A 461,373-nucleotide genomic window follows, 5' to 3' on the forward strand; every position below is an offset into this window, starting at 1 on the left:
GCCCAGAAAAAGATCGTCAGAGCACTGCCGATAATGATCATGAAAAGGACCAGTGGGTAACGGACCGCCGCTTCGATCGCCATCCATTTGCTGATCAGGAGACCGAACGGCAAGGCAAGCATCGAGATCATCCCGATGATCGCGATAGTCGTCGTCACCGGCATCTTGAACATGATCCCGCTCATATCCTCGATATCGCGGCTGCCGATCGTCTGCTCGATCGTACCGACGCAAAGGAAGAGCAAGGCTTTGGAGATCGCGTGGTAGCACAGGATCATGATCGCGGCGGCAAAAGCGAGCGGCGTATTGATCCCGGCGCAGGCGACGATCAAGCCGAGGTTGGCGATCGTCGAATAGGCCAGGACTTTTTTCCCGTTGCTCTGGCCGATCGCCAAAGCGGACGCCCCCATAAAGGTCAAGGCGCCGATGATCGCGATAATGTTCGCCAGCGGCGTGCCGATCATCGCCGGCGCGATCCTCAATATAATGTACGAACCGGCCTTGACCATGGTGCTGGAATGAAGAAGGGCGGAAACCGGGGTCGGCGCGACCATCGCCCCCAGCAGCCAGCTCTGGAACGGCAGTTGGGCTGATTTAGTAAAAGAAGCCAGACAGATCAGGGCCAGCGGGATCAACAATCCAGCGCTCATAATGCCGGAAAGACTTTCTCCCCCACCCTGGTACAAAGCGAGGACCGGAGCTAAGGCTAGCGCGGTCCCGCCGAAGATATTAATGTTGATCGCCCGGGTCGCGCTCTGTTTAGCTTCTTCAGTCCCATCGGTCCCGATGAGCATGAAAGAGCAAAGGGTGGTCGCTTCCCAGAAGATCGCCAGCCAGCGGAAATCGTTGGCCAGGACCAGGCCGTTCATAAAGCCCAGAAAAGCGATCAGAAAAAAGAAGAACTGCCCGAGCGGCGCGGCACTCTTCGGGGAATGTTCGGCATGCTTGGCCATGTAACCGATAGCGTAGATCAGGATCAGCGAACCAATGACCGAAATGATCAAAACCAGGATGATTGACAATGGGTCGATCACAAAGGTCGCGGCCTGCTCTTCGCCATGGCGGGGATAGAATTTTTCGACCAGGGCCAGGACCAACTGAACCCCGGCCAAACCAGCAACCAGCCAGTTGCGCCGATTAACCCCTATATATATGAAAAGGGAAATTAAGGCGAGTTCGATCAGGAAAGCCGGACCGGCGTAAGAAGCCGACAAAGAGAAGTTAAACGAACCCTGGAAAGGGAGAAGCAAGCCGAAAACAGCGGTCACCACCGCCGCGGCAATAATCAAGAAGTTGCGCAAGAGCGGGCCCTTGGCAAAATAGGCGGCCAGACCAAAAGCGATCGGCCCCAAAATTAGGAACGATAAAATCAGACCTTGCACTAACAATTACCTTTCTTAATTAAAAATTATGACTGCCTAATTATTAAGCAGCCATTCCCCATCGCAGGCACACAAGGGGCAATTGTAATGCCAAGACGGCCAATTGTCAACGCCGGGAAAGGCCGTCTTGTGTTTTGTCCGCTAATTTGTTAAAATAAATTGGCTTTTCTTGGGGCTTAATTTTAATTTTCGAAAGGAGAAAAAAATGTCTGAATCAAATGTTGTGCTTCCGGCCCTGCGAATGGTTGAAATGAATCTGCTCTGGTTCGTCTTCGGTTCCGCTATCATCGCTATCTTGTACGGGATCTATCTCGCTTGGAAGGTGCTCGACGCCCCGGCCGGCTCCAAAGAAATGGTGGAGGTCGCCAAAGCGATTCAGGACGGCTCCAGCGCCTATCTTTCCCGCCAATTCAAGGTCATGGGGATTTTTATCGCCTTGATCGGCATCGCCCTGTACTTCATTTACCTGCCGGTTTACGCCGGTAATCCAACCCTCCCGCTGGGGATCGCGATCGCCTTCTTGCTCGGTTCGATCGCCTCGGCCGGCGCCGGTTATGTCGGCATGAGCTTGGCGGTCCGGGCCAATGTTCGCGTAGCCAACGCCGCGTTGACCAGCTTTAAAAAAGCACTGGAAGTCGCCTTCCAGGCCGGGACGGTTTCCGGCATGTTCACCGTCGGCTTCGGCCTGCTCGGCGCAACGGCAATTTTCTTGATCTTCCGCGAGAACGCGATGAAAGTTCTCGTCGGCTTCGGTTTCGGTGGATGTTTGGTCGCCCTATTCATGAGAATCGGCGGCGGCATCTACACCAAAGCGGCTGACGTCGGCGCCGACCTCGTCGGTAAAGTCGAACAGAACATCCCGGAAGATGACGCCCGCAACGCGGCGGTCATTGCCGATAACGTCGGCGACAACGTCGGCGACTGCGCCGGTATGGCGGCGGACGTGTTCGAAAGCTATGAAGTCACCCTCGTCGCGGCGATCATCCTTGGCGCCGCCACTCTGGCCGACAAGCAATTCCAGCTTTACTACGGCGCCGCGGCCTCGCTAATGGCCCTCAAGCTGATCGTTTATCCGCTCCTCGTCCGCGCGATCGGAGTTTTCGCTTCGATCATCGGGACCTGGGCGGTCCGCGGTGAAGATACTGAAGAGATCGGCGACCCGATGAAACCGATCAACTTCGGCTTCTATGTCGCGGCCATCTCCTCGATCATCGGCTTTGTGACCGTCAATTACTTCTATCTAAAAGACCCTAAGACCGGCCTCCCCGACTGGCGCTTCTCGCTGGCCACCCTGGTCGGTATCATCCTGGCGATCACCATCGAAGCGATGACCAACTACTTCACGCATACGGAACACCGGCCGGTCAAAGAGACCGCGCATTCGGCCAAGACCGGTTCCGCGACCACGATCCTGACCGGTTTCGGCCTCGGGCTTGAATCGTCCTTCTGGGCGATCATCGCCATCGCCGCCACGATCTTCGCCTCCATGGCGATCTTCGGCGGCAACGTCGCTCTTTCCGCTTACGGCGTCGCGCTGGCCGGCCTGGGGCTACTCACCACCACCGGCTTCATTCTGGCGATGGACACCTACGGCCCGATCGCCGATAACGCCAACGGTATTTTTGAAATGTCCGGCACCTATCGCGGACAGGGGAGCCGCGCCGAAAAGATCGTTTCCAAGCTTGACGCGGTCGGCAACACGACCAAAGCGCTGACCAAGGGTTTTGCCATCGCGACCGCGGTTATCGCCGCGATCGCCCTTTTCCGCTCCTTCGTGGAAGAAGGCGGCTTGATCGCGACCGGCATTCAGATCAATTCACCCGATGTTTTCATCGGCCTGCTGATCGGCGGTTCGATCCCGGTCCTCTTCTCTTCATTCCTGATCAGAGCGGTCAGTAAAGCGGCGATCACCGTCGTGGAAGAAGTTCGCCGGCAGTTCCGCGAGATCCCCGGCATTATGCAAAGAAAGAACAAACCGGAATACGATAAATGCGTTGACATCGTCACCATCGCCGCGCAGAGAGAACTGATCGGCCCGGCAATCCTAGCGGTTGTCTCCCCGATCATCGTCGCGTTTGCTTTCGGCACCGCAGCTTTGGGGGGCTTCCTGGTCGGAGCGATCATAGTCGGACAGATCATGGCCGTGCTCCTCTCCAACTCCGGCGCGATCTGGGACAATGCTAAAAAAGTGATCGAAATGGGCTTGCATGGCGGCAAAGGAAGCGAAGCTCACAAAGCCTCGGTCATCGGCGATACCGTCGGCGATCCGTTCAAAGATACTGCCGGTCCGGCGCTCAATCCGCTGATCAAGGTCATGAACCTGGTCGCGATCCTGATCCTGCCGCTCACCGTGCAGAACCTGGGCTTCGAGATCAAGACGATCATCGTTACCGTCGGCCTGCTGCTGATCCTGTTCGCGATGTGGATGAACAAAAGCGGCAGTACGCTCAAAGAAGAATAATCCTGGGCCCAATTAAAAGGTTATTAGGGGCGCGGGAGTAGCTCAGTTGGTAGAGCGCCACCCTTCCAAGGTGGATGTCGCGAGTTCGAATCTCGTCTCCCGCTAACCTTGGGGGCCCGTAGCTCAGTTGGATAGAGCAACGGATTTCTAATCCGTAGGTCGGAGGTTCGATCCCTCTCGGGCCCGTTTCCTATCCACAAGGGCGAGTGGTGGAACTGGCAGACACGCATGGCTTAGGACCATGTGCCGTAAGGCTTGGAGGTTCAAATCCTCTCTCGCCCATTTGAATTATCGAGGCAGACACCCGGTTCTGCGCCGAAGGCGCATCCGCCTTTGGCGGAAACTCCTGTCCTCGGCATATCCGTCTAGGTTTTAAGCGCCATTAGCTCAATTGGTAGAGCAGCTGACTCTTAATCAGTTGGTTGAAGGTTCAAGTCCTTCATGGCGCATTTTCCCTTTACAGCGAACCATCGCTGATGTTGGGCGGCTTGGAGGCGACGAATGTTGCCGACAAGCCGCCCTATTATTATGATCGGCCGAAAAATCCCCTTCCGCCGCAGGGTCGCGCAGCGGGCCGGAGGCGGCATCGACGCTATCGGAATACAATAGTTTGACTTCTATCGTCTCTTTCGAATAAATGACCTTTTCGATGTGCCTTTTTATGACCAGGCGTTTCTCAGTTTTTCCCTTCAGTTTTGCCGCGTCAATGACGGCTTTTAGTATCTCCTGGACTCTTTCGGTCTTTATCGGTGAGTAACCCCCACCTGGTTCGCACCCACTCAAGCCACCATTGCTATCGTTATTGAGCACGTAGGTCAAACTATCAAGGTATTGTCTGTTATTCCTGATCCTATCAAGGTTATCGATGATAAACTTGTCCAGCCGGTCGGCGCTCACCTGTCGGATGTCGCAGAATGACCGATCTCGCTTATCGATAACTGAACAGCGGTAGTAGAAATATCTGGTCCGCTTGTTATTGGCATATTTGACCTTGTTGGTGAACACCGCGCACATAGCCGAGCCGCACTCTTTACAGCGGATCAAGCCGGGAAATAGCGAAAAGTTAAAGGTTGTCATCTTCTTGGGCCGAATATGGTCTTTCCTGATGTTCTGGACCTCATCGAAAATCATTTTGGAGATGATCGGCGTGTGAAGGCCCTGATATATTGTCCCCTTATGCTCGACCATCCCGGCATGGACAACGCCTTTCAGGATCGAATCTAAGCCGGTTTTAGAATGAGGCAGGCCGGAGCGGGTAAACTGTTTATTAGCTTTAAGCTTGTCGTAAATCCGCTGTGTTGAATGGGTCTCCAAAAAGTCCTCAAAGATAGTTTTGACTATTTCGGCCTCTTTGGGAACGATGACCAGCTTGTTGCCATCCCTCTCGTAGCCAAATGGTGCTCTGCCAGGCCCCCACAACCCCTTTCTGGCCTTCTCGAGTATCTTGTCCCTGATCCGCTCGCTGATAAGCTCCCGCTCGAATTGGGCGAAGGTCAGCATTATATTCCGTAGCAGTCGACCGGATGGCGTTGAGGTATCAAAGCGCTCGGTTATCGAAAGGAAGCTAACGTTGTGCCTCTCAAATATTTCTATAAGCTGATAGAAGTCTTTGGGCGATCTGGTCAGCCGATCGATCTTGTACGAGATAACTATATCGAGCTTGCCTTGCTGTATATCGTGGAGCATTTCCTTCAACGCCGGGCGGTCCGTATTTGCGCCCGTGTAGCCCTGGTCCGAATAGACCTTGTAAATATCCATCTTTTCCTGACTGCTAACAAACGACCTGATCTTTGACTCCTGGGTCGCACAGGAATTAAACTCAACATCGGCTTGGCTATCGGTAGAGACCCTGGTATAGATTGCTGCTTTCATGGTCAATTTCCTCCTTTATTTGAGATCAAATACTTAAGCTCTTTTATCAAAACTTGCTGGGCGTTCATGCTATTAAGTTTTTGGATGTAAGCCAAGAACTTATTGCACTCGACCTTTTGGGCCATACTACAGATAACCCCGGCTTGCCTCTTGTCGCAATAACAGCAAGGGTGAATTGGATAAAACGGCATACTAAAACACCTCCCTGCCTGCCGGTATGGCAGGCTTGTTTAAAACGAAGCAATGACTGGCGAGATCAGCGGGCAATGAGGCCCCACCGCCGCAGAGAAACACATAAACCGGAATGCCGCGCCTGACTGCCTGACGCACCGTGAACAGCGTGCCCCGGGACGAACCATGCAGGAAAGCAACCAGGCACGAGCAGGCAGAGATAAGCCGCTGATTGCGCCCCAGAAGCGCGGAGACCGCCTGCTGCCGCGCCGCGCCGGGAGAAGCCGAACCCCAAACCACCTGACCACCAGCGGCCAGAAAACGCCCAACCGAGGGACGGACCGAGACCGGAAACCCGCCAGCCGAAGACCAAGCCGAGAAGACCACCCCCGAAGCAGATGCCCCCTGCTCAACCAGGGCGGAAAGGGCGAACTGATCAGCCCCAACTGCGCCACCGGAGGCCACCAGGAAGCCACGAGCCCGGAACGCGGAGACCAAAGAGGCAACGAACGGGGAAAAAGAAGCGGGAAGCGAGCGGGAACCAACGAAACCAGCAATGCGAGACATATGAGCCACCTCCTGAAACAAGATGAAATGGACCTAGCATTTTTTTCTTCCTGTCACCCGGAGCACATATGCGAGTTAGATGCCGAGCATATGTGCGGAGGGCGCGGAGGAGGCAAAATATTACTCGATACCTCGAATATGATATTTTGCCGACGTAGCAGAGGGGCGCGAGCTACCTTAGAAGGCTTAGCGGCTCAAATGATGTATATCAGCGAACGACCCCTTGACAGGAAAGAAGAAAAAAATGCTATCATGAGAAAGCTGGAGAAAGAAAAAAAGGCATAAAAAGGCACAGCGAAAAGTGGCATTTAATTCGAAAGAGGCATAGAAGGCAATATTGTATTCCGATAGCGTCGATGCCGCCTCCGGCCCGCTGCGCGACCCTGCGGCGGAAGGGGATTTTTCGGCCGATCATAATAATAGGGCGGCTTGTCGGCAACATTCGTCGCCTCCAAGCCGCCCAACATCAGCGATGGTTCGCTGTAAAGGGAAAATGCCTCGACCCTCTGGCTCTCAAACCATTCAGTGCCGCGCTAGCCAGCTGATTATACCCAGCCCATTCATGGATGCCTTTGTCTTCTTCCCTCCCATAGCGGGCGCGTACATTCAGCCCCATTCAGATAGATGCGCGCCCGCTATCGCCAGAATATACTATAAAAACAATAAAATAGTTGTATAATAACTGTTAATTGTTATGCTTAGGAGGTCAACCATGAAATACGACAGATTGCCCATCTCACAAATAGAACTGGACAAAACAAACCCACGAATCGCACACTGGCTCAAGATGTACACCGATGTATCGCAAGAACAATTATATTTAGCCCTGGGCGTTGCAGAGCCCGGGAGTGCAGAGGCTGGCCCAAGTTTTTTCAGCTTAAAAGAAGCTATTAAAACAAATAATGGCGTTATTCATCCTATATTAGTGAATAAAAAAAGTAATGGGAAATATATGGTGATTGAAGGCAATACAAGATTAGCAATTTACATGGATTTTCAAAAAAATAAAGTGGATGGCGACTGGACAACAATACCTTGCATTATTCATGAAAATTTAAGTGAGGCCCAAGTTGATGCAATAAGGCTACAAGCGCATTTAGTTGGTGTTCGTCAATGGCAACCATACGCAAAAGCAAGATACCTTAAACATTTAAGGGATAGCGAGCATCTTACTTGGAATCAAGTTGTTGACTATTGTGGGGGAAAATCAAAGGAAAACCAAGAGTTGATCGCGGCATACGAAGACATGGAGCAATATTACAGAAAAGTACTTGAAGACGATAGTTCATTTGACGAAACAAGATTTAGCGCTTTCGTTGAGCTACAGAAGCCAAGAATAAAGGAAGCAATTATTAATTCTGGAAACAACCTTAATGATTTTTCTATATGGGTCCGTGACAGGAAAATATCGAGGTTGGAAAACGTCAGGAGGCTCCCCGCAATATTGTCAGATAAACGAGCAAAAGAACTATTTATGACTAGAGGGGACAAAGCGGCCCTAGCGCTTATCGATTCGGCAATAATTCAAACCGACCAAAGCAGCCTGTCCTTGATACAGGTTGCCAAACTGCTTTCTGAGAAACTTAGGAAAATTAACTTCGAGGAAATCACAAGGTACAAAGAAGACGCATCCTCCCCTGAATTGGAAGCATTGCTAGAAACGAAAGATGAGCTGATCTCCTTTTCCAATTTAATCAAGGGGAGTGAGCAATAATTTGCCCGAATCGACTACGCATAAAACGCTGGTTGGCGCAATCGTAAAATGGGTACACAAATACTACAATGAAGAAATGATCTTATACGTCGATTCCGAAAACGCAATGTTCACCGACGAGCTCCCTCCCTCAATAAACACTTGCAAGCCGGATGTATTTGCTCAAGGAAGAAAAAGTAAAAATATTGTTATTGGCGAAGCGAAAACAACCCAAATAGACCTGGAGTCCGATCATTCAGAAATTCAATTTACCGCCTATTTAGAATACTGCAAAAAGAACAGCGATTGCAAATTGGTAGTTGCAACCCCGCTTAATATAATTAATTGCGCAAAATCAATAATCGATGTGTTGAAGAAAAAGCTGCATTGTGAACAAGTCCACACAGAAATGATTAACCCATTATATTATTAATTTATGCAAATAATAAACCTTGACAAGGAGCCCAATATTAATCCAAAGTTCAAGGCTTTCCCATACCAAGATCAGGCCGTTAAGACCGTTTGCGACCTAGAATATGCTGCAATATTTCACGAACAAGGCCTTGGAAAATCAAAAATTGCAATTGATGTAATGCTCTATTGGCTAGAACATAAATACGTAGACACTGTATTATTTGTAGTCAAAAAGGGATTAATAAGCAATTGGCAAAAAGAGTTTTCTGCGCACAGCCATATTCGACCAAGATTAATCACTCAAAACAAAAGATCAAATTATTTCGCTTTTAATAGCCCTTCTCGCCTTATGATTACTCACTACGAAGCGATAAAAACAGAAAAAGAAAGATTTAAGTTGTTTCTCAAAACAAGGACCGTGGCCGTTATCCTGGACGAGTCAACAAAGATAAAAAATCACAAATCTGGAGTATCGAAAGCGCTATTCGAACTAGCCCCATTATTTCATAAAAGAATAATAATGACAGGACTGCCTGTGGCAAATCGACCATATGATATTTGGTCGCAAATATATTTTCTAGATCGTGGGATGAGTTTGGGAGATGCCTTTGATGAATTTAAGGCAAATACTGACCTTGATAAGGGGTTAAAAGACTCTAAGAAGAGACAAGGGGCGTTCGAAGACTACTTATCCGATATTTTTAATAAAATATCAGGGTTTACCGTAAGAGAAACGAAAAGCAGTGGCGTCATTAAATTACCAGATAAAATATTTGAAAACATTATTACTTCTTGGGAGCCAAAACAATATGATTTGTATAGGGATATACGCGACAGCATGAAGGCTATTGTGGTGAAGGAAGGCATCCCCCAAGAAGAAGACGCCGAGATGATCTTGAAAAGGTTATTACGATTGATTCAAATCGCATCCAACCCAAAACTAGTAGACGAAAAATACTCAGAAGAGCCTGGTAAATGCCCATATTTATACGAGCTTGTTTTAAATATATGTCGGAAAAATGAAAAATGCATTGTATGGACAACTTTTACTGAAAATGCTGACCAGTTATTTGTTTATCTCAAGGAATTTAACCCAAGAAAAGTGCACGGGAAAATGCCTATTGTCGATCGAAATTGCTCTATTGATGAATTTATTAAAGAGAAAGACGTGAAGGTGTTGATAGCCACCCCCGGAGCGGCTAAGGAGGGCTTAACATTAACGGTCGCGAATCATGCGATCTTTTATGATAGGTCCTTCAGCTTAGATGATTATTCTCAGGCCCAAGATAGAATCCATAGAATATCGCAAACAAAAAAGTGCTACGTGTACAATCTGATCATGGAAGACTCTGTGGATTTATGGATAGATGCATTATTGCGGGCAAAAGAACTATCGGCAAAACTAACCCATGGAGATATATCGAAAGAATATTTTAGCAGCCAAATATCATATTCATTTATTGATATCTTCAAGGAAGCTCTGAACATTAAATAACAGGGGGGCTGGTCATGAAAAAAGATGTTTTTACAAAAGACTATATAACAATCAGTGGAAAAGAGATAGAAGTTGAATCTGGGTTCATCAATCATGAAAAGCTTAAATATTACGCGGATAATCCTAGGATATATTCGATTATATATGCGGGAGAAAAATCGCTTAGCCAAAACGAAATAGAAGAAAGGCTATCCGACAAAGAACATGTTCGTTTATTGATTCAATCGATAAAGGCAAATGGAGGGTTGACCGACCCCATTATTGTCAGAGGTGGGGACTTTGTTGTGTTAGAAGGAAATAGCCGATTAGCTGCTTATAGAACTTTATCAAAAAAGGACCCTATCCAGTGGGGAAAGATAAAATGCAAGATTCTCCCTCATGATATAAGTAACGATCTGGTGTTCACCCTTTTAGGCGAATATCATATAATTGGGAGAAAGGATTGGCAGCCATATGAACAGGCTGGCTATCTATATAGAAGGCATAAGCTTCAAAAGGTCTCCTTAGAGAAGATACAGCACGAATTAGGCTTAAAGAAAAGCGAAATGGAACATCTCGTTGAAGTATATGAGTTTATGTTTACCCACAACGACACAGACATAAATCATTGGAGTTATTATGAGGAATATCTTAAATCAAGAGACATTAGCAGGGCAAGAGAAACACATAGTGATTTCGATCATTCAATTGTTTGTAAGATCAAAGTCGGCGAAATCACTAAAGCCATAGATATCAGAGATAAATTAGTCCCCATTTCAAAATCAACCCCCAAAATAATAAAAGGATTCATTTCTGGCAAAATCAAATTTGAGGATGCTTACGAGAGAGCATATGCCGGGGGTGCTGGGAATGCGGTGTTTGAAAAATTGCATAGATTCCGAGAGTGGCTAGCTAATTCAAGTATCGAAGAGGATATTATTGATAATGGGGATCAGCTAGTTAAAAAGTGCATATTTGAGCTCGGAAAGATTAGTAAGCGCTCGGACGATATTCTGAATAAAATTAATAAGACATGACAAAGAAAAAAATATTGTTAGTTGAGCCAAATTTCCCAATACCCGCCAAGAGTAAAAATCATAGGGACTTTTTACCAATCGGGCTACTTAAGCTCGCGAGCTATCATAGGGATAAGGGAGATGTCATTAAGTTAGTTAGGGGTAATCAATATTTTGATGATTTTTATCCGAATCAGATAAAAATTACATCTTTATTTACGTATTGGTCAAAATATGTATGGGAAAGCGTCAAATATTATAAAGAGACCTATCCAAAGGCAAAAGTTATTGTTGGCGGCATCTATGCGTCCTTAATGCCGGAACACTGCAAGCAATCGGGATGCGATGAAGTATTTATTGGGGTAAATGAAAAGGTTGAGAAATTTCGCCCAGCTTATGAACTAGTTAACGTCGATTATCAAATTATTCATACTTCACGGGGCTGTCTGAGACGATGTGCGTTTTGTGGAACTTGGAGGATAGAGCCCCGCTTCACTCATAAAAAGAGTATTAAAGACGAGATATGTAGTAATCGAATTATATTCTATGATAACAATTTATTGGGAAACCCCTTTATTAAAGATATTTTAAAAGAACTAATGAATGCGAAGCATAATGGAAGAGTGGTGTATTCTGAGAGCCAGTGCGGAATTGATGGGAGATTGCTTACCCCAGAAATAGCAAAGATGCTTAAACAGGCCAGGTTTATTAACCCTAGAATTGCATGGGACCATGGTTATAATCAATGGAAGCTAATTAAGAAGCAGATCAAAATGCTTGTTGCTGCTGGATATCCGGCAAAAGATATCTATGTGTTTATGCTTTACAATCACGAGCATGATTATCGTGAGATGCTAACAAAGATAAGACGATGTAAGAGTTGGGGAGTGCAAATATCTGATTGTAGATATCGCCCATTAGACCAAATCTCTGAAAGTTATTACCCCCGGAGGGAACAGACCAGCGAAGAATATTATATACATCCTAAATGGACAGACAAACAAATAAAAATGTTTCGAAGAAGCGTTAGAAGGCAGAATATTGAAGTACGACATGGTTTCTCCCATTACAGCGAAGAACTTGAACGCTTGGGAAAGAATAGTTCAAAAATCACAGCTTAAAAGCGCCCCTTGTATGGGCATATATCAAGAAGCGGTTTTTTCGACGTATGGGGGAGAAAAAACCGCTTCTTTGACAAGCTCACATCCTGTGTAGGTCTTTTTTCTTGCATCCATGAATGGTGTTGGGTATAATCAGAGTGATTGCCCGGCACTGAATGGTTTGAGAGCCAGAGGGTCGAGGCAATTCTCTCTCTTCTATTGCCGATGGCCTTTAGCCTTCGCCCCACCCCTCTCCCTCCCCAGCGGGCACGAACATTCAAGCCCCATTCAGATAGATGCGCGCCCGCTGCTCATAAACACAATTATTTTGCCCTCAATTAAAGAAAAACGCCAAATATTTAAGGCAAATATCTTACTTATTCCCAAAAATGGCGTATAATTAAATAGCTGACATAAATTATTATGACAATCTCTAATCTACAATTTCATAGTAAGACATTGAGACACTCCTCTAACCCCAACGATTACGCCCTATACCGAGCAGCACTTGAATGGGACTTAATGGAGCCCATTGTAATCGAAAATCGTGAAGATATAAGGTCAGAAACTAAATGGCATGACCGGCTCGAACCCTATCACCATCAAGTCACCAATTTAATGACATTTTGTCGCCGACTCCCAGTAACATTGCTTGCTGACGATGTTGGGTTAGGAAAAACCATAAGTGCCGGCCTGGTAATGAGCGAATTAATATCTCGCGGGAGAATATCTAAAATACTAATCGTTTGCCCAAAGCTACTAATGCCTCAATGGCGAGAAGAACTCGACCTAAAATTCGGAATCCCTTCAATTGAAGCTGTCGGAAGCAAACTTGTTAAAGCTAAACCCCCAGACGACGCTGGGGCAGTTATAACAACTTACCATTCAGCGCGTTTACATTTTGACGCACTTGCCAAAGTTGGATATGAAATGCTTATCCTTGATGAAGCACATAAACTTCGTAATCTATATGGAGTAGATCCTACTCCTCAAGTCGCGTTGCGTTTTCGAAAAGCATTAGCAGATAGACTGTTTAAATATGTTCTTATGCTTACTGCCACCCCTATTCACAATAGGCTTTGGGACCTTTATTCATTAATTGATTTATTAACCGTCGCTCGTGGGCACGAGAATCCGTTTGGAAGCGAAGGCATTTTTGCCAGGAAATATATTGCTGATGGTCGCACTCAAGCAAGACAGTTAAAGGTTGAAAGGAAAGACGAATTCCGCTCTATTGTTTATAGTTACATGTCTAGAGTAAGGCGCGCAGATGCAAAGCTATATTTTCCGGAAAGGGTCGTTGAGCTTCATAAAGTTGATCCGACCAAAGAAGAACTTGAATTAATAGATATTATTGCTAAACCAATACAAAAGCTTAACCGACTTGCTCAAATCTCTATTCTTCAGGCATTAATAAGCAGTCCCCATGCTTTAGCGGCCCAATTAAATACAATGGCTCGTAAGGGGACAGTATCAGAGTTACTAGCCAAAGCCGTACAAGCAGTTGTTGATCGGATGCCGATAACTGCTAAATTAAACGGCCTAAATGTCTTAGTTGAAAAACTTAGAAAAGAACAGCCCGAGCATTGGCGAATGATTGTATTTACTTGTCGCAGAGAGACACAAATAACAATCCAAGATTTCCTTGAATCTCGGGGAATATCATGCGGTCTAATAAACGGGGAATCAGGCCCACGAAATCAAACTACCATTGCTAAATTAAAAACGATTCCTCCAGAAATACATGTAATTATTTCCACCGAAGCCGGCTCTGAAGGCGTTAATTTACAAGCAGCTAATGTGTTAATCAATTATGATTTACCCTGGAATCCGATGATCGTTGAGCAACGAATAGGACGAATTCAGAGGCTAGCCTCGAAGCATGCAAGCGTATGCATTTTTAATATTATATTACAAGGCACTTTTGAGGAATATATTGTTGGAAGACTCATGGAAAAGCTGCAGCTGGCCGCACATGCCATTGGAGATGTAGAAGCCTTATTAGAAGCCTCCAATTTAGATGATAATGAAGAGGATGTCTCTACCAGTTTTGAGGAAAAAATCCGGCGCCTTGTTATAGCCTCTTTGGCCGGAAAAGACGTTGAGCTTGAAGCACGTTCAGCTGCTAATAGTATTGCTGAAGCGAAAAAAGAATTAGAGCGAGAAGAAAACAATATAAATTCATTGTTAGGCGGAATGGACGACGAATTTTCTGGGCCTAGATGCCCGAGGTTGCCTCGTCAAACGCAATCAATGGATGCCCGCAATTTTGTATTGTCCGCCTTGGCTTCTCAAGGGATGCGATTGTCTCCTATTTCAAATGGATTATATTCGGCCGAATCTGGGAGAGAAAAAGAAGTAATTCGTTTTGATCACAACGAAGTAATAGGAGTAAGAAGTACTTTATATGCGCCGGGATCATCCTCCTTTGAACGTTTAGTAAGCGGAATCACGTATGATGGGTGGCATCGAGTCGAAGATATTGACACTAATCCGTTGAAAATAGCGGAAGAACTATGCGTTAACTGGGCGAATAGTTTTGGTAGCACATATAAAACAGTAACTACCAAGGAAATAGTTCGTTGTTTTAACGGCACCGCACTAATGAGGGTTAGGGCAACTGTGGCTCATGATGGATATGAACGGCTCGTTGAAGTTGATTGTACCCCAAGTGAGCATTTTAGTGGCGCGTCTAAAAAATGGCTAGACCCAATAAATGAGATAATTGAAAATCCTACTTCTGTTGGTTTAATTACGGACAAATTAAATGAAAAGGCGATCTCTGATCCTAGCATCTCGGAATTTTGCCGATTCTACACCGAAAGAAGGACACAAGAAATGAATGCGGCAGGAGATGATGCTCGCAAAAGGAAGAAACTTGAGGATGATTTTACACCAAGACTGGAGTTATCGTTGGTGGGGCTTAATGGAAAGATGCATCGTAGATTAGTAATAGATGTGACTTATCAATTAGACCCGGGATTTGAGTATACAAGCATGCTGGCACTAACTCCGTCAACAGCCGAGATTAATAAGGGCCCCGATATGGACAAGTGTATGAAGACGGGCCGAGTTGTCCCCCGCGACTGCCTGGACAAGTGCGTTATTAGCAATACTCGGGTGATGAAACACTTACTTACTCCATCAGAACTGAGTGGCAGATTGGCCCTTCCTGAACATATTGTTATTTGTTCTTTAAGTAATAAACGAGTCTTAATCGATGAAGTTGAGAAATCAGCAATCACCGATCAATATGTTACTAAATCCTTGCTTAAAACGTCATCCATGAGCGGCAAAAGAGCGGAACCACAATTCTTCTCTAGATGTGAGTTTAGCAACTCTGAAGTTCTTGAGAATGAGATAGCAATTAGCCAAATATCTGGCAAACGCTATCGCATTGATGAGCAATTACACTCCGCAGTCTCAGGCAAAACCGGACATCGCGAAGAATTCATTTATTGTTCGGAAACGGGTAAGCCCCTATTATCAGATGAAGCGGAAAGATGTGAAGTGACAGGAAAGACCGTTATGCCTGGGTTGCTTGAGAGATGCGAAATAACAGGGAAGAAAGTATTAGCTTCGGAACTTGATAAAAGTGCAGTTACGGGCAAAAAGGCGCTAAAAAAATACTTTGTTCTAAGTAGCCTATCAGAAGCACATCTTCTTGAACAGGAAGCTATAAAATCTGTTGCGGGCAAATTTTGCTCCCCGTTAGAAGCTAAATCATGCTTCTGGAGTGGCCGTCAATGTCACCCCGATGATTTGCGTGTGTGTGAATTAACTGGCATACCAATATATTTTGAATTTGCATCAAATGGGGGGGCTGTTCAGCTCGAACCCTTAGTGAATCTTCTCAATGGGGTTAATAAAAAGGCAGATAAAGCTGATCTCTGGCAAACTATTGCAATAGAAGCCTCTAAGTTAGTTGGCGGGGGAAACTGTAAGGTCGAGGCGGCAGAGTTATCCCCAGATAAGCATTGTTTAGCCATTTCATTAGAAATCCGGACATGGCTAGGTTTTAAATTGAGACAAGCAGGATTATTATATTCTCTGGCAGACAACTCTGTGTCAGGCCGAGTAGTAATTGGCAAACGTGATAATAAAGGCTGGAGGTTTATAAGTTAAACATGAATGAGAATTATATTACGAAGACTAGATATCGAGAAGGGTTATTATGTCCAATATTACTGTGGCATAAGATTCACGAGCCAACAAAAGTTCCACAACCTGACCCTTTCGCAAGAATTAAAATTGAAGGCGGGATTCAAGTCGGTATATTGGCAAGAAAATTATTTCCTGATGGCCTTCTTATCGAAAAAGAGACGTCGGCAATACTAACCCATGAAAAATCGCTAAAAGCACTACAATTGCGAAAGCCATTATTTGAGGCAGGGTTTATCTATAATCATGCATATGCATTAGCAGACATATTAATCCCAGCAGAAGACAACTCATGGGATTTACTCGAAGTAAAAGCAGAAAATTCGATTGATGAGAAAGATTATTGCTGTTTGAGTGAGAGCTTTAACCTTGATTGTGCTGACGTTGCATTTCAGAAATATACATATACTAAAGCCGGCATAAATATTAGAAATTCTAATATCCTACATCTTAATAAGAAATACATTTATGATGGCAAAAAACTATTATTAGAAAAGCTCTTTATTACCCCTGAAAAAGTGAATGACCCTAAAATCAAATTGATTGTACATGATGAGATTGATCGCCACCTCCCCCTTGTCGAAGCCAATATAAATAAACTTGAGGAAATATTACAAAACAATGCTCGCCCTAAAACCATATTTAACAGAAATTGCAAGAAATGCGTATTGTACGACGAATGCTCCAATATCTTACCACCCGATCATGTTCTAATGCTAAGAAGGGATATGAAAGGCATTCGCTTCCAAATGCTGGAAAAGGGAATCACAAAATTATCAGACATCCCAATAACTTCCGAGATAAAAGACCAAAAGATTGAACAAATTAATGCACATAAGACTGGAACAACATTAATTAAAACCAAGAATATTAGGGAATTTATAGACAAAATTGAATACCCCGCATATTTTCTAGATTTTGAAACAATTGACCCTGCCATCCCTATCTTTGAGAAAACACATTCATATCAAAAGATCCCATTCCAATATTCATTGCATATAATAAAGAAGCACGGGGAAAAAGCAGAACATCATAGCTATTTAGCCAAAGGGGATGTTGATCCCAGGCCCGAATTATTGTCCCAGCTTAAAGCACTATTGGGCGATAGGGGCTCAATAATAACCTATAACGCTAAATTTGAAAGAGGTAGATTAAAAGAGGCGTCTGAAGACTTTCCAGAATATAGTGATTGGTTTAATAATAATATTAATGGGCGCATAATTGATTTAGAAGAACCTTTCGATAAGTTCTTTTACTATGATCCCAAACAAAAAGGCAGTACATCTATTAAAGCTATTTTACCCGTATTAACTGATTGCAGCTATGAGGGGTTGGAAATATGCGAAGGGGGTACTGCCGCCGCTGAATATATTAGGGTTACTTTTAATAGTGTCGATGAAAAAGACAAAGAAAATGTTCGGAATCATCTGGAAATATATTGCAAGCAAGACACACAAGCTATGATAGATATACTGGAAAGATTAGAACAAATAGCCGCTGACAATACAAAATAAACATCCAATATATAAGTAACTATATGCTGTCGTAATCTTTTCGGAGGAATTCAAATATAACATTAGTCGGCAAATTAATAAGCAGTTTTTTCGACGCATGGGGGAGAAAAAAATGATTATTTGACAAATTATTGCCTATTCAGGTCTTTTTTTCATCCATGGTGTTGGGTATAATCATTGAGATAGCCCCCGGCGCTGAATGGTCTGATGATCATCGGGTCGAGGCATTTTTCTCTTCTATCGCCTTCTGCCTTCGCCTTTAGCTTTTGGGAGTAGAAAAGGCTAAGACTTAGAGGCAAAAGGCTATCAGGCTTGAAGGCTTATTCCCCCCCTATCATCTCAGCAGCTTCAGATATTCAGCAGCGGCAGTATTTTATTGAGTACTCACAAGATACAAAGAGATCAAAAAACTTAGGGTCGTTAGAATAAATAAAGCCAGCATTCCATATTGAATTAACGGATTTAGCGAGCCCTGCGGATATATTATTTGAAATATGCAGCGAGTCAGCCATAAGATGCTGGTGGCGGAAAGCATAACAATTATTGAGAAACGATTGGCCTGATTGCCATTGATAAAGATTATATTTACGACGCCGAACAAGACTAAACATAAAGAAAAAAAGACATTTATCGCCCGAACGGCGACAATTAGTTCGGTCGCGCGAGGATCAAAGTATGAATACCAATTCCACAGCCTCGGCACAAAAAAATGCCACAGCCCTAAACAGATCGTTATAAGGCTGCCGGCTGTTGTTAAGATCCTACTAAGATACATTTATTTCTTGAGCGGCACTATTCCGGCCAGTTCGCCGATAACATTGACCAACTCCCCATTTGCCGGGACGACAATCTTAGCGTTAGTCGCCAATGATTTTTCAACCGCTTCAAGCTTTCGTAAAACCTGGGCATTGCCAACAAAGTACTTGTTGGCCGCGTCGTTGACCAACTGGATCGCCTGCGCGTCCCCTTCGGCCTCTAAGATCTTCGCTTGACGCATCCCTTCAGCCTTTTTGATCTCCGCGCGGCGCTGGCCGTCAGCCATCGTCTCGGTCGCGGTCGCAAAATCGATCGCGGCAATTTTTTCGTTCTCCGCTTTAACAACTTTATTCATCGTCTCCTGAACATCTTTAGGCGGATCGATCTCTTTCAGCTCGGTCCTGACAATTTCCAGGCCCCACGTCTGGGTCTCTTTTTTTAAGGTCTTTTGCAATTCCTCATTGATCCGGCCGCGTTCACTGTTGGCGGCCTTCAAACTAAGGGTCCCGATTATATTACGGAGCGTCGTTCGGGCCAAATTAACGATCTGGTAGCTATAATTATTGACGCTATATTGGGAGGACTTGACGCTGGCTTCATCTTCTTTTACTTTAAAATAAACCTGCGCGTCGACTCTGGCATTGAGGTTATCATTGGTAATTATTTCCTGGGGTTCGGCATTGATCATAACTTCGGTAATATTGATCTGATACATTTGGTCAATGACCGGAATAACCCAATGAAAACCGGGATTAGCAAATTTCCGATACTTGCCAAACCGCTCGATCAGCCCACGATGGGTTGGACGAACAATTTTAACTCCGGAAAAAAACAACATTACCAGGAACAGACCAATCGACAAAACATATATTAATGACATCTGGCTCCTCCATTAAGAAAGAATAGGCTTCTCTCTGATAATAATGTATTTAAGAAAAACAAACAAGTTCTCCTGGTAACAATTCATGGCATTAAGCGGCTCTATATGATAATATTAAATTTGCTGATCGATGGTGGCGTGAATTTTAAGGAGATGCAACAATGGCTAACAAAGAACAAGGCGGAAATAAGAACGTTAAGAAAGTCGCGAAGTTGTCCCTCAAAGAAAAACGGGCTTTAAAGAAAGAAAAGCGCGCCCTTAAGGGTTAAGCCCCTTTTTTGACCGGGATGATCGGGCAGTATTGCTTAAGGAAAGCGACCGTATATTTGTAGATCAGGTCGGCTCCTTTTTTGTCCAGCGGCAGATGCCCTTCCCCTTTTAAGACTTTCATCGCTTTATGATCGTTTTTGATATCAGCGTAGATCTCCTCAACATTGGCTTCGCTGATCCAGGGATCGTTTTCACCGTAAAGGAGCAAGCACGGCTGTTCGATCCCGGCAATGTCCCCTAAAACTTTCTCCCGGCTATTCACCCCAATGATATCGTCGAGAAAGACCTTGGTTAGGACCGCCCAACTCCCGTTTCTCTTGATCACGAAAAGCTTGCCGGTCAACCGCCAGAAGAAAAAGACCACTTTTTTGATCTGCCGCTTGGAACGTTTGGCAAAGATCCGCAGGTGTTGGCCCAAACGGGCGAATTTTTGCGTCAATTCGTTGAAATGGTTGAAGCCAAGCTCGACCACATCATAGACCGGACAGATGCCGATGACCGCTTTGATCCGGGGATCGTGGTTCCGGGCGGCGTAAAGGAAAGAAGAAAAACTTCCGAAGCTGTGCCCGGCAATAAAAAGCTGTTCCTGATCGACCCCGGAAAACTGATGGACAAAATCGACCACCAAACTGATGTCGGCGACCAGCTCGGAGATCGTATACTCGCTGAAATCATGCCGCGCGACGTCGCCGACCGAATAATCGACCGTCCAGGCCAGGAAACCATCCGCGGCAAAACGACGGGCAATGTTGATCAGGTCGTATGAATTACCGGCACAACCGGGAAAGATGATGATCGTCGGCGCTTTAGGGGCCGGTTCTTTCGGTTGGTGAAGATCGAGCTGAATGACCCGTCCCTTTTTCTTTTCGATCGTAAAACGGCGGATGTTTGAAGGACGCGGCAGGACAAAATGCTGGCTGGAGAGCCAAAGCGGCGCGAAATCGAGCGAAACTGTTTCTTCGTTTATTACCGGTAAGTCGGCCATCTTAAGCATCTCCCTTCCTATATATTTATCGATATTTAAGCCAAATATCTTGCATTCCCACCCCTCGCTTAATCTGCTAAGATACTCTTATGGAAAGCCTGTGGCATAACCTGACCCCGGAACTGATCTTTCAAATGGTTGAGAAAACCATTGGAGAAGAATTAACCAATATTTGCATCAAACGGAACAGTTATATCAACCGGGTTTATGAGTTGGAAAAAGCCGATGGCTCCAGGCTAATCGTTAAATTCTATCGTCCAGGCCGTTGGGATCGGGAAACGATCCTGGCGGAACATAATTTTTTGGCTAAATTACAGGAAAACGATCTATCAGTAATCACGCCGATCGCGATCAACAACCAAACCCTCTTCACCCATGAACAATTCAATTTTACCCTCTTCCCGAAAAAGTGGGGGCGCGCGATGGACGAATTCGATCAAGATGGGTGGCAAACGATCGGCCGACTGATCGCCAAGATCCATCAAACCGGAGAAAAATTAACATCGGCCAAACGCCTGACCTGGCGGCCCAGCGTTGTCACCAGCCAGCATCTCCAGACAATAATTGAAACCGGGTTTATCCTTCCCGATTTCGCTCCTTCACTCAAAGGAGCGGTCGAACAATTGATCGCCAAAAGCGAGCCATTATTTGACCGGGAAGAGACCTTGCTCTTGCATGGCGATTGTCACAAAGGAAATTTTATTTCCCGGCCGGGCGAAGGGATCTACATCATCGACTTTGACGATTGCTGTTTGGGACCGGCGACCCAGGACCTCTGGCTCCTTCTCCCTGACAAGCCCGAGAAGGCCCCTAACGAAGCGGCCTGGCTGATTAAGGGGTACAAGACCTTCCGGAACTTTAATGAGTCGAGCTGGCATCTGGCCCCGGCCTTAAGAGGAATGAGGATCGTCCACTACGCCGCCTGGCTGGCGGTCCAATCAAAAGAGAATGACTTCAGCCGTAACTTCCCCGAAACCGGCACCCCCCGCTATTGGAATAGCCTGGTTAGGGAATTGCAAAGTATCGTCGCGGACGAGCTTTAGAGGAAACGTTCGAACCGCTCTTTTTTCGCCTTGCAGACCGGGCAAACTTCCGGGGGCTGTTCGCGGGCGCAGAGATAACCGCAGACTTTACAGCGCCAGACCGGGAAGGCCAGCTTTTCCGGCAGGATCGCCGACTTCCCTTTTAGTTCTTCTCTAAGATCAGCTGTCGGCCGGCGTTCCGGAATCGAGGTTAACTTCTTTTTCCCCGCCAAAACTTCTTCGGACACATACAAAGCACAATAACAGGCACCGTAATCGATCAGATCGGGATCGCGGTAATCACAGGGGCAGATGATATCGAGATCAGCCTCTTTCTTCCCGCTCGCCAACCGGCAGGGACAGGCCTGGTAACCATAGCGCGCTTCGTTGACCAATAACCCTTTCACTAAATCTTTGGCAAACTCTTGATCAGGATTGAGGTGATAGCCTCCGGCCTCCGCCTCGGCCTTTAATTTATCAAAAAGCTGGTCAGTTGCTGAACTCATGATTTATTTTCCCCTCATCATAACCGACAATGCACTTTTTATTGTTAATGACCATGGTCGGAAAAGAACAGGGTGGGTTCCATTTTTTGATCTCCGCCTGCGCTTCTTCGGTTTCGTTGACGTCCAGCATATCGACGTCGGTATAATCATAAGCGACACCGAGATCGTTAAGCAGTTTCTTAGTTTTCTTGCACCAAACGCAGGTACTTAAGGTATACAGTTTGATCGAACCTTTATCTTTGCCGTCAACGTGGGTCATGGTAACCATAAAATAATCCTCCTTGGTTTCCGCCCCTTACAATCCACTCTTACCGCCTTCAATTATATCACGCCAAAGAGTCCCAACTTTTATGGCTTAAATAATAAAGGGAGCAGTTCTTTATCAAAATCGGCGGCGGTAACGAAAAGCTCACTGGCTCCGGAAACGTTCTTGGCCCGAAGATAAGCGGGATAGACATGGCGCTTAACCCGGCGAAAATCGGCGTATTCGATCGTTTTAACGACTCCGGAAATCGATATTTGTTTTTCTTTGACGACCATCTTTAAAGCTTGATCGACCCAAAGCTGGAGTTTGAAATAGGGAGCTTGTTTGGGCGCTTTCAGCATCAAGACCCGGCATTTATAAACAGCCGAAGCCTCCCTTGTCCCCTTGGGAAAATTTATGACTACCGTTTCCCGGGTGACGGTTTCGACCGCATAATCCGCGAAGTTCCGGTCAATCATCAGGTCGGCATAACTGAAGGCCGAGCCCAAAAACGAACTGCCCAGGATATGACCGGTCAGTTTGACCGGCCGGCCGGCATCGACCGAAAACAACCACAAGCTCTCCCCGATCCGTAAATATTTTGTCCCTTGCTCGGCCAAGCTCTCCAGGGTGATCAGGGCCCGGTCGGCGCCGTTATTATAAATGACCAGATCGACTGTTCGCTTCTCGCCGCCGCTTTGATAGCGCAGTCTGGCGGTCAGTTGGGAGAGCCCCTTTTCCGCCGGAGCCAGCGCGGCGGCCAGCGTCGCGATTTGCAGCAGGATCAAACCGATAATAATTTTTCTCATCGCAGCCCTCTCCAGGCCGGGACCAGCATCCCCAGGCAGGAAAAACCAAGACTGCCGCCTAAGCCCAGGAACAGGTCCGACCATTTTATCCCCGGCTCGATCTCCAAAGGGACAAAATCAAGGCCGGCCCAACCGAGCGGAACCGTCCAACCAACCTGATTAACGATCAGCGCCAACGCCCCGCCGATCAGGCCGGCCAATAAGCCGATAAGCGCCGCTTCGTAAAAGAACAAGCGCGCGAGCTCCCCCTTTTTTACCCCCAGTCTTTTCAGCGTCTTGATCTCGCGGTCCCGTTCGGCGACACTGGAAGAAAAGAAATGATAAAGCAGAGTGCAACCCAGAAAGAGGAGGAGTCCGCTGAAAGCCAGGCCAATCAACCGCCCCTTCTCCAGCCAGATCATCGCGGCGTCCTTTTCCCGGGGGATGACGGTAAACCGCCCGGGCGCGACCCGTTCCAGTTCATCTCCCAGGTACTCCGCCGCTTCACCGGCAAAAGCGGGATCGCGCAGATAAATGACAACTTCCGAAACTTTGTCGTTAAGGGCGAAAACTTTTTGCGCCGCCGCCAACGGAAAAAAGAAGGTCCCGTCATCGATCGAAGCGGCGCCGGAACTAAAGATCCCAACGACCTCCAGATCAAACAGGGTCACCGCTCCCAGAGCATTTTGCGCGACGATCGTCAGCTTATCGCCCAGACCGACCTCCAGTTTTTGCGCCAACCCTTTGCCGATGACCAGCTCTTTGGCGCTCACACCAACCTGACGGCCGGCCAGCGTCCGCCAAACCGGGCGTTCTCTCGTCGCGTCGATAGCGATCCCCTGCGCCGGCAAGCTCCGCCCCTGATTCTGCAGCAGCAGTTTGATCTTGATCCGTTCGGTTTGGAGCGTCACCTCCTGATATTGAGCGGCCAATCGCTCGATCTCCTGATACTTGGCAAAGCTTTTGGCCAGCGGGAACAAGCGATCGTTATACTGCCGATCGACGACCCGCAAATGCCCGCTCCGGTAATAAGCGATATTCCCCGCCGTGCCGTCCGCGACTTGCCTGACCAGCGACCAGGAAAGGACGGCCAAGGCGACCGCCACGGCAAAGCCAAGGACGGTCAACAACCCCCAGGCGGTATTTAAAATATTTTTTACAGCCAGCCGAAACATTTCACTATTCCTCCGATCAATAAACCGAGCAGGATCCCGGCCAGGATCGTTAAGCCGATCTCCCAGGCGATCAGCCGGACAAAATCCCGCCGCTTCAAGCCCAACTGCCGCCAATAAGCGAATTCTTCCGCCCGCAAGATCCTGGCGAGATGAATATAATTTACCGCCCCGACCAGCACGACCAAAAGCCAGATGACCGCCAGGGCGGTCAGAATGGCGCGGCGGCCGGCGGAGAGCCAATTGAATTGGCCGTTCATTTTCTGCCAGGGGATCGCTTGGACCGAGGGCAAACTAACGGACAAAGCCTCTCTGGGATTTTTCAAGCGGATCGAGATCTCGGTCACGCCGCGGTTAAGACCCAGGCCGGATTGGGCAACCGACAAGGGAACAAAGACCGCCGAAGCATCAAGCTCCCGATCGCCGGTCTTTAGCAACCCTTTGACCCAAAAGCTGAACTGATGAAAAACCCCGTTCCGTCCCTGCGCCAGAAAAGAAAGTTCGTCACCGATCGAAAGCCCAAGCGCCGCCGCCAACTCCCCTCCGAGCAGGACCGCTTCTTCGCTCCCGGCCAGATAGCGCCCAACCGCGACTTTCTCCCGCAGTTTAAAGACCAGATCGTCCCGTTCGGAATCGATCGCGTAGACCAGGATCGGCAGATCGCCGGAAGCGCTCGACAACATCGCCTGGAAACGGACCCGCGGCGCCGCTCCGATCAATCTTTTTTGGACCTCATGGACCACCGCTTCCGGCGACAAGATCAGATTCGACAGGGAAAAGCCGGCGGGATCGTAATCTTGAGGGTAGATCTTAACGTGGCCGAACCGAAAGTCGATCTCGCTTTGGATAAGACGCCGCTCCAGGTCGCGCAGGAAGAAATTGACCAGCAGCGCGGCGGCCACGACTACCGCGATCGAGAGGATCGGGAAGAGACGCGGACGCCGAACAAGATTCCTGAAAGCGAAACTAAGCATTCTGCTCCGCTTTGAGATCGTAAATCGGGACCTCTTCGTTCCTGGCCAGAGTCAACCCCGCGGGCCGGGGCTCTCCCTCGATCACCCCGCCGTAGATCTTAACCGTTCGGGTCAGGTAACGCGAAAACGCCGGGTCGTCGCTCGCGACTAAAAAGGTCGTTTTCTTTTTTTGATTGATCTCTGCCATTGTCCTGATCAGCTCCAGACCGGAAGCGAGAGCCAGCCGGGCGGTCGGTTCATCGGCCAGAATTATGGAGGGACTTTTGATCAAAGCGGCCGCCAAAGCGGTCTTCGCTCTTTCCAGCGGAGTGAGCGCGCCAATCCTTTTGCCCGCGACCTTCTCGAGATCAAGTTCGGCCAGGAGTTGTTTGACCCGCTCGCGCCGCTCGCCCCCCTTCCCTTGTTTCAGCAACTGCAGAGGCAATTCCACGTTCTCTTGAACCGTAAAGACCGGGATCATTTCGGTTTCGGCGGTCAGGAAACCAATTTCCCGGCGCCGGACCTCGGCCAAAAGTTCGGCGCGGAGCCGCGAAACATTTTGGCTCTCCAAATAAATTTTGCCTTCGTCAGGTTTTTCCAAACAACCGATCAATTTTAATAAAGTGGTTTTACCGGCGCCGGACGGCCCATAAAGCAGGACCATCTCACCGGCCTCGATCGCTAAATTAACGTTCTTGACGGCGGGAATCCCGGCATAACTCTTGGTCACATTATCCAATAATACCAGCATTATTTTCCTCCCTGGCAGGCCACTTAATGCTACTACTATTATCCATGTTGTCAACCATTTGCCGAGCCTGTAAAATCAAACCATGAAAAAATTAGCGGCCGTTTTATTGGTTGTCTTTTTCGGAACGCTCGGCCCAACCGGCGCCGCGCCGCTCTCCGCTGAAGGGATATCAGTTTACTTCTCCCCTAACGGCGGGACCAGGGATAAGATCATCTCCCGGATCAATCTCGCCCGGAAAAGCATCAAGATCGCGATCTACAGCCTGACCTCGGGGGAAATAACCTGGGCGCTGGAGAACGCGAAAAAGCGCGGGGTTGAGATCAAAGTCGTGGCCGACTATTCCCAATCCAAAGGCAAACACTCCGAGATCCCCTATTTGATCAACAAGGGATTTAAAGTTAAGGTCATCAAAGGGAAAGGCCGCGGGATCATGCACAACAAATTTGCCGTTTTCGACGATCAAGAGGTCGCGACCGGCTCCTATAACTGGACCGAGAACGCCGAACAAAATAATTACGAGAACGCGCTTTTCCTAAAAGGAACGCAGATCGTCTCGGCTTTCAGTCGGGAATTCGATCTGCTTTACGATCGGCCTTAATCTTTTCGCGAAGCGTGCTATAATGATCCAAGAATTTTTCAAGGAGGGCTCAAAATGAACAAAAATACTCTTTGGCTCGTCGCCATCGCCGTCGCATTAATCTGCTGGGTTTACGGCAATACTTTAACGAGCGCCAATCTAGCGCTCGTCTTCATGCTGATCGTGCCGGGCCTGGTCATCCTGTCGGCCATGTTATACTCTTCCACCCTTAAGTAAGCCGCGCAGCGTCCCGTTCTCCCAATCGCAGCGGAGCCGCGGGCGTTTACTGGTTAATTCCCGGCCAAGAATGTACCCGGTTAAGAGGGGCAACGCCACGCTCGGTTCAACCCAAGCCATGGCGACGTTCGCGTCCTTCTTGATCTTCCCCCAGGAACGCCCCTCTTTTAAAGTGGAACTGGAAAGTCCGCCGTCGGCGGTCACCGCGGTCGTGATCTGCAGGGCGTAATCATGTCCCCGCTCCAACCCGTAGATGTAACCCATGACGATCGAATCGTTAATGTAATTCTTCGGCACCCCGCCCGCGACGTAAAAAGCGGCGGTCGCCGAAGATTTCACGACGATCTGGACCAGTTCGTGGTTGTCCTGGATCGAATCGATGGCGATCCCCGGTCGGCCTTCTTTCAGACAGCGGACCCGGTGCTCGGTCAGGCCGATCCCGATCGAGGAATCATTGAGGGCCGGACAAAAAACCGGGACGCCGTGTTTGCGGCATTGATAGAGGATCGAATCTTCATCGTCAAGCGTGTCGGCCAGCGCTTCCAGATAGGCTCGACTGGAATAATTTCCCGGCTGGAGTTTGTCGGCGACCAGGCCGCAGTAATGATCGGTCCGCCAGACCGCTTCTTCATCAATATAGGTATCGTAGATCCGATCGATCCGCAGGTCGCGTAACTCGTTGTCTTCGGAATCGGGGCTCCCCTGAAAATGGCCGTGGCCGAGGGCAGCGTAGACATCCTGGTAAATGATCGCTCCGGTCGAGACCACCACATCGACCGCGCCGGCAACGATCAGGTCCCGGATCACCTGGCGTAAACCGGCGGCGATCAGGGGACCGGCCAGGCCGAGCAGGACCGTCGGGCGGCGTTTGTCGCTATAGATCCGTTTTAAGACCTTGGCGCACTCCCCGATATTCCGAGCCTGGATCGACATCTCCCCCATCGCTTCGACCAGCTCGGCAACCGTGGTGGTTTTGGTCAGCTTAAGCTGTTTAACCCTTTTGTTTAAGAGCTGTTTTTTTAAAGAGCGGCCGCCGGTCTTTAGATCGACGTGGTCGAAAGAACCATAGACCGCCCGCTGTATCCCTTTTTTCTTCATATTAGACCTCCAATATCACGATACTCCCGCCCTCTTTGCCTGTCAAGGCGGATGTGGTATCATTAAATAGACGAAAAGCGTGGTGGGCGTAGCTCAATTTGGTTAGAGCATCAGATTGTGGATCTGAGGGTTGCCGGTTCAATTCCGGTCGTCCACCCCATTCTTTTATTTTCTTTCAATTTAGTAATTACCGTTAACTTTAATTCCATTTTCCATAATTATCCCTAATGGTTTTGTCCTTAGCAATTATTTTTGGAATTAACCCGGCTTTCGCAAGCACTGCCCCTCTCTTTCCATAAGAGATACTAGTCATATTAATATGATCATTTAACACCTTCATGACACTAATAAAACTTGAAATTATTTCAGAACAATCCTTGTCGGTCATTTGTTCAATGTTTCTATTGTTTATACTTATCCTCTTTATCTTTGAATGAATATATTTATTTCTTAAACAATTCAATTTTTTAATTTTTTCAAGAGCATCTTTGGGAATAATGCTCGTGTCTTTAAGGTGACGAACCTTTGTATTAAAACTCATTCTATCAAGAATGCCGTTCTGAAATGGTAAAATCAAAGGGGACGGATAAAGGTACAACGTTGTTAATAGCGCATCAATTCGCTCTTCAATGGCATTATGTACAATTAAAACAAAAGCGGAAGATAATATTCTCTCTTTATTAATATTCATTGATATGGCGATTTTTTCAATCATGCCAACTATTCCTTCGGCAGTCATATAAGAGTTGTTTTTATTTGTCATTTTGTTTTGATTATACTTCATATTTGGCCTTGAAACACAAAAAAACTTCAATATAATGGTTTAATGGCCGGTTCAATCCTGCCTGCCGGCAGGCAGGTCCGGTCGTCCACCCCATTCTTTATTTCCGCCGCCTTATCACAACTGCCAGCCCGCCAAAGAACAAGGCCAACGTCCCCAAGCTGACTATCCCACCCAAAAACAAGCTCCCTGGTCGATAAAGGTAAACGATTTGGTGTTGGCCCGCAGGAACCAGACAACCCCGAAAAAGCCCCGCCTTAATGATCGGAACCTTTTGGCCGTCCACCAAACACTCCCAGCCGGGATAATAGCGGTCGGCCAAAACAACTTGACCGCCGCGGCGGCTTTCGACCGTTATTTCAACCCGGTCGCTTTCATACTTGACGATCTTAGCCTGTCCCCTGCCGTCAGCAAAGCGAGCTTTGGGGAGCGCCCCGGGATTCTCATAAAGATAAAGATGGGCGCCAAAAATATAACGATGATTTATGAGCTTCAAACCTTTTAAGTTTAACGCCTGGCTACTGGCCAGGTAGCGAACGCTCGCCTGACTTAACAGATCAAGACGCTGCTTAAGGTTTGCGCCTGAAAAATCACCCCAATAATCGATGAGCTCGTTCGGTTTAATCGATTCGTAGCCGCTGAAATTCTCGACCCGGTAAAGGAGATGCCAGTTCGGGGCAAAGTTCTCTTTGGCGTTCAGCAAAGCCTTAACATAGTCATCGCCGGCGATCGTTTTATTCTCCCGCTCCAGTTCCGGCGTGAAAAAGACCCGCCATTGCGCCCCCCCCTGCTTCACCAACCGGTAGCTTTGCGGCTCATCGGTGTACGCCCGCTGGGGGACCCCCAAGGCGGTCGAAACCCCGTTCACCATCAGATCGGCAATGACGATCGCCGTCACGGCGGCAATCAACCAGGAGCGGGAGATCGAGCGCCGGGCAAAAAGCCAAACGATCAGAAGTAAAACGCCGAAATAAATCGTTATTATAAACAGCGTTTGCACGTCGAACTCGATAATCTGGGCCAGAAGGTCAAAGAAATATTCCGGGATATTGCGGGGATAGCGGGACGCGAGCAAGTCAAAGATATTCTGTAGATTAAGATAAGCCAGCCCAGCGACGATCAACAAGCCGCCGACTAAGGCTTGCAGCCGCTGTTGAAAACGTTTTAGCCAAACCTCGTCTTGAAGCTGGACCGTGAACCGGGTAAAACCGAGCGCCGCCAAAACGACAAAAGCAAAGTTCGCCATAAATAAATATTTAACCGGATAACGGATCAGGGCGACCCCCGGGACCAGTTTATAAGCGAGGGGGAAAATAAAGCTGTATTGGCCAAACGCCATAAACAATGAAAAGATCGCCACCACCCAGAAAAATAAGGGCCTCTTCCCTTTCAGGGCGAACAACAGGAAAAAGAGCGGCAAGATCCCGAAATAAGGGGAGATGAGCCACGATTGGTTGACCGGCCCAAGCAAAGTATCGGCATAACCGCAAAACTGTCCCGGGTTGCCGAAGAAATACGGCAAGATCAGCGAGATCGTTTCCCTGGGCGGGAAAGAGGAAGAGCTGATCAGTTCATAGCCGGTCGCCACCCGGTCGGAAAACTTCGTCAGCTCCAGAAAAGGGAAAAGCTGGACCGCGCAAAGTCCGGCGGTCAAGAGCCCCGCCCCGGCCAGTAGGAGGATTGATCGCCATTTTCTCCCGCCAAAAACTAATCCGTAGATAAGAAACAGCCAATAAGAAAAGTAAATGATCGTCGGCTCTCCGCCAAGCAGCATCAAAGAAGAAACAAGAACGAAAGCTAGGTATTCACCCTCACCCCGCCTCGTTCCTCGGCGCCCCTCTCCCACAGGGAGAGGGGTCGGGGGTGAGGGCTTGATAACTCGATCCCACAGGAGCAACGCCAGCGGCAGCCAGATCGCCGCCGAAAGCGAGGTGTTCATGTTGGAGACCGAAAGTAAATAGCCGGAAAACATGTAAACCACGCCGCCAAAATAGGCGCCGCCGCGCGGCAATTGAAAGTGCCGCAGTAAAAGGTACATGAACCAACCGGCCAGAAAATAATGGCTGATAATGTAATAGTTAAAAGCGAGGCCAAACGGGAGCAGATAATAGATCAGGGTCATTGGATAGAAAAAACAGATCTGCAGGGTCGCCAGGAGCGGCCAGCCGCAATAGCTGTAGGGATTCCAAAGGGGCAAGTGTCCGGACATAACCTGCTCGACCATTAAATGGCGCAAGGGATAAAAGTAACGGGAAAGGTCCTTGAAAGCAAAGACCGTTTCGCCGGTCAGGAACCGGGCAAAAAATAATAGGGTCAGGAAAAGAAAAGAGAGGACGATGAGTCCGTCCCGTCGGTCACGGAAGAAGGACATAGCGGACCTTGTCGTTTTTCGAGCTCTTTTTGACATCGACTTTGATCCGGTAGACTTTCCAGATGTTTTCCGCCGTCACCACGTCGGCCGGAGCGCCGTCGGCCACGATCTCCCCCCGGCTCATCAGGATCAGGCGGGTGCAAAAGCGGGAGGCCAGATTTAAATCGTGAAAAGTCGCCAGAAGCGAGCAGTGCGACCTAAGCCGCCGCATTAATTTGCAGATCTTGACCTGGTAGCGGATATCCAGGTGGGAGGTCGGCTCATCGAGCAAGAGAAGCTTCGGCTCCTGGGCCAGCGCCCGGGCGATCATCACCCGCTGGAACTCGCCGCCGGAAAGCTCATCGATCATCCGGCCTTTAAGGTTTTCGATCCGCAATTGTTCGATCGCCCAATTGACCGCTTCATAATCTTCGGCCGATTCGAAGGCAAACCGCTCCAGGTACGGCAATCGCCCCATCATGACCATATCCTCAACGGTGAACCCCTCGACCGGCTCCATGATCTGCGGCACAAAGGCAACTTTCCGGGCCAGCTCCCGGCGGTCAAGGTGCTCGACCAACTGGCTGCCGATCGCCAAACTCCCGGCAAACGGCTTGAGGACCCCAGAGATCGTCCGGAGCATGGTCGTTTTACCGCAGCCGTTCGGCCCGACGATACCAACGAATTCCCCGTCTTTGACCTCGAAGGTCAATTCCCGGCTGACCGGTTTTTTCCGGTCGTAACCGCAAGTTAGTTTTTCAACCTGCAGAGCGGTCATCGCTCACCCCGGCGCCGGCGGCGCAACAAGTAAAGAAAGAAAGGAGAACCAACCAAAGCCATGACCACGCCGATCGGAACTTCCTGCGGCGCGATCACGGTCCGGGCAAGCGCGTCGGCCACAACCATGAGAAGCATCCCGGTCAGGATCGAGAGCGGGATCAAAAAACGGTGGTTCGAACCGACCAGCAGACGGATAAAATGCGGCACGATCAATCCGACAAAACCGATCAGGCCGGAGACGGAAACGGCCGCCGCCGTCATTAAAGAGGCGGCCGCGATCAGGATAAATTTTACCCGCTCAACGTCGACCCCCAGGGTCAGGGCCATCTCTTCTCCCAGGAGAAAAGCGTTCAGCTCTTTGGAAAAGAAGTAAGCGATCCCACCGCCGATCAAGGCGTACGGGATCACGGTATAAACCTGGGTCCAGCTGGCCGAAGAAAGGCTCCCCAGGAGCCAGAAGTAGATCGAGGCGAGATTCCCGGTCAATATAATGATAAGGGCGAGGATCGCGGCACAAAAAGACGACAAAGCGACGCCGGCCAAGACCAATGTTTCCGGCGCGGTCCGGCCGCTGACTTTGGACAATTGGTAGACCAGCACGACTGCCGCCAGAGAAAAAAGAAAGGCGAGCGCCGGGACCGAGCTCATACCGAACATAACGACGCCGACCCCGAAAGCAATGGCAATAGCGGCGCCGATCGCCCCACCGGCCGAAACGCCTAAAATGTAAGGATCGGCCAGCGGATTACGCAAAACTCCCTGGAGAACGACACCGGAAACGGAGAGAAGCATCCCGACCAAAGCGGCCAAAATAACGCGAGGGAAACGGATCTGCCAGAAAATCTCGCTGTTAAAAAGCTGGGCGGGATCGATCACGGCCGAGCCTAAATAAAAAGAGACCCCGATCGCCGCCGCCAGTAACAAAAATACGACGACAGTCGCGGCCGCCGCTTGGTCCTTGTTCAACACTCTTTTCATAATCTTATTGCCCTCACCCGCCTCACCGCCTAAAGGCGGATTCGGCACCCTCTCCCAAAGGGAGAAGGTAAAATACTAGCACACTACCACTTGGGGGGGTAGAGATAATCAGCGACTATTTTGGCCGCGGTGGCGATCCGGGGACCCGGCCGCGAAACCAAAGCGGCATCCATAAACAACAAGCGGTGTTTACGGACCGCCGACAGCCTCTGCCAACGACTGTCGCTCTCCACTTGCTCTTTCTTGACCAAACCTTCGGGAATAATGATCACCGCCGGATCGATTTGGACTAGCTTCTCAAAACTGAACTGGGGATATGCCGACTTGCTGTGAGCGGCGATATTCTCCGCCCCGGCCCAAACCAGGTAGTCATTGATAAAATTATTGCCGCCGACAACGATCAGCGGATCGTAACCGACGATCATGATAACTTTTTTCTTCGGCCGGCCAGAACTATTCTGTTTTATCGCCAAGATCTCCCGGCGCATTTTAGCAAGGAGCGCGGCCGCTTCCCGGGTCTGTCCGGTCACTTTGCCGATCTCGTCGATCCCGGCCAGGACCTCCGGCGCGGTCCGTAAATTCAGCGAAAAAACGGGCAGGCCGTAATCGACCAGCTTCTTGATCTCCCCTTTCTGGGCGTCTTCCTGCATGAAGACGATATCGGGCTTGAGCGAAGCAACCTTCTCCAGACTGATCGTGTAGCCGCCAATCTTTTCTTTGAGCTTGGCCGGGGCCGGATAATCGCAGTTATTGGTCACGCCGATCACTTTGGCCTCTAACTTGAGGGCAAAAATAATTTCCGTCAGAGCGGGGGTGCAAGAAACGATCCGATTGGGATATTGGAGAGAATTAACCGGCAGGCAAAGAACAAGGCAAAGAGTGAGGCAGAGGCCAAGGTTTTTCACTGAATCCCCATACCAGCCAGAGTTTCCCTGGAGGCTAAAACCCGCCGCCCTTTCCCTTCTCCCTCCGGCGCGCTGACGATCCCGGCCGCCTGGAGTTCGTCCATCAGCCTGGCGGCCCGGTTATAACCGATCCGGAACTTCCGCTGGATGTAAGAGGTCGAAGCGACCTGGGTCTCGACGATCAATTTAGCAACTTCGCCGAACATCGCGTCCCGACCGTTGCCCCCTCCCGCCTCTCCGTCTTTCTTCTCGCCTTCAAGCGGTGTTATTTCTGTGATCTCTTTGAGATAGTCGGGATCGGCCTGCTTCTTGATGAATTCTAAGACCCGTTCGGTTTCCTTATCGGTCAGGAAACAACCCTGCACGCGCGTCGGTTTCATCGCGCCGATCGGATTGTAGAGCATGTCGCCGCGGCCAAGGAGCTTTTCCGCCCCCGCCGAGTCGAGAATAACACGGGAATCGATCTGGGTCGCGACGGCAAAAGCGACGCGCGACGGAATGTTGGCTTTGATCAAACCGGTAATAACGTCGACCGAGGGACGCTGGGTCGCCACGACCAGGTGAATCCCGGTGGCGCGGGCCATCTGGGCGATCCGGCAGATCGAGGCTTCGACTTCGTTGGCGGCAACCATCATCAAGTCGGCTAACTCGTCAATAATCACCACAATAAGCGGCAGACGCTGGTCTTTATCAACCTTGTTGTTGTAGGCTTGCAGGTTTCTGGCCCCGAGATCGTGGAACAACTTGTAGCGCCGTTCCATCTCCCAAAGGACCCAGGTCTTTAAAGTGGCGGAAGCTTTGCGGACATCGGTCACGACCGGCGCCAGCAGGTGGGCGATACCGTCATAGATTGAGAGCTCTACCATTTTCGGGTCGATCATCAGCATTTTGACCTCATCAGGCCGGGCACGCAAAAGAATGCTCATGATCAGTGAATTGACGAAGACGCTCTTCCCCGAGCCGGTCGTTCCGGCGATCAGCAAGTGGGGCATCTTTCCCAGGTCGCCGTAGACCGGCGCGCCGGCGAGGTCTTTGCCGATAGTAATGTAAAGCTTGGAGGAGTTTTTCCGGAATTCCGGCTGCTTGGCGATCTCCTTCATCCGGACCGTCGTCGTCATGGCGTTCGGGACTTCGATCCCGACCACCGATTTTCCCGGGACCGGCGCTTCAATCCGAACGCCGGACGCGGCCAGGTTCAAAGCGATGTCGTCGGCCAGATTGGCGATCCGGCTAACCTTAACCCCCGGCTCTGGTTGCAATTCGTAGCGGGTAACAGACGGTCCCTGGAAGATCGAAACGACGTGCGCCCCAACCCCGAAACTGCGCAGAGCATCTTCCAGCAACCCTTTGCGCATTTCGGTCGTTTCGCGCATCTTATCGGCTTGTTTCTTTTCTTTGGCATTCTGCTCGTCCAAAAGATCGAGCGGCGGCAGTTGATAATTGGAGTATTCCTTCCGCCCCTCTTCGGTTTCTTCCTCATTTTTGGCGTCGGCTTCGTTATCGTACTTGGGCATCGGAAATTCGAGGACCGGCTTCCGTTTCGGCTCTTCCTCCGGCTCCGTCTCTGATTCCGGCAGCGGCAATTGGGTCACCACCGGAACCGGAGCATTTTCTTTGACCGGCGCTGGAGCCGCCTTTTTAACCGCCGTCGGCTTGGCTTTATCTGGAACGCTTTCAAAATGGAAAATACCAAGCACAAAAGAGATCAGGCTTTGAAAGGTCAGATTAAGCATCAAGAGAAGGGCGATAAAACCAAAAGTCGCGAGCAAAATATACGCTCCGGCCAGGCCGACCGTTTTTTCCAGCACGAAACGAACGAAGAAACCGGCCGCCCCCCCCGCCCCCTGAACGATCGGGTAGGTCGTCGCGGCAAAATAAGCCGGGTCGATAAATTGAGCGGTCGAGATAAAGACCAGGAACATAACCAAAAGGCCGGTCAGGCGGACCGCCAGCTCCTTGATCTCGTGACGCAGGAGCATGATCACCCCGTAAAGCGCCACAAAGAACGGCAAAACGTAAATCCCCACCCCCATGACCGAACGGAGCGCTTTCTTAATAACGTAAAGGCCGACCAGTCCGGTCGCGGAAGATTGGTTGGAGATAAAGATTATCAGGGCGAGGGCGATCAGCAGTATGCCGATAATATCCTGCTTGAATTTGGAAGAAATCTGGGTTTCTCCGGCTTTTTTTCGCGCCTCGCGGCGAAGCGGCGCGGCCGATTGACCATTATTATTGCTCTTTTTTGGCGGCATTCCAAGTTGAGTATAACATAGACGCTAGACAGGGTCAAAAAAACAGGGCTCCCCTTTCGGAGAGCCCTGTAATTAAACTTCGTTCAACCCGTACGGTTGGAAACTTAGTTTTTTATGGTCTGGAGCCGGAGAATTTCGGCATTCGAGAGCGGCCGTGAATTAACAACGGTCGCCGATTTAATCGTCGAACTCCCCGTCCCGCCGGAAACAATGAGTTTGATCAGCAGTTCGCTGTCCATGGTCCCGTCGCCATTGGTGTCAACCATGATGTGCAGCCACCAGGTCCCGGCTTCAAAGGTATATTCAAAGGTGAACTTATACCCGCCGCTGACCGCCGATGAAATCCCCAAAGCGGTCAAATTGTAGCTGGTATCAAAATCAATCCATTTTCCGCCAGTGTTAGAAAGCGCAACCGTCCGGCCTTCGCCCAAGCCATCGGCTAATCGCCGTACGTCCAGGTATGGATCGCGGCTGGATGAGTAATCCGGGCTAACCGCGTAAATGACCGCTTTGCCGGCCAAAGTGGCAACAACCGCTTCGCCGGAAGTCGTGCATTTGTTGTCGGACGAAGTATCGGCCGCGACATTTTGATGTCCGGTAATGTCGGTGATCACGACAAAAACCTTTTGAGCGCCCGCCCGCCAAGTGAAATTATTATAAGCGTACATAACGGCATCCAGCGGATTCTCCGGCGCATCGCCGCCGCCATCGGCGACAACAGTTTCCAACGTTCCTTTAAGAAGGGTCGCCGTCGTCAGGTCGAGGATCGGGCGAACATAGGTAGCATCGGAAAAACTTTCCGAAGAAATATAGCCGGCCGGGGTCGGGTGCAAGGCGCTGTCGCCGTAAGTCACCAGGCCGAACTTAGCGTCAACTCCGGCCGCTTCCAGGGAGGCGGAGAAGGCGACGATGCTGTCTTTCGCTCCATTGATCGAACCGCTCATGCTCCCCGTATTGTCCAGGATAAAAACCAAATCGATCGGCTTGGTCGTATCGGTCGGGATCCCGAAATCAACACTGCTCCAGTCGGTGGTCGAGGTCCCATCCTTACCGACATAGACTACGAACTTTCCTTTATCGAGGACCAGCACTTCGCCAGTCCCGTCTTTGAACAAGGTTCCGAGTGAAATTTCGGCGGTGCTTCCGGAATAGCTGGCCGCGCCGCTCATGGTCACCAGTGACGAACCAAGAGTCCCCGGATCTTTAGTGGAAGTAAACGAATCGGTCTTGCCGCAACCGACAACCGCAACCCCGATAAGGGCCACGCATAACAGAACATATAAACTTTTTTTGAACATATCTAATCCTCTCTTAAAATTATATTTGGGCCGTTTACTATTAGTCCGCTCTCACCTCCCGCGCTTTATAATTGGATGACGTAAGTCAGGTCGGCCCGGGCGCCAAGCGCCGTATTGTAACCGATCCCCAGTTTCATTGGACCAAGAGCGGTCCCGGCAATTATTCCGGCGCCGGTCTTGGCTCCTTCGATCGTCCCGGTCAATCCCGGAATATCTTTAACTTTCTTCGAATAGTTGGCATAGGTTACTTCCAGTCCGACGTACGCCTGACCAAGCGGATAAAACCCCATGATCCCGGCGTCGATCACGCCGTAGCCGCTGCCGATCGCGTAACCGCCTTCCGCTCCCAGGTAGATCGGTCCCATCGGTATCGCGTAAGAAGCGGCAATCAGCCCGGCCCCGCCGGCCAAACCGGCTTTGAGACCAAGTAGCCTCGGGTTCGCCGGGGAAACGGCCGGCGCCTGATTAACGGCTGTCGTCTGCAACATCTGGGTCGCGGGCGAGGCGGCCTTAGGCGTGATCGTTTTAGTCGTTGTCGTGGTCTTGGTCGTGGTTTTCGTCGTTTTTTTAACCACCGTGGCGGCAAAGGAAGGAGCGGCTAGAATTAGGGCCAAGGAACAGACTAAAGAAAGAACTTTTTTCACAAGACACCTCCATAAATAACTGCCTAATTATCCACTATAATAAAATAATGTCAAGCAATCGAAAAAAAAGGCCGCTCCCGTAAGAAGAACGACCTTTTAAAATTAAAACTTAATTTATCTGCCGGGCATCGCCTTACTTTTCGGCATCATTCCTTTGGCCCCATCCTTATCCAGGCAGGGAGCGGTCCCTTTCATCATCATGTCGCCCCCCTTCATCATGCCGCTACCCATCATGCCGTTGCCGCGGACTTTCGAACCATAGTAACCGCCGACAATCAGGATCAGCAGGGTTAGGACTACGATTACCACCGCGATCGCCTGGCCGACCAATTTTAACCAACCGCTTTCCTTGACCGCCAGCACCCAAGTAATAAAAGCGACCGCGAAAAGCGCCGCGGTCATAAGCAGGGACCAGGTAACCATAAATGAAGACATTCCCATAAAAACCCCCCTTACGAAAGACTGCCGGAATTTTAGGCTCTTTTGCAATCCAAGTCAAACCCTTTTCTTGACAGTCAGGTTGGGGAGCCGCTATACTGAACCCCGAGTCGATCGAGGAAGCAACAAGGGGGAATAAAAATGGACGTCAAGACCGCCATTAACGAACGGCGCGCCTACCGCTCCCTGATCCCGGTCAAAATCACTCCGGAATTAATTACCGAACTGGCGACCTGCGCCGGTCTTTCCGCTTCCTGCTTCAACAAACAACCCTGGCGCTTCGTTTTCGTCTATGAAGCGGAACAACTGGCGAAGCTAAAGACGGCGATGTCAACCGGGAATGAATGGACCTATGATGATTCGATGATCGTCGCCGTCTGCTGTAAAAAAGAAGACGACTGCGTGATGAAAGACGGGCGTGAATATTTTATGTTCGACACCGGAATGGCGACCGCCCTTCTGATTCTCCGCGCGACCGAGCTGGGCCTTGTCGCCCACCCGATCTCCGGTTACAACCAAAAAAATGCTAAGGAAATCTTAGTTGTCCCGGAAGAGATGACCCTCTTGACCCTGGTCAATATCGGCAAACATACAACGACAATCAGCCCGCGCCTCTCCGGCGACCAGATCGAGGCTGAAAAGGCCAGGCCGCCGCGGCTCCCGCTCGAACAATTCGCTTTCCATAATAAGTATGGCGCCGCTTCTGCCTAGGCTTTCAGAAAGCGTTTAACCTCCGCTTCGAAGACCGGCTCCGGCCGCATGCCGATCAGCCGATCAATTTCCTTGCCGTCCTTAAAAACAATGATGCAGGGAATGCCGGTCACGCCGAGTTCACCGGCTTTTTCGACATGATCGGTCGTATTGATCTTCAGGAACTTGGCCGCCGGATATTTAGCCGCGACTTTTTCGTAGGCCGGCGCCATGGCCCGGCAGGGACCGCACCAGGGAGCCCAAAAATCGACGAACGCCACCCCTTTTCCCTCTTCAACTTCGGTCACGAATTCCCGGTCTGAAATCTCTCTAACCATGATATATCCCTCCTATTTTATTTGTAAAACTTTTCTGATAAAAGGATCAACGACCCGGTAACAAACCTTAACGCCGCGGCGCTCCCCCTCAATAACGCCGGCCGCTTTTAAAACGTTCAAATGCTGGGAAACGGTCGATTGCGGCAGAGCAAGCCCGGCAACCATTTTATTGACGTTGCATTCGTTCTCGGCCAACCCTTTGACGATCGCCAGCCGGGCGGGATGCCCCACCGCTTTCAGTAATTCCGCTTGTTTTTCAATCTCCCTATTAATCATATTATTAGTATAATACAATATATATGTTCATTTGTCAAGCTCTTTCTGGTAGAATATCTACTATGGTAATGATCAGGCACGCCCGGGCGGCCGACCTCCCCCAAATTAAAAGCATCCTTAAATCTGTTGACGAGGATATCGCCGCCCAAAGCTGGGACAATTTCCGGGTCGCGGAAAAGTCCGGGATCGTCGTCGGGATCGTGAAGATCGACGAATATAAAGACTATTGCTTCCTAAGTTCGCTGGCCTTACAACCGTCGGAACAAAACCAGGGAATTGCCAGCTTCCTCATGGCCCAATCACTGGCGCAAACCAAGAAAGATGTTTACATCTATACGATCATCCCGGAATTTTTTCGGCGTTTTGGGTTCGCCCCAACGGCGCCGCCCCCTTTTCTTCCCAAAAAGGACAAAATGGAGTGCGCGCGCTGTCACCCCGCGCTTTGCGTCTGCATGGTAAAACGACATGCGGCCTGAATACCCTAACTTTAAAAACCTGGAACCGGCGGATCTCCCTCTTTTGACTGAACACCTCACCCGCTATCAGCCGACAATCTGCGAACTGGCGGTTAGTAATCTCTATCTTTGGCAGGACTTTGACCGCGGCGCCTACACGTTTATCAACGGCAATCTCTGTTTCCTGATCCATCTGATAAACGACTCCCCTTATTTTCTTGAACCGGTCGGCGACCAAAAAATAGAGGAAACCATCGCGGTCTGTCTGCGGCACACCGGCCGGCTTTCGCGGGTTTCCGAAAAAAGCCTGCTCACGCTCCCCTTAAAACTATTGCGCGCCCATTGCCTGCGGGGGCAAAGCGACTATGTTTATCTCACCAAAGAATTGGCCGAATTCAAAGGGCGGCGCTTTGACGGCAAGCGCAACCATATCAAGAAATTCAAGAAGCATTTCCCCGACTATCAATATCTGCCCGTCACCCCCGCTTTTAAAGAACAAGCGTTAGCCCTCTTTGAGGAGTGGTTCGAGGCGCGTAAAGCGACCCAGTTCTTTCAAAAGCTCGCTTATACCGCCCAAAAAACCGCCTTAACCAAAGCGTTCGATCTCTTCGAAACTTTGCGGCTGTCCGGCGGGGCAATAGTTGCCGAAGGAAAACTTAAAGCCTTTGTGATCGGCAGTCGGCTGAATAAAAACACCGTTACGGCCCATTTCCAATACAGCGACACCACCGCCCAAGGGGTGACCCAGACTTTGTGGCAAGAAGCCTGCTCCAAAACATTTGCCGATTATCCCCGCATCAACCTGGAACAGGACCTGGGGATCCCCGGCCTGCGCAAAGCAAAAATGTCGTATTACCCGGAAAAGATCGAACAGAAATACGAGATCAGGCCTGGAATCAAGCGGCTTTAAGCCGCAACAACCGGACGTAGTGGCGCCGCTCCTCTTCAATGATCTTATCCAAAACCGGCCGCTCCGCTTGCGGGACCAGGCTTTTCAGCTCCAGGTAATAGAGGATCGAATCGATCTCCGCTTTCAGGGCGATCGCGATCCCTTCCGCCGGGTCTTTGAGCTCCTTGGCCGAAAACATCGCGACCAGTCCCGGCGTAAAAATATGCTCGTCGGCAAAACCTTTCAGATACTCGTAATATTCTCCGGGAAAGCTTTCGGACAGCGGCGAATGGCCGAGCTTGGAAAGGAGGGCCAGAAAAATTCCTCGATGTTTAACTTCCTGTTCCGCTAAATATTTAAAGACCTCTTTAAACTTCGGATCGCCCGACTGCTCCGCCAGTTTCCGGTATAACGCTTCCCCGTTTTCTTCGATCCTGACCGCCCCTTGCAGGACTTCGTCGGCGTGGAAAAAAGTTGCCATCAATTTCACTTCCCTCCCGAATTAATAATTTTTTCTTTTTCTTTGGTCAAAATCTGGTAATGGTTTCTTTCTTGCACGATTATCCTTTCCACTCCCGCTCTTTCTTCCACCGGGATTAAACCTAAAAGTTTTTCGTAGAACTCCGCCGTCTCTTTCTCGGCCAGCAACGCGAAATCAAAAACTTCGATTTTCGAGCCGATTTTTTTACCGACCAAAGCCAAGACATTGTCCGGCAGAAACACATGTTCACCCGCAAAACCCTTTAAATAATCAAGCTTATCCCGGTCGAGGCTCATTTGAGATTGCGGCCCCTTTATCAATGTAGACAAAAGCCCCTCAAAGTAACTTCTGTGATAAGTCTCCTGGTCCGCTAACAATTTAAAAAGTTGCTTGATCTCCTCAACTTCGAACTGTTTGGTCAGATAGCGATAAACCATCTCCCCATTTTCTTCGATTTTAATGGCCATTTTAACGATATCCTCAACCGCGATATTATAATTCATAATTTAAACCATCCTTTTTAAAATTGTGTTTACCAGCTCGGCCCTATTAACTCCTCCTTTAACGGGAATTTCAAAGGTCGGCCTGGTCGTCTGATAGAGCTTGCCGAGGGCTATTTTCGCCTCGTCATCATAATTCCACTCCCGGATCTTCCGGAAAGCCTCGTCATAATTAGCGTGATTGTGGCCGACCAGCTCGTAGATCCGCTGATTATAATTATCGTATTGATTAAAAAAAGTAACACAAACCTGCAGGACATCGATCAGCGCGAAGCCGGGATGAAGCACGGCCTCTTTGATCAAGGCTTTGAGCTGATCGATCTTGGCGGAATAACCCCGGGCCAGGTAGGTCGCCCCGGCGGAAAGCAAAAGTTCGAGCGGATTGAACGGATGCTCGCCGGTCCCGCCCGGCGTTGACCGCCCCTTGAAACCATAAGGCGAAGTCGGGGTGTACTGGCCGGTCGTCAGCGCGTAGACCCGGTTGTCGTGGACCACGACGGTCAGATCGATATTCCGCTTGGCGGCAAAGAGGAGATGCTCCAACCCCTCACCGTAAGAATCGCCGTCGCCGACAAAGACGATCACCTTTAATTTGGAATTGGCCAGCTTGATCCCTTCTGCCCCGGCGATCGCCCGGCCGTGCAGGGCGTAAAAACTGTTGAGGTTCAAATAGTCGGCCAGCTTCCCATGCTGGCCGATCCCCGCCGCCAAGACGACCGTCTCCAGGGGAACGCCTCCGGCTTTAAGTTCGTCCAGTACCCCTTTCATCGCGTTTAAGATCGCGAAATTGCCGCACCCCGGACACCAATAATTAGGCGAATTAGTCAGATAGTTCATTTTATCGTCCTCGCCAATCGCTCTTCCAGTAATTCCACGGTCAGCGGTCGGCCGTCGTAATTTAAGACCAGCGCGTCGATCTTATAACCGGCCGCCTTCAGCAATTGCGCCAACTGGCCGGTCGCGTTATCTTCAACGACAATTATTTCTTCAACTCCCGACAAGGCCCGCCGGAGCAGCGTTAGGGGGAGCGGGTTCAGGACCAGCGGCTGAACGATCCGAACATCGAACTTCTCGGTCGCTTCAAGGCACAAATGTTTGTTCGAACCCCAGCAAACAACCGCCGTTTTGGCGCTTTTCTTACCGTAAACCGCGACCGCGTCAAGTGTTTCGATCTCTTTGAGCAAGGCCAGCTCTTTCCGCAAGCGTTTGTCCTGCATCGTTTTAGTTGTCGCGGCCTCTTCAGTCGTCGTCCCGTCTTCTTCGTGTTCGTAACTGTTGATCTTAACGACCGCTCCGGCCCGGCCCGGGAAAGCCAGCGGCGAGACGCCGCTCTCCGTTTTCGCGTAGCGGCGATAATCGCCCTGCCCGTCCCACAAAAGCGTTTTTTCTTCCGGGAAAGCTTTAACGGACGCGGGATCGAAACTATAAGCTCCTTCAGCCACGTTCTTGTCGGTCAAAATGATCGCCGGCAACTGGAACTGCCAGGCCAAGCGGAGCGCGACCCCGCTCCAGTAATAAGCTTCCTCCGCGTCCCCCGGCGCGACGATCAGCCGGGTAAATTCCCCCTGTCCCGCCGAGAGAGCAAAGTTCAGTTCGGTCTGGCAAGAATAGGTCGGCAAGCCCGTGCTTGGGCCCGGCCGCTGGCCCAAGACCACGACGATCGGCAATTCCGCCATCCCGGCAAAGCTCAAGCTTTCGGTCATCAGGCAAAACCCGCCGCCGGAAGTTCCAACCGCCGCTTTTTTTCCGGCGTAAGCAAAGCCAAGGGCCATCATGATCACGGCGATCTCGCTCTCCGGGTGGACGACCTGCAAACTAAACGTTTCCGCCTGTTGGGCAAGGAAATGAAGAATAGTCGACGATGGGGTCATCGGATAAGCAACATAAGCGTCCAACCCGGCCGCCATTAGGCCGAGGCCCAGCGCTTCGTTGCCGGTGACAAACGGCAAGAGATCGGGGTTTTGTTGGTCGACTTTCAAGTGGACCGTGGCGGCGTCATATCCCTGCCGGGCCAGGTTTAAATTGATCTCAATTTCTTTCTTCAGGTTGGCGCGGAGGACATTCTCCAGTTTTTCCCACGGCAGACCCAGGACCTTCGCCAGAGCGCCAAGCATGGCGGTGTTGCGGACGATCGCCGGGGCTCCCGCCGCTTTGACCAGCGAAGTTAAGGGCAGCCCCAAGCCGTCAGTTTTAACCACTTCGGAATCAAAGACCACCACCGTCTTGCTGTGGCGTTTCTCTTTATGTTTATCAATGCAGTCTTGGTTCAAGGCAAGCAAAATATCAACGGTCTGGCGATGGCTGCCGATCTTGTTTTTTGCTCCCCGAATGATGGAGAAGGTATGTCCGCCGCGGATCAGAGAGGGATAATCGCGATAGACGTAAAGCCGGAAACCAAGCTGGTTCAAAAGCTTGGCGATCAGGACCGCGGCCTGGTCGATCCCGTCTCCCGCCCGGCCCCCGATGAAAATAGAAAGTCCGTCCATATCGGAAGTATAAAGCGGTCATGGGATAAGGGTCAAGGGCTCTCTCGAAATTCCGCTAGGCTTTCTTATGTTTCCAGCGTCCGGTCAGGAACCACCCGAGGTTCAAAGCGGCCAACGCGATCTGGGCAATCAGCCCGGCATACCAGACCCCGTCGACGCCGATCCCCAGCTGTTCCGAAAGAATTATCGCCAACGGGATCTGAATGATCCAGAGCGACAAGAAAGTGTTGATCATCGTCACCATCGTATCCCCCGCCCCCGAGATCGAACGGTCAAGGATCAAGCCCAGCGCGATAAAGGGGCAACCGATCCCGGTTATCTGCATGATCACCGCCCCGATCCGGACCACTTCCGGATTAGGATCGAAAAAAGCGATCAACGGGCCGGCAAAAACAAAAAAGATCAAACCCATTACGGCCATAAACGACCCATAGATGGCCGAAGCGATCCAAGCGGTCCGGACCGCCCGTTCCGGTTTTTTCGCTCCCAGGTTATGGCCGACCATCGTCGCCGCCGCCATCCCCATGGCAAAACCCGGCATTAAAAGCAGCATGCTAAGCCTGATACTAACCCCATAAGCCGCGACCGCCATCGTCCCAAAACCGGCCACGACCCACATCAAGACAACTCCCATCAAGCCACGCAGGGTCATCTGGATCGAAGCGGGAAAGCCGATCATTAAGATTCGACTAATGACCGAACCGTCAATTTTATAATCATGGAGCTTCAATTGGATGTGCGACCGCCCCCGGATCATGACCTCAAAGGCGACCAAACAACCGATGCCGCGCGAAATGATCGTCGCCAGAGCCGCGCCCGGGACTCCCATTTCCGGAAAGAAACCAACTCCGAAGATCAGGAGCGGATCAAGGATCGTGTTCAGGAGGATCGAGAAAGCCAGGATCAGCATTGGGGTCATCGTGTCCCCCGCCCCCTGCAGGACCGCCATGATCAGGAACATAAAGAAGATCACAAAGGACCCGGCAAAGGTAATGTGCATGTAGCTTGTCCCGAGCGGCATCACTTCCGGCGTCGCCCCCAGGAGTTGCAATAGCGGCGCGGATATAACATAGCCAAGGACCGCTAATATAATTGAACCGACCAAAGCAATGATCAGCGATTGCTGGACGACTCGTTCGGCCCGGCCATGCTCCTTGGCGCCGATCGCCCGGGCGACCATGGCGGTCGTCCCGACGCCGATCCCCATCATCATAAACATCACGACCATGATGATCGAGCCGCTCATCGCCACTGCCGCCAAAGCGGTGGAACCGAGCCGGCCAACCCAGAACATATTGACCAGCTCAAACATTGTCTGTAAAAAGTTGCTGACGATCATCGGGGTCGCCAGGAAAAAGATGTTCTTGGCGATGCTCCCATCGGTTAAGTCGCGCCGTTCTTTAAATTTATGGTAAAGCCGTTTGATCATTTAATTAATTCCCGGAGGCCTGCGACAATATCGTCGCGGCCTCCAATTTAACCGCGCAATTAATTGCGCGGTTAAATAAAACTTGGAAGCCGTCCCGATCCGATCGGGACAAGTTTACGTTTCTCATTGACAACCTTTTTCATCAGTCCCGCAGGTTTCCGTCTTTATCATTTAATTGCCGTTCCTATTATAACTTCGTAACTCGCAGTAAACGGCCGTTTTTTTAAGCCGGTGATCTTCCCCGGTTTCTCGCTATTGATCGGACTGTTCGCCCCGATCGACCGCAAATGACCGACCAGCTCCTTAACTCCGGGAAAAGTCTGTCTGACGAGGTCGGTCTTCACCTCCACCTGGGAAAAAGACTTTAGGCTCTCTGCTAACTTCACCGGAGCCGGAAAATCATTAATGCGGAAGCCACAGGCTTTGAGTTCGGCCAAGGTCCCGGGCCCGAAAGTGGCAAAAACAAATCGCCCGCCGGGAAGGAGTAATTTTAGCACATTATTAAAAACTTTCTCCACTTTCATCCATTGCAGGGAAGCGTTTGCGACGATTAGGTCATATTGGCCATCATTATATTGCTCACCGTCGGCAACCAGATATTTGATGTTCGCCCGCTGGTTCCGCTCTCTGGCCTCGGCGATCATCCCCGGCGCGATATCAACCCCCACGACCCTGGCGAGAGGGAATTTTTCCGCCAGCCGTCTGGTCAGGTAGCCCGTCCCGCACCCCAGGTCCAGGATCCTGGTCGGACAAACCCCGGTTAAAGCGTAAAGCCGGTCCGCCATTTCCTTTTGTAAAATAGCCTCGGAATCGTAAGCCGCGGCCCCGCGGGAAAAATTCCGTTTGATCAGTTCTTTACCCATGGGCAAAATCCGCGATCAAACCGGCCAGTTCGGTTTTCGCTTCAAGCTGGGGAACATGCCCCACCCCTTTGAGCCAGGCCAAACGGCTCTCCGGAATATTCTTGGCGGTAAATTCCGCCGCCGCCGGCAAACAAATCTCATCTTGATCGCCGTGAACGACCAGGGTCGGCAGACGAAGTTCGCTGATCTCTTCGCGCAGATCGACCGCCGCCAAGGCTGCTAATTCGTGCGCAGCGGAATCGGGCGGCAGGTCAAGCGGCGCGACCGGTTTTTTCTCTTTAAAGACCAGTTCGTAAAACGCCCCCAAACCTTCCCGCTTGATCTTCTTCGTTAAGCGGGCTAGCAAAGCGGGCGATAGTCCCGCAGGATAATCTGCGGCGGCCAGGAATTTCGGGGTCGTGGAGATGAGGACCAGGCGGGCGACTTTGTCCGGTGCCAACAGCGCTGCCTTGACCGCCAGCATCCCCCCCATCGACCAACCGACCAGGCAACTCTGCGGCGGCAGCATTTCCGCCACCCGGCGGGCTTCGACCGCCAGATCTTCAAAACAAAGTTCCGGCGCCGACCCGGCCGGCAGCTCTTGCCAGATCCCCGGACCAACGGCAAAGCCGTGCAAGTAAACGATTTCCATCTCTCTATGTTATAATTTCCACAATGAATTATCAAGGAAGGGCCGCCGCGTTCTTGCTCGCTTGCCTCCTCCTTTTTACCCAACCGGCGGCGGCAGAAAAACCTTTTACTTACAATGTCCTCCCTTACGCTTTCTATGATTCCTCGCTCGGCACGATGGGCGGCCTGTTCGGCGCCAGCCGGAACCTCTTTCAGCGCGACGAACTGATCAACGTCTATTTCAACCTGGTCAACAGCGGAGCCAAGGAAGTCAATCTGGCCAGCGCCTGGCCGAGCAAAGAACTCCGCTACGACCATGAAAAGACCCCTTTCGCCGTCGACACCGAGCTTTCGGTCGGGACCGCCGTCGACGACCGTTTCTATGGCCTTGGAATGGGAACGTCCGACAAGCAATACTCAAATTACAATAATAATTACACTAACCTCCGGCTTTATCTGATCAAGCCGGTGACCAAACAACTCCGGATCGGTTTGATGCTTCACTCCTCTAACAACCAGCTTTTTATGATCAACAACCAGCTCAATCCGATCACGACCGAGATCGAAGACCAGCTGCGCAATTATCAGGTCGTGAGTTTTTTCCTGAAGGGGGAAGAGTTCGATAGCCCTCTCAATCCGGCGAACAGCTGGGGAATGATGAACTCGATCGACTTTGGCTCCGCCAACTTCGTCCGCTGGAAAACCGAGCTGACCCGGACGGTCTCCCTCCTGGCCGATCATGTTCTGGCGAGCCGCTTGGCCGTCGTTCAAATAAGCGGCGAGAAGATCCCCCTGTACGAATACGCGACCCTGGGCGGGCGAAACAACCTGCGGGGCTATCCCTGGTACCGCTTCCGCGGCAAGGGATCAACGCTGGCTAACCTGGAATATCGCTTTCCCCTGATCTGGGGATTGGGAGGAGTCCTCTTGCTCGATAGCGGACGCGTCTATAATGAAGCGGGGAATTTCGATCTGGGCTGGGCGACCAATTACGGGCTTGGCCTCCGGCTCTATCTGCCGACCATGACCTTGCGGGCCGACTACAGCGTTTCTAACGAAGGTGGCTTCGTCACCTTCTATTACAATCACGCCTTTTAGCTCTCCCTTATCCGGCAAGGATTTGGTATAATTTCAGAGTGAAACATCAAGCCTTAGCCGAAGCGGTCCTAAGCGATCATAAAATCAGCCAAGCGGAAGCGCTCGAACTGATCGCGACCCCGGACGAGCGGACATTTGAACTGCTCGCCGCCGCCAACCGGCTCCGCCACCACTTCAAGGGGAACAAGGTCCGGCTCTGCGCCATCGTCAACGCCAAGTCAGGGCGCTGCAGCGAGAACTGTTCCTTCTGCGCCCAATCGGGACATTACAAGACCGACGCCGAGGTCTACCCGCTCCTGCCGGCCGAGGAGATCACCGCGACCGCCCGGAAAGCCGAAAAAGAACAACAGGCGACTTGTTTCTCGATCGTCACTTCAGGCCGGGGGGTCAACACCGAGAAGGATCTCGCCGAGATCTCCGGCGCCCTTCAGCAGATCAGCGGCTCGACTAAAATGAACCGCTGCGCCTCTCTCGGCATCCTCGACCGCCCAACGATCAAAAAGCTAAAAGAAGCCGGTTTAAAAAAGCTCCATCATAACCTTGAAGCGGCGGAAAGTTTTTTCGCCAATGTCTGCACCACCCACACCTACGCCGAGCGGGTCGAAACGATCAAGAACGCGAAAGCGGAAGGAGTGGCGGTCTGCGCCGGCGGAATTTTCAATCTTGGGGAAAGCCTGGAACAGCGGATCGAACTCGCCCTCACCCTGCGGGAGTTAGCGGTCGATTCCGTCCCAATCAATATTCTTAACCCGGTTGCCGGAACGCCGGCCGCGGCTAAGCCCCAGCCGATCACCCCACTGGAGGTCTTGCGGCTGATCGCGACTTATCGTTTTATTCTCCCGGCCCAGGATATCGGCCTCTTTGGCGGACGGGAAAAAGCCCTCGGGCAATTGCAACCGCTGATGTTTATCGCCGGAGCAAATGTTACTTTGGTTGGTAATTATTTAACGACGTCAGGCCAATCGGCCGAACAAGACCTCGCCATGATCAAAGCGCTGGGATTAGAGGTCGAAGAGACCACGTGTTAGAGTTCATCAATCAGGAACTCGAGACGCAGAAACAAGCCGGTCTTTATCGTTCCCTCAATGCTGTGACCAAAAATAACGGCCGACTTATCGAAATCGACGGCAAACAACTGGTCAATTTCTGTTCCAATAATTATCTTGGCCTTGCTAATCACCCTAAGATTGTTGAACAAGCGGCCACCACGCTCAAAGAATTCGGCGTCGGCGCGACCGGCTCGGCCCTGATCTGCGGCTGGACCAAATATCATGAGGCGCTGGTCAAAAAGCTGGCCGCTTACAAAAAACGAGCAGCAGCCATCCTCTTCCCGACCGGTTACCAGGCCAATCTGGGGGCGATCACCGCCCTGGTCGGAGAAGAAGACACCGTCATTATCGACCGGCTGAACCATGCCAGCATTATTGACGCCTGCCATCTCTCTAAAGCCAAACTTCAAGTCTATAAACACCGCGACTTAGCCTCATTGGAAGCGGTCTTAAAACGGTCAGCTAAGTTCAAGAAACGGCTGATCGTCACCGACACTGTTTTCAGCATGGATGGCGATCTGGCCCCGCTGGCCGAGATCGTTAAACTCGCCAAGCGGTATGACGCCATCACCCTGGCCGACTACGCCCACGCCACCGGGGTGGTCGAACTACCCGGCGAGCCGGAGATCGTCATGGGAACACTGTCCAAAGCGCTCGGCAGCCTGGGTGGTTTTATCGCCGGCAGCGAGGAATTGATCGACTTCTTACGGAACAAAGCCCGCAGTTTTATCTACACGACCGCTCTCCCCCCCAGCGCCTGCGCCGCCGCCATCGCCGCGCTGGAAGTTATGGAACAGGAACCGGAAAGACGAGAGCGTTTGTGGTCAAATATCAATTATTTTCATTCCTCCGCCTTTTCTCCAATCATTCCGATCATTATCGGCGACAACGAAAAAACCGTCCGGGTCTCGCGACAGTTATACGACCGGGGCTTTTTCGTTTCCGCCATCCGTCCGCCAACCGTTCCCGACGGCGAAGCCCGCTTGCGGATCACGATCACCAGCGAACATACCAAGGAGGACCTCGAATGCCTGGCATCTTCATTACGGGAACTGATACCGGCGTAGGCAAGACCTACGTCACTCAATATCTGGCCGAGGAATTCCGCCGCCAGGGAAGCGACGTCGGAATAATGAAGCCGATCTCCTGCGGCCCGGACAATGACGCTCTCCAGCTCAAAAAGAAGCTCAAGCTAAACGATCCTATCGAGCTGATCAACCCAATCCAGCTAAAATATCCTCTCGCGCCCCTCTCCGCCTCCCGCCTCGAAAAGAAAAAGATCGACCTTAAAAAGATCTTTGCCGCTTTTAAGAAGCTGGAGAAAAAACACGACCTGATCCTTATCGAAGGGGTCGGCGGCGTGGCAGTCCCGATCACCAGCAACTACTGCGTGATCGACCTGATCAAAGAACTGAACACGCCGACCATCGTCGTCGCCCGGGCGGGCCTGGGAACGATCAACCACACCCTGCTGACGGTCAGCGCGCTGAAAGACCAGGAGATCGAGATCATGGGGATAATCCTGAACGGCTTCCGGGGCAAAGACCGGGCGGAAAAGAGCAACGACGAAGTGATCGAGGAGCTAAGCGGGGTTCCGGTGATTGGCCGACTTAAATATAATACGAATACTCGAATATAATACGAATACACGAATATAATACGAATGCACGAATATCTTTATTAGTGAATTAGTTTCCCATTAGTGTATTCGTATCATTTTCGTATCGAGAACTCGCAGCCGCAGTATCTCTGCCGGTAAACGCCATGCTTTTTCGACAGCTCCAGCCCTTTTTTGTGAGCCTGGCTGGCATCGAGAGGAAAGGTCCGGTAAGTTAATTTATATTCCCTGGCCAACTCCTCGCCGAAAGCGTTGATCGCCGAAACGTCTTTGAAACGGCTGACGCTTAAGGTGGTGGCAAATTCCTGAAAGTTATTTTCGGCGGCATATTCGGCGGTATTCAATAACCGGAACTTAAAACAGAGCTGGCAGCGCGCGCTATTTTCCCCGTAACTCTCCAAGGAAGCCTCAAGGCGTTCTTTTAGATAAGCCAGCCAGCTGTTATGGTCGTACCCTCCTTCGAGGAACTCAACCCCGTACTGAACGGCGATCCGCCGGGCCTCCTCCAATCTCTTCAGGTACTCGGCTTCGGGCGAGATGTTCGGTCCGTAAAAATAGAGAGCAAATTGATCGAGCGGACGCTGCTCCGTGCCGATCAAATGATCGATGATCGGCAAAGCGCAAGGAGCGCAGCAGACGTTAAGTAATAGTTTCCCCATGACAACTATTTTAACATTTAAGAAAACATTTCCGCGACAATTTTCTCAACTATTTGCCAGGTAAAGACATGAGAAAGGGTCCGGGCTTCATTTATTGCCTCAAGAGAAAAGGGCCCGTTTTCCTGATGTTCAATTATCGCCCCAAAGGCAAAAGCGGTTGAACGCTCAAGTCCTAGCGGGGTTACCAGCAGCGCGCCTCGATCAAAGGAAAAGTTTTCCGGAACAATGGCTAATAGACGATTGGAATAGATCGCCTTAGTAAAGAACCCTTCCTCAGAAAACTGCTCCACCATTATTGTCTGGTTGCAGATCGCCTCACGACCCGACGAACCGACCAACCGCTGTTCTAAGCTCTTCCTTTCCACTCCGGCAATATCCGGCAAATGAAGGCTAACCCGCCTTCGTCCTAAGGCTTCGCCCAGCAAACTATTCGGCTGATCGCTCGGCAAACACCCCTGAAGCCGGCCGACCGCCGATTGGACCTCGATTGTTTGCCCGATGTGGGAAAAAGCTAAAAACATCGTTGCGTTCTCGTTCCGTAAACCGGCATAGATCCCGGCCGAGCTGGCAAAAACCTCGTCCATCGAACGCAAGGGGATCAGAGCTTGCTGAACAGCTTCATACTTTTTTCTGACCTTGAGGTCAGCCGTGCCAAGTTTGGCCGAATAAGCTTTTTGAATAGTGGTCAGCGAGTTTATTTTTAAGGCGTATAACATCTCACTACCTGTTCGTCAGATTTCGGGACGGATTTCACTTATTCATTTTTCCAAGCAGTTCTGAGGAAAAAACAAGTAATTGTCGGCAAGCAGACCGAACCTGGCCAAGTAGTTCCTTCTCGCTGGTCTTCTTTACGCGAGCCACGGCTTCAATGGCTTCTGGGGTCAGAATGATTGAATCGACGGCATCATACAAAGAGAAGCCAATAATATGCCTGATGCCTAAAACATAATTAAAAGCCGCTAATACAGTTTTCCGCTGATGGCTATTAATAAGCCCTTGATCATACAATTCTTGCATTATTACCCAGGGTGAGTCGGCTTTGATCTGGTATTTCACTTTAACCGCGCTTAAGGCTTGACCGAACGGCCGCAGAGCGTCGGCTTTTAAATTAATAAAGCTCTTTTTTTCGGTCGCAAGGTCATCGGTAAAAACCTGCCAGCATAGATCAACCATTTGCTCCGGCTGAGTTCCAAATAAATTTTGGCGCAGCTCCCCTAATTGGCATTCATAATAAGCCAGCCGCTTGCCGCCTCGTATCTCCAACAACTGCAGATCAAGCAACAAGGAAAGAGCTGGTAATTTCCCCGCTAATTGCATTGGGGCAAATCGATCATGCCCATCCCCACCGGTTTCAAACAAGCCGCTCAAACCAGACAAAGGTTGGTTTTCAAAACAATTGGAAACCGCCCAATCCATTTCAATCCCGGAATTGTTCAAAGTTTCCGCCATTTTCATTTCAACGTTAATGGCCGCTTCCCGGTCCTCTTCCCTCGCCGGAAAAACACCGGCATCAATATCGGAAAGAAAGGGATGGGTCCGATGGGCAACACTCCCGGCTAAACCAAGCGCGAAATTTCCGGCTACCCCATCGGCAGCCAGGCGGAAGGCGTTGACCAGCAAAGATTGCCGTAAATCAGCTAATTGATCGGAAGTCAGGACCGGATTTTCACTGGCCTTATAAAGATCGACTATACGAATAATATGCCGCTGATGAAAATCTCTCAAAGCAAGTTCGGGATCATTGGCTCTTAACGATGTTTCCGCTTCGATCGCAAGCTGGGGCAGGCTTCGGGTTGAGTGGTTATGCCTGGTCTTGTTTTGCCAAAACCGACTGCTAGCTGTCCCTTGAATGCTTTCTGTTAGCTTAACTCCAATCATAATCGGGGTTCGATCTCCCCAATATATATCGTTACTTTTTAACCGCTATTTCAGCTCAATTCAGGAGCGCCACCGCCAGGTTCAGAACCGAGGCAAAGCTAACCCACAAGATATACGGGAGGAGGAGCCAGGCGGCCGTTTTGGAGAGCTTGGCAAATCGGATGATCGTCTCCAGGATCAATAACCAAAGGATAACAATAACAACAAAAGCCCCCCACGGGGAATGATAATTGAAAAAGACGATCGACCAGGCAACGTTAAAGCCAAGCTGGACGGCAAAATAAAGCAAGGCGAGTTTGCCCTCTTTTCTCTCCCACCCTTTTTCCCAGATCAGGTAAGCGGCAATCCCCATCAGAATAAAAAGCAGGGTCCATACGGGGCCAAATATCCAGTTCGGCGGATTAAAGAACGGTTTATTAAGGGCGGCGTACCAGGTCGGGATCGACGGCATCGTAAAGATCGAGCCGATAACCCCGGCCCCGAGACAAACCGCGATCGCGATCAAAAGCCCAATAATTTTTTTAAGCATTTTTTGTCGCCTCCTTAATCGTTTTAACCCACTCCCCGATCTTTTTTAACGCCCCCTCTTTTTCCCGCAAAGGATAATTGAAATCGATCTGGCCAACAATTTCGTTCCCGGACAGAGTTTTTCTTAAATTATCAAAAGTCTTGGCCGGGTCGCTTTCATGGCAACAAAAGAGGGCGATCTTCTTCCCCTTTAACGGCTGAAGCTTAAGGAATGAGTTGATCGCCGGTGCGTAAGTAAAGGCCCAGACTGGCGAGCCAATAACGATCAGGTCATAGCCGCTAGCTTCTTTAGATAAGGGAAAAAGCTCCGGCTTTTCTCCCATTACGACCTGTTTGCCACCCCAAAAAAAGCGCATGGGGGAAGTCACGCTAACATCTTTTTTGGGCTTGAGCTCCAGGAGATCGGCGCCCAGTTCTTTGGCGACCGTTTCGGCAACAAACCGGGTATTCCCTTCAAGCGAATAGTAAACAACTAGCTTTTTCATTGTTTTTTTTCCTCCCAAGTTTATACAAAACCCAAGATAATGATAACATAATGATATAATTGATTCATGCCAATCAACAAAGCGAAGAACCACTATTTAGGTAAAGGGACCCCTCGCCTCAACTGCGCCCAGTCGGTCATCAAAGCGTTCCAGGAACACTTTGGCCATGATGACAAGGCCGTGGCCGAGTTCCTCGCCTGCGGCAGCGGCAACGCCCCCGGCGGGGTTTGCGGCGCTTACTATGCCGCCCGGCATCTGTTGGAGAAGAAAAGCCCAGATAAAATATCGGAGTTTGACTCTTGGTTCAAAGAAAAAGCCGGTTCACTAAGCTGCAAAGAGATCCGCCAGGGGCGCAAGCTCTCTTGCCTCGGTTGCGTGGAAAAAGCGGCGGAATTCGTCAAATCAAGTCTTCGTTAATTTTTATTCTTCGTTAAGCCAAGCGGGCGGCGCATTGTCTCCGTTTTCCGATTCATCTGGACCGGCTTTCCTGATCTGCCTGGGACGGGCAGAAACCGTCTTTTTCGCCTTCCCTCTCAAAGCCATTTCCAGCCGGACTTGCAGTTCGGCGATCTCCCGCTCGTGTTTGGCGTTCAAGAAGTTGATCTCTTCCGCTTGTTTCAGATTAAGCGCCTTAACTTCTTCTTCATGTTTGGTCATCATCACGGAAAGATCCGGTTTGCCGGTCACTTCTTCTTCGATCCTGGGAATTGGCTCCCACATCCGGCCGTTATACTTCCAGCTTTGGCCGGTCTCGGTATTGACCATCATAAAGGAACTGCCGCCCCAAAAACCGGCTCTTTCCATGAAGATCTTATAGCGATTGGGGTTAGCGTTGGCAACGGAAGCGATAATTAGCAGTAACAAAAACAGCAAAACCGTTTTCTTCATGATCGATCCCCTCCCTAGCTACTTGCCGTCTTTTTTCATCGCCGCGATTATGTCATCGATCCCAAAACCATATTTTTGTTTTGGCGACGGTGGCGGCGGCGACGAGACCTTTTTCTCGGCTAGCGGGGCTCTGGGCCTCTCCGGTTGTTCCGGTCTCCGATGTTGGGACTGCTGACGTCCGGGGTAAGAAGGACGCCCCTGCGAACGGCGTTGTTCGTTTCTCCCTCGTTGCGGGAAATGGCGGCCTTGGGGCGCCGAACTTCCCCGCTCAAAGCCTTCGGTCATGATCTCGGGGTGACGGCCGACAGGAATGCTCAATTTCATCATTCTTTCGATGCTGCGAAATTCTTTTTCCTGGTCCGGGGTCGCCAGCGAGATCGCCTTCCCTTCGCTCCCGGCCCGGGCGGTCCGCCCGATCCGGTGGACATAATTCTCGCTGTCATCGGGCAGGTCGAAATTAACGACCAGCTCGATCCCTTTAACGTCAATACCGCGGGCGGCGATATCGGTCGCCACAAGCACCCGGTATTTCCCTCGTTTGAACCCTTCCAGCGCTTCGCGCCGCTGGGCGAGTGATCGGTCGGAATGGATATCGGCCGCATTAATATGCCTTGCTTGCAGGTCGCGGGCCACCCGGAAAGCCCCTCGTTTGGTCCGGCAAAAAACCAGGACCGTCCCCCGGTATTGTTCCAGGAGCTTGCAGAGCAGGGACAATTTAGCTTCTTTTCTGACGATAAAAACTTCCTGGGAAACCTTTTCGGCCGCGGTCCCCGGAGGGGCAACCTCGATCCGAATCGGCAGTTTCATGTATTTGGAAGCGACCCGGACGATCTCGACCGGCATGGTCGCGGAAAAAAGCATCGTTTGTTTCTCGCGCGGCACGGTTTTTAAGACCTGTTCGATCTGCGGAGCGAAACCCATGTCGAGCATCCGGTCAGCTTCGTCGAGGACCACAATCCTGGCATCGCCTAAGTAAACATTCCCTTGGCCAAGATGATCGATCAAGCGCCCCGGGGTCGCGATAATGATACGAGCTTGGCGGCGGAGCGCCTGGATCTGCTGTCCCATTGAAGCGCCGCCGATCAGGACGGCCGGGCGAACATTGTAAGCCTGGCAAAATAAGCGGAGGCTTTCTTCGACCTGAAGAGCTAATTCACGGGTCGGGACCAGGATCAGCCCTTTTCCCTGTTCGGTAGCCAAACGCTGGATCATCGGGATGCCGAAAGCGAGAGTTTTACCGGTCCCGGTCTGGGCGATCCCAACCAGGTCTTTCCCTTCAACCGCGACCGGGATAGCTTTGTGCTGGATCGGGGTCGGGGTCGTAAAGCGAAGTTTTTCCAAGACACCTAATGTTTTTGGGGCAAGGCCAAGGCCGTAAAAAGTCTGGTTTTCGTTGTTCATATCATTATTGTAGTCCTTTTTCGCTTAATAATCAAATATATGGGCTATTTTCGGTTCAACATCTTTAAAACTTCAAACCACATCAGGCTGGCGGCTCCCCCCAAGAAAGAAATAACAAGATCATTTAAATGAAGGACCTCAAAATGAAACAACTCTCTAAGAAAAGGAAGATAAAGAACAAGAAAAAGCGCGACTAGAGTTCCCGCGATAACCCACCAAAGGGCCGAATTTTTCTTTCTAATTACGTAAATAATATTTTGGGTCCAGGAGAGATTGGTCAGGATCAACATCAGGTTGGCAAAAACCATGGTAGTAAAGGTCAAACTGCGCGCTTCGTTCTCGCTCTTCCCCAGATAAAGCGCCAGCAAGAAGACGATCATCACGACCGCCAGAACGCTCAATCCCTGAAGGAGGCTGATCACCAGGGCGTTCCGGTCAAAAAGCCGGTCGCTCAACTTGCGCGGCGGCCGCTGCATGATTTTGTCCTCTTCCGGCTCCGCCTCAAAAACGGTCGAACAGGCCGGATCAATGATCAGTTCCATAAAAGCAATATGGGCCGGCAAGAGGACGATCGGCAATTGAAATAAGATCGGAAAAAGAGACATCCCGGCAATTGGAACGTGAACGGCAAAAATATAAGCGACCGCTTTTTTCAGGTTATCATAGATCCGCCGCCCCATTCTGACAGCTGAAACGATCGAAGAAAAATCGTCGTTCAGTAAAACGATATCGGCCGATTCCCGAGCCACATCGGTCCCCCGCTCCCCCATCGCCACCCCGATATGGGCCGATTTCAAGGCCGGGGCGTCGTTGACCCCGTCGCCGGTCATCGCCACGACCTCGTTATTGGATTTAAGCGCGTTAACAATATTGAATTTCTGTTCCGGCGCAACCCGGGCAAAAATATTGACCGTCTTGATCCGCGCCTGAAGTTCAAGACGGTCCATGGTCATTAATTCCGGCCCGGTAATGACCTGATCGGGATTGGCGAGGCCGATCTGTTTGGCAATATATTTGGCGGTCCCCGGATAATCGCCGGTAATAATGATCACCCGCAATCCGGCCGCGTAGCATTCTTTGACCGCCGGCGGCACGGTCTCTCTGACCGGATCGGCAAAACCGATCAGGCCGATATACTTAAAATCAAAATCATGCTGACCGTCGGGCAAGGAAGTTTGATGAAACGAGGCTTTAGCGACCGCCAGTAAACGGAGCCCTTTATCGGCCAGACCGGTAACGGTTTTGGCCAGCTCTTCTTTTTGCGCGTCGGAAAAATGACAAAGGTCGGCGATCGCTTCCGGCGCCCCTTTCGTCGCGATCACGTAGCTTTGCTTATCAGGCGACTCCCAGACATGCGATAAGGCCAGGAGCTGTTTTGAGAGGGGGTATTCCCGGATCAATTTCCAGGTGTGGTGGAGATGCTCGGTCCCGGTCAGCCAGCCAACTCCTCGGGCTTTGATCTCTTTCTCGATCGGATCGAAAGGATCTTTCTGGCTCGCCAGGACCGAAAATTCCAGCAGGTCGTGAAAGCGCTCGTCCAGCCGATTGAGCCCTTTAGTTTCGCAGTTTTCCCCCTCGGTAAAAAGCGAGCTCAAGGTCATCTTATTGTGGGTCAGGGTCCCGGTCTTATCGACGCACAGGACAGTCGCCGCCCCCAGCGTTTCAATGGCCGGCATTTGGCGGGTCAAGACCTGCCGTTTGGAAAGGCGCCACGCCCCCAGGGTTAAAAAGATCAGTAAAACGACGGAAAATTCTTCCGGCAGCATCGCCATGCTCAAGGTCAGGCCGGCCAGGAAACCGTTGATCCAGCTCCCCCGGGTCAAGCCGTAAACGACCACGACCACCGCGCAAAGGACCAGACCGGCCAGCGCGAAAGTTTTAATGATCCCGGCAGTCTCTTTTTGGAGGAGGGTCGATTCTTCCCGGATCGACTCCAACGCTTTGCCGATCTTGCCGATCTCGGTCTTGGCGCCGGTCGCGAAGACTTTGCCCAAACCATGCCCCTGAACGATCATCGTCCCGGAATAGACGAAGGGCAGGCCCTCGCCCCCCGGTTGTTTCGAACGGCTCACGCCGTCCCATTCGCTTTTGGCGACTGAGAGCGACTCTCCGGTCAGCAGAGATTCATCAAGCATTAAATTAGAGTTAAAAATAACGTAGGCATCGGCCGGAACCCGGTCCCCTTCGCGCAGAACAATAATATCGTCGATCACGACGGCGCGACCCGGGATCCTTTTTTGGCTCCCGTCGCGGATCACCAGCGCCCGGGGGGAGGAAAGATGGCGGAGCGCTTCCAAAGCCCGCTCGGTTTTCCGTTCCTGGTAAAAGGTTATGCCAATAACGACAAAAACAAAGGTCAAAAGCATCAAAGCGTCTTTTAATTCGCCGAGAATAATGTAAATTAAACCACTACCGAGAAGGAGCATGAGCATCGGCTCGCGGACCACGTTCCAAAGAATTTGCAAAAAGTTGCGCTGTTTTTGCGAAGGAAGTTCGTTATACCCGTATTTTTTCAGCTTTTCCTCGGCCTCTTTTTCCAAAAGGCCTTGAATATTCTGCAGTTCAACTTCTTTCATGAACGTATGATAACAAATTATCTCTTTCCACTCAATCAATATCGCCTGCAATTTTGCCGATAATTAGAGGAAAACAATTCATGAGGAGTTCGGTGACTAACATTGGCAGAACGAGGTCTTCGTTTTCCCGCAACCGGTTGACCAAAACGGTCAGCCTGCTCGCTCTGCCCGCGCTGGTAAGCGGCCTGGCAGGCGACTCTCCTACGCCAAAGGCGCTTGCTCCAGCCCCATCAGTTATCGTCAACAGGGCCAAACCTTGCCCGCCGATCTCCTGGGCCCCATCAACTCCGGCGCTCCCCACCACCCGACAGGAACTGCTCGCTTATGAAAGAACGCTCATTCGTCCAAAATTAAACGGTCTACCAACCGCTCTCCCTGATCTCGTCAATTTCCTGCGCCTGGCCGAAAGTAAGGGACAATTAACCTGGTTGTCTCATGATCAGCAGGCGGCGGATTTAATCCAGCGGGAAGTCGAGGCCGTGAACGCCGGAGAAGATCTCCATCTCCTTTTCGGGATTTTTCATCTGATAAACGGCCAGGTCGGTTTTATTAATAAACTCCTTGATCGCCTGGTCGGGGTCACTCATCTCGTTCAGGAATACAAGGGACTGGGTGACGGCGGCTTTGATCTTCAAAGCCATTTCGATCACTACCTGGTCACCGGCGACCCGCGCTATCAATTACAAATGACCGATACCGGCGTCAAAGGGGATGAGATCGACCAACAAGAACTTGCCGACATGAACTCCGCCTTGGAACTTGGCAAGAGCCAGTGCCTGAATGTCGTTTTTGCCGACCTTTCCTTACAGGAGCAACAAACAATTGAAGAAGAGCTGATCTTTAGGTCGCGTGAGATCTTCGCCGTCAAAAGGGTCGAACAACGGCTTTCGCCAGGGGGTGGCAATATCGCCGTTTGGGTTTATGGGGCCAGTCATGCGGAAAAAGAAGGGCTCCCGACCGATCTTCAAGCGGCATTCCCCGGTTCAAAGGCAATTTCCATTATCATGAACGGGGGAACTTATATCCCAACCCTTCTTTTTGATCAAGCGCTGAATGAATTGGGTTGGCTGGAAAAGCCTTTTATCCTAAAACTGGTTGCTTATCGGGAAGGAAATTACATAATCCATTTGCCGATAAAAGGCCAGTCAACAAAAGAAAAGATCGAAGGGGTCGGACTGCCGCTACTTGATCGAAAAAGACAACTTATTCAACAATAATATCGCAAATCAATCCCGCTCTAGACAGATCCACCCCCTGCCCGTCTTGACAAGGATGGACTTTGGGCTGGTCGCTTAATTGGGCCGGACCGCGTTGATAGACCGCCGGCCCCGCGCCGACAAGCGGCTCCGGCTGGCCTGACGGTTTGGCCGTCGCGTTAGGCACCCTTGGCTTTGGTGATTCCGCAACCCGCGCCTTGGTTGGGGACTTGGCAGGAGAGGGGTCGACACACACCATATCGGGACCTTCATGATAAGGGTCTTCTTCCTGTTGTTTTTTATCAAGCATACACATCCCATAATCAAACTCAGCTTGTTCTTGTTCCAAAGCGCTGTATATTTTTTGTTCGCTCGCAGGCTGTATTGTAACGGCATTTTTGGGGGCCTTAGGAACAGGCTTGGCAATTGGAGCGGTATGAGCGGACCGAATAGTTTCTGTCATTTTTCCTCCCCGAATGGCAACTCTTCGCGATCCTTATACTATACTATCGGGTTAAATTGGGGGGGACTTGCATTGAGACTACATCGTCGGCAGGTTGGAACATCCCATCAGGAACTCGTCGACGGCGCGGGCCGCTTTCCGCCCTTCGGAAATCGCCCAAACGATGAGCGACTGTCCCCGGCGCATGTCGCCGGCGGCAAAGATCTTTTTGACCGAAGTTTGGTAATTTACGTCAGTTTTAACGTTCCCCCGCTGATCCAGCTCGATCTTCAGGGCGTCGAGCAAACCGGTTTTTTCCGGCGAAAGAAAGCCGAGCGCCAGAAAAACCAGATCGGCTTCGATCTCAAAATCGGTTCCCACAATTTCTTTCAGGTCGGAACCGACCTGAACACATTTTAACTTAGTAACCTGGCCGTTTTTCCCTTCGAACCTTTTAGTCGAGATCGACCATTGCCGCTCCGCCCCTTCTTCGTGGCTGGAAGTGGTCTTGAGCAAGACCGGGTATTTCGGCCAGGGCTGATGCGGCGGACGGTCTAACCCAGGCTTAGAAAGTAATTCGATCTGAACAACACAGGTTGCCCCCTGGCGGTTGGCGGTCCCAACGCAGTCGGAGCCGGTATCGCCGCCGCCGATCACAACGACCCTCTTTCCTTTGGCATCGATCAATTTGTCGGCCGGGATTTTGGCTCCGGCGACGCGGCGGTTCGATTGGGTCAAATACTCCATGGCAAAGTGGATCCCGCCCAGTTCGCGTCCTTCGATCTTCAGGTCGCGCGGCTGGCGGGAACCGCCGGCCAGGACGACCGCGTCATACTCTTTCAGTTTTTCGACCGACAGGTCAACGCCGACGTTAACGCCGATCTTGAAAGTAATCCCTTCCTGTTCCCAAATACCAAGCCGGCGATCGAGGAGCTTCTTTTCCAGTTTGAAATCAGGAATACCAAAACGCATGATCCCACCGACCTGTTCGTCCCGCTCAAATACGGTCACGGTATGCCCGGCTTGATTGAGTTGGGCGGCGCAGGCCAGCCCGGACGGGCCGGAACCGACCACCGCGACCTTTTTACCAGTCCGGCTGCAGGGAGGATTAGGTTTAATATCGCCCTCACGGAAAGCGTGTTCAATGATCCCGAGTTCGTTTTCCCTGACCGTGACCGGATCGTCATTGATCCCCAGAACGCAAGCGTATTCGCACAAGGCCGGACAGACCCGGCCGGTGATCTCGGGGAGATTATTGGTCGCGTTCAGCATCGTCGCCGCCTTTGCCCAATGGCCGCGGGCCATCAAGTCGTTCCACTCGGGGATGAGGTTACCCAAAGGACAACCCCAGTGGCAGAAAGGAGTTCCGCAATCCATACAGCGGACCGCTTGATCCTCGGCTTGGGCATCGCCGCGAAGATTAAAAACGAGGTCGTAATCTTGCACCCGTTCGCAAACCGGCCGGTAAGCGGTCTTATCCCGCTTTACTTTCAAGAAGCCTTTTGGATCTTTAGCCATCGGCAACCTCCGTCAAGTCAAGCTTCTCTTCCAGCTTTTTCTCTTCCAATATCCGCTTGTATTCCAGCGGCATCACTTTCACAAACTTCTTGATCTCGAAATTTTCAAGGACCGCGGCCCCTTTTTTGCTTTTGGTATACCTAACATGATTAGACAACAAGGTTTTGATCATTTTCAGGTCATCCTGATCGGGCGTTTGCAGTTCGATCATTTCAAAATTACATTTATCTTTGAAATCACCGGCCTCATCATAGACATAAGCGATCCCGCCCGACATCCCGGCCCCAAAATTACGACCGGTCCGGCCTAAAATAACGACCCGGCCGCCTGTCATGTATTCGCAACCATGGTCCCCCACCCCTTCAACCACCCCATAGAGCCCGGAATTGCGGATACAGAAACGCTCGCCCGCCATTCCGCGAATATAAGCCTCGCCGGAGATCGCGCCGTAAAAAGTCGTATTGCCGATTAAACTGTTTTGATCGGCTTTATAGGTCGCTTTAGAGTCCGGATAGATAATGATCTTGCCGCCCGAGATCCCTTTTCCAACGTAATCGTTGGCCAAGCCTTCCAGTTCAAAGGTTATCCCCTTGGCCAGCCAGGCGCCAAAGCTCTGTCCGGCAACCCCGTTAAACTTAACCTTGATCGTCTCTTCTTTCAACCCTTCTTCCCCGTAACGTTTGCAAAGCTCACCGGAGAGCATCGCGCCGGTCGTCCGGTTGACGTTACGGATCTCCTGCTCGATCAGAACTTCCTGCCGTTTTTCCAGCGCCGGCTTGGCTAACTTGATCAACTCGCGATCAAGGACCTTATCGACGCCATGGTCCTGAGCAATAACTGAGCGGGTTTTCACGTTTGCGGGAACTTCCGGACGATAGAGGATCTTGGAATAATCGATCTTGCTTGCTTTCCAAGGAACGATGCTCTGATTGACTTCCAGAAGATCGGTTCGCCCGATCATTTCATCGACCGTTCTAACCCCAAGCTGGGCCATGATCTCCCGCAACTCTCTGGCAATAAAATTAAAGTAAGTGACAACATATTCCGGCTTGCCGCGGAAACGCTTTTCCAATAATTCATCCTGGGTCGCGACCCCCAGAGAACAGTTGTTCAGGTGGCAATGACGAAGCATTACGCACCCCATAACAATCAGGGGGGAAGTACAAAAGCCGTACTCTTCGGCCCCCAGAAGGGCGGCGATCGCCACATCCCGGCCGGTCCGCATCTGGCCGTCGGTCTGCAACCGGACCCGGCTCCGCAGGTCGTTGAGCACCAGGGTCTGGTGGGTTTCGGAAAGCCCAAGCTCCCAGGGCAAGCCGGCGTGTTTAATGGAGCTGATCGGCGAAGCACCGGTTCCGCCGTCACCGCCGGAGATCAGGATCATGTCGGCGTGTCCTTTGGCGACGCCAGCCGCGACGGTCCCAACCCCGACCTCGGAAACTAGCTTAACGCTGATCCGGGCGGCCGGATTGGTATTTTTAAGATCGAAGATCAGTTGGGCCAGGTCTTCGATCGAGTAAATATCGTGATGCGGCGGCGGCGAGATCAAAGTCACGCCGGGAGTGGTGTAGCGGGTCTTGGCGATGATCGCGCTGACCTTATGGCCGGGGAGTTGTCCCCCTTCGCCAGGCTTCGCTCCCTGGGAGATCTTGATCTGGATCTCGTCGGCATTGACCAAATAATTGGTAGTCACGCCAAAACGGCCGGAAGCGACCTGTTTGATGGCACTCCGTTTGGAATCGCCGTTCGGCAAGGGAGTAAATCTGGCCGGGTCTTCTCCCCCTTCGCCGGTGTTGGAGCGGCCGCCGAGCCGGTTCATGGCGATCGCCAGCGATTCGTGGGCCCCCCGGCTGATCGAACCAAAGCTCATCGCCCCGGTCGCCAGGCGTTTGAAGATCTGTTCGATCGGTTCAATTTGTTCGATAGGGATAGGGTTTGTTTTTTTGAATTTTAAAAGACCGCGCAAGGTCGTCGGCTGCTTCGTTTGGTCATTGATCAGCGCGGCAAATTCTTTAAAGCGGTCGTAATCTTCTTTGCGAACCGATTCCTGAAGAGCCGCGATGCTGTCGGGGTTCCAAAGATGGAACTCACCGTCTTTTTTCCATTGATAAAGGCCGCCGGAAATCAAGTGAGGGAGATTTACCCCACTCTTTGGATAACCCTGGCGGTGCCGCAAACTGGCCTCTTTGGCGATCTCGTCAAAGCCGACCCCGCCGATCCGCGACGGCGTCCCGGCAAAGCATTTCTCGATCACTTCCGGACCAACCCCCAGAGCTTCGAAGATCTGGGCCCCGCGGTAACTTTGCAGGGTCGAGATCCCCATCTTGGAAAGGATTTTGAGAATGCCAAGGTCAACCGCGTGACGGTAATTCTTGACCGCTTTGGCGTGGTCAAGGACCAATTCTTTTTCCGCAATCAGCAGGTCAAGAGCCTCGTAAGCCAGGTACGGGTTGATGCTGTCGGCCCCATAACCAAAAAGAAGGGCGAAATGATGAACTTCCCGCGGCTCGGCGCTCTCGACAATGATCCCGAGCTGCGAACGAAGGGTCTGACGGACCAAATGGTGGTGGACCGCGCCGGTCGCCAAAAGAGCCGGGATAGCGGCTTTATCTTCATCCACGCCGCGGTCGCTTAAGATGATAAATGAATATCCTTCGTCGATCGCTTTGACCGCTTCCGCGCAAATGGCATCAAGTCTCTGGCGAAAAGCCAGGTCTCCCGATTTAAAGAGGATCGAGATCGTCTTGGTTTTGAACCCCTTCTCTTTGATCGCCCGGATCTTCTCCAGATCGTCATTGGCCAGGATCGGTTCCTTAATATAAAGCCGATGGGCATGTTCCGGGGTCTCGGCCAACAGGTTTTTTTGCGGTCCGACGAAACTATCGAGGCTCATAACCAGTTCTTCACGGATGAAGTCGACCGCCGGGTTGGTCACCTGGGCAAACAACTGCTTAAAATAAGTGTAGAGCATTTGCGGATTATTGGAAAGAACCGCGTGCGGCGCGTCGTTCCCCATCGAGCCGATCGGCTCCTTGCCCGTTTCCGCCATCGGTTTAATAATGACCTTCAAATCTTCGCGGGAATAGCCAAACGCTTTCAGGTTGGTCAGCAGGTCGGGCGTTTTTTCGCCTTTACCGCCAGCCGGCAATTGGGTTAGGTCGACCAAATTATCGGCAACCCATTTGGAATAAGGCTGTTGAGCGGCAATGTTTCTCTTAACTTCTTCGTCATGCAGGATCTTCCCCTCTTCAGTATCGATGTAGAAGATCTTTCCTGGCTCAAGACGGCCGGAAACCTCGATCTTGGCGGGAGGGATGTCAAGGACGCCAACCTCGGAGGCCAGGGCGACGATCCCGTCGGTAGTCAAGATGTAGCGGGCCGGGCGTAAGCCGTTCCGGTCAAGGGCAGCGGCGATCCTGGTCCCATCGGTCACCGCCATCGCCGCCGGTCCGTCCCACGGTTCCATGAAGGCGGCGTGATACCGATAGAACTCCTTGAGCTCCGGCGCCATCTGGCGATGTTGTTCCCAGGCGCCGGGGATCATCATCATCATGACATGGGGAAGCGAGCGGCCGGAAAGGAGGAGCAATTCAAAAACATTGTCAAAAATCGCGGAGTCGCTCCCTCCCTGGACGATCACCGGCAGGATTTTTTTCAGATCGTCGCCAAGCAGGGGGCTGGCCAGCAGGCTTTCTTTGGCCGCCATCCAGTTAATGTTGCCGCGCAGGGTATTGATCTCCCCGTTATGGGCCAGAAAGCGGAACGGCTGGGCCAGGTCCCAAGTTGGGAAGGTATTGGTACTGTACCGGGAATGGACCAGGGCAATGGCGCTCTCGATCCGCTTGTCGCGCAGATCGGGAAAGAATTGATCAACCTGCTCCGGCATCAATAAACCTTTGTAAACAAAGGTCCGGCCGGAAAGGCTCGGGATATAAAAGAAAGAACGCTGCTTTAAGTTCGAGGCTCGGACCGCGTTTTCGATCCTTTTTCTAATGACAAAAAGTTTTAGTTCAAAAGCCGGCTGATCGCCCTGGCCCTTTTTAACGAAAACCTGTTCGATAACCGGTTCGGTCTCCTTGGCGGTATGGCCGATGTCGGTGTTGTCGACCGGGACTTCGCGCCAGCCAAGCAGTTCCAGCCCTTCTTCAGCAATGATCGCAGCAAACTTCTCTTTGCAAAAAGCCCGTTCTTTAGCTTCAGTAGGCAAAAAAACCAGGCCGGTTCCGTAATCACCAGCCGGCGGAAGCCTAAAAGAAGCAATGGCGGAAAAAAAAGCGTGAGGCAGCTGGATCAGGATCCCCGCCCCATCTCCAGTTTTAGGATCGGCGCCGGTCGCCCCGCGATGGGAGAGCCGCCGCAAGATCTCTAATCCCTGCAGGACGATCTTATTGGATTTTTTTCCCTTAATATCGCAGAGAAAACCAACCCCGCAACTGTCATGTTCATAGGCCGGATCGTATAAGCCCTGTTTTTTCGGAAATGCGTTCAACTTTTTCTTCCTTCTTACCCACCAACAAAAATTGATTTTTTATTATATCATAGATGAAAAGGCCCAGACAACGTAAAATCACAGCGGGGAGGCGCCGCGGCTATGTGTTTATTCCCAAACGCTTTATTTTGGCCCGAAGTGTGTTCCGATTGATACCCAATATATTTGCAGCCTTAAGCTGGTTGCCTCCGGTCATGTCCAATACGCGGCTGATCAGCGGGCGTTCCAGCTTATCGAGCAGCATCCGGTACACCTTTCCATGATTATCAGTCAAATCGCTTATCTGCTCAATGTCATTTTCAATCGTCATTTGATTAATTTCGACTCGGCAACTACGAACCTCTCAATTTATAAGATCGTCAGCAGTTCCTGATACTTAGCCATCGGCCAATAAACATCAGCCACCAGCGTTTCCGCTTCATCGACACTGGCGCGCAGCTCGGCCAAGGCACTGGCTCCGTTCTTTGCGTAAAGTTTGGCTTTCTTTTCCAGGTTCTCTTCCTTTTCACAAAGTACGATCGCTTTTTCAAGGCCGGCGATTGCCGCTTTGATATCGCCATACAAGCCGGAGACAACCTTCAGGTCAGCCGCTATCGCGCCGGATTTGGAAGTCGCTTTGACCGCTTCACCCAGTGATTTGATCTGTTCCAGGACTGCCGGCAGGACCAGCGTCTTGGCAATGTTCAGCGCCGCTTTCAGCTCAACATCTTTAATCTTGATGTAGGTATCAAGCTTGATCTCCACCTTCGAGTGCAGTTCCCGCTTCGACAGAACGCCATATTTTTCGAAGAGCTCAACGCACTCCTTATCCAGCATCAAATCAAGTGCGTCCGGCGTATCCTTGGCGTTTGGCAACCCGCGTTTGGCGGCTTCCTTATGCCAGGCTTCCGAGTAGTTATTCCCTTCGAAGCGAACCCGCTTAGTCTCCTTCAGGACGTCCTTCATGACCAGGATCGCGTTCCCCTTAACGTTCCCGCCCTTCTTGGCCGAAAGCCGGCGAGATATCTCGTCGTAACCGTAAGAGACGAGCAAGTTGAGCAGGGTCCCCGCTTCGGAGCAGTTCTGCGAAGAACCGACCGCACGGAACTCGAATTTGTTCCCGGTAAAGGCAACCGGGGAGGTCCGGTTCCGGTCCGAGGTATCTTTGGCGACTTTCGGCAAGTTCTTCACGCCAAGGTTGATGTTATCCAAACTCTTTTCGTTAACGCTGGTCCCAATCCCTTCGATTTCGTCCATAATACGGGCCAAGTATTCCCCGAGATAAACAGACATGATCGCCGGCGGGGCTTCGTTCGCCCCTAAGCGGTGATCATTGCCGGCATCCGCCACTACAGCCCGGAGTAACCCGCCAAACTTATTGACACCAAGTAGGATCGCCCCCAGCGTCAGCAAGAAATTGATGTTTTTGATCGGCGAATCAGACGGTTCCAGGTAGTTGCTCCCGCTGTCATCGCCCAGCGACCAGTTAAAATGTTTACCGGATCCGTTGACGCCGGCAAACGGTTTTTCGTGCAGCAGCGCGACCAAGCCGTGCTTCTCCGCTACTTTCCGAATGATCTCCATCAACTGCAGGTTGTGGTCGACCGCCATATTCACTTCTTCGTACAGCGGGGCGACTTCAAACTGATTCGGTGAAACCTCGTTATGTCTGGTCTTCGAGGGAATTCCACGGCGATAAAGTTCCATGTCGAAGTCTTCCATGAACATCATGACCTTGTCTTTGATCGCGCCGAAATAATGGTCTTCCAGCTGCTGACCCTTGGCCGGAGGGGCGCCAAACAAGGTCCGCCCGGCAACGCACAGATCGGGCCGGGTATCGTAGAGTTCTTTAGAGACCAGGAAATATTCCTGTTCCGGACCGCCATACACCTTCATTTTCTTAACGCCGTCGTTTCCCAGCAGTTTCTGCAGCTTGATCGCGGAGTCGGTCAGCGCTTTCATGGAGCGGAGGAGTGGGGTCTTCAGGTCGAGGACCTCACCGGTCCAAGAGAGATAAACGGTCGGAATAACCAAAGTCTTGGTATCGCCGGCTTCGAGTAGGAAGGCCGGGCTGGTCGGATCCCAAGCGGTATAACCGCGCGCTTCAAAGGTCGAGCGAATGCCGCCAGAAGGAAAACTCGAAGCATCCGGCTCGGACTGGATCAACTGCTTGGCGCTAAAGCGTTCGATCATTTCCCCATCGCTGCCGTAGCTAAGGAAAGCATCGTGCTTTTCGGCGGTGCCGCCGCGCTGCGGCTGGAACCAGTGAGTAAAGTGGGTCGCGCCATTTTCCATCGCCCACTCCTTCATCGCATGGGCGACATCACTGGCAATCGTCTCATCCAGAGGCTCCCCTCTTTCAACCGTAGCCAGTAATTTGGCGTAAATCTCCTTGCTAAGCCGGTCTTTCATCACTTTTTTGTTAAAAGTTAACTCGCCGAAAATCTGACTTGCCGTTTTTACCATTATTATCTACTCCTTTATTTAATGTCCGGTATTCCAAACATCATTGTATATTATGTGAATTTTTATAGCAACTTTTTCGCCAAAACAAAATTTGCCTATAAAACAGGCATTTTTATTTTTGAGGGGCAATTATTTTCGACATTTTTGTATTTAACCACTCTGTTTTCTACAATATTGTATCAGATTGCCGAGTGACCCCGCTCCCGGGTTCTAATTCTCACCACTTCTTCAACCGGTGAAACAAAGATCTTGCCATCGCCAACTTTACCGGTTGAACAGATCGCCAAGATAACTTCTATTACCGTATCGACATCCTTGGCATTAACCACTAATTCAACCTTAACCTTGGGAAGAAATTCAACCCGGTATTCGCCAACTCGCCACTCCAGGGTGACCCCTCGCTGGATCCCCCGCCCTTTGACTTCAGTAATCGTCATTCCGGAAAAACCCTTAGCGTCAAAAGCCTCCCGCAGTTCGTCCAGCTTCTCCGGTTTGATGATCGCTTCAATTTTTTTCATTAGTACACCGACTCCCCATGCTGGGCGATATCCAACCCGACACTCTCCTCGTTGTCCTTGGCCCGGAGCGAAAACATCGTGTCAACGATCTTGGCCAACAGATAGGAAACGACAAATGAAAAACCGGCCACGACCACAACAGTAAATAATTGGACAAAAAACAAGTTCGGCCCGCCAAACAACAAGCCGTTCGCCCCGGCCGGGTTAAGAGCTTTTTGGGCGAAGATCCCAACTGCTAGGATCCCCCAGATTCCCCCGACCCCATGACAGGCAAAGACATCGAGCGACTCGTCAAAGCCGATCTTCATTCGGAATATTATCACATAATACGAAAGAGCCGCCGCGATAACGCCGATCAGCAAGGCGGAAAGAGGACTAATGTAACCGGAAGCGGGAGTAACCGCCGCTAAACCAGCGATCGCGCCGGTTGAAAAACCAAGGACGCTTGGCCGCTTATGGCTCCAATTGATGATCATCCAGGTCAAGGCGGCCGCCGCGCCGGAAGCGGTTGTCGCGACTAAAGCTTGGGCCGCGACCGCGCCGGCCGAAAGGGCCGAGCCGCCGTTAAAGCCAAACCAACCAAACCAAAGAAGAAACGCTCCGAGGACCGTCAGTGGAATGTTTGACGGCTCCATATTATCTTTACCATACCCTTTTCTTTTCCCGATCACCAGCGCGACCGCCAGAGCGGAAACTCCAGCGGTAATGTGGACAACCGCGCCACCGGCAAAATCAAGCGCGCCAAGCACTCTCAACCAACCGCCGATCCCCCAGATCCAATGGGCGACCGGCGCGTAAATAAAGGTTGCCCAAAGAAGGGTAAAGACCAGGAAACCGGAGAAATTGATCCGTTCGACAAAGGCCCCGGTGATTAACGCCGGAGTAATGACCGCAAAAGCCATTTGGAAAGCCATAAACGCGAGATGAGGGACCCCAGGAGCATAGCCGGCATGAGGCGCCCCGCCGACTTTCATTAAACCTAGCCAATCCAAGCCACCGATCACTCCGCCATGATCGGGACCAAAAGCTAATGTGTAGCCAAAAAGGATCCATTGAACGGTTATCAGGGCAAGGATAACGACAGATAGCATGATCGTTGAGAGAAGGTTCTTTTTCCTAACCATCCCGCCGTAGAAAAAGCCGAGCGCCGGAGTCATCAGGATGACTAGGGCCGTTGAGATCAAAACCCAAGCGGTATCGCCACTGTTAATGTTCATGGCAGGTTTAGAGCAATCTTACTGCCAAACCAGCCTTTAAAGTGTTTTTTCTTTTATAAAAGGGATAAATCGGGAGGCCGGACCTTTCGAGCTCCGGCCTCCCGCTACATTTTTGTAGATTTAAAGAACGGCTTCCCCTTTTTCTCCGGTCCGGATCCTAATTACTTCTTCGACCGGCGAAATAAAGATCTTCCCGTCCCCGATACTGCCGGTTTTACAGACCTTGGTAATGATCGAGACCACTTCAGCCGCTTTTTTATCATCAACAACTGTCTCCAGTTTGACCTTGGGAAGGAATTCGACCCGGTATTCACCGACCCGCCATTCCAGGGTGATTCCCCGCTGGATCCCCCGCCCTTTGACCTCGGTGATCGTCATCCCGGAAAACCCCTTGGCATCGAGAGCCTCCCGCAATTCCTCAAGCTTTTCTGGTTTAATAATCGCTTCAACTTTTTTCATGGCCCCCTCCTTACGCGGTCTCCGCGTGCTGTGAAATATCGAGCCCGACCAACTCTTCGTTACTGGCAACCCGGAGTCCCATGACCGCGTCGATCAGCTTCGCCAGGACGATCGTCACGACAAAGGCAAAGAGACCGGAAGCGGCTACCGCCAGGAACTGGGTCCAGACCAAACCGGGATTGCCGAGGAGCAGGCCGTCCGCGCCGGCCGGGTTGATCGCTTTGCTGGCAAAAATACCGGTCGCGATCGCTCCCCAGGCCCCGCCCATTCCATGACAGGCAAAAGCATCAAGCGACTCATCGATCCGCAGTTTCATGCGCAGCACTATCATATAATAAGAAATGACCGCGGCAATCCCGCCGATGGCGATCGCCGAGAGCGGATCAACAAACCCGGAAGCCGGGGTAATTGCCACCAGTCCGACAACGGCACCGGTCGCCACCCCTAAAACGCTGGGACGGCGATGGAACCAACTTAGCAGCATCCACACTACCGCCGCCGCCGCTGCCGCCGTATTGGTCACCACAAAAGCCGAAACCGCCAGACCGTTGGCCGCTAAGGCGGACCCGCCGTTAAAGCCAAACCAACCGAACCAGAGGAGGACGGCGCCGAGAACCACGATCGGGATATTGCTCGGCTCCATGTTATCTTTGCCGTAGCCGATCCGTTTCCCAAGCACCAGCGCGATCGCCAGCGCGGAAAAACCAGCCGTCACGTGAACAACCGTCCCGCCGGCAAAATCCAACGCCCCCAGCATCCTTAGCCAACCGCCGACCCCCCAGACCCAATGAGCGACCGGATCGTAAACGATCGTCGCCCAAAGGAGGGAAAAGACCAGAAAAGAGGAGAACTTGATCCTTTCCACGAACGCACCGACAATTAAGGACGGGGTCACAATGGCGAAAGCCGCCTGGAAGATCATGAAAGCAAGGGCCGGGATCGTCGCGGCATAATCAATGTTCGGCAGCTGCCCTACGCCGATCAGCCCCAGCCAGTTCAAGCCGCCGATCAAGCCGCCGTTGGTTGGGCCGAAAGCCAAAGTATAACCGATAAGAACCCATTGCAAACTGATGACCATCAGGATGGCAAAACACATCATGATAGTCGATAAGATATTCTTTTTCCTGACCATTCCGCCGTAAAAGAACCCAACCGCCGGGGTCATTAAAATAACTAAAGCGGCCGAGATCAAGACCCAGGCCGTGTCGCCGGCATTAATGACCGGAACAGCCGCCGCCACGCTCGCCGCTTCTTCGGCAAAAACAGGGATTACTCCAACCAGAAACAGAAACATTAAACCTAGCCATCGTTTCATTTGACTCTCCTCCTTCTTTGCGCGGCGCCCAGCTTAACCCACTCCTTGGTGCGAGTCAAGCCGGGTCAGCCTCACATTATTAGAAATTGATATCCAGCTGGGTCGTGATCGTCGGCTTAGCATCATTATTATATTTACCGTAAGCAAAAAGCACCGCTGTATTGGCCGAGAACATATAAGAAAAACCGGCAAAGAGCGCGCCCAGGGCCGATTTTGTTCCCGCGTAGTCAACGCTCAACCAGAGCTTATCGGTCAACATCTTATCCCAGGTCAGGATCAATCCGGCATTATCCTTATTGCCGCTCGGATCAAGCAACAATTTTTCATTGCCCATAAAATAACCGGCCGAGAGCCGACCGATCGGGAAAGTTTTCGCGACCACCCCGTAAAGGACGTTCTGATCGGTCACGTTCGTCTGAAGGCCGAATCCGAATCCGCCGACCGCGATCGCCGGCAGAGCGTCTTTCTCCTGTAACCCATATTTTAGGTTTAAGACCAAGGAGCTGGCCGGCACGGCCTGCGGTAAAAAGGCATCGACCCCGATCTCCAGGCCGGGCAAAAGCCCATAGGTCAGCCCAAGATCGGTCGGGAAAGAATATCCGCCGGAAGTCCTATCTTCGACCGTAAAATAATCATCGATCCCAAAATGCCAGGTCCCCACCCCCTGGATATCGGTCGACGGGTTCCAGATCTGGGTCGTGGGAGTAGCGGCAGCGATCCCGGCCACAAACAGCAAAGCAACGGCAGCAATCAAAATCTTCTTTTTCATGATGTTTCCTCCTTGCCGTTAGTGAAGCAACTTTATTGCCTGAAGGAAAAGAGGCAACCGCGAGGAGTAATCTACGTTTTTGTATATTGGTATACTTTTTTGTAGTTTTATCTAACCGCGCACTTAAGTGCGCGGTTCTTTAAGCGAGATCCTATATTTATCGAGCTTGTATCCAAGCATCCGCTCGGTCAAGCCAAGCGCCTTGGCGGCGGAGCGCTGGGTTTTAAAGCGCCGGAGAGCCTCCTCGATCTTCTGCTTTTCCAGCGAGGCGACAATCTCCGGCAGCGACGCACCCTGCGGACCGAGATCGTATTCTTTGCTCGCCGCCAGATTGGCCGGCAGTTCCTTCGGTGTGATGATCTCTTTCTGGGCAATAACCACCGCCCGCTCCACAATGTTTTCCAGCTCCCGGACGTTCCCCGGAAATTGATAGGCCATGAGCAGGTCCAGCGCCGCCCGATTGATCCCTTTGATCTTTTTCTTGTTCAACCTGGCAAACTTATCAATGAAGAAATCAACCAGTAGCGGGACATCTTCTTTTCTCTCCCGAAGCGGCGGCAAGATAATGGGAAAAACATTGATCCGATAAAAGAGATCCTCCCGGAATTTACCTTCTTTGACCATCGCCTCAAGGTTCCGATGGGTAGCGCAAATCACCCGAATATCGATTTTAACCGTCTGCGCGCCCCCTAATCTCTCAAATTCCCGCTCCTGCAGGACCCGTAGAAGCTTAACTTGGGTAGCAATGGTCAGGTCCCCGATCTCGTCCAAAAAGATCGTCCCGCCGTTCGCCAATTCAAACCGGCCGCTCCGCCGCTCCATCGCTCCGGTAAAAGCCCCCCGTTCGTAGCCAAAAAGCTCCGACTCCAGGAGGTTCTCCGGCAAAGAAGCACAGGCGACTTTAATGAAAGGTTTCTCATGGCGGGGGCTGGCGTAATGGATCGCCGAAGCGACCAATTCTTTACCGGTCCCCGATTCACCGCCGAGCAGAACGGTCGCCGAACTATCGGCCACCTGGACCGCCCCTTCCAGAACCGCCTCCATAACCGTAGAACTGTAGACGATATTGCCGAACTTATACTTCCCTTTAAGTTCCCTTTTCAGCTTGATGTTCTCGGACAAAATCACTTCTTTGTCCTTTTCCGCCAGTTCGCGCAATTTGACCGCTTGACCGACCATCGCGGCGATAATCGTCAGGACGCGGATATCTTCTTCGTAGGAAACGTTCCCCTTGAAAAGCCGATCGACCGAGAGCGCGCCGATCACTTTATTGCCGACTTTAATGGGGACGCAAAGAAAGGCGAACTTTCTTTCCTTGAGGTTCCGTCGGGCTTGGGTGCGGTTCAAAAAGAGGGGTTCGGCTTCAATGTCCGGAATAACCATCGGCTGGCCGGTCGCCACGACCCGGCCGGTGATCCCCTCGCCGAGCTTGTAGCGGCCGCGTTCTTTCTCTTCCCGGGTCAAGCCGGAAGCGACCTCAATGCGCAATTCGCTGGTCGTCGGATCGACCAGCGTAATGGTGCCGCGCTGCATCTCAAGCGAATCGGCCAAGACCTTGAGGATCGAATCGAGGGTCTTTTCCAGGTCAAGAGAAGCAGCCAGGGCGGTGCTGACCTCAATCAAGGCTCCGACAAAAGTTTCTTGCATCACAAAACAACTCCTACAATATTGTAGATTATACTACATCTTTGTATAAGCTGTCAAATCCGGTCATATTTAGGCGCGCGCCCCTGGGCCGCCAGCAGAGCGTCGACCTCTTTTTCCAGTTCGATCATCCGGAGTTCGCGCCCGACCGCCAGCCCGTGGAATTCCTCCAGCTCTTGCATTTTCTCCTTGAGTTTTTGTTCGGCCTGAAAGCGCACCGTAATGTCCTGCGAAACCACAAAAATCCCGTCGGTCATCGGTTGAATGCTTAGCTCGTAATAACCCCGGCGCCCGTCCGGATAAACAAACTCGTTCTCCATTCGGTGCGGGACCCGCTCTTCCATGCAGCGCTTGAGCTGCTCGAACATTTCGGTCTTTTCAATGCCGGGATAGACCTCCATCATCGTCTTGCCTATCAGCTCCTCTTTAGCGCGCTTTTCCTGTTCGGCAACGACATTATTGACGTATAAATAACGCCAATCAAAACCGATGATCTGAAAGCCTTCCATCATCGAATCAAGCGTGTTGCGGTAACGTTCTTCGGCCTTAAGCAATTTTTCTTCGGCTTTTTTAGACTCGGTAACATCGACCAGGGAAACAAAAAAACCGACTATCTTGCCTTCGGCATCTTTTCTTAGCAACCCGTTGACGATAACCGGCGGCATTTCGCCGCTTTTTTTTCTGATCTTGATTTCACGGTTCTTGACCTGGCCGTTGCTCAAAACTTCGTTCATTATTCCATTCGCCTCCGCCTCGCTCCCGATAAAATCGACAAAGCGGCGGCCGATTATTTCGTCTTTCGGGTAGCCGAGAAAATCGGAGGTTTCACGTCCGGCGTCGGTAATGACCCCGACCGGGCTGACATGAACGATCGGAATCGGCAGGAACCGCCAGATATCCTCCAAATAATCGCTGATCTGCAGCAACTCTTTTTCGGAGACGTTCATTTGTTTTTCGCTGTCGCTCATTAATTCCACCAAGCCTTAAATTCGTAATAATCCGCCCCGTTGTCCGGCGATTTGATCAATTCGCAATGGACCGCGCTACCGACGGAAAATTCCAGCACCCGCCGAAAATAGCCCTGAATATATTCTATCCCGCTTTTGGGCAGGACCAACCCCTTAACTTTGACGAGCGCGAATTTTTCCTCGCCGTGATAGGCGGTCTCCAATTCGCCGACCGTGTAATGTTTTTTCCAAATCGCCGGCGCCGATTCGATCATTGTCTTGGCAGAGGAAAAAAACTTGACCAGCCATTTCATTAAAAAGGAAAATTTCGGCGCGGTATAACCCATCTCCTGCAGTTCTTCTTTGGTCATATTAAAATTCTCGTCAATAACCAGCAGGGAAAGGATCCGCAAACCAAGCGGCAGCCAGACCAAAGGCTTGATCTTATCGTACTCAACCGGATAGCCAAGCTCGCTCAACCTCCGACCGACCCGCAACAGCCCCTCTTCCCCCCATTTTTTCTTAACGTACTCGGCGTCGGTCTGAAACGCCACTCCCCGGACCTCTCCCGGGTATTTTTTCATAATTTCGTCGGCGGCCTGTTGCGTTAGCGGCATATTACACTTCCTTGTACTTGTTCGTGATCGGGACCCGCCAATCCTTGCCAAAGGCCCGCGCCGTGATCCGGGGGCCGGGCGGGGCCTGGCGGCGCTTATATTCCGCCCGATCGATCAGGCCGGCAACTTTAACGACTGTTTCACGGTCAAAGCCGAGCCCGACTATCTGCTCGACGCTCTTATTCTCTTCAACGTAGGCTTTAATGATCGGATCAAGCGTTTCGTAAGGGGGCAAGGTGTCCTGGTCCCGCTGGTTCGGTTTCAGTTCGGCCGTCGGCGGCCGGTTAATAACCGATTCCGGAATAACTTCCCGTTCGGCGTTGCGCCAGTCGACCAGACGGTAGACCAGGGTTTTGGGAACATCCTTGATCACGGCGAAACCGCCGGCCATGTCCCCGTAAAGAGTGCAATAGCCGGTCGACATCTCCGACTTATTACCGGTCGTTAAGACCAGCCAGCCGAATTTGTTGGAAAGAGCCATTAAATAGTTGCCGCGGATCCTGGCTTGCAGATTTTCTTCCGCGATATTTTCGGCCCGGTCTTTGAACTGCGGGCGAAGCTGATCGAGGTAGCGCTTAAAGAGCTCCTTGATCGGCAAGCTCTCCATTCTCACGCCCAGCCGTTCGGCAACCGCTTTCGCGTCGACAAAACTCCGATGGGCGGTGTAATCGGACGGCATAAAGACGGCGTGGACCCGATCCGGGCCCAGGGCGTCGGCCGCGATCGCCAGGGTCAGGGCAGAATCGATCCCGCCGGAAAGACCAATGACAACGTCCGAAAAGCGGTTCTTCTCAACATAATCTTTGACCCCCAGAACCAGGGCTCCGTAAATTTCCTCGTCATCATCCAGCCAGCCGGCGGCCGGACCGGATTCTTTCAGATCGACCAATAACAGCTCTTCCCGATACTGACCGGCGGCAGCGATCAATTTGCCGCGCGGCGAAGCGACCATGCTCCCGCCGTCAAAAACCAGTTCATCCTGCCCGCCGACCGAGTTAACGTAAACCACGTGGGCGCCGGTCTTTTTTGCCCGGGCTTTGACCAGTTTTTCCCGTTCCTTAACTTTACCAAGGTGATATGGTGAGGCGTTAATATTCAGGATCAGTTTCGCTCCGCCCCTGGCTTCGGCCAAGTACGGCCCCTTTTCCACCCAGAGGTCCTCACAGATCCCCAAGCCGATCTTTATTCCTTTATAGGCAATGACCTCCGATTTGGTCCCAGCCTGGAAATAGCGTTTTTCGTCAAAGACTCCGTAGTTGGGGAGATTGTTCTTGTGGTAGATCGTCTTGATCCGGCCATCGACAATAAAAGCCGCGGCATTATAAAGCGCAGCCCCTTTTCGATCGACAAAACCGAGGAAAACAGCCACTCCTTTTGAAGCGGCGGCGACTTCTTTTAAAGCGGCCAGGTTCGCCGTGATGAATTGAGGTTTTAACAGCAGGTCTTCCGGCGGATAACCGGTCAGGACAAGTTCCGGGAAAACGACCAGGTCGGCGGACACGGCTTTGGCCGCGGCAATTTGTGCGGCGATCTTCGAAACATTTCCCGTAAGATCACCGACGATCGGATTGATCTGGGCCAAGGCAAGCTTCATGTCTTGGAATTATACCTGATTCGGACGGTCCAAGCCAGCCGGCTGTTTTTTTAGGTAAGCGTCGATCCGGCGGGCGGCCAGTTTACCGTCCCCCATCGCCGAGATAACGGTCGCCGACCCACGGACAATATCCCCGCCCGCGAAAACTCCGGGCAAAGAGGTCGACTGGGAGTCATCAATGGCGACCCCGCCTTTTTCGTTAACCTTCAATGCGGCGGTCCGGTGCATGACCAAAGGGTTCGGTGAATTGCCGATCGCGACGACCACCGACTCGATCGGCAAACGGAACTCGGAGCCGGGAATTTCGACCGGCCGGCGACGCCCCCGACTGTCCGGTTCGCCCAACTCCATTTTCCGGCACTCCATTTCATTGACCCAACCGTTATTATCGGCATAATAAGCGGTCGGCGCGGTTAAAAGATGGAACTTAACCCCCTCTTCTTCACAGCGCTCGATCTCCTCGCGCCGGGCCGGCATTTCCCGGCGGGAACGGCGGTAAACGATCCACACTTCTTCCGCCCCCAATCGCAAAGAGACCCGGGCGGCATCCATGGCAACGTTGCCGGCGCCGATGACGGCGACTCGCTTTCCGATTTTGACCGGGGTTTGGTATTCCGGAAATTTATACGCCTTCATCATGTTGACCCGGAAAAGAAATTCGTTGGCCGAAAAAACGCCCGGCAAATTCTCGCCCGGTATCCCCATAAAATTCGGAAAACCGGCGCCGGAAGAGAGAAAAATCGCCTGGAATTCAGGGCGCAACCCGTTCAAATCGTCGATCAGCCGGTCGGCAATGATCTCGACGCCAAGCGATTTAACGTATTCAATTTCCAGATCAACGATTTTTTTCGGCAAACGGAAGGCCGGGATCCCGTACTGCAGCACGCCGCCGATAACGTGCAGCGATTCGAACAAGACAACCTGATAACCAAGCTTGGCCAGGTCCCCGGCGCAGGTCAGGCCGGCCGGGCCGGAACCGACTACGGCAACTCTTTTCCCCCTCGCCCTCTGGGAGAGGGGGATAGAGGGTGAGGGTTGTTTTTCAGCCCCATCAGCCGCAAACCTCTCCAAACTTCCGATGGCGATCGGCGCCTTTTTGGCGTTTAGAATACACTTGAGCTCGCACTGCTCTTCCTGGGGACAAACCCGGCCGCAGACCGCCGGTAGAGAATTGCTCTCCTTGATCTTAGCCAACGCTTGATCGCGCTTCCCTTCGGCAATCAGCTTAATAAAAGAAGGGATATCGATCCCAACCGGACAGCCTTTAACGCATCGGGGATCTTTGCACTGCAAGCAGCGCTTAGCTTCGGCCAACGCCTCATCGACCGAATAGCCAAGCGGCACTTCCTCGAAGTCTTGGATCCGCTCGGCAACCGGACGTTCGTTCATTTTTTTGTTCATTTGCTCCCCAATAATCGGCAGATATGGTCATCGGCCCGCTTTTCCAGGTCTTTGTAAGTCCCCAACCGGCTGGTCAGATCGGCAAAATCGACCAAGTGACCGTCAAAATCGGGCCCCTCCACACAGGTCAGCTTATTGAGCCCGCCAATTTTTACCCGACAGACGCCGCACATTCCGGTCGCGTCGAGCATCAGACTGTTCAGCGAAACAATCGTTTTGATCCCCGGGGTCAGGTCGCAACAGGCTTTCATCATCGGGACAGGACCGACAGCGATCACTCTCTGGGTCGGCTTATCCTTGATCGCTTCGCTTAATAATTCGGTCACAAACCCCCGCCGTCCGCTCGATCCATCGTCGGTAATTAACCGAAGCTCCGTACTCTGGGCCCTAAGCTCACTTTCATAAAACAATAACTCTTTATTTCTCGCCCCAATGATCGTCACGACCTCGTTCCCGGCCGCCTTCAGCGCTTTCACCCCCGGGTAGATTTCGGCGATCCCCACCCCTCCGCCAACCACTACCACCCGGCCAAACTTCTCAATTTCAGACGGGACGCCAAGCGGCCCCAGAAGATGAGAAACTTTTTCTCCAACCGGCAGAGATGAAAGCAAGCGGGTAGTGGCGCCGGCCAACTGAAAAATAACCGTGATCGTCCCCAGCGCCGGATCGGCAGCCGCGATCGTCAGCGGGATTCGCTCCCCTTTTTCAGTCGGAATGATCACCACGAACTGGCCCGGTTGCGCGGCCAGGGCAATTTGCGGGGCTAAGATGGTTGTTTTAACCACCAGAGGGGAAAGCGGTTCACGCGAAAGAATGGTCCTCATGAAATCATTATAACAGTCGCTATCCGGGATGGGAATAGCTATTCGATTCAAGCAGGACGATCAAGCTTTCGGCTTTTTGGAGAAGCTTGTCCGCCGCCGCCCGATCGAGCGAAGACGGGGTGAAGCGGATCAGGTCGCATTCGTTAAAAAACTTTTCGATCTCTTTTTGTTCTGCCGCCGCAATCCCCTTGCCCGCTAATAATTCCTTAATCTCATCGGTTGTCGCGCCGGTGATCGGGAAAGTATATTTGTCGCCAAGATAATGGAAGACCGCTTCAAACAACTCGCCGACGTATTCTTTAAGTTTGCTCCCCTGTAGCAACTCTCTCGCCCGCTTTAAGCGGTCGCGGGCAACCCGAAAATGATTGACCGACAAATTATCTCGCCACCGCCGCCAGGCAAAATATAAAACCACAAGCAGGACAATCAGGCCAAACGAGACCAGAAATACGGGACTAATAATTACACCGTAAAACCAACGGAGCGGGCTCCGCCAATCAAAACTGATTTTCACCGAACCGTCAGGCAAGCTCCGGCTGGCAGCGTCAAGCCCCTTCGGCAGAGGAAGATTGGAAGGTAAAACCTTGATCGCGATCGGCTGGGATTTGATTTGGCGATAAGCCCCGCTCTCCGGCTCAAAATAGCTGAAGGTCAAAGCTGGAATCGTTAACTTTCCTTCCTTGAGCGGCAGGATGGCAAGCTCAAAGGTCTTGGACCCGGCAACCGAGGCCGCTCCGGCCGTGACTTTCTCTTTTGAGGTGCTGGAGAGCCGCTTGAAAGCTTCGCTCTCCGCCAGGACCGGCTCCGAAACCGATTGAATATTCCCCTCGCCAAATACCTTGGCGATCACGGTAAAGGGCTTCCCTCTTTCAACCTCCCGAACGCTCGGGGCGACCGACAGTTGATAACGCCCGACCGAACCGCCGAAATCAGCCGGCTTACCCGCTTCCGGCAGCGGCCGGACATTGATGGAAATAAGGTCGGTCTTCAGTAAAGTCGGCGCCCCCTGGTAAACTCTCGCCCGCAAAGAGGCTTCTTTGATCAAATGAGGCCCCGCCGAGATCGGAAAAAGGGCCATTCGGTAATCCTGGGCGAGATAATTAATCCCGTCGATCACTTCCTGGCGTTGATTATTGGCATTCGGCAGGGAGACCGACCAGAAACCGGTCGTTGACGGCGGCATATAGATCGGCTGTTCCAGCAGGTTGACCCGGCGATAGAAAGTGAAAGTTAATACGACCAACTGGTTGACGTAAGGGTTAGCCCGGGAAACGCTCATTTTCACTTTGATCGGGTCTTTGATCGCGACTGGCCGAGGAATGAGCGGGCGGTTAAAGATCTCGTCGATCATTTTGTCCCAGGGATCAACCGGCGCGGCCTGTCTGGTCGGAGCCGCTTTACCAGTTCCGGTCGCGGCGGTCACCTTTAAGGCGATCGGGTCCGAACGATAGCTCTGGCCGTTATAGTCCAAAACCGCCGTGCCAATCGAGGCCGAACCGACCTTGTCCGGCCTTAATATATATGTCATGGAGCTGGAAACGCTCGCCTGGCCGTTCATGATCGAAACATTAGAGGTCTGAAAACGGGAAACAGCGGTTAAATTCACGAATTGCGGCGGAGCCGGGAGCGGCAGGTTCTGTCCGCCGCCGGAGACAGTCAACGTATAATTAACTGTCTCGTCCAAAGCAACGGTCATTTTATCAACCGTCGCTTTTAGAGAAAGCTCACCGGCGATAACCGGGCTGACCAGCAAAATAACGCTTAAAATCAGTAAACTAATTTTACCAGTCCGGCCCATTCCCCGCTCCTTTTCCTTTGGCCTTTTTCCCTTTATGTTTTTCGTTATTCCCCAACCCCTGCATGATCCGTTCCGCGTCCTGTTTGTTCAACCCATTTTTCTTCTGCGGCTTGTTTCGCTGTTGTTTTTGTTGCTGTTTTTGCTGCTGCTTTTGCTTCTGTTTGTTCTGCTTGGGCCGCTGGTTCTTTGGCATTTTTAAAAGCTTTTTCGCCAAAGCCAGATTATAGAGCGTATCCTGGTCTTTATTCTTAAACTTCAACGCCTGTTCGTAGGAGTTAACCGCTCCTTCGTAGTTTTCCTGACGGAACTGGGCATTCCCTTTATTATATAACGCTTTATGGACCAACCCCTTATCGGCCGCTTCGCCGCTAACCGCCTCAAAGAGCTTTTCACTTTCGGCAAATTTTCCCTGACGATAGAGGGCGTTGCCAAGATTATACTTAGCCAGCGGATCTTTTTTCTTGGCCAAAATAGACTCATAAACATTCTGCGCCCGATCGAAAAGCCCGCGGTTATAGAACCCATTCCCTTTATTCAGACGGCTTTCAAAGGGGATGGAATAAGAAGCACTAAGCGATAAGCAAAAAGCGATAAGCAAAAAAATAAATATCTTCCTCATATGGATCAGCCTTTCCTCTCGGTCATTACGAACTCCGCCGCCAGGCAAATAAAAGCTAAAAGCAGAAAGATCTGAAAACGGTCGTAATATTGATACCCCAGCTTTTGGGCGATCTTGCTCTTGGGAAGAGCGGCAATCGCCGCCATCAGTTCCGGTAAAGCCGAGCTCCGCCCGCCGACAAAAAAAGCTTTGCCTCCGGTTTTCTCCGCTATCTCATTTAGCAAGTTAACATCAAGTTTAGAAACAACCAGTTCCCCCTTCTTGTCCCGCTTCACGCCGACCACCCGGCCGTTATCGTCGATCTCGGGGACTGTCTCCCCGACTTCCGTCCCAATGCCGACCGGGAAAAATTTGACTCCCGCCCCCGCCGCTTCATCGGCCGCGCCGCGGGCGCCGCCGGAGAGATCTTCCCCGTCGGTGATCAGGATGACCGCTTTACTGGTCGGCGCTTTGTCAAAAGCCTGGACCGCCGAGCGGATCGCTCCGCCCAGGTCGGTCCCCGGCACCGGAATTAAAGACGGGCTTAATGAATCAAGGAACAGAGCAACAGCACTGATATCACCGGTCAGCGGACACTCCACAAAACTGCTCCCGGCAAAAGCGACCAGGCCAAGCCGGTTCCCGGCCAGCTGCAAAGTCAGGAGGCGCAGCGCCTGCTTGGCATTTTCCAGCCGGTTAGGTTTGAGATCGGCCGCCAGCATGCTTTTACTGACGTCAACGGCAAAGATCAGGTCGATCCCCGGCGCGGTAAAATGTTGTTCCCTCTCCCCCCATTGCGGCCGAGCCAACGCAATGATCAAAAAAGCGATCCCGGCGTAAAACAAAATTCGTTTTTGCCCCTCTTTCCGCCGGTCAAAATGGCGGGTCATTAACGGCTCAAGTTCACGGCCGAAAAGCCGGTAATTTTTTTGCCGGCCGGCCAGCCACTCATAAAAAGCGGCAGCGCCAAGAAGCGGTAAAAGCCATAAGTAGATCGCGGCGGCAAAGATCATGGCAGTCTCACCCAGTATTTGACCAAGCCAAATTCCAGTAGCAACAGTAAAAGAGCCGGTAAGGCGAAGAGCGGGAACTTCTCGTCAAAGACAAACTGTTTTTTGGCGTCGAACTTGCTCTTTTCCAATTGGTCGATCTGCTGAAAGATCGAGCGAAGCTTCCCGCCATCGGTCGCCAAGTAGTAGCCGCCGTTAGTCGTCGCGGCCAAACGCTTTAACCCTTCCACGTTCATCTTGGTCAGGAAGGGGGTCCCGTCTGGATTATAGGCGTAGGTTTTATTGCCGAACTGGTCGACCATCGGGATCGGGGCCCCTTTCGGGTCGCCAATGCCGATAGCGTAAATCTTGATATCGTAAGTCGCCGCTAATTTCGCGGCGGTGTCGGGATCGACCGCCCCGGCATTATTATCGCCATCGGTCAGGAGAAGAATGATCTTACTCTTCGCCTGTGAATCTTTCAGTCGTTTCACCCCATTCGCCAAGGCCATCCCAATCGCGGTCCCGTCTTCAGCCATCCCGACCCTGACATCATCCAGGAACGAGAGGACGGTCCGATGGTCGGTGGTCAGCGGCGCCTGAAGATAACTTTCAGCCCCGAAAACGATCAGGCCGATCCGGTCGTTAGGTCGCGAGCGGATAAAATCAGCCAAGAGGTTCTTGGCGACCGCGATCCGATTAGGCACAAAGTCTTCGGCGGTCATCGAACTGCTGACATCCATAGCGACCATAATGTCGATCCCGTAGCGGTTGGCGTTGTCAAAGATAAAGCTCGCCTGCGGCCGGGCAAGAGCCAGCACTAGTAAAATCAGCGCGCTTAACCGGAGAACAAGCGGCAGGCGCTGTTTCCAAACGGCCTGTCGACCGGGATCGGCCAAACGCCAAGCTAAGTCGGGATGCGGCAAAGCGGCTGGCTTCCCACTCCTCTTCAGGCTATATATGTAAGGAAGCAGCAATAATAGTAACAGCCAAAATATATTAGCCAATCGCACGATAAAACTCCTTTATAAAGCGGAGCGCTTTCTCTTTTGATTCCCGCATTGTCGCCAGGCTCGGCTTTTCCCTGGCAAATTTGACCAGGTCGGCATCTTGCAGGAAACGGTCAAGCAGTTTGATCTTCTCGTAATCCCGTTCGACCCGCTCCATTTCCCCGATCAATTCATATGAGGTCTTCTCCAGGGCGTCGATCTTGTAATTAGCGGCCAGAAAATGGCGGACGATCCCGGTCAGCTCAAAATAATAATCGCGGAAAAAACTTTTCTGAAAATAAGTGACCGGATCAAGGGCCAATAAAGCCTCTTCGGCCAGTTGATTAAACGGCTTTGAGGGAACCTTGTCTTCAGCCTTCGCCTCTGCCTTCGTCTTGATTTTTAAATAGTATCTGTAAGCAAGGTAACCAAGGCCAAGGCAAATGATAAAGCAAAGGCCAAGGAAAAAGATCGTCCCCCAGTCAATGATCCCAACAATCCCTTTAATATCCCGGATATCGGTCGTCATCGGCGGGCTTTCCTTTGCTGGCGCTTAAAGAACTGGTTAAGCGGCTTAATATAGTTCCCGTCGGTCGAAAGCTCCAGGCAATCAACTTTCAGGGAACGGAAGAATTTCAGTTTTTTTTGGTATTCGGCTTGGGCCGCCGCCCGGTAAGCCTGGCGAACTGCCGGGTCACCCCCGTCGATCGCGCGCAGTTCTCCGCTTTCCGGGTCCTCAACCATGAGCAACCCATCGTGAGCAGGGAAATCAAGCTCAAAACGATCTTTAATGAAAACCGGGATCAGGTCGTGGCGGCGGGCAAGAGCGGTCACCGGCCGTTCGTAATCGTCCCCCAGAAAATCTGAAATAAGAAAGACGATCGCCCCTTTACGCTGGACCCGGCTGAAATAACGGAGCGCCTGGGTCAGGTCGGTCCGGGTATTCTGACGTTTAAAGAATAAGATATCCCGGATGATCCGCATGACATGCTTTTTCCCTTTTTTGGGGGGGATATATTTTTCGATCTGATCGCTGAAGAGGAGGACCCCGACCAGATCGTTGTTCTTGATCGCCGAAAAAGCGAGAATGGCGGCCAGCTCCGCCGCGATCTCGTTCTTGCTTTTATTCAGGGAACCAAAATCCTGGGAAGCGGAAACGTCGACCAAGAGGATGATCGTCCGCTGGCGCTCTTCAATGAATTTCTTGACGAATGGACGGCCGAGACGAGCGGTTACGTTCCAGTCGATCGAGCGGATATCGTCCCCCGGCTGGTATTCGCGGACCTCGTGGAATTCCAGTCCCTCCCCCTTAAAAACGCTCCGGTACTCGCCGGCAAAAAGCTGTTCGACCGGTTTGCGCGACTGGATCTCGATCCGACGGATTTTACGGAACATCGACAGCATCTAAAACCTTTTGAATAATCGTCTCCGACGTTTGCTCTTCCGCCTCCGCTTCGTAGGTCAGGATGATCCGGTGGCGCATGACGTCCAGGGCGACGTTCTTGATATCGTCGGGGATGACATAGCCGCGGCGGCGGATAAACGCCTGCCCTTTGGCAGCGTGAGCGAGGTTGATCGAAGCGCGCGGGGAAGCGCCAAATTGGATCAGGCCAGCCAGCTCGCCGACGCCGTAATCCTGCGGCGTCCTGGTCGCGGAGACTAGATTAACGATGTACTGCTTTAGCTTGTCATCAATGTAGATCTGGTTAATAACCTGGCGGGTCTCCATGATCTCCTGGATACTGACAACCTTACTGATCTTCGGTTCCTGGCCAATAAGGGCGGAATCAATGATCTTCAACTCTTCTTCTTTCCGGGGATAAGTGATCTTCAACTTAAACATAAAGCGGTCGATCGCTGCTTCGGGGAGAGGATAGGTCCCCTCTTGCTCGATCGGATTTTGCGTCGCCATGACCAGGAACGGCTCCGGCAATTGATGAGTGGTATCGGAGATGGTAACCCGGTGCTCCTGCATCGCTTCCAGCAGGGCGCTCTGAACCTTGGAAGGAGCCCGGTTAATCTCGTCGGCCAGAATGATATTGGCAAAGATCGGCCCTTTGCGCGAGGTAAATTCCCCGCTCTTCGGGTTAAGGATCATCGTCCCGATCAGGTCGGATGGCAGAAGGTCGGGGGTGAACTGAATCCGGGCGAATTTGGCGTCAACCGCCGCCGCCAGCGCCTTGATGATCAAGGTCTTGGCCAACCCCGGCACCCCCTCGACCATTACGTGGCCGTTACAAAGCATGGCAACGATCAACCGGTCGATAATCCCTTTTTGGCCGATGATCGTCCCAGCTAGCGCCTGGCCGATCTTTTCCACGAACTCGCTTTTGGCTTTAACTTTTTCGTCGATGACCCTAATCTCTTCGTTCATATAACTTCTCCTTTCAACTTTTTAAATATGATCCAATAATAGAAGGATAACACTTTGCGCCGCAGTGAGGAAATATTACACAAAAATAGATTAAAAATCAATTAGAGTAGGGTTAGAAAATTGTTAAAAAGAGAGCCCTTTATTGATCAGGTAAAGCCGATAGCGGTCGGTATTATCATAAGTGAGCGTCGGCTCGATCAAATCCCGATTAACAAGAACTGCGGAGCTCCGCTGAAACAACTTCAAACGCCAGGTGTTATCTTTCAAGTTGTATTTCAAGTCGTAAGGGAGGATCCCTTTCTCTCGCAAGTTAAAATTCAGGTTGGGATCGGTTAAATCAAGGCCAAAGCGGTCGGACGCGTATCGTTCTACTTTATTAACCGTCGGATTAGGACAAGCCTCCGTTTCTTTAGTAATTTTTAGACAAGAAGGGTCGTAATCTTCAGCCGGCGGAACCAGATCAAGACTAAAGCCAGTTTATAAGCAAAAATACAGATAATTAAAGCTAAAACTTCTCTTTTCATAAAAACCTATTCACCTGTCGGAAACCAGCGGCAATATCGCCGCGGATTCCTCCAAAGCATTGCATTTCAAGGAACCGCGAATTTTATTCGCAGGCTCCTTAAGCGTGATATAATTATTAAATGATACTGACCATTGACGTCGGCAATACTAACATTGTCTATGGCCTTTTTGAAGGTCCGAAATTGGTCGCCACCTGGCGAACCCCGACCGCGCCATATATATATCGTAAAATTAAGGGAAATATTGCACAGGTAATCATCGCCAGCGTGGTCCCGGCGGTTAACCGGAAATTGGCCAAAGATATCAAGCAACATTACGGGCTCGTTCCTCGCTTTGTTTCGGCTGCCGATATCCCCCTGATCAAGGTCAAGCTTAGCGACAAAAAAGCGATCGGCGCCGATCGGGTCGTCAACGCTCTGGCCGCATACACTCTCTATAACCGCCCCGCCTTGATCATCGATTTCGGAACCGCCACTACTTTTGATTATGTTTCGGCTAAAGGTGAATACCTAGGCGGGGCAATTGCTCCCGGCATCACCCTTGCCCGCGACACCCTGCATCAGCGGACCGCCAAGCTTCCATCCGTGCCGATCGTCGCGCCTAAACGAGTCGTCGGCCGCAGCACCGTTGAAGCTCTGCAAAGCGGACTGGTCTTTGGCTACGTCGCCATGGTCGAAGGAATGGTAAAACGTATAAAATCCGAATTGAGCAATTCGAATGCCCGAATGACTAATGCTCGAATGACTGTAATCGCGACAGGCGGGTTAGCGAAGCTAATTTGTAAGTACACCCCCGTTGTTGATATAATAGATTTGGACCTGACCCTCAAGGGGTTAAGGATCATAGCAGAAAAAAAGTTATCAACCTGCGGCTGAACGCCGCGGTTATCAAAACTTTAACCGCGACGTTTAGTCGCGAGTTAGTAGTTAGCAAGGGGTAAAAATGTCAGAAGAATTAAGCGATTTGTTAAAAGTTAGGCGGGAAAAGCTGCAGAACATCAGGGACAAAGGGGTTAATCCTTATCCATATAAGTTCACGGCGACCGCCCACTCCAATCAAGTTCTGGAAAACTTTGCTCAACTGACTGAAGGCCAAGAAAGCACCGAGACCGTCGCTATTGCCGGCCGGATCATGACCAAGCGCGGCCATGGCAAGGCCTCTTTCGCCACCATCCAGGACGAGTTCGGCCGGATCCAGATCTACGCCAAACTCGATGTCATTGGGGAAAATCAATATGAGCTCTGGCAGAACCTCGACATAGGGGATTACATCGGCGTGACCGGTCATGTTTTCCGGACCAAGACCAACGAGATCACCGTCCGGGTGGAAAAGCTAGAAATTTTAAGCAAATCGCTCCTCCCCCTGCCGGAAAAATGGCACGGACTGCAGGATAAAGAGATCCGTTACCGGGAACGCTACCTTGACCTGATGGTCAACCCGGAAGTTAAAGCTGTTTTCGTCAAAAGGAGCAAGATCGTCTCCTTTATCCGCCGTTTCCTGGAGGAAAAAGGGTTCCTGGAAGTTGAAACCCCGGTCCTGCACGTCCTGCAAGGTGGCGCCGCCGCCCGGCCGTTCGAGACTTTTCACGATGCCTTGAGCATGCCTTTGTTTATGAGGATCGCCCCCGAGCTCTATTTGAAGCGGCTTTTGGTCGGCGGTTTTGAAAAAGTATTTGAAATGGGCCGGGTCTTCCGGAACGAAGGGATGTCCTTCAAGCATAACCCGGAATACACGATGATCGAGATTTATCAGGCCTACGTCGACTATCACGACATCATGCAACTCACAGAAGAACTGGTCGTTAACGCCGCCAAAGAGGTACTGGGAACGGTGGAAATCGAATTCCGCGGCGAAAAGATCAACCTCACCCCACCTTGGAAAAAAATTACCCTGGAAGAAGCGCTCAAAGAGAACGGGATCGACATCATCGGCAAAAACGATGACCAGATCCGCGCCTTAGGAAAAGAAAAAGGAATCGAAGGGGCGACGGAACTTGGCATCGGCAAGATTATTAACGAACTCTACGACAAGTTCGTTGAGCCTAACCTACGGCAACCGACCTTTATCATCGACCACCCGCTCGAAACTTCTCCTTTGGCCAAGAAACATCGGTCAAAAGAAGGGAAAGTTGAACGTTTTGAACTGATCATGGCTGGAATGGAGTTGGCCAACGCCTTCTCCGAGCTTAATGACCCGATCGACCAAATGCAGCGCTTCCAAAAACAGGCCGACCTTAAAGCGGCCGGCGACGAAGAAGCCGAGTCGATGGACGAAGATTTCCTCCGGGCGCTCGAATATGGGATGCCCCCGGCTGGTGGCCTAGGGATCGGGATCGACCGCCTGGTAATGCTCCTGACCAATTCCCCGTCCATCAGGGACGTGATCTTCTTTCCCCACATGCGGCCGCTCACCAAGTCGCAACCGAAACCGGAAGAAATGGAAGCCCTGAAAGATAAGAATGAAAGTAAGTAAAGCCTTGAACCGGATCGACCGGCCAACTCTCTCTTTTGAATTTTTCCCGCCCAAAACACCGGAAGGGGAAGCCCATCTCTTAGCCGCGCTTGAAAAACTGGGTCAGTTCCACCCTGATTTCGTCTCCGTAACCTACGGCGCGATGGGAACGACCCGGGAAAAGACTTTTTACTGGGCGGAATTGATCAAAAAGAAGTTCAAAATCGAACCGGTCGCCCATTTAACTTGTGTCGGCGCCGAGCGCCATGATATTGCCGCCCAGCTCAAACAGCTTGCCAAATTAGGAATTGAAAATATCCTCGCCCTGCGGGGCGATCCGCCGGCTGGGGAAACAAAATTTGTTCCCCCCAAGAACGGTTTCCGCTACGCTTCGGAACTGGTCGAGTTCATTAAAGAAGAGCAACCGAAGTTTTGCGTCGGGGTCGCCGGCTACCCGGAAAAGCACACCGAAGCGGCCGCCATGAAAAAAGATATCGCCAACTTAAAGAAAAAGATCGACGCCGGGGCCGAGTACGTCATCACCCAATTATTCTTTAACAACCAGGCCTATTTTGATTTCGTCGATCAATGCCGGACCGCGGGAATTAAAATACCGATCATCCCTGGCCAGATGATGATCACCAGCACCAAGCAGATCAAAACGCTGACCGAAAAATGCGGCGCGACTATTCCGAAAGAATTATTGGAGAAGATCGAAAAGAACGCGGAGAACCCAGAAGCTATCAAGCGGATCAGCACCGAATGGACCCTGGAGCAGACCAGAGAATTAATTATCGGCGGGGTCAACTACTTCCACTTCTTCGTCATGAACCAGGCCGAACCAATCTCGACCGTCCTCAACGAACTGGGATTTTAAACTTTACCTATCGGATATTTTTCCCAAAATAATGTGAAATTTTTTGAATAATTATCGGATATATTTTCAACAATATGTCTTTATCAAGAATTCGAATTGGGAGAGATGAATCGTTCTTAAAGCGACTGGTAACCGCTTATAATCGAGGCGGCGCGGAAAAACAAGACGCCTTAAACACGATCAACCACTTCAGCACGGCCGGCAGACATACCGTGCTGGCGAAATTAATCGATCTAAGCAGTAGTTATCATTTCGCGGCCCCGCTGTGCGGTTATCTCTCCCAATCAATTTCGACAAAAGCCTCCGTTTCCATCGCCGTTCCCAATGATATCGCGACTCAACTGGAAAAGATAAGAGACGATGTCGCTACCGCCGTTTTACAATTTGACCGCTTAAGGCATAAATATGAAGAAATCGGCAACCGACTGGACGCGACCGAAAAACAAGAGCCCATCTGGCGGACCGCGTTTGCCGCTCTGGCCGGTGACATTGATAGTCTGACCAGTAATCTATTGCAAGCGGTAAGAACGGAAAAACTCCTGGAAGAACCGCCGATCAGCCTTCGCGGAGCAAAGGCCCCCTTTGAAGACGAAGCGATTGCGGCCAGCGCTCTAGAGGCCGATGATCTGTTGCTCTTTACCGATTACGCCGTCCAACTAACCGGTTTATCCGATAAGCTTAGAGTAATCGTCCAAAATTGGAACAGCGTCAAACCGAAGATTGGCGCCGTTGGGCACGCCATTAGGGCCACAAAACAAAGGCATCGCCGGTTTGAACAATCTGAATTAATGCAGTGGGCTGAAGTCCCGATGATTAAGAATGAAATTGAAATAATAAAAATGCTTGAAAGATATATCGACAGCCAGGAAAGAACGTTGAAAGAACAGCTCGATCGGTTATCCGCCGGTCTTGGTAATTTAGCCGGTGCGGCCCGGTCTTTAGCGGGTTTCATCAAAGCGCCGGCTTTAGTCTCGCCCCAGCAGGTTGTTTTTATCGGCCGGTCGGAACCGGTCAGCCCACCGGCATCAAAAACCACGCCGATCCCGTTCTCCGTGCCGGTATTACTAGGGAATGATGGGACCATGCCGATCGATTTTCAAGAAAACCTGATACGGAAAGATCGTTTTTTAGTCATTAAAAGGCTTGGCAGCGGAAACATGGCGGTCGCATTTCTGGTATTCGATCGATCTTCAAGGACGGAAATAGTGCTCAAATTCCCCTTAATGGAACAAGCTTGCAACCCGATGATCTTGGAACGTTTTAGCCGGGGGGAAGCAAAAGCCCACCGAGCGGCCGGCCTTCCGGGGATCGTGCAATATTACGGCTATGATACGGTGGATCGCCATGAATATTTAAGAACCATTGATTGGACGGAAGCGGCGCCGTTAGGCTTGCCAGCATTCGTCCCTTTTATAGCGATGGAATATGTTGACGGCCCGACTTTGCAGGAAATCATCAATCAGAGAAGGCTTTCCACTCGCGAAACCCTGGTGGTTGCACTGGACCTGGCTAAAATTTTACAAAGATTACATCAGAATCGGATAATTCATCGGGATTTGAAGCCCGATAACATCTTCGTTACAAAAAAGGGGGTCAAAATATCCGATTTTGGCATCGCCAAACTCTTAACAAGCCCGCCTTTCAACCGTCCTTCATTAACCCCTCCTAATTTGATATTGGGGACGCCTGAATATATGTCGCCGGAAGCCTTGACCAGTGTCGTGGGAATAGATTGGAAAAGCGATCAGTATGCCTTTGGCGCAATCGTTTATGAAATGTTAAGCGGACACCCTCCCTTCGGCGGCTGCGGAGCAACCCCGGTGGAACTATGGGTTTATGCTAATCACATCAACAATGACGAGGTGCCCGATCTCCGTAAAACGACTACCATTCCCGACAAATTATGGGACTTAATTAAACGCACCCTGGCAAAAAAACCCGACGAAAGATATCGGACCTGGCCTGAACTGATAGTCGAACTTGAAGAGATGAAAATTAACGAACCGGGATTTTAACAACCACCACTTCCCGCTTATTCAATTCACTTTGTTTAATAACCCGCCCGTACGGATCGATCAAACCGGAAACGCCGGTATTCCCCAATTGGACAAAATAGCGCCGGTTCTCGACCGCCCGGAGGATCCCGGCCTGCCAGTGGAGGTAAGGAGTAACCGAATCGCCGAACCAGGCGTCGTTGGTCACGGTTAGGATAAAGGCGGTCTTTTTATTGACCCGCCGTTTGATAAGATCTGGGATAGTCGACTCAAAGCAGATCGCCCCCGCCGCTTCATACCTTCCGATGATCAATGGACTAACCGCCCCATCGGAACTAAACTCGGAATCAAAGTAGCCGGTCCCTTTTAGAATAGGATAGATCAGCGGCCGAAAAGGCAGAAATTCGCCGAACGGGACCAGTTGTTCTTTTCCATAGCGGGAAACGATCGCTCCCAGCGAGGAAAGGGTCACGATCGAATTGTAGGCCCGGCCTTTCTCGCCGTAATAGGCGGTCCCAAGCGCCAGCCACGACCCGGTCTCGGCCGAGAGTTTTTGCAGCCTAGGGAAATAACGGTAATGCTGGGCCAGGTAAGCAAAGACCGCCGTTTCCGGCCAGACGATCAAATCAACTTTTTCCCCGGCTTGCCGGCTCATGGCTTCATGTAATTCATAGTTTTGGCTAACCATTAGGGGGTTCATCCGGTCAAATTGGTCAACGTTTGATTGAATCAAGGCGACCGTCAAGGCTTTAGGCGGATCATTGACCACCGGATGTTGGAGCAGGACAAAATTCCCCCAAATCAGCGCCGCCGCCACGATCAACAACGCCGCCAGCGGGAAAAGCCGACGGCTCGATTGGGCGATCAGTTGAGCGATAGCGGAATTAACCAGCACGACCAAAAAACTGACCCCAAAGACCTGAAAAAATGAGGCGATCTGCAGGATGGCCGGAACGGACGCTTGAGAATAGCCAACGACCCCAACCGAAACCCCAAGCGGCCCCAAAACTCGCAGCCATTCCGCGCCGATCCAAAGCAAGGGAATCGCCGCAAAACGATAACGCTGATCGAGCCGCAGGAATACCCCGGTAAAGAGCAGGAGAAAAAGCGACTGAAAGAAAGCCAATAAAACCCAACCGGTGATGATCCAGTAACCGCCAAAACGAAAGAGCGGCGTAATGCCATAAAATGCGCCGAGAAAATAAACCAACCCAAAAACCAGGGTCAATCGATAAGCTTCACGCCTATCACCAGCCCGTCCCAAAACAACAAAAAACGGGACCAGCGCCACCCAAGCCAGCCACCAAAGATCGGTTTTCGGAAAAGCCAGGGTGAGCAGAACGCCGGACAATACAGCCAGTAAGTAATTCATAGCTCCTTTATTGGATCTTAACGACAACCTTATTGAGATCGAGGCTGGACGGGACCGACGAATCGGGATCGTCGTTGATCGTCAACTCGGTCCCGGCAATTTTAGAAACGTAATTGCTCATCATCAAATGATCGGCCGGCAATTTTTCCGCGCCGGTCACCCAGGGAACGGTTAGGATGTCAAAATAAATGATATCCGGAACGTTCGCCCCGAACAATTGTTCCAAACGAATGGTAAAATTAAAAAAACTGCCGCTGGGAGCGGTCGTCGACAGGACCTCCCTGGTCGACGAAGCGCCGAAAACAAACGGCCCCTGCCCCAGGAAATAACCGGCCGGCTCGGTAATAACATAACCGGTCCAAGTTGAGTAGTAGTTGTTAAAGTAAGCCTCCATCGAGCCGTACATCGGGATCGTCCCCGGCTCCAACAATTCATCACGGGTCCCGCCCGGCTGGGGAAGCGGGAGCTGAACCTTATAAGCCGAGGTCCCGCTAACGACCAGGAAATAGCGGTTGGCGGTCGCTTCGACCGTCCCGCGCATCGTCACCTGGACCACCATCTCCGCTCCGCTCGGGGCGATCTGGGTAACTGTTCTGGCACAGCCGGAGACAAGCAGTAAGCTGTAAGCAGTAAGCAAGAAAGCAATTATGAATAATTGATAAAACTGGAAACCGCGACGATATTGTCGCCGGTTTCCAGCCATTAGTCTGTTGTTTTTCTCATTTCTCATTAAAATTTCCTCTGATCTTCACCCTTGAACTTGTTCATCTCTTTTTCAAACCCTTCGAAATAGAAGCCGCGGCCGGAACCGAAACCGAACGGCTCGTCCGGCAGGGCCTTAACGCTGAAAATAAAACTGTACTCCTTGCGATAGTCGGAATAGTTAAACTTCATCTCCCAACAGTGAAGCTCTTTAACGATCGCCACGTCCTGCAGGCGGATCTCCTTCTTAGCGGTATCATACACCTGGCTAAAGTTAAGATGAAGCTGGTTCGGCTCCTTCTCCAGAAAATAAATGTCGTAATAAACGCTCCCCTGCCGGATCTCCCCAACGTTCAGATCCTGGGTCGCCGCCAGGCTGCAGCCGAAATAGCTGTAAGGGGAAAGGGTCAGCCGCGAGATCAGATCGCGGTACTTATGGTTTTCCAGGTCCCAGCCGCCATCAACCGTTAAACGCCAGGCTTTGTCGGGAGCGATCAGCAGGCTCGACATCAGGTCGAACCAAGTCGCGGTCTGCCAGTTGCGGCCGCTCTCGAACCACCAGCTGAACTTATCCTCTTTATAAAAAGTTATCCGTTTCTTGATGTCGTGATAGCTGGCGCCGAGCTTGTCAAAAAAGAAAGGGGAATTACCGTCGGTCACCCCTTTCCGGTAACTGATGCTGTTCCTAAACCAGCCCCCCAGATCGGTACTCGTCCCGGCGCTTTCCCGGTAGGCGTACATCTGGTCGCCTGGAGCGTAAGCATACTGGTCGGCCCCGACACCAAGGCTCAAGGTCGTCCCCGGACCAAACGGCACGCTTTTACCGGCGTCCAGGGTCAAACGATAGCGTTGGGTCGCGTAATCACGGTTTTTGTTAAGTTGCGGCACCCATTTGACTTCGCGGTAGTAGCCGTAGCCGAACGTGGAACTTATATCGGCCCAACCCAATCCCAAGCTCTGGGGGTAGAGCTCCAGCTCCGGCTGTTTCGTCAGGGATTCATAACGGGAAACGTTCGGATAAAGGTCCTGGCGCAGATCAAGGAACCGGCTCTCGCTGTATTTCCAGGCGTACCCCTGTTCCCGTCCGGTGATCGTCATTTCCGGTTCGACCCGCTCCTCTCCCGAATCACCCTCTTTGGCTAAACTGTAGTAGTAATTAGTCGTGGTGGTCAGGATAACGGTATCGGACCAAAGCGGCCGACTGAAAAAGAGACGCTGGGAATTGCGGACCCAGCCCGGTGAATTTTTTGCCTGATTGTAATTGATCGAATAAGCGAGCGAAGTCGCGCCGACCGTCCGGTCGAAGGAAAAATTCAGTTGCTGGATCCCCGCGTTCCGGTCATCGAGTGTCGTCAAGGCTAGGCTCCCGTTCCCCTGATCGGTTGTGTTCAGGTTCAGATTATAGGCGGTAAAATCGCTCCGGCCGCTGGGAACCTGATAGATCGAGGAATAACGATGCTCCATACCCATGGTCGTCTTTTCGTTCAGGTTTTTCTTGCTGGTGATCTTCGTCACCCAATCCGATTTAGCCGTATCCCGTTCATCGACATGATAGACGTAAAGGGTCCCAAGCCCCAGCGCCGCCAAGCCGTAGGCGACCTGGGTCCCGTAGCCCCACCCCTTCTTCTCCATCTGATCGATGTAGAGAAGCCCGGCGGGATAATCCCAGGTCGTTTTAACATAATTGCCTTCAACCGCGTTGTTGCCGAAAACCCAATTCCGTTTTTTCTGACCTTTCAGATCGTAAACGTAATAAGGGAGCCAGAGGACCGGAATTTCGCCGATCCACATCACGACGTTCCGCCCTTCCATCTTGTCCTCGGGATAATATTCGATCCGGTCGGCGGTCAAATAATAATGCTCCAGGTTTTTATCGCAGGTCGAGATCTCCCCCGGCCCGCCAAACATGTTTTTGTTCTTCTGGTCAAGTTTGTCAGCGGACAAAAAGATCTCCCCCTTAATTGAAGAAGGGACAAAAGATGAGCTAAAGCCCCGAAAGGAGGTCGATTCATCGCTCGCATCGTAAGTCAGGTGGGCGGCAGTCGCGCGGTAATCTTTCGTGTAAAGCCGGACATGCCCTTCGGCGGTGGCGATATTGGTCGCGGAGTCCATCAGCAACTCGTCGGCAAAGATCGTCACCTCTTTAAGGCGGACTTCGACCGAACCGGTCGCCTTAACTTGGTCGGTATCATCGTAATATTTTAAAAGATCGGCCTTGATGTTGACGGGGATCTTCTCCTCATCGGCCATGACCGGCAAAGCCAAGAGGCAAAGGCAGAGGCAAAGGCGGAGACAGAGGTTATTCATAACCTAAGGAATTTTATAGAGCAAACGCTGGCGGACGAGATCGGCCAAGGGATCAAAAGAGCCGACCATGCGGTAAAGATCGATCGCCTTCTGCGCCTCTTTCTTCAGGTAGCAGGCATCGCCAAGATTGATAAAAATCGCCGGGGTTTCCGGATCGAGCGCGTAGCTCCGCTCCAGAGCGATCACGGCAAATTCAAGCCGGCCAAGGAGATAATTAACGACGCCAAGATTATTATGGAAGACCGGCGAGGCCGGATCGATATGGACCGCGTCGTTGATCCGCAAGCGGGCTTCTTCCTGTTTCCCCTGCTTCATCAAAGCAACCCCCAAATTGTTGGCCGCGGCGGCAAACCGCCGGTCAAGCTGGACCGCCAGCAGGAACTCTTCTTCGGCCGCCTGGTACATCCCTTTCATAAAATACTCGACGCCGCTCTGGTTATGCTCGTGCCCAAAAGAAATGCTGACCTCTTCGTTCGCCCGGCCGGGGGCTTTTTGTTCCCGTCCCCAGACCGCGGTAATTTCGTTCTTCCCGTAATCGGTAATGACCGCCCGGAGGGGTTGGTTGCGCATGCTTTGCAAGCTGATCCCCTGGAGCCGGCGGACCCGTTTTTGCAGGTCGGCAAAATCAAGGTCCTCCTGCATGATCTCTTCGAAGATCTCCATCGCCTTGCGGGGTTCCCCGGCGCATTCGTAGGTCGTCCCGAGATGGAAGCGGATAATCTTAGCCTGCTCCTGATTGGCCGACTGGAGCGCCCGCTGGAAATTGTCGGCCGCCAGGTCAAAACGTCCCAAACTCCGGTAGATCCCCCCCAGCATCAGGAAAGCGAGCGGCGCGCGGAGCTGATCTTTTTGCGCTAACTGCAATTGGCGGATAGCATCGTTGCGCTCCCCTTTTTCCAAATAAGCCTTGGCCAGGTCGAGATGTTGGGATAATTTCCAAGAATCTTCCTGGAGCCGCTCCTTTAAGCCGACAATCTCTTGTTCAAGCTGTTTTTCTTTTGCCGCCCGGTATTTGTCGTGGACATCGAGGTTATACGGGTCCAGGGTCAAAGCGGTCCGAAAAGTTTCGACCGATTTCCGCTGCAAATTGAGATTGGCGTAAGCTTCCCCAAGTAAAAGGTAAGCCGGAATGAATTTCTTATCGCTGTTAATGACCCCTTCGGCCGAAAGGGCCGCCCGCTGAAAATCCCCCTTGGCCAGGCAAGCTTTTCCCAGCACGACATGGGCGGGCAAAAGCTGCGGCTGGGCGCGGAGGATCTCCCGACAGCGGCGGACCACCATCTCCGCCTGCGACGGGTCCATCTCGACCATTTTGCCGAGTTCAACCAGCGCTTCTTCGGTCCGGTTCTGGCTCAAGAGAATATCGAGCAGGTAGGTCCGGGCCAGGATCTGCTCCGGACAACTTTCGATTATGCCGTGATAACCGGAAATGACCTGGCCAACCATCTCGGGGTGGGCCTTGCCAAGCTCATTATATTGCTCGACCGCTTCGCTCAAGTCCCCCTTGCTCCGCAAGGCTTCCGCCAGGGCCATAACGGCCGACGGCAGGCTGGGGTAGCTTTTTAAGACCGTCCGCAAGCGGGCGATGATCTCATCTTGTTTGGCCGGTTCCAGGCGGAGGATCTCTTTAAGTTTTTCGACCGCCGCTTCCGGCTTGATCGTCCGCATGTAAACATCGGAAAGGATCTCCCTGATCTCGATGCTCGCTTCAACTTTTTGCAACAGCCCTTCCAGCCGCTGGACCACTTCTCTGACGACTTCCGGGTCGTCCGAAAACATCAACTGGTAATAACGGGCCGCCTGTTTGTAATTCTCGATCCGGGCGTGAAGTTCACCCAGGATCCGCAGGGTCTGCTTATCGGTCGGGCGGTGGGTCAGGATCTCCTCGTAAAATTTGATCGCTTCGCCCAGCCGCCCTTTTTCCAGGTAAGCCCCGGCCAGGATCTCGGTCAGAATGACGTCGCGGACCCCTTCTTTGATCGAACGTTCCAAGAGGTCGATCGCGTCATCGATCCGCTCCAGGCGGATATAGAGGCGCCCCAGGGCGTTATAAGCCTCGATGTTGCGCGGGTCGGTGATCAGGACCTCTTCCAATTCCAGCAAAGCGGCATCCAGGTGTCCGGTCGAGAGCAGAAATCCGGCCAGCGCCATCCGCGGCCCGACCAACTGCCGGTCGCCGTCAATGCGGCGTTCATAGTCAAGCAGAATGTAGGGAAAAACGTGGGGTGACAGGAGCGATGCCTGGGCGTAGAAAGATTGCGACTTTTTATACGCCCCTTCATCCAATTCCTTTTTGCCTAACGCTTTTAATTCAATTGGATCAAGCAATGTTTCCATTTAGCGATACCTTCCCTGGAAGTATAGCATCACAAAGCCGATTATCATAAAACAAGTTTGGGGAGCAAAAGCGGCAATCTCCGGCGGCAAGACCCCGCCCCTGCCAAGCGAGCGGAAGACCGAAGCGAAAACGTAAAAAGTGAACATGAAAACAATGGTCACGACGATCCCCCAGGTTTGGCCCGAACGCGGCGACGACAGGGAGAACGGGATCCCGACCAGAGCAAAAATAAAACAGGTCAAGGGAATGGAATATTTGAGGTAAAGTTCGGTCGTCAGGGCCCGGGTGTTGGAGCCGCTTTTGGCCAGGGAATCGATCATCCCCTGGAGTTCTTTCCGGTCCATATCGGCAAAGGTTTTCTGCTCGCTGAAGGCGTCGAAGTTATCGACGACCGCGATCTTCATTTTCTCAAAGGTCGCCTGGTAGTTTAAACTCCCCTTTTCGTCGTATTTATGGATCACCCCTTGATGCAGTTCCCAAATCTTCCCGGTATAGTTGGCGCTGTCGGCCAGGATGGTCCGGGGATAGGTCCCAGGCTGGACCTCGTAGACCATAACCTTGCTCATCGTCTTATTCTTCAGGTTGACCCGGCCGGCGTAGTAAAACCGGTTTTGCGCGTCCTTGAAGAAGACATTATCTTTCACTTCCGGGAGAGGCTGCTGCTGGATGACCTGGCGGATGATCTGGCTGGAAACATAATTAGCGTGGGGGACGATCTTTTCGTTGGTAAAAAAGGCGAGCAGGCTGACCAAAAGTCCCATCAGGAGCATCGGCCGGGCGATACGAAAAAGGCTGACTCCCGAGGTCCGGAAGGCAGCCATTTCGTTGTCTTTACAAAATCTTCCCACCGCCATGGTGGTCCCGAACAAGGTCGAGACCGGGAAGGTCAGGACCAAAATCGACGGCAGTTTGTAGACCAGCAATTTCAGGACCGCCAGGAGCGGCACTCCTTTGTTGATGATCAGATCGGCCATCGTGAAGAGGAGATCGACCGTCATCACCAGAATGAAACCGACGACCCCGATAAAAAAGGGGCCGAGCATCTCACGGATGACGTAGCGGTCGAGTATCTTCATCTAGTCAGAATCTCGGCGTCGTTTAACTTCCCGCCGTTTGGCCTCCTCTTCCTCTCTCCTCCGCCGTTGCGAAGGCTTTTCGTAAAACTCCCGCTTCTTCATCTCGTCCAAGGTCCCTTCATGGCGCAATTTCATTTTGAATTTGCGCAGGGCCTTTTCGAGTTCTTCTCCCTTGCGGATCTCAATTTTTGGCATTCTCTTTTCCTCCTCTCTGTATTGGCTTATCATATTCGTATTCCAAACAGCACATCAAGCGGCCGCAAACCCCCGAGGTCTTGGTCGGCGAGATCGCGAGCCCCTGGTCCTTGGCCATGCGCACCGTCACGTGCTTCGGTTTATCGAGCCAGACCGAACAGCAAAGCGAGCGGCCGCAGGGTCCCATCCCCCCCAGCAACCGGGCGTCGTCGCGCGGCGAAACCTGCCGCAGATCGACTTTGGCCGACAGGGTCACCGACAGGTCGCGCGAGAGTTCGCGCAGGACCGGCGGCTTGTCGTTATTCCCTTTGTTCCGGTAATAGATGATCAACCGGCTGTCATCAAAAAGATATTCCAGGTTGATGATCTTGATCGGCAATTCATATTCTTTGATCTTCTGAACGGTCGCCTGCAGGGCCTCTCCTTCTTTGACCTGGATCTGCTTTTCCTTCTCCAGGTCTTCCGGAGTCGCGTAGCGCAGGACCTTTTTCAGGCGGACATCGCGAGACAATGCCCTGGAAGTCCCGGCGGTGAACGAAATAATCTCGCCGAATTCCACGCCGCGATCGGTCTGGACGATGACCGGCGAGCCGATCTTGATCGACTCCTCGCGATAACCGGTGATCGGACAGATCCGGTTGAACTTCCTAAGCCTGATCCCTAATTTTCGATCGTTCATCTTATCACTCCTGTCCGCCGGAGGCGGACATTTTCAAGCAGGCGGCGTCAAGCGCGAGCTTGGCGCTGACGTAGCGCTTAATATTCTTGGTCGCGTCGAGCATGATCCGGCTTAAACCGACGTCCCGGAGCTCCTCATGCGCGAAAAACGCCAGGTCATAAAGCAACTCTTCCAGTCTTTCCTTTTCCTTTTCGAGCCGGGCGGAAAAATCGAGCAGTTCCAAAACGTTCTTTTTCCGCGCCGCTTTCAAATCCAGCCGATACGGAGCAAAATCAGGGTTCGACCCTGCTTTCGGACCTTCACCAAAAATGATCCGCTGACAACGAGAGAGGATCGTGTTCGGCAACCGGTCGTCCCGCTCCACCAGCAGAATAAAGACCACTCCCGGCGGCGGCTCCTCTAACGTTTTCAGGAAAGAGGCCGAAGCTTCCGGCGTCAGTTTGTCCGCCTCTTCGATGATCGCGAACAGTTTAGGGCTGGCGGTCGGCCCGTAGCGGACTACCTGCTGAATTTCCCTGATCTGTTCGATCTTGATCGTCGTTTTTTCGGGCTTTAAAACGACTAAATCGACTTTTCGGGTCCCCAAACTTTCAGCAAATTCCCGCGCCGCTGCGGCCTTCTCCGGCCCGGGCGGCCCCATAAAGATATAAGCGGAAGCGACCCGCTCATTTCGAGCGATTCCTGCAAGTACGGGATGCACGTTGTAAATTATAGCATAATAAAAGGGGCAAAAAAAGGCTGTTACAACTGGCAAGGTTAAGGTGAATTTAGCCTGAAATTCTACTTCCGCCCGACCGATAACTTTCTGGAGGGAAACAAAAATGCGAAATATTTTAGTCCTGGGTGCCGGCATGGTTTCAAGGCCTTTGGTCCAAGATTTATTAATGAGGCAAAGACGTAGCGTAACCGTCGCTGATATGGATCCGTCCAGAGCGCTGGCCGTCGTTCAGGGCCATCCGAACGGAACTGTGGCGCGGCTCGACGCGAGCAATAAAGAACTGGTCGGAAAACTGATGCAAGGGATGGATATTACGGTCAGCATGCTTCCTCCCAGAATGCACGGCTTAATCGCCGACCTTGCCATCGCCAACGGCTCACACCTCGTTACCGCCTCTTACGCCGGCAACACCAAAGACTTTGATCTCCAGGCTCGAGATAAAGGACTTATAATTTTAAACGAAATGGGCCTTGATCCGGGGATCGACCATTTTTCCGCGATGCGGATTATTCAAGAAGTTAAGGCTGATGGCGGGAAGGTCACCGGCTTCTCCTCCTATTGCGGAGGTTTGCCGGCGCCGGAAGCCAATAACGCTTTGGGCTACAAGTTTTCCTGGTCACCCAGAGGGGTTTTTGACGCCATGCGCAACAGCGCCACTTTTATGCGCGACGGTCAAATCATAACCCTGCCGAACGAGCGGCTTTTCTCGAACCCCAGTCGACATCCAATCGCAGGCGTCGGCCTTCTTGAGGGCTACCCCAACCGCGATTCGTTGGGCTATATCGGGGCCTACGGACTTGACAGCATCCAAAATATGCTGCGGGGAACCCTGCGGGTCGCGGACTGGTGCGCCTTCTGGGACAAAGTCGCCAAAACCGGCATTCTCCAAGAAACGGCCATGGACCTTAGCGGCCGGAGCTACGCCGATCTTACCCGAAAACTGATCGGAGCGGATTCGTCGGCAAACATTGAAGCGGCTTTCGCCGGTTTCTTGGGGGTCGAAGAGAGTTCGAAAATGCTCGACCAGGCCCGGGAACTCGGCCTTTTTGAAAAAACGGCGATCCCGAGCGGCGTTAAAACGCCGGTCGACGCCCTTTCGCTGATCGCGCAGGAGCGGATGCAATACCAACCGGGAGAAAGGGACATGTCGGTTCTGCAGCATACTTTTCTGGCCGACTACGGGAACCGGCGAAAAAAAATAACTTCGACGCTCCTTGATTTCGGCGTCCCGGGCGGTGATTCTTCAATGTCACGGCTGGTCGGCCTGACGGCGGCGGTCGGCGTTCAGCTCGTTGCCGAGAACAAAGTGCTGAACCGGGGTTCGCTGATCCCTACGACGGCCGATATTTACGAGCCAGCGCTGGCAATCCTGGAAACCCTGGGAATTCAAATGAAGGAAACGGCCGAAGAAATATAGGCATGTCATTTTTAGCGGGCGCGGCGCGTAAATCAGGAAACATCCTTGTTGCCGGACGCACCTTAACGCCGCCCGAATATCGCCTTATCGCTCCCTACTTGGGAGTTTCTCTCGACCGCAGAGTAAAGCTCGCGACCCGGGAAGGTTCAGTTGCCTCGTTTCAAGACCGGTTGCAAAAACGCCGGACTTCGCCCCTGGCCTACTTCATTCTAAACACCCCCTGCAATCAAGCCTGCGATTTTTGCTTCTTCGATCCAGGCGACCAACCGACGTCGAATATCGACTGGGAAAAAGCCAAAACTAAAATTTCCCGGGCTAAAGAAAACGGTTTCCAAGTGAAAATTTATCCCAAGGAGCTCAATTTCAACCACCGGATCTTCGAACATTCTTTGGCGCTAATGACTCTCGCCGAAGAAACGTTCGCCATCACCAACGGGGTCAGGAATTTCCGGCCCGATCAGCTTAACGCCATCGCCGGTTCGGGTCTGCGGCAGATGGTGATCAGTTTTCTGCCGCTGGGGAGATATTCCATTCATGGCCGGGACAGATATAACGCCGTAAAAAATACCATTCGCGGCCTGGCAGAATTCAGCCGCCAGGGAAAGGTCCGGCCTTTTACGGTCGGCTTATTCTGTCAAATCGATCCGCGGGAACCGGCGGTCGTTCTGGAAGCGGCAAAAGAGGCGGCTGATTTTGGGGTCGACACTCTGAATTTTCGGCTGACTTTGCCGCTGGGAAACGCTTCGGAAAACGGTGGCGCGACAAGGGAAGATTTCGACCGCTTGCTCCTGGCCTTCATCGACGCCAGAATTAAATGGCCGCGCGAGAAGATCAAACTGCTTTTGTCTTCGGCAACTTTCGGTCCGAATTATTACTCAAGAGGCATGTTCCGCTACCAGCTGGGAATGGACCGGGACCCGTATTTCGCCTCCAAGTACCCTTGCCCCATGATCGACCGTCCCGAATCGTTCTCCCTTCTGCTGCCGCAGGAACGCCGGGTTTTCTGTCCAACCCTGGTTGGCAAAGACCTCGCCGAGATTAAGGCACCGCCTGATTCTTGCCGGCCCTGCGATGTTCTGGAGATTTGCCGGGGCGGCTGCGTCGCCCGCCGCTCATCATCCTCCAGTTTTTGCGTGACCGATATTTTAAGCCGCTGGGAAGCATCATTAAAATAACGCGCGCCAGAACTAGACGTTAACGTCGTTTTCATCCTTTAGTTCGCCGCCATTTTTAACCAGCGAATCAAGCATCACCCGGTTATCCGCGTATCGGGGGGTAAATTCTCCCCGCCAAACGATAACAGCGCGGCGAATCTCGGGCGGCAGTGAGTCGGCGGCCAAGGAAAATGGCAGACCGTAATTCGTTCGAGCGATGTTCGGCACAAACGGCAACAGCATCCGGCTAAACTGCGCCGCCGCGACCGCGGGCAATTCGCAAGGCATGGTCTCTACCGCGTTAACCAAGATCCCCTCCGCTTCCGAGATCCCCATGACGATGCCGCCGGTTTTTGGATTGTAGACGTAAAACGGATCTTCCGGCTTGGTCCCCTTAAGGGTGCATTCCATCGGTCCATTTTTGGTGTCGTTATTGTAAACGTCGCAGCCGACGTCACCGACCGCGATCAAGCGATTTTGAGAATTGCTCAAAACTGACGCGAGCATCTCTCTCGTAATCAAAGGCGGTTGGCCCGGCAGCCACTTCGCGTCGTTCATAAAAATCGTCAGCAGATGAAGATATTTCCCCATTGTTGATTCGTACGCTTCCGGGTCTTTCTCTAAATCCAGATCTGATCCGGGCGTGCCGTCTTTTCTTTGATATCTTCCGTTAAAACCAGCCCGGTCAAACTCCACGCTGTAAACTTCATTCTTAGAAAGTGATGCTAGAATACCCGGATTTAGCAGATCGCCCGGTGATACTCTTTTCGCGCCCAGCGCATTAAATATTTCCAGCGCCCCTTGATTACAGCGGCCAGTACCGCCGGTAAAGCCGACAATCATTGGCGCTATGTTGGACGGTAGCCCGTTCCGTTCAATCGAATCGCCAATTTGTTTCATCTGCGCTTTTATCTGGTCAATCGCGTCTTCTCCTTTGTAATCAAACGCCCGCTTGACCGAAGAGAACGGGTTGTCGATCCCCATTACTTCCCGCAGTCTTCTGCCTAAAAGATGCAAGGTGTCGGTCATGCCGACGATCCCGGCAAATCGACCGAACGCGACCAACCGTTCGCCTTTATCATTTTCAATATATTCATAATCTATATAGGTCGCTCGCGCGTTTAAAATATGCTGCAGCATGAACATATTTTCCGGCTGGCCTTTGGTAACGTGGCCGAATAACACGTAAACCCCGTCCTGCTTAAAAACATCCGCCGGAATTTGTTTCACTCCGAACAAAAGCTGTTCTTCTGGGTGCAACTCGGTAACAATGCGCGCCCCCGCGTCTCGATACAATTGCGCGGGATAAATTCTCAAAGGGGACCGCTGAATTTCAACACTTAACTGATGATTTTGGATCAATTCAGCGACTGCCGGCGGCGTCAAGGCGGTCCTTCTTTCATAAGAGTGCATGACCTCGCGCGGAACCTGAATTACTCTCGCCCTTGGACCTGTTACTATCCCAGCCATATTATTACCTCCATTTGATCATTTTTCTTTGTGCTTCATCGTCGGGAACAAAACAACGTCCCTGATCGAAGGTGAATCGGTCAGGACCATGGCCAATCGATCGATCCCAATCCCTAAGCCCCCGGTCGGCGGCATGCCGATCTCGATCGCTTGGATAAAATCTTCGTCAAAAGGCTGGGCTTCTTCGTCGCCACCGGCCAGTTTCGCGGCTTGCTCTTCAAACCGGGCCCGCTGATCGAGCGGATCATTGAGCTCTGAAAAAGCGTTGGCCAGCTCCATGCCGGCAACATAGGCCTCAAACCGGTCAACGTAGTTCGGATCGTCGGGAGACCGTTTCGCCAGCGGAGTCGTTTCAACCGGGTAGCGGTAAACAAACGTAGGTTGGGTTAGTTGTTTTTCGACAAGTACTTCAAAAAGGGTATTAATGATCCAGCCTCTCCCCAGGGAATCTTCCAGAGGAATCCCTTTCTGCAAGGCGATTTCCCGCAGTTTCTCGGTGCTGATCCCCATGGTCTCTACCCCGCCGATTTGCGCCACCGCCTCTTCCATGGTCAGGCGCTTCCAGGGCGGGGTAAAATCGATCGGCGTCCCCTGATAATCAACCCGGGTTCGCCCATGAATCCCGCTGGTGATGGAAGAAACGCATTGTTCCGTCAGCCGCATCATGTCCTCATAGTCGGCGTAAGCCCAGTAGACTTCCATGGAAGTAAATTCCGGATTGTGCCTTCGATCGATCCCCTCGTTCCTAAAGACCCGGCCGATTTCAAACACCCGCTCGTAGCCGCCGGCGATCAATCTTTTAAGATGGAGTTCGGTGGCGATCCGCAGATATAATTCCATGTCCAGGGCGTTGTGATGAGTAACAAAAGGACGGGCGGCCGCCCCACCGTGCAGTTCTTGCAGGATCGGGGTTTCAACTTCCATAAAACCATTGTTGTGCAGATATTCCCGCATCAGCCAGACGACCTGACTGCGCTGCCGAAACCGCTCCCTGACCGCCGGGCTCGAGGCCAGATCTAAATATCTTTGCCGCTGGCGGACTTCATCATCCTGCAAGCCGCGCCATTTCTCCGGCAGAGGCCGCAAGGCCTTCGCCAGCACGGTAAAACTTTCGGCCCCTAAAGTAACTTCTCCGGTTTTGGTCCTGAAGGTGTCCCCGCTGATCCCTAAATAATCGCCGACCTCAATGAATTTAGCGAATTTTTCGAATTCAGCCGGGCCGAGCTTGTCGACCGACAGCATAATTTGGAGCTTGCCGGATTCATCTTCGAGGTGGATGAAGGCAAGCCGCTTAAAGTTTCTTATCGCCATGATCCGACCGGCGACAACCACCTCTTTTGGCCAAGCCGCCTCATTTTCCAGGCCGGCGCAAGCCTTGCTTATTTCAGCGGCAAGATGGGTGCGGACAAATTTGGTTTGACGGAAAGGATCGACGCCGCCGGCGCGCAAACCCTCTAACTTCTGGGCCCTGTTTATCATCAAACGATTCCAGGTCGACGGATACTTTGTTACAATCGTCATAATTTTTACTTACGCTCCAATCTTCGCTTTTATTATCGACTGGCGATATCGTCAACTAAATCCCGGATAATGCTATGCGCCTCGCTTAAGGCTCTTACGTCTTCCGTTGATAAGCCTTTCGGCCGGTCCGGCATTTTTCCGCCCGAACACAAACTGTCATCCAAGAGCCCTTTAAATTCGCCGAGGTGCCTGATCAGGCCGCTGTTAAGTACCCCTTGAAGATTCAGGCCAAGGTCAACAACTGATTTCTTGGCATCGAGAACAACCGCATTGCTTACTCGAACAGGAAATATCTTTGACTGAAACCGGTCCAATAAGCCGGCAAAAAAAGAAGCGTACGAAGCGCGGATCCTTTTCGCCGCCGCCAGAACTTCCAAGGCGTGAGCGGCACGCTCTGCTTGAGGAAACTGTTCAATCAGAACTCCGTTTAATTTTATTAATTTAGCGGCATTCGAGGCGAGGCCAAGTTTCGCTCTTTCGAGAGCTTGGGGTTTTGACGCGACATAAGACACCGTTCTTTGAGGGACAAAGTTGATTTTCATTGATTACTCCTTATACGCAACGCCTGATTACTGACAAATCATTGTCGGGGGGGTTTTCAATAAATTTCAGTTAATTTCAAATCAACAAAAAAAGCGGGCTATTTCCGTTTAACGGTGTAGACGTCGGTCACTTTTTTGATCGAGGCGACGACCCGGCCGAGGTGCTCGGTGTTCCGGACGTCAACGGTCAGGAGCAGGACGGCAAAGGTCCCTCTTTTAGTCGAGATCTTGGCAGTGGCGACATTGGTCCCGGTTTCGGAGATCTGCTCCAGGATATCTTTCAAGACCCCGACCCGGTCAAACGCCTCCACTTCGATTTGGACCGGGAAAAACTGGTCAACGTTCTTTTCCCAAACAACTTTAACCACCTTATCGGGAATGATCTCGTGACGGACGACGTTCTTGCAGTTGCTCCGGTGGATGGCGATCCCCCGGCCGTGGGTGACAAAACCGATGATTTCCTCTCCCGGAATCGGGTAACAGCACTTCGACATCCTAACCAGGATATTTTCCAGACCGGCGACGACAATCGGGCTCTTCCCTTTGCCGCGGCGGGGCTTGCGGGTAACTGGTGGTGGGACCTCTTTTTTAGGCGGCTCGGGTGGAGGCGGCATTTCTTTTTCTTCGGCCAGCCGCAGACGCTTGAACCAATTCTTGATCTTGACCCGGGCACCGGCGGTCTTCACAAAGCCGAGCCAGTCGCGGCTCGGGTTGTCTTTTTTTCCGGTGATTATTTCGACGATATCCCCTTGCTGGAGCGGATGATCGAGCGGCAGGATCGAACCGTTGACCTTGGCCCCGACACAGCGGTGGCCGACCTCGGTGTGGATCCGGTAGGCAAAATCGACCGGCGTGGCGTTGATCGGCATATTAAAGACATCGCCTTTCGGGGTAAAAACAAAGACCTCTTCCATCACCAGGTCGATCTTCAGGCTTTCCATAAAATCCTTGGCGTCTTTGAGCTCGCTCTGCCACTCCAGCATCTGGCGGAGCCAGGCCATCTTCTGGTCGAGCAGTTTATCGGTCGACGAACCTTCTTTGTAACGCCAGTGGGCGGCGACACCGTATTCGGCGATCCGGTGCATCTCCCGGGTCCGGATCTGGACCTCGACCGGGCGGCCGGACGCGCCAATGACCGTCGTGTGGAGCGACTGGTAGCCGTTCGATTTCGGCATGGCGATATAATCCCGGAAGCGGCCGGGAATCGGTTTCCAGGCGTCGTGGACCAGCCCCAGGACGACATAGCAGTCCTTAAGTTTGTCGACGATCACCCGGACGGCGAACAGGTCGTAGATCTCTTCGAAATCGAGCCGCTGTTCGACCATTTTCCGGTGGATGCTGAAAAAATGCTTGGCCCGCCCTTTTATTTCCGGCTGAATGCCGACCGAGTTGACCAGCTCCTTTAATTGGACGATAAATTCATTGATGTATTGTTCCCGCTCGCCATACCGCAAAGAAACCTTCTCCCTGACCATTTGGTAAGGCTCCGGTTCAAGATAGCGAAAAGCCAGATCTTCAAGCTGCCATTTGATCTGCCACATCCCCATCCGATGGGCGAGCGGCGCGAAGATCTCCCTCGTCTCGAGCGCCGTTTCCTGCTGTTTTTCGGGGGAGAGGAACTGGAGGGTCTTCATATTGTGGAGGCGGTCAGCCAGTTTGATAACGATAACCCGGTAATCTTCCCCCATCGCCACGAACATTTTCCGGAAATTCTCCGCCTGACGCTCTTCCCGGGAAACAAAAGAAAACTGGCTAAGCTTGGTCACCCCTTCGACCAATTTGGCGATCTCCGGACCGAACTGCTCGGCCAACTCCTCGGAAGTAACGCTGGCGTCCTCGACAACGTCGTGCAAAAAAGCGGCGGCGATCACTTCCACTTCCTGTTCGAGATCGGCCAGGATATTAGCGACGGCGAGCGGATGGATAATGTACGATTCACCGGAGAGCCGTTTGTGCGGGGTGTGGACTTTTTCGGCAAAGGCGAAGGCTTTCTTCAGCAATTCGATGTTGGCGCTGGGATTGTAGCTAAGGACCTTTTGAATCAGCTCATTCATCGTTTATGGTAACGGCTCCGGTCCATCACCCCGATACCCGGGGGAATGGCGCTCCGCCGTTGAGTCGGCTTGTCCCGATTGGGATTATTACTGATGCTGACCGCCGGCGCCGGGCGACTGCCGGACGACCTGATCGCGATAAGGATCTTACAGGAACTTTCCAGCGCCGAGGTAAACTTATACGCTTCTTCCAGTGTTTTGCCGATGGCAAAACTCCCCTGCCCCTTGACGACCGCCACGACGTTGGTCCCCTGCAGGAACGACGGGAGAAGCCGGACAGTTTCGTCGGAACCGACCGCCTGGTGGGAACGGACGATGGCCGCCGAATGGAACAAGCGGAGCCCTTCGCCGTCTTGCGGCACGACTTTATTATCGGTGATCGAGATCGCGGTCGCGCTGACCGGATAAGCGTGAATGATCGCCAGCGCTTTGGTCTCGCGGTAGATCGCCCGATGAGCCGGCAACTCAATTGAAGCTTCGCCAAGCTCGCCGGCCAGGTCGACTTCCACGATATCGCCGTCCTGCAATTCACCAAGCATCACGTCCCGCTTGGTAATATAGATCTTCTCTCCATGGCGCACGCTCATGCTGCCGACGTGCGAACTGACCAACCCTTCCCGAAACATTAAACTACCGATCTTTTTCAACTCATCTAACATTTTATTGCTCCTTTTATTCCCAGTGTGATTCGGCCAACTCGCTGAAACAAGCGCACTTCCTGATCTCCTCGAACCGGGCGCGGACCTCTTTTGGTTTGAGGCTTTTCATCCGGTCGAGACTAAAATCTTCGACGTTGAACGAGGCCATGACCGACCCGATGACGACCGCGCGGCGGATGTTCTCCGGACCGCAATCGTCGCTTTTAGCGAGATAACCGATCAAAGCGCCGCCGAAAGTATCCCCCGCTCCGGTCGGATCGCGCAGTTGTTCTTGCGGATAAGAGGGCGCGGCAAAATGTCCGTCTTTGCTGAAGAAGAGCGCGCCATGCTCGCCTTTTTTGACGATCACGCCTTTACAGCCGAGTTCGATCAGGCGCCGGGCAGCCAGCGGAATGTTCGGGGTTTCCATAAACTGGCGGATCTCGCCGTCGTTCATGACCATCAGGTCGACTTGCTTGATCAGCTTGTGCAAAACGTCCCGTTTCGAATCGATCCAGAAGTTCATTGTGTCGGCGACGATCATTTTCGGTTTTTTCAGCTGGGCGATGACCTTGAGTTGCAGCTCGGGGTCAAGATTGGCCAGAAAAACATAAGGGGTGTCCCGCAGTCCGGCCGGAATAACCGGGTCGAACTGCGTCAGAATATTAAGCTGGGTGTCGACGGTGTGGGCCTGGTTCATGTCATATTCATAGTAACCATGCCAGCGAAAAGTCGGCCCGTCGATCTTGTGCAAAGCGTTGCAGTTAATGTCCCGCGACGTTAAGAAGGCCAGGTGTTCTTTGGGAAAGTCGTTGCCGACCGGACCGATCAAGGTCGTCGGCGCGAAGAAGCTCGACGCCACCGCGGCGTAAACGGCCGAGCCGCCCAGAATATCTTTTTTATCTCCGAACGGAGTCTTAATAGAATCAAGCGCTATCGTCCCGACGATCAAAACTGACATACTGCCCTCCATAAAATGCGGTTAATAAACGAGCGTTAAATCGCCCAGCGTTTGCTAAGGACTTTTGACTTTTGGGTCGCAGCCGAAACCGCGGCAACAAAAGCTTCCTGAACTTTTCGGGCCTTTAGGACCGCCAACCCTTCCATTGTCGTCCCGCCGGGAGAAGTGACCATTTCCCGTAAAACTCGCGGTTCGATCCGGCTTTCCTTGGCGGTCTGGGCAGCGCCAAAGACAGTTTGCAGCGCCAGTTTTTTAGCCAGCGGACCGGGCAGGCCGACTTTCTTTCCCCCGTCGATCAGCGCTTCCAGCACGGCGTAAATATAGGCTGGTCCGGAACCGGAAAGCCCGGTGACCGCGTCCAACAATTTTTCCGGCACAACGACCGTTTCCCCGACCAGTTTAAAGATCGATTCGGCCAGTTTAAATTGTTTCGGCGCCACTCCCCGCCCCTTCGCTAAAGCCGACATGCCGGCCCCGACCAGGCAAGGGTTGTTCGGCATTACTCTAACGATCGGATAACCGGGAAGCTTTTTTTGCAAATAAGCCAACGGGATCCCGGCCGCGATCGAGATGATCAATTTATTCCGTTTGCCGGCCCCATTCCCCCCGATCTCGTCCAGGACGCCGGCCAGCTGCTGCGGCTTGACCGCGAGAATTACGACTTCAGCGGCGTTTGCCGCCTGCTGATTATTCGAAGCAATCTTAGCGGCATATTTACCGTTCAACGATTTTAGACGGGACCGGTCAATATCGGCGATAATTATCCGGTGGGAAGTGAGGCGGGCGATCAGGGCCTCGGCCATTTTCCCGGAACCGATAAACGCTATTTTCATCGGGAAAAGAAAGTGTCTCTTTTGCTTTCCCCAACCTCTTCGCCGATGTTCCCGCGGTCTTCGCTGGAATTGATCCGGATGGCACTGGGAGTAAAAAGAAAGATCGAGTCGCCGATCTTCATCATATGGCCGTCGATCGCGTAAGCGGTCCCGCAAACGAAATCGATCAGGCGGGTCCCTTCCGACGGATCGAGATGCTTCAGGCTGACAATGACCGGGCTGCCGGAACGAAGATTAGTCGCGATATTCAACGAATCTTCGTAAATTTTCGGCTCAAAAAAGCCGATCTCGTAATCGCCGTCGGTCCGCGGGGCTTCTTTTTTGACCCGGATAAAGTGGTCCAGCTTGACCTGCTGGGTGTTCTCGCTGATCTCTTCGAAATCTTCACCTTCAAGTCCGATGAACCGCTTGGCCCGCATCAAAATATTATCTGTCATCTTTTATCCTCCCTTAAAAATTGCCCGGCCAATCCTCACCAGATTGGCCCCTTCTTCAATCGCGATCTCATAGTCGCTCGACATCCCCATGGAAAGATAACGCATCTCAACCGACGGCAAGCCAAGTTCCTTGACCTGATCGGCCAGTTCCCTTAGTTTCCTGAAACTGGACCGGACCAGGGCCTGATCGTCGGTTAACGGCCCCATGGTCATCAGGCCCTGAACCGACAATCGAAATTTGGCGGCAAAACGGATAAGCGCGATCGCTTTCGAATATTCAACGCCAAATTTCGATGGCTCACCGGAAGTATTAACTTCGATCAGAACGGGGACGGGGGCGCCGGCCCACCGGTTGGTTTGCGGCGACCGCGCGTCGATTTCTTCGACCAGACGCTCGCTATCAACCGACTGAATTATATCAAACATGTCAAGAGATTGTCTAACTTTGTTCCGTTGTAAATGGCCGATCAAATGCCACTGCAATTGAGGGTATTTGGCCGCCAGGGCCTGATAATGGAGGGTCGCTTCCTGGATCCGGTTCTCGCCGACCGCGGTCAAGCCGCAAGCCAGGGCTTCCTCTATCAGTTCAGGGGAGATATTCTTAACGACCGCCAGCAAGGTCACGTCGGTCGCGGAACGTCCGCTTTTTTCCGCCGCCGCCGCGATCCGTTCCCGGACTAAAGTGATATTTTCCTTGATCGACACGCTAAAATAGATTATAGCATAATAGCTATTTTTTCTGGTATGATATATGGTCAAGGAGATTTTTATGAGAAAAATCAGCTGGTTGTTTGTCTTTCTGTTTACCATAGCAATAATAAATTACCCTAACCCGTTCAATCCTAAAGCCGGACAAACCACGACCTTTGAATGCACTTCCGATACCGCTTTTAACGGCACCTTATATATATATGATATGGCGGCCCAGCTCTTACTGAAGCGCGATTTAGCCGTGAACGCGGGTACGACCAGCTTCGGCTGGAACGGCTACAGCGACCAGAACGAACTGGTCGGCAGCGGCGTCTATCTCTATTTCTTAAGCGATAAGACCCGCGGACGAGTAGGAAAAGGGAAATCGTGGGTCATCAATCGATGAAAAAAGGCCTCTTATTTATATTTGTCGCTTACGGCTTACAGCTTACAGCTTTTTTATCCCCTGTTCTCGCCCTTTCTTCCTTTGATCCGCTGGCGGTCGGTTCCGGCGCCCAAGCGCTCGGCATGGGGAACGCTTTTGTCGCCAGGAGCGACACCGCCGACTCCATGTTCAATAACCCGGCCTCATTGAGCGAAACAACCGGCTTCCGGTTTTCCAGCATGTCCGGCTCTTTAATGGAAGAGGTCAACTTTCTTCTGGTCGGCGGCGCCCTCCCCGTTGGAAATCAAACCTCGGTCGGCGCCGGCTATTGCGGCGCCTTCGTTTCGAACATCGAATTACGCAACCCGATCGGTCGCTTGACCAAAACCGCCCAATACGGGAAAAGCGCCGCCTTCGTTTCGATCGGCAAACGGATCGACGAATCGGTTTCTTTCGGAGCCGCTCTCAAATATTACATGATCGATGCGACCGAAAACCGGGATTCCAACGGCAGCGGACTCAATCTTGACCTGGGGATCACTCAAAAAAGCCTGGAATGGTTGAGTTTCGGGATCGTCGCCCAAAATGTCCTCGCTTTCAGCCCGATCAACCACCAAAACGGCGAAAAGGAACGCCTAACTCCGTTGATCCGGGGCGGCGCCAGAATCCATCTCCTGGGAAGCAGTTATTCCGCCGCCTATGTTTCCAGTAGCGACCTGATCGCGACCATTGATTCCAACTTCAGCTTTGAGCCGTCCATCCCCCAGGCCGCTCATTTGGGCCTGGAATTCTCCCCGAATCAAATCATCAGCCTCCGGCTTGGGCTTGACCGGTCGACCTTCACCTCCGGACTTAGCCTGAATTGGGCCGGGTTGGGCTTCAATTACGCTTTTCACCCGAATGTTAACGATTCTTCGACCCAGGCGCACTACTTTTCGATCAGTTATGACGAATTAGGCTGGCCGCACAACCCCCCGCCTGATACTTTCATCGCCAAAAACGATCAAAATTGACAATTTCCCTCCCGATCTCTTGCTATTTATAACGTGCTATGCTAAAATTAATCCCTTGTTGACTGTAAAAAATATCTAGAAGGAGGATCCTAATGGCTGTCGTTACTATGAAAGAATTGCTCGAAGCTGGCGTGCATTTTGGCCACCAGAGCAAACGTTGGAACCCCAAAATGCAAAAATTCATCTACTCCGCGAGAAATGGCATTCATGTTATTGATCTCCATAAATCGATCCCTTTGATCGAGAAGACCTTTAGCTTTATCAAAGGGCTGGTCGCCACCGGCACAATCCTCTTTATCGGCACCAAAAAGCAAGCTCAAGAAGTGATCGAGGAAGAAGCCAAACGCTGCGGGATGTTTTTCGTCAACCAGCGCTGGATGGGCGGGACCCTCACCAACTTCAAGACCCTCAAAAAGAACATCGCCCGGCTGAACGAGATCGAAAAAATGAAGGAAGACGGGACCTTCGAGAAGCTCCCGAAAAAAGAAGTTATTCTCTTGGAACGCGAACACCGGAAACTGATCCGGGGCCTCGGCGGGATCCGCCAAATGACCAGCCTGCCGGCCGCGGTTTTCGTGGTCGACACCGTCAAAGAACAGACCGCGATCAAAGAGGCCAAACGGCTGAACATCCCGGTCATCGCCGTCGTCGACACCAACAGCGACCCGGATGACGTCGATTATCCGGTCCCGGGCAATGACGACGCGATCCGCTCGATCAAGCTCCTCACCAAACTGATCGCCGACGCGGTCATGGCCGGTCGCGAAACGACCACCACGACCGAAGGGCTCGAAGGTGAAGCGGCAACTGACTCGATCGCCGTGCCGCTGGAAGTGGAAGAAGAAGCGATGCTCTCCCAGGAAGTGCAACTGGAAGATAAAGTGCTCGCCAACATCATTCTGCCGAAAGAAGAAGAGGAAGAAAAGCGAATCGGTTTTTAGAAAGGAAATCCAATGGCAATTACAGTTGAAATGATCACTAAATTAAGAGAAAAAACCGGGTGCGGCATGATGGATTGTAAAGCCGCGCTAACCGAAACAGCCGGCGACTTTGATAAAGCGATCGAACTCCTCCGGAAAAAAGGGATGGCCGCCGCGACCAAACGGGCCGGCCGGACCGCTTGCCAGGGACTGGTTGACTCCTACATCCACATCGGCGGGAAGATCGGGGTCTTGATCGAGGTTAACTGCGAAACCGACTTCGTCGCTCAAGGGATCGACTTTCAGGCTTTCGTGAAAGACCTTTGCATGCAGATCGCCGCTTCCAGCCCGCAATACATCAACAAGGAAGACGTCCCGGCTGAAGTTATCGCCCGGGAAAAAGAGATCCTGACCGCCCAGACCAAGGAAGAAGGGAAACCGGAAGCCGCACTCCCCAAGATCGTGGAAGGCCGTCTGCAAAAGTTCTACGGCGAGATCTGCTTGATGGAACAACCGTTCGTCAAGGACCCGAAGGTTGCCGTTAAAGATCTACTGGCTAATTTGTTGGCTAAGATCGGCGAAAACATCGTCGTGCGGCGGTTCGTCCGCTATCAGCTCGGGGAAAACTCTTAAAACCTGGGGCTCGCGGCCAACAATTTAAGGGTGTACTCTTCGCGCGGGGTCGTCAAGACCGTTTTTTTATCACCCAACTCGATCAATCGCCCCCCTTTCATCACGGCGATCCGGTCGCTTAGGTAACCAATGACCGACAGGTCGTGCGCGATGAAAAGATAAGTCAGCCCGAGACGAGTTTTTAATTCTTTCAGTAGTTTTAGGATCTCGACTTGAATAAAGACATCCAGCGCCGAAACCGGCTCGTCCAAAATAAGGAACTTCGCTTCCCCGGCCAAAGCCCGCGCGATCCCGACCCGTTGGCGCTCTCCACCCGACAATTCATGAGGGAATCGTTTGGCATATCCGGCCGGAAGCTTCACCATTTCTAAAAGAGCCGCAACCCGGCCATTGATCGCTGACCTGTTGAGTAAGCGATGGATGACTATCGGTTCGGCAATCGCCTCTCCCACCCTGATCCGGGGATTAAGCGAGTTCTGGGGGTCCTGAAAAACGATCTGGCACTCCCGCCGGATATTATCGATCCCCTGGCAATCGATTTGGCCGCTATCCGGTTCGATCAATTTCAGGATCAGCCTGGCCAGGGTCGATTTCCCCGAACCCGATTCGCCAACCAACCCCAACGTCTCGCCCTGCTTGATCGTTAGGGAAAGGTCGTTGACCGCGATAAGATCGCCAAATTTTTTAGTTATGCTTCTGATCTCTATCATCTCAACTCCCGCAAACAATCGACAAGCTTCTTGGTATAGGCATCTCGCGGGTGGTCAAAAATTGTCCGCGTTTCCCCGGCTTCAACGATCTTCCCTTTATGCATCACCACCACCCGATCGCAGAGTTCTTTAATGATCCCAAAGTTATGCGTAATATAAATTATCGACAAATTAAATTGGGCTTTGATCTCCCGGAGCAAAGCCAGGATCTCCGCTTGGATCGTCACGTCCAGGGCGGTCGTCGGCTCGTCGGCAATCAGGATCTCCGGCCGGCAGGCGAGCGCCATGGCAATAACGACCCGTTGCCGCATTCCGCCGGAAAATTGATGGGGATAATCATCGATCCGGGCGGGGTCGATCTTGACGGCTCGAAGCGCTTCAACCGCTTTTCCCCTCGCCTCTCTCCGGGTCGCTCTCTGGTGCAGGATAATCGACTCCATGATCTGTTCACCGATTGTCAGGACCGGATTTAGGGCGGCGAACGGGTCCTGAAAAACCATGGCGATCTTCGCCCCTCTTAACCGGCGCAATTCATCTTCCGGTAAAAGGAGGAGATCACGGCCGTTAAGCAAAATCTCTCCGCCGACAATCTTCCCCGGTTGGTCAACCAAACGCAACAAAGCATAGCCCAAAGTCGATTTCCCCGACCCAGACTCACCCAGTACCCCCAGGATTTCCCCTTCTTTCAGGTCAAAGCTAACTCCGGCAACCGCCTTCACGGTCCCTTCGTCAACGTAGTAATTAACCGACAAATTTTTAACTTCCAGCATTCCGTTCCTTAGGGCTCAACGTCTCCCTGATCCCTTCGCCAATAAAATAGAGGGAAAGGACCGTAATCATGATCAACAACCCGGGAATCACCGCCATCCAGGGGGCATCGCGCATGTACGCTTGAGAATCCATCAACATGTTCCCCCAGGAAGAGATGGGCGGCTGAACCCCCATCCCTAAAAATGAGAGGGCCGATTCGGTGAGGATCGCTCCGGCCATCCCCAGGGTCGCGGCGACAATGATCGGCCCCTGGGCGTTGGGAAGCATGTGGCGGAAGATTATCCTCAAATCGCTGCAACCGATCGCCCGGGCCGCTTCCACATATTGGAGTTGGCGGATCCGGAGGAATTCCCCCCGGACTAAGCGGGCAACACCCATCCAGGAGGTCAGGCCGATCACGACCATAACGTTGTAGATATTCGGGGTCAGCATCGACTGTATCGCCAGGATCAGAAAGATCGACGGGAAAGCGAACATCACATCGACCGTCCGCATGATCAAGCCATCGACCCAGCCGCCATAGTAACCGGCGACCGCGCCGGCCAATGTTCCAAGGAGTAGAGAGATCACGACCGCAACTATCCCGACAGTTAAAGAGATCTGAGCCCCATAAAGGGAACGGCTCAAAAGATCCCGCCCCAGGTCATCGGTCCCAAAGAGGTGTTGCGATGACGGGGCAGTCGCCCCAACCGAAGAGATCTCGTCCGGCGAATACGGAGCGATCACCGGCGCTAAAATCGCTAGGCTGAAAAACAGCCCCATTACTATCAAGCCAAACCTGGCCGCTTTATTTTTTCCCATATCTAATCCTTGGATCGACGATCGCGTAGGCGATGTCGGCCAGGAGATTGCCAACGATAATCAAGATTGCGGAGACCATAACGATCCCCATGATCGTCGGATAGTTCCGCTGGAAGATCGCCTGGACCCCCAGCCGCCCCATCCCCGGCCAGGCAAAGATCGTTTCGATCACGAAGGCGCCACCGAAAAGGTCGGGAAGCGATAAGCCAAGGATTGTAATCGTCGGCAAGAGGGCATTGCGCAAAGCATGTTTGAAGATCACCAGCCGCTCCGGTAACCCTTTGGCCCGGGCGACCCGAATGTACTCTTGATTAAGGACTTCGAGCATCGCTCCCCGCTGGTAGCGAGTTAGCCCGGCCAAACTCCCAATCGTCATCGTAATTAACGGCAAAGCCAGGTTTCCTACCGCCGGCAACCAATGCAATTGGACTGAAAAAACCAGCATCAGCATCAAACCGAGCCAAAAAGTCGGGATCGCCATCCCGGCAAAGGAGAAAAAGGTAAAAAGATTATCGAACCAGGAGTTTTTACGGACCGCCGAGATAACTCCGACCGGAATTGTGATCAGCAGGGTTAAAATAAAAGAGGGAATCATCAATAACAAGGTCATGGGGAGCCGCTCCCCGATCTCGGCAATGACCGGGAGGCCGGTCGTGTAGCTCCGGCCAAAATCAAGCAGGAGAGCGTTCTTTAGCCAGACCAGGTATTGGATAAAAAGCGGCTGATCGAGCCCCCAATTCGCCCTGACCCTGGCTAATTCAACCGGGTCAATGTTGGGGTCGATAAAAAGAGCGGTCGGGTCGCCGGGCGCGAGGTGCATGACCAGAAAAGAGAGGAAAGAGATCCCTAGTAAAAGAGGAATCAATTGTAAGAGCCGGTTAATAATGAATTTGCGCATCTACCGACAATTGTAAACTAACCGTCTGGCCGGCGCAAACCGCATTTCACTCCTGATTCCCGTTTAAAACTGCCATCATTTTTTGGGAATTATGCCAGTTGGCCATAAAAGAACCGACTTGGGCGGTATTCTTCAAATAACTTTCCGCGAAGGCTTTCAAGAATAGATCAAAGGAATAGGCGTCCCATTCCCTTCCTAATAATCCCCGGTCCAACCCCCACAAAAAATTGCCGGTCGGCGGGTAAATTCCCCCAAAAATCCTGTAGATATCTAAAAACGCTGAAAACAGACTTTGTTCTTCGGCTGATTTTTTCCCTTCCCCCCAATCTTCATATAATTGAGCGAGTTCTGCCCCTCTTTTAACTGTTCCCAAGTCAAGCAGGTTACCGTTAATTTCAACGTTGCCAACGTGGCAATAAGATAATATTCCTTTAAAATAATTTCCCATACTCCGATAACCGACATTGAAACAGCCATTGGCGTGTAATTTCGCCAGCTGTCCACCCAGCCGACCGGCCGTCTGTTGCAAAAATGTTTCCAGGGATAGTTTCTGCCACCGGCTAAAATGGCAAAGATCAGCCAACGGCCGGTCCAACCGCAACCAGGGGAAAAAGGCTTCCCCTTCCCTGACCAGCTGGCCAAAGCCAAGGTGTCTCCCCCAAGCGTCCTCCCCCTCACCCAGTGGAGTAAACTGACTATCAATCGCGCCAATTTCCCGCAAACATTCCGCTTCCCTTTCACCTTTGACCGCTTCCAAAAAACCGTACGGTTCCTGCGACTGATCGTGAACACCCGCACTCTTAAGATATGAGGAAGGAAGGGTTTCCCCTTTGAACTCGCTAACGGCGCCATTATCCCAAATTATTACCATCGCCCTGTCGCTCTGGCTGGGAAAGGCTATCGTGTGGAGATGCTCTTGTGCCAGCTTCTCGGGGGCAAGCGCTTCCCAATACAACGGATCGGTGAGTGCCAGCCGCTTTTCCGGCTGGAAATAGATCTCCCGTGGCAAACAGGATCGGCCAAAAGGAGCGGCCAAGAATTCGGGAAACGGTTTCCCCTGATGCGCTTCGGCAACGCGTCCCGCCATCGCCTGGCGGGCAGCCTGGTCGTTAAATTCGATTTTTTTATATAGCTCAACCGCTCTTTCCCCAGAAAGGCGGCAACTCCTGGCAATCATAAATAATTTTCGGCTAATAAACGGGGGGATTTCAGCTGAATTGAAGGAAGAAAAAACCTTCTTACTTTTTGAGATAAACTTTTTCGAGATGGACAAACAACCCGGCCGGCCCCGGCTTGGACAGTCCGCCGACCCGCTCGCGGACCCCGACTATTGCCTTCGGGTACCAGAGAAAGATATACGGCTGGTCGGCGGCAATCTCCTGCCAGATCTGGGCATAGATCTTCTTGCGGCCGCTCCGGTCGATCGTGGTTCGTCCGGCTTTTAAGAATTCGTCAACTTTTTTATTATTATACTTATTGAAGTTAAACCCGGCCGGGTATTGGCTCGAATGCCAGATCGAATAGGCGTCCGGATCGAGCCCCAGCGACCAGCCCATTAAGACCGCTTCAAAATCTTTCGGTCCTTTCGGCGCGTTGATGATCTTGAGGAGTGCCGACCATTCCAGTAAACGAACTTTAACGTTGACCCCAACCTTCTTATATTGCTGTTGTAAGATAACTGCCGCTTTTTCCCGCTCTTTATTTCCCTGGTTGGCCAGGATCGTAAATTCGAGGTTCTTAACCCCGGCCTCTTTCAGCAACTGCTTCGCTTTTTCCGGATTGAATTCGTATTTTGGCACATTGCTATTATAAGCCCAGGAGATCGGAGCCGAAGGAGCGTACGCTGGGGTCGCGAGCCCTTTATGGATCAGATCGACCAGTTGTTTTTTGTCGGTCGCGTAAGCCAGCGCCTGGCGGACCCGGCGATCGGTAAACTTAGGATTAGCTAAATTGAAGCCAAGATAGGTATATTGCAAGACCGGGTAGTCGTAGACATTGATCCCCGGTTTAGCTTTGATCCGCTGGTAATCCTTAGGCGGGATCCCCGCCTCGTCGATCTCATCGGCTTCCAGGGCGACCAGCTGTGAATTCTCGTCCGGGATCATTTTAAAGTTGATCCCGGCCAATTTAGGAGCGCCACGGAAATAATCTTGATTACGGACCACCGTCACGTGATCGCCGGAAACCCACTCCTTGAACTTAAAAGGCCCGGTCCCGACCGGATACCGGTTAAAGTCAGCCGTATTAAGGTCTTTTCCAGCCAGCAGGTGTTTAGGAATGATCCCCATCCCCATTCTGACCAAAAAAGGAGCAAAGGGAACGGGCAAAACGGCCTGAAAAGTGTATTTATCAAGCGCCTGGAACCTGATCGGCCGGCCGTCGATCATAAAATCGCTCCGGCGGACCGAATTCACCTTTGGGTTAAGGATCGCGTTGTAGGTAAAGACAACGTCATCGGCCGTAAATGGGGCCCCGTCATGCCACTTTACGTCGGGCCGCAGTTTAAAGGTCCAAACCTTACCATCTTTTGAAGTCTGCCAGGAGGCGGCCAGGTCGGGCTCAACTTCGAGCTTCTCATTAAAAGTCACCAGGCCGTTGAACATCGTATCTTCAACCGCCGCCGAGACGTTGTCGGTCGAGAGGATCGGATTAAGGATCGAGACTTCGCCATTCAGGCTGGAACGGAGAAAAGCATTCGGATCGTAATCAATAGCCGTGGCCAACCCAGCCAGCAGCAAACTACAAATTAGTAAGCTCAAGTAATTTCGCAAGGCCATTCCTTTTATATCCAATTATTGAGTACGTCCCGGTCGTCTCGTCGTAACCGTAAATAATTTTCCCGGCCCGGTCGCCATCCTGGTATTCTTTCCCGGTAAAGGGATTTTTCGGGACCGCGGCAATATAATCACCGCTCATCAGGTAATTCTCGCAAAGCGACCTGACCCCGATATCTTTTCCCAACGGATAAACATTATTTTCCAAATGATAAGCTTCGACCGCCAACTGAACGGTATGCATGACCCCCTTGACCGCCGCTTCTTTCCCTTTGTCGCGCGCGCCCAAAAGATTTGGGACCAGAAAGACCGACAACAAGCCGATGATCCCGATCACGATCAATATTTCGACGAGAGTAAACCCATTTCTATTTTTCATTCTCTTCACCTCCCAGTATTATAGATTGGCCTCTCTGAAACTGCAATCAACTTAGGGCGGCAACCAGCTTCAGCAAAGGCAGAAAAAGGGCCAAGACGATAAAGGCAACCAACCCGCCAACGGTCGCGGTAATCGCCGGCTCCAGTAATTTTGAGAGCTGTTCGAGCCTCGCCCCTCGCTCCTTTGCCTTGAAAGCAGCGACATCCAGAAAGGCAGCGCCTAACCGGCCGGTATTCTCCCCGATCGCGACCAGCGAGACCGAATCGGTTGGGAAGTAGCGGCTTTCAGCCAGAGCCTCGCTGATCTTCCGGCCATTCTCAACTTCAGTCCGGAGACGATTCAAATCAGCTTGAAACAGCGGATCGGTCACTGTTCGCGAACCGATCGCCATGGCAGTGCTTAGCGAGATCCCCCCTTCAAGCAGCATCCCGAAGGTTAAACAGTTAAAAAGCGCCAGCTCCTGGCGATAATAATCGCCAAGCAACGGCAACCTGGTGAGCCCACTCATAAAAGCATTCCGCCTTTTTAAGGCGACCACACCAAGCAAGATCACTCCGCCAACAATCAACAACCAATAATTAACCAGAAAAGAGCTAATCGCCATGACCGCCACAGTTAACGGAGGCAAGCCGCTTCCCACTTCCTCTAATAACTGGCTCATTGAAGGAACAACATAAACCAAAAGAAAGACCAGCAGTCCCAAGCTGACAACAGCCACAAAAGCAGGATAAACCAGGGCGCCGATCAGCTTTTCTGATAACTCGGCCCGCTGGTCGTAGTAGTTGCCTAAATAATTCAAGACTTTTTCGACCGCGCCACCCCGATCCGCCGCTTGTAAAGTCGCGCAGGCCAGATCAGGAAGGACTTGTTTTGCCCCCTCTCCTAAAGAAGCTCCTTCTTCGATCCGCTCGATCATTCTACCGATTGCTAATCTTTCCTTTTTAAAGAAAGGAGTTTGGCCAATGACCCGCAGAGCGTCAGCCAGCGGCAGGCCGGAGGTTAAAAGAGTTGAAAGTTGCTGGCAAAACCGGGCGGTTTGACGGTTGTTTAATTGGACACACGAATGGGAGCTCATTTGTAACCCTTTAGTATTCGACGGTAGATTAGGTTCCTTCGGCCGAAAGTGGCAAGGATCCCAAGCTCTTTATCCATTAGTTTCAAATACCTCTTAATTTGTTGATAATCGTCCCTGGATATCCTAGGGGTTGCCTTAATTTCAACAACAATTAAGTCATTAACCAGAAAGTCGAGCCTGAAGGCTCCAATTCCCTCAATTTTTGTTTCAACTTGAGACAAATATTTTATCCCCTGTTTCATAAATTCATTTTCTATCCCTCTTTGATAATGTTTTTCCATAAAGCCCGGACCAAGCTGATTATGGACCGAGAAAAGAACCCCCATTATCTTGTAGCTTAGTTCAGGATAAAGAAGAATGGCCATAAATGAGAGGTAGCAACTTTATTACCACGAACACTCGAATGGGATACGAATACACTAATGGGACACGAATGCACTAATTAAGTCAATTGTCTCCATTAGTGTATTCGTTTTCTTATTCGTGTATTCGTATCTACTTCTGTAGCCTGGGGAAAAGAACCTCACCTTTAGCGACTTTATCGCCGCCAAGGTTTAATTGGCTCTTGATCTTACCGGAGGTAGCCGGCATAAAAGGTGACAAAAGTTCGGCAGTTGTTTTTAAGACATTAAACAGGGTCGCCATAACCTGGGCTAATTTTTCAATTTCCCCTCTTTTTGCTAAACCCCAAGGGGCTTGTTTCTCAATATAGACGTTCGCTTGGCTGATCAACTGCCAGATCGCTGCCAACGCATCAGAAAAAGCGAGTTCGTTCATCGCCTGGTCAACCAAGGCTGGGGTCTTTTCCGTCAATTTGGCCAATTCCTGGGTCAAGTCATCCCCACTCCCTGCCATGGTCGGAACTTTTCCCTCAAAATACTTTTCGATCATCGTTAAAGTTCGGCTTAGTAAATTCCCTAGATCGTTGGCCAGGTCGGCATTATAGCGATTGACCAGTGAATCGTAGGAAAAGTCGCCGTCGGCGCCAAAGGCGACTTCCCTCAGGATGAAATAACGGACAACATCGACTCCATATTTCTCCGCCAGGGCGATCGGGTCAACCACATTCCCCTTGGACTTGGACATCTTGGCCCCTTCCACGGTCCACCAGCCATGCCCAAAGACTTTTTTAGGGAGTGGTAAGCCTAAGGCCATCAGGATACAGGGCCAGGTTACGGCGTGGAAACGGACAATCTCTTTCCCCATGATATGGACATCAGCCGGCCACCATTTATTGAACTTCTGATCGTCCTGTAGGTAGCCAATGGCGGAAATATAATTGATCAAGGCATCAAACCAGACGTAAACGACGTGTTTTGGGTCATCCGCTACGACCACTCCCCAAGGGAAAGCGGTCCGGGTAACGGAGAGGTCATGTAACCCTTGTTTGATAAACTGAATTACTTCATTCCGCCTGGAATCAGGTTTTATAAAGTCCGGTTGAGCCTCAATATGCCGGAGGAGCGGTTCTTGAAACTTGGAAAGCTTGAAAAAATAGCTTTCCTCCTTCAGCATTTCGGTTTGGCGGCCGCAATCGGGGCAGAGCTTCCGCCCTTCCATATCCTCTTTAAGTTCGGCCTCGGGCCAGTAGGTCTCGCAAGTCACACAATACCAACCGGAATATTCCCCTTTATAGATATCGCCTTGCTTAAGCAAGCGGCTGAAGATCGCCTGGACGGTCTTTTCATGGCGCTCGTCAGTCGTCCTGATAAAATCATCGTTGCTGATATTGAGGGTCTCCCAGGCCTTTTTCCAGCGGGGAACAATACTATCCACAAACTCTTTCGCCCCTACCCCCTTAGTATCGGCCACTTTCCAGACCTTTTGCCCGTGCTCGTCGGTTCCGGTCAGGAAGTAGGTTTCAACCCCCCGGCTCCTTTTATATCTGGCCAGGACATCGGCGGCAATGGTCGTGTAGGAATGCCCGATATGCGGGATATCGTTGACATAGTAGATCGGGGTAGTCAGGTAGAATTTTTCCGTCATGAATTAATTATAGCAAAGAATTAATGGGATTGCTCATCTTGATCCCTCTGAAATTTCGCTTTGCCGCTTATGACACCCACAAGTGGCAAAAGCTTGCCGATGATGTTCAGGCCTTAAACCAAGCCGTCCATCTCATGGCTAAGACCCCCGGTGCCCCCTCGCCCGGGCCAGCTATGCGCGACCACAAGGGAAGCTATTTCGGCGAATGGGAAGGGGCAAAAAACTTTTAATAGGCTGAAATTTCTCCGGTTTTTTACCGAAATATTCTTGAGGATTTTTGGCAATCCCAATCTTAATTAACGAGGCATGTTTTATGCAAATTAGATCAGCAGTCGTTCCAACAAGATTTAGAGGTGTCCTTAGGAACGCAACGAACGCCCTCTTAGTTATTGGCGGCTTGTCGGCTGCCGTCCGAGGCGATCAACCCGTCAAAATGTTAAATGTCCCCACCTTAGCCGCGCTGGGCATCTCCCTGCCTAACGCCGTTAAAGAAGTCCGACAACTAGCGCAGGAAATAAAAGCCGCCTTTCCGGCGCAAAACCTTCGCCTTTTTCGGCCATTTCTTGGCAATCTCAAAGACACTTCTGCTCTTGAAGCTAAAGGGATTGACGCCGCTCAGTATAAAGCTTTAAGCGAGAAAAAAACCAGAATCATTAACATGACTATCGCGTTACAAACTGAAGCTAATTTATCTGGATTGTCGGATGATTTGGGACGGGAAGTCAAAATTCTCCGTTCAGCCAAAACCCTCCTGGATATTATCAAGTGGGCTTCGCCTGATGAAGCGCGGGAAGTAACTGTCACGCCGCCCGGCAACCCTCCTTACCAGGTCAAGATCATGCCGGAAAACACCACTCTGGCCATGTACGCCCGGCTTGACGCCTCGCCCAAGGTCCAGCCGACAGAAGAATCGACCGCCAAAGCCGAAGCCGAAATGCAAAGGGGAACCCTGGCCACAGACGCGGTTAAAACCTATTGCCGAATAAACCTCGGCAACCAGTGCACGGTTAGAGTCCCAACCCCAGGCGGGCAAAGACCTTTCAATTTTTATCTCGAGGCCTATGGCCTCGACCGGTCAATCCCGATCTCTGGCATCACGGCCGTCAAGGATTTAACTCACGGGTTTATCGGGGTGGTGGCCAACCCGGAAAAAATTTATATCGGCGATTATTCCGGCAAAGCGACCGGCCCCAACACGATCTCTCTGGCCGCGACTTACACCGATCGTTATATCGATCTTCAAGCTCATTTACCGATTTACCAATTTATCAAAACACTCGCGGCTACTTATACCGAAGCCGCTCATACGCTTCACTCCTCCCTCTCGGAAATAGGCATGGATATTGACGTCAACACGTTAAAAAGCTATCTGGAGATCAATACTTTCGCCGAACTTTTCTGGATGGGGACCGAAGACCCTTGGCAGGATACCGGCGCCGCTTCTTGGTACAACACCAAAGAAGCTCCCGCTTTTAGAGAAACGTATCGGCGCTACACTCAAGAACTGGGTTATGCCTTTGGCGTCAAGATCGATGACAAAGAGAATAAAATTTATGATATTTCCTGGCGTCTGGCCTCCACCAAAGTTTCCGTCACTAAGCAAGGGCTCGGCCCCAACGCCATCTTGATCGGTGATTTCTTGAAGGCCGGTGAATACGATAACGGCCGGCTGTGGCGGCAATATTTTCCGAATCTGGGAAGGACCGAAGACAGCGCCGCTCGGATCGCTCTTGACCCCCAATTATCGGTCAAAGCGGTCGCCCTGGTTTTTGACGCTAAAGCGAGAGAGTTAAAAGACACCGTCTTTTCTAATCCCGCGATCAGAATGCCGGACGACGCTTACCCGACCTTCCGCGACCCGGCAAAAGCGCGGGAATACTTCATTCTCTCCTGGATCAGGTTTATAAAAGCGTTTCCGGAGGCGGTCGTTAATTTCCCCGACTTTTTTCCTTATGGGTTGAATTCATGGAATATCGATTTTTTACTCCCCTATTTCAAACTGCATCAGGCCGTTATGGGGGAACCGGATAGTTTTCCTGAATTCACGACCCGTTTTCATCCCAGCAAGGGGGAACCAATCGCCGATTATTTTAATCCGATGACCGATCCACGCAATAACGACGCTTTGATGATAACAGTCGTCCCCAGAGATTAGTTTCCCTCGATCGGGAACAAGATCCGGAAACTGCTGACCTTGTCCAGCGCGGAATTGGCCCATTTGGGAAGTTCTTTGTTGCGGTCCAGGGAGAGCGACGGCATCGCCCGCCAATTATCTTCCCCTTTCAATTTGACTTCGACCAGAAAACGATTCAAGAGCCGCTGCTCCCAATTATCATCGTCATCAAGATCATCGGCCCGGAAATCCGGTTGAATAAAATAACGGAAGAAGGGGGCAACCCCTTCGAGCGACCCCTCGCCGACCAAGGGGGGACCGATCACCATCCATTGGGTTAGCTCGCGGACATACTTCAGGTCGGAGCCATGCTCGGCGGGGACAATCTGGAAGCCGCCGATCTTCCCGAGCGGCGAAGTGGAGATGTCAATCACTCCGGCATGGTTCGCCCTGATCCGGCCGGTCGAAGCGTAAAGGGTCCCTTCAAAACGGCCGACCCCCTGGACCGGTCGGAGAACTGTCCCGATCACTTTTTCCCGGTTGCCAAAATAGCGGATCGTGATCGCTCCGCCGAAAGTGTTTTCGAAGACGATCTCCTTGGGATAATCGAGCGGTCGTTTGACGACGATTGTATAAACGTCGCCCAGCGAAGGCTGATAATCAGCCGTGATCGGATAAAGATAGCTGGTCTGACGCGAAAAGAAAACTTTATTACCGACAAAAGGGGCAAACCCGCCGCCGAAGATCTTCTGGCCGGCCGGAATGTCGGTGTAGATCGAGGAATCGGGGCTTAAATAAGAGCGGTATTCGCGCGGCGGCCGCAACTGGTCTTTAGGGAGAACACTGAAGATCACCCCTTTATTATTAACCTGGTCATAACCGACTTTCACGTGAATGGCATTGACCGCCGTCGCGGCGATCTCCCCGTTCTTGACCCACCGGGAAGCGGCATAGCCATCTTTGTTGACTTTAAGCGTAGGGTAAAGGACCCGGCCGACCTGATACCACCTTTTCCCCGCTTCATTGCTGACTTCAATGGAACCATTGGGAACGTTGGCGATCCTGATCCGATAGAGATATTGGAGCTTTGGATTGTTCTCCGCTTTGACCGACTGGGGTAAAGACAAACTCTCCGGCGTCGCCGCCAGTAGCGGCTGGGCCAGGAGAAGTAGTCCGATCAGCCAATTCTTCATTGCCTGGTTATATATTCGATCAGGGTCCTGACCGGAACCCCGGTCGCGCCGTCCGGCAGATAGCCGGATTCTTTGTCGAGGTGGGCTGTCCCGGCGATATCAAGATGCGCCCAGGGGGTCTCTCCGACAAACTTGGCCAGAAAAGCGGCCCCGGACGAAGGCGAAGCTTTGCCGGTCTCGGAAGTGTTTTTCAAGTCGGCAACTTGGCTTTTTAAAGCGTCTTTATATTCATCGTAGAGCGGCAGCTGCCACATCTTTTGGCCGCAGCGGTTGCCGACCCGGATGATCTTGTCGATCAGCTCCTGGTCGTTGCCGATCACCCCGGTCGCGGCATCGCCCAGAGCGACAATACAGCCGCCGGTCAGGGTCGCGACATCGATCATTTTAGTCGCGCCGCGCTGTTTGGCGTAAGTAATCGCGTCAGCCAGGATCATTCGCCCTTCGGCGTCGGTGTTTAAAACTTCTATGGTATAACCGGAAAGGGAACCGACAACATCGCCGGGTTTGGTCGCGTGGCCGGACGGCATATTTTCCGTCAGCGACATGATCCCCAGCACATTACATTTCGGTTTAAGATCGGAAAGGAGGCTCATGGTCCCAAGCACCGCCGCCGCCCCGGCCATATCGGTCTTCATCTCGCTCATCTTCTTGGAGGGCTTAAGAGAGATCCCGCCGGAGTCGAAAGTAATCCCCTTGCCGATGATCGCCAGTTTCTCTTTGGAGCCGGGGTTTCCGGTGTATTCAATCGCGACCAGCTTCGGCGGTTCTTCCGACCCTTTAGCGACCGCCCAGAGCGCTTCCATCCCGGCTTTTTTCGGGTCGATCACCGTAACTTTCAATTTATTGATCTTAGCGATATGTTCCGCCAACTTGGCAAAAGCGGTCGGGGTCATCTTATTGGAAGGAGTATTGACCAGGTCGCGGGCGTGATTTTCCGCCTCGGCAATGATCCGTCCGAGCTCGGCCCCTTTTTTGATCGCCGGTATCTTGCTCCGGTCATTATCGGTCAGGATTAACGACTCAATTTTGTGGTCCGGGATCTCTTTTTCTTTAGCGTACCCGGCAAATTTATAAACGCCAAGGACCGAACCTTCAACTGTCGCCTTGGCCGCTTCCTCCGGTTCCAACCCGCCGATACCGGCGCCATGGATGATCGTCGCGACGGTCCGGGCTTTTATCGCCCGGGCTTTTTTGATCGCCGCGGCCGCCGCGGTCCTAACCGCGTCCAGATCGAATTTTTCCTTCTTACCCAGACCAACGATCGCGACTTTAGAAGCACAGACCCCTTCCGGACAGTGAAGCATCGTCACTTCCCCCAACCGGCCGCTGATCTCGCCGTCCCTGGAAAGCCTGGAGATCATCCCCTTCAGCGCCTTATCGACGGCCCCGGTCCCGCCGCCGGGCGACTTCACCCCTTCAAACTCGTTGACGACCAGCAGGTCGCATTTGATCTCCAGTAACGACTCATATTCAACCCTGATCTTCATTGGCTTAGAACTTGACCTTCGGGGCGACCTTCGCTTCAGCGGCCGAGGCAAAAAAGATCTTTTCAGCGTCAAAACCGAAGAGCCTGACGACAAAAACGGTCGGAATCGAACGGGCGGTCACGTTGTAGCCTTGAACCGCGTCGTTGTAGCGCATTCTGGCCACGGAGATCCGATTTTCGGTCCCGGCCAGCTCATCCTGCAGGGCGCGGAAGTTTTCGGAAGCCCTAAGTTGAGGGTAATTCTCGACCACGACCATCAAACGGCCCAAAACTCCCTCCACCTGATTAGCGGCCTTGATCCGTTCGGTGCTGGTTTTGGCCCCGGCCCAGGCTGATCGGGCGGCGGCAACATTTTCAAAGAGCTCTTTTTCGTGGGTAGCGTACCCTTTAACGGTTTCGACGATGTTCGGGATCAGGTCATAGCGCCGCTGCAGCTGATTTTCAACCTGGGCCCAGCTTTGTTTGACTTCCTGGTCCCTGCCGACCAAACCATTATAAACACCAACCGACCACATCCCTAAAAGAACGATAACAACCAAGATCCCAATAAGCCACTTATTCATGATAAAACCCTCCTTAATTAGCTTAAAGCTTTAAGCTGTAAGCTTACAGCCGTATTTTCCCCTACCAGCTTCTTCCCGACCCGCCGCCGCCACTGCCACCACCGCCAAATCCACCTCCACCACCGCCGCTGAACCCGCCGCCACCCCAGGAAGATCCGCCGCCAAAACCACCGCCGAATCCCCCGCCACCGGAAAACGGACCCGCAAAGAATGATAACACAAAACCGATAATTGCTCCAACGATCGCGCCGATCAAGCCGGCAATCGAAAAACCGAAAAAGGCACCGAACGCCAGCCCCAATAACCCGGGGATTTTTCCCGAGAATATTACCGACAAAAAGATCAAGCCGATTATCCCAACGATCAGCCAGAAATCGGAAAAGAAACCAGCCTCGCCTCCATTAGCTGTCGGTTTTTCGGCCTTGTAATCGCCGCCCAACTCAACTTTTTTCTCCGTCGCGATCCGCTCGGCCAGCGCAGCCGCGCCATTGTAGATCCCGCCGCTGTAATCGCCTTCTTTGAAACGGGGAACAACATACTCGTCCAAGATCCGACCGGCCCGGGCATCGGTTATGACCCCTTCCAGGCCATAGCCGACCTCGATCTCGACCCGATGGTCGGCGACGGCAACCAAAAACAATAGCCCGTTGTCCTGCCCCTTTTTCCCGACCCCCCATTTCTCGAAGAGTTTGACGGCATACTCTTTGGGATCAAGCGGAGCGACCGTTTTAACGGTTACGATCGCCAGTTCGGCGGAGGTCTTTTTTTCCAGGTCGGAAGAGAGATGCCGCAGTTTTTCCGCCGTCCCCTGGTCAAGCACCCCGGCAAAATCATTGACGAACCCGACGGCCGCCGGAAATTTAACCTCTTCGCTCCACCCCGCCGCCGAAAGCGACAACCCCAAAACAACTATCAACCAAAGTTTTTTCAACATCTAATCCCCCTTCTACAATTTTAGGAAATTAAGCAGGAAAGCAAGCGCGGCGACGGCGACCATCCCGGGAAGGCCAAAGAACAAATAACCAAAGAACCCGCCGATAACGATGCTATAACCCATCAGGAAGTCACCGTTGAAAGCGAGCGGCGCCAGCAAGGCAAACAGCAATAAGACACTAAGCGGGAACAGCCAGCTAAATATTTTATAGCCTGGGGGCTCTTTCTTCGGCCCGCTCATGATCAACTGGGTGACCGCCGTCGTTCCCAGAACGCAGGCTTTAGAAAAATCGCCGTCGACGAGCGCCCCCAGGATCAAATACTTAAGGTTCTCCCGCGCCTGCTCGTTGAGGACATGGCTGACTCCCTGGCCGGCAACGACCCGGGCATCCTGCTCCGCCCAGGTAATAATGATCAGGACCCCGTCGTCCAGTTTTTTCGCGGTTTGGCCGACATCCCAGTGCCGATAAAGCTCTTCGGCATAACTGATAATCTCCAACGTCGAGATCGAATAAAAGATCGCGACCTTCAGATTGACCGAAGTGAACTTTTTCAGCAGGGCGGCTTGCCGTTCGATCTCCGCTTCGACGGAAGGAGAAAGCACGTCGACATAATCAGAAACAACGCCTAATTGTTTGGGATAATATTTCTCGGGCTGGGCGAAAGCGGCGGAAAAAAACAAAAACAGCAAACCGACGATTAATAATGGTCGGTTCATAACCCCGGAAAAAAGATCGCCAGCTCCCGCTGGGCCGAAGCCAAACTATCCGAGCCATGGACCAGGTTCTTGATAACGCCGTCTTCATTGATAACGTCTTTCTCGCGCAGATCGCCCCGGATCGTCCCCCGCTCGGCCGCCAAAGGATCGGTCGCGCCCATTAACGCTCTCGTCTTGACGATCGCCCGCTCCCCTTCGACCAAACAAAGTCTGACCGGACCGGAAGTGATGAACTTAACGAGGCCGTCGTAAAAGGTTTTCCCCAGGTGAGGCAAATAAAGCTCGGCCGCCTGTTGTTCGCTGATGGTCGCCCGGCGATCGACAGCGACTTTAAGCCCGGCCTGGACCAAACGTTTAAATATTTCGTCAACTAAACCGCGGGCTACCCCGTCAGGCTTTATCATGAAGAAGGTTTTTTCGGGCACTTTTGATCGCCTCCCTGACCCTTTTTAGCGCCGTTCCGCCCGGGAGATCGCGGCTGGCAATACTGCTTTCAGCGGACAAAACCCGGGTCGAATCGTATTCAAAATATTCCGAGAATTCTTTCAATTGTTTGAGGGACATGTATTCCAACTGCATATTTGATTCTTCGCAGTAAGCGACGATCTTGCCGACTATCTCGTGGGCCTCGCGAAAAGGAACCCCTTTGCGGACCAGGTAATACGCCAGGTCGGTCGCCGTCAGGAACCCTTTCTTGACCGCCGCCGCCATGATCACTTCATTAACCTTCATCGTGGCCAGCATTTCCGGGTAGATCGACATGACCCCTTTGACGGTGTCGAGGGTATCGAACAAGGCCTCCTTATCTTCCTGGAGATCGCGGTTATAAGCCAGCGGCAGCCCCTTCATCATGGTCAGTAAGCCGATCAGATGGCCGAAAACCCGACCGCTCTTTCCCCGGGAAAGTTCCGCCAGATCGGGGTTCTTTTTCTGCGGCATGATCGAAGAACCGGTGGTATAACGGTCGGAAAGTTCGATGAAATTGAACTCGAAGGAGGACCAAAGGATCAGCTCTTCGGACAACCGGGAAAGGTGCATCATCAGCATTGAGCAGGCGTGAACGAAATCGACGGCAAAATCGCGGTCGGAAACGGCGTCCAAGCTGTTTTTGGATATCTTAGCAAACCCTAATTCCTTGGCCAGAAGCTCGCGATTGATCCCAAAACTGTTGCCCGCCAGCGCGCCGGAACCGAGAGGCATGACGTCGGATTCTTTCTGGCAATTCAAGAAGCGTTCTTTGTCGCGCTGCAGCATTTCGAAATAAGCCATTAAGTGGTGCGAAAAAAGGACCGGCTGCGCCCGCTGTAAATGGGTATAACCGGGCATAATAACTTTTTCGTTATTATAGGCTTGGTCAAGCAGGACCGCTTGGAGCTTTTTAATGAGCAAGACGATCTCGGTCGTTTCGTATTTTACGAACAATCGGGTATCGGTCGCGACCTGATCGTTGCGGCTCCGGCCGGAATGGAGTTTTTTACCGACATCGCCGACCTTATCGATCAGCGCGCTCTCGATGTTCATGTGAACATCTTCCAGTTCCGGTTTAAGTTTCAGCGAACCGCGCTCGATCTCTTTGAGGATCTCTTCCAGCGCTTTGATGATCTTTTTGCATTCCGGGAGGGTCAGGACCTTAGCCTTAAGCAAGGCTTCGGCGTAGGCAATGTTTTGAACGATATCCTGTTTGTAAAGCCGGGAATCAAAGTGGATAGAGCTGGAAAAATCTTCAGCCGTTTTGGCTAAAGTGTCCCGAAAACGACCGGACCAGGGTTTTTTCTTCATTTGCCGCTCCCCTCCAATTGTTTGATCTGCTCCTTCAATTCTATCATCTTTAACTCTCTTTGCACACCAAGGTTTTGGATCTCTTCGATCTCCTTTTTTTTCTTGATGAGGGCCGCTTTGTCCGCTTCCAGCCGGTCAAGAAGCCTGCTTCGTTCTTCGGCCCGGGCGACCATTTTTTCCAGCGCCTGCAGCGATTCAAGATCGTCGGCGAACAGCTTTTCCGCCGGAGAACAAGCCTTCTCGATCTCTTCTTTTTTAAAGACCGTGGCCAGGCAGGCCAGGGTCCGGCGCAGGGCCTGTTCTTTTTGCAAGCGGACGCCCAGTTCCTGCTGCAGCCGCTGTTCATTCTCGATCTCTTGTTCAATATCGGTCAGGTCATGAGCGATAAAAACGAGGCCGCCTCCATGCCGCAGGAAGTTGGCCGAAATATCGACCCAGCGCTCGCCGATCTTTAAACGATAGTCCTGGAGTCCCCCTTTTGCGATCACCTGCTCAATGATCTTTTCAATCACCGCCTCGGAAAAAATAAATTTCTCCGTGCCGGCGTAGAGGATCTTCCCCCTCATGTCGCAAACATAAACCGCTCCCCCCAACGACTCAATTATTTCCGCCGCGGCGACTTTTGGGGTGATCCGAAAAAGCCCGAATTTGACGATCGAATAAGCGACCATAAAAACCGGGAAGAGCAGAACGATCGGGCCGACTGAAGTCGTGTCGATCAAAACGACATAAGGCAGGAAGAGATTGAAGAATCCGACTTCGACAATCCCGATCACGAACGCCAGCACCAGGTAACCGATCCTTAGCCGGTCGCTTTCCTGCGCGCGGAAATATTTCCAGACCAAAAAGCCAACGCTAAGCAGCGGGCCCAGAACCCAATAAGCGAGATAGAGCTGGTAAAGAGGGCCCGTGACGACCGTCCCCAGGTAAATATAAGGATACGGATCTGAAAGATACCCTTTGAGGACATAATCCGTAACCAGGGAGAGACCGCCAAAAATCAAACCGGGAAGAACGATCAGCCATTTCCACAACGGGAACAGATCTTCATTCTTTGGGAAAACAATCAGCGTATAACTGAACGCGGCAATCGAAAACGCCCCGAAAAAATGCGATATTCGGCTGTAAAGCAACTGATGGGCCGGGTCCGGATCGAACATCCTGATAGTCAGGGAAAAGACCCATAAGGCCAAAGCCCCGAAAGTTAAGGCAAAATTCCGATTGGAAAGATTAGACCGGTTGTTCAGATAGACATAAACGGCCAAAACGGAAAGCGCGGTCCCCGCAAAGAGCTTTCCGATCAGGTCAAGATAAAAGATCAGGCTCATTTGGTCAACTCCCGGTATTTTTTTTCCAGCTCTTTGAGGGCCTCTTCCCGGCCCGACATCAGACGGATGGTCTTTTCCAGCTCCTCCACTTGACCAGCCAGTTCGTCCCTTGACCGATGGACACTCTCCATCAGTTCGGCATATTCTTTAACCAGGGCATAGACCGGGCGCAGGATCTCGCCAAGGCTTCCCTCCGTCAGCCGCCGCCAAAGCGCTTCGACCTCGTCCGGACGGTTGGTTTCGGCGAATTCAAAAATCGCCCGCACAACCGCTTTTTCTTTGTTCAGGGAAAGGTTTTTTTCGGCGGTCATTTTGTGGACCGCTTTTCTAAGCTTAACAACCGAGGTCAGGTCGCGGGCCAGGTACAAAGCGCCCTTCCCTCCCGAGATCGGGAAAATTGCCAGGCTCACCACGAGGTAGGCCCCGCGTTTTCGCTTTAAATTATAAATCCCTCCTTTTTCTTGAGAGAAAAAATCGGCAACGGGCTTTCCAACCAGTTCGTCCGGCCGAAACCCGGTCAGGTTCGTTACCGCCGGATTAGCATAGGTTATGATTCTTTCGTTATCGGCAATGATCAGCGGATCGCTCAAGGTCGTTGAAGCCGCTTCGGCAATTGCCTCTTTGGTCAGATTGGCAACCGGAGCGTAACGAAGCATGCCGTAAGCGGCGACGGAAGCGATGGTCGAGACGCAAATAATCCCGATGGGGACAAAATTGTAGCCTAAAATCAACAACACCTGATCAAAGATCACAATCAATAAAGAAGACAAGATCCCGGCCACGATAAAAATCAAGGCCTGGCGGCGATTATAAAATTCTTTAGCCCGCCTTAAAGCCCGGGCTAAATAAAACAGGCCCAACGCCGTTACGGCTTGAGCGTAAATCATGAACAGAAAAAAAGTCGGTCCCGGGATCAGCCCATAACCGTAAAAACGCTTTTCGAACCCGGCAACGGCATAACCGGGTAAAATAAACGACACAACCACCAGAGCGGCCAGCGCGTAAAGAAGCGGCCAAATATTAATCTTTTTTCCGGCAAAGAAAGCGGTAAAATACAAGAAAGAGAATACAATCCCAAACCAAAAAACAACCGCCAAAGCCAGCCAAATCGCGGCCGTCTCCGGCGTGGCGGCAAGGCGAATAAAGGCTTCGGCCAGCGCGGTTAGAAAAATGGTAATGGTTAAAAGAAAATAATTACGGCTTGTTCCCGAATGAAATCGCGAATGGATAAAAACCCCGAACATTAAGCTCAAACCGCCGAACCCGATCAGCGACAGACCGTAAAAGAAAACGAAGGGGGTCATTTTTTGATCAGCGCGGCCACCTTGATCGGCAGCCCGAACAGATTGATAAATCCCTCCGCGTCTTTTTGATTGTAGAAATCTTCTTTTTCGAAGGTCGCCAGGTCCGGCCGGTAGAGCGAACGCTCCGACTTGCGGCCAACAACGAGGCAATTCCCTTTATATAGTTTAAGCCTGATCCGTCCGGTCACGTTCCGCTGGGTCGCGTTCACAAAAGCATCCAGCGCCTCTTTAAGAGGAGTGAACCATTGGCCGTTATAGACCAGTTCGGCATAGCGCTGGGCGGCCTGCAGTTTATAATGCAAGACATCGCGGTCAAGGGTCAGCCCTTCGAGCGCCTGGTGGGCGGCGTAAAGTATCGTCCCCCCCGGAGTTTCGTAAACGCCGCGCGACTTGATCCCAACCAACCGGTTTTCAACGATGTCGACCCGGCCGACGCCGTTGCGCCCGCCGATTTTGTTCAGCTCTTCGATCAGAGGGACCGGCGCCAGTTTGCGGCCATTGACCGCGGTCGGCTCCCCTTTTACAAAATCGACCTCCACATATTCCGGTTTATTCGGCGCTTTCTGGGGTGAGACGGAAAGGAGGAACATCTCCTCTTTCGGTTCAAACCAGGGATCTTCCAACACCCCCCCCTCATAACTGATATGCCAGAGGTTTCGGTCCGAAGAATACGGTTTTTTCTTGCTGACCGGGATCGGAATGTGATGCTTTTTGGCGTACTCGATCTCTTCTTCCCGCCCTTTCAACTCCCACTCCCGCCAGGGGGCGATAACCTTGATCTGGGGAGCCAACGCCATAAAGGTCAGCTCAAAGCGGACCTGGTCGTTCCCTTTGCCGGTCGCGCCGTGGGCCACGGCATCGGCCTTTTCTTTGAGGGCGATCTCGATCTGGCGCTTGGCAATGATCGGCCGGGCAATGGAGGTCCCCAGCAAGTACTGGTTCTCGTAGATCGCGCCGGCTTTGAGCATCGGGAAAATAAACTCTTTGGCAAAAACTTCGCGCAGGTCCTCGATATAGATCTTGGCGGCGCCGGTCTTGATCGCTTTTTCTTTTAACCCGTCAAGCTCCTCGGCCTGGCCGACGTTGGCGGCGTAAGCGATAACCTCGCAGCCGTAATTATCCTTCAGCCACTTGATCATGATCGAAGTATCGAGACCGCCGGAATAGGCCAAGACTACTTTTTTCGCAGACATAATTAACTCCTTAGTAATTTTACCAAAATCGCTTTTTGAACGTGCAGGCGGTTCTCCGCCTGATCGAAAACCACTGAATTCGGGCCGTCGATCACCTCATCGGTCACCTCATCGCCGCGATGGGCCGGCAGACAATGCATAAAAATATAGTTAGGCTTGGCTAATCTGGTCAGTTCGCCGTTTATCTGGTAAGGAGAAAAAGTTTTCGCCCGTTTTGACTTCTCTTTCTCCTGCCCCATTGAGGCCCAAACATCGGTATAGATCACGTCCGCGTCCTTGGCGGCGATAACCGGGTCGTTCAAAATATCGATCTCGATCCCGGCCGACCTTGCGTCTTCCATCGCCAGGCGGGCGATCTCTTCCCGCGGCTCATACCCCTTCGGCGTGGCGATCGTCAGGTTGATCCCGACCTTGGCAGCGGCGTACATGAGCGAATGGCAGACGTTATTGCCGTCACCGATATAGGCCATTTTTAAAGAGCGGAGGTTTTTTCCCTTTTTCTCCCTGATGGTAAAAACGTCGGACAACGCCTGGCAAGGGTGAAGCAGGTCGGAAAGAGCGTTGATCACCGGGACGCTGGCGTATTTGGCCAGGTCAATAACTTTATGGTGGGAAAAGGTCCTAAGTAGGATAGCGTCGGCAAAACGGGACAAGGTCCGGGCGACATCACCGATCGATTCCCGACTGCCGAGGCCGATGGCTTCCTGGTCCAGATTGATCGCGAGACCGCCGAGTTGCCACATCCCGACCTCAAATGAAACCCGGGTCCTGGTGCTCGGCTTTTCGAAGATCATCGCCATCGATTTGGCCCAGAGGTATTCGTGCTTTTCACCCCGTTTTTGCTTGGCTTTGAGGTCGGCCGCCAGGTCGAGGATCGTTTGAACTTGAGCGGTGGTCAGGTCATGAATGGAGATAAAGTCCTTCATAAAGGAATTATACTATAAAAATAGTAGAAAATGAAAGAGGAATCAGCCGTTTAAAATTCTTGCGACAGCCGCGGCCTCCCGGCTATTAACGGCGGACCGAAGCGCCCGCGCTTGAATATCGAGCTCTTTCAAGAGCGGCCGCTTTTCTTCAAAGTCCGGCAGTCCGTAAGCCAGGGAGATATCAAGAAAATCTTCGGCGACCACCCGCGTATAAGCAGCCGCGAAACAAGCCACGACCTCATCGCGTAACGGTATCTTTAGCCTGGCCGCAACACTATTAATAACTCTCCTGCCTAAGAGAGCGCTCATCTCTCGGGTCAATTCAAAGCCGCCGGAAAAGAAACCCTTGCCGCCGTAATAAGGGTTGATAAACATTAATTCGGAATCAACAACATCATCGGTAAATCCGCCCAAAAGCGCGTTGATCTCGCTATTGCCGGCGCGGCTCGCGCCAAGATCAAAACCCAACACCTCCCGGCCGTCTTGTTTAAGCTCCGGAAGCAGGACGAGCCACTGGGAGTATTGTGCCAAATCGGACCTGAATTTCTCTCCCGCCAGGTTTAATATCCCCCAGGCTCGCTCTTGCATCTGGCCTCTATGCAACAATAGCGCTCCGGCCGGTTCAGCTTGGGGATGGATGGCGCTGTCAATTATTTGAGGGGAGAGTTCAACGACTGAATCTGAAGCGACCGTGACCTCTTTGGCGATATTCTGCCAGGATATATATCTATTAGTACCCGGACCAGTGTAGTAAATCATCCGCAATGGCGTTTCCCTGGCAAGGTCAAACGACCCAAACTTATCGGGCAGCGTTCCTCTGGTTATATATCTTGGGAAAACCTTTCCGACAAAAACCATTTTATCTCCAGTTTAAAAAATAAAACCTACAGATAATTGTCGAAAAAAATCACTAGTAATTTCAGGCCATTTTAGGAAAATTAGAAGCGGCTGGACATTGTCGCCATCGATGGGGTTAAACTGGGAATAAACATCGGCCGGTAAGGAAGCGGATTGACCGGTCTCCTGGGGGCTTGGGACTGCGCGGCCGCAAGCGCCGCTCTCTCTGCCCGGGTAAGCCGGTCTGGGCTGGAAGGAGTATCAATGGTCGTCGGCTTGACCGAAGAGGCGGTCGCGTCTGAGCCAAGAGTAAGCAGCCGGTCAACACCCGGGACAAAGGTCAAGGTAAGCGCCCCCAAAGCCAGCGCGCTATCCAATCCGGAACCATTTTCATATGTCTTCCTCATTTCCGCCCTGGCAATGTCGACCTCGCTCTGTTTGGCTTTGGTATCGGCACTCGTGGCGTCGGAAGCGAGGGTAAGCAGTCCATCAAAGATCGGAACAAAAGACATTGTCAAGGAAGTTAACGCCACCGCGCTTTCCAGTCCCGAGCCATTCTCATAAATTTTTCTCATGTTTTCCCTGGCAAGATCAACCTCGCTTTGTTTAACGGCGTAGTCTTCGTGAGAATATACATATTTAGGGATCTCATTGGCAATCGCCACCGCCGCGAACGGCAAAGCCACGGTCCCGGCCGCAGTAAAGGCTACGCCGCCGCCTATCCCAACAGTCGCCTGGGCCGGCGCCGACCGGGCCATTGAATGCGAGTCAACTCCGCTGGAATTTAAAAGTGAATTGTAACAATCGCCCGCGAAAAACGCGCCACCCAACCCCAGCGCTAATCCCCTAACCTGCGCGCCCGCCCCCGGCATTTTCCCTGTCATCAACCTATTAAAACCAACCCCGGCAAAATGGCCGGCGCCGATCGAGGCCACAGCCTTGACCCCTTCACTTTTAACCCCAGCTTGACCTAAACCATAATGGACCCCATAGCCAACTCCTAGACCAAGCGCCGTCCCCCCCAACCCTACACCCAAACCGCGAAAACTTATCGGCGGTCGCCCGCCGGACGGGGTTGAACGCCCAACCGATTCAGGCGCCGACGGTTTGGCCGTCGGGAGATTATTAACAGTTGCTTCATCCGGCACTAACGGGCGCCCGCTCGATCGTCCGTTCCCCGGCAATTCCCTGACGGTAACATCGGGCTCATTAACAGTCGCCGATTCAGCCTCCGGGGAAATAACTTTGGGGGTTTCAGGATTTAAGGTCAGGTCGCTCTCCAGGCTTAGTTCTAAATTTCTGGCCGATGGCCTAATAGCCGGCGAGGGGCTTAGCATACCGATCAGTCGCCCCCTTAGCCAAGCGGGAATTTTTTGCATTGCCGGGTGTTCAATCGTGATATTTTCTTCAAGGGTCGCCCTAACGATTCCATCTCTATGATCATGAAAAAGCCGATTGCCGGTCAGCATTCGGTAAAAAACCTTCCCCAGCGAATAAACATCCGACTTTCCGGTCACTCCCCCGCCCGCCAGTTGTTCCGGAGAGGCATAGGTCGGGGTTCCCGCTCTAAGCACCCCATCGTAAGGCCCGGTGACGCTCGATTTGGCGGAAGTAAAAAGATCGATCAGTTTGACCGAACGAAGCTCCCCGTTCGGCCCCGTCTCGACCATAATGTTATCCGGTTTAATATCCCGGTGAACCAATCCGGCATTATTTAAAGACTCGAGAGCCAACGCGACTTTTTGGACGATCTGGGCGGCGAGCCGCGGCGGAACCCCGTCAGGATAACGGCCAATCACTTGTGACAAGGGAATGCCAGGCGCCCTTTCCATGACCACATAGCCCTCTCCAACATCGAGAACATTAGCCACGCCGTCAATATGGCGGCCGCTGAAGGAACGGGCAATCTCCATTTCTTGAAGATATTCCGGCGAGCCGGGCTGGGTCGATAATTCCCTAAGCACGCATTCGGGGCCGAGTTTATAGACGCTTGACTGACCGCCGGAGGCGATATGGACGGTATCAGCCGGAGCGACTTCAATAGTCGGTTGCTCCGAGCTGATCCTAATCGCCGGCAAAGCCGGGCGACCCTGCCCCGGCCTGATGGTAACCGGGCGGGATCCTCTAATGTCGTTTCTAATAGGAGGCATATATGATATATCGTCATAATAGGAATCGAACTTGTACCCTCGCCACCCCCCGTTTGAAATTACCTGAAATTACCGGCCAAAAACAACGATAATAAACTGGAAGTAATTATTATGACGTCGGTAAAAATGATCATTAACAAAACTGAACTTCCTTTGGAAATTCGCCAATTCCGCAATCGTTTGGGCACGGCTAATTTAGCGAAGCGAAGTCGCTTGGGCCGGCTCCGGGGCTTAACGCCTGAGCGGTTCAAGGCCCTTCCCGAAAATGAGCGAACCGAACGGCAGCTGGAAATTGAACGGCTGGCCGGCAGTCTCAAAACCTACCAGAAAAATCCAGTCGTTTCACGGGCTCCGCAGTTTCAAGCGGCCCTTCAAAATGTCGAGCTTCTCCGGCAAATCACCGCGCCAACCAAGCCGCTCACCTCCCCCCCCGGCCGCCTAACGTTCAAAGAAACGGAACAACTTTTGCCGGGGACCGACCATGCAGCGACCACAGACAGACAGATCATTATCTCGGCTCTATTGCCAGATAAACAAGCCATTCCTGGGGGCCAAGTAAGCCCTCTTGATCGATTGATTGAACGTTTTAAAGCGGAAAACAGAACAATAAAAAACGAGCGGACCACTGCCGCACAAAAACATTCGGCCGACACGTTTTTGGCCGGGATCAAAAACTCGCTCAAATTCTCAATTGAAACGCTGCTCCGTAATAGGACAAAAGAAGGGCGATAGGCCTTCCCCTCTTCCCCGCGCAAGTTTTCTGCTTAAAATAACGATATATATTAGGAGAGAGAGTAGTTTTTTCGGCCTGTTACCGGAGACTGTTCATAATTACAAAGAGAGGGTAGGAATGGCAGAGGGTCATTTAAAAACACATTCAGTCAACCGCCGCCAAGCTCAACGTCAGCTGATGGGAGCGGCACGGGCGGCAACTTTCGCGGAAATAAAAAAAACCGCGATCAATTCCCTCTCTTCGTTAAAACAGGAACTTCTTTCCCGATCCGCCGCGCAAGAAAGCGTGTTCAGGCTCGACGCCTTGCTGGAAGGGACCTCAAGTCTCCTTGCTTCCCTCTGGCAGGAAAATAAGTTAAGCGCCGGCACCAAAAAAGCAATCACCAATTTATTGGCCCAACTTGACGCCACAGCCAAAGATGCGGTTGCTCTGCAGCTTAACGGTAAAATGAAAAGTTTGATCGCTGGCGCATTGGAAGCGTTAGTCGAGCTCCAACCCAGGGAAAAGCAGATAACCGGAACGCAAATCGCCGGCAGCGCTTATCCCTTGGCAGCCCCCAATCCTCTGCAAGCGGTCCTGATCCCAGCCGGACTTAATATCGCAGCCTTTAATCTGAATTTAACAATTCCCGGTCTCTCGTTGTTCACCCCATTAACTCAAGCCGGCAGCCGCCCGGTTGAAGAGCAAACCATCTACCACCGTTTCGTGACCGATCTTATTCAGATTGAGGACCCAAGCCCCGCTTCTGAAGTCTTGTCCGTAGCTCTGGCCGAAAGACTTCATGAAACCTTTTTCCGAGCCGCGGCTGGGGGGCAAAAAACAGAAAAACAGCTCCAGGCCGCCTTTGAAAAAGCGCTCCAAACGGTCCAAGCCGAGATCAAACAGAAACAGCTCCGCTTTGAAGGCAAGTTGACCAATACGGAGATCGCCCTGACCGCGACCACCCTTTTAAGCCATCTCCCGGCTCAAGAAGCTCTGGCCATCCTGACGGCCTTAAGCGTCAGGCTGGCCCGGGAAAATCCGAAACAAGAAGGAGAGATTCAAAACTTAACCGCGCAAATTGTCAGCCAATTCACCGGTCGGCCAGAAGTTGGCCCACCGACGATTACCAACTACAATTTGCCGGCAAATATCAACAATCCAACGAACAAGCCCGTAATTTCAGCGCCGGAAGTTAGAGTTGTTGGCGCCATTATTTCCGCTTTTGTCGCCGCCCTCATTGCACCGAAAGAAGAAGCCGCCGGAACAATTGGCGCCGCGGCCGAACAAAAAGCGGGCCTGGAAAGCCGGACTCTAACCATCGACCAAACCACCTACACCGGACCGCTGGTCAGCGCGCCATCGCAAGCGCCGGAGCGGGCCTCGACCGTTTTTACGGCCCCCACCAGGATCATTGAACTGATCAGGGTCGTCGCCGAAAAACTCCCCGCCCTTGCGCTCCCGGCATTAATCGCTGAAACAGCCAAGCTAGCAAGCACTCCTGCCATCCAAAGAGAGGTGGAAGCGGTTGTTCTTGCCGCCGCCGGCACCAAAGAAGGGCAAAAATATGTGTTGGAGTCGGTCCGTCGGGGAGAGCCCTCTTCCCTGCTAAACCCCAGTGAAATAGGCGGGAAGGTAATTGTTGAAACAGTTAAAGCCCTGCTCGATCCAAAGGCCAGGCTCCAGGAGGCCAGGGAAGCCCGGCCGGCAATCTCCGGCAAAGCCACCCCAACCGTTACTGAACAGGTCGCTCAACTGGCGGCCCTGGTCATTAATACCAACAAAGTAGCGCCGACTGCTCTGACCGCGGCACAAGCCCTGCCGCTCTTGGAATTTGTCGCCCAGGCCCAGCAGGCGAGGCAGACAATCAAAGAGACCCAAGCCCAGATCGCCAAAAATGTTAAAGAGGGCAAGCTCCCGACCCCGGCCAAATCGGCCCTAAGAACTTCAACCAATCCAAAACAGATTGAAGCAATTGCCGATTCGATCGGCACGCTCGCCAAGACCGCCCAAAAGATGGAAGGGGCCGGACTTAAGGTTCCCGACGTGATAATGCAAAGCTTGGCCGCCGGATTAGCCGGTTTAAGCCTCATCCCGCCCCAACGACCGGCCATAGCCAAAGCCCCGGAAAGCAAACCGGCGCCGCGCGGCCAACTCGACAGTTTCGTAAAAGTCCTGGAAGCCGAGATCGAACGGCTCCAAACCGTCGCGGCCACCGACTCAACCAAGGCGCCGACCAAATTTATCGCCTGGCAGGTGCAGGCACAGATCGAAGCGATCATCATCAGCATTCAAGCGGCGGCGGCAAACGAAGATAAGATCAAAAAGATCCGTAAGGAATTGGAAGATCGGGCTCTTTTCGAGGCAGTCCTTAAGGCGATCCAAAAGGGTGACGCTTCGTCACTAGAGGCGGTCCGGGATGCTATCTACGAAATGCGGCTTATCATCAACAAAAAAGAACTGGAAAAGTTTTCCAGGCCGGCTTAAGCCCTCCCTCTTCCCTCACGCAAGTTTTTAGGCTACTATTCCGATATATCTATGTACGGGGATTAGGGCATTCGTGTCCATTAGGGTATTCGGGTTAAATAATTATTTTTCCCATGCAAGTTTTTAGGGGTCTGGAACGATAATATTAGTGGAAAGATAAGTTTGCATCTCGGTTTGCCTGTAACCGGGGATGTTTTTAACGACGAGAAACAGGCGTCGTTTTTTTGTTTTTAGGAGGAGATTAAATGGCAGCTTGGGGAGTTAACGGCGAAGCAAATGGAGCCCACTTAAGTACCTGGGGAAGAACCCAGGGACATGGTAACACGGTCAAAGGAATAGTTGATTTCGTTGACAATACTGGCATTCCGGTTTATCTAAACACGGATAAATCGGTTGGTTTTGAAAAACGGGATGATCGCCAAGTCCCAGCCGCCCAGATCAGCGCCGCTTCCCGGGAAATGGGAAAAGTCACCTACAATCAAGAAAATGTCGGCAAAGCGTTAACCAATCTCAAAACCACCCTTAGTGGCTCTTCCAATAAATACGATCTTGCTAAAGTCAAAGCCGAACTGGCAAAAAAAGGGATCAGTCTTGAAGCCCTAGATCGGCTCGGCGCACAAGGGTTAACTGGGGATGCTCTGATCGAAGCCGCTTTAAAAGAAGCCGGAATTGATAGTAAGGACTGCTTCTCCACTTCATACAATGACAAACTAGCCGCTTTTGATGAAGCAGGGACAGAGTTAAAAACCGCCTTGGCCGCTTACAATGCTAATAAAAACCAAACGACACTCGCCACTTTGATCAAAGCCAAAGATAACCATGAAATCGCCCGCGCTGCAATAGGAAATCCTGCGCTTGATGGCGACAAAAAAGAAGTCTGGGCCAAAACGGCTGAAGCTCTTTCCGCCGCTCAAACTCCCACCACAACGCCAGCTAGAACGGCCCCGGCTCCCGTCGCCGCAAAACAACCAGCCCCACCGGCCGGATTGAACGATAACGGCCGGGCAATCTGGCTCTTTGTTTACAACCAGACCGGAGGGAAAGTCAACCTCGACATCAAAGCGACCCGTGAGATCGCCAAAGACGGCGCCATCGATGCCGATGAAGCCGGCAAATACGGCATCAACATGGTCGTGTTCGACGGGGTTGACAACGGGATGCTCGACAGCACGACCCGCGCCGCCGGAGCCACTGTCGGCGACCGGAAACTAGATGCCGCTGAACTCGCCCATTACAATAAAGTCGTCGAAGAGCTCGCCCAACGGACCGGCAAAACCACCAAAGAAATTTACGCCGCTTACCAAACCGCTAAATACCTGGTCAATGTCGACCTCCGCGAGGTCAGCTCCCGGATCGACAATCTTAGCGCTCTGGTCAAAGGCGGGAACATCGATTTTGCCAAGATCAAAGATGGCGACACCGCCGAGATCGAACGGTTAAAAACTCTGTTGGGCAAAGACGTCCATACCGATATCCTCAAGAATATCGTCGAACAGATCAAAGCGGGCCGGATAACCAGCGCCGAACAGCTCAACAAGTACTTCTTCAACGCCATGATGGGAAGCCTGACCGGCGAGTTCGAGTTCTGGGGAGTCGCAGACTTCGGCAAGCTGGCCAACATCGGGCGCTACGCTCCGCGCGCCGGCAAGAGCGGCGACGACCTCTCGACCTGGCTTAGGACCGGCAAGTCGCCGGAAGCGGAAGGGACAAGCGGCGCCGGCCAGGACGGCGAAGGTTATCGCAAGGCCATGACCGCCCTCCAGGAAAAGGGGAAAACTTATAATGACGCTGTTGCCGTTTATTCCTCCGGCGAGCACTCCGCGGTCCTGAAGGGGAATCCACAAGCCATTGAATTTGTTGTTGATCTGGCCATCAAAGAAGGTAAATATTCCGACTTGATCGAGTTCCTCAAGGGACAAACCCTGTCCGCGGAACAAAAAAGCGATATCTACCGCAAGATCGTCGAAAAACAGACCCAAAAGATCCAGGATAAGCTTGGGGCTTCTCCTCCCGACTTAAATGGAGCAAAGACGGAACTGGAGAACCTGAAAACTCTGGTCGCCTCCATGGGAACGGAAGGAACAGGCCACCAAGGACAGGTCTATTCAATAACCTTGACCATCGCTATGCAGTTGGCCCAACGAGCTCTTGGAACGGATAAGCAAGATGCCTATGCCTTGATCGAAATTATTCCTGAAGGCGCCGAATTCAATCACGGCCGGGACCAAAACGCGGTCACCATTCATGGCCGATTGGAAGCCCGGTTTGCCTTGGCCGCTTCGATCAAGGACAAAGAGCCGATGACTAATTTCCTCGCCACTTTGCCAGCGGGAACGACCGCAACTCAAAGGGCCTACGCCCATTATTATCTGGCCAAAGCCGGGGAAACTCCGCGAGAAAAGAAAGCGTTGGAATCAACCCTTGCGCTTTATAAAAAGTCGGCTGAAGCGATTAAGGATGACGCTTCGCCGCAAGCCGATTTGTTAAGGACCAAGCTTGAAACGGAAATGGGACAATTAATCGACGCTTACAATCGCAGCCATCAAACAGACTCGCAACATACTTTACAAGGATTGCGCGATAAATATATTAATAAAATGCCGCGTCCCGGCAGTCCCGCAACCTCCGCACCGGTAGGCGGTGGAGGTGGGGGCGGCAGCGCGGACATTCCTTAATTAGGTGAGGTAAAAAAATGACAATTGGCGGACTTGGCGGTTGGCTCAATATCCCTAGTCCAAAGGATGTGTGCAGGAAGGTTGGAATCTGCTCCACCGATCCGCTTGATGCCCCGCCCCCTCTCCCTCCCTCTCCACCAGCCGTAAGCGCTTCCGGCACGCCGCCGGCACCGCTCGCTCAAACCGACGAAGGGACCTTATTTGCTACTCCTTGCGTCCAGGTTGAAACGCAAGTCGGAACCGTAAAAGAGAACCGGTTTTTCCAAAACGGCGCCCCTCTCTCCGTCGGCGGAAGCTGCCCGGCGGCGGTACCGGCGGCGACAATTACCGCCGCGCTCATTAACGGCGTTGACACAAACAACCTTCGGGATTCCCTCCTGACCGCCTATAAAAAGCTCTGGGGAGAAGAAGAAGGCCCGCGCAAATTTGCCGGGCGGCGCTGGAATATAACCGATCTGATCAAGGAATACAACGACCTTCGGTTCTCAACCGACCAACAGACCAGGTCCGCCTTTACTCCCGCGCTGGGGGCCCTGCACGCGGCGCTGAAAAAAATACAAGAGAACGCTCAAACCGCGGGCAACACCAATCTGGCTCAAAGGATCAGCAATGAAGGGTTCAATTATCTGCCGCCGCTCGATCCAACCAAAACTTATGGCCGCCGGGAATTTTTTGCCGCGATCGGCGACGCCGACGGTTCGATGCAAGACGACATCGCGGAATTGTACGGCCCGGCAAAGAGTAAAAAACTTGACGACCCCTGGTCTTTAACCCGCTTTTTGAAACTATCCGTCTATATAAACGATCGGCAGAAAACTCCGGCTTTCGCCGATAAGACCAAAGAATTGCTCCCGGCCATGCGCGCCGTCATAGACCGGCTCGTTCATCTAACCGCCGGGGATACCGAGACCTTTTTTAACCAGTTCGGCAACGATGGCGCCCAGCTTAAAGCCGCTATCGGAGCCATTTACGGAAAAAACAGCGACAAGAAAATGGCCGAAGCCTGGACCAGCGATCGCTTCATCAAATTATACGTTTATTTAATCGACCATCAGAGCAATCCTTCGTTTCGCGATAAAACCGCGGAAATTATGCCGTTATTTACGGCGGTTTTTACCGATAGGATTAAGACGGCCGCCCCTCAAGCCGCTAATCCGGCCAATCGATCGTCTCTGGCCCCGTTGGCCAGCGACCAGTTTTTTGCCCAATTTGGTGAAGGCGGCAATTCCTTGAGAAGCGCGATCTCCGCTATTTACGGCTCGGCGGCAGCCAACAAAATGGAACAATTATGGACCGTCGCCCGCTTCACTAAACTGTATCGATACGCCATCGAACGACAAAACAATCCGACCGATAAAGATAAAATGGCCACCGCCCTCCCCCTGATGCGCCAGGCCCTTTTCCAGCTTTTGGCCAAGGCTCAACCAACGGCCGGCCAACCGGCCCCGACCGAACCAAGCCCGGCGATCGCCCAGATCGCTCCGCTCCTAAAAGTCGGGGAGTTCGACGCGACAACCTTTCAGGCCGTGGTAACGAACACCATTGAAGCGCTCGCCCGCGACCACAAAAAAGAGGGCCCTCCGCTGTTTGACGCCAACAAGATCAAGGCCGACCCGCGCTATAAGGCGCTGCAGGCCTTGATGAGAACGGACTCCTTCATGAACCCTGAATTCGCTAAGGAAGGGAACCCGGTTAAGGCTCAAATCGCGGGCTGGAAAGACAACCGGGAGCTTGGCCGCGGTTGTCTCGCGATCTTTACGACTCTCTATTCGACAACGGCCGGCCAGCCAACGATTATCGACGGGACGACCAACCCCGCCATGATCGCCAGCTTGGGCATCATGACGGAAAATGCCGCGGCGGACGCCGCCGCGATCAACACCGCCGCCGGGATTGTGGCCGCCGCGGAAACGCCGGCGCCGGTTACCGGCCCAACGGCCGGATCGGCCGTTCCGGCAGGAACTGAAGTCAGAAGAGACGTCAATAACGTGGAATACGCGAGATATACCGATGGTAAATTCTATACGATAACCCCTGACGCCAACGCTAAATGGGGAGCCGAATATACCGATAAGAAAGCCCCCAAACCCGGCACCCGCTGCTACAATCCAATAACCGATCGGGGAAACAATTTATGGACCGCCACCGGCGACGACGGGAAAGAGTATATTATCAGCTATAACAATTGGACGAATACGGCCCTTTAACAGCCGACGCGGGAATAGAAAAATCAGTGGGGAATCAACAATAGCTGTCGCGCAATTTGATCAAATCGGACCGAAACTGCTCAAGCGTCGATCTTCCTTCTTTAGTCGGGCGAGCCGCTTTAAAAAGAACGGTCGCGACATCACGAGGAATGAACTGCGACTCAAAGGCCGCGTTGATCATTAACTCCCGGCGCTGTCTTAGAAAACCATTTTTCCCATTGAGCAATTCAACCAGGGTCAAACACGTCGAGAAAACATCGGCTTTTTCGTCTATTTTGCCTTGCTCGACCTGTTCCGGCGAGGAAAACAATAATGTCCCTTTCTTCGCCTTTTCCCCCGCCGAGACCGCTTGACCAAAATCAATAATTTTGATCGTACCGGTCTTTGCGTCATAAAATATATTTTCCGGCTTGATGTCGCCATGGACCATCTTTTGTTCTTTGATCAGGACGAGCGCATCACATATTTTTATCACGATATCAAGGGCTTCGGTAAGCGGCAATCGCTTTCTCTCGCTGAGAATATCATGCAAAGTTTGTCCGCCAGCTCGTTCAAAGATTATATAAACATTCCCGTCATCGCCCTTTTTAACGCCGTAAGACCTGACCAGTGGGATAGAGTTGTCAGCAAAATCAACGTTCCGGCCGCGATATGTCAGCTGATAATTATTAAGCGCCTCGGAGATAAGATCGGTCTTGACTTGTTTAGCAACCAAGCCGATCCCCGTTATTCGATCGACAACGCTGTAAACCACCCCATTGCCGCCCGAGCCTATTTCATTTCCCCGCACAAAGCGGCCGCCAATAACAATAGAACGCCCCTGGCTGGATAACGAATTACCCACCGCAGCGGGAGCGTGGCTCTGATTGACTTTATTTAAACCGACTGCCATCTTATTTACTTATCGTTAAAAACTACCCTAAACTTGCGGTCTTTTCTTCTATCCCCCAGCTTTCGCCCCCCCCCCCTCTTCCCAACACAAGTTTTTTGCTATAAAATTCGATAAATATATAGATGGGATGAGGTCTTGGCTTGCCTGTTGCTAAGATAGTTCCAAGTTGTTGGTTTATCTCAACAGGCTTGTCATAATATTTGACAAGTCTGTTTTTTTAGGAGGAGAAATGGGAGACGCAGAAATCAGGCCTTCAGTCAGTCGACCGAGCGCCCCAACCGGGCCGACCATTTTTGGTCCGGGCGGCCCCACCCCGACCTTTAGCAGTGAGCTCCCCGCGATTTACGCGGTCAACTACGCCGAGCCCTTAACTCAAGGAAATATAACCGACCGGGAAAAAGAGGACTGGCAAAAACTGTTTGCCCGCCTCGGCATCACTGCCGCCATGAACCCGATTATGGGACTGATGGGAAGCGGCGGCCTTAACGCCCAGAGCCTGCAAACATTAAACCCGGCCGACCGCGGAGCCGCGATCGTCTTTGTCCGGACCCTGGCGGCTGACGCCGGCTATTCTTCCCACGTCCTCTGTAACTGTTTTGACGACCTGGCCCCACTCCTCTCCACTTTAAAAACCGACATCGAAAAACTTGAGTCCGGCAAACGACCCTCGTATTTGACCGCCGCCGACTGGGATAAAAACTCCAAGACCATCTCCCTCAACTTGATCCGGCATCTTTTCCTGCTCTCGTCCCAGCGGATCTCCTCCACTCGCGCCTTCAACGACGGGTTAGCCCGGGGAACCAGGGCCATCGTCGACTATTCTTCCCCAAATTCGCCTTTCGCGATCTCCCGCCCGCTTGATCGGGCGAACAATCCGGCCATTACTTCCGACTTTGTTGACCCCAAAGGCCAGGTTTTCGAGGTCCCTGATCCTAACTCCCCGCTCGGCGGGTTCCTCCGCTCCACCCTGACCGGCGCGACCGGCGACAGCCTCTCGGCCGCGACCTTCTCGGCTCGGCTGACTGAATTCGGCGGCCGCGCTTACACCGAAAAGATGCAGGAGATTAATACCGCCGTCAGCCGTCTGCCCGGCGCCGGCACCACCCGGGAACAGCAGGTTATCCGCCATGCCGAGGCGCAGGTCGAACTTAAACGGCTTCACGGGCAGGTTGAAACCCAGCTGCAAAACGCCAGCCTTAACGCCGCGCTCCGGGCATTCGCCACCGGTAAATTCACCGATCAACGGATAAGGGAAAGTTTTATCGCAACCTTTAATTCACAGCCAACCTTCGAGAAACTTTCTTTCCTCCTTCGCTACCAGACAGAAATCGTCGCGAACAGTCCGTCGGGCGAAAAGGGAGGCTTGGTCAATACTTTTGCTCAACTTGCCAAACTCCGCGGCGAGATCGTCGCTTTCGGCCGGACCCAGGGCCACCGGGTCTACAGTGAAGCGACCGGCAGCGGCTTTACCGTTGAACAGCTTCAAAGCCAATTCCACTCCCCCCTCTTTCAAGCCCAGTTCAGCGGTTTGACCCAGGACTACCAGCGGGAGTGGGGAGAGCTCAATGTCGTCGAAAGAATGATGTCGGAAGCCGCCACCAAACTCCCCGGTAAATTCGAGCTCGACACCACCAAAGAGCTCATCGCCAAATTTATTCGGACCGCCGGCCTGATCCCAAATTCAGGGGTCACGCTCCCCACCCAATTTCAGCGCTGGGAAACGCTCTCCATTCCAGAAAAGATCGCCGCCCTTCGCCAGGCGCAAACAATGATCCAGTCGGCTTCGGAAAAGAGCCCCGGCTTTTTCCGCAACTTCGGCCTCTACGCCTACAGCGCGGAAACCGGACTGATCCGCGACGGCCAACCGCTCCCCAATTTCGTGGCGCTTAAAGCCGATCTGGAAAACCTGGAGAAAGAATTAAAAGACGGCCGGGCGGCCCTGACCCGCCTTGAAAAGCGGGCTTATTACGTGGAACAAAAAGCGGTCACCCGGAACGGCCGGCTGGAAAACGTGGTCCTTGTTTCGGTCGGCGCCGAAGTGCCGCGCGAAGCCCTTGCTTCCGTCGGCCGGTATCTGACTTCGACCCTTCACCTGGCGATCTTCGGTGATGAAGCCAGCCGCTTAAGCCAAGAGCTGAATTCCTCCGTCTCACAACTGGGAGGTTCGACCAAGTCCTTTGCTGATCTGGCCAAAGAATTGGCAAAGGTCAGAAAAGACAAAGGAGACGAGAATTGGCTACCTCCCGGCAACGCGATCGCGGTCAGCCTTCTTGACCGGGCGCTCAAAGCTGATAAAGCTCTGCGCGAACACTCAGACAAATACACCCCGCCACCAGTGACCGCTTCCCTTCTGGAGCGGATCGGCCAATTATTTAAAAACTACCGGGAAGTTTTTGCCTATAATCAGGAGGCAACGATCAAGCCCGACCTACCGATCAATGGACAACTTCTCCCCGGTCTTACCTGGGAAAGTCTGGTCAATATTGAAATCGCGGTCGATGGGAACAAACCGGAGGAGGCGGCAACCGCTTACCTGAAATCAGCCGGGAGCCTTGACCGGCAAGCCATCACGAACTTAAATTCCCTCCGAACGGCACGAACCACTCGCGCACTTTCTCCGGATGAAATAGCCAGCCGACGGCTTTCGACCGAAGCGCCGCTCTTCCGCTCTTTCCTCGACTCACAAGAACAGCTCAATGCCATGATGATTAGGGCTTTAAATGATTACGGCGCCGGAAATAAGGTCGGCTTAAATCAGGCCCTCTCAATCTACCGGGATTTTGTCAGCGGAAAATTTTCGATCGCCGTCCTCCGCCCGCAAACCGGCGACGCCCAGGAGCAGTATTTCCTTTTTGAACCGGGGACCGGCGCCCGCCGACCGTTAACCAATGACTCGCCGGAATTAATCGTCGCCAAAGCAATGCTCCGTTTTGCCACTCCGAGTTTTGGTCAGACTACCCGGCCAACGCTGGGGGCCCACGGAGAAACAAAAGCTGATTCCCTGATCTCCGCCGCCGGCAACCCAGCGCTAAGAACGTCGGAAAAAGATCCCGGAGAAGAGGTCTCTTTTCGTTTGGCCGATTATCTCTACTCCAATACCGATACCAACCAAGAATTTGATGTTTCCAGCCGTGATTATAACGCGGCGGTCGGCCAGCTCAAAACCGCGTTGGAAGCGGCGCCGTTAAACAAACAATTTGTCCAGGCCATTCTGCTGGAACTTGGTCAGCGCTCGCAGGGCAATCCGGCCAACTTAAGACGGGAAACGCTGCTTCTGCTGGCCAGCTCAACGGAAGAGGCTTTCATGGAGGTTTTACGCGATCCGGCCCTGCGGCAAAACTTACAAGCCAATCTCCCCTCCGCCGTTAGCAAAGTTGCGGAAAAGTTCAAGGCGCTTCTGGTCAGAAAACAAACCGCCTTATTGGACAACGTAGTTAGAAGTTTTAGAAGCCAGATTGAGTCCCACCCGGAACTTAAAGCCAAGCCGGAACTTCAAGCGGTTTTGAACCAGCTTAACGCCCTGATCGCCAAAAACAAAGAAATCGTTGAAAAACAGGCCGATTTTATCAAAGACAAACTAACGATCGTTGTTTCCCAACTTTTCCAGAACCCGAGCTTGCCGATCAGTCAGCTCTTTGCCCAAGGGGACAATCCGCCACCGCAATTAGTCGCTAATATCCGGCAGATCATCACCGGGATCCTGAGCCAGGTTGCCAACGGCTATAAACCGGGGGAATGGAATAAAGGGGGACAAGCTCCGGTAAATGTGGTGCAAAATTGGACGATAATCGGTTCAGCGGAGTTTTCCAACGCCGCCAAGATCAGCATTAACTCCGTCGCGTCGGTTGAAGCCCCCAGAACCGCCGAACCGGTCTCAACCGGGAACCTGACTTACATCAGTCAATACGACGTCAATATCTGGAAAGATTACAACGACTTCGCCGATTTTAACGGCGGGGAACCGATCGCCGCTTACCGAATCGGGATCTATACCCTGTTAAGGCAAAGAGGATTAAGCGCTCATAACCCGGTTGAACAAGAAGGGCTGATCCGGGCGCAGATTACCGCGCAGGACATTGAAGACCAGGTCTATATTTCCACGTCCGAAACCTTTAACTTTTTGGGAACAAAACGCAATTTGTCGCCGGACCAGGTCGTGCTCCTTCAAAGAGTCTCCGGCTTGTTGAAGGAGAATAAGACCGCCATTAATTCTCTCGATCTCGACGAACAACGCTTAAATGATCCGGAGTACAGGCAGCAAATCCTCTCCAAGCTCTTTGTCGCTCCCGGGGTCGATAACCCCGACGCGGTCAGACAAGACGTCCTGGAAACCATCCTCATCTGCCGCGGCTTTGTCCGAACGATCGACAGCCTGGCCGAACAGGTTGAAGACGGACGTTCCCAGCTCATCAGCGTAATCAGGTCGGAAGGACGGGCCGACGACCTGGGGGCATTCAGCGTCTCCATGCGGACTTTTGGCCGCGACCTCTGGAGCCGCCTCGCTGAATATGAACAGACCGGTAGCCGCCGGGCGATCAGCAATGTGGACGATTCTCTCGTCCTTTCGTTAAAGGAACAGTTCTATCCAACAGACATTAACCACCTGCGGACCAAGCCAGCCGAGGTCAGCAGGGAGCGAAGCGAATTCCTCTCTTCCGGCCGGATCGACCGTGATTTTCTCCTCCATCTGATTGACGACTACGGTTTTCTATTCGGCTCATCGCTGATGCAGATCTCGATCGGCGCCCTCCCCGCCCCAATCGACGCCACCGATCGGACCTCCATGATCAACCGGAACCCGCTTTTAACCGGACTGCTCGGTGATCAACAGCAAAGATTAGCGGTTTTGCGCCAATATATTGAGAGCAGAAGCAATGTTGAGTGGGGGACCCTTAACGTCACCGCCGCCGACGATCGCGAAACCGCCCTGGTCAAGTTTCTCGTCCAGGGAGTGGTCCGCTTCTGCAAACCGGAAAATAAGCGCGAAAGGGGCGGAACAGTTGACCGCTTTGTTTCGGCTAACGCCGTCCCGTTCCGGCAGTCGAGCGTGGAATCGGTCCTCGACCGGGCGGCCCAACCCCTGGCCCGAATGATCAAGGCCGATCTGCTTCAGCGGGGCGCCGCCGGCGGAGGAATCGCCTGGCAATCCGGAGTTACCTTAACCGACGCCGAACTAAATGTCGCTGTTTTAAACAGCGTCGCTAATCTTTTCGAGAGATTCATCAGCGAAATGCTGGCTAAAGATCCAGGCTCTCCCCAACAGCAAGGGATCTTGTTGGCGATCGACCAGTCTCACTACAAGTTTCCAGCCGGCGTTACCAACACCGACGAAAAGATCGCCCACTTGCGAACTTACGTTGCTGCTTTGCGTCAGCAAGTCGCTAGCGGCCAGGGAATCAGCTTTAACCCAGCGCTCCCCCGGTTAAGCCGCGACCCGGTCCAAGAAGCGGTCAATGTTTACATCACCACCATCCTCCCCCTCATGGGAATGGACTCCAGCGAAACCGGTGAAGGGGGGATCAACTTCGCCCTGGCCATACGGCAAGCGGTAACCGAGGCGGGAGGAGGAACAAAAACGACCGGAGAAAAAGTCGAATTGAGGGTCCTGAATTTCTCTTCCGGTGAAGAGACCCTCCACGCGACCAGCGCCTTTGCTCATGTCCCGACCAAAACCGGCGGCCTGCTCGACGACATTCTTGACCAAGTGACCGGTGAAACCGGCCGCCCCTTGAGCGCCAGACACCGGTTCGTCGGCCGCGACGCCGAACGCTGGCTGGACCGCAACCCGCACAACCGCCTGGCCAATGTTTCGTTCGACGCCGCCGACACCGCGGCCAAAACCGTGCAAACAATGCTCTTTTTCAGAGGACTCCCTGTTTATGATAAAGTGACTGGTTTGATCGGTAACAGCCGCTTGATACCCAACCAAAATCTCTTTATGCGGCGCGCCGAACTTGGCGGAAAGATCACCAGAGGCGTCGGCGCGGGCGCTTTTGCCGCCGGCATGCTTCTTAATAACCGCCCCGGTGATTATCTACTGGCCGGCGGCTATGGTCTATCTCTTTTAGCCGGATCATCGGCTCAAAGGATGTCGATCATCTGGCTGACCCAGGGGACCGGCTTCTGGACCGGGCTTGGCCGACTCGGGTCTGACGCGCTGGCCGGTGATCCTTATCTGGGTGAAAACGCCAGGACCTTCGCCTACAAACAAGCGACCGCGGTCGTCGACCTGATCGGACCATTTTTCCCGCCGGTCTTGCTGGCCCAGGTTCTAAAAAACGTCTACGACGGCAACTACGACGACGCCGTCGCCAACGCCGTTGCCTTCTCCGCCACCGGCATGATGCAAGATTCATTCGCGGAGACCTACACCTTTACCAGAAGCACGCTTAGAGGGACGCTTAATCCAGCAATCGACGCTTTTATCCAGGTCTGCCAGTGGCTCAAGCGGAATCCAGGCGCCAACGCTGAAGGAACGGCTACTTTTCGTCAGGAACTTTTTGAACGCTACCAAATGGCGGAAGCGACCAAAGAGTTCTCGATCAACCCGACCCAAGAAACAATGGGAGAAATAATCCAGCGGGCCGGCCAGAAACCGGATAGCCGCTTAGGCCGCTTACTAAGAAGCTCCGGCGGCACCAGGATAGCCGAGGCCTGGAACCGGACCCTCGCCTTCAATTTCGAGAATATGCAGGAGGTTCTGCTTTCCCCCCGCCGCTTTGCTTACCGGGTTGGGAGGGGAATAATTGAAACTTACCGTCTCCACAATCCGGAGAGGATCGCTCGCGCCATGGGGCAAGGATCGCTCACCGATTACACCAAAGCCCAGCTTCACGAACAGGCCGCTTACCTGACGGAACGGGCGGTCAATCACCCGACCGAGCGGTTCAACCTGGAAATTACTATCGACGGCAGCCGGCCGACCGCCCGCCGGGGAACCCTGGCGTTCGAGGTCCAAAGCCTTAATTTTGAAACCGTTCCTCTCGAGCTCTACGGCCACGAGTACGCCGCCGCCCTGGAAGAACGGATCAACTACCAGGAAATGATCTCGCGCAGTCACAGCGGGACCCACCGCCGGGCTTTCGCCCAAATCGACACTTATTTTCAGGAACCGGCGGCCAGATTAGTCGGCAATATGCGCTCCGACCTCAAGGCCGATATCGCCAAACGGTACAATATTCCGCTCGCGGAGATCGACGGCAAATTGACCGCCGAGGTCGCTCGCCACCTGGCCAATCAGGTTGGCGACCAGTCGATCCGCGCCCTCTCTTACGGTGAAGGAAAGATCACCGGCCGCCAAATCAGCCACTTTGGCCGCGCCCGGGTCCACCTCCAGCCAACGACCGGGAGCCGCTGGTTCGGCACCTTAACCTCCGATGTCAAACGTTTATCCTCGTTCGCCCGGCTTGACGACGGCGCTTTTGCCAGAGAGGCAATGAAGCCGGAAAATCGCGCCTTCCTGGAAAGCAACGGGATCACGGACAGCCTCACCCCCTTTGAAGCTAAAGCGGAAATCATCAAGCTTTCCCGCCATCATTTAAACAGCGCCGCCCGATCGCTTGACGGCCACTCCGATTGGCGCGCTTATTGGGAACAAACTGAAGGCGGCAAAAACCTCAAATCCGAGATTGAACAGTTAAATTCCACGATCGAAGAATTTAACCGAACCAGTTTAGCGCCAAACGAGCAGATAACTCCCGTCAAGGTCAAAGAGACCGCTTTTGGTCGCTCGATTGAACAAGCAAAGGCAACCGGCAAAGCGCTTAAAAAAACCGGGACACAGTTTGCCGCGGTCATGATCGCCGCTCTCCTCGCCGAAGAGGTCCTAAAAAGCATGGGGATAAAAAACCCGGCCGCCTTGCAACTGGGAGGAATAACCACCGCCCAGCTGGCCGAATGGCGGATCAAACGAGGCGGGATTCCGCAAAGCCGGGCCGAATTAGCCAAAGATCTGCGAGGAACAGCCGCCGCCATCGCTTATACTTACCTCGCGTCGGGGCTTTACAACGGGATCCTCAACGCGGCCGGCGTTAAAAACGATTCATTTATGAGAAATCATATCGCCCAGTTAGCGGCCGGTTTAGCCGGGGCCCACGTCATTGGCCAAACGGTTTCCAGCCTGCGCGAAGACGTCACTCTGGCCAGAGCCATGATCAGAGGCGGCTTGAGGGTTACGCCGGGAACAGCCGCCGGGATCAGGGCCATGTCCATCGGTTCAGCTTCCCTGGCCGCTCTGGCTATTTTCCAAATGATCAATGATCTCGGCGTCGCCTCGATCTACAGCCAGCAAGAGCTCAATTTCCGCCTGCAAGTACACGAGGAAGGAATGAACGCGGTCGCCCGCGCGGTCTTAAACGGCGGGCCCTTTGATAAAATCGTCGGTTGCGCGATCCTTGGCTTTCTCTCCCTGCCAATGTTTGATAAACTCGGCGCGATCGCCGTCTCTTCCGGCGAAGTCAAGGTCAAGGCGGAAGAATACCTTAAAACCATCACCCAGATGCGCGACGGCACGAGAGCTCAATTACTGATGCGCTGGATGGGCGGCGAAGACGGGGCGGTCCTTAATTACGACGGCGGGCCGCGCGAGGCCGCTTTTTTCCAAAGCGTCGGGCTCCCCTTTGACGGTTTGGCTTCAGCTATGCGGACCAAGGTTGAGTTCCCAACTACCTATCGCGTTCGGGCGCACGACCTCTCTGACGGCGCCAGCGGCGTTCCCACCGATCCGAGGATGGCCGAGCGGGAAATGCCCTACCCGGAAGGGGATATTCATCTTGATGAAGCTCGGGCCTATCAATTTCTCCGCGAAAACGCCGGTAAACTAGAATATGCCGGGGCCCATCAAAGCCGGTTGACCGATGCCATCAGCCGACAATTTCCTCGGGTCGATATTCAGGATTTTATGCAGCGGGTAACGGTCAAACAGCTTCAAGACGAGATCGCAACCCTGGTCTCCAGCGACACCCGGGAAGCTGAGGATATCTTGGGCCGGACCGATAATCATCAACTACGCACCGCTTTCAACAGCGACGGCACCTTAAAAGAAGGAACGGAAGCCGAAAGCAGCCTCTCCGCCTGGCTCTTTAGCGGTAAGCCGCAGGAATTCCAAATGGCAATCCTGCGCGACCGGCAGATGAGACGCTTCAGCGAGCTCCTGGCTGGAGCGATGCCAACCGAAGCAGATATCAAGCTTGGTTTTGCCGCCGCAAACGGGCAAATCAACACCAGCCATGAGCTCTACCAGCCATTCCAAAAAGGGATAACGGAGACCATGGGCGAGGTAATAAAATTCGCGCAATTAATGGATGGAACACTTCAACCAACCCAAGCGGACCGGGAAGCCGGCTACGTCTCAACTAACGGAGAGATCAATCAGCAGCATCCGTACTATTTAATGCTTAGTCGGGCGCAACAAACATAACTTTGGGTGGGGCAGCGAAAAACAGGCTCGTTGCTCCGCCCTTATTTAATCGTTGATTCAACCTTGGTCGAAAGGTTAAGCGAATAGATCCCGCTCTGCGCTCCGGTCTTGCTGTAAACCACAATATCGCCGGTCGGGGCCATTCGCGGCAATTCACCTTTGAAATTCGCCATGATCTCCGACGTCGCCGGAGCGGCGGCATCGATGTCAACGACACAATAGCTACCACTAGCGATCCCGTAAACCTCGTTGGTGCTGACCGGCGAGAATTGCGGTTTCTCCAGGGTCGCTCCCGCCGGCAGATTGACCCGATTGGTCCCGTCGGAATTTATAACCGCCAAGTGCCTAACCCCGCCGTCGGCGTAAACAAAAGCGATCCGGTTGCCGTATTTCCAGGTCACGAAATCGACCCCGGCTTGGGCCACAACCGTGGTATCGGTCGCGCCGGTGTAGTCGTTCCAATTGCGGGTAACGACGCCGGTATCGTTGCAGAAAACCAGCTTGGTCCCGTCCGCCGACCAATCAAAGGAACGGATCCGGCTGGCGGCGGCAAAAACCATTTCCGCCCTGGTCAAGCCGGTCTGGCCGCTTGGCTTGATGTTCCGGATCGTGATCTTACCGAAGGAGGAACTTTGCAGATCCCCCATGAAAGCGACATAACTTAGGGTGGTCGCTGGCGAACAAGACATCGAGTAAGGGAGATCGCCGGTCGTGTCGAAAATAAAGGTCTCGCTCGCGCCGGTCGGGTCCATGGTCTTGACCGTTTCCGTGTAGGCCGAACTCAACTCCGAGCCGATAAAGTTCTTGTTGACGCTCTGCAGTCCGTAGATGTGAAGGATGTTCCCTTCGGCGGTAAAGCTCGGACTGTAATAGTAAGAGCGGGCCTCGTTCCGTTCGCCACAACCGGCCAAAAGCAAAATGCAAAATGAAAAAATGAAAAATGAAAAATGAAGGAAAGGGCCTTTTTTAACCTGCGAATAATTAAACATTTTTCCCTCCTTAAGCATACAGTTGCGGCGGCTGGCCGCCGGGTAAATAGCGATAGGGACGGTCGTTAAGCTCTTTGTTTGGCTTAAGCTTGCCGACCAAAGCGATCGCCAGGACCTCTTCCATCTCTTTGGCCAGGACGATATTCAGGTCGGTCGGGATCTCTTTCCTGATCTCGTCCAGATCGGGCTTGTTTTCCTTGGGGATTATAACATTCTTTATCCCGGCGCGTCGAGCGCCAAGCAGTTTTTCTTTCAAGCCGCCGATCGGCAGGACCTTCCCGCGCAAAGTAACCTCGCCGGTCATCGCCACGTCTTTGCGGACCGGCAGCCCGGTCAGGGCGGACACCAACGCGGTGGCAATGGTGATCCCGGCCGACGGCCCATCTTTGGGGACAGCACCTTCTGGAACGTGGATATGAATGTCGAATTTACGGTAGAAATTTTCGTCGAGGCCCAGGCTCTTGGCCCGGGAGCGGACATAGCTCATCGCCGCTTTGGCCGATTCCTGCATGACATCCCCCAGCTGGCCGGTCAGCGTCAGGGCCCCACGCCCGGTCATGGTCGTCACTTCGATCGGCGTAATGTCTCCGCCGGCTTCGGTCCAGACCAGCCCGGTCGCCGTCCCCACCTGGTCGGCTTCTTCCGCCAGCCCGAAATGATAGCGGACCGCGCCCAGATATTCCTGAAGCGACGCTTTGGTGATCACGAATTTCTGCTGTTTTTTATCCTTGACGATCTTGGTCGCGATCTTGCGCAGGACGGTCCCGATCTCCCGCTCCAGGTTCCTAACCCCCGCTTCTCGGGTGAAATCGCGGATGATCGTCAGCAAAGCCTCTTCTTTAAATTCAACCTGGTCATTTTTCAGGCCATGCTTTTCCATTTCGCGCGGCAGGAGATAGCCTTTGGCGATGCCGAGCTTTTCTTCCTCGGTGTAGCCGGACATTTCGATCACTTCCATCCGGTCCTGAAGCGGCCGGGGGATCGGATCGCGGGTGTTGGCGGTCGTAATAAAGAAAACATCGGAAAGGTCGAATTCCAACTCCAAATAATGGTCGGAAAATTCCTTGTTCATTTCCGGATCGAGGACTTCGAGCAAAGCGGCCGCCGGGTCACCCCGGTAATCGGTCCCCAGCTTATCGATCTCGTCGAGCAGGAAAACCGGATTATTAACTCCAGCCTTGTGAATGGATTGAATAATCCGGCCCGGCATTGAACCGACATAGGTCCGGCGGTGTCCCCTAACTTCCGCTTCGTCTCTCACCCCGCCCATCGCCACTCTGGTAAACTTGCGTCCCATGGCCGAAGCGATCGAGCGGGCGACCGAGGTTTTGCCGACCCCGGGCGGGCCGACGAGACAAAGGATCGTCCCCCCCATTTTTCCGGTCAGTTGCAGAACGGCAAAATATTCGAGGATCCGTTCTTTGACCTTTTCGAGGCCAAAATGTTCGGCGTTAAGGATCTTCTCAACCTCGCTAATGTCGATCTTTGACTTGGTCTTCTTTTTCCAGGGAAGTTCGACCAACCAATCGAGATAGGTCCTGATAACCGAAGCTTCGGCCGCCATCGGCGGCATCTGAATCAGGCGCTCCAGCTCCTTGTCGGCTTTTTCTTTCACGACCGCCGGCAATTTAGCGTCGGCGATCTTCTTCTTGTATTCGGCAATCTCCGGTTCCGACCCCCCTTCTTCCTCCCCCAGCTCTTCCTGGATCGCCCGGAGCTTTTCCTTCAGGTAATACTCTTTCTGGACCTTTTCGATCTGCTTGCGGACCTTTCCCTGAAGTTTTTTCTCGACGTTTAAGACCTCGATCTCTTTCTCCAAAATCTCGGTCAGCTTCTTCAGCCGCTTTTCCGCGGTCAGCGCTTCCAGGATCCCTTGTTTCTCTTCGACTTTCAAAGAGAGATAAGATGAGATCAGGTCGGCCAGACGACCCGGGTTTTCCACGTTAACGATCGACATCAGGGTTTCCGGCGGGATGCGGCGGTTAAGCTTCACGTATTCTTCGAATTGCTTGATCACGTTACGGACCAGAACTTCCGTTTCCGGCGTGATCTCATCCGGCTCCGGGATCCGGGAGATCATAACCCGAAAATATGGGGCTTCGGCGACGTACTTTTCGACCTTGACCCGGCAGATCCCTTCGACCAGGACTTTGGTCGTGCCGTCGGGAAGGGAGAGCATTTGGACGACTTCGGACAAGGTCCCGATGGTACAGAGGTCCTTGGGCCCCGGTTCTTCAACCTCTTCATTTTTTTGGGAAACGAAAACGACGACTTTTTCTTTAGAAAGGGTTTCTTCCAAGGCTTTAACTGATTTGCTCCGGCCGATAAAGAGCGGCACGATCATCTGTGGGAAGACGACCATATTCCGCAGAGGAATGAGCGGGAGTTCTTCCCGCCATTCGGCAAGTTTAGCCTTGTCCTGTGGCATTATTTAGTTTTAGCGGAAAGAATAACTTCGTCGATCAACCCGTACTTCACCGATTCCACGGCTCCCATGTAGAAATCACGGTCGGTATCTTTTTCGATCTTGGCCAGCGTTTGACCGGTGTTTTTCACCAGGATGTCGTTTAAGAGCTTTTTGATCCGAAGAAGTTCCTGGGTCTGGATCTCGATGTCGGTCGCCTGCCCCTGGGCGCCGCCGAGCGGCTGGTGGATCATGATCCGGGCGTTGGGCAAAGCAAAGCGTTTCCCTTTAGTCCCGGAACAAAGAAGCAAGGCCCCCATTGACGCGGCTTGCCCGACGCAGATCGTCGAGACCGGGCATTTGAGGAAATTGATCGTATCGTAGATCGCCAGGCCCGCCGTCACGACTCCGCCCGGGGAATTGATGTAGATGTTGACGTCTTTGTTGGAATCTTCGGCCGCGAGGAAAAGAAGCTGGGCAATGATAATGTTAGCGATATCGTCATCGATCGGGCCGCCGATAAAAACGATTCGGTCTTTGAGCAGGCGGGAATAAATATCGTAAGCCCGCTCACCTTTCGGCGACTGCTCCACCACCATGGGAATTAATTGCGCGCGTTTCAGCATAATTACTCCTCTCTTTCCGACAAATTAAGCCGCTTTGATCTCGGCTTTTTCCACCAATAGATCCAGGGCCTTTTGCCGCAACAGGTACTCTTCCATGAAGCCGCGGCGGCCGCTCTCGTTAAAGTTCTTCTCCAGCAGGTCAACCGGCTGGCCGGTCTCCACCGAGATCTGGTTCAATTCTTTCTTAATATCCTCATTGCTGACCTTCAGCTCTTCTTTTTCGGCGACCGCTTTAAGGACAACCTTCCCTTTGACTCGCCCTTCGGCCGCTTTGCGCATCTCCTGGCGGAGTCCGTCCATCTGCTTCTTGGTCCCCTTCAGATAGTCGTCAACCGTCAGATTGCTTTGGGAAAGGGAGCCGGCCAGCTCATCGAGCATAACGTCGATTTCGCGCTCGATCATTCCGCCCGGCAGTTCAACTTCCGCTTTAGAGATCGCTTCGGCGACCAGCTTGTTGCGCAGATCGGCTTCTACTTCCGCTTCTTTATCTTTAAGCATGGTGGCCTTAACTTCTTCTTTCAGTTCGGCCAAGGTGCCGAAGCTGCTGACCTTTTTGGCAAATTCGTCATCCAGAGTAAGGAGCTCTTTTTTTCCTTCGGCATTGGTCACGGCAAACCGCTCCTGAAGTCGGCCAAGGAGAGCGAGAATTTCTTCTTCGGTCACGGCGGCCGATTTCTTCTCCAGCTTCAAGCCCTGGTATTTGCCAAGTTTGACGGTAGGATAGACGTCGACGGTCAATTTAAAAATAAAGGGTTTCCCGTTTTCAAGCTGTTTGATCTCGACATTGGGATAGTCGACCGGTTCAAGCTTAGCTTCGGTAATGATCTTGGGATAGAGGTCGCCGATCAGGTCCTGGGCCGCCTGTTGTTCGACAGTTTGCCGATTGACCGATTGTTCCACCATTTTACGGGGCGCTTTGCCGGGACGGAACCCTTGGATCTTGATCTCGCGGCCGATTTCGTCATAAGCTTTCTCGACTGCGGCGTCAAATCTGGAGTATTCGGTCTCGACTTCGATCGCGACACTGTTGCCATTGCGGGAATTGTTAATTATTTTCATAACCTTGCAATTATACTACAAATGCCCTAAAAAAGGCAACTTCACGATGTGGATTTCTCCGTTGGCAGGGCTTCTTTTCTTTGCTATAATAACTAAACTATGACAAAACATAAAGTGTTGGCTAAATGGGTCAAAGAATGCGCCGATCTCTGTAGGCCGGACCGGATCGTTTGGATTGACGGTTCCGAAGCCGAAAAAGAACGGCTGGAGAAAGAAGCGACCAAAACCGGCGAATTGATCAAATTGAACCGGAAGAGGCTTCCTGGCTGTTTTTACCACCGTACCGCCAAGAACGATGTCGCCCGGACCGAACACCTAACTTTTATCTGCACTCCGACCAAGGAAGAGGCCGGACCAACCAATAACTGGATGTCGCCCAAGGACGCTTATAAAAAAGCCGGCGAATACTTTAAGGATTCCATGCGAGGCCGGACGATGTACGTCGTTCCCTTCTCTATGGGACCGGTCGGTTCCCCCTTCAGCAAGGTCGGGGTCGAACTGACCGACAGCATTTACGTCGTCCTGAATATGCGGATCATGACCCGGATGGGGAAAGCGGTCCTCGATTTCCTGGAAAAGACCAACGGTGATTTTACCCGCTGCTTACATGGTAAAGCCGAGCTCGATATCAACAAGCGATTGATCCTCCACTTCCCACAGGACAACACTATTTGGAGCGTCGGCTCCGGTTACGGCGGCAACGTCCTGCTCGGGAAAAAGTGCCTCTCGCTTCGGATCGGCAGCTACCTGGGCGAAAAAGAAGGCTGGATGGCCGAACATATGCTGATCATGGGAGTGGAAGATCCCTCCGGCCGGATCGACTACATCGCCGCCGCTTTCCCGAGCGCCTGCGGCAAAACCAACCTGGCGATGCTCATTCCGCCGCAAGGCTTGAAACGCAAAGGGTACCGGATCTGGACGGTCGGCGACGATATCGCCTGGATGCGGATCGATACCGACGGCCAACTCTGGGCGGTCAATCCGGAATACGGGCTTTTTGGCGTCGCGCCGGGGACCAATACCAAAACCAATCCGAACTTGATGTCGGCTATCCAGAAAAACACTATCTACACCAATGTTCTCCTGCGCAAGGACAAGACCGTTTGGTGGGAAGGCGGCGACGGACCGGTCCCGACCGACGGCTACGACTGGCAAGGCCATAAATGGAAACCGGGCCAGATCGACGAGAATCGGGAACCAGTCCTGGGCGCTCACCCTAACGCCCGCTTCACCGTTCCGACCCAGAACGTTTCTTCGATCAGCAACCGGATGGAACACCACCACGGTGTGCCAATTGCCGCGATCATCTTCGGCGGCCGCCGCAACCGGCTAGCCCCCCTGGTTTATGAATCTTTCAATTGGCAACACGGGGTTTTCGTCGGCGCGACTATGGCTTCCGAGCGGACCGCCGCCCAGGTCGGCAAGATCGGCGAAGTCCGCCGCGACCCGATGGCGATGCTCCCTTTCTGCGGCTACAACATGAGCGACTATTTCCGTCATTGGCTGGAGATGGGTAAAAAGATGACCACGCCACCGAAGATTTTCCACGTCAACTGGTTCCGCAAAGACGAAAAAGGGGCTTTCCTCTGGCCTGGTTACGGCGAGAACCTCCGGGTGCTGGAATGGATCATCAGCCGCTGTCGCGAAGAGATCGATGCCGAAAAGACCCCGATCGGCCACATTCCGCACGAAAACGACATCGACATGACCGGCTTGCGGATCCCGCGGGAGAATATGCATAAACTGCTCAACATCAACGAGAAAGATTGGCAGGCCGAAGCGGCCAGTCTGGACGATTTCTTGGCCTCCTTTGGCAAGAAGCTGCCGAAAGAATTGCGCAAGGAATTAACCGCTTTGAAGAAAAGACTAAGTAAGTAATATCTCAAAACAAAAAGGGAAACCTGCGACAAGATCGTCGCGGTTTCCCTTTTTTTAGCTTCTGTGTACTTTAGTTTTTGAAAATACCGAAGAACCGTCCGAGCCCGGCCTTCTGCCTGCTATCGATCACTTCGACCGGCACTTTCATCTCTTCACTTTCGGCGGCGCGGTGGACCCGGAAAGAACCGGACTGCATCCGCATTTTTTCCAGCGACTGCTGGCTGAAACCGAAGCCGATCCGGGCGGCATCTTCGCGGGCGGTCTGCTCGTCAACTTTCAGAACGTTGTGCAGAAAATTCATGATGATCTGGTTGCGCTCGGCAATCTCGGAGCCGAGCTCGCGACCCCGCTTGGTCAGGGTCACGGTCCCGTACTTTTCATGCGAGATCAGCTTGGAGGTTTTGAGTTTGGCCAAAGCTTCGGTCACGCTGGGCATTTTGATGCCGAGCCGGGCGGCAATATCCTTGATCCTGGCGCCGCCATTTTCCGTTTCGAGAGCAAGAATGGTTTCCAGATAGTTCTCCATGTTCGCCGATAGTTTTTTCATGACCCGCCTCCTGTTTAGGCCCCCCAAATTCACGGTCTTTTTTGGGGCCCAGATTATGCGCATAATAAACTCTGCCGGCAAAAATTGCAAGAGGTTTTTTTACGGCTTAGGAAATCCTTACCCGGCAAGTTAGGCTGGCAGTGGCGCGGGAGGAAATGCTATGATTCCCGGTGGAGGGATCAACCATGAAAAACTTGCTGACCGTCTTATTACTCGGTTCTTTTTGCCTGGCAACCGCCGCGTGGGGAGATGACCAACGCCTCGAAGTCAAAACCAATCTCAAGGCCAAAGGAAAAAGGATCCGCGTTCTGGTAGACAAAGGGCCGGCCTGGACCCATAAATACGGGTTTTTCTTTGTCGGGTTCGATCTCGGCCCGCAGGTTGCGATCTGGACCGAGGACACTTACGGCAATTACATCGAAACCCTTTATACCACCAAGTACCATGACGGACGGATGGAGGTCCTCCCCTACTGGTCGCATCGGACCGACCCGAAACATCCCGAACTGGTCGACGCCGTGACCGGCGCGACCCCCAAGACCGATTGGCTCTTAACTTCCCGGCTTAATAAGGAACAAGACACAATCATAGTCAAAGCGGAGCTGAATAATTCTTTCGATTACAACGAGTTCTTCACCAAAGACAATTCCGGGGTCAACGGCCAGCCGTCGGTCGTTTATTCGACCACCGTCGACATCTACAACCGGGAAAACCCTTACGTCATGAAACTGATCGGCAGCGGCAGTCCGAACGGCAGCGACGGGGCGCTTTCCGCCGAAGTCAACAAACTAACGACCGCCAAGGAGATCGCCAAGAAGATCACGGTTGAGATGTATTAAGCGAGCTACGAATTAGCGGCCAAGCTTCTTTAGACCGGCGGGCATTTAAATAAAGTGAAATATTCATTTATTTGCAAAGATAATTTCACATATGAGCACAGCTGCGCCTATAGGCGACTTTTGCCGTTTTAGCGCCACTCTTCGTCGGTTTTTAAGAACGGATAATCCGGGAGCGGCTTTATCCTCTGCCCACCCGATCACGCAAGCCGGACAATTAAAACTGCAGGTCAAGTTGGGCAACGGAGCGATCATGAAGCCGATTTGCGGATTAAGAGACTATCCCCGGCTTCACCTTCAGATATCCGAAGAACGGCTTGAAAACGGCGACGGCATTAAACTCCTTCGCGCCTGGGCATTGCGCAGAGAGGTCGGCGATAACTCCAAGGCCAGGCTTACTTATGCCCTCGCCTACCAGTGGGCCGGTTCGGGCTGGCAGATACTATCAGACCCGTATCCTCTGGCCGGCGCCAAAGATGTCCAGATCTCACGGTATAATTTGCGACGAACAGAAGAAGCCTTGCTTGTCGGAACGGGAGAGGCTCCATTTTATCGCTGGTGGTCGGTTTATCACAATCAAAAAAACAGAAAATCTTATATTTATTACAGTTGCTGTTTTGAAGATAACACGGTTAAGCGCCTGGAGATCAGCGGATTTAACGGCCATGCCCGGGTCATTTCAAGAATTGCGGAAGAAGACACGCTGCTCGTCGCATATTTTTATCAAACCCGGGCTGACGCGGAGGCTTCCACTGGCTGCATTAAAAAGGTCGCCCTGTCAGAAAAGAATCCGGTCGGCCCGGAAGACTTCACCGCCCCCAGATGGCTCCCGTTAAGAAAACCAAGGATCTTGGAAACAAGCAATTCGGCCTACTGCCAATCCATAAGACTACGAACCGAAATAATTGAGGGCTTTTTACATGCCAAGGCCGAGGATGGCGCTTTTTTAGATATCGATCCGCGCAAAGTGGATAAGACGGGGAGAATATCTTTCTTCCTTGACGGGAATGACATCAACATCCCCGGTCACGAAAATTTTATAGGGAAATTTTTGTTCGGCAGGATAAAAGTCATAGAGGGAGAAAAAAGAGTTTATTTTTGGCCTTCAAAAGAAGGGAGAGCGTTCAACCATCCCGCCATAGTCGCTGACGGCCACATCCTGGCCCGAAAAAACGCGCTGACCGGCGTTTGGGAAATCGTTCCCACTACCGTGGATACCGCCACGCTCCAAAAAAACAGGGCCGCCAGAGCGTATTCCAGATACTTGCTGGGGTCGGACAATCCCAGACCTTACGAGAGCTTTTGGCCGGTCAGAAAAAGAATGGCGGACGGAAAAGAAGCGGCTATAATCCATCGGTCGATCGAAAACCGCAAAGTTTTAATTCCCGTTCCGATAACTCTCCTGCCATGTGAAAACGGATTATACTCGATTACTCGAACCCTCAAGGGAGGATTTAAGTTTGTCGAATTCTGGAAAGATAAATCGGCTTATAATCGGCATGAAAAGCCGGTCAACACCAGGATAATCGCCTACAAGGACCAAACCGCCGGCAAGTGGCGCTCCTGTTGCGTCGCGCTCAACCCGATAAGCATCGCCAGATTCATAGGAGAGACCCATGCCCCCGAGGGAAACATTAAGGCGCTACTCGAAGACGAATATTTTTATCGCGACAAGTTTGTGTATTATCTTGACGCAATAAGAAAGATACTAAGGTCGCTTGGCTGGTAATAAAGTTAATAGCCGCATATAACAATTTCAGGCGCGCACGCTACGCGTCGGCCGCCAAAAGACTAGCCCTTAACGCTTTAGTCAATTTCAGATTGCCAGAAGTTTCTAATGCTTCCAACGTTTGCCGGATATAATCTTGATCTCGCCTCTTCAAAATGCCCAGTGCTTTAGCAATATCTTTATCGCCATATTCCTGGTGAGACACTTCTGGTGAGACTACATAGCTAACTTGATGCCAAGCGCATGACACATTATATTCATCATATTCTGTTTCTTCCCTCGTCCCTGTTTCTTCTGCTTTATCCACCACTTTCTTGGATTTCGGTATTACCACCTCGCACGACAAAATTCGCGCTAACGCTCTAGCGGTAGTTTTGGAATGCATCGCCAATTTTTCCAGAATTTCCCCATCACCCTGACAAGGGCTCGCAGCAGTAATTGTCGCTACAATTGTATCCATCTTCCCTGAAAACAAAGGATCATTTATTTGCGCTAAGGCGGTGGCTCGAACTTTGAGTTGCGTTTTTCCCCTAGCATTGGCTAAGACTCTCTCTAATGTTTTTTCTTGCCGCTGACTAAGTTGACGCCCGTTGCTCGCCTCAAATACCGCCTTATAATCTCCATTAAAACGGGCTAACTGATAAAGCCGCGTTGGAGCCCAAACCATTAATCTTCCCAAAGTTTCAAGTAAATAGACCGAACAGCCAACCACCCCACCAGCTATGGCAGCGCCGCCCATAAATATTACCGGATGGTCATTACAAAATGACTGGTCAAATAAGGAGACATGATGTTCAAGCTGGCTAACGGCCAAAGTATTAAGAAATCCGACAAAACCTGTTATCAAAGCACCGACTCCTCCCCAAGCGATGGCATGTTCAAGCTTAAAATCAAAGTTAACCCGGAGAATGTCTTCCTTTAAATTTTTCCAGGTAACCGGGAACTTTAGCTCTCCCCCATCAGTGCCCCTTACGGCAATTCCCTGCTCTGACAACTTGCTCCCCCAAATATGCAGTGGTTGTTTCAGCAAAGCTCTAAAAGTGCTCTTTAACGTTCCCGCATCAACTGGGCCATCAAGCGTTAGCTCGCCAAGAGAACCTTCGAGCCTTTGCCCCAGCCGGCCAGAGCCCTTAACCGTCGACCAATTTTGGGTCCGCTCGTTAAAATAAGTTAAAACTCCCCGCTCCGCCTTGACCTTCACCTTTTGTTCCTGCGATATAGCCGCCAAGGACCTGGCTACCCGACTAAGACCCATGGTCGGCGTTAATCTGTTCTTGCTCCGAACCGCCCAACTTAATTCCCCTTTTAAACTCACCGTTGCAATTGACATGTTGATTTTCTCCTCTTGTGCCTGGCCGCTTTTGGCGGACTTTCAGGCTCCGGCTGACATCTCATTGTCGACCTCCCCACGGTGATAATTTCACGTAGTTTTTCTGGGGGAAAGGAGAAGGGATCGTCCGCCTTGGTGAAAACCAAAAAAAAGGCCACGCTTAGCGTGACCTTATTAATTTAAACTAGCGGGGGTGGGATTTGAACCCACGACCTTCAGGTTATGAGCCTGACGAGCTACCGGGCTGCTCTACCCCGCGATAAACACCTAATGAGAAATCTGCTGTCCCGATGCCCCGACGCTTCGGTCGGGGATCGGGATCCCGACTTTCGCTTTCAGCGAAACGTCGGGACTCTACCCCGCGACACTTGATTCTGGTATAATTTTAGCATGATAAACCTGCAGCTGCAAGCCGACGTCAGAACAACGCTTGAGTTACTCCTTTCCCCCCGCATGCTACAAATGCTTAAGATCCTCAATCTCCCCTATCTCGAGCTGATCGAACACATCAACAAAGAAGCGGAAGAGAATGTCATGCTCGAGGTCGAACGGCAGGATGAATACCTGGAATTCCTCCGCTACCTGACTTCCGACGGCAAGATCAAGAAAGACGCCGACTTCAAGGAACTGCCGGGGTTGGAAAACTTCAGCCGCCAGGAAAAAACCCTGGAACAGCACCTGCTCGATCAGCTGGAAATCGAGGACGCGGAAGAACTGCACAAGAATATCGCCAAAGAGCTGATCGGCCACCTCAACGACAACGGCTATATTGAGGACTATCCCCGCCGTCGGGAAGAATTAATGAAGCAATATGATGTTTCCCGTCCAACGGTCGATAAGGTCCTAAAACTTGTTCAGGGCTTTGAGCCCGAAGGGGTCGGCGCCCGCGACCTGAAAGAGTGCCTTAAGCTCCAGATCGCCGCCCACGATTTCGAGAATGAACAGCTGGAAACGCTCTTATACGAGGCGGTCGACAAACACCTGGAAGATCTGGCCAATAAAAATTTCGCCGCCGTCGCCGCCGCGCTCGGGATCCCGGAGAGCGGCGCCGAAAACCTGGCCCAGTTCATCAAAGAAAACCTTAACCCCTACCCCGGCGCGACCTTTGGGAATGAGATCCGGCAGGTCATCCCCTCTTACGCGGTCGAGATCACCGACGAGGGAACGTTTAAGGTCATCAGCCTGGAAGAGCGCTACGGCCCGAGCATGCAAATCTCCCGCCAATACCTGAAAATGCTCGACGATCCAAAAACCGACGCCCAGACCAAGGCGTTCCTCCGGCAAAAGTTCCTGCGGGCCAAAAGCCTGATCGAAGATTTCGGCAAAAGAAGTGAAACTTTGAGCAAGATCGTTCGAAAGATTGTTGAGAAGCAGGAAGTCTTTTTGCGCCGGGGGATCCTGTGGCTCATCCCCCTCTCGCAAAAAAGCCTGGCTGATGAGTTCGGCCTCCACCCCTCGACAATCTCGCGGGCGGTGGCGGCAAAATATATTCAGACTCCGCAGGGCCTCTTCCAGCTGAAGTTTTTATGCCCGCGCGGCCCCAAAGGAATGACCGCCGCCCGGCTGAAAGCAATGCTGGCCGAGATCGTGGGGAGCGAAGATAAGACCGCGCCGCTGGCCGACCAGGAAATTACCCGCCTGATGAAGGAACGGGGGGCCAGGATCGACCGGCGAACCGTCGCTTATTACAGAAAGGAATTGAAGATTGCTCCGGCAAGCGATCGGGTGAAAAAATGAACTCGAAGATACTGGTGGTTGACGACGAAAAGAGCATGCGGGAATCGATGAAAATGCTGCTCGAAGGCCGCTACGAGCTGCACTTCGCCGCGTCCGGCCGCGACGCGATCGAGATCGTCAAAAAACACTCCATCGACCTGGTCCTTCTCGACATCCACCTCCCCGAGATCGACGGCATCGAAGTCCTCCGGATCATCAAGGGACTCGACGATTCGATCGAAGTGATCATGATCACCGCGGTCGTCATGGTCGGCAAAGCGGTCGAAGCGATCCGCAGCGGCGCCTACGACTACATCACCAAACCTTTCGATATCCAAGCGCTCCAGGAACAGGTGGAAAAGGTCCTGGAAAAAAGGTCCCTGGCCAAGGAAAATTATTCCCTTCGCACGATCATCGGCAAAGACCATCAGTTTGAAAAGATCGTCGGCAGCAGCGAAAAGATCAAGGAAATTTTCGGCGTCATCGAAGACGTCGCCCAGAGCAACGCCACCATCATCATCACCGGCGAATCCGGCACCGGCAAAGAGCTGGTCGCCCGGGCGATCCATAACCGGAGTCCCCGCAAAGACAAGCTTTTTGTCGCCGTCAATTGCGCCGCCATCCCGGAAAACCTGCTGGAGTCCGAACTTTTCGGCCATGAAGCGGGGTCGTTCACCGGCGCGGCGGAAAGACAGCTCGGCAAATTCGAGATCGCCAACGGCGGGACCATTTTTCTGGACGAGATCGGCAGTCTGCCGCTGGCCATGCAAGCCAAGCTCCTGCGCGCCATCCAGGAAAAAGAGATCGAACGGGTCGGCGGCCAAAAACCGATCCCGGTCGACGTCCGGCTCATCTCCGCCACCAATTCCGACCTGCGGGAAGAGATCAAGAACCGGAAGTTCCGCGAAGATCTGTATTACCGGCTCAACGTTATTCCGATCCATTTGCCGCCGCTCCGCGAACGCGAAGAAGACATTCCGCTCCTGGCCAACCATTTCTTGGCCAAATATAACCGTGAATTCGGCAAAAAGATCAGGGGGATCAAAAAAGAGGTTTTTCCTTTTCTTATTAACTACGACTGGCCGGGTAACGTTCGGGAATTAGAGAACCTGATCGAACGGCTCGTCGTTCTGACCAAAGAAGGGTACATCGAAGCCAAGAAGCTCCCGCACGAGATCAAAGGCGAAGAAGGTTGCGAGACCGGCTACAATGAAACAACCCTTTCCCGGGCGGTCAAAAAGTTTGAGATCGACTTCATTAAGCAGGCGCTGGAAAAAACCGGCGGCAAAAAAGGCCAGGCGGCCAAGATCCTTGGGATCCACCGCAATACGCTCCTCAACATTACCAAAAAACTGAAAATCTAATCGTTCTTGTGCATCGTCTCAATATTACGCCCACTATCTTGGGCAATTTCCCGCCCCTCAAATAAAATCAAGCGTGGCAATATAGTTGCTTAACTTAATGTGGAGGTGTTCAATATGAGTAACCTGGAAATGTTGGGATTACCGGAGAAAAAGCAGAACTGGAGCCCCGCTCGGGCCTTCCTCCCCTTGATCCTGGGACAAGAGACCGACCAGCTTGATAAAAAAGAGACTAAAAAGATCGAACTTTTTGAAAAAGGGTTGGAACAAAGTTTGAGTGCGGAAGACACGATCGAATCGGCGATCACCAAGATCGTCAAAGTCGCCCTGGCCGCCGAATATGGCCCGTCATTGGCCGCCGCCAAAAGCGCCGAACCGATGATCCGGACCATCACGCAGGCGATCTTAAGCAACGCCCAGCTTCGCAAGCAGGCGCTGATGATCATCGATCGTTTTGCCCATGTATAACATCCTGGTCATTGACGATGAGCTATCGATCAGGGAATCATTTTCCTTGATCCTGAAGGGAAAATACAACATTTTCCTGGCCGCTTCAGGCGAAGGGGCCCTCAAACTCGCCGCCGATAACAAGATCGACCTCGCCTACCTCGATTTCCGGATGCCGGGAATCAACGGCCTGGAAACTCTCAAGCGCCTGAAACAGATCGATCCCTCGCTCGAAGTCATCATGATCACTGCGGTCAACGATATGCAAAAAGCCGGCGAAGCGATCAAGCTTGGGGCAAACAATTACCTAATTAAGCCGTTTGACGTTGACGCCGTTCTTAAAATGACCGAACGGCTGCTACAGCGTAAAACCCTGATCAAAGAAGGGCTCGAAGTTCAAAAAGGGAACCAGCGACCGCTCCAATTAGTCGGCCAGAGTGAAAAGATCCTGACCGCCAACAAACAGATTGAAAAAGCGGCCGGAAGCACGGAACCGGTCTTGATCATCGGCGAAGCCGGGACCGAAAAAGAACCGGCCGCCAAGCTGATCCATCAGCAAAGCGCCCGGCAAAACTTCCCACTCTCCAGGATCAGCCTGACCCCGGAGATCGCGCCTAACCGCCTCCGGCAGCTCCTCCTTGGGGGTTCGTCCGGCTCCAACACGGTTGATCTGGAAAAAAAAGTCGGCCTGCTCGAAATTGCCAAGGACAGTTCGATCTTTATCAATAATTATGAGTTTTATCCGGCCGGGACCCCGCTGGGGAACGCCAGACTGATCGCCGCCAGCACTAAGCCGCTCAACAATTTCAAGGGGATCGTTATCAACCTGCCGCCGCTCCGGGAACGGCTGGCCGATATTCCCCTCCTGATCAATTACTATCTATCGCTCTTTAGCGGGCGTTACGGCCGGGAGATCCGGTCAGTCAGCCCGGAAGTCGAAGACCTGCTGACCAAATCCCAATGGCCCGGTAACACCAAAGAGCTGGAGCTGGTAATTGAACGGTTTTTTCTTTCCGGTGAGGCGGTCTCGCCGACGTATCTCGCTTTCGAGTATACGCTCGGCGGGACCGAAACCTTAGGCCGGGCTTATCTGGAATCGCTGGAAAAAGAATATCTGCGGCGAGTTTACGAGGAAGCGGGGAACGCGGAGCAGGCCGCGGCCGCGCTGAAAGTCCCGGTCGAAATGCTGGCCGCGAAATTATAAAAGAAACTGCCCGGAGCCGGACCTGCCTGCCGGCAGGCAGGATCGAACCGGCTTCCCAACCGTAGCCGCTCAACCATCAGCCTAATAATTCGTAATAAGATCGATTAATATAATAATCCCAAAAGGCGAATCCAACACTAACAAGCAAAAACAAGACAGAGAAAGTTAGTCTTAAATCTGGTTCATTTATCAAAAAAGTAACCAAAAACACAATTAGCAATAGCAAGAAAAAACATATATCACTTATTAAATATTGTTTTTTCGCTCTATCTTGTTTATTTTTCCCAAAAATATTAATTTCTTTAGAATAAAAATGATCGTATGCTACCCAAAGCAAATCAACTAATAGCATCATTATGAACCAAAAAACAAACCATCTTATGCGCCCAATATTTGAAGCAATTACTATTAAGCATATCCCATTGACAACGTAAAAATGCAAATCAGCTATTAGGGGATTAAAATACTCGGATTTCCCCTTTTTAATATTCTCATATATTGAACCCATAAATCCAAAAGAAAATCTTATTAATGTTAATAAAAATCCAATATAGAGAAAAACGTATGAAAGAAAATCAATAACATTCCCAGTCCAGTAACCAACAATTGGCTCAATTCCTTTGCCAATGGCCAAGCCAGCAAGAATAAAATAAAGCCATTTAGATGCTTCTTTTATTGAACCACACCTATCACTCTTTGATGATTTCATAATTTTTATTAAGAATTTTAACTCGAGAAGAAACTGCCCGGAGCCGGAATCGAACCGGCATGGCTTATGCAGCCGAGGAATTTTAAGTCCCTTGCGTCTACCAATTCCGCCATCCGGGCAATCTATTTCTCTTACTTCTCGCTTCTTGTTATCAATTCAATTCGAATACCATCTAAGTCTAAATCATTTTTCTTGATAAATAAATCATGTCTCATGCCTAAAATTGTTCTCAAATAGTTTTCATTTGTTGGATTTTCAATAAATATCTTAACCAACATGACCACTTCTTTGGAAGCATACAACATCATTTCGTGGTATTCCATTTTTAAAAATTCAAGGATATCTTGGGCATTATCAATATCAGGGTGCCTGCTCGAAAGATACTTTATATTTTTAGGCTCAAAGAAGGCATCCATAAACAAAAGGCATGATTTATATCTTTTTTCTTTCTGCTCTAATATTTTAAATTCTCGTTCTTTATTTTTATCTAGCAGATAGGTAATATATCCGCCAACAATACCCCCAATACCTAGGAGCGTTAGAGTAGACATCACTATTTGACTTGGATCATCCATAATTACTACCTTTTACTTTGGTTGGTTGTTTTTCGCCATTTCTCATTACTTATTAAATTTTCCGAGAATGAGACTAGGCTTAGCCTATAGGTCCCTTGCGCCTGCCTGCCGGCAGGCAGGTCTACCAATTCCGCCATCCGGGCATCAATCAATCAAACCAAAACCAATTCCGCTTTACCTAATCTTCCGATAGGCAAGCCCGCCGGAAGGCGGGCATCCGGGCATGGGTTACTTAAGAAGTAGCTTTCGAATTATTTCTCTGCCAAAGCCACTTTTTAAGTACTTCTCCCGCTTTCTCGCTTCCTCACGGGTCGCAAACAATTCACTATGGATCAGCTCCAGCGGAATACGGTTTCTGGTCGCCTTTTCATAACCGGAATTGTGGCGAGCCATTCTTTTCTTTAAATCGGCTGTCATTCCGATGTAAAGATTGTTATCCTTCAAACTTTTTAGCACGTAAACACTATACATTCTGTCCCCCACCCCACGTAAGTCCCTTGCGCCTGTCCCGATCGCGAAAAGCGCATCGGGATCTACCAATTCCGCCATCCGGGCAAAAACGAGGACTACTTCAACTTTTTCTTCTTCCCCACTTGCTTATACTCGAGATTGCGTTTCCAATCCAGCTGTTTTTCATCGCTCTGTTTTAAAAACATGGTGAGCTTGTCTTCAAAATTTCCAGGCTGCGGATTGTATTCTTCTCTCGGTTTTTTCGGCTTGGGGGGGGTCCAAACAGTTTTTCCGACCTGTTTGATCGACAGATCATATTTCCCTTCTTTATTGACCCCAAGGACCTTGACCTTGAGGACGTCGCCGATCCGGATATGTTTGCTGATATCAGTCACATATGAATCGGAAACCTGGGAAATATGGACCAGTCCGACTAGTTTTTCCGGTAGTTCCATAAAAGCTCCGAAATTGGTTATCCCGGTAACTTTTCCTTCAACTTCCAAACCTGTCTCTAACGGCAAAAATTATTCACCCCCCGACAATCATTTTTCCAAAACAACTTTATAGGCGGTCTCGCCTTTTTTTATCAAGCCCAGCTTGGTCCGGGCGATCTCTTCGACCAGATCGTTCCCCTTTAGCCTGGCCAGCCGTTCGCGCAGTTCCAGCGACCGGTTTTCTTCAAAAGCAACCCGTCGCCCGACCGCTTCCTGATCGCGGACCAGATCGCGATAATTAATTATATCCTGACGAATAAGAAAAATAAAGTAAATAATGGCTAAAACTGCAATTATCAGTCCTGCCCGCTTCATATCTGCCAGAACGCTCCAATGTACCAAAGAATGATCGTCTGGCCGCACAATAAAGAAACCAAGCCGCCAAAAGCCAGCGCCGGACCAAAGGGAATATAGTTGTCCATTTTGACCTTATTACCCATCAGCATGATCCCCGCCACGATCGCCGCGCTAAGGTAAGCGACAAATAGAGCGACAATTAACCCGGCAACGCCAAGATAGACCCCCATAAAAGCGGCCAAATAAAAATCCCCCTCGCCGATAACCTCTTTTTTGAACCAGAGGCCCCCTAATTTAGCGACTGAAAAAAAGAAACCCAAACCAAGCAAGCCGCCAAGCAGGGGGTCAAAGAGCGGGGTCAGCGATCCGGCGGCGCCGGCCTTAACCACGGCAAAAACCAAGCCGAAAAAGATCCCGCCGAAGCTGACCACGTCCGGCATCAGCATATGCTCCAGGTCAATAAACAAGATAACGAGAAGGCCCAGCACGAAGATCAGGTAAAAAATATAATGCAGGAGATTGCCGCCGGTAAAATTCCAGATCGAGACAAAAAGTAAAGCGGTCATCAGCTCGACGATCGGATAGCGAACGGAGATCGGCGCCCGGCAGCCGGCACATTTTCCCCGCAGGAAAAGAAAACTGATGACCGGGACCAATTCCACCGGCGTCAAAACTTTGCCGCAAGCCGGGCAATGCGAAGCCGGCCAAACAACGGATTCATTGCGGGGTAAGCGGTAGATGCAAACGTTTAAGAAACTTCCAACAACCGCGCCGATGATTAATAGAAATAAAATTAACATGACCTTGACATTAAGTGGGGTCGATTATATAGTATCCACAAGTCAAAGTCAAACAAAGGAGCCTGCAGTGGATATCAATAGTTTTTTGCTTCAGCTCAACGAGAACAAAGCCTCCGACCTCCTCCTGGCAACCAAAAACTACCCAGTCCTGCGCATCAATAACGATCTGGTGAAGATCGGCGACAAGCTCCTGACCAATGAAGAGGTCGACTCCCTGATCAAGCCCATCATCCGCAAGGAAGAAATGGAACGTTTTGCCAGGGAAAAAGAACTCGACACCTCCTATGAAGACGCTCACAGCCGTTATAGGATCAACCTCCACTATCAAATGGGGGGAATCGGCGCCACGATCCGCCGCATTCCAAAAGAAATCCCATCTTTGGATAGCCTAAGATTGCCGCAGATCGTCAAAACTTTTACCCAGCTGGAACGAGGAATGGTGATCGTGACCGGTCCGACCGGCTGCGGCAAATCGACCACCCAGGCCTCCATGATCGACCTGATCAACGGCTCCCGCCCCTGCCACATCGTCACCATTGAAGACCCGATCGAATTCGTCCATTCCCCCAAACTTTCGGTCATTGAACAGCGCGAGGTCGGCCTCGATACCAACTCGTTCGGTGAAGCGCTCAAACGGGTCCTCCGTCAAATCCCGGACGTCATCTTAGTCGGCGAAATGCGCGACCTGGAATCGGTCCAGATGGCGATCACCGCCGCGGAAACCGGCCACTTGGTCATTTCCACCCTGCATACGCAAGACGCCGTTCAGAGCATCGATCGTATCATCGACGTTTTCCCTCCTCACCAGCAAGCCCAGGTCAGGACCCAGCTCTCCTTGACCCTGCAGGGGATCATTTCCCAGCAGTTGATCCCCCGCCTCGACAAAAAAGGCTTGGTCGGCGCCTTCGAGATCTTAAAAGTCACTCCCGGGATCCGAAACATTATCAGAAAAGGGGCCACCCAGGATATCTATTCAATGATGGAGATCGGGGTCCAACAGGGGATGCAAACGATGGATTCATCACTCTACGCCCTGATGAAAGCCAACCAGATCACCATGGAACAGACCCTGGCTTACGCCATCAACCGGGAACGAATGGAAAAACTGCTCAGTGTCCTTACCTAATTTCCTCATTAAAAGGACGCCGAAGCTCAAGCATATCCGGGAAATCCGCGCGCAACTAGCGGACCACACTCTCCATACCGTCTGCGAATCGGCCTCCTGTCCGAACATCGGTGAATGCTTCTCCCAAGGGACCTGCACTTTCATGATCATGGGGGGGATCTGCAGCCGGAGCTGCGCTTTTTGCGGGATCGGGCACGGCGAGCCGGTCCCGCTCGATCCGAACGAACCGAGCAAGGTCGCGGCGGCGGCTAAAAAACTGAACCTTGATTACGTCGTGATAACCTCGGTGACCCGGGACGATCTCCCCGACGGCGGCGCGGCCCATTTTGCCGAAACTATCCTGGCGGTCAAAGCCGATCTCCCCGACGCGCAGATCGAGGTCCTGATCCCTGATTTTCAGGGAGATGAAAAAGCACTCCACACGGTCCTCCTGGCCAATCCGACCGTTCTGAACCACAACGTCGAGACAATTCCCCGCCTTTACCGCCGGATCAGACCGCAAGCGGTCTACCAGCGCTCGCTTAAATTACTTAAAACAGCCGCCGAGGGCGGTGTTTACACTAAGAGCGGTTTTATGGTAGGATTAGGGGAGGAAAAGGGCGAGATTATTGGGATTTTGGCCGACCTGCGGCACGCCGGCTGCGACCTGATCACCATCGGGCAGTATCTCCCTCCTTCGCGGCGCCATCTTCCGGCCGAGCGTTACGTAACCCCGGAAGAATTTGATGAATACAAGGTTATCGGCGAACAGATGGGCTTTTTGAGAGTTGATTCAGGCCCATTTGTCCGAAGTTCTTATCACGCCAAGGAAGCCCTAAGGAGTCGTTTACAATGAAAAAACTTGAAGAAGCGCAAAGATTGCTAAAACTACCGATCTATGTTTTCGCCCAACTCGACAAAATAAAAGCGGAAAAAGCGGCCCAGGGAGTCGACCTGATCGACCTGGGAATGGGGAACCCCGATATCCCGCCGCCGCCGGAAGCGATCGCCGCCCTGGTGGAATCGATGAAAAACCCGGAAAATCACCGCTATCCGTCGTTCGAAGGGGCGCCGGAGTTCAAAGAAGCGGTCGCTAACTGGTGCAAAAGACAGTACAACATCAACATCGACCCGGACCATGAGGTCGTGACTCTGATCGGCTCCAAAGAAGGGATCATCCACTTCACGCTGGCTTACGTTAATCCCGGCGATTTTACTCTGGTCCCGATGCCGGCCTACCCGGCCCATTTCCGCGGCACCATTCTGGCCGGAGGCGAGCCAATCTCCCTGCCGACGACCGAACACAAAAACTTCCTCCCTGATCTCAAGAACGTCGTGCCGGGGATCGCCGACAAAGCCAAGATCATGTTCTTGAGTTTCCCGACCAACCCGACCGGAGCCTTAGCGCCGCGGGAATTTTTTGAAGAAGCGGTCGCTTTCTGCAAAAAGCACAACATCATTCTGGTCCATGATTTCGCTTACGCGGAGATCTACTTTGACGGCCAAAAACCGCTCTCGATCTTCTCCATCCCGGGAGCAAAAGATATCGCCATCGAATTCCACACCACTTCGAAAACCTTCGGCATGCCCGGCTGGCGCTGCGGTTTTGCCGTCGGGAACCGGAACCTGATCGAATCGCTTCGCAAGATCAAGACCAACCTTGATTATGGTTTATTCACCGCGGTCCAAAAAGCGGCGATCACCGCCTTCGAATTAAAGAACGGCTACATGGAAAACGTCCGGGCCACCTACCAGCGCCGGCGTGACATTTTGGTCGACGGCCTCAATGCCCTCGGCTGGAAGCTCAAAAAACCAAAAGGTTCGATGTACGTTTGGATCCCGGTCCCGCAAGGGTACGATTCGACCGAATTCGCCACGGACGTGATCAACAAGACCGGGATCGTCGTTTCGCCGGGGATCTCGTTCGGCGACATCGGCGAAGGTTACGTTCGGTCAGCGCTGGTCGTCCCCGAAGACCGGCTCTGCCAGGCGCTGGAACGGCTGGAAAAAGCAGGCATCAGGTATAATGGATAACCTCTCCCACCATTTCTCATTACATTCGAAATGGTCCCCCCTCTCCATTTTCATGGAGAGGGTTATTAATTGTATTTATTTTTTCGGCCCTCTCCACGAAGTGGAGAGGGGGAACCCGAGCAAAGCGAGGGTGGGTGAGGATGGATAGACCGATCATCGGGATCACCATGGGGGACCCGGCCGGCATCGGTCCCGAAATTTGCGCTAAAGCTCTCGCTTCGCAGGAAGTCCAAAGCGTCGCCCGCTGCGTCGTCATCGGCGACAGCGGCGTCTTGCGCCAGGGATTGCAAACCGCCAAGATCAAGGGGATCGAACTTCATTCCATCGCCGCGATCAACGCCGCCCAGTTCAAACCCAAAACTATCGATATTTTCGACCTGAACAACGTCGACCTTCCCAAGCTCAAGATCGGCCAGGTCTCAAAAATGGCGGGGAAAGCGGCCTTTGAATACATTGACAAAGCGATCGGCCTCGCCCTCGACCACCAGATCGACGCCATCACTACCGGACCGATCAACAAAGAATCGATCCGCAAAGCCGGGTTCCGCTTTGACGGCCACACCGAGATCCTGGCGGCCAAGACCAAGACCAAAAAATACGCCATGATGTTCGTTTCCGAAAAGCTCTGGCTGATGCTGGCCACAACTCATCTCCCCTTAAGCGCCGTCAGCCGCCACCTGAAGAAAAAGAAGCTGGTCGCCCAGATCAAAATGGCGCACGATTTCCTGCTGGCCGACCGGGGAAAGAAACCGCGCATCGGGGTCGCCGGGCTCAACCCGCACGCCGGTGAGAACGGGATCTTCGGCAAGGAAGAAATTAAGATCATTAAACCGGCGGTCGAAGAAGCAAAAAAAATGGGGATCGACGTCGAAGGGCCGATCTCCCCGGACGCGATCTTCTATCTCGCCAACAGCGGCAAGTACGACATCGTCATCGCCATGTACCACGATCAGGGACTGATCCCGCTCAAGCTCCTCTCCTTCAATCACTCGGTCAACGTGACCATCGGCCTGCCGATCATCAGGACCTCGGTCGACCACGGGACCGGGTTCAACATCGCCGGCAAAGGCTGGGCCAGCCCGGAGAGCCTGATCGCGGCAATCAAAGTCGCGGCCCACTTCGCCCGGAATAAATGACCCCGACCCTGGCCGAAATCACCCGCCAGCTCCTGATCACTTACAACCGCTTTCCCCGCAAAAGGCTGGGCCAGCATTTTCTGGTCGATCCGCAGGTTATCGCCCGGATCATTGCCGCCGCCGAATTGGGCCAAGACGACCTGGTAATCGAGATTGGTTCCGGCCTGGGGGTCGTGACCGCCGAACTGGCCAAAAACGTCCATCACCTGATCGCCGTGGAGATCGATCAGGAATTGATGAGCATCAGCAAAAAGGTCCTGGCGCCCCTCCCCAACATTAGTTTTGTGAACCAAGACGTCCTCAAGACCAGCCTGGCCGAACTCGCCCTTGGCCGCCGCTATAAAGTGGTCGGCAATCTCCCCTATTATATTACCTCGCCGATCATTGAAAAGATTCTGGAGGCGGCAGAAAAGCCGGAGGTGGCGGTGGTCATGACGCAAAAAGAGGTGGCGGAGCGGATGGTCGCCGGAGCCGGGACAAAAAACTACGGCTCTTTTTCGATCTTCTGCCAGTTTTACGCCGAAGTTAAATTAAACTCCCTCGTTTCGAAATCGTCCTTTCTCCCCTGGCCGGAAGTCAGTTCAGCCGTCGTCGCCCTTAAGCCTTATAAAACGCCCAAGTATGAAGTTAAGGATGCCAAACTCTTTTTTGATCTGGTCCACGCCGCCTTCCAGCAGCGCCGCAAAAAATTAAGCAACTCCCTCAAACCTTTCGGGCTGACCAATTCACCGGTCGATCTCAATCGCCGGCCGGAAACGGTCTCGATCGAAGAATTCGCGGCGATCGCCAATAGTCTTTAGCCGACCTGGCGGCGGCGGGGCGAACAAAAATTAGCAAAAACTCTCGCCTGAACTTGCGGCTCCCTTAACTCGGGAAAAAACTGCAGAGAGCCGAAAAGGAATTTGAAAACAGTGTAAAAATTAAGTTCGATCAAGGGCCCGCGGCCGTCGCGGCGCAAGATTGTTTCGTCATCAACATTGATCCTGAACATTCCGATCTCCCCCTGATCATGGGCAAGCGATAAATACTTAGTATATTCGTTTGGCTGCCGCGCGTAATCGATCGGGGATTCAACCCGCTCCGAATAATATGTTAAAGCCAGCGGGATCGCCGCGTAAAGGGGCTCATTTTGTTTAAGTTTTATCTGAATAGCCGAAACAATCGTCCGGAAAAGACAAAAGTCCAGGTTCCCACCGCCAAAGATGATCTGATTAAAACCGGGGCCGGCAATCCCTCTTTGAGCGGCTGGAAATAAAGGGGAGAGAGCATCGGCAAAGCGCTGTTGTCCGGGAGGAAGAGTCGGATCGTCCAAGCGGCCCGACCAGGAAAAGACCTTAACGTCCGCCGCCGTATTATTACCGACCAGCGGCAAGCGCGACCCTTCCAGCAGGAGCGAGGCGCGTCGTTCAAAAGGCCGGCCGCCGGCAAACGCGGCATCCTGAAGGTCCCAAAGTTTGCCGCAATCCGGCAAACACCCGGCGGTTGGCGTCAGGTGGGTCAAAACAAGCGTTCTCGGTTTCGGCGATAGCCTGGTAGAAATAACCACGAATATATATCGCCATTTTCAGGAGAATATTTCAGGATTTATTATATTTGGCGATATACGAGACGCTGACCCCGCCCGCTTTAGAAAAGTCGCCGCCGACATAAATATTGCCTGAAGCGTCAAGCGCGACCGCCCGGACCAGGTTCCCGTCCAAACCGCCGCCAAAAGCTTCCCAGGTCGCGCCGTCGTAGGCGGTCAGGCCGTTAACGGTCACACCACCGGCCGTCGCGAATTTTCCCGCCACGTAGACTTTTCCCAAAGAATCGGCCACCAGCGCGTTAACGCTGTCGCCGACCGCCGTTCCCACCGCCAGCTGTTCCCAGCTGGTCCCATCCCAGCGAGCCATGATCCGTTTATCGCTGGTATCGATCAGCGCGCCGGCGGCAAAAACATTGGTGGTCACCGTCACAGTGGCGTTAATATAATAATCGCGGCCGGAGGATAAATCACTCCAGCTCGCCCCGTTCCAGCGGGCGATCCGTTTGGCGCTAACCCCGGAAACGGTATTAAGAAAGGCCCCACCGGCAATAAGTTTATAAGTCGCGTCATAACTTAACGAATGAACCGGACTATCGGTCCCGCCCGCCAGGTTCCGCCAAGCGAGGCCGTCCCATTCCGCGACATTCTGCACAATGGTCCCGCCGGCGGAAGTAAAAGAGCCGCCGACATAAAGATTGTCGGAGGGATCGATCGCCAGAGCATAAACATCCCCGTTAACTCCGCCACCGACCGCTTCCCAAGCAGTTCCCGTCCAACGGGCGAGATTGGAAGCCGCTACGTCGCCGGAAGAATTATGGGCGATCGAGAATGTTCCGCCCGCGTAAATATAGCCATGTGAATCTTTAGCTAAAACGTAAACTGTTCCGTTAAGTCCTTTGCCAAGCGGCTCCCAACGGGAGCCATTCCAACGGGCGACGTAACTGGTATCGGCAATCCCACTGGCGTTGGTAAAAGATCCACCGGCGATCAAATAGCCCGAATTGTCAAAGATCAGAGCGTAAACGGGGGCGTCAGTCCCGCCGCCGATCCCCTGCCAGCTGGCGGACGGCAAGGTCGTGGTCGTGGTGGTCGCCGGCGACGAACCGCCGCAGCCGAAGGTGTAGGTCAAAGCGCCAACAATCAAGGCATAGACAATATATTGGAGATATTTATTCATCTTTCCACCTTCCCCCCGGCTATTATAGCGGGAAAAAGGGAAAAGCCAAGCGGGTTAAAAGCGTCCGTTATTAATATTGTTCCAAAGAGCGAGCGCCTCACGGTCAGTCAGGCCGACGATCTTGTCGATCGCGGCTTGGGCGGACAACTTGTTTTTAATAAGATAATAATCAAAGATGGTCCTGACGCAATCGGTCATCGTCGCCATGAACTCCTGTTTGACCCGGCTGCCGATATAAATGTGCCGGTAATTAAAGCTCATCAACGCGTCTATCGCCGCCAGTTCCTGTTCCCCCATCGTAATATAATTTCGCCCGGCGCTGTGAGCGATCACGCTCCGCACCATGGTGTCGATCATCTGGGCCGGGGTCGTCCCCAAAATCTCCCTGACCATTTGCGGCAGATCATTGACCTCAATGATCGAGAGCCGGCCCGCGTCCAAAACATCCATGGGGAGATAGGCAATCCGGTCAGCCAGGCGGACAACGCACCCTTCCAGAGTCATCGGAAATTCACGATCGTCAAAATAGTTGCCATTTTCATTCGGCCTAAGAACCGGGTCTTTGCGTTCGCCGTCATGGCAAAGGATCCCGTTCATGACCTCCACGGAAAGGTTGAGTTTTTCCAGCTCCCGGACCACCCGCAAACTCTGGCGGTTGTGCTTGAACGGCACCCCCAGGTATGTCTGGCTGAATTCGTCGAGGATCTTTTCTCCTTCGTGCCCAAAGATCGAGTGCCCCAGATCATGCCCTAGGGCGATCGCTTCGGCCAGGTCCTCGTTCAAACGGAGGGCCCGACAGATCGAGCGGGCGACCTGGGCAACTTTTTCGACGTGGAAATGGCGGTTATGGACGATCTGGGTAAATTCCAGAGAGAGCGATTCCGGAGAAAAGACCTGGGCCTTGCCAGCCAGGAGCGGGTAATGATCGGAATAAACGATCCGATCACGGTCGCGGGCAAAACAGGTCCGGAACCGATCGGGCGCTTCCAGCTCTAGGCGACCTTGAGAAACGACGCTCTGGCAAGCGTATCGGGAAAGCAGGATCGTTTCCATTAGCTCAACTTTAACTCTTGGGACCCTCATTACCTCTCGCCCGTATCTTCCGACCAGTGTAGTAAAGGGACGATAAATTTTAGCGATATCGCTCATCAGTTATCTCCAAAGCGAATCGGGATCAAAGCCATATTTATCGACCATTTCTATATAAATATCGAGACATATTTTCAGGTATGGCAAGCGCTTATTATAATCGTCAAACTTAGCCGCCCCCAATTTCCGAGCCAAATTTGTTATTCCCCGGCCAGCCAGTAAACGATCGATCGTCTCGAATACCGGCTGTTTCTCTTGATAAAGATCAGGAAATTCAGCCGCCATTTTTCGATAACTACCGCCAGGCATTGAATTCGGGAAATTATTAAAGTACAGCTGTATCCCCTGGCAAAGCAACCCGTCAATTCCTTTCCGATCGCCGACCAGAACCCCGCGTAAAGCATTTCGTCGCCCTTCATAATAATCCGTTGATTCGCAAGAATAATAAAAACTACCATGGTCAAGCAGCGGGGAAAAGATATAAGGGAAATAGCGGTCTCGATTGAGCCGCGCCACAACGTTTTTGGAAATCCGGTTCAGCCCGGAATAAACCGCGAAATCAACGACCGCCTTCAGTAGCTCTTTTCTGGCTGGCGGGACAACCCCTGCCCCCTGCCGTTTGATCGGGATCGCCATTGGGGAAAGAGGCGTCATTTTAAGTTTTATTTGCATGCTTATTATTCACCACTTTCCGACAAAAATTTCAGTTCGATTGACCAGCCTGACAATTTGAACCAGACGTCATTCTCTGTTAAAATCATTATTATGAAACCAAAGATCACGATCATCGGCGCCGGGAACGTGGGCGCTCAATGCGCTTATAAACTCGCGCAACGCGATTTTGCCGACCTGGTCCTCCTCGACATCGTTGAAGGAATTCCCCAGGGGAAAGCGCTCGACATGACCCAGTCCGGGTCGATCGAAAGGTTTACTACCAAGATCACCGGTACCAATAACTACGCCGATATTAAAGGTTCGCAGGTCGTGGTCATGACCGCCGGCCTCGCCAGGAAACCGGGAATGTCGCGCGACGACCTGATCCACAAGAACGCCGAGATCGTCGCCGGCGTGGTCAAACAGGTCGCCCAACACGCCCCGCAAGCGGTCCTGCTGATGGTCACCAATCCGCTCGATGTTATGACCTATCACGCCTTGAAAGTTTCCGGCCTTCCGGCCAGCCGGGTCCTTGGCATGGCGCCGCTCCTCGACGCCGCCAGGATGCAGTCTTTTATTGCCGAGCTGGCCAACGCCCCGGTCACCGAAGTTTACGCTGAAGTTATGGGAAGCCACGGCGACCTGATGGTCCCGGTCCCCCGCCTCTCCACCGTCAAAGGGAAACCGATCACCGAACTTTTCTCCCCGGAACAGGTCGCTAGCCTGGTTAAGCGGACAACCGATGGCGGCGCGGAAATCGTCGCTCTCCTTAAAACCGGCTCCGCTTACTACGCTCCCGGAACGGCGGCCGCCAGGATGGCGGAAGCGATCGTCCGCGACACCAAAGAGATCATCAACAGCTGCTGCCTCCTCTCCGGCGAATACGGCATCAGCGATGTTTGCCTCGGCGTTCCGGCCAGGCTGGGAAAGAACGGAATTGAAGAGATCGTCACCCTTAAGCTGACGGACGAAGAACTGACCGCCCTGCAAAAAGCGGGGGCGGCGGTTAAGCATCTCCTTGGCGGCATAAATTTATAGTATAATTAATCTATGCGCGAGCTATCGGTCAAAAAGATCACCACGGCGATTCGGGACCTCTGCATTGAGGCTAATACAAACCTCTCCGAAGATGTTGAAGCCGCTTTAAATAAAGCGCTTAAAGATGAGGAATCCCCCAACGGCCGCGAAATCCTCCGCCAGCTCATCCACAACGCCGGGATCGCCCGCAAAGAAAAACGCCCCATCTGCCAGGACACCGGCTCGGTCGTCGTCTTGATCGAACTCGGCCAAGAAATACGGCTGACTGACGGCTCGCTGGAAGAAGCGGTCAACGAAGGAGTCAGCCGCGGTTACAAAGAAGGCTATCTCCGCAAATCGATCGTTTCCGACCCGCTCCGCCGCCAAAACACCGGCGACAATGCCCCGGCCTTCATCCATACCCGGGTCGTCCCGGGAGATAAGCTCACCCTCAACCTGATGTGCAAAGGCGGGGGAGCCGAGAACTGCAGCGCCATTAAGTTCTTCAAACCAACTTCCAGCCATGAAGAGATTAGCCAATTTATAATTGAAACTGTTTCTAAAGCGGGACCAAACGCCTGCCCGCCGGTTATCGTCGGGGTTGGGATCGGCGGGAACTTTGAGACCGCTCCTTTAACGGCGAAAAAGGCTCTCCTGCGGGAGATCGGCCATCGTAACAGCGACAGCGATCTCGCCAAGTGGGAAAAAGAACTTTTAGTTAAGATCAATAACCTCGGGATCGGGCCGATGGGCCTGGGCGGACGAACAACCGCGCTCGCGGTCAGTATCGAAACCGCCCCCTGCCACATCTCCCAGCTCCCGGTGGCCGTCAACATTGAATGCCACGCCCACCGGGCGCGCAAGGTGACGCTATGAGCGCGATCAAACTGACCACGCCGCTGACGGCAGAAATGATCGCCGGCTTAAAAGCGGGGGACGAAGTCCTGATCAGCGGCAAGATCTACACCGCCCGGGACGCCGCCCATAAAAAGTTCGGCGACCAGCCCCCCTTCGACCTCCAAGGCCAGATCATTTACTACGCCTCCCCCACTCCGACCAAACCGGGAGAAGTGATCGGCTCGATCGGTCCGACGACCAGCTCCCGGATGGATGCTTTTGCCCCGGCCCTGCTTAACCAGGGATTGGCAGGGATGATAGGGAAGGGAAGGAGGAGCAAGGAAGTTATTGAAGCGATCAAAAAAAACAAAGCGGTCTACTTTACCGTTCCCGGCGGCGCCGCCGCCCTCTACGCCAAACAGGTCAAAAGCGCCAAAATCGTCGCTTATCCGGAGCTCCTCTCCGAAGCGGTCTACGAACTCGAAGTTGTTGATTTCCCGGCAACCGTGACGATCGATTCGACCGGCGGTAATTTATTTGAAATAGGCAGGAAACGCTATGAAAACCAAGACTAAGTTTATTCGCTGGTTTCTCGTCCCTTCATTTGTCATTTGCTATTTGTCATTTGTCATTTCGGCAGCGTCCGCGGCCTGTTATGACGGCATTTGGTTCCTCGGTTTTAATCTCGAGAAAGAGCCGTTCAATAACGTTTACGTCCGCCAGGCGGCCGCCCACGCGATCAATAAACAGACAATCCTCCGGCTGGCCAGCGAAGAGGTTTCTCCGGGAAGCGTCATTCCGCCGGGAATGTCCGGTTATCGGACCGATCTGGCCCCCTATTCCTTCAACCTGAAACAGGCCAAGGTCCTGATGCGCCGGGGTAAATATCTCCCGGTCCATCCCAAACTGAAAAAGATCACCCTGCTCCACACCGACGGGATCAGAACGGTCGCCATCGCCAAAGAGATCAAAAAGGAATTAAAAGAGCTGGGAATGAACATCACTCTCATTCAGGTCAAATATGACGACAAAGCCTGGAACGACGAGCTGAATTCGCGGCGGCACCATCTTTATCTGCTCGGTTACAAAGCTGACTTCACCCAGAGCCTGACCCGTGAAGCGGCCCCCGACGTCGTCGACACCTATAAGCTCCTCGAGCCGCTCTTTCATACCGGCGGAGCGGCCAACGTCAACAGCTTCAGCAATTCGACGGTCGACATGCTCCTCGACCAGGTTTCAGTCATCAGCGTCGCCTACCAGGTGGAGCGGGAGCTTAAGCTCAAGGAAGTGAACAAGGTCCTCTATCAGGAACTTCCCGCCTTGGTCCTGTTCTACATACCCAAGCTATGAAAGACTCGATCGACGTCTTCCTGCGGATCAACAAAGCCGACATTTACATCATCTGCCCGTACTTCGAGGCTTTCCAGGGAATGGTCGCCATCCGGACCCCCAAACCGGAAGTCGGCGACAAAGCAACGCTTCACCTGATGGTCTCGCCCGACTTTACCGCCGATTTCGACCGGGTCATCGCCAACCTGGGGAAAACATTGGCGATCGAAAGGATCAATGCTTAGAAAACTTTTTTATCCGCGGGAGATCGTCCCCGATATTTTTCTGATCGACACGCGCGCCCTGCGCGAACGGGGGATCAAAGGCTTGATCCTGGATATCGACGATACTTTGATCCCGCGCGAGGTCAAAGAAGTTTACCCCAAAGTTTTTGCCTGGATCCAGTCCCGCAAAGAAGAAGGCTTCAAGATTTGTCTGACCTCAAACAGCCGTCATCCGATCAGGGTAAAGTATTTCGGCGAGACGCTCGGCGTCCCCTCGCTCCACTTCAGCCTCAAGCCCCTTCCCTTCGCTTTTTGGCGGTCGCTGGAAATTCTGGGGACCAAAGCGGAAGAGACGGCGATGATCGGCGATCAGCTCTTCATGGATATCTGGGGAGCGAACTGGGTCAACATTTATTCGATCTACATCGACCACCGGAAAGAAGAGTGGTTCCCACCCCGCCGCTGGATGCGCTGGGCGGAACGCTGGCTGATCGACAACTGGGGTTAAACGAGGTTTTTGAGAGCGGTCTTGATGACCCCTTCGACCGTAGTCACCGTTTCCAGGTCGACCTTCATGACCGCGTCGCGCGCCTCCCTGGGAGAATAACCGAGCGAGATCAGCGCCGAAATCGAATCCGATCCGAGCGAACTCTCCCCACCCTTGATCCCCGCTCCCATCTCCTGCGGAGTGACGGCGTACTTCTTAGCGATCTTCTCTTTTAATTCCACGACTACCCGTTCGGCGGTCTTTTTCCCAACGCCGGAAACGGAAGAGAGCAACGCCACGTCCCCTTGGGCGACGGCCGAGACCAGTTTGTCGAGCGGAAAAGAGGAGATCAGGGCCAGCGCCATCTTGGGACCGACCCCGGAGACCGAGAGAAAAAGCGAGAAAAGCGACCGTTCTTCGGTCGAAAGAAAACCGTAAAGCGAGATATCGTCTTCGCGAACGATCTGAATGGTATAAAGCTTGAGCGGGTCGCCGACCGCCGGCAAACGGGAGATGACCGCAGTTGGGACCTTCACCAGGTACCCAATATGACCGACTTCGATGACGACCATGTTCTGGCTAACACTCTCCAGGGTCCCATTTAAATGAGCGATCATGCCCCCCCCTCTTTCAGCCGATAGGAATGAAGATGGCAGATCGCAATCGCCAGGGCATCGGCGGCGTCGTCCGGTTTGGGGATCTGGGGCAATTTCAGCAGAGTTTTAACCATCATTTGGATCTGTCTTTTATCCGCCCGGCCATAGCCGGTCAGGGCCATTTTTACTTCAAGCGGGGTATATTCCGACAGCGGCAGTTTTTGTTCAGCCACCGCCAGGAGAATTATCCCCCGCGCCTGGCCGACTGCCATCGCGGTGGTGATGTTCCGGCCGAAAAAAAGCCGCTCCACGGCGACCGAATCAGGTCGGTAGCGGCTGATCAGCCCTTTGACCTGGCGGTAGATTTGCGAGAGGCGGCTTTGCGGGTTATCTTTAGGCGAGGTCTTGATACAGCCGCACTCCACATGCAGCAGTTTGTCCCCGTCCTGCCTGACTATCCCGAAGCCGGTCGTGGCCGTTCCCGGATCGATCCCTAGGGTTAGCATTGCCGCTATTTTAACACACCATAGCGTCAAATGTCGGCGGTTTCGGCGACGCTTTTGAAAAAGAAGCTGATCGGCGGGGTCTCTTCTTCCGTGACAACTACCCCTTTGGTCTCGGCGACCGCCAGGACCTGGCCGGCGGCGTTCTTGGCCGAAGCGAAAAGGTCGTAACTAGCGCCGTAAACGACTTTCAGGGTGGCAACGGCCTGCGGGTAAACCATTTCGGTGAAGACCGGGTCTTTGCCGGCGGTCACGGCGCTAATAGCGATCTTGGTCGCCGGCACCCCTTCCGACCAATGGATGCCGATCGTGACGTAGCCGAAATTTTCGATCACGATATTGGAAGCGGCAGGCTTTGAAGCGCCGCAGCCAAACGCGGCAAAAGAGAGCAGGCTTAAGGCGATCAGTAAAAACGGCTTGTTCATACGAATATATATCGCCAAATGAGCGGAAAAATTTCAGGTTATAAATTGATCTCCACGTTCCCCGACAGCTCGGTCGTTTTGTAATCCGGGCTGGTCTCACGTTCAAAGCGCAGGGAGGCGTTGACGTAGTCGCTGATCGAGTAACGGGCCTTCAGAGCATAATTATACCGTTCAGTTTCCAGCCCCTGGTACGACTTGGCGTAGAGCCAATCAAAATCGACCCGCAAGCGGTCGAAATAGCGGTAGATCACGCCAAAGCCGGGGGTAACGGTGTAAGAGATCGGGTTGGTCGTCAAATTATTAACATTTTTACTGTAACCCCCCGATAGGCTAAAGCTCCATTCCGGCGAATAGTTATACAGCCCTTTGAGCGAAGCGAAGTGACTGACGGTGTTGACGACATTATCGCCGTCGCCGCCGTTTCCCTGGGTAACGCGCTGGTAGGCGTAGCGGCTGTCGATCGAAAATCGTTCCGAGACCGAGGTCCGAACGATCGCTTCGAACTGCCGTCCGAAATTTTCTCCCGGCTGGTAGGCCTGGGCTTCGAGGCTGGTCAAGGTCGTGGTCACTCCGTTCTCCAACTGATAATTAAATTCCGTCGAGAGGTATGAAAGCGGCGCCAGTTTCAAACTGTAGAGGGTTGAGACGGAATCGGCGGTATTCTCCTTGATCCGATAATCCGGCCCCGCTTGTTTGGAAACGGTATAAGCGTGGCGGTATTTTTGCAGGAGACTGATCAACGCCGAATTATTGGGGACAAGGTTAACTTCCGCCTGCGACTGTTCGTTAAAATACGTCAGCCGATCGAGCCGGAGGAGTTTGGTAAAATTCGGCTTAAAAGTGTATTTCAGCCGCAGGAGGCGGCTCGGCCGAAGATCAAAAGCGAATGATCCGCTTTGTTTGGAGACCGCTTCGGTCGTGGCATAATCTTCCGTGAGCGACGAGATCGAATATTTGCCGTCGGTCCGGAAAAGCTCCGACGCTTCCGCCCGGTAGGCCAGGTCGGCGACATCGGTGACGCCGAGGGCCGAATCGTCGCTGTGGTCGAGATTGAGAGAAGTAAAAAGGGTCCGGTTCGGAGTCGCCGCCAAATTAACGGTGTACCGTTTTTTATTCGGCCGCTCGCCGGTCGGCTCTTCCCGGTCTTCCAGCTCGACGTTGGAGGTCATGGAGAAGCGATCGTTCCCGAGGGTCGCCAGGCCAAAGTTCGCCTTGTTGTAATTGGTCGCTTCCAGCGACGGAGAACTTTTCACCCATTCTTCCCGCGCCGCCTTAACACTGGTCGAAAGCGGACCAAGCCGCCAATTGCTCTCCCCCGCTTTGCGGGTAATGACCCGGCTGATCGGATCGCCGCTGACCGGGTCGTTGCTGTCGCTGGTTTGGGAATACTCGTATTCCAGCGACGGCCAGTGATCGGGAGTCAAGCCGGCGCCCGCGCTGTTCAGTTCGGTCAGGTAACTGGTCCCCGCCTGGAGATAACGCTGGTAGTCGGTCTTGACCCTGGCGCCAAAAAGGGAATTCGGCCGGTAGCTTAAGCCGCCGCCATACTGCCAGAGGTCCTGCTTCGGCGTCGGATCGGAGATCGCCGTAAATTCCGGATCGATTTTCTTGAGCGCGCCGGTCAAACCGATCGACCCCAGCTGTTGGCTAACAACCAGCTTGTAAGCTTTTCCCCGTTGGCTAGGGAGCGTTCCGGAGTAAAGATCGGGATTGAGGTCGGAATAAGCCAATTCGCCGCAGTAGGCGCCGGAGTCGGTAATCAGCGAACCGTCGATTCCAACCACATAATGGCTTTGCGGCAAGGTTTCCGCGGTCGTGACCGACGTTACCCCCTGCAGGCCGTCGGCATCGTTGATCAGGGTCGCGCCGATCTTGGCGTTAGGGCTTAAGTTGACGGTCGGTCGGAAAGCGTAAGTCACGTGTTGGTAGTTCGACTCGGCGTCGTCAAAATGGACTTCCACGACCGTAGTCGACAAAATTGTCCGCCGCTTAAAGGTCACGGTCCCGGCGTCATAATCGATCGTGTAATCGTCCCCCCGCCGCTGCGTTCCGCCGTCAACAACGATCCGCTCCGAGTTGACCACCACTTTTTGCGCCGCTCCCAACCGGTACGGCCCCTGGGTCCCGTCGCCATAAAAACGGATCAAGCGCGATTGGCCTTTGGGAGAGGAATAAAGAGCGGTCGCGTTCCATAAGCCATATTTTCCCTTGAGCCTAACCCCGGAAAGGACTTTGTTTAACCGAGCGAATTCGGTCTCGTTCAACTCGGCGGTAAAATCGCCGAAGTAGGCTTCGGTGCTGGCTCGTTTGACCAGGATCGAAACTTTATCGTCCCGCTGATAGTTCTGGTTGCTGCCGGCGACGCTGGTGCTGATCAGGTTTGCTTCGATCTCGGTCTCGTCGGCCCGCCCGGCGACGCTTAAGCGGAGCGACTCTTCCCGGGACAAGCCGGTCGAATAACCATCCCGACTCCCCTCCAAACTGCGGGAGGTAAAGCTCAAACTCTTCGCCCCTTTAACGATAAGCGGGATGTTTTCCTGACGGAGAGTGGCCAATTCAAACGCTTCTCCGGTCACGGTTAAGCCCGGCTGTTCGTTCCCCCAGGCCGCTTCCGGCGGGATCGATTCCCTGGTAATCGGTGAACGATCGGCCCTTTTGAGGGGCCGCGCCATTAACCGATACCAGACCCGCGAACGGGACCAGACCGGATAGTCGCGGGCCGGCCAGTTCTTCTGTTGCCGCATCCAGACGTGAAAATAATGCCAGCCAAGCTGATAGTCGTCCGGGAGCTGAAATTTACCCCACCAGTAGCCCTCCCGGTAGGTCATGGGGATCGCGACGCTCCGGTCGGAGTAGAGGGTCACTTTGGAAGCAAAGGAAAATGTCCGCAAACGAATAGTGATCTTTTCTCCGGCAATCAACGGATAGGTTGGATAAAAACTAATATAATAGTCGTTGGTATAAATGGCGTCTTCCAGCGGTACAAGGGCATTTGCCCCCCCGATCAGCAACAAGGAAAAAAAGACGATCTTGATTGTTCTAGACATGCGTTACTTTATCGTCATTTCCTTGAAGTTATTTCACCATAAAACGGGAAGCTACCACATCCCGGAAAGGGAGACCCGGTGGACATTATTTGAAGTCCCGCCCATCGAGTGCCCAATTAAAATATATTTCGATGGAATTGGCTTGCCAGGATTATTAGCAATAAAATCATTCCGCGCTTTATCAAGCCAACATTTATTCGTCATATTTATGGCAGGATTTGAATAGCTTCTATCCCCCACCTCCCATCCCATTTTTTTCAAGCTTTCCATGATTTTCACTAAAGTCATAAGCATAAACATATCCCTCCAGACCAACGTTATCTTCAAGCCACTTTTTAAAATCCCCAATTTTATCCTTAGTTAAAACAAAGACATCTTTCTCGCCAGTAAATATTTTATGATCATCGTTTATCCCATGCACCAGAATAACCAAATAATTGGGCGAGGCCTTAATGACTTCCGCGGCTCGAGCGGGGAGAGCAATTATTAATAAAGCACAAATTAAGACAAGTAATTTTTTAAACATTTTTTATATTTTTACTACTCTGTATTATCGCCTGTTTCGGGCCAGAAATTGCAATCGATTTTTCTTGTAAGATGGCGAGATTTCGTCACATCATTTAATTCAGTGTTTCTAATATTTTATGTAATAAAATGATACCTAAAATTAAGAGAAATCGTAAAAAAGGAAGTAGTTTGAGAATGAAAATAGTCATCAACGATCTCAAAGGTCCAAGGATTAGCACTGCTAGGAGAACCAAAGCCAGCCAATGCCCGCCAACCTGTTGCCAGTCCTCCCGCTAACGAAGTAAAATAAGCCCCAACTCCCATGCCAAAATAGCGCCCTTCATCCTGGTCAAAAAGTAAGTCTAAGGTCACCGGGATAGCACCCCCCGTCGTCCCAAACAAATAACTTGCGGATACTCTTGACCTCAAGGCAAATAATTGATAGTCATAGCCAAGACCAACCTGCCAGCCTGAATTGGAACCATAATCATAATTTGTTTCATTATTGTAGCTAGAAGAAGAATAGCCAACCTGTAAGTTTAATCCGGAAACAGCACGGGGCAAAATAGTCGGAGACAACTCAACCGGTTCATTTGAAGGAGCAACCGTTTGTTGATTTGCCGGAATCGAGATAACCACTTCTTGGCTAGCCATAACCTCAATCATCATCGAAAAATATTGTTGATCCCCCTTTTTCGCCGCCACCTGATGCCAGCCGGCTCTCACTTGTGCCAAGCTGATCGGGGTTTTGCCGACCGCTACCGCGTCTAGAAAGACCGGCACCACCCCCGATTCTGAAGTAATCGTTAAAGAGCCAATCCCTTCCAGAGCGTGTACACTTGAACTCATTAAGACCAAAAACAAAAGGACAAATCTACTCAATTGAAATATCATCGATATATACCCCCTCATAATCAACACTGGAATCGGTCGCGTATTTGAACCTAATATAGATCGTCTGGCCAGCATAATCGTTTAACAATAGCTCCTTTCTTGACCAGCTCAAATTAGTGCCGTCATAGCTGGCCAATGTCGTCCACGTTGCCCCATCGATTGACGCCTGAACATAAAGATAATCATACGAGGACTCCGTTTTGTAATAAGTCTGAAAAATCAACTTTTCCCCGACGGTTATAAGGACCGGGCTGACCATGGTCAAACTATTGTTTAGGTCATCTCCGCGGCCGGAATAAAAGCTGTGCGTCCCGCTGGCCGCTCTCACCGTCGTAACGGCAAACCCATTACTTAGCCATTTGCCAACGCCACTTTCAGCATCATCGGTAAAACTGCTCAACACTTCCCTGGTCGGCACAGGAGTTGAAGCTGCCGGATCAACATCATAAAACCTTGGCTCATTAGGAGCCGTTTGAACAACGTAATCGAAAACTATTTCTGAATTATTAAGCTCCTCAATCCTTAATTTGCCAAAACAACTGTTGCCGGAATTAATTAAAATAAAACAGTAAATATCCCCCTTTCTAAGGGTAGATTCGTCATATCTTTGGCCTTCCGCCGGCACGCTCCCACTGTAATAATCCCCAGTGTATTTTTCACAGACCTGACTAAGTTCGGTAATTTGGCTGTCAAAATAAGTCAGGTTAACAAGCCCGCCATCAAAAGAAGCGGTGGTCCCACCGTTATGGTTACCATTAAAGGCCAGTGAGGCGCCGTAATAGTATCTTTCCAGATAATCAACGTCGCCATAATATTGGTCCTTAACCGTACCGGAGAAAAAATCGAAACTTTTATTAAGCGGCAAAGTCACCCGGCCAGACCGAAGGGTCGAAGCTGGCAAAGAACTGTTCACTTGGATCGTTGTTTTCGCCCGCGCATCGAGTCGTCCGTTACCGACAAAAATATCAATATCTTGCAGGCCGCTGCTTGCCTGTGCCTGGACGATGGCAGAGGCACCGTTTGCATACAGATGGCTGGCGCCAGATCCGATCTTATAGCTTAAAATATTCCCTTGTTCGTCACTCGCGCTTAAATTAACCCTGACGTAACCGCCGGGAGCGACCGCTTGCGGGGATGCTACTACGCTTTGAATTGCCGGCGCCGCAGTGTTACTGGTGGTGGTCCCGCAGCCAACAATCGCCACCGGGACAAGGAACAGAGCCAGACAAATTAATTTTTTCATTAAAACTTCACCCCCGTGCTAAATTTTATCCTCGCGTCCTTATATCCGGTCAGGAGCGTTCTAACCGGCGAGCCGGCGGCAAAATCAGGGTAAAGGATAAAATTCCCTTCTCTTAAAACTTCATATTCTCCGGCCAGATCAAAAGTCAACGAACCAACCGCCAACCCAACCCCGGCACTGTAAGTGTTCGTTCTAAAGTTGGCTCCATTGGGATAATTTGGGTCGGCCGCGAGATTCGGTAAACGGGTAAAACGGTTACCCGAGCCTAAGCGAAAAGTTATATTGTCAGAAAACTTTAACTCGGCCCCAAGCCTCACGTCGTAAAGAGAAGCGTTGCAATAATCCAACAAATCAAGATTCAAGACTAACCGGTTAAACAACTTGTACGAAACTCCCAAGCCTAAACTGGCCTGATCGGTATAAGAAAAATCCTGACTGGTCGGGGAGGCAGAGGAGGCAACCAACTTTCCATTGATTTTCGCAGGGATATCGATCCTGCCACCCAACCCTAAGTTCTCAGTCGGGCGCCCTAAGATTCCAATTTGTCCGGCCAGCCCACTCCCCCTAAATTCGTAACTATTACCGTTGTGTATCCCAATCCATTGGTCGGTGTAAATCAAGCCAAAGCCAACCATAACCTTAGGGTGGATCGCCGTTCCGGCGTAAAGACCGACCTTCATTCCACCGTTATCATATTGAAATAGTTCGTTCTTAATTCTGGTATTATCGACCTTAACATTCAAGCCAAGCCCGCCGCGGTCGGTCGGGACAATAACACTAAAGTCGCTGGGACAGAGAGGATTTTCAACAAAGTTGCCGTAAATATTCCTTAGGCCAGGATAACCAAGATTAGCGTTGGGAATTGATAAGCTGGCGCGGCTATATTTCAACTCCCAGCCAAGGGCCAGCTCCGAATCAGCCACTTGTCCCAACCCGGCCGGATTATATTTTATTAATTCCGGACCAACCGCTTCGCCTATAAACGCTTCCCCCATTCCCAATGGACGCGTCGCTTCTTTTGGCTGGCGCCTGGCTTGATCCACAACCGAAAGACTCCCCAAAGGAATGATCTTAACAATATCACCTTTTCTCACCGACCCAACTGTCCGGTAGGACACGAGCCGGCAAACGGATGAATCTTCTGACACTTCAATAACTTCCAACTCACCATACTTTTCTTTTGGCGTCGCAATAGTCTCATCGCTAAGCGACAGACCTGGGCGATAAACATCGACAATATCGCCACGGGCGATTCCCGATCCCTTGCCAAGATCGACGTAAATCAATTCTTTTTCCTGGCTAACAATAGAGCCTTCAACTTGATAATTACGCAGCAAGGCTAAATACAACTCCTCGATTGCTTGGTCCAGTTTACTCAAGTCGGAACCAGAAAAACTTTCTTGAGCGATTACTTTTTGGGTCGCGGCATCGATCATTTTTAGGGAAACGAAATATTCGTTGACATTAACGGTATAAGTTTTTTCGCCGGAATTAGCCAGCAAAAAAAGCGGAGGAAAAATAAACCCATACATCCATAATGAGCTTGAACTATTTCCGCCGCTTTCCTTCTTCGTTATTTCGCGGACATTTTTATTAACCTTGCATAAAATAATCGCTTGCAAATCCATTAACTCGCTTAACTTTTGATAGTCGTAACCATCACTACCCATTATTGGAGGAAAACCAGCCTCTCTCTGCGCGGCGGCGATTTGTTCCTTCTGATAAACGCCAAAACGACTGGAATTAAGCACTTTTTCCGTTATCTTATTGATAACTTTCTGCGCTTCAAGGTTATCCTGTCCTGATTGGTCCAAAACTAAAACTGCTGGCTTCTCAACTGCAAAAGAAGCCCCCACAATCAAGAAGCAAAAAATAAACACAAACAACTTTTTCATATATAGCCCTCCTTGTAATCTCATGTCAATTAAAGCAATTTTATTGCCAAATCAACTAATGCTTATTATTAGTTATATTTATGGTAAATATATTAGTATTAATCAAACATATGACGACTATTCGTCACTGTTCTATGGGTGATTTGGTGTCGACTTCTCGTCATACTAAATAACAAAGCGGGGCTCCAGCAGTAACTGAAGCCCCGCTTATTCAACTAGAGGATAAAGGAAACGCCGCCACCAAACTGGGGACTAGTGTAGCTCTGGGAACCAGCCGAGATTGTGTTTTGGGTATATTCAAGCATCACTGAACTATTAGAGGCCCAAGCATAGGCGCTCCCCAGCGTTAAGCTAACTTGGTTCGTTGGGTCATTTCCCGTTGCCTGTGACTGGAGATACCCCAAAGCAAAGTAGGGAGTAAACAAACCAAGCTTTTTGCTGACTTCCAGGCCAGCTAAATATTGTGAAATATTCCCCCCCGAAATTGGCACATTGGCGGTAACAGTAACCGACCTAATACCTACTTTTCCGGCAAGATCAACCGGGAAATCGTCGCCCGCTTTGGCTATTAAATATTGGGCCGACAGGCCGTAGGAAGTAAAACCAAGCGATATTCCAGCCAGCCCACCCACATTCGCGCTAGCCAAATTTAAATAAAGGTCAAGCTGATCGGTCAAACCGTAACCAAGATTAACCCCGTAAGTAGACAGATCCCCTACACCGGCAGTATTAATCTTAGTATCCTTGAAATAAACGCCATTGACCGAGTATTTACCCTGACCAATTGGATCCGCAGTCATTAAGATTTCCGCCGAAACTGAACAAGCCATCAACACTATAAGCATTAACATCGAAATAATTCTCATTGTCTTTTCCTCCAAAATATTCTTTTAACCATGGAACTGCTTCTCCTCTAACCACCCCCTTTACAAGGGATTAGCAATTTTATTGCCACAATTTAACAGGGGTAATACGTCGACTTCTCGTCAGTCACAAGAGGAAGCGGTTAGTAGGAATAGACCCAGCCGAGGGTCGCGGTCAATTCGGAGGTGTCATTGGTCGGCCATTTCGCGGTATCTGTTCCGGAAGTGATCCAGGGGGAACCATCGTAATGAAGGAAGCGGTACCCCAGGCTCGCCTCACAAAGCCATTCGTCCGCCAGGGAGTAATAAAACGATCCCTTGCCGTAAAACGAATAGCCGGGCGAAGTAAAATTAAACGCCGGCAAAGAGGTGTTAGTCGTTGCGACATTGACCGGGTAAAGGGCCCCGGCGGAGTAACCGAACCAAACGGGTCGGCTCCCTTGGTTCCCTCTGACCTCGACAAAAAAGTTTTGGGAGATGATCGTCTCAACCGAGCGGCCGGTACTCTGGCGAACGCCGTTGACGTAAAAATTCTCCCGGGTCTGCTCCGCTTTGGAAAGCGACAGCCCGGATAAGATTTCCAGCCGGGGGGAAAAAGAGTAACCGCCGTAAAAATCAAAGACGGAAAAAATGTAGGACAAATCGTTGGTCTGGAATAGCGCGCCGTTAAAAGCCCAGCGCTCGGTCACGACCGAGGCGTAAACCGGGAAAAGAGAGCGGAACCCGACGATCGAGTTGTTCCAGTACATTTCGATCCGGCCGCGCAGGGCATAAGTCAGGGGCGAAGCATCGGAATCAATCCGGCCGGTCGTCCCAGTCGACGGATTATTAAAATCGGGAACATGCTCCTGATAATTGAGCAGGCCAGCTCCTAGATCAAAACCGCCGAAAAAGCGGGGACCACCGGCAGCCCCGCTGCCGGCCATAACCACGCATAAAAGCAGCAGCAATAGTCTCATTTGATCTCGACGACTTTTGTGCGGCTGGTCTCGCCGCGGACGATCCGGACGGCGCTCCGCTTCACCGCGTAGTGTTCGGCCAGAAAATCGATCAGGGCGGCGTTGGCTTTCCCTTCAACCGGCGGGGCGTTGAGGTAAACTTTCACCCGCCCTCCTTCAGTCACCAACCGCTCCTTCTTGGCGTTGGGAACGACCCTAACGGTTAGGAGCATCTTACATTCCCGGCAGGGAGAGTCCACCGGTCATTTTGGACATTCTTTTCGCCATGTCCTGCTTGGCGGTGTGCATTGTCTTGTTGACCGCCTCTTTGACCGCATGCTCGATCTTATTGATCGCCAGATCGGGCTGGATCTTGATCTCCAAAATATCCATTTCGCCGTTCACGACAACTTTCACGCCGCCGGCTTCCCCTTCGTAACGGGCCCGCTGCATCTCTTTCTTGATCTCGTTGGCCTGTTTGATCATCTCCGCCATTTTACCTAAATTACCAAAAACCATAATCGCGCCTCCGTTATTTTGATCCCCTAATTTTAGCACACGCCGCCAGCGAAACCAGACCTTGACATCCTCTTGGGATAATTTATGATTATTTCCGGAGGGATTTTATCTCCGTGAAAAAGCTGATCGCCTTATTACTACTGATAATCTTTGCCTTGGCCTGCGCCGAACCGGCGGCGGCCGCCCAAAAAAAGCGCCGCTATTACAGCCGGATCAAATTCAACGGCCCGGCCGGCATGCGGCGAACGACTGTCCACCCCGTCTTTCCGACCGACGGGAAAAAACTCAAGACCCCGGTCAAAAAAACCACCCGCCCGAAAGCCGTCGGCAAAAAACGCCCGATCATTGAGGTCCTGAAAAAACCACCACCCCCGCCCCGGCGTTACCTGATCCCGGCGGCCGGCGCCGGGAACGAAACATTCTTGCTCGGTCTAAATTACCAGCAACGGCTCGCCGGTAAGCTGAACTTTTTGATCGGCGGCGGTTACGGCTTCCGGCGCGCTAACTCCTCGTTCACCTTCAAAGCCGGGGGACTGATCGACCTGGCCAACAATTTTTTTGCCGGAGCCGCGCTCGACATCGCCAATTACGCCGACAAGGACGCCAGCGGGCTCGGCCTCTTCGCCGGTAAAAATTGGGACCGGCTCCATTTCTCGATCGGTTACAGCTCCGCCCTCGGCTTTAACGCCCTGGGGGGATATTCCCTGATCATTTAAGGAGAAAAATGAAAAAAAGCCTTCTGTTTTCGCTCGTTATCCTGCTTTTGTCGGGACTGATCGTTCCGGTCTTTGCGGCCGATACCGACAAAATCGCCGCCATAAAAAAAGAGCTGACCAGGTTGAACAAATCTTACGGCAAAGCCAAAAGCGCCTGGCAAAAGAAACAGATCGCCGACAAGATGCTGGCATACAAGGCGCGGCTCAAAATCCTGCAAGCTCCGCCGCCCACTCCGGTCGAAATCACGCCCGCGCCGGCCGTATCGGCCGAAACTTTCAGAAGCTGGGTCAGCGTCGCTCCATCGCCGGAAACGATACCGGTCAGGCTCGCCCCCGCTCCGCCGCCGCACCAAAAAAGGCTAATTATGCCGCAGTTCGGGTGGGTCGCTTCGACTATTTATATCGGCGGCGAATACCTCTTCTTCCCAACCCCGAATTTCAACCTGATGATGAACGTTGGCTACGGTTACGGCGGGGACTACTCCCTGACCGCGCTGGGGATTGGGGCCTTGTTCAATACCGGAGCCGATACTTTTGTGGAGACGACCGTGGCCATGGCCAATTATTCCAAGCGGGTCGGCAATGTCCCGGGAATTCAGGGGGCGGTCGAAGGAACCGCGACCGGCATCGGTCTTTACGGGGGAGAGAACATCGGCGACTGGCAGGTCAAAGTCGGCTTCTCGACCGCCATGGGGATCGGGATCACGACCGGCTACCGCTTCTAACCCGGCGGCCAGGCGAAATCTCGGCCGCCAAGCAGATGAAAATGAACATGATCGACGGCTTGTCCCGCCGCCGGCCCATGATTGACCACGACCCGAAAACCGCTCTCGAAGACCCCGTTATCCTTCGCTAATTTGGCCGCCAGCCGGTAAGCCAAGCCGACGACCGTTTGGTCTTTTAGTTCTTCCACGAATTTGGCGTGTTCCCTGGGGACAATGAGGATATGGACCGGCGCTTGCGGGGCAACGTCGCTGAAGGCCAAAAGTTTATCGTCTTCATAGACGATCTTGGCCGGGATCTCTTTCTTAATTATTTTACAAAAGACGCACATCTTAATTGATCTTAAGCTCGACTATCCGATGGTTGCCGCTGTCGGCGACATAGAGCAGCCCTTTCCGGCCGAGAGATAAACCGAGCGGCCCATTGAATTCCCCTTTGCCGAAACCTTTCTGCCCAAAGGAGAGAAGATGCTTGCCGTTCTTGGTGAAGAGGCAGATCCGGTTGTTGCCGGTATCGGAAACATACACAAAGTTGTCGTCAACCGCCACTCCCTGGGGATTAAAAAGATCGCCCGGCCCCCGGCCCATTTGGCCGAAAGAGAGGATCGGCCGGCCGTCAAAATCATATTTCTGGATCCGGTGGTTCCCGTAGTCGGCGACATAAAGGTAACGTTCTTTATCGACCGCCACGTCCATCGGCCGGCTTAAAAAACCGAGCCCAACCCCAAATCCCCCGACCTGACCGGAGAACCGGCCCTGGTCGTCAAACTTCAAGATCCGGTCATTGCCGGAATCGGCGACATAAAGTCCCCCCCACTGGTCAACTTCGATCCCGGCCGGGTACTGCAGGGTCCGGAAGCCGACCTCGCCGGTCGCCACTTCACGGAGGTAGTTCCCCCGGATATCAAAGACCGAAACCCGGTTGTTGTCCCGCTCGCTGACGTAGACGCGGAAGTTAAAGTCGACCGCGACACTGACCGGAGAATTAAGCGCGCCGCGGTTCAGGCCAAAGGAACCAAACTGGTAGATGAAACCGCCGTCGTTGTCGAGCCGCTGGACCCGGTTATTCCCGGTATCGGCCACAAAAAGGCTGAACAAGCCGGTCTCCAGGTCGCCGGAAAGAGGGATTTTGACGTCTTGAGGGTAAAAGAATTGCCGTTCGGCCGAACCGGGAAGCCCGAACTCGCGGGAAGTCTCGATCTTCGGAATAATGATCTCTTTGTCTTCGGGGACCTCGCCCATCGCGAAAGCGGCGGATACAAGCAGGCCAACAAGGCAGAAGGTAAGCAGTTTCTCCGTCATTTAGCCGATCAGCTCCTTCGCTTTAGTTTTAATTTCCGAACTGACCAGCAAACTTTCGCCGACCAAAACAGCGTCGACTCCGGCGGCGTGCAGTTTGGCGGTTTCCACGCCGCTCTTAATGCCGCTTTCCGACACGACCACCAGGTTTTTTAATTGGGGGAGCGTTTTCAGCAGATAATAGGTGATCTGCAGGTTAACGGTCAAAGCGTCCAGGTCGCGGTTGTTGATGCCGACGATCTCGGCCCCCGCGTTCATCGCCCGCTGGGCTTCCGCCAGATCATGGACCTCGACCAGCGCCTGCAGATGGAGCGTTTTGGCCAGCGCCAGAAAGCGCTTGAGCTCTTCGTCGGTCAAGATCCGGACAATGAGCAAAACGGCGTCCGCCCCGGCCAGGCGGGCTTCGTAGATCTGGACTTCGTCGACGATAAAATCCTTGCGCAGGAGCGGCAGGGCGGCTTTTTTCCGAATATCTTTAAGGTATTCTAATTTCCCTTGGAAATATTTCTGATCGGTCAGGACCGAGATCGCCGCCGCGCCGGCCGCTTCGTATTCCTTGGCCAGGGCGACCGGGTTAAAATCTTCCCGGATCACGCCGGCCGAGGGAGAGGCTTTTTTAACTTCGGCGATCAGGGCGAGTTTTTTTCTTTTCAGGGCTTTTTTGAAGTCGTGGGGCTTGGGGAGTTTGGCGATCGCTTTCAGGGTTTTATCGAGGTCGAAGGTCAGTTTGAGAGCGGCCACTTCCTGACGCTTGTTAAAGACAATATCGTCTAAATTCATGGTGTATAATAGTACCATGGCAGGGTCACTATATCAACACACACCGGTAATGCCGGGCGAGGTCTTGGCTTATCTCAATCTCCCGCCGGACGGGACTTTCGTCGACTGCACCCTGGGGGGTGGGGGGCACATCGCAGCGTTACTGCGAAATGACCAATATCCAATGACAAATGTCAAAATAATCGCCTTCGACCAAGATAGCAACGCGATCGCCGCGGCGCAAGAAACCTTGAAAGCGCATTCCGGCATCGAGTATATCCACGATAATTTTGCGAATTTGAAACAATACATTAAACAACCGGTCGACGGGATCCTCTTTGACCTTGGGGTCTCTTCCCATCAGATCGACGAACCGGGTCGGGGGTTCAGCCTCCAGCACGATGGACCGCTCGATATGCGGATGGACCAGCGGCAACCTTTATCAGCCAAGGGGATCATTAACAATTACGCGCCGGAAGAGCTGGCCCGGATCTTCTTCGACTACGGGGAAGAGCGCTTTTCCCGGCGAATCGCCAAACGGATCGCCAACACCAGGGAAAAAACACCGATCGAAACGACCGGCCAGCTAAAAGAGATCGTCGAATTGTCGATCCACTCCTGGAAGAAACGGGAATCGGTCACCCGGATCTTTCAAGCGCTGCGGATCGCCGTCAACGGCGAACTGGAAAAACTCGCCCGCGCGCTGGAGTCGGCCGATCTTCTGCTCAAACCGGGCGGACGGCTCGTTATTCTCTCTTACCATTCGCTGGAAGACCGGATCGTCAAGCATTTCATCCGGGAGCAGCGCGAAACCCTGAAAGTTCTGACCAAGAAACCGGTTTTAGCGGGCGAGGCGGAAATAGCGGTCAACCCGCGGGCCCGCAGCGCCAAGCTCCGGGCGGCGGAGAAGCTGTGAAATTCAAACAGATCTTAATGGGGCTGGGCTTTTTTCTCCTGCTTTGCGGCATTCATCTATTCTTCAACGCCCAGAACATCCGGCTGAAATACGAGGTAACCGATCTGAAGATCCGACATCAGGAATTGATCAGCCGGAACCGGGAACTCGGAACCAAGATCGCCATCATCGAAAACCTCGATTCGATCGACCAGATCGCCAAAAGCCGCCTAAATATGTATTATCCCGAAGAGATTACCTACGTGGTACCGTCTAAAGAAGTCGTGGTATACTAATTAATCATGGTTAGAGTACGTTTTGCCCCGTCACCGACCGGCGCCCTCCACATTGGCGGAGCCCGAACCGCTTTGTTCAACTGGCTCTTTGCCAGGCACATGAAGGGGAAATTTATCCTCCGGATCGAAGATACCGACCGGGAACGCTCTACTCTGGAATCGAACAAAGCGATCTTTGACGGCCTGGAATGGCTTGGCCTCGATTGGGACGAAGGGCCCAAGGTCGGCGGCTCATTCGGCCCCTACTTTCAGACCGAACGGGTTGAAATTCATCGCCAGCAGATCCAAAAGCTGGTCGACGAAGGGAAAGCCTACTATTGCTTCTGCTCCCCTCAAGAGCTGGCCCAAAAAAGGCAAGAGGCGGAGGCCAGGAAAGAGGCGCCAAGGTATGACGGCTCCTGCCGGAAGCTCTCCGACGCCGAAATCAAAGAGAAACTAGCGAGCGGCTGTCCGAAAGTCGTCCGCTTTCTCCTCCCGGCGGTCGGCAAGACCGTCGTCAACGACCTGATCCGCGGTCCGGTCACCTTCCAAAACGAGGTCCTCGACGATTTCGTGATTCTCAAATCGGACGGCTTCCCGACTTATAACTTCGCCTGCGTGGTCGACGACCACCTGATGGAGATCACCCACGTGATCCGCGGCGACGACCACTTATCCAACACCCCGCGCCAGATCCTTCTCTACCAGGCCTTTGGCTGGGGCTTGCCGCAGTTTGCCCACATTCCGATGATCCTGGGGAAAGACAAAGCCCGGCTTAGTAAGCGCCACGGCGCGACCTCGGTCATCGAATACGATAAGATCGGCTACCTCCCCGAAGCGATGATCAACTACATCGCCCGGCTCGGCTGGGGCTACGGCGACGAAGAGGTTTTTAGCCGCCAGGAGCTGATCGAGAAGTTTTCGCTCGAAGGGGTCGGGAAAAATCCGGCGGTCTTCGACATGGACAAGCTCAACTGGCTCAACGGCCAGTATATCCGAAAGATGATGCCGGAACGGCTCTTTGACCTCTGTGAACCAATGTTAATCGCCGCTTACGGCCATCAGGACCTGGCTTATCTTGCCAATGTCGTGAAACTCTTCCAGGACCGGCTGGTCCTTTTCCCCGACATCGTCGCGCTGTCGGAATATTTTTTCAAGGACGACTTCCAATACGACCCCAAGGGAGTGGAGAAGCACTTCAAAACGGAGTTAGCGAAGCCTATTTTGACCGCGCTGAAAGAAAAGCTTGCCGCGCTCGAACCTTTCACCAAGGAAACGATCGAACCGCTTTTCAAAGGGATCGCGACGGAGATGAACGTGAAACTCGGCGTCGTCATCCACCCCTGCCGTCTCGCCCTCTCCGGCCGCTCGGAAACTCCGCCGATGTATGACGTGGTGGAATTGCTGGGAAAAAAGAAGGTTATCGAACGTCTGGAGAAAGCCCTAAAATCTGATCGCGTGGCCTAGCCAGAAGACGAAGCCGATCGCGATAATGTGTAAAATCCACCAGCCAGGCTTAAAAAGCATAAATCTATGCATACTTCACTTCCATAATATATTCCCCAAGGCGTAGACAACCGCCCAACCAAACAGGTGGACCAACCACCAGCCATTGTTCGGATATCTAAAATAGCGCCCCTTAGGCATCGGATCGGCCGCGGTATTCAGCAATTCAAGGTCGAAAATGGCTCGGCCGAAAGCGAAGTTCCCCCACAAAATGGCAATGTCCGGCAGGAGCGTATTAAAAAGCAAACTGTTTAAGGTCAGCGGCCCGCTGAAATGAACGATCGAAAAATGGGTCATCGTTATCGTCCCAAGAATGACCATAAAGCCATTGAGGACAAAAGCGTAGGCAAAAGTCGACCGGAAATAAAAAAGCAGGGGGACCAGAACAACGCTGATCAAACCAGCGATAAAAGGGACCAGGTTATACCCTTCATTTAAGGGTGGATGGACCCGGAGATGCAAAAGCCAACCGCCGAGCGCCAGGACGATTAATCCGCTGATTAAGGTTCCTTTAATATAAACTTTTCGATCCATCTTTTTGCCCTTCTCGCGTGGATTATACTCTAAGCGACAAGGCTCATCAATAGGTTATCAGGGGGCGGCTTATCATTTTTTACTGAAATAATTCTTCAAAACCGAAGAAGTATAGCCGTGGCGCCTAAAATAGAAACCAGAACACCGAGCCAGCCGCGAAGAGCGATCAAGCCGATGTCGCCGATCACGCTCGGCGCGACTTTTACCGGCTTGAATGAAAAGGAGGCCGGGGAAGTGATCGATAAGACGATCCGGGCTTTTCCGCACGATCGGCTGCTGGTCATTGTTGACGGACTCTCCGGCACAGGAAAAACTTATTTTTGCCGACAGCTGAAATCCGGCCGCCGGCCGCTTTCCCGTCCGACTTCACAGATTGTTCACCTGACCGGCGACATCCTCCACGATCTGATCGAAAAAGCGGCCAATGGCTTTGCCAACAACCGGAACCTGCTCCCTCAATACCAATGGCCCTTTGAACAACGAACAGCCTACCAACACTCCTGCTGTCCGGAATATGCCCTGGCAAAATATTTCGAATTGAATCACCAGCGGCTCTTCGGCCGGCCGCCAACGTCGCTGGTTTTGTACGATTGCGTCAGATCATTCGCTTATATCCGGGGGATGGTCGACAATGTCGGCTTGTTCAAGACGAACCCGCCGCCGATGATCGGGCTCTTTGTGCGGATCGTCCCGAAAGTTACGGAAGTCCCCGCCCTTAATTGGTACGATATCGGCGTTGAATCGATCAACCCGCGGGGCAGTGCATATTTCAGAGGACTTTAGAGATACTCGCAGAGGTAGGCGGTATCGACGGCGACTTTCAGCTGGAACTTCGAATTAGCGGGGACTTGAAAGACCGAACCGGTCTCAAAAACCTGCCAGTATTGACTATCGGGGAGCATAACGGTCAGAGCGCCGCTGACGACATGCATCACTTCTTTAGAACCGGTCCCAAACTCATACTCGCCCGGTTCCATCACGCCAATCGTCTGTTTTCCCGCCTTTAAGTTGACCGTTAAGGATTTAACTTTGCCGTTGAAGTATTCGTTAAGTTGGACCATTATTTCTTCACCATCGTCCCAATACCGTGATCGGTAAAGAGCTCAAGGAGAAGGGCGTGGCGGACGCGGCCGTCGATTATGTGGGCGGTATGGACCCCTTTGCGGACCGCGTAGAGGCACGATTTGATCTTGGGGATCATCCCACCGGAGATCGAGCCGTTCTTGATCATCTTGTCGGCTTTATAGGTGTTAACTTCGGAGATCAGTTTCCCCGTCGGGTCGAGGACCCCGCGGACGTCGGTCATCATGATCATCTTTTCCGCTTTGAGGTAAGCGGCGATCGCGGCGGCCGCCTTATCGGCGTTGATATTGTACTGCTTGCCGCCCTTGCCAACACCGATCGAGGAGAGGACCGGGATATAACCAAGCTTGATCCACTTTAAGAGATAGCGGTACCTGATCCCGCCTACCTGACCGGTAAACCCGAGATCAAGCTTGTTCCCTTCGGCGTCTTTCTTCCAATACTTGAAGGCTTTGATCACTTCGCCTTTCTTCCCGTAAAACCCTTTCGACTGGCCCCCGGCCTTCTTGATCATGGAGACGATCTCCTGGTTGATCTTTTCGCCCAGAACTTTCACGACGACTTTCATCGTCTCTTTGTCGGTCACGCGGTAGCCGCCGATGAATTTCGGCTCGATCCCTTTCTTCTTGAGGAAGCGGTTGATCTCCGGCCCGCCCCCGTGGACAAGGACCGGGTGCATCCCGACCATCTTCAGGAAGACGACGTCACGGATGACCTCGTCTTTTAACTCGCTGTTTTCCATCGCCGCCCCGCCGTACTTAATGACAATGATCTTGTCCTTGAACTTTAACAAATACGGCAGCGCTTCGATAACAACATTGGCCCGTTCTATTAATTTCTCTAACATATATAATCCTTAATTCTTGGAACCTGCGACTAAACGTCGCGGTTCCAGGTCTTTTCCGAGAAAACCGTCCCGATCCGATCGGGACTGGTTTCCGAGGTTAAGTATGATAATCAGCGTTGATCTTCACGTAATCTTCGGTCAGGTCGCAACCCCAGCCGATCGCTTCGCCTTTCCCCGCCTTCAGATCGATCGTAATGACATCCTGCTTGGCCTTCATCTCCCAGCTCCATTTGAACTTTTCCCAGTTTATGTCGATGCTGGTCGAGCCGAGCGCCTGGAGGATCCGGCCGAAGTTTCGGTCTTGCCCGTAAACCGCCGCTTTCAGCAAGAACGAGTTGATCAGCGCTTTGACCGCGGTTTTGGCCTCGGCATTATTTCGGGCGCCCTTGGCCCGGATTTCAAGCAATTTGGTCGCCCCTTCGCCGTCGCGGGCGATCTCTTTGGCAAGGTAGATACAAACTTTCTCCACCACCTGGGCGAACTTTTTAACGGCCGCCCCTTTTACTTTCACACCCGACATCCCGTTGGCCAGGAGAAAAACGCAATCGTTGGTCGACATGCAGTTATCAACCGAGACCATATTAAACGATTTTTCGCTCGCCGCTTTGACGACCTGCTGGAGGATCTGCTGGTCAACCGCGGCATCAGTAACAATAAAGGCGTGCATCGTCGCCATAGTCGGGGCGATCATCCCCGAACCTTTGGCGATGCCGGAGACGGAATACTTGCCGACCTTCACAGTGATCCGTTTTTCCTTGAGGTCGGTCGTCATGATCGCCCGGGCGGCGGCGCTTAACCCGTCTTTGGAAAGTTTTAGCGAAGCGGTTTTGATCCCTTTGCAGACTTTGTCCATCGGCAGAGGATGGCCGATCGATCCGGTCGAGGTGACCAGAACTTTCTCCGGTTCGATCCCCAGCTGGGCGGCAGTCAAGCTCGCCATTTCGTAAGCGTCGCGCAACCCTTTGGCGCCGGTCCAACAGTTGGCGTTCCCGGCGTTGGCAACTATTGCTTGAGCGATCCCCCGGTGAATGTGTTTAATGGAGACGATGACCGGGGCCGCTTTGACCTGGTTAGTGGTAAAGACAGCGGCGGCATTGGCCGGGACTTCGGAAAAGATCATCGCCAGGTCGCTCTTCCCCGATTTTTTAAGTCCGCAGGCAACCCCGGCGGCTAGATAACCTTTCGGCAGGCTCATGGGAACAAGGCCAGCCGTTTTAAGGCGGTCCCTTCCGCGAAGCCGCAAACCAGGTTGAAGTTCTGGACCGCCTGGCTCGCCGCCCCTTTCATCAGGTTGTCGATCGCCGACATGACGATCACTTGCCCGGTCGCTTCGTTGTAGTCGACACCGAGATCGCAGTAATTGGTCCCGGCGACATACTTGGTGTTGGGTGTTTTCCCTTCTAACACCCGGATGAACGGCTCATCTTTATAAAAATCTTTAAACATTGTTGTTAGTTGTTGTTTGGTAGTTGGTTGTTTGACTTTCCCATAGATCGTCGCCAAGATCCCCCGGTTCATCGGGACCAGGTGCGGCACAAAGGTCGTCTTGAGCCCCTGATCCCCCGCGATCTTGATCGCCTGGTACTCTATCTCTCCCATATGGCGGTGAGTGGTGACCGAATAAGCTTCGATCCCCTCGTTCCGTTCGCAAAAGTGGGTCTTGAGGGTCGTCCCCCGGCCGGCGCCGGAGACCCCGGATTTGGCGTCGATAATAATGGCGCTGTTATCCACTAATTTGTTTTTAACCAATGGCGCCAAGCCGAGCAGTGAGGCGGTCGGGTAACAGCCCGGGTTACCGATCAGCCGAGCTTTTTTGATCTCGTTCCGATAAATTTCCGGCAGGCCGAAGACCGCTTCTTTCAGCAGGTTTTTGTCGGTATGCTCGACGTGATACCAGGCCTTAAAGACCGCTTCGTCGTTGAAGCGATAATCGGCCCCAAGGTCGATCACTTTCTTTCCCGCCGCTAAGATCTTGGGGACATGGTTCAGGGCAATCCCGTGCGGAAGCGAAATAAAGACAACGTCAATGGCGCCAAGATATTTGTCCAGGTCGTTGAGGTCAACCATCGTCAGATCGCACTCGCCGGTCAGATGCGGATAGAGATCGCTGATCTTCTGGCCGCTGCTCCGCTCACTCGACATCAGCCATTCGACTTTCACTTCCGGGTGTTGCAGCAGGATCTGCAAAACCGACATCCCGGCATAACCGCTCGCGCCTATAATACCTACTTTAATCATGACTTCTCCTCTTTTCCCGTCTTTCCTTAATGATACCTTGTTACAGTGAATCTGAAAAGGTCTACCGGCTCATTTTTTCCAATGCCACCTTTTTGACGGCAAATGGCGATCTGTTCGTCAGGAGTATCCACTCCGTCTAAGTCGGGGAGAAGAAGCCCGCGCCGGGGTCCCGCTTTGACGATCACGCCGTACTTTTTAGCGTCTAGATCGGCGACCGACTTGACCGGTTCGGGGGCCGAAAGAACGTCGACGGAGATCTCCAACCCCTCCAATTCGTCGGCAGTCATCGGCCTAAAACGGGGATCTTCGGTCGAAGCCGAGATCGCGTTCTGGATTATCTCTTTAGCGACATTCTCCGTCGTCGGGGCAAAGGTCCCGATACAACCGCGCAAGGCGTTGCGCCGGTGGAGCGACACAAAAACGCCCGCTTTGGCCCGCATCTCCGGAGTCAACTGTTGAGGCGGGGGGATAACTTTCCCTTCATTTAAGTAAGTGGTGATCGTCTGTCTGGCGAGGGCGACTAGCGGATGTTCGCTCATTGGGCCGTGCCTGCCGGCAGGCAGGGCTGCAGCGCCGCGACCATATAGCCGACGCCAAACGGCCCTTCGTAAGAGAGGACTTCCGACTTCACCGGCTGGCCATCGAGGGCGCCGAGGAGGACGGAAATCGACCAGAGGGCGTCCTGTCCCGCTTCGTCGGCCAACGCCGGGTCGAAGTTGAGGATCCCCTGAACATCGTAATTGCTGACCAGCGAGACGAGTTTGTCGTCAAACTCTTTCCCTCTGGGAGAAAAGCCGGACGGCGCGTCGGGGGTCAAGCGGTGGGACATATCGGCGGAAGCGATCACCAGGATCTTCCGGTCCAGGCTTTTCGCGGTCTCGGCTAAAGTTTTACCAAATTGGAAAAGTTTATCTAACGGAATGAAAGCAACCGCGATTGGCAAGATCGGCTTATTGATCCCGGCGGCGGTCGGATAATGGAGCGGGACCATGACGCCATGATCAAGGATCGTTTCCGGCAGGGCCGACGCTAAGTTGGAATTTTTAACGACCGCCAGTCCCAAAACCGGGTCCCCTTTATAGAGGACGGAAGGTTTGGGGTGGCCGAAATCGGCAAAGTTTCCTTCAAAGACGTGGCTGGTGTAGACGGGGACCGAAGCTTGCCCGACCCGCCCATGGGGGGTAATGACGACGATGGTGTCAAACTCTTCCCCTTTGAACATTTGCGAGATCTTTTCCAGGGCTCGTTTAGTCTTGTCCGCTTCTTTTAAACGATTTTTACCGATCGCCGGGACAATTATCGGCGGATGCGGCATTATCGCGCCAAAAACTACACTCATTTGATTTTATGATAATACAAAACTTGGGAAACTGCAATGATGGCAATTGCTCTGAAATTTCCCTGTCAAGCGCCTGATATATATTTGTCCAATTATTCAAAAAATGTAGGAGTAAGAAAATGAACAATTCATTCGTCAGCATCAACCTTGACCGAAGCAGAGGGATCAGATAGCCAGGCGGGCATCTGGGGAGCCGCGAGGCGGCCCGCGAACTTCGCGAACACCTCCTCCCGGACTTTATGACCCGTGCTGGGCTGCAAGACCTGACAGAAAAGGGACTGCGGATCACCGTTGAAAACATCAAGGTCACAATTTGTGACCTTGAAATAAATGATCTTTAGCGCCGAGGGAATTGTTATTCTTTAAGATTCCAATTTGGAATGTAAAAGAAACAAACAACTGATATAATTACAGTTGTTAGCTTAATACAATAGAAGGAGTCCCTCATGACCGAAATCACTCTCGAACTAAGGATCGTCTTAAACGCTGACCACAACGAACTAGTCGGCAGCCGACTCTATGTGGTGGAGCCGGAGCTCAACAACAAAGTTAACGACATAATGTACGACTTGGTCGCGGAAGAGTATAAAGTTAAGAAGAATAAAATCAAGATCATGAAAGGTCACAACTCCGCGCAGAAGACGCTGAAGATCATGTAGAGTTCGCACCCGCGCTTCTCACTTCGTTTCTCGCTTCGCCTCCGCGCGACGCCTCCCTCCCACCTACTCTGGCAATATAATTGCTGCATCATGCGTGGTCGACCAAAGAGGATGTCGCAATTTGCGAGATCCTCAGACTTGAGGTTCCATTTTGGAACCTCAACCTGGAGGTCACAAATTGTGACCTCCAAATTTAACAAAGGAGAACAAAATTATGAATGATTTAATACCAATTGAAAGGATCGAGAACAGGATCCATTTGATCAGGGGACAAAAGGTGATGCTTGATCGAGACCTAGCCGAACTTTACGGAGTGAAAACATTCGTTTTAAACCAAGCGGTCAATCGAAACCGTGAAAGGTTCCCGGATGACTTCATGTTTTCCTTGACTAGACAGGAAATATCAAACATATCACAAATTGTGATATGTTCCCACAAAGGGCAGGTTGATAAAATCAAGCATGCCAAGAATGTAAATGTTTTCACTGAACAAGGCCTAGCTATGCTCTCCGGGGTTCTTCATAGCCCCAGAGCGGTACAAGTAAATATTGCCATCATGCGAGCTTTCGTCCGTCTCCGCCAGGTTCTCGCTACCAATAAGGACCTAACCTATCTATTTCGGGAACTGAAGGGGAAAGTTGACCGACACGATAAAGAGATCGGGCTAATCATTCGAGCGATCGAGAAGATGGTCTCTACTGAAAGTAAACCGAAGCCCAAAATTGGGTTTAGGAGCGAATAATGGAAGAGCGAATCGTCGGGCGTCTTGCGTTACGCGTCCCGCGCTTCTCATTTCGTTTCTCGCTTCGCAACCGCGCGACGCTTTTCGCATTTCCACCTCCTCTCCTGCTATAATACCCTCGTCCTACCCAAGGAGGCAAAACATGAATAAAAATATTATCGCTCTCTTAGTCGCCGCTCTAATTTTAGTCTCGCCCAGCTTCGCCGCAACCGGCCGTCCAGCCTGGTCCCTCTTTTCAGATACGGCTTATAATCTCAAGCAGGGCCAATGGAATGTCAGTTTAATAGGTTGGGCCAATTACGGGGTAACGAGCAAGCTCCAACTGGGAACCAACGGTCTGCTCGATCTCTTCCAGGTCCCCAATTTCTACGGTAAGTTTGTGGTCGTCGAGGAGTCGGAGAGCACTTTGCAGGTCGCGGTCGCTTCGTCGCTATACTATCCTCTCGCCTCCAGTACGCCTATTTCAACCGACGTCGCGCTTCTCCTCTCCCGCTCTTTAGATAGCGGTAACTATATTCTCCACGCCGGGATCAAACAGACGACCAATATCAACGACAGCCCCCTCGCGACTTCTAACCCAATCAACACCCCCGGGGTGGGGATAAAAGCGGGGCTTATTACCAACCAGAGCGATACCAATCACTTTTTCATCGAGGCTTATCAGAACTGGATCCCAATCGGTCGGAGCTCGGAACTTGCCGTCGGCGCCGACTTTGTTAGTGAAAACAGGACTGTCTCCTTCGGCGGTCTTTTCTACGCCGCTGACTCGATGGATCGGAGAGCCAGCTTTTTACCGTTTGTGAATGTGCAGTGGGGTTTTTAGGGGGGCAAGTGACTAAGCCCTTGTCTTCAGCTTCCCACCCAGCCATGCGCACGGCATCGTCAGGATAGCCAAAGAGATAGGATACCAGGCTGCCGACGCGTCCCAATTGGCGATCGAGCCGAGGATAGTGAGGACCAACCCAATTCCACCAAGAGTTAAAGCGTGGCCCATTGGTCGATCGGGCGCCAGGGCCGCCGCTACGTAACACCCCGCGGTGTTATAGATACAGCGATAGACCAAGGCTAAAGCCAGCATCCAGGTGACGAACAAGCCCGCTTGCTGCGGTGGGAAAATGCCGGTCTTCTCTAGAATCATGTCAGTACCAATTGATAAAACTGCTCCGACGATCATCCCTGCGACAATGGCCCAGATACTTTTAAGGATTTTCATGTTGTAGCCTCCTTTAGGATAAGAGAATTTTAGCAAGTCGAAACGGTAAATGTAAACATATTTTCCCCGTCCGACTGACGGTTATTAATAGTATAATTATCCCACAACAAAAACCGATGAAAATAGGCAAGACCCTTTACATCTCGAACCGTAAAAAATGGCGTGCCTGGCTTTCGAAAAACCACAGCCGGGCCAAAGAGATCTGGCTTATTTACCCCCGCAAATACACCGGCCAACCCCGCCTGGGCTACGCCGATGCTGTCGAGGAAGCGCTCGCCTTTGGCTGGATAGATAGCCAGGTTAAAAACATCGACCGCGCCAAGTTCGCCCAGCGCTTTTCGCCGCGCAAACCAACAAGCAGCTGGTCGGAGGCCAACCTTGCGCGCATGAGAAGGCTCATCAGACAGGGGAAAATGACCAAAGTCGGTCTGGCGGCGCTGAAAAATCGGGCTTTATTGAAAAAGAAGCAGAAATTGGAGATCGCCCCTGCCACCTTGCAGGCCCTAAAGCATGACAAAACTGTTTGGCGTAATTTTCAGAGATTCCCTCTTAATTATCGGACCATAAGAATCGCCTATATAGAGGGCGGGCGCAGACATGGAACTGCGGAATACAAAAAGCGGCTAACTAATTTCATCAAAAAAACGAGAGCGAATATAATGTTTGCTTTCGGTGGGGTGCAAAAGTAATCCCAAAACGGCAACTCCCCCGTCCGTCCTTGATCGATCTTTTAACTCAACCCATATTTCTGTCTAAACCTTTCCACCACCCCTCTCAACCGGTCGTCCAATCGGGAAAGCGCTTCCTCTTCGATTTCAGCCAGGATCCCTATTGCTAAGCACAAATGATCTAAACATTTTGAATTTTGATATTTGCGCTAGTTTAGAATTTCTGATTTCGTGCCTTCCCCATTGTTTTGCATTTTAATATTCGTATTTCCCTCTCTAAATGGGTCATATGTTAATTGACCTTCGTAATGCCTTTCTTATTCGCGTAATGGTTCCGCATTGGTTAATTTTACATTCCCACACGCGAATAACATTCCATCCCGCCAAGCGCAACGCCTTATTAGTCTTGCAATCACGCTTTATATTAGACTCAATTTTTTTAGTCCAATAAGCCAAATTACTTTTTGGCCGTCTAAAACAATATGGGCATTTGTGCCAAAAACATCCATCAACAAAAAGCGCAACCTTATTTTTTTCCCAAACAAAATCTGGCGTCCCAACAATGTTTTTATGTTTTCTCCAACCTTTCAACCTATTAAAACGCAACAATTTTTCCATCTTCAACTCGGTGGAAACATTTCCTCGCGATTTAACGGCCGCCATTACTTTTGACCGTTGTGCTTTGTCTTCCTTATTGGTTATTTTATGCTTACCCACGACTCATCGAATCCCAATTCTGATATTACTTTATTAAAATCTAAAACAGGAGGCCTTTTTATCTTAAATCTAACAGCAGATGAAGGCACAGTATATATTATGGTGAATTGCGACCCGTGTGGCTGCCAAGTAAACTTATGATCACCGTTAGTTCTGTCTACTCCTTCAAGGTTCCCATTTTTATTCACCGACCAACGATACTCTTTGGGAACAAATCTATTAATTTCCGTTTCAAAAAGAGCAAACTCAAGCTTATTAACATTCCTAATCAATATCGCAGATCTTACATTGACATACTCATCTACAGCAATATTTACCCGTTCATTCCAAATATTTAAAACAGCTGCTCCTGTTTTTTGCGGGTCGTCATGCGGGTTTGATATGCCATAAGAATAATCGGGAGAATTTCTGCCAGAAATGACCCTTACTACTTTACATTTATGGGGATCGTCGTTTTTGACGCTTTTTATTGACCAAGCCCCATCAGCTAAAACAACATCGGCCAATCCAACTGGGCTAGACAAGTGGATTCCATTCAATCCCTTTGCAAATATATCGCCCCAATCCTCTCCGCTTATATCAGACTTCCCAACTGCAAAATGGTAAACAATCCATTTGCTAATTTCATAGATAAATATTTTTGGAAACTCCCCTAGCGGGTGCGCACTAGATTGCCTGCTTTTTTTTGAGTCCCTCAGCCTTGGCTTGAGCATTTAAAATCTCCTTTATAACAAATCTAATCATTGGAACGGGAACAGCGTTGCCCGCTTGCTTCCTCGCATATGCATCAGAACAAACTATCTTATGTTTTTCAGGGAAACCTTGCAATCTCAACATCTCTCTTGGTGTTAATCGCCTTTCTCCATTTACCAGAAGATAGTTATAAGAAGCATTCGCGCGCAATGCGCATGAATATGGATGGCTGGAAACATTTCCACCTTTGTTCTCATGCCAAATAGACACTTTTAAACTTGTTTGATGCGATTTCTTCCTTTTTTCTCTTATCATCGGACTGACGTAATGTCGCCTATCAACTTCCTTATCTAATAATTTTTCAAGCGGGGTGTATTTCTCAATTTTTGCAGGCCAAAAATACGCTACGTCATGGTTGAGAAACCCAACAATTATTGTTCTCTCTCTTCTTTGAGGCAAGCCATAATCCAAAGCGTTAAGCACTTTCCAATAAGTTTTGTATCCAATTTCTTCTAAGCATTCTAAAATTCTAGTAATAGTTTTTTTATTGTCGTGGGTCGCTAATTGTTTGACATTTTCCAGGATAATCATAGGGGGCTTTTTATCCTTTAATATTCTGGCTATTTCAAAAAACAAGGTCCCTCGCATATCATCAAATCCCATCCTATTGCCAATAATACTAAAGGGTTGGCAAGGAAAACCAGCACACAACAAATCATGATTTGGAATATCCTTTGATTTTATCTTTGTAATATCCCCTTGGGGCTTTAAACAAAAGTTTTCTTCATATGTTTTTGCAGCTTCAACATCTATCTCACTGGAAAAGACACAGTGTCCACCATTATCCGATGCTGCTATATGAAATCCGCCTATGCCAGAAAACAAATCAATAAATGTAAACTCTTTCAATTTTCTACTCATGGTATTATCCCCACCTCCCCTTTCTCCCCATACTCCAACGCGTCCCTCCCTTTCATTAAGTCTAACAACATATCTCTACCTAGAATAGGCCTCAGCATACACCATATTTCAAATCATCATTTATTTCATATTGTACTACATATTTTGGCTTTGGGGTTAGGCCAATCGGCAATAAATAAAAACGGCTAACTTGTTTCTTTCTAAACCTTTCTCTCAGCTCAATCATTTGTCCTAAAACATAAATTTAAATAAAATTCCGAATGGGCGCGCATTTCGGGATATACGAATGGCTAATCCGAATACCCGAATAATTGGAGATAAATACGAAACACGAAATCCTAAACTCGAAACAAAAATGAAAATCCAAAATTCGAATTTCGGACTTCGAATTTGTTTCGTATTTCGACCTGCCTGCCGGCAGGCAGGAATTAGAGTTTCGAATTTTAGTTAACCATTATCTTCTCAAAAGCATCGCTACCAGCCCGGTCATCTTTTCTTTCTCCCTAGGGTGGCTTTCGGCTATAAGGAGGGTCAGCGCGGTCAAAGCCGTCGGCGTCAGCCGCCGCACATCAAGGATTCCGGCGTGGCGCAAGAACCAGACAAAGGCAAAAGCCCCGCTCCTTTTGTTCCCATCCGCGAAAGGATGGCTTTTTACCACAAAATATAGTAAATGCGCCGCTTTTTCTTCCAAGCTCGGGTAAAGATCTTTTCCGTCAAAGGTTTGCATCACATTCCCAACAATCCCCTCAAGAGAACTACCGCCGCGCTCCAAGGCAAAAAGATCGCTCGCTTCCCCCTTTTTCTTCAGCTCCCCCTTCAGCCTCTCGATCCCGGCAGTCAATTCACTAGCCGCGATCGCAACCTTCTTCCTAGTCACCTTCCCCTGGCCAAAACTCCCCCGATCGTATGCCGCCAGCGAAAACCAAGTCCCGGCAAATAGCTTGATCAGCTCAAGAATGTCGGCCGTTTCCACTTTAGAAGAGGTGGGCAGTAGAGATCGGACGCTCTCCACTGCTTTCATAAAGGAATCGTAGTTTTTAGCGATCCGTTTGCGGTTGATAGTGTAACCCTTAAGAAGATGATCCCTTAATGTCCTAGTTGCCCACTGGCGAAAAGCAATGGCCTTGGCGGAATTAGCCCGATAACCAACCGCTAAAACAACATCCAAATTATAAAATTTTACGTCATATACTTTACCGTCACTGGCAGTATGTGCAAAATTTGCACATACTTGCTCCTGGTCGAGCTCTTTATCTTTTAATATGTTACGAACATGCTTTGTTATAACCGATCGCTCAACACTAAAAAGCTTCGCGATCTGTGCCTGGGTCGCCCAAATTGTCTCATTCTCGTCATCCGCTTTTAGCTCCAGGGAACCAGTCGGCCCCTGGTAGATGACTTTGTTATTTCTCCTTCTCCGCATGATAGATGAATCAGCAATTTTATTGCCACTTGTCCCCTACTTCCCCAAACCACCTTCCATAAGCTATAATGCCCATATATGGCACTAAAAATCTCGATCTCCGGCGTGCGCGGCACGATCCCGGATTCCCTCACCCCCGAGCTTTGCCTCGACTTCGCCAAGGCCTTCGGGACCTACACTAACGGCGGTACAATTGTTATAGGGATCGACCCCCGTCCGTCGTCAGAATACATTAAAGGGATCCTCTACGCCGGGCTTCTTTCAGCTGGTTGTAAAGTAATAGATATCGGCATCGCCCCGACCCCCACTGTTGGGATCATGACCAAACTCCTCCGCGCCGACGGCGGAATTGTAGTCACTGCCTCCCATAACCCACTCCCTTGGAACGGGATCAAGTTCATGACCCCCGAAGGGTTGTTCCTCAACGAGAAAAAAGCGGCCAAGCTGATCGACCTCTACGAGAAAAAGAAGTTCCGCGTCGCCGTCCCGCAAACCGTTGAATCCAACGACCAGGCAATCGCCCTTCACATTAAAAAGGTCCTTAAAGTCGTCGACGTCAACCTGATCCGTAAAAAGAAATTCCGCGTCGCCTTAGACGGTTGTAACGGCGCCGGCTCCATCGCCCTGGTCGAGCTTCTCAAAAAACTCGGCTGCGTCGTCTACCCGATCAATTGCAATGTCTTGCTCCCCTTCCCGCACAACCCGGAACCGGTCCCCGAAAACATTACCGAGCTTATCGGCTACGTCCAGGCCAAAAAAGCCGATGTCGGCTTTGTCGTCGACGCCGACGCCGACCGCCTCGCCATTGTCGCCGACGGCGGCTTCGCCATCGGTGAAGAATTGACCCTCGCTTTGGCCGCCGCTTCGATCCTCGAAGCCGCCCCTAACGCCAAAGCCCGTAAACATACCATTGTCACCAACCTCTCGACCAGCCGAGTAGTGGATGATGTCGCCAAGAGCCACGGCGCCAAGGTCGTTCGGACCAAGATCGGCGAGATCCATGTGGTGGAAGAAATTATCCGGCAGGAAGCAATAATCGGCGGCGAAGGGAACGGCGGGGTCATTTTCCCGCAGGTCGGCTACAACCGGGACAGCCTGGCCGGGATCGCCCTCATCCTCCATTATATGGCCAAGAGCGGCCAGCCCCTCTCCAAGCTCGCCAAAAGCCTCCCCCAGTACGTCATGATCAAGAGCAAAGTCGACTGTAACAGTCAGTTCGAGGTCACAGAGTGGCTGGAAAAGGTCAAAAAGAGCTTTGCGGGTGAAGAAATGGTCATCAAAGACGGGATCAAAGTCGTTTTCCCCGATGCCTGGGTCCACGTCCGGGCCTCCAACACCGAGCCAATCATCAGAATAATGGCCGAAGCCCCGACCAGAGAGGCGGCCGAAGAGTTAATTAAAAGAATTACCGGTTAGGAATTTTTTAGGAGCGACACGAGCCGCAGCACTCTTTCCCTTTTGATTTATCGATCGACTCTCTCCCTTCCATAAAAGCATAGTAGGCGATCCCTATCGTCCCAAGAGAATCGATATAGCCGACCTTGAAGAGTTCATACAAAACACTGGAGACGAGCAGAATTACCGACAAATAAACGCAGGTCTTGGTGCAATTGGCGTCGGCGATAATCGCGTCGGAGGAAAGCCTCTCCCCCACAAACATCTTGGCCTTCATTAAAAAAACCATCGTTAATATTGAAATGACGGAGATTATTATCCCCCAAGATGTGGTTATCGGCTTATGGTCGATATAAATATTGTAGGCAACCGTTAAGATCAAGCCGATGGTCAAGAGATAAAAAGAGATCCCCGTTATTTTTAAGGCAGTTTTTTCAAAACTGTCCCGCTCTTGGTCGTTCCTTTTGATCCGGACAATCATATGCCAGACGCCGATCCCGGATAAGACTTCGACAAAAGAATCGATCCCAAAACCAAGAAGGGTCAGCGTCTGGTCGGTATAACCAAAATAGATCGAGACCAACCCTTCAATAATATTATAAAAAACGGTGACGATCGCCAGCGATAAGGCGATATTCCATAAAACTTTTATATTCATTTGAACTCTACTTCTTGTTCGGCGATCCGATCAGCAATCGCCGTCCTCGGCAGGTCAAAATATTTGGCCAGTTCACCCAGGTTCTCGCCGTTCTTATGCGCCAGGAAATCAAAAAGCCCGGCTTCAAAATTCCGGCGGACATCGTCTAAGCTGACCAGGCCGTTCATCTTCGCTTTTTTAAAGAAGACCTGTTTGTAAATCCGAAAATCTACTGCCAGGTCGGCCAGGGACAAGATCTCTCCCCGGCTCCGCAAGACTCCTTGTTCAATAAGTCCTTCAAGTTCCCGGTAGTTGCCGGGAAAATCATAGGCGGCCAGAAATTCTAAAAGGGCCGGTTCTATCCCTTTGAGCGGCTTGTCGTGGTCGGCACTGTAGCGCTTGATCAGGGCGGCCAGAATGAACGGGAGATCCCCTTTCCGTTCCCGCAAAGGGGGGATCACGATCTGCGCGTATTCCTGGGCCAGCGTGGAAAGGGCTCCTTTCTTCTCCGTCGTCCCTATTATCACTAAAATCGTCTTGTCGAGGGTCTCTTTCCGGCTCTTAAAGAATTCGAAGATCGACATCTTAAAGCCGGAATCAAGCTGGTCAAAATTCTCGAGGTACAAAGTCCCGCACCGTTCGTCTTCGTCCTGCAGGGTCGTCGCGGTCGGCAAAGCTAACAGTTCCTGGACCGAAGTCCAGAAATACGCTTCCAGGTTTTCCCGGCGGAAAGAGGCCAGGTCGATGACTTTAAATTGCCGCTGGCGCTGGCGGCTGTTTTGGTGGATCAGTTCGGCGATCTCTTTTTTTTCGATCCCGGTCTCGCCGAACAGGAGAATATTGGCCGACAAAGCCAGGCCCCGCTGGATCTCGGCGTAAAGCCCTTTGAGCCCTTCCCCTTTGGCCCAAGCCGCTTTGGCCGGGATAAAGGCGAGCCCCGCCCTGGTCGCGGTCCGCTCGATCGCTTCTTTTAACGCCGGGGGACTGAATGGTTTTTTCAGGAAGTCGGCGACGCCGATCTTGGCGGCCGAGACCGCTAATGGGATGTCGTTGGCGGAAGAGACCATCACCACTTTCAGGTCGGTATTGAAGAGATGAATTTGGCGGAAAGCGGCTAAGCCGTCCAGCTCTTTAAGGTCGTTGTCGATGATCACAAAACGCGGGGGGCGAAGCCGGATCAGTTCGAGCGCCGAATCCAAACTGTTAGCGGTGTAAACTTCGTTCTCACGCGCCGCCTCGCGGACCACCGCCGCCAGGTCGGCATCGTCAGAGAGTAGGACCAGAGAGTTGCTTAACATTCGACTGAATTATACCAGTCCCTGACGGACAGGTAAAGTGACGGTAAATGAAGTCCCCTTGCCAATCTCGCTTTCCAGATCGATAAAGCCGCGGTGGCCGTCCACAATACTGTGGGAAATGGTCAGCCCCAGCCCCGTCCCGCCGTATTTTGTCGTGTAGAACGGATCAAAGAGCCGTTTCTGGATCTCTTTGGAGATCCCCACTCCGCTGTCTTTGATCATCACTTTGATGCTCCGGAGTTCCCCTTCCTGCCGCTTCCCTTCCATCGTCAGAACAGTGAGAGTTCCGCCGTCCGGCATCGCCTGAATCGCGTTAAGGACCAGGTTCGAGAAAACTTGGCCCAACTGACCCCGGTCAACTTCGATCGGCGGCAGGGGCAGATAGCTCTTTTCGATCTTGAGGTTTTTCGACTGGTCGGCGTAATCTTTAAGCGTTTCTTCCAGCAGTTCGTCGATCTTGACCGGCGCGAAGGTCAGGGCCGACGCCCGGGCAAAACTTAAGAGGCTTTCCACGATCCGGTCGATCCGGTTGATCTCCCGGGGCAAGATTTCTTCCAGCTTTTTCCGGTATTCCGGGTCGTTATAACGGGTCGGCAGGAGTTGGGCAAAAACTTTCATCGAAGAGAGCGGATTTTTGATCTCGTGCGCCATCCCCGCCCCCATCGTCGCCAGCGCCGCCAGTTTGTCGGCCCGCCGAACTTTTTCTTCCAGCGCTTTAACTTCGGCGAGGTCCTGAATGGTGATCAGCACGCCGATCTTTTTCCCGTCGTGGTCGCGGAGGAGGGTCGAAGCGAGCGAGACCGGAACGATCCCCCGCTCGTGCGAAGTCAGGTTCGCTTCGTGGTTGGTAAAGCAGTGCTCTTTGAACGACTGCAGAACGATCCGGTTGAGGAGCGATTCTTCCCCCCAAATTTCTTCGCAGGTCTTGCCTAACACTTCGGTGATCTTCCGGCCGGTAATTTTCTCCGCCATAATGTTGAACGTAACGATCCGCTCTTTCTGGTCAACGGTCATGACGCCGCTGACCATCGATTGCAGGATCTCTTCGTTGTAATCTTTCATGTTGACGACCTGGGCGTAGAGCCGGGCGTTGTCGAGCGCCACCGCCGTCTGGCTCGCCAGCGTGCTTAATAGTCCGATATCTTCCGAGGTCATAATGTCCCCCGAAGTTTTGTTCCCCAGAGCAATGATCCCGATCATCTGGTCTTTGGAGATGATCGGCACCCAGACCGGGATCCCCAAGCGGTCCATTTCGTCCCGGACTTCTTCCAGATCGGTCGGTCCGGCAATTAACTGGTAGTGGGGCGACTGCCGCTCGACCTCATCTTCAATTTCGTCCCGCACCAGCACATCCTGCATGATCGAGAGCCAGGAAACGATCGGACTGTCGACGTCGATCTCGATCCGTTTGTAACGCGGGATCGACATCGGGACCGAGCGGAAATGCTCCCGCTCCCGGTCGAGAAGCAAAAAGGAGATCTCCGAGACCTCCATCGTTTTGACGAACGACATGACAATCAGTTTGGTTAACCCTTCGATCTTGATGACCGAGGCGATCTCCCGGCTGATCTTCAGGAGAGTGTTCCGGTAGTCGTAGCGCCCTTTAAAAAAGAGGCGGTCGGCGATCAGGCCGAAGACAGTGACCAGCGGCTGGTAAAGGATGGCAACCGCCAGCGCGTCAAAAGCGGAAAAGGTCAGGAGCCCGAAGCCGGGCCGGCCGGCAAAATACAACTGGCCGATCAGGGCGATGATCGAAAAAAGGAGGAGCGAAAAAAGGGCGGCCAAACCATAGACCGTAATGTGGTGGATGATGATCTCCAGGCTCATCAGGCGATGTTTCAGGATCGAATAATAGCCAAAGGCGGTCAGGATCATCAGGAAGAACGGCCCGTAGCCGAGCAGTTGGTTAAAACCGATCAGCGGCAGAAGGAAGTTGCCCAGGATCGGCACGATCAGCGCCAACAGCCCGCCCAGTATAATGTACCCGACCTGGAGGCGGCTGGTCCCGAAATAACGCTTCCGTTTCTGCCGGAGTATCTGCGCCGCGTACAAGATCGTCCAGCCGATGAACAAAAGATATATAGGGAGCCCTAACCCGGCGTTAAAACCATTCCCTTCCGGGGAAATGACCGCTTTTTCAAACAACAGGCCGGTGAAGGAGACCACCAGCAAGGCTAAAGCGCATATTCCCCAGGCAACCAGCGTTGCCAGCTTCGGCAGGCTGTCGAGCTTCGGAAAAAGAAAAGAAAAATAAAGGAAGCTCCCCGCCATCAGCAGGCCGCTGATGGCCGCCCCCCTTAAATGGAAAAGGGCTTCGGCCGGAACTTTGGCGGTGGAAAAAAAGAACAACGCTAAAGCAAAAGCAAAGATCGAGCCGGCCAGAAAAGCGTAGGTGGAGTTGATCCGGTTGCCAGGAGAAGAGATTAGGACCGTCCACCCCATCGCTAAAGTCGCCAGGCCGGCGTAGAAAGGGAGAATGAACTGCGGCCGGCTGAACAAGAGGGCCAGTGTCCCGACGACTCCGATAACGATCAACAGCGGGGGGCTAAACAGCCGCATTGCGCCTCTGCCGCAGGAGCTGTTCGATCTCCGCCAGTTCGTCCTTGGTGTTGACCCCAAGCGTTTCGGCGGGATCATCGGTGCTGAAAGCAAAGACCGGCCGCTTTTGGCGCCGGAGAATCTCGATCGTGTCGGTCAGGTAATATTCCTTTTGGGCGTTTTCGGAGCGGACCTCTTTCAAAGCGGCAAAAAGGGCCTCCTTATCAAAGCAAAAAGTCCCGGTGTTGACCTCGTTGATCTTCAATTCTTCTGGGGAAGCGTCTTTTTTCTCGACAATTTTCAGGATCTCGCCGTTTGGCTGGCGGACGATCCGGCCGTAATTTCCCCCGGCGGGCAAAATCGCGGTCAGGTCGGTCGCCGCCGCTTTTTGCTGGCGATGAAAATCGATCAGGCGGCGCAGGGTCCGCTCGGAGAGGAGTGGCACATCCCCCGCCAGGATCAGGACCGTCCCTTTAAATCCGGCCAGGTTCGGCTCCGCCATCAAAACAGCGTGGCCGGTCCCCTTCTGTTCCGCCTGGACGACAAACTCGACCGGCCAATCCTTAAAGAAGTCGGTGATCAGCTCGCGCCGGTGGCCGACGACGACCAGAGTCTTGGCCGGTTGCAGTTTTTGGGTGGTTTTCAGGACATGGGCCAGCATCGGCTCGCCTAACACCGGGTGAAAGACCTTGGGAAGGTCGGATTGCATCCGCACCCCTTTGCCGGCCGCTAAGATCACTACCGCTAAATCGTCCATTAACGTTCATTGTAACAACCGCCGCCCGGGTTGACAAGCATTTTCTACATTGTTATAATTCAAGACGGAAACATGATATCAAGAGCGGCCATCCTCGAACGGCTAAAAAACTCTCTCGATCAGGAACGATTTGCCCACTCCCTCCGGGTAGAAAAGATCGCTCTCGAGCTTGCCGCCAAACATCATGTTAGCGCGTCCCGGGCCAGCCTGGCCGCCCTGCTCCACGATTGCGCCCGACGATACGACCGGCCGGGCTTCCTCCGGATGGCCAAAAAACTCAAGCTGAAGATCGATCCGGTCCGGCGCTTCGAGCCGAAACTTTTTCACGCCGAGATTGGCCGCTATTTAGCGGCCAAAGAGTTCGGCGTCAAGGACGAGGCGGTCCTCCAGGCGATCGCCAGCCACACGACCGGACGGGCGGGAATGACGAAACTGGAAAAAGTGATCTACCTGGCCGATCACCTTGAGGTCGACCGGCAATTCGCCGGGATCGATAAGGTTAGAAAGCTCGCTTTCCGGGACCTGGACCAGGCGATCATCGAGTTCACCGGCCACTCGGTCGCTTATTTCCTGGGCCGGGGCTTGCCGTTCGATCCGGTCACCGTTGAGACAAGGAACGATTTGTTGCTGAAAAATGGAAATTAAAAAGCGCTCGAAAAAAATATTCGTCGTCATCGGCATTGCTGTAATCCTGTTCGGCATGGTCGCCGGTTTCGCCATCGGCGTCGCTTCCCGACTTGCCCTGCTCGAAGTCTTCTTAAGCCTCGCCCCAACTTCGCCGATCTTCCCGAAGTCGAACATCCTGGTCTTGGGAGTCGACAAAGGGTATTCCCACCGTTCCGATTCGATCATGGTCGTCCATGTCGATCCGGACAAACGGGCGGTCGGCGTCATCTCCATTCCGCGCGACACCTTGGTCACCGTTCCGGGACGCGGCCTCGACAAGATCAACCACGCCTTCGCTTACGGCGGAGTCGAGCTCGCCCGGCTGACCGTGGAAGAGTTCCTCGGGGTCAAGATCCCTTTTTTCGTGACCGTTGACCTGACCGGGATCGAAGAGATCATCGACAAGATCGGCGGCGTTGAAGTTAACGTGCCGAAGCGGATGTATTACGTCGATTACGCCGACGACCTGCGGATCGACCTCCAGCCCGGCCGCCAAAAACTCAACGGCCATCAGGTCATGGGGTACTTGCGTTTCCGCCACTCCGACAACGACTTCTCCCGGATCAACCGCCAGCAGGATTTTGTGAAGACCGTCGGCAAACAGCTGATGCGGCGCGAAAACATCCTGCAAAGCCCGGAGATCTTCTTTACTCTCCTGGGTTGCATCGAAACGAACCTTAATTCCCGCCAGGTCCTGGGCCTCTCCCTGGCGCTCCGCGGCGCCGAAGAGACCGGCCAGATCGGGATGACGACCGTTCAGGGGAGCAGCCTGATGGTCGATGGCATTTATTATTTCAAACCGGACGCGGAACTCCTCCGCTCGACCGTCGGCAGTTATCTCAAAAAAGAGAGGGAATAGTCATTACCAGAAAAACCGACGAAAAATTGATCGAGCTGATCGCCAAAGCGGCCGAAAGCAAACTGGCGCTCGATGTTAAAGTCCTCGATGTCCGCAAAACTTCCAACCTGGTCGACTACTTGATCATCTGCGGCGGGGAAAGCGAACCGCAGCTCCGCGCCATCGGCAACGAGATCGACACCGTTCTGCGCAAAGCCGAGATCAAGGGTTATCGCTGGCAGGGAGTGATCGGCTCCGGCTGGATCATCCTCGATCTAGGCTCGATCGTCGTCCATATTTTGGGCGTGGTGGAGCGGGAATATTACAATTTGGAAGAGCTCTGGGGCAAAGAAGCTATAATTTATCATTATTAATTCCCAACCCGGCCCTTTTGGTGTATAATAAACAACGGTTTGCGATCCCTTTCCCGTGTCTCATTGTTTCGCATTTCGAGTTTAGAATTTAGATTTTCCCGCCGCAGGCGGAAGTGTGGGGCCGTAGTTCAGTCCCGATGGTCATTATTTTTAATAATTATGGAATCATCGGGATCCCGACATCCGCTTCGCGGATCGTCGGGACTGGGAGAACTTTTTGATCGAATCAAGAAGTTCGATCTTTTAAATTTCAATGTGGGGCCGTAGTTCAGCTGGGAGAACGCTTGACTGGCAGTCAAGAGGTCAGGGGTTCGATCCCCCTCGGCTCCACCATTTTTTTGGCATAAAACGAGTCACGAGACCCTCCTTGGATCCGCGATTCGCGAAAGCAAAATTCAGAAAGGGGTAAAAACAATGGCTAAAGGCAAGAAAGAGATCAAGTACGTTTATCGGTTCGGCGGCAAGAAAGCGGACGGCAAGGCGGAAATGAAGAATCTGCTGGGAGGCAAGGGGGCCAACCTGGCGGAAATGACCAACATCGGGATTCCGGTCCCTCCGGGCTTCACCATCACCACGGAGATGTGCACGGTTTATTACAAACTGAACCGGAAATATCCGAAAGCGCTCGACGCCCAGATCCGCGAAAGCATGAAACACATCGAAAAGACCATGGGCAAGGGAGAAGAGTTCGGCAGTGAAACCAATCCCCTGCTCGTTTCGGTCCGCTCCGGCGCCCGCGTCTCCATGCCGGGAATGATGGACACCGTCCTTAACCTCGGCCTCAACGACAAGACCGTCCTCGGCCTGGTCAAACAGTCCGGCAATGAACGGTTCGCCTGGGACGCCTACCGCCGCTTCGTCCAGATGTACGGCGACGTCGTTTTGGGACTCAAGCCGCAGACCAAGACCGACATCGATCCGTTCGAAGAGATCATGGACGAAGTTAAAGAAGAAAAAGGGATCAAGCTCGACGTCGACCTTAAAGTTGACGACCTGAAAGAATTAGTGAAACGCTTCAAGGCGGCGATCAAGAAACGGAAAGGGATCGATTTCCCGGAAGATCCGTGGACCCAGCTCTGGGGCGCCGTTGAAGCCGTTTTCGGTTCCTGGATGGGCGAGAGGGCGATCAAGTACCGGCAGATCAACAAAGTCCCGCACGACTGGGGAACCGCCGTTAGCGTCCAGGCGATGGTCTTCGGCAACATGGGGAACGACTCCGGCACCGGCGTCGCTTTCACCCGCAACCCGTCGACCGGCGAACACAAGTTCTACGGCGAATACCTGATCAACGCCCAGGGCGAAGATGTCGTCGCCGGCATCCGGACGCCGCAACCGGTTAACAACTCCACCAAGACTTCCGCCGAACAGAAAACTCTGGAAGAAGTCATGCCAATCGCTTACAAGACCCTCGAAGCGACCTACAAGAAACTTGAGAAGCACTATCGCGACATGCAGGACATCGAGTTCACCATTCAAAAAGGAAAGCTCTGGATGCTCCAGACCCGGAACGGCAAGCGGACCGCCGCCGCCGCCCTGCAAATTGCCTGCGACATGGTCGCGGAAAAACTGATCGACACCAACACCGCCCTGCTGCGGGTCACGCCGTCACAGTTCGACCAGCTCCTCCACCCAACTTTCGATCCGAAAGCAAAAAAAGAAGTCATTGCCAAAGGTCTCCCCGCCTCTCCGGGCGCGGCAACCGGCCAGGCGGTCTTCCACGCTGACGAAGCCGAAGAATGGGTTAAGGACGGGAAGAAAGTAATCCTCGTCAGGATCGAAACCTCGCCCGAAGATATCGGCGGGATGAACGTCGCCGAAGGGATCCTCACCGCCCGGGGCGGAATGACCTCCCACGCGGCGGTCGTCGCCCGCGGCATGGGTAAATGCTGCGTGGCCGGTTGCGGCGATCTCGACATCAATTACAAGGCCAAACAGTTTGCCGCCAAAGGGGTCGTTATTAAAGAAGGGGACTGGATCTCGATCGACGGCAGCACCGGCGAAGTGATGAAGGGAAAAGTTCCGACCAGTCTCCCGACACTCTCCGGTAATTTCGGCAAGGTCCTGGCCTGGGCCGACAAAGTCAGACGGCTCGGCATCCGGACCAACGCCGACACCCCGAAAGACGCGCAGGTCGCCCGCGACTTCGGCGCCGAAGGGATCGGCCTCTGCCGCACCGAACACATGTTCTTTGAAGGGGACAGAATTAAAGCGGTCCGCGAAATGATCCTGGCCGACGACTTGGCTGGACGCAAAAAAGCGCTGGCCAAACTTCTGCCGATGCAAAAAGGCGATTTCGTCGGGATCTTCGAAGCAATGAAGGGCCTGCCGGTCACCATCCGCCTGCTCGATCCGCCGCTGCACGAATTCGTCCCGCACGAAACGGCGCAACAGCAGGAAATGGCGAACGAAATGGGCGTTTCGCTGGAACACGTCCAGAAGAAAGTCGACTCGCTCCATGAATTTAACCCGATGCTCGGTCACCGCGGCTGCCGCCTTGGGATCATCTACCCGGAGATCACCGAAATGCAGGCCCAGGCGATCATTGAAGCCGCCTGCGAACTGAAGAAAAAAGGGATCGTCGTGAAACCGGAGATCATGGTCCCGCTCGTCGGGTCAGTCGCCGAGCTCAAGAACCAGACCGCGATCATCCACCAGGTTGCCAAAGAGACCATTGCTAAATTCGGCGTGAAGATCGAATACATGGTCGGCACGATGATCGAAGTGCCGCGCGCCGCGCTGGTCGCCGACAAGATCGCGGAAGAAGCCCAGTTCTTCTCTTTCGGGACCAACGACCTCACCCAAATGACCATGGGCCTGTCCCGCGACGACGCCGGCAAGTTCCTGCCGACCTACGTCGAAATGGGGATCTACAAAGACGATCCGTTCCAGGCGTTAGACCAGGAAGGAGTCGGCCAACTGATCGCCATGGCGGTGCAAAAAGGCCGCAAGACCAAGAAGGACCTCAAGCTCGGGATCTGCGGCGAACACGGCGGCGACCCATCGTCGATCGAGTTCTGCCACCATGTCGGGCTCAATTACGTCAGCTGTTCTCCTTACCGCGTGCCGATCGCGAGACTGGCGGCGGCTCAAGCAGTTTTGAAAGCTAAAAAATAGGAGTTGATCCAGACTGCTAATTCGTGAGGAAATCGAGGGGCGGGAGAAGCAATTTCTCTCGCCCCACGCTGCTTTCTCGGCCAAGACCCGGGGCCGCAAAAAGCAGGAAAAAGAATGCCCGCTCCGCACCGCTTTCCAGCGTGACCGTGACAGGATTATCCATTCCAAGTCTTTTCGCCGTTTAAAACATAAGACCCAGGTTTTTATCTCACCGGTGGAAGATCATTTCCGGACCCGGCTGACCCATACCCTGGAAGTGGCGCAGATCGCCCGGACCATTGCCCGGGCCCTGGCCTTGAACGAAGATTTAGCGGAAGCAATCGCTCTTGGCCACGATCTGGGACATACCCCGTTCGGCCACGCCGGCGAATATGTGCTGGATGAGGTGCTCAAACATTACGGCCGGCGCTTCTATCACAACGAGCAGAGCCTGCGGGTCGTCGAACACCTGGAGCGGGAAGGCGAAGGGCTCAACCTGACCTGGGAAGTACTGGACGGGATCCGCAACCACACCCCGGACGATCCCTGGCCGGCGACGCTCGAAGGGTGCATCGTCCGCCTGGCCGACCGGATCGCCTATCTGCGACACGACATGGAAGACGCCATCGTCGCCGGCGTGCTGAAAGGCGGGCAGCTTCCCCGCCGGCATATGCGGGTCCTGGGGAAGAACATTCTCGACCGGATCGTAACCGATATCGTCAAACACAGCCGGAACAAGCCGGTCATCAGGATGAGCCGGGAGGTCCAGACCGCCATGGACGGTCTCTACGATTTTATGTACAAAAACGTTTACACTAACCCGACCGCCAAGCACGAAGAGAAAAAAGTGCCGGAACTGCTGCAGCGTCTGTTCCGCTACTATCACTACAACCTGCAGTTCCAAAAAGGCGTTAAGGAATCCGACCAGCTCCAGCACACCGTCGATTTCATCGCCGGCATGACCGACCGCTACGCCATCAATAAATTTCAGGAGCTTTTCGTCCCCGACGAATGGAGGCAAACTGCTTGATCCCCGCCCAAACGATCGAAGAGATCAGAAAAAAATCGGACATCGTCTCGGTCATTTCAGAATACGTGCCGCTCCGCAAACGGGGCCGGAGTCACTTGGGGCTCTGCCCGTTCCATTCTGAAAAGACCGCGTCGTTCACCGTCTCCGAAGAGAAACAATTGTTCCACTGCTTCGGCTGCGGCGCGGGAGGAAATGTTTTTGACTTTATCATGCAGATCGACAATCTCGGCTTTGCCGAAGCGGTCCGCGAGCTCGGCGAAAAACTGGGGATCGAAGTCGAAGGGGCCGGCACGGGCGGCGGCGGCAAAAGCCAGCGCGACCAGATCTATGACCTGATGCAGCTCGCCGGCAAATTTTTCGTGAAGGCCCTGCAGGAGCCGGGCGGACAACCGGCCCGCGATTACATGAAAGGGCGCGGCATCAGCGACCAGACCGCCGCCCTCTTTAATCTTGGTTACGCGCCGGAGGGCTGGGACCATTTGTATCGGTACCTCCTCTCCCGCGGCGCTCATCCGCAAATGATGGAACAAGCCGGGCTGGTCCTGGAGCGAGAAAACGAAAAAGGGAGTTACTACGATCGCTTTCGGGGCCGGTTGCAGTTCCCAATTATGGACACCCGGGGCCGCCTGCTCGGTTTCAGCGGCCGTTCTCTCGACGGTAAGGAACCGAAGTATTTAAATTCGCCTGACACGCCGGTTTTTCATAAAGGCGAAGCGATCTTCGGGCTTAACTTTACTAAGGAAGCGATCAAAGCGGCCAAGACCGCGGTCCTGGTCGAAGGGAACGTCGACTTGATCTCGACCTTCCAGGCTGGAGTCAAAAACGTCGTCGCGCCGCTAGGCACGGCCCTGACGATCGGCCAGTGCAAGTTGCTGGCCCGCTTCGCCGATACAGTAGTACTGGCTTACGACGCCGATCCGGCCGGCGAAACCGCGGCCGAACGGTCGGCGGAGATCGTCCGGTCGGCCGGGCTCAAAGTTAGGATCGCCCAATTTAGCGGCGCGAAAGATCCGGACGAGCTGGTCCAAAAGCACGGCGCCGAAGCGCTGAAAAAAGCGTTGAGCGAATCACTCCCCTATCTCGAGTTCAAGATCCGGCGGACCTTGAGCCGCCACAATCTGGCCGAGATCGAAGGACGCGGCCGGGCGCTGAAAGAGATCGGCCCGCTCCTCGCCCAGGAGAGCGACCAATTCGCGCAGAAAGAGTACGCCAAGCTGGCGGCGGCCATGCTCAAGACGACGGACGAACAGGTCCTGGCCGAAGCGAAAAAGCTCCGCTTTTATAATAATCACGGAACGCGCGACCTGCGCCGGACGGTGGAGAAGCCCGCTTCCAAGATCAGCACGGCCGAAAAACATTTGCTAGCCCTGGCGGCACAAAGCAGCGACGCGCGGGAGACCTTGAAAGCGGAATTGCCGCTCGATCATTTCATAACACCGGAAGCCCGCCAGATCGCGACGCTGTTATACGGCGCGGACTTGAGCGGCGCCGAACAACCGGAGCACGCGCTCCTTGGAATGATCGAAGACGAAGGGGCCAAACGGCTCCTGACCACCGCCCTGCTGGGCGAAACGGTGGAAAATCCGCAGGAGATCCTGCGCGATTGCATCCAGTCTCTAAAGGGTGAACATTTGAAGGGCCGGGTCAGCGTTATTAAAGAAGAATTGCTTCAGGCGGAAGCGGCCGGCAACGCGGTCCGGGCGGCCGAATTACTCTCGGCGTTAAAGACTGAAATTTCCTAGCCGGGTGGCCGATAATAAATTGGAGGGGATTGCATGTATTTTGGTAAAAAAGCAGATTTTGAAACATTGAAGACTTTGGGGGCCCGCAAGGGTTTCTTAACGCCCGAAGATATCCTCTCGGTCTATCCTGAACCGGAAAAGAAACTTGACCAGATCGAACAGCTTTTGAGCACCGGCATCGATCTGTCGGAAAGCGCCAAGATGGCCAAGGAAGAAGAGATCCCGAAAGCCGAGGACCTGCAAAAGGAACTCCTGGGGCTTAAAGGGGTCGGTGTCGACGACACCGTCCGGATGTACCTGCGCGAGATCGGCAAGTTCCCGCTGCTGACTTCGGAAGAAGAAGTCGTCCTGGCCAAACGTCTGAAAGCCGGCGACATCCGCGCCAAGCACAAGCTGGTCAACTCCAATCTGCGCCTGGTCGTCAGTATCGCCAAGAAATATACCGGCCGCGGCATGCTCTTCCTCGACCTCGTCCAGGAAGGGAACCTGGGGCTCATTCGCGCCGTCGAAAAGTTCGACTACCGCAAGGGCTACAAGTTCTCGACTTACGCGACCTGGTGGATCCGCCAGGCGATCACCCGCGCCATCGCCGACCAGGCCCGGACCATCCGCATCCCGGTCCACATGATCGAAACGATCAACCGGCTGCGCAAGACTTCGCGCATCCTACTGCAGCAGCTCGGCCACAAGCCGACGGAAAAAGAGATCGCCCAGCGCGCCCGGATGTCGGTCGACAAGGTCCGGGAAATCCTCCGGATCTCGCAGGTGCCGCTCTCTCTCGAAGCGCCGATCGGCGACGAAGAAAGTTCGCGGCTTGGCGATTTTGTCGAGGATGTCACCATTCAGGCGCCGGACGACATCGTCCTGCAGGGACTGCTGCGCGACGACTTGGAAGAAGTGATGAACACTCTCTCGGAACGCGAACGGACCGTCCTGAAGCTCCGCTTCGGTCTGGACGACGGGCATCCGCGGACCCTGGAAGAGGTCGGCAAGGTTTTCAACGTTACCCGCGAGCGCATCCGGCAGATCGAAGCCAAGGCGCTGCGGAAATTAAAGCACCCGACCCGCGCCCGGAAGCTCAAAGAGTATTTAAAGTAAGCGGTTAAAGAATTTCCGCCATTCGCCGGCGATCGTTTGGATCCGGCGGATGTGAAGCGGATTAAAGCCGGGGCTCCCCGGCGCCGGCTGGAGCCCGCCGGCGACTTCGGCAGCCAACTTATAATCATAAGCGATCTTCTGGTACCGCCCGGAAAAGACCGTTTCATCGCTCGGATATAACCCCATCGGCAAAGCCAAGCTAACGACCGGGCGGCCGGTCACGTCGCTTAAAGCTTTTGACGACCGGGCCAGCGAATAGGCCGCCTCCTTGGTCGAAATATTTCCCAACCGATCATGACTGTAGGTATGCGACGCGACTTCGAACCCCCACTCTTCCAGCTGACGGAGCTTTTTGGCTTTATATTCCGGCCGTTCCGGCTGGCCGAAAATATTCCGGTCGGGGTTATTGGTCCTAACGACGATAAAAAAGGTCCCCCGGGCCGGCCAGTCCGGATACTTGGCCGCGAACTTTTTAATGATCCCGACCGCGCACTCCGGGTCCACCTCCCCATTCGGTAAATAGCGGAACTGGCTCGACGATGAATCGTCAAAAGTCAGGACAACCGGGGTTTTCCCTTTAGGCAAGCCAGGGAAACCGGCCAGAATATCGCGCAGGTTAAAAGGATAGTAGTCGTGGGCACGCAGCCATTCCAAATCGCGCCAAAAGTTTTCCGGGGTTCGCGACCAGCGGGCTTCCGGCCGGCGGATCAGGTGATACTCCAGGACCGGGAATTTCTTAAAGGAATATTTGATCGCCGGAGTCGGCGGCAAGTCTTTGTGTCTGCTAACCTCAACTGAAGGCCCAACACAACCGGTAAGGACTAATAGCAACAAGCCTATAACCGCGGAATTAATTCCGCGGTTATAAAAACCGATTTTGGAACCCGCGGCGATATTGCCGCGGGCTTCCCCTTCTTGTCGCGTTAAGCTATCATTTATTTCCATTGCTTCTCAAATTTTTTATAGATCGAGTGGGCGTTTTCCCTAACTTCCCGGTTCTTAAATTTCCCCCGCTTGTTGTATTTAACGATGTAGAGCTCGACCGGCGAATCGATATCCTCGTAAAATTCCCCTTTGTCGCGGAGAATATCGATCTTCCAGTACCGTTTCCCCTTAAAGTAAGCGTAGCCGCGCCCGCCAAAGGTATCGGCCACTTCAAACCGCTGGCTTCCAAATAAACGAGGGATCATCACGATACTGCCGCCGGGAAGAAAGTTCAGGGCAACAAAATTGCCCAGGCGACGGCCGTCTTTGGAAACCCGGCGGTAACGCCCGGTCTCGCTCCAATTTTGGGTGTAATAGGTCGTCACCAGGATTTTGATGGATGGATACGGCGGCGCGCTTTTAGCCGCGAGCGGCAAGACGGTCAAAATCAAAAATAACGAGGCCAGGAAAAACGCTAGGCTTCTTTTGGCCATGTCGAGAGATCTGGCCCGTATTTGGCCTTGTTCTCCACCAATTTGACCTTCAATTTAGCGACATTCTCGGCCAACCCGTGGATCGTTTTCTCGAATTCGTCGATCTGAGCCAACAATTCATCAATATTTTTCGCTTTTTCATCCATATAAAACAACCTCCTTAAAAAGTGGGCCCTATAGGACTCGAACTCTCTCGACTCGTCCGCTGCCAACAAGGCAGCGTCGAGATATGGGCCCTATAGGACTCGAACCTATAACCAATCGATTATGAGTCGATTGCTCTAACCATTGAGCTAAGGGCCCTTCTCGTCTGATAATCAGTCTACCCCAGCTTGTCGGGGGCGTCAAGGCGTGCTACCATAGAAGAGCCGATTTCCCTTTAGGGGCGCGTAGTTCAGTGGTAGAACGCCTGCTTCACACGCAGGAAGTCAGAGGTTCGATACCTCTCGCGCCCATTTACCCCGAGCTTGGGGTTCTCCGGGCAGTTAGTTCAGCTGGTTAGAATGCCTCGCTTACACCGAGGAGGTCGCTGGTTCGAGTCCAGCACTGCCCATTTTAAATCCGGTCTTCTAAAATATCCCTTCTTGTCTTCTCCATCAAACGCATAAAAAAACGAAGGTTGTGGATCGTTAGAAGGTGCATGGCGGTTATTTCTCTGGCCCAGAAGAGGTGGCGGATGTAGGCTTTGGAGAAATTACGGCAGGCAAAGCAGTCGCATTCCGGATCGATCGGCGAGAAGTCCTTTTCAAACTCCGCTCGTCTAATGCTTGTTTTCCCTTCGAGGGTCAAAAATGAGCCGTGCCGGGCGAGCCGGGTTGGGATCACGCAGTCAAAAAGGTCGGCCCCCAACTTAATCCCGCCTAAGATGTCAGGAGCGTACCCGACCCCCAACAAATGCCGGGGACGGTCGGGCTGAAGGATATCGGTAACTATGTCGAGCATCTCGAACATCTCATTTTGCGGCTCGCCGACGGAAAGCCCGCCGATCCCGTAACCGGGAAAGCCGATCTCGGCAATCTGTTCGGCCGAGATCTTTCGCAAGTCTTTATAGGTGGAGCCTTGAGCGATGCCAAATAGAGTCGGACAGGTTTCGGCCTGCTTTTTATTCTGCCAATACTTATAAGCCTGCTTCGCCCAACTGGTCGTTCGAATCAAAGCCGCTTCCGCTTCCTGCTTCCCGCAGGGATAAGCGACGCATTCATCAAGCGGCATCATAATGTCCGAACCAAAAGCAGTTTGGATATCCACGACTTTCTCCGGAGTTAGAAAATGCTTGGTCCCATCCAGGTGAGAGGTGAATTCCACGCCGGTATCGGTCACTGTCCGCATGTGAGCCAGAGAGAAGACTTGGAACCCGCCTGAATCGGTGAGGATCGGTTTATCCCAATGCATGAATTTATGAAGACCGCCAGCCGCTTTGATCAACTCGATCCCCGGCCGCAGATAGAGATGATAAGTATTAGAGAGGATGATCTGGGCTTCTAACTCGTTAAGATCGCGGAAAGTCATCGTCTTGACCGTCCCCAGCGTCCCGACCGGCTGGAACATCGGCGTGTCGACCACGCCGTGCGGCGTATAGAGCTTCCCTACCCGGGCTTTCGATTTGCTCGATTTCTTTATTATTTCAAATTTAAAATTCATTCCGCTTGCAGGTCAACCTCAAAGAGAGAAACTTTTGGCTCCGGCAAAAAAGTCAATTTAACCGGCAAATATCCATTGTCAATCACTCCAACATACAAAGCTTTCAAGCCGGAGGCAGGGATCAGCCTGGTTGAATTTTCCCGTTTTCGCCAATCTCCCCTCTTGACGTGAAAAACCTTGTCAAAAGCTTGTCCATTTTGATCGATCAGGGTCAAAACACAGTTTGGGCCGCCAAAGGTACTGGTGAATTTATGGGCGTTCCTTATTTCTAAATCGATCGCGACCCATTTTTTGCCATTTGGGGCTTTCGTGCCAAGCGGATCGGTTTCCGGGTAACTTACGCCGTAAACTTTAAATTTTGACATTCCATTGAAAAGCCAATCCTTGACCTTCCCTGTCCGCCCTTGGATCTCGGTCCCTTCCAGAGCCGCCTTATCAATATCATCCGTTAAATTCACCCGATAGACCGGAATCTTTGTCCCAAGGATATAAACGATTCTGATTGGAGTATAATCCTGGGGAACAATTGCCAAATAAAATATTTTTAGGCTCTCCCCAGGTACCAAACGCTTGCCGGACTCCCTTTTTCTCCATTCGGCCTTTTGGACATTATATACTCTGGCGAACAATTGTTCGTCTTTATCCACCAAATTCAAGGAGCCGATCGCCCCGCCGTATGAGGTCGTAAATTTTTGATTATTGACCAGCTCTACTTCAATCGCTATGAATTTCTTGCCGGCGTCTGCTTTTAATCCGTTCGGCCCGGCGTCCGGATAGCTAAAACTAATCACTTTAAATTTCGACGTCCCATTGGCCAGCCATTGCCCAACTTTCCCCTCCAACCCCAACAGCTCATTCTGCCCGCCAGGAATTAGCTTGGCCTTAGCGGCCTCGGCTCCCGCTTGAAAACTGACCGTAAAGAGTAAAGCTACAAAAACCGCGATTCCTTTCCAGTTTTTCATTTTTTCTCCTTTTTTTCCTTGTTATTAATTATAACACTATTCATTTGCCGTTCGTGAGATCGTTCCGCTCTCCTAGGTCGCAATCAAACGATCAGCATTGCGTCGCCGAAAGAGTAAAAACGATATTTCTCCCTAACCGCCGTTTCATAAGCCTTAAGAGTGAACGCCTGCCCGGCAAAAGCGGCCACCAAAGCGATCAGCGAGGTCCGGGGAAAATGAAAATTGGTAATGATCGCGTTTACCAGCTTAAATTGATAGCCTGGATAGATGAATAAAGCAGTCTCTCCCTTGATCGGTTCTTTTTTCCCCGCCTTGACCTGGTCGGCAACCGTTTCCAGCGTCCGGATGGCGGTCGTTCCGACCGCCACAATCCTTTTAGCCTCGCCTAACAGCCGCATCGTCTCGGCCGGGACCTCGAAAGCCTCTGAATACATCGGATGGTCTTCAACATTTTCCGCGTAGATCGGTTTAAAGGTCGCCAATCCGGTGTGGAGGGTAACGTAAGCGATCTTTACGCCGCGCGCTTCGATCCTGGCGAGGAGTTCCGGGGTAAAATGAAGCCCGGCGGTCGGCGCGGCGGACGCCCCCTCCTTCTCCGCAAAGACCGTCTGGTAACGGGCCCGCAACTCTGGGGAACGGCGATCGGCCTTAACGTAAGGCGGCAGGGGAAGTTCACCGGCCTTTTTCATGTAACCCCAAAGGTCCCCGCTGAACTCAAGGATCTGTTCGCCGCTGGCGGTCTTTTCCAAGACGGTGCCAACAGTTTCGTCTTCACCAAAAATAACCCGATCGCCAAACTTCAGTTTTTTTCCCGGTTTGACCAGGCATTCGAAACGCGGCCAATCACTATTAGTTGCCGCCAATTGCTTGCTCAATAGAACTTCGATTTTGTTCCCGCCAGCTTCCTTTTTGCCAACCAGATTGGCCGGCATCACTTTGGTATTATTCAGCACTAATAAGTCCCCGGCCTGAAAATAGTCGAGAATCTCGTAAAACACCCGATGTTCGATCGCCCCCCGCTTCCGGTCAAGGACCATCAGCCGGGAATGGTCCCGGTCAGCGGCCGGCGTTTGGGCGATCAATTCTTCCGGCAGGTTATAATCAAAATCAGCTGTTTTCATGCTTTCCTAAAAAAAGAGGCAGGACCTCGAGCGGTCCTGCCTCTAGCCTTCTACTTAGGCTGGCAGCTCACCGGACAGCCGCACTTGGCGCAATTTTGTTGCCCCTCGCAAACCGTTTTCTGGCAAACTTTAGCGCACTTTTTCAGACAAGCGGCCGAAACGCATTTTTTACCGCAATCGGTTTGGCATGGTTTTTCGACAGCCGCCCAAGATAAAGTCGCCAATAGTACGAGGCCAAGGACCGTTAATATAATATTTTTCATTGTTATCACTCCTTAAAATTGGTTTATAGCGGATCTAAACCAAAGGCGGAGCGATCGCCGGATGAGCAGTTTTTTCCAGTAAACAGAGCGGCGGAACATCATCTAAGAAACAGACCGGCTGGAAAGTCGCCACGATCTCTACCCAATCTATTGAAGTCGGCAGAATAGGCGACCAAACGATCCTGTTATCCGAAGCAACCGCATCCGGTTCAGGCAGGCTGACCCAACAGGCTTCCTCGCCCGAGCAGCAGCAGTCCGACAGGCAGGGCGGCAGGCTAAAAAAGGCCGCCGCCTGAAGAAACAGCAATAAACCTAACGCTAAAATTTGTCTTTTCATAATATTTAAAATCGGGGTGGCGGGATTTGAACCCACGATCTCTACCACCCCAAGGTAGCGCCTTAGACCAAGTCCCGACGTCATATTTAATAATTCAATGAAAGTCGGGATCCCGATCGCCACCTACGGTGGCGCATCGGGACTGGGCATCTTTTTAATATCGGGGCAGCGGGATTTGAACCCACGATCTCTACCACCCCAAGGTAGCGCCTTAGACCAAGCTGGGCCATGCCCCGTATTAAAACCTATCTCTATTTAACGACGGATGATAAAGTTAAGCAAAACAGTTAAGACAATACTGGCGATGATCATCGTGGTGATCGGGACCAGGACCGTCAGATTTTCCCGGCGATACATGATATCGCCAGGCAACCGGCCGATCCAGGGGAGCTTGGCCGAAAGGACAAAGAACCCCCCGATCAAGACCACAATCACGCCAATATAGATCAACATCCGTCCCAGTGACTCAATAGCCATATTTCCTTATTGCAGCGCGAACTTGACCGGCACTTCGAACCAGCTGGCGATCGCGGCGCCGCTTTGGCTGGCCGGATTGAAACGCCATTGCCAAAGAGCGGAAATTGCCGCCAGGTCCAGGTCGCTATTGCCGGAAGAATTTTTGACTTCGACCTTCCAGGGCTGGCCGTTGTCACCGACATAAACCGACAGGATAGCCTGGCCTTCAAGTCCGTTCTCCAGCGCGGCCTGCGGATAGACAGGGATGACCTTTTGGGTCACCGACAGAGGAACGATCGGCAAGGGAACCGAGCGGATCGGCTGCATTACCGGCTGCAAGACCGCGGTTTTAGTCGCTACAACCCGGCCCGCCTTAACGGTCGCGGGCCGCTCAACCCGGATCTCCTCGCCGGCAAAAACCGGGTAAGCCTGATCGACAGACAAGTTTGTCCTCATGATAAAAAGGGCCGCGGTCGCCGCCATCCCCAAGCCCAGGAACATCGCCACTCTCGGCAAAGTAAGTTCTCTCATTTGTGTTACCTCCATGGTTATTATATCAGACTAAATCGCCCATTTCACGCCCAGCGAATAATTGCGCCCCGGCATCGGGTACTTGCGCAGCTCATAAGTAGTCGGATCGGCCCCGATCGCTTCGCTGTAACGTTCATCAAAAAGGTTGTTCACCCCAAAAGAAACCTCCGCTCCACTAATCGGCCGGGTCAGCTTCAGGTCAACCACCGTGTAAGCCGGCAGCTCGATCAGGTTCTGGGAGTCGATAAAGCGGGTCCCGACATACCGGACCAGCACACTATTTCCGCCGGCGACCAGGCCGACATTGTATTTAGACTGCGGCGTATAGGGGACGATCTTATCGACCGCCATTTTTTTGTCGACCACTTTCTGGTAAGTATAATTAACGTACCCTTTCCCGGCGGCAAAATTATGCTCCAGGTCAAACTCCACCCCTTCGGAACGGACTTCGCCGATGTTGGTCGCTTGGGTCAGATAGGTCCCCGGATCATACGCCCAAAGGATCATATCGGTAAAGCTGGCGTTATAGTAACTCAACCTGACAATTTGCCGGTCACTTAAGTTCCGTTCCAGGCTGATATTATATGAGGTCGATTTTTCCGGCTTCAGGCTGGCACTGCCGAACATCCCCCAGGCCGGGTCGTTCCAGTAAAGTTCGTTCAGGGTCGGGGCCCGGAAAGCGCTCCCGGCCGAAAGTTTGAGCGCCATCGTTTTGTTTAACTGATAGGTTAAGCCGACCCGCGGGTTGACCGAGGTCCCGGCTAAACTATGTTTGTCCGCCCTAACAGTCGCCGACAAGGCCATTCGCCCCAAGGCCAGCTCATCTTGCACAAAAAAGGCGTAATTGCGGATCGAATGTTGGCCCGCCAGGGTCGAATCGCCCCGGTCCTCAACCGCTTCGGCCCCGTAAAGGGTCTTCCCCAGGCCAAGGTTGAGCTCTTGCTGCCATTCCAGAGCGTTGCGCCACCCTTTGTTATAACAAGCCCCAAAAAGATACGGGTCGATCTGCTGGTCCAAGCTATTGGCGTAGGCCCGCAGGGAAAAGGTCTCTTTTCTCAGCGCGGCGCTGATCATGATGTTTTTATCGGTCTGCCGGTCGTTCGGCTGGGTGGCGGAAGCGGGGTCGCTTTCCGAAGTCGGGACCCCCGGGATCCCCTTGACTGCGTCGTAATACCCGCCGTCAACCACCAGGTCGGCAAAGCCGAGCGGCAGAGTTAATTTTCCATAAACGTTCTTGGCGACGTACGCCCCATTCTGGCGGAAACCGTCAGACTTAAGGTAGTCGGCGGTCAAGAAATAATTTCCTCCGGCCAATTTGGCGTTATATTGCCAGGTCCCAAAGGAAGCGGTCGTGACGGAAAAACTTTTTTCCTCCTTCGGTTCTTTGGTGATAATGTTGATCACGCCGGAAACCGCGTCGGATCCGTACAGGGCGGAAAGCGGCGCCCGAACGACCTCCACCCGCTCGATATTCGAAGTTAGAATATCACCGAGGTCAAAGGTCCCCAGGGTCGGCGAATTCATCCGCCGGCCGTCGATCAGGACCAGGACCTGGGTCGCGTTCGCCCCGCGCAGGCGGGCCGAATTAACGGAGCCAAGATAGCCGTAAGAGATCAGATCGATGCCGGCGACGTTGCGGACCGCTTCACCGACATTATGGAAGTTACGCAACTCGGCCTCTTTGATAATGGTCGCGTTCCAGGGAGAAACACTTAGCAGTTGAACGGAACGGGAACCGGTGACCAGGACTTCCTGGCCGTAAAAGGTCGGGACATCAGCGGCAAAAACCGAAGAAGCAATTAAGCCAAGGAACAACACAATAAACAATTTCATTTCTCTATACCTCCATAAAATTTGAAGTATAGAGTTCTCGGGAAAACCCTAATTCAGCCATCTTTTCGGAGTAGGATTGGAACCTACTTAATATCTAGCTCTCTCCCGTTGAGAAATCCGAAATGACAGGTTAACAATCGACCTCCGGCACCTCCTTTTCTTTATCGTCGCTCAGTCCCTCGACGACGATCACAATTTCACCCTTGACCGCTTTAGCCTGAAAATGGGCCAGAACTTCGGAAGCTTTTCCCCGCTTGATCTCTTCGAACTTTTTGGTCAGCTCCCGGCAAACAGCAACTTGCCGATCGCCCATCGAAGTCACGATCTCCTGCAGAGTCTTGAGCAAACGGAAAGGCGATTCGTAGATTATAATCGTTCGTTCTTCATTTTTCAACGCCTCGAGCAATTTTCGTTTCTTCCCCGGCCGCTTGGGAAGAAACCCTTCGAAGGCGAACCGATCGGTCGGCAGGCCGGCGGCCGAAAGAGCGGTAATCGCCGCCGACGCGCCGGGGATGGGGACAACGGTTATTCCCCTTTTGGCCGCTTCCCGCACCAACTCATAACCGGGATCGGAAATGCAAGGGGTGCCGGAATCGGTGACCAGCGCCAGGTCGGAGCCAAGTTCAAGTTTACCGAGCAAATATTCGGCCTTCGACATGATATTGAACTTATGATATGAGGTCAGCGGCGTTTTGATCTCGTAATGATTGAGGAGGATCTTTGATTGCCGGGTATCTTCAGCCGCGATCAGGCTAACTTCGGAGAGGATCCGCTTCGCCCGAAAGGTTAGGTCTTCCAAATTTCCAATTGGAGTCGCGACGACATACAGGGTCCCGGCCATTTAGTTGGAAAAGATCGGGGTTTTTCGCTCGGAATAGTTTTCGATCATCGCGTCGCCCAGACCTTCTTCCTTCGCTCCCGGGTTAACGGTCACTTTGCCGCTATAGGAGGCCCCTTCTTCAATGATGATCCGTTCGCCGCATAATTCGCCCCTGACCTTACCGGTCTTGGCGATCTCCAGGTTCCCGTTAGCTTTGATGTTCCCTTCAACTTTTCCCGAAATAACAATCGACCCGCCGAAGATCTCGCCGGAGATCATGCCGCTCGGCAGGACCAGGACTTCGCCGTCCGCTTTGATCTTTCCTTCAAAGAAACCGTTGACGCTGATCGACCCGCCGGTGACAATTTCACCCTTAAAGGTCGAATGCTCGCCCAGAACGGAATTGACCCCCTCGAACATCGGCCCCTTTTTCCCGGTACTGTTAAATACGCCCATTTTTATTCCCTCCACATCCGACTGGCGGTTACGACATTCATGTCTAAATAAGCCATCGGATTTTGCGCCGTTTCAAATTTTCTGACTTCGTAATGCAAATGAGGCCCCGTCGTCCAGCCGGTCATCCCGACAAAACAAACGATCTGGTTCTTGTTGACTTTTTGACCGACACTCACCGCGTAACCGGAACAATGTCCGTACAAGGTGGAAAGCCCGTTCTCGTGTTGAACGATGACCGCTTTGCCGTACCCCCTGATCCAGCCGGTAAAAGTAACATGACCCCCGGCCGTCGCCCGGGCCGGCGCCCCATAATTCGCCTGAATATCGATCCCCTTGTGCATCCCGCGCCACGGAGAAGTTCGATATCCGTAACCCGAGGTTATTCTACCATAGATCGGCCAGGATGTCGGAGTTTGCGCCAAGCGGTTCTGGACTTTTCTCACCCAAGCCTTAAGTTCTTCCAGGCTTTTCTTCCGTTCCACCAGCTGCAGGGTCATATTTTGCAGGTCGCTTGAGATTTTGTTGGCTTCCGGGGTGGTCGGGCCAAAGGGCAAGCGGGCTTGGTTCCGCCAGCTCTTTAAACCCAGCATCTGACGAAGATTGTTCTCTTCCGAAGCCAGCTTATTAATGGTCCCCATAATTTCCTCGGTCTTCTGGGAAAAAGAGACAATTGTCGCTTCCTGCTTTTCATTTTGGTTAAGGGCATGGCTGTAGCCGACCAAACGGCGGGATATTAATGTAGAGTAAACAACGGAAGAACCGGCCAAGACAACACAAAAGATCAAAGCAAAGGCGGCACCATAAAGCCAGACGGCCGGCAGCTTAAAGCTGATCGGCTGTCCCTGCGCGTCGTGCGGAACGATCATGAAAGTAAAATGTTTCTTCTTTTTTGGTCTTGCCACTATTACACCCGTATAAAGCATACCCTGTATTTCGTAAAAAAGTCAAGGTTTCGGGTTATTCTACTTTGAAAAAGGCATTACTTATCCCGCGATTGATCTTGATGTTATTAAAGACCATCTCAACCTCCATCCGCCCGGCCGGGGTAGTGACATAGGAAGCATTTTTTACCGGGACCCAAATCCCGCCGATCTGTTCATAGCTGATATCCGATTGACTGACCACCCGGCCCTTTTCACCATACATCACGATCTTGGTGGCAACCCAGCGATCGCCGTCGATGTAGAGCTCCATTTTGGCCAGGAATTTGTTTTCTTTCTTGGGAATGCCGGAAATAATATAAACGGTCTTCCCGCCGGGAACCCCCTGGCTGGAGACCGTAAAATCAAAATACTCCTTGGCTTTTTCTAGGTCCATCTGCTGTGAGGAAGCCGGCAGCCCGCTCTTTTCCCGGAGTTTTTTTAAGTCCTGGACGACCTTCCGCCCGGTTTCAACGTCCACCATCATCATTTGATCGCCGTTGGTAACCGTAATCTGCTTGACCGGGGAAAGCATTTCAACCTTCGATTTTTCCTTCCCTTTGGTCCAAACTCGCCCTTTTTGGGTCATCGTTTGCGGGGTATTTTTGTCCGATCCTGGCACGGTCATACTGGAACTAACGGTCGTAGTCGTTTCCGCGTACATGTCGAGGATCTTATCCTGGTTCAGTTGGACCTGCTTAACGATCAGATCAACCGAAGCCATGGAAGCGAATAGCACCGTTGACAGTAAGAAGCCGCCAAATAAACTCAAAAACACCTTTTTCATAATCAAACCCTCCCTGATAAACTCACCCTATCATTATAGTTCTTTCCCGGACCACCCGCCACTGTTATTCAGCAATGTTATTGCCATCTCCCCGGATTATTGCTTGAGAAAGGCCAGCAATCGCCGCATAAACTCTTTTTGATCGTAGCGGTCAACATCATGACCGGCCCCTTCAATCTCAATATATTCTAAATCCTTGACGTTCTTTCTGACAAATTCTTTGGTCGGCGCAAGAAAATCTTTAGCCCAGGATTTGGTCCCGGCATAATAGAGAAGCGAAGCCTTCATTCCCTTAACTTTTTCACCGATATCAATATAAAGGATCGACCGGTTGACCTGAAACCACATTTTCTCGTTAAAGTATGGATAATCGAGCCGGTAACTGGCGCAGACAAAATCCCGCAGTAAATAAGCCCCAAGATACTCGACGTCATGACGAAGGGTGACCGCTTGCCGCCGCAGTTCGGTGTTCCCCTCGATCGGGATGTTGTTGAGGCCAACCACAAAGCCCTCTATCGCCACGACCTTTTTGTATTTTTCCGGGTATTTTCCGGCCAGATACATCGCCACCGAACCGCCATAGCAATAGCCAAGCAAATACGCCTCTTTGATCCCGATCTGATCGAGCAACGCGTTGACAATTTCCGCCTGCTCCTCGGTCGTGTAGCCAAAGAAATAGTTTGGCTTATCCGATTCTCCCGCGCCCAAATGATCGATGTTTATTACCCGGTATTGGGCGGCAAGCTCCGCCATGTAAGGGTCCCAATGGTGGGTATAATGTATCCCTCCGCCGATCAGCACGAATGGGTAGCCGCCGCCGGCGTCAACATAGTGAAGATTGTACCCTTCAATGACCGCGAATTTATCCTCGCCGACGATCGCCGGTCCAAAATTAAGCGACCGGTTTGAGTTGATCTTTTTGTTTTCAGTATTACGGAAAACGTTAAGCCCAAAAAGCACCCGCCCCCCTCCCCGGTCCCAATCGCCCGCCAGATCAAGGTCGATATAGCGATTAAGCGGGTAGGTCAAGCCTAAGGTCGGGCGCTCGCCAGCCAGGCCGAAACGGAAAAAAGCCCTGGGCAAGAATTGCTGTTCATAACCCAGCCCAATCTTCCCCAGCGAGTCGCGCGCCACCACAACCGATCGGTCCCGATCTTCCGTGTGATAAGCCAGATTAAGATTATAATCGGCAGGGAGGATCGCGCCATCAGTGTTTTGAACGGCGGCGGAAAGCGCCCAATTCCGATTAAGATCGGCGTCAAACCCAAGGTCAAAGTCTTTTTTCCCGTTTAAAAACCGGACCCCGATCCCAAGGCGAAAAAAAGAATAAGTATTAAAGCCATGCCCGACAAATAACAACCCGCCCTGATCATACCCGGCCCGCCCAACCCCTAAATCACCAATCGATAAGGCTAAGCAATCTTTGGGGACCGCGCCGGCCAAAAGACTTTCCCCCGACAGTCTAATCGCGTCGTTCCGGGCCAAATAGGCCGGATTGTAAAATAACCCTGCCGGATCAGTAGCCGCCGGTGAATAGATGTTTCCCATCCCAAGAGAACGAACGGAGAAGGCCGCCGCTGGAATTGCCATTAAAAGTAAAATAACGATTGCCCGCCAAAACATGCCATCATTATGTCATTTCCTCAATTAACGGTCAAAGATTTTGTCTCAATATATAGTGGCGAATTTTCGTCAGATACAATTGATATTATCACTGGTTTGTGGGATAATTTTAGTGGAGATAACTAATGAATTTTTACTCTCTACCTCCATTGTTTACCGGGGTCCTGGCCGCGTTCTTCGGCCTGGTTGTCCTATCCAGCAATCCCCGCTCTAAAGTAAACGGCCCCTTCGCCTATTTATGCCTAAGCGCCGCCTGGTGGTTGGCCTCTTTTGCCGGCATGTATCTAAGCCGGAACGAAGTGATCGCTCAAGTTTGGGCGCGGATCGGTTTTATCGGGATCGCTTTTATCCCGGTTTTCGCGCTGCAATTCAGCGCCGCCTTCGTCGAATTCAAAATCCCGCGCTGGATTTTTTCCTCTCTCTTCCTCTTGAGCGGGCTTGGGTCGGTCGCCGGCCTCCTCACCGCCCGGGTTTACACCGGAGTGATCCAATATTTTTGGGGTTACTATCCGGAGGCCGGACAGTTGTACCTGGTGTTTTCCGTCTATTTCTTCGCTCTATTTGCCGTCGCTATCTGGCTCCTGGCTTTGAACTATTTCCAGGCGCAAAAACAGGGGCGCCCGCTTTTGGCCCGCCAATCATTTTTCTTGCTGCTGGCGTTCGCCAGCACCCTGCTGGGCATCGCCGATTTTCTTCCGAATTACCAGGCCTCCGCCTATCCCATCGGCTATCTCTCCACCCTGATCTTTATGGCGGTCATCATCTACGGGACGGCCAAAGTTCGCCTGCTTGACGTGGAGCTGGCGCTCAAACGGAACACAATCTATTATTTATTAAGCACTTTGCTAACCGGCGGACTGGTCTCGTTGATCCTGATCGGGATCAAATACATCAAGATCACGACCAATCACGGTTCCCTTTGGGTCGGGATCGTCGCCGCGTTTATTATCGCGATCCTATTCCAGCCGCTGCGCAACGCCATTGAAAGAGTGATCGACGATTTTCTTTTCCGTCAGCGCTACAGTTACCAATTGGTCTTAAGCAAATACATCAACGCGATCGCCAAACCGGAAGTCGACCTGGAACGCTTCAGTCGCCTCTTCCCCTACCTATTGACCAAAGAGATGTTCCTGTCGGCCGCTTCGACCATGGTCCTCGACCGGGACAAACAGGCCTACGTCGTTCGGGCCGGGGAAAGAGAAGCCACTGATTCGATCGGGATAGAGATCGCCGGCGATTCACCGCTGGTCGAAGAACTCCTCACCCGCCGGCGGGAAATCGTCCTGGAAGAGATCCAAGCCCTGTTGAAAGTCCGGGGGGCCGCTTACCCAAGCGAGCGGCTCCGCCTGCAAGCGATTGTCGACGAAATGAAAAAGCTCAAGGCAACCTTGATCATCCCGAGCATCTCGGAAAGCGGCTACTTCAACAAACCAATGCTCTTGTCGACCATCAATCTCGGCAAGAAATTCAATCAAGAAGCGTTCTCCCGCGATGACATCGAATTCCTGACCACTCTCGCCCACCAGATCACCATGAACATCGAATACGCCTTCATCTTTGAAGAATTGAAGAAAAACCAGGCCTTTTGCATCCAAGCGGAAAAACTGGCCGCGCTCGGGACCGCGACCGCCGGCGTCGCCCATGAGCTGAAAAATCCCTTTACCTATCTGTACACCGTCGTCCACGCCATGCCCAAACGGTGGGACGATCCGGAATTCAAGGAAAGCGTCCTTAAAATGCTCCCCTCTGAAGTCGAACGGATCAAACTGATCCTGGAAGGGCTCTCCGATTATTCCAAGATGAACAATTTAAACGCGGAACCGGTCCTGCTCGCGCCGGTCATCGAAAAGGTTCTCGCGATCCTCGGTTATGAGATCAAGCGGAACAACGTCAAGGTCGTCAAGGAATACGCCATCGACAGCCCGATCATGGCAATGGTCGACAAGAACCGGATCGTTCAGGTCTTTATGAACATTTTGACCAACGCCATTCAAGCGATCGGCAGCAAAGGGGGGACTGTCACCCTCGCCATCCAACCGGATTCCGGCTCCAGCCACGTCATTTTCAAAGATACCGGACCCGGGATCCCGGCTAAAGTGCTCAAAAGGATCTTCGATCCTTTCTTTACCACCAAAGAGGCCGGGACCGGGCTTGGCCTTTCAATTACCAAAAAGATTCTGGAAGACCAGAGCGGCTCGATCAAATTCGACAGCGTTGAAGGCCAGGGAACAACCGTCAAGATCACTCTCCCCTCCGCTTAAGCCTCAAAAAAGACCTGAAATTATTTTCCACTCCTGCAGATAACTACTTGTCTTTATTATTACGGAGGTTTTATTATGAATTTTCGAGTTACCCGCATCGATGTCAGAGGCGGCCAACCGCTGCACGGTCTGCGCCCAGGCAATAATGAAAGAACCGCTCTCTCCAAGCTTCAAGCCAAGGCCCCAAAAGTCGTTTATTCCATCGAGATCGACGGGGTTAGGGGACTTGCCGTCGGCCGGCTTGACGATCTGCCGTCAGAATTGATCGGCCACACCTTAATTCCCAACGCTTTTGAAGCTGGTCACGTTCGCCGAAGCGATTTGGCGGTCGCCGAACAAATCATTGCCGCTCATCCCGAGATATTGGCCCGCTTCCAGCCGACCGCGGCTAGTCCGATCGATTGGGCGCATCTTCCTTTTTCTCTCAACGCCAGCAAAGCGATGTTCTTCGCCACCATCAATAAGGGGGCCGATTGGTCGACTGCGGTTTCTAACCCCGCGGAACATCTCTTTCCTTTTGGCCCATTCCCAACCGAGCCGGCGGCAGTCGCCCTTCATTACGGCCCGTCCGCTTTCGAAGGACTGAAAGCTTACCGCGACCAAAACGGCAACCTCGTCGGTTTCCGCTGGGAAGAGAACGCCAAGCGACTGGGACGAAGCGCCCAACGGCTGGCAATGACCCCAGCTTCAGTTGAATTCTATCTAAAAGCCATCTCTGAAACCGTTCGGGCCAATGAGGAACTGGTCCCGCCTCCCGGTCTCAAAGCCGCCCTTTATATCCGGCCGCTCCATTTTGGCAGCGGAGCCGGACTAGGGGTCCAACCGGCGCCGCAAGAATCGTTAATGGTTTTTGTCAGTCCGGTCGGCCCGTATTTCAAAGCCGGGTTTAAACCCATTGATCTGCTGGTCGAAGAAAAGCTCCACCGCGCCGGCGATGGCGGGACCGGGAACGTTAAAGCCAGCGGCAATTACGTCACCGGGATGATCGCTTCGGTCATGGCCAAGGACGCGGGGTTCGCCGAAATCCTTTGGCTGGACGCCAAACAAAACCTTTTTGTCGAAGAAGTCGGCGCGGCCAATGCCTTCTTTGTCATCGGCGACACCCTTTACACTCCGGAATTAAGCGGGACCATCTTACCGGGAATTACCCGCGATAGTACGATCCAATTGGCCAGGGCAATGGGGATAAAAGTCGAAGAAACGAAAGTTCCGATCGCCATGGCGCTTAATGCCAAGGAAGCTTTCTGCACCGGAACAGCGGCCGTCCTTTCACCGGTCGGCTCGATTACTTACCAGGGTAAAAAAGCAACCTTTAATAATGGCGAACCGGGTCCGATCACTCAAAAGCTCTACGCGGCCCTAACCGCGATCCAGGAAGACCGGTTTAATGACCAAGCTTTGCTGGGAATCGACCCGATCCAGCTGGCCAGGTTCCGGCAAGAGTGGATCTATCGAATATAAATGATATATCTCAATTTGTCTTCTCCGACTGAAAATGATAAAATTTACACATGGAGTACAAAAAGACCTTAAACCTGCCGCAAACTGAATTTCCGATCCGGGCTAATCTTGCGAAAGTCGAGGAAGAACTGCTGACTTACTGGAATGGGCAAAACATTTACGCTCAAATCCAGGACAAAAACGCCAAAAACAAGCCATTCATTTTACATGATGGCCCCCCTTATCCCAACGGTGACATCCACCTTGGTCACGCGCTAAACAAGATCCTCAAGGATATTGTGGTGAAATTCAAATCGATGCAGGGTTTTCACTCTCCCTATATCCCCGGCTGGGATTGCCATGGCTTACCGATCGAAACCCAATTGATCAAAGAGATCGGGGAAAAACGGAAAGAGATGTCGATCACCGAGTTTCGCGAGAAATGCCGCGACTACGCCTTGAAATACGTTAATCTCCAGCGGGAAGAATTCAAAAAACTCGGTGTTTTTGGCGATTGGAATAATCCTTACCTGACCATCAACCACTCTTACGAGGAAAAAATCGCCGAACTATTCGGCGTTCTGGCGGAAAAAGGGTACGTTTACCGCGGCCTAAAGCCGATCCACTGGTGTCCAAAAGATACAACCGCCCTTGCCGAAGCCGAACTTGAGTATGAGGACGACCGTTCGCCTTCAATTTTCGTTAAATTCGCGGTCGTTGATAACAAATCGATCGTGCTAAACGGCAAATCGCCGCTCGCGAAATTGACCGGCGCGGTCAATTTCGTCATCTGGACCACCACCCCCTGGACCCTGCCGGCTAACGTCGCCATCTGCGCCCACCCGGAATTGGAATATGTTTTCGTTAATGTCGGTGGCGCAGAGGAGAAGGTTTATGTCGTAGCAGAAGGGTTACTGGCCTCATTCCTGGAGAAGCTGGAAATCAAAGAACACAAAATCATTGAACGGACGCACGGCCGGAACCTGGAAGGGATCCTCTGCCGGCATCCCTTCCTCGACCGCCAGGTCCCGGTGGTTCTGGGCGAACTAGTCACCCTGGAGCAAGGGACCGGGTTGGTCCACATCGCCCCCGGCCACGGCGCCGAAGATTATCAAGTCGGTTTGAAATACAAACTCCCGGTCGTCATGCCGGTCGACCCGCACGGCAAGTTCGATAATTCCGTCCCAGACTGGCTGGCCGGCAAATCTTATGATGAAGCCAACAAGATCATCGGCGAGAAAATGAAGGCCGACGGCACCCTCTTGAAACTGGAATTTATCAAGCACTCCTATCCGCACTGCTGGCGCTGTAAGAGCCCGGTTATTTTTAGGGCGACCGAACAATGGTTTATCTCGATCGATCATCGCGAATTAAGGCAAGAGGCGTTAAAGGCGATAGGTCAAACCAAGTGGTTCCCCGACTGGGGAGAGAATCGGATCCGGGGAATGGTCGAAGGACGCCCCGACTGGTGTATTTCCCGCCAGAGAGCCTGGGGGGTCCCAATCCCCGCTTTCTATTGCCAAAAATGCGGGCGGCCGCAAATGACCGGTCTCTTTAACAAGGCGATCCGCGAACTCTTCCGCAACGAAGGGACCAATGGCTGGTTCTCCAAAGAAGCCAAAGATATTCTCCCGGCCGGGACCAAATGCCCGGCTTGTGAGGGCGCCGAATTCACCAAAGAAACCGATATCCTTGACGTCTGGTTCGAGTCCGGCTCGTCGCACGCGGCAGTCCTGGAAACGGTTCCCGGCCTTAGCTGGCCGGCCGATCTTTACCTGGAAGGATCGGACCAGCATCGCGGCTGGTTCCAATCTTCCCTCCTGCTTGGCGTCGGCTATAAAGGACGGGCCCCCTTCAACGCCGTCCTGACCCACGGTTTTACGATCGACGACAAAGGGAAGAAAATGAGCAAGTCGCAAGGAAACGTTATTGACCCGCAAGATGTCAGCAAACGCTACGGCGTCGACGTCCTGCGGCTCTGGGTCGCCTCAACCGACTTTCGTAACGACATGGCCGCCTCCGAGAAGATCCTAAAACAAGTTCAGGATGCCTATCTTAAGATCCGCAACACTTGCCGCTTCCTGATAAGCAATTTAGCCGATTTTGATCCGACTGCTCCGGTCGAATTGCTGGAGATCGATCGCTGGGCTTTATTGAAACTTAACCGGCTGGCAGAAAAAGCAACCAAAGCTTACGAAGAATACGAATTCCATCTGGTCTACCACTCGCTCTACGACTTTTGCGTCAACGACCTTTCCGCCTTTTACCTGGATCTTTCCAAAGACCGGCTCTATTGCGAAGAAAAAAATTCGCGCGAGCGGCGCTCGGCCCAGTTCGCCATGAACCAGATCCTGGCCACGCTGGTTAAACTGATGGCGCCGATTCTCTCTTTTACTGCGGAAAATATCAACCAGTTTATTAATATCAAAGGACACAGCATCTTTCTGTCGGCTATGCCAGAGGTCGATAAGCAATATCTGGACGAAAAGCTGGAAAACAAATGGGCCATTATCCTAGCCGCCAGGGAAAAGGCCTACCGCCAGATCGAAGCGGTCAGGAACGCCAAAGAGATCGGCGCCTCGGTCGACGCCCAAGTCGAATATTTCGCCAAGGGGAATGAGCTGGCCGCTCTGCAGTCGGTCGCCGACTTGTTGCCAATGGTCTTTATCGCTTCAAAGGTCAGCCTGACCGAAGGGGAAGGGGAACCGAAGGTCAGCCACGCGCCGGGAGAAAAATGCGCACGCTGCTGGAACTGGCGCGAAAGCGTGGGAAAGAACGACGCTCATCCGACTATCTGCGACCGCTGCGCCGGAGTCGTCAGCGCACTTTAGCCTCTTTTCATGTTATAATATTGTCGTTTTCAATCATAAAGGGAGGACTTTTGATGACAAAAAAGAAATGCGACGTTAAAGATCTGAACCTGGCGAAAAAAGGGAAGCTCCGGATCGAGTGGGCGGAGCGGGATATGCCGGTCCTCTCCCAGGTCAAAGAGAAATTCCAAAAGAGCCGGATCCTTAAAGGGAAAAAGATGAGCGCCTGCCTCCATGTCACCGCCGAAACCGCCAATCTGGTCCGGGCCTTAAAAGCCGGCGGCGCCGATATCGTCCTTTGCGCCAGCAATCCCCTCTCCACCCAGGACGACGTCGCCGCCTCGCTGGTCGTCGATTACGGCATCCCCGTTTACGCCATCAAGGGAGAAGACAACGCCACTTACTTCAAGCATTTAACCGCCGCGATCGAACATAAACCGGTCATCACCATGGATGACGGTTGCGATCTGGTCACCGCTATTTCCACCAAATACCCGGCGATCGCGGACGGGATCATCGGCAGCATGGAAGAGACCACGACCGGCGTGATCCGCCTCAAAGCGATGGAGCGGGACGGAGCGCTTAAGTTCCCGGTCATCGCCGTGAACGACGCCCAGACAAAAAACCTCTTTGACAACCGCTACGGGACCGGGCAAAGCACCGTCGACGGGATCATTCGGGCGACCGACTTCCTCCTGGCCGGTAAAACGGTCGTCACCGTCGGCTACGGCTGGTGCGGCAAAGGGTTTGCGATGCGCTGTAAAGGGATGGGGGCCAATGTTATCGTCACCGAAGTCAACCCGATCAAAGCGATCGAAGCGGCAATGGACGGCTTCCAGGTCATGCCCATGGCGGAAGCGGCCGCAATCGGCGACCTCTTCTGCACTCTGACCGGCAATATGCACGTTATTCGCCCGGAACATTTCAAGAAGATGAAGAACGGGGCGATCGTCTGTAATTCCGGCCACTTCGACATTGAGCTGGACCTGATAGGCCTAAAGAAACTGGCCAAGAAGGAAAAAAAGAACGTCCGCAATTTCGTCGATGAATATATCCTGCCGAACGGCCACAGCGTTTTCGTCCTGGCCGAGGGGCGGCTGGTCAATCTCGGCGCCGCCGAAGGGCATCCCGCCTCCGTCATGGACATGAGCTTCTCAACCCAGGCCTTAGCGACCGAGTTCGCCATCAAAAACGCCGGCGAGCTGGAAAATAAGGTTTATAACGTTCCCCAGGAGATCGAAAACTGGGTCGCGACCTTAAAGTTAAAGTCGATGGGAATCGGGATCGACAAACTGACCCCGGATCAGGTAAAATATCTTGCCAGTTGGCAAGAGGGGACCTAGTGCAAGACGAAAAGCTCTTTGAAGCGATCGAAAATATCAGGCGCGACAAGCACGATCCCTGGCGGTACATCCTGTTCACTTTTATGAACGGGATCGCCCAAGGGGTCGGCTTCGCCCTTGGTACCACGATCGTTTTAGGCCTCGCAATCTATATGTTAACGATCGTTGTGGCCCAGCTGGTTAACTTCCCGGTCATCGGCCACTATTTTCAGGAAATTGGCGCTTTGATCGACGCTTACACTAAACAACCCCCGGCCCGCGTACGCTAAATATGTCTTTCTACTTATTGACCCTGACGATTATTATCGCCGACCAGGCGCTAAAACAGCTGGTCAACTCGACCATGTCGGTCGGCCAGGTCCTCCCCCTCCTCGGCCGCTTTCTAAGCCTGACCTATGTCCGAAACACCGGCGCCGCCTTCTCTATCCTGACCGGCAGTTCGCCGCTGTTAATCATCATCAGCCTGTTCGCCGCCGGTCTGATGGTCTATTTCCAGCAGCGCCTGACCGCTCGCGACTGGACGCTCAAACTCGGGCTCGCCCTGCTGCTCGGGGGAACGCTCGGCAATCTGTTTGATCGACTGGTTCGCCATTACGTCATCGATTATATTGATTTTAAAGTCTGGCCGGTCTTTAACCTGGCCGACATCATGATCGACCTGGGGGTCGGACTGATCATCCTGGTCTTGTTCAAAAAAAAGGGGGATTAGAAATGCATCCAATATTATTAATGCTTGGCCCGATCTCGCTTTTTTCTTACGGCTTGATGGTCGCCCTCGGCTTCCTGACCGGGATCGGTTTCGCCCTTTATTTCGCCCGCCAGGAAGGGATCAAGACCGAATCGATCATCGATCTCGCGCTGTACGTTATTGTTTCGTCGGTCGTCGGCGCCCGCTTCTTTTACGTTGCCGGCCAATGGAATTTTTACCGGGGGAACCTGCTGGAGATCTTCATGATCTGGCGCGGCGGGCTGGTCTTCCTCGGCGGCTTGATCTTCGGCCTGGGCGCGCTCGTCTATTTTGCCGGCGAAAAAAAGATCGCTCTGCGCCGTTTGCTTGACGTAGTGACCCCGGGCGCCATGCTTGGTTACGCCATCGGCCGGCTCGGCTGTTTTCTCAACGGCTGCTGTTTTGGCTTGCCGACAAAATTGCCGTGGGGCCTGGTTTTCCCAAGCGATTGCCTGGCCGGGTCATATTTTCCCGACCAGCACCTTCATCCCACTCAACTGTATTCCGTCTTGCTGGTCTTGCTCGCCTTTGGTTTTCTGCTCTGGCTCTACCCCAGGAAAAAATTCGACGGCCAGATTTTCTTTTGGGGACTGATCCTTTATTCTCTTTACCGCTTCGCCATAGAATTTCTGCGCTATAGCCCGATCCACTGGCTAAGCCTGACCCCTTCGCAATGGATCGTAATCGCGATCTTCATGATCGGCGTCGGCGGCTTGTTAAAAAAATGGCCGGCGAAATAATCGTCCCGGCCAGCGCTGAAAAAGAGCGGCTCGACCAATTCCTGGCGGGGCATGGAGAGCTGGAACTCTCCCGTTCCCAGCTTAAAGATTTGATCGACCAGGGTTTGGTCAGCCTAAACGGCGCGCCGACCAAAGCCAGCTATAAGCTTAGACCCGGCGACCGGATCACGGTCGAAGTCCCGCCGCCTAAAGAACTGACGACCGGCCCCGAAGCGATACCGCTCGACATTATTTTTGAAGACCAGGACCTGGTCGTGGTCAATAAACCGAAAAACCTGGTTGTCCATCCCGCCCCCGGCAACTACAGCGGAACTTTGGTCAATGCGCTACTTCATCACTGCGGTCAGCTTGCCTCCTTAGGCGCCCCTTTGCGGCCGGGGATCGTCCACCGGCTCGACAAAGACACCTCCGGCGTGATCGTCGTCGCCAAAACCGACCTTGCCTATCGCTCGCTGATCAAGCAAATTAAAGACCGGACGGTCGAAAAGAGTTATCTCGCCCTGGTCCACGGTGTTCCGGCGGCCAAAAAAGGGGTCATCGAGGCCAATATCGGCCGCCATCCGGTCAACCGGCAAAAAATGACCGTTCTCGACCCGACCGGCAGCGCCCGCTCGCGGGAAGCGATCAGCCATTACCGGGTAATCAAAGAGTTGGGGGAGTACGCGTTGCTCGAAGTGAAGATCAAGACCGGACGGACCCACCAGATCAGGGTCCACTTAAGCCACCTTGGGCACCCCATTGTCGGCGATCAGGTTTACGGGCGAAAAAGAGAAGAGCTCGGGGCCAAAGGCCAATTACTACACGCTTATAAATTGAAGTTTGACCATCCGCGAACCGGGGCCAGAGTGGAGTTTGAAGCGCCAATGCCGGCCGAGATGGCCGCGATTATAGAATCGAACCAGCTCCCCTAGAACCCGTTCCCGTTGGCTTGAACAGCCGGAATATAAAGATGGATGGCAGTTCCGGCCCCTTCTTCGCTTTCGACTGTAACCCCGCCTTTATGAGCGGTCACGCCGGCATAAACCAGCGAGAGCCCTAAACCAGTATGGGCTTCTTGCGGTTTCTGGGTAAAAAACAGCTTAAAGATATCGTGGCGGGCGTTTTTATCGATCCCGCACCCGCTGTCTCTGACCGTAAAACGCAAATATTCGCCGGGCTTAAGAACATTGCGCAGATCATCGATCGTTTCCTGGGTTATGTTTTGGCGGTCGATCTCCAGGGTCACGTCCCCTCCCGCCTCAACGCCGTTCTTGTACAGTTCCGCTAAAACCTGGCTGACAACCTTAACGTCCACTTCCATCATTACCGTTGAGGACAACAACCTTTCCGTCTGTTCCGTCATCATAACTTTTTCCTTATCTTCATAGGTCAGCCCCATCATATCTTCAAACACGTCAAAGCTGGCTCCGAGGATCTGACGGAGATCATACTTATAAATCTCAATGTCCCCGGCACGCCATCGAGCCAAAACAATAAACCGATCAAGGAATTCTTTCGCTCTCTTTGTTGCTGTGCCAATTTTTTGAGCCAGCTCCTTGGTCGCCGGCTCATTGGCCAGCCTGCCGATATAAGCCGCCTGACCACCGATTGGTTGCAGCATATTCCGCAAATTTTCGCCGAACCCTCTGGCGATCACCCCCATAATCGCGTTGACCGCCGTTTGGGCCGCCATTCTTCTCACTTGAGTTATATCTTGAAGGACCGTAATGATCAGCGCGACTTCCCCGCTTTGATCGCGCAGCAACTGGTCGCTGGTATTTACATATACTTTTTCCCCTTTTTCGGCGAGGTACATCCGATCGATGACCTTTTCGACTGTCCCGCCGGCCAGCTTGATCTTGAACCTGGCCATCGCCGTTTCACGTTGAGCTTCCGGCAAATGGTCGAAGATCGAGGAGCCGACCGTTTTATTTTCAGTCTTTCCCAATCTGGAGAGCCAAACGTTGTTCGCGTAAACGATCCGACCGTTCCGGTCGATGATGTGGACCATTTCCGGCAGTTTATCGAGGAGTTCGATCATGTGAGCCGGCATTAATCCGGCCAGACGGATCGTTTCGTTATTCCCTCGTTCGGTTTTCCGCGCCTGATCATGCAGAGCCCGGCTCCGCGCGAAACTGGTCGGCTTTAGCGCTTCGGGATTCCGGGGAAATGTCCGTTTGGATAGTCTGCTGATCATATCTACCTGGTTATCGGCGTTAAAAAGAAGGAATTTCAGTCGGCGGACAAAAACTAAGCGGTTAAACCCATTAATTTATAGATTAATTTTGCGGTTGTAAAATCGGAGGCCAGGTCCCCTTTTTGCGGAGAAAGCTCCACGACATCAAAGCCGACGATCTTAGCCTTTGCGCAGATCTTCGCGAGTAAATTTAGCATTTCAGCCCACAACAAGCCTCCCGGTTCCGGAGTTCCGGTCGCGCGAATGACCGCCGGGTCCAAGACATCGACATCGATCGTCAAATAGACATTATCGCTTAGTTGCTCGATGATCTTTTCCGGTTTGATCTTCCCGGCCCAATGGATCTTGTTAAGTTGGCCGGTCGACTTGGCAAAATCCCATTCTTCTTTGGAGAGGCTCCGAACCCCGGCCTGGACCAGCGGAGCGATCTCCAAGAGCCGCCTGGCGGCGCAAGCGTGGCTGTGCTTGCTTCCCCGGTAACTGTCGCGCAGGTCGGCGTGAGCATCCAGCTGTAAAACCGAAAGATCACGATATTTATCGGCACACGCTTTGACCGCGAAGGGGGTCAATGAATGCTCCCCACCCAACACCACCGGCACCTTATCGTCAGCGACCACTTTCTTGACCGCCGCCGTCAACCGGGACAAAGGGACCGCCCGTTCGGTATAGATCAGGCTCTGCTGGTAAGTTTCATAGCCCAAACTTTCGTCGAAAGTCTCAACCTGCTGGGACGCTTGCAGGATCGCGGCCGGGCCATTCTTTGTTCCCCGGCCATAAGAAGTCGTTGCTTCATGCGGACAGGGGATAACCACGAATTTGGAACGGCGGTAATCGTAATATTGCGGTTCGATTTCGAGAAAGGTCGGCGTCACGAAGTCAGTGGATCGCCAGCGCCCGCTCGCGCCGGGGCTGAAGCTCTTCGATCCCCAGAGAGCCCATCATTTCAACGCCATGACTGGTCCGGGCGACTTCGTAGCGGCTCGCTTGAAAAGCTTCGGAAAGATGCTGCGTGGCGTATTCAACGCTGAAATCCTTGCAAGAAAAAATATCGATGAAAGCGTGTCCGCTTTCGGGAAAGGTATGGATCGAAATATGCGATTCGGCGATCAGGACCACGCCGGAAACGCCGGCCGGCTCCCGCTCTCCGCCGGTTGAACGGAAAACGTGCGGCTCCGAAACTTTAATCATGCCGATCTTCTCTGGAAAAGAGTCCAGCATATCGTGAACGAAGGCAACATCCGCCAATTTCTCGTTCGGACAACCAAAACAATCTATGATCAAGTGCGAACCAAACCCGAAGGTCGGTTCAGTAATATTTCTCATTAATGATTAATATTGTAGAGTTTATTAATAATTTGTCAAGAAATAATGGATAAATACCAGCTAAATCAAGCCATTCCAGTTGACCCTCTATTCTATTTATGATATTCTAACTACATTATGGAAAATGATTTTAAAGGAACACAAATCAGCACCGGCAAGGCCGATGCCTCCCTCTCCGAAGTCGAAGAATTGATCCGCCAAACGCTCGAAGAAAGCAAACTCTCCGCTACGGAAAAAAAGGAAAATATCCCGGCCAAGGAAGAATTCAAAGCCACAACTTTTACCGCTCCGGCCAAACCGACAGCGCCAAAGCCGGTTGAGCAGGTATTTGCCGCTCCAGTACTAAAAACAGCCCCTCCGGCCCCGGTCATTAAAGCCCCGGAACCAAAACCGACCACACCGGCCAGCGGCTATGATTCGACCTTTAATGAATATAAAGTCGGCGACATCGTCAAAGGGAAGGTCGTTAAAGTCGACCACTCCGGGGTCCTGGTCGACATCAAGTACAAATCCGATGGCTTAATCCTCCCGAACGAACTCTCCGAACATCCCTTTACCTCGGCCGAAGAGATCGTCAAGGTCGGGGATATTATCGACGTTTTCATTGAAAAACTGGAAGACAAAGAAGGCTATGTCGTTCTTTCCAAGGCCCACGCCGACCACGAACGTAACTGGTATAACGCCATGAACGCCTTCCGCAACAAAACATTGTTGGAAGGGAAGGTCGTTCAAGCGCTCAAAGGCGGGCTGGTCGTCGATTGCGACGGTCTGCGCGGCTTTGTCCCCGCCTCCCAGGTCAGCAAACGGGCGGAAGAAACCTTTGAATCCTTTATCGGCCAGAAGATCCCGCTCAAAGTTATTGAAGTCAATCGCCGGCAGGGAAAGATCGTCCTCTCCCATCGGCTAGCGGCCGGTGACAAGGAAAAAGCCGACCATGACAAGCTGATCAACGAGCTTGAAGTCGGCCAGGTCCGCAAAGGGAAAGTCGTCAGCATCAAGAACTTCGGCGCCTTCGTCGACCTCGGCGGCATCGAAGGGCTGATCCATCTCTCGGAACTCTCCTGGAAAAGGGTGAAGAGCCCGACTGAAGTCGTAAAACTCGGCGACGAGATCGAAGTTTTCGTCCTCGGCGTAGACAAAGCCAGCAAAAAAGTCGCGCTGGGCCTCCGCCAGTTGCAGCCGGATCCGTGGGCCAGCGCCGCCGAACACTTCAAGGCCGGCCAGGTCGTCAAAGTTAAGCTCCTTCGCTTCGCCAAGTTCGGCGTTTTCGTCGAACTCGGCCATGGGCTTGAAGGCTTGATCCACATTTCCGAACTTTCCAAGGAACAAGTCGTCAACCCGGAAGACGCTAAATATCCGGACGGGACCCCGATCAAGCTCGGCGACACCGCCGACGCCAAGATCCTGCGGGTCATTCCCGACGAACAAAAGATCGGCCTTTCGATCAAACAGGTCCACGTCGAACGGGACCGCCAGGCACTCAAGGAAGTCCAACAAACGGCCGCCGTTGAAGAAAAAAAAGTCACCATCGGCGATATGATCGCCGAAAAAGAACGGGCCAGGGCCGAGCGTGAAGGGACTCTTGAAGTGGCCGAGGAAGCGAGCTCTGAAGAAATCCCGACATGAGGTTCGTCGATCATTTAGACCAGACCGCGAAAAAGAACAACAGCCTCCTCTGCGTCGGTCTTGATGTCGACCTGAAAAAGATCCCGGCCAACCTGATCAACTCCGACGATCCTTTCTTCCTCTTCAATAAAAGCATCATTGACGCGACCAAAGACGTAGTTTGCGCCTACAAACCGAACTCCGCTTTTTACGAGATGTACGGCCTGGCGGGGATCAGTTCTCTTTTGAAAACGATCGATTACATCCACGAACTCGGTCTGCCGGTCATCCTGGACGCCAAACGGGGCGACGTCGGCCATTCTTCCGAAGCTTACGCCAAAGCGGCGTATGAGGTTTTCAACGCTGACGCCGTGACCGTCAGTCCTTATATGGGCTATGATTCGGTAAAGCCTTTTCTTGATTACCAGGATAAAGGGGTTTTTGTTCTTTGCTTGACCAGCAATGCCGGCAGCCGGGATTTTGAAACGCAGGGCGAAAAAGAACGGCTCTATATTACCGTCGCTAAACGGGCCAGTGCCTGGGACAAAAATGGGAATTGCGGCTTAGTCGTGGGGGCAACCAAACCCGAAGAGATCAAAGAGATCAGGCAAATCGCCGGTAATATGCCCCTGTTGATCCCCGGAGTCGGCGCCCAAGGAGGCGACTTAGCCGCCGCGGTCAAATTCGGCGTTAACAAACAGGGATTGCGCGCCGTGATCAACTCTTCCCGCGGCATCCTTTACGCCGCCGATCCGCGGACCGAAGCGAAAAAGCTCCGCGACGAGATTAATAAACACCGATGAAAAACAGCTACCAGGGCCTGCAAAAAAACGTTCGCAAACTTAAACTTCCGAAGATCGACACTTGGGAAAACCAATATCCGGAGCGGGAATACGCCATTCAGATCGAGACCGATGAATTTACCTGCGTCTGCCCGAAGACCGGCCTCCCCGACTTCGCTACCATTTTCATCGATTACGCGCCGAACGATGAGTGCCTGGAGCTGAAATCTCTTAAAGAATATTTTTTAGCTTACCGGGAGCTGGGTATTTTTCATGAACATCTCACTAATAAGATCTTAGACGATGTAGTTGCCGCTTGCGCTCCTCGCTGGGCCAAAGTTACGGCGGAGATGAAGGTCCGGGGCGGGATTTTGACAACCGTTACAGCGTGCTATCCGACTTCTGCAGGAGAGCTAACTCCAAAGGATCGCCTTTAGCCGGCGGTTCAACTTTCGAGTCGTGTTTTCTAACGGCTGTCAGGATATCTTGGGCCACCCCTAGTTTTCCCAACATCTCCGCCCCTAATTGGCCGTGATACTTATAGAGATAGATCCGGCGGAAACGCGGGTTGGTCCGACCCCTTTCAGCCAGCGTTTCGTACAAACAGGGGAAAAAGAAACGGAGAATAACCAGCAGGGCCTTGGTCGTAATACTGTTGTGCTCCAAAACCTTCCCGATGTCATGAAGCAGACCGATCCGGGCGAGTTTATTAGGATCGAGTTCAGGATGGAGCCGGGACATTGCCAGCATTTTGCGGGCGACGACGACCGAATGCTTCTTCTCAAAGCCGGGAAGCTGATTAAAGAGGGCTAATTCCTGGGGCTTTAGATAAAGGCCGGCAAACTTTTCGTCATTCTTCGAGTAAACGGAAAAAAGAGCGTAGTAAAACTGCTTACAGCGGTAAACAATCCTAGAGAGCATTGAGCGCCTTGCGCATCTCGGCGATCAGCTTGAGGGCGGCCGCGGTTTTCTTTTGGCCGATCAAATCGACGATCGCCGAACCGACGATCACCCCGTCGGCGACCCGGGCCGCTTCGGCCGCCTGCTTCGGCGTTGAGATCCCAAAACCGATCGCGACCGGAAGTTCGGTTTGGCTTTTGATCCTGGCGACCAATTCCCCAAGGTCGCCGGATAATTCCCGGCGTTGGCCGGTCACTCCGGCAACCGAAACGAGATATACAAATCCGGAGGCTTTTTCCGTAGCCAGCTTGATCCGTTCATCGGTACTGGTCGGCGCGATCAGAAAAATGGAACCGACCTGGTCGTCGGAAATTTTCATTTCTTCGGGTGGTAGATCAGGGATGATTACCCCGTTCACTCCGGAACGGCGGCATTCGGCGTAAAAACGCTCTAAGCCGTACTGCAGGACCAGGTTATAAGCGAGCATGAAGCAGATGGGGATCGCAGTTTTGCGCCGCACCTTCGCGACCAGGGCAAAAACATCGGCCAAAGCGACCTTATTTTTGATCGCCCGCTGGTGGGAAGCTTGGATGACCGGTCCGTCGGCCAGCGGGTCAGAGAACGGTATCCCTAATTCAATAATATCGGCCCCCGCTTTTTCAAACTCATAAATCAACTTCTCGGTCGCCGCCAGGCTTGGGTCCCCGGCAGTGACATAAGTGATCAGCGCTTTTCTGTTAAAGGCTTGCTTAAGCATTTTTCCGCCTCATTTTGCGGATCTCCTCCGCGTCTTTGTCCCCGCGGCCGGAAAGGGAGACAACCACCGTCTGGCTCCGGTTGAGGGTCGGCGCCAGTTTCGTTAAATAAGCGATCGCGTGCGAAGATTCCAAAGCCGGAATGATCCCTTCCGTTCTGGAAAGGAGTTTAAACCCGGCCAAGGCTTCTTTGTCTTTGATCGTAACGTATTGGACCCGACCACAGTCTTTCAAATAGCTATGTTCCGGCCCGACGCCGGAATAATCGAGCCCGGCCGAAATAGAGTGGGTCGTTTCGATCTGTCCGACCTTGGTTTGCAGGACATAAGTCATCGTTCCTTGGAGAACGCCGATCTTTCCATGAACTAAGGGAGCCGCACCGTCCGCCTCGACCCCAATGATCTTGGTCGCTTCATCGAGAAAGGGGTAGAACAAGCCGATCGAATTGGAGCCCCCGCCGGTACAGGCGACCAAGTAATCAGGCTCCTTCTTTTCCAGAGCAAAATGCTGGGCTTTGGCCTCTTTGCCAATTACCGACTGAAAATCTCTAACCATCATCGGGTAAGGATGCGGGCCGATGCAAGAGCCAATGCAATAGTAAGTATCGGGATGGGCCATCCAATCGCGGAAAGCTTCATTGACCGCGTCTTTCAGGGTCTTGCTTCCGCTGCTGACCGGCATCACTTTCGCGCCCAGGAGCTCCATCCGGAAAACATTGAGCGCTTGGCGGCGGATATCTTCTTCTCCCATGTAAACTACGCACTCCAGATCAAAGAGAGCAGCCGCAGTCGCAGTCGCGACCCCGTGCTGGCCGGCGCCGGTCTCGGCAATAATCCGCTTCTTCCCCATCCGTTTAGCCAGAATTAGCTGGCCGATGGTGTTGTTGATCTTATGGGCGCCGGTGTGGCAAAGGTCTTCCCGCTTCAAGTAGATCTTAGGTCCGCCAAGTTCATCGGAGAGCCGTTCGGCAAAATAAAGCGGGGTCGGCCGGCCGACATAATTCTCAAGGTAATAATCGACTTCTTTTTGAAATTCCGGGTCTTGTTTAGCCGCCTGGTAAGCGCGAGCCACTTCTTCCAGCGGCGCCATCAGGGTTTCCGGGGCGAAAATCCCCCCATATGGGCCAAAGTGGCCGCGGTGATCAGGCAGGTTGTGAAAATTAGTCGACTCCATAGACAAATTATAGGCTAGTCGCCGGTCGGTTGCAAGAATAGCGCGACAACTCGAAACAACTTGAAATTTTCACCAAGAAATAATGAAGTATTATCAGCAAACAAAGGAGAATCATTAATGCAGATTAAAAAATTGCCGATCAGACTAGCCCCATTAACTTTAGCCGCGGCGTTAGGCGCCACTCGCCTGGTCGCTTGCCAAGCGGAAATCCAAAAACCAGCCAAGCCGATCATCGACGCGTTAACTCCCCGTCTATTTACTTGTAATTTCCAAGCGCCTTTAAATGTTGGGGGCTTCACCTTCCCCGCCGGCTCTAAGATAAAAACTGAATTGCCGCCCAAGAGCATTGCCTCGAATGAGCAGCTTAGCGCCACAGTTCCGGTCACCCAATATCAATTATCCGACGAAATAGGACTCCCCTGGCATAAAGGGAAACAAGGGAACTATCAACTGAACGTACCGGCCAAGGATATTCGCTCGGTTTGTCCGGAACCGGCTTGGTCTTTTGAGTATCTGCCAGATCCGCTGGTTTTTTAAATGCCATTTTCGCCTTGCCGTTCAATGCCGCGAAGTTCGGGAATTAACCTTCTTTGCCGATCTCTTTAATGAGATCGGTCACTTTCTCTTCTTGCTTTTTCAGGGTCTCTTTACATACCTGGATATGGGCCAGGGCCTCTTTCAGGCTATCTTCCAGGTCGTCGATCCCGATCTTCCCCTCGCGCAGATCGGCATAGATCTTTTCGAGGCTTTCGAACGATTTTTGGTATTTCGCTTTTTTAGTTGCCATTTTGTTTCTCCTTTAACCTGACATTGCTGACTATTTTGCCGTCTACCAGCTGGGTCGTTAGTTCTTCGCCGACGCTCACTTGATCGAGCCGCCGTAAAACCCGGCCGTCTCCCCCCCGGGTAATGCTATAACCTAATTTAAGCGTGTTTCTCGGCTCAAAAAGGGCAATCTTCTCCGCCAAATGATTCAGGCTGGCCTCTTGCTGCCTGATCGCTTCGATCGCGGCCGCGGAAATATTTTGGAAAAGATTTTCGAGCGCCGCCCTTTGCATCAGATGATAATGCTTGGCTTCGCTATTGATCTCCCGGGTCAAAGTTTGCAGCGCCACCCGGTTATCCCGCAAGATTTGGGTCGCCGCTTGATTAATCCCCGCCACCAGCTCGTCGACCGCTACTTCGAACCCCCTAACTTTTTCTACCAGAAAGCCAGCCGCCGCAGTCGGGGTCTTGAAGTTCGTATGGGCGATCATATCGGCCAGGGACAGATTGATCTCGTGGCCAATCCCGGTCAAAACCGGCAAGGGAGAACTGGCAATCGCCAAACCGATCGCTTTATTATCGAACCACTTCAGGTCGGTCACCGCGCCGCCGCCACGCACGATTACGATCACGTCGTAATCGCCGCTCCGGCGGGCGATCGTTTTCAGGGCGGCGGTCACTTCTTTCTCGACCCCCTCACCCTGGACAGCCGAATCGTAGAGGTCGATCTTAAAAGGATAACGGGCGCTCCAAAGCTCGTGGATAAAGTCATTATAGCCGGCACACCCTTTGGCGGTGATCAAGGCAGCCCGAAGGGGACAAAGCGGGATTGGCAGTTGTTTGTTTTGGTCCTGGACGCCGAGAGCGACCAGCTCTTGATAAATTTTTAGGCGGAGAAGATGAAGTTCCCCGACCGTCACGCTCGGTTCGATATCTTTAACGATCAGCTGAAAGCGTCCGGCCTGCGGCCAAAGGTCGGCAACGCATTTTAGCTGGACAATGATCCCGTCTTTTAAGCCAAGTGTCCGATCGATCGTTCTAAGCTTACCGTTGAGCATCGACAAATCGGCCCCCCAGCACATCGCCGGCGCTTGGGCGATCACTTTGTTGGAGCGCTCTTCTTTTTCACAAATAATAAAGGACGCGTAGCGGCCGCCATCGCCAAGCTTGTAACCCAAGATCTCCCCTTTGACCCAAAGCCCTTCGGGGGCAAGATCCTTGAGGTACATCTTGATGACCTGGTTCAATTGGCCAATAGTTAAAACTTTTTCGCTCATGTTAAAAACCGGTCGATCTTCTCCAGCAATTCCGGATAGCTTTTCGCCGCCGTGACGCTGCTACGGGCGGCCGCCGCGTTGGGAAATGATTTCAGGTACCAGATCGCGACCTTGCGCATCAGCCCGATCAGGTTGTTCTTGTATTTTCCCCGATATTCGAGAATGTAGGCCAAATGCTGTTTCAGGACCGTTCTTCTCTCCTCTAACGAAGGGAGCGGAACCGCCTGACCGGCCAAATACGGCTCGATCTGCTGGAAGAGCCAGGGGTTACCGAAAGCTCCTCGGGCGACCATCACCCCATCGCACCCGGTCGTGACCAACATTTTCTCCGCCAATTCAGGGGTAAAGACATTCCCCGAGCCAAAAACCGGGATCGCGACCGCTTCTTTGATCGCCTTGATCGCCTCATAATCGACATCGCCGGAATAGAGCTGGTTTTTTGTCCGCCCATGCACAAAGATCGCCGCCGCCCCGTTCTTCTCGCAATTTTTGGCAATTGTCGCGATCCGTTTATGATCTTTTTTATCATAACCGGTCCGCAGTTTGACCGTAACCGGAATATCAACAGCGGCCGCGACTTTCCGGATCATACTGTAGAGGGTCAGCGGCTCCCGAAGCAGATTAGCCCCCGACCCTTTTTTCATCATCTTTTTGACCGGGCAGGCGGCGTTAATATCAAGAAAGGGAGGTTTGATCATGCCCAACAGGATCTTGGCCGCCTCGGCCATATCGTCAGCGTCGCCGCCGATCAGCTGGGCGGCTATTGGCTGATCCTGCTCGTTAGTTTGCAGCAACTCTCCGGTTTTGCGGGAATGATGGAGAAGTGAATTGCAATCGACCATCTCATAAAAAGCGAGCTTCGCCCCGTGTTCCCGGCAGACCAGCCGGAACGGCAGGTCGGAACAGCCCGCCAGGGGCGCCAGGATGGTTTTCCCGATATTTAGCGAACCTATTTTTACCATTAGTTAATTATACCTTAGTCGTCTGGTTTATTCTAACCGCGGAATTAATTCCGCGGTTACACCCAACACCTTGACAACGTTTGTGTCAAGGTTTATGCTACTATTAATGTTAGTGTTAGCGTAAGGAGGTGAACTTTTGTACCGCTTCTTGCACGATAGTGAAAAACCGGTCTATACGATCCATATCGCCGCTGAACTGATCGGGTGTCACCCCCGAACTCTTCGAATCTATGAAGAAGAAGGGTTGATCCAGCCGCAGCGGACCCCCAAGAACTACCGGCTCTATTCACAAAACGATTTGGCAATGGTCCGAAAGATCGTCGATTTGATGGAAGAGATGAATTTGACCCTCTCCGGGGTCAAGGCCTTGTTCACGATGGCCGACCGGTTCCATATTGAGATCGAAAAGATGTTTGATGAGTTTCTGTAGGTTGCGACTCACGTCAGCATCATCTATAATCTGGCTTACTAATTAAATTAGGAAAAAGGAAAAAATATATGCAATGTCAAAAATGTAAAATCAGACCCGCGACGGTCCATATCACTAAAATAGTCAACAATAAAAAAAACACCTACCATCTCTGCAGCGAGTGCGCCGCCCAGGAAGGGCTCCTGCCGACCATGGGGGGCGGGAATATCGGCAACATGGGAGACTTTGGCTTCCCGGAGATCCCCGGCTTCTTCGAATTCCCGGATATCTTTGCCTCCCTGCTAAAGCGCCGCCCGTCGGAACGCTTCTACGAATATTTCGCCGACTCCGCCAACCGGGCCCTCCAGCTGGCAACCGAAGAAGCCCAACGGCTCGGCCATGACCACGTCCGGACCGAACACCTCCTGCTCGCCCTGATCAAAGCGGAGGGGCTCGCCTCCAAGGTCCTGCAAAAATTAGGGGTCGACATGGTCAACCTCTTCTCCGACCTCGAATCACTGATCGGCCGCGGCGAAGGCTCCCCGAAGAAACTGGTCCTCTCACCGCGCGCTAAGAAAACGCTCGACCTCGCCTACCAGGCGGCTCGCGAGCTGGGCTTTAATTACGTCGGTGAAGAACATTTTCTGCTCGGTATCATCCGGGAAGGTGAGAGCATTGCCGCCCAGTCGCTCCACAAGAGAAAAGTTACCTTTGATAAGGTCGCCAAAGAGATCATCGCCGAAGCGGAAAAGGCCCAGGGGGATCAGGGCCCATTTAATGAAGAAGAGGAGAACGATGAGGAAGGTTTCAGCGAAGGAGGCGGCATGGAAGGCCCCGGCGAAGCGTTTGGCGGCGGCGGACCGGAAGGGATGTTTAACTTCCCAGGCCTGGGGATCGGCGCTCCGCCAAGACCGTCAAAACCGGCCCTGACTACCTTCGGCCGCGATCTGACCGCGATGGCTAAAAAGGGCGAACTTGACCCGGTAGTTGGCCGTGAGAAAGAGATCGAAAGAATTATCCGGATCCTCTCCCGGCGAACCAAGAACAATCCAGCCCTGCTGGGGGATCCTGGTGTCGGAAAAACAGCCATCGTTGAAGGGTTGGCCGAACGGATCATCAAAGGCGAAGTCCCTGATATTCTCCGGGACAAAACCGTTATCTCACTTGATCTCGGCGGAATGGTCGCCGGGACCAAATACCGCGGCGAATTCGAATCCCGCGTTAAAAAGGTCCTCGATGAGATCCTGGCCAAGAAACGGCAGGTCATTCTTTTCATCGATGAACTTCATACTCTGGTCGGCGCCGGCGGTGCCGAAGGGGCGATCGATGCCGGCAATATGCTCAAGCCCGCCCTCGCCCGGGGCGAACTCCAGGTCATCGGCGCGACCACCGTCACCGAATACCGAAAAAACATTGAAAAAGACCCGGCGTTGGAGCGCCGCTTCCAACCGGTCCTGGTCAGCGAGCCCTCTGTCGACCTGACGATCAAGATCCTGCAGGGACTGCGGGAACGCTACGAACAGCATCACCAGGTCAAGATTCCCGACGCGGCGCTTGTTGCCGCCGCCACTTTGGCCGACCGCTATATTTCCGACCGCTTCCTGCCGGATAAAGCGATCGATGTCATGGACGAAGCGGCCGCCAAAGTCCGCCTCCAGATCTTCACCAGCTCACCGGAACTAAAGAAGGTCCAGAAACAACTGGAAGAGCTCAAGCGGGAGAAAGAATCGGCCCTGACCGCCCAGCAATACGAAAAAGCGGCCGCCACACGCGACAAGATCAGCGCCCTGGAAAAACAGGCCAAAGAACTGACCGCCAAATGGAAACAGGAACACGGTTCAGAAGCAACTGTGACTGAAGACGACATCGCCACCATTGTCTCCGATTGGACCGGGATCCCGGTGATCAAACTGACCGCCGCGGAGACCGAAAAGCTGATCCAGATGGAAGCGGAACTCCACAAACGGATCATCGGCCAGGACGAAGCGGTCGTCGCTATTTCCCAGGCGATCCGCCGCGGCCGGGCCGGGCTCAAACCGCCGCAACGGCCGGTCGGTTCCTTTATTTTTGCCGGTCCGACCGGGGTTGGAAAAACCGAAGTCGCCCGGCGTCTGGCCGAATTTCTCTTCGGGACGCAGGACGCCCTGACCCGGGTCGACATGTCTGAATATATGGAAAAACACACCGTCTCCCGGCTGATCGGGGCCCCTCCCGGCTATGTCGGTTACGACGAGGGCGGAACTCTCACCGAAGCGGTCCGCCGCAAACCTTATTCCGTGATCCTCTTCGATGAGATCGAAAAAGCGCATCCCGACGTTTTCAATGTCCTGCTCCAGATCTTAGACGACGGCCGACTCACCGATTCCAAAGGGCACGTTGTTGATTTTAAGAACACGGTCATTATCATGACCTCGAACATCGGCCAGAAAGAGATCGTTTCCCAGGGAGCGATCGGCTTCCTGCCGCGGGAAGACCGGGAAGCTTCTTACGAGAAGATGCGCGACACCGTCCTGGGGGACATGAAAAAAGAGTTCCGCCCCGAGTTCCTCAACCGGGTCGATGAAATTATCGTTTTCCACCCGCTGACCGAGAACGAACTGAAGCAGATCGCCGGGATCCTGATCGCCGACATGCAGAAACAGGTCGTCGACCGGGGGTTAAAACTGGAGATCACCGAAGCGGTCAAAGAACGGGTCATCAAAGACGGCTTTGATCCAAAGTATGGGGCACGGCCTTTGCGCCGCGCGGTCCAGCACTTGCTGGAAAACCCGCTCTCCAACGAGTTGATCGCCGGCAAGTTTAAGGAAGGGGACATCGTTAAGGCTGACGTCAAGGACGACAAGATCTTTTTCGAAAAAGGGGAAGGACACGTCGAAGCGCCCAAACCGGAAACGCCTAAAGCCGAAGAGAAACCGAAACGGGGCCGACCAAAAAAGGACGAGGCCAAGTGAAAAAAACAGCGGGTTTGATCATTTGCCTCTTCCTGGCGGCGGCGGCCGGCGCCGAGGTTTTTAAAATAACGGACCCGATCCTGGAACCCAAAAAAAACCTCGCCTACGATAAAGCCAGCGGCAAAACTCTTTGGCGGTCGACCATCAAAGTCACCAAGTTTTCCGATAAAGGGAAAGACTTTCTATATATAACGGAGAACGGCTCCGGTACTTACGGCCAGGACCGGAAGGAAAAAAACTGGGATTCACAGGCCTACTATTTTTATGACGGATCGACCGCCGTCCCCTATCAAGGTAAGCTGATCTTTAAATCTCCGGCCGGGAAAATTCTGCAAACGGTCGAAAGATCGTTCGACCGGGAGGGGAAAATTCTTTTCCGCAGCAACGGCAAAGATACCTTGTTCGACCGGCAAGGCGACCTGATCGACAAAGACCTGCTCGGCCTGGCCCTCTCCCACTATCCCTTCGCGGAAAAAAGGGATTTTACTTTTCACTTGCTGACGAACGAACCGAAGATCTATCCAATGACCATTAAATATCTGGGGGAAGAAACCCTGCTGATCGGCGGCAAAGAGATCGTCGCTTACAAGCTCCAGATGATCCCGGACCTGGGGGCGCTGAATATCTTCGGCGCTTTCGTCCCCAAGACCTATTTCTGGTTCACCAAGAACGAACCGCACGATTTTCTCCGCTATGAAGGGCTGGAAAGCGGGTTGGGGACCCCTTATATCGTAATCGAAGCCGAACGAAAAAGTTAACCGGCTGACGCGATCGCTTGGTCGATCGCGTCGATCGCTTCGGCACAATTTTTATAGCGGTTCTCGATGTGAAAAGCGGTCATCCTTAACAAGGCGGTTTCCGCTGGAGAGGGGAGCCGCGCCCGCCTGATCGTATCGTTCAAACCACGGCAATCAAGCAAATATGTTTTCGGGTCCAACGGATTGCCGTTAAAGATCAAATTATAAATCGTCATTCCAAGGCTGAAAATGTCCGACCGAAGGTCGGTCCGATCGTCATATCCCGTCGCTTTTTCCGGAGCGGCAAAGCCGAACGTGCCGCGGAACAGGCCGTCATCCGGTTTCAAATATCCCAACCGTTCAACCAGGGAAAAATCGATCAACATTACTTTTCTGGCGTAATTCGCGCCGGCGGTTAAAACAAGGTTGGCCGGTTTGACATCGTTATAGGCATAGCCGGCCAGGTGAACCGCCTGCAAAGCTTGGGCGACCTGCCGGGCGACCATAAAAGCTTCCAGCGGGGTAAAAGGCTTCTTGGTCATTCTTAAATAATCGTCCAAAGAGTACCCTTTCAGCAAATCCATGACCATGAAATCAGCCGCGTCTTCCGTCGGCCTCTCCACATTCGGACAGGAACCATAAGCGTGCACCCTGACAATATTCGGGTGGTCCAATTGGGCCAGGACATTCGCTTCTCGTCGCAGAAACGCTTTCCCCTGCTCGCCGAAATTAGCCGAAGAAATCTTGACCGCCAGCTTCTGGCGGCCTGGCAACTGAAGCTCATGAACGCTGGATAAACCGCCGACTCCGATCCTTTCACCAACATACTGGCAAAAGTCAGGCTGATATCCCATTAAGTGAAAACATTTTGCGATCTTGACTATCATGACTTATTTTTATCGACCGGAATAACAAATAATTTCAGATATATGCTAAAATAGATGAGTCATGAGCGAATACTTACCGTCACAACTTGAACCAAAATGGCAGGCAGAGTGGGCTAAAAACAAGCTTTACCTGACCCCGGAAGGGACCGATCAGCCAAAGTTTTACGACCTGGTCATGTTCCCCTACCCATCCGGCAACCTCCACATGGGGCATGTCCGCAACTACGCCATCGGCGACATTATCGCTCGCTTCAAGCGGATGAACGGCTTTGCCGTCCTCCACCCGATCGGTTGGGACGCCTTCGGCATGCCGGCCGAGAACGCCGCCATCAAGAACCAGACCCACCCCAAGCCTTGGACCGAGAAGTGCATCGAGCGGATGACCGTCCAGCTCAAGAAACTCGGCATCAGCTATGACTGGGAACGCGAAGTTAACACCAGCCAGGAAGAATATTACAAATGGACCCAGTGGATCTTTCTCTTGATGTACAAAAAGGGACTCGCCTACCGGAAAAAAGCGGTCGTCAACTGGTGTCCGAAGTGCAACACCGTTCTCGCCAACGAACAGGTCGTCAAAGAAGACCAATGCTGGCGCTGTGATTCGACCGTCGAACAGCGCGACCTGGAACAATGGTTTTTTAAAATCACCGCTTACGCCGACCGCCTCCTCGCCGACCTGGAAAAACTGACCGGCTGGCCGGAACCGGTAAAGATCATGCAGCGGAATTGGATCGGAAAAAGTGAAGGGGTCGAGATTGAGTTTCCTATCAATACCCCCTCTCAATCTCCCCCTTACCAAGGGGGAGATGTCCCGAAGGGACAGAGGGGGTTAAAAATCTACACTACTCGCCCCGACACTTTGTTTGGTGTCACTTACATGGTACTAGCCCCGGAACATCCGCTGGCGCTGGAATTATCTAAAGGGACGGCGCAGGAAAAAGCGGTCCGCGACTACATCGAAAAGGTTAAACACGAAAGCACTCATGAAAGGGCGGTCTCGACCGGCAAGGACGGGGTTTTTACCGGCGGGTACGCCATCAACCCGGCGACCGGCGACCAGGTTCCGGTCTGGCTCGCCGATTACGTCCTGATGGGATACGGCACCGGAGCGGTCATGGCAGTCCCGACCCACGACCAAAGGGATTTTGAATTTGCGAAACAGCATAATTTACCACTTAAAGTCGTTATTAGAGACGGAAACCGCGACGTTTCCGCCGGCGGCGGACAGGTTTCCGACGATCACGCCTTTGTAGAAGAAGGAATCATGGTCAATTCCGGCGAGTTTAACGGACTGCCGAGCGCCGAAGCGCTGGATAAGATCGGCGACAAGTTCGGCGTCTGGCAGGAAAAATACAAGCTCCGCGATTGGCTCGTTTCACGCCAACGCTATTGGGGAGCCCCGATTCCGATTATCTATTGCGAAAAGTGCGGGACGGTCCCCGTTCCGGAAAGCGAGCTCCCGGTCAAACTCCCAATGGACGTGAAGTTCACCGGCGAAGGGGCTTCGCCGCTCACCCAATCCAACTCTTTTCTGGAAGCAAAGTGTCCTAAATGCGGCGGACCAGCCCGCCGGGAAACCGATACGCTCGATACTTTCAACTGCTCCTCCTGGTACTATCTCCGCTACAGCGATCCGCGCAATGACCAGGAACCGTTCAGCAAGGAAAAAGCCAAACGGTGGCTCCCCGTCGACCAATATATCGGCGGCATTGAACATGCCATCCTCCACCTGCTCTATTCCCGCTTTTTTACCAAAGTCCTGTTCGACGCCGGCTGGGCACCAACCGATGAGCCGTTCACCAATCTTCTGACCCAGGGGATGGTCGTGAAAGACGGCGCCAAGATGAGCAAATCCAAAGGGAACGTCGTCGACCCCGATTACATCGTGGAAAAATACGGCGCCGATACCGCCCGGCTTTTCATTCTCTTCGCTTCGCCCCCCGAAAAAGAGCTCGAATGGTCGGATGCCGGGGTTGAGGGGAGCTACCGCTTCCTAGGCCGGGTCTGGCGGCTGGTCACCGAAAAAGAAATAGGGGCAACTAATCCGCAGGTCAGCAAAAAAACTCATCAGACTATTAAAGGGGTGACGGAAGACATCGACCGTTTCTCTTTTAATACCGCCATCGCCAAACTTATGGAACTAACCAATACAATGTATGAGCTGGGAACAAACAAAGAAGCCCTCAATGCCCTCCTCCTTCTTGTCACCCCCTTCGCCCCTCATTTAGCCGAGGAGCTTTGGCAACAACTTGGCAACAAGGAATCGATTCATAAACAGCCCTGGCCCAAATACGATCCGGAACTGGTCAAAGAGAGCGAAAAGACGATCCCGATCCAGGTCAACGGCAAACTCCGCGACGCGGTTGTCGTTCCGGCCGACGCAACCGAAGCAATGGTCAAGGCGGCCGCCGACAAGAGCGAGAAGGTCGCGTCCTTTACTAGCGGCAAACAGATCGTCAAAGTCATCTACGTCCCCGGCAAAATGCTGAATTTAGTGGTGCGGTAATGCCCTCACCCCGGCTTTTCTATGTGTTTGATTTTTCTTTCCGCCCCTCTCCCAGAGGGAGAGGGGTTGGGGTGAGGGTTTTATGAAAGAACTAATCCAATCGCTCCTGCCAACTGTCCTGAAGCCATCCCGCTATATCGGCAACGAGATCAACGCCGTTCACAAAGAATGGGGTGACCAGCTGAAGGTCGCGATCGCCTACCCCGATCTTTATGAAATAGGAATGTCTAACCTGGCGGTCCAGATCCTTTACCATATTTTAAACACCAGGACCGACCTCCTTGCCGAGCGGGTCTTTACCCCTTGGAGCGATATGGAAGAGGTTTTGAAAGCCAACAACCTCCCCCTCTTCACCCTGGAATCATGGCGGCCGCTTAGGGACTTCAATCTAGTCGGTTTCAGCCTTGGTTACGAACTGAATTACACCAACGTCGTTAATATGCTCCAGCTCGGCCGGATCCCGCTCCACAGGACAGAACGGGAAGAGACCGATCCACTGATCTTTGCCGGCGGGCCCAGCCTCTTTAATCCCGAACCGGTCATCGACCTTTTCGACTTCATCGTGGTCGGCGAAGCGGAAGAGGCGATCGTCGAAATAATTGAAGCGGTCAAAAAGCACGCCGCGCGCAAAGAGAAGCTCGTGGCGCTCGCCAAGATTGAAGGCGTTTACGTCCCCGGCCTAAGCTTGAAAGTTGCCAAGCGGATCGTTAAAGATTTCTCCTCGGTCCCCTACCCAACCAAGCCGATCATCCCCTTCCTGGAGCCGGTCCACGACCGGGGAGTGATCGAGATCATGCGGGGATGCAAGTGGGGCTGCAAATTCTGCCAAGCCGGGTGGACAACCCGCCCGGTCCGGGAAAAGAAACTGGAAACACTTATTACGCAGGGGGAAGAGATCATCAAGAACACCGGCTACGAAGAGCTTTCCCTGATCTCCCTCTCCAGCAGCGATCACAGCAAGATCGAAGAGCTGGCCAAAGAGCTCGCCTCCCGCAACGAAAAACGACGGGTCAATATCGCCCTCCCCTCAATGCGGACCAATTCTTTTTCCGTTAAATTGGCCCACGAGGTCGCCCGGGTCCGCTCCAGCAGTATTACCATCGCCCCGGAAGCCGGGACCCAGCGGCTGCGCGACTACATCGGCAAGAAGATGACCGAAGAACACATCATCGAAAGCGTGAAGGCGGTCTTCGCGAGCGGGATCGAAGCGGTGAAGCTCTACTTTATGATCGGCTTGCCGACCGAAACAGAAGAAGACCTGCTCGGAATCGGCCATCTCGCCCGCCGGATCTTTGAACTGGCCCGGGCCTCGACCCGCCGGGCGCGCGTTACCGTCAACTTATCGACCTTTGTCCCCAAGCCACACACCCCTTTCCAGTGGGAACGGCAAATCACGATCGCCGAAACACTCGACAAACAGCGGTTCCTTAAGGAAAATATCAGGCATAAGTTCATCGACGTCCGCTGGCACCAGGCGGAAGCCTCGTTCCTGGAAGGAGTTTTCTCCCGCGGTGACGCCAAGCTTCTACCGGTCATTGAAAAGGCCTGGGAGCTGGGGGCCCGGCTCGACGCCTGGTCGGAAAAGTTTGATTTTATCCGCTGGCAGGCCGCCTTCGCCGCCTGCGACGTCGACCCGAACGACTATTTAAGGGAGCGAAGCAAAGAAGAGCCGCTCCCCTGGGATTATATCGAGTCCGGCGTGACTAAGGAGCAGTTAATTGCGTGTACAAATTAAATACCTCAAAGCCGAAGAAGTAAAGTTCATTTCGCACCGCGACCTGATCCGGGCTTTCGGCCGGGCGATCCGCCGGGCGGAAATTCCGATCGCCTATTCGCAGGGTTTCAATCCCCGGATGAAGATCTCCTGGGGGCAAGCCCTTAAAGTCGGCGCGACCTCGGCCGGCGAAACGGCCGAGCTTTTGCTGGCCCAACCCCTCCCGCCAAGCGAGGTTATGACTCGCCTGAATAGCCAGCTGCCAAAGGGACTTGCAGTAATAGGGGCGAGTCTGCTATAATATATAGGTTATGTACGCGATTATTCAAACCGGTGGCAAACAATACAAGGTAACCAAAGGCGATATCATGGAGATCGAGCTGATCGATAACCAGAGCCAAGTCACCTTCAAAGAAGTCCTGCTCGTCGTTGATGGCGACAAGGTCACGATCGGCACCCCGCACGTCAAAGGGGCATCGGTCCTGGCCAAGGTCATCGGCAACTTCAAGGATAACAAGGTTACCACCTTCAAATACAAGAGAAAGACCAACTACCACCGAACTATCGGGCACCGGCAGAATTACACCAGAATTCAAGTCGAGGAGATCAAACATGGCGCATAAGAAGGCCGGCAGTGCATCAAGGAACGGACGGGATTCAAAAGGCCAAAGACTTGGGATCAAGGCCTTCGGCAGCCAGATTATTCCGGCCGGCAGCATCATTGTCCGCCAGCGCGGCAGCAAATTCTATCCGGGTACTAACGTCGGCATCGGCTCTGACTTCACCCTGTTCGCCAAGGTCGCCGGTAAGGTCGTTTTCGAAGCCGGCAAGAAGGTCAGCGTCGTTCCCCAGGCCTAATGGCTAACCTCGTTGTTATTAAGATCGGTTCCAGCACTTTGACCACTCCCGAAGGTAAATTAGACCTGCCTAATCTCAAACGAATCGTCGCCGAAACCGCCGCGCTCCTCAAACAAGGGAAAAAAGCGGTGATCGTCACCTCCGGCGCGATCATAACCGGCCTGGAAAAGTTAAAACTCGGCCAACCAAGATCGATCCCGGAAAAACAGGCGGCCGCGGCCGTCGGCCAATCGCGCCTGATGCGCCAGTACGAAAAGGCCTTTGAAAAGCACGGCATTACCGTAGCCCAGGTCCTTCTGACCCGGGACGCCATCATCGACCGGAAAAGATACCTCAACTCACGCCATTGCCTGCAAACCCTCCTGGCGGAAAAAGTCGTCCCGATCGTCAACGAAAACGACACCGTCTCGATCGACGAGATCAAATTCGGCGATAACGACAATTTGGCCGCCCTAACCGCAAGAATGATCGGGGCCGACCTGCTTTGCCTGTTGACTGATGTGTCCGGCTTTTACATGAAGGACAAACAAGGGGAAACAGCAGTCGTCCCGGAGATCAACAAACTGACCGCCGCAGTCAAAAAAGCGGCCGGCAATCCGGCAACGAAAGTTGGGACCGGCGGGATGATCACCAAACTGCAAGCGGCGGCTATCTGTCTAAAGTCGGGGATTAATATGGCGATCATCAGCGGGCGAAAAAAGAACGCCCTTCAGCAAGTGGTTAATGGGGAGAAGGTCGGGACGCTGTTCCGCAAAGCTTAGCCGACAACTGCCCGCAGGCCCCTTGAACATCACTCCCCAAACTTTGCCTCACGGTCACTTTCAAATGAACATTACGGAGCTCGGCAAACATTTTTTCAATATTTCCGGTTTCAAAGCGGCCGGTCGGAGCGGTTTCGTTGTAAGGAATAAGGTTAACGTGGCAATCCAGGTTCTGGCTGATGGCGATGATCTCTTTAATGTCCTTCATCCGGTCGTTGACCCCTCTTAAGACCACATATTCGATCGTTATCCGGCGATTGGTCCGCGACTGGTAGTCGCCGATCGCTTCGACAACATTAGTGATCGAGGGAAGGTTCCGGTATGGGACCAATTGGCGGCGATCATGGTCAAAAGGAGAGACCAGCGACCAGGCGAGCCTAAATTGGCCCGGCTCTTTGGCCAGTTTATTAATGCCGGCCGGGATCCCGATCGTAGAAAGAACAATCTTACGGGCGGCAATATTCAAACCGAGATCGCTATTGAGATTTTTAGCGGCCGTCATGACGTTGTTGTAGTTCAAGAACGGCTCCCCCATTCCCATGAAGACTAAGTTTGTTATTTGGTGTTTTTTAGCAAAAAAGTAAACTTGAGAAACGATCTCCCCCGGGGTCAAATTGCGGCGAAAACCGCTCCGGCCGGTGGCGCAGAACAAACAGCCAATCGGACAGCCGGACTGTGAAGAGACACAGACCGTTTTCCGCCCTTCTTCATACTCCATCATGACCGATTCGATCACTTTGCCGTCAGCCAGCTCAAAGGCGACTTTGACCGTCCGGTTCCCCTTAAGGACCGTGATCGGCTTGGGAAGCCCGATCTCATACTTTTTCTCCAGCCGGGATCGTTCCGCCAACTGCAGGGTGGTTATTTCCCCGATCTTCTCTTTGACTTTGCCGTGGACCGCCCGATAGAGCTCCCTGGCCTTGAACGGGACCAGTCCCGCCTCTTGGCCGATCGCGATTATCTCTTCAAAGTTTTTGCTTCTGATATCTTCCATTTTATTCATTGTAGCACGCGGGCAATAAAAAAGGGCCAACAGGCTGGCCCTCTTTTATCTCGACAGAAGTGAACGGTATGTCTCTTCCATATATATATCGGCAAGTTCTTTGGGAAATTTCACTCTTTCGGCTGAAATTTATAAGTTAACCTGGCGAAAGATACCTGTGGCGCCCAGCGTTGAATAAATCAGCGCAATCAGGTAGAATGCCTACCAAGTCACCTATTTTAGAAAGGGGAAAATCAATGAAGTCTCGTATCGCTATTCTCTTATTGAGCCTTGTCGTTCTTGCCTCGTTTGTCGCCAGCTGCGCCCCGAAAAAAACCGGTTCCAACGAAAGAGTCGTCGAATTCTGGGTCATGCCGAATTCTTTGAGCCCGGTTACCGACATCGAAAACCTGTTGAAGCCGTTCGAAGAAAAGACCGGCATCAAGGTCAAGGTCACCTCGGTCGACTGGGGAGCCGCCTGGAGTAAGATCACAACCGCCGCCACCTCGGGTGACGTGCCGGACATGGTCCAGCTCGGTTCAACCTGGACCTCCGCGATCGCCCAAATGGGGGCGCTGGAAAACTTTTCCAAAGAAGCGGTCGCCTCTCTCGGCGGACCGAAAACCTTCGTCCCGGTCGCCTGGCAAACCGTCGGGATCGAAAAATCAAGCCAGATCAGCGCCATTCCCTGGTTTGTTGACGCCAGGGCCCTCTTCATCCGGACCGACGCCTTCAAAAAAGCCGGCTTAAGACCGGAAGAGATCCAAACCTGGGACGGGTTCAATAAAGGGTTGAAAAAACTTTATGACGCCGACCTGGTCTTCGACGACCAGCCGATGGCCCCGCTCGGCATCTCCGGCAAGAACGACTGGAACGTCATTCACACTCTCGCGCCCTGGATCTGGATGGCGGGCGGCGACTTTCTTTCCGCCGACCGAAAAACCTGCGTCCTCGACAGCGACGCGGCTCTCGCCGGGATCATGTACTATCTAAACATCGTCAAAAACGGTTACGTCCCCATTTCTTATCTCGAGCTGAACACCGCCCAGGTCAGCGCCAATTTCAACAGCGGCGCCTGCGCCATGTATTTTGACGGGCCGTATGAGGTCAAGACCCTGACCCGGCCGGTTTCCGAAGGGGGCTCCGGCGGATCGCCCGCCTCCAAGAACTTCGCGGTCATCGGCTACCCGAAGGGTCCTAAAGGGCGCTTTACTTTTGTCGGCGGCTCCTCCCTGGCGATCTTCAAACAGGGGAAAAACAAGGCCGACGCCCTCAAGGTCATCCAGTACCTGACCTCCCTTAAACCGCAAATCGAATACACCAAGGTTTCCGGTTTCCTGCCGGCCCGCGTCGAAGCCTTCAAAGACCCGTATTTCGCCAACGACCCGAAACGCAAGGTCTTCAAAGACGCGGTTTTCTACGGCAAAACCTATCCGGCGATCCCGTCTTGGGGCCTGCTGGAACCGATCCTGACCCGCCGTTTCGGCATTATGTGGGACCGGGCGACAGCCGATAACAATTACGATCCCAAACTGATCCGGGAACAGCTGCGGCTGGCCAAACGCGAAGTCGAGGCGATCTTAAACCAGCAGCCATAATCGGCGATCGACCCTGGAGAAGGGAGTAATTATGTGCGGAATTTTTGGTTACATCGGGCGTAAAGAAGCCCTCCCCTTCCTGATCGAAGGGTTAAAAAAGCTGGAATACCGCGGCTATGATTCAGCCGGCGTCGCCACCATCCACCGGGGAAAGCTCGAGCTTAGCAAGTGCGTCGGCAAGATCTCTTTTCTGGAAGACAAGCTGGCGCAAAAACCGCTGGTCGGCAAGATCGGGATCGGCCATACCCGCTGGGCGACCCACGGCCAACCGTCCGACGAGAATTCCCACCCCCACCAGGACTGCAAAAAAGAGCTGGCGGTCGTCCATAACGGGATCATTGAAAACTATCTTGAGCTTAAACACGAATTGACCGAACGCGGCCACAAATTTCTTTCCTCAACCGACACCGAAGTCCTGGCCCATCTGATCGAAGAGCATTATTCCGGCGATCTGATCGCCGCCGTCCGCAAGGTTTTAGGCCGGGTCCGCGGCACTTACGCCATGGCGGTCATCGCTAAAACCGAACCAAAAAAGATCGTCGTCGCCCGCTCGGGCAGCCCGCTTATCATCGGCCTGGGGGAAAAAGAACTCTTCCTTTCTTCTGATATCCCGGCGATGCTCAAATACACCAGCCAGGTCATCTATCTAGAGAACGGCGAACTGGCCGAAATGACCCAAGACGGGGTTACGGTCTCCGACTTGACCGGCAAAGAGGTTAAAAAAGAGATTAACCTGATCTCCTGGGACCCGGAATCGGCAGAAAAGGGGGGCTACGCCCACTTCATGCTCAAGGAGATCCACGAACAGCCGAATGCCATCCGTAAAACGATCGCCGGCCGGATCCAACCGGACAGCCACAAAATCCATTTTGACGAGCTGATCGTGACCCGGGAAGAGATGAAGAACATCAATCGGGTCGTCTTCACCGCCTGCGGCACCAGCTGGCACGCCGGGCTGATCGGCGAATATCTGTTTGAACAATACGCCCGGCTGGCGACGGAAGTCGAGTATGCCGCCGAGTTCCGTTACCGGCACCCAATTATCGACAAAAACACTCTGGTGATCGCCATCACCCAATCCGGCGAGACCGCCGACACGCTCGGCGCCGTTTGGGAAGCGCGCGCCCAGGGGGCCAAAACGATCGCCATCTGTAACGTGGTCGGCTCAACTATCGCCCGCGAAGCCGACGGCGTGATCTACACCAACGCCGGGCCGGAGATCGGGGTCGCTTCGACCAAGGCTTTTACCACCCAACTAACCGTCATTTATCTCCTGGCCGTTTTGTTTGGTAAGATCCGGGGGACCATCACGGAAGCGGAATCGACCAAACTGATCCAGGACCTGATCGAGATCCCGGACCAGCTGGAAAAATTACTCCTTAGCGAAAAAACGATCGAAAAGATCGCCGAGAAATATTTTAAGGCGACCAATTCACTCTACCTTGGTCGCGGCAAAGGGTTCCCCATCGCCCTGGAGGGGGCGCTCAAGCTTAAAGAAGTCTCCTACATCCACGCCGAAGGGTACCCGGCAGCCGAAATGAAACACGGCCCGATCGCCCTGATCGACAAGAACATGCCGGTCGTCATCCTGGCTTTTGCCGGACGGCGCTACGAAAAGGTCCTGGGAAACATTGAAGAGGTAAAGGCCCGCGGCGGACAGGTCATCGCCATCGCCACCGAAGGGGACGACGCTATCGCCCAACAGGCGGACGAGGTCCTTTATATCCCCAACACGACCGAAGCCCTCTCGCCCCTCCTGGCGGTCGTGCCGCTCCAGATCTTCGCCTACTACATCGCCCTGAAACGGGGCTGCCACGTCGACCAGCCGCGCAACCTCGCCAAAAGCGTCACCGTCGAATAGCGCGTATTTGACTTTTCTCCACGACAAGAGTATAGTATTTTTAAGTGAAAAGTCCTGCCTTTGGTAAAGAAGTCGGCTTGGCACTTAGCGTGGGTGTTGAGCTCGCGGTTGGGGTTCTCCTTGGAGCCCTAGTCGGATATAAGCTTGACGAAATGTGGCATACTCTCCCCTGGCTGATGATCCTTGGAATTGCCCTCGGAGCGCTTGCCGGCTTTTGGAACGCTTATAAAATCGCCGCCCGCCCGCTTCGGTAAACTTGTAATATTATGGTCGACATTCTCGAACACTTTAGGGCGCCCGTTTATTACCACCTTCAGCTTTTTGGTTTTGATCTTTCCATAACTAAGGCGGTCGTCAGCATGTGGGTCGCCGTCCTTTTGATCTTCGTCTTTTTCCGGGTCGCCATCGGCCGCTTGGCCACGATCCCCGGCAAAATGCAAAGCCTGGCCGAAGTCAGCGTCGAAGTCATGCGGGAACAGCTGGCCGACGTGCTGGGCCACGACACCAAGAAATGGTTCCCTTTTCTTTTCACCCTTTTTCTCTTTATCCTGGCTTGTAATTTTTCCGGCCTGGTCCCGGAATGGTTCTCGGCCACCGCCAATATCAACGTGACCGGCGCCCTGGCTCTTATGGTCATCACCATCGCCACGATCGCCGGCATCCTTAAGCACGGCTTCTTTGGCTATTTCCGCTCTTTTATCCCCGGCGGGATTCCCCCGGCGGTTTTGCCCCTTTTAATCCCGATCGAGATCTTGAGCCAGCTGGCCCGCCCCTTTTCCCTGGCGGTTCGTTTATTCGCCAACGTTTTCGCCGGGCACACCGTCTTGCTTGCTTTCATCTCGATAATTTTGGTTTTCAAGAACATCTACATTGCCCCTCTCCCCTTGATCGGCCATATTCTGGTCTCGGTGCTGGAGGTCTTGTTCGCGTTCATTCAAGCTTATATTTTTATGTTCCTGTCGGCAGTTTACGTGGCTGAAGCAACGAGCGAAGGCCACTAAATAATTTTGAAGGAGGAAAAAACATGGGACCAATTGATTTCGCGACTTTAGGGGCTGGATTATCGATCGGATTAGCGGGGATCGGGGCCGGGATCGGCGTCGGCTTGATCGGCCAAAAAGCGATCGAATCGATGAGCCGCCAGCCGGAAATGGCCGGCCAGATCAGAACGACCGCCATCTTGTTCATCGCGTTCGTCGAAGCGATCGCCCTTTACGCTCTGGTCATTTCCCTGCTTCTGGTACTGTTAAAGTAACATGTTCGAACTGGAAACCGGCTTGATCTTTTGGACGCTGATCAGCTTTGGAACATTGCTGTTCCTGATGTGGCGCTTTGTCTTCCCGCCCCTGATGAAGTTCCTGGAAGAACGGGAAGCGTTCTTCGCCAAACGCCTGGCCGATTCGGAAAAGATCAAGAAGGACACCGAAGTAATGCTCCGCCTCTACGAAGAGCGGATGAAAGAAGCGAGCCGGGAAGTTTCCGAATTAAAGGAGCAAGCTCGGACCGAAGCCCAGATCCTCCGCAATAAACTGGTGACCGAGGCGCGCCTCGAGGCCAAGTCACTCCGCGACGTCGCTTTGCAGGAGATCTCCAAGGAACACCGCAAGGCGCTGGAAGAGATCCGCAATCAGTCGGCCGCGCTGGTCGCCGACGCGACCGCCAAGGTCATCAACAAAACGCTGACCGGCGAAGACCAACAGCGATTGGTCCAAGAAAGCCTGCGCGAACTGGAAAAGGAGCTCTCCCCTGGAACTTGAAATAGACTATAAAAAACTGTACGAGTGGGCCAAAGAGGACAACCTCCAGTGGCAGCTGGAAAAAGAACTATATTTCCTGAACAAACTGATCTACTCGAATTACGAACTGCGGCTCTTCTTCGAGGACTCGGCGGTCTCGGCCGAGCACAAGAAGACGATTTTGCGCGAGTTGATGCCGAACGCGTCGCAGTTGTTCAGCAAATTGGCCGAACTGCTGGTCGGCGAAGGACACAGCAACCAGCTCGGCAAAGTATCCGAACAATACACGAAACTATTTACTGAAATGGAAAAGATCTCCCTGGGCCAGATCGTTTCGGCGGTCCCGCTCGACGGTAAAACGATCGAGAACGCCGAAACCATCCTGCAAAAGGTCTTTGGCCGGCCGATCCGGCTGAAGAACGACGTTAACCCGTCGATCCTGGGTGGAATAATAATTAAGATCATCGGCGGTTCGATGATCGATATGAGCCTGAAGAAAACCCTGGCCGAACTTAGGCATTCATTGGCCAGCATCCCAGTCTAGAATTTAAAGGAGTTAATATGACGGACACAAAAAATTATCATAATATTTCGGAAGCGATCAAAAAACGGATCGAAGAGTTCGAAGCGCAAGCGACGGTCGACGAGGTCGGGATCGTCCTGGAATCCGGCGACGGGATCGCCCGCATCCGGGGTCTCTCTTCGGCGCAGGTCGGCGGGATGATCGAATTCCCCAACAACGTTTACGGCCTGGTCAGCAATCTGGAACGGGACGAGATCACCGCCATGATCCTGGCCGGCCACGTCAGTGTCCGCGAAGGCGACTGGGCCAAGAATCTCCACCGCCTGATGGAAGTCCCCGTCGGCGATGCTTTGCTAGGCCGGGTCGTTAACGGCCTCGGCCAGCCGCTCGACGGCAAAGGCCCGATCAACACCAGCCGGACCCGGCCGGTTGAAGCCCCCGCCCCATCGGTCGTCGACCGCCAACCAGTCATTGAACCGCTCCAGACCGGCTACAAGATCATTGACGCCCTGATCCCGATCGGCCGCGGCCAGCGCGAGTTGATCATCGGCGACCGCTCGACCGGCAAGAGCACCATCGCCATCGACACGATCATCAACCAGAAGGACCAGAACGTCATCTGTATTTACGTGGCGATCGGCCAGAAGACTTCGACCGTCGTGGAAACGGTCGGCACCCTGAACAAGCACGGCGCGATGGCCTACACGATCATCGTCGACGCTCCCGCCTCCGACCCGGCCGCCCTGCAATACCTCGCCCCCTTCTCCGGGACCGCCATGGGAGAAGAATTCATGCACCAGGGGAAGGACGTCCTGATCGTTTACGACGATCTCTCCAAGCACGCCACCGCCTACCGAATGATCTCTCTCTTGCTCCGCCGCCCGCCGGGTCGCGAAGCGTATCCGGGGGATGTTTTCTATCTCCACTCCCGCCTGCTGGAGCGCTCGGCCAAACTAAGCCAAGCCAAAGGGGGCGGCTCGCTGACAGCGCTCCCCATGATCGAGACCCAGCTCGGCGACGTCTCGGCCTATATCCCGACCAACGTGATCTCCATTACCGACGGTCAGATCTTCCTCTCCAATGATTATTTCAACCAGGGGATCAGGCCGGCGATCGACGTCGGCATCTCCGTTTCCCGCGTCGGCGGCAAGGCACAGATCAAAGCGATGCGTAAAGTCTCCGGTAGTCTCAAGCTGGAGCTCGCCCGCTACCGGGAAAAACAATCGTTTGAAATGTTCTCGTCCGAGCTGGAAAAAGAGACTCAAGACCTTTTGGCCAAAGGGGCCCTGCTGGTCGAAGCGCTCAAGCAGAACAAACATGACCCGCTCCCGGTCGAGGAACAGATCGCGTTCCTTTACGGCCTCTCCAATAACCATTTCAACAATTGGCCAAAAGATAAGGTCAAGGAAAATAAGGTCCGCTTTTTCGACTTTATCCGGACCCGCGGGGCGCAGGTGCTGGAAAGCATCCGGACGACCAAAGACATCACGCCGGAGACCGAAACGGCCCTGAAAGAACTGGTCCAAAGTTTCCTTAAAACAATAAAATGAGAGCAGTCGTCCAATTAAAAAACAGGTTCGAGGCGATCTCCAAGGTCAACAAGATCGCTAACGCCATGCAAATCGTCGCCATCGCCCGGATCGGCAAGATCCGGAAAATGGAGAAGATGGCGAAGGGCTACGAAGCAGCCCTGGAAGAGATCCACGACAAGGTCGCCGAAAAAATGGCGGAGCGCGACGTGGCCAGTCCTTCCGTAAAAAAGACCAAGGGAAGCCTGGTCGTCGTCATTTCGTCGGAAAAAGGGTTTTGCGGCAATTTCAACACCCTGCTCTTCGACCGACTGACCCGGCGTTATAAGCCGGAAGAGGCCGATCTGATCATCCTGGGCCGGAAGGCAATCGAATTCTTCCGCAACCGGAATTATAAGATCGTCAAGGAATTTGCCAAAGTAACCGACCAACCGACCTGGGCCAAGGTCTCGGAGCTCTACCGGGAAATGGAACAGCTCTTTGCCGAACAGTATTCCGAAGTGATCATCGCCTACAACAGTTTCAAGTCGGTGATCAGCCAGGAGCCGACCTTTTACCGCTATCTGCCGTTCGAGCGGAAAAAGGCCAAGCCGGAAGCGAGCCGGTTCATTTTCGAACCGATCTCGCCCGACCTGCTCGCCGCGGCCGAAAGAGGTTTTCGGGCCGCCCGGCTGTTCCGGATCCTGGTGGAGAACCTGCTGGGCGAAATGGGGGCCAGAATGATCGCCATGCGGGCCTCGACCGACAATTCCAGGGAATTAATGGACGAATTGAATATTAAGCTGAATAAAGCGCGCCAGGCCTCGATAACCGCCGAGTTATCGGAGATCGCCGGCACGATCGAAGCAATGCGAGGAGGAGTAGAGTAATGAAAGGTAAAATAATCCAGATCATCGGTCCCATTATCGACGTCCAGTTCCCGCCGGACAAGATCCCGGCCATTCGCAACGCGCTCCAGATCAACTTTCACGAAAAAGAACTCAACCTGGAGATCACCGCTGAAGTCGCCATGCATCTTGAAGGCGGCGTCGTCCGGGCCGTCTCGCTGGAGCCGACCGATGGCCTGCGCCGCGGCATCGACGTCGTCGATACCGGCAAGCCGATCTCCATCCCGGTCGGCCGGGAAACCCTCGGCCGGATGTTCAACGTCCTTGGGGAAACGATCGACAATCTCGGCGCGATCAATACCGGCAAAACTTACCCGGTCCGGCGCGATCCGCCGAATTTTGAAGAGGTCATCGCCCGCAACGAAATCTTCGAGACCGGCATTAAAGTTATCGACCTGATCTGCCCTTACGTTAAGGGGGGCAAGACCGGACTCTTCGGCGGCGCGGGGGTCGGCAAGACCGTCATCATCGAAGAATTGATCCACAACATGGCGACCAAACACGGCGGGATCTCCGTTTTCTCCGGGGTCGGCGAGCGGACCCGTGAAGGGAACGATCTTTGGCTGGAAATGAAAGAGTCGGGGGTACTCGACAAGACCGTTCTCGTCTTCGGCCAGATGTCCGAACTTCCCGGCGCGCGGCAGATCACGGCGATGACCGGGCTAACCCACGCCGAATATTTCCGCGACGAAGAAGGCCAAGACGTCCTTTTCTTCATCGACAATATTTTCCGCTTCGTCCAGGCGGGGGCGGAAGTCTCCACCCTCCTTGGCCGCATGCCTTCGGCGGTCGGTTACCAGCCGACCCTGCAGGCAGAGATGGGGCGCTTCCAGGAAAGGATCGCCTCAACTTCCAAAGGGTTCATCACTTCGATCCAAGCGGTCTACGTCCCGGCCGACGATATTACCGACCCGGCCTCGGCGGTCACCTTCTCCCACCTTGATTCGACGACCGTCCTTTCCCGGCAAATCTCGGCGATCGGTATTTACCCCGCCGTCGATCCGCTCGCTTCCACTTCCCGGATCCTCGATCCTTCGGTCGTCGGCGAAGACCATTACCGGGCCGCCCGTCGCGTCCAGGAGATCCTCCAGCGCTATAAAGAACTGCAGGACATCATCGCCATTCTCGGCGTTTCCGAACTCCCGGAAGAAGACAAGCTGATCGTCAACCGGGCGCGCAAGATCCAGAACTTCCTCTCCCAGCCGTTCTCCGTGGCGCAGGACTTCACCGGAATGCCGGGCAAATTCGTGCCGTTGACCGAGACGATCCGGGGCTTCCAGGAAATTATCGACGGCAAACATGACGACTTGCCGGAAACCGCTTTCTACATGATCGGCACGATCGAAGAAGCGCGCGAAAAGGCGAAAAAGGGATGAGCAATTTCAAATGCAAGATAACGACCCCGGAAAAAGTGGTCTTTGAGGGAGAGATCAGTTACCTTAACGCCGAGACGCTGATGGGCCCGACCGGGATCCTAGCCCATCACGCCCCGTTAATCTCTCCCCTGCGAGCTGGCAAGGTCCAGCTTCGCTTGCCGAATAAAACCTGCCTCGATTTCAAGGTCAGCGACGGTTTTCTGAAGGTCGACAACAATCTGGCCGAGATCTTTTCCCCCGAAGTTAAAACCGCTTAAACTTGAACTGCGGCTGAAATTCCCTCCAGTACCGCCCGATAGATAACCATGAGAATTGAACGCAAAGCTCCTCCTTTAACCCAATCAACGTCTGGTTCGCGCCAGCAAGTTGTTGATAGGTTCATCGATAAATATCGTCCCCTTTTGCTTCCAAACGCTCTCTCTGCCGTTTCCCGAACTAGCTTAACCGGCGCAATAAATTTGGGCAAACTGGACAATTTGCTGGCCAAAGTCGTGCCTGATCCTTTCGACGCTTCGGACCGAAAACTTACCCCCGGGCTCGCCAACCGGAAAATTAAAGCGCTCGTCACACTGGCCCACAACCTGGACATCGGAGCGCAAATTTCGCTCGAACCGGTCATGATCGACGGCCTTTTAAAACTAGCCGCCCGTCAGGACCTGGTTGTGCTTGAGGAAAACGTGAGAAAAGAGTCAACGCACTCGACTTTCCATCCGTTGGGGCTACTTTCCTTTTCTTCATCAACTCAACCGATCAGCCCTTTTCGCGTTTCGGCGGCACGGGCAGACGATTTTCCACTTACCATTCGGCAACTATCCATTAACCGGGCTCTTGATAGAATAAAGGTAAATGGTCCATATATCTTTGAAGACTCATCAATGAAATATGTTAGGCCATCTTTATGTGAACTTCGAACAACAACATCAGCACAATCCGCTTTAGTAAAATACAAATTAATATATGAAGCTTGCGAAGAGAACATCGAAGACCTAAAAAGCCCTGGTGGCTATACTATAGCGGCGTTTGGATCGGCGATGGGGCTTATGACTTCATTCATCTTGGCCCCCCATCTCTTCGCCTATATAATTTGCCTTCCCATAGGGATCGCCTATTTCCCTCTATTCGTAGCTTGGTCAATCTTTTCGGTCCGGCAATTACGAGCGGCACAAGGTCAGGCCAATAGTTATCTAGCTGATCATTTCAACCAACTGTCGGATGACGACTTGGCTAACCCAAATAATGACGCCCCAACGATTGAAATAGATTTAGAGGCTGGGGGAACAGAAAGCGGCAAACCTGAAAATCGAGCCTGAAAACAAGGGATTAAACTCATCAGCATCGGCCCCAATGTAAAGCCGGAAGAAATAACGGCTTTATTTAAACTATTGGAAACGCCTGATCTTGATTGGCAAAGATTTAACCAACCAGGTATTCAGTTTAATAAAATATTAAAGTCCTTTGCGCTCAACATTTTCTCCTGAAATTTCGCCACAGACAGACAGATAACTATCTGTCATGAGAATATCGGGGAGATGCCTATGAGTTTAGGGATGAAAATAAAGCGCCTGATGGAACAAGACGCGGCCGCCGCCAGAAGAACGGCAAGAGCAACGGCAGACAGGGAGACGAAGAATTTCCAGGTCTCCCGAGCCAGAGAAATCGCGCGGAGCAACGCCTCCCTCCCAATCTACCATGCGGAGATTACTTCGATCGTTGAATTAACCGGAGCAGTCTTTGCCAAATTCACCGAACCGGTCCCAGGTTATTTAGAAAAAGACCGAATCCCTCTATCCCGGCCTCTCCCCGTCGATCTGAAGGTCGGCGATAAGGTCAACGTTATAATCAGAGGTGATGCCAATATAGGCAGAGAATACTTTATCAACCAAAAACCAATTGAACCGACCAAGCCACCGGTCCCGCCGAAACAGGAAGCTCCCACCGCGACCTCTAAATTAACAACGCCAACCGACCTGCTTACGGCCGGGAACAGATTAAAGAAGCAAGCAAACCAAAATCCCAACAACCTCCCGAAAGCCGAGATCGAAGCCTGGATCGCGTCCGCTAAAGAGCGGATCGCCGCTTATCAAACGGAGCTTGGCCCGGGACCAAAGCACAATTGGACTGAAACGTTGATCGCCCAGCGGGTTACTTTTTCCGACCTGGTTGAGCTATTTAATAAACTGCAAAGCAAAATTGGGGATGCGCCAACCAAGATCAATTTGCCTATATATGTCAATCCAACTGTTCAAGGTGCCTGGGATCGTCAGCAACGGGTTAAAGATCAACAACCGCCACCACAACCACGACCAGTCAGAATAGCCGCTCGACCGGCTGCTGACCTAGCGAAACCAGTCGGTTCTTCTAATTGGCATCAAGGAACCGAACCAGAACGCCCGGAGAATTCTCGCGGAGCGGAAAGCCCCGCAACCCGGCCCGGACAAACATCGGCCAGTCATGGAGCCCAGCAGCAAACCCTGATCTTAGAGCTCTTTACCGAACAAAAGAGTCTCCCGGCTCCTCATGTCGGCCCCATTTCAGGCAAGATCGTTGCCATCCCCGGCTTTGATTTCAGGCGCGTCAGTGATGAAGGGCTTGCCGGCGTTAAGATCGCTCTAAGTGGATTGGAAGACGGTTTTCTCCCATTTATCTTAGACTTGGGTGTTGTACCTGGTGTATATACGAGCTTTATAGATATTGGCTTGATAGTTAAGATCAAGGAAATCAACTTTAAAGTCTACTGTTCCGAAGCTTTTTTGAAATGTTCTCCCACAACTCTCCATGCCGTGATCCTTGGTCGCCTAAAAGCACCGACCCAGCCAGCAAAGCAAACCGACAAGCCAGAGTGCCCGACAACCTTCCCGCCGGCCATTCTCCGCGCGATCCCGGCAGAACAAATAACCGCAGCCCAAGCTCAAGCCGACAAACCGGTCCAGCCCGATAATTGCCGGACAGACGCGCAACTCACGTCAATCATTGGCAAGATCCGCCTGATAAATTACGACTTTACCACTAAAGAGATTTCTCGGGCCCAAGCCCTCGAAGGCTTAGCCCCTTTCAACAACTCCAACTTACGCGCCTGGCTTGAATATCTTGCCCAGGCGGGAAAGCTGCAAGCTGAACATCGTTCTTTATACAACTGGTGTGCCAACTTAGTAGAAGCAGTCGACATCTTAAAGAGCTGGTTTCCTGCCTAGGAAAGCATCGGTTTTTTTCTCCGTCGATTGACAACTACCACTCCTTTTATTATCATGACCTTACGATCCATAAAGGAGACTGTCATGAACAAGCGTTTATCTATCGGTCTACTCATTGTTTTAGCCTTGACCAGCGGGGTTTTCGCCGACCCAAGACTGGTCGGTAATTGGGGCGACAAAAACTCCAGCGAATTAATTTTTCGCCCAAACGGACTGATGGTCATGAATGGAAAGATCTACAAATACACAGCGGCAAAAGGCGTTTGGCGCTACTGGCTGTCAACCAAGCCTTTCGAGATGATCAGGGCGGAATACAGACTGTCTAATGACGGTAAAAGCGTAAAGCTCAACCTGACAAAAGGAAGCCCTTTCAAGATCCTTAAGAGGGTCCCAACAGCTAAAGGCCCAGGTCGGTCGGCGCCCGGCCGAGCGACTGCAGGAGGTTGAGGGTCTCTTTGATCTGCGCGCCAATCTCTTCTTCAACGTGCGCCCGATCGGGATAAATCCTATAAAGTTTCCGGTACTTCATCGGCGTGACGTTCAGCATGACCGAGTTCGCTCCCGCCAATAACCCAAGCCGCCGCGCCGCTGGGTCCAGGGTCTCAAAACCGGTCGTCACCAGGATCTTGGCGTTGACCGGGTCGACGATGCGGGCGACCGCCAGGGTTTTTAAGACCAGGCTGGTCCTCGGCCCATCGGGCAAGACCGGGCCAAAAGAGAACATTTCGGCCTGGAGTTCCTTGGCCAATAGAATATCGTTGAGCAAATCCTCTTCGGTCTGGGTTGGCAGACCGATCAAGCCGCCGGTCAGAATCAGGTAGCCGATCTCATAAGCATGTTTCAGTTCATCAATCCGCTCCTGGAGCTTATCCCCCGGGTGGATATTAGCGTAAAGCTCCGGGTTGCTCGTCTCAAAACGGGCCAATAGTCCCCGCGCCCCCGCTTCATACAATTTAGCCAGTCCTTCTTTACCAATCTCACCGACCGAGATAAAGATCAAGACCGCGTGGCGGCGTTTGATCTCTTTGATCAAGGCGGCGAGACGATCGACTGAATAAGCGGGGTCTTCTCCCGCTTGCAAAACGAGCGCCTTGAAGCCGTATTTGTCGATCGCTTCCGCCGCGGCGGCTAAGATCTCATCGTCGCTCATCCGGTAGCGTTCCATTTTATTGCTCTTCCTGATCCCGCAGTAGGCGCAATCGTTCTGGCAATAGTTGGAGAACTCGATTATCCCGTGGACACAGCAGGAGTTGGTAAGATGCTTTTGGCGAAGGAAGTTGGCGGTCTTGTAAAGGAGTTCAAGCTCCTTGGGATCTTCAGTCTTTAGCAACTTGAGGAGTTCGTCGCGTTTTAACGGCTGGCCTTCGGCTGCTTTGTCGAGAATGGCGCTGAATTTCTTGTCGATCCCTTCCGCCCCTTTGACCAGCCGTGACATCCGGATATCGGTCTCCTTGAGAGCGAAGAAGAGCTCCTTCCAGGTCTCGAGGACCGCCAGGGCGTCCTCTTCGGCGACGGTAGAGATGACAAAGCCCCCCTGGGCGTAAACGTAGTCGCCTAGTTTTACTTTGGAAAGCTCATTGATGGCTGTTTTTCTCTCGCCGAAGTACTCAACGGTGACGGTCTTACCCTTGATCTCGGTGACAATACCGGGGATTGCGTAACACATTTAGTCTATTATACCACCGATTTGCCGTCGAGAGCTAGGCGGGGAATGAATTTTTTCCCATATTTTTTAGCTTTTTCTCTATTCGTAGATCACTTTCTCTCTTCTTGTTTACTGGGTGTCCATTTTCTTTTTCTACAGCAAAAAAGAAAATGGACGAAAAGAAAACGCCGGCGCATTTCGATTTTTCTCAAGGTAAGCGAAATGCGCGCCCATCCTGAACTTATATTCTAATCCAGTACCATTATTAAAGTATTTACCTCACATAACACTGGGACAAACCGCTCTTTAGGCGTTTATAATCAAATATGGCCTTCAAGGGGTTTCTTCAGCGGGGCGGGGTTAGCAACAACTAAACTAAGATCAGGTTGTTGCGGGGGCATTTTGAAGGCCGGGGATCCATAAGGGGGAACCCCTTATGCAGTTTCTTTCCCCCATTTCTTTGCTGTCAAAGAAATGGGGTGCTAAGTAAGTGATTATTTGCTAGCCCAAAGAAGCAAATAGCAGGTAAACCCATGGATATCTTGAAATAATAAACAATTATTGACGATAAATATTCATGGCTATGCCCGCAATTACATCTCTTAAACCCAGGCCGGTCAGTTTGATCGAACAACGCTCTTTTAACCGGCCGCTGACGCAAGAGCATCGTCTAACTTTACCCGGTTCTGTTCACCCAAATTTGCCGGACCTTGCTTCATTATCACCGCCAACCCGGCTAAGCAGCGATCTGGTCGACTTCAACCGGCACGCGGAATTTCTTGCCGCTTGTTTAAGCGCCGCGCCAGGCACCCTCCCCATCTTGGTGACGGAACAGCACGTGTTTTCACTCCCATTTTATAGGGCTTTGGTGAAGGCCAACCCGGGAGAAGAGATTGCTATCGTCTCGTTGGACAATCATTTGGACGGGGTGGATATTACTTATACTAATTGGGCCTTCTGGGGCTTTGGGATTTATCATAATCAGGTCAAACCGGCTAATTTGCGGATTATCGGTCCCGGCCAACAATTAAGGGCGGAAGCGTTTTACCAAGAGTACAATTGCGCGGACGCCATCCCTGGCTTTAATTATCAGGTAATCGAGCAATATCAGGATTTTATCCGACAGGCCGCGGTCAAGGTCGTAACGGCCAATCCGACGCTTGATCTGGCGGCCATAAGAAAGGCGCCCCACCTTAGGGATTTTGCCGAATACGCTTTGCTGAAAAATGCCGGGGTGACGATGAGTCAATCGCTAGCCAATCTTGATTTGGCTGGCCGCTCAATCTTTGTCTCTTTTGACACCGACGTTCCTTTGGCACCGGAACGTTTGTTGGCAATTGCCCAACTCTTACGAAACGCCCGGGTCCTTGGGGTGCATATCAGCGAGTTACATCAGGGGCTCCCGATCCACGGCCGCGAAGTGATCGAAGAATTCACCAGGATCGTGGTCAGTTAAAAATACCCGCTAACCAAAATATCCTCTTCCACCCTCTCAACATGGATATTTTTCAGCCATTTGGCTTGCGCGGGGAGGGAGATGCCGACCCCTTCGACCGGAGATTTCGCAGTCCGTCCGCCAAAGATCTTGGGGACGATAAAAAAGAAGGCTTTATCAACCAGCCCGGCTTCCAGGAACGAGGCATAGGCTTCACCCCCGCCTTCGATCAAAAGGCTGGTGATCTTCATTTCGCCGAGCTTCTTCACTAATGCCTTGACGCTGACATAACCACCGCTGGCGGGCAAACGGACGATCTCCGCTCCTTTTTTCTGGAGTGCTTCAATCCTAGCGGCGGGAGCTTTCGGCCCGACCGCGATGATCGTCCGCTGGCCACGGGAGAGGACCTCGGCTTTGAGCGGGGTCCTGGCCATGGTATCGAGAACTATGCGGACCGGGTCTTTCACTTTCTTGACCCGGCGGACGTTGAGTTTGGGGTTGTCGATCAGGACGGTCCCAACGCCGACTAAAATAGCGTCGTAGAGGTTGCGCAGGTGGTGGGCGTAACGGAGCGAGGCCGGACCCGCGACCCAGCGACTGGCCCCCGTCCGGGTGGCGATCTTCCCGTCAATTGTCATCGCCGTCTTCATCACCACGAAGGGACTCTTGGTCGTGATGTATTTGATAAAAACTTCGTTCAGCTTCTTGGCCTCGTCTTCCAGCAGGCCGACATTGACCTTGACCTTGTGGCTCCGCAGTCGTTTGATCCCCCGACCATTAACCAGGGGATTGGGATCTTTCATCGCCACAAAGACCTCTTTGATCCCGGCGGTAACGATCCGGTCGGCGCAGGGGGGATTGTTGCCAAAGTGGGAACAGGGCTCCAGGTTGACGTAGAGGGTCGCTCCTTTCGCGTCTAAGCCCGCTTTATCGATCGCCCAGGCTTCGGCGTGCGGGGTGGCGACTTCACCGTGGTAACCCATGGAGATGATCCGGCCTTCTTTCACCAGGACGGCGCCGACCAGCGGGTCGGGGGTCGTCCGGCCTTCGGCCGATTTCGCCAGGCTTAACGCCTCGCGCATGAATCTTACGTCGTCTTCAGACCACATGGGTATTATAATAACACAGAAGGGCTAAAAATTTCGAACGCTGCGGGAGGCCTGGTCAAAGCGAAACAATAACTTTTGGAAGATAAATTCATCAATGTGGCCAAGCTCGGTCAAAGTGTAACCAAAGTAAGGTTCTTCCAATTGAGTCAAGGGCTGAATAATCCCTTCCGATTGGAACATCTGATCCCGTTCATAGAGGACAACTAGCGGTTCCGGCGCTGATTTGATGGCCAGATATTCCGCTATCCGCTGATAAAAGAGGGAAATGTCGTCTCTATTTCCACCGATCAAAAGGAGATTGGCGGAGCTGATATGGTCCGCAAGAACGTCCGCAACCTGACCCGCAAAGTTCCCGGGGATCATCGACATCGCCAGCGGGTTCAAAAACATATCGAAAACAATCCCCTTCTGGCTTCGGAGCGCCCGGGAAGCGCGCAAAGCCAGATCCCGGGAATAATTAAACGAATTGGGGTTAAGTACTGCTGGATCCTGGATCAAAGGGGGCAAGATAATATCATGCGCGGTGATGACCGCGTCATTATTCCGTTCAAGTTCCCGAACCGCCCTTTCCAATTGGTTGCCAATCAATTTATGTTTTACTGGGATCGAAACTTTCACCCGATCACTGAAAAAACCGCCGCTTTCGACGGGAAAAGCTTCATTTAGGCCGGTCAGCAAGGCGCTGGCGTTTGCTTGTCTGGCCTCAAAGGTCAGCCGGGCGATCATTAATGAGCCATCGTCCGCTTTCTGGACCGCGGCATTAAGTTCTTGCGCTCCACCCGCAGCGGCTATCTCCCCGGCGACAATCTTGGCGATTGTCGCGTTGACCAGTTTGGGGCATTCCCGCAACAGCTCGTCCAATCGCAGAAAATACTTCCCCAAAGCTTGGTCTAAACTATTCCCTGCAAACTTAAACCGGGCCTCCTCACTTTTACTCGCCATAAAATCGACAAAACGGAGCCTGGCCAGCGGCATCGTTAAAAGGCTCATGTAATCACGAGCTTGCGGCTCTCCCGCTGCTCGCAAACGTAAGATCCCCACCGATCCTTCCAGCGGCTTATTAATGTCCCAGGAAGTATCCTGGTGGGTCGCCCCAACTACGGTCATGCCAAGCTCCGGATCGGCGATAAAGGCCGCTTCCAGCGGCGTTACGCCATGCGGCAACAAAGCCTCATAATGCTTGATTTCGCCGTTTGCCCGAACCATCAGCGAGGTCACCTTGGCTTGCGCCAATGCTTTAACCATTACGACCTTATCACGTCGGTCGTGGACCGCGAAAAGCAGTTTCAACCAATCGGTCCTAAGCCAAGGAATATTAGGCTGCCGGAATTCCCCGTTTGGAGCATAGGCGTTATAAAGGACCCCTTCCTGCGATTGAGCTTGCATCTCCCGGGTCCGAATCTGAAAACGGAAAAGCGTTTCGCCCCGTAAGATCGCGGTGTGGATCGACTGATAGCCGTTGATCTTGGGATCTTTAATATAGTCATGCCAGTAACGGTCCATCGGGATCCCCAGCGAATGAACCACGTTCGTCATTTGATAGCAGTCTTCTTCTGTTTCAACCACGATCTGCAGCATCATAATGTCGGAAAGGTTGCGGACCTCTGTCCCCCGCAGCGCGGCAGTTTGGTCGGCTTTATAAACGGAGTTTGGTTTAGCGTTAATTTTCAACCCGCCGATCTTCGCTTCCAGGTAACGCCTGCCTTGCGGGGTCGCCAATAATTCGGCCGGTAGCCCGTTGGTAATTTTCTCCTGGAAACGACCGGCAATTTCACTTTTCAGCTGCTTGATCTCGTTCCGATTTTGCCACAGAACCGTTTCGATCCGCTTTTTTACTTCGGCATAATGAGCGGGATCAAGCTTTCTTAAAGCAAGATCGGAAAGATGGCGGGCCGGCTTCATCTGGCCGCACAACCAGAGGAGCGGAACATAAAAATCAAGCGCTTCGCGGCAATTCCGTTCCCGGTTCTCCCGCGGCAATTTGTCAGCGTCTTCCAGGTTGCAGATCCGGTCAACTGTTTTCAGCCGGAGCAGGCGAATGTCAGCGGCCAGAGCAAAAATGAACTTATCAATATTATGTTCGTTGATGTAATGGTCTTTCCCCAGCTGTTCAATCTTGGTCATGCCGTCAACGAGCCGGGCAACGTCAGGGCCAAACCTCTGTCGAACAAAGAGGAGATCGAAAGCGGTATCTTCGACGACATCATGCAACAGCGCTGCGATCAGTTCGTTCTCGTCGCCAACCTTAAAGAGTATCACCTCTTTTTCGGCTGAACCGATAGGGTGGACGGCATACAGATCGCCGCTGATCTTCCTGGTCTGGTTACGGTGGGCGTACAGGCAAACTCCGGCCGCCTCAAAGAAGCGGTCCAGGTCGAGCCGCGGATTGACCGCTCTGGCTTTTTCCGCCAGATCGGTAACCCGGGAAAGAAGCGGCGAAGCGTGCAAATATTGGCGGTAGAAAGAACTGTCCGCCGGAGGTTGGGAAAACCGCCCGGTTCTATGGGGTCCGCTGGGCCTGATCGGAGTGCTTGCCATGAAGATATATCATGACAATAAAAGGGAAATTTCAGCCGTTAGGCTTTCAGCTGTTTGATGACCGCCTGATAATCAGGCGCGTAAAAGATCGCTGAACCGGCGACCAAAACATTGGCCCCGGCCTTAACGACTTCTTTGTAGGTGTCGAGATTAATCCCGCCGTCGACTTCGATATCAACCAACAACTTCCGACTAACAATTTCCGACTTGAGAGCTTTAATCTTGGGCAAGATTTCCGACATAAATTTTTGCCCTTCAAAACCGGGGTTGACCGACATCAAGAGGACCATGGCAACTTTGTCCAGGACGTGAAAGATCGACTCGACCGGTGTGGCCGGATTGACGACTACTCCCGGCTTAACATTGTTCTGCCGGATTAGCTCTAAATCGCTATCCAGGTTTTTGGACGCTTCGACGTGTATGGTAATGATATCCGCTCCCGCCTTGGCAAAATCCGGGATGTAGCGGTCCGGGTTCTCGATCATCAGGTGGACGTCAAGCGGCAGCTTGGTTATCTTCCGGCAGGCCTTGACGACCAACGGACCGATGGTGATATTGGGGACAAAATGGCCGTCCATGACGTCGATATGGATCAGGTCGGCGCCGGCCGCTTCAACTTTCTTGATCTCGGCTTCCAGCGTCCGGAAGTCAGCCGAGAGAATCGAGGGGGCGATCTTTATCGTCATTCTGTTTCCTCCGTAACTATTCCCGTGGTTGAGATGAGCAGGTCGATACCGCGCCCAAGGTCAACCATTTCTCCGGGCAGGGGCTCCTGGGCCAGGACCGTCCCTTCCGTCAAATCGGGGTTTCTTTCCCGGCGGATGTCGCCGAGTTTTAGTTCCGCCGCGTCGATCATTTTGGCCGCCTGGCTGAAAGGTTTGCCGATCAGGTCAGGGGCCGCGACTTTTTGTTTGCCGGAGCTGACCATCAGGGTCACCGCTCGGCCGACTTTTACTCGCCGTCCCGCTTCGGGCCGCTGGGAGACGACCGTCCCGGCCGGGAAATTCTGGTAAACCTCACCGCCGTCCAAGACTTTGAGTTCCGCTTCCTTAAGTCTGGCCGCCGCATCGGGTTTTGAAAGGCCGACCACGTCAGGAACGGCCACTTCCGGCAAAGCGTCAAAATAGACCAGGTAAATATAGCCGGCAAGGACCGGCGAAAGGATAAAAATAATTATCGCCGGAATAACGAGCCGCGGCGCCGGCAATCGCAGCTTCACGACCAGCAGGCCGATGACCAAGCTGACAACGGCGGCAAAGACTAGATAGAGCGCCAAATAACCGGTCATTTATTTCCCCAAATAAAAGGCGTAGACGACGCCAAAGGCAATACTGATAAAAAGAAGAACCGCGAGGAGCCAGCTCTTATGTTTCCCTTTTTCCGGCAGGACCAGGATCGTTTCCCCGTTTTTTTTGACCTGAGCGACCGGTTGAGGCGGCGGCGGAGCGTCAACGACAACGCCATACTGGGTCACGACCCCTTCAAAAAGCTTCACAAACTCATCGTTGATCTTAGGCGGGAGGGGAAGCGCTTTGCTCGCCAGGCTTTCCCGGACCTCGCCGGCGGTTTGGAAGCGGACGATCGGGTCACGTTGCAGAAGTTTGAATAAAATATCCCCCAAATAGCCCGGCAGAAAAGAAAGCTGCGACCGGGGGACGAGACAGGAACTTTGCATTTTTCTTAAATGAGCGGCAAGGCCGCCGGTTTTGAGCAGCGGCTGGCCGGTCAAGAGCTCATACATGATCAATCCGACGGAGTAAAGATCGGAGGCCGGGGTCAGCGGGGCCCCCTCCAGACCTTCCGGCGAAGCGTAGGCCAGTCCGGCCATTAGCTCCAAGATCTTCTGCGGCAGAGCCTCTTTGATCTCCCCTTTGATCACAAAATCGGTGATCTTTACCCCGCCTTGCTCGTCGATAAATATATTTTCCGGGGTCAGAGAGCCGTGCAGCACCCCCTTGGCGTGGGTCGTCTCCAAGGCCGAGAGGATCTGTTCGATGATCAGGATCGCCTGATCGGGCTCGATCTTCCCCGCCGCCAGTTTGTCGCGCAAGTTTTTGCCGGGGACATATTCCCGAATATAGTAAAAGCCCTGCCAACCGTAATCGCCGTCAATTAGTTTGGCGATCGAGGGGTGGGAAATCAGGGAAAAATCCTTAACGCTGAACTTCATCCCTTTGATCAGGGAGGAGTTGAGGGTCCCCCGCTTGTAGATCTTGATGATCAGCGGCTTTTCGGTCCCGACATAAGTTCCGCGATAGGTGACGCTAAAATTGCTTTCGGAGATCTTGTTGCCGATCGTATAGCGGCTCTTAAGGAGCTGTTCCATAAGTGGGTAAATTATATCACAAAACCACCGCTCCCGATCCCTTCCCTCGGCAACATGGTGATATAATATACAGGTGAAATACCATTTTGTCAGTTTAGGCTGCCCGAAAAACCTGGCCGACACCGAAGTCATGATGGGTTCGGTCGCCGCCGGCGGGAACGAGCTCACCGCCAACCCGGCCGAAGCGGAGATCATTGTCGTCAATACCTGCGCCTTCCTGAAACCGGCCCGGGAAGAAGCGCTCAAGGTCCTGCGGGAAATGGTCGCCTGGAAAAAAAAGGGGCGCTGCCGCAAGGTTTACGTCGCCGGTTGCCTGCCGCAATGGCTCAAAGAAGTCGGGAATGTCCGGCTCCCCGCGATCGACGGCGAAGTAGACAGCATCGGCCTCTTTAACTGCGCCGCTCCCCGGCTGAAAGCGACCCCAAAATGGTTCGCCTACGTCAAGATCGCCGAAGGGTGCGACAACCGCTGTTCCTACTGCCTGATCCCGACCATCCGCGGCAAGCTCCGCCTAAGAACGGAAAAAGATATTCTGGGAGAAGTTGCCGGCCTGGCCAAAAGAGGGGCCAAAGAGATTATTTTCATCGCCCAGGATACGACCGCCCACCCCGCTTTTCCATCGATCCTAAAACAAGCGGCCAGAATCCCCGGTATCCGCTGGCTGCGCGTTATGTACACTCACCCCAGCCATCTAACCGACGAGCTGATCGAGACGATCGCCGGCGAGAAAAAGATCGTGAAGTATCTGGACATGCCGGTCCAGCACGCCAGTTCCACTATCCTAAAGAAAATGAACCGGCATTATGACCGCGACTCGCTCGCCCTCCTCCTCACAAAATTACGGGGTGCAATCCCAAAGCTGGTCCTCCGCACCTCTCTTATCGTCGGCTTCCCTGGTGAGACCGGGGAAGATTTCGAAGAGCTTCTTGATTTCATCAAAACGAACCGTTTCGAAAAACTCGGGATCTTCGGCTACTCCAGAGAAGAGGGAACTCCGGCCGCCAAATTCCCCAAGCAAGTCCCGGCCCGGACCAAGGAAAAGCGCCGGGAGTCCGCCATGCTGGCCCAACAACAGGTCTCCCTAGAACTTAACCGGACCCTGGTCGGCCAAAAGATCGAGGTCCTGGTCGAAGGGAAAAAAGGCCGCTATTACATCGGCCGGACCTACCGGGACGCCCCCGAAATTGATGGTGTTTTTTACCTTAAATCCAGCCGGAAAATAACCCCCGGCCGGATCGTTACCGCCCTGATCACTAAAGCATCCGCCTACGATCTCTACGGCCGCCTACTAGCTTAAAAACAAACTGAAATTTTTCCCCAAACCTGCCGATATATATATGTGAGAGAGGTAAAGCCATGAACAACGAAGATGTCCGCAGAGAGAATTACGATGTTGTCCTGATCACTCGGCCGAACAAAGCCAAGCGGTCAAGTTACGTGCAAGATGCCACCATTATCGGCAAAGACCAGCTCCCTATCGCCCCATTCTTAGACATCCTGGCCAATAAGTTCAAAGCAACGATCGCCAACGATAAGTGCTATTTCTAAGGAGGAAAGCCATGAACACAATGAACAATCAAAAAGTTATGGAAGTCCTGGAAAAGACCTGCACTTTCAACTATTACGACAAGATCGTCCACGCCAAGACCCGCAAGCTGACCTTGTTCTCGATCTTCCCGTACACCGCGGCGGCCAACCTGTCCGATCCGCGGCAGTTCGTCCTGATCGAAGACCTGCAGGGAATGCTGGGGTTAAACACCGGGAAGGTCAACAACTAATATTCGCCCAGTCCGAATGTTTCTCTAACCCGGCCAAAAAAATCATATTCCTTCAGTCTGATGAAACGCGTTTTCTCCGCCGCTTTTTTAATTATCACTCTATTTCCAACTCTCACCGGCAAAGTCTGTTGTCCGTCGGCGGTCAAGATCACTTCGTCGCCACGGTCAAGGCGCAGCGTCACCGGCCCCTCCAGGACCAGCGAACGGGTATTTAAACTGTGGCAGCAGATCGGAGAGATGATCAGGCTTTTCGCTCGCGGGGCCAAAAGCGGCCCGCCGGCCGCCAGATTATAAGCGGTCGAACCGGTCGCCGTGGCGAAGATCATCCCATCAGCGGTGTATTTGGAGATCCCTTCCAACTCGAACTTAATCACCCGGGAAATCCCGCTTTTACCGATCACAATGTCGTTGAGGGCGGTCACTTTTTTCCGGCCGAGGTCGGCCTCCAGCATGATCCGTTCATCTAACCGGTAGTCTCCCCTTTTGATCTGCTCAATCGCCGCCGTCAGCTCTTTCAGCTCGATTTCCGACATGAAGCCGACCCCCCCAAGATGAACCCCTAAGATCGGCGTTCCTTTCCGGGCCAAAAGACGGGCCGCCCGCAGGATCGTCCCATCGCCGCCCAGGGTGACCACGAAATCGGCTTTGGCCAAATTGACCGCGAAACCCCGCCCTTTAAGTTCTTGCGCGACCTTCGCCGCGGTCGCGGCAATTAAACGGTCCTCAAGCTTGCTGATTATGCCGACGGTTTTCATGCTCTTCTCCTTTTAAAATAATTTAATGTAGATCATTAACCAAATTATCCCAACGACAACCGCGATAGCCGAGCCGAACATCAGGAACTGAAAAAAGAGGTCGAGCCACCCTTTTTCGCGGACGAAATGAAAACTAACGACGTGAAGTTGGCTCTCGTGAGGGTTAAAAAATACGAGTCCATGATAACCGAAGGCCCGGTCAAATTCGACCAGGCGGCGGCGGACGATCGGGTCGCTCGGATCAAGCGCCCCTTCCCCATGCTGGACGATTACGATATATTGGTGATTGTCGCGGCTGACCAGATAATCGGCTTCCAATTTTCCCAAATGGTCCTTCCCGTCAACCTTAGAGATGACCATCGCCTTCGGCTTCCTGGCCAGGACCTTAAATCCCGACTTGAGGAGGTAAGCCTCCTGTTCTTCATTTTTCGAGGTGGATGAGAAATTCAACATTACCGTCCGCTCCTTCGATCGGGGAGTTGATCACTCCCTTAGCCTTAAAGCCTATTGCCTCGGCCTCCATCTTAACCCTCGCCACGACTTCCTGGCGAACCGCCTCATCCCGGACGATCCCGCCGGCGCCGACCTGTTCGCGCCGGGCTTCAAACTGGGGCTTGATCAAAGCGACAACCTCGGCCCGCTCGGCGAGCAAATTATAGACCGCCGGCAAAACTTTGCCTAGGGAGATAAAAGAAACGTCGATGACCGCAAGATTTGGCAGCGGTCCGGGTTCCAGTTTTTCCGGCGCCAGATCGCGGATATTTTCCCGCTCCAAAGTCACGACCCGCGGGTCCTGCCGCAGTTTCCAGGCCAGCTGGCCGTAACCGACGTCAACGGCAAAAACCTTGGCCGCTCCCCGCTGGAGCAAGCAGTCGGTAAAGCCCCCCGTCGAAGCGCCGACGTCAAGCGCCGTTCGGCCCGTAACATCGATCTGGAAATGATCGAGCGCTCCGGCCAATTTCAAGCCGCCCCGGCCGACATATGGATGAGGCGCCCCCTTAAGCTCGATTGTTGCTTCTTCAGGATAGGCAACGCCCGATTTATCGGCTTTTTGTCCATTTACATAAACCAGCCCGGCCAGGACGACCGCCTGCGCTTTAGCCGGCGAATCGGCCAGTCCCTGGTCGATCAAGAGTTGGTCGAGGCGTTTTTTCATCCGGCCTGGACACTGCGCAGATATTTGGCCGCTTCTTCGGGGATCATCGTGTTGATATAGATCCCCGAACCAAGTTCAAATCCGGCCATCGCGCTGACCCGGGGAAGGATCTGAATGTACCAGTGAAAATACTCGACGTCCTTTTCGTGGCAGGGGGCGGAATTGATCACAAAGTTATAATCCGGGTTGTTGAGCGAAACATACATTTTTTTCAGGATCGTCCTCATCACAAAAGCCAATTCTTTGGCGTCGACGGCCGAGATCGCGTCAAAGGATGAGTCGTGTTTCTTGGGAAAAACCTCGAGCTCGAAAGGCGAGCGGGCGGCAAAAGGAGAGAGCGCGATAAAATTATCAGTTTCCATAATGACCCGCGATTTGTCCGCCCGCTCCTTCTCGATCATCACGCAGTAAACGCATTTCCCGTTGTCGTCGAAGTAGCGCATCGATTCTTCCAGCCGGTGGCGGATATGCATCGGGGTGATCGGCGTGGCGATCAGCTGGGAATGCGGATGGTGGAGCGAGGTCCCGGCCGCGATCCCATGATTTTTAAAAATGATGATCATCTCATACTGCGGGTCTTTGGATAAGGTGATGAAACGCTCCCGATAAGCGAGGAAAAGCTCTTCGACCTGCTTCTCTTCCATGGTCGCGATCATTTGGTCGTGGATCGGCGATTCGATGATGACTTCATGTTCGCCTAAACCGTTCATCATGCTGAAAAAATCGAGGACCCTGGTCCGTTCGCGGTTTTGACTATCGGGAGCCAGGGCGGCAAATTTATTGGGGATGATCCGGATCCACCAGCCGGGCGTATCAACTTGCGTCCCGAATGCGCGGTAAGCGAGGATCTCGCCGGGAGTCAAACTCTCTTTACCCGGACAAAAAGGACAATTCTGCCGCGACGATTCGCTGGGCGGGCAAACCCCCGATCCAAGTTCTTCCGGCCGCTTGGCCCGCTCGGTCGCGATAATCACCCATTCCTTGGTGGCCGGGTTCTGACGCAGCTCTGGCATGGTTGTATTATAACATACGCGATGTTACAATAGTCCTTCACCAATGAAGCGCTTTTTCATCGTAATAACACTCTTGTTGTCACTTTTTCTTCCCCTCTCGGCCCAAACGATCGAAGGGGACTCCGATACCACTGCGGCCAACTTTACCGCCGGCCTTAAGGCCGCCCAAGCCGGCGACCCCGCTCGGGCAATCAGCCTGCTGACCGCGGCGGCCGAAGATCACTCTTTTCCTTTGAGCGATTACGCCCGCTTTGAAGTAGCCAACCTCTATTACCAGGCTGACGATTTTACCGGCGCGGCCAGAGAGTTCCAGTCTCTATCGGTTAGCTACCCGCAAAGCCTGCTGATCTCCAAAGCTCTCTTCCGGCTGGGCAAAAGCCGTTATAATGATAAGAATTACACCGCCGCGGCCAAATCCTTCGATCTTTTACTGGACAAATATCCCGATTTCGACGAAGCGGCCGAAACCCGCTTCCTGATCGCTCAAAGCCGAGAAAAAAACGGGGACTGGAAAAACGCCTATTACGCTTACCAGGAGACCGATCTTTATCATCCTTTAAGTTCTTACGGCCAAAGAGCAAGAGCGGCAATCGCCAAGCTGAAAAAACAACACCAGAAAAAACTCCCCCTGTACAAAGCGTCGGAAAAAGCGCTGTTCAATCAGGGGATGGCCTATTTCGACCAGCAAGAATACAAAATGGCCGGGAACATTTTCAACCGATTGGCCCGCGAGTACCCGAAAAGCAAGTTCGTCGACGAAGCCTGGATCATGCTCGGCCGGGCCGAAGCGCTCGATAACGATCTCGACCAAGCGGTCGTCAATTTGACTCGCGCCGCTAAAAACGCCCCCAGCCTGGCCGGTAAAGCCAATTATTACCTTGGCCGGGCTTACGGCAATCGGGGAAAGTACGACTGGGGAATCGCCGTTTTCAGCAAGGTGATCTTGAACCATCCCGAATCGAGCTATGCCCCCGACGCCCTTTACTGGCGCGCTTATTTCCGCGAACAGGTCGGCGACATCAACGGCGGATTAAAAGATTACTACGCGCTGGTCAAAGATTATCCCTACTGCGACATGGTTTCCGCCGCCATCTGGCGGATGGGAAAGATCTACTACTGGGCGAGCGACTGGCCGAACGCGGTCACCTATCTTCATCTCGCGCAACTCTACCCGATGGGGAGCGAATCGCCGCGCTGTTATTTCTTTGAGGCCAAGGCGCTGGAACGGCAGGGAAACCTTGGCGCGGCGCAGGAAGTTTACAAAAAGCTGGCCAAACGCTTCGATCACACCTACTACGCTTACCGGGCCAAAGAGCGGCTCCGGTTGACCGGCAACCCGATCAATGACGAGATCTCATTTAACCTAGACAACCTGAACGAGGCGCTAAAAACCATTAACGAAAAAGACCAAGCGGAACTTTCAACCCTGATGGACATCTGGCTACAAAGCAAGCCAGCCGAAGGAGGAACGATCAGCCAGGCCGAGCTCGACCTCCATTTCCAGAAATACAAAAAGCTGATGGACCTGGGACAGACCGCTTTTGCCGCGGAAGAAGCCAAGTTCCTGGTCAACGGGACCTCCGACTCCGAAAAGGAATCGGCCCAACTTAAGCTCGGCGAAGTCCTGGTCCGAGCCGGACGTTACATTTCAGCCATCCGCTTCGCGCAAAGGAAGATCGAGTCCGCCCTCTATTCCAACCAGCTCGATTCCGTTCCGGAAAAGGTCTGGCAGCTCGCTTATCCCCGAGGCTACTGGGCCACCGTCCGCAAAGAATCTGACAAAAACGATATCGACCCTTATCTAATTCTGGCGGTGATCAGGGAAGAGAGCCGTTTTCTTAACAACGCCCGCTCCAACGCTTCGGCCCGAGGCTTAATGCAGATCATGCCGGGGACCGGGCGGGGAATAGCTAAACAATTAAACCTTTCCAGCTACCGGACTTCGAAACTCAATCAGGCCGACACCAACATTAAAATGGGGACCTATTACTTGTCCGGCCTAATTAAAAGCTTCAACAATAACTGGTACCTCTCGCTCGCCGGCTACAACGGCGGCCCGAACCGGGTCTGGCGTTACGTCAAGAACTGGTACGGCGGCAATTTAGGAGCGATCGACATCGACGAGTTCGTGGAAAGCATTCCGATCCGGGAAACCAGGCTCTACGTCCAAAAAGTGATGAACAGCTATTTTGAATATAAGAGGCTTTATGGCGGAACCGGAAGTTAGGCCGGAAGACGACCAGGCGGTCGAGGGCTTGCGTCCGCGTCGCTTCGCGGGCTTTATCGGCCAGGACCAGATCAAGAAAAACCTGCGGATCCATATCGACGCGGTCCGCTCCAGAGGCGAAGCGCTGGAGCATCTCCTCTTTTACGGCCCGCCGGGCCTGGGTAAAACGACCCTCGCCAACATCATCGCCAACGAGATCGGCGCCAACATCAAGATCACTTCTGGTCCGGCGATCGAACGGCCGGGGGACCTGGCCGCCATCCTGACCAACCTCAAGGAACACGACATTCTTTTTATCGACGAGATCCACCGGCTCAATAAAACCGTGGAAGAGGTCCTTTACCCGGCGATGGAAGATTTTGCCCTCGATATCATTATCGGCAAAGGGCCGAGCGCCCGCTCCATTCGCCTCGACCTGCCAAAGTTCACCCTGGTCGGCGCGACGACCAGGATCGGCCTGCTCTCGTCGCCGCTGCGCGACCGCTTCGGCATCATCAACCGGCTGGAGTATTACACCCAGGACGAACTTAAAGAGATTGTCACCCGGGCCGCCCAAAAAATGGAGATCTCGATCGAAGACGGCGGGGCAAACGAAGTCGCCAAGCGCGCCCGGGGAACCCCCCGAATCGCCATCCGCTTTCTCCGCCGGGTCCGCGACTTTGCCCAGGTCAAAGGGACCACCAGCCTCACCGGCCCGATCGCCAAAGAGTGCCTGGCTTCGATGGGCGTGGACGAGCACGGCTTGGACAAGATCGACCGGAAATATTTGTCGACAATCATCGAGAAGTTCCGGGGGGGGCCGGTCGGCGTGGAAACGATCGCCGCCGGGATTTCCGAAGCCGTTGAAACAATTGAAGATGTTTATGAGCCCTATTTGCTTCAGCTCGGCTTTATCGAACGGACCCCGCGCGGCCGGGCCGCAACCCCCAACGCTTACAAGCATCTCGGCATCGCGATCAAAAAACAACCTACCGACCAGGCCGGATTATTCAAGGAGGCTTAAATGAGAAAAGCGAAACTACACCGTCAAACCAAAGAAACCGACATCAAGATCGACTTGACCATTGAAGGGAAGGGGAAAAGCGAGATCAACTACCCGATCCCCTACCTCACCCACATGTTCACCCTGTTTGCCAAACACGGGCTCTTCGACCTGAAAATTGCCGCCAAAGGGGACCTGGAGATCGATCTCCATCATTTAGTAGAAGATACCGGCTTGGCCTTAGGCGAGGCCTTTGCCAAGGCGCTGGGAAAGAAGCTCAAGATCGAACGCTACGGCCACGCCCTCCTGCCAATGGACGAATCGTTGGCCGACGTCAAAGCGGCAATCGACATCTCCGGCCGCCCTCATTTTACCTTCAAAGCCAAATTCCCCAAAGAGTTGGTCTACGCGGAAATCGGGACTGAAAGGGTTAAGCTCTCCTTGGACGCGGAAATGTTGCGCGAGTTTTTTGAAGCGTTCGTTTATAAAGCGGGAGTCTCCCTGCATATCGAACTGGTCCGGGGGAAAAATACCCACCACAAGGTCGAAGCGATCTTTAAGGCTTTCGGGGTCGCCCTCCAGCGGGCCTGCGCCATTAATCCCCGGAAGAGCGGAGTTCCATCGACCAAAGGGGTTTTGTGATGGTTTACCAGGAAAGAGCTTACCGCAACTATATTAACGCCGAGGACCTGGTCCGTTTCGAACTGGTCGAGAAAGAGACCGACCTGCTGATCCAGGCTAATGTTAACCTTTACGATAAGGCGATGGGGAGCGTCATCAAACACCGCGGCCTCCTCGAGCAATTCATCGAATCAAACCCGAAATTTTTAAAGTCGCTCTCCCCGGTCCGCGTTTTTTTTGGCGCGCCGGCAATCGTCAGGGCAATGGCAGGGGCGGCCAGGAAAGCTAAAGTCGGACCAATGGCCGCGGTCGCCGGGACCCTCGCCCAATTCATCGGCCGGGATCTTTTGCCGTTTACCGAAGAACTGATCATTGAAAACGGCGGGGACATTTTCCTTCGCCTGGTCAAGCCGCGCAAGCTGACCGTCTACGCCGGGAATTCCCCCTTTTCGGAAAAGGTCTGCGTGGAACTCGACCCGGGGAAAGAGCCCTTCTCGATTTCCATGTCGTCGGGTCACTCCGGCCGCTCGGTCGGTTTCGGCAAAGCTGATCTTGTTTTGGTCACTTCTCGTGACGGCTCCCTGGCCGACGCCGCTTCGACCGCCATCAATAATGTCATTAAAGATCCGTCCGACATCGAGCCAGGCCTGGCGGTCGCCCGGAAGATCCGCGATTTAGACGGGGTCCTGATTATTAAAGACGATCAGATGGGGATGCTGGGGAAGATCAAACTAGTCGCGGCTTAGATCACGCGAGGGGTAACCATAAAGACAATCTCCGTCTTTTCTTTCTCGACCGTTTTGTTCTGAAACAGGAGACCGATCAGCGGCAAATACCCTAGGAGCGGCAAGCGGGCCACATTTTCTCTTTCAACCTCCGAGAGCAAGCCCCCGATCACGATCGTTTCGCCGTCTTTGACCCGAACAGTCGTCGCGGCATTCCGGGTCGCGATCACCGGAAAATCGCCCGCCGTCGTCGTCCGCCATTCAGCGATCGAAGAAACTTCCGGCTGGAGTTGGATCGTCAGGGCGCCGTCTTGTCCCAGTTGCGGTAGGACCTTAAGCCTAACTCCGGCGTCAAGATATTCAACCGTCCATTGAGCGGTAGTCGAATTCCCGCCGACCGGCACAGCGTAAGGGACTCTGTTCCCGATATTAATGACCGCCTCCCGATTGTCGAGCGTCGCGATCCGGGGAGTCGCCAGAACATTGGCTTTTCCCCCGGCGATCAGAGCATTAAGAGTTGAAGTAATATTCTCGCCCAGATCGGTTTTTTTCGTTTCAGCAATGGTTGCGAACTTAACCCCGCCATTGCCATAGGCGATCCCCAGGCGAGTTGAATCGTTCCGGGAAAGCTCCACCACCTTGCTTTCGATCAGGATCTGCGGGATCGGCCGGTCGATCTTCGCCAGCAACTCTTTCGCTTCGTTTAGCTCCGACTCCTTTCCCCGGAACAAAACCGAAGTCCCTCGCTCTCCCGCCTGAAAAATCGCCCCCGGGAAAAGCTTTCCCAGCAGTTCCGCTGTTCTACTCGCCGGTAAATACTTTAATAATAACTGGTCAACTGTCGCCCGGTAACCGCTGGCGTTCAAATCCTGCGGCAGAGAGGAGATCAAATAAGTCCGTCCTTTTTGCTCGAAACAAAGACCGTTGGTCCGCAGGATCGTTTCGATCGCCTCTTCCAGGGAGATATTTTTCAGATGAACGGTCACCCGTTTTCCCTGCAGGGCGGCCGGATCCCCCGCCATGACCAGATCGAAGCCGCGGCTTCTGGCCAGCGCTTGTACCACCTCCAGTACCGGCGCGTTCTCAAAATCGAGTCGCGGGATGTTTTCCGCTCCTGAACTTTTTGCCAGCAATAATAATAACAACAACATCCCCAGCTTTTTCACCTTATTTCTCCTTTGATAAATAAACAACTTCCTGGTCGATATGGTCAACGGTAAAGCCATCGACCACTTCGCCAACCGCCGCGGTGAGCCCTCGTCCCCCCAATTCGATCAACGCTATCGGCCTGTCCCCGTCTGCTGGACGGGCAGACCCACTGACCACCCCAACCAACCGAGCGTAACCGGTGGAAAGGAGGAGAGGCTCACTTCGCAGCATCAGGCTATTGGGTCCAGCCTGTTTTTCACTATAAACATAGACCGCTTCTCTGGAAGGTTGTTCGGGGGCGGCTTCAATTGCCAACGGTTGCTCCGCCTCTTCTTTAACAGCACAAGAGGTTAATAACAAACTAATAGATAATGCGATCAGCCAATACCGCTTCATGCGGCTGGAACAGCAATTTTATTGCCTGGTAACGCCGAGTAGAGTAGAAGGATCGGGGGAGGTTGTGTCTGGCGGCTTACTAAAATAGATAAGGGTGAAATTGTGAAACTTCGATCTTTCCCCCATATTTACAGTTGCTTCAACTGACGCGGGATGGTAAAGAGTCGAACTCTCGTCACTCCAAATCTCATAATGTCCCTGCGGCACATTGGCAATGCTATAGTCGCCATTCGAATCGGTAAAAGCGACTAAGGCAAGACTTTTAATCGAGATCTTCATCCCATTGACTCGAATACCAAGCTCATCGGTCACCCGCCCTTCAACCCACCCTTTCGAGGTAATGGTCACCAGCGAGCTGCCGGAGACCGAATTGACCGTGGCGACAACAGTGCCGGAGCAATCGGTCGTCGTCGCGGTCAATATTCCGCCGGATGAAATAGATCCGATCCCGCCAGTTACCGACCAGGTTGGCGTAACTGAAATAATTTGTCCGTTGTTGTCTTTGGCGACAGCTGAAAAATACTGGGTTTGGTTAATCCCGACGGTGATCGTAGGGGGATTGATCGTGATCGAAGTGACGGTTCCTTCCATGTCGCCGCAACCGGAGAGCGTAAAAAATAACAAACAAACAACAAGCTTAATTAAGTTTGCCATCTTTGACGACTTGTTGGCCATTCACGATGGTATGAAGGACTTTCCCTTTTAATTTCCAGCCGGTAAACGGCGTGTTGCGGCTATTAGAGGCCGATTGATTGGGATCGACAACCCATTCCGCTTTCGGGTCGACAATGATCAAGTCGGCATCGGCGCCAACCGCGAGCGTCCCTTTGCCCGCTAAGCCGAGGATCCGGGCGGGAGAGGCCGACATCAGATTCACAAGCTCTTTCAAGTTGAGACCGGCCGGTAAAAGTTTGGTGAAGGCCAGGCTCAAGGCGGTCTCTAAACCGATCAAACCGTTGGCGGCTAAACTGAACTCGACGTTCTTTTCTTCCAACGTGTGGGGAGCATGGTCGGTCGCGATCGCGTCGATCGTCCCATCCTTGAGCGCGCGGATAATTTCCTTCCGGTCTTTTTCCGCTTTGAGCGGGGGACTGACTTTAGCGTTAGTATCGTAATTCCGGACCGCTTCCTCGGTCAGGGCAAAATAATGCGGGCAGGTTTCGCAAGTCACCGGCGTCCCCTCTCTTTTGGCCTGACGGATCAGTTTGACCGCTCCGGCGGAAGAGACATGGGCGATATGGACCCGGCCGTATTGTTTGGCCAGGAGCAGATCCCTGGCGATCATGATCTCTTCGGCCAGCGCCGGAATCCCGGGAAGCCCGATCTCGGTCGACAACTGGCTCTCATTCATCGCTCCGCCGCTGGACAAATTCACGTCCTCGCAATGAGAGATAAGCGGCTTGTTAAACTGTTTGGCGTATTCTATTCCCCGGCGCATAACGTCGCTCCGGGTGACCGGGTGGCCGTCGTCAGAGAAAGCAATCGCCCCTTCGGCAACGCAGCGTCCCATTTCTGTAATCTCGTCCCCCTTCAATCCCTTGGTAATAGCGGCGATCGGTTTGACGTTAACGACCGCTTCCTTCTCCGCTTTGTTGACCACATAACTAATGAGCGCCGGATTGTCGAGCGGCGGGTTGGTATTAGCCATGCAGCAGATCGTCGTGAAGCCGCCGAGCGCGGCCGCCCGCGAACCGCTGGCAATCGTCTCTTTCTCCGGCCGGCCGGGATCGCGGAGATGCGTGTGCATATCGATCAGTCCCGGCATGACCAGCAGGCCTTTCGCGTCGATCACTTTGGCGCCGCCGGCCTGCAGCCGTTTCCCGACCGCCGCGACCTTGCCGTTCTCGATCAGGATGTCGCGCTGGCCGTTAATGCTGGCCGCCGGATCGACGACCTGGCCGTTTTTAATCAGCAGCTTTGTCATCTATTTTCAACCTCTTTTTCATTCTGGAAAACATGTTCAGCGCGACTTCCGCCGCCCGTTGTTCGGCTTCTTTTTTGTTGTTTCCCCGGCCGACGCCGTAGGATTTGCCGTTGATCTTGGCTTCGACCAGGAAGACGCGGCGGTGTTCCGGCCCTACTTCTTTGATCACCCGGTATTGGGGCAAGGCCCATTTGTTCTTTTGCACGTATTCCTGCAGGGTCGATTTGTAATCGCAGATATAGCCAACCTCGGAAACAATCTCTATCTCGGCCCGGAGGTTCTCGATGATCAGGTCCCGGACCCGTCCCAGGCCGGCGTCCAGATAGACCGCCCCGATCAGGGCTTCAACCGCGTTGGCGAGGTTAGACTTCCGTTTTTTCCCCCCGCCTTTTTTCTCGTTTTGGCTAAGGAGCATCGCTTCCCCAAGGTCAAGTTTCTGGCCAACCTTGGAAAGGGTTTCGTCGGAAATGACCGCCGCCCGGATTTTGGTTAGATCGCCTTCGTCGTGAGTGGGGAATTTATTGTAGATGTACTCGGTCGCGACCAGTTTGAGGACCGCGTCGCCGAGAAATTCCAGGCGTTCGTTGTCCTTAACGTTCTTTTCGTGGGCGTAGGAGCTGTGGGTCATTGACTGGTTGAGAAGGTTCTGGTTAACAAAGGGGACGCCGATCCGTTTTTCCAGGTCCTGAAGCTCATTTAAGCGTTCCGGCGATATAGGTTCCATTGACATACTATTTTACATCATATAGAATGCGATTGCAAACGCTAAAAACCTTGAAGGAGATGGGAAAATTATGGTTATTTTATCCCCGATCATGAGCTATATCGTTGACAAAGAAGTCGGCTTCCCAGTCCCTTCGGAAAAAGAAAAGATCAACAAAGTCCTCAAGCGCTATAAAAGCATCTTAAAACAACACGCCGAACGCTCCGATTCGTCCGAGATCATGTTCGGGATCGCCGACCTCCTGGTCGGACGGAACGATCCGGGCGACCACGTTGAAGCGCTGAAACTGTACGACCAGATCATGCTCAAAAATCCGCCCGAATACCTCAAGGCCCGCGCCCTGATCGGTAAAGCGGAACTGCTGATCGGCATCCCGGAAGAATTCGGCAACGCCATTTCCCTTTGCGAAAAAGTCCGCGAGATCCTGGGGAAAAACCTTTCGGAATTTTTCGCCGCCAAAGCCCTGGTCGTGGAAGCGGAACTCCGTCTTGCCCGCCGGGAAAAGGGGGACTGGGCCAGCGCGCTCGAGCTTCTCAACCGGGTGGTCAAAGAAAAAGACGCCCACTGGTATTTCCGCGGCCGCGCCCTCCTTTCCAAAGCGGAGATCATTCTCTACCGCGACCCTAACGATTTTGCCCCCGCCCTAAAGCTGGTCGATCTGTCACTCAAAGAGCTCGCCTCCCGGCCGGACGATTACTTTGTCGGCAAAGGAAAGATCGTCAAGGCAGAAATCCTAATGAAGCGCGCGAAGTCGGGAGATCTGCAAAGAGCGGAAAAACTGCTGACCGACGTTGTTAAGATAAAATTTGAATATCAAGACCTTGTCGCTCGGGCCAAACTCAACCTGGCCGATATCGTCTCGAACCCGAAAGCTTCAAAACTGCTCAAAGAGGTCCATGAGATGGAAGGGCTCGACCCCTACCTGGTGGAAAAAGCGAGCCTGGTGGAAAAGGCGCTTAACAACCGAAAGAAGAAGTAACGCTTCTCGTCATTTTTTCCGCTTTGTGATAAAATAGTTTTATGGGCAAGACAATAGCCGAGAAAATACTCTCCAACCACTCCGGCCGGGACGCTAAAGCCGGGGACATCGTCATTGCCGACCTCGATTTCATGATCGGCCAGGACGGGACTTCCGGGGTCGCCATCGACTCGTTCCGGAAAATGCAGGCCAAAAAGGTCGCCGACCCGAACAAGATCGCCATCATCATCGACCACAGCTCCCCATCGCCAAACGAAGGGGTCTCCGCCATCCACAAAAAGATCCGCGAATTCTGTCTGGAACAAGGGGTCAAGCTTTATGACGTCGGCTGCGGCGTCTGCCACCAGATTACGCCGGAACAAGGGCTGGTCGTCCCAGGGAACCTGGTGATCGGGGCCGATTCCCACACCTGCACTTACGGGGCGATCAACGTCTTCTCGACCGGGATCGGTTCGACCGACCTCGCCGCCGGGATGATCTCGGGCAAACTCTGGTTCAAGGTCCCGGAAACGATGAAAGTTAACTTCAACGGCCAGCTCCCGAAAGGGGTCTATTCCAAGGATCTGGTCCTGCATTTTATCGGCCAGATCGGCGCCGACGGCGCCACCTACCTAGCCCTTGAGATCGGCGGCCAAGCGATCGACGCCATGTCGGTCGACGCCCGCTTCACCATCTCTAATATGGCGATCGAGTGCGGCGCCAAGGCCGGACTGATGGAGGCTGACGCCAAAGTCATGGAATGGGTGAAACAACACTCCAAGAAAAAACCGAACCCAATTACCGCCGACAAAGACGCGATCTACCAGCAGATCGTTGAGATCGACGTTGCCAAGCTTGAGCCGCAGATCGCCAAACCGCACACGGTCGACAATGTTTGCGGCGTGACCGAAGTCGCCGGCACCCCGGTCCAGCAGGGCTTCATCGGTACCTGCACCAACGGCCGGCTGGAAGATTTCCAGGTCGCCGCCAAGATCCTTAAAGGGAAAAATGTTAAAGCCGGTTGCCGGCTGATCATCGCCCCCGCCTCCAAAGATATCCTGATGGCGATGATCAAAGACGGAACCTACCAGACCCTGCTCGAGTGCGGCGCCCTTGCCGTCACCCCGGGTTGCGGACCGTGCGTCGGCACCCACAACGGGGTCCCATCCGACGGGGAAAATGTCATCTCGACCGCCAACCGAAACTTTTTGGGCCGGATGGGGAACCGGAACGCTTTTATTTATCTTGGTTCCCCCGCTACTGTCGCCGCCTCAATGATCGAGGGGCAAATCACCGATCCGAGGAAATATCTATGAACTTAACCGGCAAAGCAAAGTTACCGACTAAAAAGATCGTCAACGATATCAATACCGACTACGTTATTTCGGGGCGCTATAAGTTTAAGATCCAGGACCCGGTCGAATTGGCGAAACACGTCATGGAAGATCTCGACCCTGAATTTTACTCCCGGCTGGAAAAGGGAGATTTTCTTGTCGCTGGCAGAAACTTCGGCTGCGGCTCTTCCCGCGAACAGGCCCCGATGGCGATCAAATATGCCAACATCTCGGCGGTGATCGCCAAGTCGTTCGCCCGAATTTTTTACCGCAATTGCTTTAACCTTGGGATCCTGGCGATCGAAGCCGACACTGACGGGATCGCCGAAGGGGACGAGCTCGAGATCAACCTCGACGGCGGCAAGATCGTCAATAAGACCAAAGGGACCGACATCAAGATCGCCCCTCTGCCGAAAACCATGCAAACCCTGCTCGCCGACGGCGGGCTGGTGGAACATTTCAAAAAGCACGGCGGCTTTAAGATCTAAACATGTACTTCGATTGGACCTTTATTTTATTGCTCCCGGCCATGGCCCTGGCTTTGTACGCCCAGTTCAAAGTCAAATCAACCTTTGCCAAATACGCTGAAGTTCCTTCGCAAAAAGGGCTGACCGGCGCGGCCGCCGCTCGCGGGATTTTAGATGGCAACGGGCTTGGGGCGATTAAAGTTGAAGAAACCCCGGGGGAACTGACCGATCATTACGATCCACGGGCCAAAACTTTGCGCCTGTCCGAATCAGTCTATGCCAGCACTTCCGTCGCCGCGCTAGGGGTCGCCGCCCACGAAGCCGGCCACGCGGTTCAGGACGCCAAGTCCTATTCCCCGCTTAAACTGCGCAACGGCATGCTCCCAATCTCCAACCTGGGGACGACCCTCTCCTTCCCCCTCTTTTTCCTGGGGATTTTCTTGAGTTATAAACCGCTAATGGATCTGGGGATCATGTTCTTTTCAGTCGCGGTCTTTTTCGCGGTCGTGACGTTGCCGGTCGAATTCGACGCCAGTAACCGGGCGATCAAGGTCCTGGCCGATGGCGGGTATCTTACCGAGGCCGAAGTCCCAATGGCCCGGGCGGTCCTCAATGCCGCCGCCTTGACCTATGTCGCCGCCGCCGCCATGGCGGTCTTAAATCTAGTTCGCTTGCTCGCCCTGCGCAACCAACGGGACTAGTGAAAACCCTCTTTATTTTCGGCCCGACCGCCGTCGGCAAAACCAGCCTATCGATCGAACTCGCCAAACAACTTAACGGCGAAATTATCTCCGCCGACTCGATGCAGGTCTACCGGGGAATGGACATTGGGACCGCGAAGCCGACCATGGAAGAGCGGCAAGGGATTCCTCATCATCTGATTAATATCCGCGATCCCGATGAAGAATGGACCGTCTCCGACTTCGTCGGCGAGTGCGCCAGAAAATCGGCAGAGTTGAAGACCAGAGGAAAAACTCCGATCATTGTCGGGGGAACCGGCCTCTATCTCTGGTCGCTGATAGAGGGGTTTGCTTTCCCGATCACCCCGGCGGACAAAGAATTGCGAGCCAGGTTGGAAATAATCCCTACCTCCACGCTCTACGCTCAACTTTCTACGATTGATCCGGCCGCCGCCGCCAAGATCCACGCTAATGATAAAAAGCGGATTATCAGGGCTCTGGAAGTTTTCGAATTGACCGGCAAACCAATATCGGATCTGCAAAAATTACGGGTTAAGGAACCGCGACGTTCAGTCGCGGGGCTTGACTCGCTCTTTTGCCTCACCCTCCCCCGCGAAGTCCTTTACGAGCGGATCAATCAGCGGGTAGACAAAATGATCTCCAGCGACTTGCTTGCCGAGGTCAAAACCTTGTTAGCCAAGGGATACAAAAAAGAGCTTCCGGCCTTGCAGGGACTTGGCTACAAAGAAGTGATCGACTATATAAACGGGGTTTATCCGACCGAAGCGGTAATGATCGAGGAGCTAAAAAAAAGAACCCGTAACTTTGCCCGCCGGCAAATGACCTGGTTCCGGCGGTTTAATAACGTCATCTGGGTCGAGGCAGCAGACCCATCTTCCGCGTTGGCCGCTATCAATAACGGATCTGAAACCCGCTGAATTCTCCGGTCGCCGGCTCCCAGTAAAAGGCTTCTTTCTGGATCCGTCCGGCAAAGGTTTGGCTCAAACTCCCGGTATAGCGATTTAGGGCGGCCTCATCCCCCTCCACTACCAGCTCGACCCTTTCCCCGGGTAAATTCTTGACCCAACCGGTGACCGGCTCTTTCCCCGCCAGGTCAATCGCCGTATAGCGGAAGCCGACTCCCTGGACCCGCCCGGAATAAATGACGTGCGCTCGTTTCTTCATCAACTAAATTATAGCATCCGACTGGGTGAGGAGGTGTTGACGACCTGAAGAAAATAGGCGATAATGAGTTCATGCCAAGACAAAAACAAAAAGAGATCAAGCGGCGCCAAAAACGGGCTAAAGAGACCAAGCGGAAAAAAGGCCTGCTCAAAAAACGCTCCTAATTTCTACGTTTTAACCAAGACCGCGACTGATTCAATATGGCTGGTGTGCGGGAACATATCAACTGGTTGAACAACGGTAGTTTTATAGCTTCTTTGTTCCAGAAACTTTAGGTCTCGCGCTAAGGTTTCCGGGTTGCAAGAGACATAGATAATCTTTTTCGCTTCCGAGCGCGCCACTCCCATCAGGACTTTTTCGGTACAACCGCCTCGCGGCGGGTCAAGGACCACTACGTCGGCTTTTTTGGTCAGCAGGTGCTCGACCTTGCCGTGTTTCATGGTGATCTTCACGAAATTATTAAGCTTGATATTTTCCAGCGCGTCTTTGACCGCCGGCTCGCACTCTTCGATCCCCACAACTTCCCGGGCTTTGGTCGAAAGCCAAAAAGCGATCGGCCCGATGCCGGCAAAAGCGTCGATTACCAATTCCCGGCCGGTCAGAGCGGCTAAGTCTCGCACCGCGTCGTATAGCTTGACCGCCTGGACCGGATTGACCTGGTAGAAAGAAGGAAGCTGGATCTTAAACGTATATTTCCCCAGCTTGTCGATGATAAAGGTCCCGCCGAAGAGGGAATTATACTTATCCCCCAGGATCACGTTATTCTTAAAATTGTTGATGTTCTGGACGATCCCGACGATCCGCCGCTTTTCTTCGTAGCGGGGATAATCCTGATGGCGGGCAACCAGCCGGTGCATTAATCGTTCCTGCCGCTTGATCTCGTCGGCGACGGTGTAGCCGGCAGGGAGTCCGCGGCCGTTGACGACGATCCCCAGCAGCATTTCGTTGGTCGCGAAAGCGCTCCGGCCGATAAAGTGGCGGAGGACCCCCTGGCCAGTCTTTTCGTCGTAAGCGGACAAGCCGCGCCGTTCAAAGACCTTGTGGGCGATCAGCGCGACTTCGGTCAGGAACGGGTCCTGGATGTAGCACTCTTTTATGTTAACCACTTCGTGTGACCGGGGCTTAAAGTACCCCATTTGCAACCGGCCGTTCTGCGACCGGATCGGGAATTGGATCTTATTGCGATAGAACCACGGCTCGTCCATTCCCAGGACCGGTTCAACTTTGACGTCGGTAAGTCCCTGGGCAGTGAGACAATCTTTAACGTATTGCTGTTTGAGCTCCAGCTGCAAAGGATACGGGATATCCTGCAGTTGGCAGCCGCCGCAAACCCCAAAATACGGGCAGCGCGGCTCGATCCGCTCTTTGACGCTTTTGATCAGTTTTTCGTCCATCTCAATGATTATACTCCATATATCTCTTTCCGCTTGATTGCCCTTTAATTTCACTCTGAAATTCCCGCCGATTTTTGCCGATATATATTCGGAGGGATTACCATGAAAACCTTAAAAACAGTCCGCACGGTCCTAAGCCAGGAAGAGATCAAAGGGACCTACGTTTTATTCCGCGACCTCGGCGCCGGCTTCGGTGAAGCGGTTTCCGGCACCTACGCTTCGGTCGTCCTTTCAGCCAACTACCTCCACCTGATCGGACAATTTGCGCCACAGACCATCAACTCCAATCTGGTCGTGATTTCGGAAGAAAAGCTTTTCGGCCGCCGCCTCTCCGACCGGGAAAGAAAAGCCGTCGCCCAGAAATCCTGATTTTCCCTGAAATCATCGCTCTTTCCCGCCGAAACAATTCCGTATGAACAGTCAACCGGTCTTTCACGATCGTCGAATCCAAAGGTACTGCAACCTTAAGACATTGTCCGACGGCGCCCGCCTGACCTGGGGCTTAGAGGCTTACGCTAAAAACAGAGCTTTTTTATCCCGCGCCTCTGAAGCCGCCGCCTTGCTCCAGGAGAAAGCTTGTCAGGCCGGGCATCGAAGCAACTTCAGCAAGGGCAAGTTCTTCGCCGCCGCGACGCTGGCCATCAAGGCCCACGTGTACGACACCGGCGTCCCGATCAGGCGGAAGGCACATGAATTGTACGTCTACCATATGCTCCGGATCCAGGAACGGCTGGCCCAAGCCGACGTCCCTTATCTCGGGGGCGATGCCTATGTCGCCGTTTGGCTGCACGATACAGTGGAAGATACCTCGTTAAGCCTTGAAAATATTGAGCGGGTTTTTGGCCGGCGGGTCAGCGGAATAGTTAATGTCTTGACCAATTTGAAGACGAGCAAGCAAGAAACCAAATTCCAGCAGGCCGGGCGCTACGAACCAAGGTTCATTAGTTCAACTATGGACTATTTGGAGGCTTTATATATCAAAATGGCCGACCTCGACGACTACTTTAATACCTGCGACAGGTTGAGCCCGGAAAGCAAATTCTATCACTTTCGATTCGTCGATGAAGTTGTCTATCCCTTGGCCGTGGCCGTGGTTGGGGCGAGAGAAATGGCCGTCGCCGTCGCCAACAAAGCAATGGCCGTTGCCCACCCCGATTACGCCAAATACGCCGCCAGGTTCAAACAAATACAAACCGAGCCGATCCAGTCGGTAACCAGGCTGATAACCGAGGCCCTCAATAATAACGGCCTCCAAGCTGAAGTGAAGGCCGTACTCCGCACTCCTTATGAAATGCTGCTCAAGGAGCGGGCGGAATCGGCCGAAGAAAAATGGCTTTTCCGCCGCCGCCAACAACTCCCCGAAAGCTACGACCTCCCGCCCAGTCCCAAGGAGGAGGGCCCATCCTTAACCGAACGCGACCTGTTCTTTTTTGATATCATAACGCAAGATCCTCTCGCCTGTTATCAGGCGCGGGCTCTCTTGTCCGTCGCCAAAGTCTGCGGGCCCCTTTTGCCGGAACGAAGCCGTGATTTTATCGAGCACCCTAAGCCGAACGGTTATCGGGCGCTCCATCTTGAGTTTGCCGCCCCACTACGGGTCAGGATTTTTTCACGGGAAATGGAAACGACCAATCGCCTGGGAATGGCCGCCGGAAAAGTTCCTCTTTCGGCAACAACCCCGCTCGTTTCTCCTCTCTTGTCCGAAGAAACTCTAGAGCTCGTTCAAATTGCGGACCGGGAAAGCCGGCGTCATCTTCTGCAAAAACTCCCTGCCATCAGGGAAGTAGAAATTCAGACCATGTCCCATTTCGGAAAAATTAAAGTGGCCCATCGCGCCCGGGTCGATCAACGGAGCAATTGGTTCGAACTGGCGGCCGCCTGCAACCCTGATTATCCCTTCAGGCTGGCGAGCGGCCTCTGGGACGGCGAAACTTTCAGGGATGCCCAGTTAGGCGAAAGTTTCCGCTGGTTCACCGGACAAAAGGTCGCGCTGACGCTGGCGCAAAAAACATTGGGACATGACGTCTATTCGTTCGTCCGGGAGCCCTCGCTCCTTGAGCAATTGAAAAAAACGGCTCTCGGCTGGTCGACAGCCGACCAGATAAGTCTGGGGAAAAAGATGCTAGCGCGGGGGATTAGAGCGGCGGCCGCTCGCGGGGTCGATCTTTTCTCTTACCTTGATATTCACACCCAACTCGACGCCTTTTCCGTTGAGGACCCTTGGTTTGAAGAGGCGTCCGACTTTCTTGAAGACACTTATAAGATCAACTGGGTTTCGGCCGATGATTTTTACCGAAAGATCGCGACGGGAGCGGCGGCCCTACCGGACATCATCGGCGTTTTTTTCGTGACGCGTCTTCATGCCCTCCCTTAAGGGCTGAAGAGTCGGTCCCGAAATTGTTTCGCTCTGGCCAATTCCTCGCGGATTTTTTCGCCGTTCCCCTCTTTGATCAACCCTTCCAGGCTGGCGAGCGCCCGCTTGAAAGAACCGATCATCTTCAGGACCGCTTTTTTATTGGTCGTGAACATATCGACCCCCAGGATCGGGTCGCCCGAAGCGACGCGCGTGGCATCGCGAAAACCGGACGCGGCGCATTTGCTCATCAGCTCTTTTTGCTCTTCGGCGCCGATCACGTTGACCAATGAAGCCGCGAGCGCCAGCGGCAAATGACTGACCGCCGCCACAACCAGGTCGTGGACCTTTGGCTCCATCTCAATTGTCTTGGCGCCGGTTTTTTGGACCTGTTCGGCCACTTTTTCCAGCGCCCGCTGGCTGGTCTTGGAAGTTTTGGTAAGAATCCAGCTCCGACCTTCAAACAAATCGGCTTCGGCCGCTTCAAGTTTAAAGGTCTCTTTGCCGGCCATCGGGTGGCCGCCGACATAATACGCTCCCTTGGGCATTAATTTTTCCGCCTGGGAGACGATCTCGTATTTCGAACTGCCGACGTCGCTGACGATCGCCCCTTTCTTCAAATGCGGCGCGATCTCGGTCAAAACCGGAATAATGAGGTTGAGCGGCGTGCAAATAAAGACCAAGTCGGCTTCTTTGACCCCCTTAACATGGTCGGTCGTCCCTTCGTCGATCGCCCCCAGCGCCAATCCCTTTTGGATGGTTGTTTCCTGTCGGGGAATCCCGACGATCACGACCTCTCCCTTTTTTTTGAGGGCCAGTCCCAAGGAGCCGCCGATCAAACCGAGACCGATAATTGCGATTCTCATACCTCTCCTATCGAAAAAGATAAGTCAGCAGTTCGTAGCCGTGCTTGATCTTCAACTTTGATTTTTTGATCTGCCGTTCGCTGTAACCTTTGACCTTGTCCGAACACAATTTATTGTACGACGAAAAGATCGCGAAGGGAACAGGGTCCGCAGTATGGGTCATCAGCTTGATCGGGGTCGGATGGTCGGGCAGGACCATGACCTTGGCGTTGATTTCCTTGTCACGGATCTTCTTCAAGATCGGCCCGACGACCAATTTGTCAAAATCTTCGATCGCCTGGATCTTATGCTTCACATCCCCCTCATGTCCCGCTTCGTCCGGCGCTTCGACATGGATAAAGACCACGTCCCGACGCTTGATGGCATTCAGGGCGGACTTGGCTTTTCCCGCGTAGTTGGTGTCGAGATAGCCGGTCGCGCCGGGAACGGTCACGATCTCCATCCCGACGATCTGACCAAGACCTTTTAACAGATGGACCGCGGTAATTACCGCCGCGCTCTTGCCGTATTTGCTGGGAAAGGATTGGATATGCGGCGAAGCCCCCTGCCCCCACGGCCAAATAATCGTCGCCTTTGATTTCATTTGTTTGAGAATAAGTTCGCTCTCATTGATCAGCGGTAGCAGGAACTCTTCCCCGCGTCCCTTGGGCAGATGCCCGGCGATCTTTTTACCGGTAATATCATGCGGCGGAGTGGTCTTGGTGCCGGTCAATCGCTGAACTTCGCCGCGGCTTAGGCCGCGAAAAACCAGGAGGTTCCGGTAACTCAACCCCGGAATAAACTCGACCTTTTTGGAACCGATCTTTTTGCCCAACTCTTTAAAGACCCGCTTGGCCTCTTCGGTTGAAATATGGCCGGCGGTAAAATCTTTCATTAAGCCGTCTTTAAGGGTAACTAAATTACAGCGAAAAGCAACGTCATTCTCGCCCAATTTGATTCCCAGACTGGCCGCTTCCAAGGGACCCCGTCCGGTATAGCCCTTTTTGGGATCGTAACCGAAAATGCTCATTGCCGCGACGTCGGAGCCGGGAGTCATGCCGGTCGGAATATTTTTGGTCCAGCCGCAGATACCGTATTGGGCGATATAATCAAGATTAGGGGTCTTGGCCGCTTCCAGGGGGGTCTTTCCGTTCAGTTCCTTAAGCGGCAGGTCGGACATTCCGTCACCGATAATTACGAAGTATTTCATTGAGTTCTCCTTTTTTAGGAGCTGTTTCGCTCTCTGGGGTAAACTTAAGCAGTTCTTTTTCTAATCGAGCCTTGGCCTTTTCCACTTCCACCAGCTTTTTTTTCAACTCGTCAGGATTATCTTGCGAAAGATCGCCGATTTCAACGTGGATCTTGTTGATAATATTTTCCCGCATCGTTTGATTGATCTGCGGGACGGTCTTTTTGGCCAAGGGAAACGCCCATTGATAGGCGGAAATGGAAAGCTTGGCCAGGAACGCTTCATTGATCGCGGTTTTAAAAGCGGCTGGAATAGCCAGCGCTAAGGCCAGTTGCAGCGCCAATCCCAAAACCAATAAGCCCCGTCCGCCGCCGACGATCCCGCCCAAAACCCGGTCGACCGGTCCCAGGACCGTGACTGTAATGATCCTTTTAAGCAAGAGGCCGAGAAGCAGTTCCAAAATAACCAGCGTAACCAGCCAGACAAAAATAAAAGTCATGACGGTCGCAATGTTCAGGTAATCTTTGTAAACTGGCGAGTAGGCGGAAAAAAACTCGATGACCGCGGCAGAGGCAAAAAGAGCCAGAAAAAAGGTTATGACGCCGCCAAGGGATCTGGCAAATCCGTCACGCACGCCCAAAAAAACAAAACCAACGACAAGCAGCCCGATTATCAGGTCGGCCATACTACCCCTTCGCGAGCTCTGACTTTAATGCTTTCAACTTCTCTTTAAGTTCCGGATATTTCAAGGCCAGGATCTGCGCGGCCAGGATCGCCGCGTTGCGCGCCCCGTCGATCGCGACCGTCGCGACCGGCACACCGGACGGCATTTGGACGATGGCAAAGAGGGCGTCATGCCCGGATAAACTTGGCGAATGAAGCGGGACCCCGATCACCGGCAAGACCGTGCCGGCCGCGACGATCCCGGGGAGCGCGGCGGCCATGCCGGCGGCGGCAATGATCAGGTCATATTTGCTTTCCGCCGCTACGGCGTACTCTTCAACCGCTTTGGGGGCGCGGTGGGCCGAAGCGACGGTAACGTCGTATTCAATGCCGAATTCCTTCAGTTGTTTCTCCGTCTTTTCCAGGACCGGCAGGTCCGATTTGCTTCCCAGAATTATTCCTACTTTCGGCATGTCTTTCTCCTTACGCCGGGGTAACCGTCATAATTTTGCGGGCCTGGTCCGGATACTTGGCGACGAACATCAATTCATCCTTGGTCAGCGGTTTCTGGGTATGGACGTTGGCATAGCGGGCCAGCTCGAGGATCCTTTCGGCCTCCTTGTCATCTTTGAATTCGATCTCCAATTTGCCGAAAACATTGTAAAAACCTTTGATGCCGCTGTATTCCCCAACCGTGATCTGGCGGCCGGTCTCAACCAATTCGGCTTCGCCCCGTCCCAGCTCTTCATAATCGTAAAGCTCATAATTGCGGCGATCTTTGAGAGCGCCGTCGGCGTGGATCCCCGATTCGTGAGCAAAAGCATTGGCCCCAACCCCCACCTGATTGACCGGAATTGGAATTTTGAAAGCGTAAGAAGCATATTTGGCAATATGCCAGGCTTTGTCGAGCTTGATCCCTTCCGGGAAAAGCCCCTTATCTTTCAACCCGCTGCCGTACTTAAGGGCCAGCAGGACCGAAAGCATGTCGGCGTTTCCAGCCCGCTCCCCCACTCCGTTGACCGTGGTGTTGATGTAGGCGTCCTGCCCGCCATCGATCGCTCCTTTTGCCCCCATGACCGAGCAAGCGACCGCCATGCCGATATCGTTATGGCAATGAAGCTCTATCGGCAGCTTGATCTCTTGGGCAATTGCCTTGATCCGTTCGTAAATGGTCTGCGGGTCATCGGCGCCGAGGGTGTCGCAATAGCGAAGACGTTTGGCCCCCCGCTCCTTGGCCGCCTTACCGAACTTGATCAGAAATTCGAGATCGGTCCGGGAGGCATCCTCCGCGTTTACGCCGACCGTTTCCGCGCCATAGGCGTAAGCAGCCTCAACCGCTTCCCCCATACTGGCAATAATCGATTTCTCGTCCATTTTTCCCTGGAATTTGCCGGTCAACATAACCGCGGAGGTCGACATGGAAAGGTTGAGATGCTTGAGTTTCGGGACAAATTTGAAGGAAAGGTCGACATCCTTTTTTATCGCGCGGGCCCAACCCTCAAGCTTCATCGGGGCCAGGGCCCCCATTTCCGCTAATTCCAGGTTGGCATTGAGATAATTCGTTTCATGCTTGGTGAAAGGGAAGCCGAATTCCGATTGATAAACTCCCATTTCGTTCAAAAGCATGTTCAGAATGGTTTTTTCCAGTTTCGCCATGCCAATCCTGGCGGTTTGCACGCCATCGCGATTGGTTACGTCCAAGATATGAATTTTTGGCATAAATAGCCCCCCTTTATAAGTCAATTATAACGTACCTTCCATTCTTTAACAAGCGTCCTCGCCTTGGCTTGGCGAGCATGTTATACTATTTCGAGCATGAAAAAACTAATCGGCTTGGTCGGCTATCCTTTAGGCCACAGCGTTTCGCCGGCAATGCACAACGCCGCTTTCAAAGAGCTCGGCATCGACTATGAGTATGTCCCGTTTGAGGTCGATCAGCACGATTTGGCCCAAGCGGTCGGCGGCTTTCGCGCTCTTCATATCGCCGGCTTTAATGTTACAGTTCCGCACAAGGAAACGATCATCCCGCAGCTCGATGAGATCACCAAGCTGGCGGAAGTGATCGGGGCGGTCAACACCGTCCAAAACCAGGAAGGAACCCTGATCGGCTACAACACCGACGGCCCCGGCTTTCTGGATTCACTTCGGGAAGACGCCGGGTTCGAACCCAAAGGGAAAGAGGTTGTCATTCTGGGCGCCGGAGGGGCCAGTCGGGCGGTCTCGATCATGCTGGCGGAAACCGGTGTTAAGTCCCTGGTAATTGCCGATCTTGATGAAGAAAAGGCAAAACTATTGGCCGAACAAACCAGTTCCTTTTCTAAGATCAATTGCCGCCACGCTCCTCTTGATAGCCAGGAGCTTAATAAAGCAATCGCTTCGACCGACCTGCTGGTCAACACGACCCCAGTCGGCATGTCGCCAAAAATTGAGTTTTCTCCCTTGCCGGCCGCGGCCGAATTAAACAAAAAGACCCTGGTTTACGATTTGGTCTATAATCCGGCGGAAACAAGACTGATCAAAGAGGCAAAAGTTCGGGGCTGCAAAACTTGTTCCGGGTTAGGAATGCTGATCCGGCAGGGGGCCCTCGCGTTTACGATCTTTACCGGCGAAGAACCGCCGATTGATGTCATGTGGCAAGCGGCCCAAGGGGCCCTCAAGCGTTAATCGGCTCTTAATCCGGAAAAACTTAAAAATTTCTCCGCCATCTCTTTGATTTTATTGAACATGCTAACAACGACCAAGCGAGGGTCCAGCCGCGAACAATTAGCACAAAGCCGGAATTTGATCTGCGGCGCACAGCATAGTTCATCGTCAAAGTAAAAACATCTCTTGGTCGACCGTTTCGGCCGATAAACAACGATCTCGCCAATTTCATCAATCCTATGAGTTTGCATCTACCCATCTCTCGCCGATCCCCCTCCGTAATTTCACCTAACTTGTTTTGGCAATAAAATTGCTTTCTTTGTCACCATGGAGCATGCCAAAACGCCCGAACTTTTGGATGAAATTATCGCCAAGGGAGCCGAACTTCTGGCTTCCGATATCCACCTTGAACCGCGGGATGATTTCTTCAGGGTCCGTTATAGGGTTGACGGCCTTCTGCTTGACGCCCCGCCAATCAATAAAAGCAAACAAAACGCGCTCATCTCCCGGCTTAAAGTCATGGTCGGGTTGGATATCGGCGAAACCAGGCTCCCTCAAGACGGTCGGGGGGAAGTTAGGGCAGGCAAACAGACAATCGATCTGCGAGTTTCGACCATGCCGACCATCCACGGAGAAAAAGCGGTCATTCGTCTGCTCCAGAGGCGGCACGCCGCCCTTAAATTAACGGAGCTTGGCTTGAGCGAAACGGCGCTCGCCGCCTATCGTCAAATAATCGAGCGGCGCAGTGGCTTGGTCTTGATAACCGGCCCGACCGGTTCCGGCAAAACAACCACCCTCTACGCCACGCTTTCCACCCTCAATTCCAAGGAAGTCAACATCATTACAATTGAAGACCCGGTCGAGTACCAGCTTCCCGGGGTCAACCAAATCCAGGTCAACAATAAGGCCGGCTTAACTTTTGCCAGAGGCTTGCGGAGCATCCTGCGGCAAGACCCGGATATTATTATGATCGGCGAGATCCGCGATTTGGAAACCGCCCGGATCGCCGTGCAAGCCGCCTTGACCGGACATTTAGTCTTTGCCACTTTGCACACGACCGACGCGCCGTCCGCCGGCACCCGCTTGATTGAGATGGGGATCGAGCCTTATTTGGTGGGCTCGACAATCATTGGGGTGGTCGCGCAACGCCTGGCGCGCCGGCTTACCCCGGAAGGGTATCGAGGAAGAATCGGAGTCTATGAAGTCATGGCCGGCCACGCTCGTCCGCAAGACTTTTTTTCGATGAGAGACGACGCGCTGGCCAAAGCGGGGGCCGGATTGATTGATCCGAACCCGTCATTTTGTTATACTTAAAAAGATGATCATTCTCCGCTTTTTACATAATTTACTGCTTTATACGATCACCATCGGCACCTTTTTTCTGGGGTCGAGCCTAGCCCTATGTTTTCTCCCTTTCGTTAAAGATAAAAGAGAGCCGTTTCAAGTCGCCGCCCGCGTCTGGTCAAAAATGATCATTTTACTCTCCGGCTCCAGTTTCAAAGTGGTCGGCCAGGAAAATATTCCCGCCGGAGCTTTTATGATCGCCGCCAACCACCAGGGAGCGGCCGACATTCCGATCGTCCTGGGCGGGCTCCCGGTAAACTTCCTTTTTGCCATCAAGAAAGAGCTTTTTAAGATCCCGATCTTCGGCTGGTATCTGCGAATGACCGGTTATTTCCCGGTCGACCGGGCGATGATCTTGAGCGCCTACAAACTAGTCGATAAAATGGTCGACCTATTAAACCAGGGCGATAAAATCCTGATCTTCCCGGAAGGGACCAGAAGCGGGGACGGGTCGCTGGGAGAATTTAAGCGGGGGAGCCTGTTGGCCGCGTTGAAGGCCAAGGTTCCGGTCCTGCCGGTGGCGATCGCCGGCAGTTATGACATCATGCCCAAAGGGACAAAACTAATCCGGCCGGCTAAGGTCCGGTTGAGTATCGGCAAACCGATTATGATCGCCGATGATTCGGAATACGAAGCTAAATTAGGTGAAGTCCGCCGGTCTATCGCAAATATGCTGCCAGCGCCTCTTTAACCGAAGACCATTCCTCGAGCTTGATTTTCGCCGCGACCTTATTTCCCTTGGGAATAACGGCCGTCGTAAAGCCAAGCTTTTCTGCTTCTTTCAACCGCTTTTCCAGATGGCTGATCGAGCGGATCTCACCGGTCAGGCCAATCTCACCCATCGCGATCGTTTTGTAATCGATCGGCATCGATTTATAACAGGAAACGATCGCCAGGGCAATCGGCAGATCGACGGCCGGCTCCAAAACCCTCACACCGCCGGCGGCGTTAACATAAACATCGGCCGAGGAGAGCTTCAGGCCCAATTGGCGCTCCAAGACCGCCAAAATAATAGAGACTCGATTCTGATCGACCCCGGTCACCTTTCGGATTGGGTAGGCCATTTTAGTCGGCGCGACCAGCGCCTGGATCTCGACCAGCAGCGGCCGGCTCCCTTCGATCGCCGCCGTCACGACTGACCCGGGGGCATCTTTTGGCCGCTCCTGCAAAAAGACCTCCGAAGGATTGTCGACCTCGACCAGCCCTTTTTCTTTCATCTCGAAGATGCCAATCTCGTTAGTCGAACCGAAGCGGTTTTTAATCGCCCGGAGCAGGCGGTACTGTTTGTGTTTTTCCCCCTCAAAGTAGAGGACGGTGTCCACCACATGTTCCAGCACCCTTGGCCCGGCGATCGATCCATCTTTGGTTACGTGCCCGACAATAATTATCGGAATGCCGGTCGATTTAGCGATCCCGACCAGATAGGCGGCACACTCCCTAACCTGAGCAACCGAGCCCGGAGCAGCGGAAACATCCTCACGATAAAGAGTTTGGATTGAATCAACAATGACGTAAGCCGGCTTAACCTGTTCGATCCTTTTTTCAATATTGAACAAGCCGGTCTCCGGCAGCAGAATAAGGCGCTTGGAAATGGTCCCCAGCCTTTCCGCTCGCATCCGGATCTGACGCGGCGACTCTTCGCCACTGACATATAAGACCGCTTCTTTTTTGCTTAACGCTTCGGCGACCTGAAGCATCAGCGTCGATTTGCCAATCCCCGGCTCCCCCGAAATTAGGGTGGCCGAACCGGGAACAACTCCACCGCCCAAAACTCGGTCCAGTTCCGCTAAGCCGGTCGGGACCCGGTCTTCCACTTTATAATCTACGGCGGTGATCGAAATCGGCTCGCCTGCCTTGGTGACGTTCGGTTTATTGGGGGGTTGCGAAGTGGGGACTTCTTCCGTAAGGGTATTCCATTCGTTGCAGCTTGGGCATTGCCCCTGCCAACGGGGAAAGCCCTGGCCGCAGGCTTGGCAAACGTAGAGGATTTCCAGCTTTGGCATGACCTAAGCGTCCTGGAGTTTACGCGTCCTGCTTTTGAGAGTCGACTTACCAGTGAAGGTCAGCTGGCTGCCTTTCAGGTCGGTCTTAATTTTGGTCCCGTAAGTAAACTTCCCTTTCAGGACTTCTTCGGAAAGTTTATCTTCAATATGTTCTTCGATCGAGCGGCGGAGCGGCCTGGCTCCCAGCTTCGGGTCATACCCTTGATCGACCAAGAAAGCTTTGGCCTTCTTGGACAGTTCAAGCGAAAGCCCTTTTTCCGTCAATCGCTCATTGATATCACTGATCAGGATATCGATGATCTGCAGTAAGTCTTCTTTGGAAAGCGGGTGGAAAACGATCTTCTCGTCAACCCGGTTCAGGAATTCCGGCTTAAAACGTTTCTTGAGCTCTTCCAGCACGATCTCGCGCATTTTGCCGTAACTGGCCCCCGCGTCAACTCTGGTCACAAAACCAATCGAGCTTTCTTTCTGGATCAGTTCCGCTCCAACGTTGCTGGTCATGATAATGACCGTGTTTTTGAAATCGATCTGGTGGCCTTGAGCATCGGTCACATGCCCTTCGTCCAAGACCTGCAACAATAGGTTCATGACATCCGGATGGGCTTTTTCTATTTCATCGAACAAAACCACCGAGTGCGGCCGACGCCGGACCGGTTCGGTTAACTGCCCTCCTTCACCGAAACCAACATAACCAGGAGGGGAACCGACCAGGCGGGAGGTGGTGTGCGACTCAAGGTACTCGGACATATCGATCCGGATCAAAGCCTCAACGTCGCCAAAAAGAAACTCGGCCAGCCGTTTAGCCAGCTCGGTCTTGCCGACCCCTGATGGTCCAAGAAAAATAAAGGAGCCAATCGGCCGCTTTGGATCTTTGAGCCCGGCCCTGGCACGGCGGATCGATTTGGCGATCACAAGGATCGCTTCGTCCTGGCCAACCACGCGGCTCTTAAGCGTTTCTTCCATTTTAAAAAGCCGTTCGGTCTCTTCCTGCGTTAGCTGGGTAACCGGCACGCCAGTCCAGCTGGCCACGATCTGGGCGATCACTTCCGCGGTCACCTTCGGCAGGTTGTCCGGAGAACCCTTCGATCCGCGCTGTGAGGCCGCTTCGTACTGGACCTTCAGATCATTCTCCAGATCGCGCAGGTGAGCCGCTTTTTCGTATTCCTGGGCGGTGATTGCCTTGTCCTTGTCTTTGCGGACCCCTTCCAATTCCTTATAGATGGAAAGAAGCTCCGGCGAAATCGCCGTGCTCTGCAGCATGGTCCGGGAAGCGGCTTCGTCGACCAGGTCGATCGCCTTATCCGGCAGGAACCGGTCGGAAATATAACGGGCCGAAAGACGGCCGGCGGCGACTAAGGCGTCGTCGGTGATCTTGACCCGGTGAAATTCTTCATAACGGCTGCGTAACCCTTTTAGTATTTCCAGGGTTTCTTCGACGGTCGGTTCATCAACCATAACCGATTGAAAACGGCGTTCCAGCGCGGGGTCGGATTCGATCCGTTTGCGGTATTCATCAATCGTCGTCGCCCCGATGCATTGAACTTCGCCCCGGGCAAGAGCCGGCTTTAAAATATTGGCGGCATCCATCGCCCCTTCGGCCGCGCCGGCCCCGATCAGGGTATGAAGTTCATCGATAAAGAGGATAATATTCTCGCTTTTAATGACTTCGTCGATTACTTTCTTTAAGCGCTCTTCAAATTCGCCGCGATAACGGGTCCCGGCGATCAAGAGTCCCAGATCAAGGGCGACCAACCGTTTACCCGACAGCGTCCCGGGAATATTCCCTTGGGTAATCTTCTGGGCCAGTCCTTCCACGATCGCGGTCTTCCCGACCCCGGCTTCCCCGATCAGCACCGGGTTGTTTTTGCGGCGGCGGGAAAGGATCTGAATGACCCGCTCAACTTCTTTGGCCCGGCCGACGACCGGATCAAGCTTGTTGCTCCCGGCCAAAACCGTGAGGTCGCGGCCGAAAGAATCGAGCAGCGGCGTCTTGCTGGAACGGACCGTTTTTTTCTGAAGGGGATTGACCTCACCGAGCAGGGAAACGATCCGTTCCTTGGCGGCGGTCGGCAAAATGGCATAATCGGAAAAAACTTTCCCGGTCACGCCGCTCCCCTCGCGCAGCATCCCTAAAAAAAGATGTTCCACCCCAACGTAACTGTGCCCCAAGCCCCGGGCTTCATCCCAGGCCAGGGCGATGATTTTTTTGATCTGGGGATTAAAAGGAAGTTCACCGGCGGCGTTCGCGTCCCCTTCCTTGGCCAGCAAGGCTTCTTCGATCCGGTCTTTGACCTGCAACTGGTCGACCCGGAAAAATTCCAGGGTTTTGACGACCGCCTGGTCGTTCTCACGCAGCATTCCGAGGAAGAGGTGCTCCGCGCCGACATAATTCGAACGGAGGCGCTTGGCTTCTTCCTGGGCCGCCATAATTACTCGGATCGCTCGTTCGGTAAATCGTTCAAACATGGTATTGGATTATAGCAATTACCGCTGGCAAGACGCAAGTTATATGATTATGGGGCCGATAATATCTTTGGAGGGCTTTACATTGGGCAATTCCAGAGAGCATAACACTTGCGTCCTGACCATCGGCGAAACTACCTATAAAACTTCCGGCAATATCCTCTTTTCGGACTGCGATCCGGCCGAATATATGATCGCCGAAAGCAAAGCGCTTGAGAAACTGGACAAGGCCATTCAGCACGGTATCCTGGAGAACGGGATGCAGATGCTTTTGCGGCGGGTTAAGAGCTAGACTGCGGCAGAGTAATTATAAAGGTCGTCCCCTTCCCAACCCGGCTCCTTACTTTGATCGAACCCTTATGTTCTTCAATGATCCTTAAGGTTATCGGCAAGCCCATTCCGGTTCCGGTTATTTTCGTGGTAAAGAACGGATCAAACAAGCTTTTTAGATTTTCTTCGGAGATCCCCTCGCCGGTATCGGTCACTTCAATAAAGACCACCGGGAGCGGCTTGGACATCTTCTCTTCTTCTCCCCAAACAACTTCGTCGCCTTGGCGGATTCCCTGACGGCCATGGATCTTCCCGAGCTTGATCACTTCACCGACGTCGGTCTTGACCGTCAACTCGCCCCCCTTCTCATGCATCGCTTCGATCCCGTTTTTTATGATATTGACGAAAACCTGGGAAAGCTGTCCCGCATCTCCGGCGATCTGCGGCAGGGCGGCAAATTTTTTGGTCACCATCACATTATACTTTTTTGCCTCGCTTTCAAAAAGCAGCAAAACTTCATCGACCAGGGCGTTAATCTCGACCTTGGTCAGTTCCGGCTTAGCCGGCCGGCCGAACTTCAGCAGGCTTTCGGCGATCTTATTGATCCGCTCAATCTCATGAGGAATAATCTGGCTGAATTTATCGCGAAATTCCTTGTCGTCCCATTTTTGCTGCAAGAGCTGGGTAAAGGTCCGAAGTGAGACCAGCGGGTTTTTGATTTCGTGGGCCATCCCGGCCGCCATCGTCCCTAGAGAAGCCAGCTTTTCCGACAAAATCAAGCGCTCCTGGCTGTCCCGGAGATCCTTGGTCATTTTATTAAAGGCTTCCGCCAGCCGGCCGAGCTCATCGCTGGAAGAAACCGGTATGTGGTAGCCGAGCTCGCCGTGGGCAACCGCCTCGGTCCCTTTGATCAGCTCTTTAATCGGCTGCTCGATCGAACGGGCGAAGAAGATCCCGGTCAAGGCGGCCAGAACGATCCCCATTATCACGAACAGAAGCGAATTGGCCTCTAGCTGACGCAGCTCCGCATAAGCCGAATCCCGCGACTCTTCGATCACCACTCCATAGCTCGTCCCGGGGATCAACAAATACGCCCCAACCATCGCGTTCCCCAGCTCATCGTAAAACTCGCCCCGCCCTTCTTTCTTCAGGAGAAGGCGGGCGACCGCTCCGTTTCGTCCAAGGTTGTCCCTTATAAAGGCCCGGTTACGGTCGGGATGCGCCAGCAAAAAACCCTTGTCATCAACGATAAAGGCCACCCCTCTGGCCCCAACCTTTATTTTTTCAACTATTCTTTGCAGCTCCTCGGCCGGCAGAGGCCGGGGAGCGCTGGTCGTCTCGGCAATTACATTTTTAGCCGTCTCATAGTAAGTCGCCTGAACAAACTTGGTCAGCGAATTCTTACTAATGTTAATGGTCGCCAGAGCGGTCGCCTCAAAAAGGATCACCACCAAGAGGACAAAAACCAAAACCAGCTTAAAAAGCAGTCTGGTCCGTAAAAACCTGATCGGGGCCTCCGCTTCCGGGCTGGCCGGCGGGATGATCTCGCTTAAAAGCAGGCCCAGCGCAGCGGTTAAAAAGATCAGCCAGGAGACCAAAAGATACCCGGCTTCGCCCAGCCGGACGTAGGAATACGAAGAAAAGACCGCCGCCAAAAATAGGAGAGCCGAACATCCGGAATAAAGGGGGAGCTTATGGCGCGGCTCGCTAAAAGAGGCCCGAAAACCAAAAACCGCCAGCAGGATCCAGGCCAGCGAAAAAATCGGCGTGAGCGGAATCCAGGCGGAATAATTAACGATTGGCTGAATGACCCCCTCGCGATAAACCAGCGTGGTTGAAGAGGTAAAAACCTGATAAACAAAAAAGCCGATGATCGCCAGCAGGATCGCGGAAAAAACATGGCCGACCTTCAGCTTAAATCGTTCGACGATAAAAAGCCAGACGAAAAACGAGGCCGCGAGCATACTGACGGTCACGATCTTCTGGGCGGCAATCAGGTCCGACAAACTTTGATTGAGGTTGACCATAAGCTGAACGGCCAGGACTGCGGCGACATAGGCGAACAAGGCAAGAAAAACCAAGCCGAGAAAAAGGTCTTTGCGCCGGCGGACCCCTTCCTTAAAAAAGGTCAGCCCTCCGGAAAGGAGAATCCCCGCCGTGAAGATCTCGGCAAATATGCTGATAATCGTTATTGTGGATAGCATTAGTAAACGGAAATCGAGATTTTACCCGTCGCTGTTCCCCCAACGACGTTGGTCACCTCAACCGGGATCAGATAGCTCCCGGGGAGGGCGCTTTTCGGGATAACGAACCGGATGGACCAACTGTCATCGCCGGAAGCCAGATCTCCATCTTGCCCATCGTTCCGGAAAGTCGTCGCTTCAAGGCCAAGCGGCCTAAGATCGGCAAAAATGGTCTTGATGTCGACCGGGCGGCCGGGATTATCAACTTTTAAAACCAGAGTTACATAAGCCCCGCTTTGCGGCGAAACCTTTTCCGGGACCGCTTTGGCCTCAATGATCAGCGGGTTCACCTGAACGTCAACGGTCGTTTTCGCCAAGGCCATCCAGCCGTTCCGGTTAACCACTGAAACATTAATGTCCTTCTGGCCCAAGGTCGTTTCCGGCATTATCGTCGTTAATAATGCGTATAAGCCGTCGCCGGCGACTACGTCGCCGAACTTTCCATTATCGACCAACTGCGCGTCCGGCAGCTGCCCGATCGAAGTCAGGTCGGCCCTGACCCCGGCAATATTAGACAAGCCTTTCGGGTCATCAACGGACGCCACGATCTCTAAAACAGTTTGGCCGTCCGGCGGAGCTTTTTTCGGCGTTACTTTCACCCAATTAAGAGTCGGGGTCAACCTCACCTGATTAACCTTAGAAAGATCGTAACCGGTGGTAAAAGAAAAAAGTTCGCTGAGCCGGCTCCGCAGGTTTTTGGCCGCGGAGATCAGGAGCACGGCATCGTCCTTGGTCATGGCGCTCTCCTCGGCAACCGCCGGCAGGCCAAAAATGATCAAGCTAATTAGTAATAATGTTAGCTTCTTCATTTCCGCACTCCTAAAACCTTGAACAGCCGCTCGGATTCTTCCTTGGTCACCGGCGCCTCCGGCCGGAAGGTCCCATCCGGATAGAGAGCAATCAGGTTCCAGTCGATCGCCGCCTTGTAATAAGCCGCGAAGGGATTGTTCCGCTTGATATCGACGCAAACATCTTGGGTCACTTCCGGGAGCGGCAGATCGGCCGATTTCACCAGCCAAGTGGCCAATTCGCCTCTCGTAATGGAAGCTTCCAGCCTAAATTCCCCTTTGCTCTCGTCAACATTAATAACGCCGATCGTCACCAGCTCTTCCACTTTGCTCCGGCGCTTCTTGAGCTCCGCTTCCTTTTTACGAAGCGCCTCCTGCTCTTGCAGTGAAATGGTTTTTTCCAGCTTTTTCTTTAATTCTTCTTCTTCCGCCACCGAGATCCGGGCTTTGCGCAAAACCTTATAGGTCCAGGCGACTTTTTCCCCTTCACTCCGGGCTTCAACAATGACCAGATTTTTGCCGAGGTTCAGCGGGACCCAAACCCGGAAAGAATTGTCCTTTCCCTTGCTCGCCAGGTAATTATTGACGTAAACATCAACCCCCGGCTTAACCTTCCCGTTGACTTCGATCGATTCGTTATAGGTAACGTAATTGTCTTCCAGCGAGATCTGCTCGATCGCGCTCTCCAGGAAAGCCGACGGTCGCTCGAGATCAAGCTTCTTGAAAACAATCCATTCTTTCGGGAAATACATCCCGGATATCAGAATCTGCCCTTCATCTTTGATCGGTTCGCGGTTGCCGGAAATCGTGAAAGCCCATTCTTCTGTCCGTAAGCCGATCCCCCAGGTTGGAGTAAACGAAACATTTCCCGGACGAGATTGCTGCATTAAACCAGCTTGCAGGAAAATAGTCTTGTTTAATGTATACTCGCCGCCAACCCGCAGCAAAGTGGGATTCGCATTGGAGTAATCGAGTTCGCCTCCCAACACCAGCTGCCTGGTATCGCTGTAATTAAGCGAACCGATATCCCCCAGCACCCGGGCGGAAACGCCTAACTTATGATAAGCGGCGATCGGCTCGGAAACGGCGTCGTCCCAAAGGATGGAACCGCCGCCAAAAGTATTTTCGGGGAGAATATTTTGCAGCGCCAAGCCGATGGAGAGCCAGTCGTTGGGTTTATAGATGCCGCCCAAATCAAGGTTCCAACCGGTGGCCGACCGGTCGGTGATCCCGCTACCGCGAAAGGTTTCAGAAAGAAGGGTTTTAAAGCTAAGCCCGACCCCGATCCGTTGCAACATCGTATTTTTGCCGTAAGCCGGAAAGAAGAAAAGCTTTGTGCCGTAAGAAATAACAACCAAACTGCTTTTTGAAGTGCGGGTCGACCCTTGATAGTTAAAATTATCGATGCTGGTATTAACAACCGCCAAGCCGAGCGACGAGCCGAGGCCGGTCGGATACGCGCCGGCAATGGTGATCCGGTCAATGTCCAAATTGGTGATGGCGATCCCCTTGGCCCAGGCTAGCGTTGCCGGATTGTAAAGAGCGCCGTTCGGATCGTCAGTCAGCGCCACAATCGCGCCGGCCATGCCGAGCGGCCGACCGCCGACTTCGGTCGCGAAGGGGTTGATCCCAATCTCGTTCAATCTGGCGTGAGCGGGAAAAGCGGAAAGAAGCAGGAAAGAAGCGGCAACCAACAGGCCGGCGCAAGCCGTACGGACATTTTTTGGCAGTCTATTATTGTATAGATCCACGGGCAAATTGTAGCACTCATGGCCAGGTTGCTCAAGCGAAATATTTCTGCTATAGTAAGGCCGCCATGTTTCTAAAATCGTTATCGCTTAGAGGCTTCAAAACTTTTCCCGATCAAACCGATATCGAGTTCGGCCCTGACTCCCGGGTCACCGGAATAGTCGGACCGAACGGCTGCGGCAAAAGCAATGTTCTCGACGCCGTCCGCTGGGTCCTGGGCGAAGACAACCCCCGGCTGCTGCGGGTCGGCGCGCTCGACAACATCATTTTCGCCGGGACGGCGCAGCGCAAACCGCTCTCCATGGCCGAAGTTACCATCACTTTTGATAATTCCGCCGGCAAACTCCCGGTTCCCTTCACTGAAGTCGCGATCAAACGCCGCACCTTCCGTGAAGGGGAAAGCGAATTTTTCATCAACAAAAATCAGTGCCGGCTCAAAGATATCCGCGACCTGCTCCTCGACACGGGACTAGGCGAAGGGACCTACGCCATCATCACCCAGGGACAGGTTGACGCCGTCCTCTCCAGCAAAGGGGAAGAACGCCGGATAGTTTTTGAGGAAGCAGCCGGCATCAACAAATACAAGACCAGAAAAGTCGCGGCGGAAAAGAAGCTGATCGCGGCCGAACAGAACCTGCTCCGCATCAACGACCTTAAGATCGAGGTCGGCGAACACCTGATCACCCTGGAAGAACAAGCCCGCCGCGCCAAAGAATATCTCGAGATCCAAACCAAGGTCAAAGAACTGGAGATCGGTTTGAGCAAAAAACTCCTGGGAAATATCCTGGAAAAGAAACTGAAGCTCGAGGCCGCCCTCGCCCAAGCCCGCCAAACTTCGCAGGAAAAAACGGCCGCCGAAGAAAAAGACATCAGCGAAGCGACCGAATTAAAAAAACGGTTGCGCGAGATCGAAGCGCAGTTTGACGACTTCACCGGCCGGCTCGACAGCGAAAAAGACCGCCTGCGCGACGCCGAACTCAACCGCCGTTTCAAAGAAAAAGACCTGCAAAGAGAAGAAGACCTCCTCCGGTCGATCGAAGGAAAGCTCGCCGACCTCGCCGACAAGATCAACTCGCTGGCCGCGCCGGCCGAATCCGACCCGGCCGAAGTGCACGTTGATGAATCGCTTCACCGGATCGTCGAACAGGCAAGGGCCATGGTTTCGCTCCTCTCTTCGATCATGCTCTACTTCGGCAAAAAAGAAAACTTGACTTTGGCCGCCAGCGAAGAGGAGGCGACCCGCAATCTCAAGCTTGAGCTGTTAAACGAAGAAAAAACTAAAGCCGAAACCGAGCTTGGCCGGTTGCGCGCCTCGGTCGCCGGCCATCGGCTTGAGCTTCAGGCCCTTTCCACGCCGAACAACGAAACGAAAAACACTTTGGCCGAAGCGATCGCCAAGCTGCGGCTGGAGCGGGAAGAAGTCAACCAGAAAATCTCCCAGCTCGAAGAAAAGAGCCGCCGTGAAGAACAGCAGGAACGGGAAGCGGCCAACGTCATTACCGCGCTGGAGATCGCCCTGGCCAAGATCGACGGCGAAATGACGGCGATCGGCGAGAAAATGATCGCTGAATACAACCTCTCCCTGCAAGAACTGGAACAATGCGAAGCGGTCATCGCCAACGTCGGCAAAGCCAAGTCCGAGATCGAAGAAGGCAAGGCCAGATTGCGCCAGCTCGAGCCGGTCAACCTGCTGGCGATTGAAGAGTTCGACCGAAGCAAAGAACGGCTGACTTTTATTGAGGCCCAACTGACCGATTTAAATTCCGCCCGAGAGAACCTGCGCCGCCTGATCGTCGAACTTGACGCTCAGGCGGAAACGACATTTTTGCAGACCATGGACCAGCTTTCGGTGGTTTTCTCGGAAGTTTTCGGCAAACTTTTCAACGGCGGCGAAGCCAAGATCTCCCTGGCCCCGGGACTCCCGCCGCTGGAAGCGGAGATCGAGATTTCGGTCCGGCCGAACGGCCGGCGCTGGCTCCCGCTTCCCCTTCTTTCCGGCGGTGAACGATCGCTCTGCGCGGTCGCGATCCTTTTTTCGCTTTTAAAGATCAGGCCTTCTCCGTTCTGTTTTCTCGACGAAGTCGATGCCGCCCTCGATGAGGCCAACATTGGTCGGTACACTAATATTCTTAAGGATTTTTCCGATAACACCCAGATTTTGGTCATCACTCACAACAAGCGCACTATGGCCGTTGCCGATAGTATTTATGGGGTCACCATGCAGGAGCCGGGCGCCTCAAAGGTGATCTCCATGAAACTCGCGCAAATCGCGGCATGAAACGAGCAGCGCTCGTTTTAATCGTTTTTTGGGCCGGTCTGTCCACGATCGTTCTTTCCGGGCCTTCGGTCAAGAAAAACAACAACCCCGCCTCAATGCCCCAAGCCCTCTGGGAAGGGAACGGCGTGCAGATCAACAACTCTCTCGGCAATACACCGCAACAAAACCCGGTCATTTTCAATGCCGGCGACGGGGGGACCTTCATCGTTTGGGAGGACGGCCGCGAAGGCTGCATTCGTCTTTTCGCGCAAAAATATGACCGCTCGGGAACTCCTCTCTGGGTTAACGGCGGGGTCCGGGTCAGTAGTGGGAACAGAAGCCAGACTTCCGCCCGACTGGCTGACGACTTCAACGGTGGAATTTTCATTGTCTGGCAAGATTACCGGAGCGACAACGCCGATATTTACGCTCAACATCTTGGCGCCGGCGGCTCCCCTCTCTGGGGAAAAGATGGCCGCCCTCTTTGCGCCGCCCCTTTCGGCCAATTTGCGCCGGAGATCGCAACCGATCCGGAAGGCAACCTCGTGGCCGTCTGGCATGACTACCGGAACGGTTCCGGCGAGGATGTTTTCGCCCAAAAAATTAATCGCTCTGGCCTCGTTCAATGGACCGATAACGGCCTCCCGGTTTGCGAAGCGCCGGGAACCCAATGGTACCCGCAGATCGTCTCCGATTCCACCGGAGGTTTTTTCGTTGTTTGGACGGATGGACGGAGCGGCAATAACGGCACCGATATTTACGGTCAGCACCTTTCGGCAGAGGGCCAAAACCTCTGGGAAAAGGGGGGAATTGCTCTTTGCGCCGCTCCCAACAACCAGGAAAATCCGGCTATCATCGCCAGCAAAAACAAATTTATCGTCGCCTGGAACGACCTGCGCAATAACAATAAGGACCTTTACGTCCAAAAATTCGATCTCAACGGGCTCTCCCTCTGGGAAAAAGACGGGGTTAGGGTAACCAACAACCAATCCCTCCAGGAAAACCCTAAGCTCGCCTTTGATCCGGCGGGCGGAACGATCATAGTTTGGACCGACAATCGCGGGGAAGAGAGCAATATTTACAGTCAAAGGATCGGCGCCGATGGGCGCCCGCTTTGGAGGGAGAACGGGATCGCGATTTCCCCCGGCCCGGTCCGCCAGGAAAATCCGCAAATCGTCTTTCTTTCAACCCTTGACTGGGTGGTGATCTGGGAAGATACCCGCAAAGGAAATCCTCGCCTCTTCGGACAAAAGATCAACAGCGCCGGACGACCGCTTTGGGGGGGCGAGGGGTTAAAACTCTCCGACAGTCGGGGGGACCAGGGAAAGGCGGCGGTCGCGGTCGCGGCCAGCAATCAAATCATCGTCGCCTATCAGGACCGGCAAAAAGGGAACTTTGACCTTTACGCCCAATCGCTTTCCACCGACGGCCTGCCGCTTTGGGGCCTTGGCGGCTTGATCGTCTGCAATGTCCCGGGCCTGGTCGCGCACCAAAACGCCGCCGCGATCAATAACGGCCAAGGCGAAGCAATCGTCGTTTGGGAAGACGGCCGCAACGGCCGTCTCAACATCTACGCGCAAAAGATCACTAAAACCGGCCAGCTCGCCTGGGGAAGAGAAGGGGTCCCGGTCGCCAAAATCCTTTCCGAACAAACCAATCCGCAGCTGGTATCCGACAGCCAAGGCGGGGCCCTGATCGTCTGGGAAGACAACCGCAATCCTAATTTTACCCGCATTTACGCACAGCGGCTGACCGGGAACGGCCGCCCGCTCTGGGGGACCGGAATTAGCCTGACCAAGCTTGACTCTCAACAAAAGAGCCCGCTCGTCGTCGCCGATAAAGAGGGGGGCGCTTTTTACGTCTGGGAAGATGAACGCGACCCTCTCAATCTAAAAGATGTCTACGCTCAACGGGTCTCCGCCAACGGTGAGATCCTCTGGGACAAGAATGGAACCGCAGTTTGCGTGGAAAACGGCGACCAGCTCGAGCCGTCAGCCGTGGCGGACGGAATTTCCGGAATAATAGTGACCTGGGCCGACGCTAGGCGGGGAGACAGAAACTTAGATATTTACGCGCAACGGTTGGCGGGAAGCGGGGATCGACTGTGGAAAGAAAACGGCGCCCCCGTCTGCAGCGCCCCCGACATTCAACGCTCGCCCAAGGCGATCAGCGACGGCGCGGGAGGGACGGTCGTCGCCTGGACCGACAAAGCCGGCGGCAGTTATGACATCTATGCGCAACGGCTAAACAAGTTAGGGCTCCCTCTCTGGCTAAATGACGGAATTCCGGTTTGCCAACAGGCCCGCTCACAGCAAACTCCGCTTCTGTCCGCGATCAACGAAGGAACTCTGCTGGTCTGGCAGGATTATCGCTTCGGTAATTGGGACCTTTTTGCCAACGCCCTCTCCAATCAGGGAAGTCTCCTTTGGGGAGAAGAAGGAACACCCATCGTCATGACCCCTTTAACTCAATACGCGCCGCAGGTTCTGGCCCTCAATAGGGACACGGCGATTTTAATCTGGGAAGATTACCGGGACGGACGCCAATACGAAATTTTCATGCAAAAGATCGGCGGCGACGGTCAGCCGCTTTGGCCGATCAATGGTTTGCGGATAAAGACCAGCGACGGCGCCCGCGCCCCTAAGGTCGTCGGCTTTGACGATTATTTTTTAGTTATCTGGGAAGACTACACCGGCGGCGGTAAAGCGATCTACGGCCAGGCTTTCACCGAAGAGTAACACCCTTCCCCGTCAATTAATTTTATGTTAGTATTAGCGTAAATGGGGAACCTTAGCGAAAATTTCAACCACAAGGATTTTGCCTGCCATTGCCCGGAATGCCGCGGGGCCTACCGCATCCACCTCGGCCTGGTCGGCATCCTCGAAGCGATCGCCATTCATTTCAAGAAACGGCCGCAGGTCGTCTCCGGCTATTATTGTGAAGCCTATCTTGAAAAACAAAAACGGGAGAAAAAAAGTTATCACGCTTCCGGGAAAGCGGCCAATATAACGATCGAAGGGGTTCCGGCTTTTGAGCTTTTCAAGTTTGCCGAAACCATGGAGGGAATCAACGGCCTTGGTTTTTACCCTGAAGAGAACATGGTCCATCTCGACACCCGTCCGCCGGAAAAGAAAGAGGCCTGGATCAAAGAGAAAGGGAAATATTCGCCGCTGACCCAAGAAAAGCGTCACCAGTATGGGCTCTAACCGAGAGATCGACTTCTACACCAACCATTTAAAGACCGAGCGCAATTACTCCCCGCATACCATCAGCAACTACCGGCGCGACTTGTTTTTTTTGACCGGTTTTTTTAAAGAGCGCAAAGTTAACCGTCTATCCGCGCGCGAATATCTGGTCCAACTGGAAAAAAATGGTTTTTCCAAACGTTCGATCGCCAGGAAGCTCTCCGCCGCCCGCTCTTTTTTCCGGTTTTTAATGAGAGAAAAAATGGCCGAGGTCAACCCGTTCGACAATCTGCTAACCCCTAAAATTCCCAAAAAGCTGCCGAACTTTCTTTATCCTGAAGAACTGGCCCGGCTGCTAAAAGCGCCCAAGAGCGATCCGCTCGGCCGCCGGGACCTGGCAATTCTGGAGATCTTGTACAGTAGCGGGATCCGGGTGACCGAATTAGCCGGCTTGAACCTCAACGAACTCGACCTGACTGAAGGAGAGATCAGGGTTTTCGGCAAAGGCTCAAAAGAACGGATCGTCCTTTTCGGCTCGCACGCGGTCACTGCGGTCAAAGATTATCTAAGAACCGCCCGTCCGGAGCTTCTGACCGGCCAAAAAAGCGCCGCGGTCTTTATCGGCCGGCGGGGGACCCGCCTGACCACCAGGCAGATCGAACGACTGATCAAAAATTACGCGAAAAAATCCGGGATCGTTAAAAAGGTCACCCCGCACACGCTTAGACATTCCTTCGCCACCCACCTTTTGGACGGGGGAGCCGACCTCCGGATGGTCCAAGAGCTCTTGGGACACGTCTCCCTCTCGACCACCCAGGTTTACACTCACGTCACCAAGGAACGGCTTAAAAAGGTCTATGAGTCTTCCCACCCCAGGGCCGGATAACCCTAAAAATTTGACAATTACCCCTATTTTTAAGTATAATTTCTTTTTGTGAAGATTGAGCTAAATGAACTGCTTCGCCAGGTTGGAAATGAAGGGGAGGTCGAGGATTCCGAACAAATCTCGTTCCCTGAAGATAACCTTATCCTGACCCAGCCGGTTAAAGTTAAGCTCCATCTGATCAATACCGGGACATCCGTTTTGGTCAAAGGGACGGTCCAAGCCGAGATCGAACTGGAGTGCGCCCGCTGTCTGAAGCGCTATCGGCGGCCGATCGAGCTTTCAATCGAGGAAAATTACGCCCGGGAGACCGCGCCGCAGCGAAAAGGAAAAGAGATCGAGCTCAAGGAAAGTGATTTTGTTTATCCGATCGATAATGACAATTGTATCGACCTGGATGAGTTGATCCGCCAAAACATTTTGCTCTCTCTGCCGATCAAGTCCCTGTGCGATATTAATTGTAAAGGAGTGTAAACATGCCAGTACCAAAGAAGCGACATTCGAACTCAAGACAGGGGAAACGACGCGCCTCAAATTACGTGATGAAGGCCCCCAACGTCAGCAAGTGCCCGCAATGCGGCGCCCCGATCCTTTCCCATCAAGCCTGCTTGGCCTGCGGCAGCTACAAAGGAAAACAGGTCATCAAGCTCAAGGAGAAGAAAAAGGGGCAGAAATAAGTGATCCGAATCGCGATTGACGCGATGGGGGGCGATCATGCCCCCGCGGAAATCGTCAAAGGAGCGGTCCAGGCTTCGCTTGAACTTCCTATCGAACTGATCCTGGTCGGGAAAGCCGATAAAATCAGCAAAGAGCTCTCCAAATATAAAAAAAAGGGGAGTCTCTCTGTTGTCCACGCCGAAGAGGTCATTACCAATAATGAAGCTCCGGTTTCGGCGGTCAAGCAAAAAAAGAATTCCTCTCTCAACCTCGCCGTTGCCCTAGTCAAAAACAAGGAAGCGGTCGCCCTGGTTTCGGCCGGTAATACCGGCGCTTTAATGGCCGCTTCCCTTTTCGGCCTGGGACGAATTCCCGGGATCGAACGGCCGGCGATCGCCGGCTTTTTCCCAACTAAAAAACGACCGGTCTTAATGCTCGATATCGGCGCCAATTCCGACTGCAAACCCAAACAATTAATGCAATTTGCCGAGATGGGGGCGCAATTCGTCGAATACGTCCTGCACGTTAAAGCTCCCCGGGTTGGGCTGCTCAACATCGGGGAAGAAAGAGAAAAAGGGAACACGCTGACGACCGAGGCCTGGCCGCTGCTCAAGTCGGCTCCGATCAACTTTGTCGGGAATGTCGAGCCAAAAGAGGTCTTCTCCGGCGAGCTCGATGTCGTGGTCAGCGACGGCTTTGTCGGCAACCTGGCGCTTAAATTCGGCGAATCGGTCAGCGGCTTCCTCTTTGACCTGATCAAAAAAGAACTCACCAAAAACCCGATCACCTACTTCGCCGCCTTCCTCCTCCTCCCGGCCTTTGCCGGGATCAAAAAAAAGACCGATTACGACGAATACGGCGGGGCGCCAATGCTCGGGATTAACGGCATTGTGATAAAAGCCCATGGCCGGGCCAAGGCCAAGGCGATAAAAAACGCGGTCCGGGCCGCCTACGAAGCCCACAATCAGGACATCGTCGGCCGGATCTCAAAACTGGAGAAAGAACAATGAAAGCTAAAATAATCGGCACCGGTTCCTGTATTCCCGCGAAAATCGTGACCAACGACGACCTGTCGAAGATAGTCGAGACCTCGGATGAATGGATCCGGGAACGGACCGGGATCCGGGAACGGCGGGTCACCGATGACGCGACCGCGACCTCTGACCTGGCGGTTATCGCCGCCGAGCGGGCGATGGCCAACGCCAAGGTTTCCGCCGCCGAGATCGAACTCATTATTGTTTGCACTTGTTCTCCGGACACCCTTTTCCCCTCCGTCGCGTGTATTTTACAAGACAAGCTAAAGGCCGCGAATGCCGCCGCGTTCGATCTATCTGCCGCTTGCTCCGGCTTCAACTATGGCCTGGCTGTCGCCAGCAGCCTGATCGAAGCCGGCCGTCATAAAACCATCCTCTTGGTCGGGGCCGATACTCTTACCAAGTACCTGGACTGGACTGATCGCGGGACCTGCATCCTCTTCGGAGATGCCGCCGGAGCGGTCGTCCTCAAGGCCGACAAGGAACCGGGCGTTATCGGGAACTTCTGGAAAGCCGAGGGGAGCTTGAGGCAATCACTGGTCATGCCGGGAGGCGGCAGCCGGGACCCAGAGAACAAAAATGGACGCTTTATTCGGATGGACGGCAAGGAGGTTTTCAAGTTCGCCGTTCGGGCGCTGGAAACCTCTATCGCCGAAGTCTTGAAAGCGACCGGCCGGTCGCTTGACGACGTGAACTTACTAATTCCCCATCAGGCCAACACCCGGATTATTGACCACGTTATCAAGAAAATGGGGTTGCCAAAAGAAAAAGTTTATGTTAATCTCCAAAAATACGGAAATACCTCGGCTGCTTCTGTTCCCCTCGCACTTGACGAGGCGGCGACTGAAGGAAGATTAAAGCGCGGCGACCTCGTCATCCTGTCCGGTTTCGGCGCAGGTTTGACTTACGGAGCCAACGCTATAATCTGGTAATTTCCGTTGGCCATTTAGGAGGAACCATAATGTTGGATTATTTATTGACCGAGGAACAGAAGATGATCCGCGACCTGGCCCGTAAAGTTGCCACGGAAAAAGCGCTCCCCAAGCGAGCCGAATGGGACGAAACCGGAGAGTTCCCCTGGGAAGCGTTAAAAGCTTTCTCGGAAGCCGACCTGTGCGGCCTTTACATTGATGAAGCTTATGGCGGCATGGGAGCCAGCGTTTTCAATTTCTGTTTAGCGACCGAAGAAATCAGCCGGGTTTGCGGCGGCGTTGGCGTGACTTTTGCCGCTTCCGCTCTTGGCTCCACCCCTATCCTCCTTTTTGGCTCTGAAGAACAAAAAAAGAAATATATGCCGCCGATCGCCGCCGGCAAAAAACTGGCCGCCTTCGGTTTAACAGAAGCCAACGCCGGTTCTGACGCCGCCGGCCTGGAAACAACCGCGGTCAAAGAGGGCGATTACTATGTCCTCAACGGGACCAAGCAATGGATTACCAACGGCGGCGAAGCCGACACCTATTCCGTGATCGCCATTACCGATAAGACCAAGGGGCCGCGCGGCGCCTCGGCCTTTATCGTGGAAAAAGGGACCCCGGGGTTCACCTTCGGCAAAAAAGAGAACAAAATGGGGATCCGCTGCTCCGCGACCCGCGAATTGGTCTTCCAGGACTGCAAGATCCACAAGAGCCAGCTCCTCGGTAAAGAAGGAATGGGCTTTATCGTCGCGATGAGGACCCTCGACATGACCCGGCCGGGGATCGGCGCCCAGGCGGTCGGCATCGCCCAGGGAGCGCTTGATGAATCGATCAAATACGCCAAACAGAGGATCCAGTTTGGCAAGCCGATCATTGCCCTGCAAGCGATCCAGCACATGCTGGCTGATATGGCGACCCAGATCGAAGCGGCCAGGGCGCTGGTTTACGCCGTCGCCAGGATGATCGACGCCGGGCACAAGGATTTCACCCTGTCGGCTTCCGAAGCCAAGCTTTTTGCTTCCGACGTCGCCATGAAGGTCACTATCGACGCGATCCAGGTCTTCGGCGGCTACGGCTATATGAAAGAATACCCGGTCGAAAAGATGGCCCGCGATGCCAAGATCACCCAGATCTATGAAGGGACCAACCAGATCCAACGCAATCAGATCGGTTTAGCCCTGATCAAGGAAAGCATAAAGAAGTAATGGACATCGTCGTTTGTATTAAGCAAGTTCCCGATACAACCGAAGTCAGGATCAACCCGGAAACGAACACTCTGGTTCGTGACGGGGTCCCTTCCATTATTAACCCAATGGACGAAAACGCCTTGGAAGCGGCCCTGCAACTGCGCGACCAGCACGGCGGCAAAGTCACTGTCATTACTATGGGGCCGCCCCAAGCGACGGAAGCGCTCCGCACTTCGATCGCCATGGGAGCGGACGAAGCCTTTCTCGTTTCCGACCGGGCCTTTGCCGGTTCGGACACCTGGGCGACCTCCTACACTTTAGCCCAAGCGATAAAAAAGACCGGCAAGTTCGACCTTATCCTCTGCGGCAAGCAAGCAGTCGACGGCGATACCGCCCAGGTCGGCCCCGGCATCGCCGAGTGGCTCAATCTGCCGCAAGTCACCTTTGCCGTTAAAGTTGCCAAAGAAGAAGCCGGCCTCAAGGTCGAGCGCTTACTTGAAGAGGTTAACGAGATCGTCTCCATTCCTCTCCCCTGTTTGGTTACCGTGGTCAAGCAGATCAACGAACCACGGCTTCCCTCCCTTAAAGGCTTAATGAGAGCCAAGAAAGCGGAGATCAAGACGCTTAGCGCCCAGGATATTCAAGCCGACCCCAAAAATATCGGCCTTAATGGTTCGCCCACTAAGGTGGTTAAGATCTTCACTCCTCCGCCCAAGGGAGGCGGCGAAATCCTGAGCGGAGAACCGGCTGATATGGTTGGCAAGTTAATCGATAAATTAAAAGAACGCAAGCTAGTTTAATCCAAAGATTTATAAAGGTGGTTTATGAGCATTACGGTGCTGGATAAGTGTACTGGTTGCACTCTGTGCGTTAAGGGTTGTCCTTTCGCCGCGATCACGATGATTGAGCTCGCCGCGGTTGGCGGGACGAAACCCAAAAAGAAGGCTTCCATCAACCTTGACGTCTGCACTCTCTGCGGCGCCTGCGTCGCGACTTGCAAATTCAACGCCATTGAGCTCAAGAAAGAACTCTCCGCCGCCAAAGATCTTTCCGCTTATAAAAACGTTTGGGTCTTCGCCGAACAACGGGAAGGCAAAATCCAATCGATCTCTTATGAACTGCTCTCCGAGGGCCGTAAATTAGCGGCCGACCTGAAATGCGAACTGGCGGCCGTTCTCTGCGGCGACCAAAACATCGAAGAAGAGGTTGAACACCTTTTTCATTATGGCGCCAACAAGGTCTATCTGATCATCCATCCCGAGCTTAAACATTATCACACCGAACCTTATACCCGGGCGATCTCCGAAATGATCACCAAACATAAACCGGAGATCTTTCTGCTTGGCGCCACGACGCAAGGCCGCGACCTGGCCGCCCGCCTGGCAATCAGGATCGGCGCCGGTCTGACCGCCGACTGCACCGGTTTGGCGATTGATCCGGAAAAAAAGATCCTGCAACAGACCCGTCCGGCTTTCGGCGGCAATATCATGGCGACGATCGTTTCGCCAAACCATCGGCCGCAAATGTCGACCGTCCGGCCAAAGGTCTTCAAAAAGACTCCGCTCGACAAACCGGTCGCCGGTCAGGTCATCAAATTCAATCCCGTCTTAAACAAAGAAGACCTGATCGTTAAGCTCCTCGCTATCGTTCAGGATGAAAGCGTGAAAGTAAACCTGGCCGAAGCGGAGATCATCGTCTCCGGCGGCCGCGGCATCGCCGACGCCAAAAACTTCGCGTTACTGGAAGAACTGGCCTCCCTCTTAGGTGGCGCGGTCGGCGCCTCGCGCGCCACGGTTGACGCTGGCTGGATCTCCGCTCACCACCAGGTCGGACAGACCGGGAAGACCGTTTCGCCAAAACTTTACATCGCCTGCGGCATTTCCGGCAAGATCCAGCATTTAGTCGGTATGCAAAGCTCCGATACTATTATCGCTATCAACAAAGACCCTGACGCTCCGATCTTCAAGGTCGCGACCTACGGAATTGTCGGCGACGTTTTGGAAATTGTTCCGCTTCTGATCAAGAAGCTCAAAGAATTGCGCCAGTAAGGGGCATTTATGAAACTAGCGTTCGTATTCCCCGGCCAGGGGTCTCAAGCCATTGGCATGGGGAAAGGCTTCGCCGAGGGTCTGCTCGACCGGGCCAATCAGGCCTTGGGCTTCGATTTAAAAAAGCGCTGCCTGGAAGGGCCGGAAGATGAGCTAAAAAAAACGGCAATCCAGCAGCCGGCGATCTTTGCCGTTAGCGTCGCCGCATTTGAGCTCTTGCGCGCTAAGGGGCTGAAGCCGGATTTTGTTGCTGGACACAGCCTGGGTGAATATTCGGCTCTTTACGCCGCCGGAGCCCTCTCGTTTGAAGACGGGGTTAAGACCGTCAATCAGCGCGGACTTTTTATGCAAGAAGCGGTCCCCATGGGAGTCGGCGCGATGGCCGCCCTGCTCGGCGGCGAACGGGCCAAGATCGTGGAGATCTGCGCCGAGATCGGCGAAGTCTGGCCGGCCAATTTCAATTCGCCCGGACAGATCGTGATTTCAGGCAAAAAAGAAAAAGTTGAGGCGGCCGGGGAAAAGCTGAAAGCGGCTGGCGTTAAAAAAGTCATCCCGCTGGCTGTCTCCGCCCCTTTTCATTGTCCCTTAATGAAGCCGGCGGCCGATCGGCTTAAACCGCTGATCGACGCCCTCCCAATTAATGACCCGCAAGTGCCGGTCTTTGCCAATGTCACCGCCAGACCGACAATTTCGGCGACAGAGATTAAAGGGCTGCTCTACCGGCAGGTCTGTTCCTCGGTCCTTTGGGAGGATTCGATCAAGAACATGATCGAAACGGGAGTAACCAAATTCGTTGAAGTCGGTCCCGGCAAGGTCCTGGCCGGGTTGATCAAGAAAATTTCAGCAAACGTGGAGGTAATTTCATATGAAGAGATTAACTGATAAAGTCGCGTTCATTACCGGGGCCGCCCAAGGGATTGGCAAGTCGATCGCCGTCGCGTTCGCCAAAGAAGGGGCGAACATTATCGTTTCCGATATTAATCTGGACCTGGCGAAACAGACCGCCGATGAGATCGCCAAGCTGGGAGTTAAGACCTTCGCCATCAAATCCAACGTCTCCGACCTGGCCGACGTCCAGGCCGGGGTTGCTGAAGCCCACAAACATTTCGGCCGGATCGACATCCTGGTCAATAACGCCGGGATCACCAAGGACAACCTGCTCATCCGGATGAAAAAGGAAGAATGGGACGCCGTTCTGGGGGTCAACCTGACCGGGGTCTTCAACTGCACGCAAACGGTTTCCATCTTGATGATGAAACAACGATACGGTAAAATAATCTCGATCGCCAGCATTGTCGGCCAAATGGGAAATTTCGGCCAGGCCAATTACGCGGCGACCAAGGGCGGCGTGATCGCGTTCACAAAGACCGTGGCCAAGGAGCTTGCTTCGCGCAACATCACGGCCAACGCTATCGCCCCGGGCTTTATCCAGACCGCGATGACCGATAAGCTGACCGATGAGGTCAAGCAGAAGATGATGGCCCAGATCCCGGCAGGGAAACTTGGCCAACCTGAAGATATCGCCAACGCGGCTGTTTTTCTGGCGAGCGCCGAAGCCGATTATATTACCGGCCAGGTCCTCGCGGTTAACGGCGGCATGTACATGTAATCCGCCTCTGGCGGATAGACGACGAACTATTGGCATCGATGATATAATAATTGAAAGAGGGGGTGACGGAATGGACGAACAAAAAGCTTTTGAGGCAGTAAAAAAGGTTGTTGCAGAACAGCTGGGTGTTTCTGAATCAGAAATTACCCGAGAGTCTTCCTTTGTCGATGATCTGGGCGCCGACTCACTTGACACAGTTGAGCTGGTCATGGCGCTCGAGGAAGCCTTCGGCATGGAGATCCCGGACGAAGACGCGGAAAAAATCAAGACAATCGGTGACACAATGACTTACGTGATGGCTCACGGAAAGAAGTAAAAATCATGAACCTACCAGAATTAAAAATTGGTCCCTTTACGGCTAAGATCCCAATCATTCAGGGCGGGATGGCCGTCAGGATCTCGACCGGCGCGCTGGCCGGCGCGGTCGCCGCGACCGGCGCCATCGGCGTGATCGGCGCTTCTGGTATGGCACTTGACGAACTTCGCAAAGAGATCAGAATAGCTCGTGAACGGGCGGCAGGCGGGATCGTTGCTGTCAACATCATGTTTGCCGCCCGTGAATTTTTCGAACTGGTCCAGACCGCGATCCAGGAAAAGATCGACTTGATCATCAGCGGGGCTGGTTTCTCGCGCGATATCTTTAAGATCGGGCAAGAAGGCAATACCCCCATCGTTTCAATCGTTTCGACCGGCCGACTGGCCGCGACCGCCGAGAAGCTAGGCGCCACCGCCATTGTGGTGGAAGGAGTTGAAGCCGGCGGGCACCTTGGCACTGACCGCTCCATCTGGGAGATCCTCCCGGAGGTCCGCCAGGCGACCAAGCTTCCGGTCATCGCCGCCGGGGGAATCATCAACGGAGCGGAAATGCTGAAGGCTTTCAAGGCCGGGGCCGACGGAGTCCAGATCGCGACCCGGTTCGTCCTGTCGGAAGAATGCAACGCCGCCAAAGCCTTCAAAGAAGTTTACCAAAAAGCAACCAAGGACGATATCGTCAAGATCTCCTCGCCCGTCGGCATGCCCGGCCGGGCGATCAAGACCGCTTTTGTCGCTAAGATCCTCGGCAAGACCGCGCCCAAACCGATCGGCTGCGATTTCTGTTTGAGGCATTGCTCCTACGAATATTGCATCATCCAAGCGCTGAAGAACGCCCAAGTCGGCGATGTTGACAACGGGGTTGTTTTTTCCGGCGCTTATATTTGGAAGATCCCCGATCGGACCATCAAACCGGCCGCGAAGATCGTCGCCGAATTGGTCAAGGAATTTGAGGAGGCTCAATCTTGATGGCACAAAGAGTTGTAGTTACCGGGCTGGGAATTATCTCCCCTATCGGTATTGGCCACGATGTTTTTTGGCAAAACTTAGTCGCCGGCCGGAACGGGATCACGCAGATCACCCGGTTTGACACCACTGGTTTTGACGCCAAGATCGCCGGCGAGGTCAAGGATTTCGACCCGTCCCGGTTTTTAGACAAAAAAGACGCGCGCCGGATGGCTCGCTTCATCCAATTCGCCGTCGCCGCCTCTAAGCTGGCGATTGCCGACGCCAACCTGACCATCGGCCCGGATAACGCTAACGACATCGGGGTGCTGATTGGCTCCGGGATCGGCGGGTTGGACGTCCTTGAAGAAGCGGCCAGGACCTTGCACAGCAAAGGGCCGGACCGACTCTCGCCGTTCACCGTTCCTTTTATGATCGCTGATATGGCGGCCGGTTACGCTTCAATCATCACCGGCGCCAAAGGCCCCAATTCCTGCGTCGTGACCGCTTGCGCTTCCGGCACCAACTCCATCGGTGAAGCTTTCAAATGTATTCAACGCGGCGCCGCCAAGGCGATGCTCGCCGGCGGGACCGAGGCCTGCATTACCCCGCTCGGCATAGCCAGTTTTGCCGCCGCCAAAGCCCTTTCGACCCGCAACGATGAACCTTTGCGCGCCAGCCGGCCGTTTGACAAGGAACGGAACGGGTTTGTCATGGGCGAAGGCTCCGGTATTGTGGTTCTGGAAGCCCTGGAATCGGCGCTGGCCCGCGGCGCGAAGATCTACGCTGAAGTTATCGGCTACGGCATGAGCGGCGACGCCAACCATATCACCGCTCCGGCGCCGGGCGGCGAAGGAGCGGTCCGGGCGATCTTGGCCGCGATCAAAGACGCCGACCTCAAGCCGGAACAGATCGACTATATTAACGCTCACGGAACATCTACCGAACTTAACGATAAATACGAAACGATGGCGCTGAAGACCGCTTTTGGCGCTCATGTTAAAAAATTAGCGATCAGCTCCAACAAATCAATGGTTGGGCACTTATTGGGCGCGTCCGGCGCGGTCGAATTCATCGCTACCATCCTCTCGGTCATGAATGATCTCGCCCCTCCGACCATCAACTACGAAAACCCCGACCCGGATTGCGACCTCGACTATGTGCCGAACAAGGCCCGAAAAATGACCATTAACACCGCCCTCTCCGAGTCGTTTGGGTTTGGCGGCCATAACGCGACCCTGATCGTTAAGAAGTATAGCTAAAACACTTGATGTTGCGAGTTAAAGCCACAATTGCGGTTGTGTTGTCGGCAATGCTCTGGCTTGCCGCTGGCGTTGCTTGGGCGCAAGCGGAAAGCTACCCCCAGATTGACATTTCCGGTTATAAGAAGTACGAAACCAAGACGATTAGCGTTAGTCCGGACAAACAATACTTCAACGCCCTCTCCCAATTAGGCGGTTTCGCCCCAACTTACAGCGGCGGCCCCTGGCAGGAACGGCTCCAATTGCGGATCCTCGGCCAATTATCAAAGGACCTTTCCGTCAGTTACGATCTCGAACAGCAGCCCGAATCGCCGGAGCGGTTTGACGTAAAAGTTAAATATTATAATACCGAGCTGGCGTTCGGCGACTTGACCGCCAACTTTTCCGGCAATGAATTCGTTTCAGCTTCCAAAACCCTCAATGGCGTCATGCTCACCTCAAAAGACACCTGGTACGATGTTACGGTCGTCCCATCGGCCAAACTGAAGAGCCAAACCCAGGCCCTGATCTCCCAAAAAGGGAATAATACCCGCGGGCCATACAACCTTGGGCACGGAGGGATCGTCGAAGGGTCGGAAGTCTTGCTGCTCAACGACAACGTCCTCCTCCGGAACGTCGATTACACCATCGACTACTTTGAAGGCAAGATCACTTTTAACCGGCAGTTAAGTCAAACGGATGAATTTAAGTACAGCTACGAATACACCAATATCATCGACCTTTTCTTCCCGTCCCTTTCCCGCCGCGATTTCTTCGGTTTGCAATCCCGCTTTACGATCGATCCGGAAAAGATCGGCAAAACCGCGCCCAAACCGGAACCGGCGACAATTTCGGTCCGTGAGGTCTTTCCCTCGACCGGATCGCTGGAAGCGGAGATCCAGGAAAACGAAGCTTCCGGACAATACCGCCTCAAAGCTTCCCCGCTGATCAAATTCAGCGAAACGCTGACTTTCATGGGGACTAAGCTAAAAAAGAACGAAGACTACATTATTCGTTATGACTCCGGCGAGATCAAACTGTTAACCAGATTTCTCCCTTCAACCGAGGAGGTTTTATCGGTCGAATATCGATATTACCAAACATCCAGCGAAACCGAATCGATCCCCGGGATCGGCAGCCGCGGACCGTACCGGACCAAAAACGTAAACTTGGTCCCGGAAAGCGAACGAATTGAAGTTGACGGCAAGCTCTTTGTCCGCGACCTTGATTACACCATCAACTACGAATCGGGACAGATTATTTTCGGCGTGATCATCGGTCCCACTTCAACGGTTAAGGCCGGCTACAAATTCAACGTCTTGACCCTGCCGCAAGAAGAAGTCTCAAAGTTTCCCAAGGAAATGAAGGTGGGCGTTACTTATTTGAAGGAAAGCGCGAAGAAAGGCGGCGGGGCGCCGACCACCAGCACGATCGATTATTTTTCCGGTCAGGACATCATCAGTAAAAACAATCTGGCTTATCTAAGCAATCGGCCAATCCAGCCAACGGATGAAGCGGCCTTCACCGTTCGGGTCCAGCGCGGGGGGATCAGTTATCTGCTGACCTGGGAAGTTGATTATATAATTCCGACAACCGCGCTTGATCCGGCGACCGGCTATGTCATCACGACCCCGAACGTGCCGTTGGCCTACATTAACGATCGGACTGATTTGACGGACGGGCTTGGAACCGGGACGATCTATTTTCAAAACACAATCCTTCCCTCCGACGAGGTCACAGTTTCTTATACCTATAAAAAAAGTATCGTCAGCAAATATGCCGGCGTCGGAAACGGGACCAAAGGCCCCTATTACCTGCGCAACGTGAAAAATATCGTCCCCGGATCGGAAACCATTCAAGTTTGGGAGCAGGGGTCGTCGGTCATTACCACTTACATTAGAAATTCCAGCTTCGAAGCGAACGCCGGCGACACCGGCTACTTTATTAACTATAACAAAGACAACACGTCCGTTACGTTCAACAAGGAACTTTCGACCACCGCCAATTTTCAGGTGCTTTACCAGTATATCGCCGAGACTTCCGGCAACAATGAAGACATTTCCATGTCGGCGATCGGGGTCGACGGCAGCTTCAAAATCGGCGACGTCTTCAACATCAATTCATCGTGGGCCAAGAGCGAGTCGGACCAGGTAATCATCGGCGACACCAGCCTGGAGAGCTTCCGCGGCAACGGCACCAAAAACTACGTCCTCACCTCTCCCGGCGACATCATCGATGGGTCCGACAACGTTTACGTCAATAATTCCCTGCTCAACAAAGACGCCGATTATTTCATCAGCAACCCGGACAAGCGGACGATCAATTTATCCTTTTACTACATCACCCCGACTTCGGCCGACGCGATCGTCGTCGAATATAAATATCAGGATCCGGCCGGCTTCGCCGATACGACGAAGCTCAAATCGGACACCGCTTTCCGCCTGGGCGCGGGGGTCAATCTTTTCGACAATAAATTAAGCGTCAGCGGCACGACCAAAAAAATCGGCTTTGAGTTCGCGCCGCTTGGCTCGGCCGTTTCCGGGGCCGGGTCCGAGTACGAGGAATACAATCTCGGCTTTACGCCCGGTTATCACGCGTTAAGCACCAGCTATTCGTACAAATACAATCAAAACCCGGTCGGCTCCGCCCGCGACAAGTTCCTGCGCAGCTGGGATCACTCTTTTTCCACCAGCGTCAACCCCAACGGTTTGGCCGCCATCGGGTTCAGCTTCCGAAAATATACTTCCCTCGACGATCCTTCGGCCGGGGGCTTGCACGCCAGCGATAATGAACAAGATTCTTATTCGGCCAGCATCACCCCCGCGACCTTCGCCAGGGGAGAATTATCGATCGCAACCAAAGGGGACGTCGGCTTTAGCCAATCCAAGTCCGACGTTGTCGACCGGACAAATTATTCCGCCTCCACGTCTAAGTCCTTTCATTATAACGTCAGCGGCGGCCTGACCAAGAACCTCGCCTTCAGTGTTGATCATCAGGAAAGCGAACCGATTACGATCAACTCCCTGGAAGCGCAAACCGCCAGGAACAATGTTCAGGATAATTCCTATTCAATGTCGCTTGACCTGACCGGATTGAGCCTCGGCAAGCTGCAGCGCTGGACGACCCAAGCCTCTCGCCAGGAGCATTTTGAGCGCAAATACCTGCCGACTCCGGAGGCTCGTTCGGAAACCATTAATGAAACCTACCACATGGACATTCAACCATTTAGCTTCCTCTCCAGCGCTCTGGATCACAATCGCCAGGAAAGGGTCTCGTACGTCCTGGGCCAGGAAAACCCCCGTTCCGAACGTTCATCGGTCGGCGCCAAGTACACGCCGTTCGGCTGGCTCTCGTTCGGCGGCAGCTACGCCCGGAGCGAAGCAATCCCGGAAACCGGCTCTTCATTTAAAACCACCGGCCGAACTAAAGCTGGCGATGCCGCTTGGTCGGTTTTTTCCTTCCGGGCGATCTCGCTCTCTTCCCGCTATGCCCTGTCCGACAGCATCCAGCGCGCCCCGTCCGGCAACGTTCAGGTCGGGACTTTCACCAATTCTTTTTCTCAAGGCTACACTCTCTCTTTAAATCCGATCCCGGTCGTTCCGATCAGCCTCGGCTACGCGAGAGAGGACTATAAAAACCGGACCGACGCCGTAACTTCGCCGATCACGACCGAAACCAGGAACGACACGCTTTCCGCCTCCCTGACCTTCAACGCGATCCCGAAGCTTAGCCTTAGCTCCGATTACAGCCTAAAAAAGACTTACGACCTCATCGCGAACAATACCCTTGATAAAACAGTGGTCACCAGCAAGGCCAGTTACCAGATCTTCAGCTGGGGATCGCTGGTTTATGACCGCACGGATGAAATGAACGGCGGGGAAGTCCAAAGCGGGATCGTCCAGGTTATAAAGATTAAAAAGTTGACCCAATCGATCGGCCTGAACATCAATATTCCGGTCGATAATCCGGTCATGTCGAGCGTTTCACTTCTCGCTTCATTAAAAAATGTTGAATATCACAATCTTAATAATGCAAACGACGACTTTAACGCCAGCCTACTTTCTTTTGAAGGAACTCTGAACTTCTAGTTGAGGACGATCACTTTACCGCGGCCGACAACTTTGCGGTCGGAAATAATCTGGTACAAATAAACCCCGGCTTGGACGTTCGTCCGGAACATGTTCCGACCATCCCACGCCGGATTATTCGCGCCTGCTTTGGCGCCGTTTTCACCCGCCGTGAAGTTTCTCTGCCAGAGCATGTTCCCGCTAAGGTCAAAAAGGCTGATCGATGAATCGGCATTCGCTTGCAATTGGTAATAAAAGGTGGTGCCGGTCCCGTTCTGGCGATCGAAGGGATTCGGCAACGCGTAAGTCAGGATTCCGGGCGATAAAGTTGCCCCGACTTTTTTAATGTTCACCGACACGCTGGCCGTGGAAACATTCCCCGCCTTATCGGCGGCGGTCAGACGGATCGTATAAAGTCCGTCCAAACCGGAGGTTTCCCAGGTTGCCAGGGCCCCGCTGATTGAACTATAAAAAACGCCCAACTGCTGATAGGCGGAGGGAGAACTGCCGGCGCCGTATTCCAATAAATAAGTATCCAGATTTTCATCCGTTGCTCGCCCGGTAATCGTTACTTTCCCTTCAATGGACCCTCCACTGGTTGGGTCGGTAATGACCGCGTCCGGGACCAAATTATCAACAATAACGTTAATCGCCGCCTCTGACGTTCCCCCCGCTGACGAAGAAGCCCGAAGCCTAAGCCTTAACGCCCCATTAAGCGGGCTGGTATCCCAGCTGGCCAAGAGCCCTTCTTCGACCGCTAATGGACTATGGACCACGACCGTTTCCAGCAAATCGCCGCGATAAGCTTCGATCGTGTAGCCGGAAAAATTCCAGCCGCTGGCGGTCCCGTTTATTGAAACCGTTCCTTTAATGTAACTTCCGTTGGCCGGCAAAGTGATTTCCGTGATCAATCCGGTGACCGCCTGGCTGACATTCAGCCGTCCCGTACCCAGCAAGCCGCGATAAGTTTCTTCCTGCAAACTATCGATCGGGTCGGTGGTTTTTTTCAGCCTTTCCATTATTTGAACGTTGGTCAAAGTTGATTCAGCCGCCTTAAGCAAAGAAACCGCCCCAGCCACAAAAGGGGCGGCCAGAGATGTCCCGTTCCACCCGTTGCTGTAAGAACCATCTTTATTGGTGCTGAAAATCCCGGACCCCGGCGCGCTGATGTCGACCCAGGTCCCATAGTTTGAAGCCTGGGTTCGAAACGTTTGCTCATCCAGCCCGCTCCAGACCGAGCGCTTATCGGTTGAATCAGTCGCGGCAACCGCGATAACGGTCGGGTAATATGCCGGATAAGTATTCCAATCAACGCTCCCGTTCCCCGCGGCGGCGACAATAACGATCCCCTCGTTGTAGGCTTCCTGGCAGCGGTCGCGCAAGTTGGCCGGGTTTTCTTCGACATACATGTCCGAGCCTTCGTTGTACTGGCCAAGGCTTAAGTTAATCGCGGTAATATTAACGCCCGATGACTTCAGAGCGGCCAGGTAGGCCAGTCCCGAGCTGATCGTTGCCGGGTCGCCGACGCCGTCACGGTTCAAGACCTTGATCGGCAGGAGAGTCACTCCCCAGTCAACCCCGGCAATCCCTTTGGCATTATTGGAGATCGCGCCGATCACGCCGGCAACCGCCGTGCCGTGGCCGTTATCGTCCATGGGGTCGTTGTCCCCGTTATAAAGATCGCGGGCGTGAGCCAAATCGACTTTGCCGGCAATATCTTCATGGTTGTAGTTCAATCCGGTATCCAGGATCGCGACTATATTCGAAGCGGAACCGGTCGTCCGCTCCCAAGCTTCGGGAGCCTTGATCTTGACCAGCCCCCATTCTTGGCCAAAGTAGGTATCGTTAGGCGTTATCTGAAAAGCGCGCACTACCCCGTTCTTTTGGGCGGATAGAACGTTTGGATCGTTCTGGAAATCAGCCAGGACCGCCGAGTCGCTTTCCTCGGTCGGGTAATATAAAACGTAATCGTTCTCCAGATATTTCCAGTCGGGACGAATCTTTAGCGCCTCGCTGTAGATCTGCTTGTAACGGGAAATCCGGTGCTTGGCGTTCAAGCTTTTTATCGACGCGGCGCCGACAAGGGCGGAAGAGATCGCGCCGGCCGCGACGGTCGGGGAAAAAATACCTGGCTTGAATTTAACGACTATTTGTCCGGGGGTGTTTTCGGCAATTACGTTCGCGGCCAAAAAAAACAACAAAATTATGGCTATAGCTGTCCTGCGCATCGCCTTGAGTATAGCATACATCTGCAGTATAATAAAACACCATGAATCTCGAGAAACGAAGCAAAAAAGTCCTCCCGCCGGTCTTGGGGAAATATTACGAAGGCTTTTCCGTTGTTAAAGGAAAAGGCTCCTATCTGTTCGACGAAAAAGGGAAAAAATATCTTGATTTCGCGACCGGCATCGCCTGCGCGATCACCGGCCATTGTCATCCCAAAGTTGTCGCCGCCGCTAAAAAACAGCTCGACCGGTTAATCCACACTTGTATCGGCGTCGCCCTCTATGAGCCTTACATTAAATTAGGAGAAGAATTGGCTAAGATCGTTCCAATAAAGCAAGCCCAGTCCTTCTTTTGCCAAAGCGGGACCGAAGCGGTTGAAGCGGCAATCAAGCTGGCCAAATACGCCTCAAAAAAACCGGGGATCATCGCTTTTCAGGGAGGCTTCCACGGCCGGACGCTGGGAGCCCTTTCGCTCACCACCTCCAAGATGAAATATCGCGAAGGCTATGAGCCGCTTCTGCCCGAGGTCTATATTTCACCGTTTGACCTTTCCGTTGTTGAAGGCTTGTTAAAAGAAAACGATTGGAAGATCGGCGCCGTTATAATTGAACCGATCCTTGGCGAAGGGGGCTACATCGCTCCGCCGTCCGGGTTTCTCCAGGGAGTCCGCGCTCTCTGCGACAAATATCAGGCGCTGCTGATCATCGACGAAGTCCAGACCGGGATGGGGCATACCGGCAAATGGTTTGCTTGCGAATATTCCGAGGTGACCCCAGACATTTTGGTCGTAGCTAAAGGATTGGCCTCCGGCTTCCCTCTGGGGGCTTGCATCGCGAGCGCGGAACTGATGGCCAAGTGGGCGCCGGGAGCGCACGGCGGGACCTTCGGCGGCAACCCGGTCTGCTGCGCCGCGGCCATCGCGACCATCGAAACGATCAAAAAAGAAAAACTTCTCGCCAATGCCGCCAAGCTTGGCACTTATCTAAAGAAAGAACTCCTCTCGCTTAAAGAGTACCCCATTATTAAAGAAGTGCGCGGCCAGGGGCTGCTGATCGGCGTTGATCTGGGAAACAACGTCGCGGTTAAAAAGGTTATGGCAAATTGTTTAAAGAACGGCCTCTTGCTCATTTCCACCGGCAAGGACGGGACGGTCATCCGCTTTATCCCGGCGCTGAACGTTACCAAAAAAGAGATCGACGCCGCCCTCCGGATCTTTAAGGAGGCTCTGCGAAATGTTTAATTATCGGAGCTTAGACGAAGTCATTCAACTGGCGGAAGAGCGGAAAGAGCCGCCGTTCCTTCTGGTCTTAGACGGCATTGAAGATCCGCATAATTTTGGCGCGATCCTCCGCACCGCCGAAGCGGCCGGCGTTCACGCCGTGATCATTCGCAAGGCTAGACAGGTCCCGGTCACTTCGACCGTCATCAAAACCTCGACGGGAGCGGCCGAAGTCGTCCCCGTGATCCGGGTCCCCAACATTGCCGAAGCGGTCCGCGAACTTCAAGACGAGCTAATTCCGGTCTTTGCGGTTGAAATAGACGGGAAGGCATTATATAATACTCGTGACTATAAGGGACCGGCGGCCTTTGTCATCGGTAGCGAGGGAAACGGGGTTTCCCGATTGGTCAAAGAACGCTGCACCGAGATTGTCCGCCTGCCAATGCGAGGAAGAATTAATTCCCTCAACGCATCGGTCGCCACAGGGATCGTCCTGTACGAAGTTCTGAGGCAACGGGGAGGTGAATAGAAAATGGCAGAGAAAGTTATGAAGTGCGGGGTTAAGAAAGAGAAGGGTTATCTCTATTTCATCGACAAGAATGGAGATATCTCTCGCGCCAAGATGGCCCGCGGCAGAAAGAAAAGCAGCAAAAAACGGAAATAGGTTCTTTTCCTTTTTATATAAAAGAGAGCCAGCCCGCGAACTGTTTCAGCGGGCTGCTCTCTTAAAATTTGTTAACGCCTAAATTTAGTATTTTGAGATTCCCGAGTCGGATAACAGCTTCAAGAAACCTGCGAATAAACTTCGCGGTTTCTTGAAAGACAAAGATTTGAGTGATTTTGAGGCATTTTATTATTTGACATTTGTCATTGGTCATTTGATAATTACGAGCGACAGCAAGTGGAGAGGTAGCGAAGTGGTCAAACGCATCTGACTGTAAATCAGACGGCTAACGCCTTCGAAGGTTCAAATCCTTCCCTCTCCATTTTTTTATTGCATTGATTTCCAAGTGCTTGACGCTTCCTTGTTGAAAGCCCGAATATTAATCTCTCCAACATATAAAATTGATTTTTTAGAACAGCAAAAATGACTAAGCTAATAAAAATACCATCAACATTGGGCCATGCAGAATTCGATGTTCTCCTTGAACAACAAACAGGAATTCTCTTAGAAGGCCAGCATCAAGGCGCTAGTGAGCCTCTAGTTTTTGATTTTTCAGAAAACAAATCCATATCCGTGCTAGGAATCCTATTTATTGCAAAGATGGCTGATAAATATAAATCAGTTGGTTATGATTGCAGGGTTATTCCGCCAAAGGAAAAAAAATCAAGATGGCTTATTTCTATCATGAACTTGATCAAATCCGAAGAAAAACCGAAGGAAATGCAAAAATATTGGGACACATTTCGCGTGCCGATTCTAAGATGTAGAAACAGCAAAGAAAGTCTAGCCGCAGTAAATAAGTTAATCCCTGTTATCAGAAACGACATGAAACCTTCCGACGCAGTTCTAAAGGCTTTAAACTGGGCATTGTGGGAAATAGTAGACAATGCTGGCGTTCACGGCTATCAAATGTATGAATCAACAGGCGTTGATTATTCTGGAACCGTCTACTTCTGCGCAGCCAGCTTAGGAGAAAACATTGATATTGCAATAATTGATGGGGGACAAGGGATTCATTCATCTTTTCGCTCCTCAGGCAAGGAAAAATATCATGGCATTACTAATGAAGAGGCACTTAAATTGTCAACAATAAATAGCGAATCCGGCCACCCACAAGGAAGCCCCGGCTTTGGATTGTTTGGCTGCTCTGAGATTGCAAGAGCAGGAAAAGGACAGTTATTAATCGTCTCTGGCAGCAACAAGTTGCTTTTATCTGAAAAAGGAGTAATTATAGGTCCATCTTTAGAATATATGGGGACTATGGTATCATTAAGAATCAACAGAAATGCCGCGATCAATTTGTTGGAAATATTTGGGGAAACTAGCCTTGTTGTAAATGAATCTATTAATGAATTAATTGGTGGGATTGATGAATAATATTAAAGAAATCAAATTGAATAGTATTGGACTCTCCTTAGGAACAAGGGAAATTGGAGGAGAGCTCCGAGAAAAGGCATTAATAGAAATAAAAAACGGCTCCAAAATCCATTTCAATTTTAATGGGATCACCATGATTTCAAGCGCATTTGCCGATGAATTGTTTGGGAAGCTTTTTGAGGCATTGGGGGAAGATTCTTTTAAGGCTAAGATTAGAATAAACAACTTTGACAACGAAGAAATCAAAAACTTAGTTCTTTTACTTATTAGCAACAGTATAAACTTCAGAAAGAATAATTTATCAACTTAACCCCACTCACTCTTCTGCTATAATTCCCATATGACAAAAATAATTCTCGCTTCCGCATCGCCACGCCGCAAAGAACTGCTGAAGAAGATCGCCCCGGCCTTTGAAGTGGTCGTCAGTGATGTTAACGAAGAAGCCATTGTCGCCGGCTCCCCGGAAGAGTTTGCCGAAAAAGCGGCCATCGCCAAGGCCAAAGCGGTCGCCAAAAAAGAAAAAGGAGCACTCATTGTCGGAGCCGACACGATCGTCGTCCTCGGCGACCGGATCCTCGGCAAACCAAAAGACCAGGCGGAAGCGACAGCCATGCTGCAGGGCCTCTCCGGCCGGAGCCACCGGGTGATCACCGGCTTCGCGGTCGTCAATTCTAATTCCCTGGAATGCCGTTCCGGCCAGGAAGCCACGATCGTTCGGATGAAGGAAGTCCCCGCCAAATTAATTGCCGATTATGTCGCCACCGGCCGGCCGCTCGACAAAGCCGGAGCCTACGGCATTCAGGAACTAGAAGAAGGTTTTATCGAAAAAGTTGACGGCGATCTCGATAATGTCATTGGTCTGCCGATCGGCAGGCTTCAATTAATTCTACGGGAGATGGAAAAATGAAGAAAGCGATCTGGAAGCCCGGAACCATGCTCTACCCCGCCCCCGTTGTTATGGTCTCTTGCGGCGAAAAAAAAGAAAACCATAACATTATAACCGTCGCCTGGACCGGAACGGTCTGCAGTGAACCGGCTATGACCTTTGTCTCGATCCGCCCGTCCCGTTATTCCCACCAGATCATTAAAAAGAGTGGCGAGTTTGTGATCAACCTGGTCAACCGTCGCCTCGCCTTCGCGACTGATTTTTGCGGCGTAAAAACCGGGAGAGAACTGGACAAGTTTTTCCATCTCAAGTTGACCCCGGGGAAAGCGGAACACGTGAAGGCCCCGCTGATCGTCGAAAGCCCGGTCAATATCGAATGCCGGGTCACCGACATCCAGCAACTCGGCTCGCACGACATGTTTCTAGCCAAAGTTCTGGCCATCCACGCCGACAAAAAACTGATCGATAAAAAAGGGGCGCTCAACCTGCAAGCGGCCGAACTGATCTGTTATTCTCACGGCCACTACTACTCGCTGGGAAAAGAGCTGGGGTACTTCGGCTTCTCCGTCAGGAAAAAACCGTGGGGGAAACGCTAAGGCCCGGCTTTTTCCAAAACCTCGACTACCTCGAGCCTATTCCTTGAGACAAAAACGTTCTGCTCCAGCCGCTTGATCTTCGGGGCCGCTTGCGCCTCCTTGGCAACATCAACCCGAGAAACTTCGCCGGGCTTTGCCCGGTCATAGCGGAGGGCGCTCCAGATCGTCAGCTGGGCCTCCTGGAATTTTCGCCTCACTTCCGCCAGATATTCAGGCGAATTGATCTTAGCCAGCCAGGCGGCCTCTTCCTTACGGACGTCTTCAACCGAGATTCCGGTAATCGTGTCCATTACAAAGCGGAGATTTTTAACATAGTGGTCATAGGGGGGGACTCCTTTATAAACATAGACCAGGTCCCAAATGTTCTTTGTTTTGCGGTATTTTTTGTAGTAGCCAGCCTGTCCGATCAACTTGTTCGTCTGATAAATGTTCGAGTAAATTGATTGAAAAACCGTATCGCCGTTGCGGTGGCCGGTCAGGTTGTTATGCGTTTTGGGGTATCTTTTCCCGTAGGTGCTCTCCGCTCCGGCGATCGCCAAATAAAGACGGTAATCAACGCCGAATTTATCGGCGCAATAAAGGATCTCTTGTTCATGCCCGCGCAAAGGACTGAACTGGTAACGGTCCAGAAACCGCTTGAGCTTGACCGCCCGGAGATCTTTCGCCCCGGCCGCGGACGCCAGGGAGAGGAAGATCAGGCCGATCGTCAAATACTTGTTTATATTCACTGGATTATCACTTATTGTTATCGCTTGATCTCGGCGCAAATTTCACTCTTTACAGCCGTTTCGCCGGGGACTATACTTTCACTATCCCTAAAAGGAGGAGTCAAATGAAAATCACTACAAACCAAAATACCTTTGAAAGATTCGCGAGAATCCTTGTTGGCGGAGTTCTTCTATTGCTGGCAACTTATATTCCCATGAACACCATTGCCGTTTGGTCGTTGTTTCTGATCGGTATCGTCTTGATGCTGACCGGCTTGTCAGGTTGGTGCCCGATATACGCCCTGTTAAAGTACAGCTCAAAATAAGCCGATTATTTATGAAGAAGACCTTAAAATGGATGGCGATCGTCCTTGGCGTTGTTTTCCTTTTCCTGGTGATCAGTGTCTTCGCTCTTCCCTTCTTCCTGCCGCTCGATAAGATCAAGGACTTCGCGGCCGCCAAGATCTCGGAAACGATCCACCGTGACGTGAAAATCGAGTCGGTTTCTTTCGATCTTTTCTCCGGTATCCGCCTAAAGGGCCTGTCGGTCGGCAATCGCCCGGGTTTCGCCGATCAGCCATTTATCACCGCGGAGTCGATCGATCTCCGTTATGCCTTCTGGCCCCTCTTTTCCCGCCAGATCATCGTCAAAGAACTCCGGCTCGTTAAGCCGATGATTCTGGTCGAAAAAGGACGGAATGGCGAATTCAATTTCTCCGACCTTACGGCGGCTAAGCCGGGCAAAGAACCGGCTAAGCCAACCCAAGCAGGCAAGCCCCCGTTCGAACTCTACGTTTCCAGCTTCTCGATCGATCGCGGGCGGATCAGCTACTTCGATCACGGCGCGGGAACAAAGAGCGAAGTTAAGGATCTCAAAGTCAGGCTCGCCGGCTTCGAACTGGCCCTGATCAAGCCGATCGATTTTAACGCGTCCGCGATTGTCGCTTATAACGGGAAAGAGATCCCGCTTGGCCTCGGCGCTAAAATCGGGTTTAACCTGGTGAAGGAGTCGATAAACATTTCCGAGCTGTCGCTGGCCGTCGCCGGCGAGTCGATAAACGGGGCGGCCTCTCTTTCCGCCTGGAAAATCGCCCCTCACCTCGACTTCACGCTGGCCTCTAAAGGGATCGAGGTCGACCCGCTCCTCCTTCTATTCGCCGGCTCCGCCCCCGCCACCCCGAAAAAAGCCCTGCCGGGGGAATTAACAAAGACCATCAACCAAGCGGCCAAGTCTCTTCCCGCCAATGTCAGCGCCAAAGGGGAGATCGCGATCGACAACCTGGTCTTTCAGGGTTTTAAGGTTGACAAGATCAACGCCGGGATCAAACTAAAAAATAAAGTCGCGTCCTTAAATTTAAAAGAGATCAGGATCTATAGCGGCGTCCTCTCCGGCCAAGCTAGGGTCAACCTTAATGTCCCCGGACTTCAATATTCAGTCGCCGACTTAAAGCTCTCGGGCTTCAACGCCACCCCCTTCATCAACGCGCTGGCGGCCGGGCCACTCGCTTCGCTCCCTGACAGCAAAGATCTGATCAATAAAGTTTACGGGCAGCTCGATCTTGGCGCCACTCTTTCCGGTAGCGGCGTAGAAATGCCCGCCCTGCTTAATAACCTTACCGCCCAAGGGTCCCTTTCTTTAAAAAAAGGGGCGCTTAAACGGCTGAAGATTATTGATGCGATCGCCGAGAAGCTGGGGACGACAGCGCTGAAGCAAGATCTTTCCCTGCAAAGCCTGACCGCCGATTTTTCTTTCGGTAAAATGACGGTCGGGATCAAGAACTTCAACCTGGCCGACAACGATTTGAATATTAAGTTTAACGGGAATATCAATTTGGCCGCGCAAAAGTTCGGGGAAGGAACTCGCCTTGTTCTGCGAGCCTCCCCCACCGCGACCAAGGGCCTCTCCCGGGAATACAACCTGTTGCGGGACAAGGACGGCTGGCTGGAAGCGACCTTTGAACTCCGGGGCGACTTGAAAAAGCCCTTCCCAATGCCAATCCTTCTCAAGCCATTGGAAACCGCCGTCGGGAAATTAAAAGTTAAGGTTGACGCGAAAAAAGTTGAAATTGAGAACAAAGCCAAGGAAGAAGCGGCCAAGGCGGAAGCCGAGGCTAAAGCCAAGGCCGAAGAAGAGAAGCGGCGCCTCGAAGAAGAGGCAAAAAATAGTCTAAAAAACCTGTTTAACAAGTAATTTTTAGCCCCCCTTTTTACGCAAGTTTTCCTCTCTTACCCCCGATATATATATGGAGGCGCAAATGTATGAAAAATGCCTTAATTATCGCGTTTTTAATTGTTCTGACTCTTCCCGGGCTGGCCGCTGGGAAGATGACCGAGATCCCGGTTAAGGAGCTGTACACCGCTCCATCCGAGGACTCCAACCTGGTCCTTTCTATTCCGATCGAGGTCAAGATGCTCGACATGTCGGCCGATGGAAATTGGTATAAAGTTAAGATCGCTTATAACCTTGGGCCTTTCAGTTATACCTATATCGGCTGGACCAAGATCCCGGTCGGCGATATTATCGTTGAACGGGAACGGAAAGCGGCTGAAAAACTGGCCGCGACCGAAAACAAAATCGAAGACAACGCCCCAACGGAAAAATAACCCTTTTTGGGTTGATTGCTTATTTAAGCAGCTACTTCATCCTGTTGGGGTTTTTTCTTGCCTAATTATCGGTCAATTGCTATAATCCCTCCAGCTGTTCAAGCAAAGGAGGGATTTTATGGTTGCTAAGATCATTAAATCTTTGATCGGTCTTGCCCTGGTCATACTCGGCGCCTGGCTGGTTTATCTTTGGAGGGTTGACCTGCTTACTCTGATCCGCGGCGGCCTCGGCTTGTTTCTGGTCCTCTGCGGGCTGATCGCCTTCGCCCTGATTGCCGACTAACGTTTTCAAATTTTTTATAAGGGCCGTCAATTGTGGCGGCCCTTATATTTGCCCGTCGCGCCGCTCTTTGCTATAATCTCCCTCATGTCAAACAAAGAAGCCCTGCTTGCCCTTTTCACGGAAGCCGCCGCCGTTAAGACCGGCGATTTCGTTTTAGCCTCCGGCAAGAAAAGCAACCTTTATATTGATTGCCGGCGGATCACGCTTCATCCCCAAGGGGCCAAACTGATCGGCCGGATCATCCTCGAAAAGATCAAGGGGCTGCGCGTAGACGCGATCGGCGGTTTGACCCTGGGGGCCGATCCAATCGCTTCCTCGGTCGTTATGTTGAGCGACATCCCCGGCTTTATCGTCAGAAAAAAAGAGAAAGAACACGGGACCAAGCAAAAGATCGAAGGACATCTCCAGCCGGGCTGGAAAGTCGTCGTCGTGGAAGACGTTTCGACCAGCGGCGGCTCTGCCCTGCAGGCAATCGAAGCGGTTGAGGCGGCCGGGGCGTCGGTCCTTAAGGTCATCTCGGTCGTCGACCGCGAAGAAGGGGCGGCCGAGGCCCTTTCCCGTTACGATTTCGACCCGATCTTAAAAAAATCGGAGTTCATAAACCAAGCTTAATCTGTTATAATTAATTTTTCCGCCGGGCCCGTGTAGCTCAGTTGGTAGAGCACGTCCTTGGTAAGGACGAGGTCACCGGTTCAATCCCGGTCGCGGGCTTTTTTTGGCCCAAAAGATTGACATTAGCGGCCCGTTTAGGTATAATTTCACGCTATATTGAGTCGATAAATAAATTTACGGAGGTAAGGTAAAATGGCAAGAGAAAAGTTCGAGAGAAAAAAGCCCCATCTTAACGTCGGGACGATCGGTCACGTCGATCACGGGAAGACGACCCTGACGTCGGCTATCACCAGCGTGCTGGCAAATGCCGGCATGGCCAAGGCTAAGAAATTCGACGAGATCGATTCGGCACCGGAAGAAAAGGCCCGCGGTATCACCATCGCGATCGCTCACGTCGAATATGAAACCGAGAAAAGACACTACGCCCACATCGACTGCCCGGGACACGCCGACTACGTCAAGAACATGATCGTCGGAGCCGCGCAGATGGACGGCGCGATCCTGGTCGTTTCCGCCGCCGACGGCCCGATGCCCCAGACCCGCGAACACATCCTGCTTGCTCACCAGGTTAACGTTCCCAAGATCATCGTTTTCCTGAACAAAGTCGATATGGTCGACGATCCGGAATTGATCGACCTGGTTGAAGTCGAAACCCGCGAACTCCTGACCAAGTATCATTTCCCGGGCAATGAAATTCCATTCATTCGCGGCTCCGCCCTCAAGGCGATGGAAAACGCCACTAAACCGAAAGACTCCCCGGAAGTTAAGCCGATCTGGGACCTGATGAACGCGCTGGACACCTACCTGCCGGATCCGGAGCGGCCGCTGGACCAGCCATTCCTCATGTCCGTTGAAGACGTCTTCACCATTACCGGCCGCGGCACCGTCGGCACCGGTCGTATCGATCGCGGACGGGTCAAGGTCGGGGAAGAGGTTGAGATCGTCGGTCTCGGCTCCCACAAAAAGACTACCGTTACCGGGATCGAAATGTTCCGCAAATTGCTTGATGAAGGGATCGCCGGCGACAACGTCGGGCTTCTCCTGCGCGGCATCGAAAAAGAAGAGCTTCAGCGCGGCATGGTTTTGGCCAAATCCGGCTCGATCAAGCCGCATAAGAAGTTCGAAGCCCAGGTTTACGTCCTGACCAAAGAAGAAGGCGGCCGCCACACTCCGTTCTTCAATGGTTACAAGCCGCAGTTCTTCGTCCGCACCACCGACGTGACCGGCGAGATCAAACTCCCGGACAAAGTTGAAATGGTCATGCCCGGCGACAACATCGTTATGACCGTTGAACTGATCACCGACGTCGCGGTCGAGGCCGGGACCCGTTTCGCGATCCGCGAAGGTGGGAGAACCGTAGGTGCCGGTTCGGTTACAAAAATCCTTGCCTAATTGAAAAAGTTACTTGTTGCTTTAGCGCTGATCGCGGCCATTTCGGTAATCGTGACTCTGGCCCTGGTTTTTTACGATTACCTGCGCAGTACTGAACAGTTCCCTTACCGGACCTATATCGGCAGAGTAGATGTTTCGGGACTCGATCAGATCCAGGCTTACGAAAAGCTTGAGTCTTTAAAGGTTGCGAATGTTTACTCTGCCGTTGTCACATTTGAGGCCGGGACGCTGCTCTATTCCCTTGGTCCGGACACGCTGGGGGTCTACGTTAATTTTAAACAATCGGTCCAATCCGCCTTCAATGAACTCCGCAAAAAAGGCTATTTTAACAGTTTGAAGGAGCGGCTCTCCCGGGAAGCGATGCACTTTCCTGTCCTGCTGGGGGTCGAAGAAAAACAACTGCTTGAAGTCGTCACCGGACTCTACGCGGAAACCCTCTCGACCGCGAAAGACGCGTCAATCATCCTCGATGAGAGTACCGGGGGCTATCATATTGAAAGCGACGATCCCGGGCGGACCCTGCGGATCGTCGATACGATCAAAACTTTTCACTCGGAATTAGCCAAGGGGAAGAGCCGTTTCCCCTTAATCTTTGATTATGATCGGCCAAAGATCACCGAGGCGATGCTGCGGGCCCATCCGCCGGCCATCAGGATCGCCGCCTACACGACTTATTACGGCCGGCATGATTCGCCGAACCGGATCCACAATATTAAATTGATCGCTTCCTGGCTTGACGGGACCCTTTTATTGCCGGGTCAGGAATTTGTTTTAGGCGACGCGATCGGCGAGTTCACTCCGGAACGGGGCTTTAAAGAGGCGTTCGTTATTTATAACGGCGAGCTTGTTCCGATGCTGGGCGGCGGGACCTGCCAGATCGGAACAACCCTTTACAATGCCGCTTCGTTGGCCGACTTGGAGATCGTTCAGCGCTCCAGCCATTCCTTTTATTTCAACATTTACCCCTTGGGCCGCGACGCCGCCGTCTATCCGCCGGCCAAAGACTTAAAATTCAAGAACAACGCTCCCTATCCGATCCTGATAAAAGCGCTGGCAACAAATAAGCGCCTTTCTTTCAGGATCTACGGCACGCCGACCGGGAAGAAAGTTGAATTTTCGTCCCCCCAGGTTTTCCTGCTCGAGGTCGGGAGCGGTTATCGCCCGGCAACCGTCCGCGAGGTCCTTGAGGCCGACCGGCCGTTTAAAACCAATGTGATTCGCACGGTTTATGACGCGGAGAATAAAAAGTTAAAAGAAGAAACGATCAAGAGCTACTATAAGCTCTACGGGGAAAAATCAAATGTCCCTATCGCCCGCCCAGAATCAAGATAAGCAAAAAACCATCACCCGGCCTTTTTCACTTGAGGGGATCGGCCTCCATTCCGGAACGCCTTCCAAGATCACCGTGAAGCGGGGCGCCGCCGGAACAGGGGTTACCTTTGCCAAAAACGGCCGCTTGATCAAAGCGGACGTTAACAACGTCGAACAAACCGAGCGGGGAACGGTCCTTGGCGGGATCGCGGTCGTTGAACATTTTTTAGCCGCGGCCGCCGGCCTGGGAATCGACAATCTGCTCGTTGAAATAGAAGGGAAAGAGCTTCCGGCCCTGGATGGAAGCGCCCTCCCCTACGTCAAAGCCTTTGAAGCAGCCGGGACGGTTGAACAAGCGGCGCCCAAGAATTACCAGCTGATCGAGCGACCATTTCTCGTTGTCGACGGTGATTCCCGGCTCGAGGCGCTCCCCTTTCATGGATTTAAGATCGATTTTGTGATAATATTTAAAGGGCTTGGAGAGCAAAAGTGCAGTTTTGTCCTCGATCGCCGCTCATTTATTGAGTCGATCGCTCCGGCCAGAACTTTCGGCTATATCAGCGAGTTGGATTATTTGCAGGCCAAGGGGCTGGGGAAAGGGGCTTCGACCGATAACGCCCTGGTCCTAAACGAGAGCGGCTATGTTAATCCTCCCCGTTTTGCCGATGAACCGGTCCGGCACAAAATTCTCGACCTGATCGGCGACCTGGCCTTGTTAGGCCGTCCCTTGAAAGGCTATTTTAAGGCTTATAAGTCCGGGCACAAATTGAACGCTCAATTGGTTCGGGCTATCCTGGCCGCTTATTAAAGGAGGCTTCTAATGGTCATTGATATCAAAGAAATAATGAATACGATTCCGCATCGCTTCCCGTTCCTGCTCATCGACAAAGTTTTGGAGCTTGAAGAAGGGAAACGGGCCGTCGCCTTAAAGAACGTGACCATGAACGAAGCTCATTTTCAGGGCCATTTTCCGGGCCATCCGGTCATGCCGGGAGTTTTGATCATCGAAGCGATCGCCCAGGTCGGGGTTGTTTTGGCGCTTCGCGCGCCTTCATCACAGGGCAAGATCGTTTATTTTGCCGGAATCGATAATGTTCGCTTTCGGAAACCGGTCGTCCCCGGCGATCAGTTGATTTTCGAAGTCGAGACCGTCTGGATCCGCGGACCGCTCGGCAAAATGAAAGGCAAAGCCACCGTCAACAACGAAGTGGTAGCCGAGGGCGAATTCACCTTCTCGATGGTTGATACCGGCGAGGCCAAGGTCCATGCCACCGCCTCCGTCCACCCTACCGCCCAGATCGCCAAAGGGGTCGATATCGGACCATACGTCGTTATCGGACCGAACGTTAAGATCGGCGAAAAAACCAAGGTCGGCGCTTATTGCTCAATTTCCGGCCACACTACCATCGGCAAAGAAAACGTCCTTTATCAAGGGGTAACGATCGGCGTGCCGCCCCAGGATTTTAAATACAAAGGGGAAAAGAGCGAGATCGTTATCGGCGACAAAAATATTATCCGGGAGTTCGTCACGATCCATCTTCCTTCCGGCGAAAACGGTAAAACGACGATCGGCAACGAGAACTACATCATGGTCCACGCCCATATTCCTCATAACTGCCAGATCGGCAATCAGACCGTGATCGGCGGCTACGTCGGACTGGCCGGCCACACCGTGATCGGCGACCAGGCGATCATCGGCGGCATGGCCGGGATCCACCAATTCGTCAGGATCGGCCGCCTGGCAATGATCGGGGCCCAATCCAAGGTTACGCAAGATATCCCGCCGTTCATGCTTGTTGACGGCAGTCCCGCCCAGGTCCGCGGGATCAACTCCATCGGCCTACAGCGCCGCGGCGTGCCGATCGATTCGACCTCCGAAATCAAGAAAGCCTTTAAGTTGATCTACGAATCCGGCAAAAGCACCGCCGAAGCCTCCGCGGAGATGAAAAAACGCTTACGCCAACTCCCGGAGATCAAGCAAATCGTCGAATTTCTCGAAACCGAGAGCAAGCGCGGGATCAGCAAGAAAACGGCAATCGAAGAAGAGGCCGAAGAATTGATCCTCCCGGACATTCCAGAACTCGGCATATGAAGATAATGGTGTCGGCCGGAGAACTCTCCGGCGATTTACACGGCGCCTATCTTATCAACGAACTTAAAAGGTTCCTGCCTGACGCTTATTTTTTTGGGATCGGCTCCGAACGGTTGGCCGCCGCTGGGGTTGAAATCAAATTCGATCTCTCTCCCCGCAGCACAATCGGTATTCTGGAGGCTCTCCCGAATCTTCTGGCCCTCTACCGTTCTTTCAGGCGGGCAAAGTCGCTAATTCTTGCCGAACGGCCCGATCTTGTCATCCTGATCGATTCCCAAGGCTTTAATTTGCCGCTGGCGAAATTTTGCCGCGGCCAGGGGGTCAAAACCGTTTATTACATTGCCCCCCAGGAATGGCTGTGGGGAACAGATAAGGGGGTGGCTAGGGTTCTGCGCTCCGTTACCCGGGTTATCGCGATCTTCCCGAAAGAATACGAAAAGTTCCGCGCCTTTGGCGAAAATGTCGTTTATTTTGGCCACCCTTTGTTGGATATCGTTAAAGCTTCCGCCAGCCGGCCGGATTTACGCCGAAAATTTGACCTCGCCGGGGACCCGGTCGTCGCGCTCTGCGCCGGCAGCCGCGAGCACGAGCTAAAGACCCTTCTCCCGGTTTTAGTCGAGGCCGCGCGCCTTATGCGCCAAGCCAGGCCTGACCTTCAATTTATCGTGCCGGTCCCTGTCCCGCGTTTTTTAAATAACATTGAACAGGCCTTTTCCGGGCTCAACTGCATATTTGTCGTCAATAATTCTTACGACGCGTTGTCCGCCGCGGATCTTGCCGTTTGCGTTTCCGGAACGGTAACGCTCGAAGCGTCTTTGCTTGGCCTCCCTAATATTATGATCTACAAACTTTCCCGCTTCTCCTATTTTATCGGTAAATACTTTTTAAAAATCGACAAGAAAATTAAATTTTTCAGCATGCCCAATATTGTTTTGGATAAAAAAGTTATTCCTGAATTGATCATGGACCGAGCCAATCCTCTCGATATCGCAAAAACCGCCGGCGCTTTGCTGGCCAGCGCGGCCGACCGCCAGGCAATGTCGCGCGAATTTTCTCATTTGAAAGAACTTCTCGGCCGGTCCGGCGTCATCCGTCAAGCGGCAAAATCAATTTTCGACATTTTAAGTCATTAGCGGGTTTTCTTTTGCCGTTTTTTTCTCTTTTTTTCATCACCCAAGCTTGCTGTTCGATTCGCCGCCTCGTTTTTTATCCCGTTTTTATAGTATTTTTTTATTTCTTCTCGTTTATTTACCGCGATTTCTTTTTAGCCTATTAAGTGACGATTATTTTATCGCGCGCGCGTTTTTGCGGCAATATTTTTTTCTGATTTTAAACTTTTTATGTTATAATCACTTCATGTCAGTCCCATTCTTCGATATAACCAGGCAGAACAAGGCTAAACTTGCCGAAATTGAATCGGCAATAGCGACGGTAGTTAACTCCGGTCGCTTCATCCTCGGCGAAAACGTTGCCCAGCTGGAAAAAGAGGTGGCGGCTTACTCGAAATCAGCCTACGCGATCGGGGTCGCGTCAGGAACCGATGCCATTCACCTCGCTTTGCGCGCTTGCGGCGTAAAAGCCGGCGACGAAATCATCACCTCCCCTTTTACCTTCGTCGCAACCGCAGAAGCGATCAGCTATATTGGGGCCATCCCTGTATTTGCCGATATTGAGCCAAATACTTTCAATCTTTCGGCTAACCTGATCGAGAAAAAGATCACTAAGAAGACAAAGGCGATCCTCCCGATCCACCTTTACGGCCAATCAGCCGATATGGTGACGATTATGGCCCTGGCTAAGCAGTACAAGCTCAAAGTAATCGAGGACAGTTGTCAGGCGATCGGCGCTGAATACGCAAATCAACCGGTTAATTCGACCAGTGACGCTGGTTGTCTCTCTTTTTTCCCGACAAAAAACCTCGGTTGCTTCGGCGACGGCGGGATGGTCGTTACCAATAATCAAAGCGTCGCCGATGAGATCAAGGTCTTGCGCGGGCATGGAAGCCGCAAAACATATTATTATGATCTGATCGGTTATAACAGCCGCTTGGACGAGCTCCAGGCCGCGATCTTGCGCGTCAAGCTGAAAGAGATCGACCGCTTCGCCGCTTCACGTCGGAAAAACGCGGATTATTATTATTCCCGCCTCAAGAATATTTCCGGTCTCCGGCTCCCCGATCAGGATCCTAAGGCAAAACATGTCTTCAACCAGTTCACTGTCCGCTGTTCTAAGCGTGACGCTCTTTTGGCACACCTAAAAAAGTTGGGGATCGGCGCGATGGTTTACTACCCGCTCTCGCTTCATCTTCAGCCCGCGTTTTCTTTTCTTGGTTACAAAGCCGGCGACCTGCCGGAAAGCGAAAAAGCTCAAAGCGAGGTCCTTTCATTGCCGATTTTCCCTGAATTGACTGAAAATGAGCTGGACCAGGTCGCTTCTGCCGTCGAATCCTTTTTTAAATGATTAAAGGCAAAGGCTTGAAATTTGGGATTATTGGCGCCGGCGCCATGGGGCAAAACCATGTTCGGATCGCCGCCGGACTAAGCGGGCTCAATCTTGTCGGCCTGGCCGATAAAGATTTTAGCCTGGCGAGCGAAATCGCGGCTAAAACCGGCATCACCCCTTTTGCCGATTATCGGGAATTAGCGGCCCAGGTTGACGCGCTAAGCATCGTCACCCCAACTAAGACACACCTAACAATTGCCAGGGACTGCCTTGAGCTTGGCAAGCACATTTTATTGGAAAAGCCTTTTACCGGCGTTTCCACGAAGGCCCAAGAGCTCGCCGATCTGGCAAAAAGCAAAAATCTTATTCTTCTCGTCGGTTTTATCGAGCGCTTTAACCCGGCCTTTGTTAAATTACGCCGGTTGATCAAGGGAGAAAAGATTTTAGGGATCGACATTAAGCGCGTCAGTCCCTTCCCGTCCAGGATCACCGATACCGATGTTGTCTTCGACATGATGATCCACGATCTTGATCTTCTAAATGTTTTGGTCCCCTGGCCGATTGAAGAGGTTCGGGCGGAAGGGAAAAAAGTAAAGAGCCGGTTTTATGATCAAGTCGCGGCTACGATCGTTTACAAACACGGGGTCATTGCTCGGGTCGAAGGAAATAGGGTCGCCGAAGATCGGGTCCGGAAGATCTCCGTGACCACCGAAAAACTGGTCATTGAGGCCGACCTGTTAAATAAAGTTATTTACTTAAGAGATTTTTCATCACCTGTTCCGTCAACTACCCCAGTTGCCCCGGTCGATCAGTTAACCGCCGAGCTCGCTAGTTTTTTGGCCATGGTTAAAGGAAAATCTGTTGCCGATAATGATTCAGGTGCCGCAGTTAAAGCTATTCAATTAGCGGAAGAGGTAAAAAAAGCATGTTGATCAGCATTCTCTCCTTTGTTGTCGTCTTCACTATCATCGCAGTGGCTCACGAGCTCGGGCACTTAATCTGGGCTAAAAGAGTCGGCATTAGAGTGCTGGAATTTGGGGTCGGCTTCGGCCCCAAACTATTTTCCGTCACCCGAAACAGCACCATCTACTCCATCAATCTGATCCCGATCCTCGCTTTTGTCCGTTTGGCCGGGGAAAACGATACGGAGGAAGACCGCGCTGTCCCCTTGGAAGAAAGAATTCAATCTAAGCCCCCGATCCAAAAATTTAAAGCGGTTTTTGCCGGGCCAGGGATGAACATCTTTGTGGCCTTCTTGATCCTGATCATTTTTACCCTTTTTATGGGGTACCCCAAGGGGGCCAGTAATGAGATCGGGGTTATAAATAAGAACTCGGCCGCCGAAAAGGCCGGCTTAAAAGTTGGCGACAAACTATTGGCGATCAACAACAAACAATTCAGTAAAATGGAAGAAGCCATCGCCTTCATCCATCGGAGCCCGGAAAAATCCTTACGGCTGACCATTCTTCGCGACGACAAAAAGCTGGAATTATCGGCAACGCCAAAACATAATCCGCGACTTAAAATATCCTTGCTTGGTTTTTCCCCTAAACCATTATATGAGAAGGTTAGCCCCTTTGTTGCCGTTTATTTAGCCGGACAGCAAACTATCTTGATGGTCTTTTCTGTTGTTCTGGTCCTTTGGCAACTGATAACCGGCGGGGTTTCCTTGTCTGACTTGGCCGGCCCGGTCGGCATCGCCCAAATCACCGGCAAGTACGCCCAAACAGGCCTCGCCTCTCTCGTTTACTTTACGGCCTTTATCAGTGTTAACGTCGGGGTGTTAAACCTTCTCCCCCTACCCGCTCTTGATGGCGGTCGGATAATTTTCTACCTTTGGGAGATGGTGACGGGGAAACAAGTCAACGAAGGCTTTGAAAACCGGGTCAATTCGATCGGTTTTATGGTTTTATTAGCTTTAATGGCTCTAATTACCTTCAACGATCTGCTTCGGCTATTTCGCGGTCAATAGTTCGGCCGCTTTCAGGGTGTTTTTCAGTAGCAGGGCGATAGTCATCGGCCCAACTCCGCCTGGAACAGGGGTAATATAAGCCGCTTTCTCGATTGCTGCCGCATAATCAACGTCCCCGGTTAATTTTCCATTGATCTTGCTTGTCCCAACGTCAATGATCACAGCCCCTGGCTTTATCATTTCTCCGGTAATCAGCTTTGGTTGGCCAATTGCCGCGACTAGAATGTCGGCCCGCCTGGTGACCTCCCCCAAATCTCTTGTCCTGGAATGGGCGATCGTGACTGTCGCATGGCGCTGCAAAAGGAGGATCGCTGTCGGTTTTCCAACGATATTGCTCCGACCAACTACAACCGCCTCTTTCCCCTTAATGTCTGTCCCTGTGGATAATATCAGTTCAATAATCCCCTGGGGGGTACAGGCAACAAAGCCCCCCTCTTCCCCTTTTATTAGTTTACCCATATTGACCGGATGCAACCCATCAACATCTTTTTCCGGCAAGATCTCGTTAAGGATCCGAACCTCATCAAGCCCCTTAGGCAAGGGTAACTGAATTAAGATCCCGTGGACCGAACGATCGTTATTAAGCCTTTTAACTTGCTCAATGAGCTCTTTTTCCGTCGTTGACGCAGGCATCAGGACCGTTTCGGAAAGCATGCCGACTGCCGCGCAACCTAACTCTTTATTCCTAACATATGTTTTTGAAGCTGGGTCATCCCCAACCAATAAGACCGCCAGCTTAGGCGTCACGTTGTTCGCCGCTTTAAACTTAGAAGTCGCGGCCGCAATTTCCCCTTTGATCATTGTGGCAATCTCTTTCCCATTAATAATTTGTCCCATTACTTATCCACACTCCTTATCCACAGGCTGGAATATTGTTTCACGTGGAACACTTGCCGGTTATCGTATCTTACTTACCAATACAAAACTTGTCAAATATGTTGTTCAGCACTTCATCGGTCACTTCTTCCCCCGTAATCTCTCCCATGGCGACCAGGGCTTCTTTTATATCAACCGCGATCTCTTCGGGTCCCGCCCCTGCCAGGGCCGCCTTATGCCCCATTTGGACCGCCTTATGGGCCCTAATCAGGCATTCCTTGTGCCTTTCGTTGATCCCGCCATATTCCTCTTCATATAGTCCATTATTGACCGCTAGCTTGTTGATAATCGCGGCCTCAAGGCGGTCAATCCCTGTTCCCTTGGTCGCGGAAATCGCCAAGCCTTCCCCTTGATTTTTCGCCAAGTCAACCTTATTGTATACAACAATGGCCTTGCTTTGGTCAATCGCATTCATTATTGTCTCATCTTCCCTGTTTAATGGGTCGGTTGCATCTTTAAGCACCAAAACAACCTCGGCCTCTTCCGCCGCTTTTTTGGTCCTGTTAATCCCCAGTTCTTCAATTCTCTCTTTTGTCTCTCTTATGCCGGCGGTATCGATGAGGATAAACGGTAAGCCTTGAATATTAATCGTTTCTTCTATGGTATCCCTGGTTGTCCCTGGGAGGTCGGTAACGATTGCTCTCTCTTCTTTCAACAATCTGTTTAGCAGGCTCGATTTACCGACATTTGGCCGCCCAATTATGGCAATTTTTACGCCGTTTCGAATAATCTTCCCATAATTAGCCGTGTTAATATCTTTTTGAAGCTCTTGGCTCAATTCTTCAAGGGGTTTTATTGCGTGGTCGCCCGAAACATCATCAGGAAAATCAATCTCGGCTTCTATTGCTGATAATTGATCCAGTAATCTTCGCCGCTTTTCTTTTATGGCCCCTTTTAGCTTCCCTTCAACCTGCTTTCTGGCGGAAGAAGCGCTTTTCTCGGTCTTCGCCGTTATCAGGTCAACGATCGCTTCGGCCTGGGTTAAATCAATTTTTCCATTAAGAAACGCCCTCTTGGTAAATTCCCCTTTTGTTGCGCCACGCCCCCCCAGCCTTACGATCAGCTCGACCACCTGGCGAACAAGCTCCTGACTGCCATGGCAACTTATCTCAACCATATCTTCACCGGTAAACGAGCTCGGGCCTTGCAAATACCAGGCCATTACTTCATCGATCTTGGTCATTGTTTCCGGATCGATTATCCAGCCGTGATAAATACGGTGCGTTTCAATCGGTTTCTTGGGGAAAATTTGAGAGAGGATATCTAAGCTTTTTGGGCCGCTAAGCCTGATTATAGAAATAGTTGCCGCCCCTTTGGAGGCGGCAGCAACTATTGTTCCCATTTTAGCTCTTTTTTGGAGCGACAATTAACTTCCGGTCTTTTCCTTCGCCTTCGCTAAAGGTCTCGACCCGGCCATCTTCTTGCAAGAATAAATGGATTATTCGGCGATCACTCGCTTCTAGCTTCGGCATCGCTTTTTTCTCGCCGGTTTTGGCAACTTCATCCGCGACATCGGCCGCTAATCGTTGCAAGGCTTGTTCTCTTTTGTCTTTATAGCCGCCAGCATCGATCGAGATATGGTATCTTGTCCCCATAAACTTCCAAACCATCGCGTTTAACAAGGTTTCGAGAGATTTAAGCATTGATCCCGATTTGCCGATAATCCGGCCCATATCTTCTCCTTTAATGGAGATAACGACGCTTTCGCCTTTTTCTGAAGCGATTTCGGCCATAGCCATAAAACCCATTTTGTCCAACATAGTTTGTAGGATCTCTCTGGCCTCTTCCGCCCCGCCCTCTTTTTGGATCGCTTCAACTTCGGCCTCTTCGCCGCCGATTAAGCCCATCATCCCCGCTCGCCCTTCGTTAATGACCTTGATTTCAACCTTGTCTCTTTCTACCCCCAGGACCGCCAAGGCCGCCTTTGTCGCTTCTTCAACGTTTTTTCCCTTCATTTTTACTGATCTCATGGCTCCCCTCCTATTTTAGGCTTTCGCCTTAATACTTCTTAAAATATAAACCTGTTGCGCCCAACCAATTAGATTTGAAACAACCCAATAAATTTGCAAGCCGGCCGAGAAGGAAACACTAACAAAGGCGATGAATATCGGCATAATCCAATTCATTATCTGGGTTTGCTGGGTTGACCCGGCGCTTGGCATCGATTTCTGCATCAAAAATGTCGAAATCGCGATTAAAAAGATCATGATCATTGTCGGATCAGGCTTAGCAATGTTTTCCATCCAAAGAAAGCTTGTATTCGTACCGATCAAAGCAAGAAATTCCTTGCTTTGCAACGCGAAAAACAAGGCCAAAAACACCGGTATTTTCAGCAACATCGGCAAGCACCCACCCAACGGATTTACCTTTTCAACCTTATAAAGGTCCATCATCTCTTTCTGAAGCTGCTGGGGATTGTCTTTGTGTTTTTCCTGAAGCTTCTGCAGCGTCGGCTGAACCCGCTGAAGCGCCGCCATTTGCTGCAACGAAGAAGCAGTTAAGGGGTATAGCGCGATATTTACCGCTATTGTAAGCCAAATAATCGCCAACCCGTAGTTATGTCCCCCGATCGCGTAAAAGAACTTCACAACCTCGAGCATAATATTGACTAAATAGTCCATTTGTTTCTCCTTTTGGCTCATTGGCCATTATTGTTACCTGAAACGAAATGTTTCACGTGAAACATTTATGGAACCGGATCGTATCCCCCGGCCGAGAACTGATTACATCTTAAAATTCGCCTTGCCCCTAGTCCAAGCCCCCTAATTACCCCATGCTTACTAACGGCTTCATGGGCATAGACCGAGCAACTGGGATAAAATCGACAACAATTTCTAAGCCAGAGGCCTTTTGATTTTATATACAAATTTATTATAAACAGGGTCACTTTTTGCATAAGCCAATCTTTTCAGCCACCTTACTCATTTGATCCTCGTAATCGCTTATCTCTGCTTCATTATGTCTAGCCAAGATAACCACATCAACTTTTTTGGCTATATTATTAAGAATACCTTGATACGCCCTGACGATTTTTCGTCGTATTCGATTCCTTTTGACGGCATTCCCAACTTTTTTCGAACAGACCACGGTCGCCCGTTGTTTGCCCAGGAAGTTCTCTTTTGCGACAAGGGTGAATAGGGGAGTATTAAAGCGCAAATCGTTTTTATCCAGAACTTTTTTAATATCCTGGCTGTTGGAAAGTCTCTGTTTTTTAGGGAGCAAGCCGCTTTCTTCCTTTTTTCCGTCGGTTAGCCAGGACCCGGCGGCCGCCTTTGGTTTTCATTTTCGAACGAAAGCCATGGGTTGTCTTTTTGCTTTTAACGTGCGGTTGATATTCTCGTTTTGTCATAGTAACTCCTCTTTCCTTAATTATACTCAATCTTCTATAATTCTGTCAACCTTTTTTCGTCGATAACCCTTGAATATTTACGAATCCCTTGCTATACTCGCTTTCTACGCCTTTATGACATTAGATATAAATCTTATCTGGAACGAGATTCTTGCTTCATTGGAAAAAAGTCTTAACAAGCCGATCTATGAGACTTTGGTTACTTCCACGAAGCCGGTCGGGGTCAACCAAGGGATTTTGGAAATCGCCGTTCCCGGCGACGTGATCAAAAATTGGCTCTCCAAACATTGCGTCACCTTGCTGGAACAAGAAGCCCGCGCCATTAAGGCCGAGATCAAAGGGGTCCATTTTATCGTCGGCAGTGAGGAGCTGTTTACGACCCCGCTGATCGAAACGCAGGCGGCAATGGAAATGATTTCCAAAAAGCCGACCCGGCCGCCGAATCCGTATTTAAATCCCCGCTATTCATTTGAAACTTTTGTGATCGGGCAGGGGAACCGCTTTGCTCATGCCGCCGCTTTGGCCGTGGCGGAAAGCCCAGCCACTGCTTATAATCCTTTTTTTCTTTACGGTGGGGTAGGGCTCGGTAAGACCCATTTAATGCAGGCGATCGGCCACCGGGTCGAATCGCGGAACCCCAAGGCCAAGGTCCTGTACATCACGTCCGAAATGTTCACTAACGAACTGATCAATTCAATCCGCGACGACAAAACGGTTCAATTCCGCAACAAGTACCGCTCGATCGACGTCCTGTTGGTTGATGATGTTCAGTTTATCGCCGGCAAAGAACGGACCCAGGAAGAATTTTTCCACACTTTTAACGCGCTTTATGAAGCGAATAAGCAGATCGTGGTCAGTTCGGATCGCCCGCCTAAAGAGATCCCAACGCTGGAGGAAAGGCTCCGTTCACGTTTCGAGTGGGGATTGACCGCCGATGTTCAGGCGCCCGACTTCGAGACCAGGGTTGCCATTTTAAAGAAAAAGGCCGAGTTAAGCGGCATTAACATTTCCGATGAGATCCTTTCCCTGATTGCCAGCAAGATCATTTCCAATATCAGGAAGCTGGAAGGGGCCCTGATCAGGATCGTCGCTTTTGCTTCATTAAACAACGTTGATATTTCCATTGCTTTGGTCGACCAGGTCCTCAAAGACATCCTGAACGCCCAAAAGGAAGATCAGAATATTTCCATTGATCTCATTAAAAAGATCACCGCTGATTACTTCGGCATCAAATCGGAACATATCGACGCTAAAGACCGGACCAAAAAGATCGCCATGGCCAGGCAGGTGGCGATGTTCGTCGCCCGGGAAATGACCAACGCCTCCTTGCCTAAAATCGGGGCCGAATTCGGCGGCCGCGATCACACCACGGTCCTTCATTCCATTGAAAAGGTTAAGGCTGAATTGAAAGGGAACGCGGAGATCGGCGACGCGGTTAAACATGTCCGAAACAATATCAAGAAATACACACCCAAGCCTGTGTAAAAGCCTGTGCAGAACTTTTGTGCAACTAAGTTGTTCACAGTCGTTTATTAGGGTTGTTGAAATCGTTGAATAAATTTTAGCCCGGTTGCGGCCATGAAATGATTTATCAACATTTCTACAAACTCTTTTACTACTATTCTTAAATATACTATAATACTAAGGCCCTTGGACAAGTTGGATTAGAGGAGGAAGGATATGGAATTTACCTGCGAAAAAAAAGATCTGCAAAGCGGGGTTTCAACCGTTGAAAAGATCGTTGCGACCAGGAGTACACTGCCAATAATTGGAAACATCCTGTTCGAATTATCAAAGAACGGCTTAAAGCTTTCGGCCAACAATTTGGAAATGGGGATTGAACTTAACGTAAAAGCGAATGTTGCCAAAGAGGGTTCTTTTCTTTTACCAGCTAAGACTTTGAGCGGGATTGTTTCAAAATTACCAGACACCAGTGTTAATTTTAAGGTTGCGGAGAACAAAACCGTTAAGATCAGCTATGAAAACTCCCATTTTAATCTTCATTCTTTACCAGCCGATGAATTTCCTGCGCTACCAAAGATCAAAGAAGGCAAAACGATAACCGTTGATGCCAGAAGTTTTGCTTCGATGATCAAACATACAATCTTTTCCGTTTCCAACAGTGAAGATAAATATGTTTTGACCGGAATCCTGATCGAATTCGGGAAAAGCGGTATAAGCGGCGACACATCCAATATGAGGCTGGTTGCCACTGATGGCTATCGTTTAGCGAAAAGGGGCGAAAAAGTCGCTGGAGCGGCCGAGGGGATCAGTATAATCGTTCCTGCGCGGGCGATGAGCGAATTATTAAAAATTCTTGACAGCAAGAACTGCGACAATGTTAAAATAACGGTTTCCAATGACCAGGTCAGCTTCAATTGCGGCGAAGTTTATCTGGTTTCCAGAGTGATCCAGGGGAAATTCCCTGATTACAAACAGGTTGTGCCTAAAAAAAGCACGACTCTGGTTAAAGTCAGCCGCAAAGAACTGTTAAGCGCGGCTGAAAGGGCGGCGGTCATTGCTTCCGGTTCGGCCAATGTGACGATGTTCGAAGTCAAGAACGGTGAACTTCATCTTTCGGCTCATACTCCGGATGTCGGCAGTTTTGATGAAGGCTTGGCGGCCGAGATCAATGGGACGGAAAAGGTCAGGGTTTCGTTTAATGTTAGGTTAATATCCGATGTTCTGGAAGCGTTAACCGCGGAAAGCGTGATCGTGGAATTTTCTGAAGGGTTAAGTCCGGGGGTCATTAAGCCGGCCGATCAAACCGATTATTTATATATAGTAATGCCGATCAGGACCCAAGAGGCGGCGTAATGCCGGAGCAGGTCGGCAAGATCATTCAAAACGGCGATTTCGCCTGGGTGATCAGGAATTGCAATCTCCTGACCGTCTGGGAAAAAGTTATTGATGAAAGGGCGAGGAAACACACGGAACCGATCAGTATCCGTAATCGGGTGCTAAATGTTTCAACCTCGACCGCAACCTGGGCCTATGAGCTCTCATTTTTAAAAACACAGATCATCGCTAAGTTTAACGAGTATGCGGGCGAAGAAGCAATTTACGATATAAGGTTTAAAGCAGGAGGAATTGATGGCAAAGGAAAAAGCGGCCTCTAATTACGACGCGTCAAATATTAAGATCCTGGGCGGGATTGACGCTGTCAGGATGCGTCCCGGCATGTATATCGGCTCGACCGGCAAATCCGGATTGCACCACCTTGTTTATGAAATAGTCGATAACAGCATCGACGAAGCGATGGGCGGCTATTGCGACAAAGTGATCGTCACGATCCATAAGGACGACTCCGTGACCGTAGAAGACAATGGTCGCGGGATTCCCTTCGATATTCACCCGGACACCAAGAGACCGGCGGCCGAAGTCGCGCTAACAACCCTGCATGCCGGCGGGAAATTCAGCGACACATCATATAAGGTTTCGGGCGGGTTGCACGGCGTTGGCGTCTCGGTCGTTAACGCCTTGTCGGAATGGATGGAAGTCGAGATCCATCGTGACGGGAAAGTTTATACGCAAGGCTTTAAGATCGGCATTCCAGGTAAAGAGAAAATCGTGGCCGATAAAGATAAGGAACGGACCGGGACGATCGTCACCTTTAAGCCGGACAAGGATATTTTTGACGAAACCGTTTATGAATACGATATCATCAAACATCGCGTGCAGGAGATCGCCTTCCTGACCAAAGGGGTTGAGATCCAGCTGATCGACGAGCGCGACGGAGTCAGCGAAACCTTTAAATACGACGGCGGGATCGTTGAGTTTGTCGCCTTCATGAACAATAAAAAAGACGTGGTTTATACGCCGCCGCTTTATTTTTCCGCCGAAAAAGAAAAAATGTTCGTGGAAATATCGATGCAACACTGCAAAGAATACTACGACGAAAATATCGCCTCGTATGTCAACTGTATCCGAACAAGAGAGGGGGGAACCCACGTCGTCGGTTTCAAGTCGGCCCTCACCAAAGCGATCAACAGCTACGCCAAAAAGAACGAGATCTTAAAAGAAAACGAAATGCTTTCCGGCGAGGACGTCCGCGAAGGCTTAACCGCGGTCATCAGCTTAAGGCTTTCTAACCCGCAGTTTGAAGGCCAAACTAAGATGAAGCTCGGCAACGGCGAAGTTAAGGGGATCGTCGACTCGATCGTTAACGACGGGTTGAGCTTATATCTTGATAAAAATCCGGCCGTGGCCAAGGCGATGATCGAAAAATCGTTGGTCGCCATGAGAGTCAGGGCGGCAGCGAGAAAAGCCCAGGAACTGGAAAGAAAGAAATCAGCGCTGGACACCGCGACCTTGCCGGGCAAGCTGGCCGATTGTTCGGATTCCGATCCGGCCAAATGCGAGATCTTCATCGTTGAGGGGGACAGCGCCGGCGGCAGCGCCAAGCAGGGACGGGACCGCCGCTTCCAGGCTATTCTGCCGCTTAAAGGGAAAATCCTGAACGTTGAAAAAGCCAGACTGGACAAGATCCTGGCCAATAACGAGATCAGGACCTTAATTACCGCGATCGGTCCGTCGGCCGTTACCGCGTTAAAAGGGGACGGAAATTCAGAGAGCGAAAACGAGATTACTACCGAGGAATTAAAAAAGCGCCTGCGCTATCATAAAATAATCCTCCTTTGCGATGCCGACGTTGACGGCGCCCATATCCGGACCTTGATCATGACCTTCTTTTTCCGTTACGCCAAAGAGATCATCGAATACGGCTGCTTGTATATTGCCCAGCCGCCGTTGTATCTCTTGAAGAAAGGGAAGAGCCAGCACTGGCTCTTTTCGGACAAAGAGTTGGAAGTAAAAATGAAAGAGATAGGGAAAGACGGGATCACCCTCCAGCGCTATAAAGGATTGGGCGAAATGAACCCGGAACAGCTCTGGGACACGACCCTGAACCCGGAAACCAGGACCATGCTGCAGGTGACGATGGAAGAAGCCGAAGTGGCAGATGAAATATTTAAAGTTTTGATGGGGAGCGAAGTTGAACCGCGCCGGGAATTTATCGAAAAGAACGCTAAGCTAGTGAAGAGGTTGGACATATAATGGCAAAAAAAGAAGAACAAGAAAAGTTGTTTACTCCGAAGATCTTGCAGACGACGATCGAACACGAGATGAAGAGCTCCTACATCGATTACGCGATGTCGGTCATCGTTGGCCGCGCGCTTCCTGACGTCCGTGACGGTTTGAAGCCGGTCCATCGCCGAATCTTATTCGCGATGGATGAATTAGGCCTCCAGCCCGGCAAGCCCCACAAGAAGTCGGCCAGGGTAGTCGGTGAAGTCTTAGGTAAGTACCATCCGCATGGCGATAGCGCTGTTTATGAATCGATGGTCCGCATGGCCCAGGAATTTTCGCTTCGTTACCCATTGGTTGATGGCCAGGGGAACTTTGGCAGCGTCGATGGAGACTCTGCGGCGGCGATGCGCTATACCGAAGCCAGGCTTAGCCATATCGCGGTAGAAATGATGGCCGATATCGACAAAGAAACCGTCGACTTTGGGCCAAACTTCGACGAATCATTGCAGGAACCGTTAGTTTTACCGTCCCGTATTCCCAACCTGCTGGTCAACGGCTCTTCCGGGATCGCGGTCGGGATGGCGACGAATATCCCGCCTCACAACCTGTCTGAAGTTGTCGATGGCATGTCGGTCCTGATCGATGAGCCGGAAACGCCGATCGAAGAATTGATGAAGATCGTTAAAGGACCGGATTTCCCGACCGGCGGCCAGATCTGCGGCAAGCAGGGGATCAAAGACGGTTTTTCAACCGGCAGGGGACACCTGACCCTGCGCGCGAAGTTCGACGTTGAACGGGTGAAGGCCGGCAAAGAAGCGATCATCGTGACCGAGATCCCTTACCAGGTCAACAAGGCGGAATTGATCGAACAGATTGCCGACCATGTTAAGGAAAAAAGAATTTCCGGCATTTCCGACCTGCGCGACGAATCCGACCGTGACGGCATGCGTATTTATATTGAACTGAAGCGGGATGCTTCCCGCGATGTCGTGCTGAACCAGCTTTTCAAGCACACCAACATGCAAACCACCTTCGGGATCAACCTGGTCGCCCTGGTTCATGGGGAACCGAAGACCCTGAACTTAAAGGAGATGATGCAGCACTACTTGACCCATCGGGAAGAGGTAGTGACGCGGCGGACAAAATATGAACTGCGGCGGGCCGAAGAACAGGCCCATATTTTGGAAGGCTTGATGATCGCGGTTTCCAATATCGACGCCGTAATCGCGATAATCAAAAAGGCTAAGAATCCCGAAGACGCCCGCAGCGCCTTGATGGAAAAATTCAAGCTCTCAAAAATCCAGGCACAGGCGATCCTCGACTTGAAACTGCAGCGCCTGACCCAACTGGAAAGATTAAAGATCGAGGAAGAACTAAAAGCGCTGAAGAAGCTGATCGGAGAGTTAAAAGAGATTTTGGCCAGCCGGAAAAAGCTTCTCGGCCTAGTGAAAAAGGAACTGCTGCAGGTTAAAGAGAAGTTCGGCGATAAGCGGCGGACCGAAATCGTCAGCGCGGTTGAAGACGTCGATATCGAACAGCTGATCCCGGAAATGGAAGTCGTCGTTTTGATGACCCGGGACGGCTACGTGAAACGGGTCCCGGTTACCGCGTTCAAGGCGCAATTGCGCGGCGGTCGCGGGGTTTCCGGGATGAACACCCGGGAAGAAGACGAGATCGAGAACGTCTTTACCGCCTCCACCCATGCCTTTGTCCTGTTCTTTACAAACAAGGGGCGGGTCTTCAAATTAAAGGTTTACGATCTTCCCGAAGCGAGCCGTGCCGGTAAAGGGCAGGCGATCGCCAATGTCCTTCAGGTCGGCTCGGGCGAGCAGGTGACCGCGACCGTTCAGGTCGAATCATTTGAAGAAGAAGATTCATTCCTGATCATGTCGACCAAAAAAGGAATGATCAAAAAAGTCAGCCTGGCCGATTTTGCCAATGTCAGGAGAAGCGGCATCATCGCCATCAAACTGCGGCCGGACGACGAGCTCGGCTGGGTGAAGAAAGGGGACGTCAAGCAGGAAATAATCCTGGGGACGGCGACCGGCATCATGATCCGCTTCAGCCAGAAAGATCTGCGGCCGATGGGGCGCGCGGCTTCCGGCGTGCGCGGGATCCGCTTGAACGGCAAGGACTATGTCGTCTCCATGGATATTATTGCCGACGGGGGAGACCTGCTGGCGATCTCGAAAGCCGGGTACGGCAAACGGATGAAGCTTGATGAGTTTTCTCCCCAGAACCGCGGCGGCAAAGGCCACATCGCGATTAAACTGCGCGAAGGGGATGAAGTTTCCCAGATGAAGATCATCCATCCTAAGGACGAACTTTTGTTTGTAACCGCTAAAGGGACGATGAGCCGGCAAACAGCGGCCGGCATTTCCGCCCAGGGGCGCTATGCCAAAGGGGTCAGGATCCAGCGGGTCGATGAAGGGGACTATGTTGTCGACCTGGCCCGGGTGATCAGCGACGAAGAGGCTGGCGAAGTGATCGAAAAGGCGGTCGAAGACGAAGAAAAGCGCAAAGAAGAGATCCGTCAGAAGATCAAAGAAGAGCGGGAAAAGCTCCCGATCAAGAAGAAACGATAAAAAAGCCCTCCCCTTAAAAAAGGGAGGGCTTAAATTATTGGGCGGCTTTAACGGCGAAACTCTTTAATTTGGCCTTATCCAGATAGCCTTCATATTTCAAGAAGATCGAACCATTGGGCCGCAAGATAACGATCGTCGGATGTTCCGTTACCCCATAATAAACCGCTGCTTGCGGATCTTCGGTGACGTTGATCGCCCGGAAAAAGGCCACGTTCCTCGCTTCTTTGGCCAACTCACTTGAAACAAACGCGGCCAGGTCGGATTCCCCTTCTCCTTTTTGATATAAGGTTAGGACCTTGGGAAGCTTGCCGACTTTTTCTCCTTCGACCGACACCGATTTTGTTTCCGGGGTCCCGGCCGCCAGCTGGATCTCGGGCTCTTTTTTGCCGATATTCCCCAGGGCGAAGATGGCGACGATGATCGCGGCAATGACTACGGCGGCTATTAACAGATTAACCAACAAATTTTTATTCATAAAAGCACCTCTAATAAAATCTGATTATACCATTTCCGGGGCGGCTTAGGAAAGTTCGGCCAGCAAATCGTCCAATTGCTGGCGGCCGGCCAGTTCAGTTACGCAGATCAAGCGATAGCCATTGAGCGCCGGGTAAAGAGGGGCCAGGTCAAGTCCGATCGGCTTTTCAGTTTTAACGACAAATTCTTTAAAAGTCCGGGCCGTCGGGAAAGCCAGCTTGTCGGCGGGCAAAGCCCCCTTCACGTAATTGCTTTTTTGCAGCGAGAGTTCGGCAACTTTTTTTAACCCGGTCTTGCCGAGCAAAGAAAGATAAATGGTCGCCGCCAGAGCGCAAAGCGCCTCATTGCTGCAGATGTTGGAGGTCGCCCTTTCGCGGCGAATATGCTGTTCCCGGGTCGAGAGAGTAAGAACGAACCCCCGCTGGCCGTCAAGGTCGACCGTTTCGCCGACGACCCTTCCCGGCATCTGGCGGACGAAAGCTTTCTTAACCGCGAAGATCCCTAAACCGGGACCGCCAAAGTTTTGAGCGTTCCCCAAGGCTTGCCCCTCCGCGATGACGATATCCGCGCCGTATTCTCCCGGCGGGGTTAAAAGTCCGAGCGAGATCGGATCGACCGCGACGATAAACAAACCGCCGGCGGCGTGGATCTTATCGGCCAAGTCCGCGACGCTTTCGATGTTGCCAAAAAAGTTCGGCTGTTGCAGGATAAAACAGGCGCCGGCCTCATTAACCCCCGGTGATTTGGCGGTCAGACCGCTCTGATGCTCAATTTCACGAAGCGGGAGGTCGGCCGCCCGGCAATAAGTCCGCAGGACTTCCCGGTAATAGGGATTGACGGCCGTAGAAACGACCACTTCTTTGCGGCCGGTCAGGCGGACAGCCATAAAGGCGGCCTCGGCCAGGGCGGTGGCTCCGTCGTACATCGAGGCGTTAGCGACTTCCATTCCGGTGAGAGCGCAAACCATGGATTGGTACTCGTAGATCGCCTGAAGGGTCCCCTGGCTGGCTTCCGCTTGATAGGGGGTATAAGCGGTGTAAAACTCTGGCCGCGCGACCAGATGCTTGACGGCGCTGGGGACAAAATGATTGTAGATCCCGCCCCCCAGAAATGAGGGGCGATCGTTATTGGCGCTTTGTTCAGCCAATGCAGACAAGAGCTCCGGCTCGCTCAAGGGGTGCGGGAGGGATAAAAGGGCCTTGAGCTTGACCGAGGCCGGAATGTCGGCGAAAAGATCGCTCACGACAAGGTTTTTTGGTAGTCAGCGGCTGACAGCAGGTTGTTCAAGTCGGCCGGGTTAGCCGGATTAAGCTTGATCATCCAACCGTCAGCATAAGGCGCTTTGTTAACCAGGGCCGAATTCCCTTCCAACGCACCGTTGGCCTCAACAACCGTGCCATTGATCGGAGAATAAAGGCTGGAAACCGATTTGACTGACTCGACGACGCCGAATTCTTTGCCGGCGATCAGTTCTTTGCCGACCGGCGGGAGCTCAACGTAGACCACGTCACCTAAAGAATCCTGGGCGTAATCGGTAATCCCGACGGTCACCAGGCCGCCGTCCAGTTTGGCCCACTCATGGTCTTTGGTATATTTCAGATTTTCAGGGTAATTCATGCCTTCTCCATATCTTTAATAGTTTTTTTAGCGAAATAAAAAGCCAGTCCGCTGACGACGATTCGGATCAGGCTGTCGGAATAACGATCGACCAGCATTTTCTTTTGGTAGTAGAGGTCGAGATTTTGTTCGTTGAGCCCTTCGGACGCCTGGTCGGCGGGTAGCGGGGCCCGGCCGAACGAAGTGACGATGGTATTGGCGAGATCAACAACCCCCCAGAGGAGAAAGAAAAGGGCGGCCAGCGAAAGCAGATAATAGTAGAGTTTTTTTTCCATGAACTTATTTTACTCTTTTATAAAACGCTTTGTCAACAATCGCTGCTGGCTGGGCTGTGCCGCGAATTTCGATGAAAACCTTGTCAGATAGGCTAGAGAGATAGGCCATAGCGATCGGGCGTTTGAAGGTTGGGGAAAATGTCCCGCTGGTGACCACTCCGAGAGAGGCCCCTTTTTCATTGACTACGGCATTCCCTTGGCGGGGGATCGCGCGCCCTTCTAGTTCAAGTCCGACAAGCTGCCTTTGCGGGGGCTTAAGCAGCGCTTCCCGTCCGATAAAGGCCCCTTTGTCTAATTTTACGGCCCAAGCATAGCCCGCCTCGATGGGGGTGGTTGAGTCGTCATATTCATGGCCGTAAAGAGGGAGCCCCGCTTCCAGCCGCAGGGTGTCGCGCGCTCCGAGGCCGCACGGTTGTAGGCCAAGGGCCAGAAATTTATGCCAATAGTCGGCGCAGAGAGTTTTGGGGAGAACGATCTCCGCTCCATCTTCGCCGGTATACCCGGTTCTGGAAAGGATGAGCTGGCCCAAGATTAAAGTGTGATTTCGCTTAAGCCCGGCCAAAGTTGTATTAAGCGCTTTTTCAACCAGCGCGATAGCGGCCGGACCCTGGATAGAAAGCATCGCTTGATCGTTCATTTGATTGATAGTCACATTATTGGCGCGGTGGCTGGTCAGCCAGGCAATGACTTTATCGGTGTTGCTGGCGTTGCAGATGATCATGTAATGATCGGCAAAACGATATATCAGAATATCATCGACCGCTCCGCCCTGCTCGTTGCAGAGGACCGCGTACTGGCCTTGCCCGACAGCTAGGCGGGAAGCGTCATTGGTCGCGACCGATTGGATAAAAGGCAAGGCGTTAGCCCCTTCAATCCGCAGCAGTCCCATATGCCCGATATCGAAAAGCCCGGCTTGCTCCCGGACCGCCCGGTGCTCTTCGATGATCCCCTTGTAAGAGACCGGCATTTCCCAGCCGCCGAAGGGGACCATTTTGGCTCCGAGGGCCAAGTGGTCATTAAATAAAATTGTGCGCTTTAGCATGATCTTATTATATACCTTTTCTGAAATTCTGTTAAGAAAATGACGATATACATACGAGATGGCCATCGAAACACTTAGAGCCAAGATTGAAAGATCGGTCCGCCGCCGGGCGTTAAAAACGCTTTTTCCTAAGGCCGGGCCGGAACTACTGGAAAAAGCCCAGGCATATCAATACGCCATTCTTGGCGACAACGCCGGCTATTCTTTGGGGATGTATAATCCCGCGACTAAAACTCTTTTTACCGACGAAAAAGTTGCTTTTGGGCTTCCGGCCGAAAAACTCCGCCAATTTTCAACGGTTTTTGCCATTCAAAGTCACAGCAACCGGGCAATGTACATTGTCGAGAAAGACGGCAAGGTTTCCGAATTCAAAGGGAAAACCCCCTTTCAGTTTTATCCGGGAAAACGGAACCTAAACTCGGGCGATCCGGAAGGGCTCCTTTCTTTGGCGGCGGCCAGAAATGAAGTCAAGGGGCTTAGCCTCATCGGCGAATTAGAAGCCGAAGCGGTTGATTTAGGGGCGTTGTTTCCTGCTTACGATGGATACGCCCAGTTGTATCGCTCAGGCAAAGAGGGGAAATATTATCCCTGGTTGCGGCTTGATTCCCGTCCCGGCGTGACGAGGACTTTGGCGGAATTAGAAGGAAAAACGCTCGCGCAATTTCTTCATGAAAGCGGCGAACGGCTGGGCCGGCAACTGCGCAAACTTCATAAGGCCGGTTACACCCTGCATAATCCCTGGCGGGAGGGAACAGTCGGCCGTGAGACGGTCAGAAAGCCGCTCTGGTACTCTTCTTTGCATTCGGCCAATGTCGAGATCCACGGGAACCTGATCGATCCGGAAGGGATGCGGACCTTTGCGGAGGCGGAACAAACTTTCTGGCGGCGGCTGGCGGCCGAACCGACGGCCATCTCGGCTAAAGAAAGAAGTTGCTTTGAAGCAGGGAAAGTTTCGGTCCATTACTATTCGCGCCTTTGCGATATCCAGCGGTTCTTTGGCGGAACGCATCGCCTGGAAAAATCGATCGCCGGGGTTTTGGGGAAAGACAGTTTTATCGCGCTGCTGAAAGGGTTCCTGGCCGGTTATTATGATGGCTACCAGGCCAAAGAAAAGATCGACCAAGTCATTCTCGGGTTCAATCCGCCGCCAACGATCAAACGGATCGATCTTAGCCGAACGAATCACATCTTACGACAGTTGGAAGCGGCTTAAAGCAGCGCTTTTAACAAAGCGATAAAACGATCGTTCTGCCCCTTGGTCCCGATCGAAACCCGGACCGCCTCCGGAAACCCAAACGAGGTTAGGGGCCGAACGCTAACTCCCCGCGCCAGCAGCTCCCGGCAAAAATCGGTGGCCGGTTTTTTAATATTAACAAAAACGAAGTTGGCTTCGGTCTTAATATATTCCACGCCAAGGAGAGCAAAGGCCGCGTAGAGTTGTTTTTTCCCTGCCTCATTGTTCTTCAAGGTTTTTTCTAAGAAACGCTTGTCTCCCAGGGCCGCTTCCGCCGCCGCTTGCGCCGGGCGATTGACGTTAAAAGGAAGTTTCGTCTTGAAAAGCGGGGCGGTCAATTCCGGCCGGGCCAAGCCGTAACCGACCCGTAAGCCGGCCAGGCCGTAATATTTAGAGAAGGTCCGAAGGACGATGACATTGGCGAACCGCTTGAGCAATTCCACCGATTTGGGGAAGTCCGGAGCCGTTGAGAATTCGGCATAGGCCTCATCGATCACGACCAAGACTTCCGGCGGCACCTTTGAAAGAAAAGCGGCCAATTCCGTTGTCGAGAGATAGCTCCCGGTCGGGTTGTGCGGATTAGTCAAAAAGATCAGCTTGGTCCGACCGGTAATAGCGGCCGCGATTGCCGGGAGGTCTTGCCGGTTGTTATTCAGCGGGACGAAAACCGGCCGGCCGTCGAGCAGGCGGGTGACGAATTCGTATAAGCTGAAACTGTTCCGGCAGATGATCGCTTCCTCGCCGGCGGAAAGAAAAGCGGTCGTGATCATCAGCATGATCTCGTCGGAGCCGTTGCCGACGACGATCGAGTCGGCGGTCAGGCCAAACGACTCGGCCAGCTTATTTCGCAAGGAGAGCGCTTGTTGGTCAGGATAAACCTGGGAGCGGCCGGCCGCTTGCTTTAAGGCGTCAATGGCTTTGGGTGAAGGACCGAAAGGATTTTCGTTCGAGGCGAGTTTGATCGCTTTGGGATCGCTCGGAGTTTTCCCCGGGACGTAATCTTTTAGTTGACCGATTGCTTCGCGGATCAACCCCATTAGATCGGGTTCGCCCAGCTAAAACCGATCAGGACCGAGCGCTGGTCTTTCGCGGTAGTTGAATCCAAGACGTTAAGCCCGTTGATGTTCAGGCAAAAGATCGGGGTAAAATAGATCCGCATCCCGGCGTTAAGCTGGGAAAGGTTCTCCCCGAGCATGAAATCACCGACCAGAATAAAAGTGTCGGCGGTCGGGAATTCCCCTCCTAAGACGCCGTAAGGCCGGAATTTATAATTGGGGAAATCCGCCATGAAGCCGAAGGTCATCTTCGGCCCCTGTTTAAAATATTTGGTCGCGACCATGTAGACATCGGTCTGGGTGTAGGAAAAGAGATTCTCCACCCCAAGGGCGACCTTGAGCGGATAAGAATCCTCGTCCGCCGACAACGAAAGTTTCATATTAACAAAAACCCCTTCGCGCAGTTTGTTGGTTACCCGGTCGTTGCCGCCGACGATCCCCAGCTCCAACCCGTGAAATGAACCCATGTTCATGTAGTAATAAAGAACGGAGTCGGCCGTACCCGAGGAAAGGGAGGTCGTAGTCGAGCCGTAGCTCATGCCAAGGTTGTAGTTTTTATACGGCACGACGTCGGCGGCCGGGATCCGGACAAGCCCCGAGGGCCCGTTAAAGGTTGAGGTTGGAAAAACGTTCGGGAACGCGAAGCCGGCGCTCGCCGAACAAAGAACAAGCCAGAGCAGAGAGACACGCATTAAAGTATGCTTCATTTGGTTTCTCCTTTTAGGCGTCGTCATGGACAAGAGAATTATAGAGAGTCTCAATATTTTTTGCAACCGCCGGTGCGGCAAACCGTTCCAGCGCGTCGGCTTGGGCGGCCCGGCCCATTTTTTCGCGGAGCGCTGGATCGCCGACCAGACGGTTAACATGTTCGGTGAAATTGGCCAAATTGCGGGGGACCAGATAACCGTCGATGCCGTTGCGGACCGACCCGGTCAGGGCGCCGGCATATAGGGCGACGACCGGCAGGGCCGAAGCCTTGGCTTCTGCGATCACCATCCCTTGAGTTTCGGTCAGAGACGAGAAAAGAAAAATATCTCCCAGGCAGTAATGGGACAAGATACCGGGGTAAGAGACTTCGGAAACAAAAATAATGTTCTTGTCCCGTTTGTGCCGCTGCTGGAGCTCTTTATCGAGCGGGCCATTACCCACGATCGCCAGATAGACGTTTTGGCGCTTTAAGTGTTCAAACGCTTTGAAAAGAAAGGCCAGGTTCTTTTCTCTGGAAACCCGGCCGGCATAAAGCAAGACGATCGCGTCCTGGGGAATGCCGTAGCGCAGGCGGAGTTCGCGGCGGGTCTCGGCCAAAGAATCGGGGAGCTGGTCCGTTTCTACTCCGGAAGGAATAACCTCGATCCTTTTATTGACCCCGAGCCGCCTTAAATAACGGCGGGCGACTTCGGAAGGGGCGATCACAGCCTCTGCCCCATTGGCGTACTGGCTGATATAAGCAGCGATCCCCATTTTGGCCAGGGCCTTAGGGACGAAGCGGGCGTAATGGGTGTAGCGGGTAAAAAAAGTATGGAACGAGTAAACCAGCGGAATCTTATTGCGGCGAGCAATGAGCCGGGCGAGCAGTCCGGCCTGAAAAGGCGACTGGCTGTGGATAATGTCGACTTTCGGCATATTCCTGACAACCGGAATTGCCAGCCGGAACTTGGGATATCCCCCGGCGATCGAAGGAAAACGGATAATATCCGGGTCAGTGTCGAGGTGACCGGGATAAGACGGCGCTAAAATGTAGACGCGATGTCCGCGCAAGCGCAGGTTCTTGGCCAGGATCTCGGCCGAGTTAGTTACCCCGGAAATATAAGGCTTATAAGAATCGGCGAAAAAAGCGATGTTCATTATTTTGATAAACCAACCTTTTAAAAACACGTAACCCAAAGGGAATCGCTACATATAATTGATCTAGCTAATTCAAGCTAATTAATCCGCTTGAAATATCAAGTAATTATGCAAAATATAGCAACGCAAGGAGCTTAAAAATGAGGGAATTGTTGCTAATTAAGCTGCCAATAACCGCCACGCTTTGGTCCAACATGAATAATCTTTTTTGTTTTTCTTAATTCTTGTAAAATATTTGAGATGTCCTTAGCCTTCAATCCAGTAAATGCATCGGAAAAATCCTTGGGGTAGCCCTTTTTATGTTTTTTCAGATGCGCCAGTATTAATGCCTTCTTTTCTTCTCTTGGTAATCCGGCCAAAGCGGTATGGCGGCCAATTTTGCCCTCATGCCGATAATATTCATGAGAAAGGATATACCTAGCCCCACGAGTTCGCCCAATTTGATCAATTAATCCAAGTTTAATAAATCTTTCTTTGAATACAACTTGGGCGACTTGTTGATTCTCTCTTATCCTTTCTAACTCGAGAAGTTCATCAAAAGAAAATCTTATTTGTTTTTCATTCGCAATATGTTCAAGGAAGCGAATGAAGTTGATGTCTTTGACAACGGCTGGGATATCAAGGACAACGGAAAAGGAATCGCTTCGAGAAAGATTGGGCGTTCCCTTGCCGTCACGAATTGTTTTTTCAAAGATAATATCAAGGCCTTGTCCAGATCTCTCAATTAAGCCAGCCTTTTCAAAGGTTTCAGCAAGTCGTTGATTTCTCCACGCGCTTTTATTGATGGCATTTGTTGGCGTAATTCCTGGCATGAACCCGCCAGGGCTAATGATAGAAAAAGCGTTAGGAGACGCAAGGATAAAAATGGAATGTCCTTTCATTGTGTAATCACGGTGTGCTACGGCATTAAGAATGGCTTCCCTGATACTGTCTCGATCGAAAGAGAGGATGTCGTTTTGAATAAACCCTTCTTTATAAGGCGTTCGTAGGTTCCTTTTGTCAATCTCTTCCCAAATAACATCAAACAGGCCAATAAACGGTCCGCGCCAATTTTCACGAAAATCAAAAGAAGTTTTGTCTGGGACTTGTCTCCATTCAAAAATTATTTCGGAGGAAGGCAAGAAGGCATCGAGAGCTTGGCTTTTGCCGAGCAATACTAAAGCGGCAAAAGTTACATTTTTATCGGAGATTAGTTTCAAATCTGTAAGAAATTGTTCAGGGGAACGCTTAAGATAATTTGAAGACTTTGATTTAGTCGCGCACAAGGACTGAAGGCGGGTAATCGCAGATAAGTCCAAGTCTTTAAAGGAAAGCCCCGGAACAAATTGAGAAGAGAAATCCGGGTCGGTTTCATTTAGTATGTTTTTTGTGGTCGCATCATCCATTTCGGAAAGCGATTCCCCAAGGCGCATGGGAAACTTATAATGACCGTTCGATTTTATTCTGCTGCCTTTAGGCCTGGATGGAACATGAAAAACAAGAACCCGGCCTTTCGGGTGCTGAAGCTCCTCAACATCAATTCTAATTTTTAATGAAGTATATAGCTCATGCGAGAGCTTCTGGTAAGTCCCAGAAAAAGCGGCCGTTCCTTTTATTTCCCCATTATTTGATATGCCCAATATAAGTTTCCCGCCGCCTTCGTTTGCAAGCGCGGCACAGTAGTCCGGCAAATCATTTTTTTTATCAAAACTATTACTAGCTGTTTTAAATTCGAGGTTTAAACCTTCCGGCCTTCTAAGCCAACGGCCTAGTTCTTCAAAAGTTGTCATTTCTCCCCCTCCACTGTCTTGATCTCCTCCTCCGTCAGCCCATATAGCTTATATACCTCGGCGTCGATTTGCTTGTCTGTTTTGGTGATTTCTTCTTTAAGCTGGAGACATTTATTGGAGTTTTCGGGCGTTTTTAATCGCTCCTTATAAAGTCCAAGCAACCTTCTTACGAGTGAGGCCAAGGCTTTTTGTCCTTCGGCGCTTTCTAAGGCCCTAATTGGCAATTTGTCCAGGTTAATTTTTTTGATTTCAGCAAACAATCGCTTATTTTCAGGAACCAAGGATTGATAAACAAATTTCAATAAAGATGAGTTTAAAATGCCTAGCAAATATTCATAGCAGTATTTATGGTTGATAATTTCAATGTTATAAATATTATTCAGATTATAATACTTATCATTATCAATTACCGCCCTAATAACGTCAGAGGTCTGCCTTAAAATAATCTTATCGCGCTCAAAGGGAGCGGTAGGCCTTGGTTCCGCAAGCCAGTCCCCGTATTTGATGAAACGATCTTCCCGAGGGGCAATAACGTATCTATTAATGTCTTTACCCATTAAATACTGCCTATAGCTATTATCGAGTTTTACACAATTATCAAAAGGCCGATCTTCAACTGTTTTTTTATCCTGTTTTGGCTTGCCTTTCCCTGCTTGATAGGGCTTAATACCTAAAATGCAGGTAGCGAGAGCTTTTAATGGAACAGAAACCTTTTGGATCTTGTCTAAAAGGGCGGCATTTCCTGCGAGAGAAATCTCTAGGCGGGGATTTTTCAAAAAATCAGACTGAGGGACAGAGCCATATTCAACATAATTAAAACCACTTTCACTATTAACTATGGCATACTTAACGATGTTGTTGGCTAAAGAAGAATTATTTGGCCGTTTTTCAAATATAAAAACACAAGTATCTCCGATTTCAGCGGCCCCAAAAACCCTATGCTTAAGAATTAGCACCTCTAAGAGATTGAAGTTGTCAAAAATCAACTTACGAAGGTGATAAAAATAATGTTGGGAAAGAAATACAGCAGGGGTAATAAACCCTAGGCGACCCCCCTTACGCAAAAGAGTGGCGGCCCTTTCAATAAAAAGAGAAAAACTGTTTACCTGATATTCAAAGGATTTATAATTAGATTTAAAATATTCTTTGTCCTCTTCTGCTCCAAACAGAGAAATATACGGCGGATTCCCAATAATTACATCAAATCCCCCTTGCTTGAAAACATCTGGGAACTGTTCTTCCCAGTTAAAGGGCTTCTTGTCGTGCCAGTTGACGCCGAAATGTTTTTTGAGCTCTTCCGGTGTTCCGGATATTAACGAATTGCCGCATTTGATATTTGAAGAGATGTTTGGTAGGGTCCGCCTTTCTGCTAAAGCGCGGAGCATGAGGTTAAGTTGGGCGATCTCGACCGCTTTTTCGTCAAGGTCGACCCCATAAATATTATTTTGCAGGGCCTTCACCCGACGGTTATAAGGCATATTCTTAAATTCAGTGGTTTGCTCATAATATTTGTCCATAACATCAAGCGCCTTAATAAGAAAAGAGCCGGAGCCGCAGGCAGGGTCCAATATTTTAATCAGACCGGCCTTTTCGGGGGGCATTTCGGCCAGTAATTTCCCCAGAGTGTTTTCGACGATGTAATCGACGATATATTTGGGGGTATAATATATTCCTTGTTCTTTGCGATGCGGCTTCCCTTCGACCAGCTTCCCTCGTTTTAGAATATGGCCGAGATACTGCTCGTAAATACCGCCCAGGACGTCGGCGGGGATACTCTTAAAATCATAATGGATCTTTTCTTGGCCATTGTAATAAAGTCCGTTGATGATGGAGTTAATCGTCCCATTAAAAAGATTGACCTTTTCACACGGGTGGCCGGGAGCGAATAGGCTGGTATCATAAAAATGATAATACTCAAAAATGGCCACGACCTTATCGTACAGTTCGCCTTTTTTGTCTTTTTCTTCCCAATCTCTTAACGCCGCGCGAAGCCGCTCGTTCTCGATTTTACGGTCCTCGCAGGAGCGGATGAAGATCAACCGATCGAGAATCTTTTGAACGACTTCTTCTTTTTCTTCGCCGGACAGAGTGATCGTTTGATTTAACTTGTTTAGGTCTTCTAATAGGGCTTTGCGCCAAGTAAGTAAGTCATCAAATATTGCCTCGTTAACCGGGCGTCGTTTGGCTTTTTTTCCATATTGTTCCGCTTTCTTCCCGAGTAAGCCGGTTTCGAGGCTTTCTTTAGATAACAACCAGAGATCGTCAAACCGCTCCAGGTATTCAGTGTACTTTAAGTCAATGAACAGGTTTTTGGAAATATATGGCTCGCGCCATTCGGCATTGAAGATCTTTACTCCTTCAAAATCGGAAAGTACGGCCCAAGTAACGCTTTTGTACCAGGCGTAATCAATGGTTTGCTCCGCCCAGCGCTCTTCTTCCAGGTCAACGGAGATTTGCTTGGCTTCAAGATAGAACTTTGTAATACCGTTTAGCTTGAAAGCGTAGTCAACGATGCCGTTGGAGACGTTTTCTTCCTCGGCAACTTCATAGCTGTTTCTAATGTCCCAGCCAAGAGCTTCAAAAAGGGGCATAATAAAATCTTTGCGGGTGTTAGCTTCGTTGAAATCTTTAAGCTTCCCTGCTTTAGCAATTAATTCATACTTTTCAATTAAAGCGGCAATCTTCTTTTTTGCCTGTTCTTTTGTGCTCATAACGTGATTTTACCGTTAATAACAGAGGAAAACAAGAATAACCGCGACGTTTAGTCGCGGGGTATGCCTTTCGTAGGAAACTGCGGCGATGTTGCCGCAGGTTTCCGAAGGGGTTACTTCCCGCTCTTTTTGGTCAGACGTTTCAGGGTGGCCTGGAATTTTAATTGTTCTTTGTTGTCGTAAGCTGGGAAGCCGGAAACGACGGAGTCGGCCGGGATATCTTTGGTAACGCCTGACCTGGCCATAACGATGGTGTTGTCGCCGACGGTAATATGTCCGTTGAATCCGGACATGCCGCCGACCTGCACGTGCCTGCCGAAGGTGACCGAACCAGCAAAGCCGACCAGAGCGGTAATGGCGCACGACTCCCCGATCCGGCAATTGTGGGCGATATGGGTGAGGCAGTCGATCTTGGTCCCCCGGCCGATGCGCGTCGCGCCGATCGTCCCGCGGGCGACGCAGACATTGGCGTAGATCTCGACGTTGTCCTCAATGATTACTGTTCCGACTTGGGGGATCTTGACGTGTTGCTCGTTTTCCCAGGAAAAACCGAAACCGTCGACGCCGATCCTGGCGCCGGCGTGGATGATGACGTTAGCGCCGATAACAACTCGGTCGTAGATCGTGACATTGGAGTGAATGATCGTATTCTCTCCAATCTGGCAATCTTCCCCGATGCAAGAGAAATGGCCGACTGAAACGTTCTTCCCCAACTGGGCGCTTTTGGCGATGGCCGCTTTATCGGAAATAGTGCCGGGCTGGCTTGGCGCAATGAAGCCAGATAAGATTTTTGCCATGGCCAGTCGCGGATTTTTAACCTGCAGATAGGCTTTACCTTGAGTGTTGGCTGGGGCCTTGGTGGCGACGACGGCGGAGGCGGAGGATGAAAAGGCCGGGATGAGATTCTTGTCTTCTAGAACAAAAACGAGATCCCCAACCCCGGCCTCTTCGATAGTCGAAACTTTATTGATCTCTTGGTCAGCGTTACCGTTGACTGTGCCGGAAACAAGTTCGGCTAGTCTTGCGAGTTTCACTTTCCTTTATTCAGCTCGGTGATGACCATGTCGGTCAGGTCCATTCCGCCGATGATCAGTACCTGTTTGTCGAGAACGACTTCAACCCCAACCTTTTTGGCCACTTTTTTGACCGATTCCAGAATGGCGGCCTGAATCCTCCCGGTCAATTCCTGATTCTTTTTGATCAGCGAATCACGCTTGGGGGCCAGCTTTTCTTCGAGCTCTTTCTTCATCTTTTCGAGCTCTTCTTGTTTCTTGCCGTTTTTCTCGGCTTCCTGTAGTTTTTTCTGGCTGTCTTCGAATTCTTTTTTGAAGTTTTCTTCGTCCTTTGACAGATCCTTTTGGGCTTTGTCGGTCTCTTTGTATTCCTTGAAGACCTTTTGGACGTCAATATAGCCGACGGAATCCATGGCCGCGTGAGAGACGCCGGCCAGGAAAACTGCCGCTAGTGCGATTAATAATAGCTTTTTCACGATGTCACCTCCTCTTGTCCAGCGACCGATTTTAACATGGTGATTTTGCTTTGTCTACTGCAGGTTTGCAGCCAAATAAGGAGGACGGCGATGTCGGCCGGCGAGACCCCGGCGATCCGCGACGCCTGGCCGATCGAGGTTGGGCGAATGGCGGTCAACTTAGCCCGAGCTTCAGTGGAAAGCCCTTTTAATATTTGATAATCGAACGATGAGGGGAGCCGCTTATCTTCCAGTTTCTTAAAGCGGGCGATCTGCTCCAGCTGCCGTGCGATATACCCCTGATATTTTTGGGCGATCTCGATCTGTTCCCTGGTTTCCCGGGAAATCGCTTCCTTGGCCAGGACGGCGGCTTTCTTTTTAAGAAAGGCCTGATATCGGGATTCAGAAATAAGCCCAACCCGATAGCCTTTTTCCGTGAGGCGGAGGTCGGCGTTGTCTTGGCGGAGGAGCAGCCGGTATTCGGAGCGGGAGGTCAGCATGCGATACGGCTCTAAGATCTCTTTGGTAATCAGGTCGTCGATCAGCGTGCCGATATAGCTATCGTCCCGACCAAGGATCAGAGGGGGGGCCCCTTTGGTCTTAAGGGCGGCATTGATTCCGGCGACCAACCCTTGGGCGGCCGCCTCTTCGTAGCCGGAAGTTCCGTTAATCTGCCCGGCGCAAAAGAGGCCGGAGATCGTTTTGGTTTCCAGGGTGTATTGAAGTTGGGAGGGGAGGACATAATCGTATTCTACGGCGTACCCAGGGCGGATCATCTCTACGCTTTCCAGTCCCGGCATGGTTCGGAGCATTGCCAGCTGAACATCTTCCGGCAGAGAGGTCGACATCCCCTGGGCGTACATTTCCAGCGTCGAACGACCGGTTGGCTCAATGAAGCACTGCTGACGGTCCTTTTCAGGGAAGCGGACAACCTTGTCTTCGATCGAGGGGCAGTAACGGGGGCCGACCCCTTTGATCTTTCCCTGGTAAAGGGGGGAGCGGTCAAGGTTGGCTCGAATTATCTCGTGTGTTCGTTCGTTGGTCCAGGTCAGATGGCAAGGGATTTGCGGCAGAGAAAAAGTTTCGTTTTCCGGTAAGCCGGACAGCCCATATTGCCGATATTCCCAAGTGAAGGAGAACTGTCGGGGTGGTTCATCCCCGGGTTGGACCGCCATTTTAGAAAAATCGATCGAACGGCGGTTAAGGCGGGCTGGCGTGCCAGTCTTAAGGCGACCTAACTTCAGGCCGGTCTTGGCTAGAGAGTCGGAAAGCTGGTTTGAAGGGCCTTCCCCCATTCGTCCGGCCTCTTGATGGCTCATCCCGACATGGATGACCCCTTTTAGAAATGTTCCGGTGGTGACGATCACGTTCGAGGCGCGATAAACAGGGCCAAGGACCGTTCGTACGCCTTCAATTTGATCGTTGGCAATAAGGAGTTCGCTGACTTCCGCTTGTTTGATCTCCAGATTGGGCTGTTCTTCCAGAATTTTTTCCATCATCTGATGGTATTGCTGACGGTCGGATTGGGCGCGCAAGGCGTGGACCGCTGGCCCTTTGTTGGTATTGAGAGTTTTCATTTGCAGAAAAGTTAGGTCGGCAGAAATTCCCATCTGGCCTCCCAAAGCGTCAACTTCGCGGACCAATTGTGACTTGGCCGGGCCGCCGATCGCCGGGTTGCAGGACATATAACCGATCGTATCGATGTTCATTGTTAAAAGGAGGGTGCGGCACCCAAGCCGAGCGGAAGCCAGGGCCGCTTCGATCCCGGCATGCCCGGCCCCGATGACGATAACCTCGAAAGATGTGCGATAAGTTGCTCTCATGTTGATTAATCGGCTTTAAACAGGGGGGATTTCAAGGGATCAGCCGCGGATATCCCGGATGACGAAAACGATCCCAATGATTTCGCCAAAGCCCTTGGCGCGGAGGAGCCGGGCATTGATCAGGGCGGGGATTCGTTCCCCCATCGGGTCCTTCAGCTCGGCTTCAAACCTTTCGATCAGCAGTTTTTTGTGGGCGACCTCGTCATAGAGCCGCTCATAATCCGCCGGGTTTTTAAACAAAGTTGAAATAACGTGGCAGGTATTTTCGCCGGAAGTATGGAGCAGTTTTTTCGCTTCTTCATTCATGAAAATAACACAGCCGTCGATATCGGTTACCACCAGCGCGTCCGGCATAGTCTCAATAATTACGTCGGCCGCCAAGGCCGGGGAGATGGCAAAAAGACTATAGGAGCGCATGGCGATGAAAATAAAAAAGTTCATTACCGCCAGGTCAAAAACCAACGTGGGGAAACCCAACCGGTAGCCAAGGACCAACGGCAAGATAAAGTCGGTGACCAGACCGACCAGGAAGGGGACGATCGAGCCGATCGCGATCAAAATCGCTTGGGACCTTTCGGTCTTTTGCGGAGTAACCTGGGAATACCAGAGCAATAAGCCTACCCCCCAGCAGCAATAAATGATCGATTCGATCGCGAAGAGCCAATATAACGGCGCCGGCTGGCTGACGATCCCGATATTTTGGATCTCATAGCGTTGGTACATCGAATTGGTGAAAAGGAACAATAGCCCCAGGACCGAAGGGGGAAGATAAAGCCAGAGATAGTTGTAAGCTGATTGAAGAAAACTATCTTTTTTTGTATAAAGAAGAACAAAATGAGTGAAAAGCGGGAAAATGAAGACCCAAAGAAGGGCACTGATCCGATTAATATCCCGGGCGATCTCTAAAGTGAAGGCGATCCGATAAGAATAGGTTAAGATCGCGCAGAGAAAAGCGGTCAAAGCGAAAAAAGAAAAAAAACGGGCCAAATGGTTCTCGTAATGGCGGGTCCAGATCTCAAAGGCGAGCAATAAGATGAAGAGGGACGCGGCCAATTCAAAATAAGGGAAGAACATTGCCATAGCTGGTGAATTATAGTATAATCCTCACGACATGACAAGACCTTACAAAAAGATCCTCCTCAAACTCTCCGGTGAAATTTTCGGCGGCGAACAAAAGTACGGAATTGACCTCAAGGTCTTGCACACGGTTGCCAAAGAGGTCAAACTAGTCAGAGAAGCGGGGGTTGGGGTCGCCGTCGTTGTTGGCGGCGGGAATATTTTCCGCGGGGTGGCGGGAGCGGTTAACGGGATCGACCGGGCGACCGGCGACTACATGGGGATGCTGGCCACGGTCATTAATTCGCTGGCGATCCAGGACGCCCTGGAAAAACAAGGGGTTAATTGCCGGGTCCAGACCGCCATCGATATGCGCTCCGTCGCCGAACCTTTTATCCGGCGGAGAGCGATCCGCCACATGGAAAAGGGGCGGGTGGTGGTGCTGGCGGCTGGAACAGGGAACCCTTATTTTTCAACCGATACGACTGCCGCGTTAAGGGCGGCCGAGCTCGATGTCGACGTTATTATCAAAGCGACCAAAGTTGACGGCGTCTACGACAAAGATCCGCTGAAACATAAGGACGCGAAAAAATTCAGCCGGATTACCCATATGGAAGTTATTCAGAAGCGGTTGGGCGTATTGGACTCAACCGCCGTCTCGCTCTGCATGGACAATAAGATCCCGATCCTGGTCCTCGACCTGCTCAAGCCGGGGAACATTAGACAAGCCGTCCTGGGGAAAAAAGTCGGGACGATCATCGAAGCCGAATAAGGGGGACAAAATGGATATCGTAAAAAGCCATGAAATAGGAATGCAAAAAGCGATCGAGATTTTGAAGAAAAACTTCTCCGGCATCAGGACCGGCCGGGCCAATCCGGCGCTGCTCGACAACCTTCACGTAGAATACTATGGGTCCAGCGTGCCGCTGAAGCAGGTCGCCTCGGTGGCCGCTCCGGAAGCCCGGCTCCTTCAGATCACCGCCTACGATAAAACGGCGGTCGTTGGGATCGAAAAAGCGATTCAGGCCTCGGACCTCGGGTTGACGCCGAAGACCGAGGGCGGAGTGATCCGCTTGGTTCTGCCGGAGCTTTCCGAACAGCGCCGCAAAGATCTCACTAAAGTGATCAAGAAAGAGACGGAAGACGCCAAGGTCGTGGTCCGCAACATCAGACGCGACGCGATGGAAGAGCTAAAAAAACAGAAGGCCGATAAGGTTATTACCGAAGACCAGCAATCCCTGTTCGATAAAAAGGTTCAGGAATTGACCGACAAATATTGCGCCGAAGCCGACCACCTGGCCGCCGCCAAAGAAAAGGAAGTTCTTTCCATTTAACAGCCGCCAGGAGCAGGGGCGATCTCCCTTGGTCCTGGGCGCTGGGCCAAACCCGGTAGCCTGAATACCGACATGGAAAAAAACATCCCAAGACACGTCGCCATCATTATGGACGGCAATGGCCGTTGGGCGAAAAAGCGCGGCTTGCCGAGAATCGCCGGCCACAAAGAAGGGGCGGAATCGCTCCGCGCCGTTTTGCGCGCGGCAAACGAGCTCGGGGTCGAGTATCTGACCGTCTACGCTTTTTCCACGGAAAACTGGGGGCGGCCGAAAGAGGAAATCGATTTTTTGATGGGACTGCTTTCGATGACGATCGATCGGGAACTGGGCGAACTGGCTAAAAACGGGGTCAAGGTCCAATTCCTTGGCCGGCTGGCGAAGTTTTCTCCCGATCTTCAGAAGAAGATGCGCCTGGCAATGGAGAAAACCGCCGCCGGGAGCAAAAGCACTTTGAGCATCATGGTCAACTACGGCGGACGGGCCGAGATCGTCGACGCGGTTAACCGCTTGATTGCCGAGGGGAAGAAAGAGATCGACGAAGCCGACCTTCAGGCCAAGCTGTATACCAGCGAGATGCCGGACCCCGACCTGCTGATCAGGACCGCTTCCGAGATGCGGATCTCTAATTTTCTACTCTGGCAAATAGCCTACGCGGAACTTTATGTAACGGATCTCTTCTGGCCGGAATTCAGGGCGAAACAATTTAATCAAGCGATCGAGGCCTACCAGAAAAGGGAAAGGCGATTCGGTAAACTATGAAGCTCCGGGCACTGACCATCGCGATCGGCATGCCGATCGTTTTAGGCTGCATTTATTATGGGAACCTCCCGTTCCTTTTGATGATCTTGGCTCTGGCGATCTTCTCGATCAATGAGTTTTACAACCTGATGATGAAGAAAGGGTTTTTCCCCGCTTATTATGTCGGCAATATTATTACGATATTTTTTATCACTTTTTCTTATTACTCTTTGAAAAGAAGCTGGGAGCCGGCCCATTCGGCCATCCTAACAATTGCGGTGGCGATAACCCTAATATCAGGGATTTTCCTGAAGCGGGAAAAGGACACGATTGTTGACGTAGCCGTAACCGTTTTAGGAATGATTTATATCGGTTGGTTTTTCAGCTATCTTATTTTTATCCGCAGTTTGACCGATCATGGCGGCTATCTTTTTTTCCTGGTCTTTACGGTCTGGGCGATGGACTCGGCCGCTTACCTGGCCGGGAGAGCCTTCGGACACACTCCGCTGGCCCCTTCGATCTCCCCCAAAAAGACCTGGGAAGGAGCGATTGCCGGGTTTGTCGTTTGCTTGCTGGCCGCCGGGATTTTCAGCCAAACGGCGCAAATTGACTTGTGGCACGCGCTGATCCTTGGGGTTTTGATCGGGATTGCCGGCCAATTTTCCGACTTGATTGAGTCGCTGATCAAGCGGGATGCTGGGGTCAAAGATTCGTCAAATATCGTTCCCGGTCATGGCGGGGTGCTGGACCGGATCGATTCATTTGTCCTGACCGCCCCCTTGATGTATTATTACGTGGTCTGGATATTATTGAGGTAATTAATGCATAAGCTGCAGCGCACGACCGAACATCTTATCAAGATCGCCCTTATTGAAGATATTGGCGATGGCGACATTACGACCAAAGCGGTCATTCCGGCCGATAGGCGGGTAACGGCCCGGATCACCGCCAAGGAGGCCGGGATCATTGCCGGCTTGGAAATAGCCCGGGAGGTTTTCCGCCAGATAGACCGCCGGGTCAGGCTAACTCAAAAGGTCAAAGATGGGGCTTCGGTTAAAAAAGGGACGGTAATCGCGACTCTGAAAGGGCCGGCGCGGGCGATCCTGACCGGCGAACGGACCGCCTTAAATTTCCTTCAGCATTTATCCGGGATCGCGACCTTAACCGGTGAATACGTTGAGAAAATTAGGGGGACCGGAGCGATCCTGCTGGACACCAGAAAGACCACGCCTGGCTGGCGGGCGATCGAAAAGTATGCCGTTAAACTGGGCGGGGGAGAGAACCATCGGCTTGGTCTTTATGATGAGGTCTTGATCAAGGACAATCATATTAAGATCAACAAAACGATCGAAAAAGCGGTCGATGCCGCCAAGATCTACCTGGGACGAAAGCCGGTCGAAGTCGAAGCCGGTACGCTAGCGGAAGTTAGGCGTGCCATAGAAGCCGGGGCCGACCGGGCACTCTTGGACAATCTGACACTTACAGCGCTAAAAGCCGGAGCGTTAATGTGTAAAAAAGCCCGGGTTGTTTCCGAGGCCTCCGGTGGGATTACCATCAAGAACATCAGGGCGGTCGCTAAGACCGGGGTTGATTACATTTCGGTCGGCGCTTTGACCCACTCCGCCCGCGCTTTGGATATAAATTTAAAGATAGGATAGCCAAATAGTTCCACGTGGAACATTTATGACGCAAAAATACATATTAAAATCCATATATGAGGCTGGCCGGCCCAATTTTAAGATAGATTATGCCAAGGAGCTGACCGAAGAGCAGCTGCCGATCGTCACCGCCCCGGGCGGGCCGATGCTGGTCATTGCCGGGGCCGGTTCCGGCAAGACCAGAACGATTACCTATCGGGTCGCGTACCTGGTTGAATCTGGAATTCCGCTTGATCGGATCCTGCTGGTCACCTTTACCAATAAAGCGGCCAGAGAAATGGTTTCCCGGGTAGAGAACCTGCTGCGGCAAGACATCAAAGATCTTTGCGGGGGGACCTTCCATCACGTTGGCAATTTGTTGCTGCGCCGTTACGCTAAGTTGATCGGCTATGAACAGAATTTTACGATCCTCGACCGGGCCGATTCCAAAGACCTGATCGATAATTCCATCGCCGATTGCAGTATTGATACGAAAGCAAAACGGTTTCCTAAAGGGGACAGCCTGGCCGCTCTTTTCGGCCTGGCGGTCAACACCGGGCGGAGCATTGTGGATGTGATCGCCTATAATTACGCCCAATTCGAGCCGCAGGCGGAAGAGATCGAAGCTGTTTTTAAAATGTACAACCAGCACAAAAGAAAAAGCAACCTGATGGATTTCGACGACCTGCTTTTTAACTGGTGGAAGCTGCTGGCGGAGAATGAAGATGTCGCCCGGCGCTATTCAAGTAAATTTCTCCACATCCTAGTCGATGAGTATCAAGATACCAATCACCTCCAGGCCAAGATCATGGATATTTTAGCCAGAGAACACCGGAACATCATGGTTGTGGGCGACGATAGCCAGTCGATCTACAGCTTCCGCGGCGCGCACTTTAAAAACATCATTAACTTCCCCAAAGTTTATCCGGACGCCGGCCTCTATAAGCTGGAGGTCAATCATCGTTCCACTCCGGAAATCTTGATGGTCGCCAACGCCTCGATCAGCCTGGCGAAGGAGAAGTTCGACAAACGCTTAAGATCAAAAAGGCCGAGCGGGCAAAAGCCGGCGGTCGTGCCGTTGGTCAATGTTTTTTCCCAGGCTTCGTTCATTGCCCAGCGAATGCTGGAGCTGCGCGATGAGGGTTCGTCCCTGAATGAAATGGCGATCCTCTACCGTTCGCACTACCAGTCGATGGAGATCCAGATGGAGCTGACCAAACGGGGAATTCCGTTCGAGGTCCGTTCCGGGATCCGGTTTTTTGAAGAAGCGCACATCAAAGACGTTTTGGCCTTTTTGAAGATCTTCCATAATCCCAAAGATGAGATCTCCTGGACCAGGATTTTAAAGCTTTTGCCGAAAGTCGGACCGCGGACCGCGGAAAAGATCTTCCAGCATATTAACCAGACGATCGACGCGGTCGCGGCCATTACCTCGGAGCAGGTCGTCGGGCTGGTCCCGGCGGCCGCCCAGCGCGACTTCCGCGTTTTTCAGCAGACGTTGCGCGACCTGCTGGACAAGATCGATTCGCCGGCGGAAATGGTGAAGATCATCGCCGGTTCTAATTACGCCGAATACATCAAAGCGCAATACGCCAATTTTCGGGAGAGATTGGAGGACCTGGAACAGCTTGGCAGTTACGCCACGCAATTTAAATCGCTGGAAGATTTGTTGAGCTCGCTGGCTCTTGTTTCCGGGATCGAAGCGGAAACAGTCGTTGACGGCGGCGAACCGGAAAAAGAGGCCTGCGTTCTGTCCTCGATCCATCAGGCCAAAGGGCTGGAATGGAAGATCGTTTTCGTCGCCTGGCTGGCCGACGGCCGCTTTCCGTCGTATCTTTCCTTTAATAAAGAAGAAGAGATGGAAGAAGAGCGCCGCTTGTTCTATGTTGCCGTGACCAGGGCGAAGGACGAGCTATATCTGACCTACCCCTTGGTTTATTCCGGCTATGAAGGGGAAGTGATCCTGAAGGAGTCGCGCTTTCTGGAAGAGATCCCGGAAAACTATTATGAAAAGTGGGCGGTGGAAGAGGAGAAGCGTTCCTCCTGGCCGAGCGGGACCAAGTGGGAAGACAAGGGGAGCGAAGAAGACGAAGCCATCGACTTAAGTCAATACCGCGAAGTCAAGGTTCAAAAAAACAACCGCGACAATTTTGAAGCGGTCGATATTTCAGAGCTGCTGGGTTAATTCCGGAAACCGACCATCAAGATCAACCCGCTATGCCGCGCCCCAGTCCCGTTCCTTAACAAGCCCAGTCCCGCCTCAACAAAGCCTTCTCCTCCCAAAAGCGCGGCGTCCGCTCCGGCAAACAATTCTCCGCCAAACGAACCGGCCGTGCGTCCGGTCGTCAAAATCGTGAAATTGAGGCCGGCCCCGGAATAGTAATGAAGGCCGGGCTCATAGGGCTGATTAAAGCGATAGACCCCGTCAACGCAAACAACCAAATTTCTCCGGGTAAGATTGTCGCTGTCATTCCCCCAAGCGTAAGCCAGCGCCAGCCGGCCGCTGGTCGAGTTGATGTTCAACGGCTCAAAGAACCTGGCTTCGAGCCTGAACGCGCTGATGCCGGCCAGGTAGCCGGCCGAGAGACCGAGCTGCGGGTTGCGCGGCATAAAGACTTCGCGCCGGACTTTCTGCAAAGTTTCGATCCGGGGGGGCGGTGGCGGCGCGGGCGGAACGTCAACCGGCCGGGGCGGGCCGGCGATCATTTTTAACGGCGGCGGCGGCGGGATCCGCAGGAGGGCGTCGATCTCATTCTGATAAGCGTTCATTTTAGCGACGAGCGGGCCCCGCTGGCTCCGGCGAACCCGCTTGACCTGGCCGGAGAGGCGCTTGATTTCTTTACGGAGATATTCCAGCCGCGCTTTTTTTTCTTTCAGCGAAACGCTTTCGGGCTGTTTGACCAAGGGGGGAAGCGCGACTTCGGCGTAAAGTACCGAGGCCAGGACGATCACGAATAAAGCGGCAATTAGTTTGCGCATCACGATTTAGGATAAAAGAAAAAGAGCCGGGTGTCAATCGCTAACAATTCTTATATAATAACCATGGGCTATGGAAAAATATTATCAATCGCCGGAATTCAGCCAGCTAACCGAAAAGTTCCCTTTTCTTCGGCATGCCAAAGAGGAGCCAGCCGGGTTATTGGGCCGGAGCTATTGTGTCATTGACATTGAAACGACCGGCCTGGAATATCAGAAGAGTGAAATCATAGAATTGGCGGCGGCGCGGATCGAGGGGGGCAAAACGACCGAAAGCTATAACGTCTTAATCAATACCCATCAGCTTTTGCCCGACCTGATCGTCAACCTGACCGGGATTTCGCAGGAGTTGCATGACGCCGGGATTGAGAAACGGGCCGCGCTTGAAGGCTTCTTTCAATTTGTTAAGACCGATCCGCTGGTTGTTCATAATGTTGAATTTGACGTCCCTTTTATCAATCACCACGCGCAACTGCTTTTTATCCCGCACTTGGCCAACCCCCTCTTGTGCACGTTGAAACTGTCGAGAAAACTGATCCCCGGCCTCTATTCCTACAAGCTCTCAAAGGTCGCGGAGCATTTTCGCATTCCGACCCCGGTCCTCCACCGGGCGGCCGCCGATGTCGAAATTACCGGGGCGATTTGGCTAAAGTTGCTTGGCTTGCTTGAGCCGAAAGGGCTCCAGACAGTGGAAGCGGTCGAGAAATTCTGGAAAAGTTGAGCGCCCCGCGGGCAAAAGAAGAGGGGAAATGCTATTATATTAAGGATGAAGATTCCCTTGTTCTCAATACTATTGGCGGCAATAGTGATTATTTCCGGCTGCGGCGATTCGACCGTTAATAACGGCGCGATCTCGAGCCTGACTATTTCACCGACCGGTGGGACGGTGAGGATCGGAAGCAGCCTTACTTTTACGGTCACCGGAAATTTTACTGATGGCACCACCGTGGCGGTGATCCCTTCTTGGGCGTTAACTAATAATCTTGGGACGATCACCGCTGTTGGCTATACCGGATTGTTTAATCCGACCGCGACCGGAACGGAAATCATTACGGCCTCGTATAGCGGGCAAGCCGTCTCGGCGACGGTCATAATCTCCGAGGCCCTGCCGCCGACCAGTGAACTGGCCGCGATCGAAATTTCTCCGAATAGCCAGACCGTCAGGATTAATGCGCTTATTACTTTTAATGCTTATGGGACGACCTCTTCCGGCGAAGGATTGGCTTTTTCGCCCGTCTGGAGTCTTACGGGTGATTCAATCGGAACCTTAACGGCGAACGGAACGATTGCTACCCTGGAAGCGAAAAGCCAGGGGACGGCGGTCGTGCATTGTACTTCAGGAGAGATCGACGGGATCGCGAACGTGACCGTTTCCGGCTATGCCGTGGAGATCACGGCCGAATCAGACTCGTATGTTGACTCCTCTTTGCCAACGGCTTCATACGAAAGCGTCGCTTCTCTTAAGGGAGGGTTGCTGACTCCGCCGGGGACCAACTATGAAGCCTATTTCCACTTTTCCTTAGCTTCGCTTCCCAGCAACATTACCATCCAGTCGGCGACTATAAAAACATATGCGGTGACGGTGGGGACGCCGGCGCTCCAGACTTATTTATTGAGCGGCGCTTTTTCAAGCGATACCACTTGGAATACCAAGCCGTCCGTCGGGACCTTCCTCCTTTCCTCGACCTTCACGGCCAGTCAATACAATTCGCTAAGCAGTGACGCTATTCTGACCGCGGTTAAAAGCTGGTATTCAACCCCCGCGACCAATTACGGGATCGCGATCAAACAAGATGGTTCGGAAAATGGAGTCGTCTCGATCTTGAGCCGGGAAAACGGGGCTAACCCGCCGGTATTGAGCGTTGAGTATACGAATAATTAAAGTAAGCCAATTAACGCTCCGGGTAACGTAAAATCAGGAGTCGTCCCGCACAATACATGAAATTAATAATTGTTTTTATTGATAATCAGATATGGGCCAATCATATTTAAGCAGGGTTCGGCAAGGAATTGAAATATGCAGAAGATTAAGCCCGTTTCATCTTCCAAAAGTTCCTTTATCCAAAGCTAACCGTATCCATTTGGGGATGCTACAAGCTTGTGATTATTTTGGTTTGCCATTTAGGCCATTGGGGACTAGTTTATTAGAAAAAAGAGCAGAAATATTTTTAAGCGCCGAAAACTATCGGGGGATAACTAATTATGAAAGCCTTACACATAAAGCCCGCTTCATGGGCAATGCAAATTATTATCTCGCGCGCTTATTGATATTTCGAGGGATGAGAGACGATCTCCCTCCCCAAAAAATTGCATCTACTGATCCAGAATATGCCAATTATAAATGTATTGGTGGCAATATAATGACATTAAGAGATTATTTAAGCGCACTGGTTGTTGATAAAATAATTATAGGGGCAGAAAGGGTGAGCCAAGTTGAAAACTTCTTGACTTGGCGGCCAGACTATACAAGATCTATTACAAGAGCAGAAATCGAGATGATCAACCAAATGCTTGATCTCGCAATTAGCTGGCTAAGTCCCTTAACAAATAGTACTGAAGTTCAGCGATATTTTGAACTGATCAGTCGGCATAGATTAAGTACTTCGGCGGATAAAAAATAGCCCCACGGGGAATCGAACCCCGGTTCTTAGCTTGAAAAGCTAGTGTCCTAACCCCTAGACGATGGGGCCACAAGCCGCCCGCGGCGGAAAACACCCAACTTGTAGCGTGGATGTATTAATTATAACAGAAGACGCCATTCGGGTTCAAGCCTCTCCCCGCCCGCGCTTGGAATGGAGCGGAGAGAGGCTCTTAATTACCCCAAAATAGCTTTTAAATCAGCTTCGGCGGTCGTGACCGGCATCAGATTGTAATTATCAACCAGAACCTTGAGCACGTTAGGTGAGACAAACTCCGGCAAGGTCGGCCCAAGCCGGATGTTTTTGAGACCAAGATGAAGCAGCGACAACAAAATGACTACCGCTTTTTGTTCGTACCAAGAGAGAATGAGGGAGAGGGGGAGTTCGTTCAGCCCGACATTGAAGGCCTTGGCCAACGCCGCCGCGATCCGAATGGCGGAATAAGCGTCATTGCACTGCCCGATGTCGAGCAGACGGGGAATTCCCTCGATCTCGCCGAACTCTAGTTTATTAAAGCGGTACTTACCGCAGGCCAGGGTCAGGATAATCGTATCCTTCGGTGTCTTCTCCGCTAATTCGGTATAATAGTTCCGGCCTGACTTCGCGCCATCACAGCCGCCAATCAGAAAGAAATGTCTGATCTTCCCGCCTTTAACCAGCTCGATCACTTTATCCGCGACCCCCAGGACCGCGTCGTGGCCGAAGCCGACCAGGATCTCTTTGCCCGGCTGATCTTCTTTAAAGCCTCCCAGGGAGAGGGCCTTGGCGATAACCGGAGCGTACTCGCCATGTTTGACATGCCTAACACCGGGGAAGGCGACCAGCCCGGTAGTGAAAATGTTCTCCCGATATTTATCGGTCGGTCGCTGGATGCAGTTGGTCGTCATCAGGATCGCTCCCGGGAAAGCAGCGAACTCCTTCTGCTGATCTTGCCAGGCGCCGCCATAGTTGCCGGCCAGGTGGGGGTATTTATTGAGGCCGGGATACCCGTGGGCCGGGAGCATTTCTCCGTGAGTATAAACATTGACCCCTTTCCCCGCGGTTTGCTTTAATAATTCTTCCAGATCGAGCAAGTCGTGCCCGCTGACCAGGATTGCCGGACCTTTTTTTACGCCGGTCGCTACTTTCGTCGGCCCAGGACGGCCAAAATGTTCGATGTGGCCTTGGTTTAGAAGTTCCATCGCCCGAATATTGACCTCGCCGCATTTTAAATTAAGCGCGATCAGTTCGTTGGCTGTTTTCTCTTCCAACAAGGAGGCTAACGCTTCGCGAATAAAGGTGAAAACGGCCGGGTCCTTTTTGCCTAAGAGCGCGGCATGGTCGACATAAGCGGCCATTCCTTTGAGGCCGAGGGTCAGGAGCTGTTTAAGAGAAAGAAGGTCGGGATCGCTGGCCAGCGCGTTAGCGCCAAATTGTTTGGCGTTATTGAGCATTTCTGCCAGTGAGGCTCCGGCTTTGAATCCCCCGGAAAGAGCTTCCCCCTCCCTGATCAGCTCGACCAGCCGATCGGCATCAAAATCGACATTGGTTACGGTTGAAAAAAGAGCCCGGACTAAATAATCATCCAGCTTGTCGCTGATCTTGGCATGTTTGGCCAAAAACTTTGTTTCCTGCAGCAGCAGATCCTGAAGTGCCGACACTTCCGGGTTTTTACCGCAAACACCCTGAACCTGGCAGCCACCCTTAGCTCTTTGTTCACATTGATTGCAATACATATTTTTCTCCTCCTTAAAATATTTATCTAGCGGGCAACCGAGGCCGACGAAGCCGGCCCAGGGGGACCAGCTGTCTGGCGGAATAATAATCGCTTTTTCCGATAAACTCCAGCAATTGATCGTTATAATTAATTTTTGTTATTGAGAAAAGGGCCAAAACCCCGTCGGCTTTCAAAACCTCTCTGTCGACGCAAGGACGGCGTTCAAACTGGTCGGACTGCATATTTTTTCCTCCCTTTTTATTTTATTGATCCGTCAAGACCGATGACGACCTTGCGAATATTGATCTGATGACCGGAGAGCTCAACCGCTTTTTTTACAAGCGTATAAAGACCGGAACAGCACGGGACCTCCATGATCGCTACGGTTAACGAATAGATCGTGTTGTTCTTGAGAAGCTCGGCCAGCTTTTCCGCGTAGCCGCCGGTCTCGTCCAATTTGGGACAGGCGATGACCAGTTTCTTACCTTTTAAGAGGGAGGAGTGAAAGCTTCCCAGCGAAAAGGCGGTACAGTCGGCTGCCACCAACAGGTCCGCTTCGTTAAAATAGGGAGCGTGCGGCGAGATTAATTTTAACTGGACCGGCCAGCTCGATAATTCGGACGCCGACCCGCTCGAAGTCGGCGTTTCCGAACGGACAAGCTCTTTGGCCATAGTTCCCGGACAGCCGCACACATGCTGGAAAGTTTGCCCCGCGCTGTAGGGGACGCTTTCTTTCTTGACGACTTTTAGCGCGCCCGTTGAGCAGACGTCCAAACAGGCGCCGAGCCCGTCACAGTAAATTTCCCTGACCAGGACCGCTTTCCCCTCGGCGTCAAGGGCCAGGGCCCCTTCAGCGCAGGCGGTCGTACAATTTCCGCAACCGTTGCACTTTTCGCGATCGATCTCAATGATATCTCTTAAAGCCATTTGTTTCCCTCCTTTCCCGGCATGATAGCCTAAGAGAAAACATAGGTCTTTGACTTGAGTCAAAAGGTGGGTATAATTAACCCAGATGAAAAGAACCACCTGCTTTCTTCTTACCTTGATGGTCCTGGGGCTTGTGGCCGGAGCGGAGCCGTACAGTATTAAGACCGGCCAGGCCAGAGCGATCCTTCTTTCGCCGACGGAAACCGCGATCGAACTGAAGATCAGTCAGCCGACTATGCCGCTGACCGTTATTGAAATACCGCCGGGGAAAGAACCGGTTTATGAGATCGAGTGGGAAATAAAAGACGATTCCCGGACCGCCGGCTTCCCGCTCAAAGTCACCGGCGAACTGAAGAACTACGATTTTTCTCGCTGGGCCCTAACGAACGAAGGGACGGAAAGCGTAGCCGTCGGCAACGATTCCGGTTGGAATAAATATGATGAAATCGGGACTTGGTATCTTCGCCCGCCGGTCCAGCCGATTGTTCGTCTGACCTGCTTGCTCTCCGCCCGGACAAAAATGAAGGCCGGGGCTGAAGCCGGTTCCTTTTATGCCGCGCTGCCGATCCCGGAGAGCAATCCGCGCTCACAACAAATCAAGCTCTCGGCCGCTCGGTGGATCGCTGGCCGCCTGGAACGGGGAATTATTTTTAATTCGTTGGGACAGCTTTGGCGAAAAACGATCAAGAGTGAGCCCTTGCCAGCGAATAATGATCAGTTATTAAATTCATTCCGGTTGATCTCTTCCTTTTCGACCGTTCAGGATTTTGCCTCCGGTAACGGTTATCCATTTTTAGGGGTCGTTGGCCTCGATTTCTTGGCCTCGCCGTTGCTTGAGCCGGGCGGCGCGATCACCGAAGCCTATGTCTGGGGGAAATGGGGAGAAAAATCGTTGAGCGGCACGATCTCCGGCTGGCCCGCGACCTTGGCCAATTCGGCAATCCAGCAGCTATTAGTGACAGAAGGGGGCGGCCTGGATGCCCAATTGCTGGCGGCCGGGGACGCCTGTCGGGATGAGGCCCAGGAAGCGATCAGAATAATGTATGCCCAGCCGACCGACCCGGGGAACGGCTGGCTGGAAAAGCTTCTGGCCGAGCGGGCCAAGCTTAAGGAAACGGCGGAGAAGGCGGCGGCGACGCTGGTTAAAATAAAGGCCGCCCCGAATGGTTTTTCAGAAAATGACCGGCTATGCCTCACCGCTTTGATCGAAACGATCCAGCATCTGGCGGAAGCGGAAGCGGCGGTTTTGGATAAAGCGCTGGCCAGCAATTAACGTCTTTTCCTTGACAGCCCTTCGCTCAATAATGTAAACTAATAATCCGTTTCAATTAAAGGGAGGAAAAAATATGGAAAAGAGTTATTTATTCACTTCGGAATCAGTCACGGAAGGCCATCCTGATAAGATCTGCGATCAAATCTCCGACGGCATTTTGGACGGCATCCTGGCTAAGGATCCGGTCGGTCGGGTTGCGGTTGAAACCCTGGTGACGAACGGCTTGTGCGTCGTCGCCGGCGAAGTGACCACCGGTTGCTATGTCGATATCCCGCAAATTGTTAGGGAGACCATTAAAGAGATCGGTTATACCGACGCCAAGTTTGGCTTCGATTGGGAAACCAGCGGCGTTTTGGTTTCGATCAAGGAGCAGAGCAAAGATATCGCCCGGGGCGTTGATACCGCGCTGGAGATCCGCGGCGGCGAAGTGGTCAAAGAGGACCTGGAATCGATCGGGGCCGGCGACCAGGGACTGATGTTTGGCTTTGCCTGCGACGAAACGGCCGAACTGATGCCGATGCCGATCGTCCTTTCCCATAAATTGAGCAAAAGATTGGCCGAAGTTCGCAAGAACGGCGAAATGCCTTATCTGCGGCCAGATGGTAAATCGCAGGTCACGATCGAATATAAAGATGACAAACCGTTCCGTATCCACACCGTTTTGATCGCCGCCCAGCATTCTCCGGACGTTGAGACCAAAAAATTGGAAAAGGATGTTATGGAGAAGGTTATTGCCCCGGTCTTGCCGAAGAATATGATTGACGCGAAAACCAAGTATTATATTAACCCGACCGGGCGTTTCGTGATCGGCGGCCCGCAGGGCGATTCCGGCGTGACCGGCCGCAAGATCATCGTTGATACTTACGGCGGTTATTCCCGGCACGGCGGTGGCGCGTTCAGCGGCAAAGATCCAACTAAAGTCGACCGTTCCGGCGCCTACGCGGCCCGCTGGGTCGCCAAAAACATCGTCGCGGCCGGCTTGGCCAAAAAGTGCGAGGTTCAGTTGGCTTACGCCATCGGGATCGCCCACCCGCTTTCGATCATGGTCGATACTTTCGGGACCGGCACGATCTCCGACAACAATATTGCCAAGCTGGTTGACGAAGTTTTCGATCTCCGACCGGGTTTGATCATCAAAAATCTCGATCTCCGCCGGCCAATCTATAAACAAGTTGCCGCTTACGGGCACTTTGGCCGCAACGATCTCGATCTGCCGTGGGAAAAGACCAACAAGGTTGAAGAACTTAAGAAAAAAGCCTCGGTTTTGGCCAAGAAATAATGGGGCTGTCAATCGGGATAGTCGGCTTGCCGAATGTTGGTAAGTCGACCCTTTTTAACGCCCTTTCCCGGGCCAAGGCCCAAGCCTCTAACTATCCCTTTTGTACCATTGACCCGAATATCGGGGTCGTTGAGGTCCCAGACCCCAGAGTTGAGACCCTGGTTAAGTTGTTTGACTCGAAAAAGATCGTTCCCGCGATCATCGAATTTTACGATATCGCCGGTTTGGTTAAAGGGGCCCACAAAGGGGAAGGGTTGGGCAATAAATTCCTCGCTCATATCCGCGAAGTTGACGCCATCGCCCACGTCGTCCGCTGTTTTTCCGCCGAAGATGTCGTCCACGTCGAAGGGGCGGTCAATCCCAAGCGCGATGTCGAAATAATCGAAGCCGAATTGATCCTGGCCGACCTGGCCACGATCGAAAAAAGGTTTGAATCGATCCGTAAAGCGATCAAAAGCGGCGATAAAGACATTCTGCGGACCCTTCACCTGCTGGAAAAGATCAAAGAAGTGTTGGACAAGGGCCAGCCAGCCAGAACTTTGGCCGCTACCATGAGTTCGGACGACCTAAAACTGTTGCGCGACTTTTCACTGATCACGCTTAAGCCGGTATTATACGTCGCCAACGTTGATGAGGACGGCAGTCCGGAACAATTAAAAGAAGTGGAGAAGATTGCCGGCGAGCAAGGGGCGAAAGTTGTGAAAATCTGTTCCAAATTGGAGGCCGAGATTGCCGAATTACCCCCGGAAGAAGCTAAGGGGTTGAGGGAGGGGATGGGGATCCAGGAATCGGCCCTGGCCCAGTTGATCCGCTCGAGCTACGCTTTGCTGAATTTAATCACTTTCTTTACCGCGGGAGAAAAAGAAACCCATGCCTGGACGATTCAGAAGGGGGCCAAGGCTCCCCAGGCGGCCGGGAAGATCCATTCCGACATGGAAAGAGGGTTTATCGCCGCCGAAGTGATCCATTTTCAGGACATGATCAGCAGCGCTTCATACGCGAAAGCCCGGGAAAAGGGCGTTTTGCACACCGAAGGTAAGGACTATGTGGTTGAAGACGGCGATATAATCGTCATCCGCTTTAACGTGTAAGTTGTCTTTTTACTTCATTTATGCTACAATATTAACTCGCTAACGCGAAATAACTATATTTTTAATTGGAGGTTATTGCATTGAAGGCATATGAATTGATTCTGATCATGGACCCGATCTTAGGCGAAGAGAAAATCGGTCAAATTATCGATAAAGTCAGCGAAAAAATTAAAGCTTTAAAGGGCGAGGTTGACAGTGTTGAAAAATGGGGCGTTCGCCGGTTAAACGCGGTTTTCCAAAAAGCCAAGCGGCAAGCCAACGGTTTTTACGTCTTGATCAGATTAAAAGGGCCTTCGAACCTCCCGGCCGAAGTTAAGGCCTTGTTGAAAGTCTCCGAAAATGTGACCCGCTATTTTTTAACCAACGCTTTTGTGCAAACCGAAGCGCCGGTTGAGAAGAAAGAGATTGCCGGAACGCCGCTCGAAGCGGTAAATGTCGGCGAGATCAAGGGGCAGGCGGTTGGCGAATCTAAATAGGATAATTTTAATCGGCAGATTGGCGGCCGAGCCCGATAGCCGGGTCACGGTCAATGGTTTGCCGGTGACCAAGTTCAAGTTGGCGGTCGCTCAATCCTTCGGCAATAACGCCGTGGATTATATCGACGTTATTGCCTGGCGGAAATTGGCGGAAGAAAGCAAAGATCATCTGAAAAACGGCCAGTTGATTCTGGTCGAAGGCCGGATCCAGAATCGTTCTTTTGAAGGGCAAAACGGACAGCGGCAATATGTGACCGAGGTGGTTGCCCGCAGTATTGTTCCTTTTGATCTGGCGGCGAAAGCGCCGGTTGCTAATGTTGCCGAGGAAGAATTGGCCGATCTCGAATCAGCCGAGGATCTCCCCTTTTAAACATGTATAACAAAGTGTTTTTAATCGGTAATTTGACCCGCGATCCGGAAACCCGTTATACCCCGAGTGGGATAGCGGTCTCCAGGTTCGCCATTGCGGTCAATCGGATCAAAAAGGCCGGCGGCGACGAAGGTGAAGCGTCAACCGGCGGGCAAGACGTTGATTTTATCAACATTGTCGCCTGGCGGCGATTGGCCGAGATCTGCGGCGAGTTCCTGAAAAAAGGCCGGCCGGTCGCGATCGAAGGCCGTCTGCAGATCAGAAGTTACGTTGGCAAAGATGGTCAAAAAAAGACCATGTCGGAAGTCGTGGCCGATAACATGCAAATGTTGGGCCGCAAAAGTGATTCCCCGGAAGGACCGGTAACGAAGGCGGACCCGGAAGAAGTCGTTCCTTTTTAACAGGAGAGGTGCAAAATGGCTGAAAGAGATCGGGAAAAAAAAGGTAAATCGTCGCAGTTCAAGAAGAAAAGACGCAAACCGTGCGTTTTTTGCATTGATGACAAGAAGATAGATTTTAAAGATGTTTCGTTCGTTCGCCGCTTCATGACCGACCGCGGGAAGATCGCTCCCCGCCGGCTCAGCGGTTGCTGTGCGCTGCATCAACGGATGATCGCCAAAGCGGTAAAACGGGCGAGAGAGGTCGGCTTAGTGCCGTACATGGTGGACTAATATGAAAGTAATATTTATTGAAGACGACAGAATAGAAGAAGTTTCCAACGGTTACGCCCGCAACTATTTGTTGCCGAACAAACTGGCGATCTCGGCCACCCCGGCCGCGATCATTGCCGCCGGCAAAAGACGGGAACGGCGGAAAGTCCAGCTTGATAAGCGCAAGGGCGAGCTTCAGGCGCTGGCGGCCAAGCTGACGGCGATGGAGATCAACTTAAGCGCGAACGTGGGTGAAGGCGGCAAACTTTTCGGCACGATTACGACCGCCGATATCGCCGAAGCGATCAAACAAAATTCCGGGATCGAACTTGATAAGCGGAAGCTCGAGCTCTCTGCCCCGATCAAAACGATCGGCGAATACCCGGTCCGGATCAGGCTGTTCCACGACATTATCGCGGCGCCCAAGGTTATCGTCGCCGCCAAGTAGCGTGCGTTCTCTCCGGGAGAAAATAGCGGCCCTGCCGAACTCTCCGGGGGTTTACCTGTTCAAAGATAAGAGCGGCGTCGTGATCTACGTCGGCAAGGCGAAGGTGCTCCGCCGACGGGTCGCTTCATATTTTAACCGCGAGCCGGATATCAAGACCAGCCTGCTTATCCGGCGAATCCGCGATCTCGACTACCAACTGACCGGCTCGGAAATGGACGCCCTCCTCCTGGAAGATCAGTTGGTCAAAAAATTAAAACCCCGCTATAATATCGACCTGAAAGACGACAAGGCCTACCCGTTTTTAAAGCTTACCAAAGAAGAATGGCCGAGATTGCTTCTTGCCAGGCGCAAAGCAGCCGACGGCGCCCAATACTTTGGCCCTTATACCGGCAATATGGTCAAAGAGATCGTTCGTTTGGTCAAAAAAATCTACCCGCTGCGCTGGTGCAAGACCTCGCCGTTAAAGCCAAAAGAACAACCTTGCCTCTATTATCGGATCGGGGTTTGTTCCGGCCCGTGCATCGGCAAGGTCAGCCGCCAGGCTTATCTTCAGGTCGTCAAAGGGGTCAAGCTCTTGTTGCGCGGGAACTTGAAGAAAGTTTTGGCAAATGTTGAAGAAGAAATGCGGCGGGCTTCGAGCGAACGGGATTATGAAAAGGCGGCCGCGGCGCGCGATCGCCTGCAGTTTGTCGAGCGTTTGGCGGAACGGAAAGCGCATCCCTTGAGCGCGGAACAAGAAGAGCCGAAAGCGTTAATCAAGCTCCAAGACGTCCTGGGCTTGCCGGTTCTCCCGGCCAGGATCGAAGCTTTTGATATTTCCAATACCCAAGGCTCGAACATTGTCGCCTCCCTGGTCGTTTTTGTTGACGGAGTTCCTTTCAAGGAGCATTATCGCCGCTTTAAGATCCGCTCCGTCCAGGGTAAACCCAACGATGTCCAGTCGATGAACGAGGTTGTCAGCCGACGATACGGCGGCGGACTGGCGAAACAGCTCCCGTTGCCCGATCTGATCCTGATCGACGGCGGGATTCCCCAACTCCATAGCGCGCAAGCCGCGGTTAAATTTACTCCGGCGGCCGATATTCCGATGATCGGCTTGGCGAAGAAGGAGGAAGAGGTCTTTATCCCCGGGCGGGCCCAGCCGATCGTCCTGGGGCGGCAATCGGCGGCCCTGCAGCTCTTACAGCGGGTGAGGGACGAAGCTCATCGTTTTGCCGTTTCTTTTCACCGATTAAGGAGAAGAAAAGGGCTTTTTCAGTAGTCTTGAGAGTGCCGGTTAATTATGTTAATATCTATAATTCATGAAGTTTCTTGGGCTAATTATCATCCTGTTCATTATGGGGCTTTCCTGGCAGATCAGCGCAGCGGACGAAACGGCGCCGGTTGACGAGCAGGCAAAACTGCAAACCATCCGCCAGGCGCTGCAGGAGAACAAGGAAAAACTAAAGCAAACCCGGGTGCAGAGGCAGGAAGCGTTGGGGAAGTTGGTTGTGGTCAGCCAGCAGCTTAAAAGCGCGAACCGTAAGATCAACATGGCCAAAGAAAAGATCCAGACCAATGAGCAGGAGATCGGCCAGTTGACGGTTGAGCTGCGCAAAACCGAAGATGAGATCAGCAAATCTTCGGATATCTTGCGTAAACGGGTCCGTGAAGCGTATATTAACGGTCGGATCAACTATCTCGACCTTTTTCTCGGTTCCCGGTCGATGTCCGATTTTCTGAACCGGTTCTATTTTTTTCAGCGGGTTATTGAAAGCGACGCGGCCCTGATCAGTAAAACCAAGAGCTACTTGAGCGTTTCGAAGGTCAAACGTTCCGTTTTGCAGGATCGGACCAAAGAGATTAAAGAGCTGGTCGTTGTTGTCGCCGGCGAAAAAGAGCGCATCGCCCAGCAGCTGCAGGAGAAAAAGCAGCTGGCCGACGAACTGAAGGACCGCGAAAAAGAGTACGAGAAAAAGGTCGCCGAACTGGAACATAGCTCAAGAGAACTTGAGGTCATGATCCAGAAGAAGACAGCCGAGCGGACCGGCGCGGCGATTAAAAGTACGGGGACGCTGATTTGGCCGCTGCGGGGCCGGATAACCTTGGAATTTGGGGTTCGACATCGCATTCAAGGGCGGCATACGGGGATTGATATCGCGGCGACTTACGGCTCGCCGATTTTAGCGGCCGACTCCGGCGAGGTTATTTTTTCCGGCTGGTGGGATGGGTATGGGAAAGCGATCGTTATCGACCATGGCCGAGGATTGGCGACAGTTTATGCCCATATGTCCCGGCTCTACGCTTCCGTCGGCTCAAAGGTCATTAAAGGACAGACGATTGGTTTAGAAGGGAGCACCGGTTATTCGACTGGGCCGCACTGTCACTTTGAAGTGCGCCGCAATGGGACCCCGGTTAATCCCAGGAAATATTTGCCTAAGTAGGAGGAAGATCATGCGGAATAATAGGAAGCTTCAGGTTGGGCTGGCGATTTTATTGATTTCGGTGACCGCGTTTTTTATCGGCAAGGTCGTGGCCCAGGGGGAGTTTGAAAGGAAGTTCGAGGTCTATCTGCAAGCCCTGGACCTGGTCCGGAGCGAATACGTCGACAAAGGGGTCGACAACCAAAAATTAGTCTACGGTTCGATCCGGGGGATGCTGGAATCACTCGACGATCCTTATACCCGTTTCCTTGAACCCCAGCCTTATAAAGAGATGAAAATTAGGATGAGCGGCCAATACTTTGGCATCGGGATTTATATCGGCATGAAAGACAATCAGCTCGCGGTCATTTCCCCGATCGACGGCACGCCGGCCGATAAGGCGGGCTTACGTTCAGGCGACCGGATCGTCAAAATTGACGATAAGGAAACCAAGCACATGGCGCTGGATGAAGCGGTCAGCCTGATCCGCGGGCCGCGCGGAAGCAAGGTCAAGTTGGCGATCTGGCGAAAAGGGTGGAAAGATTCCAAAGACTATTCGCTTAGCCGCGAAAAGATCGTGATTAAGAGCGTAGTCGTCAAACGCTATGAGCCGAACGTTCTTTACATTAAACTCAATACTTTTGAGAACATGAACGCCGCCCGGGAGTTTGAAAAAGCCTTGCGGGAAAATCGCGATGCCGGCGGGTTGATCATTGATGTTCGCGGCAACGGCGGCGGCTTATTGCAGATGGCGATCGAAATTGGCAGTATGTTTATCCCGAACGGCGCGATCGTGCAAACCGTCGACCGGGAAGGGAAAAAGGAGCAGTTGGAATCGACCGGCCGGGTGATCTGGAAGAAACCGGTCGTCATGCTGATCAACGAATCTTCGGCTTCCGCGTCGGAGATCTTGGCCGGCGCCTTGCGCGATCATAAGGTCGCGACCTTGGTCGGCGCTCATTCCTTCGGTAAGGCTTCGGTCCAGAATGTCCGCCAGCTGCAGGACGGCTCGGCCCTTCTGCTGACGATCGCCAAATATCAGACCCCGAACGGCGAAGATATAAATAAACGCGGAATCTCCGCCGAAGTGGTCGTCGCGATCCCGACGGGAGAGGCGGACGACGCGGCCTTGCCGGGCGACAAAACCAAGAACGGCCAGCTCGACGCCCAACTGAAAAAGGCGATCGAAACCTTGAAAGAAAAGATCGCCAAAGCCGGAGAATAATGTCTGAGATCGAAATACTGGATTCTAAAGAACGGGTTGCCGAAGTCGACCACGGCAAAATGCTTTCCGTGGTCGCCCGGATCCCGGAGATGATCGAAGCGGCGTTAAAGTTGCCGCTGAACGGGACGCTTTCGTCTGGAACCAAACAAGTGATCGTGACCGGCATGGGGGGCTCGGCGATTTCCGGAGAATTGGCGGCCGATTTGTTCCCTGCGCAATGCCCCATAATTGTTAATCGCAATTATAATTTGCCCCAATACGCCGGCGGCGAAACGGTTTTGATCGCCCTCTCTTATTCCGGCGAGACGGAAGAAACCCTCTCGGTTGTCCGCCAGGCCGAAAGCCGCGGCGTTCAGATTATTTGCGTGACTGGCGGCGGAAAGCTTGGCGAACTGGCCGCGCAAAAGGGGTGGCCGATGGTCCTCCTCCCGACCGGTTTTCAGCCAAGAGCGGCGCTCCCTTATCTTTTTATTCCGCTGCTTTCCATCCTTGGGAAATTAGGCGTCATAAACCAGCCGGAAGAAGAGATTGCCAAAGCCTTGCCGTTATTGAAGAAATTACGCGAGGAATATAATGAAGCCAACCCGGCCCGGAGCAATCCGGCCAAGCAATTGGCCAAAAAATTGGCTGGAAAAGTCCCGGTAATCCTTGGCGCGACGGGGACGACCGGCGCGATTGCTACCAGAATAAAAAATCAGTTCAATGAAAATACCAAGAGCGCCGCTTTCGCCAGTGTTTTCCCGGAAGTTAACCATAATGAGACTGCCAGCTTTTTTGTGATGCAGAGGGAAAAGCACAATTTTGCTTTGATTATTCTGCGCGACGAGGCGGACAACGAAAGAGTGAAAAAACGGATCGAGATCACCAAGTCTTTGATCAGTCCGCAATTTGGCGGCGCCATTGAACTGGTTGCCCAGGGGAAAAGCGTTTTTGCCCGGGCAATGTCGCTTATTATGCTGGGGGACTTTGCCAGCGTTTACGCGGCGATCGGCCAGGGGATTGACCCGACTACGATCGAAGCGATCGTTCGTCTGAAAAAGGAGATGGCGCGATGAAGGCGGTGATCATTGCCGGCGGTTACGGCACCCGCTTGCGCCCCCTGACCTATAACACCCCCAAACCGATCGTTCCGGTCGCCAACCGGCCCTTCGTTTTTCATCAGATCGAATTGCTGCGCCGCCATGGCATTAAAGAAGTCGTCCTCAACCTCCATTACCTGATGGGGAATATCCAGGAGATTTTGGAAGACGGCAACAAACACGGCGTTAAGATCCGTTATTCGATCGAAAAATATCCGCTGGGGACCGCCGGAGCGGTCAAGAACGCCGAAGAATTCTTCGACGATGAACCCCTGATCGTCATTAACGGGGATATTTTAACCGATATCGACCTGACCGCGATGATCGCCCTCCATAAGAAGAAGAAAGCGAAGGTCACCCTCTCCCTGACCAAAGTAGAAGACCCGACCGCTTATGGCCTGGTCCTTGCCGACCATGAAGGGCGGATCACCCATTTTGTCGAAAAGCCGAGCTGGGAAAAACTTTCGCTTTACGCGAGTTACGGCGCGACCGACCGGATCAACGCCGGTTTTTACGTGATCGATCCTTCGGTCTTTAAAAATATCCCGAAAGGAAAAGAACATTCGTTTGAGCGCCAGCTTTTCCCGTCGCTGCTTGAGGCCGGGGAGCCGATGTACGCGTACTACTCCGACCGCTATTGGATCGATATTGGCAAGCCGTCGCAATACCGGCAGGCCCATGAAGCCATCTTGCGCTCGGAAGTCGAAGTTAAGCTTGGCGGCGCCAAAGACAGCCATGGCGTTTGGATCGGTGAAGGGGCCAAGATAAATAAAACCGCGAAGGTGATCGGGCCGACTTTAATCGGTGACAAAGTCGTAATCGGTCCGGAGACTAAGATAAATGAATATTCGATCATCGGCCATGACGTGGTTGTCGGGGCCGAATCGCTGCTGGAGCGAACGATCGTCTGGCAGGGGAGTAAGATCGGCAACCACGTTAACCTTAGCGGCTGTATAGTTGGCTTCAATTGCACGATCAAGGATGATGTCAGGATCGGTGAAGGTGTTATCTTGGCGGATAACACCGTTATCGAGAGAGGATCAATAATTAATGCTTAATATTATTACCGGCGCGGACGTTGAAGGGGAAGTAAAAAAACTGATCGCTCGAAAAAGTTTGAGCGGAACTTTTCCGGAAGAAAAAACGGTAAAAGAGATCATCGACCGGGTCAGAAAAGAGGGCGACGCTGCCCTGATCGATTATTCCCGTAAATTTGACGGCGCGGAGATCCTGCCCGGCAAGATTAAGATCAGCGAGCAGGAGATCAAAGAGGCATACAATAAGGTTAAGATCGGTTTTTTGGACGCGCTGACGAAAGCGATCCAGAACATCACCGCTTTTCATAAAAAACAGCAGAACGACGAATGGTTTGAAACTTTACCCCAGGACGTGATCCTTGGGCAGCGCTTAGTTCCCCTGGAAAGAGTTGGAGTTTATGTTCCCGGCGGCCGGGCGGTTTACCCTTCTTCGGTCGTCATGAATGTCGTCCCGGCTAAAGTTGCCGGAGTTAAAGAGATTATCCTGGTTTCGCCGCCGCCAATTAGTCCTTACGTTCTCGTCGCGGCCAATGAAGTGGGGGTTAACGCGATTTATCAGGTCGGCGGCGCGCAAGCGATCGCCGCTTTGGCTTACGGAACCGAGAGCATTCCCCAAGTCGACAAAATCGTCGGGCCGGGAAACGTTTACGTGATGCTGGCCAAGAAACAGGTCTTTGGCGTGGTTGGGATCGAGAGCCTGGCCGGGCCATCCGATGTTTTGATCGTGGCTGATGATGATGCTTTCCCGGAATTCATTGCCGCCGACCTTCTGGCCCAGGCGGAGCATGGCCCGGGCTCGGTTGCTATCTTAATGACTACGTCCAAACCGATGATCGATGCCGTCCAGAAAGAGCTCGCGGCGCAAAAACCCAAGCTCTTGCGGCAGGAAATAATAGAGAAGGCGGAGATCTATTTGTTCCACGTGGAAAGCTTAGGCAAGGCTATCGAACTATCGAACAAGATCGCGCCGGAACATTTAGGCCTGGAGATCGGCTCCCCTCAAAGAGTTTTGGAAAAAGTGAAGAACGCCGGGGCGGTATTCCTGGGCCCGCATTCACCGGTCGCGGTCGGCGATTACATTGCCGGACCGAACCATGTTTTGCCGACCGGCGGGACGGCTCGTTTTTCTTCGCCGCTCGGCGTTTACGACTTCATCAAACATCAAAGCATAATCGGCTACACCAAGCCGGCGTTAAAGAGCGTTTGGAAGGACGTAAAGTTCTTGAGCGAGATCGAGGGGCTGGACGCTCATGGCCGGTCTATGGACGTTCGATTCTCTTAAGCAGTTCTAACGCGTTGTCGCGAATAATTGTTAAGCCTTCTTCCTCGGTTAAACCTGCTTCCCGGCAAATCAGCAAGGCTTGCGCTTGGGTGATCAAGTCCTTTTCGGTGTGACAATCGGTATCGACGATCAACTTGGCTCCGGCTTTCCTTGCTTGTTCGGCCACGTGGCGATTGGTCGAGTTATGGCCCGGCTTAGCGGTTAACTCAAGGAAAACCCCGTTTTTGGCGGCTAAAATAGCGTCTTCTTCAGTGAGCTGGCCGGGATGGGCCAGGATATCCGCGATCCCTTTGCTTAAAACGGCGGCGTGATTAGTGCCTGGGTAGACCATTTCCACCGGTGATTCGCCATGGACGATAATTATTTTTGCCCCAAGCTTTCTCGCTTTTTTGGAGTATTGTTGAATATCGCGCGGCTGAATATAGCTTAATTCGACGCCGGGGAAAAATTTGATCGGTAATTTACCCTTAGTTTCCTTTTCAAATAGGACCAACGCTTTAATCACCGCTTCGAGGTTCGATTCGTCAACGTGGTCGGTAATGGCCAGGGCAAGGTGTTCTTTAACTTCGGCTTCCCTGATTAGCGCGGCCGGGAGGAGCAGGCCGTCGCTGAAGATGGAGTGGGAATGAAACTCTATTCTTTGTCCGATATCGCCCATAAAGCTATCGTAGCACATTGTGTGAAACTCGCCAATAGTTTGCTATACTTATAGCGTCATGAGTTTAATGCGCGTCAAAAAAGCCGCCTCCCTCAAAGGAGAGCTCGAAATACCCGGAGATAAGTCGATTTCTCACCGGGCGATCATGCTTGGCGCAATCGCCAAGGGGGAGACGGCGGTCAGCGGTTTTTTGGCCAGCGCCGATTGCCTGGCGACGATGGATTGCTTTCGGAAGCTGGGCTTGGAGATCGAGGCCGATAAAGGCCGAGTCATTATTAGGGGGAAGGGCTTAAACGGCCTGACCCAAACCCACGAAACTCTTTTTGCCGGTAATTCCGGGACGACAATCCGCTTAATTTCCGGGATCCTGGCCGGTCAACCCTTTGTTTCTAAAATTAACGGTGACGCGTCGATCCAAAAAAGGCCGATGGGGCGGATCGCCAAGCCATTGCGTCTGATGGGGGCCAGTCTCGAAGGTCGCGAAGCAAATGGCGAGATCTTCCCGCCGTTAAAGATCATTGGCGGGAATTTGCGCGGGATCGACTACGAACTCCCCGTCGCTTCGGCCCAGGTTAAGTCGGCGGTCATATTGGCCGGGCTTTTTGCCGCTGGCGAGACCGCCGTGATCGAAAAAAATATTTCCCGCGACCATACCGAACGGATGCTCGCTCATTTTAACGCGAAAATAGTCGTGAACGGCGGGACCTCCCGTGTCAAAGGCGGCCTGGAATTTAGCGGGGCCGAAGTTGATATCCCGGGTGATATTTCCTCGGCCGCCTTTTTTCTGGCCGCGGCGACCATCGTCCCCGGCTCGGAATTGGTCGTTAAAAATGTGGGAGTCAATCCGACCCGGACCGGCATTCTTGATGTTCTGCACCGGATGGGGGCAAAGATCGAGGTTATGAACGAACAGCTACTCTCGGGTGAGCCGAGGGCCGACATTCTGGTCCGTTCAGCCAGCCTGAAGGGGATTCTAATCGATGGCGGGATAATTCCCCGGATAATCGACGAAATACCGATCATTGCGGTCCTGGCGTCGCAAGCGGAAGGTTTTACCGAAATTCGCGGCGCCCGCGAGCTGCGGGTCAAAGAGAGCGACCGGATCAAGACCATCGGTTCAGAGTTGAGCAAATTCGGAGTCACTGTTGAAGAGCTTGAAGATGGGTTACGAATCTTAGGCCCGGCGAAGCTTAAAGGGGCGCAGATCAACAGTTTTGGCGACCACCGGATCGCGATGGCGATGTCCGTCGCCGGGCTGATCGCGGACGGAGAAACTGTGGTCGAGAATACCGATTGCATCGAAACCTCTTTTCCTGGCTTTGAGCGTTTGCTAAAAAAGGTCGCGGGATGAAACACGAATTTAAGCATCGGGTAATTTATCAAGACACGGACGCCGAAGGGGTGGTTTATTATGCCAACTATCTCGGCTATTTTGAGCGGGGACGGACCGAATTGCTCCGGGAGATGGGAATTACGGTGAAGGCTTTTAAGGAAGAAAAACAGGTCCTCTTTGCCGTCAAGAAAGTTGAAGCCGATTACCATGCCCCGGCTCTGTACGACGATGAATTAACGATTAAAACCGAGATCGCGGAAATATCCGGGGCCCGAGTCATCTTTAAACAAGAAGCTTGCCGGGGAGAAAAGGTTTTAGTCGCCGCCAAAATTACTCTTTGCGCCCTTAGCTCCGCTGATTTCCGGCCGGTCCGCCTGCCAAAAGAGCTCCATGTCTAAGATTCACCTGTTGCCGGAAGACCTGGTCAACAAGATCGCGGCCGGAGAAGTAGTGGAGCGGCCCGCTTCGGTCGTCAAAGAATTAGTCGAAAACTCGATCGATGCCGGGGCGACCCGGATCGTGGTTGAGATCGAAGACGGCGGGAAAAAGCTGATCCGGATCGCCGATAACGGCTGCGGGATGTCAGAAAAGGAGATCGAACTCGCGCTCCAGCGGCATTCGACCTCCAAGATCCAGTCGGTCGACGATCTTTTTAATATTCACACTCTGGGCTTTCGCGGCGAAGCTCTCCCCTCAATTGCCAGCATTTCTTGCCTGACAATTAAACGAAACCCGACGGCCGGGTTAACGATCGAAGTTAGGGATCTCTTCCACAATACTCCGGTCCGGCGGAAGTTTCTGAAATCGAACGCGACCGAGATCGGCCGCTGCGGCGACATCATCGCCAAATATATCCTGGCTTATCCCGGAATCTCCTTTAAATTCCTTTCCGACGGCAAAATCCTGCTGGCCTCTCATGGGACCGGTAAGTTGCCGGAAGCGGTGGCGGCCGTTTACGGCGCGACGATCGCCAAGGAGCTCCTGCCGGTCGAACATGAGTTTGGGGGCGGGAAGATTTCCGGGCTGGTCAGCCGGCCGACTGTCTCCCGGATCGACAAGAACTATGAAAACTTTTTCGTGAACGCCCGCTACGTCCGTAATTTCCTTCTCAATCGCTCGTTGGAGGACGCTTTCCGGACCTATATCCCGACCGGCCGCTACCCGATCTCGATCCTGATGGTGGAGATCGATCCGGTCCAGGTCGACGTCAATGTTCACCCGACCAAGATCGAAGTAAAATTCATGAAAAACCAGGAAGTCATGGACGCGGTCCGGTCGGCTGTGAAAAAAGCGCTGGAGCTAGTCGCGCCGACGCCGACGGGCGAAGCGGCCAATTACCCGCAACATATCGCGGAATGGGAACCGCAAATGAGCGCGGCCTTTTTCTCGAGCGAAGACGCGGCCCCAATTCTGGCCGAGCCGACGGAGATCAGCGCCAAGCAGCCATTGATCCCTCTATATCAGCTGCAGCGCTCATACATCGTCGCGACCGACGGCCGCAGCTTATCCGTTATCGACCAGCACGCGGCCCATGAGCGAATTATCTACGATCGTTTAAGCCGAACGGAGCGGGCGATCGACCGCCAAACCATGCTGATCCCGGAAACGCTCGAATTTGAACTTCCCTTGGCAGTCGCCCTAAAAGCCAATTTGGTTGACTTACAAAAGCTTGGGTTTGAGATCGAGGAGTTTGGCCAAAACAGTTTTATTGTTCGGGCAGTTCCGGCTCTGGCCGGGAAGGTCCCGGCGACCACGCTACTTTCGGACATTGCCAGCGACTTGCGGACCCTGGGCCAAAGCGAGCAGCTGGCTATTAGGCAGGAAAACCTTCATAAATCGCTGGCTTGCCATAGCGCGATCAAAGCGGGAGAGCCCTTAACCAGCCAGGAGATGGCGGCGTTGATCAGGGACCTCTTCTTGACCGAAAACCCAACAACTTGTCCTCATGGGCGCCCGCTTATTTTTACTATCCAAGAGGCCGAAATCATGAAAAAATTCCACCGCCCTGAAAAACAGGGATTTTCGAAATAAGCGAAATTTTTCAGCAGACCGCCCGATATTATAATGATGTAAGGCTGTTGACTGGCAATAAAATTGCTTTGTTTGACAGCATGGGTGATGGTCTGTTAACATGGCTCGAAAGGAGATTCAAATGGCGAAAAATCTAGTTATTGTTGAGTCACCGGCTAAGGCCAGGACTCTGGGAAAGTTTTTAGGCAAAGAGTATGAAGTTAAAGCGAGCGGTGGGCATATCCGCGATCTGCCGCCAAAGTCGCTCGGGGTCAAGGTTGACTCCGACTTTGAGCCGAACTATAAGATTATTAAAGGGAAAGAAAACATTGTCAAGGACCTTAAAAAGGATGCCGCCAAAGCAAAAATGATCTACCTTGCCCCCGATCCGGACCGTGAAGGGGAAGCGATCGCCTGGCACCTCAACTCTATCTTAGACGCGGAGAAAAAAACCAAACGGATCGAATTCCACGAAATTACTAAAGAAGCAGTTGCCAAAGCGATCAAAAATCCCCGGGAGATCGACATGCCCCGCGTCAACGCTCAACAAGCCCGCCGCATACTTGACCGCTTGGTTGGCTATAAATTAAGCCCTCTCCTTTGGAAAAAGGTCCGCAAAGGGCTCTCCGCCGGCCGCGTGCAATCGGTCGCGGTTCGGCTAATCTGTGAACGGGAAGAAGAGATCAAGAAGTTCCAAGCGATTGAATATTGGGATATCATGGCCCGGTTAGCGACCGCTAAAGATGAAGAGTTTGCCGCCCGTTTGGTCGCTCGCGGGACAAAAGCAACGGGGGGACGTCCAACTTCGCCGGAAAAGAAAGAAAACGTCATTCCTTCGAAAGAGGAAGTTGAAAAGATCCTCAAAGATTTGGAGAGCGCCTCGTTCGCGGTCAAAGAAGTCAGGAAAAAGGAACAGAACCGCCATCCTTCGCCGCCGTTTATTACCAGTTCGCTACAGCAGGAAGCGGCCCGCAAGCTTGGTTTCTCGCCGAAGAAAACCATGATGCTGGCCCAGCGCTTATATGAAGGCGAAGAGGTCCCAGGCGAAGGCCGGATCGGTTTGATCACTTACATGAGAACCGACTCGGTTAGGATCAGCGACGGGGCGTTGACGGAAACCCGCGCTTATATTGATGAATCGATCGGCAAACAGTATCTGCCCAAAGAAGCCAACCATTATAAAACGAAAAAGTCGGCCCAGGATGCTCACGAAGCGATCCGCCCGACCGCGATCGCCCGGACGCCGGATAAACTCAAGGAGAGCTTGGAGCCGGACGAATTCAAGCTTTACGACCTGATCTGGAAGCGTTTTGTCGCTTGTCAGATGGAAAGCGCGATCTTCGACCAAACCTCGATCGACATCGCGGCCGGCGAGTATCTTTTCCGTTCGACCGGTTCGGTCATTAAATTTGACGGCTACCTGAAGCTTTATGAGGAAAGCGTTGACGAAGAAGAGGAAAAAGACGGACGGCTTCCCGCTTTGAACGAAGGCGAAGATTTAAAGAAGCTCGAGATCCGGCCCGATCAGCATTTTACCCAGCCGCCGCCGCGCTATACGGAAGCGTCGCTGGTCAAAGAACTGGAACATAAGGGGATCGGCCGGCCGTCGACTTACGCCCCCATTCTCTCGACAATCCAGGACCGGGGGTATGTCGAAAAAGAGGGCCGCGCCTTAAAACCGACCGAGATTGGGATGGTAACCAACGGTCTTTTGGTGAAACATTTCCCGGAGATCATGGACATTACTTTTACCGCCGACATGGAAGACCAGCTCGACGATATCATCGACAACAAGGTCGACTGGGTCGATGTTCTGAAAAAATTCTACAAGCCGTTCAGTCTTGCTTTGATCGAAGCCGATGAGAAAATGGAAAAGGTCAAAAAAGAGATCATGACCGACGAGCTTTGCCCGAAATGCGGCAGTAAACTGGTTATCCGTCAGGGCCGCTACGGTGATTTCTTTGCCTGCTCCAACTATCCGAAGTGCACTTATACCAAGGATGTGGAAAAACCGGAAGGTGAGGGGGGCGCGCCGGAAGTCAACGAAAAGTGCGAAAAGTGCGGGAAACCGATGGTCATTAAGCACGGCCGCTTCGGTTCCTTCCTGGCTTGTTCGGATTACCCTAATTGCAAAACGACCAAGCCCCTTCTCCGCAAGATCGGGGTTAAATGCCCTAAAGACGGCGGCGAAGTCGTGATGAAGAAGACCAGAAAAGGGCGGATCTTCTACTGCTGCAGCAATTACCCGAAATGCGATTACGCCGCCTGGCAGCGGCCGACCGCCGAGCCGAAACCGGAGGAAGGGCATGCTTAGAGACTTCTTTACCAAGAATACGCGCCTGAAGTTTATGGCCTTGGTCCTGGCGGTCATTCTTTGGTCGATCGCGAGATATTGGACGGTTAGATAAAATGCTTCGGCTTTCCGGCCTGAAAGAGATGCAGGCGTTTTCCGCCCAGGCTCGGCGCGACAAACGGACGATTGGTTTTGTCCCGACGATGGGGGCGCTGCACGAAGGGCATCTTGCCCTGGCGGCTGAAGCCCGAAAGCGTTGCGACCTGTTGGTGGTCAGCATTTTTGTAAACCCGATCCAATTCGGCCCTAAAGAAGATTTTAACGCTTACCCCCGGGACCTTGAAAAAGACGCGCAGCTTTTGGCGCCGTACGAGGTTGATGTTCTTTTCACGCCGTCGGCGGCCGAGATGTTTCCCGACGGATTTAACGTTCAAGTCGAAGTTAAAGGGATAACGGAAACACTGTGCGGCAAAAGCCGGCCCGGTCATTTCGCCGGAGTAGCGACTGTCGTGGCCAAATTGTTCAATCTGGTCCAGCCGGACAGGGCGTTTTTCGGCGCGAAAGATTATCAGCAACAGCTGGTGATCAGAAAAATGGTTGCCGATCTGAATTTTCCGGTTGAGATCGTGACTTTGCCGACGGTCAGGGAAAGCGACGGGCTGGCAATGAGCTCTCGCAACCGCTATCTTAGTCCGGAAGAAAGGCAGGCTGCGACCGTCCTTTATAGGGGGTTGCTTCTGGCTAAGGAAGCGCTGGCTAAAGGAACCGAGCCGATCAAGGTGCAGCAGCAAATAGAAGCGTTTATCGGCCAAGAACCATTGGCGAAGCTCGATTACGTCACGGTTGTTGATTCGGAGACGCTGGCGGAAGCTTCAAATAAAGGGAAACACTTGGTCGCGTTAGCCGTTTATATCGGTAAGACCAGGTTGATCGATAATTTAGTCGTTTAGGGTTGTTGGGGGGAGGAGTGGTCATGGGGAAAGGGCGGGGGTTTACTTTGGTTGAACTGCTGGTTGTTATAAGTATCGTCGGGTTATTGTGTTTTTCTTTGCTCCCCGTGCTTAATAGATTCAGAGGACGGGTGTGTCTGAAACGGGCCGCCAGCCTAACCGTTGCCAATTTAAGGCTAGCCCAGGCAAAGGCAATCTTGCACTCCAATCAAATAAACTGCTTAGTTGCCGGAGAGGTTTTGCCGGGAGTTGCCGTAATGACGACCAAAACGTACGCTTTTACGGCGGATGGCTTCACCCCGCCGGCCGGCTCCGGGACCTCGACTCTGACCTCAAAACATGGAAAACGCAAAGTTATTGTTTCCTCCATGGGGAGAGTGCGGAGTGAATAAAGGGATCACTTTGATCGAATTGGTCGTCGCCTGTGGCTTGCTGCTGGTTTTTACCGCTTGTTCGGCGGTTTTGTATCGCCAGGCTTGCGCTCTTGCCGCGAAAAGCGACCAGCGACTGGAGGTTTTAAACAAAGCCGAAAATAGTTTGGCCGAAATAGTCACGGCCAATGATTTCGCAACGTTATCGTCGGGAGCCGACCATCGTTTTGTGGTGATCCCCTTTGCCGCTAAGCTGGCCAGGATCGATCTTTTGGTGAAGAAGCCTGACGGCAACGAAGAGCGCTTTACCACGCTAAGGTGTTTGGAATGAAACGGGGTTTTACTTTGATTGAACTGCTGGTCGTTCTTGGTTTATTAGCGGTGATAATGCCGGTTATGCTTTCGATTCTGGCCGGTGAGATAAAAAGCGGCGACAAGGTTATAGCGCGAAGTTTAGGCCAACAGGCGGAAACCATCCTCGCCTGGCGGATAGTGAGCAGTTTACGCGGCGCGGACAAGGTTAATATTATCGCTTCAAACGAGGCCGAAATTACAACGGACAGTCTAATCTTCTCTTATCTTTACGAAGGAGGGATTGTTAAGCGAAGGAGCGGGAAAAGCAGTCAGCCCCTCTCGAATCCGGGCGAAATACAGGGCTTAACGTTCCGGTCGATCGGGTCGAACACGATAGAAATGACTCTCAATCAACGGCAGGTCTTGATATGCAGGGAATGAGCCGCGGGGTCGCCTTGATCTTAGCGCTGGTTATTGGCGGGACGATCCTAACCTTGGGTGTAATTGCGACCAGAATAGTTTATAATAACCTCTGGACGTCGCAAGCGATGTTGCTCAAGGAAAAGGGCTATTGGCTGGCGTCCGGCGGGCTGGAGTGGGGGGAAGCCCGTCTAAGGGCGAACCCTGATTGGTTTACCGATTTGCCGGTCCTAACAAACAAGAAAGAATGGCTGTTAAAATCGGCGCTCGGTGAAACGATTGTTTTGGCGGCCGGCCAGATCAAGGTTGTTAGGGAAAAAGGGGCTCCGATCGTCTACTCGGTCGGTTCCTTTGCTTCCGCCAGAGTGGTTATGCGCGGAGAATTAAACTCGGGAAAAATTGAAAGAAAGAGGGAACTATAAAATGACAAACTATTTGATCATGGTCACATCGATTTTATTGGCGGTCGCCGGGCAATTAATGATGAAAAAAGGAATGGTTGCGTTTGGTGCGTTCCCATTTAACCAGCTATTAGTGAAAATTATTCCGATGGTCCTCAATCCCTGGGTCTTTTTTGGTTTTGTTTGTTTTGGCCTTTCTTCCTTGTTCTGGCTGGTCGTCCTTTCCCGCTTGCCCTTAAGCCTGGTCTATCCGATGGTCAGCATCGGCTACGTTTTGGTTGCCTTGGTCTCAATGTATTTGTTCCGTGAGCCGGTCAGCGCCGTTCGTTGGCTGGGGATCGTGGTAATAGTCGCCGGAGTTATTCTTATTTCCCGCAGTTAATCTTTGTTGTAGTACTTGGTGAAGTCTTCGGGGCGGATATCCTGCACAAAATCATTGAATTTTTTCGTCTCTTCGGCGTCTTTTTCCGAATTGACCAGCTTGGCCTGCATCATGACGACTTCTGAAACCAGGATTGGAATGTGACAGCGGACCGCCAGGGCGATCGCGTCGGATGGGCGGGCATCGATGTTTAAAATCTTACCTTCTTTTGTTTCGATGTTGATGGTCGCGAAGAAGGTTCCCTCTTTAACGTCAGTAATGATCACTTGTTTGACTTTGCCGCCGAGGGCTTCAATGGAATTGCGCAGGAGATCGTGGGTCATCGGGCGGGGGGGCTTAACCCCTTGCATCTCCATGGCGACGGCGGCAGCTTCAAACACGCCGATCCAGATGGGGAGAAAGTTCAGCTCTTCCTGATCGCGGAGCAGGACCAAGGGGGAGAGATTGCGCGGGTCAAAACCTAACCCACCGACAATCAGCTCGATCATGCCTTGGCGGCGACTTCAACGATCTTGGCGAAGGTCGCCGGATCGTTCATGGCGAGGTCGGCCAGCATTTTGCGGTCCAGCGCGACGCCGGCTTTTTTTAAGCCGGAGATGAGAGTGTTATATTTCAGGCCGGCGGCTACCGCGGCGGCGTTGATCCGGCCGATCCACAAGGAGCGCATATCCCGCTTTTTCTGGCGCCGTCCGCGGGTCGCGTGCGTTAAAGCCTTGAAAACCGCGGTCTTGGCGCGGCGGAACTGGGTCCTAACCGTCCGGCGGAACCCTTTAGCCCGGTTGAAAATCTTTTTTCTTCGGCGACGAGCAACAAATCCTCTTTTAACCCTAACCATTTCTTAGCCTCCTGGCAACATATCGTGGATCCGCCGAACGTCCGAAGGCGAAACTTCTTTCTTCGCTTTCAGGCGCCGTCTTTTGGAAGCTGATTTCCATTCCAAAAGGTGGCGTAATCCGGAAGACCGTCTTAAGATCTTTCCCGACTTTTTAATTTCGAACCTTTTCGCGGCCGCTCGTCTTGTTTTTGCTTTAGGCATTAATGTTTCACCGGCGCAAGCATTAGATTTAGGTTTTTCCCTTCCATCTTTGGAGGAGCCTCTGGCTTGCCCGCCTCCGTAACTGCTTCAATCATTCGTTCCAGGACCCGATGTCCCAGTTCTTTATGGGCCATTTCTCTTCCCCGGAAGAAAATGTTGATCTTGACCTTAAATCCCTTCGCGAGGAATTCCAAGGTCTTGTTTACCCGCACGTCAAAATCGTGCTGGGCGATCTTGGGGGAGAGCTTAACTTCTTTTATAACCCCGGATTTAGAGGATTTGCGCGCCTCTTTATCCTTTTTAGACAATTCGTACTTAAGCTTGCCGTAGTCGCCGATCTTGGCGACCGGCGGAGTCGCGGCCGGCGCGATCAAAATAAGATCGCAACCGCGCTCGCGCGCCAGACGAAGTGCTTCGGGGGTTGGGCGGTTGCCAAGCTGTTGTCCGTTTTCGTCAATCAGTCTGACTTCCTTGGCCCAAATGCGTTCATTAACCTGATACTGTTTAATTGTTAGCCCCCATACAATCTAATTATAGCGCATTTCAGGGCGGAGGTCAAAGGAAAAATCCTGGATCGTCTTAACGCCGATCTCTCCCTTTTCGCGGGAGCGGATGGCGACCGTGCCGGCTTGCTCTTCTTTATCCCCAACAATCAGCATATAAGGGACTTTTTGGAGCTGGGCGTTGCGGATTTTAGCGCCAATAGTCTCCCGGCGGGGGTCGACTTCGACCCGGACCCCGATCTCCCGGAGCTGGGCGGCAACTTTGTCTGCGTAGTCGTTATGGCGGTCAGAGACCGGCAGGATCGAGACTTGGGTTGGCGCGAGCCAGAAGGGGAACGCCCCGCCGTAATGTTCGATCAAAGCCCCAATAAATCGCTCCAAACTGCCTAAAATAGCGCGATGGACCATCACTGGCGTCTTTTGTTTTCCATCTTCGCCAATGTAATTAAGGTTAAAACGTTGGGGGAGGTTGAAATCAACCTGAACAGTCGGTCCCTGCCAGGCCCGGCCCAGGGAGTCTTTGAGCTTAACATCGATCTTCGGACCGTAGAAAACGCCGGCACCCGGATCGATCTCGAAGGGAAGGCCCCTATCTTGAAGCGCTTTTTCCAGGATAGCGGTTGCTTTTTCCCAATTGTCGATCGTGCCGGCAAAACTTTCCGGCCGGGTCGAGAGGTTGATCTTGAAATCAAAGCCGAATGTTTTCATGACAAACGCGATAAAATCCAACGTTTGCACGATCTCTCCCTCAAGCTGGTCTTCCCGGCAGAAGATGTGGGCGTCATCCTGGGTAAAGCCCCGGACCCGCAGCAGTCCATGGAGAACGCCCGATTTTTCGTAGCGATAGACCGTGCCGAATTCAAAATAGCGGATCGGCAGATCGCGGTAGCTTCGAGTCTTACGGCTATAGATCAGAATATGGCCCGGGCAGTTCATCGGTTTAACGACATACTCTTGTTCATCGATCTTCATGAAATACATGTTTTCGCGATAATAATTAGTATGGCCGGAAGTGTTCCAGAGATCGATCTTGGCGATATGAGGGATATAAACCTGTTCGTAACCCCGTTTGAGATTCTCTTTTTTCATAAAATCTTCGATCAGACTGCGGAGCATCGCCCCTTTCGGGTGATAATAGACTAACCCGGCTCCGGCTTCTTCGTGGAGGGAGAAGAGGTCTAGCTCTTTGCCCAATTTACGGTGATCGCGCTTCTTGGCCTCTTCCAGATTGGCGAGATAGGTATCAAGCTCTTCTTTGGTTGGAAAGGCGGTTCCGTAGATCCGCTGCATCATCGGATTGGTCTCTATCCCGCGCCAGTAAGCGCCGGCGATGGAGAGGAGTTTGAAGGCCTTGATCCGGCCGGTAAAATCAACGTGGGGGCCGCGGCAGAGGTCGACAAAGTCGCCATTGCGATAGAGAGTGACCTTGTCAGTCTCAAGATCTTTGATGATCTCGACCTTATATTTTTCCCCTTTTTCCTCAAATAAACGGAGCGCTTCGTCTTTGCTCACTTCCTGCCGTTCGAATTTCTGGTTTTTCTTGCAGATATCCTTCATCGCTTTTTCGATTTTCGGAAGATCTTCGGGGGTGATTGCCTGCGGCAGATCAAAATCGTAATAAAAACCGTCTTCGGTCGATGGGCCGATCCCAAGTTTTACTCCTGGGAAGATCTCCATGACCGCCTGGGCCAGGAGGTGGGAGGTAGAATGACGCAAGGTTTCCAAGTCGAATTTACTCATGCAATAAGTATAACATATGACGTGACGTTTTTAAGCTGTCCTAGCCCAAGCGTCGGCGGCTAGGACATTATCAAGTGAGGCAATAGGCTGGCTTTCGTGCTTATCCAGGACCGCTTTGACCCGCTGGGGGATCTCGGCGAAGCTGATCTTACCATCAAGAAACTGGCGGACGGCGACTTCGCTGGCGGCGTTAAGAACGGCGGTCATGGTCCCGCCTTTTTTGCCAGCCTCATAAGCGTACTGCAGGCAAGGGAACTTGGTGAAGTCCGGCTTTTGGAAGGTCAGTTGCGCGACCTTGGTGAAATCGAGCCGGCCCCACATATTTTGCTGTCGTTCCTCTTCCAGCAGGGCGTATTGGATCGGGATCCGCATGTCAGGGGCGCCTAACTGGGCGATGACCGAGCCGTCAATGAACTCAACCATGGAGTGGATGGTACTTTCGGGGTGGATAATGACCTCGATCTGGGAATAATCGAGCCCAAAGAGATGGTGAGCTTCGATCACTTCCAGCCCTTTGTTCATCAAAGTGGCGGAATCAATGGTGACTTTGGGCCCCATCTTCCAGGTCGGGTGTTTTAAAGCTTCTTTAGCGGTCAGCGTGGCGAACTTTTCCACCGGGGTCTTTAAAAAAGGCCCCCCGGAAGCGGTAATGATCAGCTTCTTGATCGTTTTGCGATCTTCTCCCCGTAAACATTGGGTGATGGCGCTGTGCTCGCTGTCGATTGGGAAGATTCGCACTTTATTGGCCGCGACCTCTTTCATGAACAGGTCACCGGCGGCGACAAGGACTTCTTTCGTGGCCAGGGCAATATCTTTCTTGGCCTGGACCGCGGCTAACGCGGCCGAAAGGGGGGCGGCGCCGGGGATCGCGACGACTACCATTTTAGCGGTCGGCATTGTCGCCGCTTTGACCAAACCTTCGGGGCCAACGACGACTTCCGCCTTGATATCAGGGAGGGCGGCTAGGAGCTTTTGTTTCCCTTCTTCAGTCGCCAGGGCAACGAGCTGCGGTTGGAATTTCTTGATCTGCTCGACCAGGATCGGGATATCGTTCCTGGCGGCCAAAGCGACAACGTTTAAACGGCTGGGGTAAATGGAAACAATTTCCAGTGTTTGTTTGCCGATCGAGCCGGTGGAGCCGAGGATAGTAATGCCCTTTTTCATAGCAAAATACTAGCATAGATTGCTGGAAAGTGAAATAAACGCCAAAATACGCCGATAATATCCTGGAGGCGAGTATGGTTCTTCAATTAGACCCTTTACCAAATAACTATAAACAAAAGCAAACGGCATTTCGCGCTTATCATCAGCGCAACGGCTATCAGGGATATCATTCCCCGTTAATTCCGGTGACCGAAGCTAAGCGGGCCGCCTTGCGGCCTGGCGACCTGATAATTAATGCCGTAGGCCTGGCGGATGTCTATAAACAACCCCGGATTTTAAGCGAGCTTCGGGAAGGACGGATTGTCAAAACGGTCGACTTTGAAAAAATTCGGCAGCCCAGATTTGTCTGGCTTGACCACGAAGAAGAGAGTCGGCGCGAGAGTTTCTTAGCCGATAATCCTTTGCGGGAAGCATACGAATATTATTCAAATGCCGCGCGCCAAATGCAGCTTAACGCCCAAGCAAATGGGATTGAGATCGTTCAAAAAGTAAACTTTCCATTGTTTCACGAAACCAATTATGACGGAGCGATGAATTTGTTGGATAACGGGCCGGACTACTGGCGGATTTGGAGCCGTTGGAACAAAGAAGGGGGCTACTGCTTTTATGTTGGTTTGACCAAGGAGCAAACATTGGGGAAAGGGATGAAAAATGGGGCGTTGGTCCAAATTGAGAGCGCTCCCGACAGAGCGGCAAAATGGCTGCGAAATATGGAGTTGTACTATTTATTAACCGTTGATCCTCTGAATCTTGATCAGCATCGTCTCCTGCCAACTTATGCTGCTGAAGCGAGACGGGGGCCGATCTATTCAATAAGCGCTTTATGTGCTGAAGTGGGGGCATCGGCTTTCCATAATGACCAGATCGCTTTTATCTTTGATAGCTTTGAAGACTATTATCCGCGAGAAATAGTTTAACTCCGTCCGTTCTTTTCGTGATAATAGTCATAAATCCACTTGGCTAGAAAAGCGAGAATGACCAGCCCGACTAAGATATCAATAATATCCCCGTATTTTCTGATGATCAGCCAATTGCTCCCCAGAAGATAGCCCAGATAGGTCAAGGCAAAACACCAGGGGATCGAACCAAGGAACGAATAGAGCGAGAATTTCAAGAAAGGCATCTCCGCTACCCCGGCCGGCAGTGAGATGAAGGTCCTGATCACCGGCAGGTTGCGGGCGATAAAGACGGCAAAATCACCGTGCTTGGCGAAGAATTTTTCAGCGTGATGGACTTCTTTCTCTTTGATAAAAAAATACTTGCCGTACTTAAGCACGAAAGGGCGCCCGCCGTAATAGCCGATCGCGTAGGTTAAGACCGCTCCCAGCAAATTTCCCAGCGCTCCCATTAGAGTTGCTCCAAGCAAGGTCATTTTGCCGGTAGAGACTAGATAGCCGGAAAAGGGCATGATCAATTCGGAGGGGATTGGAATACAGGCCGATTCCAGGGTCATTAGGATAAAAATTCCCGCATAGCCGATCTGTGAGATCGTATTGGTAACGAAGTGCAGCAGTATTTCCAAAACCTGCGCGATCACGGTTTCTTATTGGTGATCGTGACTTTTTTCAGGACGATCTCGGTCCGCGGCCGATCGCGCTCGTCCCGTTCCGCCTGGGAGATCTTTTCGACAAGGTCGTAACCTTTGATAACTTTGCCGAAGATGGTGTGTTTGCCGTCAAGCCAGCCGGTCGGCGCGACGGTGATGAAGAATTGGCTGCCGTTGGTGTTCGGGCCGGAATTGGCCATGGCCAGGCGTCCCGGCTTATCGAAGGTGGTGGTTTGCGGCGTTTCGTCATCGAACTTATAGCCGGGGCCTCCCATGCCGTTCCCCAGCGGATCTCCCCCCTGGATCATGAAGTCGGGAATTACCCGGTGGAAAATGGTCCCGTCATATAACGGTTTTTTCTCGATCTCGCCGGTCTTGGGGTCCAGCCAGCCGATCTCTCCCTTGGCCAGGCCGACAAAATTCCTGACCGTTTGCGGCGCTTCCTTGTCAAGCAATTCGCAGACGATTTTCCCCATCGAAGTCTCCAGGATCGCGTAAGTTTTATCCATTGTTTTTTTCCTTCCTGCCGCGGACAAGGTAGCCGCGAAGATCATTAGAACAACGACCAATAATAGTTTATTTTTCATGTAAGGAATTATACCATATGCTATCATCTGGTCATGGCATTTAATTATCAGTTAAAGAGAAGCCGGCGCCGCCGGAGTGTTGGGATCACCGTTGATCCGAGGCGCGGGGTTGCCGTGGCCGCTCCGTTTTGGGTCAGCCAGGCGCAGATCAACGAGGTGCTGAAGGACAAGCAAGCGTGGATCGAAGAAAAGCTTGCTCTTTTCGCCGCGCAACCGGCTTGGCAAGAAAAGACTTTTCAAGAAGGCGAACTGCTTTTGTTCTTAGGCCGGGAATACCAGTTGCGGCACGATCACGCGCTGGCCAAAGGGGTATATTTGCAGGCGGAGCAAGTTGTTGTCAGTCCCGGGCCAAGAAAGGATCCCCGATCAATCAAAAAGCTGATCCGCGCCTGGTATTATTCGGCGGCCGGGAAAATTCTGGCCGAGCGGATCGCGTTCTACTCGTCAAAGTTAGCCGTTTATCCCGGGAAGGTTGCGGTCAAGGAGCATCGCCGGCAATGGGGGAGCTGTTCCCGAAAGGGGAACCTTAATTTTAATTGGAAACTGGTGATGGCTCCGCTGGAGATCGTCGATTATGTCGTTGTCCATGAGTTAAGCCACCTCCATTATCTCAACCATTCCAAGCTGTTTTGGGCCAAGGTCGCGTCAATTGTTCCAAATTATAAAGAACGGCGAAAATGGCTGAAAACCCACGGGCTGAAACTGGAGCTGTAGCCTCTTTCATGCGCCTAATCCGGCCGGTCAAAAAATTCACTGAAATTATTACGACGACAAAGCGAAAACGTAGTACTACTTCATGAGAGGAGACGACGATGTTTATTTCTGGTTTTTCCCCGATTAGGGTGCGGCCGCGGGCGATCGCCGGCGGCGGACCACAAGCTAGCCGGCCGAAGCAGGAGGCTGCCGCTTCACGTTCAGACTCCGGCACTTACACGATCTCTTTTTCACGCAACGGCAAAGTCGGGCACGGCTCCGATGGTCCGATATACGGCAAAGCCAAAGTTTTATTGATAAGCGGCGACGACAAACTTATCAAGAAGATGGAAGGGTTGATCTCCGGCCTTGATCACGAATATTTATTCTTGCCGCCGAACAATGAAACGCTGTTATTGCTCCGCAACGTTCAGGTCAACCTGACGATCATCGACGTCGGGAAGAAGGAGCTGGCCGACGAAATGGTCGAACGGATCAAGCACCAGTTGCCCGGCGCCAAGATCATTGTTTTGACCGAATACGATCCGGTTGAAGCGGGGGGGGCCGTTAAAGCCAGCCAAAATGTTGACTGCTATTTGGAAAAAAAAGAGGCGGAAAACGGCCTGCCTTTCTTGATCGAATTATTGCTTAGCCAGCAGCAGCTCGAGTTCGAAAGGAATAAAGCCAGAGAGGTCGCCGCGGAACAAACCCGGCTGGCGGATATCGGCTTGGGGGCGGCGGCGGTCGCGCACGAGATCAACAACCAACTGACCGGACTGCACGGCGCCCTTTATCTGATCGGCGAAGCGCTTAATCGGGAAGGGGCGGCTCTTGCCAGTTATAAAAAAATCAAGGGGTATATCGACGGAGCATTAACCGGCCTGGAGCATATCAAAGCGATCATTCAGACGATTCAGGATTTAGGCCGGGGGAATGCCGCTGATTCGCTTTACTCGATCAATGAGGTGGTTCTGGGGGTTAAAGCCTTGAGCGCTGCCGACTTGCGGCGGAAGTCAGTCGTTCTGCAGATGGAAATGGACGAAAGCAATCCGATGGTTTTTGGTAAAAAGCAGAAATTAATGCAGATCGTTTTGAACCTGATAAATAATGCCTGCCATGCCGTCGCTGAAGAAGGGAAAATTATTGTCATGACCAAGAGAACGGAGGATGGGATCAGTTTGGCGGTCAGTGATAATGGGTCAGGAATAGCGGCAGAGGCGTTGCCCCACATTTTCAAGCCGTTTTATACGACAAAATCAGAAAAAGAGGGGACCGGGCTGGGTTTGTATATTGTAAGGAAATTGGTGGAAGAACTTGGCGGAACGATCAGCGTCGCGACCAAGATTGGCGGAGGGACGACCTTCACAGTCTTTATCCCTCCGACCACAAATTAAAAAAGACTAAACGATCCGCGGGAAAGACTACTTTTTACTCAACCAGTTCATCATCTTGCGGAGTTCCCCGCCGACTTTTTCGATTAGATGCCCCTTATCTTTTTCCAGCAGGGCTTTGAAGTTCTTCTGGCCGGACTTGCTCTCCGCCAGCCACTCTTTGGCAAAGGTCCCGTTTTGAATATTGGTGAGGGCCGCTTTCATCCGGGCTTTGACACCGGCATCGATGATCTTCGGCCCGACGGTGACATCCCCCCATTTGGCGGTATTGCTGATCGCTTGGCGCATCCCCCAGATCCCTTTGGAATTCATCAGGTCGACGATCAGTTTCAATTCATGCAGGCATTCGAAGTAGGCCATTTCCGGCTGGTACCCGGCTTCGACCAGGGTTTCAAACCCGGCTTTGACCAGGGCGGAGGTCCCGCCGCAAAGGACGGTCTGTTCGCCGAAAAGGTCGGTCTCGGTTTCTTCTTTAAAGGTTGTTTCAAAAACGCCGGCCCGGGTCCCGCCGATCCCTTTGGCATAGGCGAGCGCGGTCTGCTTGGCTTTACCGGAGGCGTCCTGATGGATAGCGATCAATGAAGGAACGCCGGCTCCCTGTTCGTACATGATCCGGACCATCGGGCCCGGTCCTTTGGGGGCGACCATGACGACATCGACATCTTTCGGCGGCACGATCTGGCCGAAATGGATGTTAAAGCCGTGGGAGAACATCAGGGTCTTTCCCGCCTTCATAAATGGGGCGATCTCTTCTTTGTAAACGTCCCCTTGGATCTCGTCCGGGATCAGGATCTGGAGAATATCGGCTGCTTTGGCCGCTTCGGCGATCGTCAAAACCTTCTGGCCGTCCGATTTCGCTTTCTCCCAGCTGGCGGAGTCGTTCCGCAGAGCGATAACGACGTTCAAGCCGCTATCTTTCAGGTTGAGCGATTGGCCTCGTCCTTGCGAGCCGTAGCCGACAACGGCGATCGTTTTCCCCTTTAATACGTTAAGATCAGCGTCCTGGTCATAATAAACTTTTGCCATAATTGTCCTCCTCAAATCGTAGATAAAATCTCAAAATAAGTTGTTTAATTATAACATAGCGAGATAAATAGCGCAAAAAGAGAGCGAACCGCCTTACCTAAAATTACCTGAAATTGTTTCGGAAAGACAATGATAATGGTTAGGACGAAGTCTTTGAATATATTTAAATTGGAGGAAATTTATGATTATTGGAACGACGGCAAAGATGACTGCGAGCGCGAGAGGGATCTTACAACATACTTTAAAGGTTAAACCGGGGGAACGGGTTTATGTGACCCATGACGCTCCTCGCGCTGCCGTTGGGGCGGCTTTTATTTCAGCGGCGAAGGATTTGGGACATGAAGTCAGGTCTTTTGATCTGGGAGAACGCAGATTCGAGGATGGCGGGATCGACAATTTGCTGGCCAGCGTATCCGAAGGTGGCCCTTATGTGTTTGTTAATACGTTTACCAGCGGGGTAACGAGAGAGGGCAAGCCCGAAACACCTTTTAGGATTCAACTCTTATCCTATCAAATAGGCCGAAAGCTGGCCGAAAAAATGAAGGATATTCCTCGTCATCTTATCCCGATTGGGCAACAAAGCCGGGTCATGCATTCTCCCGGCATAACCGACGAAGCCCTTCAGTGGGACGTCGATTATGGCATTATGGCGCAAAGGATGGCAGTCTTAAATGAAGCCTACCAAGGGGCCAAAGCAGTCAAGATTGAAACTCAACGGGGGACCTCTTTGATGTTAGGCATTGGGAACCGGCCGTTACATTGCGAATTAACAATTGAGAAACCAGGCACGTTCGGGAACTGGCCTCCGGGCGAAGCGTATTTTGCCCCGCTTGAGGATTCGGCCAATGGGATTGCCATTGTTGACGGGACGATCGGCGACTTTGGCGTCCCCGCGGCGCCGATTAGGTTTGGCTTTCGCAACGGGGTAATTAAAAATATTGAATATTTAGGGCAGTCGCGGACAGACCTTTTCTTAACCAGGCTGCTGGATGCCATCTGGCAAAAGGACGATCCCCAAGCGGCGGTGATTGGCGAGCTGGGGATCGGCGTGGCCGATTTCCCCCAAACCGGCGAAATGCTGTTCGATGAAAAAATATACGGCACGGTCCATTTTGCGGCGGGAGGAAACGAAGAGTTTGGCGGAGTGAATACCTCACAAACCCATCGTGATCATTTAATGTGGCACCCGACGCTGACCCTGATAGACGCGGACGGTTCTTCGAGGGTCGTCATGAGGGACGGCAAGATAGTTTAAATTACTCGGCGCTGCCGCGCAGGAGGCCGATGACGCCGGTCCGGACAAGTTCGCGGACGCCGAATTTGGCGAGCAGTTTTTCCGCGCCCGCCACTTTGTTCTCGTCCCCGACGATCTCGATGGTCATCGAGGTTTCGGCTACGTCGACGATCTTCCCCCGGAAAATATCGACGATCTGGGTGATCTCCTGGCGGGTCTTATCGTTAGCCGCGACCTTGATCAGAACGAGCTCTCGTTCGATCGCTTTATCGGCTGGCAGGTCAAAAACTTTCATGGTATCGATCAGCTTATAAAGCTGTTTGATGATCTGTTCCAAATCCTGTTCGTCCCCTTCGGCGACGATCGTCATCCGGGAGACTTCCGGGGTTTCGGTGGTGCCGACCGCCAGGCTTTCAATATTAAAGCCCCGGCGGGCGAAAAGCCCCGCGACCCTGGTCAGGACCCCCGGTTTATTCTCAACAATAACTGATATTATATGTCTCATGTAATTACCTCTAGTCAATAATCATTTCATTGATCGCCTGGCCGGGCGGCACAAAGGGGTAAACGTTTTCCTCTTTGGCCGTGATAAAGTCGATCAGGACCGGGCGATCGTTAATGGCGAACGCTTTTTCAATGGTCGGACGGATCTCTTCTTCTTTGGTGACCCGGAAGCCGACCGCGCCGTAGGCTTCGGCGACTTTCACCAGATCGGGGTTGTTGCAGAGCTGGGTGTGGGAATAGTGCCGATCGTAGATCAGTTCCTGCCACTGGCGGACCATGCCGAGAAAACAGTTGTCGAAAACAAAGATCTTGATCGGCAAGCGATGGTTGACCGCGGTGGTCAATTCCTGGATGTTCATTTGGATCGAACCGTCGCCGGCAATGTCGATCACCAGCGCGTTAGGCCTGCCGAACTGGGCGCCATTGGCGGCTGGGAGGCCAAAGCCCATCGTTCCCAACCCGCCGGAGGAGATCCAGTTCCGGGGTTGGTCGTATTTATAAAACATCGCGGCCCACATCTGGTGTTGACCGACTTCGGTGACGATAATCGTTTCCCGATCCTTGGTCAGCGCGTAAAGTTCTTCCAGAATGAACTGCGGTTTCAAGCCCCCTTCTTTCTTGTAAGAAAGAGGATACTTGGCCTTCCATTCGTTGATCTGGTCAAGCCAGGCCTGGTTCTTTTCTTTGTCCCCAAGTTTGGTCAGGATCGCCTGCAGGACGTTTTTCACGTCGCCGACGATCGGGACGTCGACCCGGACATTCTTGCCGATCTCGGCCGGATCGATATCGATATGGATGATCTTGGCGTTGGGGGCGAACCGGGCAATATGGCCGGTGACCCGATCGTCAAACCTGGCGCCGACGGCAATTAAAAGATCGCATTCGGTTACGGCGTAATTGGCGTAAGCGGTCCCGTGCATCCCAAGCATGCCTAGGGAGAGTTCGTGGGTCCCGGGAAAACCGCCGATCCCCATCAAGGTGGTGGTGACCGGGAAATGGCACTTTTCAGCCAATTCCCGCAGTTCTTTGGCCGCCTCGGATGCGACTACCCCGCCGCCGGCATAGATGACCGCTTTTTGTGCCGCCTGGATTGCTTTGACTGCCATAGCGATCTGTTTAGGGTGCCCTTCATAAGTTGGCTTATAGCTTTCCAGCTCTATTTTGTCCGGATATTTGTATTTGATTTTATTGACAAAGATATCTTTGGGAATATCGATTAAAACCGGGCCGGGCCGACCGGTCCTGGCAATATAGAACGCCTCTTTAATGATTCGCGGCAGGTCCTCGGTCTTTTTGACGAGATAGTTATGCTT

450 protein-coding genes and 15 tRNA genes (1 of these 465 only partly in view) are annotated in these 461,373 nt (G+C 52.4%); 216 read left to right on the plus strand and 249 right to left on the minus strand.

What is annotated here, in order from left to right:
* On the minus strand, nt 1–1,382 hold a 1,382-nt coding region (locus WC772_02855), incomplete at its 3' end, for a proton-conducting transporter membrane subunit (GenBank protein MFA6169695.1).
* Between the two features lie 205 nt (nt 1,383–1,587).
* Between WC772_02855 and WC772_02860 the strand changes: the two genes are divergently transcribed.
* From WC772_02860 to WC772_02880, 5 genes are all read left to right on the plus strand, one after another.
* A complete protein-coding gene (locus tag WC772_02860) occupies nt 1,588–3,843 on the plus strand; it encodes a sodium-translocating pyrophosphatase (protein ID MFA6169696.1) in 2,256 nt (751 codons plus the stop codon).
* A gap of 31 nt (nt 3,844–3,874) precedes the next feature.
* A tRNA-Gly gene (locus WC772_02865) sits at nt 3,875–3,947 on the plus strand.
* An 8-nt stretch (nt 3,948–3,955) separates the two neighbouring features.
* Nucleotides 3,956–4,029 (plus strand) — tRNA-Arg (locus WC772_02870).
* 14 nt (nt 4,030–4,043) lie between these two features.
* A tRNA-Leu gene (locus WC772_02875) sits at nt 4,044–4,125 on the plus strand.
* 94 nt (nt 4,126–4,219) lie between these two features.
* A tRNA-Lys gene (locus tag WC772_02880) sits at nt 4,220–4,292 on the plus strand.
* Here WC772_02880 and WC772_02885 read toward each other — a convergent pair.
* Together WC772_02885 and WC772_02890 are read right to left on the minus strand one after the other, a co-directional pair.
* Nucleotides 4,258–5,715 carry a recombinase family protein gene (locus WC772_02885; GenBank protein MFA6169697.1) on the minus strand — a complete coding sequence of 486 codons (1,458 nt, stop codon included), beginning with the start codon at nt 5,713–5,715 and terminating at the stop codon, nt 4,258–4,260. The genes WC772_02880 and WC772_02885 overlap by 35 nt on opposite strands.
* A 192-nt stretch (nt 5,716–5,907) precedes the next feature.
* Complete coding sequence (locus WC772_02890) at nt 5,908–6,453, minus strand: DNA-processing protein DprA (protein MFA6169698.1); 546 nt, start codon at nt 6,451–6,453, stop codon at nt 5,908–5,910.
* A 712-nt stretch (nt 6,454–7,165) separates the two neighbouring features.
* On the opposite strand from WC772_02890, the gene WC772_02895 reads away from it, so the two are divergent.
* The 7 genes from WC772_02895 (at nt 7,166) to WC772_02925 (ending at nt 17,825) form a co-directional block, all read left to right on the plus strand.
* Nucleotides 7,166–8,167 carry a ParB N-terminal domain-containing protein gene (locus WC772_02895; GenBank protein MFA6169699.1) on the plus strand — a complete coding sequence of 334 codons (1,002 nt, stop codon included), beginning with the start codon at nt 7,166–7,168 and terminating at the stop codon, nt 8,165–8,167.
* A 76-nt stretch (nt 8,168–8,243) separates the two neighbouring features.
* Nucleotides 8,244–8,579, plus strand: a complete 336-nt coding sequence (locus WC772_02900) for a hypothetical protein (protein MFA6169700.1) — start codon at nt 8,244–8,246, stop codon at nt 8,577–8,579.
* Nucleotides 8,580–8,582: 3 nt separating this feature from the next.
* Entirely contained in the window at nt 8,583–10,055 is a 1,473-nt protein-coding gene (locus WC772_02905; protein MFA6169701.1) for a DEAD/DEAH box helicase, read from the plus strand.
* Between the two features lie 14 nt (nt 10,056–10,069).
* Nucleotides 10,070–11,071 carry a ParB N-terminal domain-containing protein gene (locus WC772_02910; protein ID MFA6169702.1) on the plus strand — a complete coding sequence of 334 codons (1,002 nt, stop codon included), beginning with the start codon at nt 10,070–10,072 and terminating at the stop codon, nt 11,069–11,071.
* Nucleotides 11,068–12,171, plus strand: coding sequence for a Fe-S oxidoreductase (locus WC772_02915; protein MFA6169703.1), 1,104 nt, complete (start codon nt 11,068–11,070; stop codon nt 12,169–12,171). The genes WC772_02910 and WC772_02915 overlap by 4 nt, the downstream gene beginning before the upstream one ends.
* 627 nt (nt 12,172–12,798) lie before the next feature.
* The gene (locus WC772_02920; protein MFA6169704.1) at nt 12,799–16,275 is read left to right on the plus strand and encodes an SNF2-related protein; all 3,477 of its coding nucleotides are present in this window, start codon (nt 12,799–12,801) and stop codon (nt 16,273–16,275) included.
* A 2-nt stretch (nt 16,276–16,277) separates the two neighbouring features.
* Entirely contained in the window at nt 16,278–17,825 is a 1,548-nt protein-coding gene (locus tag WC772_02925) for a DUF2779 domain-containing protein (GenBank protein ID MFA6169705.1), read from the plus strand.
* A 775-nt stretch (nt 17,826–18,600) separates the two neighbouring features.
* Here the strand turns inward: WC772_02925 and WC772_02930 are convergent.
* Both WC772_02930 and WC772_02935 read right to left on the minus strand, forming a co-directional pair.
* Nucleotides 18,601–19,461, minus strand: coding sequence for an SPFH domain-containing protein (locus WC772_02930; protein ID MFA6169706.1), 861 nt, complete (start codon nt 19,459–19,461; stop codon nt 18,601–18,603).
* Between the two features lie 265 nt (nt 19,462–19,726).
* Entirely contained in the window at nt 19,727–20,716 is a 990-nt protein-coding gene (locus WC772_02935; GenBank protein ID MFA6169707.1) for an alpha/beta hydrolase, read from the minus strand.
* 89 nt (nt 20,717–20,805) lie between these two features.
* On the opposite strand from WC772_02935, the gene WC772_02940 reads away from it, so the two are divergent.
* Entirely contained in the window at nt 20,806–21,759 is a 954-nt protein-coding gene (locus WC772_02940) for a serine/threonine protein kinase (protein ID MFA6169708.1), read from the plus strand.
* Here the strand turns inward: WC772_02940 and WC772_02945 are convergent.
* The 6 genes from WC772_02945 to WC772_02970 all read right to left on the minus strand — a co-directional run bounded on the left by WC772_02945 (nt 21,756) and on the right by WC772_02970 (nt 26,152).
* Nucleotides 21,756–22,244 carry a ferredoxin-thioredoxin reductase catalytic domain-containing protein gene (locus WC772_02945; protein ID MFA6169709.1) on the minus strand — a complete coding sequence of 163 codons (489 nt, stop codon included), beginning with the start codon at nt 22,242–22,244 and terminating at the stop codon, nt 21,756–21,758. The genes WC772_02940 and WC772_02945 overlap by 4 nt on opposite strands.
* Nucleotides 22,228–22,512 carry a glutaredoxin family protein gene (locus WC772_02950; GenBank protein MFA6169710.1) on the minus strand — a complete coding sequence of 95 codons (285 nt, stop codon included), beginning with the start codon at nt 22,510–22,512 and terminating at the stop codon, nt 22,228–22,230. Before WC772_02950 ends, WC772_02945 begins: the two co-directional genes overlap by 17 nt.
* An 80-nt stretch (nt 22,513–22,592) precedes the next feature.
* Nucleotides 22,593–23,297, minus strand: coding sequence for an outer membrane lipoprotein-sorting protein (locus WC772_02955; protein MFA6169711.1), 705 nt, complete (start codon nt 23,295–23,297; stop codon nt 22,593–22,595).
* On the minus strand, nt 23,294–24,451 hold the full coding sequence (locus tag WC772_02960) for an FtsX-like permease family protein (protein MFA6169712.1): 1,158 nt from the start codon (nt 24,449–24,451) through the stop codon (nt 23,294–23,296). The genes WC772_02955 and WC772_02960 overlap by 4 nt, the downstream gene beginning before the upstream one ends.
* Nucleotides 24,433–25,422, minus strand: a complete 990-nt coding sequence (locus WC772_02965; protein ID MFA6169713.1) for an ABC transporter permease — start codon at nt 25,420–25,422, stop codon at nt 24,433–24,435. The genes WC772_02960 and WC772_02965 overlap by 19 nt, the downstream gene beginning before the upstream one ends.
* Entirely contained in the window at nt 25,415–26,152 is a 738-nt protein-coding gene (locus tag WC772_02970; GenBank protein ID MFA6169714.1) for an ATP-binding cassette domain-containing protein, read from the minus strand. Before WC772_02970 ends, WC772_02965 begins: the two co-directional genes overlap by 8 nt.
* Before the next feature lie 82 nt (nt 26,153–26,234).
* On the opposite strand from WC772_02970, the gene WC772_02975 reads away from it, so the two are divergent.
* Together WC772_02975 and WC772_02980 are read left to right on the plus strand one after the other, a co-directional pair.
* A complete protein-coding gene (locus tag WC772_02975) occupies nt 26,235–26,750 on the plus strand; it encodes a phospholipase D-like domain-containing protein (GenBank protein MFA6169715.1) in 516 nt (171 codons plus the stop codon).
* Nucleotides 26,751–26,804: 54 nt separating this feature from the next.
* Nucleotides 26,805–26,966, plus strand: a complete 162-nt coding sequence (locus WC772_02980) for a hypothetical protein (GenBank protein MFA6169716.1) — start codon at nt 26,805–26,807, stop codon at nt 26,964–26,966.
* On the opposite strand, the gene WC772_02985 is transcribed toward WC772_02980, so the two are convergent.
* Complete coding sequence (locus tag WC772_02985) at nt 26,943–28,064, minus strand: deoxyhypusine synthase family protein (protein MFA6169717.1); 1,122 nt, start codon at nt 28,062–28,064, stop codon at nt 26,943–26,945. The two genes, WC772_02980 and WC772_02985, sit on opposite strands and share 24 nt — an antisense overlap.
* An 82-nt stretch (nt 28,065–28,146) precedes the next feature.
* Here WC772_02985 and WC772_02990 point away from each other — a divergent pair.
* A tRNA-His gene (locus tag WC772_02990) sits at nt 28,147–28,224 on the plus strand.
* Nucleotides 28,225–28,263: 39 nt separating this feature from the next.
* On the opposite strand, the gene WC772_02995 is transcribed toward WC772_02990, so the two are convergent.
* From WC772_02995 to WC772_03035, 9 genes are all read right to left on the minus strand, one after another.
* Nucleotides 28,264–28,827, minus strand: coding sequence for a hypothetical protein (locus tag WC772_02995; GenBank protein MFA6169718.1), 564 nt, complete (start codon nt 28,825–28,827; stop codon nt 28,264–28,266).
* A gap of 118 nt (nt 28,828–28,945) precedes the next feature.
* On the minus strand, nt 28,946–31,216 hold the full coding sequence (locus WC772_03000; protein ID MFA6169719.1) for a hypothetical protein: 2,271 nt from the start codon (nt 31,214–31,216) through the stop codon (nt 28,946–28,948).
* On the minus strand, nt 31,200–31,973 hold the full coding sequence (locus WC772_03005) for an ABC transporter ATP-binding protein (GenBank protein MFA6169720.1): 774 nt from the start codon (nt 31,971–31,973) through the stop codon (nt 31,200–31,202). The genes WC772_03000 and WC772_03005 overlap by 17 nt, the downstream gene beginning before the upstream one ends.
* Nucleotides 31,970–32,953, minus strand: a complete 984-nt coding sequence (locus WC772_03010; protein MFA6169721.1) for an iron ABC transporter permease — start codon at nt 32,951–32,953, stop codon at nt 31,970–31,972. Before WC772_03010 ends, WC772_03005 begins: the two co-directional genes overlap by 4 nt.
* Nucleotides 32,954–33,036: 83 nt before the next feature.
* Nucleotides 33,037–33,858, minus strand: coding sequence for a helical backbone metal receptor (locus tag WC772_03015; protein MFA6169722.1), 822 nt, complete (start codon nt 33,856–33,858; stop codon nt 33,037–33,039).
* Nucleotides 33,855–36,110 (minus strand): DNA translocase FtsK 4TM domain-containing protein, encoded by a 2,256-nt coding sequence (locus tag WC772_03020; protein ID MFA6169723.1) that lies wholly within the window; start codon nt 36,108–36,110, stop codon nt 33,855–33,857. The genes WC772_03015 and WC772_03020 overlap by 4 nt, the downstream gene beginning before the upstream one ends.
* 104 nt (nt 36,111–36,214) lie before the next feature.
* Nucleotides 36,215–37,408: a vWA domain-containing protein gene (locus tag WC772_03025; protein ID MFA6169724.1), complete on the minus strand. Its 1,194-nt coding sequence runs from the start codon at nt 37,406–37,408 to the stop codon at nt 36,215–36,217.
* A gap of 65 nt (nt 37,409–37,473) precedes the next feature.
* On the minus strand, nt 37,474–38,052 hold the full coding sequence (locus tag WC772_03030; protein ID MFA6169725.1) for a hypothetical protein: 579 nt from the start codon (nt 38,050–38,052) through the stop codon (nt 37,474–37,476).
* Between the two features lie 114 nt (nt 38,053–38,166).
* On the minus strand, nt 38,167–38,493 hold the full coding sequence (locus WC772_03035; GenBank protein MFA6169726.1) for a hypothetical protein: 327 nt from the start codon (nt 38,491–38,493) through the stop codon (nt 38,167–38,169).
* A gap of 138 nt (nt 38,494–38,631) precedes the next feature.
* Between WC772_03035 and WC772_03040 the strand changes: the two genes are divergently transcribed.
* Nucleotides 38,632–39,201, plus strand: coding sequence for a nitroreductase family protein (locus WC772_03040; GenBank protein MFA6169727.1), 570 nt, complete (start codon nt 38,632–38,634; stop codon nt 39,199–39,201).
* Here the strand turns inward: WC772_03040 and WC772_03045 are convergent.
* A complete protein-coding gene (locus WC772_03045; GenBank protein MFA6169728.1) occupies nt 39,198–39,518 on the minus strand; it encodes a thioredoxin domain-containing protein in 321 nt (106 codons plus the stop codon). The two genes, WC772_03040 and WC772_03045, sit on opposite strands and share 4 nt — an antisense overlap.
* Before the next feature lie 12 nt (nt 39,519–39,530).
* Nucleotides 39,531–39,794: a metalloregulator ArsR/SmtB family transcription factor gene (locus tag WC772_03050; GenBank protein MFA6169729.1), complete on the minus strand. Its 264-nt coding sequence runs from the start codon at nt 39,792–39,794 to the stop codon at nt 39,531–39,533.
* A 62-nt stretch (nt 39,795–39,856) separates the two neighbouring features.
* On the opposite strand from WC772_03050, the gene WC772_03055 reads away from it, so the two are divergent.
* Together WC772_03055 and WC772_03060 are read left to right on the plus strand one after the other, a co-directional pair.
* On the plus strand, nt 39,857–40,270 hold the full coding sequence (locus WC772_03055) for a GNAT family N-acetyltransferase (GenBank protein ID MFA6169730.1): 414 nt from the start codon (nt 39,857–39,859) through the stop codon (nt 40,268–40,270).
* The gene (locus tag WC772_03060; GenBank protein MFA6169731.1) at nt 40,260–41,159 is read left to right on the plus strand and encodes a phosphatidylglycerol lysyltransferase domain-containing protein; all 900 of its coding nucleotides are present in this window, start codon (nt 40,260–40,262) and stop codon (nt 41,157–41,159) included. The genes WC772_03055 and WC772_03060 overlap by 11 nt, the downstream gene beginning before the upstream one ends.
* Here WC772_03060 and WC772_03065 read toward each other — a convergent pair.
* The 7 genes from WC772_03065 to WC772_03095 form a co-directional block, all read right to left on the minus strand.
* Nucleotides 41,146–41,619, minus strand: coding sequence for a ferritin family protein (locus tag WC772_03065; GenBank protein ID MFA6169732.1), 474 nt, complete (start codon nt 41,617–41,619; stop codon nt 41,146–41,148). The two genes, WC772_03060 and WC772_03065, sit on opposite strands and share 14 nt — an antisense overlap.
* A 5-nt stretch (nt 41,620–41,624) precedes the next feature.
* Nucleotides 41,625–42,122 (minus strand): ferritin family protein, encoded by a 498-nt coding sequence (locus WC772_03070; GenBank protein MFA6169733.1) that lies wholly within the window; start codon nt 42,120–42,122, stop codon nt 41,625–41,627.
* A 3-nt stretch (nt 42,123–42,125) separates the two neighbouring features.
* Nucleotides 42,126–42,956, minus strand: coding sequence for a thiamine pyrophosphate-dependent enzyme (locus WC772_03075; GenBank protein ID MFA6169734.1), 831 nt, complete (start codon nt 42,954–42,956; stop codon nt 42,126–42,128).
* A complete protein-coding gene (locus WC772_03080) occupies nt 42,953–44,605 on the minus strand; it encodes a 2-oxoacid:acceptor oxidoreductase subunit alpha (protein ID MFA6169735.1) in 1,653 nt (550 codons plus the stop codon). The genes WC772_03075 and WC772_03080 overlap by 4 nt, the downstream gene beginning before the upstream one ends.
* A gap of 55 nt (nt 44,606–44,660) precedes the next feature.
* Nucleotides 44,661–46,034 carry an MATE family efflux transporter gene (locus tag WC772_03085; protein ID MFA6169736.1) on the minus strand — a complete coding sequence of 458 codons (1,374 nt, stop codon included), beginning with the start codon at nt 46,032–46,034 and terminating at the stop codon, nt 44,661–44,663.
* Between the two features lie 167 nt (nt 46,035–46,201).
* Nucleotides 46,202–46,897 (minus strand): methyltransferase domain-containing protein, encoded by a 696-nt coding sequence (locus WC772_03090; GenBank protein ID MFA6169737.1) that lies wholly within the window; start codon nt 46,895–46,897, stop codon nt 46,202–46,204.
* A complete protein-coding gene (locus WC772_03095; protein MFA6169738.1) occupies nt 46,890–47,528 on the minus strand; it encodes an alpha/beta fold hydrolase in 639 nt (212 codons plus the stop codon). Before WC772_03095 ends, WC772_03090 begins: the two co-directional genes overlap by 8 nt.
* Nucleotides 47,529–47,551: 23 nt before the next feature.
* Between WC772_03095 and WC772_03100 the strand changes: the two genes are divergently transcribed.
* The 4 genes from WC772_03100 to bioD are packed head-to-tail and all read left to right on the plus strand — an operon-like array spanning nt 47,552 to nt 51,292.
* The gene (locus WC772_03100; GenBank protein MFA6169739.1) at nt 47,552–48,604 is read left to right on the plus strand and encodes a BamA/TamA family outer membrane protein; all 1,053 of its coding nucleotides are present in this window, start codon (nt 47,552–47,554) and stop codon (nt 48,602–48,604) included.
* Between the two features lie 38 nt (nt 48,605–48,642).
* Nucleotides 48,643–49,632, plus strand: coding sequence for a biotin synthase BioB (gene bioB / locus WC772_03105; GenBank protein ID MFA6169740.1), 990 nt, complete (start codon nt 48,643–48,645; stop codon nt 49,630–49,632).
* Nucleotides 49,626–50,720 carry an 8-amino-7-oxononanoate synthase gene (gene bioF, locus WC772_03110; GenBank protein MFA6169741.1) on the plus strand — a complete coding sequence of 365 codons (1,095 nt, stop codon included), beginning with the start codon at nt 49,626–49,628 and terminating at the stop codon, nt 50,718–50,720. Before bioB ends, bioF begins: the two co-directional genes overlap by 7 nt.
* Nucleotides 50,681–51,292: a dethiobiotin synthase gene (bioD, locus tag WC772_03115; GenBank protein MFA6169742.1), complete on the plus strand. Its 612-nt coding sequence runs from the start codon at nt 50,681–50,683 to the stop codon at nt 51,290–51,292. Before bioF ends, bioD begins: the two co-directional genes overlap by 40 nt.
* 74 nt (nt 51,293–51,366) lie before the next feature.
* Here bioD and WC772_03120 read toward each other — a convergent pair whose 3' ends face one another.
* The 5 genes from WC772_03120 to WC772_03140 are packed head-to-tail and all read right to left on the minus strand — an operon-like array spanning nt 51,367 to nt 54,821.
* On the minus strand, nt 51,367–51,930 hold the full coding sequence (locus WC772_03120) for an epoxyqueuosine reductase QueH (protein ID MFA6169743.1): 564 nt from the start codon (nt 51,928–51,930) through the stop codon (nt 51,367–51,369).
* A 17-nt stretch (nt 51,931–51,947) separates the two neighbouring features.
* Nucleotides 51,948–52,646: a hypothetical protein gene (locus WC772_03125; GenBank protein ID MFA6169744.1), complete on the minus strand. Its 699-nt coding sequence runs from the start codon at nt 52,644–52,646 to the stop codon at nt 51,948–51,950.
* A gap of 34 nt (nt 52,647–52,680) precedes the next feature.
* Nucleotides 52,681–53,808: a hypothetical protein gene (locus tag WC772_03130; GenBank protein ID MFA6169745.1), complete on the minus strand. Its 1,128-nt coding sequence runs from the start codon at nt 53,806–53,808 to the stop codon at nt 52,681–52,683.
* Nucleotides 53,809–53,863: 55 nt separating this feature from the next.
* On the minus strand, nt 53,864–54,337 hold the full coding sequence (locus WC772_03135; protein MFA6169746.1) for a TspO/MBR family protein: 474 nt from the start codon (nt 54,335–54,337) through the stop codon (nt 53,864–53,866).
* Nucleotides 54,330–54,821, minus strand: a complete 492-nt coding sequence (locus WC772_03140) for a flavodoxin (GenBank protein MFA6169747.1) — start codon at nt 54,819–54,821, stop codon at nt 54,330–54,332. The genes WC772_03135 and WC772_03140 overlap by 8 nt, the downstream gene beginning before the upstream one ends.
* A 66-nt stretch (nt 54,822–54,887) precedes the next feature.
* On the opposite strand from WC772_03140, the gene WC772_03145 reads away from it, so the two are divergent.
* Complete coding sequence (locus tag WC772_03145) at nt 54,888–55,238, plus strand: C-GCAxxG-C-C family protein (GenBank protein MFA6169748.1); 351 nt, start codon at nt 54,888–54,890, stop codon at nt 55,236–55,238.
* A gap of 3 nt (nt 55,239–55,241) precedes the next feature.
* Here the strand turns inward: WC772_03145 and WC772_03150 are convergent, their stop codons facing one another.
* Genes WC772_03150 through WC772_03160 form a run of 3 tightly spaced genes read right to left on the minus strand, consistent with a single transcriptional unit; the run spans nt 55,242 to nt 59,686 of the window.
* Nucleotides 55,242–55,709 carry a hypothetical protein gene (locus tag WC772_03150; protein MFA6169749.1) on the minus strand — a complete coding sequence of 156 codons (468 nt, stop codon included), beginning with the start codon at nt 55,707–55,709 and terminating at the stop codon, nt 55,242–55,244.
* An 18-nt stretch (nt 55,710–55,727) separates the two neighbouring features.
* Entirely contained in the window at nt 55,728–57,110 is a 1,383-nt protein-coding gene (locus WC772_03155) for a DEAD/DEAH box helicase (protein ID MFA6169750.1), read from the minus strand.
* A gap of 44 nt (nt 57,111–57,154) precedes the next feature.
* A complete protein-coding gene (locus WC772_03160) occupies nt 57,155–59,686 on the minus strand; it encodes a cation-translocating P-type ATPase (GenBank protein MFA6169751.1) in 2,532 nt (843 codons plus the stop codon).
* 92 nt (nt 59,687–59,778) lie between these two features.
* Here WC772_03160 and WC772_03165 point away from each other — a divergent pair, with 92 nt between their 5' ends.
* Nucleotides 59,779–60,903 carry a hypothetical protein gene (locus WC772_03165; protein ID MFA6169752.1) on the plus strand — a complete coding sequence of 375 codons (1,125 nt, stop codon included), beginning with the start codon at nt 59,779–59,781 and terminating at the stop codon, nt 60,901–60,903.
* Here WC772_03165 and WC772_03170 read toward each other — a convergent pair.
* From WC772_03170 to WC772_03285, 24 genes are all read right to left on the minus strand, one after another.
* Nucleotides 60,890–61,345 carry a hypothetical protein gene (locus tag WC772_03170; GenBank protein MFA6169753.1) on the minus strand — a complete coding sequence of 152 codons (456 nt, stop codon included), beginning with the start codon at nt 61,343–61,345 and terminating at the stop codon, nt 60,890–60,892. The genes WC772_03165 and WC772_03170 overlap by 14 nt on opposite strands.
* Nucleotides 61,346–61,423: 78 nt before the next feature.
* The gene (locus WC772_03175; protein MFA6169754.1) at nt 61,424–62,842 is read right to left on the minus strand and encodes a glutamate synthase subunit beta; all 1,419 of its coding nucleotides are present in this window, start codon (nt 62,840–62,842) and stop codon (nt 61,424–61,426) included.
* Nucleotides 62,835–67,331, minus strand: coding sequence for a glutamate synthase large subunit (gltB, locus tag WC772_03180; protein MFA6169755.1), 4,497 nt, complete (start codon nt 67,329–67,331; stop codon nt 62,835–62,837). Before gltB ends, WC772_03175 begins: the two co-directional genes overlap by 8 nt.
* Nucleotides 67,332–67,431: 100 nt before the next feature.
* Entirely contained in the window at nt 67,432–67,641 is a 210-nt protein-coding gene (locus WC772_03185; protein MFA6169756.1) for a helix-turn-helix domain-containing protein, read from the minus strand.
* 38 nt (nt 67,642–67,679) lie between these two features.
* Nucleotides 67,680–69,776 carry a glutamine synthetase III gene (locus tag WC772_03190; protein MFA6169757.1) on the minus strand — a complete coding sequence of 699 codons (2,097 nt, stop codon included), beginning with the start codon at nt 69,774–69,776 and terminating at the stop codon, nt 67,680–67,682.
* Between the two features lie 179 nt (nt 69,777–69,955).
* Nucleotides 69,956–70,294, minus strand: coding sequence for a P-II family nitrogen regulator (locus WC772_03195; protein MFA6169758.1), 339 nt, complete (start codon nt 70,292–70,294; stop codon nt 69,956–69,958).
* The gene (locus tag WC772_03200) at nt 70,294–71,511 is read right to left on the minus strand and encodes an ammonium transporter (GenBank protein MFA6169759.1); all 1,218 of its coding nucleotides are present in this window, start codon (nt 71,509–71,511) and stop codon (nt 70,294–70,296) included. Before WC772_03200 ends, WC772_03195 begins: the two co-directional genes overlap by 1 nt.
* A 120-nt stretch (nt 71,512–71,631) precedes the next feature.
* Entirely contained in the window at nt 71,632–71,970 is a 339-nt protein-coding gene (locus WC772_03205) for a P-II family nitrogen regulator (GenBank protein MFA6169760.1), read from the minus strand.
* Nucleotides 71,971–71,980: 10 nt separating this feature from the next.
* A complete protein-coding gene (locus WC772_03210; protein ID MFA6169761.1) occupies nt 71,981–73,135 on the minus strand; it encodes an ammonium transporter in 1,155 nt (384 codons plus the stop codon).
* Between the two features lie 229 nt (nt 73,136–73,364).
* Nucleotides 73,365–74,054, minus strand: coding sequence for a hypothetical protein (locus WC772_03215; GenBank protein MFA6169762.1), 690 nt, complete (start codon nt 74,052–74,054; stop codon nt 73,365–73,367).
* A 123-nt stretch (nt 74,055–74,177) separates the two neighbouring features.
* Nucleotides 74,178–75,701 carry a sigma 54-interacting transcriptional regulator gene (locus WC772_03220; GenBank protein ID MFA6169763.1) on the minus strand — a complete coding sequence of 508 codons (1,524 nt, stop codon included), beginning with the start codon at nt 75,699–75,701 and terminating at the stop codon, nt 74,178–74,180.
* A gap of 53 nt (nt 75,702–75,754) precedes the next feature.
* Nucleotides 75,755–76,666 (minus strand): PAS domain-containing protein, encoded by a 912-nt coding sequence (locus WC772_03225; protein ID MFA6169764.1) that lies wholly within the window; start codon nt 76,664–76,666, stop codon nt 75,755–75,757.
* Nucleotides 76,666–77,262 (minus strand): hypothetical protein, encoded by a 597-nt coding sequence (locus WC772_03230; protein MFA6169765.1) that lies wholly within the window; start codon nt 77,260–77,262, stop codon nt 76,666–76,668. The genes WC772_03225 and WC772_03230 overlap by 1 nt, the downstream gene beginning before the upstream one ends.
* Before the next feature lies 1 nt (nt 77,263).
* A complete protein-coding gene (locus WC772_03235) occupies nt 77,264–78,856 on the minus strand; it encodes an NAD+ synthase (protein MFA6169766.1) in 1,593 nt (530 codons plus the stop codon).
* A gap of 9 nt (nt 78,857–78,865) precedes the next feature.
* On the minus strand, nt 78,866–80,257 hold the full coding sequence (gene gltA / locus WC772_03240) for an NADPH-dependent glutamate synthase (protein ID MFA6169767.1): 1,392 nt from the start codon (nt 80,255–80,257) through the stop codon (nt 78,866–78,868).
* A complete protein-coding gene (locus WC772_03245) occupies nt 80,254–81,081 on the minus strand; it encodes a sulfide/dihydroorotate dehydrogenase-like FAD/NAD-binding protein (GenBank protein ID MFA6169768.1) in 828 nt (275 codons plus the stop codon). Before WC772_03245 ends, gltA begins: the two co-directional genes overlap by 4 nt.
* A 19-nt stretch (nt 81,082–81,100) precedes the next feature.
* Nucleotides 81,101–82,879: a BatD family protein gene (locus WC772_03250; protein ID MFA6169769.1), complete on the minus strand. Its 1,779-nt coding sequence runs from the start codon at nt 82,877–82,879 to the stop codon at nt 81,101–81,103.
* Nucleotides 82,863–83,498, minus strand: coding sequence for a tetratricopeptide repeat protein (locus tag WC772_03255; GenBank protein MFA6169770.1), 636 nt, complete (start codon nt 83,496–83,498; stop codon nt 82,863–82,865). The genes WC772_03250 and WC772_03255 overlap by 17 nt, the downstream gene beginning before the upstream one ends.
* A 5-nt stretch (nt 83,499–83,503) precedes the next feature.
* Entirely contained in the window at nt 83,504–84,490 is a 987-nt protein-coding gene (locus WC772_03260; protein MFA6169771.1) for a VWA domain-containing protein, read from the minus strand.
* On the minus strand, nt 84,487–85,473 hold the full coding sequence (locus WC772_03265; protein ID MFA6169772.1) for a VWA domain-containing protein: 987 nt from the start codon (nt 85,471–85,473) through the stop codon (nt 84,487–84,489). Before WC772_03265 ends, WC772_03260 begins: the two co-directional genes overlap by 4 nt.
* Complete coding sequence (locus WC772_03270) at nt 85,466–85,984, minus strand: hypothetical protein (protein MFA6169773.1); 519 nt, start codon at nt 85,982–85,984, stop codon at nt 85,466–85,468. The genes WC772_03265 and WC772_03270 overlap by 8 nt, the downstream gene beginning before the upstream one ends.
* Nucleotides 85,981–86,850 (minus strand): DUF58 domain-containing protein, encoded by an 870-nt coding sequence (locus WC772_03275; GenBank protein ID MFA6169774.1) that lies wholly within the window; start codon nt 86,848–86,850, stop codon nt 85,981–85,983. Before WC772_03275 ends, WC772_03270 begins: the two co-directional genes overlap by 4 nt.
* The gene (locus WC772_03280; GenBank protein MFA6169775.1) at nt 86,840–87,829 is read right to left on the minus strand and encodes a MoxR family ATPase; all 990 of its coding nucleotides are present in this window, start codon (nt 87,827–87,829) and stop codon (nt 86,840–86,842) included. The genes WC772_03275 and WC772_03280 overlap by 11 nt, the downstream gene beginning before the upstream one ends.
* A 123-nt stretch (nt 87,830–87,952) precedes the next feature.
* Nucleotides 87,953–88,108 (minus strand): hypothetical protein, encoded by a 156-nt coding sequence (locus WC772_03285; protein ID MFA6169776.1) that lies wholly within the window; start codon nt 88,106–88,108, stop codon nt 87,953–87,955.
* Between the two features lie 365 nt (nt 88,109–88,473).
* On the opposite strand from WC772_03285, the gene WC772_03290 reads away from it, so the two are divergent.
* From WC772_03290 to WC772_03305, 4 genes are all read left to right on the plus strand, one after another.
* A complete protein-coding gene (locus WC772_03290; GenBank protein ID MFA6169777.1) occupies nt 88,474–89,229 on the plus strand; it encodes a type III pantothenate kinase in 756 nt (251 codons plus the stop codon).
* 67 nt (nt 89,230–89,296) lie between these two features.
* Complete coding sequence (gene lysS, locus WC772_03295) at nt 89,297–90,826, plus strand: lysine--tRNA ligase (protein ID MFA6169778.1); 1,530 nt, start codon at nt 89,297–89,299, stop codon at nt 90,824–90,826.
* A complete protein-coding gene (gene metF, locus WC772_03300) occupies nt 90,813–91,682 on the plus strand; it encodes a methylenetetrahydrofolate reductase [NAD(P)H] (protein ID MFA6169779.1) in 870 nt (289 codons plus the stop codon). The genes lysS (WC772_03295) and metF overlap by 14 nt, the downstream gene beginning before the upstream one ends.
* A gap of 74 nt (nt 91,683–91,756) precedes the next feature.
* Nucleotides 91,757–93,697: a serine/threonine-protein kinase gene (locus WC772_03305; GenBank protein ID MFA6169780.1), complete on the plus strand. Its 1,941-nt coding sequence runs from the start codon at nt 91,757–91,759 to the stop codon at nt 93,695–93,697.
* Here the strand turns inward: WC772_03305 and lnt are convergent.
* From lnt to WC772_03345, 8 genes are read right to left on the minus strand one after another with little or no spacing between them, the layout of a single operon-like run.
* Nucleotides 93,678–95,048, minus strand: coding sequence for an apolipoprotein N-acyltransferase (gene lnt, locus WC772_03310; protein MFA6169781.1), 1,371 nt, complete (start codon nt 95,046–95,048; stop codon nt 93,678–93,680). The two genes, WC772_03305 and lnt, sit on opposite strands and share 20 nt — an antisense overlap.
* A gap of 7 nt (nt 95,049–95,055) precedes the next feature.
* Nucleotides 95,056–95,778: a hypothetical protein gene (locus tag WC772_03315; GenBank protein MFA6169782.1), complete on the minus strand. Its 723-nt coding sequence runs from the start codon at nt 95,776–95,778 to the stop codon at nt 95,056–95,058.
* Nucleotides 95,778–98,057, minus strand: coding sequence for an LptA/OstA family protein (locus tag WC772_03320; GenBank protein ID MFA6169783.1), 2,280 nt, complete (start codon nt 98,055–98,057; stop codon nt 95,778–95,780). The genes WC772_03315 and WC772_03320 overlap by 1 nt, the downstream gene beginning before the upstream one ends.
* Before the next feature lie 3 nt (nt 98,058–98,060).
* Nucleotides 98,061–100,394 (minus strand): tetratricopeptide repeat protein, encoded by a 2,334-nt coding sequence (locus tag WC772_03325; GenBank protein MFA6169784.1) that lies wholly within the window; start codon nt 100,392–100,394, stop codon nt 98,061–98,063.
* Nucleotides 100,395–101,471 carry an LptF/LptG family permease gene (locus tag WC772_03330; protein ID MFA6169785.1) on the minus strand — a complete coding sequence of 359 codons (1,077 nt, stop codon included), beginning with the start codon at nt 101,469–101,471 and terminating at the stop codon, nt 100,395–100,397.
* Nucleotides 101,472–101,666, minus strand: coding sequence for a 30S ribosomal protein S21 (gene rpsU, locus WC772_03335; protein ID MFA6169786.1), 195 nt, complete (start codon nt 101,664–101,666; stop codon nt 101,472–101,474). It lies immediately after the preceding gene.
* Nucleotides 101,653–102,345, minus strand: a complete 693-nt coding sequence (gene ricT, locus WC772_03340; GenBank protein MFA6169787.1) for a regulatory iron-sulfur-containing complex subunit RicT — start codon at nt 102,343–102,345, stop codon at nt 101,653–101,655. Before ricT ends, rpsU begins: the two co-directional genes overlap by 14 nt.
* Nucleotides 102,346–102,349: 4 nt before the next feature.
* A complete protein-coding gene (locus tag WC772_03345) occupies nt 102,350–103,045 on the minus strand; it encodes an AAA family ATPase (GenBank protein ID MFA6169788.1) in 696 nt (231 codons plus the stop codon).
* Between the two features lie 121 nt (nt 103,046–103,166).
* On the opposite strand from WC772_03345, the gene WC772_03350 reads away from it, so the two are divergent.
* Complete coding sequence (locus WC772_03350; protein ID MFA6169789.1) at nt 103,167–104,480, plus strand: saccharopine dehydrogenase C-terminal domain-containing protein; 1,314 nt, start codon at nt 103,167–103,169, stop codon at nt 104,478–104,480.
* A 2-nt stretch (nt 104,481–104,482) separates the two neighbouring features.
* Nucleotides 104,483–105,655, plus strand: coding sequence for a hypothetical protein (locus tag WC772_03355; GenBank protein ID MFA6169790.1), 1,173 nt, complete (start codon nt 104,483–104,485; stop codon nt 105,653–105,655).
* Between the two features lie 12 nt (nt 105,656–105,667).
* Here the strand turns inward: WC772_03355 and WC772_03360 are convergent, their stop codons facing one another.
* The 9 genes from WC772_03360 to WC772_03400 form a co-directional block, all read right to left on the minus strand.
* Nucleotides 105,668–107,104, minus strand: a complete 1,437-nt coding sequence (locus WC772_03360) for a hypothetical protein (protein MFA6169791.1) — start codon at nt 107,102–107,104, stop codon at nt 105,668–105,670.
* Between the two features lie 18 nt (nt 107,105–107,122).
* The gene (gene lysS, locus WC772_03365) at nt 107,123–108,583 is read right to left on the minus strand and encodes a lysine--tRNA ligase (protein ID MFA6169792.1); all 1,461 of its coding nucleotides are present in this window, start codon (nt 108,581–108,583) and stop codon (nt 107,123–107,125) included.
* A gap of 74 nt (nt 108,584–108,657) precedes the next feature.
* The gene (locus tag WC772_03370; GenBank protein ID MFA6169793.1) at nt 108,658–109,167 is read right to left on the minus strand and encodes a hypothetical protein; all 510 of its coding nucleotides are present in this window, start codon (nt 109,165–109,167) and stop codon (nt 108,658–108,660) included.
* Nucleotides 109,168–109,265: 98 nt separating this feature from the next.
* Nucleotides 109,266–111,221: a bifunctional (p)ppGpp synthetase/guanosine-3',5'-bis(diphosphate) 3'-pyrophosphohydrolase gene (locus tag WC772_03375; protein MFA6169794.1), complete on the minus strand. Its 1,956-nt coding sequence runs from the start codon at nt 111,219–111,221 to the stop codon at nt 109,266–109,268.
* The gene (locus tag WC772_03380) at nt 111,218–111,880 is read right to left on the minus strand and encodes a class II aldolase/adducin family protein (GenBank protein MFA6169795.1); all 663 of its coding nucleotides are present in this window, start codon (nt 111,878–111,880) and stop codon (nt 111,218–111,220) included. The genes WC772_03375 and WC772_03380 overlap by 4 nt, the downstream gene beginning before the upstream one ends.
* Before the next feature lie 13 nt (nt 111,881–111,893).
* Nucleotides 111,894–112,820, minus strand: a complete 927-nt coding sequence (locus tag WC772_03385; protein MFA6169796.1) for a PfkB family carbohydrate kinase — start codon at nt 112,818–112,820, stop codon at nt 111,894–111,896.
* A 35-nt stretch (nt 112,821–112,855) separates the two neighbouring features.
* The gene (proC, locus tag WC772_03390; protein MFA6169797.1) at nt 112,856–113,653 is read right to left on the minus strand and encodes a pyrroline-5-carboxylate reductase; all 798 of its coding nucleotides are present in this window, start codon (nt 113,651–113,653) and stop codon (nt 112,856–112,858) included.
* Nucleotides 113,650–114,090, minus strand: a complete 441-nt coding sequence (sepF, locus tag WC772_03395) for a cell division protein SepF (protein ID MFA6169798.1) — start codon at nt 114,088–114,090, stop codon at nt 113,650–113,652. The genes proC and sepF overlap by 4 nt, the downstream gene beginning before the upstream one ends.
* A 3-nt stretch (nt 114,091–114,093) precedes the next feature.
* Entirely contained in the window at nt 114,094–114,795 is a 702-nt protein-coding gene (locus WC772_03400) for a YggS family pyridoxal phosphate-dependent enzyme (protein MFA6169799.1), read from the minus strand.
* A gap of 64 nt (nt 114,796–114,859) precedes the next feature.
* Between WC772_03400 and WC772_03405 the strand changes: the two genes are divergently transcribed.
* From WC772_03405 to tsf, 4 genes are all read left to right on the plus strand, one after another.
* Nucleotides 114,860–115,186, plus strand: a complete 327-nt coding sequence (locus WC772_03405) for a T9SS type A sorting domain-containing protein (protein ID MFA6169800.1) — start codon at nt 114,860–114,862, stop codon at nt 115,184–115,186.
* Nucleotides 115,183–116,178: a hypothetical protein gene (locus tag WC772_03410; GenBank protein MFA6169801.1), complete on the plus strand. Its 996-nt coding sequence runs from the start codon at nt 115,183–115,185 to the stop codon at nt 116,176–116,178. Before WC772_03405 ends, WC772_03410 begins: the two co-directional genes overlap by 4 nt.
* Before the next feature lie 92 nt (nt 116,179–116,270).
* A complete protein-coding gene (rpsB, locus tag WC772_03415) occupies nt 116,271–117,119 on the plus strand; it encodes a 30S ribosomal protein S2 (protein MFA6169802.1) in 849 nt (282 codons plus the stop codon).
* Nucleotides 117,120–117,131: 12 nt separating this feature from the next.
* A complete protein-coding gene (tsf, locus tag WC772_03420; protein MFA6169803.1) occupies nt 117,132–117,731 on the plus strand; it encodes a translation elongation factor Ts in 600 nt (199 codons plus the stop codon).
* Here tsf and WC772_03425 read toward each other — a convergent pair.
* The 10 genes from WC772_03425 to metG all read right to left on the minus strand — a co-directional run bounded on the left by WC772_03425 (nt 117,728) and on the right by metG (nt 127,125).
* Nucleotides 117,728–118,441 (minus strand): ATP-binding cassette domain-containing protein, encoded by a 714-nt coding sequence (locus tag WC772_03425; protein ID MFA6169804.1) that lies wholly within the window; start codon nt 118,439–118,441, stop codon nt 117,728–117,730. The two genes, tsf and WC772_03425, sit on opposite strands and share 4 nt — an antisense overlap.
* Nucleotides 118,438–119,211, minus strand: coding sequence for an ABC transporter ATP-binding protein (locus WC772_03430; GenBank protein ID MFA6169805.1), 774 nt, complete (start codon nt 119,209–119,211; stop codon nt 118,438–118,440). The genes WC772_03425 and WC772_03430 overlap by 4 nt, the downstream gene beginning before the upstream one ends.
* The gene (locus WC772_03435) at nt 119,198–120,013 is read right to left on the minus strand and encodes an ABC transporter permease (GenBank protein MFA6169806.1); all 816 of its coding nucleotides are present in this window, start codon (nt 120,011–120,013) and stop codon (nt 119,198–119,200) included. The genes WC772_03430 and WC772_03435 overlap by 14 nt, the downstream gene beginning before the upstream one ends.
* A complete protein-coding gene (locus tag WC772_03440; GenBank protein MFA6169807.1) occupies nt 120,000–120,911 on the minus strand; it encodes an ABC transporter permease in 912 nt (303 codons plus the stop codon). Before WC772_03440 ends, WC772_03435 begins: the two co-directional genes overlap by 14 nt.
* Before the next feature lie 46 nt (nt 120,912–120,957).
* Nucleotides 120,958–122,088 carry a hypothetical protein gene (locus WC772_03445; GenBank protein MFA6169808.1) on the minus strand — a complete coding sequence of 377 codons (1,131 nt, stop codon included), beginning with the start codon at nt 122,086–122,088 and terminating at the stop codon, nt 120,958–120,960.
* 61 nt (nt 122,089–122,149) lie between these two features.
* Entirely contained in the window at nt 122,150–123,670 is a 1,521-nt protein-coding gene (locus tag WC772_03450) for a peptide-binding protein (protein MFA6169809.1), read from the minus strand.
* Nucleotides 123,651–124,064, minus strand: coding sequence for a prepilin-type N-terminal cleavage/methylation domain-containing protein (locus WC772_03455; GenBank protein ID MFA6169810.1), 414 nt, complete (start codon nt 124,062–124,064; stop codon nt 123,651–123,653). The genes WC772_03450 and WC772_03455 overlap by 20 nt, the downstream gene beginning before the upstream one ends.
* Before the next feature lie 46 nt (nt 124,065–124,110).
* Nucleotides 124,111–125,139, minus strand: a complete 1,029-nt coding sequence (locus tag WC772_03460; protein ID MFA6169811.1) for a type II secretion system F family protein — start codon at nt 125,137–125,139, stop codon at nt 124,111–124,113.
* Nucleotides 125,136–125,504 (minus strand): GxxExxY protein, encoded by a 369-nt coding sequence (locus WC772_03465; protein MFA6169812.1) that lies wholly within the window; start codon nt 125,502–125,504, stop codon nt 125,136–125,138. The genes WC772_03460 and WC772_03465 overlap by 4 nt, the downstream gene beginning before the upstream one ends.
* Before the next feature lie 130 nt (nt 125,505–125,634).
* The gene (metG, locus tag WC772_03470; GenBank protein ID MFA6169813.1) at nt 125,635–127,125 is read right to left on the minus strand and encodes a methionine--tRNA ligase; all 1,491 of its coding nucleotides are present in this window, start codon (nt 127,123–127,125) and stop codon (nt 125,635–125,637) included.
* Between the two features lie 38 nt (nt 127,126–127,163).
* Between metG and WC772_03475 the strand changes: the two genes are divergently transcribed.
* A complete protein-coding gene (locus WC772_03475) occupies nt 127,164–127,355 on the plus strand; it encodes a hypothetical protein (protein ID MFA6169814.1) in 192 nt (63 codons plus the stop codon).
* 203 nt (nt 127,356–127,558) lie between these two features.
* Nucleotides 127,559–129,280, plus strand: coding sequence for a hypothetical protein (locus WC772_03480; protein MFA6169815.1), 1,722 nt, complete (start codon nt 127,559–127,561; stop codon nt 129,278–129,280).
* Here WC772_03480 and WC772_03485 read toward each other — a convergent pair.
* The 13 genes from WC772_03485 to WC772_03545 all read right to left on the minus strand — a co-directional run bounded on the left by WC772_03485 (nt 129,277) and on the right by WC772_03545 (nt 143,648).
* The gene (locus WC772_03485) at nt 129,277–130,431 is read right to left on the minus strand and encodes a hypothetical protein (protein ID MFA6169816.1); all 1,155 of its coding nucleotides are present in this window, start codon (nt 130,429–130,431) and stop codon (nt 129,277–129,279) included. The genes WC772_03480 and WC772_03485 overlap by 4 nt on opposite strands.
* Nucleotides 130,428–131,918 (minus strand): leucyl aminopeptidase, encoded by a 1,491-nt coding sequence (locus tag WC772_03490; protein ID MFA6169817.1) that lies wholly within the window; start codon nt 131,916–131,918, stop codon nt 130,428–130,430. The genes WC772_03485 and WC772_03490 overlap by 4 nt, the downstream gene beginning before the upstream one ends.
* A 4-nt stretch (nt 131,919–131,922) precedes the next feature.
* Nucleotides 131,923–132,480, minus strand: coding sequence for a LemA family protein (locus WC772_03495; GenBank protein ID MFA6169818.1), 558 nt, complete (start codon nt 132,478–132,480; stop codon nt 131,923–131,925).
* A gap of 61 nt (nt 132,481–132,541) precedes the next feature.
* Nucleotides 132,542–133,414 (minus strand): TPM domain-containing protein, encoded by an 873-nt coding sequence (locus WC772_03500; GenBank protein MFA6169819.1) that lies wholly within the window; start codon nt 133,412–133,414, stop codon nt 132,542–132,544.
* Nucleotides 133,415–133,426: 12 nt separating this feature from the next.
* A complete protein-coding gene (locus tag WC772_03505) occupies nt 133,427–134,131 on the minus strand; it encodes a TPM domain-containing protein (GenBank protein ID MFA6169820.1) in 705 nt (234 codons plus the stop codon).
* Nucleotides 134,128–134,556, minus strand: coding sequence for a nucleoside-diphosphate kinase (locus WC772_03510; GenBank protein MFA6169821.1), 429 nt, complete (start codon nt 134,554–134,556; stop codon nt 134,128–134,130). The genes WC772_03505 and WC772_03510 overlap by 4 nt, the downstream gene beginning before the upstream one ends.
* The gene (argH, locus tag WC772_03515; GenBank protein MFA6169822.1) at nt 134,522–135,910 is read right to left on the minus strand and encodes an argininosuccinate lyase; all 1,389 of its coding nucleotides are present in this window, start codon (nt 135,908–135,910) and stop codon (nt 134,522–134,524) included. The genes WC772_03510 and argH overlap by 35 nt, the downstream gene beginning before the upstream one ends.
* Nucleotides 135,907–137,238: a histidine kinase N-terminal 7TM domain-containing protein gene (locus tag WC772_03520; GenBank protein MFA6169823.1), complete on the minus strand. Its 1,332-nt coding sequence runs from the start codon at nt 137,236–137,238 to the stop codon at nt 135,907–135,909. The genes argH and WC772_03520 overlap by 4 nt, the downstream gene beginning before the upstream one ends.
* Nucleotides 137,235–138,542 (minus strand): histidine kinase N-terminal 7TM domain-containing protein, encoded by a 1,308-nt coding sequence (locus tag WC772_03525; protein ID MFA6169824.1) that lies wholly within the window; start codon nt 138,540–138,542, stop codon nt 137,235–137,237. Before WC772_03525 ends, WC772_03520 begins: the two co-directional genes overlap by 4 nt.
* On the minus strand, nt 138,539–139,735 hold the full coding sequence (locus tag WC772_03530; GenBank protein MFA6169825.1) for an argininosuccinate synthase: 1,197 nt from the start codon (nt 139,733–139,735) through the stop codon (nt 138,539–138,541). Before WC772_03530 ends, WC772_03525 begins: the two co-directional genes overlap by 4 nt.
* 2 nt (nt 139,736–139,737) lie before the next feature.
* Complete coding sequence (gene argF, locus WC772_03535) at nt 139,738–140,661, minus strand: ornithine carbamoyltransferase (protein ID MFA6169826.1); 924 nt, start codon at nt 140,659–140,661, stop codon at nt 139,738–139,740.
* A gap of 42 nt (nt 140,662–140,703) precedes the next feature.
* Entirely contained in the window at nt 140,704–141,519 is an 816-nt protein-coding gene (locus WC772_03540; GenBank protein ID MFA6169827.1) for a hypothetical protein, read from the minus strand.
* A gap of 80 nt (nt 141,520–141,599) precedes the next feature.
* On the minus strand, nt 141,600–143,648 hold the full coding sequence (locus WC772_03545) for a serine/threonine-protein kinase (GenBank protein ID MFA6169828.1): 2,049 nt from the start codon (nt 143,646–143,648) through the stop codon (nt 141,600–141,602).
* 111 nt (nt 143,649–143,759) lie between these two features.
* Here WC772_03545 and WC772_03550 point away from each other — a divergent pair, with 111 nt between their 5' ends.
* From WC772_03550 to WC772_03565, 4 genes are all read left to right on the plus strand, one after another.
* Nucleotides 143,760–144,380, plus strand: a complete 621-nt coding sequence (locus tag WC772_03550) for a hypothetical protein (GenBank protein ID MFA6169829.1) — start codon at nt 143,760–143,762, stop codon at nt 144,378–144,380.
* A 118-nt stretch (nt 144,381–144,498) separates the two neighbouring features.
* Complete coding sequence (locus WC772_03555) at nt 144,499–146,847, plus strand: hypothetical protein (protein ID MFA6169830.1); 2,349 nt, start codon at nt 144,499–144,501, stop codon at nt 146,845–146,847.
* Nucleotides 146,848–147,092: 245 nt separating this feature from the next.
* Entirely contained in the window at nt 147,093–149,522 is a 2,430-nt protein-coding gene (locus WC772_03560) for a hypothetical protein (GenBank protein MFA6169831.1), read from the plus strand.
* A gap of 17 nt (nt 149,523–149,539) precedes the next feature.
* On the plus strand, nt 149,540–151,729 hold the full coding sequence (locus WC772_03565) for a hypothetical protein (protein ID MFA6169832.1): 2,190 nt from the start codon (nt 149,540–149,542) through the stop codon (nt 151,727–151,729).
* 34 nt (nt 151,730–151,763) lie between these two features.
* Here the strand turns inward: WC772_03565 and WC772_03570 are convergent, their stop codons facing one another.
* Nucleotides 151,764–152,621, minus strand: coding sequence for a serine/threonine-protein kinase (locus WC772_03570; protein ID MFA6169833.1), 858 nt, complete (start codon nt 152,619–152,621; stop codon nt 151,764–151,766).
* A 229-nt stretch (nt 152,622–152,850) separates the two neighbouring features.
* Between WC772_03570 and WC772_03575 the strand changes: the two genes are divergently transcribed.
* On the plus strand, nt 152,851–162,039 hold the full coding sequence (locus tag WC772_03575; protein ID MFA6169834.1) for a hypothetical protein: 9,189 nt from the start codon (nt 152,851–152,853) through the stop codon (nt 162,037–162,039).
* A gap of 41 nt (nt 162,040–162,080) precedes the next feature.
* On the opposite strand, the gene WC772_03580 is transcribed toward WC772_03575, so the two are convergent.
* From WC772_03580 to WC772_03595, 4 genes are read right to left on the minus strand one after another with little or no spacing between them, the layout of a single operon-like run.
* The gene (locus WC772_03580; GenBank protein MFA6169835.1) at nt 162,081–163,028 is read right to left on the minus strand and encodes a hypothetical protein; all 948 of its coding nucleotides are present in this window, start codon (nt 163,026–163,028) and stop codon (nt 162,081–162,083) included.
* Between the two features lie 10 nt (nt 163,029–163,038).
* Complete coding sequence (gene lon / locus WC772_03585; protein ID MFA6169836.1) at nt 163,039–165,456, minus strand: endopeptidase La; 2,418 nt, start codon at nt 165,454–165,456, stop codon at nt 163,039–163,041.
* On the minus strand, nt 165,456–166,058 hold the full coding sequence (gene clpP, locus WC772_03590) for an ATP-dependent Clp endopeptidase proteolytic subunit ClpP (protein ID MFA6169837.1): 603 nt from the start codon (nt 166,056–166,058) through the stop codon (nt 165,456–165,458). Before clpP ends, lon begins: the two co-directional genes overlap by 1 nt.
* A gap of 24 nt (nt 166,059–166,082) precedes the next feature.
* A complete protein-coding gene (locus WC772_03595) occupies nt 166,083–167,117 on the minus strand; it encodes a trigger factor (protein ID MFA6169838.1) in 1,035 nt (344 codons plus the stop codon).
* Nucleotides 167,118–167,216: 99 nt separating this feature from the next.
* Here WC772_03595 and WC772_03600 point away from each other — a divergent pair, with 99 nt between their 5' ends.
* Nucleotides 167,217–168,995, plus strand: coding sequence for a phosphoenolpyruvate carboxykinase (GTP) (locus tag WC772_03600; GenBank protein MFA6169839.1), 1,779 nt, complete (start codon nt 167,217–167,219; stop codon nt 168,993–168,995).
* 70 nt (nt 168,996–169,065) lie between these two features.
* Here WC772_03600 and WC772_03605 read toward each other — a convergent pair whose 3' ends face one another.
* Nucleotides 169,066–169,542, minus strand: a complete 477-nt coding sequence (locus tag WC772_03605; GenBank protein MFA6169840.1) for a metal-dependent transcriptional regulator — start codon at nt 169,540–169,542, stop codon at nt 169,066–169,068.
* 185 nt (nt 169,543–169,727) lie between these two features.
* Between WC772_03605 and WC772_03610 the strand changes: the two genes are divergently transcribed.
* The gene (locus tag WC772_03610) at nt 169,728–170,381 is read left to right on the plus strand and encodes a DUF2271 domain-containing protein (GenBank protein MFA6169841.1); all 654 of its coding nucleotides are present in this window, start codon (nt 169,728–169,730) and stop codon (nt 170,379–170,381) included.
* 91 nt (nt 170,382–170,472) lie between these two features.
* The gene (locus WC772_03615; protein MFA6169842.1) at nt 170,473–172,107 is read left to right on the plus strand and encodes a hypothetical protein; all 1,635 of its coding nucleotides are present in this window, start codon (nt 170,473–170,475) and stop codon (nt 172,105–172,107) included.
* Between the two features lie 40 nt (nt 172,108–172,147).
* On the opposite strand, the gene WC772_03620 is transcribed toward WC772_03615, so the two are convergent.
* Both WC772_03620 and WC772_03625 read right to left on the minus strand, forming a co-directional pair.
* Nucleotides 172,148–173,437 carry a hypothetical protein gene (locus WC772_03620; protein ID MFA6169843.1) on the minus strand — a complete coding sequence of 430 codons (1,290 nt, stop codon included), beginning with the start codon at nt 173,435–173,437 and terminating at the stop codon, nt 172,148–172,150.
* A 185-nt stretch (nt 173,438–173,622) separates the two neighbouring features.
* Nucleotides 173,623–173,696 (minus strand) — tRNA-Met (locus WC772_03625).
* A gap of 131 nt (nt 173,697–173,827) precedes the next feature.
* Here WC772_03625 and rpoN point away from each other — a divergent pair.
* From rpoN to WC772_03645, 4 genes are all read left to right on the plus strand, one after another.
* Nucleotides 173,828–175,174, plus strand: coding sequence for an RNA polymerase factor sigma-54 (rpoN, locus tag WC772_03630; protein MFA6169844.1), 1,347 nt, complete (start codon nt 173,828–173,830; stop codon nt 175,172–175,174).
* Nucleotides 175,171–176,517, plus strand: coding sequence for a sigma-54 dependent transcriptional regulator (locus tag WC772_03635; protein ID MFA6169845.1), 1,347 nt, complete (start codon nt 175,171–175,173; stop codon nt 176,515–176,517). Before rpoN ends, WC772_03635 begins: the two co-directional genes overlap by 4 nt.
* Nucleotides 176,518–176,631: 114 nt before the next feature.
* The gene (locus WC772_03640) at nt 176,632–176,982 is read left to right on the plus strand and encodes a hypothetical protein (GenBank protein ID MFA6169846.1); all 351 of its coding nucleotides are present in this window, start codon (nt 176,632–176,634) and stop codon (nt 176,980–176,982) included.
* The gene (locus WC772_03645) at nt 176,975–178,165 is read left to right on the plus strand and encodes a response regulator (protein ID MFA6169847.1); all 1,191 of its coding nucleotides are present in this window, start codon (nt 176,975–176,977) and stop codon (nt 178,163–178,165) included. The genes WC772_03640 and WC772_03645 overlap by 8 nt, the downstream gene beginning before the upstream one ends.
* Before the next feature lie 76 nt (nt 178,166–178,241).
* Here WC772_03645 and WC772_03650 read toward each other — a convergent pair whose 3' ends face one another.
* The 7 genes from WC772_03650 to WC772_03680 all read right to left on the minus strand — a co-directional run bounded on the left by WC772_03650 (nt 178,242) and on the right by WC772_03680 (nt 181,490).
* Nucleotides 178,242–178,874, minus strand: a complete 633-nt coding sequence (locus WC772_03650; GenBank protein ID MFA6169848.1) for a hypothetical protein — start codon at nt 178,872–178,874, stop codon at nt 178,242–178,244.
* 34 nt (nt 178,875–178,908) lie between these two features.
* Nucleotides 178,909–178,993: transfer RNA gene (locus WC772_03655), tRNA-Leu, on the minus strand.
* A gap of 12 nt (nt 178,994–179,005) precedes the next feature.
* On the minus strand, nt 179,006–179,449 hold the full coding sequence (locus WC772_03660) for a hypothetical protein (protein ID MFA6169849.1): 444 nt from the start codon (nt 179,447–179,449) through the stop codon (nt 179,006–179,008).
* 228 nt (nt 179,450–179,677) lie between these two features.
* Complete coding sequence (locus tag WC772_03665; protein MFA6169850.1) at nt 179,678–179,920, minus strand: GIY-YIG nuclease family protein; 243 nt, start codon at nt 179,918–179,920, stop codon at nt 179,678–179,680.
* A 95-nt stretch (nt 179,921–180,015) separates the two neighbouring features.
* Nucleotides 180,016–180,420, minus strand: a complete 405-nt coding sequence (locus WC772_03670; protein MFA6169851.1) for a S1 RNA-binding domain-containing protein — start codon at nt 180,418–180,420, stop codon at nt 180,016–180,018.
* Nucleotides 180,421–180,441: 21 nt separating this feature from the next.
* Nucleotides 180,442–180,708 carry a septum formation initiator family protein gene (locus WC772_03675; GenBank protein ID MFA6169852.1) on the minus strand — a complete coding sequence of 89 codons (267 nt, stop codon included), beginning with the start codon at nt 180,706–180,708 and terminating at the stop codon, nt 180,442–180,444.
* Nucleotides 180,705–181,490 (minus strand): prepilin peptidase, encoded by a 786-nt coding sequence (locus tag WC772_03680; GenBank protein MFA6169853.1) that lies wholly within the window; start codon nt 181,488–181,490, stop codon nt 180,705–180,707. The genes WC772_03675 and WC772_03680 overlap by 4 nt, the downstream gene beginning before the upstream one ends.
* Before the next feature lie 67 nt (nt 181,491–181,557).
* On the opposite strand from WC772_03680, the gene WC772_03685 reads away from it, so the two are divergent.
* The 5 genes from WC772_03685 to rsmA all read left to right on the plus strand — a co-directional run bounded on the left by WC772_03685 (nt 181,558) and on the right by rsmA (nt 186,565).
* Complete coding sequence (locus WC772_03685) at nt 181,558–182,616, plus strand: PilT/PilU family type 4a pilus ATPase (protein MFA6169854.1); 1,059 nt, start codon at nt 181,558–181,560, stop codon at nt 182,614–182,616.
* On the plus strand, nt 182,603–183,451 hold the full coding sequence (gene lipA, locus WC772_03690) for a lipoyl synthase (GenBank protein MFA6169855.1): 849 nt from the start codon (nt 182,603–182,605) through the stop codon (nt 183,449–183,451). Before WC772_03685 ends, lipA begins: the two co-directional genes overlap by 14 nt.
* Entirely contained in the window at nt 183,448–184,629 is a 1,182-nt protein-coding gene (locus WC772_03695) for an LL-diaminopimelate aminotransferase (protein ID MFA6169856.1), read from the plus strand. The genes lipA and WC772_03695 overlap by 4 nt, the downstream gene beginning before the upstream one ends.
* A gap of 140 nt (nt 184,630–184,769) precedes the next feature.
* The gene (gene pdxA, locus WC772_03700) at nt 184,770–185,765 is read left to right on the plus strand and encodes a 4-hydroxythreonine-4-phosphate dehydrogenase PdxA (protein MFA6169857.1); all 996 of its coding nucleotides are present in this window, start codon (nt 184,770–184,772) and stop codon (nt 185,763–185,765) included.
* A complete protein-coding gene (gene rsmA, locus WC772_03705) occupies nt 185,762–186,565 on the plus strand; it encodes a 16S rRNA (adenine(1518)-N(6)/adenine(1519)-N(6))-dimethyltransferase RsmA (GenBank protein MFA6169858.1) in 804 nt (267 codons plus the stop codon). The genes pdxA and rsmA overlap by 4 nt, the downstream gene beginning before the upstream one ends.
* Here the strand turns inward: rsmA and WC772_03710 are convergent.
* The 4 genes from WC772_03710 to WC772_03725 form a co-directional block, all read right to left on the minus strand.
* Nucleotides 186,562–187,311 (minus strand): hypothetical protein, encoded by a 750-nt coding sequence (locus WC772_03710; protein MFA6169859.1) that lies wholly within the window; start codon nt 187,309–187,311, stop codon nt 186,562–186,564. The genes rsmA and WC772_03710 overlap by 4 nt on opposite strands.
* Before the next feature lie 31 nt (nt 187,312–187,342).
* The gene (locus WC772_03715; GenBank protein MFA6169860.1) at nt 187,343–188,467 is read right to left on the minus strand and encodes a hypothetical protein; all 1,125 of its coding nucleotides are present in this window, start codon (nt 188,465–188,467) and stop codon (nt 187,343–187,345) included.
* A gap of 54 nt (nt 188,468–188,521) precedes the next feature.
* A complete protein-coding gene (locus WC772_03720; GenBank protein MFA6169861.1) occupies nt 188,522–189,550 on the minus strand; it encodes an HD domain-containing protein in 1,029 nt (342 codons plus the stop codon).
* 69 nt (nt 189,551–189,619) lie between these two features.
* Entirely contained in the window at nt 189,620–190,228 is a 609-nt protein-coding gene (locus tag WC772_03725) for a hypothetical protein (protein ID MFA6169862.1), read from the minus strand.
* A 93-nt stretch (nt 190,229–190,321) separates the two neighbouring features.
* Here WC772_03725 and mdh point away from each other — a divergent pair, with 93 nt between their 5' ends.
* From mdh to WC772_03755, 6 genes are read left to right on the plus strand one after another with little or no spacing between them, the layout of a single operon-like run.
* Nucleotides 190,322–191,248, plus strand: a complete 927-nt coding sequence (gene mdh, locus WC772_03730; protein ID MFA6169863.1) for a malate dehydrogenase — start codon at nt 190,322–190,324, stop codon at nt 191,246–191,248.
* A gap of 12 nt (nt 191,249–191,260) precedes the next feature.
* A complete protein-coding gene (locus WC772_03735; protein ID MFA6169864.1) occupies nt 191,261–192,103 on the plus strand; it encodes a fumarate hydratase in 843 nt (280 codons plus the stop codon).
* Entirely contained in the window at nt 192,100–192,639 is a 540-nt protein-coding gene (locus WC772_03740) for a Fe-S-containing hydro-lyase (protein ID MFA6169865.1), read from the plus strand. The genes WC772_03735 and WC772_03740 overlap by 4 nt, the downstream gene beginning before the upstream one ends.
* Nucleotides 192,623–193,414 (plus strand): ABC transporter substrate-binding protein, encoded by a 792-nt coding sequence (locus WC772_03745; protein MFA6169866.1) that lies wholly within the window; start codon nt 192,623–192,625, stop codon nt 193,412–193,414. Before WC772_03740 ends, WC772_03745 begins: the two co-directional genes overlap by 17 nt.
* Entirely contained in the window at nt 193,411–193,638 is a 228-nt protein-coding gene (locus WC772_03750; protein ID MFA6169867.1) for a hypothetical protein, read from the plus strand. The genes WC772_03745 and WC772_03750 overlap by 4 nt, the downstream gene beginning before the upstream one ends.
* Nucleotides 193,631–194,125: a YqeG family HAD IIIA-type phosphatase gene (locus WC772_03755; GenBank protein ID MFA6169868.1), complete on the plus strand. Its 495-nt coding sequence runs from the start codon at nt 193,631–193,633 to the stop codon at nt 194,123–194,125. Before WC772_03750 ends, WC772_03755 begins: the two co-directional genes overlap by 8 nt.
* Here WC772_03755 and ruvA read toward each other — a convergent pair.
* From ruvA to WC772_03815, 12 genes are all read right to left on the minus strand, one after another.
* Complete coding sequence (ruvA, locus tag WC772_03760; GenBank protein MFA6169869.1) at nt 194,122–194,721, minus strand: Holliday junction branch migration protein RuvA; 600 nt, start codon at nt 194,719–194,721, stop codon at nt 194,122–194,124. The genes WC772_03755 and ruvA overlap by 4 nt on opposite strands.
* Nucleotides 194,718–195,206: a crossover junction endodeoxyribonuclease RuvC gene (gene ruvC, locus WC772_03765; protein ID MFA6169870.1), complete on the minus strand. Its 489-nt coding sequence runs from the start codon at nt 195,204–195,206 to the stop codon at nt 194,718–194,720. The genes ruvA and ruvC overlap by 4 nt, the downstream gene beginning before the upstream one ends.
* Nucleotides 195,207–195,232: 26 nt before the next feature.
* Entirely contained in the window at nt 195,233–195,628 is a 396-nt protein-coding gene (locus tag WC772_03770; protein MFA6169871.1) for a hypothetical protein, read from the minus strand.
* Nucleotides 195,629–195,666: 38 nt separating this feature from the next.
* Entirely contained in the window at nt 195,667–198,675 is a 3,009-nt protein-coding gene (locus tag WC772_03775) for a hypothetical protein (GenBank protein MFA6169872.1), read from the minus strand.
* A 229-nt stretch (nt 198,676–198,904) separates the two neighbouring features.
* The gene (locus tag WC772_03780) at nt 198,905–199,201 is read right to left on the minus strand and encodes a hypothetical protein (GenBank protein ID MFA6169873.1); all 297 of its coding nucleotides are present in this window, start codon (nt 199,199–199,201) and stop codon (nt 198,905–198,907) included.
* A 116-nt stretch (nt 199,202–199,317) separates the two neighbouring features.
* The gene (locus WC772_03785) at nt 199,318–200,076 is read right to left on the minus strand and encodes a PEGA domain-containing protein (protein MFA6169874.1); all 759 of its coding nucleotides are present in this window, start codon (nt 200,074–200,076) and stop codon (nt 199,318–199,320) included.
* Nucleotides 200,057–201,319: a choice-of-anchor J domain-containing protein gene (locus tag WC772_03790; protein ID MFA6169875.1), complete on the minus strand. Its 1,263-nt coding sequence runs from the start codon at nt 201,317–201,319 to the stop codon at nt 200,057–200,059. The genes WC772_03785 and WC772_03790 overlap by 20 nt, the downstream gene beginning before the upstream one ends.
* The gene (locus WC772_03795; GenBank protein ID MFA6169876.1) at nt 201,319–203,214 is read right to left on the minus strand and encodes a hypothetical protein; all 1,896 of its coding nucleotides are present in this window, start codon (nt 203,212–203,214) and stop codon (nt 201,319–201,321) included. The genes WC772_03790 and WC772_03795 overlap by 1 nt, the downstream gene beginning before the upstream one ends.
* A gap of 215 nt (nt 203,215–203,429) precedes the next feature.
* On the minus strand, nt 203,430–204,080 hold the full coding sequence (locus WC772_03800) for a hypothetical protein (protein ID MFA6169877.1): 651 nt from the start codon (nt 204,078–204,080) through the stop codon (nt 203,430–203,432).
* Between the two features lie 140 nt (nt 204,081–204,220).
* Nucleotides 204,221–205,036, minus strand: coding sequence for a hypothetical protein (locus WC772_03805; protein MFA6169878.1), 816 nt, complete (start codon nt 205,034–205,036; stop codon nt 204,221–204,223).
* The gene (locus WC772_03810) at nt 205,033–205,248 is read right to left on the minus strand and encodes a DUF167 domain-containing protein (protein ID MFA6169879.1); all 216 of its coding nucleotides are present in this window, start codon (nt 205,246–205,248) and stop codon (nt 205,033–205,035) included. The genes WC772_03805 and WC772_03810 overlap by 4 nt, the downstream gene beginning before the upstream one ends.
* A 1-nt stretch (nt 205,249) precedes the next feature.
* Nucleotides 205,250–205,534 carry a YbaB/EbfC family nucleoid-associated protein gene (locus WC772_03815; protein ID MFA6169880.1) on the minus strand — a complete coding sequence of 95 codons (285 nt, stop codon included), beginning with the start codon at nt 205,532–205,534 and terminating at the stop codon, nt 205,250–205,252.
* A gap of 113 nt (nt 205,535–205,647) precedes the next feature.
* On the opposite strand from WC772_03815, the gene WC772_03820 reads away from it, so the two are divergent.
* Both WC772_03820 and WC772_03825 read left to right on the plus strand, forming a co-directional pair.
* Nucleotides 205,648–206,250, plus strand: a complete 603-nt coding sequence (locus tag WC772_03820; GenBank protein ID MFA6169881.1) for a hypothetical protein — start codon at nt 205,648–205,650, stop codon at nt 206,248–206,250.
* An 8-nt stretch (nt 206,251–206,258) separates the two neighbouring features.
* Nucleotides 206,259–206,975 carry a hypothetical protein gene (locus WC772_03825; protein MFA6169882.1) on the plus strand — a complete coding sequence of 239 codons (717 nt, stop codon included), beginning with the start codon at nt 206,259–206,261 and terminating at the stop codon, nt 206,973–206,975.
* On the opposite strand, the gene WC772_03830 is transcribed toward WC772_03825, so the two are convergent.
* From WC772_03830 to trpC, 3 genes are read right to left on the minus strand one after another with little or no spacing between them, the layout of a single operon-like run.
* A complete protein-coding gene (locus WC772_03830) occupies nt 206,972–207,304 on the minus strand; it encodes a histidine triad nucleotide-binding protein (protein MFA6169883.1) in 333 nt (110 codons plus the stop codon). The two genes, WC772_03825 and WC772_03830, sit on opposite strands and share 4 nt — an antisense overlap.
* A gap of 1 nt (nt 207,305) precedes the next feature.
* Nucleotides 207,306–208,274 (minus strand): NHL repeat-containing protein, encoded by a 969-nt coding sequence (locus tag WC772_03835; GenBank protein MFA6169884.1) that lies wholly within the window; start codon nt 208,272–208,274, stop codon nt 207,306–207,308.
* Nucleotides 208,275–209,069, minus strand: coding sequence for an indole-3-glycerol phosphate synthase TrpC (trpC, locus tag WC772_03840; GenBank protein ID MFA6169885.1), 795 nt, complete (start codon nt 209,067–209,069; stop codon nt 208,275–208,277).
* Here trpC and rsmH point away from each other — a divergent pair.
* Genes rsmH through gltX form a run of 3 tightly spaced genes read left to right on the plus strand, consistent with a single transcriptional unit; the run spans nt 209,068 to nt 211,667 of the window.
* Nucleotides 209,068–209,946, plus strand: coding sequence for a 16S rRNA (cytosine(1402)-N(4))-methyltransferase RsmH (rsmH, locus tag WC772_03845; protein ID MFA6169886.1), 879 nt, complete (start codon nt 209,068–209,070; stop codon nt 209,944–209,946). The genes trpC and rsmH overlap by 2 nt on opposite strands.
* Nucleotides 209,943–210,221, plus strand: a complete 279-nt coding sequence (locus WC772_03850; GenBank protein MFA6169887.1) for a septum formation initiator family protein — start codon at nt 209,943–209,945, stop codon at nt 210,219–210,221. Before rsmH ends, WC772_03850 begins: the two co-directional genes overlap by 4 nt.
* Nucleotides 210,222–210,227: 6 nt before the next feature.
* The gene (gltX, locus tag WC772_03855; protein MFA6169888.1) at nt 210,228–211,667 is read left to right on the plus strand and encodes a glutamate--tRNA ligase; all 1,440 of its coding nucleotides are present in this window, start codon (nt 210,228–210,230) and stop codon (nt 211,665–211,667) included.
* 75 nt (nt 211,668–211,742) lie between these two features.
* Here the strand turns inward: gltX and WC772_03860 are convergent, their stop codons facing one another.
* Nucleotides 211,743–212,240 carry a hypothetical protein gene (locus WC772_03860; protein ID MFA6169889.1) on the minus strand — a complete coding sequence of 166 codons (498 nt, stop codon included), beginning with the start codon at nt 212,238–212,240 and terminating at the stop codon, nt 211,743–211,745.
* Between the two features lie 117 nt (nt 212,241–212,357).
* Here WC772_03860 and WC772_03865 point away from each other — a divergent pair, with 117 nt between their 5' ends.
* Nucleotides 212,358–213,023: a hypothetical protein gene (locus tag WC772_03865; GenBank protein MFA6169890.1), complete on the plus strand. Its 666-nt coding sequence runs from the start codon at nt 212,358–212,360 to the stop codon at nt 213,021–213,023.
* Here the strand turns inward: WC772_03865 and WC772_03870 are convergent.
* From WC772_03870 to amrB, 6 genes are all read right to left on the minus strand, one after another.
* On the minus strand, nt 213,020–213,301 hold the full coding sequence (locus tag WC772_03870; GenBank protein ID MFA6169891.1) for a pyrimidine/purine nucleoside phosphorylase: 282 nt from the start codon (nt 213,299–213,301) through the stop codon (nt 213,020–213,022). The two genes, WC772_03865 and WC772_03870, sit on opposite strands and share 4 nt — an antisense overlap.
* Nucleotides 213,301–214,170, minus strand: a complete 870-nt coding sequence (gene argB, locus WC772_03875; GenBank protein ID MFA6169892.1) for an acetylglutamate kinase — start codon at nt 214,168–214,170, stop codon at nt 213,301–213,303. The genes WC772_03870 and argB overlap by 1 nt, the downstream gene beginning before the upstream one ends.
* A 97-nt stretch (nt 214,171–214,267) precedes the next feature.
* Nucleotides 214,268–215,365, minus strand: coding sequence for a bifunctional glutamate N-acetyltransferase/amino-acid acetyltransferase ArgJ (gene argJ / locus WC772_03880; GenBank protein MFA6169893.1), 1,098 nt, complete (start codon nt 215,363–215,365; stop codon nt 214,268–214,270).
* A complete protein-coding gene (gene argC, locus WC772_03885) occupies nt 215,362–216,408 on the minus strand; it encodes an N-acetyl-gamma-glutamyl-phosphate reductase (GenBank protein MFA6169894.1) in 1,047 nt (348 codons plus the stop codon). Before argC ends, argJ begins: the two co-directional genes overlap by 4 nt.
* Nucleotides 216,409–216,434: 26 nt before the next feature.
* Nucleotides 216,435–216,947, minus strand: coding sequence for an AmmeMemoRadiSam system protein A (amrA, locus tag WC772_03890; protein MFA6169895.1), 513 nt, complete (start codon nt 216,945–216,947; stop codon nt 216,435–216,437).
* Complete coding sequence (gene amrB / locus WC772_03895) at nt 216,944–217,747, minus strand: AmmeMemoRadiSam system protein B (protein MFA6169896.1); 804 nt, start codon at nt 217,745–217,747, stop codon at nt 216,944–216,946. The genes amrA and amrB overlap by 4 nt, the downstream gene beginning before the upstream one ends.
* 446 nt (nt 217,748–218,193) lie before the next feature.
* On the opposite strand from amrB, the gene WC772_03900 reads away from it, so the two are divergent.
* The 3 genes from WC772_03900 to WC772_03910 all read left to right on the plus strand — a co-directional run bounded on the left by WC772_03900 (nt 218,194) and on the right by WC772_03910 (nt 219,971).
* Nucleotides 218,194–218,406 carry a DUF167 family protein gene (locus WC772_03900; protein ID MFA6169897.1) on the plus strand — a complete coding sequence of 71 codons (213 nt, stop codon included), beginning with the start codon at nt 218,194–218,196 and terminating at the stop codon, nt 218,404–218,406.
* A gap of 214 nt (nt 218,407–218,620) precedes the next feature.
* Nucleotides 218,621–219,148 carry an ORF6N domain-containing protein gene (locus tag WC772_03905; protein MFA6169898.1) on the plus strand — a complete coding sequence of 176 codons (528 nt, stop codon included), beginning with the start codon at nt 218,621–218,623 and terminating at the stop codon, nt 219,146–219,148.
* Nucleotides 219,149–219,290: 142 nt separating this feature from the next.
* Nucleotides 219,291–219,971, plus strand: a complete 681-nt coding sequence (locus WC772_03910) for a hypothetical protein (GenBank protein ID MFA6169899.1) — start codon at nt 219,291–219,293, stop codon at nt 219,969–219,971.
* 12 nt (nt 219,972–219,983) lie between these two features.
* On the opposite strand, the gene WC772_03915 is transcribed toward WC772_03910, so the two are convergent.
* Nucleotides 219,984–220,286, minus strand: coding sequence for a hypothetical protein (locus tag WC772_03915; protein MFA6169900.1), 303 nt, complete (start codon nt 220,284–220,286; stop codon nt 219,984–219,986).
* Between the two features lie 191 nt (nt 220,287–220,477).
* Here WC772_03915 and WC772_03920 point away from each other — a divergent pair, with 191 nt between their 5' ends.
* Nucleotides 220,478–221,050, plus strand: coding sequence for a hypothetical protein (locus WC772_03920; protein ID MFA6169901.1), 573 nt, complete (start codon nt 220,478–220,480; stop codon nt 221,048–221,050).
* A 264-nt stretch (nt 221,051–221,314) separates the two neighbouring features.
* Here WC772_03920 and WC772_03925 read toward each other — a convergent pair whose 3' ends face one another.
* The 4 genes from WC772_03925 to WC772_03940 form a co-directional block, all read right to left on the minus strand.
* Nucleotides 221,315–221,746: a very short patch repair endonuclease gene (locus WC772_03925; protein ID MFA6169902.1), complete on the minus strand. Its 432-nt coding sequence runs from the start codon at nt 221,744–221,746 to the stop codon at nt 221,315–221,317.
* Nucleotides 221,728–222,459 carry a hypothetical protein gene (locus WC772_03930; protein ID MFA6169903.1) on the minus strand — a complete coding sequence of 244 codons (732 nt, stop codon included), beginning with the start codon at nt 222,457–222,459 and terminating at the stop codon, nt 221,728–221,730. Before WC772_03930 ends, WC772_03925 begins: the two co-directional genes overlap by 19 nt.
* Nucleotides 222,413–223,360: a DNA (cytosine-5-)-methyltransferase gene (gene dcm, locus WC772_03935; GenBank protein ID MFA6169904.1), complete on the minus strand. Its 948-nt coding sequence runs from the start codon at nt 223,358–223,360 to the stop codon at nt 222,413–222,415. The genes WC772_03930 and dcm overlap by 47 nt, the downstream gene beginning before the upstream one ends.
* A 454-nt stretch (nt 223,361–223,814) precedes the next feature.
* The gene (locus WC772_03940) at nt 223,815–224,783 is read right to left on the minus strand and encodes a virulence protein RhuM/Fic/DOC family protein (GenBank protein ID MFA6169905.1); all 969 of its coding nucleotides are present in this window, start codon (nt 224,781–224,783) and stop codon (nt 223,815–223,817) included.
* A gap of 78 nt (nt 224,784–224,861) precedes the next feature.
* Between WC772_03940 and glmM the strand changes: the two genes are divergently transcribed.
* Nucleotides 224,862–226,199, plus strand: coding sequence for a phosphoglucosamine mutase (glmM, locus tag WC772_03945; GenBank protein ID MFA6169906.1), 1,338 nt, complete (start codon nt 224,862–224,864; stop codon nt 226,197–226,199).
* A gap of 7 nt (nt 226,200–226,206) precedes the next feature.
* Here the strand turns inward: glmM and WC772_03950 are convergent, their stop codons facing one another.
* From WC772_03950 to WC772_03965, 4 genes are read right to left on the minus strand one after another with little or no spacing between them, the layout of a single operon-like run.
* Nucleotides 226,207–226,836, minus strand: a complete 630-nt coding sequence (locus WC772_03950; GenBank protein MFA6169907.1) for a cation transporter — start codon at nt 226,834–226,836, stop codon at nt 226,207–226,209.
* On the minus strand, nt 226,833–228,113 hold the full coding sequence (locus WC772_03955; protein ID MFA6169908.1) for a response regulator: 1,281 nt from the start codon (nt 228,111–228,113) through the stop codon (nt 226,833–226,835). The genes WC772_03950 and WC772_03955 overlap by 4 nt, the downstream gene beginning before the upstream one ends.
* Nucleotides 228,114–228,122: 9 nt before the next feature.
* A complete protein-coding gene (locus tag WC772_03960; protein MFA6169909.1) occupies nt 228,123–230,672 on the minus strand; it encodes an ATP-binding protein in 2,550 nt (849 codons plus the stop codon).
* The gene (locus tag WC772_03965; protein ID MFA6169910.1) at nt 230,659–231,408 is read right to left on the minus strand and encodes an NTP transferase domain-containing protein; all 750 of its coding nucleotides are present in this window, start codon (nt 231,406–231,408) and stop codon (nt 230,659–230,661) included. The genes WC772_03960 and WC772_03965 overlap by 14 nt, the downstream gene beginning before the upstream one ends.
* Nucleotides 231,409–231,480: 72 nt before the next feature.
* Here WC772_03965 and yqeK point away from each other — a divergent pair, with 72 nt between their 5' ends.
* The 8 genes from yqeK (at nt 231,481) to rpoD (ending at nt 240,249) form a co-directional block, all read left to right on the plus strand.
* Nucleotides 231,481–232,053 (plus strand): bis(5'-nucleosyl)-tetraphosphatase (symmetrical) YqeK, encoded by a 573-nt coding sequence (gene yqeK / locus WC772_03970; protein MFA6169911.1) that lies wholly within the window; start codon nt 231,481–231,483, stop codon nt 232,051–232,053.
* Nucleotides 232,043–232,933: an LCP family protein gene (locus WC772_03975; protein MFA6169912.1), complete on the plus strand. Its 891-nt coding sequence runs from the start codon at nt 232,043–232,045 to the stop codon at nt 232,931–232,933. The genes yqeK and WC772_03975 overlap by 11 nt, the downstream gene beginning before the upstream one ends.
* Nucleotides 232,934–232,959: 26 nt before the next feature.
* Nucleotides 232,960–233,286, plus strand: coding sequence for a ribosome silencing factor (rsfS, locus tag WC772_03980; GenBank protein MFA6169913.1), 327 nt, complete (start codon nt 232,960–232,962; stop codon nt 233,284–233,286).
* A 257-nt stretch (nt 233,287–233,543) separates the two neighbouring features.
* Nucleotides 233,544–233,619, plus strand: a tRNA-Ala gene (locus tag WC772_03985).
* Between the two features lie 81 nt (nt 233,620–233,700).
* On the plus strand, nt 233,701–236,400 hold the full coding sequence (ppdK, locus tag WC772_03990) for a pyruvate, phosphate dikinase (GenBank protein ID MFA6169914.1): 2,700 nt from the start codon (nt 233,701–233,703) through the stop codon (nt 236,398–236,400).
* 19 nt (nt 236,401–236,419) lie between these two features.
* Nucleotides 236,420–237,409, plus strand: a complete 990-nt coding sequence (locus WC772_03995; GenBank protein MFA6169915.1) for a deoxyguanosinetriphosphate triphosphohydrolase — start codon at nt 236,420–236,422, stop codon at nt 237,407–237,409.
* Nucleotides 237,406–239,151: a DNA primase gene (dnaG, locus tag WC772_04000; protein ID MFA6169916.1), complete on the plus strand. Its 1,746-nt coding sequence runs from the start codon at nt 237,406–237,408 to the stop codon at nt 239,149–239,151. The genes WC772_03995 and dnaG overlap by 4 nt, the downstream gene beginning before the upstream one ends.
* 33 nt (nt 239,152–239,184) lie before the next feature.
* Complete coding sequence (rpoD, locus tag WC772_04005) at nt 239,185–240,249, plus strand: RNA polymerase sigma factor RpoD (protein ID MFA6169917.1); 1,065 nt, start codon at nt 239,185–239,187, stop codon at nt 240,247–240,249.
* On the opposite strand, the gene WC772_04010 is transcribed toward rpoD, so the two are convergent.
* From WC772_04010 to WC772_04025, 4 genes are all read right to left on the minus strand, one after another.
* Nucleotides 240,241–241,083: a polysaccharide deacetylase family protein gene (locus WC772_04010; GenBank protein ID MFA6169918.1), complete on the minus strand. Its 843-nt coding sequence runs from the start codon at nt 241,081–241,083 to the stop codon at nt 240,241–240,243. The two genes, rpoD and WC772_04010, sit on opposite strands and share 9 nt — an antisense overlap.
* A gap of 101 nt (nt 241,084–241,184) precedes the next feature.
* The gene (locus tag WC772_04015) at nt 241,185–241,667 is read right to left on the minus strand and encodes a hypothetical protein (protein MFA6169919.1); all 483 of its coding nucleotides are present in this window, start codon (nt 241,665–241,667) and stop codon (nt 241,185–241,187) included.
* Nucleotides 241,649–241,813: a hypothetical protein gene (locus tag WC772_04020; protein ID MFA6169920.1), complete on the minus strand. Its 165-nt coding sequence runs from the start codon at nt 241,811–241,813 to the stop codon at nt 241,649–241,651. The genes WC772_04015 and WC772_04020 overlap by 19 nt, the downstream gene beginning before the upstream one ends.
* Nucleotides 241,814–241,897: 84 nt before the next feature.
* Nucleotides 241,898–241,970 (minus strand) — tRNA-Ile (locus WC772_04025).
* Nucleotides 241,971–242,050: 80 nt separating this feature from the next.
* Between WC772_04025 and WC772_04030 the strand changes: the two genes are divergently transcribed.
* Nucleotides 242,051–242,122: transfer RNA gene (locus WC772_04030), tRNA-Val, on the plus strand.
* Between the two features lie 24 nt (nt 242,123–242,146).
* Nucleotides 242,147–242,220 (plus strand) — tRNA-Val (locus WC772_04035).
* 2 nt (nt 242,221–242,222) lie between these two features.
* On the opposite strand, the gene tgt is transcribed toward WC772_04035, so the two are convergent.
* The 14 genes from tgt to WC772_04105 all read right to left on the minus strand — a co-directional run bounded on the left by tgt (nt 242,223) and on the right by WC772_04105 (nt 253,384).
* Complete coding sequence (gene tgt, locus WC772_04040; GenBank protein MFA6169921.1) at nt 242,223–243,308, minus strand: tRNA guanosine(34) transglycosylase Tgt; 1,086 nt, start codon at nt 243,306–243,308, stop codon at nt 242,223–242,225.
* Nucleotides 243,305–244,270: a hypothetical protein gene (locus WC772_04045; protein MFA6169922.1), complete on the minus strand. Its 966-nt coding sequence runs from the start codon at nt 244,268–244,270 to the stop codon at nt 243,305–243,307. Before WC772_04045 ends, tgt begins: the two co-directional genes overlap by 4 nt.
* 83 nt (nt 244,271–244,353) lie before the next feature.
* Nucleotides 244,354–245,391 (minus strand): tRNA preQ1(34) S-adenosylmethionine ribosyltransferase-isomerase QueA, encoded by a 1,038-nt coding sequence (gene queA, locus WC772_04050; protein ID MFA6169923.1) that lies wholly within the window; start codon nt 245,389–245,391, stop codon nt 244,354–244,356.
* A 50-nt stretch (nt 245,392–245,441) separates the two neighbouring features.
* The gene (locus WC772_04055) at nt 245,442–245,654 is read right to left on the minus strand and encodes a hypothetical protein (protein ID MFA6169924.1); all 213 of its coding nucleotides are present in this window, start codon (nt 245,652–245,654) and stop codon (nt 245,442–245,444) included.
* 34 nt (nt 245,655–245,688) lie between these two features.
* The gene (locus WC772_04060) at nt 245,689–246,114 is read right to left on the minus strand and encodes a hypothetical protein (protein MFA6169925.1); all 426 of its coding nucleotides are present in this window, start codon (nt 246,112–246,114) and stop codon (nt 245,689–245,691) included.
* A gap of 37 nt (nt 246,115–246,151) precedes the next feature.
* A tRNA-Pro gene (locus WC772_04065) sits at nt 246,152–246,227 on the minus strand.
* Nucleotides 246,228–246,246: 19 nt separating this feature from the next.
* Nucleotides 246,247–246,468 carry a DUF2905 domain-containing protein gene (locus WC772_04070; GenBank protein ID MFA6169926.1) on the minus strand — a complete coding sequence of 74 codons (222 nt, stop codon included), beginning with the start codon at nt 246,466–246,468 and terminating at the stop codon, nt 246,247–246,249.
* Between the two features lie 6 nt (nt 246,469–246,474).
* Nucleotides 246,475–246,978: an energy transducer TonB gene (locus WC772_04075; GenBank protein ID MFA6169927.1), complete on the minus strand. Its 504-nt coding sequence runs from the start codon at nt 246,976–246,978 to the stop codon at nt 246,475–246,477.
* A gap of 30 nt (nt 246,979–247,008) precedes the next feature.
* Entirely contained in the window at nt 247,009–248,811 is a 1,803-nt protein-coding gene (locus WC772_04080; GenBank protein MFA6169928.1) for a TonB-dependent receptor, read from the minus strand.
* Nucleotides 248,812–248,941: 130 nt separating this feature from the next.
* On the minus strand, nt 248,942–249,652 hold the full coding sequence (rsmI, locus tag WC772_04085; GenBank protein MFA6169929.1) for a 16S rRNA (cytidine(1402)-2'-O)-methyltransferase: 711 nt from the start codon (nt 249,650–249,652) through the stop codon (nt 248,942–248,944).
* Nucleotides 249,653–250,087, minus strand: coding sequence for a polymer-forming cytoskeletal protein (locus WC772_04090; GenBank protein MFA6169930.1), 435 nt, complete (start codon nt 250,085–250,087; stop codon nt 249,653–249,655).
* A gap of 2 nt (nt 250,088–250,089) precedes the next feature.
* A complete protein-coding gene (locus tag WC772_04095; protein ID MFA6169931.1) occupies nt 250,090–250,989 on the minus strand; it encodes a M23 family metallopeptidase in 900 nt (299 codons plus the stop codon).
* 55 nt (nt 250,990–251,044) lie between these two features.
* Nucleotides 251,045–251,794, minus strand: a complete 750-nt coding sequence (locus WC772_04100) for an outer membrane lipoprotein-sorting protein (GenBank protein ID MFA6169932.1) — start codon at nt 251,792–251,794, stop codon at nt 251,045–251,047.
* 96 nt (nt 251,795–251,890) lie between these two features.
* Entirely contained in the window at nt 251,891–253,384 is a 1,494-nt protein-coding gene (locus WC772_04105) for an alpha/beta hydrolase (protein ID MFA6169933.1), read from the minus strand.
* A 158-nt stretch (nt 253,385–253,542) separates the two neighbouring features.
* Between WC772_04105 and WC772_04110 the strand changes: the two genes are divergently transcribed.
* The 8 genes from WC772_04110 (at nt 253,543) to WC772_04145 (ending at nt 263,649) form a co-directional block, all read left to right on the plus strand.
* Complete coding sequence (locus WC772_04110; protein ID MFA6169934.1) at nt 253,543–255,678, plus strand: ATP-binding protein; 2,136 nt, start codon at nt 253,543–253,545, stop codon at nt 255,676–255,678.
* Nucleotides 255,679–255,753: 75 nt separating this feature from the next.
* A complete protein-coding gene (locus WC772_04115) occupies nt 255,754–257,139 on the plus strand; it encodes a branched-chain amino acid aminotransferase (GenBank protein ID MFA6169935.1) in 1,386 nt (461 codons plus the stop codon).
* 50 nt (nt 257,140–257,189) lie between these two features.
* On the plus strand, nt 257,190–259,949 hold the full coding sequence (gene ileS, locus WC772_04120) for an isoleucine--tRNA ligase (protein ID MFA6169936.1): 2,760 nt from the start codon (nt 257,190–257,192) through the stop codon (nt 259,947–259,949).
* 53 nt (nt 259,950–260,002) lie between these two features.
* Nucleotides 260,003–261,271, plus strand: a complete 1,269-nt coding sequence (gene ahcY / locus WC772_04125; protein ID MFA6169937.1) for an adenosylhomocysteinase — start codon at nt 260,003–260,005, stop codon at nt 261,269–261,271.
* Nucleotides 261,271–261,540, plus strand: a complete 270-nt coding sequence (locus WC772_04130; GenBank protein MFA6169938.1) for a DUF5665 domain-containing protein — start codon at nt 261,271–261,273, stop codon at nt 261,538–261,540. The genes ahcY and WC772_04130 overlap by 1 nt, the downstream gene beginning before the upstream one ends.
* Before the next feature lie 2 nt (nt 261,541–261,542).
* The gene (gene lspA / locus WC772_04135; protein ID MFA6169939.1) at nt 261,543–261,980 is read left to right on the plus strand and encodes a signal peptidase II; all 438 of its coding nucleotides are present in this window, start codon (nt 261,543–261,545) and stop codon (nt 261,978–261,980) included.
* Between the two features lie 2 nt (nt 261,981–261,982).
* Nucleotides 261,983–262,738, plus strand: coding sequence for a prolipoprotein diacylglyceryl transferase (gene lgt, locus WC772_04140; protein ID MFA6169940.1), 756 nt, complete (start codon nt 261,983–261,985; stop codon nt 262,736–262,738).
* Nucleotides 262,723–263,649, plus strand: coding sequence for an RluA family pseudouridine synthase (locus WC772_04145; protein MFA6169941.1), 927 nt, complete (start codon nt 262,723–262,725; stop codon nt 263,647–263,649). The genes lgt and WC772_04145 overlap by 16 nt, the downstream gene beginning before the upstream one ends.
* Here the strand turns inward: WC772_04145 and WC772_04150 are convergent.
* The 3 genes from WC772_04150 to speD are packed head-to-tail and all read right to left on the minus strand — an operon-like array spanning nt 263,646 to nt 266,237.
* Complete coding sequence (locus WC772_04150; GenBank protein ID MFA6169942.1) at nt 263,646–264,914, minus strand: ATP-binding protein; 1,269 nt, start codon at nt 264,912–264,914, stop codon at nt 263,646–263,648. The genes WC772_04145 and WC772_04150 overlap by 4 nt on opposite strands.
* A gap of 53 nt (nt 264,915–264,967) precedes the next feature.
* On the minus strand, nt 264,968–265,786 hold the full coding sequence (gene speB, locus WC772_04155) for an agmatinase (protein ID MFA6169943.1): 819 nt from the start codon (nt 265,784–265,786) through the stop codon (nt 264,968–264,970).
* 4 nt (nt 265,787–265,790) lie between these two features.
* A complete protein-coding gene (gene speD, locus WC772_04160) occupies nt 265,791–266,237 on the minus strand; it encodes an adenosylmethionine decarboxylase (protein MFA6169944.1) in 447 nt (148 codons plus the stop codon).
* Nucleotides 266,238–266,354: 117 nt separating this feature from the next.
* On the opposite strand from speD, the gene WC772_04165 reads away from it, so the two are divergent.
* The 3 genes from WC772_04165 to queF are packed head-to-tail and all read left to right on the plus strand — an operon-like array spanning nt 266,355 to nt 269,061.
* Nucleotides 266,355–267,863 (plus strand): S1 RNA-binding domain-containing protein, encoded by a 1,509-nt coding sequence (locus tag WC772_04165; GenBank protein ID MFA6169945.1) that lies wholly within the window; start codon nt 266,355–266,357, stop codon nt 267,861–267,863.
* Nucleotides 267,860–268,645: an orotidine-5'-phosphate decarboxylase gene (pyrF, locus tag WC772_04170; GenBank protein MFA6169946.1), complete on the plus strand. Its 786-nt coding sequence runs from the start codon at nt 267,860–267,862 to the stop codon at nt 268,643–268,645. The genes WC772_04165 and pyrF overlap by 4 nt, the downstream gene beginning before the upstream one ends.
* Complete coding sequence (queF, locus tag WC772_04175) at nt 268,642–269,061, plus strand: preQ(1) synthase (protein MFA6169947.1); 420 nt, start codon at nt 268,642–268,644, stop codon at nt 269,059–269,061. The genes pyrF and queF overlap by 4 nt, the downstream gene beginning before the upstream one ends.
* Here queF and WC772_04180 read toward each other — a convergent pair.
* The 3 genes from WC772_04180 to trpB are packed head-to-tail and all read right to left on the minus strand — an operon-like array spanning nt 269,006 to nt 271,452.
* Nucleotides 269,006–269,545: an HDIG domain-containing metalloprotein gene (locus WC772_04180; GenBank protein ID MFA6169948.1), complete on the minus strand. Its 540-nt coding sequence runs from the start codon at nt 269,543–269,545 to the stop codon at nt 269,006–269,008. The two genes, queF and WC772_04180, sit on opposite strands and share 56 nt — an antisense overlap.
* Entirely contained in the window at nt 269,535–270,281 is a 747-nt protein-coding gene (gene trpA / locus WC772_04185) for a tryptophan synthase subunit alpha (GenBank protein ID MFA6169949.1), read from the minus strand. Before trpA ends, WC772_04180 begins: the two co-directional genes overlap by 11 nt.
* Complete coding sequence (trpB, locus tag WC772_04190) at nt 270,274–271,452, minus strand: tryptophan synthase subunit beta (protein ID MFA6169950.1); 1,179 nt, start codon at nt 271,450–271,452, stop codon at nt 270,274–270,276. The genes trpA and trpB overlap by 8 nt, the downstream gene beginning before the upstream one ends.
* 117 nt (nt 271,453–271,569) lie before the next feature.
* Here trpB and WC772_04195 point away from each other — a divergent pair, with 117 nt between their 5' ends.
* Nucleotides 271,570–271,989, plus strand: a complete 420-nt coding sequence (locus tag WC772_04195) for a hypothetical protein (GenBank protein ID MFA6169951.1) — start codon at nt 271,570–271,572, stop codon at nt 271,987–271,989.
* Nucleotides 271,990–272,032: 43 nt separating this feature from the next.
* On the opposite strand, the gene WC772_04200 is transcribed toward WC772_04195, so the two are convergent.
* Genes WC772_04200 through dusB form a run of 3 tightly spaced genes read right to left on the minus strand, consistent with a single transcriptional unit; the run spans nt 272,033 to nt 274,456 of the window.
* The gene (locus tag WC772_04200) at nt 272,033–272,239 is read right to left on the minus strand and encodes an exodeoxyribonuclease VII small subunit (GenBank protein ID MFA6169952.1); all 207 of its coding nucleotides are present in this window, start codon (nt 272,237–272,239) and stop codon (nt 272,033–272,035) included.
* Nucleotides 272,229–273,494 carry an exodeoxyribonuclease VII large subunit gene (gene xseA / locus WC772_04205; GenBank protein ID MFA6169953.1) on the minus strand — a complete coding sequence of 422 codons (1,266 nt, stop codon included), beginning with the start codon at nt 273,492–273,494 and terminating at the stop codon, nt 272,229–272,231. Before xseA ends, WC772_04200 begins: the two co-directional genes overlap by 11 nt.
* Nucleotides 273,491–274,456, minus strand: a complete 966-nt coding sequence (dusB, locus tag WC772_04210; protein MFA6169954.1) for a tRNA dihydrouridine synthase DusB — start codon at nt 274,454–274,456, stop codon at nt 273,491–273,493. The genes xseA and dusB overlap by 4 nt, the downstream gene beginning before the upstream one ends.
* A gap of 136 nt (nt 274,457–274,592) precedes the next feature.
* Here dusB and WC772_04215 point away from each other — a divergent pair, with 136 nt between their 5' ends.
* The 3 genes from WC772_04215 to WC772_04225 all read left to right on the plus strand — a co-directional run bounded on the left by WC772_04215 (nt 274,593) and on the right by WC772_04225 (nt 278,574).
* Nucleotides 274,593–274,886: a MerR family transcriptional regulator gene (locus tag WC772_04215; protein ID MFA6169955.1), complete on the plus strand. Its 294-nt coding sequence runs from the start codon at nt 274,593–274,595 to the stop codon at nt 274,884–274,886.
* 68 nt (nt 274,887–274,954) lie between these two features.
* Nucleotides 274,955–277,816, plus strand: coding sequence for an AAA family ATPase (locus WC772_04220; GenBank protein MFA6169956.1), 2,862 nt, complete (start codon nt 274,955–274,957; stop codon nt 277,814–277,816).
* Complete coding sequence (locus WC772_04225) at nt 277,813–278,574, plus strand: hypothetical protein (GenBank protein MFA6169957.1); 762 nt, start codon at nt 277,813–277,815, stop codon at nt 278,572–278,574. The genes WC772_04220 and WC772_04225 overlap by 4 nt, the downstream gene beginning before the upstream one ends.
* Here the strand turns inward: WC772_04225 and WC772_04230 are convergent.
* Nucleotides 278,571–279,440 carry a serine/threonine-protein kinase gene (locus WC772_04230; protein ID MFA6169958.1) on the minus strand — a complete coding sequence of 290 codons (870 nt, stop codon included), beginning with the start codon at nt 279,438–279,440 and terminating at the stop codon, nt 278,571–278,573. The two genes, WC772_04225 and WC772_04230, sit on opposite strands and share 4 nt — an antisense overlap.
* A 61-nt stretch (nt 279,441–279,501) precedes the next feature.
* Here WC772_04230 and leuS point away from each other — a divergent pair, with 61 nt between their 5' ends.
* From leuS to proB, 6 genes are all read left to right on the plus strand, one after another.
* Nucleotides 279,502–281,946 (plus strand): leucine--tRNA ligase, encoded by a 2,445-nt coding sequence (gene leuS / locus WC772_04235; GenBank protein ID MFA6169959.1) that lies wholly within the window; start codon nt 279,502–279,504, stop codon nt 281,944–281,946.
* A gap of 82 nt (nt 281,947–282,028) precedes the next feature.
* Nucleotides 282,029–283,681: a radical SAM protein gene (locus WC772_04240; GenBank protein MFA6169960.1), complete on the plus strand. Its 1,653-nt coding sequence runs from the start codon at nt 282,029–282,031 to the stop codon at nt 283,679–283,681.
* A complete protein-coding gene (locus WC772_04245) occupies nt 283,665–283,961 on the plus strand; it encodes a TIGR03936 family radical SAM-associated protein (protein ID MFA6169961.1) in 297 nt (98 codons plus the stop codon). The genes WC772_04240 and WC772_04245 overlap by 17 nt, the downstream gene beginning before the upstream one ends.
* Nucleotides 283,962–283,971: 10 nt before the next feature.
* Complete coding sequence (gene rplU, locus WC772_04250) at nt 283,972–284,283, plus strand: 50S ribosomal protein L21 (protein MFA6169962.1); 312 nt, start codon at nt 283,972–283,974, stop codon at nt 284,281–284,283.
* Nucleotides 284,273–284,518 (plus strand): 50S ribosomal protein L27, encoded by a 246-nt coding sequence (gene rpmA / locus WC772_04255; protein MFA6169963.1) that lies wholly within the window; start codon nt 284,273–284,275, stop codon nt 284,516–284,518. The genes rplU and rpmA overlap by 11 nt, the downstream gene beginning before the upstream one ends.
* Nucleotides 284,518–285,279 carry a glutamate 5-kinase gene (proB, locus tag WC772_04260; protein ID MFA6169964.1) on the plus strand — a complete coding sequence of 254 codons (762 nt, stop codon included), beginning with the start codon at nt 284,518–284,520 and terminating at the stop codon, nt 285,277–285,279. The genes rpmA and proB overlap by 1 nt, the downstream gene beginning before the upstream one ends.
* On the opposite strand, the gene rlmN is transcribed toward proB, so the two are convergent.
* On the minus strand, nt 285,239–286,273 hold the full coding sequence (gene rlmN / locus WC772_04265; GenBank protein ID MFA6169965.1) for a 23S rRNA (adenine(2503)-C(2))-methyltransferase RlmN: 1,035 nt from the start codon (nt 286,271–286,273) through the stop codon (nt 285,239–285,241). The two genes, proB and rlmN, sit on opposite strands and share 41 nt — an antisense overlap.
* 245 nt (nt 286,274–286,518) lie before the next feature.
* Here rlmN and WC772_04270 point away from each other — a divergent pair, with 245 nt between their 5' ends.
* From WC772_04270 to WC772_04330, 13 genes are all read left to right on the plus strand, one after another.
* On the plus strand, nt 286,519–287,859 hold the full coding sequence (locus WC772_04270; protein MFA6169966.1) for a sugar ABC transporter substrate-binding protein: 1,341 nt from the start codon (nt 286,519–286,521) through the stop codon (nt 287,857–287,859).
* Between the two features lie 31 nt (nt 287,860–287,890).
* Entirely contained in the window at nt 287,891–289,720 is a 1,830-nt protein-coding gene (gene glmS / locus WC772_04275) for a glutamine--fructose-6-phosphate transaminase (isomerizing) (GenBank protein MFA6169967.1), read from the plus strand.
* 44 nt (nt 289,721–289,764) lie between these two features.
* A complete protein-coding gene (locus tag WC772_04280) occupies nt 289,765–289,974 on the plus strand; it encodes an AtpZ/AtpI family protein (GenBank protein ID MFA6169968.1) in 210 nt (69 codons plus the stop codon).
* A gap of 12 nt (nt 289,975–289,986) precedes the next feature.
* Nucleotides 289,987–290,721, plus strand: coding sequence for a F0F1 ATP synthase subunit A (atpB, locus tag WC772_04285; protein ID MFA6169969.1), 735 nt, complete (start codon nt 289,987–289,989; stop codon nt 290,719–290,721).
* A 23-nt stretch (nt 290,722–290,744) separates the two neighbouring features.
* Nucleotides 290,745–290,975, plus strand: a complete 231-nt coding sequence (gene atpE / locus WC772_04290; protein MFA6169970.1) for an ATP synthase F0 subunit C — start codon at nt 290,745–290,747, stop codon at nt 290,973–290,975.
* A gap of 1 nt (nt 290,976) precedes the next feature.
* Complete coding sequence (atpF, locus tag WC772_04295) at nt 290,977–291,477, plus strand: F0F1 ATP synthase subunit B (protein ID MFA6169971.1); 501 nt, start codon at nt 290,977–290,979, stop codon at nt 291,475–291,477.
* 16 nt (nt 291,478–291,493) lie between these two features.
* Entirely contained in the window at nt 291,494–292,000 is a 507-nt protein-coding gene (gene atpH, locus WC772_04300) for an ATP synthase F1 subunit delta (protein MFA6169972.1), read from the plus strand.
* Between the two features lie 17 nt (nt 292,001–292,017).
* Nucleotides 292,018–293,529, plus strand: a complete 1,512-nt coding sequence (atpA, locus tag WC772_04305; protein ID MFA6169973.1) for a F0F1 ATP synthase subunit alpha — start codon at nt 292,018–292,020, stop codon at nt 293,527–293,529.
* Complete coding sequence (gene atpG / locus WC772_04310) at nt 293,526–294,377, plus strand: ATP synthase F1 subunit gamma (protein ID MFA6169974.1); 852 nt, start codon at nt 293,526–293,528, stop codon at nt 294,375–294,377. Before atpA ends, atpG begins: the two co-directional genes overlap by 4 nt.
* Nucleotides 294,377–295,771 carry a F0F1 ATP synthase subunit beta gene (gene atpD, locus WC772_04315; protein MFA6169975.1) on the plus strand — a complete coding sequence of 465 codons (1,395 nt, stop codon included), beginning with the start codon at nt 294,377–294,379 and terminating at the stop codon, nt 295,769–295,771. Before atpG ends, atpD begins: the two co-directional genes overlap by 1 nt.
* Entirely contained in the window at nt 295,768–296,028 is a 261-nt protein-coding gene (locus WC772_04320) for a hypothetical protein (GenBank protein MFA6169976.1), read from the plus strand. Before atpD ends, WC772_04320 begins: the two co-directional genes overlap by 4 nt.
* A gap of 48 nt (nt 296,029–296,076) precedes the next feature.
* On the plus strand, nt 296,077–297,081 hold the full coding sequence (locus WC772_04325; protein ID MFA6169977.1) for a hypothetical protein: 1,005 nt from the start codon (nt 296,077–296,079) through the stop codon (nt 297,079–297,081).
* Nucleotides 297,082–297,318: 237 nt separating this feature from the next.
* Nucleotides 297,319–298,962 (plus strand): hypothetical protein, encoded by a 1,644-nt coding sequence (locus WC772_04330; GenBank protein ID MFA6169978.1) that lies wholly within the window; start codon nt 297,319–297,321, stop codon nt 298,960–298,962.
* A gap of 397 nt (nt 298,963–299,359) precedes the next feature.
* Here the strand turns inward: WC772_04330 and WC772_04335 are convergent, their stop codons facing one another.
* Entirely contained in the window at nt 299,360–300,628 is a 1,269-nt protein-coding gene (locus WC772_04335) for a radical SAM protein (protein ID MFA6169979.1), read from the minus strand.
* A gap of 556 nt (nt 300,629–301,184) precedes the next feature.
* Here WC772_04335 and WC772_04340 point away from each other — a divergent pair.
* On the plus strand, nt 301,185–302,063 hold the full coding sequence (locus WC772_04340; GenBank protein MFA6169980.1) for a hypothetical protein: 879 nt from the start codon (nt 301,185–301,187) through the stop codon (nt 302,061–302,063).
* Here the strand turns inward: WC772_04340 and ribD are convergent.
* Genes ribD through WC772_04365 form a run of 5 tightly spaced genes read right to left on the minus strand, consistent with a single transcriptional unit; the run spans nt 302,060 to nt 308,015 of the window.
* Nucleotides 302,060–303,151, minus strand: a complete 1,092-nt coding sequence (gene ribD, locus WC772_04345; protein MFA6169981.1) for a bifunctional diaminohydroxyphosphoribosylaminopyrimidine deaminase/5-amino-6-(5-phosphoribosylamino)uracil reductase RibD — start codon at nt 303,149–303,151, stop codon at nt 302,060–302,062. The genes WC772_04340 and ribD overlap by 4 nt on opposite strands.
* Nucleotides 303,152–303,175: 24 nt before the next feature.
* Nucleotides 303,176–305,689, minus strand: coding sequence for an HD domain-containing protein (locus WC772_04350; protein MFA6169982.1), 2,514 nt, complete (start codon nt 305,687–305,689; stop codon nt 303,176–303,178).
* 38 nt (nt 305,690–305,727) lie between these two features.
* Nucleotides 305,728–306,375 (minus strand): ribulose-phosphate 3-epimerase, encoded by a 648-nt coding sequence (rpe, locus tag WC772_04355; protein MFA6169983.1) that lies wholly within the window; start codon nt 306,373–306,375, stop codon nt 305,728–305,730.
* Complete coding sequence (locus WC772_04360) at nt 306,372–306,977, minus strand: PASTA domain-containing protein (GenBank protein MFA6169984.1); 606 nt, start codon at nt 306,975–306,977, stop codon at nt 306,372–306,374. Before WC772_04360 ends, rpe begins: the two co-directional genes overlap by 4 nt.
* Nucleotides 306,978–308,015 carry a serine/threonine-protein kinase gene (locus tag WC772_04365; GenBank protein ID MFA6169985.1) on the minus strand — a complete coding sequence of 346 codons (1,038 nt, stop codon included), beginning with the start codon at nt 308,013–308,015 and terminating at the stop codon, nt 306,978–306,980.
* 73 nt (nt 308,016–308,088) lie between these two features.
* Between WC772_04365 and WC772_04370 the strand changes: the two genes are divergently transcribed.
* From WC772_04370 to WC772_04380, 3 genes are read left to right on the plus strand one after another with little or no spacing between them, the layout of a single operon-like run.
* The gene (locus WC772_04370) at nt 308,089–309,312 is read left to right on the plus strand and encodes a MiaB/RimO family radical SAM methylthiotransferase (protein ID MFA6169986.1); all 1,224 of its coding nucleotides are present in this window, start codon (nt 308,089–308,091) and stop codon (nt 309,310–309,312) included.
* 59 nt (nt 309,313–309,371) lie between these two features.
* A complete protein-coding gene (locus tag WC772_04375; protein MFA6169987.1) occupies nt 309,372–309,563 on the plus strand; it encodes a hypothetical protein in 192 nt (63 codons plus the stop codon).
* Nucleotides 309,564–309,574: 11 nt separating this feature from the next.
* Complete coding sequence (locus tag WC772_04380) at nt 309,575–309,793, plus strand: hypothetical protein (protein ID MFA6169988.1); 219 nt, start codon at nt 309,575–309,577, stop codon at nt 309,791–309,793.
* On the opposite strand, the gene WC772_04385 is transcribed toward WC772_04380, so the two are convergent.
* The 4 genes from WC772_04385 to galT are packed head-to-tail and all read right to left on the minus strand — an operon-like array spanning nt 309,790 to nt 312,717.
* Nucleotides 309,790–310,548, minus strand: coding sequence for an NAD(+)/NADH kinase (locus tag WC772_04385; protein MFA6169989.1), 759 nt, complete (start codon nt 310,546–310,548; stop codon nt 309,790–309,792). The two genes, WC772_04380 and WC772_04385, sit on opposite strands and share 4 nt — an antisense overlap.
* Nucleotides 310,549–310,560: 12 nt before the next feature.
* Nucleotides 310,561–311,001 (minus strand): hypothetical protein, encoded by a 441-nt coding sequence (locus WC772_04390; GenBank protein MFA6169990.1) that lies wholly within the window; start codon nt 310,999–311,001, stop codon nt 310,561–310,563.
* Nucleotides 310,970–311,704 carry a TlyA family RNA methyltransferase gene (locus tag WC772_04395; GenBank protein ID MFA6169991.1) on the minus strand — a complete coding sequence of 245 codons (735 nt, stop codon included), beginning with the start codon at nt 311,702–311,704 and terminating at the stop codon, nt 310,970–310,972. The genes WC772_04390 and WC772_04395 overlap by 32 nt, the downstream gene beginning before the upstream one ends.
* Complete coding sequence (galT, locus tag WC772_04400) at nt 311,701–312,717, minus strand: galactose-1-phosphate uridylyltransferase (protein MFA6169992.1); 1,017 nt, start codon at nt 312,715–312,717, stop codon at nt 311,701–311,703. The genes WC772_04395 and galT overlap by 4 nt, the downstream gene beginning before the upstream one ends.
* Nucleotides 312,718–312,760: 43 nt before the next feature.
* Here galT and WC772_04405 point away from each other — a divergent pair, with 43 nt between their 5' ends.
* The 4 genes from WC772_04405 to WC772_04420 are packed head-to-tail and all read left to right on the plus strand — an operon-like array spanning nt 312,761 to nt 317,293.
* Nucleotides 312,761–314,944, plus strand: a complete 2,184-nt coding sequence (locus WC772_04405; GenBank protein MFA6169993.1) for a transglycosylase SLT domain-containing protein — start codon at nt 312,761–312,763, stop codon at nt 314,942–314,944.
* Nucleotides 314,925–315,947, plus strand: a complete 1,023-nt coding sequence (ruvB, locus tag WC772_04410; GenBank protein ID MFA6169994.1) for a Holliday junction branch migration DNA helicase RuvB — start codon at nt 314,925–314,927, stop codon at nt 315,945–315,947. Before WC772_04405 ends, ruvB begins: the two co-directional genes overlap by 20 nt.
* Nucleotides 315,948–316,568 (plus strand): imidazoleglycerol-phosphate dehydratase HisB, encoded by a 621-nt coding sequence (gene hisB / locus WC772_04415; GenBank protein MFA6169995.1) that lies wholly within the window; start codon nt 315,948–315,950, stop codon nt 316,566–316,568.
* Nucleotides 316,568–317,293, plus strand: a complete 726-nt coding sequence (locus WC772_04420) for a UPF0280 family protein (GenBank protein ID MFA6169996.1) — start codon at nt 316,568–316,570, stop codon at nt 317,291–317,293. The genes hisB and WC772_04420 overlap by 1 nt, the downstream gene beginning before the upstream one ends.
* On the opposite strand, the gene WC772_04425 is transcribed toward WC772_04420, so the two are convergent.
* The 5 genes from WC772_04425 to rnc form a co-directional block, all read right to left on the minus strand.
* Nucleotides 317,290–318,438, minus strand: coding sequence for a secretin and TonB N-terminal domain-containing protein (locus WC772_04425; protein MFA6169997.1), 1,149 nt, complete (start codon nt 318,436–318,438; stop codon nt 317,290–317,292). The genes WC772_04420 and WC772_04425 overlap by 4 nt on opposite strands.
* A 1-nt stretch (nt 318,439) precedes the next feature.
* The gene (locus tag WC772_04430; protein MFA6169998.1) at nt 318,440–318,736 is read right to left on the minus strand and encodes a hypothetical protein; all 297 of its coding nucleotides are present in this window, start codon (nt 318,734–318,736) and stop codon (nt 318,440–318,442) included.
* Between the two features lie 99 nt (nt 318,737–318,835).
* A complete protein-coding gene (locus WC772_04435) occupies nt 318,836–319,471 on the minus strand; it encodes a carboxypeptidase-like regulatory domain-containing protein (GenBank protein MFA6169999.1) in 636 nt (211 codons plus the stop codon).
* A complete protein-coding gene (locus WC772_04440; protein ID MFA6170000.1) occupies nt 319,455–320,741 on the minus strand; it encodes a dihydroorotase in 1,287 nt (428 codons plus the stop codon). Before WC772_04440 ends, WC772_04435 begins: the two co-directional genes overlap by 17 nt.
* Complete coding sequence (gene rnc, locus WC772_04445; GenBank protein MFA6170001.1) at nt 320,722–321,465, minus strand: ribonuclease III; 744 nt, start codon at nt 321,463–321,465, stop codon at nt 320,722–320,724. Before rnc ends, WC772_04440 begins: the two co-directional genes overlap by 20 nt.
* Nucleotides 321,466–321,535: 70 nt before the next feature.
* Here rnc and WC772_04450 point away from each other — a divergent pair, with 70 nt between their 5' ends.
* Genes WC772_04450 through miaA form a run of 5 tightly spaced genes read left to right on the plus strand, consistent with a single transcriptional unit; the run spans nt 321,536 to nt 325,842 of the window.
* Entirely contained in the window at nt 321,536–322,444 is a 909-nt protein-coding gene (locus WC772_04450; GenBank protein ID MFA6170002.1) for a hypothetical protein, read from the plus strand.
* Nucleotides 322,445–322,485: 41 nt separating this feature from the next.
* Entirely contained in the window at nt 322,486–323,739 is a 1,254-nt protein-coding gene (locus WC772_04455) for a 3-isopropylmalate dehydratase large subunit (protein MFA6170003.1), read from the plus strand.
* A complete protein-coding gene (locus WC772_04460; protein ID MFA6170004.1) occupies nt 323,736–324,245 on the plus strand; it encodes a 3-isopropylmalate dehydratase small subunit in 510 nt (169 codons plus the stop codon). Before WC772_04455 ends, WC772_04460 begins: the two co-directional genes overlap by 4 nt.
* 2 nt (nt 324,246–324,247) lie before the next feature.
* On the plus strand, nt 324,248–324,925 hold the full coding sequence (locus WC772_04465; GenBank protein ID MFA6170005.1) for a zinc metallopeptidase: 678 nt from the start codon (nt 324,248–324,250) through the stop codon (nt 324,923–324,925).
* The gene (gene miaA / locus WC772_04470) at nt 324,925–325,842 is read left to right on the plus strand and encodes a tRNA (adenosine(37)-N6)-dimethylallyltransferase MiaA (GenBank protein MFA6170006.1); all 918 of its coding nucleotides are present in this window, start codon (nt 324,925–324,927) and stop codon (nt 325,840–325,842) included. Before WC772_04465 ends, miaA begins: the two co-directional genes overlap by 1 nt.
* On the opposite strand, the gene WC772_04475 is transcribed toward miaA, so the two are convergent.
* Nucleotides 325,817–326,089, minus strand: coding sequence for an acylphosphatase (locus tag WC772_04475; protein MFA6170007.1), 273 nt, complete (start codon nt 326,087–326,089; stop codon nt 325,817–325,819). The two genes, miaA and WC772_04475, sit on opposite strands and share 26 nt — an antisense overlap.
* 167 nt (nt 326,090–326,256) lie before the next feature.
* Complete coding sequence (gene rlmD / locus WC772_04480) at nt 326,257–327,483, minus strand: 23S rRNA (uracil(1939)-C(5))-methyltransferase RlmD (GenBank protein ID MFA6170008.1); 1,227 nt, start codon at nt 327,481–327,483, stop codon at nt 326,257–326,259.
* A gap of 102 nt (nt 327,484–327,585) precedes the next feature.
* Between rlmD and WC772_04485 the strand changes: the two genes are divergently transcribed.
* Nucleotides 327,586–327,852, plus strand: coding sequence for a hypothetical protein (locus WC772_04485; GenBank protein MFA6170009.1), 267 nt, complete (start codon nt 327,586–327,588; stop codon nt 327,850–327,852).
* A gap of 43 nt (nt 327,853–327,895) precedes the next feature.
* Nucleotides 327,896–329,857 (plus strand): hypothetical protein, encoded by a 1,962-nt coding sequence (locus tag WC772_04490; protein ID MFA6170010.1) that lies wholly within the window; start codon nt 327,896–327,898, stop codon nt 329,855–329,857.
* Here the strand turns inward: WC772_04490 and WC772_04495 are convergent.
* Genes WC772_04495 through WC772_04515 form a run of 5 tightly spaced genes read right to left on the minus strand, consistent with a single transcriptional unit; the run spans nt 329,854 to nt 334,252 of the window.
* Entirely contained in the window at nt 329,854–330,702 is an 849-nt protein-coding gene (locus tag WC772_04495) for a prephenate dehydrogenase/arogenate dehydrogenase family protein (protein MFA6170011.1), read from the minus strand. The two genes, WC772_04490 and WC772_04495, sit on opposite strands and share 4 nt — an antisense overlap.
* A 7-nt stretch (nt 330,703–330,709) precedes the next feature.
* Nucleotides 330,710–331,891: a cofactor-independent phosphoglycerate mutase gene (locus WC772_04500; GenBank protein MFA6170012.1), complete on the minus strand. Its 1,182-nt coding sequence runs from the start codon at nt 331,889–331,891 to the stop codon at nt 330,710–330,712.
* Nucleotides 331,866–332,555, minus strand: coding sequence for a CvpA family protein (locus WC772_04505; protein ID MFA6170013.1), 690 nt, complete (start codon nt 332,553–332,555; stop codon nt 331,866–331,868). The genes WC772_04500 and WC772_04505 overlap by 26 nt, the downstream gene beginning before the upstream one ends.
* A gap of 1 nt (nt 332,556) precedes the next feature.
* Nucleotides 332,557–333,006: a 5-(carboxyamino)imidazole ribonucleotide mutase gene (gene purE, locus WC772_04510; protein ID MFA6170014.1), complete on the minus strand. Its 450-nt coding sequence runs from the start codon at nt 333,004–333,006 to the stop codon at nt 332,557–332,559.
* A 10-nt stretch (nt 333,007–333,016) separates the two neighbouring features.
* Nucleotides 333,017–334,252, minus strand: a complete 1,236-nt coding sequence (locus WC772_04515) for a homocitrate synthase (GenBank protein MFA6170015.1) — start codon at nt 334,250–334,252, stop codon at nt 333,017–333,019.
* A 96-nt stretch (nt 334,253–334,348) separates the two neighbouring features.
* Here WC772_04515 and WC772_04520 point away from each other — a divergent pair, with 96 nt between their 5' ends.
* Nucleotides 334,349–335,197: a shikimate dehydrogenase gene (locus WC772_04520; protein MFA6170016.1), complete on the plus strand. Its 849-nt coding sequence runs from the start codon at nt 334,349–334,351 to the stop codon at nt 335,195–335,197.
* Here the strand turns inward: WC772_04520 and WC772_04525 are convergent.
* Nucleotides 335,194–335,427, minus strand: a complete 234-nt coding sequence (locus WC772_04525; protein ID MFA6170017.1) for a hypothetical protein — start codon at nt 335,425–335,427, stop codon at nt 335,194–335,196. The genes WC772_04520 and WC772_04525 overlap by 4 nt on opposite strands.
* A 76-nt stretch (nt 335,428–335,503) precedes the next feature.
* Here WC772_04525 and WC772_04530 point away from each other — a divergent pair, with 76 nt between their 5' ends.
* Nucleotides 335,504–336,490, plus strand: coding sequence for a GspE/PulE family protein (locus WC772_04530; GenBank protein MFA6170018.1), 987 nt, complete (start codon nt 335,504–335,506; stop codon nt 336,488–336,490).
* A 4-nt stretch (nt 336,491–336,494) separates the two neighbouring features.
* The gene (locus WC772_04535; GenBank protein ID MFA6170019.1) at nt 336,495–337,211 is read left to right on the plus strand and encodes a lysophospholipid acyltransferase family protein; all 717 of its coding nucleotides are present in this window, start codon (nt 336,495–336,497) and stop codon (nt 337,209–337,211) included.
* On the opposite strand, the gene radA is transcribed toward WC772_04535, so the two are convergent.
* Entirely contained in the window at nt 337,180–338,523 is a 1,344-nt protein-coding gene (gene radA / locus WC772_04540) for a DNA repair protein RadA (GenBank protein MFA6170020.1), read from the minus strand. The genes WC772_04535 and radA overlap by 32 nt on opposite strands.
* A gap of 3 nt (nt 338,524–338,526) precedes the next feature.
* The gene (locus WC772_04545; GenBank protein ID MFA6170021.1) at nt 338,527–340,989 is read right to left on the minus strand and encodes an ATP-dependent Clp protease ATP-binding subunit; all 2,463 of its coding nucleotides are present in this window, start codon (nt 340,987–340,989) and stop codon (nt 338,527–338,529) included.
* Nucleotides 340,990–341,071: 82 nt separating this feature from the next.
* Here WC772_04545 and WC772_04550 point away from each other — a divergent pair, with 82 nt between their 5' ends.
* Entirely contained in the window at nt 341,072–341,278 is a 207-nt protein-coding gene (locus WC772_04550) for a hypothetical protein (protein ID MFA6170022.1), read from the plus strand.
* On the opposite strand, the gene WC772_04555 is transcribed toward WC772_04550, so the two are convergent.
* Genes WC772_04555 through WC772_04565 form a run of 3 tightly spaced genes read right to left on the minus strand, consistent with a single transcriptional unit; the run spans nt 341,268 to nt 346,038 of the window.
* The gene (locus tag WC772_04555; GenBank protein MFA6170023.1) at nt 341,268–343,460 is read right to left on the minus strand and encodes an ATP-binding protein; all 2,193 of its coding nucleotides are present in this window, start codon (nt 343,458–343,460) and stop codon (nt 341,268–341,270) included. The two genes, WC772_04550 and WC772_04555, sit on opposite strands and share 11 nt — an antisense overlap.
* A complete protein-coding gene (locus WC772_04560; GenBank protein MFA6170024.1) occupies nt 343,460–344,308 on the minus strand; it encodes a hypothetical protein in 849 nt (282 codons plus the stop codon). Before WC772_04560 ends, WC772_04555 begins: the two co-directional genes overlap by 1 nt.
* On the minus strand, nt 344,305–346,038 hold the full coding sequence (locus WC772_04565) for an S-layer homology domain-containing protein (protein ID MFA6170025.1): 1,734 nt from the start codon (nt 346,036–346,038) through the stop codon (nt 344,305–344,307). The genes WC772_04560 and WC772_04565 overlap by 4 nt, the downstream gene beginning before the upstream one ends.
* A 65-nt stretch (nt 346,039–346,103) precedes the next feature.
* Here WC772_04565 and WC772_04570 point away from each other — a divergent pair, with 65 nt between their 5' ends.
* From WC772_04570 to WC772_04650, 17 genes are all read left to right on the plus strand, one after another.
* Entirely contained in the window at nt 346,104–348,314 is a 2,211-nt protein-coding gene (locus WC772_04570) for an AAA family ATPase (protein MFA6170026.1), read from the plus strand.
* Nucleotides 348,311–351,031: a hypothetical protein gene (locus tag WC772_04575; GenBank protein ID MFA6170027.1), complete on the plus strand. Its 2,721-nt coding sequence runs from the start codon at nt 348,311–348,313 to the stop codon at nt 351,029–351,031. The genes WC772_04570 and WC772_04575 overlap by 4 nt, the downstream gene beginning before the upstream one ends.
* Nucleotides 351,032–351,073: 42 nt before the next feature.
* Entirely contained in the window at nt 351,074–351,499 is a 426-nt protein-coding gene (locus WC772_04580) for a DUF882 domain-containing protein (GenBank protein ID MFA6170028.1), read from the plus strand.
* The gene (gene xerC, locus WC772_04585) at nt 351,489–352,364 is read left to right on the plus strand and encodes a tyrosine recombinase XerC (GenBank protein MFA6170029.1); all 876 of its coding nucleotides are present in this window, start codon (nt 351,489–351,491) and stop codon (nt 352,362–352,364) included. Before WC772_04580 ends, xerC begins: the two co-directional genes overlap by 11 nt.
* A 48-nt stretch (nt 352,365–352,412) precedes the next feature.
* Nucleotides 352,413–352,835, plus strand: a complete 423-nt coding sequence (locus WC772_04590) for a DUF177 domain-containing protein (protein MFA6170030.1) — start codon at nt 352,413–352,415, stop codon at nt 352,833–352,835.
* Nucleotides 352,836–352,837: 2 nt separating this feature from the next.
* A complete protein-coding gene (gene rpmF / locus WC772_04595) occupies nt 352,838–353,038 on the plus strand; it encodes a 50S ribosomal protein L32 (protein MFA6170031.1) in 201 nt (66 codons plus the stop codon).
* Nucleotides 353,039–354,028, plus strand: coding sequence for a phosphate acyltransferase PlsX (gene plsX, locus WC772_04600; protein ID MFA6170032.1), 990 nt, complete (start codon nt 353,039–353,041; stop codon nt 354,026–354,028). It abuts the gene before it with no gap.
* Nucleotides 354,025–354,984 (plus strand): beta-ketoacyl-ACP synthase III, encoded by a 960-nt coding sequence (locus WC772_04605; protein MFA6170033.1) that lies wholly within the window; start codon nt 354,025–354,027, stop codon nt 354,982–354,984. Before plsX ends, WC772_04605 begins: the two co-directional genes overlap by 4 nt.
* 32 nt (nt 354,985–355,016) lie before the next feature.
* Nucleotides 355,017–356,171 (plus strand): acyl-CoA dehydrogenase family protein, encoded by a 1,155-nt coding sequence (locus WC772_04610; GenBank protein MFA6170034.1) that lies wholly within the window; start codon nt 355,017–355,019, stop codon nt 356,169–356,171.
* Nucleotides 356,171–356,953, plus strand: coding sequence for an electron transfer flavoprotein subunit beta/FixA family protein (locus tag WC772_04615; protein ID MFA6170035.1), 783 nt, complete (start codon nt 356,171–356,173; stop codon nt 356,951–356,953). The genes WC772_04610 and WC772_04615 overlap by 1 nt, the downstream gene beginning before the upstream one ends.
* A 24-nt stretch (nt 356,954–356,977) precedes the next feature.
* Nucleotides 356,978–358,201: an electron transfer flavoprotein subunit alpha gene (locus WC772_04620; GenBank protein ID MFA6170036.1), complete on the plus strand. Its 1,224-nt coding sequence runs from the start codon at nt 356,978–356,980 to the stop codon at nt 358,199–358,201.
* A 9-nt stretch (nt 358,202–358,210) separates the two neighbouring features.
* A complete protein-coding gene (fabD, locus tag WC772_04625; GenBank protein MFA6170037.1) occupies nt 358,211–359,083 on the plus strand; it encodes an ACP S-malonyltransferase in 873 nt (290 codons plus the stop codon).
* A complete protein-coding gene (gene fabG / locus WC772_04630) occupies nt 359,067–359,810 on the plus strand; it encodes a 3-oxoacyl-[acyl-carrier-protein] reductase (GenBank protein MFA6170038.1) in 744 nt (247 codons plus the stop codon). The genes fabD and fabG overlap by 17 nt, the downstream gene beginning before the upstream one ends.
* 70 nt (nt 359,811–359,880) lie before the next feature.
* The gene (gene acpP / locus WC772_04635; protein ID MFA6170039.1) at nt 359,881–360,126 is read left to right on the plus strand and encodes an acyl carrier protein; all 246 of its coding nucleotides are present in this window, start codon (nt 359,881–359,883) and stop codon (nt 360,124–360,126) included.
* A 5-nt stretch (nt 360,127–360,131) separates the two neighbouring features.
* Nucleotides 360,132–361,091 (plus strand): nitronate monooxygenase, encoded by a 960-nt coding sequence (locus WC772_04640; GenBank protein ID MFA6170040.1) that lies wholly within the window; start codon nt 360,132–360,134, stop codon nt 361,089–361,091.
* Nucleotides 361,091–362,329 carry a beta-ketoacyl-ACP synthase II gene (gene fabF / locus WC772_04645; GenBank protein ID MFA6170041.1) on the plus strand — a complete coding sequence of 413 codons (1,239 nt, stop codon included), beginning with the start codon at nt 361,091–361,093 and terminating at the stop codon, nt 362,327–362,329. The genes WC772_04640 and fabF overlap by 1 nt, the downstream gene beginning before the upstream one ends.
* Before the next feature lie 8 nt (nt 362,330–362,337).
* A complete protein-coding gene (locus tag WC772_04650) occupies nt 362,338–366,396 on the plus strand; it encodes a hypothetical protein (protein MFA6170042.1) in 4,059 nt (1,352 codons plus the stop codon).
* On the opposite strand, the gene WC772_04655 is transcribed toward WC772_04650, so the two are convergent.
* Nucleotides 366,393–368,576: a S8 family serine peptidase gene (locus WC772_04655; protein ID MFA6170043.1), complete on the minus strand. Its 2,184-nt coding sequence runs from the start codon at nt 368,574–368,576 to the stop codon at nt 366,393–366,395. The genes WC772_04650 and WC772_04655 overlap by 4 nt on opposite strands.
* A 68-nt stretch (nt 368,577–368,644) precedes the next feature.
* On the opposite strand from WC772_04655, the gene WC772_04660 reads away from it, so the two are divergent.
* The 8 genes from WC772_04660 to WC772_04695 all read left to right on the plus strand — a co-directional run bounded on the left by WC772_04660 (nt 368,645) and on the right by WC772_04695 (nt 373,343).
* On the plus strand, nt 368,645–369,841 hold the full coding sequence (locus WC772_04660) for an aminotransferase class III-fold pyridoxal phosphate-dependent enzyme (GenBank protein ID MFA6170044.1): 1,197 nt from the start codon (nt 368,645–368,647) through the stop codon (nt 369,839–369,841).
* Nucleotides 369,834–370,349 carry a 23S rRNA (guanosine(2251)-2'-O)-methyltransferase RlmB gene (gene rlmB, locus WC772_04665; protein MFA6170045.1) on the plus strand — a complete coding sequence of 172 codons (516 nt, stop codon included), beginning with the start codon at nt 369,834–369,836 and terminating at the stop codon, nt 370,347–370,349. The genes WC772_04660 and rlmB overlap by 8 nt, the downstream gene beginning before the upstream one ends.
* A 3-nt stretch (nt 370,350–370,352) precedes the next feature.
* Complete coding sequence (locus WC772_04670; GenBank protein ID MFA6170046.1) at nt 370,353–370,484, plus strand: hypothetical protein; 132 nt, start codon at nt 370,353–370,355, stop codon at nt 370,482–370,484.
* Between the two features lie 239 nt (nt 370,485–370,723).
* Nucleotides 370,724–370,806: transfer RNA gene (locus WC772_04675), tRNA-Tyr, on the plus strand.
* Between the two features lie 101 nt (nt 370,807–370,907).
* On the plus strand, nt 370,908–371,861 hold the full coding sequence (locus tag WC772_04680) for a hypothetical protein (protein MFA6170047.1): 954 nt from the start codon (nt 370,908–370,910) through the stop codon (nt 371,859–371,861).
* On the plus strand, nt 371,854–372,171 hold the full coding sequence (locus tag WC772_04685; GenBank protein MFA6170048.1) for an STAS-like domain-containing protein: 318 nt from the start codon (nt 371,854–371,856) through the stop codon (nt 372,169–372,171). Before WC772_04680 ends, WC772_04685 begins: the two co-directional genes overlap by 8 nt.
* 30 nt (nt 372,172–372,201) lie before the next feature.
* Nucleotides 372,202–372,768, plus strand: a complete 567-nt coding sequence (locus WC772_04690; GenBank protein MFA6170049.1) for a Maf family protein — start codon at nt 372,202–372,204, stop codon at nt 372,766–372,768.
* Entirely contained in the window at nt 372,765–373,343 is a 579-nt protein-coding gene (locus tag WC772_04695; protein ID MFA6170050.1) for a flavin reductase family protein, read from the plus strand. Before WC772_04690 ends, WC772_04695 begins: the two co-directional genes overlap by 4 nt.
* Here the strand turns inward: WC772_04695 and WC772_04700 are convergent.
* Entirely contained in the window at nt 373,340–374,071 is a 732-nt protein-coding gene (locus WC772_04700; protein MFA6170051.1) for a hypothetical protein, read from the minus strand. The genes WC772_04695 and WC772_04700 overlap by 4 nt on opposite strands.
* A gap of 104 nt (nt 374,072–374,175) precedes the next feature.
* Between WC772_04700 and WC772_04705 the strand changes: the two genes are divergently transcribed.
* The 14 genes from WC772_04705 to rseP all read left to right on the plus strand — a co-directional run bounded on the left by WC772_04705 (nt 374,176) and on the right by rseP (nt 386,758).
* Nucleotides 374,176–374,376 (plus strand): DUF2892 domain-containing protein, encoded by a 201-nt coding sequence (locus WC772_04705; GenBank protein ID MFA6170052.1) that lies wholly within the window; start codon nt 374,176–374,178, stop codon nt 374,374–374,376.
* A gap of 11 nt (nt 374,377–374,387) precedes the next feature.
* Complete coding sequence (locus WC772_04710) at nt 374,388–376,241, plus strand: AsmA family protein (GenBank protein MFA6170053.1); 1,854 nt, start codon at nt 374,388–374,390, stop codon at nt 376,239–376,241.
* A 68-nt stretch (nt 376,242–376,309) separates the two neighbouring features.
* Nucleotides 376,310–376,654: a hypothetical protein gene (locus tag WC772_04715; protein MFA6170054.1), complete on the plus strand. Its 345-nt coding sequence runs from the start codon at nt 376,310–376,312 to the stop codon at nt 376,652–376,654.
* A 118-nt stretch (nt 376,655–376,772) separates the two neighbouring features.
* Nucleotides 376,773–376,937, plus strand: coding sequence for a hypothetical protein (locus WC772_04720; GenBank protein MFA6170055.1), 165 nt, complete (start codon nt 376,773–376,775; stop codon nt 376,935–376,937).
* 84 nt (nt 376,938–377,021) lie between these two features.
* Nucleotides 377,022–377,549: an orotate phosphoribosyltransferase gene (pyrE, locus tag WC772_04725; protein ID MFA6170056.1), complete on the plus strand. Its 528-nt coding sequence runs from the start codon at nt 377,022–377,024 to the stop codon at nt 377,547–377,549.
* A 26-nt stretch (nt 377,550–377,575) separates the two neighbouring features.
* A tRNA-Thr gene (locus WC772_04730) sits at nt 377,576–377,648 on the plus strand.
* A 93-nt stretch (nt 377,649–377,741) separates the two neighbouring features.
* Nucleotides 377,742–378,941 (plus strand): elongation factor Tu, encoded by a 1,200-nt coding sequence (gene tuf, locus WC772_04735; GenBank protein MFA6170057.1) that lies wholly within the window; start codon nt 377,742–377,744, stop codon nt 378,939–378,941.
* Nucleotides 378,942–380,273 (plus strand): VanW family protein, encoded by a 1,332-nt coding sequence (locus tag WC772_04740; GenBank protein MFA6170058.1) that lies wholly within the window; start codon nt 378,942–378,944, stop codon nt 380,271–380,273.
* Nucleotides 380,242–381,060: a UDP-3-O-acyl-N-acetylglucosamine deacetylase gene (gene lpxC, locus WC772_04745; protein MFA6170059.1), complete on the plus strand. Its 819-nt coding sequence runs from the start codon at nt 380,242–380,244 to the stop codon at nt 381,058–381,060. The genes WC772_04740 and lpxC overlap by 32 nt, the downstream gene beginning before the upstream one ends.
* Before the next feature lie 12 nt (nt 381,061–381,072).
* Nucleotides 381,073–382,344 carry an acyl-ACP--UDP-N-acetylglucosamine O-acyltransferase gene (lpxA, locus tag WC772_04750; GenBank protein ID MFA6170060.1) on the plus strand — a complete coding sequence of 424 codons (1,272 nt, stop codon included), beginning with the start codon at nt 381,073–381,075 and terminating at the stop codon, nt 382,342–382,344.
* Complete coding sequence (gene lpxB, locus WC772_04755; protein MFA6170061.1) at nt 382,341–383,477, plus strand: lipid-A-disaccharide synthase; 1,137 nt, start codon at nt 382,341–382,343, stop codon at nt 383,475–383,477. Before lpxA ends, lpxB begins: the two co-directional genes overlap by 4 nt.
* Before the next feature lie 223 nt (nt 383,478–383,700).
* Complete coding sequence (locus WC772_04760) at nt 383,701–384,804, plus strand: DegT/DnrJ/EryC1/StrS family aminotransferase (GenBank protein ID MFA6170062.1); 1,104 nt, start codon at nt 383,701–383,703, stop codon at nt 384,802–384,804.
* Entirely contained in the window at nt 384,801–385,718 is a 918-nt protein-coding gene (locus WC772_04765) for a Gfo/Idh/MocA family oxidoreductase (GenBank protein ID MFA6170063.1), read from the plus strand. The genes WC772_04760 and WC772_04765 overlap by 4 nt, the downstream gene beginning before the upstream one ends.
* Entirely contained in the window at nt 385,712–386,758 is a 1,047-nt protein-coding gene (gene rseP / locus WC772_04770) for an RIP metalloprotease RseP (protein MFA6170064.1), read from the plus strand. Before WC772_04765 ends, rseP begins: the two co-directional genes overlap by 7 nt.
* Here the strand turns inward: rseP and folD are convergent.
* From folD to rpmH, 7 genes are all read right to left on the minus strand, one after another.
* Nucleotides 386,741–387,595, minus strand: coding sequence for a bifunctional methylenetetrahydrofolate dehydrogenase/methenyltetrahydrofolate cyclohydrolase FolD (folD, locus tag WC772_04775; protein MFA6170065.1), 855 nt, complete (start codon nt 387,593–387,595; stop codon nt 386,741–386,743). The two genes, rseP and folD, sit on opposite strands and share 18 nt — an antisense overlap.
* A gap of 70 nt (nt 387,596–387,665) precedes the next feature.
* Entirely contained in the window at nt 387,666–388,976 is a 1,311-nt protein-coding gene (gene mnmE, locus WC772_04780) for a tRNA uridine-5-carboxymethylaminomethyl(34) synthesis GTPase MnmE (GenBank protein MFA6170066.1), read from the minus strand.
* 1 nt (nt 388,977) lies between these two features.
* Nucleotides 388,978–389,604, minus strand: a complete 627-nt coding sequence (gene jag, locus WC772_04785; protein MFA6170067.1) for an RNA-binding cell elongation regulator Jag/EloR — start codon at nt 389,602–389,604, stop codon at nt 388,978–388,980.
* Nucleotides 389,605–389,619: 15 nt separating this feature from the next.
* Nucleotides 389,620–390,255, minus strand: a complete 636-nt coding sequence (locus WC772_04790) for a YidC/Oxa1 family membrane protein insertase (GenBank protein MFA6170068.1) — start codon at nt 390,253–390,255, stop codon at nt 389,620–389,622.
* 65 nt (nt 390,256–390,320) lie between these two features.
* Complete coding sequence (yidD, locus tag WC772_04795) at nt 390,321–390,530, minus strand: membrane protein insertion efficiency factor YidD (GenBank protein ID MFA6170069.1); 210 nt, start codon at nt 390,528–390,530, stop codon at nt 390,321–390,323.
* Nucleotides 390,518–390,856 carry a ribonuclease P protein component gene (gene rnpA, locus WC772_04800; protein MFA6170070.1) on the minus strand — a complete coding sequence of 113 codons (339 nt, stop codon included), beginning with the start codon at nt 390,854–390,856 and terminating at the stop codon, nt 390,518–390,520. Before rnpA ends, yidD begins: the two co-directional genes overlap by 13 nt.
* Complete coding sequence (gene rpmH / locus WC772_04805; GenBank protein ID MFA6170071.1) at nt 390,846–390,983, minus strand: 50S ribosomal protein L34; 138 nt, start codon at nt 390,981–390,983, stop codon at nt 390,846–390,848. Before rpmH ends, rnpA begins: the two co-directional genes overlap by 11 nt.
* A 114-nt stretch (nt 390,984–391,097) precedes the next feature.
* Here rpmH and dnaA point away from each other — a divergent pair, with 114 nt between their 5' ends.
* The 5 genes from dnaA to gyrA all read left to right on the plus strand — a co-directional run bounded on the left by dnaA (nt 391,098) and on the right by gyrA (nt 398,596).
* Entirely contained in the window at nt 391,098–392,468 is a 1,371-nt protein-coding gene (gene dnaA, locus WC772_04810; protein MFA6170072.1) for a chromosomal replication initiator protein DnaA, read from the plus strand.
* A 195-nt stretch (nt 392,469–392,663) separates the two neighbouring features.
* Nucleotides 392,664–393,800: a DNA polymerase III subunit beta gene (gene dnaN / locus WC772_04815; GenBank protein ID MFA6170073.1), complete on the plus strand. Its 1,137-nt coding sequence runs from the start codon at nt 392,664–392,666 to the stop codon at nt 393,798–393,800.
* Nucleotides 393,800–394,102 (plus strand): DUF721 domain-containing protein, encoded by a 303-nt coding sequence (locus WC772_04820; protein ID MFA6170074.1) that lies wholly within the window; start codon nt 393,800–393,802, stop codon nt 394,100–394,102. The genes dnaN and WC772_04820 overlap by 1 nt, the downstream gene beginning before the upstream one ends.
* The gene (gene gyrB, locus WC772_04825; GenBank protein ID MFA6170075.1) at nt 394,077–396,038 is read left to right on the plus strand and encodes a DNA topoisomerase (ATP-hydrolyzing) subunit B; all 1,962 of its coding nucleotides are present in this window, start codon (nt 394,077–394,079) and stop codon (nt 396,036–396,038) included. The genes WC772_04820 and gyrB overlap by 26 nt, the downstream gene beginning before the upstream one ends.
* Nucleotides 396,038–398,596 (plus strand): DNA gyrase subunit A, encoded by a 2,559-nt coding sequence (gyrA, locus tag WC772_04830; GenBank protein ID MFA6170076.1) that lies wholly within the window; start codon nt 396,038–396,040, stop codon nt 398,594–398,596. The genes gyrB and gyrA overlap by 1 nt, the downstream gene beginning before the upstream one ends.
* A gap of 34 nt (nt 398,597–398,630) precedes the next feature.
* Here gyrA and WC772_04835 read toward each other — a convergent pair whose 3' ends face one another.
* From WC772_04835 to gcvT, 5 genes are read right to left on the minus strand one after another with little or no spacing between them, the layout of a single operon-like run.
* Nucleotides 398,631–399,071, minus strand: a complete 441-nt coding sequence (locus WC772_04835; protein ID MFA6170077.1) for a thioredoxin family protein — start codon at nt 399,069–399,071, stop codon at nt 398,631–398,633.
* A 45-nt stretch (nt 399,072–399,116) separates the two neighbouring features.
* Nucleotides 399,117–400,313: an aminomethyl-transferring glycine dehydrogenase subunit GcvPA gene (gene gcvPA / locus WC772_04840; GenBank protein ID MFA6170078.1), complete on the minus strand. Its 1,197-nt coding sequence runs from the start codon at nt 400,311–400,313 to the stop codon at nt 399,117–399,119.
* Nucleotides 400,310–400,687 (minus strand): glycine cleavage system protein GcvH, encoded by a 378-nt coding sequence (gene gcvH / locus WC772_04845; protein ID MFA6170079.1) that lies wholly within the window; start codon nt 400,685–400,687, stop codon nt 400,310–400,312. Before gcvH ends, gcvPA begins: the two co-directional genes overlap by 4 nt.
* A complete protein-coding gene (locus WC772_04850) occupies nt 400,684–400,962 on the minus strand; it encodes a hypothetical protein (protein ID MFA6170080.1) in 279 nt (92 codons plus the stop codon). Before WC772_04850 ends, gcvH begins: the two co-directional genes overlap by 4 nt.
* A 4-nt stretch (nt 400,963–400,966) precedes the next feature.
* Nucleotides 400,967–402,004 carry a glycine cleavage system aminomethyltransferase GcvT gene (gene gcvT / locus WC772_04855; GenBank protein MFA6170081.1) on the minus strand — a complete coding sequence of 346 codons (1,038 nt, stop codon included), beginning with the start codon at nt 402,002–402,004 and terminating at the stop codon, nt 400,967–400,969.
* A 58-nt stretch (nt 402,005–402,062) separates the two neighbouring features.
* On the opposite strand from gcvT, the gene WC772_04860 reads away from it, so the two are divergent.
* Nucleotides 402,063–403,217 (plus strand): hypothetical protein, encoded by a 1,155-nt coding sequence (locus tag WC772_04860; protein MFA6170082.1) that lies wholly within the window; start codon nt 402,063–402,065, stop codon nt 403,215–403,217.
* Here WC772_04860 and hisC read toward each other — a convergent pair.
* The 9 genes from hisC to WC772_04905 form a co-directional block, all read right to left on the minus strand.
* The gene (hisC, locus tag WC772_04865; protein MFA6170083.1) at nt 403,214–404,275 is read right to left on the minus strand and encodes a histidinol-phosphate transaminase; all 1,062 of its coding nucleotides are present in this window, start codon (nt 404,273–404,275) and stop codon (nt 403,214–403,216) included. The genes WC772_04860 and hisC overlap by 4 nt on opposite strands.
* A complete protein-coding gene (locus WC772_04870; GenBank protein ID MFA6170084.1) occupies nt 404,275–405,000 on the minus strand; it encodes a hypothetical protein in 726 nt (241 codons plus the stop codon). Before WC772_04870 ends, hisC begins: the two co-directional genes overlap by 1 nt.
* Nucleotides 405,001–405,013: 13 nt before the next feature.
* Nucleotides 405,014–406,138, minus strand: a complete 1,125-nt coding sequence (locus WC772_04875; GenBank protein ID MFA6170085.1) for a glycosyltransferase — start codon at nt 406,136–406,138, stop codon at nt 405,014–405,016.
* Nucleotides 406,139–406,293: 155 nt separating this feature from the next.
* Nucleotides 406,294–407,907, minus strand: a complete 1,614-nt coding sequence (locus WC772_04880; protein ID MFA6170086.1) for an RNA-binding domain-containing protein — start codon at nt 407,905–407,907, stop codon at nt 406,294–406,296.
* The gene (locus tag WC772_04885) at nt 407,904–410,618 is read right to left on the minus strand and encodes an N-6 DNA methylase (GenBank protein MFA6170087.1); all 2,715 of its coding nucleotides are present in this window, start codon (nt 410,616–410,618) and stop codon (nt 407,904–407,906) included. Before WC772_04885 ends, WC772_04880 begins: the two co-directional genes overlap by 4 nt.
* A gap of 113 nt (nt 410,619–410,731) precedes the next feature.
* Nucleotides 410,732–411,652 carry a UDP-3-O-(3-hydroxymyristoyl)glucosamine N-acyltransferase gene (gene lpxD, locus WC772_04890; GenBank protein ID MFA6170088.1) on the minus strand — a complete coding sequence of 307 codons (921 nt, stop codon included), beginning with the start codon at nt 411,650–411,652 and terminating at the stop codon, nt 410,732–410,734.
* Complete coding sequence (locus WC772_04895) at nt 411,649–412,107, minus strand: OmpH family outer membrane protein (GenBank protein ID MFA6170089.1); 459 nt, start codon at nt 412,105–412,107, stop codon at nt 411,649–411,651. Before WC772_04895 ends, lpxD begins: the two co-directional genes overlap by 4 nt.
* Entirely contained in the window at nt 412,104–413,909 is a 1,806-nt protein-coding gene (gene mnmG / locus WC772_04900; GenBank protein ID MFA6170090.1) for a tRNA uridine-5-carboxymethylaminomethyl(34) synthesis enzyme MnmG, read from the minus strand. The genes WC772_04895 and mnmG overlap by 4 nt, the downstream gene beginning before the upstream one ends.
* A gap of 39 nt (nt 413,910–413,948) precedes the next feature.
* Nucleotides 413,949–414,989 carry a histidine kinase N-terminal 7TM domain-containing protein gene (locus WC772_04905; protein MFA6170091.1) on the minus strand — a complete coding sequence of 347 codons (1,041 nt, stop codon included), beginning with the start codon at nt 414,987–414,989 and terminating at the stop codon, nt 413,949–413,951.
* Between the two features lie 31 nt (nt 414,990–415,020).
* Here WC772_04905 and pyrH point away from each other — a divergent pair, with 31 nt between their 5' ends.
* From pyrH to WC772_04935, 6 genes are all read left to right on the plus strand, one after another.
* A complete protein-coding gene (gene pyrH, locus WC772_04910; GenBank protein MFA6170092.1) occupies nt 415,021–415,737 on the plus strand; it encodes a UMP kinase in 717 nt (238 codons plus the stop codon).
* A 10-nt stretch (nt 415,738–415,747) separates the two neighbouring features.
* A complete protein-coding gene (gene frr / locus WC772_04915; GenBank protein MFA6170093.1) occupies nt 415,748–416,299 on the plus strand; it encodes a ribosome recycling factor in 552 nt (183 codons plus the stop codon).
* Between the two features lie 72 nt (nt 416,300–416,371).
* Nucleotides 416,372–417,058, plus strand: coding sequence for a polyprenyl diphosphate synthase (gene uppS, locus WC772_04920; GenBank protein MFA6170094.1), 687 nt, complete (start codon nt 416,372–416,374; stop codon nt 417,056–417,058).
* The gene (locus WC772_04925) at nt 417,055–417,855 is read left to right on the plus strand and encodes a phosphatidate cytidylyltransferase (GenBank protein MFA6170095.1); all 801 of its coding nucleotides are present in this window, start codon (nt 417,055–417,057) and stop codon (nt 417,853–417,855) included. The genes uppS and WC772_04925 overlap by 4 nt, the downstream gene beginning before the upstream one ends.
* A gap of 3 nt (nt 417,856–417,858) precedes the next feature.
* The gene (gene nadC, locus WC772_04930) at nt 417,859–418,695 is read left to right on the plus strand and encodes a carboxylating nicotinate-nucleotide diphosphorylase (GenBank protein ID MFA6170096.1); all 837 of its coding nucleotides are present in this window, start codon (nt 417,859–417,861) and stop codon (nt 418,693–418,695) included.
* 25 nt (nt 418,696–418,720) lie between these two features.
* On the plus strand, nt 418,721–420,859 hold the full coding sequence (locus WC772_04935) for an ATP-dependent helicase (GenBank protein MFA6170097.1): 2,139 nt from the start codon (nt 418,721–418,723) through the stop codon (nt 420,857–420,859).
* On the opposite strand, the gene WC772_04940 is transcribed toward WC772_04935, so the two are convergent.
* Nucleotides 420,856–421,653: a hypothetical protein gene (locus tag WC772_04940; protein ID MFA6170098.1), complete on the minus strand. Its 798-nt coding sequence runs from the start codon at nt 421,651–421,653 to the stop codon at nt 420,856–420,858. The genes WC772_04935 and WC772_04940 overlap by 4 nt on opposite strands.
* A 70-nt stretch (nt 421,654–421,723) precedes the next feature.
* Between WC772_04940 and WC772_04945 the strand changes: the two genes are divergently transcribed.
* From WC772_04945 to WC772_04955, 3 genes are all read left to right on the plus strand, one after another.
* The gene (locus WC772_04945) at nt 421,724–422,371 is read left to right on the plus strand and encodes a 3'-5' exonuclease (protein MFA6170099.1); all 648 of its coding nucleotides are present in this window, start codon (nt 421,724–421,726) and stop codon (nt 422,369–422,371) included.
* 57 nt (nt 422,372–422,428) lie between these two features.
* On the plus strand, nt 422,429–423,532 hold the full coding sequence (locus tag WC772_04950) for a DNRLRE domain-containing protein (GenBank protein MFA6170100.1): 1,104 nt from the start codon (nt 422,429–422,431) through the stop codon (nt 423,530–423,532).
* 91 nt (nt 423,533–423,623) lie between these two features.
* The gene (locus tag WC772_04955; GenBank protein MFA6170101.1) at nt 423,624–424,271 is read left to right on the plus strand and encodes a hypothetical protein; all 648 of its coding nucleotides are present in this window, start codon (nt 423,624–423,626) and stop codon (nt 424,269–424,271) included.
* Here WC772_04955 and WC772_04960 read toward each other — a convergent pair.
* The 4 genes from WC772_04960 to WC772_04975 all read right to left on the minus strand — a co-directional run bounded on the left by WC772_04960 (nt 424,269) and on the right by WC772_04975 (nt 426,912).
* A tRNA-Glu gene (locus WC772_04960) sits at nt 424,269–424,340 on the minus strand. The genes WC772_04955 and WC772_04960 overlap by 3 nt on opposite strands.
* 125 nt (nt 424,341–424,465) lie before the next feature.
* Nucleotides 424,466–426,004: a hydroxylamine reductase gene (hcp, locus tag WC772_04965; protein MFA6170102.1), complete on the minus strand. Its 1,539-nt coding sequence runs from the start codon at nt 426,002–426,004 to the stop codon at nt 424,466–424,468.
* A gap of 22 nt (nt 426,005–426,026) precedes the next feature.
* A complete protein-coding gene (locus tag WC772_04970; GenBank protein ID MFA6170103.1) occupies nt 426,027–426,227 on the minus strand; it encodes a hypothetical protein in 201 nt (66 codons plus the stop codon).
* A 16-nt stretch (nt 426,228–426,243) separates the two neighbouring features.
* Nucleotides 426,244–426,912, minus strand: coding sequence for a 4Fe-4S dicluster domain-containing protein (locus tag WC772_04975; GenBank protein MFA6170104.1), 669 nt, complete (start codon nt 426,910–426,912; stop codon nt 426,244–426,246).
* A gap of 85 nt (nt 426,913–426,997) precedes the next feature.
* Between WC772_04975 and WC772_04980 the strand changes: the two genes are divergently transcribed.
* From WC772_04980 to hisD, 14 genes are all read left to right on the plus strand, one after another.
* Nucleotides 426,998–428,185: a hypothetical protein gene (locus tag WC772_04980; GenBank protein ID MFA6170105.1), complete on the plus strand. Its 1,188-nt coding sequence runs from the start codon at nt 426,998–427,000 to the stop codon at nt 428,183–428,185.
* Between the two features lie 73 nt (nt 428,186–428,258).
* Nucleotides 428,259–429,464, plus strand: a complete 1,206-nt coding sequence (metK, locus tag WC772_04985; GenBank protein MFA6170106.1) for a methionine adenosyltransferase — start codon at nt 428,259–428,261, stop codon at nt 429,462–429,464.
* On the plus strand, nt 429,464–430,555 hold the full coding sequence (ychF, locus tag WC772_04990) for a redox-regulated ATPase YchF (GenBank protein ID MFA6170107.1): 1,092 nt from the start codon (nt 429,464–429,466) through the stop codon (nt 430,553–430,555). The genes metK and ychF overlap by 1 nt, the downstream gene beginning before the upstream one ends.
* Nucleotides 430,556–430,635: 80 nt before the next feature.
* On the plus strand, nt 430,636–431,031 hold the full coding sequence (gene rpsF, locus WC772_04995; GenBank protein ID MFA6170108.1) for a 30S ribosomal protein S6: 396 nt from the start codon (nt 430,636–430,638) through the stop codon (nt 431,029–431,031).
* Nucleotides 431,015–431,401 (plus strand): single-stranded DNA-binding protein, encoded by a 387-nt coding sequence (locus tag WC772_05000; GenBank protein MFA6170109.1) that lies wholly within the window; start codon nt 431,015–431,017, stop codon nt 431,399–431,401. Before rpsF ends, WC772_05000 begins: the two co-directional genes overlap by 17 nt.
* A gap of 2 nt (nt 431,402–431,403) precedes the next feature.
* Nucleotides 431,404–431,802: a single-stranded DNA-binding protein gene (gene ssb, locus WC772_05005; GenBank protein ID MFA6170110.1), complete on the plus strand. Its 399-nt coding sequence runs from the start codon at nt 431,404–431,406 to the stop codon at nt 431,800–431,802.
* Between the two features lie 15 nt (nt 431,803–431,817).
* Nucleotides 431,818–432,072: a 30S ribosomal protein S18 gene (rpsR, locus tag WC772_05010; protein ID MFA6170111.1), complete on the plus strand. Its 255-nt coding sequence runs from the start codon at nt 431,818–431,820 to the stop codon at nt 432,070–432,072.
* A gap of 1 nt (nt 432,073) precedes the next feature.
* A complete protein-coding gene (gene rplI, locus WC772_05015) occupies nt 432,074–432,499 on the plus strand; it encodes a 50S ribosomal protein L9 (protein ID MFA6170112.1) in 426 nt (141 codons plus the stop codon).
* Nucleotide 432,500: 1 nt separating this feature from the next.
* Nucleotides 432,501–433,760: an excinuclease ABC subunit UvrC gene (locus tag WC772_05020; protein ID MFA6170113.1), complete on the plus strand. Its 1,260-nt coding sequence runs from the start codon at nt 432,501–432,503 to the stop codon at nt 433,758–433,760.
* A 40-nt stretch (nt 433,761–433,800) separates the two neighbouring features.
* On the plus strand, nt 433,801–434,922 hold the full coding sequence (locus tag WC772_05025; GenBank protein MFA6170114.1) for a peptidoglycan DD-metalloendopeptidase family protein: 1,122 nt from the start codon (nt 433,801–433,803) through the stop codon (nt 434,920–434,922).
* Nucleotides 434,923–434,932: 10 nt separating this feature from the next.
* The gene (locus WC772_05030) at nt 434,933–436,126 is read left to right on the plus strand and encodes a S41 family peptidase (protein MFA6170115.1); all 1,194 of its coding nucleotides are present in this window, start codon (nt 434,933–434,935) and stop codon (nt 436,124–436,126) included.
* Nucleotides 436,126–437,181, plus strand: coding sequence for a bifunctional phosphoglucose/phosphomannose isomerase (locus tag WC772_05035; GenBank protein MFA6170116.1), 1,056 nt, complete (start codon nt 436,126–436,128; stop codon nt 437,179–437,181). Before WC772_05030 ends, WC772_05035 begins: the two co-directional genes overlap by 1 nt.
* Nucleotides 437,178–438,263 carry an NDP-sugar synthase gene (locus tag WC772_05040; GenBank protein MFA6170117.1) on the plus strand — a complete coding sequence of 362 codons (1,086 nt, stop codon included), beginning with the start codon at nt 437,178–437,180 and terminating at the stop codon, nt 438,261–438,263. The genes WC772_05035 and WC772_05040 overlap by 4 nt, the downstream gene beginning before the upstream one ends.
* On the plus strand, nt 438,256–439,524 hold the full coding sequence (gene hisD, locus WC772_05045) for a histidinol dehydrogenase (protein ID MFA6170118.1): 1,269 nt from the start codon (nt 438,256–438,258) through the stop codon (nt 439,522–439,524). Before WC772_05040 ends, hisD begins: the two co-directional genes overlap by 8 nt.
* On the opposite strand, the gene WC772_05050 is transcribed toward hisD, so the two are convergent.
* Nucleotides 439,502–440,200, minus strand: coding sequence for a histidinol phosphate phosphatase domain-containing protein (locus WC772_05050; GenBank protein ID MFA6170119.1), 699 nt, complete (start codon nt 440,198–440,200; stop codon nt 439,502–439,504). The genes hisD and WC772_05050 overlap by 23 nt on opposite strands.
* Before the next feature lie 40 nt (nt 440,201–440,240).
* Between WC772_05050 and aroA the strand changes: the two genes are divergently transcribed.
* From aroA to WC772_05100, 10 genes are all read left to right on the plus strand, one after another.
* Nucleotides 440,241–441,533, plus strand: coding sequence for a 3-phosphoshikimate 1-carboxyvinyltransferase (aroA, locus tag WC772_05055; protein ID MFA6170120.1), 1,293 nt, complete (start codon nt 440,241–440,243; stop codon nt 441,531–441,533).
* The gene (ybgC, locus tag WC772_05060) at nt 441,530–441,913 is read left to right on the plus strand and encodes a tol-pal system-associated acyl-CoA thioesterase (protein MFA6170121.1); all 384 of its coding nucleotides are present in this window, start codon (nt 441,530–441,532) and stop codon (nt 441,911–441,913) included. The genes aroA and ybgC overlap by 4 nt, the downstream gene beginning before the upstream one ends.
* Entirely contained in the window at nt 441,906–443,546 is a 1,641-nt protein-coding gene (gene mutL, locus WC772_05065; protein MFA6170122.1) for a DNA mismatch repair endonuclease MutL, read from the plus strand. The genes ybgC and mutL overlap by 8 nt, the downstream gene beginning before the upstream one ends.
* A gap of 121 nt (nt 443,547–443,667) precedes the next feature.
* A complete protein-coding gene (gene topA, locus WC772_05070) occupies nt 443,668–445,839 on the plus strand; it encodes a type I DNA topoisomerase (protein MFA6170123.1) in 2,172 nt (723 codons plus the stop codon).
* A 95-nt stretch (nt 445,840–445,934) separates the two neighbouring features.
* Nucleotides 445,935–446,768 (plus strand): pantoate--beta-alanine ligase, encoded by an 834-nt coding sequence (gene panC, locus WC772_05075; protein ID MFA6170124.1) that lies wholly within the window; start codon nt 445,935–445,937, stop codon nt 446,766–446,768.
* Between the two features lie 23 nt (nt 446,769–446,791).
* A complete protein-coding gene (locus tag WC772_05080) occupies nt 446,792–447,160 on the plus strand; it encodes a type II secretion system protein (protein MFA6170125.1) in 369 nt (122 codons plus the stop codon).
* Nucleotides 447,153–447,470 (plus strand): hypothetical protein, encoded by a 318-nt coding sequence (locus WC772_05085; protein MFA6170126.1) that lies wholly within the window; start codon nt 447,153–447,155, stop codon nt 447,468–447,470. The genes WC772_05080 and WC772_05085 overlap by 8 nt, the downstream gene beginning before the upstream one ends.
* The gene (locus WC772_05090) at nt 447,467–447,874 is read left to right on the plus strand and encodes a prepilin-type N-terminal cleavage/methylation domain-containing protein (protein MFA6170127.1); all 408 of its coding nucleotides are present in this window, start codon (nt 447,467–447,469) and stop codon (nt 447,872–447,874) included. Before WC772_05085 ends, WC772_05090 begins: the two co-directional genes overlap by 4 nt.
* Nucleotides 447,871–448,275, plus strand: coding sequence for a hypothetical protein (locus WC772_05095; GenBank protein MFA6170128.1), 405 nt, complete (start codon nt 447,871–447,873; stop codon nt 448,273–448,275). Before WC772_05090 ends, WC772_05095 begins: the two co-directional genes overlap by 4 nt.
* 1 nt (nt 448,276) lies before the next feature.
* Complete coding sequence (locus tag WC772_05100; protein ID MFA6170129.1) at nt 448,277–448,636, plus strand: EamA family transporter; 360 nt, start codon at nt 448,277–448,279, stop codon at nt 448,634–448,636.
* On the opposite strand, the gene WC772_05105 is transcribed toward WC772_05100, so the two are convergent.
* From WC772_05105 to WC772_05130, 6 genes are read right to left on the minus strand one after another with little or no spacing between them, the layout of a single operon-like run.
* A complete protein-coding gene (locus tag WC772_05105; GenBank protein ID MFA6170130.1) occupies nt 448,633–449,124 on the minus strand; it encodes a bifunctional nuclease family protein in 492 nt (163 codons plus the stop codon). The two genes, WC772_05100 and WC772_05105, sit on opposite strands and share 4 nt — an antisense overlap.
* A complete protein-coding gene (gene rplT, locus WC772_05110) occupies nt 449,121–449,471 on the minus strand; it encodes a 50S ribosomal protein L20 (GenBank protein ID MFA6170131.1) in 351 nt (116 codons plus the stop codon). Before rplT ends, WC772_05105 begins: the two co-directional genes overlap by 4 nt.
* A gap of 3 nt (nt 449,472–449,474) precedes the next feature.
* Nucleotides 449,475–449,672, minus strand: a complete 198-nt coding sequence (rpmI, locus tag WC772_05115) for a 50S ribosomal protein L35 (protein ID MFA6170132.1) — start codon at nt 449,670–449,672, stop codon at nt 449,475–449,477.
* Nucleotides 449,672–450,199: a translation initiation factor IF-3 gene (gene infC / locus WC772_05120; GenBank protein ID MFA6170133.1), complete on the minus strand. Its 528-nt coding sequence runs from the start codon at nt 450,197–450,199 to the stop codon at nt 449,672–449,674. The genes rpmI and infC overlap by 1 nt, the downstream gene beginning before the upstream one ends.
* Nucleotides 450,200–451,915 (minus strand): threonine--tRNA ligase, encoded by a 1,716-nt coding sequence (gene thrS / locus WC772_05125; GenBank protein ID MFA6170134.1) that lies wholly within the window; start codon nt 451,913–451,915, stop codon nt 450,200–450,202.
* A gap of 30 nt (nt 451,916–451,945) precedes the next feature.
* Nucleotides 451,946–453,079 (minus strand): 1-deoxy-D-xylulose-5-phosphate reductoisomerase, encoded by a 1,134-nt coding sequence (locus WC772_05130; GenBank protein ID MFA6170135.1) that lies wholly within the window; start codon nt 453,077–453,079, stop codon nt 451,946–451,948.
* 74 nt (nt 453,080–453,153) lie between these two features.
* Between WC772_05130 and WC772_05135 the strand changes: the two genes are divergently transcribed.
* The gene (locus WC772_05135; protein ID MFA6170136.1) at nt 453,154–453,996 is read left to right on the plus strand and encodes a hypothetical protein; all 843 of its coding nucleotides are present in this window, start codon (nt 453,154–453,156) and stop codon (nt 453,994–453,996) included.
* Here the strand turns inward: WC772_05135 and WC772_05140 are convergent.
* Together WC772_05140 and WC772_05145 are read right to left on the minus strand one after the other, a co-directional pair.
* The gene (locus WC772_05140; protein MFA6170137.1) at nt 453,993–454,616 is read right to left on the minus strand and encodes a DedA family protein; all 624 of its coding nucleotides are present in this window, start codon (nt 454,614–454,616) and stop codon (nt 453,993–453,995) included. The genes WC772_05135 and WC772_05140 overlap by 4 nt on opposite strands.
* The gene (locus WC772_05145; protein MFA6170138.1) at nt 454,613–455,179 is read right to left on the minus strand and encodes a peptidylprolyl isomerase; all 567 of its coding nucleotides are present in this window, start codon (nt 455,177–455,179) and stop codon (nt 454,613–454,615) included. Before WC772_05145 ends, WC772_05140 begins: the two co-directional genes overlap by 4 nt.
* Nucleotides 455,180–455,245: 66 nt before the next feature.
* Here WC772_05145 and WC772_05150 point away from each other — a divergent pair, with 66 nt between their 5' ends.
* Together WC772_05150 and WC772_05155 are read left to right on the plus strand one after the other, a co-directional pair.
* A complete protein-coding gene (locus WC772_05150) occupies nt 455,246–455,926 on the plus strand; it encodes a SprT family zinc-dependent metalloprotease (protein MFA6170139.1) in 681 nt (226 codons plus the stop codon).
* Nucleotides 455,927–456,024: 98 nt separating this feature from the next.
* A complete protein-coding gene (locus WC772_05155) occupies nt 456,025–457,299 on the plus strand; it encodes a HAMP domain-containing sensor histidine kinase (protein ID MFA6170140.1) in 1,275 nt (424 codons plus the stop codon).
* Nucleotides 457,300–457,326: 27 nt separating this feature from the next.
* Here WC772_05155 and ilvC read toward each other — a convergent pair whose 3' ends face one another.
* Nucleotides 457,327–458,322: a ketol-acid reductoisomerase gene (gene ilvC / locus WC772_05160; protein ID MFA6170141.1), complete on the minus strand. Its 996-nt coding sequence runs from the start codon at nt 458,320–458,322 to the stop codon at nt 457,327–457,329.
* Nucleotides 458,323–458,503: 181 nt separating this feature from the next.
* On the opposite strand from ilvC, the gene WC772_05165 reads away from it, so the two are divergent.
* On the plus strand, nt 458,504–459,577 hold the full coding sequence (locus WC772_05165; GenBank protein ID MFA6170142.1) for an aminopeptidase: 1,074 nt from the start codon (nt 458,504–458,506) through the stop codon (nt 459,575–459,577).
* Between the two features lies 1 nt (nt 459,578).
* Here WC772_05165 and ilvN read toward each other — a convergent pair whose 3' ends face one another.
* Both ilvN and ilvB read right to left on the minus strand, forming a co-directional pair.
* Complete coding sequence (gene ilvN, locus WC772_05170; protein ID MFA6170143.1) at nt 459,579–460,061, minus strand: acetolactate synthase small subunit; 483 nt, start codon at nt 460,059–460,061, stop codon at nt 459,579–459,581.
* Nucleotides 460,062–460,071: 10 nt separating this feature from the next.
* Nucleotides 460,072–461,373 carry the 3' portion of a biosynthetic-type acetolactate synthase large subunit gene (gene ilvB / locus WC772_05175; protein ID MFA6170144.1) on the minus strand. The gene runs 375 nt beyond the window's last position, so the window shows 1,302 of its 1,677 coding nt (coding positions 376–1,677); the start codon falls outside the window, past its right edge — the gene reads right to left on this strand; it ends in the stop codon at nt 460,072–460,074.

The sequence above is a fragment of the Candidatus Margulisiibacteriota bacterium genome (assembly GCA_041661965.1).
Taxonomy (GTDB): Bacteria; Margulisbacteria; WOR-1; order O2-12-FULL-45-9; family XYB2-FULL-48-7; genus XYB2-FULL-45-9.

Excerpts from the sequence above, each read along its gene's own strand:
- pyrH (MFA6170092.1), top strand. The coding sequence starts at position 415,021 with ATGACAAGACCTTACAAAAAGATCCTCCTCAAACTCTCCGGTGAAATT.
- WC772_03610 (MFA6169841.1), top strand. The coding sequence starts at position 169,728 with ATGAAAAACTTGCTGACCGTCTTATTACTCGGTTCTTTTTGCCTGGCA.
- WC772_05030 (MFA6170115.1), top strand. The coding sequence starts at position 434,933 with ATGCGGAATAATAGGAAGCTTCAGGTTGGGCTGGCGATTTTATTGATT.
- WC772_03675 (MFA6169852.1), bottom strand. The coding sequence starts at position 180,708 with ATGAAGCGGGCAGGACTGATAATTGCAGTTTTAGCCATTATTTACTTT.
- WC772_03290 (MFA6169777.1), top strand. The coding sequence starts at position 88,474 with ATGATACTGACCATTGACGTCGGCAATACTAACATTGTCTATGGCCTT.
- mnmG (MFA6170090.1), bottom strand. The coding sequence starts at position 413,909 with ATGAGAGCAACTTATCGCACATCTTTCGAGGTTATCGTCATCGGGGCC.
- rsmI (MFA6169929.1), bottom strand. The coding sequence starts at position 249,652 with ATGGCCGGGACCCTGTATGTCGTCGCGACTCCAATTGGAAATTTGGAA.
- WC772_03770 (MFA6169871.1), bottom strand. The coding sequence starts at position 195,628 with ATGAACAAGCCGTTTTTACTGATCGCCTTAAGCCTGCTCTCTTTTGCC.
- WC772_03035 (MFA6169726.1), bottom strand. The coding sequence starts at position 38,493 with ATGGGAATGTCTTCATTTATGGTTACCTGGTCCCTGCTTATGACCGCG.
- WC772_03565 (MFA6169832.1), top strand. The coding sequence starts at position 149,540 with ATGACAATTGGCGGACTTGGCGGTTGGCTCAATATCCCTAGTCCAAAG.
- WC772_03305 (MFA6169780.1), top strand. The coding sequence starts at position 91,757 with ATGTCTTTATCAAGAATTCGAATTGGGAGAGATGAATCGTTCTTAAAG.
- WC772_03065 (MFA6169732.1), bottom strand. The coding sequence starts at position 41,619 with ATGGCAACTTTTTTCCACGCCGACGAAGTCCTGCAAGGGGCGGTCAGG.
- WC772_04850 (MFA6170080.1), bottom strand. The coding sequence starts at position 400,962 with ATGGAAAAAAAACTCTACTATTATCTGCTTTCGCTGGCCGCCCTTTTC.
- WC772_05095 (MFA6170128.1), top strand. The coding sequence starts at position 447,871 with ATGAGCCGCGGGGTCGCCTTGATCTTAGCGCTGGTTATTGGCGGGACG.
- WC772_04020 (MFA6169920.1), bottom strand. The coding sequence starts at position 241,813 with ATGGATGAAAAAGCGAAAAATATTGATGAATTGTTGGCTCAGATCGAC.
- hcp (MFA6170102.1), bottom strand. The coding sequence starts at position 426,004 with ATGTATTGCAATCAATGTGAACAAAGAGCTAAGGGTGGCTGCCAGGTT.
- WC772_03455 (MFA6169810.1), bottom strand. The coding sequence starts at position 124,064 with ATGAAAAATAGAAATGGGTTTACTCTCGTCGAAATATTGATCGTGATC.
- WC772_03075 (MFA6169734.1), bottom strand. The coding sequence starts at position 42,956 with ATGAACTATCTGACTAATTCGCCTAATTATTGGTGTCCGGGGTGCGGC.
- WC772_04970 (MFA6170103.1), bottom strand. The coding sequence starts at position 426,227 with ATGCAGTCCGACCAGTTTGAACGCCGTCCTTGCGTCGACAGAGAGGTT.
- WC772_04145 (MFA6169941.1), top strand. The coding sequence starts at position 262,723 with ATGGCCGGCGAAATAATCGTCCCGGCCAGCGCTGAAAAAGAGCGGCTC.
- WC772_03410 (MFA6169801.1), top strand. The coding sequence starts at position 115,183 with ATGAAAAAAGGCCTCTTATTTATATTTGTCGCTTACGGCTTACAGCTT.
- WC772_04685 (MFA6170048.1), top strand. The coding sequence starts at position 371,854 with ATGAATAATATTAAAGAAATCAAATTGAATAGTATTGGACTCTCCTTA.
- WC772_03005 (MFA6169720.1), bottom strand. The coding sequence starts at position 31,973 with ATGACCGCTCTGCAGGTTGAAAAACTAACTTGCGGTTACGACCGGAAA.
- WC772_04405 (MFA6169993.1), top strand. The coding sequence starts at position 312,761 with ATGAAGCGCTTTTTCATCGTAATAACACTCTTGTTGTCACTTTTTCTT.
- WC772_03900 (MFA6169897.1), top strand. The coding sequence starts at position 218,194 with ATGACCGAAATCACTCTCGAACTAAGGATCGTCTTAAACGCTGACCAC.
- WC772_02885 (MFA6169697.1), bottom strand. The coding sequence starts at position 5,715 with ATGAAAGCAGCAATCTATACCAGGGTCTCTACCGATAGCCAAGCCGAT.
- tgt (MFA6169921.1), bottom strand. The coding sequence starts at position 243,308 with ATGAATTTTAAATTTGAAATAATAAAGAAATCGAGCAAATCGAAAGCC.
- WC772_04475 (MFA6170007.1), bottom strand. The coding sequence starts at position 326,089 with ATGAAGAAACGAGCGCACGTCATTTATTCCGGGCGGGTCCAGGGAGTC.
- WC772_03270 (MFA6169773.1), bottom strand. The coding sequence starts at position 85,984 with ATGACGACCGATATCCGGGATATTAAAGGGATTGTTGGGATCATTGAC.
- WC772_03870 (MFA6169891.1), bottom strand. The coding sequence starts at position 213,301 with ATGGTCCAACTTAACGAATACTTCAACGGCAAAGTTAAATCCTTAACG.
- atpE (MFA6169970.1), top strand. The coding sequence starts at position 290,745 with ATGGGACCAATTGATTTCGCGACTTTAGGGGCTGGATTATCGATCGGA.
- WC772_02960 (MFA6169712.1), bottom strand. The coding sequence starts at position 24,451 with ATGTTTCGGCTGGCTGTAAAAAATATTTTAAATACCGCCTGGGGGTTG.
- WC772_03130 (MFA6169745.1), bottom strand. The coding sequence starts at position 53,808 with ATGATTGGAGTTAAGCTAACAGAAAGCATTCAAGGGACAGCTAGCAGT.
- WC772_02945 (MFA6169709.1), bottom strand. The coding sequence starts at position 22,244 with ATGAGTTCAGCAACTGACCAGCTTTTTGATAAATTAAAGGCCGAGGCG.
- WC772_04505 (MFA6170013.1), bottom strand. The coding sequence starts at position 332,555 with ATGGCCGACCTGATAATCGGGCTGCTTGTCGTTGGTTTTGTTTTTTTG.
- rpmF (MFA6170031.1), top strand. The coding sequence starts at position 352,838 with ATGCCAGTACCAAAGAAGCGACATTCGAACTCAAGACAGGGGAAACGA.
- WC772_04460 (MFA6170004.1), top strand. The coding sequence starts at position 323,736 with ATGAACTTAACCGGCAAAGCAAAGTTACCGACTAAAAAGATCGTCAAC.
- WC772_04575 (MFA6170027.1), top strand. The coding sequence starts at position 348,311 with ATGAAACGAGCAGCGCTCGTTTTAATCGTTTTTTGGGCCGGTCTGTCC.
- WC772_03525 (MFA6169824.1), bottom strand. The coding sequence starts at position 138,542 with ATGACCCCCTTCGTTTTCTTTTACGGTCTGTCGCTGATCGGGTTCGGC.
- WC772_03370 (MFA6169793.1), bottom strand. The coding sequence starts at position 109,167 with ATGAAAATCAACTTTGTCCCTCAAAGAACGGTGTCTTATGTCGCGTCA.
- rpsU (MFA6169786.1), bottom strand. The coding sequence starts at position 101,666 with ATGCCAAAAATTGAGATCCGCAAGGGAGAAGAACTCGAAAAGGCCCTG.
- WC772_03790 (MFA6169875.1), bottom strand. The coding sequence starts at position 201,319 with ATGAAAAAATTAATTTGTCTGGCTCTGTTCCTTGTCCCGGTGGCGATT.
- WC772_03950 (MFA6169907.1), bottom strand. The coding sequence starts at position 226,836 with ATGAATATAAAAGTTTTATGGAATATCGCCTTATCGCTGGCGATCGTC.
- WC772_03915 (MFA6169900.1), bottom strand. The coding sequence starts at position 220,286 with ATGATTCTAGAGAAGACCGGCATTTTCCCACCGCAGCAAGCGGGCTTG.
- WC772_02970 (MFA6169714.1), bottom strand. The coding sequence starts at position 26,152 with ATGCTGGTATTATTGGATAATGTGACCAAGAGTTATGCCGGGATTCCC.
- WC772_03635 (MFA6169845.1), top strand. The coding sequence starts at position 175,171 with ATGAACTCGAAGATACTGGTGGTTGACGACGAAAAGAGCATGCGGGAA.
- pyrF (MFA6169946.1), top strand. The coding sequence starts at position 267,860 with ATGAGGTTCGTCGATCATTTAGACCAGACCGCGAAAAAGAACAACAGC.
- WC772_03720 (MFA6169861.1), bottom strand. The coding sequence starts at position 189,550 with ATGAGGGTCCCAAGAGTTAAAGTTGAGCTAATGGAAACGATCCTGCTT.
- speD (MFA6169944.1), bottom strand. The coding sequence starts at position 266,237 with ATGAGAAATATTACTGAACCGACCTTCGGGTTTGGTTCGCACTTGATC.
- WC772_04670 (MFA6170046.1), top strand. The coding sequence starts at position 370,353 with ATGGCAGAGAAAGTTATGAAGTGCGGGGTTAAGAAAGAGAAGGGTTAT.
- rpoN (MFA6169844.1), top strand. The coding sequence starts at position 173,828 with ATGATAAACCTGCAGCTGCAAGCCGACGTCAGAACAACGCTTGAGTTA.
- WC772_03540 (MFA6169827.1), bottom strand. The coding sequence starts at position 141,519 with ATGGTTTTTGTCGGAAAGGTTTTCCCAAGATATATAACCAGAGGAACG.
- WC772_04435 (MFA6169999.1), bottom strand. The coding sequence starts at position 319,471 with ATGGCAAACTTAATTAAGCTTGTTGTTTGTTTGTTATTTTTTACGCTC.
- WC772_04365 (MFA6169985.1), bottom strand. The coding sequence starts at position 308,015 with ATGGAACAGCTCCTTAAGAGCCGCTATACGATCGGCAACAAGATCTCC.
- WC772_04515 (MFA6170015.1), bottom strand. The coding sequence starts at position 334,252 with ATGCCAAAAATTCATATCTTGGACGTAACCAATCGCGATGGCGTGCAA.
- rseP (MFA6170064.1), top strand. The coding sequence starts at position 385,712 with ATGTTGATCAGCATTCTCTCCTTTGTTGTCGTCTTCACTATCATCGCA.
- WC772_03680 (MFA6169853.1), bottom strand. The coding sequence starts at position 181,490 with ATGTTAATTTTATTTCTATTAATCATCGGCGCGGTTGTTGGAAGTTTC.
- WC772_03160 (MFA6169751.1), bottom strand. The coding sequence starts at position 59,686 with ATGAAAGAAGTTGAACTGCAGAATATTCAAGGCCTTTTGGAAAAAGAG.
- WC772_03750 (MFA6169867.1), top strand. The coding sequence starts at position 193,411 with ATGAAAGACTCGATCGACGTCTTCCTGCGGATCAACAAAGCCGACATT.
- folD (MFA6170065.1), bottom strand. The coding sequence starts at position 387,595 with ATGGGACAAATTATTAATGGGAAAGAGATTGCCACAATGATCAAAGGG.
- argH (MFA6169822.1), bottom strand. The coding sequence starts at position 135,910 with ATGAAGAAAAAACCCTGGTCCGGTCGTTTTCGGGACACTTTAGCCAAA.
- WC772_03085 (MFA6169736.1), bottom strand. The coding sequence starts at position 46,034 with ATGATCAAACGGCTTTACCATAAATTTAAAGAACGGCGCGACTTAACC.
- WC772_04320 (MFA6169976.1), top strand. The coding sequence starts at position 295,768 with ATGAGCAATTTCAAATGCAAGATAACGACCCCGGAAAAAGTGGTCTTT.
- WC772_04640 (MFA6170040.1), top strand. The coding sequence starts at position 360,132 with ATGAACCTACCAGAATTAAAAATTGGTCCCTTTACGGCTAAGATCCCA.
- metG (MFA6169813.1), bottom strand. The coding sequence starts at position 127,125 with ATGACGGAAAAATTCTACCTGACTACCCCGATCTACTATGTCAACGAT.
- WC772_03120 (MFA6169743.1), bottom strand. The coding sequence starts at position 51,930 with ATGGGGAAACTATTACTTAACGTCTGCTGCGCTCCTTGCGCTTTGCCG.
- WC772_04695 (MFA6170050.1), top strand. The coding sequence starts at position 372,765 with ATGAAGAAAGCGATCTGGAAGCCCGGAACCATGCTCTACCCCGCCCCC.
- WC772_02910 (MFA6169702.1), top strand. The coding sequence starts at position 10,070 with ATGAAAAAAGATGTTTTTACAAAAGACTATATAACAATCAGTGGAAAA.
- WC772_04885 (MFA6170087.1), bottom strand. The coding sequence starts at position 410,618 with ATGAGCACAAAAGAACAGGCAAAAAAGAAGATTGCCGCTTTAATTGAA.
- WC772_03325 (MFA6169784.1), bottom strand. The coding sequence starts at position 100,394 with ATGGAAACATTGCTTGATCCAATTGAATTAAAAGCGTTAGGCAAAAAG.
- WC772_05130 (MFA6170135.1), bottom strand. The coding sequence starts at position 453,079 with ATGAAAAAGGGCATTACTATCCTCGGCTCCACCGGCTCGATCGGCAAA.
- WC772_05100 (MFA6170129.1), top strand. The coding sequence starts at position 448,277 with ATGACAAACTATTTGATCATGGTCACATCGATTTTATTGGCGGTCGCC.
- WC772_04070 (MFA6169926.1), bottom strand. The coding sequence starts at position 246,468 with ATGGCTATTGAGTCACTGGGACGGATGTTGATCTATATTGGCGTGATT.
- bioD (MFA6169742.1), top strand. The coding sequence starts at position 50,681 with ATGCCTGGCATCTTCATTACGGGAACTGATACCGGCGTAGGCAAGACC.
- WC772_03755 (MFA6169868.1), top strand. The coding sequence starts at position 193,631 with ATGCTTAGAAAACTTTTTTATCCGCGGGAGATCGTCCCCGATATTTTT.
- rplU (MFA6169962.1), top strand. The coding sequence starts at position 283,972 with ATGTACGCGATTATTCAAACCGGTGGCAAACAATACAAGGTAACCAAA.
- WC772_03250 (MFA6169769.1), bottom strand. The coding sequence starts at position 82,879 with ATGGGCCGGACTGGTAAAATTAGTTTACTGATTTTAAGCGTTATTTTG.
- fabD (MFA6170037.1), top strand. The coding sequence starts at position 358,211 with ATGAAACTAGCGTTCGTATTCCCCGGCCAGGGGTCTCAAGCCATTGGC.
- WC772_04940 (MFA6170098.1), bottom strand. The coding sequence starts at position 421,653 with ATGCGCAAACTAATTGCCGCTTTATTCGTGATCGTCCTGGCCTCGGTA.
- WC772_02890 (MFA6169698.1), bottom strand. The coding sequence starts at position 6,453 with ATGTCTCGCATTGCTGGTTTCGTTGGTTCCCGCTCGCTTCCCGCTTCT.
- WC772_03445 (MFA6169808.1), bottom strand. The coding sequence starts at position 122,088 with ATGATTGCCAGGAGTTGCCGCCTTTCTGGGGAAAGAGCGGTTGAGCTA.
- gcvT (MFA6170081.1), bottom strand. The coding sequence starts at position 402,004 with ATGCTAAAGCGCACAATTTTATTTAATGACCACTTGGCCCTCGGAGCC.
- WC772_04975 (MFA6170104.1), bottom strand. The coding sequence starts at position 426,912 with ATGGCTTTAAGAGATATCATTGAGATCGATCGCGAAAAGTGCAACGGT.
- WC772_04230 (MFA6169958.1), bottom strand. The coding sequence starts at position 279,440 with ATGATAGTCAAGATCGCAAAATGTTTTCACTTAATGGGATATCAGCCT.
- WC772_04055 (MFA6169924.1), bottom strand. The coding sequence starts at position 245,654 with ATGAAAAATATTATATTAACGGTCCTTGGCCTCGTACTATTGGCGACT.
- WC772_04375 (MFA6169987.1), top strand. The coding sequence starts at position 309,372 with ATGAACAACGAAGATGTCCGCAGAGAGAATTACGATGTTGTCCTGATC.
- WC772_04165 (MFA6169945.1), top strand. The coding sequence starts at position 266,355 with ATGGAAAATGATTTTAAAGGAACACAAATCAGCACCGGCAAGGCCGAT.
- WC772_03465 (MFA6169812.1), bottom strand. The coding sequence starts at position 125,504 with ATGGCCATTCTTCTTTATCCTGAACTAAGCTACAAGATAATGGGGGTT.
- WC772_04455 (MFA6170003.1), top strand. The coding sequence starts at position 322,486 with ATGGGCAAGACAATAGCCGAGAAAATACTCTCCAACCACTCCGGCCGG.
- rnc (MFA6170001.1), bottom strand. The coding sequence starts at position 321,465 with ATGGAACCTATATCGCCGGAACGCTTAAATGAGCTTCAGGACCTGGAA.
- WC772_03490 (MFA6169817.1), bottom strand. The coding sequence starts at position 131,918 with ATGAAGATCAGGGTTGAATATGAGTCGTTACTGGAGATCAAATGCGAC.
- WC772_04605 (MFA6170033.1), top strand. The coding sequence starts at position 354,025 with ATGAAAGCTAAAATAATCGGCACCGGTTCCTGTATTCCCGCGAAAATC.
- dnaA (MFA6170072.1), top strand. The coding sequence starts at position 391,098 with ATGACATTAGATATAAATCTTATCTGGAACGAGATTCTTGCTTCATTG.
- WC772_04500 (MFA6170012.1), bottom strand. The coding sequence starts at position 331,891 with ATGAAATACTTCGTAATTATCGGTGACGGAATGTCCGACCTGCCGCTT.
- WC772_03500 (MFA6169819.1), bottom strand. The coding sequence starts at position 133,414 with ATGTTGAAAAAACTTTGGTTGATAGTTGTTTTGGGGTTGTCGCTTTCG.
- WC772_04545 (MFA6170021.1), bottom strand. The coding sequence starts at position 340,989 with ATGTTTGAACGATTTACCGAACGAGCGATCCGAGTAATTATGGCGGCC.
- WC772_04925 (MFA6170095.1), top strand. The coding sequence starts at position 417,055 with ATGAAGCTCCGGGCACTGACCATCGCGATCGGCATGCCGATCGTTTTA.
- proB (MFA6169964.1), top strand. The coding sequence starts at position 284,518 with ATGGCTAACCTCGTTGTTATTAAGATCGGTTCCAGCACTTTGACCACT.
- ppdK (MFA6169914.1), top strand. The coding sequence starts at position 233,701 with ATGGCTAAAGGCAAGAAAGAGATCAAGTACGTTTATCGGTTCGGCGGC.
- lysS (MFA6169792.1), bottom strand. The coding sequence starts at position 108,583 with ATGATAAACAGGGCCCAGAAGTTAGAGGGTTTGCGCGCCGGCGGCGTC.
- WC772_03255 (MFA6169770.1), bottom strand. The coding sequence starts at position 83,498 with ATGAGGAAGATATTTATTTTTTTGCTTATCGCTTTTTGCTTATCGCTT.
- WC772_03175 (MFA6169754.1), bottom strand. The coding sequence starts at position 62,842 with ATGGCTAAAGATCCAAAAGGCTTCTTGAAAGTAAAGCGGGATAAGACC.
- WC772_05080 (MFA6170125.1), top strand. The coding sequence starts at position 446,792 with ATGGGGAAAGGGCGGGGGTTTACTTTGGTTGAACTGCTGGTTGTTATA.
- WC772_03090 (MFA6169737.1), bottom strand. The coding sequence starts at position 46,897 with ATGGGTAAAGAACTGATCAAACGGAATTTTTCCCGCGGGGCCGCGGCT.
- ruvC (MFA6169870.1), bottom strand. The coding sequence starts at position 195,206 with ATGCTAACCCTAGGGATCGATCCGGGAACGGCCACGACCGGCTTCGGG.
- WC772_03775 (MFA6169872.1), bottom strand. The coding sequence starts at position 198,675 with ATGTCTAGAACAATCAAGATCGTCTTTTTTTCCTTGTTGCTGATCGGG.
- WC772_03135 (MFA6169746.1), bottom strand. The coding sequence starts at position 54,337 with ATGCTTAAAAAAATTATTGGGCTTTTGATCGCGATCGCGGTTTGTCTC.
- WC772_03530 (MFA6169825.1), bottom strand. The coding sequence starts at position 139,735 with ATGTCTGCGAAAAAAGTAGTCTTGGCCTATTCCGGCGGTCTCGATACT.
- WC772_05025 (MFA6170114.1), top strand. The coding sequence starts at position 433,801 with ATGAAGTTTCTTGGGCTAATTATCATCCTGTTCATTATGGGGCTTTCC.
- WC772_03595 (MFA6169838.1), bottom strand. The coding sequence starts at position 167,117 with ATGAAAATAATTAACAATTCCCGCAATGGCAACAGTGTCGCGATCGAA.
- WC772_02930 (MFA6169706.1), bottom strand. The coding sequence starts at position 19,461 with ATGTCATTAATATATGTTTTGTCGATTGGTCTGTTCCTGGTAATGTTG.
- WC772_04195 (MFA6169951.1), top strand. The coding sequence starts at position 271,570 with ATGCAGATTAAAAAATTGCCGATCAGACTAGCCCCATTAACTTTAGCC.
- atpF (MFA6169971.1), top strand. The coding sequence starts at position 290,977 with ATGTTCGAACTGGAAACCGGCTTGATCTTTTGGACGCTGATCAGCTTT.
- WC772_03665 (MFA6169850.1), bottom strand. The coding sequence starts at position 179,920 with ATGTATAGTGTTTACGTGCTAAAAAGTTTGAAGGATAACAATCTTTAC.
- WC772_03860 (MFA6169889.1), bottom strand. The coding sequence starts at position 212,240 with ATGGATCGAAAAGTTTATATTAAAGGAACCTTAATCAGCGGATTAATC.
- WC772_03905 (MFA6169898.1), top strand. The coding sequence starts at position 218,621 with ATGAATGATTTAATACCAATTGAAAGGATCGAGAACAGGATCCATTTG.
- WC772_03615 (MFA6169842.1), top strand. The coding sequence starts at position 170,473 with ATGAGCACAGCTGCGCCTATAGGCGACTTTTGCCGTTTTAGCGCCACT.
- WC772_04080 (MFA6169928.1), bottom strand. The coding sequence starts at position 248,811 with ATGAAATTGTTTATTGTGTTGTTCCTTGGCTTAATTGCTTCTTCGGTT.
- WC772_03100 (MFA6169739.1), top strand. The coding sequence starts at position 47,552 with ATGAATTATCAAGGAAGGGCCGCCGCGTTCTTGCTCGCTTGCCTCCTC.
- WC772_05155 (MFA6170140.1), top strand. The coding sequence starts at position 456,025 with ATGTTTATTTCTGGTTTTTCCCCGATTAGGGTGCGGCCGCGGGCGATC.
- WC772_03150 (MFA6169749.1), bottom strand. The coding sequence starts at position 55,709 with ATGAAGAAAACGGTTTTGCTGTTTTTGTTACTGCTAATTATCGCTTCC.
- aroA (MFA6170120.1), top strand. The coding sequence starts at position 440,241 with ATGAGTTTAATGCGCGTCAAAAAAGCCGCCTCCCTCAAAGGAGAGCTC.
- WC772_03745 (MFA6169866.1), top strand. The coding sequence starts at position 192,623 with ATGAAAACCAAGACTAAGTTTATTCGCTGGTTTCTCGTCCCTTCATTT.
- trpB (MFA6169950.1), bottom strand. The coding sequence starts at position 271,452 with ATGGAGTCGACTAATTTTCACAACCTGCCTGATCACCGCGGCCACTTT.
- trpC (MFA6169885.1), bottom strand. The coding sequence starts at position 209,069 with ATGGTACTATTATACACCATGAATTTAGACGATATTGTCTTTAACAAG.
- yidD (MFA6170069.1), bottom strand. The coding sequence starts at position 390,530 with ATGCAAAAAGTGACCCTGTTTATAATAAATTTGTATATAAAATCAAAA.
- WC772_03740 (MFA6169865.1), top strand. The coding sequence starts at position 192,100 with ATGAGCGCGATCAAACTGACCACGCCGCTGACGGCAGAAATGATCGCC.
- ybgC (MFA6170121.1), top strand. The coding sequence starts at position 441,530 with ATGAAACACGAATTTAAGCATCGGGTAATTTATCAAGACACGGACGCC.
- WC772_04560 (MFA6170024.1), bottom strand. The coding sequence starts at position 344,308 with ATGAAGAAGCTAACATTATTACTAATTAGCTTGATCATTTTTGGCCTG.
- WC772_03350 (MFA6169789.1), top strand. The coding sequence starts at position 103,167 with ATGCGAAATATTTTAGTCCTGGGTGCCGGCATGGTTTCAAGGCCTTTG.
- rlmD (MFA6170008.1), bottom strand. The coding sequence starts at position 327,483 with ATGGACGAAAAACTGATCAAAAGCGTCAAAGAGCGGATCGAGCCGCGC.
- WC772_03555 (MFA6169830.1), top strand. The coding sequence starts at position 144,499 with ATGGCAGAGGGTCATTTAAAAACACATTCAGTCAACCGCCGCCAAGCT.
- rplT (MFA6170131.1), bottom strand. The coding sequence starts at position 449,471 with ATGGTTAGGGTTAAAAGAGGATTTGTTGCTCGTCGCCGAAGAAAAAAG.
- WC772_02980 (MFA6169716.1), top strand. The coding sequence starts at position 26,805 with ATGAACAAAAATACTCTTTGGCTCGTCGCCATCGCCGTCGCATTAATC.
- metF (MFA6169779.1), top strand. The coding sequence starts at position 90,813 with ATGAAAGTAAGTAAAGCCTTGAACCGGATCGACCGGCCAACTCTCTCT.
- WC772_03405 (MFA6169800.1), top strand. The coding sequence starts at position 114,860 with ATGAGAAAAATCAGCTGGTTGTTTGTCTTTCTGTTTACCATAGCAATA.
- gyrB (MFA6170075.1), top strand. The coding sequence starts at position 394,077 with ATGGCAAAGGAAAAAGCGGCCTCTAATTACGACGCGTCAAATATTAAG.
- yqeK (MFA6169911.1), top strand. The coding sequence starts at position 231,481 with ATGATATCAAGAGCGGCCATCCTCGAACGGCTAAAAAACTCTCTCGAT.
- rlmN (MFA6169965.1), bottom strand. The coding sequence starts at position 286,273 with ATGGAAGATATCAGAAGCAAAAACTTTGAAGAGATAATCGCGATCGGC.
- WC772_02965 (MFA6169713.1), bottom strand. The coding sequence starts at position 25,422 with ATGCTTAGTTTCGCTTTCAGGAATCTTGTTCGGCGTCCGCGTCTCTTC.
- WC772_03620 (MFA6169843.1), bottom strand. The coding sequence starts at position 173,437 with ATGTCAATTGCAACGGTGAGTTTAAAAGGGGAATTAAGTTGGGCGGTT.
- WC772_04200 (MFA6169952.1), bottom strand. The coding sequence starts at position 272,239 with ATGGCAACTAAAAAAGCGAAATACCAAAAATCGTTCGAAAGCCTCGAA.
- fabG (MFA6170038.1), top strand. The coding sequence starts at position 359,067 with ATGAAGAGATTAACTGATAAAGTCGCGTTCATTACCGGGGCCGCCCAA.
- tuf (MFA6170057.1), top strand. The coding sequence starts at position 377,742 with ATGGCAAGAGAAAAGTTCGAGAGAAAAAAGCCCCATCTTAACGTCGGG.
- atpB (MFA6169969.1), top strand. The coding sequence starts at position 289,987 with ATGGTCGACATTCTCGAACACTTTAGGGCGCCCGTTTATTACCACCTT.
- WC772_03195 (MFA6169758.1), bottom strand. The coding sequence starts at position 70,294 with ATGAAAAAAATTGAAGCGATCATCAAACCGGAGAAGCTGGACGAACTG.
- ruvA (MFA6169869.1), bottom strand. The coding sequence starts at position 194,721 with ATGATCGCTCATTTAAATGGGACCCTGGAGAGTGTTAGCCAGAACATG.
- rpmA (MFA6169963.1), top strand. The coding sequence starts at position 284,273 with ATGGCGCATAAGAAGGCCGGCAGTGCATCAAGGAACGGACGGGATTCA.
- WC772_03210 (MFA6169761.1), bottom strand. The coding sequence starts at position 73,135 with ATGACCCCGGCGGTTGGGTTCTTTTACGGCGGAATGGTCAGGAAAAAG.
- WC772_04390 (MFA6169990.1), bottom strand. The coding sequence starts at position 311,001 with ATGTTGAATTTCTCATCCACCTCGAAAAATGAAGAACAGGAGGCTTAC.
- WC772_03930 (MFA6169903.1), bottom strand. The coding sequence starts at position 222,459 with ATGCTCAAGCCAAGGCTGAGGGACTCAAAAAAAAGCAGGCAATCTAGT.
- clpP (MFA6169837.1), bottom strand. The coding sequence starts at position 166,058 with ATGCTGAAACGCGCGCAATTAATTCCCATGGTGGTGGAGCAGTCGCCG.
- hisB (MFA6169995.1), top strand. The coding sequence starts at position 315,948 with ATGAGAAAAGCGAAACTACACCGTCAAACCAAAGAAACCGACATCAAG.
- radA (MFA6170020.1), bottom strand. The coding sequence starts at position 338,523 with ATGCCAAAGCTGGAAATCCTCTACGTTTGCCAAGCCTGCGGCCAGGGC.
- WC772_04220 (MFA6169956.1), top strand. The coding sequence starts at position 274,955 with ATGCAATGTCAAAAATGTAAAATCAGACCCGCGACGGTCCATATCACT.
- lnt (MFA6169781.1), bottom strand. The coding sequence starts at position 95,048 with ATGAATTACTTACTGGCTGTATTGTCCGGCGTTCTGCTCACCCTGGCT.
- WC772_04270 (MFA6169966.1), top strand. The coding sequence starts at position 286,519 with ATGAAGTCTCGTATCGCTATTCTCTTATTGAGCCTTGTCGTTCTTGCC.
- WC772_03695 (MFA6169856.1), top strand. The coding sequence starts at position 183,448 with ATGAAAAAACTTGAAGAAGCGCAAAGATTGCTAAAACTACCGATCTAT.
- WC772_03315 (MFA6169782.1), bottom strand. The coding sequence starts at position 95,778 with ATGAGAAATGAGAAAAACAACAGACTAATGGCTGGAAACCGGCGACAA.
- WC772_04720 (MFA6170055.1), top strand. The coding sequence starts at position 376,773 with ATGGTTGCTAAGATCATTAAATCTTTGATCGGTCTTGCCCTGGTCATA.
- WC772_03380 (MFA6169795.1), bottom strand. The coding sequence starts at position 111,880 with ATGTTAGATGAGTTGAAAAAGATCGGTAGTTTAATGTTTCGGGAAGGG.
- WC772_03605 (MFA6169840.1), bottom strand. The coding sequence starts at position 169,542 with ATGAAAAAACTATCGGCGAACATGGAGAACTATCTGGAAACCATTCTT.
- WC772_03955 (MFA6169908.1), bottom strand. The coding sequence starts at position 228,113 with ATGTTAAGCAACTCTCTGGTCCTACTCTCTGACGATGCCGACCTGGCG.
- WC772_03800 (MFA6169877.1), bottom strand. The coding sequence starts at position 204,080 with ATGAGAATTATTTCGATGTTAATGCTTATAGTGTTGATGGCTTGTTCA.
- argB (MFA6169892.1), bottom strand. The coding sequence starts at position 214,170 with ATGTTAGAGAAATTAATAGAACGGGCCAATGTTGTTATCGAAGCGCTG.
- WC772_05165 (MFA6170142.1), top strand. The coding sequence starts at position 458,504 with ATGATTATTGGAACGACGGCAAAGATGACTGCGAGCGCGAGAGGGATC.
- frr (MFA6170093.1), top strand. The coding sequence starts at position 415,748 with ATGGATATCGTAAAAAGCCATGAAATAGGAATGCAAAAAGCGATCGAG.
- WC772_03545 (MFA6169828.1), bottom strand. The coding sequence starts at position 143,648 with ATGCCTCCTATTAGAAACGACATTAGAGGATCCCGCCCGGTTACCATC.
- WC772_03190 (MFA6169757.1), bottom strand. The coding sequence starts at position 69,776 with ATGGTAAAAACGGCAAGTCAGATTTTCGGCGAGTTAACTTTTAACAAA.
- WC772_03825 (MFA6169882.1), top strand. The coding sequence starts at position 206,259 with ATGAAAAAAAGCCTTCTGTTTTCGCTCGTTATCCTGCTTTTGTCGGGA.
- WC772_05145 (MFA6170138.1), bottom strand. The coding sequence starts at position 455,179 with ATGATCTTCGCGGCTACCTTGTCCGCGGCAGGAAGGAAAAAAACAATG.
- pyrE (MFA6170056.1), top strand. The coding sequence starts at position 377,022 with ATGTCAAACAAAGAAGCCCTGCTTGCCCTTTTCACGGAAGCCGCCGCC.
- WC772_03575 (MFA6169834.1), top strand. The coding sequence starts at position 152,851 with ATGGGAGACGCAGAAATCAGGCCTTCAGTCAGTCGACCGAGCGCCCCA.
- WC772_03170 (MFA6169753.1), bottom strand. The coding sequence starts at position 61,345 with ATGACAGAAACTATTCGGTCCGCTCATACCGCTCCAATTGCCAAGCCT.
- WC772_04520 (MFA6170016.1), top strand. The coding sequence starts at position 334,349 with ATGAAAAAACTAATCGGCTTGGTCGGCTATCCTTTAGGCCACAGCGTT.
- sepF (MFA6169798.1), bottom strand. The coding sequence starts at position 114,090 with ATGACAGATAATATTTTGATGCGGGCCAAGCGGTTCATCGGACTTGAA.
- ahcY (MFA6169937.1), top strand. The coding sequence starts at position 260,003 with ATGACAAAAAAGAAATGCGACGTTAAAGATCTGAACCTGGCGAAAAAA.
- WC772_04335 (MFA6169979.1), bottom strand. The coding sequence starts at position 300,628 with ATGTGTTACGCAATCCCCGGTATTGTCACCGAGATCAAGGGTAAGACC.
- rpsR (MFA6170111.1), top strand. The coding sequence starts at position 431,818 with ATGGCTGAAAGAGATCGGGAAAAAAAAGGTAAATCGTCGCAGTTCAAG.
- atpG (MFA6169974.1), top strand. The coding sequence starts at position 293,526 with ATGAGAGCAGTCGTCCAATTAAAAAACAGGTTCGAGGCGATCTCCAAG.
- WC772_03520 (MFA6169823.1), bottom strand. The coding sequence starts at position 137,238 with ATGAGCCTGATCTTTTATCTTGACCTGATCGGAAAGCTCTTTGCGGGG.
- WC772_04835 (MFA6170077.1), bottom strand. The coding sequence starts at position 399,071 with ATGAATAAAAATTTGTTGGTTAATCTGTTAATAGCCGCCGTAGTCATT.
- topA (MFA6170123.1), top strand. The coding sequence starts at position 443,668 with ATGGCGAAAAATCTAGTTATTGTTGAGTCACCGGCTAAGGCCAGGACT.
- WC772_05090 (MFA6170127.1), top strand. The coding sequence starts at position 447,467 with ATGAAACGGGGTTTTACTTTGATTGAACTGCTGGTCGTTCTTGGTTTA.
- WC772_03230 (MFA6169765.1), bottom strand. The coding sequence starts at position 77,262 with ATGCCGCTAACGCAACAGGCCGCCGACGAAATTATGAAAAAATACCCG.
- WC772_04620 (MFA6170036.1), top strand. The coding sequence starts at position 356,978 with ATGAGCATTACGGTGCTGGATAAGTGTACTGGTTGCACTCTGTGCGTT.
- WC772_04765 (MFA6170063.1), top strand. The coding sequence starts at position 384,801 with ATGATTAAAGGCAAAGGCTTGAAATTTGGGATTATTGGCGCCGGCGCC.
- WC772_04945 (MFA6170099.1), top strand. The coding sequence starts at position 421,724 with ATGGAAAAATATTATCAATCGCCGGAATTCAGCCAGCTAACCGAAAAG.
- WC772_04450 (MFA6170002.1), top strand. The coding sequence starts at position 321,536 with ATGGTTATTTTATCCCCGATCATGAGCTATATCGTTGACAAAGAAGTC.
- WC772_04690 (MFA6170049.1), top strand. The coding sequence starts at position 372,202 with ATGACAAAAATAATTCTCGCTTCCGCATCGCCACGCCGCAAAGAACTG.
- dcm (MFA6169904.1), bottom strand. The coding sequence starts at position 223,360 with ATGAGTAGAAAATTGAAAGAGTTTACATTTATTGATTTGTTTTCTGGC.
- rpsB (MFA6169802.1), top strand. The coding sequence starts at position 116,271 with ATGGCTGTCGTTACTATGAAAGAATTGCTCGAAGCTGGCGTGCATTTT.
- WC772_03735 (MFA6169864.1), top strand. The coding sequence starts at position 191,261 with ATGCGCGAGCTATCGGTCAAAAAGATCACCACGGCGATTCGGGACCTC.
- WC772_03215 (MFA6169762.1), bottom strand. The coding sequence starts at position 74,054 with ATGAAAAAGAAGATTTTGATTGCTGCCGTTGCTTTGCTGTTTGTGGCC.
- gcvH (MFA6170079.1), bottom strand. The coding sequence starts at position 400,687 with ATGAATTACCCTGAAAATCTGAAATATACCAAAGACCATGAGTGGGCC.
- WC772_04105 (MFA6169933.1), bottom strand. The coding sequence starts at position 253,384 with ATGGCAATTCCAGCGGCGGCCTTCTCCGTTCGTTCTCTTGGGATGGGA.
- WC772_03020 (MFA6169723.1), bottom strand. The coding sequence starts at position 36,110 with ATGCCGCCAAAAAAGAGCAATAATAATGGTCAATCGGCCGCGCCGCTT.
- WC772_03480 (MFA6169815.1), top strand. The coding sequence starts at position 127,559 with ATGTTAAATGTCCCCACCTTAGCCGCGCTGGGCATCTCCCTGCCTAAC.
- ilvC (MFA6170141.1), bottom strand. The coding sequence starts at position 458,322 with ATGGCAAAAGTTTATTATGACCAGGACGCTGATCTTAACGTATTAAAG.
- metK (MFA6170106.1), top strand. The coding sequence starts at position 428,259 with ATGGAAAAGAGTTATTTATTCACTTCGGAATCAGTCACGGAAGGCCAT.
- WC772_04705 (MFA6170052.1), top strand. The coding sequence starts at position 374,176 with ATGAAAATCACTACAAACCAAAATACCTTTGAAAGATTCGCGAGAATC.
- hisC (MFA6170083.1), bottom strand. The coding sequence starts at position 404,275 with ATGGGGTTGATCCGCGAAGCAATCGGTCAACTAAAAGATTACGTCCCG.
- lon (MFA6169836.1), bottom strand. The coding sequence starts at position 165,456 with ATGCCACAGGACAAGGCTAAACTTGCCGAATGGCGGGAAGAACTCCCG.
- mutL (MFA6170122.1), top strand. The coding sequence starts at position 441,906 with ATGTCTAAGATTCACCTGTTGCCGGAAGACCTGGTCAACAAGATCGCG.
- WC772_04340 (MFA6169980.1), top strand. The coding sequence starts at position 301,185 with ATGGCTATGCCCGCAATTACATCTCTTAAACCCAGGCCGGTCAGTTTG.
- WC772_03435 (MFA6169806.1), bottom strand. The coding sequence starts at position 120,013 with ATGGGAAAAAATAAAGCGGCCAGGTTTGGCTTGATAGTAATGGGGCTG.
- WC772_03830 (MFA6169883.1), bottom strand. The coding sequence starts at position 207,304 with ATGTGCGTCTTTTGTAAAATAATTAAGAAAGAGATCCCGGCCAAGATC.
- pdxA (MFA6169857.1), top strand. The coding sequence starts at position 184,770 with ATGGATAGACCGATCATCGGGATCACCATGGGGGACCCGGCCGGCATC.
- WC772_03910 (MFA6169899.1), top strand. The coding sequence starts at position 219,291 with ATGAATAAAAATATTATCGCTCTCTTAGTCGCCGCTCTAATTTTAGTC.
- WC772_03810 (MFA6169879.1), bottom strand. The coding sequence starts at position 205,248 with ATGCTCCTAACCGTTAGGGTCGTTCCCAACGCCAAGAAGGAGCGGTTG.
- WC772_04075 (MFA6169927.1), bottom strand. The coding sequence starts at position 246,978 with ATGAGAGAACTTACTTTGCCGAGAGTGGCGATGTTCCTGGGCTTGGGG.
- WC772_04870 (MFA6170084.1), bottom strand. The coding sequence starts at position 405,000 with ATGAAGCATACTTTAATGCGTGTCTCTCTGCTCTGGCTTGTTCTTTGT.
- WC772_03205 (MFA6169760.1), bottom strand. The coding sequence starts at position 71,970 with ATGAAAAAAGTTGAAGCGATTATTAAACCAGAAAAGCTTGAGGAATTG.
- WC772_04535 (MFA6170019.1), top strand. The coding sequence starts at position 336,495 with ATGATCATTCTCCGCTTTTTACATAATTTACTGCTTTATACGATCACC.
- jag (MFA6170067.1), bottom strand. The coding sequence starts at position 389,604 with ATGAGATCAGTAAAAATGAAGGGAAAAAACGTTGAAGAAGCGACAAAG.
- WC772_03495 (MFA6169818.1), bottom strand. The coding sequence starts at position 132,480 with ATGAATAAGTGGCTTATTGGGATCTTGGTTGTTATCGTTCTTTTAGGG.
- WC772_03815 (MFA6169880.1), bottom strand. The coding sequence starts at position 205,534 with ATGGTTTTTGGTAATTTAGGTAAAATGGCGGAGATGATCAAACAGGCC.
- WC772_03225 (MFA6169764.1), bottom strand. The coding sequence starts at position 76,666 with ATGAGCGACAGCGAAAAACAAATGAACGTCTCCGAAAAAGAGTTGCTG.
- WC772_04680 (MFA6170047.1), top strand. The coding sequence starts at position 370,908 with ATGACTAAGCTAATAAAAATACCATCAACATTGGGCCATGCAGAATTC.
- WC772_05035 (MFA6170116.1), top strand. The coding sequence starts at position 436,126 with ATGTCTGAGATCGAAATACTGGATTCTAAAGAACGGGTTGCCGAAGTC.
- ricT (MFA6169787.1), bottom strand. The coding sequence starts at position 102,345 with ATGAACGATCGAAAATTAGGGATCAGGCTTAGGAAGTTCAACCGGATC.
- argF (MFA6169826.1), bottom strand. The coding sequence starts at position 140,661 with ATGAAGGACTTTATCTCCATTCATGACCTGACCACCGCTCAAGTTCAA.
- WC772_03070 (MFA6169733.1), bottom strand. The coding sequence starts at position 42,122 with ATGAATTATAATATCGCGGTTGAGGATATCGTTAAAATGGCCATTAAA.
- WC772_03430 (MFA6169805.1), bottom strand. The coding sequence starts at position 119,211 with ATGCTGGAAGTTAAAAATTTGTCGGTTAATTACTACGTTGACGAAGGG.
- WC772_03040 (MFA6169727.1), top strand. The coding sequence starts at position 38,632 with ATGGACGTCAAGACCGCCATTAACGAACGGCGCGCCTACCGCTCCCTG.
- WC772_03725 (MFA6169862.1), bottom strand. The coding sequence starts at position 190,228 with ATGCAAATAAAACTTAAAATGACGCCTCTTTCCCCAATGGCGATCCCG.
- uppS (MFA6170094.1), top strand. The coding sequence starts at position 416,372 with ATGGAAAAAAACATCCCAAGACACGTCGCCATCATTATGGACGGCAAT.
- WC772_04100 (MFA6169932.1), bottom strand. The coding sequence starts at position 251,794 with ATGAAAAAGGTGTTTTTGAGTTTATTTGGCGGCTTCTTACTGTCAACG.
- WC772_05135 (MFA6170136.1), top strand. The coding sequence starts at position 453,154 with ATGGTTCTTCAATTAGACCCTTTACCAAATAACTATAAACAAAAGCAA.
- WC772_04525 (MFA6170017.1), bottom strand. The coding sequence starts at position 335,427 with ATGCAAACTCATAGGATTGATGAAATTGGCGAGATCGTTGTTTATCGG.
- WC772_02905 (MFA6169701.1), top strand. The coding sequence starts at position 8,583 with ATGCAAATAATAAACCTTGACAAGGAGCCCAATATTAATCCAAAGTTC.
- WC772_03570 (MFA6169833.1), bottom strand. The coding sequence starts at position 152,621 with ATGGCAGTCGGTTTAAATAAAGTCAATCAGAGCCACGCTCCCGCTGCG.
- WC772_04955 (MFA6170101.1), top strand. The coding sequence starts at position 423,624 with ATGGGCCAATCATATTTAAGCAGGGTTCGGCAAGGAATTGAAATATGC.
- WC772_04360 (MFA6169984.1), bottom strand. The coding sequence starts at position 306,977 with ATGACCGGTTATTTGGCGCTCTATCTAGTCTTTGCCGCCGTTGTCAGC.
- WC772_04905 (MFA6170091.1), bottom strand. The coding sequence starts at position 414,989 with ATGGCAATGTTCTTCCCTTATTTTGAATTGGCCGCGTCCCTCTTCATC.
- WC772_04420 (MFA6169996.1), top strand. The coding sequence starts at position 316,568 with ATGGTTTACCAGGAAAGAGCTTACCGCAACTATATTAACGCCGAGGAC.
- WC772_02860 (MFA6169696.1), top strand. The coding sequence starts at position 1,588 with ATGTCTGAATCAAATGTTGTGCTTCCGGCCCTGCGAATGGTTGAAATG.
- WC772_03025 (MFA6169724.1), bottom strand. The coding sequence starts at position 37,408 with ATGTTCAAAAAAAGTTTATATGTTCTGTTATGCGTGGCCCTTATCGGG.
- hisD (MFA6170118.1), top strand. The coding sequence starts at position 438,256 with ATGCTTAATATTATTACCGGCGCGGACGTTGAAGGGGAAGTAAAAAAA.
- WC772_04180 (MFA6169948.1), bottom strand. The coding sequence starts at position 269,545 with ATGCTCTCTAGGATTGTTTACCGCTGTAAGCAGTTTTACTACGCTCTT.
- WC772_02925 (MFA6169705.1), top strand. The coding sequence starts at position 16,278 with ATGAATGAGAATTATATTACGAAGACTAGATATCGAGAAGGGTTATTA.
- mnmE (MFA6170066.1), bottom strand. The coding sequence starts at position 388,976 with ATGGGAACAATAGTTGCTGCCGCCTCCAAAGGGGCGGCAACTATTTCT.
- WC772_04330 (MFA6169978.1), top strand. The coding sequence starts at position 297,319 with ATGAAAATAAAGCGCCTGATGGAACAAGACGCGGCCGCCGCCAGAAGA.
- WC772_05050 (MFA6170119.1), bottom strand. The coding sequence starts at position 440,200 with ATGTGCTACGATAGCTTTATGGGCGATATCGGACAAAGAATAGAGTTT.
- WC772_04045 (MFA6169922.1), bottom strand. The coding sequence starts at position 244,270 with ATGAAAAACTGGAAAGGAATCGCGGTTTTTGTAGCTTTACTCTTTACG.
- WC772_03200 (MFA6169759.1), bottom strand. The coding sequence starts at position 71,511 with ATGAACATTAACAGTGGCGATACCGCTTGGGTTTTGATCTCAACGGCC.
- WC772_03485 (MFA6169816.1), bottom strand. The coding sequence starts at position 130,431 with ATGAAGAATTGGCTGATCGGACTACTTCTCCTGGCCCAGCCGCTACTG.
- dusB (MFA6169954.1), bottom strand. The coding sequence starts at position 274,456 with ATGGTAAAAATAGGTTCGCTAAATATCGGGAAAACCATCCTGGCGCCC.
- WC772_03920 (MFA6169901.1), top strand. The coding sequence starts at position 220,478 with ATGAAAATAGGCAAGACCCTTTACATCTCGAACCGTAAAAAATGGCGT.
- WC772_02950 (MFA6169710.1), bottom strand. The coding sequence starts at position 22,512 with ATGGTTACCATGACCCACGTTGACGGCAAAGATAAAGGTTCGATCAAA.
- rsmA (MFA6169858.1), top strand. The coding sequence starts at position 185,762 with ATGACCCCGACCCTGGCCGAAATCACCCGCCAGCTCCTGATCACTTAC.
- ychF (MFA6170107.1), top strand. The coding sequence starts at position 429,464 with ATGGGGCTGTCAATCGGGATAGTCGGCTTGCCGAATGTTGGTAAGTCG.
- queA (MFA6169923.1), bottom strand. The coding sequence starts at position 245,391 with ATGAAAACAGCTGATTTTGATTATAACCTGCCGGAAGAATTGATCGCC.
- ruvB (MFA6169994.1), top strand. The coding sequence starts at position 314,925 with ATGGCGGAACCGGAAGTTAGGCCGGAAGACGACCAGGCGGTCGAGGGC.
- mdh (MFA6169863.1), top strand. The coding sequence starts at position 190,322 with ATGAAACCAAAGATCACGATCATCGGCGCCGGGAACGTGGGCGCTCAA.
- WC772_03550 (MFA6169829.1), top strand. The coding sequence starts at position 143,760 with ATGACGTCGGTAAAAATGATCATTAACAAAACTGAACTTCCTTTGGAA.
- leuS (MFA6169959.1), top strand. The coding sequence starts at position 279,502 with ATGAGCGAATACTTACCGTCACAACTTGAACCAAAATGGCAGGCAGAG.
- WC772_03275 (MFA6169774.1), bottom strand. The coding sequence starts at position 86,850 with ATGTTCCGTAAAATCCGTCGGATCGAGATCCAGTCGCGCAAACCGGTC.
- WC772_04880 (MFA6170086.1), bottom strand. The coding sequence starts at position 407,907 with ATGACAACTTTTGAAGAACTAGGCCGTTGGCTTAGAAGGCCGGAAGGT.
- argJ (MFA6169893.1), bottom strand. The coding sequence starts at position 215,365 with ATGAGCCTGCCGAAAGGTTATCTAGCCGCCGGGGTTGCCTGCGGACTT.
- amrB (MFA6169896.1), bottom strand. The coding sequence starts at position 217,747 with ATGAGTGTAGTTTTTGGCGCGATAATGCCGCATCCGCCGATAATTGTC.
- rplI (MFA6170112.1), top strand. The coding sequence starts at position 432,074 with ATGAAAGTAATATTTATTGAAGACGACAGAATAGAAGAAGTTTCCAAC.
- WC772_03460 (MFA6169811.1), bottom strand. The coding sequence starts at position 125,139 with ATGAGCTCCCATTCGTGTGTCCAATTAAACAACCGTCAAACCGCCCGG.
- tsf (MFA6169803.1), top strand. The coding sequence starts at position 117,132 with ATGGCAATTACAGTTGAAATGATCACTAAATTAAGAGAAAAAACCGGG.
- WC772_04875 (MFA6170085.1), bottom strand. The coding sequence starts at position 406,138 with ATGAACATCGCTTTTTTCGCCGATTCTTATAAGCCTTATATTTCCGGG.
- rpoD (MFA6169917.1), top strand. The coding sequence starts at position 239,185 with ATGTATTTTGGTAAAAAAGCAGATTTTGAAACATTGAAGACTTTGGGG.
- WC772_04790 (MFA6170068.1), bottom strand. The coding sequence starts at position 390,255 with ATGGACTATTTAGTCAATATTATGCTCGAGGTTGTGAAGTTCTTTTAC.
- WC772_03425 (MFA6169804.1), bottom strand. The coding sequence starts at position 118,441 with ATGATAGAGATCAGAAGCATAACTAAAAAATTTGGCGATCTTATCGCG.
- WC772_03385 (MFA6169796.1), bottom strand. The coding sequence starts at position 112,820 with ATGTCAGTTTTGATCGTCGGGACGATAGCGCTTGATTCTATTAAGACT.
- ribD (MFA6169981.1), bottom strand. The coding sequence starts at position 303,151 with ATGTGGTCTGAAGACGACGTAAGATTCATGCGCGAGGCGTTAAGCCTG.
- WC772_02935 (MFA6169707.1), bottom strand. The coding sequence starts at position 20,716 with ATGGCCGACTTACCGGTAATAAACGAAGAAACAGTTTCGCTCGATTTC.
- WC772_03965 (MFA6169910.1), bottom strand. The coding sequence starts at position 231,408 with ATGGACGATTTAGCGGTAGTGATCTTAGCGGCCGGCAAAGGGGTGCGG.
- rsmH (MFA6169886.1), top strand. The coding sequence starts at position 209,068 with ATGGCAGGGTCACTATATCAACACACACCGGTAATGCCGGGCGAGGTC.
- WC772_04860 (MFA6170082.1), top strand. The coding sequence starts at position 402,063 with ATGGCCATCGAAACACTTAGAGCCAAGATTGAAAGATCGGTCCGCCGC.
- ilvN (MFA6170143.1), bottom strand. The coding sequence starts at position 460,061 with ATGAGACATATAATATCAGTTATTGTTGAGAATAAACCGGGGGTCCTG.
- WC772_04615 (MFA6170035.1), top strand. The coding sequence starts at position 356,171 with ATGGACATCGTCGTTTGTATTAAGCAAGTTCCCGATACAACCGAAGTC.
- WC772_04110 (MFA6169934.1), top strand. The coding sequence starts at position 253,543 with ATGAATTTTTACTCTCTACCTCCATTGTTTACCGGGGTCCTGGCCGCG.
- glmM (MFA6169906.1), top strand. The coding sequence starts at position 224,862 with ATGGCACTAAAAATCTCGATCTCCGGCGTGCGCGGCACGATCCCGGAT.
- WC772_04485 (MFA6170009.1), top strand. The coding sequence starts at position 327,586 with ATGAAAACCTTAAAAACAGTCCGCACGGTCCTAAGCCAGGAAGAGATC.
- xerC (MFA6170029.1), top strand. The coding sequence starts at position 351,489 with ATGGGCTCTAACCGAGAGATCGACTTCTACACCAACCATTTAAAGACC.
- WC772_03835 (MFA6169884.1), bottom strand. The coding sequence starts at position 208,274 with ATGACGGAGAAACTGCTTACCTTCTGCCTTGTTGGCCTGCTTGTATCC.
- WC772_03785 (MFA6169874.1), bottom strand. The coding sequence starts at position 200,076 with ATGATATTTCAATTGAGTAGATTTGTCCTTTTGTTTTTGGTCTTAATG.
- WC772_04570 (MFA6170026.1), top strand. The coding sequence starts at position 346,104 with ATGTTTCTAAAATCGTTATCGCTTAGAGGCTTCAAAACTTTTCCCGAT.
- WC772_05105 (MFA6170130.1), bottom strand. The coding sequence starts at position 449,124 with ATGATCGAGCTGATTGTCGGTGGGTTAGGTTTTGACCCGCGCAATCTC.
- WC772_03440 (MFA6169807.1), bottom strand. The coding sequence starts at position 120,911 with ATGCGCAAATTCATTATTAACCGGCTCTTACAATTGATTCCTCTTTTA.
- lgt (MFA6169940.1), top strand. The coding sequence starts at position 261,983 with ATGCATCCAATATTATTAATGCTTGGCCCGATCTCGCTTTTTTCTTAC.
- WC772_03260 (MFA6169771.1), bottom strand. The coding sequence starts at position 84,490 with ATGATCTTTGCCGCCGCGATCTACTTATGGCTTTTACCGCTTCTTGGC.
- WC772_03080 (MFA6169735.1), bottom strand. The coding sequence starts at position 44,605 with ATGGACGGACTTTCTATTTTCATCGGGGGCCGGGCGGGAGACGGGATC.
- queF (MFA6169947.1), top strand. The coding sequence starts at position 268,642 with ATGAAAAACAGCTACCAGGGCCTGCAAAAAAACGTTCGCAAACTTAAA.
- WC772_04465 (MFA6170005.1), top strand. The coding sequence starts at position 324,248 with ATGTACTTCGATTGGACCTTTATTTTATTGCTCCCGGCCATGGCCCTG.
- WC772_03600 (MFA6169839.1), top strand. The coding sequence starts at position 167,217 with ATGACAAAACATAAAGTGTTGGCTAAATGGGTCAAAGAATGCGCCGAT.
- WC772_02995 (MFA6169718.1), bottom strand. The coding sequence starts at position 28,827 with ATGACAAATAAAAACAACTCTTATATGACTGCCGAAGGAATAGTTGGC.
- WC772_05040 (MFA6170117.1), top strand. The coding sequence starts at position 437,178 with ATGAAGGCGGTGATCATTGCCGGCGGTTACGGCACCCGCTTGCGCCCC.
- atpA (MFA6169973.1), top strand. The coding sequence starts at position 292,018 with ATGACGGACACAAAAAATTATCATAATATTTCGGAAGCGATCAAAAAA.
- WC772_03125 (MFA6169744.1), bottom strand. The coding sequence starts at position 52,646 with ATGTTATACGCCTTAAAAATAAACTCGCTGACCACTATTCAAAAAGCT.
- thrS (MFA6170134.1), bottom strand. The coding sequence starts at position 451,915 with ATGAGTAAATTCGACTTGGAAACCTTGCGTCATTCTACCTCCCACCTC.
- trpA (MFA6169949.1), bottom strand. The coding sequence starts at position 270,281 with ATGCTTAAGCAAGCCTTTAACAGAAAAGCGCTGATCACTTATGTCACT.
- ileS (MFA6169936.1), top strand. The coding sequence starts at position 257,190 with ATGGAGTACAAAAAGACCTTAAACCTGCCGCAAACTGAATTTCCGATC.
- WC772_03560 (MFA6169831.1), top strand. The coding sequence starts at position 147,093 with ATGGCAGCTTGGGGAGTTAACGGCGAAGCAAATGGAGCCCACTTAAGT.
- WC772_04440 (MFA6170000.1), bottom strand. The coding sequence starts at position 320,741 with ATGACAAAGCTGCTGATTAAAAACGGCCAGGTCGTCGATCCGGCGGCC.
- dnaN (MFA6170073.1), top strand. The coding sequence starts at position 392,664 with ATGGAATTTACCTGCGAAAAAAAAGATCTGCAAAGCGGGGTTTCAACC.
- WC772_03010 (MFA6169721.1), bottom strand. The coding sequence starts at position 32,953 with ATGAAAAGAGTGTTGAACAAGGACCAAGCGGCGGCCGCGACTGTCGTC.
- WC772_02955 (MFA6169711.1), bottom strand. The coding sequence starts at position 23,297 with ATGAGAAAAATTATTATCGGTTTGATCCTGCTGCAAATCGCGACGCTG.
- WC772_03960 (MFA6169909.1), bottom strand. The coding sequence starts at position 230,672 with ATGCGGCTGTTTAGCCCCCCGCTGTTGATCGTTATCGGAGTCGTCGGG.
- WC772_03505 (MFA6169820.1), bottom strand. The coding sequence starts at position 134,131 with ATGAACCGACCATTATTAATCGTCGGTTTGCTGTTTTTGTTTTTTTCC.
- WC772_03280 (MFA6169775.1), bottom strand. The coding sequence starts at position 87,829 with ATGAACGAAGAGATTAGGGTCATCGACGAAAAAGTTAAAGCCAAAAGC.
- WC772_05150 (MFA6170139.1), top strand. The coding sequence starts at position 455,246 with ATGGCATTTAATTATCAGTTAAAGAGAAGCCGGCGCCGCCGGAGTGTT.
- WC772_03235 (MFA6169766.1), bottom strand. The coding sequence starts at position 78,856 with ATGAAGCTTGCCTTGGCCCAGATCAATCCGATCGTCGGTGATCTTACG.
- WC772_04385 (MFA6169989.1), bottom strand. The coding sequence starts at position 310,548 with ATGAAAACCGTCGGCATAATCAGCAAGCTTGAGGACCGTTTAATTGCC.
- WC772_03060 (MFA6169731.1), top strand. The coding sequence starts at position 40,260 with ATGCGGCCTGAATACCCTAACTTTAAAAACCTGGAACCGGCGGATCTC.
- rpmH (MFA6170071.1), bottom strand. The coding sequence starts at position 390,983 with ATGACAAAACGAGAATATCAACCGCACGTTAAAAGCAAAAAGACAACC.
- WC772_04115 (MFA6169935.1), top strand. The coding sequence starts at position 255,754 with ATGAATTTTCGAGTTACCCGCATCGATGTCAGAGGCGGCCAACCGCTG.
- WC772_03000 (MFA6169719.1), bottom strand. The coding sequence starts at position 31,216 with ATGTCCTTCTTCCGTGACCGACGGGACGGACTCATCGTCCTCTCTTTT.
- WC772_04325 (MFA6169977.1), top strand. The coding sequence starts at position 296,077 with ATGAGAATTGAACGCAAAGCTCCTCCTTTAACCCAATCAACGTCTGGT.
- WC772_04530 (MFA6170018.1), top strand. The coding sequence starts at position 335,504 with ATGGAGCATGCCAAAACGCCCGAACTTTTGGATGAAATTATCGCCAAG.
- WC772_02940 (MFA6169708.1), top strand. The coding sequence starts at position 20,806 with ATGGAAAGCCTGTGGCATAACCTGACCCCGGAACTGATCTTTCAAATG.
- atpD (MFA6169975.1), top strand. The coding sequence starts at position 294,377 with ATGAAAGGTAAAATAATCCAGATCATCGGTCCCATTATCGACGTCCAG.
- WC772_02975 (MFA6169715.1), top strand. The coding sequence starts at position 26,235 with ATGAAAAAATTAGCGGCCGTTTTATTGGTTGTCTTTTTCGGAACGCTC.
- WC772_04150 (MFA6169942.1), bottom strand. The coding sequence starts at position 264,914 with ATGATCAGCAGACTATCCAAACGGACATTTCCCCGGAATCCCGAAGCG.
- WC772_04380 (MFA6169988.1), top strand. The coding sequence starts at position 309,575 with ATGAACACAATGAACAATCAAAAAGTTATGGAAGTCCTGGAAAAGACC.
- gltA (MFA6169767.1), bottom strand. The coding sequence starts at position 80,257 with ATGAACAAAAAAATGAACGAACGTCCGGTTGCCGAGCGGATCCAAGAC.
- WC772_03640 (MFA6169846.1), top strand. The coding sequence starts at position 176,632 with ATGAGTAACCTGGAAATGTTGGGATTACCGGAGAAAAAGCAGAACTGG.
- WC772_04395 (MFA6169991.1), bottom strand. The coding sequence starts at position 311,704 with ATGAAAAAACGCCTCGACCAACTCTTGATCGACCAGGGACTGGCCGAT.
- WC772_04980 (MFA6170105.1), top strand. The coding sequence starts at position 426,998 with ATGAAAAGAACCACCTGCTTTCTTCTTACCTTGATGGTCCTGGGGCTT.
- WC772_03355 (MFA6169790.1), top strand. The coding sequence starts at position 104,483 with ATGTCATTTTTAGCGGGCGCGGCGCGTAAATCAGGAAACATCCTTGTT.
- WC772_04580 (MFA6170028.1), top strand. The coding sequence starts at position 351,074 with ATGGGGAACCTTAGCGAAAATTTCAACCACAAGGATTTTGCCTGCCAT.
- WC772_03140 (MFA6169747.1), bottom strand. The coding sequence starts at position 54,821 with ATGAAAAAGCTAGTTGTTTACTATTCGCTTGAAGGGAATACCCGGTTT.
- WC772_04660 (MFA6170044.1), top strand. The coding sequence starts at position 368,645 with ATGAATCTCGAGAAACGAAGCAAAAAAGTCCTCCCGCCGGTCTTGGGG.
- WC772_03940 (MFA6169905.1), bottom strand. The coding sequence starts at position 224,783 with ATGCGGAGAAGGAGAAATAACAAAGTCATCTACCAGGGGCCGACTGGT.
- argC (MFA6169894.1), bottom strand. The coding sequence starts at position 216,408 with ATGATTAAAGTAGGTATTATAGGCGCGAGCGGTTATGCCGGGATGTCG.
- nadC (MFA6170096.1), top strand. The coding sequence starts at position 417,859 with ATGCATAAGCTGCAGCGCACGACCGAACATCTTATCAAGATCGCCCTT.
- lysS (MFA6169778.1), top strand. The coding sequence starts at position 89,297 with ATGTCAGAAGAATTAAGCGATTTGTTAAAAGTTAGGCGGGAAAAGCTG.
- WC772_04555 (MFA6170023.1), bottom strand. The coding sequence starts at position 343,460 with ATGCTATCCACAATAACGATTATCAGCATATTTGCCGAGATCTTCACG.
- WC772_03055 (MFA6169730.1), top strand. The coding sequence starts at position 39,857 with ATGGTAATGATCAGGCACGCCCGGGCGGCCGACCTCCCCCAAATTAAA.
- WC772_03050 (MFA6169729.1), bottom strand. The coding sequence starts at position 39,794 with ATGATTAATAGGGAGATTGAAAAACAAGCGGAATTACTGAAAGCGGTG.
- proC (MFA6169797.1), bottom strand. The coding sequence starts at position 113,653 with ATGAAAATAGCGTTTATCGGTTCCGGGAAAATGGCCGAGGCCCTGATC.
- WC772_03975 (MFA6169912.1), top strand. The coding sequence starts at position 232,043 with ATGGAAATTAAAAAGCGCTCGAAAAAAATATTCGTCGTCATCGGCATT.
- ssb (MFA6170110.1), top strand. The coding sequence starts at position 431,404 with ATGTATAACAAAGTGTTTTTAATCGGTAATTTGACCCGCGATCCGGAA.
- WC772_04715 (MFA6170054.1), top strand. The coding sequence starts at position 376,310 with ATGAAAAATGCCTTAATTATCGCGTTTTTAATTGTTCTGACTCTTCCC.
- WC772_02900 (MFA6169700.1), top strand. The coding sequence starts at position 8,244 with ATGATCTTATACGTCGATTCCGAAAACGCAATGTTCACCGACGAGCTC.
- panC (MFA6170124.1), top strand. The coding sequence starts at position 445,935 with ATGCTTCGGCTTTCCGGCCTGAAAGAGATGCAGGCGTTTTCCGCCCAG.
- WC772_04495 (MFA6170011.1), bottom strand. The coding sequence starts at position 330,702 with ATGAGAATCGCAATTATCGGTCTCGGTTTGATCGGCGGCTCCTTGGGA.
- lpxC (MFA6170059.1), top strand. The coding sequence starts at position 380,242 with ATGTCCCTATCGCCCGCCCAGAATCAAGATAAGCAAAAAACCATCACC.
- WC772_03650 (MFA6169848.1), bottom strand. The coding sequence starts at position 178,874 with ATGAAATCATCAAAGAGTGATAGGTGTGGTTCAATAAAAGAAGCATCT.
- WC772_04650 (MFA6170042.1), top strand. The coding sequence starts at position 362,338 with ATGTTGCGAGTTAAAGCCACAATTGCGGTTGTGTTGTCGGCAATGCTC.
- WC772_03715 (MFA6169860.1), bottom strand. The coding sequence starts at position 188,467 with ATGAATAAATATCTCCAATATATTGTCTATGCCTTGATTGTTGGCGCT.
- WC772_03095 (MFA6169738.1), bottom strand. The coding sequence starts at position 47,528 with ATGGAAATCGTTTACTTGCACGGCTTTGCCGTTGGTCCGGGGATCTGG.
- WC772_02895 (MFA6169699.1), top strand. The coding sequence starts at position 7,166 with ATGAAATACGACAGATTGCCCATCTCACAAATAGAACTGGACAAAACA.
- WC772_04760 (MFA6170062.1), top strand. The coding sequence starts at position 383,701 with ATGTCAGTCCCATTCTTCGATATAACCAGGCAGAACAAGGCTAAACTT.
- galT (MFA6169992.1), bottom strand. The coding sequence starts at position 312,717 with ATGCCAGAGCTGCGTCAGAACCCGGCCACCAAGGAATGGGTGATTATC.
- WC772_03375 (MFA6169794.1), bottom strand. The coding sequence starts at position 111,221 with ATGAATGAGCTGATTCAAAAGGTCCTTAGCTACAATCCCAGCGCCAAC.
- WC772_02915 (MFA6169703.1), top strand. The coding sequence starts at position 11,068 with ATGACAAAGAAAAAAATATTGTTAGTTGAGCCAAATTTCCCAATACCC.
- xseA (MFA6169953.1), bottom strand. The coding sequence starts at position 273,494 with ATGAGCGAAAAAGTTTTAACTATTGGCCAATTGAACCAGGTCATCAAG.
- WC772_03795 (MFA6169876.1), bottom strand. The coding sequence starts at position 203,214 with ATGAAAAAGTTGTTTGTGTTTATTTTTTGCTTCTTGATTGTGGGGGCT.
- lspA (MFA6169939.1), top strand. The coding sequence starts at position 261,543 with ATGTCTTTCTACTTATTGACCCTGACGATTATTATCGCCGACCAGGCG.
- WC772_04350 (MFA6169982.1), bottom strand. The coding sequence starts at position 305,689 with ATGGCAAGCACTCCGATCAGGCCCAGCGGACCCCATAGAACCGGGCGG.
- rpmI (MFA6170132.1), bottom strand. The coding sequence starts at position 449,672 with ATGCCTAAAGCAAAAACAAGACGAGCGGCCGCGAAAAGGTTCGAAATT.
- WC772_03805 (MFA6169878.1), bottom strand. The coding sequence starts at position 205,036 with ATGAGACTATTGCTGCTGCTTTTATGCGTGGTTATGGCCGGCAGCGGG.
- WC772_04490 (MFA6170010.1), top strand. The coding sequence starts at position 327,896 with ATGAACAGTCAACCGGTCTTTCACGATCGTCGAATCCAAAGGTACTGC.
- amrA (MFA6169895.1), bottom strand. The coding sequence starts at position 216,947 with ATGAGCGAACATCCGCTAGTCGCCCTCGCCAGACAGACGATCACCACT.
- WC772_03155 (MFA6169750.1), bottom strand. The coding sequence starts at position 57,110 with ATGAACAACGAAAACCAGACTTTTTACGGCCTTGGCCTTGCCCCAAAA.
- WC772_04820 (MFA6170074.1), top strand. The coding sequence starts at position 393,800 with ATGCCGGAGCAGGTCGGCAAGATCATTCAAAACGGCGATTTCGCCTGG.
- WC772_03185 (MFA6169756.1), bottom strand. The coding sequence starts at position 67,641 with ATGACGATTGAAAATGACATTGAGCAGATAAGCGATTTGACTGATAAT.
- lpxB (MFA6170061.1), top strand. The coding sequence starts at position 382,341 with ATGAAGATAATGGTGTCGGCCGGAGAACTCTCCGGCGATTTACACGGC.
- WC772_03145 (MFA6169748.1), top strand. The coding sequence starts at position 54,888 with ATGCCAATCAACAAAGCGAAGAACCACTATTTAGGTAAAGGGACCCCT.
- WC772_04935 (MFA6170097.1), top strand. The coding sequence starts at position 418,721 with ATGACGCAAAAATACATATTAAAATCCATATATGAGGCTGGCCGGCCC.
- WC772_03045 (MFA6169728.1), bottom strand. The coding sequence starts at position 39,518 with ATGGTTAGAGAGATTTCAGACCGGGAATTCGTGACCGAAGTTGAAGAG.
- WC772_03220 (MFA6169763.1), bottom strand. The coding sequence starts at position 75,701 with ATGCAAGAAACTTTTGTCGGAGCCTTGATTGAGGTCAGCACCGCCCTG.
- rpe (MFA6169983.1), bottom strand. The coding sequence starts at position 306,375 with ATGACGATAAAGATCGCCCCCTCGATTCTCTCGGCTGACTTCCGGACG.
- WC772_04090 (MFA6169930.1), bottom strand. The coding sequence starts at position 250,087 with ATGGGCGTATTTAACAGTACCGGGAAAAAGGGGCCGATGTTCGAGGGG.
- WC772_03780 (MFA6169873.1), bottom strand. The coding sequence starts at position 199,201 with ATGTTTAAAAAATTACTTGTCTTAATTTGTGCTTTATTAATAATTGCT.
- glmS (MFA6169967.1), top strand. The coding sequence starts at position 287,891 with ATGTGCGGAATTTTTGGTTACATCGGGCGTAAAGAAGCCCTCCCCTTC.
- WC772_03360 (MFA6169791.1), bottom strand. The coding sequence starts at position 107,104 with ATGGCTGGGATAGTAACAGGTCCAAGGGCGAGAGTAATTCAGGTTCCG.
- WC772_04240 (MFA6169960.1), top strand. The coding sequence starts at position 282,029 with ATGAAAGAACTAATCCAATCGCTCCTGCCAACTGTCCTGAAGCCATCC.
- WC772_04015 (MFA6169919.1), bottom strand. The coding sequence starts at position 241,667 with ATGGCCAAAAGAAGCCTAGCGTTTTTCCTGGCCTCGTTATTTTTGATT.
- lpxA (MFA6170060.1), top strand. The coding sequence starts at position 381,073 with ATGGTCATTGATATCAAAGAAATAATGAATACGATTCCGCATCGCTTC.
- purE (MFA6170014.1), bottom strand. The coding sequence starts at position 333,006 with ATGCCGAAAGTAGGAATAATTCTGGGAAGCAAATCGGACCTGCCGGTC.
- WC772_03645 (MFA6169847.1), top strand. The coding sequence starts at position 176,975 with ATGTATAACATCCTGGTCATTGACGATGAGCTATCGATCAGGGAATCA.
- acpP (MFA6170039.1), top strand. The coding sequence starts at position 359,881 with ATGGACGAACAAAAAGCTTTTGAGGCAGTAAAAAAGGTTGTTGCAGAA.
- WC772_04710 (MFA6170053.1), top strand. The coding sequence starts at position 374,388 with ATGAAGAAGACCTTAAAATGGATGGCGATCGTCCTTGGCGTTGTTTTC.
- rlmB (MFA6170045.1), top strand. The coding sequence starts at position 369,834 with ATGTTTAATTATCGGAGCTTAGACGAAGTCATTCAACTGGCGGAAGAG.
- gltX (MFA6169888.1), top strand. The coding sequence starts at position 210,228 with ATGGTTAGAGTACGTTTTGCCCCGTCACCGACCGGCGCCCTCCACATT.
- WC772_02985 (MFA6169717.1), bottom strand. The coding sequence starts at position 28,064 with ATGAAGAAAAAAGGGATACAGCGGGCGGTCTATGGTTCTTTCGACCAC.
- WC772_03245 (MFA6169768.1), bottom strand. The coding sequence starts at position 81,081 with ATGAGGACCATTCTTTCGCGTGAACCGCTTTCCCCTCTGGTGGTTAAA.
- WC772_03320 (MFA6169783.1), bottom strand. The coding sequence starts at position 98,057 with ATGAATAACCTCTGTCTCCGCCTTTGCCTCTGCCTTTGCCTCTTGGCT.
- WC772_03660 (MFA6169849.1), bottom strand. The coding sequence starts at position 179,449 with ATGGATGATCCAAGTCAAATAGTGATGTCTACTCTAACGCTCCTAGGT.
- fabF (MFA6170041.1), top strand. The coding sequence starts at position 361,091 with ATGGCACAAAGAGTTGTAGTTACCGGGCTGGGAATTATCTCCCCTATC.
- gyrA (MFA6170076.1), top strand. The coding sequence starts at position 396,038 with ATGGCAAAAAAAGAAGAACAAGAAAAGTTGTTTACTCCGAAGATCTTG.
- WC772_03580 (MFA6169835.1), bottom strand. The coding sequence starts at position 163,028 with ATGTTTAATTATTCGCAGGTTAAAAAAGGCCCTTTCCTTCATTTTTCA.
- WC772_03330 (MFA6169785.1), bottom strand. The coding sequence starts at position 101,471 with ATGAAGATACTCGACCGCTACGTCATCCGTGAGATGCTCGGCCCCTTT.